The sequence below is a fragment of the Mobiluncus curtisii subsp. curtisii ATCC 35241 genome, assembly GCF_000146285.1.
Lineage (GTDB): Bacteria > Actinomycetota > Actinomycetes > Actinomycetales > Actinomycetaceae > Mobiluncus > Mobiluncus curtisii.
Map to the genome: position 1 here is coordinate 1,183,976 of NZ_GL385912.1, position 435,225 is coordinate 1,619,200.

Below are 435,225 nucleotides of genomic sequence, written 5' to 3' on the forward strand. Positions count from 1 at the left end.
CCCGAAGCGTCTGGAACAGCTGCTGAATGCCGGGTTGCTCGATTGGGTCGGTTTGGACGTAAAGGGTCTGGCACAAAACTATCCACAAGTGGTGGGGCGTCCCCAAGCGCATCGCGCCGGCACAGACGCTTGGCGGGCTTTGGACCTGGTGTTGGCAGCGCATCGCGCGGGAACGCTGTCAGACTATGAGGTACGCATCACCGCCTATCCCGGAACTGATCCGCGCGATACGAATCCCGCAGCCCTCCCCGCCTTAGCCCAGGCTCTGCGCGAGCGCGGGGTGGAATGCCTAGCGGTGCAACAGGCTCGACCAGACGGTACACGCCCAGAATTTCAAGAGCTTTGCGCCCAAAATCATGCTAAATCCTTTGCGGTTGACTTGGCTCGCCAAGCTGAAGAACTCACCGGGATGTTTACACATTTCACTTTTCGCGGAACCGCCGGCTGATCCCACAACCCTCGTCAAACCCCAAGGTACACATGGAAAGACGCGAATTTATGGAATAATGACCGTATGGATGAACTACGCTCCCAGGCTAGTGACCCGTCTACTCCCGGTTTGGATCTACAACAGCTGGCTACCAATGCGGAACTACGCCCTTTAATCGCGAAAAACCCCGCGGCATATACGGGACTGCTCGACTGGCTCGTGAACAAAAAAGAACCCGAAGTCCTCGTCGCCCTGCGTGAGCGACAAGCGGCTTTTGAAGCTGGTCAAATCATGCCCATGCCTTCCCTACCCCTGCCCGAACCGTCTGCGTCACCAAGCCCCCGCGAATCGGCAACCCCCACAGCTCAGGAGACTCCCGAGACAGTCGAACCCACCGCCACTGACACACCGCAACCGACCACCCTGGTGCCTGAGGCAGCCACGGATTCCACCGCCGGGGAAACTCCCGGAAGTCCCCACCGCACTTCAATACTGGGGCAAAACCCCGCAGAAACCACAGTCTTGCCGCCGATAAACGCCCCCATATCCAGCCCGGTAGCGGCTCCCGGTCTGCCTCCGTCTTTCCCCCCCAATGCCGCACCAAGCCAAAACTTGGGAACCGGATACTATGGCGCGATTCCCGCCGCAGCGACACCAACTCAATACCTGGCTCCCGTTAGCGGCAACGCCCCGATGATGGCTCCTGTCCCCGAACCCTATCTGCCAGCGGAAAAGCCAAAATCCAACGCTGTGTTGTGGGTCATTTTCATCATCCTGCTGCTTGCAGTGATAGGGATGGGTATCGCGGTAACCTTGGTGCTGACCGGGGTTATTGGTGATGATTCCCCTCAGACTGACACGAACTCCCCAAGCACCGCCAGTGAAGCTCCCACCGCCACAGAAAAGGCTCCCGCCCCAGCCAACGCCCAAAACATCCAGTCTTTTGTCACCGAAACCGGAGACTCCACCTGCCGGGTAGACGGCGAAGAACTCATCTGCCAGGTGCGCAACCTGGTCAGCACCGCGGCAGGCTGCACGCCAAAACAGGATTCTTTGGTCATCAGCATGAAAGACGGCGACCCAAACGTCACCTGCCAGCCCAATCAGAACTATTCCCCCAGCGGAGACACGATTCTTCACGATACTGCCATGACGTATCAAAATTTCGCCTGTCAATCGAAATATACCGGCACTGAATGCTGGAACAAGATGACCGGCAAAGGCTTTTTCTTTGCCAAGCAGGACTACCATCAGCAAGACGCCCCCGCGCGATAAGCAAACATATTCAGGAGAAACATGCCTAACTGGGAGGAATTCGACACCTGGGAACCGACCCAGGATTACCCTTCTGCGCCCCCGGCACGTTCCTCCTCCCTGGGCGAGCCCCCGAGCCGCCACCTGCCCCCCGCCCTAGGTGCGGCGTCTCGCCCCGAGCGCGATTCAGGATCTAGCCTGGCGGATACCCACGCTGCTAGCTTTTTTGAAGAGTTTTCCGCCGCTGCCGAGGCGGCTGGTGCCGCCAGCGCCAACCAGATACCGCAACTGCCCTACGGCGATAATCCGGGGATTGCTGCCCTGCTGGCCAATGCCCAAAACATGCTGAACGCGGACGGTTCGCAGCACCAAGATCCTCCTTTCACCCCGTCAGCAGCTGCGGATACTCCGGAATTCCACGCCGCGGAAGTCCCCGACGCGATGCGCGCGGATTTCGACACCCCCCTGGCTCCGGGAGAACCCGCCAGCCCCCCTACCCCCACCACCCCACCGGCACGAACCACGAGTCCCACGGGGCGCAAACCCACGCAGCGCCGACCCGAACCGGTCCATTCCGAAGGGTGGAAATCTTTAGTGTCCGGATGGGACGAAATGGGCGGGACCAGCGCTGCCACCGCCTCACCCCGAACCGGTGCTCCGGGGACCGGCGCTCGTCCTCTCTCGAAAACGCACCAGACTTCCCCACGCGCCGCGGCACACCCGGACACTGACTGGGAACGCCTAAAAGCGGTATCCCCGCGCACTCCGCAAAAAACTTTGGGCACCCCACCCTCACGGGCAGATTTATCTGAACCACGCTGGAAGTCCCTCACTGCCCAAACTCCAGAGGGACCCTCCAAGTTACGGTTGCGTCGAGTTGGTACGGGAAGCTCCGAACCGCGTCCGAGCGACGGTATTTCGCCGCTGGTAGTCCTGGCAGGAGGAATCATCCTGTCCCTGGTCAGCGTGGGAATCGGGGTGAGCGCAGGGATGAACCTGGTGCCGCGTCCGACCGTGACCGTCACAGCTACCCCCAGAGACTTCGCCAAACCGAACTCGAACAATCCAGACTCCATCGGAAACGCAGACCCCTCGGAGGACCCCGCTGCCGGGACCGCCGGGGGACTGAGCGGACTGAAAGTCGCCCTTGATCCGGGACACAATGGCGGTAACGCCGCCGCTTGGCAGCAAATCGGGACGAATGTTCCCGACGGACGCGGTGGTCAAAAACCCTGCAACACGACCGGCACTGCTACCGCTGACGGCTACACCGAACACGAGTTCAACTGGAAGATTGCGAACGCCCTAAAGACCAAACTGGAGGCAGCGGGAGCCACCGTGTTCCTGACGCGTGATTCCGATCAGGGCGTGGGTCCGTGCGTGGACGCCCGCGGTCAGTTTGCGCAAAAGGTCGGGGCGGACGTGATGGTGTCTATTCACGCCAACGGAACCACGGACACGGCTCAGCACGGATTCTTCGTGATGATTTCAGAGCCGCCCCTGAATGAGGCTCAAAAACAGCCCGCCTCAGATTTGGCTACCAAACTGGTGAAGTCTCTGCAAGAGGGCGGATTCACGCCCCAGTCCGGCGGGTCTATCAGCAGCGGGATATGGAAACGTTCCGATGTGGCGACATTGAATTTTTCGGAGGTGCCCGCCGCAATGGTGGAGCTTGGAGAGATGCGTAACCCGGCTGATGCTGCCCTGATGAAGTCAGATACCGGTCAGGAACGCTACGCCCAATCCTTGTTCGACGGTTTAAAGGCGTGGGCAGAGGCAGCCCGACCGGCATCGAAACCTGCCCCGGCAGCTTCGGGTACGACAGCGGCGACATCGCCGCAGTCTCCCGCTGCGGGGTCGCCCTCCCCGGCTGCCCCTACTGGCGGACAGTAGCAGCCGGGCGGCAAACCGCACCTCCGTTATGCTTTAATTAACCAGTCTTTGGAATATGAGGGGAAAATGAGCGATAAGAACAAATCTGTGGAACGCAGCGCCGCTAACGTGTGGGCTTTGAAAATTATTGGTGTCCTAGCTGTTTTGGTGCTTTTAGCCATCGCGTTTTTCCTGGGGCGCACCACGGCTCCGGGAGCGAACACCCCCGCAGCCTCCCCCAGCAGCCCGCAAAAAACCACTGCCGGTGGCGCCACTGCTGGTGACGCGCAAAAGGCCGTGGCAGATTTCGTGGCGCAAACGGGCTTGGTCCCCGGTCAAGACTTCGCCTCCTCCGTCACGAACGAGGGCGGGCTAAAAGCCATGAAAATCCTGCGAGACGGGGCGGATGAGCCCGAACGCACCCTCGGGAAGCCCGACGCCCCGGTGACACTGACTGTATTGAGCGATTTTTCCTGCCCGATGTGTACCAGCTGGGGCAACGATACGCTGCCGAAACTGCAAAAATACGTAGATGACGGCACTCTCAAAATCCAGTGGCACAACATGGTCATTTTCGCTGACCAATATCAATCCGATATAGCCGCCAAGGCTTCAATTGCGGCAATGAAACAGGGCAAACTGTGGGATTTCGTGCGGGCAGCCTACCACACCGCGCCAGAGGGAGAGCACCCCACTTATGACGAAAACAAAGTCATCCAAATCGCTCAATCCATCGGCATCACTGACTTGGGCCGGTTCAAGACCGACATGAACTCCCCCGAAGCACAAGCCACCGTTTCCGAGGAAACAGATTCCGGGCATTCGGTAGGTGTCAACGGCACGCCGTTCTTCGTGCTGGGCGATTCCACGATTTCAGGAGCCTATCCGATTGAATACTTTGAGCACTCTATCGAGTACCAAAAGTTCCTGGCTACCAAATAGGACCTGGTCACCAAGCGATTCAGGTTTCAATCTCGCAGCGGGCCGTTAGACCCGCGGGGAAGGACACAAAATGGACTCAGTAACCTTCGCGGTGGCTTATGCCGGAGGGATTCTGACCCTGTTTTCACCCTGTTCTGCCCTGCTGATTCCGTCTTTCTTTTCTTACGCTTTTTCGTCAAAAACCAAGTTGGCGTCTCGCACCGCCGTGTTCTTCCTGGGGCTTATGGCGGGATTACTGCCCACCGGAGCCGCCTTTGGGGCACTCGGGGCGATGTTGAACGCGAAACTGCGCGGTCTGACGGTGTGGGCGGGGCTGGTCATCGTCCTGTTCGGTTTGTGGCAAGCCTTGGCGCTGCCGGTACCGAACTTTGGTCGACTACGCACCCGCTGGCAGGTCTGGAAATGGCAACGCGCCACGCGACGAGCTCAAGTTTCAAGCCCGTCCCCGCGAGAGGGACACGTCCCGGTCGAACGCACCGCACCGGCAGCGATTTTCCTGTTAGGGCTGACTTACGGAGTCGCCGCGACCGGCTGTCAAGCCCCCATCCTGGGCTCCATCCTCGCTTTCAGTGTCAGCGGCGGCTCTCCTGTGACCGGATTCTTTACCATGTTCGCCTTTGGCGTGGGCATGTTTACTCCGGTCGCAGTGCTGTCATTCCTGTGGAACCTGATTCCGAATCAGGTGCTGCGTCCGCGTCCCATCAAAGTTTTGGGGCGAGATTCCACGCTCGGAAACTTGGTTTCCGGACTACTGATTACGCTGTTAGGGCTGGTCATGGCACTGTCGGGTCCCGGCGGTCTGGCGACTTCCCTGCTGTCCGCCAGCGCCCAATCAAATCTAGAGTTTGCGGTGCAACGCACCCTCGCGGGAATTCCCAACTGGCTGTTCTGGCTGCTGGCCGCGCTGCTGGCCGCCTTCGTGACAGTTTATCTGTGGGGAAAGCGCCGCCCCTACCCTTCTGACGACACCGCGGCCGACTCTGCCTCCTGAAGTTTCCCACCCTCACCGGCGCAAACAGGTAGGATTTAGGCGTGAGCAGAGACGAAGTGGAACGCGTCTTCGTAGGACGCCTGGGGGGAACCGCCGTTTTTGATCCCATTGGGGATCCGGTGGGAAAAGTGTATGACGTGGTCGTTTTGCTGCACCGTCGACCGCCCGTCGCTGTAGGTTTAGTGGTGGAAGTCACGCGCGCCCACCGGGTTTTCGTGCCTATCACCCGCGTCACTGCCATCAAATCCGGCGCCGTCATCACGACCGGGCTGGTGAACTTACGTCGTTTCCAGGCTCGCCCACTGGAAACCTGCGCGATTCAAGACGTTTTGGATCGAATCGTGACGTTAAAGGACGGTTCGGGTCAGGCACAGATTCTGGATTTGGCAATAGAACGGCAAAAGGACCGGACTTGGGCAGTAACGGAACTTTACGTGGCGCGGGCGCGCCGGGGGGCTTTCCGCACCCGGCTCGGGGAAACCTTGCATGTCGGAATCGACGAAGTCACTGGTTTATCAGTCGGGGGCGCCGATCAAGCAGCGGATTCCCTGCTGGCCACTTTGGGAGACATGAAACCTGCCGATATGGCTGACGCGCTGCACGATTTGTCTGATTCCCGGATGCTTTCGGTCGCTTCCCAGCTGCCGGATAGCCGCCTGGCTGACATCCTAGAAGAGTTGGAGGAAGACGATCAGGTAAAGATTGTTTCCTCCCTGGAACCGGCGCGAGCCGCCGACGTGTTGGATGTCATGCAGCCCGACGACGCTGCCGACCTGGTGGCAGAACTTCCGCGAGAAGTCGCGGCTAACCTGCTGGAACTGATGGAGCCGGACGAAGCGAAAGACGTGCGGCGTCTGCTGGCTTACGATGAAGAAACAGCTGGCGGTCTGATGACTACCGAGCCGGTGGTACTGGCTCCCGACGACACGGTTGCCACCATGCTGGCGCATGTGCAGCGCCGCGACATACCTCCCGCGCTGGCAGCCATCGCCATGATTGCCCGCCCGCCCCTGGAGACGCCCACCGGCAAATTTATCGGGGTCGTACACCTACAACGAGCCTTGCGGGAACCGCCCCACGTCATGCTGGGAAACATCGTCGACACCGACCTGGAGGCCGTCACCCCGGATCGTTCGGTGGACTACCTGACACGTACTATGGCAACGTACAACCTAACGGCTATCCCGGTCGTGGGACCAGTTTCCGGTTCCCTGCTGGGCGCCGTCTCGGTTGACGACGTTTTGGACCACCTGCTGCCGGATGACTGGCGGTGGGATGACCGCGCCGAAGCGGAAGAAGCCGCCATTGCGGAGGCCGAAGCCGCTGCCGCCAACGATGAGGAAACCGCACAAGACACCGGTGCTGCCTTGGCTTCAGACGATGCGGAAGGCGCCCCCAGTGACGAGGATGACGCCACGGTCACGATTCTCCCGACGAACGCCCTCGTGACGAATCCCGACCGGGCCCCGCAGTCACTGCCAGAAACCGGGAAAAAGGCAGGTAAGGAGGTCAACCCCCATGTCTAAGGGATTGGAGACCCCCACCGACGGACGTCGCGGAGTGTTCGGGTGGCGGCGGCGCTCCCAGATGGGCGCCCAGGATCGTTCGCTATTCACCAGGGTGGCAGAGAGCACTGCCCGGTTCATGGGTACCTCCAAGTTCATCCTGTGGATGACCGTCTTCGTGGGGGTCTGGATTGCCGCGAACCTGGTGTTGACCCGCTCCCTGGGGGATAACCCGTGGGATCCCTATCCGTTTATCCTGTTGAACCTGATGTTTTCCACCCAGGCTTCCTATGCCGCACCGCTCATCATGTTTGCGCAAAACCGGCAGGATGACCGCGACCGCGTTATTGCCGAGCAGGACCGTCAGCAGGCTGCCCGAACCTTGGCTGATACGGAATACCTCACCCGTGAAATTGCTGCCCTGCGTTTGGCAGTATCCGAGCTGGCGACCCGCGATTTTGTGCGTTCCGAAATCCGTGACCTGCTCGATGAGCTGGAACAGCGCACCGCTGATTCCTCCGAAGAACCCGACGACACGTACTCTGACGCGAATCCTGTGCAGCGCTGACGGTTTACCTGCCCTGGGCACACAGTGAGTTTGCGCCCAGTGAAATCCTCTTAGGTAAAATGGTTGGCATGAGTCCAAAGAAATCTGCTTCACACGCCCCGAAAGGCAGTGGCGGGGTACGCCGGCACCGCTTGAAAGGCAAGGGACCGACCCCGAAAGCTGCTAATCGTCCTTATCACCAGGCATACCGTGACCGTCTGGAGGCGGAACGCAAAGCCACGCATACCTCGGGAGTGACCCAGCGGGCTGCTGCAAGAGACAGGTACCGTCCCAACACCGCTGCTGACAGCGAAATCATTTTCGGACGCAACCCGGTCGTCGAAGCCGCTGCCGCCGGGGTGCCGCTGAAACGCTTGTTCGTTTCCGCTTCGCTCATGAAAGATGAGCGCCTGTCCAAAGTGGTGCAGCGCGGGGCTGCTTCGGGAGCAAAGCTGCAAGAATGCTCCCCCGCCGACCTGGACCGTATCACCGCGGGAGGAACCCATCAAGGAATTGCGGCAGAAATCGCCGCTTACAATTACGCCGAGGTCATGGATTTGTGGGACCGCGCGGTGACTCGGGCTAAATCTGAGCCGAATCATCCCCCCCTATTGATTGTGCTAGACCAGGTCACTGACCCACACAACCTGGGAGCGACGCTGCGTTCCGCGGCGGCTTTTGGAGCTGACGGGGTCATTATTGGCGAGCACCGGTCAGCTTCGGTCACCGCTGCCGTGTGGAAAGTTTCCGCGGGGGCGGCGGCGATTGTGCCCGTCGCTAAAGCGCGAAACCTGACTCATGCCTTGCAGCAGCTGCAGGCGGAGGGGGCTTTCGCTATCGGTTTGGACGGCGGGGGGGACGTGGATTTGCCCGACTTGAAGCTGGCGGATCAGCCCCTGGTGGTCGTGACCGGCTCGGAAGGCAAAGGGATTTCCCGGCTGGTGCGCGAGACCTGCGACCAGATTGTGTCCATCCCCATTGATAAACGCATGGAGTCGCTAAACGCCGCTGTCGCTACCGGCATCGCCCTGTACCAAATCGCCGCCCTGCGGGGTTAGACGAGCTGAGGCTGCCGCGAAATTGGGTATGCCGTGCACGAATGACCGTTTTCATCGCGCCTTAAGCTTGCTGCACGCCACTAAAATCGCTACAACCTGCGGTTTTAGACCTCGCGCGTCGCGCCAATCCCATAATTTGTCTTGAAATCGGTCATTCGTGCATGCGCCACGACTACTGCACCAAACAGCGCCGAACCAGTAGACTTAGCTCATGAAGATTTTTGATTCCGCCACGCATGAAGTTCGCGACTTTGTACCGGTCACACCGGGGAAAGTGGGGCTCTATCTGTGCGGACCAACTGTGCAAGGGGCTCCTCACCTGGGACATTTGCGCGCCGCGCTGAACTTCGACGTGCTGGTGCGGTGGTTGCGCCGGCGGGGATACGCGGTAACTTACGTGCGTAACGTCACGGACATTGACGACAAGATTTTGGCTAAATCAGCCGCTGCCGGCGTGCCGTGGTGGGAGCTGGCGGCACATTTCGAGCGGGAATTCGACTTTGCGTACCGGGCTTTGAACACCGTGCCCCCGACCGTGACCCCGCACGCTACCGGGCATATTCCCCAACAGATTGCGCTGATTGAGCGCTTACTTGAGCGGGGTCACGCCTACAGCGACACGAACGGCAACGTGTACTTCTCGGTCACGTCCCTGCCGGACTACGGCGCGCTGACGAACCAGCCGGTTAGCGAACTCGCTTCTACCGAGGACGAGTCCCAAATCGACACCGCCACCGAGACGGGCAAGCGCGACCCGCGTGACTTTGCCCTGTGGAAAGCCGCAAAAGACGACGAACCCAGCGACGCGACTTGGGATGCGCCCTGGGGACGCGGGCGTCCCGGCTGGCACCTGGAGTGCTCAGCCATGAGCCAGGCCTATCTGGGCGACACGTTCGACATTCACGGCGGCGGGCTGGACCTGCGCTTTCCCCATCATGAAAACGAGATGGCACAGTCGCACGGCGCGGGCTGGGGATTTGCCCGCTACTGGATGCACAACGCCTGGCTGACGCTTAAGGGCGAAAAAATGTCGAAGTCTGTCGGCAACGTAGTCGGGGTACGCCGCCTGCTGGAGGATTGGGATCCGGCAGTGGTGCGGATGTCCGTGGTCACCACGCACTATCGGACGAATCTGGAATACTCCGAGGATTCCTTGAAGCAGGCGGCTTTGTTGTGGGACAAATTCACCAGTTTTCTCCTGCAAGTTCCTCGGTCCGTCCCGGCGGAGACGGCGGCTCCAGAGGTTCGCAATGTCTATGGCGACGTCAATCCAGACCTCGCCCGGCAACGCGAACTCGCTGCGGTCGAGTTACCTGATGACTTTGTGGCAGCTCTGGACGATGACCTGAATGTTCCCGGCGCTCTGCCCGCGCTGCACCGCACATTAAAAACCGGTAAAGCGGCTTTGAACAGCGGAGACACGACAGGCGCTCAGCAGGAAGCCCTGCAATTGCGCGCCATGTTAGACGTGTTCGGTCTGGATCCACACGACCCGGCTTGGGTCGCGTCTGTATCCGCGGCCGAGACTCCTGGCACTGCGCCCAACCCCACAGAGACCCCAAACGACAGCCTAACAGCGCTGGTCACCGCCCTTTTGCAGCAGCGTGGTGAGGCGAAAGCGCAGCGAGATTGGGGTCGTGCCGACGCGATTCGTGACCTGTTGCAAACCCACGTCGCCCCGGTGGTGGACACCCCTGCCGGCGTCCAGTGCGGTTCGGTCACGTTCAGCTAGTCTCGTGAAGCAGGTCAGACTGTGAAAACACACGATTTTACCGCGGGAATCAAGGCGGGACTTCCCATCGGGCTGGGCTATTTCGCAGTGTCCATCGCCATTGGTATTTATTGGGCACAGGGTCACTTGCCGCCACTCTCTTCGGCTATTTTTTCCCTCACTAATGTGTCCTCTACCGGTCAGTTTGCGGGCATATCTATCATTGCTGCCCACGGCGGTCTGGTGGAGCTAGCTATAACCACATTATTGGTGAATTTACGCTACCTGTTGATGAGCACCTCCCTGTCTCAACGCCTGACCAGCACCAACCCGCATCCAGTCGGGACCTGCAAGCGGATGTTGCTGGGGCTCGGCGTCACCGACGAGATTTATGCCATTAACATTGGTCGCGCCCATGTCGGTTTCGCTCATTATGCGGGTTCGATGATTCTGCCCTTTTTAGGCTGGGTCGGGGGTACTCTGGTCGGAGCGTTTGCCGGTACGGGGCTGCCTAAATCGGTCGAAAACGCGGCGGGGATTCTGCTCTATGCCATGTTTATCGCGATTGTCATCCCCCCGTTTAAACAGTCCTCGCGGGTAAAAATCGTGACCGCAATCGCAGCAGGGACTTCAATCACACTCACTTTTGCCCCCCTCGCGTCCCAGCTGTCCTTGGGCTGGCGCATCATTATCGCTACCTTGGTGGCAGCGGGACTAGGGGCCACGTTCTTTCCGCCCCAGGAGTCGGCAGCGAACCGGGATCATTCCGACAGCACAACCGGGAAAGCAGGGGAATCATGAGCTACATACCCGCGGCTATCCTGGTGACCGCGCTGGTCACCTATGCTTTGCGCACTCTGCCGCTGCTGGTGTTGCGCCGAGACATCAAGTCCCCCTGGGTGAATTCTTTCCTGTATTACGTGCCGTGGGCAGTATTGGCAGCCATGATTATTCCCGCTGCTTTCCTGTCCACCGGTTCCTTGATTTCCGCAGTGTTGGGCATTGGGGTGGCACTGGTGCTGTCCTGGCGAGGACAGTCGCTGTTTGTTGTGGCTGTCGCGGCGGCGGTCACGGTGTGGGTGTGTGAGGTCGCACCAGGATTCCTGTCCGCGCTTTCGTGAATTCGCTAATGCCCCGCCACGCCAGAAACCAGGACCAAATGCCCTGTTACAGGCAAACCGCTGTGGAAGAATGAAACTATGACATACAAACTTGTGTTGCTCCGCCACGGCGAGAGCGAATGGAATGCAAAAAACCTGTTTACCGGGTGGGTTGACGTGCCTTTGAGTGAAAAGGGGCGCGCCGAAGCTACCCACGGCGGTGAGCTGCTTAAGAAGGAAGGCATCCTGCCTGACGTCTTACACACTTCCCTGCTGCGCCGCGCGATTATGACCGCTAACTTGGCATTGGACGCGTGCAACCGGCACTGGATTCCGGTGCACCGCTCGTGGAGATTGAACGAACGGCACTACGGTGCCCTGCAGGGCTTGAACAAGAAAGCTATCCGCGATGAATACGGCGAGGATTTGTTCATGCAGTGGCGCCGTTCCTATGACGTGCCGCCGCCCCAGATTGAACTCGGTTCCGAGTTTAGCCAGGACGCCGATCCACGTTACGCCGGCGAGCCGATTCCGCGGGCGGAATGTCTCAAGGACGTGCTGGAACGTGCTCTGCCCTACTGGAAGGATGCAGTCATCCCAGACCTTAAGACCGGCAAGACCGTCATGGTGGCAGCCCACGGCAACTCGCTGCGCGCCATTGTGAAGCACTTGGATTCCATCAGCGATGATGAGATTTCGGGTCTGAACATTCCCACCGGGATTCCGCTGTACTACGAGCTGGGCGAAGACTTTAAGCCTGTCTCGCACGGTCGCTACCTGGATCCGGATGCAGCCGCCAATGCGATTAAAGCAGTGGCGAATCAGGGCAAATAGTCCCTCAAACAACTGTTTGGGGCGCTTCGGTCTGCCGAGGCGCCCCATTTTTGTGGCTCGTGGGTGGTTTGCGGAGCGGGCTGGAGGTTCCGCGGTCCCATTCACCCGGTCAGCGTGTGACGCAGAAGGTCGGTGGGTCAGGCTAGTGGGAGACGTCGCTCACCGGTCGGTCTGGAGTTTGCTCGGATCCGCCTGCGGGGCCGCGCAAACCCGGAAACATACCGGGAGTGTCGCCACTTTTCCGCGAGTTTCCCGGCGTGTCGCGGATTCTAGAATTCGGTACCCCGCGACGGTTCTGCCAGAATCCCACGACGCGACACTTCATAGACCGGAGGATCCAGCAGTTCCGCCTCAGTTCCGTGCAAAGCCGCCAAATCCGCAGCTTGTGAAGCCACCACCCGACGCGCCGCCCGGACTGCTTTTCGTTTCACCGGAGCGTTTGTTAGGTCAATGCCTTGTTTCTTTTTACGCCCGGACTTCTTTTTTCTCTTCGGTTCAATCATTGTTACCTCGGTAAATTATCGTGCATTGGCGGGCTTTTTTCGCACCATTGCGCCAAAAGAGGACACACTTTTAATTGCTCTTTACCACAAAATTGTGATAAGATAAGTATATCCACCTCAAAAACGGGAGATTTTCAATATGACATTTAAGGTTGGAGAAACCGTCGTTTATCCCCATCATGGGGCTGCCACGATCGAAGAGATCATAACCCGAGTTATTGGAGGTGTGGAACGCGAATATCTCAAGCTCCGTGTAGCCCAAGGCGACCTCACCATCCAGATTCCATCCGAAAACGTCGAGATGGTTGGCGTCCGCGACGTCGTTGACGAAGCCGGACTGGAACACGTCTTTGAGGTGCTGCGCGCCAAAAAGACCGACGAGCCGTCCAACTGGTCGCGTCGCTACAAAGCCAACGTGGAAAAAATCGCTACCGGCGACGTGGTAAAAGTTGCCGAAGTCGTGCGTGACCTGTCCCGCAGGGACTCGAACCGTGGACTATCCGCCGGTGAAAAGCGGATGTTGACCAAGGCACGTCAGATTCTGGTTTCCGAACTGGCATTGGCTGAAAAGACCAATGAAGAGGACGCTTCGCTGCGTCTGGACGAAGTCTTGGCTTCCTAAAACACCATAACTTTTACAAATAATAGTTGGAGGAAAACCTCCAACTATTATTTTTTGTCCGCTGCGCCCGTTTGTAGGCTGTGCCTACCCTACTCGGTCGGTTGGTAAAGTCCGCGCACGCGGGTCGTATTTTGCACGAAAACAATACCGTTTCCGGGCTGGCGCAAATCCAAAGTCTCGTAAATCGTATCCACAATCTGCGGGGTATTCGCCTGGTCAGCCAAAATCATCACCAACTCTTTTTCCGGTTCGATACCCATCCCAAACAGGGTAGCGGTTTCGTGAACCCCGGAACCGCGCGCATTAATAATCGTCCCACCGTGCGAGCCAGCCTGCACCGCCGCGTCGATAACCTCTTCGGCGTGGCCTTTTTCCACAATGGTCAATATCGCCTGAATCATGAGTTTTCCTTCTTTCCGTGGCTGGTATCATCCAGTTGATGCCCTGCCGCGAGGGCAGCAGCGCGGGGGGTGGAGTTTGCACAAGTGGTGGGGGACGCGAGAGCGTCGTCGTCCTCAGTCGGGGCGGGGCTCGCCCACGGGTCTTTGGCACGCAAGTTCGTCCGGCGCCGGGCACGAGCCTGGAACACGACACCGAGCAGCTGAATCACAATCGGAGGCATCAACGCGACCATAGTGATGAGCCCCAGACCATCCTCCACCACATCCGCTGTGGGCGTGCCGGCAGCTGCACCCTGCGCAAAAGCCAACACAAACGTGGTCAACATCGGTCCGGGCGCCACCCCGCCACCGTCAAAAGCCAGCCCGCCGAACAGTTCTGAAGACACAAACGTCAGCCCGACCGCCACCAGGTATCCCGGCAGCAGCAGGTGCCACAGCTCTAAACTGGGCACTACCAGGCGCAACGTAGACAGCAGTACTGCCAAGCCTACACCTAGTGCCATCGCTGCCATCACCGCAGAGGCACGCACCGAACCCGAAGTGACCTCCTGGACCTGCTCCGTCAGGACGTGCACTGCCGGTTCTGCCAACACCGCCAGGAAACCCAGCGCGAAAGCAATGGTCAGCAGTAACGGCGCGCTGCCGTGAAGTGCCAAGCTCACCCCGATAGTGCGCCCCACATCCATGAAACCACCATTGGCGCCGGTCAGGAAGAAAGTCAGCCCCAAAAACGCCATGACGATACCCGCAATGACGCTTCGACGCACGGACTTGTGCAGTTTGAAAACCGTGACGTTTCCAATCAAAAACAGCGCCAAAAGCGGAGCGAGAGCGAGACTGACACTGCGGGCTTCCATCGGGAAATGCCGCACCAGCGGTTCAAATAAATGGGTAGTGTCAGGGGTCAGGGTCGGTCCAGTGCTCGGCAGAGTGCCCAAGTGCAGCAAGATAGACGTGATTTGCAGCGCCAGAATCGCCCCTACACAAGCAATCGCCACCAGCCCGAAAGCGTCCGATTCGCTACGCGCCGAGTCACGTTTCAGGGACGCCACCCCGGTCGCGAAAGCCAACACGACCGGCACCGTGAGCGGTCCGGTAGTGGCACCGGAGGCGTCGAAAGCAATCGCCAGATATTGCATCGGAGCTACCAACGCCAGCAACGCCACCAGCGCATAAGACCCCAGCAGCACCCAGCGCAGTTTCCAGCCTCGCAGAATCCGCACCATGCCCAGACACAGCAATACTGCCAGCCCAGCTGAAACCACCACAATCAGCAGGATGGAGGACACGACTCCGCTGGTCAGCGTGTTGACCTGCGCCGCATAGATGAGAATATCCGGCTCTGCCATGGTCAACAGGAAACCCAGCACAAACGTGACGGTCATGACCACCGTCACCCGTCCGGACTTCACCACGGTAGAGGACATAATCCGTCCAATAGGGGCGATACCAACCTCGACCCCCAGCAAAAACAGCGACAGTCCGACGATAACCGCGACGGCACCCAATCCGAAACGTGGCAGCAGCACGCCCGGCAAGGGAACTACTGTGAGATGCATCAGCACCACAACACCGGCAATGGGCAGGACCGATTTGGTCGTTTCCCAGAGCTTTGCGGTTAAGGTATTCATCTATGCTCCCTGGTACAGCCCGCTGACGGCAACCACATTTTGGGTGAAAAGGATACCGTGGTTCGGTTTTTCCAAATCGAGACGCTGGTCGATGGCTTCCTCTATCTGAGGGGCAGTCTGGGCAGGGGCGAGCATAAATACAATGTCTTTTTCCGGTTCGATTTCCATGCCCAGCACCAGTTCGGTTTGGGCTACTCCCGAGCCGCGTCCGGCGATGATAGTACCTCCGCGAGAGCCGGCACTTTGCGCCGCCTCAACTACGTCTTCCGCCCGACCGTGCTCCACGATTGTGGTGATGAGTTGCCACTGTGTAGGTTCCGTGGCGTGATCTGCGGGGGGTTCGGGCCAACGTTCGATGGCGGACGTTCCCGCGATACCCTCCATTTCAACCGCAAAAGCGATACCCCGGTTGGGTTTCTCGAAATGGAAACGTTTTGCCAGGGCGCCCATCGCGGTTTTGGCAGTAGCGGTGTCCGCTCCCATGATGAGGACTTCTTTGCGGGAATCCACCACGCCGATAGCGTTGAGCCACTTATTTTTGATGGTGCCCCGTCCCAGCATCACCGTCGCGCCACGAATCCCGTGTTTTTTCGCCTCAGCAATAACTTTGGAGGCCATCTGGTCATTGACCACCACGTACAGTAACACGGCGTCTTTGTGCCAGTCTTTCTCAAGCATGGGAAACCTTCCTTGTCTTAGAAGAATATATTAGTCCGAGAATTTGAATGGTAATCAGCGGCGTCATGGCTACCGTGGCAATCACTCCCAGTCCGTCCACCACCACATTTGCCCCCGGCGTCCCCGCTGCCGCCCCCTGGGCAAAAGCTAGGACGAAAGTGGCAGTCATCGGACCGGACGCCACCCCGCCAGAATCAAAAGCGATACCGGTAAACAGCGACGGGGCGTAACGCATCATCACGATTGCCACGGCATATCCCGGCAACAGGATGTGCCACAGCTCCAGTGTGGGCACCAGGACCCGCGCAGTAGACAGCACGACCGCCACGCCCACCCCTAGTGCCAGCGAGAACATCACCGCTTTGCGGCGCACCGCCCCTGCCGTAACATCCTCTACCTGATCCATCAGCACATAAACTGCCGGCTCCGCCAGAATCGTCACTATCCCCAGCAGGAATGCCACTGCCAGCAGCAGGGCGGGAGGCTGGTTAGCTGCCAACGTTTCGCCAATGGTACGCCCCACGTCCATGAAGCCCGCGTTGACCCCGGTCAAGAAAACCACCAATCCGGCATAGGAAAACACGAGGCCCCAGATGATACGGCGCAGTTTCGCCACGTTCAAGGGGAAAAACTTTGCCACAGCACCCACCACGAATGCGGTCAGAATCGGAGCCAGTCCGAGCGCCACATCGCGAACCTGACGCGGAGCTTCTTGTGCCAACGCCGCAAGGGGACTGAGATCCAACACTTCCGGGGCAGGAATGTCACGAGGAATCTGACCCAGTTGAAATATGACCGCAGTGACCAACACTGCCAAAATTGCCCCCGCGGAAGCAATCCCCACCAGCCCAAACGCATCGGCTTCTCCGCTGCGGGAATCCTTTTTCATCGCGGAGACGCCTGCCGCCATCGCCAAGATGAACGGCACAGTCAATGCCCCGGTAGTGGCGCCGGAAGCATCGAAAGAAATTGCGAGGTACTCAGTGGGGGCAAAAAATCCCAGGACCGCCACCAAAATGTAGGCACCCAGGAGGATAAATTTCAAGGGAACGGAACGGATGATGCGGACCATTCCGATGGTCAGGAGCACCGCTATCCCCAAGCTCACCACCAGCACCAAAAAGAGCTTGCCCAGCATTCCGCCGGTAATCAGCTCCACTTGACCGCCATATATGTGCAGGTCAGGCTCAGCAACTGAAACAAACAGACCCAGCACAAAAGTCGCTGCTATCACGACTGCGAGCTTGCCGGATCGAGCGATAGCGTGACCCAGCAGCTGCCCGATGGGGGTCAGACCAATATCCACTCCCAGCAGGAATATCGCCAGCCCCACGATTATGGCTAACGTGCCCAAGGCGAAACGTGCCGGCAGTGAGCCTTCCAAGGGAACCAGCGTGAGTGCCAAAATCACGACAATGCCCACAATCGGTGTCACAGAGAACAGCGTCTCTTTTAACTTTCGCAGCGGGGCAGAAAAATCAGCAAGCAACTTGGCTCCTCCATAGGGGCGGTTTTATGCCAGCCTATCAAGTTATTCCGCCAAAAAGTATCGCTCCGGCAGCGCGAGGTCTGGCGGCGCTCGGGGGGATGCCTCCGCCACCGCCCTCGCGTAAAACCGGCTTGTATTGCACGAATGACCGATTTCACGCCGATAAGTGCGGGCTCCACGCAACTAGAATTGCTATAACCTGCAGGTTTAGAAAACCGGGACTCAATGATGGTCCAAATTCTGGGTTGAAATCGGTCGTTAGTGCAACTATTCCGAAAAACCACAGAAGTTTTCACACCTAAACATGGCAGAAAATCCGGAGCATAGACACCGATTTCGGGCAACATAATCTGGGGATACTCGCTGGGTTGTGAATATAAGGTGGGATTCGGGCAGTAGCTGCCATTATTGGCAGCTACTGCCCTATTTCCACTCTTAATCCACGAGCACCCCGAAATCCACCAACGAACAGCCCTTAAATTTCTCAAAAACCGAGGATAAAGCCTATTTACGCGGCTCGGAGTGCCTGATATGGCACAGCGCAGAGAATTAATCGAACGCCAAAACTAGGGGAAAATTTTGGGGGTAAATTGGCATGGTGAGACTTTTTGTGGTGCTGACAGCGGCGGGGTCGGGCACTCGACTCGGCTGCGGCATGCCCAAAGCACTGGTTCCGGTAGCGGGTCGCCCGCTGCTGGAATGGGCTTTAAAAGGTCTGCCCAGCTGTGATTTTGTGGTTGTCAACGCCCCGTCGGCACAGCTCGACCGTTTTCAATCGGTGGTTTCCGGTTTCGACTTCCCCACTTTGGTCATCCCCGGCGGTTCTTCACGACAAGGTTCCGTCGCAGCAGCCCTGCGCGCACTGATAAATGCGGTGGGCCCAGCACGAGACGATGACCTGGTCCTGGTTCACGACGCAGCCCGCCCTTTCACACCCTCCACCGTGTTTGACCGCGTGGTGGCAGCTTTGCGAGACGGCCACCGAGCCGTGGTTCCTGCCCTGGCAGTCACCGACACAATCAAGGTCGTAGCTCCGCGGACCCGTCCCGACGAGCCTGTCGAGATCGTCACTACCACCCCAAACCGCGCGACTTTGCGCGCAGTCCAAACACCCCAGGGCTTTTACCTGCATGAGTTGGCTGCGCTACACGAGCGGTTTGCCGAGCGGGCGATTGCGGAGTCCACCGCGTTTTCCGACGATGCGGCGCTGTATGAAGCCGCGAATCAACCTGTCGTGACCGTAGTTGGCGATTACGCCGCCTACAAAATCACCACCCCCGCCGATTTGACCCTCGCCGAATTCCAGCACTCCCCGCACCGCTGACGTCCCCACTCCTAAGCAACGAACACCCTGGATAACACGAGAAACTTAACCAATCCCGGAGATAAAACCGGTAGGTTAACAGTAAAGTCGGCAAAGGGGAAAGACATGCCAAAACCAGGCGGACCCAACCAAAAACCAACTTGGTGTATGGGGGCGCGATGGCAGCGCGAAGCGCACGAGCCATCGCGGGCCGGGCGCGAAGGCGTCAAAAAACGGTCCGGGGGACCGTTTTAGTCGAAGCTCTTTGAAAGGGAAAACAATGGTAAAAGAAGGCGGATTCGTCCAAAAGTTAACTTGGTGTATGTGGGACGCCGGCGGCGCCTCCGTTAACGCGGTCGCGACCACTTTCGTGTTCACGGTGTACCTGACCGGGGCCGCTTTTGGCAACCAAACCGCCTCTTCACAGGCTGTCTCAACCGGCATGACCATCGCGGGGATTATCGTGGCGTTGACCGCCCCTATCACCGGGCAGCGCGCGGATCGGCGCGGCAAAGGAACATTCTGGCTGGGAGTGTTTTCGGCAATCATCATCGTTTGCTTGGCAGCGATGTTCTTTGTAGCTCCGCACCCGAACTTTCTGTGGCTGGGTGTGGGCCTGCTGGCGCTGATGACCATGTTCTTCGAGTTCGCCACCGTGAACTATTACGCCATGCTGACCCGGATTTCCAACGCCGACAACATCGGAAAAATCAGCGGCATCGGCTGGGCGAGCGGGTATTTCGGCGGGATCGTCCTGTTGATGTTCCTGAATTTCGGGTTTATCTCGGAAAATAACTTCACCGGCTTGGATACCTCGAACGGCATGGGGGTGCGGGTCGCGATGCTGGTAGCCGCCGCATGGTCGCTGATTTTCTTTGTGCCGGTGCTGTTCACCGTGCGCGGGCGAGTCGTACCGGGTAGCGAAAACCTGCCTCACGAGTCCATTTTCACCTCCTACAAAAAGCTGTTCCAAACTATCGCCTGGTTGTTTCGCAACGCCCCGAACGTGCTGTACTTCCTGATTGCCTCCGCGATTTTCCGCGATGGACTGTCCGGCGTCTTTACCTTCGGCGGCATCATCGCCGCGGTGACCTTCGGTTTCTCTGCGGGGGAAGTCATTATTTTCGCAGTCGTCGCCAACGTCGCGGCGGGTATCGCCACGACGTTGATGGGTTTCTTTGACGACAAAATCGGTCCCAAGAAAGTCATGATTTTCTCCCTCATCATGCTGGTAGCCTGCTGTTTGGGGGTTTTCGCCCTGCACGCCCAAGGCAAAATCATCATGTGGACGATTGGGCTGTTCATGACGTTGTGGGTTGGTCCGGCGCAGTCCGCGTCGCGTTCTTTCTTGGCGCGACGCATTCCCGAGGGTCACGAGGGCGAGGTGTTTGGGCTCTACCAGATGACGGGGCGTTCGGTGACGTGGCTGGCTCCCCTAATGTTTACCCTGTTCATCAGCTTGGGTCAGCAGTTTACCCCGTTTATCCCGCCCGCTTTGCTGTCCGTGACTACGGGTCCGGGCGGTCCGATGATGGCGATTCATGCGCAGGCTCAGTACTGGGGCATCCTCGGGATTGGGCTGGTGCTGCTGCTGGGGTTGTTGATGTTGCTGCCGGTGCGTGAGGACCACACCGTCCTCAAGCGGGCGCCTCAAGAAGCGCCGGAGGTTTCCGTTCCTGCTGCGGTTTCGGGCGACTCCACAAGTCTGGAGGGGGACGTTTCCGTGACGGTTTCGCCCTCCGGATTCGGTCAGCCGGTGGAACTCCCGGTGGAAACTCCCCCACCCAGCACGCCAGACCCCACACAAACCCCCGGAGGTGCCCAATGAAACGCCGACTTATCTCCCTAGTTGCCGCGGTCGGTCTGGTGGCGTTGAGCTTGACTGGTTGTGCCTCAGATCAAAGCAAAGTGGACGCGATACCGGCGCCCGGTTCTCCTGGCATCGGCGCGACGGCTGCCATTTTCGCTGACCTGAAACTGGCGGGGCACTCGCTCACACCGTTTAACGAGGACGAATCCACCCAGTTGCGTCAACAGGTCGACCTGGCGGGGGACCTGGTGCGCGAACTGAAAAATCCCAACAGACTGAAGTTTGCGCCCGCTGGTTCCGGCTGCCAAGCCATGATGCGCAATTCTTTCAATCTTCCGATGCTGCACTGGTCCTCTCTGGCGGCCCCAGCGTCTGACGGGCAGGCGGCAGCTCAAGTATTCCTGGCGCCCTCCGAGCAGGACGTGCAGTCGATGATTGATGACCTCAACACCATGGTCAGGGACTGCGAAGAAGTGACCGTGAGCGCCCCGACCGGCACTGTAAAGATGACTATAAAAGCGAACGACCCTGCCGTGTCTTGCCCCGCCGGATACCGCCAAACCGTGACAAGTAACCAGGTAAGCCAGACTTTGGACGTGTGCTACGTCCCGCAGGGTAACGCGGTTTTGGCACTGTCCCTGGTGGATTCCACGGACACCGCTCCGGATATAGCGCAGGATTTCCAGGATTTCTCGTCGCGTTTCTATGCGCGGCTCGCCCCGCTGTACACCGAGTAGAGTCCCCCGCCCCTGCACGAGTTCCGCTGCCCCCACCTTTTGCACGCTACCCGGTCCCCTGCGTGCCATATCTGTGGCGTTGCCTCCTGAGCCGTTTCAGTCGGTCAGCGGGCATTCCGCCGAGGAATATACTGGCAATATGTCGTCAGTTCGCAAATCTAAGGCTCCTGGTCCTCGCCAGCCTGACAGTATCCTGGCTTCTCCCGATCCTGCCATGATTGATGCCGCCCGCACCGAGCCGGGCGGCATTCCCATTCCGGTTGAGGATTTGCCCTTGACTGCGCTGCGTCCTGCCGCCCAAGCGGCTTTCACCGGCTACACCAGTCACGACCCGGAATACCGCCGCATCAAGTTTGCCCTGTTCGTAGCGGGTTTCGTGACGTTCGCGCAGATTTATGAGGTGCAGGTGCTGCTGCCGGACATCTCGAAGTTTTTCTCGATTTCCCCGGTCACAGCGTCGCTGGCGCTGTCGTTGACGACCTTGGCGCTGGCAATTTCGATGTTCTTTATCGGACCGTCCTCGGAGCGTTTGGGGCGCCGCCCGATTATTTTGATTTCCCTGTTCGTGGCTTCCCTCCTGGGTATCGTCTTGGGGTTTACCCCGAACTGGGGGTTGCTGATGGTGGGGCGTTTTGTGCAAGGCATGGCTTTGGCAGGTTTGCCCGCGGTGGCGACGGCTTACCTGGCTGAGGAAATCTGTCCGGCTGAGCTGCCCAAGGCAGCCGGTTCTTACGTGGCGGGAACCGCGATTGGTGGCATGTTGGGCAGGATTCTCTCCGGGTTTTTGTCTCACCTGGTGGGGTGGGATATGACCATCACTGTCCTGGGGTGCATCGGCGTGGTCGGCACGCTGCTGGTGTGGCTACTTTTGCCTCAGCAGGAGGGTTTCTCTAAAGCTGAGCCGGGGTTGAAAGCCCTGCTGCAACACACTAAGGATGTCTTGACCGAACCTGGTTTGGTGCTGCTGTTCGTCGTCGCCGGCACCGCCCTGGGCGCTTATCAAAGCATCCTCAACATGATGCCTTACCGTTTGACCGGCGCGCCTTACTTCCTGGCGACCTGGATTGTTTCCCTGATTTTCCTGGTCAATCTGTTTGGTTCGGTCGCGGCTTCTACGGCAGGTAGCCTGGCTTCGCGTTTCGGCAGGCGGGCAGTAGTTCCGCTCGCCGGCATCATCTATCTGGTGGGGATTTTGATGATGTTAGCCAGACCGTTGTGGGCGATTTTTGCGGGTCTGGTGGTGTTTACCATTGGATTCTTTGGGGTTCATTCCGTCGCGACCGGCTGGGTCACGGCTCGGGCAGTGTCCGGGGTCGGAGCCACCGGTCAGGCTTCGTCAGCCTACTCGATTGTGTACTATGCCGGTGGCTCGATTTTCGGCACGTTGGCAGGTTTTGGCTGGACTGCCTTGGGTTGGTCGGGAGTGGTGGCAATTTCTGGATCACTGGCAGTGGTGGTCATCGTCTTGGCGTTGATTCTGCGCCACATCAAACCGCTGTCCGCTTCTGGTTACTGAGCCGAGTTCCGCATTACCGCAGCGTTTCTGGGGTTTCTCACCATAAAGCTACACGTGGATGTGCCCAATAAAATGCAGCATCTGGTGTGCAGCGGTGTCTTTCAAGGTGTAGCGCATCAAGCGCCCGTCGCGATCGGCGCTAACCCAACCTTCGTCACGCAAGACCCGCAGCGCTTGTGAGGCTGCCGTCTGGGTAATCCCCGCCGCGTTAGCTAAATCCTGGACGCAAGAACCGGGATAAATATGCATATAGGACAGCAGTTTCAGCCGGGTTAGGTCGGCGAGCAATTCGAAGCGAGGCGCCCAGGTGTTCGCAATCTCATCGATGTCTACCGGCTGCATGGGGGAGTGCGCCGGTCGACCATGGCGGGTCTGGTTTTCGTCGTGAGTTTCCTCGGATGCATGAGGTTTTCCGCTTTCGTGGGGCGGCAGCTCCGTCTCCGTCGCGCACCGGCATCCCGCACCAATTCCGTGAGGATGCGCCAAGATTTCACGCAGGGCACGTATCTCGGCGGCGGGCAGCTTGCTCATGACTGTTTCCTTCCTTGCATCTCTCCAATTGTGACATTATCCATCTGATTTTGGCGCGTTATCTCTGGATTTCCTTGCTACCGAGAGAATTGCCGCAATACTGACCGCATGGTAATATCTTTGCGAACTGACATATGTCTATGTGGACATTATTAACCCTGCATGAAAGCAATACGTTACACACAAGGAGCAGCTATGTCTCACCCCTGCCACCCTGGCAAATTCAACTTAAAGACCCTTGCTGTCAGCGGCGCTGCCGTGGCGCTAGCTTTGAGCCTCAGCGCTTGTCAAGGAGGTACCTCCCCGAAAGGCTCCGCTGGCGCCGGCAAATCCGCAGCCGCCGATGAAATCACCCTGGCGGACGCTTTTGAACTGGGAGGATACAACCCCACCAACGGCTATGCCGAACTCGGTGTCTCCCCCATGTATGAAGGTCTGCTGGGGCTGGAAAGCAAAGACCCGCATAAACTACCGGAGCTGCGTCCAGTCCTGGCGACTGCGATGCCGACCTCTAACGCAGATAAAACCGAGTGGACCGTGGAAGTCCGCGACGGAGTGAAATTCTCGGACGGCAGCGATTTTGATGCGCAAGACGTGGTGGCTAATTACAAAGAAGTGATGAATCCCGACACGGCTTCGGAAATCGGAGCCTCTTACGAGATGGTGGACCAAATTAACGCAGACGGAAACAAGGTCACTTTCAAGCTCAAGTACCCCTACCCTGATTTTCCCTCTCGACTGCTGCTAGGACTGGCACCTGGTGAATACATGAAAGGTGGATTGGCGAGTGAATCTCCCCTAAACACCAAACCCGTAGGAACCGGACCATATGTCCTGAAAACACTCGACAGCCAGAAAGCCGTGTGGGTAGCCAACCCCAATTATTGGGGCAAGGCACCGCAGGTTAAGCAGCTGACCACTGTTTATGTTCCCGACGATGCCGCTCGCGTGGCACGGATTCGCACCAAGGAATTCGACGGTTCGATTATTCCTCCCGCTTTGGCAAACAGCCTGAAAAACCTCCCCGGTTACCAGGTGGTACGTGCGGATTCCGCTGACTGGCGCGGAATTAGTTTCCCCGGCAGCAACGCATTTTGCGCCGACCTACAGGCCCGGATTGCCATGAATGAAGCCGTGAACCGCCAGGAAATCATCAAAAAAGTACTGTTTGGGGCGGGTAAACCGGCTTCCACCCCGGTTTCTGCAGTTTACGAGGCTTACGACCCAGGAGCACAGTTTAAGTTCGACTTGGAAGGCGCCAAGAAGCGTCTGGACGCTGCCGGCTGGAAACCCGGCGCGGACGGGATTCGCGAAAAAGACGGTCAGCGTGCGGCTTTCACCCTGGCTTACAGCTCCAATGACACCGTGCGCCGTGACCTATCGGTGGCTTTCGCAGCCGCCATGAAGCCACTGGGCGTAGACGTGAAACTGGAAGGAACGACTTGGGATGCGCTGGATGGACGCCTGGACAAAGTCGGTATCTTGCTGGGTGGCGGCGACAAGCCGTACTCCATCGACACTCAGGTGTACTCGATTCTGCACACCCGCGAAGCAAATACCTCGCAGTACGATAACCCCGGCAACTACGGCTCGCCGGAAATGGATAAAATCCTGGAACAGGCACGCAAATCCGGGGATGAATCCGAACGCGTGAAGCTCTACCAGCAAGCCCAAAAGCAGTATTTGGAAGCCCCGAACCACGTGTTCCTGGCATTCTTGCAGCACACCTATGTCACCCGTGATGCCGGTTGGAAGACCGGGAATCTGACGGTAGAGCCACACTCTCACGGCGTGAATTGGGGTCCGTGGTGGAACCTGGGGCAATGGGAGAAGTAAGCACCGGAATAACTCTGCGCCTGGCGCGTCGCCACGAGCGACGCCGCCAGGTGTGGATTTTGGTACGCAACCGCCTGTTGGCGTTGCCGGTGCTGCTGGTGGCGATTTCAGTAGGTGTTTTCCTGCTCGCCGCCGTATCGCCCTTGAACCCGCTGGTGGCGTACTTGGGTGACCGCTATCAGTTCCTCAGCGCCACCCAACGGGAATCCATCGCGAAGGCGCTTAATTTGGATCAATCCTGGCACGGAGCCTGGTTGGCTTGGGCTAGTGATCTGATTCATGGCAATTTGGGTTTTTCCCGCACCTATAATCAACCCGTCGTGCAAGTCTTGGCAGAACGCTGCGAAGCCACCCTGGTGCTATCGGGGGTGGGTCTGGTCCTGGCTTTCGTGCTGAGTATCGTCTTGGGGATACTCGGGCTGCGGTGGAACTGGCTGGGACGCGTATTCCAAGCTCTCATGCTGTTTATCCAAGCCATCCCCCCCTTTGTGTTGGCTTTGGGGGCAGTGTTATTCCTGGCTTTAGGAACCGGATGGTTCCCCGCCGGGGGGCGCACGGGTCCAGATGCCACCTCATCCTGGGAGTTGTCGTATCTAATCTTGCCTGCCAGCGTGTTGGCGTTAACCCAAATGCCGTGGATGCTGTTGACCTTGTGGGAACGTGCCCAAGAGAATCTCCATTCCGACTGGTGGAAAGCCGGGATTCAACGCGGAATTCCGCAAAGCACCTTAATCCGCCGTTCGGTCCTGCCGCTGTCCCTGGCTCCCACCATCACCATGGTGGGGATGCGCCTGCCGGAACTGATTGTCGGAGCAGTGCTGGTCGAGGAAGTCTTTTCTTGGGGTGGACTGGCGGCAGCGCTGGTAGCTTCCGCTAAAGGACTGGATTTACCGCTGCTAACTTTTCTGACTTTGGCATCGGCAGCACTGGTAATTATCGGCAATCTGGTCGCTGATGTTTTGTATCTCTATTTCGATCCACGGGTGCGCTATGAATCTTAAGTTGACCTTCCCCGTTTCACTGCGACGCGCGTTTAGCCCCAGCCGTCTGTCTTTCTGCGCCTTGGTGTTGATGCTGCTCTATGCGGCAATCTTGCCGTTTTTTGCCGGCACGGATTTGCACGAGGCGGATTTGTCACAAGCACGGTTGGCGCCCAGTGCCGCACATTGGTTTGGCACTGACTTGGCAGGGCATGATTTGTTGGTGCGCGTGGCTTTGGGGCTGCGGGTCAGCATTTTCGTGGCAGCAGTCTGTGCTGTAGTCTCCACGGTCATTGGGGTACTGATTGGTGCCGTGGCAGCGTCCTGGGGCGGAAAAGTCGACTCGTTGCTGATGCGCTTTACCGACACGATTAATGCACTGCCCCAGCTGCTGCTGGGCATTGCGATTGTAGCGTTTTACCCCGGTTCTCTCGTAGCTATTATCGCTTCGATTGCCCTGGTGCATTGGTCGCCGGTTGCGCGTATTGTGCGTTCCATTGCCCTCTCCACACGTGAATTGGAGTATGTCGAAGCTGCTTATCTGGCAGGCGCGAGCCACTGGCAGGTGGCGCGTAAACACCTGCTGCCTTCGGTGTTCGGTCAGATGAAAGTTAGTGTCGTACTGCTGTTCCCCCACGCGATTTGGCACGAGTCTACCCTGTCTTTCCTGGGTCTGGGGATTTCTCCCGACCAGCCTTCGCTGGGAACCCTGCTAGAGGTGGCGCGCACGGAAATCCTGATTGGCTGCTGGTGGGAACTGGTGTTTCCAGCAGGTGCATTAGTACTGTTGACCCTGCTCATTTTCGGGTGGGCTTCGGGTTTGGGCAAGGCTTCGCGCGGTGCAGCCGGAGAAACAGATTCCGCAGAGTCCGACACTTTGGTAGGGGATTTGAGTGTTCCTGCCAGCGACGTTCCCCCGTGTGTGCATGAGGCTCCAGCCGGGGAACCAGACGAAAATACCGCCCCACCCGCCTTGGAATTTCAGGATTTGAGCGTTACGGTTCCGCGTTCTGGCTGGATTTCTGACCAGCGTCAGAAGTCCCTAACCGGCAGCACCGCCGCAAAGTCAGCATCGACAGCCAATTCCCCCACGGAACGCGACCTGGTTTTGGAAGACCACGTAAACCTGCAGGTTAAACCCGGCGAACTGCATGTACTGCTGGGACAATCCGGGGCAGGGAAATCGATTCTGGCAAAAACTGCCACCGGAATGCTGCCCGGAAAGATGCAGGTCAGCGGGCAAGTCAGCGTTGGCGGGAGAAAACTTTATGGCAAAAACCGTCCCTGGCGGACGATTCGGGGGCATCTCATCGCGGTGGCGTCTCAATCCAGCGCCACAGCTTTCGCGCCGAACCGTACCGTTGGCGACCAGCTGGAAGAATCCGTCAAGCTACTCAGGCGCCGGGACCGGGCGGAATTGCTTTCCGTGGCGACCCCCGAGCCCGCGACTGTAACGGATTTGTGCGAAATGACGGGATTTCCTACGGATTCCCTGGCGGCTTATCCGCACGAGTTGTCCGGCGGCATGTTGACCCGTGCTAACTTGGCTCTGGCTTTGGCAGGGAACCCCGCAGTGTTGATTGCGGATGAGGTCACCGCAGGATTGGACGAAACTCGGCGCGACCAGATTTGGCAGCTGTTGCGAAAGTTAGCAGACCGGGGTCTGGCAGTGTTGTCCATCACCCACGATTTGGCGTTGTTGCTGGATTTGCCCCTGGCAGATCAGGTGACAGTGCTGGGTCACGGTCAGGTGTTGGAGCAAGGCACCGCAACGCAGGTGCTCGATACGCCGCGACATCCTTACACGCGGGAGCTACTAGCGGCTTTGCCGCGCAACATGGCACGAAACAGGACCGATACATCCGCGCCGCACCCCGCTTCTGGCCACGAGAACCAACCTCGACCGGCATCCGAAGTGACCCACGAAACCGTGTTGGAGGTACGCGACCTGACCGTCGGATACCATGGCGTTCCGGTGGTCACAGCCTTTAACCTGAGCCTGCACCGCGGCGAAACCGTGGGATGGTTCGGAGACTCGGGTTGCGGCAAAACCACTACCGCCAGGGCAATTGCCGGGCGCCTCACTCCTCTGACAGGTCGAATTCGCTGGTGCGACTCCGGGGAAACGACCACTCCACAGGGCAAAAGCCCCGCCCCTAAACAGCACCCACACGCGGCGGTACAACCTGGAGTGGCGATGCTGTTCCAGTCACCTCGACGCTCCGTGAATCCGCGGTGGACGCTGGGGCAAATCATCGAGGAACCGTTAGTTTACGCGGATGTGCCGCCAGACGTGCGCCGCAAACAAGCCGCGGAAATCTGCGATGAACTGGGGATTCCCTCTGAGTTCAGGCGGCGCTTCCCGGCGGAAGTTTCAGAGGGTCAACTGCAGCGCGTTGCCTTGGCCAGATGTCTATTGACCAATCCCACGGTGCTGATTTGTGACGAGGCCACTGCCATGCTGGACACTTTCAGTACCGCCAGCCTGGTGCGGGCGATTCAGCGACGCTCGGCACGGGGACTTGCGGTTATCGCCATCAGCCACGACCGGGAACTGCTGGATTACTGGGCTGATTACAGCCTGGAACTGGGCTAATCCGCAACCTGCGACGAGATAATTTACCGGGTTTACCCCCGCCCCGGTAGCGGAACAAACTCAGTCAATTCCAGGTGTCCCGCACCGCCCTGCCAGTTCACCCCGTCCGCCTATAGGATAGAGGCATGGAACAGAAACTGAGCGTGGGCGATGCGGCCCCTGACTTTACGATCGAAACCACCGAAGGTGCCTTCCACCTGGTCGAGGCTCTCCAGTCTGCAAAAGCCGGGGTGGTGGTGTACTTTTACCCCCGTGCGATGACGCCGGGCTGCACCACGGAGGCTTGTGACTTTCGCGATTCCCTGAACTCCCTGAAATCCGCGGGATACACGGTCATCGGCATCAGCCCGGATGAAATCCCCGCCCTGGAAAAGTTCCGTGACAAACAGACCCTGAACTTTGCCTTGGGCTCCGACCCGGAGCATAAAGTCCTATCGGACTATGGTGTGTGGCAGGTGAAACCCCTGACGAAAAAACTCGGAGTGGTGCGTTCGACCTTTGTGGTCAGCCCGGACGGCACGTTAGCCTCCGCGAAATATAACGTGCGCGCCACCGGGCACGTCGCCCGCCTGCGCAAAGAACTCGGGTTGGACTGACTCGCCGTCCCGCGGCTTGACCGCGGGGTTCCCGCCGGCTTCACCACCACGCTTGGCGCGGGGGTTCCCTGCAGGGCGGTTCCACCAACGGGACGAACCCGGCAGGCTTTCGCCTACTTTTTCGCGGTTTTGGCAGTAGTTTTCTTGGCGGTTTTCTTTGCTGTAGTCTTGCGAGCCGGCGCTTTGCGTTTCTTAGTTGGTCCCTTGGCGCGTTTAATCGCCAAGAGTTCAAACGCCGCGCTTTCGGTCAACGTCGCGGGGTCGGTGCCGCGCGGCACGGTGGCATTCGTGGTTCCATCCGTCACATAAGGTCCGTAGCGACCATTCTTAAGGGTGACTTTCTGACCCGTTTCGGGGTCCTCACCAAACTCCATCATCACGGTTTGTGACGTCGCCGCCCGTCCGCGAGTTTTCGGAGCCGCCAGCAACGCCAACGCTTGCTCGGTCGTCAGCGTGAACAGCTGTTCCTCGCTTTCCAACGAGCGCGTGTCGGTGCCGCGTTTGATGTAAGGACCATACCGCCCGTTCGACGCCACGATGTCCACGCCTTCGCTGTCCTGCCCGACCGTGCGCGGCAAGCTCAACAGTTGCAGGGCATCTTCCAGCGTAAGCGTATCCAGGGACTGTGTTTTCAAAAGGGAGGAAGTCCGGTTTTTGGTTTTCTTTTTCGCAGTCTTCTTGGGCTTAGTTTCACCATCGGTTTCAGCTTGTGGTTCGGGCTGCAGCTCTTCCACATAAGGTCCGAACCTGCCGTTCTTGGCGACAATTTCCAACCCAGTTTCGGGGTGTACCCCCAACACTCGATCACCCTGGGCGCCTTTTTCCAACAGTTCCTTAGCGACCTGCAGGGTCAGCTCATCGGGAGCCACCGTGTCGGGAACCGAAGCGCGTTCCTCACCACGCTGCAGGTAAGGTCCGTAACGCCCCACGCGCAGGGCAATACCTTCACCCAGCTCCACCGTGTTCAGGGCGGCGGCGTCAATGTCTCCCAGTTCTGCCACCGCGCGCTGCAACCCTAATCCTTGCAGGTCGGAGCCTTTACCTCGCCCATACCAAAAATTCTTCAACCACTGGGTGCGGTCGGCTTTCCCAGCCGCGATTTTATCCAAATCGGCTTCCATATCGGCAGTGAAGTCGTAATCAATCAGTCCGGGCAGGTTTTCTTCCAGCAGTTTCACCACGGAAAACGCCAGCCACGACGGCACTAAGGCTTGCCCGCGTCGATACACATACTGTCGGTCCACAATGGTAGAAATCGTGGAGGCATAGGTCGAGGGTCGCCCTATCTCACGTTCTTCCATCGCTTTGACCAGCGAGGCATCCGTGTAGCGGGCAGGCGGGGTCGTGAAATGCTGGCGGTCCTCGCCAGAGTCCAAGTGATCGAGTTGCAGCCGATCCGCGGCTTGCATCCGCGGCAACCGTGCCTCCCCGGTCTTGCCCCCGCCGGGAGTCGCCGCCGGTTCATCACCCTCATCCCGACCTTCTTCGTAAGCGGAGAGGAAACCAGGATTTTCAATCACTGTTCCCGAGGCTCCGAACTCGGCACGCACCGAGCCGTCCGCAGGGACCGCCGCGATTTTTACTGACACCGTGGTACCGGTGGCGTCGTTCATCTGGCAAGCCAGGGTACGCCGGAAGATGAGGTTGTACAGTTTCCACTCGCGCGGGTCGAGTTTACCTTCCAAGCTGGAGGGCAATTGGAACTTTTCTCCGGCGGGACGGATAGCTTCGTGAGCCTCCTGTGCTCCCTTCGTTTTCGTTTCGTAGACGCGGGGTTTATCCGGGACCGCATCATTGCCGAAACGGCTCACCGCCAGGGACCGCGCGGCGGAAATGGCCTGTTCAGACAGGTTTACCGAGTCGGTACGCATATAGGTGATATACCCGTTTTCATACAGGGACTGCGCCACACGCATAGTATCGCGCGAGTTCAAGCGGAGCTTCCGGGAGGCTTCCTGTTGCAGGGAGGACGTGGTGAAGGGCGCGGGGGGACGACGGCGGTAGGGCTTGGAGTCGATGTCATCGACCGACCAGGTTGCGCTCTCACTGAGTGCATCAGCCAACGATTGCGCTGCCGTACCGTCCAAGGCAAACACCCCGGACTTTTGCGCCGCGGACTTGAGCTCTCCGTGCTCATCAAAGTCCTTGCCGGTGGCGATGCGTTTGCCATCCACCTCACGCAGGGTAGCGGAAAACTCGGTGCCGCCCGCCGCGGGGGTCAGCCACGCCACTAAATCCCAGTATTCAGCGGACTTAAACTGCATCCTGTCGCGTTCCCGGTCGACAATCATGCGAGTCGCCACCGACTGCACCCGTCCTGCCGACAAGCCGGTGCGAATCTTGCGCCACAAGAGGGGAGAAACTTCATAGCCAACCAAGCGGTCCAGGATGCGGCGAGTTTCTTGGGCGTTCACCAGGTCGGTGTCCAGCTCGCGGGGGTTGTCGAGGGCGCGGTTGATAGCGTCTTTGGTAATCTCGTGAAACACCATGCGTTTCACGGGGACTTTCGGTTTGAGCACCTCCAGCAGGTGCCAGGCAATAGCCTCCCCTTCGCGGTCCTCATCAGTGGCGAGCAGGAGTTCGTCGGCATCTTTCAGCCGGGCTTTTAACTCGCTGACTTTCTTTTTCTTATCCCCGTCAATCACATAGTACGGCTCAAAGTCGTGATCCAAGTCAACCGCAAATTTCGCGTAGCCAGTCTTTTTCAACGTGGCGGGAAGGTCCGAGGGTTGCGCGAGGTCGCGAATGTGACCCACCGATGCCTCGACGTCAAAGTCTTCGCCGAGGAACTTCCCAATGGTCCGGGCTTTCGCCGGAGACTCGACAATCACGAGTTTTTGGTTTGCTTCAGCCACTAAGTCTTACTCCTTTTAAATGCGCAAAAAATGAGTTTTCTCTCTGAAACATACCTCGAATTCCCCGATTCCGTAAAATTCAAGGATTTCCTGCCGACTTCGTCACCATCTAATTTGTTAGGACTAAGCTCTCGAATTGCCTGTGATTTATCTCACAGTAAAAACACTCCTGTCAGGTTCATCCGATTTGCATGGTCCCTACTGGCAACGAAAATCAACGGTAAACGCCGCACCCGGCAGCAAACCCCCGCCACGCCCTTTTGCCGACACCGCCTAAAATATGTCAAGATATTGATTTTTCATTTATGACTTATTGGCTGCCGATACGATTAAAGGGGGCAGGTGTGCCCAAATCACCAGTTTCCATTTCTGTGTAAGGGGCCTGGAGTGTTGCCATTTGTGAGGGGAGGGACTGAGTGATGCGCCGTGCGTTAGACACTAAACTAACGCCACTTCTGGCGTTCATCTCGATAGTCTGCATCCTCGTAGCGTGCCTGCTAGAGGCACCTACGCTCCCGAACAGCGAGAGATTGGGCGCCGCAAAAGCTCCCGGTCATGTCCACTCCGCCGAACTGCACCAGCCAGCCCCACCGGATGACAACTTTATTGACACGACTTCAAAATCCGAAGTTCGCCGTGCTTACCTGGCACATTACGAAAAAAACATGATTCGTCCCGCCATGAGTGTCGGGGTGGACTTGGAAAACTGTAATCCCGGTCAAGCCGTCACGGACGGGATTCGCCCGGTCCTGGATGCGTGGAATTTCATGCGCGGGCTCAACGGTCTAAATGCGGTGGCGCTGGACACCTCCGGGGCGATTGCCCCCTACACTCAAGCCGCGGCCATGGTTAGTGCCCGCAACGGCAAACTGTCCCACTACCCGGCGGTTGAGGGATTCGCTTGTGCCACCGAAGATGCGGTGCGGGGTGCCCGGCACTCCAACCTCGCTCAATCTATCTCGCAAACCTCCGCGGAGACAGCCCTGTGGTACTACATGGATTATTCCAATCAATCCAACCCCATCAATGACCAGCTGGGACACCGTCTGTTTATGATGGACCCGCAATTGTCCCTGACTTCCATCGGCGCCACCGCGGGCTATACCGCCATCTCGGTGCGGACCGGCGAACCATATCCAGGACTGCCCGCCGAAGCCATGCACAATCCCCAAGCACCCACTCCGGAATGGATGAGCTGGCCCTCGGCAGGATTTTTCCCCAAACAACTGTTGACCTCAGTCGGGGAAACCAACTCCGGAATGGACGTGGAACGTTGGAGCTTCTCGGTGCTAAACGCAGACCTTTCCACTGCCAAAGCTACCATTATCGACCCTAACGGAAACCCGATACCTCTAACCACCATTCACCCTGCTGAACGAGGGGTAACGTACTCGCCCCGCGCAATCGCAGACTATTCCACCCTGCTGATGAAGTTCCCCACCATCGAGAAAAAGCCGGTAGGTCAGGAAAACCTGGTGTACAAGGTGAAGATTGAGGGAGTTAAGAACGCCCCGCGGAGCACTTACGAGTACCAAGTAGCGCTGTTCGATCCGTTGACCCCTCTGGAAAAGACTCCTCCCCATCTGCAGCTAATGGAACAGCCTCTCACCGGTGTGGGGTACAAACTGGTCAACCCCATCAGTATGCAAGTCTCCGCTTGGCCGGTGCCGAAATATCAGTGGCAGGAACGGGATCATGGCGGAGTCTGGACAGACATTCCCGGAGCTAACCAGGAAACCTTCACTCCTGATGGCATCTGGTCCTGGGAGCGATCCAAGAACACCGAGTACCGTCTGGTTGCGATTTCTTCAGAAGGGACCGCTACTTCTGAACCGGTACGGGTGGCGGTCCAGGGGTTAAAGAACATGCCTTCGAGTGCAAAAGTCCCGGTGGGGTCGCGTGTCTCTTTCGAAGCGTCGCCGATTATGGATCCCGATGGCTCCCTGTTCGACACGACCTATGAGTGGCAGGTGAAACGCGCCGGAATCTGGCAGCGGATTTTCGACGACGGGCATTTTGAGAACACCACCACGAATCGACTGTCCATCAGCCGGGTCACACTGGCAGACCAAGGTCTGCAATTCCGTCTGGTGGTCCGGTCCAAGATTTTCAAACTATCCGGCTATGACGTGGTAGTTTCCTGGTCAGACGGCAACGCCAAGCTGACGGTCTACTAAGCTCACGTCTGCGCTGTGCCCGGTCCGAGGTTTAGGCTTTCTGACAAACTATTGGCATACAAAGGCGGGCAGCCACCGAATGGTGACTGCCCGCCAAAATATTAATGGGTCAGTGCCTTTGCGCACTAACTACTTGGCAGCGTGCAGGCGCTCACGCAAGGCTTCCAGCTCAGCCTTTAGCTGCGCCGGGAGCTTGTCGCCGAACTTCGCAAAGTAAGCCTCGGTATCCTTGGTTTCCTCCAACAGAGCCTCAGGGTCAATTGCGAACAACTTGTCCCAGGTGGCGCGATCCAGGTCAATCCCCTCGGTGTTGAAGTCCTCGAACTTCGGGTACTTGCCGGTCGGACCGTCAATGGCGTCGACCTGACCGGACACGCGCTTGACAATCCAGTCCAGGACGCGGGAATTATCACCATATCCGGGCCACAGGAAGTTGCCGTCCTCGTCCTTGCGGAACCAGTTGACCTGGTAGACGCGCGGGAACTTGTCGCCCAGCTTCTCTTGCATCTCCAGCCAGTGACCCCAGTAGTCGGCCATGTTGTAACCGCAGAACGGCAGCATCGCAAAGGGGTCGTGACGCAAGGAACCAGCCTTGACGTCGGTGGCAGCGGCAGTGACCTCAGAGGACACATTGGAACCGATGAACACGCCGTGAGCCGGGGTGTACTGTTCAGCAACCAGCGGGATGTTGGTGGCGCGGCGACCGCCAAAGAGCACCGCGTCAATCGGCACGCCTTCGGGAGCTTCCCAGTCGGGGCAGATAATCGGGCACTGCTTGGCTGGGGCGGTGAAACGGCTGTTCGGGTGAGCAGCCTTTTCGCCGGAGGCCGGAGTCCAATCCTGGCCCTTCCAGTCAATCAGGTGTTCCGGAGCCTCGGTGTCGCAACCTTCCCACCACACGTCACCGTCATCGGTCAGAGCCACGTTGGTAAAGATAGTGTTTTCTTTCATGGCTTCCATCGCCATCGGGTTGGTCTTGTGGGAGGTTCCCGGAGCCACACCAAAGAAGCCCGCCTCGGGGTTGATGGCACGCAGGGTACCGTCGGGACCGGGACGCATCCAGGCGATGTCGTCGCCGATAGTCTCGACCTTGTAGCCCTTGATGGTGGGCTGCAACATGGCGAGGTTCGTCTTGCCACAAGCCGACGGGAACGCTGCCGTCACGTGGTAACGATTGCCAGTCTTTTCGTCCGTCAGGCGCAAAATCAGCATGTGCTCTGCCATCCAGCCGTCGCGACGCGCCATAGTGGAGGCGATACGCAGCGCGAAGCACTTCTTGCCCAGCAGAGCGTTCCCGCCGTAACCCGAGCCGTAGGACCAAATCTCGTTGGTTTCGGGGAAGTGCGTGATGTACTTCGTTTCGTTGCACGGCCAGTTCGTGTCCTTCTGACCCGGTTCGAGTGGGGCGCCCACCGAGTGAACTGCCGGAACCCACGGCTTGCCCGAGTTAATCAAGTCCATCGCCTTAGCACCCATGCGCGTCATGATGCGCATGTTCAACACCACGTAGGCAGAGTCGGTCAGTTCGATGCCCAGCTGGGAAATCGGACCGCCCAACGGACCCATCGAGAACGGCACCACGTACATGGTGCGTCCTTTCATCGTGCCCTGGAACACGCCGTTTTCCCCAATCAGGGTTTCCTTCATTTCCTTGGGGTCAGCCCAGTGGTTCGTAGGACCAGCGTCTTCTTCCTTTTCGCAGCAGATGAAGGTGCGGGATTCCACACGCGCCACGTCGGAGGGCAACGAACGCGCCAAGAACGAGTTCGGGCGCTTCTCCGGGTTCAAACGGGTAAAGATTCCGGCATCAACCAGCAGTTGCGAGAGACGATCCCATTCCTCTTGGGAACCATCACAGAACTCAATAGATTCCGGAGTAGTCATTGCCGCAACCTTAACAACCCAATCAACTACCTCTTCAGGAGCATTTGCGGGAGCAGCAGCGCGGACATCGGATTCAGTAACAGCCATAAAGGGCCTCCTCCATAGAATGTTTCTCTTACACGCTAATTATCGCGCATTTTCGAACATTGTGCAGGGAGTTAAGTCCCACTCCGAGGTGAATTTGTGCAACTTTTTCGCGGTCAAAAGGTCAGTGCGACCGTTCCTCCGGATGGCACGGGTTACCGGTGGTGAACCACCGGTCCGACAGTACCGTACGGAAGAACCTCCCACCCGCGCTTTTGCGCAGGCAAGACCCTAACAAAAACCGTAACGGTGTCAGACGAGGCTGTGTCGCACGATAGCGTCTTCACGAGACGCGCCCGTCCCGATGACGGAGATGCGGCAGCCGACCTTTTCCTCCAGGTAAGTGACGTAATCTTGCGCCGCCTGAGGAAGTTTCCGGAAGTCGGTGATGCCACTAATGTCCTCGCCTTTCCAGCCAGGGACTTCTTCGTAAATGGGGCGAGAAGCGGCGAAATCAACTGAATAATCAGGCATCTGGTCGGTGCGTCCACGCGGCGTTTCGTAGCCCACGCAGACCGGAATGGTTTCAAACTCCGACAAAATGTCCAATTTCGTCATCACCAGGTCGGTCAGACCGTTGACCCGCACGGCGTATCGCGCCACTACGGCGTCAAACCAGCCGGTCCGGCGCGGACGTCCCGTAGTCGCTCCGTATTCACCGCCGAGTTTCCGCAGTGTTTCACCAGTATCGTCGGTCAGCTCCGTCGGGAAAGGTCCCTCCCCCACGCGAGTCGTGTAGGCTTTCATGACTCCGACCACGCGGTCGATACGGGTCGGTCCGATGCCGGTCCCGGTGCAGGCGCCACCCGCGGTGCAGTTCGACGAGGTAACGTAAGGATAGGTGCCGTGGTCGATGTCCAGCATGGTCGCCTGACCGCCCTCAAACAGCACCACCCGATTTTCGTCCAGCGCGTTATTCAGCACCAGGGAAGTATTTGCCACCATCGGGCGCAGCCGCTCCGAGTAGGACAGCAGTTCCTGGGTAACTTCAACGGGGTCAATCGGTTCGGCATGGGACCAGCCCTGGGAGAGACTCTTCACAAGGTCGGACATGACGGTGACTTTTTCGCCCAAGATTTCGGGGTCAAACAGGTCTTGGACTTGAATCCCGATCCGGTACATTTTTTCAGCATAGGTCGGACCAATTCCGCGACCGGTAGTACCGATTTTGCGAGTGCCCCGGAACTTTTCCGAAGAATGGTCTATGGCGATGGCGAAAGGCGTAATCACATGGGCACGGCTAGAGATGAGCAACCGGTCACAGGGGACACCCCGCTTCTCTAAGTCATCGATTTCCTGGAACAAAACTTTCGGGTCGATGACGGTGCCGTTGCCGATAACCGGGGTCACCCGCGGAGACAGAATGCCGGTGGGCAGCAGGTGTAGCGCAAACTTTTCCCCATTAACCACCACAGTGTGACCAGCATTGTTGCCGCCGTTGTATTTGACCGAAAAGTCCACGTCTTTGGCCAGCTGATCAGTTGCTTTTCCTTTACCTTCGTCGCCCCACTGGGCTCCCAGAACTACTATCGCAGGCATTGTTCTTTCGTCGTCCTTTGAAAATCGGAATCGCGCCATACGCGCAGGCTCAGTCTAGCAAAATCATCGGAACTTTTATCCCCTCCGGCTCTGACCAGGGAGAATGACCGGGCGCTCAAGGACGAGAAGACGCCTCCAGCTCAGCCCATTCCGAGGGAGTCAACCGAAATACGCCCTTTTCCTCCGCCAAACGCTTGGAAGCGAGCGCGGCAGCGATGGCTGAGCGCATCAGCAATGATTGTGCCTCCGGAGGAAACGGGAGATTTTGCGGGTTTTCGTCATCACGCACGGGTATCAAACTAGCATTCAGTGGCAAAATGCTGCGGTATCAACACCCGAAACCGCCAAAAATCAACAGGAATTGTCACCTTCGAGCGTGCTCAAATCCGCGTCACACAATAGCGTGGCGCTCGGGGACAGACTTGGGGGCGCAGTGGCTTAGTAATCGAGCAGACTGGTGACCAAATCCGCGATGGCGCTGCGTTCCGAACGCATCAGGGTGGTGTGCGCGAACAGGGACGAACCTTTCAAATCTTCGATAACTGCCGCGATACCGTCATAGCGTCCTACCCGCAGATTATCGCGCTGTGAAACATCATGAGTCAGCACAATTTTAGCGTTCTGACCCATCCGCGAGAGCACAGTCAGCAACACGTTACGTTCCAGCGACTGCGCTTCGTCCACAATCACGAATGCATCATGCAAGGAACGACCGCGAATGTGGGTCAGCGGCAGCACTTCCAACAGCCCCCGCGCCACCACTTCGTCAACAACCTCGGGAGCCACAATCGAAGACAGGGTGTCGAACACGGCTTGTGCCCACGGATCCATCTTTTCCTCGCCACTACCGGGCAAGAACCCCAAGCTCTGACCCCCGACCGCGTAAATTGGGCGAAATACGATAATCTTGCGGTGCTCGTGACGCTCCACCACCGCATCCAGCCCCGCCGCTAAAGCCAGCGCTGACTTGCCGGTTCCCGCCCGTCCCCCCAGGGACACAATGCCGATATCGGGGTTAACCAGGTGATCCATTGCGATACGTTGCTCCGCAGAGCGGCCCTTCACGCCAAACAGTTCCCGATCCGTGCGCACCAGGTGTACCTGGTAGTCATTCCAGATGGTTGCCAAGGCAGAACCGCGCGGGGAACTCAAAATAATTCCGGTATGGATGGGCTGTTCCTCCAGCGTGAGGATTTCAGATTCGGCGACTTCGACACTGCTATCGGGTTCGCACCCCAGGCACTCCGAATCGTTGCTGGCGGCGAGGTCGTCAGCTTCGTCCCCTGGTTCGTCAGTCAACACAATCGTGTCGAATTCCACCGCGCCGTCTTGATACAGCCGCGACATGTCCTGTTCGCTCATCTCGCCACGAACGACCCCGCGATAGGTGTCTGCCCGCGACAGCGAGTTACGGTACACATCCGTGTCCAACCCGAGAGAAGACGCTTTCACCCGCATTGGCAGGTCTTTGGACACGACCGTCACATCCGCCCCAGCTTTTGCCAGGTTGGCGGCGACTGCCAAAATCTTCGTGTCATTGTCGCCCAAGCGCATCCCGGAGGGGAGCACCGAGTCATCGAGAGAGTTCAGCTCGACCCGCACGGTCCCCCCTTGTGAACCGACCGGAATCGACCGATCCAGCCGACCGTTCGCAATCCGCAAATCGTCCAGCAAGTGCAGCGCTTTGCGGGCAAAATATCCCAGCTCCGGATCGTGACGCTTTTTCTCTAACTCGGTGATGACCACCACCGGCAGCACCACCTGATGTTCAGCAAACTTGAGCAGCGCCTTTGGATCGGACAACAACACGGACGTATCAAGCACATAGGTGCGCGCGGGGGTAGCCATATCTCGACTTTATCAATAGCACGCGGTTCTCGTGTGCAAAAGCAACGTATTTCCGCACTTCCTCCTGTGCAGTTGGTCGGACGGGAGGTAGCGCGACTCACTTACCCAAGCGACGTTCCCGATTTCCGTAGTCGCGCAGGGCACGCAGGAAGTCGACCTTGCGGAAGCTCGGCCAGTACGTTTCACAGAAATAAAACTCTGAATTCGCGCTTTGCCACAGCAAAAATCCGCTGAGTCGCTGCTCTCCCGAAGTACGAATCACCAGGTCAGGATCGGGTTGCCCCTTGGTGTACAGGTGTGCCTCGATATCCTCCAGTCGGAGTTGGTCCGTTACCTCCGCCAAGGTTTCGCCTTTCTGTGCGGCTTCGGTGAGGTATTCCCGCACGGCATTCACGATTTCCTGGCGTCCCCCATAGGCAACGGCGATATTGACCACCAGTGCCTGTTCTGGTCCGGTGCCGTCAGCCGCGCGCAAGATATCCGCCAGGTCGGAATCCAACAGAGACGTGTCGCCCAGAACCCGCAAATGGTATCGACCCGAGGCTTGCAGACCTTGCACGGTCCGACCGATAACATCTTGCAAGGGCTGCAGCTCCGCGGCTTTCCGCCCCAGGTTGTCTATCGAAAGCATCCACAAGGTGACGACTTTCACGGGCCATTCCTCGCACCACTGCAACACTTCGGTAATTTTCAAAGCCCCGCGCTGGTGTCCGCGGGTCGTCGGAGCGCCTTCCGCTTTCGCCCAGCGCCGGTTTCCGTCCAGGATAATGCCGATATGCTGCGGCACCCCTGCCGGGTCAATCTCATGAGTCAAACGTCTGGCGTAAATCTGGTAAAGGATTCCGGGCTTTGACTTTTTTACGGAGCTGCTCACATAATCAGTTTAAAACATAAAACACTTAACTTGCCCGTCCTGGAGCGCCGCGGATGGGGTGAGGTGTGCGGGGGGGATTGTTATGGGTAAAAAATCTGGAAGGACGCTAATGCCGCGTCTGGTTAATCCTCGCACCGGACGGCCCTACACTTTTCAACGCTGGGACTGGAAAGCGATGCGCCGCAAACCAGCTATGCGCGGCTGGATTCACACTGTCGCCACCCCGCTGTCCATGACGGCTTCTATCGTGTTGCTGGTTTTGGCGCCGTTATCTCTAAAGTTCGCCTGCGTCGTCTATATGCTAGCTTCCTTGGTGCTGTTCTCGATGAGCGCGGTGTACCACATGGGTTCGTGGCCCAAAACGGTGGACGCGATTTTGCGCCGCTTCGATCACGCCAACATTTTCCTGTTGATTGCCGGCACCTACACACCTATCTCGTTCGGTCTGCTGGCAGGACACGACAGAGTCATTTTGCTGTCAGTAGTGTGGGTAGGGGCGATTTTGGGGATTACCACCTCCCTGATTTGGCCTCACGCCCCGCGCTGGGTGACCACGATTCTTTACGTTGTTTTGGGCTGGGTCGCGTTGATGTATTTCCCCGAGCTCTATGCGGCTTCTCTGCCGGCGTTTTGGCTGTTGGTGGCAGGAGGTTTGGCGTACACCGTCGGAGCAGTGATTTACGCTACCAAGCTGCCGAACCCCAGTCCCAATATTTTCGGTTTTCACGAGTTTTTCCACGCCTGGACAGTCGCGGCTTGGGCGTGCCACTGCGTCGCGGCGTATTTCGCGATACTCGGTTAGGGTTTCACAAGGTCGGTGGTTCGGGTTTCCTCACAGCAGCGGACTTTTGCCGGGTTGATTCGTTTTTTCTAGCGTTTTACTTGGTTTTATTATCTGGTAGAGTGATGAGCGCTTGCGTTGCGGCTGATTTCTAAACTAGCTTGCTTTCTTGCCTGACGCAGGCGCTAATCTTTTAATCTTTCAAGGAGACGATTATGGCTGAAGAAGCGAAGAAAAACTGGATGACCCAGGCGTCTTTTGACCGTCTACAAGCGGAACTCGACGAACGCACGGGTCCGATTCGCTCTGAAATCACCAAGAAAATTGACGCGGCCCGCCGCGAAGGTGACCTGAAAGAAAACGGTGGCTATCACGCGGCTCGTGACGAACAATCTCAAAACGAAACCCGCATCCTGGAGCTGCAGGAAATCTTGAAATACGCCGAGGTAGGCGAAGCCGCCACGGACGGCACCATCGGACCGGGTAGCGTGGTAGAGGCAAAAGTCGGACCGAAAAAGATGACTTTCCTGCTGGGGTCACGCGATGCCGCCAAGGGAATGGACATTCAAGTGTTTTCCCCCGACGCCCCCCTCGGGGTGGCGTTGGCTGGTCATCGGACCGGCGACACCGTGGAATACGTGGCGCCGACAGGCAAGAAAATCAAGGTTGAGGTGCTGGACACGCATCCCTATCAGGGCTGAGATTTTCCTTTCTTTTCCGCGCGTTTGGTGCCAGAAACCGCCCAGGATTTAGACCAGGTGGCAAGTTTGGCGTCAAGTGGCGCGGTGAGACGCGCCATCACCCACGCCAGACCCACCGTCGCCGCGAAGCACGCCAGGGCGTAAACGTAGGGGGCGGCATCAGCCATGCCGAGTTCCTGCAGCGTCAGCATCGGCAAACGCTGCAGCACGTAAACCCAGAACAGGTGTTTACCAAACCAGTACAGCACCGGGTTGCCCAGGTGTACGTACAGTGTGAGTTGTACGATTATCAGGCAGAACAGCATAGCTTCAAGCTCAAACACCAGGAAGCTCACGTGGTCGAGCTTAACGGCGAGGACAAAGAGCGCCGCCGTGATGAGTAGCGCAGAGACGTAACCCCAGGTGCAGCGGTAGACACGCTCGAAGTGCTCGCGGGCCAGGCAGTAACACATGCCCAACAGGTAACAGCACAACGTGTTGTAGGTGTAGGTGGCGCTGCCTTTGAAGTGCCACATGAAAAGCGTGAAGCCCCCCACCAGTACACAGTTCAGCAGGAAAGCCCGCCACGGACGGTTTCGGAAAATGCTAAACGCCAGCCAAGTCAGGGCATAGAGCACCAGAATCGCAAAGATGTACCAGCTGGAAGAACCGATGGACTTCCAGCCAAGGAACGCCCAGGCGGTCTGTGCCGGGGTGAAGGGGCGGGACAGCGACAGGTTCATGATGATGAACAAGACCTGGGCAACGGCGAAGTTCACCCAAGTCACCGCTACGCGCTTCAGCGGCATGGTGTGGACATAGCCGGGTTTGTGCGCCAGTGAATGCGCCACTCCGAAACCGGAATAGAACAGGAACAGCGCTACCATCAGCTGACCGAGTCCGGTCGCGACGTGGTGCATCACCCCGTCCCACGCCGGGTTATAGGGCATGTAGGAACGGATGTGAGCATAGAACACAATCAGGATAAAGACACCGTTAATGCGGGTGGTGTGATCGTGGTCCAGGTATCCCTCGAAATTGTCAGCGCGCCGATGCAGCCTGGCGCCCCACAGCACCAGAACGATAATGAAGAGCAGAAACAGGTTCATTGTGCTTGACGTTCGGCGAGTCGCGCTGTGGCAGAGTCGAGGATAGCCTGGCAGCGCGAGGCTAGCGCTTCTCCGCGATCCCACAATTTCAGGGTGTCTTCCAAGGGCGCTTCGGCGTTTTCCAGGACCTGCACGGTTTCGATGAGTTCGGCGCGCGCCGCCTCATAGCTCATCTCCGTGACATCCTCGTTTCCTGATACTCCCGTTCCCGCTTCATCAGCTGGGTTTGCGGTTTGTTGAGGATTACTTTCGCTCATGATTCTTTACCTTTCATCTCTGTGCGGATTGGTGCCAAAAACCGTGGCGACCAAGGAGCCACGCGCCAACACCGCCTCCAGGAGGTCACCCTTCTGAACTGCACCAGCATCGGTCACGACGGTTTGATCGGGTTTACGCAACACGGCATAGCCGCGTTCCAAAGTGGCTTGAGGCGAGATGGCTCGCAGGGTGGCGCGAGCCGCTGCCAAGTCACGTGCCTGATTAGCCAGGACCGCCGCCACTCGCGACCGCAGCATTTCCACGCCATGATTGATATCGCGGCGTCTTTCGTCCAACGCTGCCTGCGGATTTTGCATGACCGGTCGGGAGCGAATCGCGTCAAGTTCGCGTAACCCCAGCTCAATACGGCTGGAAATGAGTGCCGTCATCCGGGTGCGCGCACCGGTCAACCCCTCAATTTCAGCAGCCAAATCCGGGACAATCCGCTTTCCCGCATCGGTGGGGGTAGAAGCGCGGAAGTCAGCTACAAAATCCAGCAGCGGGGTGTCTTCCTCATGTCCCACTGCGGAAACAATGGGGGTACGCGCGGCGTACGCCGCGCGTACCACGCGCTCGTCAGAGAATCCCAGCAGGTCCTCCAGCGCCCCGCCCCCGCGCGTCACGACAATTACGTCAACCTCGGCAAGGGCATCAAGCTCCGCGATAGCCGCGCTGACTTCCGCTGCGCAGCGTTCCCCCTGCACCGCAACCTCGCGAATCTCGAACTGTACCAGAGGCCAGCGTCGCGTCGCGTTTTCAATCACATCTGCCTGTGCCCGCGCTGCATGACCGCAGATAAGCCCTACCCGTCGCGGGAGGAACGGCAGGGACTGCTTGTGTTCCCGCGCAAAAATTCCCTCCGCAGCAAGCTTTTGTTTCAGCTGTTCCAGCTGTTCCAGGAAACCACCCAAACCCGCCGGGTGAATCTCGGACGCCATCAGGGACAGCGACCCGGTCTTGAGGTAAAAATCGGGCTTGACCCGCATGACCACGCGCGCCCCCGCACTCAACGCCGCTCCGGCGGCAGCCACCACCCCGCCAAATGCCTTGACCGGCATAGACATATCGGCTTCCAGATCCTTTACCACGAAAAAGGACATGCGGTTACCGGGGCGCTGGTTGTATTCGATGATTTGCGCTTCTATCCAGGTCGGATCGACCCGGTTAACGTAATTTCGCATGTTTTCGCTCAGACGACTGAGTGGCCAGGGGTTTTCCCGGGTCGTCTCGCGCGCCAGTCGCGCCGGTTCTGGTTTTGTCACTTCCATGACTCCATCATGGCACAGACCCCGGAGATGAAAATTTCCAAGTTTTGCCCTGGCACGCAAACCGCTAAACTCAAGGCAGCTGCGCACCCACCCGAAACGGTTCGTCACCCGAGACGCCGCGAGGGGCAGCTGGTGCGCCACGGAGAAACCCTCCCGAGGACCCTAGTGCGAAAGTGAAGACAGATGGGGAAAGTTTTGCTGGCGTCGCCACGCGGCTACTGCGCCGGGGTCGATCGCGCCGTTACGGCGGTGCAACGCGCCCTGGAAGTTTATGGTCAACCCATCTACGTGCGCAAAGAAATCGTGCACAATAAATTTGTGGTGCGCACCCTAGCGGCTGCCGGCGCGATTTTTGTTAATGAATTATCTGAGGTTCCCTCCGGTTCGCGAGTAGTATTTTCCGCGCACGGCGTTGCTCCGAGCGTCTACGCCGAAGCTGAACAGCGCGGTCTGGAAGTTATCGATGCCACCTGTCCACTGGTCTCGAAGGTGCATCGAGAGGCGCGACGTTATGCCAACGAAGGCTACGACATTATTTTGATTGGTCACACCGGTCATGAGGAAGTGGAAGGAACCTCGGGAGTAGCCCCCGAGAAGATTCACGTGATTGACACTGATTGGATTGATACCTCGGAGTCTGCCACAACGGGCACAGAATCCGCAGACGCCACCGGCACACCCCCTGCGGATCCCCTGGCAGGTCTCAGCACCGACCCAGATGCCAAGCTAATCTGGCTGTCCCAAACGACTTTGTCGGTAGATCAGACGGCTGCCACCGTAGCGCGTCTCCAGCGGCGATTTCCCGGTTTAATTAGCCCGCCGTCTGACGATATTTGCTTTGCCACCCAGAACCGACAGGGCGCAGTTAAGGCTATGGCGCAACAATGTGAAGTTGTCATAGTTGTCGGTTCGTCGAATTCTTCCAACTCGGTGCGACTGCGGGAAGTCGCCGTCCAGGCCGGAGCCGGAGCGGCATACCGGATTGAAGGCGTCCACGAGCTGAACCCCGACTGGTTTACCGGAGCTAGCACCATCGGGGTGACTTCGGGAGCTTCGGTACCGGAAGTCCTGGTGACCGAGGTGTTGGAATGGCTGGCGCAACATGGTTTCGATGAGGTGCAGATGGTGCAAACTACGCAGGAAACAACCTCGTTTGCCTTACCGAAGCCCCTGCGCAAGCAAAGCTAGGCGGGCACTGGCGGTGCCAGCATACCCGCGAGGTCTGGCGGCGTTCGGGGATGTCTCCGCCACCACCCTCGCGTAAAACCGGCTTGTATTGCACGAATGACCGATTTCACTTTGCACAATGCCGTCTCTACGCAACTCGAATCGCTATAACCTGCAGGTTTAGAAAACCGGGACTCAATGATGGTCTAGATTCCGGGTTGAAATCGGTCGTTAGTGCAACTATTCCGAAAAACGACAGAAGTTTTCACACCTAAACATGGCAGAAAATCCGGAGCATAGACACCGGATTTCAAGCTCGAGAATCAGAGACTACTCGCTGGGTGGTGAATATAAGGTGGGATTTGGGCAGTAGCTGCCATTATTGGCAGCTACAGCCCTATTTCCACTCTTAATCCACGCACGCCCTGAGACCTAGCGGATTTCACGTCCGAACAGCGCTGAAATCTGGTTATACACACAGGAATTCGAGCGAGCTGTGAGCGGAGTGTACCCCTGCGGGACGTGATAGTGTCCGCGGGAAGTTAGGCGGGCGGGGCGGAGGGCGTTGGGGGCGACTCAGCGAGAGGCTGGGGGGTGAGCGTTTTGCGACAATAGTCGCGCAAAACGCGAGGGGGTACTCCCCCTTCCGCCTCTCGCGAGCGCCCCCCGAGCGACCACCCCGCAGATGTGAGCCGAGACAGGCGAGCGGGACGCAAGGAAACGCCCCCGAGCGAACGCCCCACAGAACGAAAACACGCAATAAAACCTATTTAAGTGCCAAATATGGCACACCGAGCCAAATTAATAGGATTAACGCCCGGGTTTAACCGGTTTAGGACCGGTCGGAAAACCCACTAAGATTGAAGCATGGCTTTAACTATCGGTATCGCGGGACTCCCCAATGTCGGCAAATCCACTATTTTTAATGCCCTCACCAGGGCGAACGTCCTAGCAGCGAATTACCCGTTCGCCACTATTGATCCCAACGTCGGGGTGGTGCCGCTCCCCGACCCACGGTTGCAAGTCCTGTCTGACATGTTCCAGTCGGAAAAAATTGTGCCTGCCACCGTGTCTTTCGTGGACATCGCCGGTATCGTCAAGGGCGCTTCTCAGGGTGAAGGCTTGGGTAACAAGTTCCTGGCGAACATCCGCGAAGCAGACGCGATTTGCCAGGTCACTCGCGCTTTTACCGATCCTGACGTGGTTCACGTGGAGGGAAAAATTGACCCCGCCTCCGACATTGAAACCATTTCTACCGAGCTAATTCTGGCCGACTTGCAGACTCTCGAGAACACGATTCCTCGCCTGCGCAAAGAAGTCAGCGGCAAAAAAACCCCGAAAGAAGTGCTGGCGGAGGCGGAAAAATGTGAGGAATACCTCAACGCCGGCACGGTTCTCTCCAAGGAAATCGCAGTGGGAAACCTGGACCGAGATATCGTCAAGACTTTCCAACTGATGACCTCGAAGCCTTTCATTTACGTATTCAACATGGACGCAGCCGGTCTGGCAGACAAAGCAAAACAGGCGGAACTCGCTGCCCTGGTCGCTCCTGCCGAAGCCATTTTACTCGACGGCGCCTTCGAAGCGGAACTGGTAGAACTCGATGCCGAGGACGCTCAAGAGATGCTGGCAGACGCCGGGATTAAGGAATCCGGTCTGGACAAATTGGCGCGCGTTGGCTTTAACACGCTGGGGCTGCAAACGTTCCTGACCGCTGGAGAAAAAGAATCCCGCGCTTGGACCATTCATCAGGGCGACACCGCCCCGCAGGCTGCCGGCGTGATTCACACCGACTTTGAACGTGGCTTCATCAAGGCTGATGTCATTTCATACGACGAGTTGGTGGAAATCGGCGACATTCATAAGGCTCGCGAATTGGGCAAAGTCCGCCAGGAGGGCAAGGAATACGTGATGCAAGACGGCGACGTGGTCGAGTTCAAGTTCAACGTCTAACCGCGGCGCGAGCTTAGCACTCTCGAGCCTAGTCCCCGCTAGCTTAATCCTCGATAACGATGGCGTGGGCAGTCTCCCGGTCAATGCGACCGAAGTTATAGAACGCGGCACAGGCTCCTTCGGGGGAAACCATGCAGGTCCCGATGGGTTTTTCCGGCGAGCAGGCAGTGCCGAATACTTTGCATTCCCACGGTTTAATCCGTCCGGTCAACACGGAACCGCATTCACAAGCCGGCGGATCGGGAATCCGCTTGCCGGGAACATCAAATAACCGCTCGGCGTCCCAGGCGGCAAATTCCTCAGAAATCCCCATACCGGAATACGGCATCCACCCCAAGCCACGCCACTCGAACGTGTCGCGGGTCGCAAACACGCGATTCAGCAATCGCAATGCCGCGGGATTACCACCATCACGCACGACCCGGGAATACTGGTTTTCTACTCGAGCCTCGCCGCGCGCTATTGCCCCACTCGTGTACTGGTCGATGAGCATCGCCACGGCCTGCAATATATCCAGCGGCTCGAAACCGGTCACGACCACGGGTTTGTTGAATTCCTCGGGCAGGAATTTGAATGCGTCGGCTCCCACTACGGTACCGACGTGACCCGGTCCGATAAACCCGTCTATCCGCGTCTCATCGGCGCCCACAATGGCACGCAGGGGTGGCTCGATTTTGACGTGGTTAGAAAACACCGAAAAGTTCCGCACCTGCTGTTTCTGTGCTGCCACCAGGGTCACAGCGGTGGAAGGCGCGGTAGTTTCAAACCCGATAGCAAAGAAAACGACCTGTTTATCCGGGTTTTCTTTGGCAATCTTGAGGGAATCCAACGGGGAATACACGAACCGCACATCGCAACCGCGAGCGCGCGCCTGCAACAGCGACTCTTGTGAACCCGGAACCCGCATCATGTCCCCAAAAGTAGTCAAAATCACGTCCGGCTGATTCGCCAGCCACAGCGCATCATCCACCCGCCCCATCGGAATAACGCACACCGGGCAGCCAGGACCGTGAATAAACTGAACGTTCTCCGGCAGCAAATGCTCCAAACCGTGCCGGTAAATCGTGTGGGTGTGACCTCCGCAAATCTCCATAAACGCCAGTGGTCGTTCAAAATGGGCGGCCTCGGCATTGATGCGCTGCACCAGTTTCCGGGCAAACTCGGGGTCGCGAAATTCGTCAACGTACTTCATTTCGTGATTGCTCTTTCCTAGACAGATTCCTCGACAAACTTCCGCGCTAACGCCAGAAGGGTGCCCTAATCCGCTGAAGTGGTCTTAAACTGTTCCAGTTCGCTCTCGAACTGACCGAGTTTCTTAATTTGATCCAGGGTGGTGGCAGCTTCCGCAGCATCAATCTTGGACATGGCGAAACCAACATGCACCAGCACCCAATCGCCAATCTTGACGTCCTCATCCATCAGCAAATCTGTGGAAATCATTCGTTCCACCCCAGACAGGGACACTTTCGCCCGTCCGCTTTCTGCCTCGTCAAAAGCCACAATCTCGGCAGGCACTCCCAAACACATCGGCTGCTCCCTTCCCCTCTACCTTTCCAGGTTACTTACATTGTCCCACTCCGTCCAAAAGATGAAAAATACGTGTCGTTTGTGCAATTATCAATGTGTGGATCCAAAGAACCGCCTAAACACAGATGAAGTACAAGTGAACTCAAATATCGCGCGGGTACGCCGCCGCGGCATGAGACTAAAAGACGACTATGTGACGCTTTCCCACGGGGCAGGAGGTAAGGCGTCAGCCGCCCTGGTCGAACAGGTTTTCGTTTCTGGTTACGGCAACGAGGTGCTCGACGAAATGACCGATGCGGGGGTGCTTCCCTTGACGGAGCTGCTCGCAGGTCTGACCGGAGAGGACACCAGCTCGGTGGGCGGCAAACTCGCGATGTCCACCGATTCCTATGTGGTCAATCCGCTGGTTTTTCCCGGTGGCTCTATCGGCGAGCTGGCAGTGAATGGGACGGTCAATGACCTGGCGGTCAGCGGGGCTATCCCGAAAGTCATCAGCGCTGGTTTCATCCTGGAAGAAGGTCTGCCTATCGCGGATTTGCGCCGCGAAGTCCAAGCTATGCACGACGCAGCCGAGGCGGCAGGAGTGCAGATTATCACCGGTGACACCAAGGTCGTCCCGAAAGGCAGCGGTGACAAGCTGTTCATCAACACTGCCGGTGTCGGTATCGTGCCTGCGGGTCGGGAACTGGGTGCCAGCAAGGTGCAGCGCGGGGATCGCGTCATTGTGTCCGGCGCGATTGCTGACCACGGCATGTCGGTCATGATGGCGCGGGGTGACCTGGCAATTCAAGCCCCTATTGAATCTGACACTAGGGCGGTCAATCACCTGGTCGAAGCCCTGATTGAGGCGGTCCCGGAGACTCGCTGGATGCGTGACGCGACTCGCGGTGGCTTGGGAACGGTGTTGAATGAGCTGGCGATGGCAACCGGCTGGGGCATCGCCGTTGAGGACGAGGTCGTGCCGGTGCACGAGATGACCCGCGGCGCTTGCGACATGTTGGGGATTGACCCGATTTATGTCGCTAACGAGGGCATGTTTGTAGCGGTGGTTCCGGCTGACCAGGTGGATACAGCTGTGGCAGCGCTGCGGAAACTGCCCGGTGGTGGGGAAGCAGCAAATATCGGTCGGGTCGTGTCTAAACCGGAGTCTTCAGTGGTGATGGTGACTGCGTTCTCCGGCACCCGCATGATTGACATGTTGGTCGGCGACCCGCTGCCACGTATCTGTTGAGTAAAAACCCCGCGTAAATCCCCAAATATTCACCCAGAGTGTATTTATAGAGTGGAAATAGGGCAGTAGCTGCCATTATTGGCAGCTACTGCCCTATTTCCACCTTATATTCCACACACGCCCAACAGCAGCGGAGAAATTAGGGCATCCTCAGCACGCTCCGAGCACTGCTGCCCACACTTGTCCCAGGCTCAAGCCCCCATCGTTGGGCGGCACGTTCTGGTGGGTCAGCACCCGGTATCCGCCCTCTTCCAAGAAACTCACAAAGTGCCTGGTGAACATCCGGTTGAGGGCAACCCCGCCGGTCAACCCCACGGTTTTGGTGTCTGCCTGTTCCGCGACTTGGCAGACCTGTTCTCCCAGCAGCTGCGCCAAACCCACATGGAACGCCCAAGCACGCTCGCCGACGGGTCGGTCAACCTCGCCCAATTTCTCCACAAGCTCCTGATAGCTGCCGACCTGTGGCAGACTTGCCTCCGGGTGGGCGTTTGCCCAGCTGGTAGCCACGTGTTCCAGTTCCATCGCGGCCTGGGCCTCATAGGTCACCTCGGTGCGAATCCCTAAAATCGCCGCGGCCGCATCAAACAGCCGTCCGCAACTGGTGGTCGCACTCACCCCAAAACCGCTAGCCAGCTGGCTTTTCACCAGTTCCAGTTCGGTCGATTTGCCTGGCTGCGACCCGATTTCAGCGCTGATTTTCTCTGTAATCCAGTCCATGCCCCAATCGTGGGCAATCCCCAATGCGACCCGCCAGGGATAGCGCACCGCGCGGTCGCCACCGACCAGGCTGAAAGTCGGCACGTGCGCACTGCGCTGCCACTGTGCTCCGCGAATATCCAAGACTTCCCCGCCCCAAATAGTGCCGTCTGTCCCGTAGCCGGTACCGTCCACCGACACCACCACTGCCGGATCGAGACAGGAATGCTCTGCCAGCAAGGAATAGGCGTGGGCGACGTGGTGCTGCACCTGTGTCAGTTCGATGTCATGAGAGGCAGCAAAACGTTCCGCCCAGCTGACCGTGGAATAGTTTGGGTGCAGGTCACACACGACTTTTTCGGGGCGTTGCCGCTGGAAGTTCAGCAGTTGCGTCACTGCCCGGTCAAATGCTTCCTGACTGGCGAGCGTGCCCATATCCCCGATATGCCCCGAAATATGCGCCCAGCTCCCGTGTGCCAGGCAGAACGTGTTTTTCAGTTCTCCACCCACTGCCAAAATCGGCACGGTGGCTGGCTGCGGCAGCGCGACCGGCAGTGGCGCGTATCCCCGAGAACGCCGTGAAGGAATGGTGACCTGTGCGTTTGCCAGGAATACGGAGTCCTCCATGGGCAGGTGAATGTCGCGGTCATGGAACACAAACGCATCGACAATTCCCGCCAGCCGCTCGGCAGCGTCCTGGTTCGTGAAGCACAAGGGTTCACCTGCCAGGTTTCCCGAAGTCGCCACCAGCGCCATCTGGGCGCATTCCCCGCTCAACAACTCCAGGTGCAGTGGCGCGTAAGGCAGCAAAATTCCCACGTCCCCCAGACCGGGAGCGATCGCGGGAGCCAGGTCATATTCCTGCCCGAAAGGGGCAATCACAATGGGTCGGGCGGCAGTCTGCAACGTCCGCAGCTGGTCTGCGTCAAGTCGCGCCAGCCGGGCGGCGGTCGCAGCATCCGCCACCATGACGGCAAACGGCTTATCCCCCCGATCTTTGCGTTTCCGCAGCCGCGCGACCGCGGCTTCATTGCGGGCGTCACACATGAGGTGGAAACCGCCGATGCCCTTCACTGCCAGGATTTGTCCGGCTCGTAACCGCCGCCGGGCTTCGTCCAGAGCCGCAGCAATCAACGGTCGGCGGTCCCCTTCTGGGGGCCACAAGTCCGGCGCGTCTGCCGGGCTGACCCACAGCACTGGTCCGCAGTCGTAGCAGCTGACGGGCTGGGCATGATAGCGCCGGTTGGTCGGATTGGTATATTCCTGGTGGCAAGCGGGACACATCGGAAACTTCACCATGGTGGTGGTGTCCCGGTCATAAGGGAGGTCCACCATGATGGTGGCTCGTGGTCCACAGTTCGTGCAGGTGGTGAAGGGGTAGCGGTAGCGTCGGTTCGTCGGGTCTGCCATCTCGGCTTGACAATCGGGACAGGTGGCAGTGTCTGGGGGAATCAGAGTGCGGGCGCCGGGGCGACGGCGGGAAGGCACAATGCGAAACTCAGTTTCACCCTTCTGTTCGGGCAGGTCTGTGGACGAGCTGTGCAGCACACTAGCCAGCGGAGGCAGGGTCGCCAGCATGGTTTCCATGAAGCCGTCCACCGCCTCACGCGCGCCTTGGGCTTCGATAAACACTGACTCGTCGTCGTTTCCGACAAAACCGGTGATGGGGTACTGGGCAGCCACTTTGGCAACGTGCGGACGGAAACCGACTCCCTGCACCACCCCCCGCAGTTCGTAAGCTCGGCGCATTTCTAACCTCCTGGCCACCATGTCACGCATTTCTAAGCCTAGTAGCTCTGACGCCCCGCGGCAGAAAACGGTAGGGTGGAATGCGCCGCGAGGAACCCATACTTAGTGATTAACGAGGAGACACGATGCACGAAGTCGCCCTGTCCCAACAGCTGGCTCGGGTGGTAGCGCGCGGGGCGGCGGGACGCGAAGTACTGTCTGTCCAGGTAGAGGTCGGGCATCTGCGTCAGGTCGTGCCCGAAGCGCTGCGTTTTGCCTGGAGTGCGGTCCGGAAAAATACCCTCCAAGGTCCCGCCGAACTGCACATCACCGAGATTCCAGCAGTCATCGTTTGTCAGGAGTGCCACGCACAGACACAGCTGGGAGAGTATCTGGATTTCCGTTGCGGGCAGTGTTCTTCACGCGAGGTCGAGACAATCAGTGGAGAAGAGTTTAGAGTGGTATCGATAGATGTCACGCCAGAGAGGAATCATTAGCATGGGACGTTTTCATCGCCACGACGACGGCACAGTACACGAGCATGACCACGGGGATCACTCCCACCATCACGACCACGGCGACTACGTGGCAGATCCGGAAGTCATCGGGGATCACTCGGGATACGAGACCGAACGCGAACGCATCGAGATTCTGGAAGATATCTATGCGGAAAATGACCACTTAGCCCAGCACAATCGGGAATCCTTCGCCGCGCACGGGGTGAAGGTCGTGAATCTCATGAGTTCACCAGGGTCGGGCAAAACGACTTTGCTGGAGCGTACTTTGGCGCAGCTGCAGGGCAAACTGCGGGTCGGGATTATTGAAGGCGATATTGAGACCCCGTTGGATGCTGAGCGCTTAGGTGGCTACGGTGCCCAAATTTCCCTGTTGAATACCGGTCATGGTTTCGGTGGGGAATGCCACCTGGATGCCCCGATGGTGCATCATGCCCTGGACGACTTGGATCTCAGCCAGCTGGATCTGGTCATCATCGAAAACGTAGGCAACTTGGTGTGCCCAGCTGAATTTGATGTCGGCGAAACTGCCAAGGCTATGCTGTTCTCGATTACCGAGGGCGAGGACAAACCGTTGAAGTACCCGGTCATGTTCCGTTCGGTGAAAATCGTGGTGGTGAACAAGATGGATTTGGCTCCCTACCTGAACTTTGACATGGACAAGTTCCGTGGCTACCTGGAACAGGTCAATCCGGGTGTGCAAGTCGTCGAACTCTCTGCCCAAACCGGCGATGGCGTCGAGGCTTGGATTGACTGGCTGAAAGAACTTTGAATAAGTCATCTGAGCTTTGCGAAAAGGCATGGCACTTTTTGCCCGGTTTTTAGGCTCAACTGCGAAAACCCGGTAGAATGAGAGTATGGACGTTGTTGTCCAATTCGATACTACTGGGGGGCGCATATGACTTATGAGATTAAACCTTGGCGAGCGGGGACACTCGCAGAGAACCTTGCCAGTGCTGGCGTGAGCCGACGTGACTTCGTCAAGTTCTGTGCCGGTTTGGCAGCTATCTTTGCAGTAGGGACTCCCGAGCTGGCTCATGCCTCTGCAGCGCGGACTGCCGGTGAAGAACTGGCTGACAAGCTGGGAGCCATCACGAAGCCTAATGTGGTCTGGCTCCAGCTGCAGGAATGTACCGGATGCATGGAATCTACGCTCCGCTCCGGTGGTACCACGGTGGAAGAAGTCGTCCTGAATCTGCTGTCCGTCAACTACAACGAACTGGTAATGGCAGCCTCCGGGGAAGCCGCTGAAAAAGCCTTGGATGACACGAACGCCAAGGAACACATCCTGGTCGTCAACGGCTCTATTCCGCTCAAGGACGGTGGTATCTATTGCACCATCGGCGGTAAGACCACCGAACAGATACTGCGGGAATCCGCAGAGAACGCCACCATGATTCTGGCAGTCGGAGCTTGCGCGGTCTTTGGCTCAGTGCAGGCTGCCAAGCCTAATCCCACCGGTGCGGTTGGGGTGGATGAAATCATCAAGGACAAACCGGTCATCAACGTGTCCGGCTGTCCTCCGATTGGCGAGGTCATCACGGCATCCTTGGCGTACATCTTGACCCACGGTAAAGCTCCCGAACTCGACTCCGAGGGTCGTCCTCTCTTTGCCTACGGTCAGCGCATCCATGACTCGTGCCCGCGCCGCCCGCACTTTGACGCCGGTCAATACGTGCGCAGCTTCGACGATGCCGGAGCCCGCGAAGGCTGGTGTCTCTACGATGTGGGCTGTAAGGGACCTTCTACCTTTAGCCCCTGCCCCATTTTCCAGTGGAACCTCAAGGCAGGTTGGCCTATCGGCGCCGGTCACCCCTGTATCGGCTGTACGGAACGGGATTTCTTTGACCGTTTCACGCCTTTCTACGAGAAACTTCCTCAGGTTCCTGGTTTCGGAATCGAGATCACTGCCGAAAAGGTTGGTCTGGGTCTGACCGGTCTCGTCGCTGCCGGAGTGGCTGCTCACGCTGGCGTGACCGCCGCTCGTGCTGCCGCTGACCGCAAGGCCACCCGAAACTCTCCCATGGCAGCTTTTGGTGACACTGCTGCGGAACCCACCGACGCAGCGCCGACCGAGGAAACTACCGAACAGAACAGCGAGGATAAGTAATGGCAGAGAAAGTTGTTATTGACCCGTTCACACGTATCGAGGGTCACCTGCGCATCGAGATGGAAACCGAAGGGAAGCAGATTAAGAAAGCCTGGAGCGTCAGCACACAGTTCCGCGGCATCGAAACCATCGTCCAAAATCGTGATCCTCGTGATGTGTGGGCATTCGTCCAGCGGATTTGCGGGGTGTGCACCTCGGTACACGCCATTGCTTCGATTTCTGCGGTAGAGGATGCGATTGGCTCCAACCCACCGGAAAATGCGCGGTTGATTCGCTCCTTGGTCCTCGGTTCCCAAGAAATCCAAGATCACGTGATTCACTTTTATCACCTGCACGCTCTGGACTTTGTCAACGTGGTGAACGCCGCCAAAGCGGACCCTCAAAAGACTCTGGAGTTCGCCCATTCCATCGGGTCGAAGTGGCGCGGCAACAACCTGAAGCGTTTCACGGAAGTTCGAGACACGGTTAAACAGATTCTCGAGTCTGGTCAGTTGTCGATTTTCACCGGTGGTTACTGGGATCACCCGGACTACCGGCTGCCTCCCGAAGCCGATCTAATGTGCGTGGCGCACTACTTGGACGCTTTGGAGTTCCAGCGTTCCATGATTCGGATTTGCACGGTGTTTGGTGGCAAGAACCCCCACCCGAACTTCCTGGTCGGCGGCATGGCTTGTTCTATCGACCCGAACTCGTCAGAGTCCATCAACCAGGTACAGATGGATCAAATCAAGACCTGGATTGACGAAATCATCGAGTTTGTCAATGACTGCTACTATCCCGATGTTTTGGCAATAGCCGGGGTCTACAAAGATTACTTCGATATTGGCGCGACCCACCCGAACTACCTGGCGGTAGGTTTGGCAGGGTCTATTTTCTCCGGCGATCCCAACAAGTCCCGCATTTCCTCTGCACACACGGCAATTAAGCCGGGGGTCATTCTGGGCGGAGATATAACCAAGGTTCATCCTTTCGACCCGCACAAGATTGAGGAGTACATCAGCTCCGCCTGGTACGAGTATTCGGTCGGGGACGATAAACCCCTGACCCCGGACAAGGGTGAAACCACCGTCAAGTACACCGGACCCCAACCGCCTTTTGAATGGCTGGGCGACAACGATAAGTACACCTGGTCGAAAGCGCCCCGCTATGACGGCAAACCGATGCAGGTCGGTCCGATAGCGCGGATGATATTGGCGTATGCGCAGGGCTACGAGCCGGTCAAACAGATACTTGACCAGGCTATGGCAACATTGGGGATCACTCCGGCACAGCTCAACTCCACGATGGGGCGGACTTTTGCCCGCGCCGCCGAGGCTACTGTTTCTGCCCAGCTAATGTTGGATGACTACAACCAGCTGGTCGACAACATCAAAGGCGGTCAGATTGACGTCTTTGATGCTAGCAAGTGGGAACCGTCCAGTTGGCCGGCAGAATGCCAAGGTTACGGATTCGTCGAGGTTTCCCGCGGTAACTTGTCCCACTGGGTCTCCATTAAGAACAGCAAGGTCGAGCGGTACCAGGCGGTCGTACCGACCACGTGGCTGGCCGGGGGACGTGACGCCAACGGCGTGACTGGTCCTTATGAAGAATCCTTAATGGGTACCGGCACTCACCCGCTGTTGAATCCGAAAGAGCCGCTGGAACCGATGCGCACCATTCACTCCTACGATCCGTGCATGTCCTGCGGGGTTCACATCCTCGATCCAGACGGTAATCTGGTTGGCGAGGCGATGACCTCATGAAAACCAAAAAAACTCCCTCCCCGGACAACAACCCTAAAGACGGCGCGACCTCCGAAAAGACCTCGAAAAATCCGGCTACCGCCACAGCTGCGTCGGAAAACCATCTCGAGTTCTTTGCTGAGGGTGCTCACCGGAAGGACGGTATCGAGGTCGGTGGCGGTTTCAGCTGTTCTGACCTGTCGATGCGTCGCCTCTTGGCAATGGCTGCGGTGTCCCCTGAGGGCAGCACCGACCCGGTAGATGTCGCTCTCAAGGAATCTCTGCGCTATCGTTTCCGCCACGGCGCGCCGAACGTCGATATTCCTGAAAAGGATTTCGACCCCCCGCGTGATCGCCGCTATTCCCTGGCGCGTATCTCTGACATGAAACGTACCAAGACGGGCGAATCCAAACAGACCGTGATTGTGCGCGGAGATTTGGAATCCGTCATGAACGTAGCACAGCCCAAACGCGCCCAGCGCACCCTGTTGCGCAAGAACGCCCAGATGGCAGGCTCGCGGGGCTACCGCTGCTTGGGGGTCGCCACCGCTACGGTGGATGAAAACGGTGAGCTAACTCCATTCCAGATGGAAGGTTTCGTCAATGTCCGCCCGGTTGGCACCGGTTTGCAGGATGGTGACCTGACCCCCACCACGGAAGACTGGGTGCGTTTGAGTGTTTGGTCTGCGAGCCTGCGTTTCCTGCACTGGCTGAACGTACTGCTGATTGTGCTGCTGTCCATCACCGGTTACTACATCATGGATCCGTTCTTTGGCGACACGTTCTTCCGTGGCGTCGAAATCGGCTACCTGATGGGGATTATGCGGTTCATTCACTTCACCGCGGCTTTCACCTGGATGGCGATAGGCGCAGTTCGCGTCTTTATTGCTTTCGTGTCCAAGGATCGCTACCTGCGCTGGGAAACATTCTGGCCGTTAAAGAAAAAGCAAGACTGGAAACACTTGTACGAAACTTTGGGGTTCTACCTGTTCCTGCGCAAAGAAGGTCCGTTGTACGTGGCACACAACCCGCTGCAGCAGCTGACCTACACGTCAATTTATGTGCTGGGGGCGTTCCAGATGGTGATTGGTCTGGCGCTTTACGCCCTGCCGCACCGCAATGAGAACCTGTTCTGGCAATTAATGGCTCTCCCGAATGACTGGTTTGGCATTCCGCAAATGCGGTTGATTCACGCCGCCATTATGTTCATATTCTGGGCGTTCGTGATTGCGCATATCTATCTGGCTTTCCGGGCAGACTCCCTGGAGCGTCACGGCGGTATCTCTGCCATGATTTCTGGTGGCGTGTGGCTGCGTCGCACCTCCAAGCCGGTTGATGCCCCCGAGCTTTAGAAAGGTTTTGATGGCTCACGATGCGAACCCTGCCGGGAGGACGGCAGCGGATGCTCTTTCCGCTGGGGTCTTTGATTCACCGGACGTCCCCGACAGGCTCAATGGACAGGTCCCGCTGCCGGATGTTTCTGCCGTAGACGCTACCTGCTGGGCAGGGGCGCGTTTCACAGTCCTGGCGGTGGGTAATCCAATCATGGGTGACGACGGTATCGGGCTGCAGATTTTAGCTGGCTTGCAGCAGCTCGTGCCGAGCCGTCCCGCTTGGCAGGCTGCGCAAAAGGGCGGTGAGTTGGCTTTGCTGGAGGGTGGCACTGGTGGCATGGAGCTGGTGCCGGTGGTGCAGGAATCTGAGCACCTGTTGATTCTGGATTCGGTGACTTCGGGCAACGGACGCACTCCCGGTCAAGCCCTGCACCTGAGTGGGGATCACGTCCCGCGCCTACTTTCCATGAAAATATCGCCTCACCAGGTCGGTTTGCTCGATATTTTGACTTCGGCTCGCTTGACCGGCAAGGAACCTCGTGTCCTCGAAGTTGTCGGGGTGGTCGCCGAAAACGTGAACTTGCACCTGGGTCTGACCCCGAGTGCTCAGAGTGGCATTCCCCGCGCGGTTGAACTCGCGGCGGAAGTCCTCGATTCCTGGCTCAGTTGAAATCCCGGCGCTGACTACGCGCACTAAGATTCCGCAGCGCTACTCGTGTCCTCGGACGCGGTGTCCCACTGCACCCAGGCAATTTTGAACTCCCGCCCGTGCGTCAGGTTCCCGGTGGGCATCCCGCATTCCGGGCAGGTGAGGGCAAAGAACTCATCAATGGGGACATCCCGCGCGCACCGCGGACAGTACACGCTGGCGGGAATCATAGTGACTTCCAGTTCGGCTTGGGCACAGATGCTGTCCTGTCGGGCGATAGACCAGGAACCATAGAGAGCCTCTGGAATTGCCTCCGACATGGTGCCCACATCGAGCGCAACTTTTTCAACTCGAGTAACCTGGGAATCAGCCTGTGCAGCCGCCTTTTCGACCGCTGCCACCACCGAAGTTAACAGCCCAAGTTCATGCATGAACCAATTGTCTCAGGAGAATCATGAAAATCAATCTTGATGAAATCATCGACCCGATGGAGGGACGCATCGTCGTCACTCACGATTCTTCCGGGCATCCCCACGCCCGTTTTGACCTGCAGGGCTTGCCCCGAGTGGACGGCATGTTGGTGGGCAAAACCGCGCTCGAAGCCTTGAAAATGACCGAGCATCTGTGCGGGATTTGCCCGGTAGCGCATCACTTGGCAGGAACCAGGGCGCTGGATGCGTTGAGCGGTCTGCCCCCACTTACGCCTGCCGCGCAGCTCACCCGTCGGCTGCTGCATTACGGTTCTATCGTCGAAGCCCACTCGCTGCGGTTCTTAATGCAGGACCGTGACGCCGGGGTGGCACTGAAACGGATTTCAAAAAAGATGCTGGTCGCAGCGGGCTCGCCAGGTCATTTTCCGGCGACGGCAGTACCCGGCGGGGTCAGCGAGTGGCCCGCTACCCCAACCTTGTGCGACCTCTCGGCAGACCTCGCCACCGCACAGGACGCTGCCGCAGCCCTGTGCGATGCGGCTTTAGCGTCATCCCCCGAAGCGGCTGGAGCCGGCGACTTTACCGGAGCGGACGTGGCGCTCATTGATGACAACGGCGCCCCCGACGTGTTCGGCACCAGGGTCAGGGTCGCAAGGAACACCAGCGCAGTGGACGAGTTCGAGTTTTCCCAGTGGAATGACCGGATTACGGAGGAAATCCCCGGTTCGCCCGCCCCGCGGCCGTACTTGCGCGTTGAGGGTCCCGAGAACGGGCGCTACCGGGTCGGTCCGGTCGCCCAGCTCTCCGTCGGGACTTTATCCACCCCGCGGGCGGCGACGGCACAAGCGCGGTGGCTGGCTGGCGGTCGGGGGGCTGCCGGGGCGCGTGCCATCATCACTTTGCATGTTTTGGAACGAACCGAAGCCCTGACCCAGCAGCTGACTCAGCTCGTGGAGGGGGCTGACCGTGGCGAACTCGTGGATCCCGCAACCGTGCGGTTCACTGCCGGCAGTGGGACCGGGCTGGTGGACGGACCGCGGGGCATCCTTGCTCACACCTATGCCCTCGGGGCTGACGGGACAATCGCGCAGGCACGCATCCTCACTCCCACTGCCCAAAACGAACCTTGGCTGGCACAACTGCTGACCCAGGCTAGTGCCCTCGACCAGGCACAACAGGCTGACGCTTGGGAACAATCCATTCGTGAAGCGGACCCCTGCCTGCCCATCAGTTCCGCGCCTGCCGGTCAGATGGGACTGAAAGTCGAAAACGTCTAAAATGGGACTGGGGAGTGTCGCGGCGAGAGAATCTCGTCTCATGATTTCCCCCGTGGAAAGGATGCCGTCATGTGCGTAGGAGTGCCCTGCAAGATTTTGTCGATTGCCCCCGGTGTCATGCCGATGGGACGTATCGATGTGGCTGGTCACGTGCAAGACGCCTGCATGGCGTACGTTCCCGAAGCGCAGGTGGGCGATTATGTCTTGATTCAAAATGGATTCGCGATGAACCTGTTGACGCCCGAGGAAGCTCAGGATTCCCTGGACACGTGGCGGGAACTGGGTATGATTTCCTAGCGTTCGCCCTGCGGAGGGCGCCGGGTGCGGGCTGAAGCAGGTTCGAGGATTTCCACACCGTCGCGTGAAAAGGACCTTTTTCTAAAGTTAGGCGCACCTGTGTAAAATAAATGCTAGGTTTTATCCCCCTAAAGTAAGGATTCATAATGGCATGTTTTCTGGTCCCCACCGCTGAAGCTGTAGTGGTGACGGCAGTAAAGAAGCACCTCGCCCACAAAGCACAAACTGGTGAAGCCTCGGAGAAGTCCGCACGCACCCTGGTCTTGGTTCGGAAACTGAACTGGCTGACCAACCTGCTGTGGGGCGGGGCTGTTCTGTTGATGTTTGAACACTTTTGGCATGGCGAAGTCGTGCCGTATTTCCCGTTCCTGACGGCAGCTGCCGACCCTGCTGACGCGCAGCAAATGCTTCTGGAAATGGGCACCGTCGGAGTCGGTATGGCAGTGCTGGTGACATTGGTTTGGGCAGTCGGGCTCGCGGTCATTCGCGCTACCGAACGTCGCTCTGTCACCGATACTAACCCGAAAGCGTAAGGAGCCCGACATGACCCTATTGATTACACTTTTTGCCGCCATTGTCTCGACCGCCTGGTGGTATTCTCACGCTCCGCAATCTAAGATGCGGGTGGACCTGCTGTGCTGGATGTACTGGGGTGCTTCCCTAATGTGGATTGTGGATTTGATTGCTGAATACATCGAAGAGGGCGTTGCGGTATTCAATCCCGAACCTTTGGATATGCTCAATGACACCTACCTGGGCCTGTTCGTGGTGGCTCTGGGGGGCATGATTTGGGCAGTTTACCTGATTGTGAAGGATCCGCGCGGCGTGCGTCCGCCGCTGGATGCCCCGCTTACCACCGCTCCGGAAACCCCCGCGGAAGTCGCGGACTCAGTTTCTGTCGGCTAGGATTCGGTAGCGAAACTTTCCATAAATTCGACAGTCTCCCCGGTCAAACGTTTGACCGGGGAGAATTTTTGTCACCAGGGCGGAGCTGCCCGTTGCAACGGACGTGGCGTGGCTCTGCCCGCGCTGTTCCTGTTAGCTTTCGATGACTTTGTCGGCGTCGCCGCCCACGGCGACCTGAATCTTGCGCGGCTTGTTTTCTTCGGCGACCGGAATGGTCACGGTCAGGACTCCGCCTTCGTAGTTGGCAGCAATCCGATCGAGTGCCAAGCCGTATCCCAGGGTCAGCTGGCGCGCGAAGGTCCCGGCGGGACGTTCGCGGTTCAGCCAGTGCAGGTCCTCACCTTCGGTGGGTTTGCGCTGGGCAGAGATGGTCAAGGTGCGATCCTCGACGTCGATGTCAATAGTCGCGGGGTCTACGCCGGGCAGGTCCACGCAGGCGACGAATTTGTCGCCCTGACGGTAGAGATCCAGGGGCATCGCCGGGGTTGCCGGGGAGTGCAGTGCCGTGTTGAACATGCGGTCGATTTCAGTGAATGGGTCTCGATAAGTAGCCATGATTTGTATCCTCCAGATAGTTTTTCCAGTTGTGTCTTTTTCCAGTTTTCGGCTGTGGTCCCGGCTTTCCCGGTTCCATTCAGTACAACCACCAGATTAGCACTCTTATTCCCAGAGTGCTAGTTAAACTTGATACACATGGACTCAACTTTGTTTTTTTAGACACGTATTCCCTGATGAAAGACATAATTATGCTGCGGAAAAATCTGTCGAGAATGCCGTGTAATGTTAAAATCGGTAGTCGTGGATGAAATCAACCAGCCGGCGAACCTCGTCGGGGTCAGAATCGGGATCCAGTCTGCCGGCGACATTAAAGACATGGGCGGGCGCACTCAATCCAGATTCCAGCACCTGACGCGCAGCTGCTTGGGCGTCTGAGCCACCGAGCAGGATGAGGTCCGGGTCGAGGTTCCCCTGCAAGACCATCCCCGGCACAATTTGTGCTGCTTCTGCCAGGGTTAATTCATCACCCACGCCCAGCACATTTACGTAAGGGGAAATCGAAGACAGCAAATGTTCAGCGCCCAGGCTGCAGGAAATCCGGATGATGCCCTCGTCGAACTCGTTATATATTTCGCGCGCATAGGACTCCGCTAGGCACGCATATTCTCCCTCAGTCAACGTCCGCACCCATGGATCGACCATCTGAATGACTTCCGCGCCGCCCCGCACTTGTGCCATCAAAAAATGACGCACCAGACTCGAACACCAGCTCATCAGCCGTTCCCAGTTCCGGGGCTGCGACTGCATAAAGATGCGGGTCTGGAGGTTTTGCGGGACGCTGACGGAGCCTTCCACCAGCAGCGAGGACAGCACGAAAGGCGCTCCCGCGATGGCGATGAGGACTTTTTCGGGTGCTAGCTCACTGCGCTGCGCTCGGCTGAGCGTCTCGACTCGTGACCAATCTGGCTTAGGCAGAGTCATGATTCGATCCACATCCGCGGTGGAACGCAGTGGTCGCATGGGTTCACCGTGGGGGTCGATTTTGCGCACCAGGTCGTAACCCACCAACCTCAGGGGAAACAGCACGTCAGAGTTACACAGGGCGGCATCCACACCGAATTGCCGCACCGGATCTAGCGCGGTTTTCACCCCGACTTCTGGACGCAGACAATAGTCCATCTGTTCGCGGACGCTCAAATCCTGCCAATTATCAGGGTGTTGCAGCACGGACTGACCCAGGAACCAGACCGGGGTGGAATCGGGGCGCTTGCCCCGGTATGCCTGACGGATTGGGGAGTCTGTTCGTGTAGCCGGATGTGGCGATGTGTCTGTCGTGTTCACAAGGTGTTCCTGGTCACTTTCCACGGTCTTTCCCTCTCCTTTTGATTAAGTTTATAGCTTGCCACGCAAATTTCCACGCTGCTGATTCAGAATTGTTAGCCCCAAATACCGCCGCTACTGGCGAGGGCTATCCACGCAGCTAAAAACCATTAGCGGGAGCCTCATCGGAGGTTCCCGCTAATGGTTCTACAGGAGAGAGTCAGTCTCTCGTTTTATGCAGTTATGTTCAGCTGATTATTCCTGGTCAAGTTTGCGACTCCGCAGACTGAAACAAGCACCCATTCCCAACAGCAAGGCTGCTATAGCGAGGCTGAAGGGTACCGAGTTCACGCCCGTGTGAGCCAAGGCACTGGGCATCTTTGGCTGATAGGGAGCAGCCGGAACCAAGGATGGAGTCGCGGTCACTCCGGCTACCGGGGGCTGCGGAGCTTGCTTGCCACCGTTGGCGTTCGGGGCAGGCTGCGCATGTTCCTGGACTCCTGCCACCGGAGGCAGCTCCGGGCTGGGAGTGGTGCCACCGGGCGTCGTCCCACCTGGGGTGGTTCCGCCAGGGGTACCACCAGGCGTTTTCCCGCCGGGCGTGTTCCCTCCGGGAGTATTTCCGCCACCGTTATCACCCTTGGTGATGTTGACTTTACCGGTGCTGGGCTCGGAGGTCTTAGTTTTCTCCGGGTTCTGCGGGTCAGGATAGGTCACGGATACCTTGATTTCGCCGGTCTTTGGCTGGGTCGGGGTTCCCGAGATAACGCAAGCCGTGCCATCCTGGTTCAGCTTGATGGTCAAACCGGCGGCTAGCCCCTCGGCGTGGCACTCCAGTTTGGTGATTTTTCCGGAGTTATCAACCGGGATTTCCACCGGCGTAACCGGTTTGCCGGTTTCTCCGTTCACGTCCGGGACAGTACCGACGGTTGGAGCCACGGGGCAGCCATTGGCGTCAACCTTAGCGCCGTCGGGGGTGCCGGGGCAGTGGTCCTCACCCGCTCCGGGATGATTCGGGTCTTGCGGATCAGGCACACCGTCGCCGTCAGAATCTTTACCTTTGATGGTGACATTACCGGTCGTATCAATCTTTCCAGCCGAATTGTTTTCATCCTGCGGAGTGTAGTTGACGGTCACGGTGTAGGTGGTGTCAGCCGGGACCTTCACGGTCGGGGTGCCCGAAATCACGCATCCATGCTTCGCTTCGTCATAGGCAATGCTCAAGCCCGCCGGCAAATCCTTGGATTCACAAGTAATCTTGGCTTTGCCGGGGTTGGCGACTGGCACCACTGCCGAGGTGATGGGGTCGCCTACCGTGCCGTTGATGTTCGGGGTCGGACCGACGGTCGGGGCTACAGAGCAGCCATTGGCATCAATCTGAGCGCCCTCCGGGGTGCCGGGGCAGTGGTCCTCACCCGCACCGGGATGATTCGGGTCTTGCGGATCAGGCACACCGTCGCCGTCACCATCTGGTTTATCAGTAATAGCTACGCTACCGTGGCTGGTGGCAGTGCCACCCTGGTAGGTCACTTCAACCTTCAGACCGTCTTGGTTCAGAGCTTTGTCGAGAGTGGTGGCAGTGCTTACCGTGCAGGTCCCGTTTTCCCACTTGGCGGTCAAGCCCAGGGGCAAATCCGCCGAGGTGCAATTCGTCACGATGTGGTCGGGGTCAATGATGACGATTTGTGCCGGATTGATGGGCTTGCCCACAGTGCCGCGCACAGTGAAGTCACTAACCGTAGGAATCGCACATCCGTCTGCGGTCACCTTACCCTGGTAATCCTTTGGGGTATTCGAGCACTTGTCTTTGCTATCCGGCACGCCATCGCCGTCCCCATCACCATCGGTAGCGATGAAGTTCGCGGTGGTGTTCGCACTGGTTCCGTCGCTGTAGGTGACGATGACCGGCACTCCAATTGTGCCTTCCTCAGTGGGAGTGAAAGTGATGGCACCGTTCTCGGCAGCAGCGCCCTTCTCAGGTACAAAGCTCGTCGCGGAACCCTTGCGGTCCTTGCCTAGCCCGTTGTACGGCAGATGTTCCACCTCAGATGTGGTCGCGTCATCAAAAGTGGGGGGCTCGGACGTTGCTTTCTGTCCGACCTTAGCCTCGGTGTCACGGTAGTTCGGCTTGTAGCGCTGCGTCAAAGTGCAGCCGTCCTGGTCTACCGTAGTCCCGTCCGGGGTTTTCTCACATTTGTCTTTATCATCGGGCACACCGTCACCGTCAGCGTCCCTTGTCTCGGGAACCGCCGTGAATGCATCCATTGCCAGTGGGGTTTCGATACGAGTTCCATCAGCGGCAAAAGCGTAAAGCTTCGCAGTATAGGTGGTCTTACGCTCCAAGTTGGCGGGAACTGTCAAAGGACAGGATTTCAAATCACCCATAGCGTTGGGACGCTGCTTCTCGCAACTACCACCGGGTACGACCTCGCCCTCCGCGCTCCACTCGATTTGGTACGTCGTGGAGTTGTTCCATGCCTTCGGCAACCCGGTGGTGGTTGTACCGGCGGTGTCTCCACGCTTAGCCAAGTTATCTGTAGTGTTGTAGGGGTTTACGTCAAAATCTACGTATTCGGGGTAAAGCGCGAAATTTACATGATTGAGATAATTCACCATGTTAGTTACTGGCCAACCCGCGGTGGTCAAAGAACCTATATAACCTTTGAAGGCGTTGTTATAGAAAGGGCTAGTTTGGGCAATGCCCGGATGGTTTTCTATAGAGATAAACATCCAATCGTCATTAATGTGCTTGGAATTCGCGTTTCCCTTGAGCCACGAGCCTGTTTTCGCATCAGCCGCGAGAGTGCCGCATAATTTCTTGTCAACAAGACCGCATTTTTCCTCATCTGCAACATGGCTACCCCAAGTTCCCTTGAATTGCAGGGCATACTCACCATTCGCATCCGTTTTCGTGGTTACGGTTTCTGCAATCCAGTTATCCACGCCTTCTTTGGCAATCTGATCTTTAATCCACGCCTGCATTGAGGCTTCATCTTTTGGCGTCCAGATAGCGATGCCACCCGCCCGAGGGGTCTTACCGGCAATCGTTTTGTACCCAGTCATGATGCGCCGGATAGCGGAGTCCTTCAGATAGGAGCCAGTCACTGTTACGCCTGCAACAGGTTTGTCCTTATTGGAGTCGAAATTAGTTACGGTTCCCCAGTTCAGACCGCCAGGCAACTCAAAAAGGTTCCAGTACACACGTCCTGCAACAAAGCCAGCATTCTGTTTCGGACCATTGTCACTAGCTTCGGAAAGATGCATCAGAGTGGCATCCACCTTTTCCGAGTATGCGAAACGTAATCCCGTCACTCGATTGGAACCAATCAGGTTGGCTGCACCGCCCGCAGTGTCCATGACAATACCTTTTGGCCCTACTTGAGAATGGTTCCAGGACCACAAAAGTTGATACTTGCTAGTGTCAGGATTGACCGTCCAGACCCGCCATTTCTCACCTTCGGGCAAGTTTGGGTCGGCATCAAATTTGGCCACCTCACCGTTGTCTTTCACAAACTGCTTCATTGCAATCGCGAAAGAACCGTCAGCCCTTGAGGTTGTCGTATAAATCGGGGAGGTGGAGCCATCCTTTTCGGTCCACTGCGCATAAACACGAACACCAGACAAGGGAACGCCGTAGCCTTTTTCAGAATTAGGAGCCTGCCAGAGATCTCCACCCTGCTGTTGGAACACAGAACCCGAAATTGAATGGTGAGCGTTAACCGAGGTCGTGGTCTCAATCGCCCCTGCAATCGCTGGACCAGTGGCAAATGCGCCGGCAGTGCCGGCAACCAGCGTCGAGAAAACCAAAGAAGCTGCCCCGACGTAGGCGAGCGCGGCTTTCGTCAAATCTGTCTTACGCACGTTTTCTTGCCTTCCTACAGAAACATGAGCTCGGAACCTTTATTCCTGTCCCAATAATATCCCAGCTTTTGCCCAGAAAAAAGACAGGATTTAATAAGGTTTACCTTATCTACCATTTCCCCATGTAGACACAGTTTTAACCCGTGCTACTATAGCTATAGTTGTACTTACAAACCTGTAAGCAAGCTGATAATTTTCCCACTTTCCTGAAATTAGCATGAGAGTTTCCCAGCCCTTCCCGCCACTACGTGAAGTGAAGGGTCTGACCCGTGATTTGCCGAGGGCAAAACAACGGGGCCTCCTTGCGGAAGCCCCCGTTGAATGCAAAATCCTCACTCCAGAGGTTCGCTTTGCATCTGGGATTTCAATAAACTTTGGTGCCACAACTGCCGCAGAATTGCCCGTCTACCAGCGCATTACAGGCGGGACAATTTGTCGGGTGCGCGCCCTGAGCTGGTGCCCCGCCCATCTGGGCACCCATGCCCTGCTGGGGAACTGCCCCCATCGAGGGCTGCTGCATTGGCATCGCACCTGGCATACCGTACTGCATCCCCGGCTGCGCCATACCCTGCTGGGGCATACCCATACCCCCGACCATCATGCCGCCCGCCATAGGAGCCATACCCGGCTGACACATTATGCCCAGCTGGTCCATCGGAGCCCCCATGCCACCAGCACCGACGCGGAGCTGGGCGAGGGCCTGAATAGTCTGTTGAGCTTCCTGCAACTTTTGCATATCGTTACCCGCCCCAAAGAACGAGCCGCGCAACCGCACTTCGGGCCAGAACCGGTTGGTGGTGCCCACCACCATGGTGATGTCCGTCACTTCGGAAGGCATTCCCGCATCGTTGATTTGATTGCCGACGGAACGGAAGTACTGGACCATTCCCGAACCGTTTACGAACATATTGGCTGATTGAGAGTTCAGTTCGCCGCCCATCGTCCCCATCATTCCCATGCCGTTGCGGTGTGAACCATGGGAATCACAATCGTACTGATCGGGGATACCGTCGCCGTCCTCATCGTCCGCGATGGAATCGTAATGAATTTCCGCATAGAAATTACCCAGTTCGTTAAAGGCAAATACTTGGGCGTTGCCCTGCTTGTAGTCGCGCCCAATCTTAAACCGGAACCAGCCGTGGGTGTCGTCAAGTTCCAGGCAACACCCGGTCCCAAACAAGCGAGTGACTTGGAACTGGGCGGCACGTTCTTTGTTTGCTTCGCGCAACGCCAGGTGTTCGTTCACGTCCGCGACGGTGCGTTGCTTCCACCCCGAGGACAGGTCAGACAATTTCTTCTTGCAATCCCCGCACAGGAAGCCGTCCTGCAGCTTTTGTTTGGTGAGCATTCCGGCCTTTTGAAAACACAGCGCGCACTGTTTCGCATCAAATAAACCCATGATTTCCTCCTTGGTATTGACTCCAACTGCGGGATTTTCCACACCTATACTTACAGCGCCGCCACCCAAAACGAACACCCAAATGGGTGAAAGCCCGGACGCACCACCCTTTTGACCGCTCACGCCTTCCTGAGAAATGCCCGTTCGACACGAAACCAGCTGGGTTTTCACCCTTTTGGGTGTTAAATCGTCTAGGTTTTTAGTGAAAGCTGGAGACTGCCAGCCGGGTGGTCCCGCACAGGCGACCCGAGTGGTCTTTGGCACACACTGAAATGAGGAGGAAACATGGGCTTGATTCAGGCGGCAGCCGGCGCTATCGGCGGGACTTTGGCGGATCAGTGGCTGGATGCCATCGCCGCACAAGACATGGGGGAAGGTATCGTCTTTACCAAGGGTGCCCAGATGCGCCAGGGCGGGCGCGGATCAAACAAGCGAGGTTCGCAGGACATCATTTCTGACGGTTCTAAGCTGCTGGTTTATGACCGTCAAGCCTTGCTGATCACGGATTCGGGCAAGATTGTGGACTTTTCCACCGAACCGGGCGCGTACACGTTTAATTCCGGTTCGGCGCCGTCGCTGTTTTCCGGGAGCTTTGGTGACGCGCTGAAAGAGACTTGGAATCGTTTCAAGTTCGGTGGCACTCCTTCCGGGGCACAACAGGCGTTTTACGTCAATTTGCAAGAGATTAAAGGTATTAAGTTCGGCACTCCTAACGCGGTGCAGTACTTTGACAATTTCTATAACGCCGAGCTGTTCCTGCGCGCGCACGGCACCTATTCCATTCGCATCGTCGACCCGCTGAAGTTTTATGCCGAGGCGATTCCGCGTGATGCCACGCACGTGCATATTGATGAGATTAAGGAACAGTACCAAAACGAGTTCCTGGAGGCGTTGCAGGTTTCCATCAACCAGATGAGCGTAGACGGAATCCGCATTTCCCAGGTCACCTCCAAGATGAGCGAGCTGTCGAAGTATATGCGCGACGCTTTGGATGCCGAGTGGCTGCAGCAGCGCGGTATCGAGGTTCAGGCCGTTGGTATTGCTTCGATTTCTTACGATGAACAGTCGCGCCAGATGATTGATATGCGCAACCAGGGCGCGATGCTCCAAGATCCCACGATTCGCGAGGGATTTGTGCAAGGCTCCGTGGCGCGCGGTATCGAGAACGCCGGGTCGAATCCGGCGGGCGCGGGTATGGCGATGATGGGCGTCGGCATGGGAATGCAGGCAGGCGGCGGTTTCATGGGGGCGGCTGCGGCTTCGAACCAGGCACAGATGCAGCAGCAGCAAGCAGCGCAGCAGGCTCAGCAGACCGGGGCGCAGCAGGTCGGTGCGGCGGGTGGCGCCGGGGCGGCTGGCGCGGCGTGGGTTTGCGATTGCGGGGCGCAAAACACCGGCAATTTCTGTTCTAACTGCGGTAAACCCCGGCAGACGGCTCCGGCTGGAGGCGCCGGAGGCTTTTGCTCGAATTGCGGGGCAAAACTCCCCGACCCGAAACCAAAGTTTTGTGCAAATTGCGGAAACGCATTGAGCTGACGGCAGTTGCCGTTAGCTCAAAAGAGCGTTTCCGTAACAGTGTGAGACCGGCAAAAAAGCAATGTCCAGTGGACATTGCGCCGGTCGAACTCCAAACAGAAAGACGCATTGAGCTGACGGCAGTTGCCGTTAGCTCAAAAGAGCGTTTCCGTAACAGTGTGAGACCGGCATAAAAGCAATGTCCAGTGGACATTGCGCCGGTCGAACACCAAACAGAAAGACGCATTGAGCCGCCTACTGCCGTCAGCCCAAATGAGCGTTTCCGTAACAGCGTGAGACCGGCAAGCGGAACCCTACCGGGCTTGTGCCCCTCCGCCCTTGTGCCAGCGCAACAGACCCTCCGCACCAGCCTCCACAACCGCTAAAGTGCGATAAAACCCGTCCTGATCCCCATACCAGGGGTCGGGCACGTCCGCGTGACCTCCGGAAGAATACTGGTCGGAATACCCTGGCGAAGATTGCAGATAATCGTTGATGGAGCCGAAAGGCACGGTACCGTCGAACTCCCTCCACAGGTGCAGTTTGTCGGCGCTGACCCCAGCGGAGGCCATCATGCGCTGGAGGATGCGGGCGTGACCTGTGGTCATTGCCAGCACAAGGTCGGCACTGCGTAGTTCCGCGGTGGTGGCGCGGTGGGCAAAGTGGCTGGTGGGCAGGGTATAGCCGGCTTCGCGGAGGACTTTTGCGGCGCGCCGATCCAGACCGTGACCGTGTTCTTCGTCCGAGGTTCCTGCCGAAGATACGCGCAGGTCAACCCCTTCTCTGGCGGCGGTTTCGCGCAGGATGATTTCAGCCATCGGGGAGCGGCAGATGTTGCCGGTACAAACAACGAGGATATTCACGTGTCGATTGTATCGAAAGCCGCAAACGGGTCGATTGGGTGGCGATTAGTCTGAATTTATGGGCGATTCATGGACAATTTGTGAGCTATTCTGCCGGATGTGCGATGCTTGCCAGCAGAGTGCAGTTCCGGGCGAGTCTCATGGTCCGGCGCACGAATTATTTAGCCCGGTCACAATTTCTGATATTTCGGTTCATCTGTATAATTGAGGGGTTGCAAAACGCACGGGGTGTGGCGCAGCTTGGTAGCGTGCTTCGTTCGGGACGAAGAGGCCGCGGGTTCAAATCCCGCCACCCCGACTCCGGTCAAGGTAAGCACCTTGACCGGTTTTGTTTTGCCCGCGAAGCGGGCTAGTTGCGTGGCACAGCCGCGTCGCAAGCTTGCTTGCGTAAGCGAGCTGGACCGCGCAACGTAGCCGCAGACGCAGTCCGCGGCAAAACAAAACCGGAAGGTATTTGCCGCTTCGGCTAAGGGGCATGCAATCGCGCAGCGATTGCGAATACCCCGACTGTTTGTTTTCGCAGGTGGTAGCCTGTTTGATTTTGTGTTACATGGTTGTGTTTCGTTTTTCGCGTACCCCGTGCGTACCCCCGTTTACTGCGCTGATGCTGGTGACAGGGCTGGGGCTGGTGGTGTTTTGGATGACTTTGTTGAGTGTGGCTAGGGAGGTTTGGTCGGCTTTGGTTCCTAGCCAGTGGGTGTAGCGTGATGTGGTGGTGAGGTCGGCATGTCCGGCCCAGGCTCTGACGGTGGCGAGGTCTATTCCAGCGGCTAGCCAGATACATATGGCGGCGTGTCTGCGGTCGTGGATGGTGCGACCTTGGGCGGTGTTATACCAGTCGAGGGAGTCAACGAATGGGATTAGTGGGGTTCGTCGCGGTCGTAAACCGGTCACTACCCGCCCATCGCCTACTCCTGATACTCGCCCGGACTTGGTTCAACGCCGGTTCAGCTCCAACGCGCCGAACCGGCTGCGGGTTACGGACATCACCTATGTGCCTACCTTGTCCGGGTTCGTCTATACGGTCTTTGTGACTGATGTTTATAGCAGGAAAATCGTGGGTTGGGCTACCAGGTCGACCATGCAAACCGAGGAACTTCCGCTAGAAGCCCTTGAGCAAGCAATCATGAACGCTAAAGGTTCCGCTGGTCTTGTTCACCATTCCAATCATGGCTCGCAATACACGAGCATTAAATACAGTGAGAAACTCGCTGATTACGGAATCAAGTCTTCTACCGGAACCGTGGGCGATAGTTATGATAACGCCCTGGCCGAGACAGTCAACGGCTTGTACAAGACCGAACTTATCTATTCCCAGACCTGTCGCTCATGCACCGAGGTCGAGTTCGCCACCATGAACTGGGTCCACTGGTGGAACAATACCCGACTCCATGAATCCCTCGGCTACACCACCCCCGAGGAACTCATCACAAACTATAATCAACACCGGACCAGAGAACTGACCCCCGTATAAGAAACGGAACAAAACCCAGTACACTTCTATCGCCCAGACACTCCAACGTGGCACCAGGCGAGCAATCATGACCGAGACCCCCGACCCAAAAGGGCAAACCAAGAAAAAGGACACCTACTAGATAATGACGAGGCAATCTTTACCCGCCTGACCTATATCGGGCTCGCCCACCTGGGACTGACCCGCAGGCAAATCGACCTGACCATATTCGGTGAACTATTGGATCTGGTGGATTGTTGGCGTATCGAAACCGGCAGAGCCGTACCGAAACGCATCTGGTTTATCGACGATATTATTCCTGCTGGGGTTTAGCGGGATAAGTGTTTCGTGAGGTAACAGGCGAATAGCTGAGGATGGGTGGCGTGCCACTGGTGCCCTGCCGGTAGTTGCGCGCTCCGCGCTTGTAGATAAAGCTAGTAGCCAGGTTCTTAGCGAACGTGCTAGCGAAAACCTATGCCTAGGTTCGCCGCTGTTTATGGGCTAGTAAATCCGCTAATAGGCAAGCTCTTTGAGGCTAGCTAGTTCCTTAGCTATTCCCTTTCTCCGACCTATGTGTCGGCTAGATTACCCGGATACTACTTGACAAAATAGGGGGCACCCACGTTACTCTATTATTAGGCGAGGCTTACCTAATTAATTATTTAGAAGGGGTATATCGCATGAAGACACGCGACTTTATCAACATTGGCGTTTTCACTGCAATTTATTTTGTGCTAGTTTTCGGCACCGGAATGCTAGGCATTATTAATCCAGCAATGATGTTTGTGGGCTATGCCTTAGGGCTTATCGCTAACGGCGCCGTAGTCATGCTATTTAAGTCGCGGGTGCCAAAGATTGGGGCCCTGGCACTAATGGGACTACTAGTCGGGATTTTAATGGCAATTACCGGGCACCCCTGGGTTACTGCCCTACTTACACCCTTGCTGGGACTAGCCGCAGATTTTCTCTTCGCTAAAAAATCAGCGGTTTTTCGGGTTCTAGGATACGCCGTCATGTCCGTGTGGTACGTGGTGCCCTGGTTCCCCGTATTTATTGATGCTCAGGGCTATTACAACTATATTGCCGACTCTATGGGAACCGCCTACGCAGATTCATTACGCTGGTTCTTATCGCCATGGATGATTGTGGCATGGGGGGCGGGAGTTTTCGTTCTCGGGCTCATCGGTGGAGTCTTTGGAAATTCTCTAATGGCTCGGCACTTCCGTAAAGCTGGCATCGCAAAGTAATGACTTTTCAATGCCAAACCAGCGACCTCGGATCAGCAGCAAGCTATCGCCAGGATCAAGTCACCAGCGCTGAAATTTTAGCAGCCAACCAGCGCCACTCCCGACCAGATCCGCGCACCGTTTTACTGGTTATATTTGTATTAAATGCTCTGGTAATGTCTCGGTTACCCATAGCGATAACTTTCTTGGTGGCAGGCATTGCACTTTTGGCTTTACTATCGACGCGCTGCTATTCATGGGTGCTAGGTTTCCTTGCCGTGGAAGGAACTTGGATTGCTTGTATCTATTTTTTCCCAAAAATCTGGCCAAATGCCTTCACCGCATTTTTAATGGTTTTAGGCTACTGGATGATAAAGCTCTGCACTGTTGGCGGTCTGGCAGGTTACGCGATTAAAGCTATCGTCCCCGGAGAACTCGTAGCCGGTCTTCGCAGCTTACGCATACCGGTAGCTATAACCGTTCCCCTGGTAGTGCTATTACGATTCATACCGACAGTATTCCGAGAATACCGTGCAGTAAGAGAAGCAATGTCCCTGCGGGGATTACAAATGGGATGGCGCGCCCTCTTCCATCCCCTCCATTTTCTAGAAATGGTTTTAGTTCCCTTACTGGCATCCTGCGCGCGAACCGCTGATGAAATGACCGCCGCCGGAATGGTGCGCGGTTTAGGATCCACTATTTGCCCAAGCACTTTGAAACAGCTCCGATTCAACCGACTAGACGCCCTCTGGATACTGACGCTAATCGCCCTGATTGCTCTCATCCCCTACTCAGACCATCTAGCTATACTCTCTGGCGGATTCAAATGAGCACCTTAATCGACAATGTCTCCTTCGATTACCAGTTCAACCCGGACGAAGAAACCTCATCAGCTCACGTTAGCGCAGTCAACGATATCAACCTCGATTTCCCTACAGGATCCTGTACTCTAATCACCGGTCCTTCCGGAGCAGGCAAGTCGACCCTCTTAAAACTTCTGAACGGTTTAATACCTGAACTTTATAAGGGTAATCTCAGCGGACACACTACCCTTGCCGGTCTCGATACCGTGCAAACAGATATCCAAGAATTAGGGCGTACCGCCGGGACAGTTTTTCAAAATCCCCGCTCCCAATTTTTTACGGCAAATGTACTAGAAGAGTTAGCATTCGCGAGCGAAAATGCCGGAGATACCCCCCAAACAACCGCTAACCGGATTGCGGAAGCTGTAAACACCTGGGGCATTCAGCGACTGCTAGGCAAAGAGTTACGTAAGCTCTCCGGAGGTGAATTACAGCTGGTTGCTTGCGCGGCAGCAGTAGCCGGACCACAGCAAATCCTGCTTTTAGACGAGCCCACCTCTAACCTTTCCCCGGAAGCAATCTCCGCATTCAGCAAAGTCTTACAAAGATTAAAAAGCGCGGGCTGGACCCTGGTAGTAGCAGAACACCGCGTTTACCCTCTAAAAGGTCTCGCAGATCAAGTCGCGATCATGGGTAAAGGACGAATCCAGCATTTGTATACCGCGGACGAGTTTTTTAGTTTGTCTTCTAAACAGCGTAAAGAGTTAGGGCTGCGCACCCTGGAAAAACCGGAAATGTGCGTTAACACCCCTCCTGATCAACAGGCAGACGGTATCACCGCAAAAAATTTAAGGTTCAGTTACGGCAAACATCGCGTCCTCAATATTCCTTCCCTATATTTACCGAAGGGAAAAGTAGTTGCGCTAGTCGGCCCGAACGGAGCGGGCAAAACTACTCTCGCACGCACCCTCATCGGGCTAGCTCACCCGGAAGGAGGCAGCGTTATTAGTTTTAGCGGCAAATCCTGCCGGGCGGCAGACAGACAAAAACGCAGCGTGCTAGTAATGCAAGATGTAAACCGGCAACTATTTGCCGAAACAGTAGCGGCAGAGGTCGTACTAGGAAATGACAATCTTAGTAGAGAGCAGGTGCAGACGCTTCTAGGCGATCTGGGATTGCAAGGATTATCTGAACGGCACCCAATGACTCTTTCCGGGGGACAAAAACAACGTCTCGTGATTGCCAATGCCCTGGCGAGCCAGGCAGAGCTTTACGTATTCGATGAACCCACCTCAGGGGTTGACTACCAGCACCTACTATCGATTAGTTCCCAGATTCGCTCACTAGCCGCAAAGGACAAAGCAATCCTGATCATCAGTCACGACTTGGAGTTCATCAATGAAGTTGCCGATTACCAACTATTGCTTCAGCCTCTCGATAGCGAAATAAACATGCAACTTACCGCGCCCGACCAAGAGAAACATTAAAAGAGGAAGCCAAGTGAGTGATCACCAAGTTAGCGAACCAAGAAAAGATACAGCGACAAATATCAAGCTGACCAGCAAACAAGGCAAAGCCGCATTACGAGAACTTTTAGCTCCCGTCCAATTAGCGCTACGAGTTGGTCAAGTAATGGCGGTTATCTCCGCTATTTTGCGAGTTTTTCCGTTCGTTGCTTTAGTGGGGATTGGCAACGAACTCCTAACTTCATTAGGTAATGGCGCATCGCCCAACCAAAGCGTCATCATGTTTTGGGTACAGGTGTTAATCGGAACATTTTGTGGAGGTCTATTCGCTTATTTTGTGGGCTTGCTGGTTACCCATATTGCAGATAATCGCCTATCGGCAAGTATTCAGCAAAAAATTATTCATTTTCTGGGGCAAGCTCCTTTAACTTGGTTTAGCGATAACACTTCCGGGCACGTGCGTAAAGTACTGCAAGACGATGTAAAGAATCTACATATGCTAGTAGCACACCGCCCCGTAGATTCGCTGATTGCCACCCTAATGCCCATATTTTGCGCGGGCTATACCTTCACTATTGATTTAAGGCTCGGAGTTTTAGTAATTGTTACGGTGCCGATTTACATTATTGCCTACGCGGTGATGATGCGGGGAATGAGCGATAAGTCCTTAGAACTTGATGCCAAACTTGATCAGGTTTCCTCCGCAATGGTGGAGTTCGTAAAAGGCATCCAGGTGGTTAAGACTTTTGGAATCACCGGAAAAGCACACCGCAAATATGCCCACAGCGCCAATGAAGCCTGTGACTATATGGAGGAATGGAATCGGCCAATGGTGCACGCGGCTTCCCTGACCGCTGCCCTCACCTCTACCCCATTGATAGTTCTCTTATTTGGGATTGTCGGCCCCTGCTTCGTCTCCAAGCATTGGGTTAGTCCGGTAGAAGTAGTTGCCGGTTGTTTAATTGCCATCGCGCTACCCTCCTCAATTAACCTGGTAACCCAGCTTGCTTGGAATTATCAGTTAGCCGGTGCCGCAGCCAAAAGGATTCTTGATCTTCGTAGGGTACAGCCCCTCTCCTGCCCGGATCGGTCACTGCATTTACCCCAAGACGCAAGCATCGAATTTAAAAACGTATCGCTCAGCTATGGCCATACCCTAGCTTTGGATAATATCTCCTTACGTTGCGCGCCCGGAACAGTAACCGCCCTCATGGGACCATCAGGGGCCGGAAAAACTACCTTGGCCAAATTGGCCGCTCGCTTCCTGGATCCCGATACGGGCACAGTACTAATCGGTGGTGTCAACCTTAAAGACCTGAGCAGAACTGACCTCTACCGTCACCTTGGGTTCGTCCTGCAAGATGCGCAGCTCTTGCGGGCTTCCATTCGCGACAATATTTCTATCGGGCGACACGATGCCGATGAAACCGAGATTATTAACGCTGCTCGCCAGGCACAGATTCATGACGAAATCATGGCACTACCTAAAGGATATGACACCGTCGTCGGGGAAGATCTGAAGCTATCGGGAGGGCAAGCTCAGCGGATTGCCATCGCCAGAACCTTACTATTGGATGCGCCGATACTCATATTGGATGAAGCAGCAGCCATGGTAGATCCGGAATGTGAAGCACAAATCCAAAAAGCTATTAACCATCTAATGGCCGGACGTACTGTTCTGGTTATTGACCACCGTCCCGATTCAGTCAAGAATGTCAATCAAATCGTCCTCCTTAATCAAGGAGAGCTGGTGGCCTGCGGTAATCACCAGAAGCTACAAAATATACAACTCTACCGTCGCCTGTGGTCGGCATCCAATGTTGAGCTTACGGAAGGAGGACGAAACTGAAATGGATAATTCAACGGGAGCTATCGACATAATTCGAACAAATTTCCGCCTCAGCGCCAACTCTCAAAATCACAGCAGGAGTATCAGCTGGGCAGCTCGGATCATCAGCGGCATTGCGCAGGGGGTAGGCTTACTTGCGCTGATTCAGCTCGCAAATACCTGGGCTAGCAGACAGGAAGAAACCGCCAATAACGCTAACCCCTGGATCTTAACCCTGCTCGTCACGGCGATTATCGGAGCGATTAGTATCTACATACGAGATAGATTCTCCTACGAAGGCGCTTTTTCGGTGATGCGCTCTGTCCATCGCCGCGTCGGGGATCAGCTGGCAAAACTGCCCCTGGGATGGTTCTCCACCGACACTACCGGACGTTTGTCCCGTCTAGGGGCAGCTACTGTCAATGAGCTCGGAAACCTGAGTGCCCATTTGCTCACGGAACTATCCGCCGCCACCGTCACTTTGCTGACGCTGCTTGCTGGTTTGCTCTGGTGGTACCCCATCCTGGGCTCAATTTTTGCGTTATGCCTAATCTGTTACCTGATCCTGATGTGGGCATTAACCTACCTAGACAGTGCCGCCAACGCCTACGCGGCCCCGGCGGCTACTGAACTAGCTGATCGAATCGTAGAATTTTCTACCTGCCAAGCCATGCTCCGTGCATGTGACCAGACAATTTACCCCCAAATGGCCACGGCTTTAGCAGAAAATCGCCGCAGATGCACTCGCCGACTGTGGGTAGAATGCATCGGGAATTTCCTCGGCGGCATTGCCTCGCAAACAATTTGCGTGATAATGATTATTTCCAGTGTTCATCTTGCTTTTACTGGAAGCCTTGCTCCCCTGGCAGTGGTGGCAGTTATTGGGATAAGCCTGGAAATCACTCATTACCTTTCCACGATTTCTGATTGTCGAACAGGACTACTGGCGGTTGGCCCGACAATGGCGACTATCAACGAAGTATTGGATGCGCGCCCTCTGCCCGAGCCGGAAACTTCGCTACCTCAACCCCTACCCCACCAAGTTGAGCTTCAAGAGGTTGATTTTTCTTACGGGAACGATAAACAGGTGCTCAACAAAGTCAGCTTCACCGTCGCTCCCCACACTATGACCGCGCTTGTTGGCCCTTCGGGCGCCGGTAAAACCACTATTGCCCGCTTGATTTGTCGTTTTTGGGACGTACAGTCGGGTGCGGTACTCGTTGGAAATCGCGATGTTCGAGAATTAACTACTGAAGATTTAATGAGTCAGATTTCAATGGTTTTCCAAGATGTCTATCTTTTCGATGACACTTTGGAAGCCAATATCCGTATCGGTAACTCCAATGCGAGCAAAGAGGCTCTACTAAATGCGGCAGAACTAGCAGGTGTCAACGATATTGTCAGCCGACTTCCCGATGGTTGGAATACAAACGTAGGTGAAGGTGGCTGCGCATTATCAGGAGGGGAACGCCAACGGGTTTCGATTGCTCGCGCTATTTTAAAAAATGCTCCGATTGTGCTCTTCGATGAAGCTACCAGCGCTTTGGATGCCGAGAACGAAGCAAACCTGCTGCGCTCTTTCGAAGTATTACGCCGCCAATCCACCATGTTGGTAATCGCGCATAAACTCCACACGATTACTCAAGCTGACCAGATTGTGGTTCTAGACAATCAGGGACAAGTGGCTCAGATCGGTACCCACAATGAACTTGTAAGCTGCCAGGGGATTTACCGAGAATTTTGGGATGAGCGTCAAGCGGCCTCTGGATGGCAAATAGCTGCTGAGTAGTACGGAATCAGTTGGATTAAACACGAACCTTAAAACTTAAAGACGTAGTGGCTGGAGTATATTCACTAGAATTTACCAACGATATTATTCCTGCTGGGGTTTAGTACTATTTCTGCTGGAGTTTAGCGGGATAAGTGTTTCGTGAGGTAACAGGCGAATAGCTGAGGATGGGTAGCGTGCCGCTGGTGGTCTGTGAAGCGTACTGAATTTTGTTCCGCTTCTTATACGGGGGTCAGTTCTCTGACCCGGTGTTGATTTATAGTTTGTGATTAGTTCCTCGGGGGTGGAATAGTTCAGGGATTCGTGAAGGTGGGTATTGTTCCACCAGTGAACCCAGTTCATGGTGGCGAACTCGACCTCGGACAGGGTTTCCCAGGTTTGCGAATAGATAAGTTCGGTCTTATATAAACCATTTACGGTCTCTGCCAGGGCGTTATCGTAGGAGTCTCCCACGGTTGCGGTAGAAGGTTTTATACCGTAATCAGTTAGTTTGTCGTTATAGGCAATGGAGGTGTACTGGCTACCGTGATCGCAATGATGCACCAGGCCTGCAAGATTGTCTCTTGCTAGGGCTGTTGCCTGCTCGAGTGCTTGCAGGGACAGTACCTCGGTTTTCATTGATGACCGGGTAGCCCAGCCCACAATCTTGCGTGAATACACATCGGTTACGAACGCTGTATAAACAAAACCAGAAAGAGCACGAACGTAGGTAATATCTGCTACCCACAACCTGTTAGGTCTATCTGCTCTACACTGGCGATTAACTAGATTAGGGCGTGCATCAGGGACCTTAGAAGGACGGGTAGTAACTGGTCTACGCCCCCTACGCGCCCCGCAAATCCCGACCAGACGCATCAATCTGCCAGTCTGTTCCCGCCCGATATCCCATCCAGTCCGGCGCATAGCACGCCAGATTTTACGAATCCCGTAAACACGGTAATTCTGGTCGAAAATCTTTACGATTTCCTCGATTAACAAGGCATCTCTCAATTGCCTAGCACACACTTTTCGGGTCTTTGCCGCCCGGTAACCACGTGGCGTGATAAAGCCCCCAACCGTGTGTTCTCTCATAACCCGGCAAATACGCTCGACCGAGAAACAATCACGATACTGGTCAATAAACGCAATCATTTCATCCCGGGATGGTCGAGCTCTTTGGCGAAAAAAGCCGATGCGAGCTTCAAAATCTCGTTCGTACGTTTAAGCTCCGCGTTTTCCCTACGCAACCGCCTTATCTCGGCAGACTCCTCCCGACTAACCCCCGGGTCTTTCTCCCCGGTCTATCTCGGCTTGAACAACCCAGCGACGCAATGATTCACGACTCACACCAAGCTTTAACCCGATATCACTAATAACCGCCCATCTCGAAACCCCAGAACCGTCTCGAAGCCAGTCAAACACCAACCCAACAGCACAATCCCTAAACTCCCGCGAATACTTCCAAGGCATGAAACAACCCTCACAAAAAACAAAAAACCTAGGAACAAAACCCAGGACGCTTCAAACCTTTTTGCCACCAAGCTGTGTTGAACGTGTAGACACGGTTAATATCTCGTACTTATATGCAGGTATCTTAGCGTTACCCCAGCAAGGCGAGGGGGACGATGGCAATGCCGTCGGGGCGGCGGAATGCGAACTGTCCGGTGGTGATTACGATGCGCTCGACCAGACGTTTTCCGAGTTGTTTACCCAGCCAGTGCAGGTGCTTCAGGTCGTTTTCACTCACGGTGGTGGCTAGTTTGACCTCGAATGCAATGACTTTCCCATCGTAGCGCTCCAAAATCAGGTCGATTTCGTGTTCCCCAGCGCGGGTGCGCAAGTGGTAGCACTTGGCTTCAACGGCTTGTCCGGCCGCACGCACAGTTAAAGTAGCCAGTGCCTCAAAGAGCTGCCCGAAGGTCTCCATACTGCCGGGTTTGCCGCTGAGCAGTGTTTCGGGTGTGGTTCCCGTCAGAGCAGCGGCGATACCGGGGTCGAACAATTGATGCTTGGGACTGAAGGTGAGTCGTTTCAGAGACGTGCCAGTTGGTGCCCAACCAGGTACCGGATCGAGAATCCACAGTTGGGTCAACAGCTCGCGAATATTCTGGGTGGTGCTTTTCGCGGGTTTATCGGGCTCTCCGGGACTGCTGGCATCCAAAATGGCAGAGTAGCTGGCGGTGGTTGAGGACGCAGCTGCGTAGGCACTCATCCAGGCTCTAAGACTTTGGGGTTTACGCATCAACACGCCTTGTTCAGGGATATCGTGGTCGATAATGCGCTGAATATAGCCATCTATCAAAATCCGTCGGGCGCGTGGGGAGGCGCGGAAAATCTGGGGCATCCCGGTCTCACAGATAGCCTTGGCATAATCCGGGAGTCCAAAATTGGTTTCCCCAGATATTTCCGCGTCACCTGAGAACAAGCGGCTAATGGACACGCTGGGGCTGGTGCTGGGACGCTCGGCCAGGCTCAAGGGGCGCAGTCGCAGCGAAGCGATACGTCCCGCTCCGCTATGTGTGTCCACCCCGGAAACGGGCGTGGCGCTGCCGGTTAGCAGGAACCTGTTGGGTGTCTGTTGATCCACGAGGCGGCGTACCGCGTCCCACACGGGTGGGTATTTCTGCCATTCATCTATGCAGGTTGTTGCGTATTTAGTGAGCTGGTTTACGGTATCGGCGGCGATGAGTTGTCCCATCTCGGGACTATCCAAGGCCAGTACATGCTCCACCCACCGCTGTGCGGTTTCGGTTTTCCCTACGCCCTTGGCGCCGTCAATCGCAATCGCGGGCAGCTGCGTGAATAATTCCCGTAGTTCTTCGTCTAAATACCGGGGTATATAGTCTTCGGGAGCGCCAGGAATTTTCGTGAGCATATCGACATTTTATCAGTCTATCGGTCGTTTTGCCGAGGACTTATCGGTCGTTTTGCCGAGGACTTATCGGTCGTTTTGCCGAGGACTTATCGGTCGTTTTGCCGAGGACTTATCGGTCGTTTTGCCGAGCTGCCACCAAGTTCTTCGCCAAGATCGCGCTCCTGTTTTATTGCCGTAACGGCCTAAATCGTTGGTTTGCGTGAGAGAATAGACCTGATATCGAAGGTTTCCTTGTCGGCGTAGTTGAGGCACCTTTGCGTACAATCCAAGTAGAAGGCCCACGTTCATGAATCGTAAATTTGTCGCAGCATTATCCTGTCTGGCTTTAGCAGGTACGGGTGTGGGGATAGCGCAAGCCGCCCCGAAGACGGATAGTATCGGCGGTATTGACCGTTACGATACGGCGGTACAGATAGCGGCTCGTACTTTCACGGGTCACCAGGACACGGTTTATATCGCCCGTGGCGATTTGCCTGTAGATGCCCTGGTGGCGGGTCAGCTTACCGATGGTCCGGTCTTGTTGTCCCCTCTCGGTCAGGTAAACCCCCGCACCCTTCAAGCCCTGCAGGGGTATTCCCCTAAAGAAATCATTTTCCTGGGCAAAGCCTTCCCCGCTTCTACTATCAACACTTATAAGACTTCCGGCGCCCAGGCGTGGGTTATGGGTGGGAAAGACCGTCAGGAAACTTCGGCTTTGATAGCCGGACGTGCTTTCAATGGTAAGTCGTTGTATCACTTGTATGTGGCTGCCCCTGATGGGATAGACGCGGTAGCTTCCGGCGCTTTGACTGACGCACCTATCGTCTTGGCTTACCCTGACGGGCGCGTTCCTAGCGTGGCAGGGCTTCCCGCCGACATGGCACGGGTTTGTATCGGTGCAGCCTGTAACTATGTGTCTGCTAAGGAACGTGTGCAGGGTAAAGACCGTTTCGAGACGGCTGAACTGTTAGCGAAGCGGGCTTTCCCTAACGGTTTCACAAGGGCGTATGTGGGGCGTTCGGATAACTTTATTGACGCCGTGGTCGGCGGTACTTTGACTGATGCCCCGATTCTTTTAGTACACCCCTCTGGGCAGGGTAATGACCGTATCAACGCTTTGAACCTCGCCCACGTGACTTTCCTAGGCGGACCCGGAGCCTTACCCGATAACGTCCTTACCTTAAAACCACAACCCAAACCTACTAGCGGTCTCGGCTTACCTTGGGCAGGCAAAATCAACCCGCTCTTCGCAGGTACTGGAGCATTCGGACCGTTTGTGTTTTCTGAGTATGTTGAGGCTTATTCCTGGACACAAATCGCTGGTTTATACGGCTGGTCTGCTAACTTATCAGCAGAGGACGCAGTCGCTAAGTTACAGACCCAGGGTATTGTGGCGTCCCGTAGCGTTACTAATGAGAATTGGACGGTACAATCAGTAATCTTCGATAAGAACTGGCGGTTTACGCCTGATAAACTTTATTCTAAAGGTTACTGTAATGGTAAAGAAGTCTTTTCGAAAGGTCCGACTGATGTAGTTACTTGTCCGGACGGTTCAAAGTCAACGCTTTATCCTTATGGGAATATTTGGAAGCCTACTCAGGCTGAGTTAGAGAAAGCGCGTCACGATTATAATACTATTTTCCGTCCGATTGCTGAGAAAGCGGCTGAGAATAGGACAGAGGAACTGTTTGCTAAAGAGAATCCAGGTGTAGATTTTAATTCTAAGACACCTTCTGGTCTCGAAGAAGGTAAGTTACGTATGCGTCGTTGGTTGAACAATCTTACCCCTAAAGATTGGGATTCTCTTCCTGGGGAAACAAGGGAAGAGATGCGTAGGCGTATTCATGCAAAGGGAGGCCCCTCCTTTAATCTGGCAATGACTAATATGAGATTATCAGATTTGTCAGATGCTGACGCAGCTACACAATTTGGGATTAAGTTAGCAGAAATGTGGCATGGTTCCAGCGGGCATTGGAGGACTATAGTTGCTGAAATGAAGTATGGCGGCGGTGTTACCGTTGCATTGCAAGACTTTGACGCGGTGTTCCCTGAAAGAGGTTTAGATAATCTTACTCCTGATGAGGGTATCTATGGTATTTCTGCGAGTCAATCAGGATTTAAACCTTTATCTGAGTGGTCTAATTGATAAGTTAGTGTATTTGTTTTGATACTATCCGTGTTGCTGTTTACTACTAAAATTTCATACCGCATTACTCCCCTATCTCCCTATTCGGGTTGATAGGGGAGTTTTATTTGCTTTTTTACTTGTTTGTCCATCACGGTCAAACGAGTAAGGAGATAACTATGAGTTATTTGAGAAGTGCAGCGTCCGTTGCACTAGGTTTCTAGTATAAAACGCACATCATCTGCAAGGGTTTTACCTTCCCACTGTTTAATCCCACCGAAACCTGGATGAAGCGGATGTCCCTTTTTACTGAGAAACGCTTGTACATTCTGATTAGTAATTGTCTCATGCAGCCATTTCTTTACGAAGGGCAGAACGTCTTTCTTCCAAGGGAATCTGCTGCTTGGACAACCCCACATAAGATGCACTGTATGTGATTCTTTAACAATAAGTTTTATTACCTCCCGCGTAACCCAGTAGGAGTCTTGAATTTCCTTTTTCCCAGCCTCATCACTCCATGTTGGAAGTTTTTTGCTGCTTGTTTTACTTTTTTCGCTCTGCCCAATCAGCGGAATCAAGTTAATGATTGTCATCTGACAATAATTACCAATTTTAAAGTCGTCGTAATTCAAAATCCTTTCGGTAGTAGGGTCTCCGCCCTCTGTCCTGGGCGCGAAATTGGCCGCAGTGGATGGGTTCATCCCAATAAAGACCAAATTTTCGTTCCTCGCAGGCGTCGCAGAGCTGACGGGTGTTCGCAAGAACCACCGTTGACCTTCATCCTCAGGATGTTGAGGAAATACCGAGTCACCCCTTAGCCAAGCTTCCTTAAATTCCTCAACCGTACGAGAATCACATTTCTGAACCATGCATAAATTCTACATAAAAGCAGGATTATTTTGGCGATTCCTCGACATATTCCGACCTCTCAGACCAACTCCCAACCCTGCAGTTTTCACCTGGCTACAACCCCTGAGCGAGACGACGTGTTCTTCCAGGCAGTAAACCCCTTCAGAAAGCAACCGCTAGCGAGCCCGACGCTTTCGCCAATGTCCGCTAACTGTCACCCCGTCATTGCGCACATATGCGTTAACCCAAACATCGCCAGAACTGCCTGACACCCCGCTTGCTATTCCGTCACTAGAAACAGACAAGCTACCTGTAGCGCTCGGCTGTCCCGGAAATACCCCACTTGTGGCAATCTGCGATGACCAGTTTTTCCCCTCTTGCGTAGTGGCTTTCCCAAGAGTGAAAGATCGTTTTCCACCAATCCACGATTTCGCGCCTAGCTGCCTGAGCTTATCGACCATACCTTTCACATTGGAACCGGAAACAATATCTCGATGAGCCCGCAGAGAATCCGACAAAGCATCCGGCAACGACTCCACTACCCTTCTGACCTCAACAATAACTCGATCAGGATTCAAGCCAGCAGTTCTCGCGAAACGCTCCCATCTGTAAGGCGAAACATCCTCAAAACGGTTAGCGCGACCTATCGGCATCGCCAGCCTGACTGTATCTAACGGGCGAAAGTCGAGATTACCTATATAGGGAATATAGGAGGTGACATCATATGCGGGGGCAAGTTCAACCCTGCCATCTGGATATTCGAGGAGGGAAAAATTTTTTCCATGCGCATCAGGAGCCACTATAGCCACGTTAAAAGCCAACTGGCGCACAAATTCGAGTGCCTGATCCTCACCCGCTACGGCTTTGATGAGTTTCGCTGATGTTGTGGCATCGGGTCCTTTTTCTTGCGAATACTTGTAGGCAGGATCTATCCGTAATACTTGGCATAAATCTTCTTGGTGTATCCTCCTGATGCCAGTCTCTGTGTTTTCACGGTCAAAACGTTCGATTACGCTGACGCGTACACCGCCTACAGTTTCGATAGTCTCTTTCGCCGCCCTGATACCGATGCGGTTCATGGTATCCAAGCAGATAGTTTCGTTGATGTCAGAATCCGGGAAACTGTTTCTGATTTCAGGCTTGAGGATATGACTGGAAGGGAATCTTCCGAAGGGCAGGGCCCATTTACCGTCTGGCAAGCGGTGAAGGGCGGTTTTCTTTTGTGCGCCAGCCAGCGAGAATTTGCCGGGAGTGTCCAGTTTTTTGCCGCTGCGAACAGCCCAGAACCCCACCCGATGGGCTACGGCTTCCATCAGCGCTTTGAGGTCTTGTTCATCTAGCGGTACGGCCTTGCCGTCCAGGTTCGGACTTTTCCCTTCCGGCAGGAGCTGTATCGCGCCGGGGAGGTCTTGTCCTACCGCCCCCAGCAGCGATAGCGGGTCTCGAGGGTTTACGCCGTAGTCTCGCCCCCATTCCTGACGGGTGTGTTCGTTTTCTGGAAGTAGTCCCTTTAGGTAAGGCAGAGCGTTTACATTTGTGTTGTCTTTCGCGATTCCCAAGGATACTGGTTGCCCGTCCCAATCGGGATCGTATTCAAATTTGGCTTGGTTTTTGTCGCGGTAGAATCTGCCAATTTTTTTCCCGTTAAGGTAGGCGTCTAGCGTGTGGTACGTGGTGCTCATTTGGGATTTCCTTCAAGGATAGTGGGCAGCGGTACCCCTACGGCTTGCGCGGCTTTCAGAGCTGTGTCCAGTCGCACGTTGGGGTTGCCGGCTTCGAGTCTCTTGATAGCCATGCGGGATACCCCGGCTTTTTCGGCAAGGTTTTCTTGGGTGTAGTCGAATATAACGCGGCGCATTCGGATGAGCTGGCCGAATTTTTCTGGCGTGTCTACAGGCGTCTCAACAATCTCCATATCCATATCTGAATGATACATTCACGATACATTTTTGTGAAGAGTTTTGTGCCGCGTCAGGATTACACCACCCACCGGTTCATGTTTTCACATGTTCACGAGGTCTTGTTTGGGGTAGATGATGGCTTTTTCGATAAATTCTGGGGTGGTGTGAATCATGTCCCAGAAGTCTTGGATGAGCGGGGTGCGCGGGTTTGCTTGCGGGCTGCTGAAACTCAGGCAAGAACCGCAGCTTACACGGGAGGACCCGCACCCCACCTTCTGAACCCACGAAAAAATATATAAAGGAAATCAATACCAATGTTGTGTAAATCCTTGATTTTACGCGGTTCTATCTGACGAACGCCTCGTAAAAGATATAAAGACCTATAAAGAAACGGCAGACCGTGAGACGCGGCAAAATCCTTCTCAGCCTCCGGCGGGGTTGAACCCGCCGTTGCTGGTGGAACGCGAGCAAGTCTTGACGGATTTCGAGCCAGGCTTGTTCAAGAGGGTGGATATTCCGTAACGTTTGAGTGGGTGACATGGTAGAAAAACCAGGAACAGTTCTGAATACCTGTTGCCTGAAGTACTCCCCGGAAAACTGGCTCCACACGGCTTTATTGAACTAAAGCGAGTGTTTGCTTCCTAGGCAGCGACCAGCTCGACGATGTATGCCACTGGGGGGCAAAACACGCGCCAGGGGGTGAATGGCGAGGTCCCCAGACCGGGGCTGACGCATACACTCATACTCGCCCGGTCCAATTCCCCAATGTTGCACTCGTGTCCAGGACGCGCTTCGGCTTGCCACTTGAACAGACCAGAGGCGAAATGAGGATCCAAATCACAGTTTGTCACCAGGGCATGACCGCCCGGCAGACAGACCTGCCCCCCGTGCGTATGTCCACAAAAGACCAGGTCAGTGCCGTCCGAAAGGAACCTATTGAGCACGCGCGCATAAGGGGCGTGGGACAGTCCCAGGCGAAGGCTGCGACCGGTCGCGCGTAAGTATTCATTGGAAAAGCCGACCCGCCCGGCACTTGTGACCTCCCCACCGCTTGTGACCTCGGCTCGACCCAATTCACCAGCGCTCACCCCGCCCTGGTGCGGTCCGTCACCGCTGGTGACCTCACCACTCACGACCTCGCCGTCTTGACCGCTCCGACCTGCGCCGCCGCTCGAACCTAGTGAACTCGAACCGTCGCCGTCAAAACCCACATAACGATCCCGATGCCCATGCGGATCGTTAACTCCGCTGAGTTCCAGGCGCACCCCGCGCACGTCCAGACTGCCATTCGCATTGTTGAGGTTCAGCCAACCGGATTCCGCCAATAACCGAGTCAGGTGATTGCCCTGACCGGGCTGACCAATCCGCTTGATGACGGCAGGACCCGCCCCGGAGGACTCACTGGTGCTCCACAAGTATTTCAAGGGATTGCCCACGCGGCTGGCAAAGAAATCATGATCACCAAACACGTAAGCACCCGGCACTCCCGAGTCGATGAAGGGTTGCAGCGCCGGGGTGACCAAATGTGCATCCCCGTAACTCGATGACAGCATATCTCCGGTCAAAACAACCAGGTCAAAGTCTGTTCCCGCGCGTTTCGCCAGTACGCGTAACCAGCCGACTAAATCCTCGCGACCGCGATAAAAATGCGTATCCGACAGGTGCAACACCCGCAAGCCCGGAAACTCAGGCGTCCCCGCCACCCCGAAACGCGGCACTGGCGCATCCGTCCCCGGCGCGGCAATGGACCGCAACGCCCTTCCGGGCACGGGAACCGTCAAATGGCGCAGCTGGTAAGCGCGGGAGGCACGCGCGGCACTCCACGCCACTGCTCCTGCCGTCACCGCACCGACTTTCAGTGCAGTCCAGGCGCGTGTCCACGAGGAGGGATTCATCGGGTCTACCTTTACTTTCCTGCCGCGTTGGGGTTGGCTGTTTACTGTGCCGGGGCCGCAGGCTGGGCTGGTGCGGGGGGCTGTGCCGGAGCTGGCGGCTGTGCGGGAGCGGGAGGCGCCGGATTGTTAGCTCCCGGATTAGCGCCGGGGTTTGCCCCACCCTCACCGGAAGCCATCCCCGGACTGCCAGCACCGTTGTGAGACGCCCCCGGATTGGCAGAATTCCCCGGTGTGGGTGACGGACTTTCCCCGGTCTTAGACCTGTAGCCTCCGCCCACAAACACGCCGGTAGAGCCCAGATTCACATTCGGTAGGGGCTGGACCGGGACCCCGTCCAAAGCGGCGGTCATAAATGTCCCCCAGGTCGGGGCAGCAATCGAGGAACCATAGAGGGAACCGTAGTAGCGTCCCCCGATAGTTTGATGTCCCACCGGGATATTCGCGTTGGCGTGCCCGACCCACACCGCGGCCGCCAGTTGGGGAACGAAGCCCACGAACCAGGTGTTTTCGTTGTGGTCGGTGGTGCCGGTCTTGCCCGCGGCCGGTCGGGGAATAGCAGCGGATCGCCCGCCCGCGTGCAGGACTCCCTCTAAGGTCACAGCCACTTTGTCGGCTACGTCGGGGGTCAGCACTTGGTGACAGTTTGCGTCGGGTACCTCGTAAGATTTCCCGGAGGAATCCGTGACGGAAGTAATGCCGATGGGGTTGCAGTAGACTCCGTGGGCGGCAAAGGTTGCGTAGGCGTCTGCCATCTGCAGCGGTGTGGCGGAACCGGCACCGATAACGAAAGAGGGGTTTGGCTTGAAGGGCGAACCATCAGGTTCATTCACCCCCATCTTGGCGGCAGTTTTCGCGATGTCGCACAAGTCCAGTTTGGTCGCCATATTCGCGAACACGCCGTTGATGGAGTTGGCGGTGCCGTTAGCCACTGTCATGGCACCTTTCTTGGCGCCGCCGGTTTCGGAAAAGTTCCAGGTGTTGGCCAGTTCCGGGGCGCAGGAAATCTTCCAGTCTTTGGCGGGAATGCTGTAGCGTCCCCCGGCTTGGTCATAACCGCCGTACCCGTCGATATACCACTGGGTCAGGGTAAATACCTTGAATGTAGATCCGGTCATGAAGCCGGCGGAACCGCCGTGAGCGTAGTCGGCGTTATAGGAGTTTTCGGTCACCGCATTGTTGCCGGGGTCGACACCGTAGTTGGTGTTTTGGACCATGGCCTTGATTTTGCCGGTGCCCGGTTCCACGCTGGACAGAGCAATCTTTACGTCAGAAGGGTCACCCACCGGGATGCGTCCGGTAATTGTGTTGTAGGCGTCATCTTGAGTTTTCGGGTCAAGGGTGGTTTTGATGTTGAGTCCGCCGCGCAGCAGCAACCGTTGGCGTTCCGCATAGGTAGCGCCGAATTCGGGGGAGGAGAGGATTTCGCCAACCACCCAGGAACAGAAGTACGAGGCGTTGCCTGCCAGTCCGCACCCCTGTTGCTGGTTGGATATGTTCAATAGTTCCGCGACTGGGATGGATTTGGCTTTTTGGGCTTGTTTCGAGGTGATGTATCCGTCCCGCACCATCGCGTCCAGCACCATGGCCTGACGTTTGGTGGCGGATTCAGGGTGAGCGACCGGGTCGTGTCCGTTGGGGGACTGAGGAATTCCTGCCAGCAGGGCGGCTTCGGCAAGGCTGAGGTCTTTGGCGGGTTTAGAGAAGTAGTGTTGCGCGGCTGCTTCTACTCCGTACACCGAGGGTCCGAACTGGGCGATGTTCAGGTATCCTTCCAGGATTTCAGACTTGGTCATTTTTTGTTCCAGGCTCATTGCCAGTTTGGCTTCGCGGGCTTTGCGTTCCAGGGTGGCTTCGCTGGCGGCTTCAATCATGTCCGGGTCTCCCGCCACGCGTCCCTGTTCGATGAGCAGGTTTTTCACGTATTGCTGGGTGAGGGTCGACGCGCCTTGCAAGTCATTGCCTGCCAGGTTGGACAGGATAGCCCGGCTCATGCCTTCGATGTCGACGCCTTGATGTTCCAAGAAGCGCCGATCCTCGATGGCGATAACCCCTTGTTGCAGAGTTTTCGCGACTTCTGTCAGGGGGACCACTATCCGGTTTTCCGCGTAAAACTCAGCGATGGGGCTGCCGTCGGCTGCGGTGATGATGGATTTCATCGAGGGCTGGGAAGTAGTGAAATCAGCGGGTAGGTCGTCGAAGGTTTCGGCTCCCTTGGCGCTGACGATGGCAGCGGCACCGACCACGGGCAGAGCCAAGCCGGCAGTGAATACGCCCGCGACCGCGCTTGCCGCCACGAACGCGACCAAAAGGGCGAGGACTCGCGACTTACGGGTCTTGGGCAGTGCGGAAGTTGAACTTGCGGCGTCATTTTTCCCCATGGGTTAATCCTAAAGGTCGGGCGTGATTCTTTCTAAATTAAACCCGGCGATACCACCGAAAACCTTTCCTCTGGCGGTCCGGTGCCGTGACATTTCGTAAGCCCGATATGCAAATGGAAAAAATCAGTATGCCGCGCGTAAATCTTTCTCGATTTAATTATAAAATCCCGCCCTTGAAATTCCTTTGACCGGCAGCTAAGGTGTTAAGGGCAAGCTGGCTTTCGAGAAAGAAAGATTCATCATGTCAGTCAATGGAGACCAAACTTGGGCAGCGGAAGCGCTTTGCGCAGACTGCCCGCCGGATCAACTTTTTGTCCAAGGTGCAGCGCAACGCGAAGTCCGTTCTATGTGTTACGGATGCCCTGTCCGCATTGAATGTCTGGCAGATGCGCTGGATTCCCGCGCATCTTTCGGAGTTTGGGGCGGTTTGACCGAGCGGGAGCGTCGTGCCATGCTGCGTCGTTATCCCGAAGTGCGCTCCTGGGAGACTTGGCTGCGCGAAGCCGACGACGAACTGGCGGCGGAGCTGCGCACGAAGCACGCCCCGCACGTGTTGGCTCATGTGCGTGCGTCTCGCCGCGAAGTCGCGCTCTCTAAGTAGCGTCCATTAGGGATTATTCACAAGGGCGGGTTACCGGTGTGGGCTCAACTCGCTCACGTTTAGGTGGGTTTTATGACAAAGTGGGAATACTTGACGGCACCGGTGATGGTGCATAACACAAAAGCGATTTTGGATCAGTTTGGCGCGGACGGCTGGGAACTGGTGACAATAGTGCCCGGGCCGAGTGGCGGAGATTCCCTGGTCGCTTACTTCAAACGACCTTTGGCTTAGCGTTTGACGGTTTCGGGCGCGCCCTTAGGGCGGTTTATGACGCCCGATACCGCAACCTTTCCTGATTCACGATGATAATTGACCGGCGCTTTTGAATAATCCAGCCGCGGGCAATGAAATCTGCCAGCACCTTGTTAGCAGTCTCCCGGCTGGCTCCTGCCATCTGACCTAACTCCAGTTGGGACAGTCCATGTGGCAGCCGTACCCCGGTGGTGGGAAGACCGGACTCTCGTGGGTTTTCACCATTTAATCCCGCGACTGCCGATGGGCTTTGTCCTGACATTTGGTCGCTCGCGGCACTCTCTCCGGTCAACTGGGACTGACTGGTAGTCTCTGCCTCTAGCGGTTGACCGAATCTTTCCATTAGTTCCAGCAGTGCTGCCGCGATACGTCCCGGCACGTCGACATCCCGCAGCGCCATAGTGCGTTGATAGAGCAGCTCCGTTTGCCGATTCAAGGCTCGCAGCACCTCGAGGTGCAGCGCCTGGTGTTTCTCCAGGTAATCCCGTGCATCCGTGACTAAAACCCAGTCCAGACGTACCGGTTCCAGGGTGGTGGCGCTAGAAAACCACATCCGGGCGGGGGTTTGCCCGGAGCTACGATGGGTACTGTCCAGACCCTCTGTTCCCGATTTTTCGGGGTGTTGGGCGACCGTGGAAGTTCGTTGACCGGGGTGGGATACCCCCTGTCCACCCCCCGCCGAGAGGTCGGTTAGGGCGTTAAGACCGATGGTATCCGTCGGCCCCAGCACTTCCAGGAGGTGATCGCGCCCCATCGAAGTGGAGCGGGTGAGCTTAACTTTTCCCGTATGCAAGTGAAAAATTCGGTCTTGCAGGGTGTCCTCAGCAGCTAGGCGAAACCGCGCCTCTAAATCGGTCTGGTGTACCTTGGCACCCATTCCCGCCAGCACTTCTGCCCAGATTACGCCCAGGCTTGCCAAATCGCTGTTTCTCACCACCGCGGACGTTCCCTCATCTAAACCTTTGGTTACTGCTGGAAACTATGCATTTTCGGCACGTGCCAAGGCTTTGTCAGCGATTTGGTCCACCCTACCTTTGCGGCGTGCGGTATGTCCCACCACGCCGATCATAATCAGCAGGATGCCGATAATCAGGAATTGTCCCGAGGCCCCGGCAGATTCGATGAGGTAACTCAGCACCTTCAGCGCCATCAGCGGGCTGTCCTGCAGTCCGTGCAGAGTGGAGCCAATCGCGTTTTTCATCACTCCGGGAACCACTACGAAAGCGCCCCCCAGCACCGTGAGCACAATTCCGGATACAAACATCCCCAGCGAGGACAATCGCACCACACTGCCGACAAAAATGACCGCTGCCAAACCCAAAATCAGGAAGATGAGTCCCTCTAAAGAGTATTTGCCTGTCTCCCATGCAGAATGGTTGGAGCCGTAAAGCAACCCCCCGGCGTGGCGTAAAAATGCCCACGCCAAAGGAACGCCAATGATGCTGATCACCAGGGACCAGGCATGTGCCCCAGCTCGGCTCAACTTCGCCGGCTTGATAGAGGCGCCTGCCAATATGGTGGACTCGTTGAGTTTTTTGTCTTCATTACCCAAAAGTTCCGGTTGACGCGGTTGCCATTTCGGGTCAGATTCCGCGGTCGTCATAGCGTCAGCAGCAGCCGCGTTCGTCAGGGGGGTTGGATTGGGTTCTGTTCCCAAGAGAGACTTCCGTCGCACTACCGTGGTTTCCACGTCATCGGCGGAGGGCACAGGGGTGGCAGCCTTGTCATTAGCGTCAACCACGTCAGCACCAGAATCAGTGGCATTTGCAATGGTTTCTTCGTTGAGGAAAGAGGACCAGGCTTGCGTCGAGGTGTCACTGACCGGATCGGGTTCCGGCTCCGGCTCCGGCACAGGTGCAGAAGCGAGCGCAGAGGTGTCGCTATTCGCTACTGAAGTCTGCGAGACAACCGCAGTTTCCTCACTATCAGGACTAATGGTGGTTGACTGATCCTGGGGCTGTTTGGGTGAGTCCGCCTCGGTGTCTACGGTTTCCGGGGTGGATTCTGTCTGCGCACCGGCAGCGGCATTAGCATCGGTATCGGAGTCTCCACCGGATTGCGCAAAAGCCTGCGCCCACACTTCGGCAGCATCAACTTCTCCGTCCAACGGCTTTGCGGCGTCCTGAGACGCATCACGCAGGTAGTCGGGCAGTTCTGCCGGCTGATTTTCTTCGGTCACGGGAGTCTCCCTTCGTCAGTCACCTCGGAACTCACGTTAGCGCACGAGAGTGACCAAGCTCACTAGGCGCGCGGAGAAAAACCGAAGACCGTAACGAAAACCCGTGCTCACCCCTGGTGAACACCCGAGAAAGACCGACTACGCACCAGCCTCAAGATCTGCCTTTTGATCACGCACACCCGATTGACGGCACCACCACAACGTTAAAGCACAGGCAATCAGTACAAAGCCGAAAGTCATCAGCGGTCCGCCCGAGACATGCATGGACGCCGTGAGGTAATCAGAAAGCATCCTGACCAGGCGTTCCGCCCATCCGGAAGTTGACGCTTCACCGAAAGCCAGAATCGCTCCAGGGATGACGCCGCAGGTCACCCCGGCAAACATCAAACCCGCAGCGGAACGAGAGCCGGAATAAACCGCTATGAACAGCAACAGGATACCCAGAATCGGCAGTCCGTAAGTCGCGACCGCCGGCAGCTTGGACAGGTGACCGCTCGCTCCGGTAATTACTGCCAACCGGTCGTGTAGCGGAATCAACGACAACATGCCCGCGACCGTGCAGACAACCGAAACCACAATCGCCCGCAAGTGATACTTCAGGCGTGAAGGCGGGGCGATAGGAGTACCTGGCTCCCGGTCATTGGTTTCGCCGAGCTGGTGCTCCAGCAAAGCGAAGTCCCGCCCCTCCAGATAGGCAATCTGGGCTGCCAAAGACGCCCCGACCATGACTATTGCCATAGTGGGGAACAATCCAGACGCCGTCAAGGTCGAGACTCCGTCCAAGAAATCCCACCACAGCGAATACTGCGAAGCTCCCGTCAAAGTGTCGTTATGAGAAGCCACCAAGCCCCGAATCGGGCTAGCCAAGACCGTCAGCAGCACGGGCCAGAGCGCAGAAATCGCCCAGGATAACGACGAGTAATATCCCGTGATTACGCCGGTTATGGAGAGCAGCGCGGTTCCCGCCAGGATTTCAAAAATTCCCAAGAAGATGGCGACCGCGCCTGCGCCATAACTGGCATCCATCACGGTTTTCGTACCCCAAATCAGGAAAATCATCGCGAGGGGTGCCACCAACAGACCGGTAAGAATTCCGATGAGATTGGCGCGCAGGGTGCTGGGCGGAGGATTGGGTACCCCGGTTTTCGCTAGGGTACGAGACTGATCGCGCAGGTGTGACAAACGTTTCCAAGTGCCGGGTCGCTTGGCAGGGGGCTCTGTCGGAGCCGGTTCGGGATTCAAACTCTCAGGAGCCTCAACTTGTTCGAATTCGTTTTGAGCGGCAGCGGCGGCGAGCTCAGTCCTCCAAGCGGCGGTTTCTGTCTCGTCAATTTCTTCGTCCGGCGCGACAGGCGGGGCGCCAGCGCCAATCGGGGTAGACGGAACGGGCTGGGGCTGACCGGAACGAGCCGGTTGAGGTGTCGGGACAGCGGGCACAACAGGAGCAGCGGGTGCAGTAGGCACGGCAGGTGCAGCTGGCGTAGCAGGAGCAGCAGGGGCGGTCATAGCCGGAGGAATAGTCGCTGCCGGAGGGACGGGGACGGCAGGAGCAGCAGGAACGGTCGGTGCCATCGGTGCCATCGGCGCACGAGGGACAGTCGGGATACCCCTGTTTGCCGCCGGAAAAGGTTGATTAGGAACGTTTTGTGCCGGGTTGGGGACGGGCTGCCCTTGCGGAGAGACCAATCCGCGTCTCACCGCGGAACGAGACGGCAGCACCCGAGGATGAACGGTCTGGGGACCGGGGCGCCAGGCAGGAACGGGAGGATTGCCGGATATTTGACCAGGTTGCATGGGATTAACCGGGACCTGCGGGCGGGCAGGAGGAAAGAACGGCTGCTCCTGGCGGCGCTGCTGCGGACCGCCTCCCTGCGGAGGAACCGGATTCCGAGGAGGCTGCGGAAGGTTATCTGACACCGAGCCATTGTATAACGCGGGGGCTACGCTATACTAAACTTCCCCAAAAATGAGTCAAGTTTTACAGGTTTTCCCAGGTAGTGCCACGCTTTCCACAGTTTTCCACAGGGTGGGGATTTTGGGGTTTTCCACAGGTAAAAATTTTTCCGCTTTTTCTCTGCCAGCCGGCAGCGAAAACTTGGGGGCATGGTCAATACCTTCAAGACGGTGACGCTGCTGTGCGAACCGCACGAGAAAGCCTGGCGGGAGCAGCTCGAAATGCTCGCCACGCTCGCGGCTGCGGATTTGCGGGTCATGGCGCCGCGAGACTGGTCCGGAACGTGCGCCGGTCCGGTCTTTTGCTCTGCCCAAGCCGCCGCCGCCTTTCCGGGACGATTGGCGACGGGAACCTACCTGGTACGTCTGCAGGGAGAGACTAACGGCAGGGCGGAAATGGGACCGGCGCTGGTTTTGCCAGCTGATGAACGTGAAGTGTTGGGTCTCATGCTCCCACAGTCTGGCAGTGCTTTCACCGTCATGGTTCGCGGTTTGGTGCCGGGAGTACAGACGACGGTCATCGCCGGATTGCTCGCACATGCCCTCGCGGTAGTGGCACAGACCGAACCGAGAGACGAACGCCCTGGTGAACCCCGGCGCGACTGCGAACGTTCCCGAAACAGAGGACGCGAAGCCAGATTTGCAGGTGACCGCGACGGAACTAGCGGCAGCGGGGGGCTTAGTGCGTTACCTCCGGTTTGTTGGGTGGACTGCAGTGGCTCCTATCTGCCCTTGGACGCGTGGGTCGCGCCAGTCAGCGGGGCTGATTTGGATTGGCAGGCTTGGCAGACGACCGGGCAAATTCCGGGTTTTCGTGCCGCGGCGGGACTGCCCATATGGGAGAACGTGGCGTTGCTGGGCAGTTCGGGGTCCATAGTCCGTCCCCAGACTGTTGCCGGCGTACTGCGCGACTTGGCAGGGATTTTCCCGTGCCTGGTGCTGGATTTGGGTTCCGGAGCGGGGGTACCTGCGCTATCTGAGACAGGAACTTCGCGAGGAACCACACAGGCGGATGCCGTCGTGTGGGTCGCCGATTATTCCCGCGCGGCGCTGCTGGCGTGGGAAACGCTGTCCCCGGAGTTTCCTTGTCCCGCTCACCTCATCGTAGTTCCCGGCGGAGGCTTGCCCCCGCGTCAGGCCCGCCGGGCGCTGCGCGGAATTCATCCGGAAATCGATGTTTCGGACTGGTCCTATTCGGCGCGGATTTGGGACAGTTTCGGCTGTGAAGGGCTCACTGCCCCGCTGCCCCGAAAAGTGACGCACTGCACGGAAACTCTCGCGGCAAGTCTGCTGCATTTGGAACTGAGGACACGACGATGAACATTGGGGAAATGCGACGCCTGGTCGCGACCGGTTTAGATCCGGCGCAAGCAATTTTACAGACGGCTCCCGCTGCCACCACCACCGGAGAGTTGGCACAGGGCGCCCGCGGGCTGCGTCAATCTTTAGAGGGGGTCGACGAGCCGCTCGGTTCCCTGCTGACCCGACCCAGAGTCACGGATTTGCTGGTCAACAGCCCTGAAGAAGCTTGGATAGATGCCGGAGCGGGTTTGGAAAAAGTGCCGGATTTTTCCATGGGGTCAGCCGTGGCGCTGCGCCGGGCAGCGGTGCGGATGGCTGCCGCGGCCGGGCAACGGCTCGACGACGCGACCCCGATTGTCGATGCGACCTTGCCTTCGGGAGTGCGTCTGCACGCCGTTTTGCCGCCACTGTCAGGGGATTCGGCAGTGATTTCGTTGCGGGTGCCCAGTCCGGTGGCGCTACCTTTAGAGACGGTGGTGGCATCTGGCATGGTTTCGTCATGGCTGGCTAAGGTGCTGCGCCGATTGGTGCAGGTGCGGGCGTCGGGATTAATTACCGGGGCTACCGGTACAGGGAAAACGACTTTGCTGGCGTGTTTGTTGGGGTTGGCAGCCCCGGATGAACGCCTCATTTGTATCGAGGAGGTTTCGGAGCTGCGCCCCGCGCATCCCCACGTGGTTCATTTGCAGGCACGGGGGGCTAACGTGCAGGGAGCGGGGGGAGTGTCTCTGTCCGATTTGGTAAAGGCTGCGATGCGGATGCGCCCGGATCGTTTGATTTTGGGTGAGGCTAGGGGTGCCGAAGTCCGGGAAATGCTCTCGGCGTTGAATACGGGTCATCGCGGCGGTTGGGCGACGGTTCACGCCAATTCGGCACTGGAGGTGCCGGCACGTTTGGAGGCTCTGGGGGCTTTAGCGGGCATGAACCGTGAGGCTTTGTGTGCCCAATCCCTGCCGGCTTTCGATGTCATTGTGCATCTGCGCCGGTTTCGTAATCAGGACGGTCGGGTGCGTCGCGCGGTGGTGCAGTTGGCACGGTTAGTCCGTGGTGCTGATGGGGCTTTGGCAGCAAAAGCGGTGTTGGATTTCGATCCCCAGACTGGGGCGGTACAACGGTTAGAGGGCTGGCGGGATTTTGCTGTCCAGTTTGAATTGCCCGAGCCGCCGCGAGACTCAACATCGACCGTTTCCGCTGCGGTAGGTTCCCCCGCCACCGTAACTGACACTCCCAGCCGCAGCACCGCCCTTGTGACCCCGAAACTGGGACATGCGGGCCCTGGGTCGCGTTCCGACTCGGAATTGTTGCATTCCTGCCCGGAACTGGCGGAAACCAGCCGAGTTGCCACCCTCACACCGCCACCAAAATGGCAAGTTCCCCAGTTGGAATGGAACCCCGTGGGGGAACGTAATCAGGTGCCGTCCGGGTCCGTCAACGTTTTGGCAGACATTCAGGGGGTGGGCTGATGGATTCGACACAGCTGGTCACCGTGGTGGTAGCGGTGGTGTTGCTCGCGGGGGCGGGACTGTTAGCGGGGATGGGGTCACGCAGCGGGCGTGAATCACAACCGCGCGACCTATCCTCTCGCGTCGAGGCAGGGGGTGTTCGCAGCGCGAAAAGTATGGAGAGAGTGCCACTTTGGCGTGCGGTGTTTTCCCGGCGGAGCAGGCGCCCGGCACCGCGGGGGCTGAGGGATTTAGACGTGGGGCTGTTGTGTGCGGAAATTGCTACTCGTTTGGAGGCGGGTGCCAGCATTGCAAACGCCTGGGACACCACCTTGCATCGTCTGGATGCACGTCTGGATTACGCGGCAATACAAGCATTTGTGGCTCATCCGCGGCCGGGACTGTGGGAACGGTTCAATCACTGGCGGGCGGGGCGAACGACGGAAACAAACCCGCTGGCGCGGGTACGTCATCCCGAAGCCGCCGCGCAAGCCTTGCGGGGTATGTTGATTGCCACCCAGGTAGCGACCCAGGTTGGAGCCCCCTTGGCAGAGATTTTGAACCGGGTTGCGGACGGGATTGCCGCCACGCTAGAGACCGCCGCGAAACGTCACACCGCCCAGGTCGGCCCTAAAGCTACCGCGCGCCTGCTGGGAGTGCTGCCTTTGGCGGCGCTGGGGATGGCGCAGTTTATCGGGGTGGATGTCATTGATATGGCTTTTCGAGGCGGTATTAATACCTGGGTTTTCGTCATTGGTTTGGGTCTGATGGTGGCAGGAAACCTGTGGTCCGCAGCGATGATTCGCCAGGCTACCGGCAGCTCCGTGACGGGTCTTGATCCGACTTTGGCGATGGACATTATTGCGGCCTGTCAGCAAAACGGAGTGTCTTTGACGTCCACTCTGGAAGCTGTGTCAGCGGCGAGTGAGGAGGCGGATTTGGCAGTGGTGGCGCGGATGCTGCTGTTGGGGGCGGATTGGGACGAGGCGTGGGCACAAGCGGATACCAAGTGGGTTGACTTAGCCAGCGTGTTGCAGCCGGCGTGGGAGGAGGGCGCCTCTCCGGTGCCGCTGCTGGTGCGCGGGGCTTCGCGGACTCGAACCGCGGAGATTCACCGGGCTGTCGACGCGGCGGAACGTTTAGGAGTGCGGCTGATGATTCCCCTGGGGGTGTGTTTGTTGCCGGCGTTTTTTGCACTGGGGATTGTGCCGGTGGTGGTGTCCACGATTGAGGACCTCATTTCATGAGGGAAATACAGACTTCCCTTTGTCAATGCACAAGGGGGGCGCCAGTTCGTCACCGTGACGGCTGGCGGTCACGCGGAAAGTCCGCGAGACAAATTGCAAAAAGGAGAAAGAAAATGAACAAGGTAAGCGCATTGCAAACGAAGGCACTGTCTTTTTGGGCTCGTCTGAAGGGCGAGGAGGACGGCATGGCAACCGCGGAATATGCCATCGGTACCCTGGCGGCGGCAGCTTTCGCGGGATTGTTGTTGATGATTATGAAAGGCGGCGAGTTGAAAGGCGCGCTGCAGTCCATCATCGAAGCGGCTTTGCAGGTCTGAACATGTCGATGGGTGTGGGGAAAGGTTGGCGTCAGCAGCTCAGCCGGCGCTTGGTGCGTCGCTGGCTGGCTCGGGGGCGGCGTCTCAGTTCGGAACACGGGATGGTTACGACCGAGCTGGCGTTAACCTTTCCCGCAGTCATCATGATTGTGGTGGCTTTGGCGTTGACCGGGGCAGCCGGTATGGCGGGAGTCCAGGTCAACGCTGCCGCACGAGCGGCTTGCCGGTCGGTGGCGATTGGGGAGGACAGCGCGGCAGCAGTGGCAGCCGGTAATCGGTTGCTGGGGGGTGCCGGGGGCGCTGCGGGTGCGGTGAGCGTCAGTACCACTGGCAAGGACGTGCAGTGTAGCGCCACCAAGAAGATGCCCGCGATGCTCGGATCGCTCGGTATGAGCGCCAAAGCGCAGGCGGTGATTCCTCGTGAAGATTCGTGGTGAAACAACCCGTCAGGGATCCTTCCGGGAGGGGCTGCGTGAGGAGCGCGGCTCCGGAACCGTGATGGCCTTAGGGTTGATTCTGCTGGGGCTGGCTTTGACCTTGGGTTTAGCCCAGGTAGGGGTGGCAGCGGTGGGTTCGACCGCCGCTCACCAGGCTAGCGATTTGGCTGCCATTGCCGGGGCTACCGCGGTGTTGACCGGTGGGGACGGTTGTGTGACCGCCGGGGAATACGCTACCAAGAACGGCTCTCACCTGGAGTCTTGTTCGGTTTCCGGGTGGATGGTGACCGTTCGGGTGGCGAAGCCGTTGGAAATCGGGCTGGTGCCGGAGGCGCAGTCGACGTCCCGAGCCGGACCGGAATTCCTGGGCTAGGCGGTTGGGCGCGCGGTCCTGGCAGTGACTGCACTCCTGGCAAGGTCAACGATACTCGCGGGACTTGCAGATTACCGGTTCTACCTGACATGTAAAAAGGCGTGATTCTGGAGGCTCCAGAAGTACTCGCCAGGCGCGCGCTCAGCTCAGGCTTTGCCGGACCCGAGCGGCGGTGCCGTGCGCCCAGCGGGTCGTGACCACCACCGCGATGACGGCCACTGTCGCGCCCAGGAAGATGGTGATGTACCAAGCCGGGTGGGCAGCCTCGTGAATGGGCAGACCGCGCGCCACTCCCAGGTTCATGAACGCGCCGAAACCCGCGATGCCTAAGGACATGCCGATTTGGCGGGCAGTGGACGTGGTAGCAGAAGCGACCCCGGCCTGGCGTTCCGGCATGGCTGCCAGTACTCGGTTCGTCACCGGCATGTTGGTAAATGCCAATACCACCCCAGCCAGAGTTGTCGCCACGAACAGCAACGCGACCGGACCGGTGCTGTTCAAGGGCAGCAGGCAGACGCCCAACAGCAGGGTGCCGATACCGGCTACCAGGAACGCGGCACGGTAGTGGCCCGTGGCAACGATACGTCCTGCCGTCACGGCAGCGATTGTGTTGGCAAGCGCTAGGGGCAGCATCATCAGCCCGGCGTGCATCGGGGTGAAACCCAGGTCTAGCTGCAGGTAGAAGGCAAACACGAACATGAAACCGCCGTGGGTAATAAAGACGAACTCCATGACGGCCAGGGACCCGACGAAAGGAACGGAACGGAAATAACGAAAATCTAGCATCGGCCAGGGTGTGTGAGTCTCTCGCCACACAAAGCCGAGGGAGGCTGCCAGGAATATCCCTGCCAGAATCCACTCGCGGAGACCAAAAATGCCTTCTCCGAAGCTGATGATGTCATAGGTCAGGGCACCCATGAGGATGGCGGTCAAAATTTGACCGGGAATGTCCAGGCGGCGCCCGGTTTCATCACGGGATTCGGGGACTTCGCGGATGATGCCCGCCAGGGTCAATGCCAGCAGTGGGAGCGGCGCCCAAAACACGGCGCGCCAATCGACCCAGGTCACCAACGCTCCAGCCAGCACCGGTCCGGCAGCTAAACCGACTCCGAGCAGGGCATTCCAAAACCCGATGGCTTTCGCGCGTTCCACCGGGTCGCGAAACACCTCGTTGATGACCGCGAGGCTGATAACCGGCAGCATACAGGCTCCCAGCCCTTGCAAGCCGCGACCGACTATCAACACCAGCGGCATCCACGCTACGGCAGCCAACACGGTACCGACCGTGAAAGTCGCCATGCCCACAATCATGGTGCGGCGGCGTCCGAAACGGTCACCCAAAGCTCCGGTCACCATCAGCATGGCTGCCAAAGCGAGGGCATAAATGTTCAACGACCACTGCAGTTCCCCGGTGCTGGCGTGCAAATCTGCTCGAATCGCCGGTAGAGTCACGTTCATTGCGTTTAGATACAGCTGGGTACACACGACGGTCATAGAACACACCAACAGCACTCGTTGGCGCTGCGCCGGCGTCAAAGCGTCAGCATCATCCTCAGAAGCCACTTTTACCGTCCCTTCGCTGGCCTCCCCTAGTCTAGCGTCTCTACGCCCGGCACGAATTTGCCCGAAGGGTTGCGAGTCACCCGGTTCGCGTCACCGTGAACCATACCGACTAAGCGGTATAGTCACAGGTGGACGCGGTTTAGGCGCAGGGAGTTCAGCACCACCAGCACCGAGCTGGATGCCATGAAAGCCCCCGCCAGCCCCGGATTTAACATCCCCGCTGCCGCTAGGGGTATCGCCACAATGTTGTACCCAAAAGCCCAGGCGAGGTTCTGTTTGATGTTTCGCAGGGTAGCTCGAGACACGTTGATGGCCTGGGTTATTGCCTCCAGACTGGGGTTCACCAGGGTGATGTCCGCGGCACCAATAGCCGCATCGGTGCCGGTGGCCAGGGCAATCCCCAGGTCGGCGGCGGCTAGGGCGGCGGCATCATTGACACCGTCCCCGACCATCGCCACGATTTTGCCAGCGTCCTGCAACTCCCGAATTGTGGCAACCTTGCCTTCCGGGCTGACCCCTGCCACGACTGTTTCGATTCCAGCCTGGTTGGCAGCCCGGTGTGCCGGCTCGGGCTGATCCCCTGTCAGCAGGACGGTTTCGATACCGGCAGCTTTCAGGCTGGCAACCGTGTGGGCAGCTTCGGGTTTGACCGGGTCACTGAACGTAAACACGGCGAGAGCTCGCGCCTGCAGCAAGTCTCCCGCTACGGCGGCGACATTGTTTTCACTGCCCCGACCTGGTTTGTCTGCAGTTCCCGCACTGTCCAGCAGACTGGCTCCGTACCCAACCTTTTCGACCTGTGCAATCAAGGTTTCAGCCGGGACATCCGCGGTGAGGGTCACGGTAGCGATTTCTAAGGGCAGGTTCACAACAGCCGAAACTCCGTCCAGTTTGTTGAGACGCTTTTCCACTCGCGCCACGCAAGACGCGCAGGTCATTCCCATGACTTTCAAGGTCATTTCCGTGCTGGCTCGCTCCGCCGTCAGCTGCCCGTTACCGGCCGGCTCACCTGGCAACACCGGACAGGCGTCCCCGGAACCTTGTGAAGACCAGCCCGCACCCGTAGCCAACACCGCCACGGTTCGACCTTGTGACTGGGCTGCTCCAATCGCCGCAGCCAGGTCGGGGGGAAGGTCCGCGCCCATCGCCGTGAGCCACTCCGGTTTCCCAATCGCATAGGCCACGCCGTTTACGAAACCTCCGGCGCCGCGTCCGATGAACGTGGCGAATCCGGTTAAGGCAGCGGGTCCGCTCCCGCAGTCCCTCGCTTTTGCCGCTGCGACTAGGGCTTTCCCGATTGGGTGGGGAGATCCTGTCTCTAGTGCAACCGCCAATGCGAGAGCCTGAGTGTTCCCCAGCGACGCCATCCCCACGGTCCTCGGAGCGGACACCGTCACGTCCTCCAGGCGCATTTCCCCGGTGGTCAGGGTGCCGGTTTTGTCCATGACCAGGGTGTTGATGCGCCGGGTTTCCTCCAGAATCTGGGGACCTTTCAGCAGGATACCCGCGCGAGACGCCCGGGTGGACCCGACCAACAAAGCCATCGGGGTCGCCAACCCCAACGCGCACGGACAGGCGATGACCAGTACTGATACCCCGGCGGTGAAAGCGGCAGGGAACGGGTGTCCGCGTCCCAGCCATAGCGCGAAAGTCAGGACAGCCAGGGCAATCACCACCGGGACGAACACTGTCGACACTCGGTCCGCTAGGCGAGAAACCGGGGATTTCTCAGCTTGAGCGCGGGTTACCAGCCGGGTGATTTGCGCCAGTTTCGTTTCCGCACCGACCTTGGTGGCCTCAACAACCAGCAGGCCTTGGACGTTGATGGTGGCGCCGGTCACACTATCGCCCACGGATTTTTCCACCGGGATGGGCTCGCCGGTCAGCATGGATTCGTCAACGGTGGAATGTCCTTCGAACACGATGCCGTCGGTGGCGATTTTTTCCCCGGCCGGTACCAAAAAGTAATCCCCCGGCTGGAGCGCGGCGACGTCGATGGTTTCAGTTTCCCACGGGGTTGCCGGGTCACGAGGGTCGCCGGGACGGGTGACGCGCACGGCCTGTTTTGCCCCCAGGGACAGCAAAGCGCGCAGCGCAGAGGTCGCCGAGGACTTCGCCCGAGCCTCCAAATACCGTCCGGTCAGCAAAAATACGGTAATCATCACGGCGGTTTCAAAAAAGATTTCGCCCCCGGAGCCTGTTTCGTGCGCTGCCGCGAGCGGGTTCAGGCTCATGTTCATGGTCATACCGATACGGCCGGCGGGAGTAAGAATCAGCGCCCCCCAGGAGTACAGCGTTGCCACGCTCACCCCCAACGCGACCAGGGTGTCCATCGTGGTGGACCCCCCTCGTGCCGCTCGCAGAGCCCCCCGGTGAAACGGCGCGGCGGACCAGCCCACTACCGGCAGACTGCACACCCCCACGACCCACTGCCACGCCGGGAACTGCAGGACTTCCAGCATGGAAATCGCCATCACCGGTAGACAAAAAATCAGCGCCACTACCAGGCGACGTCCCAGGTCTTGCCGGCGCAGCCCGGCCGGGTCCAGCGCTGAATCCACCGCCGGGTCCGCGGAGGGACTAGCTGTCGTTTCGTTGTGTGTCATCAAATCACCGGGCCGACCTCGCACCGTCCTCACACCACCACTTGAGACAGCCGAAGGAACAAAAGCTAGCGGTTGATGGACACGACGCGGTAGTTGCCGGCGTCCTGCACGGTTTCGGTGAGGACCTGGTCGGAGGGCAGGCTTTCGCCGGTGACGGTAGCGACCCCGCGGCCCTCGTCACGCACCACCTCGACGCGTTCCACGCCCGCTAGGTCGCTGAGGTCGGCGGTGATGTGTTTGACGCACATGTCACAAGTCAGTCCGTCGAGGTTCATGGTGAGGGTTGCCATTGGGGGTTCCTTTCGTTGCTGTGTCGCGAGATTAGCCACTCGTAGGGTCACTGTCTATTCCAACCACCGGTTGCGCCGGATTATTCCCACCCGGCACGTGACCGGAATCGGTCCGGTGTAGCGTGGCGAACCGGTCTATTTGAGATAGTCGACCAGTTCGGCAGCCAAGCCGGTGTAGGTTGCGGGAGTCAGCGCCTGCAAACGTGCGGTTTGTTCCGGGGGAAGTCCCAAACCGGAAATAAACTCGCGCATCCGAGCCCCGTCAACCTTGTGCCCGCGGGTCAGCTCTTTCAAGCGCTCGTAAGGGTTATCCATACCGGGAATCCCGGCAATCCCAGCCACGCGCATAGTCTGTTGGACTGCCTCGCCCAGTACTTCCCAGTTGTCATCCAAATCGGCTGCCATCACGGCGGCATCAACCTTTAGCCCCGCCAGTCCGCGTCGCAGATTATCGATTGCCAGCAGGGAGTGACCAAACGCGGTGCCGATATTGCGCTGGGTGGTGGAATCGGTGAGGTCGCGCTGCATCCGGGTGGTGACCAGGGTCTGTTCCAGTACCTCGAACAGGCCGGAGGAAATCTCGAGATTCGCTTCGGCGTTTTCGAACCGAATCGGGTTGATTTTATGCGGCATGGTTGAGGATCCGGTCGAACCTTGCGCTGCCAAATCTTGGGCAAAATACCGCAGGGAAATATAGGTCCAAATGTCGGTAGCGAGGTTGTGGGCGATGCGGTTAAAGTGCGTGACCGTCGCGTAAAGCTCCGCTTGATAGTCGTGGGACTCAATCTGGGTAGTCAACGGGTTCCAGGTCAGACCCAGACGATCCTCGACAAAACCGCGGGACAGCGCCGACCAATCCGCTCCGGGTACCGCCACCGTGTGCGCCGCAAAATCGCCGGTCGCGCCGTTGATTTTGCCCAAGTATTCCTGGGCTTCGACGCGTTTCAGCTGGCGATTCATACGCCAGGCAAACACGGCAAGTTCATGTCCCAAGGTGGTGGGGGTGGCGGGCTGCCCGTGGGTGTGGGCGAGCATCGGCACCTGGGCGTTTTCCTGGGCAAGGTCGGTGATTTGGGTTTGCAGGGCACGGGCAGCGGGCAGCCACACCCGTCCCACCCCCTGCTTTAGCAAAATCGCGTAGGTCAAATTGTTGATGTCCTCAGAAGTGCAGAATATGTGCACCATTTCTTTGAGCTTCGGCAGTGCCTGACCTTCCGCACCTCCCAACACCTCCGGGGCCGCTTCAAGGGCGGACTTCAAAAGGTATTCCACAGCTTTCACGTCATGCTTGGTTTTTGCTTCGGTTTCGCTCAGCGTAGCGATTTCATCCGCCCCGAAAGTCCCCACCAGACCCCGCAGATAGGATTTTTCTGCCGCGCTCAACACCGGCGCACCGTCCAGTACTTCCTGGTCCGTGAGCCAAATGAGCCACTCAATCTCTACGAACAGGCGTGCCCGGTTCACCGCCGCTTCAGAAAACCAGTCCACCAGCGGAGCCACGACCCCGCGGTATCTTCCATCCAGTGAACCGAGGGCAATCGCCGGGCTCAGCGCCCCCAAATCAACGTGTGCGGTAGGAAATTCAGTAACCATTTTTCTGCTTTCAATAGTTGTGAGAGGGGGTTGGCGGTTAGGTTCAAGCCTGCGGCGGTTCGGCAGCAGCCGCTGCCTTCGCTGCCGCCGGAATTGCGTCCAAAATCTGGTTCATGGCGGCATCGTCACCGAAGTGGGCTGCGGACACGAACCAGGCTTCGAACACGGAGGGCGGCAACATGACGCCTTGCCGGTGAAACTCCCAGAACATCGGGGCGAATCGCCAGGTTTCCTGGGCTTTCGCGCCGGCATAATCGGTGACGGGAGTTTCGGAAAAGAACACGGAGAACAGCGACCCAGCACGCCCAATGAAGTGAGACACGCCCTCCCGGTTCAACGCCGCGTCCAGGGCGCCCGCAATCGTGTCTGCCACGGCATCGACCTTGCCATACACGTTATTGTCGGCACCTCGTAAAGTGGCCAACCCGGCCGCGCAAGACAGCGGGTTGCCGCTCAGGGTTCCGGCCTGATAGACCGGACCGAGGGGCGCGAGCTGATTCATCAGTTCAGCCCGACCCCCAAGAGCTGCCAAGGGCATTCCTCCCCCAATGACCTTGCCGAAAGTCAGCAAATCCGGGGTCCAAAACTCACCGAAGGTCACGCCCTTATTTTGAGCAGCAACCCCCACGGGGAATAACCCCGCCGGTCCGGACGTGGTACCTACCGGACTTTCCAGATATTCCCGCCCGGTGGACAGTCCCCACCAGCCCGACGGCGACACCCTAAACCCGGTCAACACCTCGTCTTGAATCATCAATGCCCCGTGCTCGCGGCACAACCGGGAAATTTCAGGCAGGAATCCGGCTCGCGGTGCCACAACACCCATATTCGCGGCAGCACCTTCCACAATGACGGCAGCGATTTCGGAACCGCGCTGCGCAAACGCTTCTTGCACAGCTTTCACATTGTTGTAGGGCAACACCAAGGTCAGGGCAGAAATTCCTGCCGGCACGCCCGCGGAAGCAGGCAAGCCGCCGGTGGCGACTCCGGAACCGGCTTCGCTGAGCAGACAGTCAGAGTGTCCGTGATAGTTACCGGCGAACTTGATAATCAAATCCCGCCCGGTCACCCCGCGCGCCAAGCGGATAGCCGTCATGGTCGCCTCGGTCCCGGTCGAAACAAACCGGACCTTTTCTGCCAGCGGCACCCGTTTCCGGATAGCCTCTGCCAACAGGGTCTCCGACTCGGTGGGCGCCCCGAAACTGAGACCTGCCTCCGCCGCGGTCCGGACTGCGTCTACCACCCGTTCATCGGCGTGACCCAGCAGCATCGGACCCCACGAACAAATCAAATCAACAAACTCGTGACCTTCCGCATCCCACACGCGCGGACCCTTCGCGCGAGCCACGAAAGACGGCACCCCCCCGACCGAACCGTAAGCGCGCACGGGGGAATCAACCCCTCCGGGGATGACGGCTTGCGCCGCCGCAAACAAATCAGCATTCGTTGTCATTTCGCCCTCCTTTGGGTGATGAAAGGACCTTGTCACAAGTTCTTTCGAGTTACGTGTTCAGTTCACTAACCGTGGCGGGGGCTCGGGTTACGCCAAGCCTTGCGCCGCTTCAATCGCATAGTAAGTCAACACAATGTCCGCTCCGGCGCGAACGATTGAAGTCAAGGACTCGTCGATGACGCGAGAACGGTCAATCCAACCGTTAGCGGCCGCAGCTTCAATCATCGCGTATTCACCGGACACCTGGTAAGCAGCCACCGGCACCGGTGCCGCCGCAGCGACATCAGACAGCACGTCCAGGTAAAACGAGGCTGGCTTGACCATTACCATGTCGGCGCCTTCCTCAATGTCCAGCAGGGTTTCCCGCATTCCTTCGCGACGGTTGGCAGGGTCTTGCTGATAGGTGCGCCGGTCGCCTTTCAGGGCGCAACCGACCGCGTCCCGGAACGGTCCGAACAGGCCGGACGCATATTTGGCAGAGTAAGCCATAATCGCCACGTCACTGTACCCGGCTTGATCCAGAGCAGCACGAATCGCTGCAACCTGACCGTCCATCATGCCACTGGGTCCGACCGCGGCCGCTCCCGCCCGCGCTTGTGACACCGCCGTGGCGGCATAACAAGACACTGCCCAATCGTTGTCTACCGCGCCATCGGGTCGGAGTGGTCCGCAGTGTCCATGCGAGGTTGTCTCATCCAGACAGGTGTCCGCCATGACCACCAACTGATCCCCGACCTCTGCGGCGAGCGCAGCGATGCCCCGGTTTTGAATCCCGTCGGGGTCCCAAGCTGCCGAACCGATTTCGTCCTTGTCAGCGTCGGTGGGGACTCCGAACACAATCATGCCCCCGATGCCGGCATCCGCCGCTTCCCGACCCAGTTTCGCCAAAGATTCCGGCGTGTGCTGGTATTGACCAGGCATGGAAGGAATCTCTACCGGTTCAGTAATCCCGTCGCGCACAAAGACGGGCAATATCAGCTGTTCGGGGCTCCAGCGGGTTTCCGTCACCAGACGGCGCATCGCCACGGAGGTACGCAACCGGCGGGGACGCACGAAAGGGGTCAGACCGTGGGGCAGTTTCCGCGCGGGCACGACCTTTTCGTTCGCCCCGGCTTTCGTTTCAGCTTCACCAGTACCGGTGTGCCGTCCTCCGGTCGCGCTCGGAGTGGTCGGTCCTACGCCCAAGTTTGCGGCGTGCGGTAATCCTGTCATAGTTATCCCCTAATCTTGTGCGGCTTTCTTTTCTTGCTCTCTAACGGCGTCCTCATAAGCCCGAACGACCCCTTCGGTGTTCGTGGTTTCGCAGACTTCGGCGGCGGACCAGCCCAGTTCCCGCAGTACGGTTGCCGAAGATTTCCCAAAAGCGATGGGCTCGGGCCATTGTTTCACGCCGGCTTTCGTCAGCAGTTGGTGGGCAGCGTGCGCCACCGAACCGGCAGTAATCAGCACGTAGGTGTGCGCCCCCGGAGCCAAGGCGGTCTCCCATTCCAGTGGCAGATCGGGCAGGCACACGGATTCATAGAGTCGCAGTTTTTCTACGTTATATCCCTTGCGGTTCAGTCCTTGCCCCAAGGTCGGTGCCGCGCCGACCGCGCCGGGCAGCAGCACTGTTCCGGTTCCTGCCGGGAACACTTCGACCAAGGACTCGGCGCACGCCGGATCCGGTCCCACCAGGTCAACGTGACCGTCGAACTGGCGGATGGCTTCGGCAGTGGCACTACCTACGGCAGCAACCTGCACTTGGGCAAACAAATCTTCCAGGTCGTAGTGAGCGTCCAGGAATGTCGCCGTCGCCACGCTGGAGAGCACGACCCAGTCATATTCCCCGCTCTGCAGCCGTTGCATCGGATCAAACCAGTCCTCGCTGGGGGTGGGCACTTTCTCAGTTACAGGCGCACACACGACCGGCAGTCCGGCCTGTTCCAATCCCGTTGCCAACACGTCACCAGGGACTCTGGGCACCAACAGTTTAGGTTTCATCAAATGCTATTCTCCCCACAATTCCTTTTCATTGCATATCGTCTGATTTGCGTCTGTCTGAGTTGACGCGGATTTGGCGGCTTTGAGGTCTGCGATTGTTGCGGCTCCGGCCTCCAAGAGTTCTCCCGCCAAATCTACCCCGAGCTGCTCGGCAGCAGCCAGGGCAAAATCACGCTGCGCGGCTTCGGCTCCCAGCAACACGGTGGTTTCCCCATTGACTTCCAGAACTTCGCCCTGATTTCCGATGACTCGGGCAGTCAGTTCCAGGCGTCCCGAAGGTGCCTCGGTATGTTTGTCCCAAGTCACGACGCCTCGTACGCCCAAGGGTGCGGCGCAGCCCGCTTCGAGGTAGCGCAGCAGGGCGCGTTCCGCGCTGACTTCTAACCGGGTGGGTTCGTCATCCACAAACTTGAGGATTTGGGCGAAGTTTCGCCCCTCATCACTGTCCAACAGCTCGGAACGGGTTTCCAGGGCTAAGGCACCCTGTCCGCCGGCAGGAATCACCGTACCTTCCAGGGAATCCGTAATTGCGTCATCCATTCCCAAGCGACGCAGCCCGGCTCGCGCCAGCACCACCCCGTCCAGGTCTTCGGCAGCTTTCCCCGACGGCAGACCAGCCTGTTCAGCTACGGCAGCCAAACCTTTCACCCGCCCGACCCGCGTGGGGACGTTGCCGCGAATGTCTACCAATTCAATATCTGGACGTGCCACCGCAATCTGGCGAGCTCGGCGAGGCGAGCCGGTACCCAGACGCGAACCGGCGGGCAAATCTGCCAAGCTGAGACTGTCCCGCGCCACCAGCACGTCTCCCGGATCTTCACGAGTCGGGGTGGCAGCCACCACCAGACCGTCTACCGGCACGGTGGGCAGGTCTTTCAGAGAGTGGACCACCAGGTCGCAGTGACCCTCCAGCAGTGCCACCCGCAGGGCTGCGGCGAACACGCCAACGCCACCCAGGCTGGCTAGTGAAGCCCGATTGATGTCGCCCTCCGTGGTAAACGTCTGTACCTGAACGTGTAACCCGCGCTGCTCCAAGTCGGAGGCGACGGCGCGGGTTTGGGTCAAAGCCAGGGCGGAGGCACGGGTGCCAATCACGAGCGGACGCTCAGTGCTGCCAATCGTTTGCATAGGTTCTAGCTTAGGACAAAGCAGGGTTAAGTTGTAACCGAAGAGACAAACGAACCTCCCACTTTTCTAGCATTAAGGCTAGAATTTCTTGATGCCGATGCTGACTATCAAAAATCCCCAAGTGTATGAAAACGTTCGCGAGCTCGCGAATCGTTAAGGCATAACCATGACCGCCGTGGTCGCCCGCGGCTCGGGTTCCCACGCCAAGCTAAACTTCGGGGACTGTTTTTCCTACGCCGCCTCCCGCGCCCTGAATGAACCGCTGCTGTTCAAGGGCACAAACTTCAGCGCTACCGACATCATCGCGGCGTGAGCATCCGGCGACCGTCCGCCCCGCCCTCGTGACCCGTCCTATTGAAACTTCAATCCGCGAGCGACCACGGCGGTAATCCCGGTTCCAGCAAACAGCGCGCCTTCCAGATCCAAGCCCTCTACGCGTTCGGCGGCAGCGGCAATCTGGTTGAGCACCGCGCGTTCCTCGACGGTAGGGTGAGCCATAGCGTCGCCCCAAAAGATGCGGCGCGAATCCAGGACCTGATCCATGGTCAGTTCCACCCCCAGCATCCGCGACGCGTCTGCCAAAGCCCGCTCCACCGTAATCTGGTAGACAAAACCGTCCGGGTCGCCCTCCCGACCGTAGGAAATCCGCAGGATATGCGTGTGGGGAGCAGCTCCTGCCATCGTCTCGGGCCATTTCGCTGAATAGTTTGTAATGGCTTTGGCCTGCAGGACGTTCGGGTCTTCATCAGGTCCGCAGGGCGGGGGACCGACCAACATGCCTGACCCGCGCGGCGGATTGTCCAGCTGGGGCGCATTGACCGCCAGGGTCACATTCATCACGTGAGTGCCTTTATGCAGCTGAAATCCGGTGGTCAAATCGCCGATTTCTTCCAAAGCCGCCGCGTCAAACCGTACGGTGGCGTCCCGGTGTTCACGTTCGGCGTGATACTTCAGACGCAGCATCGATGCCGCCGCCGAGTTCAGCACTTTCAACGCGCTGTTGCCCGGCAGCGCCACCACGATTCGATCGGTCGCCAAACCGAAAGCGTTACCGATTTCTTCCGGGGGACCGCCCTGGAACTTGGTGTTGGAAATCGTGTGTTTGCACCACACGACCCAACGCGGGTTGTCCGCGCCGATACCGGTTTCAACGTGCATGACGCGCACGTGGTTATCGATGCGTCCCCCCGCCGCGATAATGCGTTTCACCAGCTCATCCACCAGTCTAAACATGCCGCCCGCGGGCATCATCACCACTACCGAGTTCGGTTTGCGGGTGGCAGCCACCGCCTTGGTCAACGACCCGGTGCGCGCCAGGGCGGCACGCAATCCCGGTGCCACTCGGTCGGGATCTAATCCGTAGGGGTGTGTGGAGTGAATGCCTCCCGCGAATGGGGTCACGAACGCATCCAGCACGTCTTTGCCCAGCCGGGCTTCGACCATTTCTCCAAAACTTTTCGCGTCTGCGCCGACTTCTGCGGGCAGCGTCAAATCCTGTCGAGCGCGTTCCAGGGCCTGTGGTCCGGCGATGTGAGTCAGCCCCTCCACGAACACCGGGTCGTCAAGGTCGGCGGGAATGCCCAGCGTTCCAAAGGGAATCCGCACGGCATCATTGCGACCGTGATCCCATACCCAGGAGTCGCTGTGGGGGGCGACCGGGTGCAAGCCCAGTTCCTGACACAGCTCCGTGACTTCGGGGGTGCGGGTAGCGTAGGACTCGGCTCCGATGTCCACGGTGGCTCCCCCAAAGACTCCCGAGCAGACCAGACCGCCGGGGCGCCCGCGTTCCTCCAAGATGAGGGGCCGCAGCCCGCGTTTTGTCGCCGCGTATCCAGCAGCCAGCGCGCCGAGCCCGCCGCCGAGGATAATCATGTCGAAGCCTTCGTCAGTCATGGTGTTTTCCCTTCAAAAGCGTTATCTGGTGGGTTTGTTGGGAGTCTTTCAGTTTTCGGTCGAGGACGTTGCGGTAGGTCGCCACGTGTGAATCCGCGCAGTCAGTTCGGTCAGCACCCCAGGGTCAGTCTCGGGTCGCACCCCGTGTCCCAGGTTGAAAATGTGGGCAGGGGCAGCGAGTCCGGTCTGGAGGACTTTTTCGGCTTCGCGCCAGATTTGCTCCATGTGGTCAGTTGGTTTCGCGTCAGTTGGGGTGGAGTCTGTTTGTGCCGGCTGCTCCGCAGTGACCAGCAGGTCTGGGTCGAGGTTACCCTGCAGGACTTTTCCGGGCAGCCGCCGCGCGGCGGCGTCCAAGCCCAGGTCGGAGCCGATGGAAACGACCTCTGCGATTTCGCCCATTGCCTCGATGAGGTGGGCAGTGCCGACCCCAAAATGAATGTGGGTGGCTCCCGGCGCGCCTTGGAAAGCGAGTGACGAGTAGGGCAGCGCGAATTGGCGGTACTCTGATGCGGTCAGGGACCCCGCCCAGGAATCAAACAGTTGCACCGCTTCGGCACCACCGTTGATTTGGGCTTTCATGAACTGACCGGACAATTTGGCACACCAGGTCGCCAGTTTGTTCCAGGCGGCGGGTTCAGCTTCGACAAAAGCTCGGGTTTCCAGGCATTCTCTGCGTCGCGGACCGCCGGCTTCCAACAGGTATGACGCCAGGGTAAACGGCGCTCCAGCAAATCCCAACAGGACTTTTTCATAAGGCAGTTCCCGGCGGACGTGAGCGGCGGCTTGCTCGATTACCGACCAGTCCGTGACTTCCAGCTCGGTCAATTTTTCTACCTCGGCAACACTGGTCAGAGGCTGCCTCAATACCGGTCCGCGGTCGGGCACAATGTTAATGTCCGCGCCTGCCAGATACAGTGGCACCACGATATCGGAAAAGAACACGGCGGCATCAACGTGGTGGCGGCGCACTGGCTGGAGGGTAATCTCGGCAGCAATCTCCGGGATGGTGCAGCTTTCGAGCATGGTTTTGCCCTCGCGCAGGGCACGGTATTCCGGCAGGGATCGTCCGGCTTGGCGCATGAACCACACCGGGGTGGTCAGCGGTCTGATTCCGTTCAACGCGGCGCGAATGTTCGAACCAGAAAATAGCGGGTCAAGGCCCAGAGAAGATGCAGCCAAAATCCAATCCTAACTTAGGATGCCCTTAGTAACTGTTTTGCGGGGTTAATTCTATTTAAGGTATAAAAAGGTTGATGCCTTTTCAACTCTACACCGTCAATCACCTGACCCACAGTCTGTCTGAAGTGGCTCAGGCGGCGGCTCAAGCTGCAGAAAAGGAATCCGAATGGCTCGACACTCCAGGAGTGCATTCCCTAGTCCTGGTCTCGACCTGTAATCGCGTGGAAATTTATACTTCTGCCGATCCGGAAGTGCGTTTAGTCCCTGCCTCGGAACTGCCCTCCCAGACGCAACCGTTGCAAGTTCCGTCCCATAACCAGACACATGACGGTTCTCTCGCGTGGAATTTTATTGAAGGTCGAGCGGTTGCTGAACATCTGTATCGGGTTGCCGCGGGGTTGGACTCCATGGTGGTAGGAGAAGCCGAAGTCGCCGGTCAGGTGCGTCGTAGCTTTACGCGTGCTCAAGACTTGGGGGAAGTTCACGGGTTGATGGTGCGCATGTTTGAGGGGGCGCTCTCTACCGCGCGAAAGGTCGCCAGCAAGACAGAACTGACCGGGCTGGGGCGCTCGGTTGTTTCCGTGGGTCTGGATGTGGCAGAGGCGAGCGGTCGGCTCCCCAACTGGCGACAGGCACGAGTCTTACTGGTCGGCACCGGCGCTTATGCCGGGAGTACGGTCGCTCAGCTACGCGCCCGCGGAGTGCGCGACATCGCTAACATTTCAACTTCGGACCGGGTCATTGCCTTTGCCAAGAATCACGGCACCCGCGTGGTTCCGGCTGCTGATTTGGTACCGGCATTACAGCAGGCAGATTTGGTCGTGACTGCTCGCGGGATTGGTGCCCCCGTGTTGCGTCGTGAACAGGTCCGCGACAGCTTGGTTGCCCCAGACAGCACCTTAACCATTCTTGACCTGGCATTGCATCGCGACGTGGAAGAAAGCGTGCGGGACCTACCAGGTGTCATGTTGTGGAATTTGGAAGATATTCGCCACCGGGTTCCGGCTTTGGCAGTGTCCCAAGTGCGACGAGCGCATGAAATTATTGAAGAAGGTTTGAGCGAGTACGACGCGGCAGTGGCGGCACGTCACATGGATCCGGCTATTGTGCAGCTGCGCGCGATTTTCGAGCAGGCTGCTGCCGCCGAGATAGATCGACTTCCCGCTGGTGACATGATTTCTCGCGAAGCTGCCGAAGCGGCGATTCACCACGTCATTGCGAAACTGGCGCATACGCCTACCGTTTCTGCCCACATGGCTGCCGAAGCGGGCTTGGGAGCCGAGTGGGTGGGTGCCTTAGCTACCGTGTGGGGACTGACACCCGCGGTGCTTGAAGCTGCCCTGAATGCCGAAGTTAGGTAAATCGCATGAGTAATCTGGCGCCTTATGATGCGTTGCTCTTGGTCAGCTATGGAGGTCCGAACGGTCCCGAGGACGTTTTGCCGTTCTTACGCAATGCCACCGGTGGGGCAGGAATTCCAGATTCTCGCCTGGAACAGGTCGGTGGTCACTACCGTCTGTTTGGTGGCGTATCTCCCATTAACGCCCGCAATGCAGCACTGCTGTCCAGCCTGCATCAGCGCCTTGGTGATGAACTCATTTACGCGATAGGTAACCGCAACTGGCACCCGTATTTCAGCGAAAGTCTCATTGACTTGGTTGACCGTGGGGCGCGCCGAATTCTGACTTTATTTACCACCGCTTACACCTGCTATTCAGGATGCCGTCAATATCGGGAAAACCTGGCTCAGGCTCTCGCCGACCTGCGTACTGCCCGCCCCGAGATTGCCGACCAAGTCACCCTTGACCGGGTACGCCCTTTTGCAAACACCCCCGGATTCATCAGCGCTAACGCCCGTGCTATCGCCGCAGCGGCTCGCGACTTAAACCTTAATCCGGCTTCTACACAATCCCCTGAAACACCATCAGAGCCGGTTCACTTGGTTTACGTAACACATTCGATTCCACTCGACATGGCACGACATTCCGGACCCTGTCACGGCGCCCACGGCGCGACCGTTGATTCTTCGACCACCCAGAAACCCGCGTTGTTCGACGACCGTCTTGACACTCCCGTCAGCCGACCCAGCGTCCCCATGCGCCAGCGCCAGACAGAATTTTCCCCCGCAGCCCTCAATGCTTTGCCCGCGGTAACCCGTGAGCAGGACGCCCTCGGGCAGGGCTGGACCTACCTGGCGCAACACCTCGCGGTAGCGCAAGCCGTGCACCGGCACCTGTCCGCACAAGGGCTGGACCTGCCGTGGTCGCTGGCGTTTTGTTCCCGTTCCGGATCCCCGCACCAGGCTTGGTTGGAACCCGATATTAATGACCACCTGCGTGATTTGGCAGCCTCCGGAGTGCGTCGCGTCATCGTCGCGCCTTTCGGTTTCATCTCAGATCACATGGAAGTAGTATTTGACCTTGACACCGAAGCTGCGGCGACCGCCCAGGAACTTGGTCTGGAATATCGTCGGGCAGCCACCGCCGATTCTGACCCAGAGTTCCTCGATGAACTGGCTAACCTGGTTTATGAACGGGCAGCTTTTGCCCGCGGTGAACACCCGTCACAATCCGTGGAACCCGATACCTACCCGCCGCTGGCAGAAACTTGCGGACCAAATTGTTGTCAATATCCGCGCTCTGCCCGCCCTTATCTTCATCACCCCAATCACTAAACCACTAGCAAAGGAGACATTATGGGACATCCCGAGTCTGTTCAAACTGCTCCGGAAATCACCGGCGACCCCCGCGACTACGCGGTAGATTATCGCGAAGTCAATGCCAGAGATAACTATTCTCTGCACATGGTGTTCCGTCGGACCCGACCCCTGCCGACCGACCCGCAGCGCCTCGAACGCATTATCCGCCGTTTGGAAGAAGCCGTGCAGGGCGTCGTGGTGCGCGGCTGGTATGACGTGTCCGGATTCCGTCCGGACGCCGACCTGATGATTTGGGCGCTCGCCGATAACGCGGAAGCTCTCCAAGATGCCTTCCGCAAAGTTGGAGCCATCGGAACCTGCCACGGCAGACCCGCCCTGTTTGAGCCGGTATGGTCGGCGATGAGTCGCCACGTGCCCGCTGAGTTCAATGAATCGCACCTGCCGGCTTGTTGGGGTGGCTTTGCCCCGCGCAAGTACGCTACGGTTTACCCCTTCGTCCGCTCTTGGGACTGGTACTACCTGCCCAAAGCACGCCGCAATGCCATCCTCAAGGAACACGGTATGAACGGTCGCGACTACAACGATGTGGCAGTCTCGACCCTGGCGGCTTTCGCTTTGGGAGATTGGGAATGGACCATCACCTTGGAGGCTGACCGCCTGGATCGCGTCATGGGCGTGCTGCGTCAGCAGCGCGAGGTGGAAGCCCGCCTGTTCGTGCGTGTCGATACCCCGTTCTTTACCGGGGTGCGCGTCGAGCCTCGCGAGTGGGTGGATTTGCAGCCCAAGCGTGACGACGCGGGCAGCCAGGGTCACCAGCCCGAAGAAACGTCCTGCGGCTGCGGACACAATTAACCCGCACCTTTTAATCACCTTTCGTCGAACCCCTGCGGGCTTGTCTCAAAAGTCCGCAGGGGTTTCGTTTCGGTTCAAGTAACGTTACGCCGGTTTAAAGCGCGGTGTAACTCGCGCTCCTCGGGCAGCTTGGCAGACAGCAAGGCGTGGAATTCCGGTCCGTGATTGGCGTGAAAATAATGCGTGAATTCGTGAGCTACCACATAGTCGAGGTATTTCGGGTCTTTCGCGCTGAGTTCCAAATTAAACGTCAAGGCTCGCGTGTGTGGATTGCACGATCCCCAGCGAGACTTCATCCGCCGAATTCGCACCTCACCGGGGGCAATATCAAAAGCTGCCGACCATTTTGCCAAGAGTGGGGCGAGACGCATCTCCAAGGAAGACTTGCGCAATTTGTCCACGGCGCGCTGTCGTTTTTCCAAGGGGGCTCCCACCGGCAGGCGCAGCACAATCGCCCCGTCTCGGACTTCCGCTACCGCACAAGCGCGGGGGTGGGGGTCCTCCACGACCTTGAGGGGGACGTCTTGACCCCACCAGGCGACAGTTTCACCATCAACCAGCTGTGGTTGTGCTGCTTGCCGTCGTGTAAATCTCTGTTGCTGCCAGGAAATCCAAGCGGCCTGTTCGTCTACAAATTCCCGTGCCATTGCCAGCGACGCCCGCCAGGGAATCGAAAGGTGAAACTCGCCGTGCGCATCAATACGCAGTCGCAGGTTGCGCACATTTTTGCGGGTAAAGTACACCGGGATGCCGTCAACTCGATACACGCCCTCCGCGCGGACTCGGCGGGATACCCTCTTGCTTCCGGACTGAACAGACATCGCCTTATGCTACCTGACCAGCTCACATTCTGGGTTTAAATCGCTACGAAAATGTCTCCGCGCCCGCTACCCTCGAGAATGTCGCGACCGGTCAGACAGCCCCGCCGCACCTACCCTTGTGCAAACTAAAAATGGGTATCGGTGCCAGGCTGTACCTGACACCGAAACCCAGGGAGATGAATAGGGGATTTTCCTCAAAGAATCAGTATTGACCGAAGTTCTGTACCGTGTACACCCACTGGCGACCGGTAGCCGTGCCGATGCCGGTGCGGTTGAAACGCCGATCCATCAAGTTACGGTAGTGACCGGGGGATGCCACCCAAGCCTTCGTAGAGCCTGCCGCGTAAGCAGCCGGGTCAACATTGTAGTATCCGACCATGTTCTCGCCAGCGAACTTCCACCCTGCCGGGAACAGGTCCGCGTACTTCAAAGCGCCGTTAGAGTGAACAAACACATCCGTGCGGGCGACTTGCTGTGCCCAGGCACGAGCCGCATCATCCATCACCGGGTCACGAGTCAGGGACGGGATACCCGCACCGTTGCGCGTCGCGTTGATGGCGTTGAACACGGCATTTTCACGAGCCTGGTCAGCCGGGGAAGGCTGCATCGAGTACTTGGTGTAGACCTGAGATACCCCAGCAACCGGAGCGGCATCTACTTTCTGAGCCTGTGCCGGCTGAGCGTAACCGGCTGCCACATTCATGACGTTATCCGATACCGCGCTGCCATCACCGATAGCGGTTACGGTCGGGTTACCGAAAGCAGTCACCAGGTCACGAGTGTTGTCCTGGGCGTTACCGGGAACCAAAAGCACCGGTCCATCGCTCAGCGAGCCTGAAATCAGCGGGTAGACCAAATCCGAGCCAGAAGCCAAGTAGATGTGGCTAGCGTTAGAGAACACCGTGCGGTTGATAGCCTGAGCGGTCAGATAACGATTCTCTCCGGCGATACGGCTGGTCGCCGCTCCGCCAGCCACCTGGCTGAGACGTGAGCTGGGAACCACGCCTTCACCGCCCAAAGCTACGACCTGGGAGGCGCCCAGAGCCTTCACTGTCTCGGCGGCGGTGGCAATGTCGCCCGCATTACCGCTGACGGTAACAATCGGACCGTCACGCAGCACGCCTGCCACTGCGGCATCCGGGGAACCCTGACCGTTAGACCCCATTGCGTCAGCAACGTAAACCTTGGCACTGCCACCGGGATGACCGTACTTGGCAATCGTGGCCGCGGTAGCCACGCGGTTCGGTCCAGCCAGACGGGTCACGTCGGCGACCCCGGTGTAGGTGCTGAGCTGACCAGCTACATCGGCGCTAATCGCACCCTCGCCACCAAGAACCACAATCTTGGAGGGGTGCAAACGCTTAATTTCGTTAAAGACATCGACCGGGACATTACCTGCAGAGGGAACCAGCAAGATTGGACCGTTGGGCAGCACCGAAGCCGCCAACGCATCAACCGGATTATCATTGCGAGCTACATAAACTTCCGAAGCTCCGCCAGGGAATGCGGTCCGTGAAATTGCGATCGCGGTCGCGGTAGGACCACCGCCACCAACACGATTCGGTTTCGCAGGGGCAGGTGCGCCAGGAGCCAAAGGTTCCGCTACCGAGGAATCTTTCGCATCCGCGCTTGTGGTCTGTTGAGGCTGACCCAAGACGGGGGAGCGATTCAGATCCGGGCTGCCAACCAGCATAGCTACGGCGACCATAGCGACTAGCGCAGTGCCACCGACCAGGAAACGTCCAAAGCGCACGCGCCCATGTACCATCGGTCGCATTGCCGCGCTGACTTCGGAGCTTTCGTCCGTCTTTACATCCATGTTAGGGGTCTTCGGTTTCATAATCCTTATTCACCTGTCCCAGCTTGTTTTTGGTATCTGTCAGACACCATTTCTTACTCTCAATATTAGCGTTTTATCCCCTCGAAACGAAGGACGTTTCCCCTGAATATCAATGAGAAATGCCTGAATATCGCCAATTTGTTTCCTGTGGGACTTACTTTCGAAACCAGTTAACCTGCAATTCTTCCCCGATTTAATTTCGCGTCATCTCAAAACGTTGCGAATCCGCGAATACGATTTTGTGATTAAGATTCATGTCATTGTTACGACATTTCAGGAAATAATCACCTTGTGAATAGTGCGCGTTCAGGAAATCATCCGCCATTTGGGCATATACCGAATCCCGGTTGTGCGCCTCGGGAATGTTAAACAAGCTGCCCCGGTTGCCCCATACCGTGACATGGTTCGCCGCGCCTGGATTCAGTCCCGCCTCCAGCTTCGGCACCAAGTCGTTACTGTTCTCAAACGAAATCATATGGATATTTTCGGGCACCCGGTTCATTGCTCCCGCCACCGGTGATCCGGCGGTTATCACCGAACGCACGTTATAGTGGCTGGTAAATGACGGATCCGCCGCCAGGTTCGCCGCCACAATTCCCGCTTGGGAGTGCCCCACCAATTCCACCGGGGTCGTGGCGTCCACCTTCATGCTTTCCAGCGCTGCCTGCACCGCTCGCGCTGGACCGGTCTTCATTCCCGCCACCGCTTCCGTATTTGTCAACATGTCCTGGGGCATCCCCGACCCCGCATCCCAACTCTCGGTACCCCGCAGAATGACCCGCACTCCCTTCTGACCGGCGGCATTGCGCCATCGCTGAATCTCGAACGCCCCGCTGTCACCGTAGGGGTCAATAGTATTGGAATAACGGAACACGTCGCCCGGATTTTTGGGGAATGTTCGGGTCGCCCCCGCTCGACTCCCGTCGATGGTCCACCCCAGCCCCGCGCCTCCGCCCTGTTTACGTGGGTTGTATGCTTGAGTCGCCAATAGTTTGCGTTCCAGGCGTTGCGCCCGGTTTACTCCGATGAGCTTGCCCGTTGGGGTTTTGGCAAAGTTTGCCCTTCGAGTGTCCCGAGTCTCCTGTTGACTGGCGGCGAACTTGGCGTAGGCTCTCTGGTCATATGCGCGCAGCCACAGTGCGGGCAGCTGTTTCCCGAAAGGCACAGTTTTTCGTGGAACGACGCCGGTTTTTTCCAAGATGCCCCGGTAGGTAAAGAACTGTAAAGGTCCAAAAAGCACCATCCCTGCCACGGTGAGGGGATCGTCCCACCCGGAGGCATGAATCAGGTCTGGCGGAGTGACTTTATCAAACCAGCCGTCAAAAGCGGCGTTCAGTTCCGCAGAATCCTCAAAGCCGGGAGTGTGCAAGATGGCGGTGCTCCCGTTACCGCTGACCATCAGAGAGTTCGTCGCCCCGTATCGTTGGGCACCGAGCTTCGCCTGCATCCACGAGAGGAACACCGCTGCCAGCTCAGTATCGCTCATTTGCCCCGTGTGATACACGTGACCGTCCACCGTGAAACTGGCAGGGAAGTATTCCCGCAACGCTAACTGGTGCGCGACCAGGCGCATCGTAATCGTTTCAAAATCAAAGGATGCAAATAGATTCCTGAGGTCGTCTTCGGTCAGTTTATACACTCCCAGGACCCGTTCAAGCTGCTGGCGCAGCGACTCGATTTGCTGACTCACCGCCACGGTGCCACAGCGAGCCTGACACGCCACTGCTGCCGCGTTTTCAAAACGAACCCACGCTGACTCCAGAGCTGCCAGCTGGGAACTGTACAGGGCGACGCCTTCCGGGGTCTCGCACAGTCTGACCAACCGGGCATGAACCGTGTAATAGTGGTGTGCCAGGCGGGACTGTTCAACGGAGATGCAGTGCGTCAACGCGTCCAGGACTTGCGCGCTATGCTGCAGGCTCGCCCTCAGTTGTTCCATCTGGTCCGTGTCTACGCACAAGCCGGGTCCGCCACCTACCAAAAAATCTTGCGGATGACCCACCACCGGACTGCGGTCGTCCCCAATAGAAACATCGTCGAGCCAGCTCACAGCAGTGCCTCCAAACTCGCTTTGGCGTCCTCTAGCTCATTGATGTAGTCACCCAAAATTTCTAGGTCCCGCAGCCGCTCTCGCCACCTCTCGTTATAGACCTGTGCCGCCACCCCCAGCCACGTGCGGTTTTCTGCCTTACAAAAATGGGCTACCGCCTGGGCGTGTTGCCGGCTGAACAGTCCCCAGTAACACATCTGCGCCATCATCTTCCCCCTTTGCGCACCGTCGCCAGTGAGGCTCCGGCACCACCAACCTAACCGGAGGACATCCGCCACCACACTTGTGACCGTGTTAAAAGTGGATAACCGCTTCCCGCCACACTTGTGGAAAACTCCTCACACCCGGACTTTTGCGTGGAAAAGCGCCTAAAAACTCGCCGGCTCGGTCAAGTTTTTGGAAAACCTTGACCGAGCCGGAATCCGTAAACCGGGTTCAGATATTTTCGGGAACCATCGAAATCGCCCCGCACGGGCATTCTTCGGAGCAGATGCCACAGCCCTTGCAGTAGTCGTACTTGAACACGTACTGAGTGGGTCGAATCTTGGTGATAGCGTTATCCGGGCACACCCCAAAACAGTTGTCACATCCGAAACAGTTACCGCAGCTCATGCAGCGGCGCGCCTCAAAAACGGCGGATTCTTCGTCTAAACCCTGCACGACCTCGTCAAAAGTCGAGGCGCGACGCGGACCTTCAATCTTGTCGCGAACCTGGCGGGGAGCGTCCGCATAGTACCAGGTGTTCATACGTTTGATGGCGGCGTCAGGAGCTTTGTCCCGCGCCTGATATTCCTCGCCATGTAGGTAGGCGTCAATGCAGCGAGCAGCCTTTTTACCGTGACCGATCGCGATGGTGACGGTGCGATTGGAGGGCACCATATCGCCCCCGGCAAACACGCCTTTCATCCCCGTCATCATGCGGGAATCGACCTTTACCACGCCCTTTTCAACCTCGATGCCGGGAGCTTTCTCGACGATACCCAAATCAGTTTCCTGACCCAGCGCCATAATGACTGAATCGGCGCCCAGCTCCTCATACTCGCCGGTGCCGACCGGGAAGCCTTCCTCGTTCAACACCATTTTTTCAATCTTGATAGCCCCGCCGTCCACGTGCTTAATCGTGGAGAGCCACTTCATCATGACGCCTTCTTCCTCAGCCTCCATGATTTCCGAATCATGGGCAGGTGCGCGGTCGCGAGTCCGGCGATACACGATAATCGCCTCTTCGGCGCCCAAGCGTTTCGCGGTCCGGGCTGCGTCCACCGCCGTGTTCCCGCCACCATAAATGACGACGCGGCGTCCCAGCATCGGTTTCTCGTCGGTTTCCATATCTGCCAACATATCCACCGCGTCCATCACTTTTGCGGAATCCCCGGCGGGAATGTCAGCGTGACGGCCCATCTGGGCACCAATAGCCAGGAACACGGCATCGAAATCACCCGCGACTTCAGCCACGTTCTCTACCTTTGAGTTGAACTCAAAAGTGACCCCCATGTCGGCGATACGCTTCACTTCCTGATCGAGGATGCCACGTGGCAGCCGGTAGGAAGGAATCCCAAACCGCATCATGCCCCCTGCCATCGGACCGGCGTCCCGCACCGTGACGGTGTGACCCATCCGGCGCAGATGGTAGGCAGCCGACAACCCGGAGGGACCCGCTCCCACCACCAGCACTTTCTTGCCACTTTCGGGAGCGAGCAGACCGACCGTCCACCCTTCCAGCAGGGCTTTGTCCCCTACGAAGCGTTCAATCGCGTTGATACCCACCGCTTCGTCCACCATGCCGCGGTTACAGGCAGTCTGACAAGGGTGGTAGCACACGCGTCCCATCACCGCCGGCAACGGGTTGTCAGCCATCATCTGTTCCCAGGCCTGACGATACCTGCCTTCTTCGGCATAAAACAGCCACTGTTGGCAGTTTTCCCCTGCCGGACAAGCCTTGTTGCACGGCGGTAGGTTACTCACATAGACGGGTCGCTCGGTGCGCCACGAACCGGTCTCGTTCTCAAGGGAAGAACCGACCTCGAGGGTAATCGCAAAAGGAATAGTTTCCTCTTTCTTCAGTTCAAGTTTGGCTGGTGTCATTTTCGTTTCCTCTAACTTTTTCAATAGCTTCCGGGCGCCCGTTAGTCGGTTTCGGGTTCGTTGCTGACGTCCATTACCTGCCGCCCGGGCAGTGCCGCAGCAAAACGTCCCGCCGGGTCATCGGGAGCACTCAAGATACGTTCCCGCACGTCCTCGTCCAGTGAATCCATCTCAATCAAGCCGTAACGTTTAATGTTTCGGTCGGCAATGGCTTGAATCCGCGCCAACACTTCGCGCGAATCCGGACCTTTGAAGACGTGAGCGAAACGACGCTGCGACTTCAAGTAAGCCTCGACCGGGGCAGGGCGACGAATCTTGGTGACGGAAGTAATCTCTCCGTTCTCCGCTTCATACACGGGGAACAGCCCGGTCTGAATCGCCAAACGAGCCAAAGTGACCGTCAAGTTTGAGTTTGAACCCCACCCCAGCGGACAGGGCACCAAAACATGCAGGTAGCGCGCTCCGCGGTAAGTCATCGCCTTTTGCACCTTGTATTCCAAGTCACGCAAATCCGCTACGGTCGCGGTGGCGACGTAAGGAATCTCGTGTGCCATCGCAATCCGCGGCATGTCTTTACCCTGGGTAAACACGTTGCCGGGATGTTCGCCGACCGGCTGAGTCGTCGCGGTGCGTGCCGCCGCCGGGGTTGCCCCGGAACGCTGCACCCCGGTGTTCATATAGGCTTCGTTGTCGTAACAGATAAACAGGACGTCGTCGTTACGTTCAAACATGCCGGATAGGCACGCCATCCCAATATCGACGGTGCCACCGTCTCCGCCTTGAGCGACCACACGAATGTCGTCTTTGCCCATAGCTTTCAAACCCGCGGCCGCTCCGGCTGCCACCGCAGCGGCGTTACCAAACAGGGAGTGCATCCAGGGAATCGTCCACGCGGTTTCCGGGTACGGGGTCGAAAACACTTCCAAGCAGCCGGTCGCGTTGATTGCCACCATTTTGCCTTTGGCGGCAGTCGTAGCGGTATCAATCGCGTAGCGAGCTCCCAACGCTTCACCACAGCCCTGACAGGCGCGGTGTCCGGAAGTCAAGGAGTTTTTCCGGTTTGGGTCGGATTGCAGGGAACGCCACTGCAGGTCTGCCAACCGGTTACCGACCGCGAAGGAGCCGACTTGATAGAACTTGACCTGTTCGCGGGCCGGAATTTCGGTCTGTGCAGATTGCGTGATTTCAGTCATTTTCTTCTCCTCTGTTCGGCTTATTCGGCCTGGTCGGGCACTACCGGGACGGCGTCTTGCTTGATGGACGGGGAAGCCACGCGCGGGTTGCCGACCTTGTCCGCCTTGGGTTTCGGACCGGCTTCGGCAATTTTTGCGTTGGCGCGCAGCACCCGTTCGCGTTGCAGGTTGGTGGCAAAAGCGCCGGAGCGCCGGGTAGCGGCTTCTCGCTCCAGTTCTCCTTGCACCAGTTCCATGTCCAAGTCCATGAAGGTCAGAGGCTCGATGGTGTCTGCCACGGCCTGATCCAGCATGGCGTGCAGGGAATTCTTGGTGATGTTGCGCCCACCCAACCCAGCAATAACTTCGTAGCAGGTGAAAGGCAGTCCGCGCATCGCCGCGCGCAGCTCGGAAGAAACAATCCCGCCAATCCCCAGCTGGAAGGCTTTTTCGAGACACACCACGCGCTTCGCGCTTTGCAACACCTCACGGATGGCCGCGAAGGGGAAGGGCCGGAAGGACACGAGAGACATAATGCCAATCTTTTCGCCATTCTCGCGCCGCTGATCGACCACGTCCTTGAGCGTGCCGACCACGGAGCCCAGCGCCACAATGATGGTTTCGGCGTCCTCGCAACGGTAGGTGTGCAGCAAACCGCCGGAATCTCGCCCAAAAATACTCTTAAACTCAGACTGTACCTGCGGAATGAGGTCCAAGGCCTGCAGCATCTTGTGGTGGGCGATATAGCGCACTTCGGTGAAGGCTTCGGGACCGACCATTGCCCCGATAGAGAGCGGATCGTCCGGGTCCAGTACTTGACGGGGTTCATAAGGGGGCAGGAACTGTTTGACCTGTTCCGGTTCGGGCAGGTCGACCTGTTCGACCGCGTGGGTGAGGATAAACCCGTCCATGCACACCATCACCGGTACGCTGAGTTCCTCCGCGATGCGAAACGCTTGCACGTGCAGGTCCGCGGCCTCTTGGTTGTTTTCAGCAAACAGTTGCAGCCATCCGGAATCACGCTGGCTCATCGAGTCGCTGTGGTCATTCCAGATATTGATAGGCGCACCGATGGCTCGGTTCGCCACGGTCATTACGATGGGAAAGCCCAGACCGGCAGCGTTATACACGGCCTCGACCATATAGAGCAGACCTTGTGAAGCGGTAGCGGTATAGGAACGTGCCCCCACGGCTGAAGAGCCGATACAGGCACTCATGGCAGCAAACTCGCTCTCGACGTTGACGTATTCACAATGTTCGAGTTGACCGGACTTCACCAGGGCGGACAGGGCTTCGACGATGTGGGTTTGGGGACTGATGGGGTAGGCAGCGACCACGTTGGGCTGGCAAGCCGCGACGGCTCGAGCAATCGCCTGGGAGCCTTCGATTTGTTTCAGCATTTCTTCTTCTTCCTTTTAGTGCCGAGTCCGGGGCGCGCCACACTGTCCCGGTGCCGCGGGGGCATTTCAGACCATGTTTGCTTTTACATATTCATAAGCGGTCGCGGCGGCTTCTACGTTGGAGTCACCGACTTTGCCTTTAAACTTGCCACGAATGGCGTCCTCGACCGATTCCAGTTTGATGATCCCGGTCAGCGCTGCCAGTCCGCCCAGCAAAACTGCGTTCGGCAGGGGACGTCCCAGCTTTTCCAGGGCGATTTCAGAGGCGGGCATGGACATAAAATGACCCTGCGGCAGCCTGGTCTCGAGCTCTGACACCCCCAGTTCGGCAGCGGTCTTTTGGGAATTTACCAGCGCGTATCCGTTATCTTTCAGTCCCGAAAACGGATCCATAATTGCCAGCAAGGTCGGGTCTTGTACGATGACAATGTCCGGATCCAAGATAGGTTCCCGAGAGTGAATTGCCTTATCTTCAATCCGGCAATAGCTCACGACGGGAGCGCCGGTCCGTTCCGACCCGAAAGACGGGAAGGCTTGGGCGTGGTGGCCGTCAGCAAAAGCCGCGTAAGCCATTAAATCGGAAGCGGTAACCACACCCTGACCACCGCGACCGTGTACTCGAATCTCAACCATGTTTCGAGCCTATGTTTCCCACCCGGTTTTGTCCTCTATCGCGGATAAAACCGGGGTTTTGCAATGAACAGTCCCCGTAAAAAATTGGGCTTGGGCAGTCTTTAAAAGCAGCATAGACTTGCAAAAAACGTGCCCGCGCTACGATTTCCCCTTTAGGTTGAGCGTAAATGAGCTAAACTTGTGGCACGCACGAGCCAATGGGGGCAACGATGACACAGCAAGAAGACACTCGTATTCGCGTCGGGGTGGTCGGATTCGGTAACTATGGCAAAGCGGCTGCCAAAGCCGTGGGCAAGTGTCGCGATATGGAACTGGTGGCGATTTTTTCCAAACGCGACCCGCAAAAGCTGCAAAACTCTTACGCCAAGGTTTACCCCACTGATACGGTGGCACAGTTCGCCGACCGTATCGACGTGGTCATTATTTGTGACACCTTGGCGACCAAGCTGCAGGAAGAAACCCCCCAGCTCGCCCAATACTTCCACACTGTTGACGCCCACCCCTTGCGCGGCAATCCACCCTCGGCCGCGGAAGTCGACGCGAAACGTCAGCTGCGCATGGAGGAACTGGAGAACATGGCGAAAGATATCGCTGCACGCCAGGCAGCTCTTGATGCCGCCGCCGGCGTGGAGCAAACTGCCGTTCCGGAAGCAACTTCACAGGCAACGGCAGATGGGAATGTGGCTCCCGGCGGAGAGGGTGCGGAAGACCTCGATGAAGGCATTCATGAAGTCTCCGGTATGATGCTGCCCGCATTTATCAAAGAGCCGGTTTTTCAGCCAGTTTACAAAGCATTCCCCGATTACTTCGCGGCGGTAGACCAAGCGGGACAATCCACCAAACACGTGTCTTTGTGCGCCGTCGGTTGGGAGCCGGGTCTGATGTCGATGTTCCGGGTTATCTCTGACTCGCTGTTCCCCAAGACGAAAACTTACACATTTTGGGGGCGCGGGATTTCGATGCAGTGGTCCAATGCGATTCGCGCTTTTGACGGCGTGTTAGACGCGGTGGCTTACCAGGTACCCAAAGAGGAACCCCTTACCGCAGTGCTCAACGGGGAACCCATCTATGATGATTCTCGCAAAGCCCTGCACTACATGGAGTGCTACGTGGTGGCTGACCCAGCCTATGACAAAGAGCAGCTGCGTGAGGAAATCATGGAAATGCCGGGCTGGTTTGCCGACTACGACACCCAGGTTACCTTCCTGAGCCGCGACGAAATGCGCGAGTTTCATTCCAGACTCATCCATGCCGGACTGATTTTGTCGCGCGCCTCGACCTCCCAGGGCGTTAACGAACAGATTAAGTTGGAAATCGACATGGACGATAATCCCGAGTTCACCGCCTACGTCATGGTGGCAGCGGCTCGGGCGGCTTACCGGGCCGGGCAAGCTGGCTGGTCAGGGGCACACACCATGATGGAAATTCCTCCCATCTGGATGCATCCTGACTCGCCAGAAAAGCTTCGTTTCCAGATTTCCGAGTCGTAGCCTAATCTGGGGGCTTCTCTGAGCTCTCCGGTCAGCTAAACTGCCTTTGTGACGGATTTTGCGCAGCGGCTGCTGGGTCGACCGGCCCTGACCGGTCGGGTCGTCGGCTTGGATATGGCTCGCGGCCTGGCCATTTTGGGGATGTTTACCGCACATATGTGGGTTTCAGTGCAAGGTCCCGTCTCTGGCGTGATGGCCTTGTCTCACGGACGTTCCGCCCCGCTGTTTGCGCTGCTCGCAGGGGTTTCGATGGGTATCATGCAGCAGCGTCTGTCACGCCGTTTTGCCGGTTCCCCCGCGTTATCGAGACGCTTTTACGGTGAAAAAATCCTGGTGCGCGCTGCTTTCTTAATCCTTCTCGCTACCCTGCTGAGCCTCATCAACACCCGTATCCTGCTGATTCTCGATAACTACGGGGTGTGGATGGTTTGCGCACTGTTCTGGGCAGGTCTGTCCATTCCCATGCAGCTGGGAGTTATCGGTTTGTTGCTGGTCGTAGGCATCCCGTTGTGGCACTACCTGAACCTGCTGTTTTTACCGTCCGAAATTGGCGTGGTCCTGGGACTCAATGATTATCAGATGCCCACGTTCCTCATCTACGTCCTCACCGGGTTGATTCTGTGGCGTTTGGGTTGGGCGGGGGTGACCCTCCGGGCGCGTCGACTGCAGAAGTACGGTGCGGTCATCGGGTTGGGAACTGCTGGCGTAATTTTCGGGGTCGGCACCGCTGTTGATTCGCTGCGTTTGGGGCGGTTTTCGGGGGTACTTTTCGGGAACGACACCCTGTCTATCGCCAATCCCACTCCGGCACAGTTGTGGTATCAAACCCTGATCTATATCGCGCCACATACGGATTCGGTAGCGGAAACCGTGGCAAACACGGCTTGGTGCGTGGGGCTGACTTCCCTGTTGCTGCTGGCAGGACCCACTTTCAACGGATTCTTTTCCCCGTTGGCGGCGTTGGGTTCGATGGCGCTGACCATTTATACCCTCCACATTATCTGGCACGCCGTCACGTTTCACCTGTTTGGCTATGCCGGGCTCATCCCCTCCCTCATCATCATGATTGTGGTTTTCCTGCTGGTCGCGAGCCTGTGGCGGTTACGGTTTGGCAAGGGTCCCCTGGAAGCCTTCCTGGCGCGCTTGAGCGATCCTCCTCACCGCGCGGATAGCGCCGCGGGAAAACCCACCAAAAACGATTAAAAACGTGTCGGTCGGCAGGAAACCCACCGACCGAACACGTTTGCGTTTAGAAACCGTTTACGGCAACACCAGACCAAAGATGGGGATAGCCAGGGCAAATACCGTGATGGTAATCAGCACCAAGCCCACCAGAGCGATGATGAAACCGCCCTTGATCATGTCGGTAATCTTGAGATACCCAGAACCGTAAGCAATAGCGTTTGGCGGGGTCGCTACGGGGAGCATGAACGCACAGGTCGCAGCCAGAGCTGCCGGGATTGTCAGAATCATGACGTTAGGACCTTGCAAGCCGATACCCATGGCGACGCCACCGATAATCGGCAGGAAGGCAGCAGCGGTGGCAGTGTTGGAAGTCAACTCGGTCAGCGCCAGCACCAGGGCAGCGACAGCCAGCACAATCAGCACGATTGGGGCTCCTGCCAGTCCCTTCACCTGTTCGCCAATGTAGTAAGACAGACCGGTGTGCTCAAACTGCTTGGACAGCGACAGACCGCCACCGAACAACAGCAGGATGTCCCACGGAATTGTCTTGGCTTCGTTCCAGGTCACCAGACGTTCCCCGTTGGGCTTACCGGGGATGATGAACAGCAACACCGCCACGCTCATCGCCACGATAGCGTCAAGCTTCTTGGGACCTTCAATGCCGGTAGCCTTCAAAATCAGCGGCACGAAAATCCAGCAGAACACTGCCAGGATGAACAGCAACATAACCAGCAATTCGCCGCCACGCAGTTTCCCGAGCTTGGCGTATTCTTCGTTAATCAGTTCCTTACCGCCGGGGATTTCATCAACTTCCGGCTTGAACATGACGAAAGTCAAAATCCACCAGGCGAACAGCGTAAAGACAATGACCATCGGCAGCCCCATCAGGAACCACTTGCCGAAGTTAATGTCGTAGTGCAGGGTATCGCTCATGTACGCCTTCAAAAGGGTGTTCGGGGGGGTCCCGATGGGGGTCGCCAACGAGCCGATAGAGGCGGAGTAGGCGATAGCCAGCATCAAACCGACAGCAAAGTTGGAACGCTTGATACCTTTCTTTTCCGCCATGGCCGAAGCCACATCGTCGCCTTCGTTCAACAGACCGGACATCACACCACCGTGGATAGCGCCACCGTAGGCGGCTTCCACATCCAGTCCTTTGCTGGCGGCGGAGTTCTTGTCTCGAGCTGATTCAAACAGCTGCACTACAGACAGACCGATGGGTAGCATCATCACAGCGGTAGCGGTGTTGGACACCCACATCGAAATAAAGCCGGTAGCAATCATGAAGCCCAGCACCAGACGGCGTGGCTTCACCCCGACGACGCGGACGATACCCAGAGCCACGCGCCGGTCAAAGTGCCAGCGCTGCATGGCAATAGCCAGGATGAACCCGCCCATGAACAGGTAAATCGTGTCTGAAGCGTAGGATCCGGCAGTGCCGGCGTAGTCGTTGACTTCCAGCAGGGGGAATAACACCAGCGGAACCATTGCTGTCGCAGCCAGCGAGATAGCTTCGGTCATCCACCAGATAGCCATCATGACCGAAATCCCAGCGACCAGGTACACTGCACCGACATTCATTTCTTCTTCTTTGATAACGTCAGCGCCGACAGACTTGGTAATGACGTCTACCGCGTCACGCGGAATCAAAAAATAAACGATGGCACCCAGAATGATGCCACCGAAGAGCCCGATAATACGAACTTTTGAGATTTTCTTTTCGCCTTCGGATTGCTCCACATCGTGTCTATCAACCGGAAGGACTTCCTTTACACTCATACTTTTGCGTGCCTTTCGTGATTAATCAGCTCAGCTTTGAGCTGACTTGGCACATTGTATATGACAATTTGCGAAGCAAATCTCAAACCGGTAACCATTATCGGGATTTTTTTGGTAAACGTCCAGGTTATTCCCGTGTCAGTATGTGAGATTAGCTTTTTTCGCACCTTGATAGTTCACCAGTCCGGGGCACGGGTCGGTCTGTGTCCGCGGTTTTCCAGGGGTGTGGATAACCTGTGGATAAAATCTCGGACGTCGAGGGAATTTTCACCTTTGGTCTGCTTGCCAAAGCCGTCGCAAGTGTGCTAAAGGGACCCGCTGCAAGCATAAATACCCAGTTCAACGGCATTTTGTCCACTTAAACCTTATTTACGTAGTGAAAGGTTTTAACTCCGCAGCGCTGCCATCCTTAATTCACAGCGACTGTGGATAACCTGTGAGTTTCTAAACCGCGACATCTCACCTAACTTTGCCAGACAAGCCGCGGTAACCGCACCCTTCCAAAACCAATTCACCCTCTTACCCACGGCTTATCCACAGCTTTATGCCGGGTTATCCACTTATTTTCCACCAAAACGGTTTGCTTAGTGAACACCGAAAGCGTAGGTTTGAGACCTGATGTTTATTCTTTTCACCCCTTTTCGTCAGAGGTGAAGTGTCGGCGAAAGGAGGACCTGTGGAAGACACCGACGCACCTCCGCTTGACCGGATTCCCCCACATAACATCCTGGCAGAACAATGTGTACTCGGTGCCATGATTTTGTCCAAGAACGCTATTGCCGACACTTATAAGCTGCTGCTGCCCAGCGATTTCTACGACTCGCGTCACGAGATTATCTTTAACACCATCCTGGACCTCTACGCTGCGGGAGCGGCATCCGATCCGGTGACGGTTCCTGCTGAACTGGAGAAACGCGGACAGCTCTCTCGCATCGGCGGTTTAGATTACATTCATACCGTCGTCCACTCGGTGCCCACCGCCGCTAACGCTGCCTACTATGCCCAGATTGTGCGCGACCAGGCGACGTTACGCGGTCTGGTCGAAGCGGGCACCCGCATCACCCAACTCGGCTACGCCATAGACACCACGGATGCGGATGAACTCATCAATACGGCTCACGCTGAGCTGGACCGTGTCAGCGAAAAGCGCACTTCTGAGGACTATCGGCTGCTATCCGAACTGCTGACGCCGGTCTTGGACGAAATCCAGCAAACCGATGATGACCCGCACACCGTGCACACGGGGTTTCTCGATTTTGACCGGGTGACGAACGGTCTGCACGCCGGTCAGTTGGTCATTGTGGCAGCTCGTCCGGCAATGGGTAAATCAACTTTCGCGCTCGATATTTTGCGTCACGTGACTCTCAGAGAGAAGCGTACCGCGGCGATTTTTTCACTGGAGATGTCCGCCGCGGACATCATTAAGAGGATGCTTTCCGCGGAAGCCAGCGTGCCACTGTCTCTGTTGTTTGCGGGAATGCCCAATGACGGTCAACAGAACCAAGCTAACTGGGACAATATCGCATCGGCATATAACCGGATGAAGTCCGCGCCTTTCTTTATTGATGATTCCCCGAACCTGACCATGCCCGATATTCGTGCCAAATGCCGGCGTTTAAAGCATTCCCACGATTTGTCACTCATCGTCGTGGACTACATCCAGTTGATGAGTTCACACAAGCGTATAGAGTCGCGTCAACAGGAAGTTTCAGAGATTTCGCGATCCTTGAAGCTGTTGGCAAAAGAGCTGGAGGTGCCGGTCATTGGAGTCGCTCAGTTGAACCGTGGACCGGAGTCTCGTACGGATAAGAAACCGATGATGAGCGACCTGCGAGAATCGGGATCTTTGGAGCAAGACGCCGACATGGTGTTGCTGTTGCATCGCCCTGAGTATTACAACACCGATGACCGACCTGGTGAAGCTGACCTCAATATCGCCAAGCACCGTAATGGTCGCACCGAAGTAATTAACCTGCAGTTCCAGGGCAAGTTTTCGCGTTTTGTTTCGGGGATTCGTGCCAATCAAGAAGAACCCCCGCCTCCGGACTATTAAAAAGCCCGGTGCCGGAAACCTGTGGGTTTCCGGCACCGTTTTGTTTAGGCTCTACTTCTCAGCCCGCACCGTGACCTCGAGCGGTGAGGTAAGTTCTTCGAACAGACGCACTGTCAGCTGGTAAGTACCGACCGACTTAATGGGCTGCTCGATGACAATCTTGCGTTTGTCGATTTCCGCGCCCTTTTGCTCTTTCACTGCCGCCGCAATCTGAGCGGTGGTGATAGCCCCAAACAGACGCCCATTCGCACCAGCCTTGGCGTCAATCAACACCGGATCTCCCTCAGCAAGTTTGGCTTGCACTGCCTGCGCGACTTCCATCGAAGCAATCTGCTTCTTTGCCAAGGCGGCCTTCATCCGGTCGATTTCCACCTGGGATCCCTTGGTCCAGGGCATCGCCAAACGACGAGGCAGCAGGTAGTTGCGTGCGTAACCGGGACGTACCTCAACCACGTCACCAGCGTTACCGAGCTTGGCGACTTCGTGTGTCAAAACAACTTTCGTATTCTGAGTCATGGCTAACTTCCTCCCTCAAAATCAGCGGCCGGAACCGGAGTAGGGCAGCAATGCCATCTCGCGGGCGTTCTTAACCGCTTTCGCAATCTGACGCTGTTCCTGCACGGACACACCAGTGACGCGACGGGCGCGAATCTTGCCGCGGTCCGAAATGAACTTGCGCAGCAAAGCGGTGTCTTTGTAATCAATGTTGCCAACCTTTTGAGCCTTTAGCGGGTTGGTCTTTTTCTTAATGGGTTTGGTGTTATTGCGCATCTGCTTACCCATATTGATCTCCTTTTATATTGTGTTGAAAAACTTATCTATGCTGTGTCGGAATGCCGGGTTGAATACCCTAGCACGGCAGACCGGTTTAGAACGGCGGATTCTCGCCAAAGCTGGAATCGGCGGGAGCACCATATCCAGGCGCGGGCGAACTCCAGGCATCCCCATCGGATCCTCCAGCGGGAGCTCCGTAAGTGGGCTGCGGACCAACTCCGCCAGGAGCGCTGTTGTAGCCGCCGCCGTTCGGGTTGGCACCAAACCCACCCTCACCGCGCTGAGTCCGGTTTACCGAAGCGGTAGCAAAACGCAAGGACGGACCAATCTCGTCAACCGTCAGCTCCACTGAGGTGCGACGAGAGCCGTCTTGGGCTTCCCAAGAGCGCTGCTGCAAACGACCCTGCGCAATGACGCGCGACCCCTTGTGCAGGGATTCCGCGACATTTTCAGCCAGTTCCCGCCAAGCGGTACAGCGCAAGAACAGAGCTTCGCCGTCTTTCCAGCTGTTGGAGGCGCGGTCAAATGAACGCGGAGTTGACGCAATCGTAAACGAAGCCAGCGCCGTGCCAGATTGACCCCAGCGAAGTTCCGGGTCAGCCGTTAAGTTGCCTATTACCGTGATAATCGTGTCGCCTGCCATTGTTTCTCCTTAGTTACAATCAATCCGGGGCGTGGTGCCAAAATCCGCTCTCTGTGTACCGCCGTTTCCGGCTCTACTCAACATATCAGGGACCCTGGAGACCAAAATTCGCCTCCGTTTGAGTGGAAAAATTAGGCATCCTTGCGCATCAGTTTGGTGCGCAGAATCGACTCGTTTAGACCCAGCTGACGGTCCAATTCCTTGGCGATTTCCGGGGTGGTTTCCATATCGACAACCACGTAAATCCCGTCCGTCTTTTTCAAAATGGGGTAGGCGAGCTTGCGCTTGCCCCACACATCAAGTTTCTCAACTTTGCCCCCCAGGTCTTTTACCTGACCAAACAGGGCACTCATCGAGGGTTCGACAGTGCGTTCATCGACCTCGGGGTCGATAATCACCATCATTTCATATTTCCGCATGTAACTCTCCTTTGGTCTTAACGGCCCCGGTCTCTCCGGAGCAGGAGTCGCCGCCTTGGCGCGGCGCCAAAACAGCCTTACGATTCTAACGTTTTCCGCTCACTTTAGCCAATTCACAGGTCTGTAAGGCGATAGCTCGGGACCTTGCCACCAATGGAATCGAGAAACATGTCACCACACGCCACTCTGCCAGGAGCGTCCACGACCGCAGACCGGCTCCACCTCGCTTGTGAATCGGTCACCAGTTAGGCAGCGGGACCGCCCGACTCGGTCGCGCCGCCTTCCCCACCCGGTGCGGGATTAGGAGGAGCCGGCGAATTACCGGGGTTAGGAACATACCCGGAAGTGCCGGGAATGGTGGGACTGGGCTCCGCTCCACCCGAACCATTCCCGCCACCAGCAGGTCTATTGCCCGACTCGTTGGGGGACAGATTTCCCGGATTGCGCGGCTGCGCCGGAGCTGGCGGCAGAGACGGGTTTGGTGGTAAAGAGCCGACAGGACCGGGGTTTGTTGCAGTTTCGCTCTCCGTAGGTCTGGGTTCCTCCGAACGGGTCACTTCCACTTTCTTCAGTTTCTGAGCTTTCTCAAACTGCTCGACTTCCAGACCTTTCACGGCCCCAGACATGTAGTGTTTCCACAGCCACGCCGGCCAGGTGGAACCGGTAACTTCTCGAATACCGCCAAACGGAGTAATGGATTGTTCTTCCCCGTTAGGTCCGGACTGGTACATTCCGACAATCGTCACCGCCTGGGGGATGAATCCGGCAAAAACTGCGGATTTGTTATCGGTAGACGAACCGGTCTTACCGGCAGAAGGCCTGCCGATTTGGGCTTTCGCCGCGGTGCCTCCCGCCTGGAAAGGACCCGTCAGGGCTTGGGTGGCAGTCAGGGCGATGTTGCGATCGATAACCTGGTCCGCCGAGAAAGACGGCATATAGACAATGTCTCCGGAAGTGTCCGTAACCTGGCGAATCATGTGGACTGTCTGGCGCTTACCCTGGTTGGCGATAGTTCCGTACGCTTCGGCAATATTTGCCGCCGTGGGTGAGGCAGACCCCAGCACGTTCGTCAAGGAATTATCCAAACCCGGAGTATTTTCGGGATAGCCCAAACGAATCGCGACTTCCTTGGTCAAGGACGGTCCAACTTTCGCGTTCAAAGCGACATAAGCCGTGTTGATAGATTTCGCGGTGGCTTGCGCCAGGGTGACAGTTCCATAAGAGGCTCCGCCGAAGTTCCTGATAGGCACCCCTTGAATGGTCTGCGGGGAGTTTCCGGGATAGGTGTCATTCAGGGACCCACCCTGTTCCAAAGCCGCAATCATGCCGAAGGGCTTAAACGTAGACCCGGCTTGGAAATGTTCCTGGGTGACGGCGTTAATTTGGACTTTCAGATAGTCCTTTCCGGGATATTCCGCGATAATCTCCCCGGTACTCGGATCGGTAGAAATCATCGCGACATGCAGGTTATCCGAATGACCCGACGGCAGCTGCGCCACCGTTTGCTCCATCAATTTGACCTTATCTTTGTCCAAGCTGGTGACGACTTTCAGACCCATCGTGTCGATTTGTTCCTCGGTCAAACCTGCCAGATCTTTCAGCTCTTGACGTGCTTGGAACATGAAATAGCCGCTCAGTCCCCCAAAGTCCTGCACACTCGGGGTAGGTGGAATCGTGGTCGGGAACTGTGCTGCTGCCTGCTGTTCAGGGGTGATATACCCGTCGGCAGCCATATTCTTAATGACCCGTTTCCACCGTTTTTGTGCCAGCTCGGGACTGACTGCCGGATCGTAGGCGGACGGCGCAGGGATGATTCCGGACAGCAGCGCTGCCTCCGAGTAATCAATGTCCTTGGCGTCCTTGCCGAAATAAGCCTTCGCAGCAGCCTGAATCCCGTAGGAGCCGCGACCGAAATAAATCGTGTTCAGGTAGTTGCCCAGGATTTCGTCTTTTTCTTGCTGGCGGTTGATTTTCAACGCCATAATGGCTTCTCTGGCTTTCGCCCAGTACCGTTGCACCACGTTTCCCTGGTTCGTGTTTTCCGCCATGTAGTAGCGTTCCACGTACTGTTGACTCAACGTGGAGGCACCCTGTGTTGCCCCACCGCGGGCGTTATTGAGGAAAGCCCGCGCGATACCCCGCAAATCGACCCCGGAGTTCGTCCAAAAGGTTCGGTCCTCTGAAGCCACGACGGCGTTGCCGATTTGTTTGGGCAGGTCTTTCGCGTCGATGATTTCCCGGTTTACCTCAGCAAACTTGCCGATTTCGGTGGCTCCATCGGAATAGTACACGGAGGTGACTTGGGCGCGGGCAAACTCGGCAGGTTTGGGCACTTCGGTAGTGGCGTAGACAATCAGGAAGGTTGCCAAGGCTCCCACCAGCATCAGGATAAAGAGGAACAGCAGAGTCAGAAAAAAGTTGCGTACATAGTGGTGTTTGCGCCGTATGGGTCGCACCTGTCGCACCATTTGCCCAGTTACTGTGCGTGGTCGTGCTGCCTTTGCCATATTCCCTGTCCTCGCCACAGTTTTCCCGGCTCACCTCTGGCGGTAAAGCGGTGTTACTGCGCTTTGTCCTGCTCTTTCGTACCATTGTGCCATTTTTCCCACCAGTCACGCAGAACCGCAGTGGCATTTTCCGGTCCCACCGGACCGTGTTCCATCCGGTATGCCAGCATGAATTTATAGGCTTTCCCGACTTCAGGACCCGCGGGAATCCCCAGGATTTCCATGATTTCATCCCCGTTGAGTTCGGGGCGTACCGCGTCCAATTCTTCCTGAGCTTTCAGCTCCTTAATCCGGGCTTCGAGGTCATCATAGGCAGCGGCTAACCGTTGGGCTTTTTTCACGTTGCGAGTCGTGCAGTCGGCACGAGTCAGGCGGTGCAGGCGTTCCAACAATGGACCGGCATCGGTGACGTAGCGGCGCACGGCGGAATCGGTCCACACCTGTTCCCCATAGCCGTGGAACCGCTGATGCAACGCGACCAAGCGGGACACATCACGAATCGTCGCCTTGTCATATTTCAAGGCTTTCAGGCGAGCGCGGGTAATCCGCGCCCCAACCACGTCATGCTGGTGGAATGTCACGACCCCCCCGGCCTCGAAACGTCGGGTCGCGGGCTTGCCAATATCGTGCAAAATCGCCGCCAGGCGCAGCACCAAGTCCGGGGCGGGCACGGGTCCGTCCGGTCCGGTCTCCTGCGCGATAGCCTGGTCAAGCACGGTCAAGGAGTGCTCCCACACGTCCTTGTGACGTTTGTGTTCGTCTTGCATATCGAGCAAATCCATCAGCTCGGGCAGGACTTGTTCCGCCAGGCGGGTGTACACCATCAGTTCCAGCCCCCGGCGAGGCGCTGGGGCGGTCATTAGGCGGGACAGTTCAGCCTGGACCCGTTCGGGGGAAACAATAGTCAGCCGCTCGCGCATAGTTTCCATCGCCTGCATCGTTTCGTAATCCACGTCAAACTCGAGTTGGGCAGCAAACCGGGCGGCGCGCATTATTCTCAGGGGGTCATCCGAGAATGACTCTTCCGGGTCGATAGGGGTGCGCAAAATCCCTGCTGCCAAATCGTTGAGCCCCCCGGTGGGGTCCACCAGTTCCAGGGTGGGCAGGCGTAGCGCGATGGAATTAACCGTGAAATCACGGCGAAACAGGTCCCCCTCCAGGGTGTCACCGAACTTGACGGTGGGTTTGCGGGAATCCCGCTGGTAGTCGTCGCTGCGATAGGTCGTGATTTCAAAGACGTCATCGCCTTTGCGGGCTCCCAAAGTGCCGTAGTTGCGTCCTACGTCCCATACTGCGTCCGCCCAAGAACGCAGCACCGCTTCGGTTTCGTCGGGACGCGCCGAGGTGGTCAGGTCTAAGTCATGCGGGGTGATTCCCAGCAGGGCGTCACGTACCGGTCCTCCGACCAGCGCAATCTCATAGCCCGCGGCGGCGAACGCCTCTCCGAGAGGCACCACTTTCGCTTTCAACGCCTGACGCACCGCGTCCTGCCGGCTTGCTGTCGTGCCGGACTGTTTCCCTGCCGCGGTCGTTTCCGGGGCAGTCGGATTCGGGGGTGCGCTGTTCGCGGTGGTCTGAGTCATGACCCTCCTCTCGGGTACGTTCCTTTCCAACTAACCGCTCATTACCGGGACTTTTCACCGTATTTTCAACCGGTTAGAAAAACCTCTGCACTATTTTATATAAAATCGTCGTATGTCAGCCGCATCGGAATTGCCGCAGCCCGTCCCCGCGGGCTTTTACCGGTCCCGTTCGGGGCGGCTGCTGCCGATTGTGGAAGAGGTCAGTGCGGGGGGACTGGCTGTGAAACGTGTCGAGGGAAAGGTGTGCGCCGCATTGATTTTGCGTCAAGGTCGCGCCGGTCGTCTGGAGTGGCTGCTGCCCAAGGGGCATGTGGAACCGGAAGAGACGATTCCTCAGGCCGCAGCTCGTGAGGTTGCGGAAGAGACAGGTATCGAGTGTCGCCCGGTGCGTTACCTTTCCTCGATGGATTATTGGTTTTCCGGTACTGACCGTCGGGTGCACAAGGTCGTTCACCATTTTTTGCTGGAGGCTACCGGTGGTCAGATAACGGCGGAACGCGATCCTGACCGCGAGGCTTGCAGCGCCCAATGGGTGCCGTTATCCCTCCTGGACAAACGCTTGGCATTCCCTGCCGAACGTCGCATCGGTGCGTTGGCTCGAAAAATGTTGGGGGTGCGCAGTTGAAGACGCGCCGCTCAATTCCGTTCATTTCCCGCGTCCTTATCGGATTAGCGGCGTTATCTTGCGTGTCGTTAGCTGGAGGTACCCCCCACCCCGCGCAAGCTCAAACCGAAAAACCGTCCCCCACCCCTTCTGCCAGCCCCTGTGCGTCCGCCACCAACTCACACTCCGCCAGCGCCTTTTGCGGACCAGGTTTTAACCGTCAGGGCGTTCGTCTGGAGATTACCGCGATGACTCCCATCGTGACGCCAGAGACTACCGAATTGACCGTCAGTGCCCTGTTGGAAGTCAATTCGAATTATCACCAGGCTGCACAGGGGACACTGCATCTAAACGTTTCCACCCAAACCCCCCTTACCCGTGAGGAGCTGAACCAGTGGATGGATGTCCAGGGCAATGACGCGCGTTTGCAGCGAAAAGTCCAAACAGTTGCGACCCTGCCTATCGATCACCTTACCGCGGGTAAACCTCAGCCGGTGACACTGCATGTACCCGTGACTGACCTGCCCCTGGGGCGTTCGGACCAGTGGGGACCCAGACCCTTGAGTCTGACTTTTGTCCCGGATGCGGCTGCGACGGAGAAAGTCCCGTCCAGTACCGATTTGGCATCTTTCAGCGCCCAGGACCGCGCGTTTTTATTGTGGGATTCCGGCGCCGCGTTTGAGCCCAGTGAACTGTTGACTTTTGTGCCGCTCACCACCACGCACGCTGATGTTGTGGCGGCGGACCGCGAGCTACCAAACCTCGGCAGTCGCCCGAACCAGCGGCTCATGGAAGTGTGCGCGCTGGCAAATGCCACCCCACTGACCCCCGTATTCGACCCCTTTTTGATTGCCACGGAGCTGAACGGGGTGGACGAGACCTCCCGTCTGCTGAATTTGAGCAAACCTAGCCCGTCTCCCAGTACCGAGCCGCGTCCCGCTGTGACACCTTTGCGTGACCTGGTCGCCGCCGGTAACTGCGGCCAGCAGCCGCCTGCCTATCTGCCTCCGGGGGATTTCGGGGCGGCAAACACCAGCTGGTTGGCGCCGGCTGCGCAGGATTTGTTGCGCACCACCGCGGTTGAATTGGGTACCAAAGTCACCCAAAGAATCCCGGAATATCAAGGGAATCTGTTGTTGTGGCCGGATTTTTCGGTGCGCTACTCGCCGTCCGGAGATGTCGCCCAAGAAGTCTCGACCTGGGGGAATCACCCGCTGCTGCTCTCCCCCGACTCGGGTTTTAAGGAGTTGGGGAAGTCTCCCGCTTATGACACGGATAGCCGCCAGCGTATTGAGTTTTCAGCACCCGGAAACACCACTTCGGCTGCAGGGTGGACTTTGGACGGGGATTTGTCCCGCCTGTTGAACGGTCAGCCGGCATTTGATGCCAGTCAGACTCCCGCGGATTATCGGCTTTCTGCCGTGGGGGCGCGGCAGTGGGCGCTCGCGTCCACGGCGGTGCTGACCCGGCAGCGTCCTTTTGCCCCCCGCGTCTTCGCGGCGGGTGCCGACCGGGATTACAGTGCCACACCGACGCAAAAGGCCGTGATGCAGGGTCTCGGTCAAGCTCGCTGGTTGAGTTTCCCCGCCTGGAACACGGTCCTGCCCCCCGTGAGTGAAGCCGCGGGGACGCAGACCCGAACGGTCACGGTACCGGCTCCCACACCGGCTGGACAGACAGATTCTAGCTCCTTTTCTACCGGCTCGAAAGCTGCTATTCCAGGAGGAAAACCATTGACGTGGTTCACCAACCCGACATTTGCGGCAGCGGATAATCTTCGAGTGGGTACTGCCCTGAGCGCTGCCATGTCTGAACCGGCACGATTTAACACCATGTTTTCGGCTCTCCAAATCTCCAGCGCCTGTGCCACCTGTACCGCCAGCATCCCGGATGGCACCATTTGGGCAGGAAAATCGGCAGCTCGCCAACAAACCCCCTCACCCCACTCGTCCCAGACCGAGGAACTGGCGCCCAACACTATTGACCCCGACATTTCCGCGGCAATTATTGATTTGATTAATTCGCAACCGGCCTCGGTCATCAATCTCATTGATAAGAGCGCCCAGCTGCCGATCTCTGTCTCTAATGGTTGGGACCAAGCCGTGAGTGTGCGTCTGAAATTGACCCCTTCGGATACCCGTTTGCAATTCAATCCGGTGGAGACTCTCACCATAGCGCCTCACTCCATCGGTCAGTTCCGCATCCCGGTGAAAGCAGTCGGTTCGGGAGATGTGCAAGTCACCGTGCAACTGACCAACCCGGCAGGGCAGAGCATCGGCGCGGCGGAAACTATCCAGGTGCGAGTCCGGGCGGAATGGGAATCCACCGGAACCTACATCGTGGCTGGTTTACTGGCTGTCGTGTTGGTTTTCGGGATAGTTCGGCGTATCGTGAAAGGCCCCAAGAACCGTACCCCAAAACGGGAGACTAAACGTGAGTGAACACCCGATGAATGCGCCCGCTCCGGACTCCAACCCGAACCCGCCCGATTCCCCGCAACTACGTAAAGTAGCTGACGGGGTAGCAAACACGAAAACCGGTAAATCCAGCGTCATCATGGCAGCCGGCACCCTGGTATCCCGCGTGCTGGGCTTTGTGCGCCAATGGCTGCTGGTCGTAGCTATTGGCGGGTTCGGTATCGCCGATGCCTTTAACACCGCCAATATCTTGCCTAACACGCTGTATAACCTGCTGGCGGGCGGAATTTTGAATGCGATTCTGGTGCCCACCATCGTGCGCGCGCTGGCAAACAACAACGGTAAAGAAGGGGTTGACCGGGTAAACGCCCTGCTCACACTCGCTTCTATCGCCTTGTTGGGTCTGACGGTACTGTCAGTGGCGCTCGCGTGGCCCCTGGTGATGCTGTTTGCGGGGGGAATGCAGCCGAAATTGTTTGACCTGACCGTCATCTTTGCGCTGTGGTGTCTGCCCCAAATCTTCTTTTACGGCACGTATGCTCTGCTGGGACAAGTGTTGAACTCGCTGTCCAGCTTCGGTCCCTACATGTGGTCTCCGGTGGTGAATAACCTGGTGGGGATTGCCGGACTGGGGATGTTCATCAACTTTTACGGCACCGCCCCCAGCCACGACTTTGATGTGTCGAAGTGGGATGCGCCCCGGATTGCCCTTTTGGCAGGTTCCATGACGTTGGGGATTGCACTGCAAGCGATAATTCTGGTGTTTCCCCTGATGCATCTCGGGTTCCGGCTCCGCGCCAATTTTCACTGGCGGGGTTTAGGTTTCCGCCATACCGGTCGAGTCGCCGCCTGGGCTTTCGCGGGTCTGGTGGTTAATACGTTCATGAACCTGATTGTGGCGCGTATCGCTTCGGCAGCCAATGGTGCCGGACAGCTGGACGGGCAGTTCTATCCCGGTTTCGCTATCTACCAATACGCCAATACGCTGTATATGCTGCCCCAATCTCTGGTCACAATTTCCGTGACTACCGCGGTCTTTACCTCTATGGCACTGCACGCGACCCGGAACGACATCCCCGCTCTGGCTGGGGACTACCTACACGCCGCCCGATTGTCCAGTCTGTTCAACTTCCTTTTGGCAGGCATGTTGATTGTGGGAGCGCTGCCACTGGCTAATGTCACCGCCACCGCGCTGCCACCCCAGCAAGCTCAGGCTTTAGCAGCCATCCTCATCATCTTGAGCTTGGGGATTCCGGGGCAAGTCATTTTTTCAACCACCTCACGCGCCCTGTATTCTCTGGAGGACACGCGGACCCAATTTTTCCTGATGCTGCCTTTCCCCCTCCTGACTGCCCTCCTCGGTTTATTTTCGTACTTTCTGCTCAGCCCCTCTTTCTGGGTACCCGTGACGGCGGCGGCCGAACCGTTATCGTTGACCACGTCGGCACTCCTGGGTTTGGTGTTGTTGCATCGTAAAGGTTTCGCAAAAGCTGTGTTTGCCCAAGTTCTCGGTCACTATCTGCGTTTATTCGTGGCGGTGGTCGTGGCAGGAATTCCAGCGTGGATAGTGTTGACTTTCGTCATTCCATCTCCCGGAGCGGACTGGACTTACGGTGCCACTTTCATCTCCGGGGCATGGCGTTGCCTGGTTGTGGCGCTGGTCATGGTTCCCCTCTACATCGGGGCACTGTGGGCATTTCGGGTACGTGAAGTGCGCGGACTTGTCACCAAGCTGCACCGCTAACGCAGAGAACTTCGCTATATTTTGTCGCGGTTTTCCTTGACGGGCTAAAATACATAAATCAGCTGGATTTTGAGAAAAAAGGGGGCGGCGTGGATCACACCAAGTCAAACGGCACACCGGTGTTCCGTTCTGTTTCCACCGGCGTTCCTCCTGAACCCACTCCACTGTTTAACGATTCGTCAGAACCGGCGGAATCCACCGAAAACGTCATTGACGTCCCTGACGAAGATACCTTGACCGGTGAGGATGTTATCGACGAAGTGTCGGGACGTTCCTGGAATGCCGAGCGCAAGCGTCTGCGTAATGAATGGGTCAGCTGGAAAGCCGAAACCACCGAGGTATTGAACACCAGCCTCAGCGATGCACGCCAAGCTGCCACTGATTACACGCCAAAACATGAGGAAGTTCCCGCTGCCGAGTCAGCGTTGACATTAAAGATTACGGTGCTGGGTGTGGTGGTAGTCGCGGTTTTAGCACTGTTTGCCTGGTTCTGGCCCCATCCTTCGTCGGTGCGTGCCGATCATTCCTTAGATTTGACCCCCGTACCGGATTTGCAGGTGCTTCCAGAAGCCGAACCGACCCCGTTGCCCATCACCAGTGTGACTTCCATTTCGGGTCTACCCGATGGCTATGACCATCCCGAACTGGCTGGTATGGCAGCCGATGGGAAGCCAGAGACTTCATGGCGCACTGCAGCGTTACGCTCCGCCATGCTGGTCGGGGGACGCGGTTATGGGCTGGTGATTAATCTGGGAGATTCCCCGGTTCAGGTTAAAAAGGTCGTGGTGAGTTCTGCCTCTACGGGAGGAACTCTGGAGCTACGCCAGGGCAACGCCGACAATTTCCGCCAGGCTACCGTATTGGGTTCGCAGCCCCTGTCCTCTACCGTTACCTATCATCTGGCGCGACCCGTGGAGACGAACAGCCTGGTTTTGTGGTGTACCGAGATGCCCACCTCTGCCGGGGGAGAGTACCGGTTGAATATCTCCGAGATTCAGGTGATTGGCTAGATTTCGACTCCAGCTTTCCCCAAGTCAGCGGGTTTTCAGCGCGACTTCCCACTGGTTTTCAGTGAATCAGGAACCATCGCTAAGGATTCACAGCTACAATAAAATGTATACGATTATTTTTTACCCTAGGGAGTCTTTTTGTACGACGTCATTATTATCGGTTCGGGTCCGGCAGGTTACACTGCCGGGATTTACGCAGGACGTTCAGCTTTGAAAACACTGCTGGTGGCAGGGTCCATGAATATCGGCGGGATGCTGATGAACACGACTTTGGTGGAAAATTACCCCGGCTTTAAAGACGGGATTCAAGGTCCCGACCTAATGCAGGAAATGCTGGACCAAACCGAGCGCTTCGGGGTAGAGATTATATATGAAGATGCTCAAAAGCTAGATTTGCGCGGCGACATTAAGACAGTCGTCACCGATGAGGGTACTTACCAGGGTCGTACAGTCATCATCGCGACTGGTTCGGGTTACCGCACTTTGGATGTTCCCGGAGAGGAAGAGCATGCTGGTCACGGGGTGTCTTACTGTGCTACCTGTGACGGGTTCTTCTTCCGCGATCAACCCATCATGGTCGTGGGCGGTGGCGACTCCGCGATGGAAGAGGCAGTGTTCCTGACTCACTACGGTTCCTCAGTCACGGTGGTACACCGTCGTGATGAGCTGCGGGCCAGCGCGGCTATGCAAGCTAAGGCATTTAAAGAAGAAAAGATTTCCTTCGAGTTCGACACGGTAGTTGAGTCCATCAACGGGACGGACAAGGTCGAATCAGTCACCCTGAAAAATGCGAAAACTGGGGACACCAAGACCGTGCCGGTCGGAGGTATCTTCATTGCCGCTGGTCACTTGCCCCGCACCGAATTGGTACGTGACCAGTTAGAGTTGGATGCATTAGGCAACATTTGGGTGGATTCTCCTTCCACGCGCACCTCCATGCCGGGTGTGTTTGCTGCCGGCGATGTCACGGACGGGATTTACCGGCAAGCAGTGACCTCCGCAGCTTCTGGCTGTCGTGCTGCTATTGATGCGGATCGCTATATTAAGGACCACGATGCTCAGGTTAATTGAGCCAGTCGAGTCACACATTTTTGGCCTGTGGTAACTGCAGGTTCGATAGATTTCACCCAAGAGAAAGGTAAGTATTATGTCCGCAGCTATTGAAGTAACTGAAAGTAATTTCGCTGCCGAGGTGCTGGAATCCGACGTTCCGGTGCTGGTGGACTTCTGGGCGGTTTGGTGCGGTCCCTGCCGTCAGATGGCACCGATTGTGGATCAAATCGCTGCTGACTTCGGCGATCGTCTGAAAGTCGCCAAGTGCGACGTGGATAAGAATCCCTCCCTCCAGGCTCAGTATGGGGTTTCTGCCATTCCCACCTTTAATATTTTCAAGGGTGGCAAGGTCGTCCACCAGATTATCGGGGGTCGCCCTCGTTCTCAGTTCAAAGAGGAAATCGAAGCTGCCCTGGCCTGAGGTTCTTTGAGACACTCCGTTCATCGACCCTGTGGTTCCGCTTTTGCGTAACGTATAGCACGATTTTCTCCGTGTTTACGTTAGCACCCTTAGAATGGAAGAGCAGACTTTACTCCGCGGTCCTTCGCTGGGGTTTCCGGCTTTACTCCTTTCTCCCGGATTCAGCGGGGGACCGCTTTTGCGTCTCAGCTTTTTTGCTCCGAAATTTTGGCAGACTTTCGTGCCAGCGTAAACTTGCAGATATCTCACTCTAAGGAACGTTTATGACTTCAGCTTCTGCATTAAACCCAATTGATTGGTCATCTCAATTCTCGACCCGTGCCAACAACTTACAAATCAGCCAGACACGAGCTTTGTTTGCCGTGGCGTCTCGTCCCGAGGTCGTTTCTTTAGCTGGCGGGATGCCTAACTTGAAAGACCTACCTCTGCAACAGATTGCCCGTTCTTTCCAGCAACTGTTTGCTCAGGATGGCGCCACCGCTATGCAGTACGGTGGCGGTCAGGGCTTGGAGACGCTGCGTGAACAAATCACCGACATCATGAGCTTGGAGGGTATTCATGCCTCCGCCGCTAACGTCACCATTACCGCCGGGTCTCAGCATGCCTTAGATCTGGTTACGCAACTTTTTGTGAATCCTGGCGACCCTATTTTGGTTGAAGCGCCCTCCTATGTCGGAGCGCTTTCGGTGTTCCATTCCTATCAATGCGACGTTCATCATGTCCTCATGGATCAGGAGGGTCTGATTCCTGAGGCTCTGGACGAAGCTGCCACAGAGTTGGAGCGAGCCGGTCGCCCTGCCAAATTCCTCTATACAGTGCCCAACTTTCACAACCCTGGAGGCATGACCCTCAGCGAAAAGCGCCGTCCGCAAATTGTCGAGATTTGCCAACGTCACCACCTGTTGATTTTGGAAGATAACCCGTACGGTCTGCTGGGCTTTGACGGGCACCTTTACCCCGCGATGCAGCCCTTGAATCCCGATGGCGTTATCTATCTGGGTTCTTTCTCCAAGATGTTCGCTCCAGGTTTCCGTATTGGCTGGGCGCTGGCTCCAGACCAGATTACGCAAAAACTGGTCGTTGCCAATGAAACGGCTATCCTGACCCCCTCTATGGCAGCCGAAATGTCTATCTCTAAATACCTTCAAGATTTCGACTGGTACGGTCAAGTAGACAAATTCCGTGTCATGTATCGTGGTCGGGCTCGCGCCACCCTGGAAGCCCTTAAGAAATACCTCCCGGATTGCACCTGGACACACCCGGTTGGCGGCTTCTATACCTGGGTTCATTTCCCTGCCGGTATCAACACAAACGCTATGCTGACCCGCGCCGTGCAAAACTTGGTCGCTTATGTCTCTGGCACGGCATTTTATGCCGACGGGCGTGGCTCTGATTACCTGCGCATTGCTTACTGCTATCCCCCCGAGGAACAGATACGCGAAGGTATCCGTCGCTTGGCGCTCACTGTGGAACAGGAGAAAGCCCTGCTGGCTAATGGTGAAGTAGCCCACGGTGATACTGCCGCCAAATCCGCCTAGGTACACCTGAAGTCTCTGCCTCGGAAGTCAGAAATCTCCGGTTTGTTTTCCTATAAAAGGTCGAGTACGTTCGTTACCCGATTTTTCCCAGAACCGCTTATCCCCTACGCAGGGACTCGGGGTGAGCCTCGCAATCTACAGCAACAATGTTTCACGTGAAACAATTGAGTGCTAACTCTACTAACCCTTCCCAGCCAGGATATTCAGAGTTCTAGCCGCGTGCAATAATTTTGGCAATGCGCGCTAAATCATCGCTGTCGGCAAACTCTATAGTCACTTTACCTTTTGTCTTGCCCACCTGTAGGTTAACGCGCGTCTGCAGGGCATCTTCGAGCTGAGATTTCATCTCCATCATGTCGGGACTGAGCGGTGTAACCTGCCGTTTCTTCGGCTGAGCGGTCGGAGAATCGGTATTGTCACCTACCGCAACGATTTCCTCGGTAGCTCTTACCGATAAACCTTCTGCCACAATCCTCTGGGCCAATTGAGTCATCGCTTCAGGATCGTCTAAAGCCAACAGCGCACGAGCGTGACCGGCAGATAAAACTCCCGCGGCAACCTGGACCTGTACTGCGGCGGGTAGCTTTAGCAAACGTAAGGTATTGGCAATCTGAGGACGGGAACGCGAGAGACGCTTCGCCAGGGTTTCTTGGGTAACGCCGAGTTCCTCAATCATCTGTTGATAGGCTGCTGCTTCTTCCAACGGGTTGAGGTTAACGCGCTGTATGTTTTCCAACAGAGCGTTCACGCCCATTTCATCATCCGCAGTGTCACGAATGATAGCCGGAATCGTTGAGAGACCCGCGAGCTTTGCTGCCCGCAAACGCCGCTCCCCCATAACCAGCTCATAGAGAGGTTTCGGACCTGACTCGATTTGTCGCACGGTGACCGGCTGCAAGATGCCCACAGAGCGTATCGAGTTTGCCAGTTCTGCTAATGCGTCTTCATCAAAAATTTCACGTGGTTGCGACCGGTTAGCAGTAATGGAAGTAACAGGTAATTCTTGCACCGTCATACCAGGCACGGGCACCAGGTTAGGTTCCGTCGAATCCGCTGTCTTTGCAGTCTTGCGCTGCATCGCATCGGGACTCAACAAATCGTGAACCTTGTCGTTCCCTTTAGTCGGGTTAGTGCCTGGTTTGGGAGGTACCAAGACATCTACCCCGCGTGGCTCAACTGGTGCGCTCGGAATCAAAGCACCCAGACCACTACCTAAAGCCCGTTTTTTAGCCATGTATCAATTTTCCTTCGTTGCTAATTTCCCTAAAAGTTCTAAGGCTGCCATCTGATAAGCCAGCGAACCGGCAGAGTTCTTTTCGTAAGTTATAACTGTCTGTCCCCAAGATGGAGCCTCTGAAATCGCGACCTGGCGCGGGATATTTGTGGACAGAGTCTGTTCAGGATAGTGCGAGCGCACATCTGATTCCACCTGAGCTGCCAAATTAGTCCGCTTATCAAACATGGTAATCAGAAATGCCAGCACTTCAAGCTTCGGGTTTAGAGCATCTCGAATCTTATCTACCGTGTCAGTCAGCAGAGAAATCCCCTCCAAGGCGTAGTACTCAGCCTGGACCGGAATCACGACCCAGCGCGCGGCACAAAATGCGTTCACGGTCAACAGCCCTAGCGAAGGGGGACAATCAATAAGAATCAAACACCCTGACTTACCCTCTAAAAATGAATCTATAGCCTCATGCAAATAGAAACTGCGATCAGCCTGATCGGCGAGTTCCATCTCTACCCCTGCCAAATCTACGGTGGCAGGAACTACGAGCAAGCTTTCCTCTTGCGGGCAAGGCTGTGCAACTTCGGCAAGTGTAGATTCTCCGGTGTACACATCGTAGAGAGAGGGAGTGCCCACATGGTGATCTATGCCGAGCGCGGTAGAAGCGTTACCTTGTGGGTCAGTATCAATGACAAGCACCTCCACACCACGCTTAGCTAAACTCATAGCCATGTTAACCAGGGTTGTCGTCTTGCCAACACCGCCCTTTTGATTTGCCATGGCAACAATGTGGTTATGGCGCAGCGGGGGAGTTTCCTCAGAGGCGATAGTCTGGCGCAACTCTAGCGACTTGCGCAGTTCACGAGCAATAGGGGTTTCATTCTCGGAAGTGGGCACCCGGGGGCGCAGGGTCCGGTGAATGGAATCAGGACGCTCTATGTGATGGGGGACTACGACCTTGGGTCGTTCGTTTTCTGCCACCATTAACTCCCTTCTTTTCTTCCAGTTTACTTCATGGGGGATGGTGAAAAAATTCTAGTTTCTGAATTCTTTATCCACATCTTATCCACAGGATTTTCCGCTTGGTTGCGCCGGTTGACAATTCTTTTCACAGGCAAATCACTCCACCAGAATGCCTTTCGAAACGCGAAAGCAATATGTCAAGCACGCCAAATGTGAGACCTAATGACTGAGAGTTGTATCCGAACCTCGTTGGGAAACGTAGGGCAAAATGTTTCACGTGAAACATTTACCTATTTCTTCATCAACCGCACCACCCTGGTTGGTTCCCTGGTCAAAGGTGTGGAGATCGTGAATACCTCAGGAAGGGAAACCTTTTGTTTGACGAATACATAGTTTCCTTTGGCTTTGGCAATTTCCGATTCGACTGAGGCACCTTTCAGGAATAACAGGGTACCCTGCTTTTTCACCAGAGGAGCGGTCCACCCCAGCAAAGTCGAAAGATTACCCACCGCTCGTGCGGTCAGGTAGGAAAAGGTCTGTTTGCCGCGAATGTCTTCGGCTCGAGCGTTACGAATCCGCACATTGTCTAAGCCCAGTTCCTCTATACAAAACTGCAACCACTCGCAACGACGTGCCATCGACTCAATCAGCGTCAGGCTCAAGTCGGGTCTGCCAATAGCCAAGACCAAACCGGGCAACCCCGCTCCTGAACCGACATCAGCAACCTGAACTCCCTCGGGAAGTAACTGACTAAGCACCCAGCAGTTTAAGATATGGCGACTCCAGATGCGTCCCGCTTCTCGCGGTCCCAGCAACCCCTGTTCCAGACCCTCGTGTGCGAGTAGGTCTGCGTAGTAACGCATTTGACCGGCACTGGTATCGAACACGTCGGCAAGACCATCAGGTTCGGGTTCAACCTGTACCTCTCCCAACGTGTCCTCCGCCGGGGTATCCTGCACTGAATCTGTCATGGAATATCTCTCGAACGACCTAAATCGTTAGGCTTCTTCGGAGGTTTCTGCGGTGGCATTATCCGCTTCATCAACAGCTGAGTCTGTCAGGTCAGCAGCCGTACCAGCGGGAGATTCCGCGGCGGAGTCAAAGTCGTCTTGGTCTTCGTCCTCGAAATCCTCGTCGTCACCTTCATCGAGAGAAATGACGACGTAACGATGAGGCGCCACACCTTCGGATTCAGAATACAATCCCATCTGGGCAGCCTTATCGTGGCACACTTTGCGTTCAAAAGGATTCATGGGATCGAGTTGTACCGGCTCGCCGGTTTCCTGCACCTGCGCGCCCAAACGTTCCACTAGCTCCTGCAGTTCAAGACGTCGATTAGTGCGGTAGCCCGCAATATCAAGCATCAATCGGGACCGTTCCCCGGTTTGAGACTGTACTGCCAGGCGCGTCAACTCCTGCAAAGCCTCCAGAACTTCACCATGCCGACCAATCAACCTCTTGAGACGTCGATCCGGTTCTTCATCTCCGGTCACAATCTCGACCAGAGCGCGCCCGTTCTCGACATCAATCTCAATGTCGCCGTCCAGGTCAACGATGTCCAGCAGTTCCTCTAAATAATCTGCTGCCAAGTCACCTTCATTTTCCAGGCGCTCCATTTTGGAGCCACGATTGGCAACGACTTCGGTGCCTTCTTCGATTATGTCCAACTCATCCATTGTTTCACTCATGTTTTTGCTCCCTCGTTTCCCAGGCAACTCACTGCGTCGCATTGCCTGAAAATTTCGTCTCTATCGGTTCCCTTGCTTCTTTTTTGATTTCTTTTGTTTAGCTTTGCGTTCTGCTGCGCGCCTTTCAGCTTGTTTAGTGGCACGTTGGCTGGCGGTCAAACCATCCTTACCCACTTCATCCGGATCAGGCTCCATATCAGCGCGTTCCTCAGCTTTGTCCTTATCAAACTGAGCGCGGTATTCCTCCCAGCCCTTTTGACCGGGCTGCATCCGTTGCTGTTTGCCCCCTTTACCCTGGGCATCCACGGAACCGAAATTAATTTCATCTAATCCCAGCTCCATCCGGCGTTTCTCGAGCTTCCGGATATGCGCCAACCGGGCTTCACGCATAGCGACCTGAACACCCTTTTGATTCAACCCCGCCTCATTAAGCTCAATCTGTTCCAACTGAGCAGAGAGTTGTTTCTCTTGGTCAGCACGGTATTTCTCAAACTTCTGTTCATGCGCATCAGCACGCCACCGCGCGGCAGCGGAACCGCGAGTGGGGTATGCCCGAATCATGAAGTACTGTTGCACCAAACTCCACGTATTAGAAGTCGCCCAGTAAATGAGCAGCCCGACCTGCACGACCGGACCGGTGAACAGATACACCAGGGGCATGAAATACATCATGGACTTCGTGGATTTCACCATCGGGTTATCCGAGTTCAGCTGTTCGTCACTCATGTTCTTCATGGAGAGGAACGCGGTCTGAACGAACATAGTGATAACCAGAAAAGCCACCATAATGCCAATGACAATCTTGGTCTGCAAGGTGGAAGTGGGACCGAACATAGTCTGACCCAAAGATTCACCAAAGAACGTGGAATCCCACAGGGCTTTGGCTTGCTGTTGACCCATTCCGCCGATGGAAACATGCTCGGGCATAGTCCCGTGCGCGACCGCCGACATGTAGTAAAGCAAACGATACAGAGCGAGAAGTACCGGCATCTGAACCAATAGGGGCAGGCACGAGGCGGACATGGAAGCGCCGTACTTCTTTTGCACGGCTTTCATTTCTTCCTGTTGGCGCATCATGGTCTGCTGATCACGTTTGCCCTTATATTTCTTGGTAATGGCAGTCAATTCGGGCTGCGCCAAGCTCATAGCCCGAGACGCTTTAATCTGTTTGATAAACAGTGGCACGATAATCAGGCGCACCACGATAGTCATCCCGACAATCGCCAACACCCAGCCAATTCCAGCGCCGGACTCTACACCGAGGAGGGTAATCATCTCGTGAACCCCACGCAGAACCCAACCCACCACCCACATAAAGGGGTACAAAATCTGATCGTAGAGGGACAGCTTGGCTTCCCCAGCAGCCGAAACCAGGCTCAGCAACATGACACCGTTCTTTCTTTCGTTTCCAAAGTTTCCCCACTCGCCTCTGCGGTCCACAGTGCGTTTTGACCAGGGGAAAGACCATAAGTTTGGGAGCTAACGCTGCCGGGGGCGGTCCACGGATTGGTCCAGGAACCTTTCACGGGAGGATAATCTACGCCACCATCAGAGTAGGGGTTGCACCGCAGCAACCGCCACAGAGTGAGCGCCGAGCCTTTCCAAAATCCGTGTACCTGCAAAGCTAAGTCAGCGTAATGGGAACAGCTGGGGTAATACTTACACACCGGTCCAAATGCTTTTGACAAGGTGTGCTGATAGATGTGAATAAACAAGCGCGACACAGTTGCCGGCAGGTTCCAGACCCACCGCCATAATGCCTTGCCCGCTAACACCGTATCTATCCTAACTTTCACCAGCCGTAATCTGAGACAAATCTGGCTAGCAGGACCGGGATGGACTTACAAAATCCCGATCACCGTGTTGTTTGTGCGCCATCTTTCGCAACAATATCTGAATTTGGTTTTCCAGCTGTGGATAATCTACTTCGGCAATGCCAGCTTTGGCATAAAACACATTTAAAGAACCTGCTGGAAACTCTGTGATACGGTCGCGCACCAAGTGACGCAACCGACGTTTAACGAGGTTGCGTCCTGTGGCGTGTTTCACAAACCGCTTGGCTACGACAAAACCGATTCGTGCCGGCTCACTCCCGTTACCGAGATATTGGTGAAACACCATGTTATGACAGTGAGCGTGACGACCCTCACGCATTGCCTGACGAAAGTCCTGGGCGCGGGTCAGCCGGTTTGCCTTAGCAAGCATCAGCTTGGGGACTAGACCGCCAGACGCTTGCGACCACGACGACGCCGAGCGCTGATAACCGCCCGACCACCACGAGTGGCCATACGATTACGGAAGCCGTGCTTGTGAGCGCGGCGACGATTATGGGGCTGATAAGTCCGCTTAGTCACTTTTTTCTCCTGAAAAATAATCCCGGGAAATCCCGAGCCGCAGTTAAGTCATAAGACGAAGCCCCAATTTAGCCCAATTATCAGCATCCTTGCAAATTAGCGAAAAAGTCGGAGTCATAGAATTTCCTGGAAAATAATTGGAAAACTCTAATGAAATTGCACCTCATCCCAGAGTTACACGGTTGTAACTTTGTCCACAGGTTGTGGAAAACTTTGTGGATTTCACTAAAGAGTGGCAAGATTTACTCAGTTTTATCTGCATAGACACAACAGCCAAGGAGAGTACTGACCGTGGACAATGCTGCCTGGGAAAGCGCGGCCAAAGCTGACCTTGGACCTACCGATTTTTGGGCGAAAGCGCTTGAAAATCTCAGTGTTTCAGGAAAAATCGGCAACTTCGACCTGGCGCTCATCCGCCAATCCAAAGGTTTGGGGGAATCCGGGGACGCAGCTGTTTTGGCAGTATCCAGCAATGACGTCAAGACCATGATTGAGTCGAAGTACTCCGACCTGTTTAAGACCACGTTCAGCGAAGTGTTGCACCGTCCCATCAACAACTTGATTGTGACCGTAGACGAAAACCTGGGCAATATGGCGCCCACACCCCAAACTTTTGAACCCGTAGCACCTCAACCAGCCCCACCTATCGCCCCCACCACCCCCGTCTGGGAGCCGGAACATCAACAGACCCTGCACATTGACTCGAACACGGGACTGAACCCGACCTACACTTTTGACTCTTTCGTCATCGGTTCTTCAAACTCATTTACCGCTGCCGCAGCAGAATCTGTGGTGGCGTCTCCTGCCAAAGCCTACAATCCACTGTTTATTTATGGTGGTCCAGGACTGGGCAAAACCCACCTGCTGCACGCCATCGGCAACTATGCCCTGGAGCTGTACCCCGACTCGAAGGTCAAATACATTTCTTCTGAGGAATTCACCAACGAGTTCATCAACGCCATCGCCTCACAGACTTTCGCTGAATTCCAGGCGCGGTACCGCGAAGTCGACTTCCTACTCATCGACGATATTCAGTTCTTGGCAGGCAAAGAACAAACCTTAGAGGAGTTCTTCCACACCTTTAACACGCTGCACACCGCACAAAAACAGGTCGTTATCACCTCTGACGTGGCTCCCAAAGAGCTGAAGGGGTTTGAAGAGCGAGTTCGTTCGCGCCTGGAATGGGGTCTGATGGCAGACATTCAACCCCCCAGCCTAGAGACGCGAATTGCGATTCTGCGCCGAAAAGCCCAGGCCGGAAACATGCAAATGCCCGATGATGTGGCGGAATTCATTGCCTCAAACGTTGATTCCGACATTCGCGCTTTGGAAGGCGCATTGATTCGGGTCACGGCATATTGGTCACTGAACCACGTACCCGCCACCATTGAAACTGCGAAACTGGCAATTCGCGATTTGATGACCGGCAAGGGCGCCAAAGAAATCACTCCTGAAATGATTATTGATTGCACTGCCCAATACTTTTCGTTGACTTCCGAAGACTTGCTCTCCGCGAACCGATCCCGTACCGTGGTGGGACCGCGCCAAATCGCCATGTATCTGTGCCGTGAACTGACCGACTTATCATTGCCTCAAGTCGGAGCTGCTTTCGGAGGTCGCGATCATACGACAGTCATGCACGCCAATAAAAAGGTCGCGGCATCCATGAAGGAAGACACCCAAACTTTCAAATCCGTTTCCGATATTTCCGACGCGGTGCGCCGCGCCACCCGCGAATCCTAGTTCCGCTGCCTTTCCAACAGTTTTTCCATCTCTTTTTCTTTCTGCGTCTGCCTCTATTGTTCTGTTCACAAGGTCGGTGCAGACAGTATTTCCCAGGTCACGAGGTGCTTGGGGGAGGTTGCGGTGTACCGATTTGGGGGTCGCGGGATTCCTGTCGTGTTTAATGCCACTTTCACTAAACAAAACGCCGGAAACCGTGAGGGGAGCGGGGGGAGGAACCCGTACGACGCTGGGGAGGGGGCCCTATCGCGGCGAGAACGTAGCGGAGACGCGATGGGGGAGGGTGCTCCCTCGATGTCGCTAGGGTCCTCCCCCGCGACCCCGAACGGAACCGCGCAAAACTCCACTTGAGAACCCAAACTCGCGTATGTGGACAAAGCTGGGGATGAAGCCGGGTTTTTTCGGGAATTTGTTGTGGATGAAAATGTGGAAAGGATTTAATTCACAAGTCGGCTGCGTTTTCCCGAAAGTTATCAACTGAACTACAGATTTGTGATTCCGAACTGCCACCTATCAAACTCGGGTTATACACAGAATTCACACTGGTAATGAAGGTAATTATTTTTTAAAAAATTTTGGCATTTTTCTTCCATCATCAAAGGCGCGGCGCTGCTGTGTATCCCAGTGTCTCTCCACTGCCGAAACAGCAAACTACGGGAGTACTCAAGTATGCGGTTTTGGGTTAGAGTTTGTATAACAACATTTCGCATTTGGGGAGGAATTTCATGGAACTCGTGTTGAGACGCGACACTTTGGCAGAAGCTGTGGCATGGAGTTCCCGGTCTATTTCACCACGTCCGGCAGTGGCAGTGCTTTCCGGTGTACGCATCGAAGCGGGAGAGGACGGAGTGGAGTTTTCCTCCTATGATTATGAGGTTTCGTCTCGTGTGACGGTCGCAGCTGAAGAAGTCACAGAGCCGGGGGTGGCAGTGGTAGATGGCAAGCTACTCAGCGAAACGGCACGAGCCTTGCCGTCTCGCGCTGACCTGGTGAAGTTTGCTACGGAAGATAACTACCTGCACATCACTTGTGGTTCTTTCAAACAAAAGCTCATCATGATGCATTCTGAGGAATACCCGCCGTTGCCGCAAATGCCGGAAAGTGCAGGGAAAGTCGATGCGGCAGCTTTTGCTCATTCAATTTCACAAGTCGCGGTGGCGGCTTCTCGTGATGAAACGTTGCCGCTGCTGACGGGGATTTCTCTGGAGGTTCGCCCGGACAAACTGTATCTTTTGGCAACTGACCGCTACCGGATGGCGTTGAAAGAGATGCCGTGGGCTGGTGTTCAGGGCGGGGATCAAGACCTGGTGGTGAAAGCCAAAAATTTGAGCGATGCAGCAAAGAACATTGCTACCGCCGGCGATGTCGAAGTCGCGGTGGGTTCTGCCAATAATCCCGCTTCCCTGATTGGTTTGGCAGCCAACGGACGGGTATTTACTTCCCAAATTAACGACGGAAACTATCCTGACGTGCGGCGTCTGTTCCCCGAACCGATTAATGTCACGGCGGTAGTAAAGGTCGATCAGTTTATTGAAACTGCCAAACGGGTGGCGATTGTCTCCTCTAATCTCTCTAATCAACAGATTTCTTTGCGTTTCACCTCCGGACAGTTGGAGTTCCTGGCGGGTAATGGCGCGGAAAACAGTGCGACTGACACGATTCCAGCGCTGTTGAACGGTCCGGACATCTCGGTATCTTTTAACTCACGGATGCTCCTGGAGGGACTGGGTGCTATCGACGAACCGTATGCGCGTCTGTCTTTCAAAGATGAGGCGAAACCAGTGGTCATCACGGGTCAAAAGGAAGAAACTGGTGAGGATAATCTGACTTTCCGCTACCTGATTATGCCTATCCGCACCAGCATTTAGAGTTTTATTCACAAGGGGTAGGTCACGAGAACTTTCAGGGGGGCGCGTGTTTGTTTCCGACCTGGCTCTGGACTGGTTTCGTTCCTACCGTCAGGTGATTTTGCATTTTCCGGCGGGAACAAACGTGTTTGTCGGAGCCAACGGGCAAGGCAAAACGAACCTGCTGGAGGCGCTAAACTACCTGGCGGTGTTGGCTTCGCACCGGATTGGTACGGATGCGGGTCTGATTTTTCGCGAAATTGGGGACACGGTCCGGTCGCCGGCAACCTTACGCGCGGGAGTAATTCGGGCGCGGGTTCATCCTGGTACAGATTTGACCGATCCGGATGCTAGCGGGGAACTGTTAGAGATTGAACTGTTGGCGGGCAGGGCTAATCGCGCCATGATTAATCGGCATAATGTGCGCCCGCGCTCTTTGCTGGGTCACCTGTCTACCGTGCTGTTTGCCCCTGAAGATTTGCAGTTGGTGCAAGGCGACCCGGCTACTCGCCGCACTTTTTTGGACCGTATCGCTATCCAGTTACGTCCGACCCTGGTTGGGGCGTTGGGTGAATACACAAAAATCGCGCGTCAACGTGGAGCTTACCTGAAAGACGTGGCGAAACGGCGTGCTCCGATAGATGAAATTCAGCTCTCTATCTGGGATGATGCCTTGGTCCCGGCAGCGGTAGAAGTCATGCGTGAAAGGGCGCGGGTAATCGACCAGTTGGCGCAGTTTTTACCCTCGGTGTATGCCCGAATTGCCGGGCACCCCGCCCCGGTGGGATTGACCTATGCGGATAGTGTCACGAAAACTTTGGAACTGTCCGCGGATGAGCAGCGCGAAATGTATGCAAACCCGGAGTTGCTGTCATCTGTGTTTCGCCAGGCTCTCGCGCAACGTCACGCGGATGAGGCCCGGCGCGGAGTTAATTTGGTCGGTCCCCACCGTGACGAGTTGGAGCTGCATTTAAATGGTTTACCGGTTAAGGGGTTTGCCTCCCACGGTGAGTCTTGGTCTTATGCTTTGAGCCTGCGTTTGGCAGAATTTTCCCTGTTGCGCGAAAACTTTGCGGACACCCCGGTGTTGCTGTTGGATGATGTATTTGCGGAGCTCGATGAACAGCGCCGTGCCGCCCTGCTGTGGGCTATTGACCAGGCTGACCAGGTGTTTATTACTTCTGCGACCGGAACTGAAATTCCTGAAGCGCTACACGCCGCGTTCTACCGCGTCACTTTGGACCCAGAAACCCGTGAAAGCAGCGTGGAGACTCTCGGTCAGGGAGCAGCACCGGATTTTTTGCAATAATGACTGGGCGGTTGTCGTCAGCGGGAGAGGGGGTCCATCTTGGCTAAAGGTATCGACTATTCTGGTCTGTATCCAACCATGCATTCCCCGCTGCCGCGTCGTGCGGTGAAACGTTACCGCGAGCTCATGTTCAGCTTGGGCTTTTACCCCCTCACTGGGAAGGTACGCGGATTTTCCACCGCTGAACACGCGGACAATTTGAGCGAACGGGAATGGTTGGATCGCGAAATCGCGAAACAGTATTACGCTGACCTGGCGAAAAGCCTTGGTTCGACTCCGGAGAGGATTGAGCAGTTAGCGACTCCGGGGCCGGCTACCGCCAATTTCACGGACGGGTCGCGTCCCTCCCGAAACGATCCACAGCGGGCGGGATTCCTGCTGGGGCATTTGGCGCAGCGTTTAGGGTGGGAGACTCCGCTGGAAATCGCCGATGTGAAAAAACATTGGGATGAATATGTCGGTGCCCAGGTCGCTGCCCATTCCACGGTAGAGAGCTTCGAAAAGGGCAAGCTCATCGTCCGGACGGATTCGACCGCTTGGGCTACTCAGCTGAAATTCTTACTGCCCGAGCTGCTCAAACAACTCACCAAGCGGCTGGGAGCGGGAGTGGTGCAGCAAATCATTATCCGCGGCCCTCAGGTGCCGTCTTGGAATCACGGCCCCCGCAGCGTTCCGGGGCGCGGACCGCGCGACACCTACGGCTAGAACCTTGGCATCGACCTTATGCCAAACTTTATCGACGGCTACACGCCACAGATAACCCTCACCTGCTTTGCCATGATTTTCACATTAAGCCTGTGAAATCCGTCTTTACGTGTCTCTAAAGGGCAATAGTCAAAAAATTCGATAGGATTATGGTGGCGAAAAAGCCGAAAAAAGGAGACACAAACGTGAGCGATTTTGAAAAGCCCGAAGAGCACTACGACGCTTCTGACATTAGGGTCCTCGAAGGCCTGGAAGCAGTGCGAGTCCGACCCGGTATGTACATCGGATCCACCGGAGAACGGGGCTTACACCACTTGGTTTATGAGGTGGTAGACAACTCGGTCGATGAATCTTTGGCGGGGTACTGTGACCATATTGAGGTGACTTTACAAGCCGACGGCGGGGTGCGGGTGGCAGATAACGGCCGCGGTATTCCGGTGGCGGAACACCCCAGTGAACACCGACCGACCGTGGAAGTCGTCATGACTATTCTGCACGCGGGCGGCAAGTTCGGTGGCTCCTCCTACGCGGTGTCCGGCGGCTTGCACGGGGTCGGTATTTCGGTGGTAAACGCCCTGTCCACCAAGATTTTGACCACCGTGAAACGAGACGGTTACGAGTGGCATATCGAGTTCGGCAATGGGGGCAAAGTCATCCAGCCGCTCCGCCGGGGCGAACCCACCGAGGAAACCGGTACTGTCCAGGTGTTTTATCCGGACCCCGAGATTTTTGAAACTGTTGAGTTCGACTATGAAACCCTGCGGACCCGTTTCCAACAGATGGCTTTCCTGAACAAGGGATTGCGTATCACCCTCACCGATGAGCGCCCCAATGTGACAGCGGAAGGTGATTTTGTGACCGGGGACCAAGACGGAGACGCGGATTCTCCCAAGGTCGGACGTCGCTCGGTGTCTTACTGTTACGAAAACGGTCTGCACGATTACGTGCATTTCATCAACGACACCAAGAAATCCGAGGTCGTCCACGAAGAAATCATCGACTTCGAGGCTAGCTTGGAGGATGTTGAAAACGCCATGGCGCTGGAAATCGCCCTGCAGTGGACCAGCGCCTACTCAGAGTCTATCTATACTTACGCCAACACCATCAACACGACCGAGGGAGGCACCCACGAGGAAGGGTTCCGGGCTGCCTTGACTTCGTTGATGAACAAGGTTGGACGGGAAAAAGGCTTCATTAAGGACAAAGACGAAAACCTGTCCGGTGACGATTGCCGCGAAGGCTTGACGGCAGTGATTTCCGTGAAAATCCGCAATCCTCAGTTCGAGGGTCAGACGAAAACGAAACTGGGCAACACCGAGGCTCGCACTTTCGTGCAACAGACCGTGTATTCCCAGCTGGGGGACTGGTTTGATGCCCATCCGGCGGAATGCAAAGCGATTATTGCCAAAGCCCAATCTGCCCAGCAAGCGCGTAACGCGGCTCGAAAAGCACGGGATGCGACTCGGCGCAAGACCGCTCTGGATTCCTTCTCAATGCCTGGCAAGCTGCGGGATTGTTCCAGCCGAGACGCCTCTAATTGTGAAATTTTCCTGGTCGAGGGTGACTCCGCAGGCGGTTCGGCAGTGGCGGGGCGCGACCCGGCGCACCAGGCTATCCTGCCGTTGCGCGGCAAAATCCTCAACGTGGAAAAAGCCCGCCTGGACCGGGCTTTGGACAATAAAGAAATCCAGTCTCTGATCACCGCTTTCGGCACCGGGATTGGTGAAGATTTCGATTTGTCGAAACTGCGCTACTACAAGATTGTGCTGATGGCAGACGCGGACGTGGACGGGCAGCACATCACCACCCTGCTGCTGACCCTGCTGTTCCGCTATATGCGTCCACTCATCGAAAACGGTCACGTGTTCCTGGCAACCCCGCCGCTTTACCGCCTGAAGTGGTCCAACAAACCTCACCAGTTCGTCTATTCCGACAAGGAAAAAGACAAGATGGTCAGCTTGGGTCTGGATTCTGGGGCGCGAATGCCCAAGGAAGGCGGGATTCAACGCTACAAAGGTTTGGGCGAGATGAGCGCCCAGGAACTGTGGGAGACCACGATGGATCCCAGTGCGCGACTGCTGAAACAGGTCACGATGGATGAGGCTGCCTCCGCAGACGAAGTGTTTTCGCTGCTCATGGGCGAGGACGTGAGTTCGCGGCGCGCCTTTATCCAACGTAACGCCCAAGACGTGCGCTTCTTGGATATCTAAGCGAACACTACACAAGCCCCGGTGAGACTCTCACCAAGCTATTGAAAGACAAGGGAAATGGCTGATAACCAAGACAACAATGATTCCGAAGTGGAAGAAATCATTCATTCCGATGCCCCCGTGATTACTGAGGCGGAATCCACCCGCGTCATGCAGGTGGATTTGGAAAAAGAAATGAAAAAGTCCTACATGGACTACGCCATGAGCGTGATTGTGGGTCGCGCTCTGCCCGATGTCCGTGACGGGCTGAAACCGGTACACCGCCGCGTTATCTATACCATGTATGACGGTGGCTACCGTCCGAACGGCGGATATTCCAAGTGTATGCGCGTGGTGGGCGACGTTTTGGGTCACTTTCATCCCCACGGGGATTCTTCGGTCTATGATGCACTAGCCCGGTTGGTGCAGCCTTGGTCGATGCGTTACCCCTTGGTGGCTGGTCAGGGCAACTTTGGTTCCCCCGGTAACCTCGGACCAGCGGCGCCTCGGTACACGGAATGCAAGATGGCTACCCTCGCCATGGAAATGGTGCGTGACATCGACGAGGACACCGTCGATTTCATGGATAACTATGACGGGCGCTCCCAAGAGCCGACCGTGCTGCCCAGCCGAATCCCGAACTTGCTGATTAACGGCTCCGAGGGTATCGCGGTGGGCATGGCGACCCGGATTCCGCCCCATAACCTGCGGGAAGTTGCTGACGCGGCACAATGGTATCTGCAAAACCCAGAGGCTACGCGTGAAGAACTGCTCGCAGCTTGCCTGCAGCGCATTAAAGGTCCGGATTTCCCCACCGGCGCTACGATTTTGGGTCGGCGCGGGATTGAGGAAACTTACCGCACCGGTCGTGGTTCTATCACCCAACGCGCGGTGGTCAACGTGGAGGAACTCAATGGGCGCACCTGCCTGGTGGCGACCGAACTGCCCTACCAGGTTAACCCCGATAACCTGCAGGTTAAGATTGCGCAGCTGGTCAAAGATGGTCAGCTGCAAGGGATTGCAGATATCCGTGACGAAACGTCGGATCGCGCCGGAACCCGGATTGTGGTGGTGCTGAAACGCGACGCGGTGCCGAAAGTCGTACTGAATAACCTGTACAAACGCACCCAGTTGCAAGATTCCTTCCCTGCCAACATGTTGGCGCTGGTCGACGGGGTGCCCCGGACCCTCTCTATTGACGGATTTATCCACTATTGGATTGCCCACCAGGTCGATGTCATCAAACGCCGCACCGCTTTCCGGTTGGCGAAAGCCCAGGAACGGTTGCATATTTTGCAGGGCTACCTGGCGGCCTTGGATGCGCTAGATGAGGTTATCGCGTTGATTCGTCGTTCTCCGACCGCAGAAGATGCCAGGGTCGGGTTGATGGATTTCCTGAAGGTTGACGAGGTTCAGGCTGACGCGATTTTGGCTTTGCAGCTGCGCCGTTTGGCAGCTTTGGAACGCCAAAAGATTTTGGACGAACATGCCGAATTGGAAGCGAAAGTCGCTGACTTTAAAGACATTTTGGCTCGCCCCGAACGCCAGCGGAGCATCGTGTCCGAGGAACTTGGCGAAATTACCGACAAGTGGGGCGACGAACGCAAGACCACCATCGTGCCTTTTGATGGGGAAATGTCGATGGAGGATTTGATTCCCGAAGAAGACGTGGTGGTCACCATTACTCGCGGTGGTTACGCGAAACGCACGCGGGTCGACGCCTACCGTTCCCAGCATCGTGGCGGCAAAGGCATTAAAGGTGCGTCGCTGCGCGAGGAGGATCAGGTCGAGCACTTCTTTACCACGTCGTCGCATGACTGGCTGCTGTTCTTTACGAATTTCGGGCGAGTGTATCGCGCGAAAGCGTATGAGATTCCCGAGGGAGGACGTGACTCGAAAGGTCAGCATGTGGCGAACCTGCTGGCTTTCCAGCCCGACGAGCGTATCGCCCAAGTCCTGCAGGTTTCCTCGTTTGCAGACAAGGATTACCTGGTGTTGGCGACCCGTCTGGGCTTCGTGAAAAAGACCCGGTTGACCGACTATGACACGAACCGAACGGGTGGATTGATTGCTATCAAACTGCGCGAGGACAGTGCCGGAGAGGCGGATCAGCTGGTTTCGGCGTGCTTGGCAGACGCGACCGATGACTTGATTTTGGTGTCTCGCCACGGTCAATCCTTGCGGTTTAATGCTTGTGATGAGCAGCTGCGCCCGATGGGTCGGGCGACTTCCGGCGTGACGGGGATGCGGTTCCGGGCTGATGACGAACTGTTGACCATGGATGTGGTGCGCCCCGAAGCGGATCTGTTTGTGGTGACTGAGGGCGGATACGCGAAACGCACGGCACTGTCTGAATACCGGGTGCAGGGCCGCGGTGGTCTGGGGATTAAGGTCGCGAACCTGGTGGAGGCTCGTGGCGACCTGGTCGGCGCACTGGTCACTGAGGAAGACTCAGAAGTCCTGGTCATCATGGCAGGGGGCAAAATCGTGCGTTCTCGTGTTGATGAAGTCAGCCGGACCGGACGCAACACGCAGGGCGTGATTTTCTCTCGCGCTGATGAGGGCGACAAGGTCATTGCTATCACCCTCAACGTGGATAATGACCCGCAGCTGGAGGATTAAACGGCAGGATTTCGGAGACTTTGTGCGATATATTGCAAAAGTCCTCGAAAGCGCCACCGGGAAATCGAGCAGCATGAATTGAGCCACCGGTGGCTAGGCTTTAAAATCGAGGAAACATCTGAAGGGATGGAATATGCGGATAAATGGAACACCTGACGGGAATAATCCCGCCCCCAATCCCGATGCGCCCGAGGACGGCGAGGATCCCAGCGTATCCTGGGCGAGGTTGGGTCATGCCGACCCGTATTCAGGTGCTCTGCAAGCCAGGGATAACTCGGTGAAAAAGCCGGTTCCCCCGCCTCCGATGGAACCCAGCCCCGTTGCGGATGCACGCCCGGTGGCAGCGCCACCCGTGGCTGAGGTTCAACCCGATATGGTTCCGCCGGAACCGCCCGCCCCGGCTGCGCCCGCTCCTGTCAATACCTATGCTGACGAACGAGCGGCAGCCAAGGCTGCCAAGAAAGCCGAGCGGGAAGCGGCGCGGGAGGCGCGGCGCTTGGAGGCAGCAAAGCGAATGCGGGAACGTGAAGAAGCTGCCGATTTGCCTGATGTGCGTCGCGTCAAGCTCATTTTGTCCAGGGTCAATCCGCTCTCGGCTATGAAAATTGGATTCCTGGTGGCGGTAGCGATGTCCATAGTCATGCTGGTTGCGGCTATCGTGCTGTGGTTGGTGTTGGATATGCTGCACGTGTTTTCCTCCATGCAAGGGTTCTTGCAGGCGCTGTCCGCTACAGCGTTGGTTAACCTGGTTGACGCATTGACCTTTAGTCGGACGATTGCTCTGGTCGCGATTTTTGGCGTGTTGCAGATTATCATTTTGACTGTGCTGAGCTGGCTGGCAGCCGTGATTTACAACCTGATTGCCCGCATGGTGGGCGGATTGCACGTGGTCATGACGGACGATTGAGCCCTATCCACATGCCGGCAACCGATGAAATAACTACGAAAATCTAGTGAGAGAACCTGATGGCAGAAACGAATAATACCGCGCAAACCGATGACCGTACTGATGACCTGGCAGATCGTGACATTACCCTGACTTTTGTCATTCCGTGCTACAACTCCGAAGATTACATGGATGCCTGCATTTCCTCCATGATTGGGGCAGGCGAGGACACCGAAATCATCATCGTCGATGATGGCTCCAAGGATCACACCGGGGCGAAAGCTGACAAGTGGGCGCAAGCTATGCCCGATAAAGTTCGGGTCATTCACCAGGAGAACGCCGGTCACGGCGGTGCGGTGATGGCAGGTCTGCAGGCTGCTCGGGGTCACTATTTTAAGGTGGTTGACTCCGACGACTGGTTGGATCGGGTGGGGTTAAACCTGCTGATGTCCAAGCTTCGTGCGTTTCTAGCACACAAAGAACGGGTTGACCTGGTTGTCTGTAATTACGTTTACGAGCACGTGTTGACAGGTTCGCGTAAAGTCATCCGCTATAACCGCGCCCTGCCGCTAAACCGGATAATTACCTGGAATCAGGTCGGAAACTTCGGGGTGGGACAAAACATCCTGATGCACTCCACGGTCTATCGCACCCAGGTGTTGCGCGAATCCGGCATGGTGATGCCCAAGCACACGTTCTATGTAGACAACATTTTTGTCTACGTTCCCCTCCCTTATGTAAAGAAACTCTACTATTTACCGGTTGACCTGTATCACTACTTTATCGGTCGCGATGACCAATCCGTGAACGAGACGGTCATGCTGGGTCGTCTCGATCAACAGATGCGCGTGACCAAGGCGCTGGTTGATGCCTACACCCTGCCCGATGACGTTCCCAACCCGCGCTTGGCAAAGTACATGGAAGGTTTCTTGGCATTGATTATCACGGCTTCATCGGCATTTTCGCTGCTGCGCGGCGATAATGAAGCGATGCGGATGCGCGAAGATATGTGGAAACACATCTATGCTAAGAGCCCGCGTATGGCACGTAACTTAAAGCGCCACCCGTTAGTTCGGGGTTCCAGCGTGAACAAAGCACCGCTGAAATGGGCTGCGGTTAAAACCTACCGTCTGGCGCAGCACCTCTACCGGTTTAACTAACTTTGAGGCATGTCTGGCGTGCTGTGCTCGTCAGGAGTATTTGCTGACTCAGAACCCTGGTTTAGATGCATCCCGGAGACAATCGGGATGCCGGCGGTATGCTCCAAGATGATAGGCTGATGGGCTTTCAAGTGCGTCAGCCCGATGATGCCGGCAATAGCCACCAGTCCGCAGATGATAATCCCCAGGGTTACTTCACCGGTGAAGTTCTTGCCTTCTCCCAGCACCGCGATACCGAAACAGACCGCCACGATGGGAGAGGTAATTGTCATCGACGCGACGACCAGTTCGGCCTGACCGGTGGCGTAGCCCTGCTGCACCATCCACCCGGCAGTCATGGAGCCGATGACCAAAACGAACAGGACTGCCCAAAACATCGGGTTATCTATCCAGTTATGCTGGCGCACAAAAATGATGAGGGTGCGCACCAGGGACGCTTCTAGACCATAAAACATAGCCCCACCGCTGCCCCAAAAAAACGAGCGCCACACGCGCGGTCCTTTTGCGCCCAACGTCCCGAAAGTACCTGCCAGAATGTAAATCGTGATGGCACCAATAAAGACCTTTATGGTGGTCAAAGGCTGATCCGGCGCGGAATAGTAAGACACCAGGAAAGTAAACATCCCGGTCGCCAGCACAGTCATCGCTACTAAAACACCCTCACGTTTGCGGATGCGTTGGCGAGTGACTCGCGCCTGCAAAATCATGGACCACGGAAAAGCCAACAGCCCCACGGGCTGCACCACCGTGACGGGAGCAAAGAACAGCGCCGTAATCTGACACCCCAGAGACACTCCCATCAGGGCTAATCCTTGCCACCAGCGCCGGTTTTTCAGGCTCGAGATGAGCTGGGCAGATTTCAGGCGACGCCGACTCTGGTTGTGTTTGACTTCACGGCGAATGGCGCTGTTTTGATAGCGGGCAGCCAGGGCGAAACAGAACGACCCAATCACCTGCAGGGTGATGGCGAGGGGGAGGTTATGTTCCAAAGCTGTCCTCTCGATAGAGGCTGACCTGCTGGTGCAGGTTAGCCGGGGTCGGGGTGCGCATATTTCGCCAGGTTCCCGAGCTGGTTGGCTGGTGCCGTTACCGGTGGCTCGAGTTTGCCTGAGTTAATGGTAACGAAATATCTGAATTTTCACCGGTTAAAGCAACACCTTCCCGGTTACTCGTCCTGCCCTGGTACAAAGGAAATAGTGGGGCGTTCCCCGCGCAAATGCGGCAATACCACCGCTTCGGCACGCGACAGGGCAGACCCAATAGCCATGTGCATATCTAGGTATTTGTAGGTGCCCAAACGTCCACCGAACAGCACGTTTGGTTCGGCAGCTGCCAGTTCGCGGTACTTCAACAGGCGGTGGCGGTCGGTTTCCTTATTGATGGGGTAGTAGGGTTCGTCGCCACGCTGAGCAAAGCGGGAATATTCCCGGGCGATGACGGTTTGGTCCGTGGGGTAGCGGGCGGCACGTTCGGGGTGGAAGTGGCGGAATTCGTGAATGCGCGTGTAGGGCACAGCGGGGTCGCCATAATTCATCACCGGGCAGCCCTGGAAGTCCCCGGTCGGTTTCACTTCCAGTTCCAGGTCAATGGTCCGCCATCCCAGCTCGCCCTCGCTATAGGCAAAGTATTCGTCAATTGGTCCGGTGTAAACGACGGGAATGCGTCCCACGGTAGCGGATTTTGCCCAGGGGTTTTCGGGGCGTTCGTCGAAAAAGTCCACGTCCAGGTGAACCGTGATGTTTTCGTGGGTTGCCATGTTCGTCAGCCAGGCAGCGTAGCCGTCAACCGGTAAACCCTCGTAAGTGTCGTTGAAATAACGGTTGTCGTAGTTGTAGCGAACGGGCAGGCGGGAGACTATCGAGGCGGGCAGCTCGGTCGGGTCGGTCTGCCATTGTTTCGCGGTATACCCCTCGAAAAAGGCTTCGAATAGGGGCTTTCCGACCAGGGAGATGCCTTTGGTGCGGAAGTTTTCATTGGCGTCCTCGCCTTGGATTTCTTGGGCTTGCTGGGCGATGAGTTCGCGCGCCTGGTCGGGGGTGTAGGCGGCATGGAAGAATTGGTTGATGGTGCCGAGGTTCACCGGCATGGGGAAAACCTCGCCATGGACCGTCGTGTAAACCTTGTGGATATAAGGTGTGAACTTGGTAAAGCGGTTGACGTAGTCCCACACGCGCTGGTTGGAAGTGTGGAACAGGTGAGCGCCGTACTTGTGAACTTCGATGCCGGTCTGGGGCTCGGGCTCGGACCAGGCATTGCCACCCAAGTGTGCCCGTCGGTCAATCATGACAACCTTATATCCAGCTTCTGCGGCTTCGCGGGCGATGGTGAGACCAAATAAACCGGTACCAACCACCAACAGGTCCGGCGTTTCAGGGGTTTTTGTCATGCCTTGAATCTATCAAAAAACCCCCGCAGCCTGGAACCCCTGCGTTGTGTCGTCGACGTAGCTCATCATGAGATGCCGAAGCGTCCTGGGTTTTGTTCCTAGGTTTTTTGTGAGGGTTGTTTCATGCCTTGGAAGTATTCGCGGGAGTTTAGGGATTGTGCTGTTGGGTTGGTGTTTGACTGGCTTCGAGACGATTCTGGGGTTTCGAGATGGGCGGTTATCAGCGATATCGGACTGAAACTCGGTGTCAGCCGGGAATCACTGCGCCGCTGGGCTGTTCAAGCCGAGATAGACCAGGGAGAAAGACCCGGGGGTTAGTCGGGAGGAGTCTGCCGAGATAAGGCGGTTGCGTAAAGAAAACGCGGAGCTTAAACGTACTAACGAGAGTTTGAAGCTCGCATCGGCTTTTTTCGCCAAAGAACTCGACCACCCCGGGATGAAATGATTGCGTTTATTGACCAGTATCGTGATTGTTTCTCGGTCGAGCGTATTTGCCGGGTTATGAGAGAACACACGGTTGGGGGCTTTATCACTTCGCGTGGTTACCGGGCGGCAAAGACCCGAAAAGTGAGCGCTAGGCAATTGAGAGATGCCTTGTTAATCGAGGAAATCGTGAAGATTTTCGACCAGAATTACCGTGTTTACGGGATTCGTAAAATGTGGCACGCTATGCGCCGGACTGGATGGGATATCGGGCGGGAACAGACTGGCAGATTGATGCGCCTGGCCGAGATTCATGGGGCACACCAAGGCCGTAAACCGGTGACTACCCGGTCTTCACCCCGCCCGGATACACGCCCGGATTTGGTTAACCGCGATTTCACTGCAGATAGACCAAACCGGCTGTGGGTCGCGGATATTACTTATGTCAGAACTTTGTCGGGTTTCGTGTACACAGCTTTTGTTACAGACGTGTATTCACGCAAGATTGTGGGCTGGGCTAGGTCAACTATGCCCCTGAGGCGTTGCCGTTAGAGGTCTTAGAACAGGCGATAGGATGCGCTAAAGACAATCTGGCAGGACTAATCCATCACGCTGACCATGGTTCTCAATACGTAAGCATTAAATACAGTCAACGACTAACAGATGCAGGGATTAGATCATCGATCGGAACTATTGGGGATTCTTACGATAACGCGCTAGCCGAGACCGTCAACGGGCTATACAAAACCGAGTTGATTTACTCCCAGACCTGGCGCTCATGCACCGAAGTCGAATGGGCGACCCTGAACTGGGTGTACTGGTGGAATCACCAGCGTCTCCACGAATCGCTAGATTATTCCACTCCCGAGGAAGTGATAACCCAATATAATCAAACCCATGCTAAACAACTAGCACCCGTATAAGAAACGGAACAAAACCCAGGACGCTTCAGAATCCCATTTCCACTGGAATGGTGACTTGCTCGCCGATGGCCAGATTATCGACACCGTGACTCCTAGGCACGCCAACATGAAAGTCAACAGCAAACTCACTAAAGCCGAGCCGGTGTGGAATCCCTCGATGGGCAAGTCTTGGCGAGTCTTGTGGTGGTACTCCACTAAACGCGTTAAAAGAGACGCTATCACTCTGGAGGCGCAGCGCCGCCGCGCCCTAGACGCGATAGACGGGGTGAAACCCGCGCGTAAACCCCGGTTCATCAAAACCACCCGCAGTGGCTGTAGTTTCGATTCTAAGGCTTTTGAGCGCGCCCAGCGGCTAGAAGGCTTGAAAGGCTATGTCACTAACCTCCCCGCCACGCTCATGCCCGCTGGTGAAGTCATCGCCTCCTATCACGATGTGGCATGTAGAGCAATCCTTGACGCATATCCAAAACCGATTTACGTGCCCGCCCGATATTCCACCGGCAACGCGACGCTATCGACGCGCATCTGACTGTGGTCATGGCCGCCCTAGCTGTTTCCCGGTATTTGCACCAAAAGACCGGAATCACAGCGAAAAAATACGTCCGAATCCTACGACCTATCCAGGAGTAAACCATCCTCTACCAAGGCCACGAAATCCAATCCAGCGACTCCATCACCCCACAAGCCCAAAAAATCCTAGACAAGCTGGGCCACTAAAGTTACATGATTCAGGTCCAGAGGCTCAAATCGACGCTGTCAGAAGATGCAGCCGAGCAAGCTCTGAATCCCTACTTTAGCTTGATAACAAGGGAAAACAGGCATATTTTCTCAGTCTCCACAGCCCTCACCTTTGTATTAATACCAGCAATCCCGTAACTACGCATAGGCAATATAGCACAGTCCGCCCTTTGTGGCGGGCTGTTTTTGTTGGTATTGCAACTGCCATTGACAATAGAGCTATCCCATATTTATCCCATACCTGGGAGGAAGAAATGTCGCTAAGACGGCGTAGCCGTTAGAAAATGGCTATGGCTGGCCGGTTTAGGCGAAGCACCCGCGAACCCGGCTGGCGCCTCATGAAACCGCCTGTTGTAACCGATGCCGTAAAGCTATACACTTGGTGAATAGTTGCGGCTAGTCACTGAGTGTATAGGAGGCGTGGTGGAAACGAAATACGGTTTGTTGGGACTGTTGACGCGCGAGCCGAACTACGGCTATGAACTGAAAAAACTATACGACCACTATTTTGCTGGCGATAAGCCAATCCTGGCGGGACAGGTGTATTCCACCTTGGCGCGTTTGGCGCGGGATGCCAAGGTGATGGAAGTCGCCGACAGCGGAGCCCCAGCCGGACCCGCACGCACCCGCTATGCCGTCACTGCGGGTGGCGAAAAAGAACTGGTGGAATGGTTGCGCACGCCGCTGATTCCTTCCCCCACCCTACAATCCGAGTTGTATCTCAAGACGGTGCTGGCCCTGTTAATCAATGGGGATGCGGCTCTGTATCTGAAAGCCCAGCGCCAAGCCCATCAGCAGCGGATGCGCGAGCTTACGGCTCGTAAACAGCATGCCAGTCTGGCCGAGAAACTCCTGTTAGACCAGGCGATTTTTCACATTGACGCGGATTTGCGTTGGATTTCCTTGACGACCTCGCGTCTGGATGCGCTAAAGGAGCAACTGTGAACCCGCCGACAACCCCGATACTTTGCGCCCGTGAGCTAAAGAAAACCTACGGGCTTACCCCGGCACTGCGTGGCGTGTCCCTGGACGTAACGCGCGGTGAAATCTTGGCAATTATGGGGCCTTCGGGCTCCGGCAAGTCCACCTTGTTACACGCCTTGGCGGGAATCGAACTGCCAGATTCGGGCTCGGTGTCCTACAATGACCGTGAGCTCACCAGCTTGAGCGATGCGCAGCGCACGGTGTTGCGCCGCACGGATTTCGGTTTCGTATTCCAGTTTTCCCAACTGGTTCCCGAGCTGACAGCGGTGGATAACATCGCAGTGCCACTGCTTTTGAACGGGGTCGCGAAGAAAACCGCGTATGCCCAGGCTCACGAATGGTTGGCGACTGTAGGCCTGGAAGATCACGCGGATTCACTTCCCGGCGAGCTTTCAGGCGGGCAAGCCCAGCGAATCGCTATCGCCCGCGCCTTGGCACCGCGCCCCGCAGTGCTGTTCGCCGATGAACCCACCGGATCCTTGGATTCCCTGAATTCTGAGACGGTGATGACCTTGCTGGTGGATTTGGTGCGCGTGCGGGGGTTGACAGTGGTACTGGTGACTCATGAACCTACCGTTGCAGCCTATGCCGACCGTGAAATAATCGTGCGTGACGGCTTGGTGGAGGTATAGCCATGTACCTCGCCTGGATGCTCACTTGCCGTTCGTTGCGTCAGTCCAAGAGTCGCTTGGCTTTGGTCAGTGCGGCAGTGGGATTTTGTATGTGCCTGATACTGGTGTTCGCCGCGTTTTGGGGTGCTTTTGGCTCCACGACTGCAACGCGTTGGCAGGGAGCAATCGACAACGCGGACAAATCCCAAGCGACTAATGATGCCAAAGCTGGTGCCACAGATGCAGTGTTGATTAGCCTGGTTGACAACCCCTTCTTCGTTGTGGACGGTAAACAAATCCACGCGGCCTATGTGGACACTTCAGCAACCCAGCACGCGCCCGATTTGTTCGGGGTAAAGTGGCCTCAACCGGGGGAATACCTGATGTCGCTGGGCGTGCAAAGCCTGGTGGCCACGCACCCGGAAGCGGCGATTACCACCCGCTTCGGGCACGTCAACAAAGGATTGCTACCGTATCAGTTGACCAGTGGCCCGGATGACTTGCTGGTGTTTATCGGCAAGAATCTCGCTGGGGATAAAACCGCCGTGCACGTGGCAGACTTTGACACCCCGCAGCCGCCGGCCGGAAACAGCGCAGTGAACCAGGCCGTCTTGTCGATTGGCCTGGTGGTATTGCTGTTCCCGGTTTTGCTGCTGATTGCAATTTCTGCCGCCCTGGGCAGCGTCCAGCGGGAACAGCGCTATGCGGCTTTGCGCCTGGTGGGTGCTACGCGCCACCAGATTCTCCAGATTCTTGTGGCCGAAGCCCTGTTGGGGGCGGTACTGGGCTTTCTGCTTGGCTTGGGCGTGTTTAGCGCAATCCGGCCGTGGCTGGGAGCTGTTTCGCTGGCTGGCAGGCGCCTGTGGCTGTCTGACTTGACGGTCGCGCCTTGGCAGTGTGCGCTGGTTTTTGTGGCGACTATCATCATCACGGTTCTGGCTACTTCGCAGGGGATGCGCGGGGTAGTCGCCACGCCCCTGGGGGTGGTGCGCCACCAGCGTGTAACCAGAAAAATCGTGACCCGAAAAACCGGTGTGGTGCGCATCCTGGTGATGGCGGTGGCTATCGGCCTGGCTATCTATCTGGTGGTCAGCGTGAAACCGAACCGGGGGACACGCCTTGACGCCTATTGGCTGCTGGCTGATGTGGTTTTAATGATGATTGCTCTGATTTTGGTAAGTCCGCTGGTAATCCAGCTGTTGGCTTGGGTGGTTGCAAAACATTGCCGGCGGGCGCCGGAACTGATTAGTACGCGCTATGTGGCAGCCCATTCCCGCCAGATTTCACGTTCGGTTTCCGGCGTGATTCTGGCCTTGTTCGCGGGCACGTTCTTCCTGACCGCCACCTCCCAAACCGGAAAGGTCTTGGATGCCATCGCTCACGAACACACCCCGCTGAAACAAGGCGCGGTAGCCATATCCGAGATTCCAGACCAATCCGCAGCCGTCCACCTGGCCGCGCAACTGCAAGCCCAATCCTACGTGGCTCAAGCCCAAGCCGTGCCTTTCGTAGGGGGAACCTGGAGTCTGGTGCCGTGTACGACTGCGAGCGCCTACGTTGCTACGCCTTGCAAATCCGGGTTACTGGGCGTCAACTTATGGGCACGTGCCGGCGAGGCCTCTCGGCTCATCCCCGCGAAAAACCGCGCGGATTTTGACACGTTGGTGAAACGCTACTACGTGCCCGAAACCAGGCATGATGCCTACACTGTGCTGGTCAGCCTACGCGACTCACGTGCCCTGGAACGCCTGCGTACCCTACTGGCCACCACGGACTTTATGCCGGAATTCTCCATGCCACTCATGAACGTGGCGACAGAAGTGAACGTCACCACGGACGTGGGGCTCATCAGTCTTATGACAACACTGGTGTGGATCGGCATGGGGCTGACGCTGCTGATTGCGGTGATTTCGATGCTGGTTTCCACCTATGCGGGACTGCTGGAGCGGCATCGCTCCCTGTTGACACTGCGGCTTTGCGGGATGAAAGTAAGCCAACTAGCCCGCATGATGCTGGTGGAGGCCATCGCGCCGCTGGGAGCAATCGCGCTGCTTTCTGCCAGTCTGGGTTTCGGCCTGGGATGGATGATGATGCACATCTTTTCGGTCAGGCTCGAAGCGAGCTTCACTCCCGCTATTTTCCTGGCGCTGTTGGTGGCGCTGATTCTGGCTGGTTTGGCCATGCTCCTGTTGGTGCCAGCCCTGCGTCGCAGCAGCGAACCGGTCAACAATCGCAGTGAATAGAACTTGAATAGAACAAAAGAAGGTGTTTTGATGAAGGGCAGACGCAAAAAGATGACCGCAGTGTTCGCGGTGGTTGTGATTGCCATTTTTGCCTGGGTGGTCGCTACGCCAGCGGGGCGGGGCGTAATCCGGGTCTGGATATACCCCAAACCGACAACCGTGGGGATTGACGGTACGCCTTATACCGGGAAAGGCTATGTTGTTATCGACGAGGCCTCGCAGCAGCGAATCGCGGCGGCCGGGGAAAACACTGAAATCACGCCGGCCAGCCTGGCAAAGCTGTTTGTGGCGGAATATGCCCTGGCTGTCGCCGACCCGAACGATGAAGTGTCCGTCAGCCGCGAAGCCCTGACGAAAGCGAAACCGGGATCCTCGCTCGCCGGGATTGTTCCCGGAACCTACCGGCTACAAGATCTGCTAGCTGCGATGTTGGTACCTTCCGGCAATGACGCGGCTTATGCCGTGGCGGAGTTTTGCGGCGGGAAAACGCATCCGGGAACCGCCGGGACAGACCAGCGGATTGACCTGTTTATGACTGATTTGGCTGAATACCTGAAAAAACAGGGCTGGTCGCATACCCGGATTAATGACCCCAGTGGCTATGACCCCAGGGCGGTGAGTACGCCAAGTGAGATCGCGGCAGTAAGCGAAAAACTCCTTTCACGCCAGTGGATTCGCGACATCGTCAAGTCGCAGCGCTATGCAATCGCCCCGCTATCAGGCCAGCACCTCATGATGGTGAACACCAACCAAATGCTCAACCCGGAAAGCATCTATTACATCCCGGAAGTCGCCGGCCTCAAAACCGGGTCTTTGGGGAAAATCCACAATCTTGCCATCCTGTATGCCAAGAGTGGCCACGATTACCTGATTGTCAGCCTGGGATCCACCAGCAAGGCCAGCCGCTATGACGATCTGAACAATTTGATTAGCAAAATCGGCCAGTAACTCTGTCCTTCATTCGGATCCATGGTTTGCTGGCAGAAATGAGTGAAAAAACTGTGTTTTGCGAGGAATTTTCCGCGCAAACCCAAAGAATCTGGCGTTTCCCGCCACGGTGCCGACACCGGAGTCAGGCTGAAATCTGAAAAGTGTCGGTATTGCCAGGTTTGAAATCCTGAAAAGTGTAAAATAATGCCGTATTGAAATCTTGAAAAGTGTTAGGTGGGTGGTGTGTGTGCTGGTCAGGCGGGTTTTAGCGGCTTTTCATGAGTGGCTAGCGGATGATGGCGGCAAAGCCCTGCTGGTGACTGGTTCCCGTCAGGTGGGAAAGTCTTTCCTGATAAACACCTTTGCGCGGGATAATTTCTCGCGAGTGGTGGCTTTTGACCTGCTGGAACAGCCCGATGCGCGAGATTCTTTCAACCAAGCCACTAATGCCGCAGACTTAATGTTGCGTGTCTCGCTGGCTAGTGATGTGGAACTGGTGCCGGGGCAGACAGTGGTGATTTTTGATGAAGTCCAGGAATGTCCCGCTGTGGTCAGTTTTATTAAATTCCTGGTGCAAAAATATGACTATCGCTTTATTCTTTCCGGGTCGCTGTTGGGGACACGTTTGCGCGCTATTCCCTCTTTGCCTATTGGTTATGTGACAGAGCTTAAGATGTATCCCCTGGATTTTCAGGAGTTCTGCCAGGCGTGCGGTGTGTCCGCTGAATTCTTTGATGTTTTGCAACAGTGTCTGGATGACTTGCGCCCGGTTCAGGATTTTATCTACGACCGCTTCATTGATTTGTGGCATCGTTATCTGCTGGTGGGGGGAATGCCCGACGCGGTGGCGCATTTTGTGGAAACTGGGGACATGGATGTGGTGCGCCGGATTCAAGGAAATATTCGCCAACTTTACGCCCAGGACATTGTGAAATATGCGCCTGATGAGCTGCGCCTAATCCTGGCCGATATTTTCCAGTTGATTCCCGCCCAGTTGAGCCGGCAAAACCGTCGATTCCAAATCAGTGACTTGCGGGATGTGAAGCGCTTTACCCAGGTTGACCAGCATTTTCTGTGGTTGGAAGCAGCGGGGGTGGCTTTGCCGACCTACAATGTTTCCGCCCCGATTTTCCCACTGCTGGCGGGGGTGAAACGCAACCTGTTTAAACTGTATAGCTCTGATGTGGGACTGTTGAACTCTGCGTTCCCGAAAACCATGCTGTCTGGCATTCTTCAACCGAACACGGCGATTAATCTGGGTGGAATTTACGAAAACGCGGTGGCTCAGGAGCTGCACAGCAAGGGCTATGCGTTGCGCTACTTCAGTTCCAAGAAAATCGGGGAACTCGATTTTCTGCTAGAGGATGCCTCCGGTCAGATTACCGCCTTGGAAGTGAAATCCGGGGTCTCGTATCGGACTCATGCCGCCTTGGACAAGGCGCTGGCGGAACCGAAGTATACGATTGACCGCGCTTTTGTCTTGGCGGAAACCGGCCGGGGGGCGCGCCCAAACATAGAAACCCAAGGCCAGGTGACCTATCTGCCGATATTCTTCGCGGCGCTACTGGGTTCATGAGGTGCCAGCCGGAGTGTGTCCTTCCTTTCTGGAAGTTTTTCTTTACACCCACAGCCCTAAAGGAAGTCGCACTCCCAAATTGAACACAGGGTCTATCAAATGAAAGTAAAATTTTTCCCCAAGACTCTCATCATGGACACATAAGCACCTTATTGAGAAACCTTGATAACGAGATAGGTCCCTGACCTGCTGCGGCGCGCGGGCGTAGCCCGCACATCGACGCAGTTGCAGCGTGAAGGCGTTAAGAAACGGCCACGATTGGCCGTTTTAGCCGTAACTCCCTTGAATAGCGAGGTCGCTGTAGCAAAGCCCTTATATGTCCATCGAGGTAAACACGGACACATTTAGCGGTTTTCCCCAGTCTACAAACTCCCAAAAAACGCCCTGACCTGCGCAAACCGAAAACTTACCAGTCGAAAAGTGTCCGCCATTGACACGAAACGCCCGGAATCCCGGCAAGCACCTCATGAACCCCGGCGATTTCTCGCTGACCCCAGCGAGGGTACCTGGCAGAAGTGAGCGAAAAAACTGCGTTATGCGGGGATTTTTCCTCGTAAACCCAAAATATTCACCGTTTTCTGCCAGGGTGTCTGCTGTGGTGTCGGCCACGGTGTCGGACTCTGCGCCGACCGCATATCTCGTGACGGACTCGGAGGTGTGTGGCAAACTGTAACACATGATGGTACCTCATGAAACGAAGCAAGAAACCACTCACCCCGTCCTCCACACCTCGATAACCGGACCGTGGCCGGAACCGCACGAAGTAATCTATTTCGCGATGGGCTGCTTCTGGGGCGTGGAGCGGATTTTTTGGTCCCAGCCGGGGGTAATCAACACGGCTGTGGGCTACATGGCGGGACAGCAGCCCACGCCCAGTTACGAGGAAGTCTGCACCGGGATCACCGGGCATGCGGAAACCGTGCGGGTCGTATTCGACCCCACCGCGACCACCGCCGGGGAACTGTTGAAAGTGTTTTGGGAAAATCACGACCCGACCCAGGGTGACCGGCAGGGTAACGACCGGGGCAGTCAGTACCGTTCGCTGGTTATCTGTACCACGCCGGAACAGCGTGAACTGGCTGAAGTGTCGCGACGCAATTTCGGGGCGACCTTGGCCGGCGCGGGGCGCGGGGCGATTACCACCGAGATCCTGGATGCCGATGCGGTCGGGCAGTTCTGGCTGGCCGAGGACTACCACCAGGCGTACCTGTTCCACCACCCGCACGGATATTGCAACCATGGTTTCAAGGGATTCGTCTGCGAGGTGCCGGTGCGGTTGTAGTTGTTGGTGCGTGGAGCATCGGTCGGTATGGTTGGTTTCATGAGGTGCCAGTCGGAGTGTGGGATTGTCCGCGAGTTGTAGACCAGTTCAAGAACTTTTAGATGATTTTCTACACGTTTTCGAGTTTTTGCTAGCTAATCTTTTTGCGTAGCCGAGCTCCTCTGCTGGTATTGGTCACATTCAGTTTGTATCTATCACCTGAGTTGCACAAGTTTAGTGACCCAGTTTGTTTAGGATTTTCTGGGTTTGGGGGTTGATCTTGGATTGGGCTGTGATTTGTTGGCCTCCGGGCAGGCTTATGGTGACTTCACGTAAAGGCCGTAGCATCCGGACGAGTTTTTTGGTTGTTACCCCGGTTTTTTGATACAGATAGCGGGATATTGGTGACGTATCCTTTCAGCCCTTGGATTCGAGCTAAATCCCTGCTACCTGCTGATGTAAAACCGGAGGTTCCTGGGTGGTTTATTGCGTCTTTGTGTATCGATAACGTATCATGAAGATATGAAGTCGGTTATTACTCGAGTGGTTGCTAGTGATACGGCAAAATTCGCGCAGCTAGTAAGATTTCACCGTCAGGCTTTCGGGTTAACCCAGCAGCGGTTGGCGGATATGGCGGGGGTGACTCGTCCAGCTATCACGCGGCTAGAATCCGGGGCGCCCTCGGTGCGTTTAGATACAGCTTTGAAAGTACTTGATGCGCTCGGGGTGGAAGACCTTACCTATTACACGAGCGAGGATGCGGATAGCGATGCTTAGAAAACTAGACGCATACCTGTTTGGGCATAGGGTGGGCAGGTTTAAATCTCATGCCGACCGCACTATAGCGTTCACCTACGATGAATCCTGGGATGGGCAGGATATTTCCCTGGGTTTGCCTCGTCAACACCCGGAATATGACGCTAGGCCATTTCTGGAAGGCTTGCTTCCTGAGAACAATATGACCAGGGCTGTCTGGGAGAGGGAATATCGTATCCCCGGTGGGAATGTTCTCGGAATGCTGGCGGTTATGGGTAAAGACGCGCCTGGGGCTATCCAGTTCACACCTCCAGGCCGTCCGCTTGCACAGAATCTGCCTGACCGGGCTGTGCCACTATCCGGGCGCCAACTAGAAGATTTAATGCGCAATGTGTCATGCGAGGAGGGTGTGTGGGGTGCCTCAGCGGGACAGGATGAGGATGCCCCCGGTAAGTTTTCTCTTGCCGGTCAGCAGCGCAAGACCGCGTTGTATCGTGCTCCTGATGGGCGGTGGTGTCTGCCGCAGGGGTGTTTTCCTTCCACGCATATTATTAAACCTCAGATTTCCAGTGATTTTGCCTATTCTGATGTGAATGAGGCGGTGTGTCTGTCGGCGATGCGTAGGCTTGGTGTCAAGGCTAGCGTGGAGACGATTGAGATGGTGGGTGGGGTGCGGGCTAGTGTTATCGAACGCTACGACCGTGCGGTTACTTCTGATGGTGGGGTAGAACGGTTTCACCAGGAGGATTTTTGCCAGATTCTGCGCTGTATGCCCGCATATAAATATGAGCAAAATGGGGGGCCAACTGCTGTTGCTATTGCCCGGACCATACGTAAATATGCGAGTGTGCAAGACATGTTGGAGTTTGTAAAACAGCTGGCTTTCAACATTGCGGTGGCGGGCACTGATGCTCATGGTAAAAACTTTTCGATGCTCGAAACTGTAAAGGGGTGTTCGCTTGCTCCCGCTTATGATGTGGCCTCGTACCTGTACAAGGTTGACCCCGAGAGGAGCGAGCGTTTGTCCTCGTCGATGCAGATAGGCGGAGAATATCGTTTCGTGGCTATCCGGGAGCCACAGTGGGTGGATTTCGCGTCTGACGCCGGGCTGGATGCGGATACAGTGTTAGGGATTGTGTCGTATGTAGATCAGAATGCAGCGGATGCGGTTTCTGAGGCTCTAAAGGAATTCGGACAGTTCGCGGCGGGGACACCGGTAGCCGATTTGGCGAGCCGAGTTACCGCGTTTCGCGTGAGTCGCGCGACAGCGAGGCAAAAACCCTTTCGCGCCCAAAATTAAGCGGGCACTCACGCTGTCCAGTGTTAACATCGACGCGCCCACTCCAGCTACCCGGCGGCTCGTAATTTCGGGTCGCGGCGCAGGTAATCCCGGGTTTCTCGCGCAATCAGCCCGGAGGCCAGTACCAGCCCAATCAGGTTCGGGATTGCCATCAGGGCATTGGAAATGTCGGCCAAAACCCAGGCGACTTCGATGGAAGAAATGCATCCCACGAACAACACCACTGCGAACACAATTCGATAGACCGCCACGGCTTTCAGCCCGGCCAGGCGTTCGATGCACCGCTCGCCGTAATACGCCCAGCCCAGCACGGTGGAAAACGCGAAAAATACCAGGGAAATCGCGACTTGAAGTGTCCCGGGTTTTGTTCCTAGGTTTTTTTGAGAGGATTGTTTTATGCCTAGGAAGTATTCGCGGGAGTTTAGGGATTGTGCTGTTGGGTTGGTGTTTGACTGGCTTCGGGATGATTCTGGTTCGAGAGCGGCGATTATTAGTGATACCGGGTTAAAGCTTGGTGTGAGTCGTGAATCATTGCGTCGCTGGGTTGTTCAAGCCGAGATAGACCGGGGAGAAAGACCCGGGGGTTAGTCGGGAGGAGTCTGCCGAGATACGACGTCTGCGTAAAGAAAACGCAGAACTCAGACGTACGAACGAGATTCTGAAACTGGCATCAGCTTTTTTCGCCCTAACAGATGCAGGGATTAGATCATCGATCGGAACTATTGGGGATTCTTACGATAACGCGCTAGCCGAGACCGTCAACGGGCTATACAAAACCGAGTTGATTTACTCCCAGACCTGGCGCTCATGCACCGAAGTCGAATGGGCGACCCTGAACTGGGTGTACTGGTGGAATCACCAGCGTCTCCACGAATCGCTAGATTATTCCACTCCCGAGGAAGTGATAACCCAATATAATCAAACCCATGCTAAACAACTAGCACCCACATAAGAAGCGGAACAAAACCCAGGACGCTTCAGTTACGACAGCTCACTGAGTGGATTACAACGATCAATGCACAAACAAATGCTACGACGAAGCATATACCGCTAAACATTGTCAGCCCCGGAACCCATAATGCTACACCACTAAGCAACGCCACGATCATCACCAGCGAAGTAGCCCGTGAGCTTCCTCGGAACATCCATGAACCAGACCCACGATCGGATCCACCATTGCGCGAGCCGTCAAATGACGAAATTTCCTCTTCCATAATCCACCTCTTCCTCACCGAATGCCCAAGTCATCCGTTGGTGTCAGCAACGATTTTTCGCCGCTATTCTCAGTGAATCACACGCGCAACCGTCGGCGCTATCGTCAGGTGTCGGTATTTTTATACCGACACCTGACGATACCCAGCATCACTTCGCTCCACTAGAATGCAGGCAAAACTCGATTTTTAGGCGGAAGGACTGGGTATCATGAAAATTGCTGCGTGCTTTTTACCCCATCACTAACATGCACAAGAACGTAACCAGAATGAAACGACATCAACTCAAAAGCCTTCTCCGCTGGGTTTTCCCTATTTTTAAACCCCACCCAGCTATTTTGACAGCGATTTTCACCTTTACGGCAGCGTTCTCATTTATGACCGAAACCATCATGGGGACATTTTCTGACCGTGTCATGGAACCAAGTTCTCCAATTATCCTGCTTGTGTTGATGGTATCACTCGCCCTGTGCGGGATTTTTCCACCGTACTTCGAGTCACTTTTCATTCTTCTGTCTTGTATTTATTTCGGTCTATTCGGGTCACTGACAACACCCACCCTCGGCATATACGTGCTGGTCGGGGTGTGGTTGGTGCGGTCTTGGATAATACCGGGGCTACTGCTGCTCCTCGCGACCGAAGTGAGTCTAATCGCGGTTTCTCCATACCCGAGCCTCCAGGTCATCGGAGCAATATTCGGCTCCGGCGTGACCATAGCCTTAGGGCTCGCTATCCGCTACTTGCGACTAAAAACCGCTAAAGCCAACACGCTAGCAGAGCACAACCGCAAGCAAGCCGAGCAAGCACGCCTAGAGGCAGAGCAGGCAAGGCGGGAAGCACGTCAGGCCAGTAGTCTGATACGTAAACAGTTGGCGGTTCAGCTGCACGACACGATAGCCAAAGACCTCGCCCATATTGCGATTAAGGCACAGGAACTCAGCCAGCAAGCCGCCCCCACCCCAGATGAACTCACGGCACTGGCGAACCAGGCTATCGCCACCTCGAAACGTATCAAACCCACTATTCTGCAACTCGACACCGAATCCGGGAGAACCAACATCACCGAAACCGTATCCCTAGTAACCAAAATGCTCTCCACCAGGAACATCACCCTACAAAACGACGTGAGTGAAAACCTCGATGAGCAAACCACCCGCCAGCAAGCCCTCCTGACCTGCCTAGTCATCCGCGAGGCCGCCACGAATATCCTGAAATACGCCCCCACCGACACCACCGCCAGCCTAGAAGTAGCCCGAGAACCAGACGGAGCCATCACCATCACCACCAGCAACCCCATCAGCGACACCCCCGCCAACACTGGAATCACCGGAGGCTTCGGTCTAGCCAACCTCGAACACCAAATCACTCTGCACGGAGGCGAATTAGAATACAGTCGTAATGCTACCCGCTGGATACTCTGGGCGCTCATCCCCACCGATGGAAGGACACAAACATAATGAGCGAGGGCATCCGCGTACTCATAGCCGACGATGACCTGGTCATCCAAGAAAGCTTCGCTAGGCTACTTGATGGCGAGGACGGTATCGAGGTCGTTGCTACTGCCCCCAACGGCGCCGAAGCCCTGACCAAGATGACCCGGGGTATCGACGTGGCGCTCATAGACGTGGACATGCCCATCTTAGACGGAATCGAAACAGCAAAACTAATTCGCAAAAACTACCCCCAAACCACCATCATCATGCTCACCGCGTTCGAACACGAAGACGCCCTCGCCCAATCCCTCGCGGTTGGTGTCCAAGGATTCCTCACCAAAAACACCACCCCAGCTGAGGTGGCTGTATATATCAAAAAGGCACTATCCGGACAGGCCGTCTATGACTCGCGACCCACGGATATCCTCACCCAGTCTTACACCGAGAAATCACTGACCCAAGCCCAATATCAAGACTTCATCGACGCGGTGGACACCCTACCTGGACGCTTCAAATCGGTATTCGCCCAGTTACTCGACGCCAAAACCAACAAGGAAATCGCCAAGGAGCTCTATATGTCTCCCGCCACTGTCCGTTCCTATGTTTCCGAAATACTTGCCCACACTGGATGCAAAAGCCGGGGGCAACTGGCCATTATCGCGGCGCGCGCCGGCATCAACACCACAACTCCATGAGACACCAGCAGTATGGGGGTTAAAGGACAAATGGGGGTGCGGACGGATTGTTGGAGAGTGTTTTATGAATGTTTCGTATTCTCGGGAGCAGCGTCGTGAGGCGTTGAAGGTGTATAGGCGTACGGGGTCGGTGACTAAAACGATTTTGTTGCTGGGTTATCCTGGGCGTTGGACGTTGCATAAATGGATTCGGGAGGCGGGAAAGCCGGTTTCTAAGCCTAAGCGGGCTCAAAGACTTACTCATTATCCTTTTAAGACAAAGCTTAGCGCGGTTGAGATGTTTAGCAAGGGTGCGCGTCCTGGGCAAATCGCTTCGCAGCTGGGTTTGCGTAGCCCGATGAGTGTATACAGTTGGGTGGAGCGATACCGGCAGGAAGGAGAGTGGGGATTAATGAGTAGAAAGGAACGAGGGTAAGCAGCTAAGTTACCTACCGTTAAGTCACTAGAGGCGTCTTTGCCTGATGATCCGCAAGAGTTGAAACGCTTAGCAGCCAAGCTAATCGTGGAAAAGGCGGTGATGGATCAGGAACTGGAGTTAATAAAAAAAGACGTCAGCGTCCTGCCCGGAGCTTTGACGAATCGTCACAAAGCGCAGGTAGTGGACGCTCTTAGAGGTACATATCCGTTGGGAATGCTCCTTGATGTTGTGGGGTTGTCGTCCTCAAGTTTTTACTACCAGCTTCACGCAATGGCTCGCCGGGATAAGTATTGTCAGTTACGTAAAGATATTGCCGCTATTTCTGCTGAGTCTTTCTACACCTATGGGTATCGTCGTAACTGGTGTGTATTGCGTGCTCGTGGAATACGAGTCAGCGAGAAAGTGGTGCGCAAGATTATTAGCGAAGATAAAATCCTTGTGCGTTATCCGTGTCGGAAACGGCGTTACTCTAGCTATAACGGTGAGATAGCGCCTGCTCCTGAAAATCTTGTAAAGCGTAACTTTCACGCCAATGCCCCTGGCAAGCTATGGCTTACAGATATAACCGAGTTCATCACGGCGGAATCGAAACTGTATCTTTCAGCTATTATCGACTGTTTTGACGGCAAGATAGTCGGGTGGGCTACCGGGCGCCATCCCAGTAATGAGATAGTAATGACTTCAATGAACATGGCTCTTGAAGAACCCATTAGCGATAATTTGTTGATAATTCACTCTGATCGCGGATCACACTACCGGGGCGGAGATTTCGCAGCGTTTTTACGATGCCACCACATCACCCAGTCAATGTCTAAAAAGGATGCTCACCCGATAATGCTGCATGTGAAGGCCTCTTCGGGCGAATGAAAAACGAAATGTATTACGGATACAAATGGACAAGTGCCAACGAGCTTGAAACAGCCATTACACGCTACATTCACTTCTACAACAACCACCGCATCAAACTCACCCTCGGCGGAATAACCATAAAACAATACAGAAACCACTACCAGCCGGTAGTCTAAAACTGTCCAAAAAACAATCCGCACCCCCATTGTCCTTTACCCCAACCTTTTAGCGTCAGCGAGACCTTTTAGTGCCTCAGGCCAAGTGTGCGCCCGACCGCTAGGAATAGCGTTAAGTGCGCCGCGTTAGCGGTTCCTGTATAGGCAAGCAAGTGAGTGAGCGGAATCTAGAAACTTGCACTGGCAAGCGAATACCCCGCGCCCAGTAGTATAAAAATAGGACGCTCACTTTGTATCGAAATGAGCGTCCTAATGGTGGAGCTAGGGGGACTCGAACCCCCGACCCTCTGCTTGCAAAGCAGATGCGCTACCAGCTGCGCTATAGCCCCGTTTTGTATGAAAAAACCCCGAAATTTCGGGGCTGGTGGGCCTAGCTGGGCTCGAACCAGCGACCTCAGTCTTATCAGGACTGCGCTCTAACCAACTGAGCTATAGGCCCTTTGGGCACCAAAAGATACTACCTGAACCGGTTATCGTGCGCAAATTCGCGGGGTCACGAGTGTGGCAAGTATCCACTGGCGTGAGCAACGGCGTCATTGAAAGGACTCTCTATGGCGGGGTTTGCTTTGCGGGTCATCAGTTTGCAAGCTCCCAACTTGGTTACAGACGAGCCGACAGCGCCAAAATGCCGTTTAAACCGGTGAAATGCCCTTTAACCCTGAAATACAAAAGCGCAGTAAAAGAATAGACCCACCGCATTGCGGCGGGTCAAGAGGCTTTCGCGTACCGTGTTAGTCGGCGCTGACCTCAACCAGAACCTGTTCGTAGCTACCGTAAGAAATCTCTACGGGCTGCACTTGCGTACTTCCGTTCAGGTTGGCTTCTCGGTCGGCAGCCTGCGCAGGCAACAGGGTGCTCAAAGCCACCAGCATGGCGAGCGCTACCGCGGTCATCACGCCTTTCTTTTGCATCTGCATGGTTCCTCCCAGTTTTTTTAGTTCACGGGTTCTCATCACGGAAAATTCCAGCGCCTACCCGCGCTACACTGATAACTATACCTCATCTTCAGGAAATCACAAGTTCTTTTTATAAATTCTTTCACCAAGTATTTTCGCGGGTTTTCGGAGTTCTGGTTCATATCTCGCGTCTTGTGCGATTTCTAATCTAAAACTGTAACGGTCTGAGACTGAAGAAACCCTGGAAATGTCAGCTTGCGTTTCGCGTACTGCTAGGGCAGGCATTATGTGTGCGACTGCGCAGGTGTTTTGACCAGGGATTAACCACGCGTCGGTAGTTTGACGCGGTATAGAGGGCAAAAGGGTGGGGATCGGCACTCGCTCCCAGGTTCAGGTGCCCTTTTTAAGGTTTCTTTCAGGTTTGCGAAAATTACTGGGCAGATTTGCAGAAAACCGCTGTTTTTACCGTTTATTTGCCGTTTTTCTACCTGCGCTCGAGGTGACAAACTCAGCTTGACATTCTTAAAAGGGGCTGAAAACTGTCATCAATTTTCGCGAAATTTGCGCTATTAAGCTGAGTTTTCCTAAAGCAAAACGGGGGTTTACCGAACGGCTTTGGAGCAATAGTGAGATTGTCAGCACAATCCTGGAAGTACTCTTGGAGATAGCTGGGAAAGCTGGTACTCTTAATTACTGTATATAAGCAGGTGTAGTGTCCCCAAAAGGGCTCAGACCGAAAAATGGCTAATTATATGGAGGTATTTAGCATGAGTGCTATAGCCAAGGACCCGCGGCAAAACCAGCCGGGAAAGCCCACCTTAGTGAGCTTTAAGCAAAAAGGTAAAAAGGGTCGGAACTGGACCGCGGGGGTGATAGCTTCTGCTATTGCCGTGGCGTGGGCAGTCGGCGGTTTGGTCATGCCCTCCCTGGCGGCGACACCGACCGCCCAGGCTTCGGTAAAGCCCACGGTGAACGTTTCGCCCGATGCCAACTTTAATATGGGCACGAACGGTAACGTACGCTACCGGTTGGCATATACCGGACAGCTCTTTTCGACCAAAGACCCGCAGGAAGCGGCGGCGCATTATGGTGATACCGCCCAGGTCGGGGATTTCACAGCTCACTACCTGCCTAAAGAATGTATTACGAAAGCCAATCGCTTTGATACTATGGGCGATATGAAGGGCACCCCACGGTGGGATGGTTACGATGCTTTGGAACAGGTAGCTCCTGACCGTGGCAAAATTGCTCAGAAGCCACTAGGTCAGAACGCCCCGATGGGTTTTGGCGCGTGGGTTATCTTCCCCGGAAGCTCCTCCGCCACGTTGCCGTTTAACCCTTCCGGTTCTGCCAGTCGCGCGGCTACCTCCGACCGTTCCGCTGCTGAGCCTGAGGAAGACGACGCAGATACGCTCACCTTGAGCTTAGAGCCTATCGAAGGCGAAGCTGCGGAAACGGGTGCGACTCAGGCACGTATCTTTGGTAAGACTGCAGACCCTGCCGGGGACTCGGGTACCTCCACCGAGCCCAGCGGTGCTGGCAACGCTCCGCAGCTGCCTGCCAACCCGGAGGAACCCTCCTCAGCTCCGGAACTGTCTCCCGAATCTCCTGCCCCGGCAGCTGTGGGCGAGGATCGCGCGGCGAACCCCACCCCCACCAGGACGATTTTGTCTGGCGCGGTCCCATTTGGCTACAAGTTTGAGCCGACGATGAAAGAAATCAAGCTCAAGTTTGATCCCAGCGTCGATAAAGACACCGCCATTGCCAACTTCAACAAGCAGGTTGATGAAGCCCAAGCTGATGTGATGAATCAGCTGGAACAGTTTATGAATGGTAAGCCTTTCGATGCTCGCACCAAGAAAGCTATGGTAGATAACCTCAATCTGCAGTTTGATAACCTGCGTAAACAAGGGTTGGCATGGTTTGAGGAACAGTACAGCAAGCATCCCAGTGCCTCTAAGTTCCCCGGTATTAAAGCTTGTGAAGATAACGGACCTATCGTTCCCGTAGGTTCATTTATCTTGGTTAAGAACTGGACTGCCGCCACAAAAGGTGAACCCAATGTCTGGCAATGGGCGCGGAAGCATCGGAATGAAGGTCAGGCATATCATGCTGCGATCGATTTCCTGGCTTTGTACCCCAGTGACACCAAGAATTCTTTTAAGGTAGATGGACAGGCAAGCTTCTGTGTGGAGCCTTTCTATGGTTACCAAATTGGCAACCACAAGGTTTACACTGACCCATCTAAGTCCACGATTTACTGGGCGAAAGATAACCCGGAAAAGGCAGAAACCGTTAAGGCCCTGGCGTGGCATTACGCCAAGTACAATAGGGGCGCGAACTGGGGTCATTATCAAAACGCCATCTGGATGGTGATTTTCGGCATTACCGATAATGGGCGTGCTTGGAACCTTGACCAGATGTCATGGGGCGATACGGGAGTCACCGATGTGAAAGACCTCATCCAGCAAGCCCTCACTGCATACCAGCATCGCCAGGATGGAAACGTAGTTAAGGCTCTGGAAACTATGCACCTCGATCAGGTGTCTCTGCAGCCGGCAAATGATGGTAGCTCGCTGTTGACTGTCCAGTTGAACGATTACAATCCGAACTCGACCGAAGGTCGGATAATTGGTGACCAGGTGTACCTCACGGTGCAGGGTGCTACCTATGCTGATGGTAAGCCCATCCCCAATAATCGGATTAGCTTGCGGGAAGCATTAAACGGTGTAACCCTAAAGATTGCTAACCAAAACGCGTTTAAGATTTCCTTCGCGGGTTCGGTTAAGAACGTTGAGGATCCTTACTTTATTGATAATCCAAATGGACCTACGCAAGCTCAGGTCGTGGTGTTAAGGAAGGATCTCGACCTGTCCGGTTCGCTGGAAGTGAAGTGGACCTACATTCCGCAGCCGAAGCCTGCCATTTCCACCACCGCAAAGGTGAACGGAGCCGAGTCCGTGCCCGGTGGCGCGGAAACAGCGACGTTCTCTCGTGCTGACGAAGTCATCACCCTGACCGATGATGTGAAGTATGAAAACATTCCTGCTGACACGGGTATGAATCGTAAATACCTGATTGGTAGCCTCACGAAGGTCAGCGAGGGAATCGCTAAAAAGGTGCTCACCCAGGTTGCTGATGCCGACATTAGCGATCAGGGCACTGTGACCGGGCTGTTCCCCTATGAGGTGAAAGCCTCCGAGGTTAAGAAGGGCGATAGGTTCTATTATGAGGAAACCCTCGTCACTTCTGACCCGAAGTATGCCGGTGGTGAAACCGTTTTCACAAAGGGTTACGGTAAGCTCAACGTCATCGCCAAGCACACCGGCGAAAATGCTGATCAGACCGTGCTCATTGCAAAGAACAAAGCCGAACTGACCCTGTCTAAGGAAGCAATAGGTGCAGCTGATAAGGCTGATGGCAACGTGACTTTCCGCGTCAGCTGTGACGACGGTACTGCCGCGACACTCTACGCTCCGGCTCGGGGTGGTGTGGCTAACACAAGCCCCGCTTGGGCAGGATACCAAGCCAGCTCGATTGAAGTGACCCCCGGCGCTATCTGCACCGTGGAGGAAACCTACTCTCCGGCTCCGGTCGATTTGGCAACTGCCCCGCGCTGGGTTGGCGGCAATGCTGAGATGGTAGGTAGCCCTGTGCCGGTCAACCTGAACGGCAAGACTATTGGCTCGAAAGCCAAGTTTAAGATGGGCGACGCTGGTAACATCAACCTGGCGGTGACTAACACCTATCGGGAACCCACCGGTGGCTTTAAAGTTTTTAAGTATGTCAACAGTGATGGCAAGTTCGACGCCTACGCTGCAGCGAACGCTAACGGTGGCAAGTTCTACTTCAATTACCGGTGTGACCAAGGAATTGCTGGAAGTTTCGCGCTTCCCGAGGATCCTTCAACTGACGCGGATGGCAATCCGTGGAGCTACGAAGTAAAGGACTTGCCGATTGGTGCCCGATGCAAAGTGACCGAAATGAAGCCGAATGCTCCCAGCGGCTATGACGTCACGATTTTGAGTTCGGTCGGTGGTAAGCCCGTCCAGTCCAACACGGTGGCGCTCCGTCCGATTAGTAGCGATAGCACCAACCAGGTGTCGTTCATGAACCAGTACCTGCCCGCTGATGCATCCTTCAGCCTGCGCAAGATTGCCAGGTTTACCGATGGCAAGCTCATCAACGATAACTTTGCACTGCATTACTCATGCTCGGATAGGTCTGGCAAGACAGTGTCCGGTGACGTGACGGTGGCTGGTAACGGAGAAGCGGTCTCGGTAAAGGGTGTTAAAGCCGGTATGACCTGTACCATCACCGAGCCGCGGAAACCCGCTATCGAAAAAGCCAATTTCAAGGATTTGTCTTTTGACCTGAGCGGTACGCAATACAATGTCAGCAACTCTGAACGCCTGGAATTTGATGTTCCGCGCAACCCGAACGCCGTCGTGCTGGTGACAGCTACGAACCTTTACGAACAGAAGGCTGGTTCGTTCACGTTGCAAAAGACAGTTAAGGCGGACGAGTCGAACCCGCTCAAGGGTACGGCGTTCACCTTCCGCATCAGCTGCGGTGAGGAAGATCCGTTTATCGTCAACCTGAAGGCAGGTCAGACCTGGACCTCGAAGTCCTACCCGGTCGGCACCGAATGCTTGATTCACGAGGACGACCCGTCCACCCCGGCGGCTACGAGCACGGTTTCCTACCGAGGCGCCATGTCTATGGGTGCGACTGACGCTGTGCTGACCATTAAGGAAGGCAGCGAGCCGGCAGTAAAGGTTGTGGCCACCAACACGGTGACGGTCAACTACGGCAAGTTCTCTGTTACCAAGAATGTTGACGGCGACGCCAAGGCTGAACCCGCCACCTTCGCTTTTGATTACAAGTGTAACGATGATGCTAAGACTAACGGCACCCTGAACGTGAAGGCTGGTCAAACCAAGACCGTTGACAACATCTTGGTCGGCACCACCTGCTACATCAAAGAAAAGCCGGTACAGATTGACGGCGTGACCGTTACCCCCTCCTGGGTGACGAATCTGCTCAACGGCACCGGGGTGTACGCAAGCTACAAGCAGTTCACTATCCCGCAGCCCCAGAATGGCAAGGAGCAGGTGCTGCAGCTGGAAGCCAAGAACACCTTGGAATACGACAAGGCGAGCTTCACCATTAAAAAGGTCATCCAGGGCGGAGCAGTCTTTACCCCTGATGCCACCTTTAAGTTCACCTACAGCTGTAAAGCCCCGAACGGAAAGGTCTACACTCAGGCGACTCCGTTTGGCTCTCAAGCTAAGGCTAAGTTCATTGAAGTAGCCGCCGGTCAAGAATCAGCAGCTATCGTGGTGCCCCAGGGCTCCAAGTGTTCTGTGTCAGAGCCTCAGGCGCAACTGTACGTCACCAACCAAAAGCTGGTGAACAACCCGAACGCGAACCCGTTGAAGTACGTGTCCACTTCGTTCGTTCCGGAAGGCAAGGGTCTGACTTCAGGTGAACAAACCGTGACTGACAGCCAGACTTTCCAGTTTGCTGCCACCAACGTCTACACCGAAAAGATGACCGGCTTTAAGTTCTACAAGGCTGCCATCACGGGTAACAACGCTGGCAACCACACCGAACAGTTCTACTTCAACTACTCCTGCCAGACTCCGGCAGGAGAGGTTAAGAACGGTGTTGGATACGACCTGAGCGCCGGTGGCGACCCGGTCACCGTCGAGAACCTGCCCGTAGGCACCAAGTGTGTCGTGTGGGAGAAGCCTGCGGTTGCACAGGCTAACGAAAAGGTCACGACCAAGTGGACCGTGGGCACTGCTGAGCCGGTGGAAGGCAAGGACGTAAAGCCTTTCGACCACAATGCCCGTACCCAGGCCAACGGTGTTGCGTTCACTGTAGATCAGGAAAACCAAGCGCTGATGGTCGGTGCCACAAATGACTTCACGGTGCCCGACACCAAGCTGGTGGTCAGCAAGACCATCGTGGCTGGAGAAAACACCACCGTAGGCAATAAGGCGGTCAAGCTCTCGGCTACCTGTAAGTACCCGACTGATAACGCCGACCACGTAATCATGGACGGCAAGACCTTTAAGAACGGCGACCGTGCCGAGTTCACCACTGATGTGAACGGTGTGAAGATTCCAGTCGGAGCGACCTGTACCATCTCGGAATCTGAACCCAGTGCAAAGGTGGCTGGACACCTCTGGACTGTGCAGATGAAGGAAGGCAAGAACGTTCTTTCCGACAAGGCGACCGCTACGGTCACTTTGAATACCGAAAAGGGCCGGACCGTCGAGGTAGTCAACACTTACAAGCGCGAGCTGGGCAAGTTTAAGATTATTAAGTCGGTTACTGCCGCCAAGAACATCACAGTGAAGGAGTCTTACGACTTCACCTACACCTGTGCCGATCCGAAGGATGCCACCCAAAATGTAACCGGAAAGGTGACCGGAGTCACCGATAAGGGCTACAAGTTCGCAGAGAACATCCCTGTCGGTTACAAGTGCCACATCACCGAGGATCAGGCCGGTGCAAAGACTGAGGAAGGCTCGACCCTGTCGGCCACCCTGTCGGATAACGATTTCGTAGTCGAAAAGGACAAGGTTGTTCAGGTCAAGGTAGATAACGTCTACTCTGACGCAAATGGCAAGTTCAGGGTCAAGAAGGTGATTGCTAAGGATTCCACCGCGACGATTGTTGACGGCAAGTACAACTTTGAGTACTGGTGTGTGACCCCGGACGGATCCAAGATTGGTACCCAGGATGTTCCTAACAAGTTCAATATCGCGGCTGACGAGACCTGGACGTCCGGCAACCTACCCACCGGTTCTAAGTGCTACATTCGCGAGGTGACCCCGAGCGGTACCACCGCCGGCGTGTCTGCCGAAGTGTCCTGGTCGTTGGATGAATCTACGACTATTAAGGGCGTAGAGTCGACTCCTTACACTGCTGTCGGCGCTGAAGGTAACTTTGTGTTCGGTGCCGAAGGTACTACCGGTGGCAAGTTCACTATCGGCAAGGACGGTACTACTACCAGCCTGAACGCTACGAACAAGCTGATACCCAAGGAAGTCAAGCTGAGGCTGCAAAAGATTGCGGAAGCCACCTCGGCACACGGCAGGACCGACTACTCGCAGGCTAACTTCGAGAATATGAAGCAGTACGGCGAGTACTACCGTTACATGAACCGCGACTACGTGAATATGCACGTCACCTGCAAGAATGGTGCAAAGACCGTCGTTGATAAGACTGTCCAGGTGAATGTAAACGGCGATGCCCTCGACTTTGGCATGGTGCCTTACAACTCGAAGTGTACGGTCGCTGAGCTTGACGACGAGAGCTTTAACGACTGGAATGCTATGCAGTACGGTGGCTGGCGCCATAAGGCTGTGATTACGGCTACTGATGCCAATGGCAAGGCTCTGGCGAGCGAGGTTAACTACGCCTTTGACATGATGTCTTCCGATGGGGAACAGGCTGCCATCACGTTCGACATAACTTCCGAGGCTGATGTCTCCGTGTTGATGCGTAACCGCTGGGATTGCTTCGCCAGCATCGAATCTGTCCTGGACGCACCTGAGCACGAAGCAGTAGCCGACGGCAAGCGTGTTCTGAAGGACGGCATTAAGGTGATTAATGTCGACTCCGAAACCGGTCGGATTAAACTGACCGATACCGTGACTCTGAAGAACGTCACAGCTAACCGGACCTATACCGTCGTGGAACGCCTGTACTCCACCAGCAAGGCAGGGGACCGGAACCGCTTTGATCAGGGTTACCTCTCCTGGGAGAGCGAAAATGGCGAAACTTGGGATTACTATGCTGAGGAAGTAACTGTACCCGGAGGTGCGAGTGACTTCACCACGGATATTTCCTTCACCATTCCGGTTGAATTACTGAAGAAGCATCCCGAAGGGATTGCTGCCGGCATCATGGTATTCAACGGCGGTAACCCGATGAACCAGAACCAGGCATGTAAACGTTGCTTGGCGTACGGTTCCGAGCTGAAGCTGCCCGCAGGGCAATCCATTGTTCCGCAGTGGGCACCGACGATGAGCACAGTTGCCTACGACCGGACCACCGACTCACGAGTCTTGTCTACGAACGAAAAGGAAGTTCCGACACAGAAACTGACTGATAATCTCACCTACACTAAGGTTCCTGCAGGGGATTACTACCTGTACGGCCGCTTGGTGCAGACGGATGATACCAGTAAGTCTGTAGTGGACAATGCCAAGAAGATTACCGTTCCCGCGGGACAGAATTTCTTTGGCAAGAATCGTGTCGACAACGAGTTCAACCTGCAGACTTTCCAGCTGACTCCCGGTGCCGAATATGTGATGTTCGAATACATGCTGCCGGCTAATGTCGATGTGAACAGTCTCGCGGGCAAGACTCCGGCTGAGTTACAGGATATGTCTAAGGCAGCAAACCTGCCCTTCCACGCGGATGTAAAGGACATCTGCCAGAAGCTGTACACGCCGAAGTTAAAGACCAACGCGACAATCGACAAGCCCGTGACACCAGCGGCGACCGGTACCGTGAAGGTCAAGGATAAGGTCGACTACTTCAACCTCGTGGCAGGAAAGCAGTACACCTTGACCGGTACCTTGCATGTCAAGGCTGCTGATGGAACCGACGCTGGTGTGCTCAACGATCCAGGTGCGACCAAGACCGAAACCTTCACTGTTCCCGGTAAAGCCGGCACCTTGGTAAGTGGCAGCCACACGTTGACCTTCACCGTCAAGGCAGCCTCCCTAAAGACCCAAACAGTTGTGGCCTTTGAGGAAGTCAAGGATCGCGGAGTTGTCGTCGCGACCCACGCCGAGATTACCGATGAGGATCAGACGGTTTACAACCCGTCCATCGGCACGACTGCGAGCGTTAAGGACGGTGTCTCCGATGCTGCCAATACGCGCGCCGCGACTGTGGACATGACGAAGGCGGAGCTGGTAAAGGATTCCAAGACCAAGAAGGAACTCTCCGGCGTTGTAGTGACCGATAAGGTTGCCTACAACTCCATCGCTCCGGGCGAGTACGTCATGTACGGTCAGCTCATGACGGTTGGTGCCGATGGCAAGCTGCTTTCGCAGACCCCAGTGCAGACCGCGTTCCAGACGTTGAGTATCGCCAAGGGTGCATCTGCCAGTGGCACGATGGAACTCACCTTCCCCGGTGTGAAGGTCGTGAGTGGCGAGTCTTATGTAGTGTTCGAGAAACTCTACAAGGTCTCTGACTTCGATCAGACAGCAGGGAAGCCGAGCAACCCCAAGGCTACGGTGGCTGAGCACGCCGATCCGAAGGATAGCGCGCAGACCGTTTACGTCCCCGGCGTCACCACTGACGCCAAGGACGGCGATGGCGACAAGTACGTCGACCCAACCCAACCCATCAAGATTGTTGATACCGTCACCGGTTCCGGCTTGATTCCGGGCAAGGAATACACCATCGACGGCGAGTTGATGATGGCTGGTCAGAATGGCGAGCCGGTACACACCGGTGTGTTCAACAATGGCGGAGACGTCAAGGTTGTTGCCGACGCGAACGGTAAGTTCCAGAAGGACCTCACCTTTGAGATGAGCGTGGAAAAGGCCAAGGAACTCGGTCTGTGGGTTGACGAAAACGGTCAGCCTACCCCGACCGGTAAGGACCTGGTGGTCTTTGAAAACCTGAAGCAGGGCGGCAAGCCCGTGGCTATTCACCACGACATCACCGATGAGGCGCAGACAGTTCACTCCGGCTCAATGGGTACTTCCGCGAAGGACTCTGACGGGAACCAGACCATGATTCCTGGTCAAGAGAATGCGGTCATCACCGATACCGTGAAGTTCGCCGGTAAGTTCGAGCCGAAGCACAACTACACCCTGGTTGGCGAGCTGCACTACGTCACCACCAACCCGGACGGCTCCAAGACCGACGCCGGTAAGGTGCCGGGTGTAACCGTGCAGCCGGTACAGGTGACCTCTGACGCGAAGGGCGTCATTGGCAAGCAGACCATGAAGTTCACGGTTGCTGCTGAGAGCATCGTCGAGGGCAAGGACCTGGTGGTCTTTGAAACCCTGCACGATGGCACCGCCACCGGCAAGGTCGTGGTCAAACACGCTAACCCGAACGATCCGGCGCAGACCATCAATGTGGTAAAGAACTCCATTTCCACCACCGCTTATGACGGCGGTAAAGACGGTAAGGGCGCTGATTCGAAGGATAAGAACCTCGACAATTCGCATGCCAAGGTTGTGATTTACGACTTGGTCGATTACGAAGGTCTGCAGGTAGGCAAGGAATACACCGTAACCGGTGCCCTGCACTATCAGGCTGACGCCACGCTGGCGGATGGCACTCAGGTTCACACCGGGGATCCGATTGACGCTAAGTACGTCACGGTTACGCCCGCGAAGTTCACTGCCAAGACTCCGTCCTCAAAGGATCAGGGCGCAGTAAAGGCAATCGTGAAGTTCGAGGTGGATAAGGCAGCTTTGGCTACCGCTCCGGTGGTTGTGTTCGAAGACCTCCAAGATGGCACGGTAACCGTTGCTACCCACCATGAGATCAACGATGACTCGCAGGTCGTTTACAACCCGTCTCTCGACACTGTGGCGACCGTGAACGGTGGCAAGCTGGTTCAACTCAAGAAGGCCCAAAAGGCCGTTACGGTTGACGACGAGGTGACGATTACGAACGCCGCTCCGGGCACCTACACGCTGAAAGGCGCACTGATGTCCGCTGACGGTAAGACCGTCATCTCCACCAGCGAAGTCAAGAACGTCAAAGTCACGAAGGGCGAAGCTACTGTCCAAAAGGTGACCTTCCAGGTTCCGGCTAACCAGGTGAAGGCGGGCGCGAAGTTCGTCGTCTTTGAGGAACTGGTCGACGCCAAAGGCGTGGTGGTTGCAGACCACAAGGATTTGGCTTCTGAAGCGCAGACGGTGCGTGTTGGATCTCTGGAGACTACCGCTACCGATAAGGCAGACGGCGATCATGTCGCGGATAACACCAAGACAGTCACCATTGTTGACAAGGTTGACTACTCTGGTTTGAATCTCGACGCAAAGTACGCCGACGGTACCCCCCAGGCCTACCTGCTCTCCGGGCAGCTGATGGATAAGCAAACCAAGCAGGCCGTGCCGGGGCTGGCTCCGGTCGAACGGGTCATTGGTCCGGCAGGCTCGGTCTACCGTGCTGAAGGTCAGCCCGACCGCCCCGTCGAGAAGGTTATTACCTCCGGTACTGGCTATGAACTGCTCGAGTTCGAGGTTCCGGCTAACTTGATTCTGGGCAAACCGGTCGTGGTCTTTGAGACTGTCTACCAAGAAGGCAAGGAATACCTGATTCACCACGACATCAACGATGACTCGCAGACTGTCTGGTCTCCGAAGCTTGCCACCAAGGCTAGCGTCGAGAATGAACGCGGTCTGGTGATTGCCGACGCCAAGTCGACGGTCAAGGACACCGTGACCTTCACCGGTATGAAGGTTGGGGAAACCTACGTGGTCGCGGGTGAACTGTGGAACAAGACTCAAAACAAGTCGACCGGTATCAAGGTAACCTCTAAGCCGTTCAAGGCTGACAAGGCTAGCTGGACCGCGACAGACTTCATGACCTTCGAGGTTCCGGCTGGTACTGTGGCTGAGAATGACGAGCTGGTCGTGTTTGAGACTCTGTACCGCGGTGACAAGGTAACCAATAACCCGGCGTCTACTCACAAAGACCCGAATGACCTGGCACAGACGGTTGGTTCTGGCGTGAAGCCCGCCATTAAGACGGTGCTGAGCACGGACGGTAACCGTGTGGCTGGTGCGGATGTCCCGACCATCCCGGTCGACACGACCCAGCTGCTTGATACGGTCAGCTACGTTGGTTTGACTCCGGGTGTCAAGTACACCTTGAACGCGACGCTGATGGAAATCGGTCTGGACGGTAAGGTCAGCGATACCGGTATCACCGGCACCGCCACCTTCACCCCGACTGCGGCCAACGGCACGCAAAAGGTCGGTTACAACTCGTTCGACAAGGGCATCTTGAAGCCTGGATACAAGTACGTGGCTTACGAGACCCTGATTCGCAACGATAAGCCGAACGAACCTCCGTTGAAGCACGAGGATCCGAAAGACTCCGACCAGACGGTAAAAACCGACTATCATCCGAGTGTGGTGACCGACCTGACTCAGGACGGCTCCCAAGTCATCGCGACCGATGCGGCTCTGGATCTGCAGGATAAGGTGCAGATGAAGGGTCTCGTCAAGGGTGAGAAGTACGTGCTGGTTTCCCGCCTGGTGTACAACGCGGGACAGCCTAACGAAACGGTCGTAACTGACGGACTGGAAAAGTTCACCGCTGACAACGTGAACATGACCAAGGTCATCAAGTTCAACGTGACGACCGATCAGTTGAAGGCTCCGATGGCAGCCGCTAAGGCTGCAGGCAGCGAGCTGAAGCTGGTAGCTTACGAATACCTGACACGAGCCTCCCTTGTGACCGGTGATGATGCCACCATCAAGGCTAACGTTGCCAACATCACGTGGGATACTAAGCACGCAGACCCGAATGATGGTCGTCAGACCGTAACGGTCGTGGACGTGCCTCGGATTGGCACCAAGCTGCAATACGCTCAAGGTCAGAAGGTCGTTTGGGAAGGCGATAACGTCAAGCTGACGGACTTCGTTGAGTACTACAACCTGCTGCCTGCGACCGAGTACACTCTCAACGGTAAGCTCATGGGTATTGCTGCCGACGGTAAGGTCAGCGACACCGGAGTGGTGGGAACTGCTAAGTTCACCACGCCGAAGGCTGCCAATGGTGCTACCCGCGTGAGCGGAACTATTGCGGACAAGACTGCTGCGAAGGTCGAGTTCACCGTACCGTTGAGCGTCCTGAAGGCTAACGACAAGTTGGTTGCATACGAAGCGTTGCTGCTGAAGGGTCAGCCCGTGGCGGAACACGAAGATCCGAACGATGAAAACCAGACTGTAAAGGTCAAGCATCCTGGCGTGGGTACCCTTGCCAGTGTTGACGGCAGTACAAACCTGACGGTTTGGAAGGGCGTCAACAATGAAGGCAAGAAGGCTCCCGAGACCTACACGGTTCACGACGTAATCCGCATGGTGAACGTCGAGGAAGGCAAGACCTACGCTCTGGGCGGTCAAGTCTACAGCCAGATTGCTTACAGTAACGGTGATGAGACTGCCCTGGCTACGAACGCAAAGACCGTAAAGGTCACTGCGGATATGGCTAAGCCGGCGACTGACGCGGAAGAGGCTCAGTACGGTGCGGATGTCTTGGTTTACGAGACCAGCATGGACATCCCGGTCAAGGCTGCAGACATTAAGACGCATGGCGACAAGCTGGTCGTATTCGAGCAGCTGTGGGCGGAAGGCACGTACGAGAGCGCTGACGGCGGCAAGGTGACCCCGAAGGGTAACCACAAGCCGGTGGCTTCGCACAACGAGATTACTGCCGATTCCCAGTCCATCACCGTGGACATTCCCGAGTTCGGGTCCTTGACCCTGACCAAGGCTGTTACGGGTTGGGATGAGAACACCGCGAATGTCGAACGCACCAAGGCGACCTACCTGTTCACTGTCAAGTGTGCCCAAAAGGGTTCGGTTGACTCGATTACCCTGCACGAAGGTGAATCGCGCACCATCGACGGTATCCCCGTTGGTGACAAGTGCACCATCACCGAGGATGTCCAACATGCTGAGCTGCAAGCCGGCTTGAAGGACACCGTGAAGTTCACCGAGACCAACGGCGTCACCGTGGAATCTGTCAAGAACGGCGAGGGTACCGTGATAGTAGGTGGCACCTCTAACGGTACCGACCGCGTGCCGAACGTGACTGTGGTGGCGGACAACAAGTTCACCAACGAAGTCACCATCGGCACCATCACCACCGGTCAATTCGGCAAGAAGTCCAGCAACGGCGGTAAGATTACCGACCTGGTGAAGTACCAGAACCTGCAGGCCGGCAAGTACCTGTTGCACACCTACTTTGTTGAATACGACAGGGCGGGTCAGGCTCACAAGATTGACTACGTCCCCTCTGAGGTACGCGAGGTCACTGTTGAGGGTGGCTACGTACCGGGTGGTCACAGTGGTACTTGGAGCGTCGATATGACGGTTCCGACCGAGCTGACGCAGGCACACAAGACGGTTGTCGTCTGGGAAGACCTGTACAAGCTGCCGCAGAATGTGGACACCTTCACCACGGAGCTGTCTAAGCTGCCGACCGGTCGGACTGGTGCGGGCTTGATTGCCTCCCACCATGAGGACAATCTCGGTGCGGGCGCAGGTACGCAGTGGCTCGAGGTATCCACTTACTTCGGTGGATTCCAGGTCACCAAGGTGGTCAAACCGACTCCAGATTTGCCTGCGGACGTGATCAGTAAGATTCCGGCAACTTGGAACTTTACTTACGTGGCTAAACTGCCTGATGGCAAGAAGGCAAAGGAAGGCACCGCCCTGGAGGGTAACTTTAACCTGACGGTGGACCCGAAGGATCCGAGTAAGGCGGTCAGCCAGAAGTTCGACGGCTTCCCGATGGGCACGGAGATAACCATTACGGAAACCGACGCCAAGGCGCAGATTCCGACCCAAGCCAAGTTGAAGGTTTCGTGGAAGTCTGAAGGCTGGACTGATGCTGCTGAAGGTCCCACCAAGACCTTCACCATTACCCCGGCTGCCACCTTGAGTGTCACCGCTCTCAACGAGTTCAGCTTGGTCAAGCCGACCTTGGCTACCGTGGCTCGCACCGCGGACGATGGCAAGATGCTCAAGCCGAGTGAGGATACGGCTGTGGTCGATACCGTCACCTACACCAACCTGGTGCAAGGTCGCGATTACTGGCTCAAGACCGAACTGGTCTACGTCGACGGCACGCCTGACCCGAACGACAACAAACCGGTGCTGGGTGCTGACGGCAACCCGCTGGTGAAGTGGACAAAGGTCACCGCAGAAGGCGATAACAGCGAGTGGATCGTTGACAAGGACAACCCGATGGTGGTTCCCGCCAACGCTAACCCGGATGCTGACGTGGTATTCTTTGAATCCCTCTATGAGATGACGAAGGATGGCGGACAGCCCAAGGTTGAGGACAAGCCGATTGTGGAACACCGCGACAACGCTGATCCGAAACAGATCATCACGCGTCGTCCGGCTCTGTCTCTTCAGACCACGGCGGAGCTCTCCGGGGTCAAGTCAATCACCGCTGGTGAAGGTGCGACCGTGAACGATAAGGTGACCTACAGTGGCTTGAAGGCTGGTGCTGAATACACTTTGGTCGGTACCTTGGTCAAGAAGTCCGATGGCTCCATCGTTGGTTCGCCGGTGACCGCGGCTGGCTTGAAGGCTGAGGCTGACGGCTCCGGCAGCTGGAAGATGTCGATTCCGCTGACCGCGAAGGATACGGCAGGTTTGACCGATGGTGAGAAACTGGTGGTCTTTGAAAAGGCTTACGCTGGTAAGCTGCCTGAGGCTGGTACGGCTCCGGCTGGCACCTACACCCCGATTCTGGCTCACGAAGACCTTCAGGATGCTTCGCAGACCGTGAACGTGGTGAAGCCGACGACTCCGCCGCCGCCGTACACGCCTCCGGTCGAGTCTAAGACCACGACTCCTCCGCCTCCTCCGGTGAAGTCTGAGACGACGAAACCGCCGTCGACTCCGTCGAGTACTCCTCCGGATACTCCGCCAAGCATCCCGGTGGCTCCGGCTACCACCGTGCCGCCGATGCATCCGAAGGTACCGCCGACATTGGCTCGGACCGGTGCGCAGGCAGCAATCTTTGGTGGCTTGTCCATCCTGATGATTGCCGCGGGTGCAGGGCTTGGGTTGCTGGCAGCACGGCGCAAGCGCGAGTCTGAAGCGAAGTAGGCGACATAAGCCCTAGGCTGTAATACTGAAACGGCGAGGTCTCACGACCTCGCCGTTTCAGCTTGGGTGCGGCTTGAATCAGCGCTATACCTGCTGGAGTTGTAGATAAAGGGTGGAAATAGCGCCGTAGCTGCCAATAATGGCAGCTACGGCGCTATTTCCACCGTATAAATTGGTTTCCGGGGGATTATTTTAAGAAACTGTAGATAGCCTCGTAGTTGAAGTGGTAAAAAGTCCAGTTGCTTGCTACCAGCACCACAAAAACTCCGCCATAAACCGCGAAGTCACGTAACCGTGTGCGCGTGCTGGTGACTCGGCGCAGGATGGGTGTGGGAGCGGCAGCGGGAGTATCCGACCCGTCTGGTACCTCGGCATCTGAGTGATTCGATACCTCGGTAGCATCGGTGTTTTCAGGCTCATTTGCCGTACCTGGCGTATCTGGAGCGTGGAGAGCATCTGAGGTGTCCGAGACACCGGAATCAGGACGTTTCGAAAACTCTGGCGCATTGGCAATAAAACCGTAGACATCCCCGCCCTCGACCGGAATCGTTACATAGGTCGCGTGACGCAGTACCCAGCCCGTGTAGGCTCCCAGCACCAGACCCACCAGTAAACCCCCTAGATGCGCCACCCACGCCACGTTAGGAACCAAGAAACCGATGACAAAGTTAAGCCCGATTAAAGTCCCCATTTCCGTCCAAGGCAGGCGTAGCACCTTTTGAATGGCCAGGACCATACCAAAGAAGCCAAACACCGCCCCAGATGCGCCCACCGTCGGGGTAATCCAGGCGTGGGGGTCGATAAATACAGTCAAGCACTGTGCCATGAGCGCCCCGAAGGCACTGATAGCAAAGGCAAGCGCCAGTTTCATGTGACCTATCACGGGCTCTAGTGCCCTACCGACTACCAGCAAAGCCCAGGTGTTAAACGCCAGGTGGAATGGAGTGGGTACGGAGTGCAGGAACGCAGCGGTGATGAATCGCCACGGTTCAAACAAACCCAGGAGTGGCATAAACGCGAAATGCTGGATGACTCCGGGTATAAACAGTTCGGCGACCCAGACGATGATTAAGGCAATACAAAGCCCCCAAGTCACGTAGGGCTTAGGGGCTCTTGCGGTGTGTTTCATGACTTAACAGTACCTGTAAAACCACCGACGGGTGAGGGACTGAGAGGCTTTACTCCGTAATGTCGATGGACTCAATCATGATGTCGTCCACGGGACGATCCGCGCGATCCGTTTGGGTGGCGGCAATCTGATCCACGACTGCACGAGACGCATCATCCAGGACGCGACCAAAAATCGTGTGCTTGCCGTTCAGCCAAGTGGTCGGCGCGACCGTAATGAAGAATTGGGAACCGTTGGTGCCCTGACCGCCGCGGGTGCCGGCGTTCGCCATCGCCAACAGGTAAGGTTCGGTGAAGCCCAAAGCCGGGTCGATTTCGTCGTCAAAAACGTAGCCGGGACCGCCGGTGCCGGTGCCGATGGGATCTCCGCCCTGAATCATGAAACCAGAGATGACCCGGTGAAACACTGTGCCGTTATAAAGCGGCTCAGTGGAAGTTTCCCCGGTAATCGGGTGGGTCCATTGACGCGCACCGGTAGCCAGGTCGGTGAAGTTCTTAACCGTGACCGGTGCGGATTCGGGATAAAGTTCCAGGCTGATATCGCCTGCAGAAGTGTGAATCGTTGCTTGCATGGTTCCATCTTTTCATGCGTACGGCGCGCGCGCAAAGCAATTTGAGGCAAACCTGGCACTATCAGTGCCACCACAAACTGAGGTGAACCGGAAAAAGAACCGGCTTATTTCCTGCAAAAATTCAAAATAAGGGGCAAAATAGAACCAACCGTGTCCATTCGGCTCGGTGTGAGTGAAAGAAGGATCCAATGCTGGATAACTTGTCGAAATGCATCGATATGGAATGCATGAAGCGAGCCGGGGGAGACATGGCACTGAATGCTGCTGAGGTTGCTGGCAAGGCTCGTGGAGCCGTCGGGGACTTCGGTACTAAGGTGAAGACGGACCTCCTGCCGCGAGCGCAAGCCGTAAACGAGGCAGTGTCGAGGGCGGTTGCCGGCGACGGCACTATTGCCGAAAAAGTTTCCAAAGCGAGTGAAGGAGTTAAGTCAGCTATGAACCCTAAAAAGAAGTGCCCGATTCGTCATCCCTGGTTGGCGACCATTCTGTTGACCGGAGCCGCCGCGGTGGTCGGGTTTATTTTGTACAGTCGCACCCGTCCGGTCGAGGACCCTTGGGCGGAGGAATCCTGGGAAGACATTGACGATGACGACCTGGTGGTCGTTACCGATAAGTAAAACCTTGGTTTTTGAAAACCGGTCGGGGAAACACCCGACCGGTTAATTTTTGTCTCACTTCCACCACATCAGCATGATGAAACCGACCATAATCACGCCGAATCCCACCGCGATGTTCCAGTTGCCCAGTCCTAACAGGTTGATCCCCGCGGTTTGCGCCAGGATGTAGTGCAGCACAATCCATAGCAGACCCAGACCCATGATAATCATGGCAGTTGGGGCGTACCATCGGGGGGAGCGTTTCATATCCTCAGTCCACGAGGGACGCAACTCGCTGTCAGACTTAACCACTTTCGAGGCGCGCTTGCGCTTTTTGGATTCGGGCACAACAACTCCTTGTGACAAAAGAATGCTTAACAGGTTAATGATAACTGTAAGCTAAATCCTTTGGAAATTGGTAAAATTTTGAAGTTAGTTTAACCGCGTGTCAAGGGGGTTGGAATGAGTGAACAGCGTCCCGTACCACAGCAGTTCCCGTCGCGCCGGCAGCGTCGCGCGCAGCAGGAATCGCCGGTCGCACCCCGGTCGACCCCTGCGGCATCGCGGCAGTCTCGGGGGACGCAGCCAAAACCGCCACAAGGTCCCGTAGCGTCGACCCCTGTGCCAGGTCCTTGGGCAGCGCAGCCCCCGGTGGCGTCCCCGTCTGTGGTACCGCCCCAGGTTGTTTCACAAGTGCCCACAAGTGGGGTTTCACCTGTTGGTAGCCAATCTCACGCCGAGACTTCCGGGACGGCTCGTCCCGCATCGTCTCACCCCACTCGTCCGGTACCTCCCGGTGCAGCGGGGCACACTGCCATGAATCCACCGGTTCCCGGTATGGCAAAGCCCGCGGTGCCTGGTGCGGTGAACCTGCCCGTTTCTGGGGCGACAACCCCAGCGGTTGCTGGTGGGGCAACCCCCCCGTCTCTTGCTTCAGCCCCTTCCCGACCTCCTGCTGGTCCGACACGACCGGCGACGTCCTCACTCACCCCTGGTGAGCCCCCGGCACAGCCCCTAACTTCCCCGCAGCTTCTGACTCGCCCTTCTGAAAGACCGACCGCCCCGATTGAGGACGAGACGATACCCCCGGCAAAACGCCGGCGCACCCCCGTATCGGTCCTGGTCATGAGCGGGATTGGGCAAACCATGCTGACGGTGGGCGTGGTCCTGGGGCTGTTCGTCGTGTGGCAACTGTATGTAACGACTTGGCAGGTGCAAGGTGCGACCGCGGTGGCGGTGGAATCTTTCCAAAACTCTACCGCTCACGATGCCACCGCCACGACAGAAGAACAGCGCACCGACCCGCCCCCTGACGTAACCATGCCGGCAGTGGGTCAGACTTTTGCTACCCTGCACGTGCCCCGCTGGGACTCGATGGTCATCCCCATCATGCAAGGCACGAACGAAGCGGTGTTGGATACGGGCTATGCCGGGCATTACACCGAAACGCAAGGTCCGGGTGAGCTAGGTAACTTCGCTCTGGCTGCCCACCGGCGCTCGTATGGTAATTCATTCCGTCGTGTCCACGAGCTGCAGACGGGCGACCCGCTGGTGGTCGAGACTTCCCAAGCCTGGCTGGTTTATCAGGTCACGTCAACTGAGATAGTCCTGCCGTCTCAGGGAGATGTGATTTACCCTGTACCGCATAAATCGAAAGAAACCGTCCCTCATGAACGGCTCATGACCCTGACCACCTGCCACCCGGAATACGGCAATACGCAGCGGTTCATCGTGTATTCCAAGTTTTCCTACTGGGTACCACGCACGCAAGGGCGACCATTAGCCCTCAAAGGTTTGGATGCCATGAAACAGGCAGGTCAGGGCGTTGCCCCGGAGGGTTCACAAGATGGGACTGAGGCTCCGGCGAGCGACCCGAACGCGATTGCCCCATCCGGTGATGCCAGCTCCGCGCCCGGTGCTGGCTTGGTCGGGTAGTACAGAGAGGAAACCAGGATGTACAAATGGTTGTTTGCCGTGATGCCCGGTCCGAAGTGGCTGCGCTGTATCGAGATGGCGATTCTGCTGCTGGCAGTGGTGGCAGCGTTGTTCCAGTGGGGATTCCCCTGGGCAGTCGAGACTTTTAACCTGAACCCAAACACCGTGAACTAGCGTCGTAGTCCCGGTGCGTAAACCATGACAACTTGTGAGGGAAGGAAACAGAAATGACTGACAAGACAATTTTGGTGGCAGGTGGAGCCGGATACATCGGCACGCACACGCTGATTTGCCTCTATGAGGCGGGATACCGCGCCGTCTGTGTAGACAATCTGTATAACTCCAGCGCGGAAGCTATGACGCGCGTCTCGGAAATCGTGGGCGAGACCATCCCGTTCTATCAGCAAGACGTGCGTGACCTTGACGCTCTACAGCGGGTTTTTGAGGTTCACCAGATTGACGCTGTGATTAATTTTGCGGGGCTTAAGGCCGTGGGGGAATCGGTAGCCAAGCCGGTGGAATACTACGACAATAACCTCAACGCGACCCTCTCTCTGGTGCGCGCCATGCGGGACCACGACTGTCACCTGATGATTTTTTCCTCCTCCGCAACTGTGTACGGAGCCGACGGGGTGTCCCCACTGAAAGAAACCATGCCGACCGGCACTGCCACCAACCCTTACGGCTGGTCCAAGCTGATGAACGAAATCATACTGCGCGACGTGTGTTCCGCCGACCCCGAGTTTTCTGCCGTGCTGCTGCGCTACTTTAACCCCATTGGGGCACATCCCTCCGGGCGGATTGGCGAGGATCCCAAAGGCATACCGAACAATGTCATGCCCTATATCACCCAGGTCGCTGTCGGTAAGCTCGAAAAACTGCACGTGTTCGGTGACGACTACAACACTCCGGACGGAACCGGGGTGCGCGACTACATTCACGTCATGGACCTGGGTCGCGGGCATGTGGCTGCCATCGATTACGGGCTGAAACATCGGGGGGCGAAAGCGATTAATCTGGGGACTTCCCAGGGTTATTCTGTGTTGGAATTGCTGCACGCGATGGAGCGAGCCTGCGGTAAACGAATCCCTTACGTTATTGACGGACGCCGCCCGGGAGACATTGACACGGTTTACGCCGACGCGAGTTTGGCGCGGGAACTGCTGGGCTGGGAAGCCCGCTTGAGCCTGGACGACATGTGCCGGGATTCGTGGAACTGGCAGTCACAAAATCCGAACGGTTATGCCGGTTGAGTCCGGAGTTGACGATAAACGTCTGCTGGAATCGAAGTCAGCGCCCTGCGCCCCGTGCAAAAGGCTTACTATAGCTCGTAAATCTGGGGTGTAGTTACAGACTTTGCGCCCGCTTGTGGTTTAGACTTGAAATTTAGAGAATCCCGAGGATAAACCGGGGAATCGTGAGCGGCTGATGAGGAGCGAACCATGACTGTGGCGGGCGAAAACCCCTTGGGCAGGTCTAACGGTGAGGACGGCACGACAGTCTTTACCATCGGACCGACCTGGCGGGCGGTGGGCTTTGAAATGACCACTGAACAGCGAGCCGATGAAATTCTGGCTCAGGCGGCTGACCAGTGCACCCCGGTAGCCGGAGATATGGAAAACGGGACTTTCCAGTACGCAGACCGTTCTGGAGCGGTTGCCGTCTTTGACGTGGTTGCGGAAAAAATCGCGGACATTCACCAGGATTTCAATGCTAGCGGCGCGGTTGACGCACGATGGGTCGAGATGGCAGACCGTTTCGCGTTAGTTGACATAGTTGACGCACAAGACGGGGTGGAGCGTTCCGTGGGCAAGGCTTGCGTGGCGATGCGAGACGGGTTGGGGCATGAGCCCGGACGCGCCGGAGCTGGCAAACTGGGGATTTCCGCCCTGGCACAGCGAGTCGAACTGTATGAAAATGTGGCAAGTTACGCGGCTAGCCAGACCGCAAAAATTTTCGGCGCGGCTTTGGACGGTCCACAACGAGCCCCGGAGGATACCCTGCCGACCTTTATCTCGACGGGAGCGGTGTCTGTCCTCCAACAGCAGGGTGCGCACGCTGGAGCGGTACTGTCGGGAAAAATTACTGCCGCCGAGATGCACTCCAACACGCTGACGGGACAAAATTTCTGGGTTTTGGAAGTTACCACAGGTTTCCCCGTGAGCGTGTGCGTGGCGGAAAGTGACATTCCCGGACGTCCTCGCCCCGGAATGATTGTGGCAGGAGAATTCCTAATTCTGGCTGCGGGCAAGTAGAATAGTTTCGTTCCCCGCGTGACGACATAGTCTGAACCTCCCCAGGGTCGGAAGACAGCAAGGATAAGGGCTCCCTGTCGGGTGCGCGGGGAACTTTTAATTCCGGAGGAACTCAAAATTTTTCACCACCGGGGCTCGGGTAGAGTAGAGACATGATGACTGCCCTGTACCGCCGCTACCGTCCCGACACTTTTGAAGACGTAATCGGTCAAGAACACGTAACTAAGGCGCTCCAGGCAGCTTTAGCGAATGGGCGGGTCAACCATGCTTACCTGTTCTCCGGACCGCGGGGCTGCGGCAAAACGACCAGCGCCCGGATTTTAGCCCGCTGTTTAAACTGTGCCCAGGGACCGACCGCTACCCCGTGCGGGACTTGCGATTCCTGTCGGGATTTGGCGACGGGCGGGTCGGGTTCCCTCGATGTCATCGAGATTGACGCCGCTTCACACGGCGGGGTGGATGACACGCGGGAACTGCGTGATCGGGCGGCTTATGCCCCGGCGCGTGACCGGTTTAAGATTTTCATCATTGATGAGGCACACAATGTGTCCAAGGAAGGCTTCAACGCTCTGTTAAAGCTGGTAGAGGAGCCGCCGGATCACATTAAATTCATTTTTGCCACCACGAATCCCGAAAAAGTCATTTCCACAATCCGGTCTCGCACCCATCACTATCCATTCCGGCTGGTTGCTCCGGAGGTATTGCGGGACTATATGGCGGGTTTGTGCCGTTCCGAGGGGGTCACTGCCGAGGACGGGGTGTTGGGGCTGGTGGTGCGAGCCGGCGGCGGATCCGTACGCGATTCTTTGTCCATCCTAGATCAGCTCATTGCTGGGGAGGCGGAACCGAAGCTGCACTATGACCGGGCGGTGTCCCTGCTGGGCTACACCGATTCCGGGCTGTTGGGTGGAATGGTGGACGCTTTGGTGTCCGGTTCCGGGGCTGATGCCTACACAGTAGTAGACCGAATGATTCAGACTGGGCACGAACCCAGGCGTTTCGTGGAGGACCTGCTGCAATATCTGCGCGACCTGGTGGTTATGAAGTTGGCTGGGGCGGGTGCCGGGGCAGTGTTGGGGGATTTGCCCGAGTCCGAGCTAGCGGCGATGCGTCCCCAAGTTGCGGCGCTTACCCCTCGCACTCTGACGCGCTGCGCCGAACTCGTGGATAACGGGCTTACTGAGATGGTGGGGGCTGCTTCTCCGCGTCTAGCTTTGGAACTGTTGGTGGCAAAACTGCTGTTGGCGACCTCAGATGACGCAGCGTCTACCGCTGCCGAGGGTGCGACATCGACCGTGAGGGTGGCAGCGAAGGCTACCGAGTCGGGCGCTCGGGACAGCGAGCCGGTTCTTCCTCCGGCGGCGCCCATGTACGCTCAGACCCCCCCACAGGGGGCTCCCACCAGTGCCGTTGCGGGCTCGGCTGGTCCTGTCGCACGTCCAGACCGTTCTGCACCTCCAGACCGTTCTGTGCCCCAACCAGCGCCAGTTTCTACAACACAGCGCGAGGCGGGACCGGTTTCGCAAGCCGCGCAAACTAAGGCACCCCGTGAGGAAAAGTGGGAGTTTAAGCCGACCCCGTGGGACATTCCCGGTGAAAACTCGAATCGGACGGAAAGCCTAACCTCGAGCGTTCAGTCGGTCCAAAAGTCTGTCCCGCGTGATACCCAGACGGAGCCGCCCACCCCGGCTTCTGCCCCCGCAGGGGTCCCTGCCGCCCCTGCCCAGACTTCTGCACCTGTTCATGTCGCTGCCTCTGCCCAGAGTGAGCGACCTGCCCAGCCCGGCACAGGCAGAGACGGAGACTATGAAAAAATCCGTTCCAACTGGGGCAAAATCATGGCTCGTTTGAAACAAAATCACGCCGCGACCGGGAACCTGTTGGAAACTCACGGTCAGTTGCAGGGAATGCGCGGGTCGACAGTAGAAATCGCTTTCCCGAACCCTGGATTGGTACGGGCGTTTGGGGAACGCCACACTTCTGCCCTGGCTGCGGTCATTCAGGGATTTACTGGACTTCATGTAGAAGTGCGCGGTGTAGTGGCCGGTTTCGGGGCGCCCGCTGCTGCGCCGATAGCTCCATCAGAGTCGCATGCAGCCCCACCGGAACATTCTGCCCCACCAGAGGATTTTTCCCTGCCACCTGATCCGGCAGATTTTGAGCCAGAAATGTCGCCGGACTGGCACGAACCTCCTGCCCAGCCGCAGTCTCGACCTGCCGAACCCACGACTGCGCCCACAGCTCCACCGGAACCGCTCGCTTCTGCCGTGCTCGATGAGCCGGCTCCTGCTGCGCCTGAAACTCCTGCCCCGGTTCTGTCAGAACCGCCTGCCCCGGTTGTTCCCTCAGAGGAACCCACAGAACCCACACCTGTAACTGCGCCGTCCGCCCCGGACTCACGCGAATCTAGTGAACCGCGTCAACAGGATGACCCGCAGGATTCCAAGGAAATGAAACCAGGTATCCAGACTGCCCAAGCCATGCTGGGCGGTACCATCATCAATCCGAAGCTGGTGCCGGGTTCCTCGTCTGCAAAGGCAGGCTGGTAATGAACCAAATTTTCACAGAGGCTCTGCAAGATCTCATTGATGCGTTGGGGAAAATGCCGGGTGTGGGACCAAAATCTGCCCAACGCATCGCATTTTGGGTCCTCAGTGCCGATGAAGCCGACATCAAGAGACTGACCGAGGCGCTGACCAGCGTTAAGGAAAAGGTTCACTTTTGCGAGGTTTGCGGCAATATCACCGAACATCCGGTATGCGCGATTTGCCAGGATTCACGCCGGGATCAGTCCCTCATCTGCGTGGTCGAACAAGCCACTGACATTGTTTCCTTGGAGCGCACCCGGATGTATCGCGGTCTGTATCACGTCCTGGGCGGTGCCCTGGATCCCATCAATGGGATTGGACCTGATCAACTGCGAATCGCCGGGTTGATGACACGTCTGCAGGACTCTGCCATTAAGGAAGTCATCATCGCCACTGACCCCAATACGGAAGGCGAAGCGACCGCGGCTTACTTGGCACGAATGCTCGCTACCATCGGAATCCCCGCTTCGCGCCTGGCTTCTGGGTTACCGGTGGGTGGCGACCTGGAATATGCCGACGAAGTAACGCTGGGACGCGCCCTGGAAGGTCGACGCCGTTTGTAAAGTGCCCAGCGCATCCCGAACTGTTGGCGAAACTTCTTTGCCGGATTGATTTCCCAAACCACGTGTGGGCAGGACTCCGAATTATGGCTGGTCAGCAATTTCACCAGTTTCAAGCAAATCGCTATAATCTAACAGTTAGCAGTAAAGGTGCCGCGGCCCTCAACTGCCGCGCGTCGGCTTAAGAGAGGTGTTCATGGCCCTGGTTGTGCAGAAGTACGGTGGCTCCTCCGTATCGGATGCGGAGGCCATGCGGCGCGTTGCCAAGCGTATTGTTGCCACCAAACGGGCAGGTCACAAGGTTGTGGTAGTAGTTTCCGCAATGGGAGACACGACCGATGACCTGCTGGATTTGGCTGCATCCATCACTGATAAAGCTCCCCAGCGGGAGATGGATATGCTGCTGTCCGCCGGAGAACGAATTTCCATGTCTCTCTTAGCGATGGCGGTGAATGAACTCGGTGAAACTGCTATCTCCTACACAGGTCAGCAAGCCGGCGTGCAAACCGACAATCACTATGGCAAGGCTCATATCGTCTCGATGGTGCCGGAACGGGTAGCTCGCTCTATTCAAGATGGCTACATTGCGATTGTGGCAGGTTTCCAAGGCGTAAACGAACGTAAAGACGTGACCACTCTGGGTCGTGGCGGTTCAGACACGACAGCAGTGGCGTTAGCCGCGTCCCTTCATGCTGACGTGTGTGAAATCTATACCGATGTGGATGGTATGTTCACGGCGGATCCGCGTCTCGTCCCCAAGGCGAAGCAAATTGCAGCAACGACTTTTGAAGAAACCCTGGAAATGGCTGCCCACGGCGCTAAAATCCTGCATCTTCGGGCTGTTGAATTTGCGCGACGTTATCACGTGCCTCTCCATGTGCGTTCGTCCTTTTCGGACAAATCAGGCACCTGGATCTCCGATGGACCGGCTCATCCCGAGCTAAAAGGCTTGGTGCCTGACAGTGCTTTGACATTTGATCCAGAAGCCCAGCTCATGAAGGAGACCCCAGTGGAAGAACCGCTCATTTCCGGCCTCGCTCACGATCGCAGCGAGGATAAGATCACTTTGGTGGGAGTGCCCGACGAACCGGGTCGAGCCGCTCACATCTTTGAGATTATTGCGCAAGCTGGCGCCAACATCGACATGATTGTGCAAAACGTGTCGACGGTGCAGCCAGGCGCTACTGACTTAACAATCACACTGCCCCATGCCGATGCTGCGGACACAGTAAAGGCGTTAGAGGGCGCTAAAGAGGAAGGAGGTTTCTTAAAGGTCGTCCACACCGGCAACGTGGGAAAGTTGTCGCTCGTGGGCGCCGGAATGCGAACCAATCCGGGTGTTTCTGCAAAACTTTTTGGAACTCTTTCCAAAGCGGGAATCAACATTGACATGATTTCCACTTCGGAAATCCGCTTGAGCGTCTTGGTTAGTGAAGACCAGCTGGACGAAGCCGTGCGCGCGGTTCACACTGCGTTCGGTCTGGATGCGGAACAAGTTGAGGCCGTAGTCTATGGAGGTACGGGACGATGAGTAAGAATGATCTTTGTGTATCCGTAGTCGGTGCGACCGGTCAGGTCGGTCGGGTCATGCGGACCTTGCTCAGTGAGCGGAAGTTTCCTGCCACCCGTTTCCGTTTCTTTTCCTCAGCCCGTTCGGCAGGTACCGTGGTTGACTTCCAAGGACAGCGGGTAGTGGTGGAGGACACCGCGACTGCGGATTTCTCCGGGGTGGACCTCGCTATCTTTAGCGCTGGTGCCGCTGCTTCGCGAGAATTCGCCCCGAAATTTGTACAGGCTGGAGCTGTCGTGGTTGACAATTCTAGCGCCTGGCGCAAAGACCTAGAATGCCCCCTAGTCGTCAGTGAGGTCAATCCTCAAGACTTGAAAAATCGCCCGAAAGGTATCATCGCTAACCCGAACTGCACCACGATGGCAGCTATGCCTCCGCTGAAGGTGCTACACGACATAGCAGGGTTAACCCGGTTGACAATTTCTAGCTATCAGGCAGTGTCGGGATCGGGGCTGAAGGGTGTACGTGAACTGGAACACATGGTCGAAGCCGTGGGGGATGTTTCCAACCTGGATAAACTCGTCCTCAACGGCAGGGCGATAGACTGGCCTACTCCAGAAACCTACGTGGCTCCCATCGGATTCAACGTGGTGCCTATGGCTGGCAAGTACGCTGATGACGGTAGTCTCGAGACCGATGAGGAGCAAAAGCTGCGCAACGAGTCGCGCCGTATCCTGGGGATACCGGACCTGCGTGTCTCGGGCACCTGCGTGCGTGTCCCCGTCTTGACCTCCCATACCCTCACCATCCATGCCGAATTCGCCCAGCCGATTACGGTTGCACAGGCTAAGCAGGCTTTAGACGGCGCTCCCGGAGTAATGCTGCAAGATGTGCCGACCCCGCTGGACGCGGCTGGTATCGACCCGTCGCTGGTCGGTCGCATCCGTCAAGATCAGGCGGTGCCTGATAATCGCGGTCTAATCATGGTGGTTTGTGGAGATAACCTTCGCAAGGGCGCCGCTCTCAATGCGGTGCAGCTGGCGGAACTGGTCGCTGCCGACCTCTAAACAACCTAATTTACTTGGTTTAATCGGCCTGGAGCCATCCCTCTCTGTGTTAGACTCGTTGCGGAAAGGAGCACTGACTCATGGCAGTAAATATTGTCACTCAGGAAAACATGGCTCAGGCTATGAGTGAGAATGACATTGTGGTGCTCGAATTCTGGGCTCCGTGGTGCAGTCCGTGTCGCCTTTTTACCCCAGTTTTTGAACAGGCTTCTCTGCGTAACCAAGACGTTTACTTCGGTACCGTCAACACTGAGGAACAAAAACCGCTGGTTAGCGCAGCGGGTATTGTTTCCATCCCGACCCTGATGATTTTCCGTCAGTCTATTCTGGTGTTTCGGGAGGCTGGTCTGCTCCAAGGCACTCAGTTGGATGAACTGCTTCACCAAGTCCGGAATCTGGATATGGCGCAGGTAGCAGCTGGTCAAGGAGCCGCGCAATAACCTCGGTTTCGCACTCCGCACTTTTCCCCATATTGGCGCGGGGCAGCGCAGACTTATTTACACAGCGCTAAATCGTGCCAGAAATCTCCGTAAGGGCTTACTTATCCCACTGTGAAGGGACGTATTTGCCTTTTCCGAAGCGTGCCGCCATATCGCTGCCAACCACGATACCGTCGCCCGCGGAGGTGTTCCAGCACACCACCCGGTTACCGGTCTTGCTAGCTTGACAGGCAAAAGTGCCGTTGGTCACAGACTCATTGGCGCTTAAAGTCCCCTCCGTAGCGGTATCTATAGGCTCGATACACGAAAACTCGTGTCCACGACTGTGAGAGGCGTAAAGCACATCGCTGTATCCCGTATTCGGAGCTTGCGTCGAACAGTAGTAAGGGTCTGTAGAGTTGGCGAAACACTGCACTTGCGACCTGCCAAAAATACAGCGAACATTGCCGTCAGCAGTGGTGAAACTGTTGAGTTTCTTGGCATTAGCTGGGGCAGCCAGCGGATTGGTGGGAGTGGGCGAAGGTGTGGGTGAGGCGCTAGCACTGGCGTGGGCGCTGTCATCTGGCACCACCCGTCGGATCGTTTCGCCAGGCTTGGCGCCGGGGACTTCAATAGTCTTGGTCGGACCGGTGTACCCTTCCGGCAAGCCGTTCTGTGTCAACTCTTGGGGAGTGGCAGTCACGCTAGGAGTGGGCTCAGCCGCTTGCGCACTACTCATCGAAACGGGCTTGTGAGCATTGTTGGTTAACCCCCAGACCACCAGCACGATGACAACCAGCCAGATTAATAATCCGAGGATCATAAATAGCCAAAAATGGTTGAACCGACCGCTGGTAGTTTTATCAGAGCTCGAGAGCCGATTACAGAGTTTTGTGGTTGTGGAATACTTCGCAGCCGCGGGAGATGACAAATCCGGGACAAAGTTCGCTGCGACAGCCTGGTTCGCCTGATTAACCCGGTTCATGGCAGCCATTTCTGCTGCTGCCGCGGCGGCTGCAGACGATTCATCTCGATGTAACTCTAGTTCACCTGGAGAAAGCTCAGGCTCTTCAGAAGAGGGGAAATCTGGGGTTTGGAATGGTTGCGGTTCCTCAGAAAGTGGCAGTGCGGCAGGCTGAGAATCCGGAGTGTCGGGCGAGACTGATGATTCTGATACCTCTGCAATTGAGGAAATACACGCTGTCGCGTAGTTTTCCAGTTCACCTCGTTGCTCAAGCTCAGCACGTTTCGCTAAAGCATCATCGACTTGCGTATCCTGCAGTTCTGCTAGCCAATCCAACAGGTCGGGATAGGTCGAGGGATTCAAAGCTAGCAAGGGGCATAACTCGGGAGATTCTTGGGCGATAGTCTGCAAGCGAGCGAGCGGAGTATCGGGGTTGATAGCTTCGAGTTGTTCCTGAGTTAAATCTTCCATGGGCACCGATTCTGACTTCGAAAACGCAAATTACCTCACATCATATCTATACGCATAGCATTTTCCAAGGTAACGTTAAGGTTTGTCCATGCAAACTGTGTAATTGCTGTACATGAGATTGACAAACTGCGTGAAAGCTACATTAATCTACTGGGATGCGACGCCATGCGGTGCACAATTACAACGAGGATTACGTATATATATGCAGTATTCATCATCCCGCGGAATAATTCATAGACCGTCGGTTCCGACTGTTTCAGACCGTACCAATCTGGGGACCTGCTGACGCGATGAGAGAGGATGAGACTGGCACTACGCCACGATTTCGAGTCTCTAATATCCCTCCCCGCACTTCCGGGTTAGACTAGGGGCAGTTCGTTTTGGCGCGAGAGGTGAGTGATGGTGGGTAATACGCAAAGACCCGTTCCGTGGCAGGGACCTACTCCCAACCAGGCACGTCCCCATCCTCAGAATCCTCCCGCGAGACAAATCGACAACAAAGCTCGTCGCCGCTGGACCATCGCGATTATTGTGGCAGGCGTCATTTTGGTGGCGCTTGTCATCGGTTTGGTCATGATGTGGATGATGGGAGGTGGTTCCCAAGGTGCACGTTCGGCTTGCACGAAGGCGAGTCAAGATTTAACTAAACAGTACACTTCGCTGCAACAGGTAGTGTCCGATGCGGAAAACACCTTGGCTACGGTAGACTCCACTCAGGTCAAAGACCCCAAGATGCTCGACGACATGCAGGCGAAAGTTCAACAGGCCAGTAAAGAAATCAAGCCTCTGAAATGCTCCGGCAAGGACGTCGCCAAAAAAACCTCCACCATGATGGCTCAGACTGACGCGTTGAAAAAGCTGCAAACTGAGCTGGAGGCGGTGCTGCGCAAAGTTCAGGGAACGGAGAATCTCAGTAGCCTGAAAGTGGCGCAAAAAGCCTTGGAAGATAAGATTGCCCAGGCAGAAAAGCTGGCGCAGACCGCTGCGGATCTAGGAGCCAATACCGAGCCCAGAGCGTCCCTGGCAGCACAAATTGAGGACGCGAAACGCCTTTTGGACCAGGTTAACTCCCTGTCCACCGTGCCCGATGACAAAGTCAATAGTCTCAACGAATCAATGCGGGCCTCTGCGGATCGGCTGGATGAGGACATCACCGCGGTCACGAAAGCTATAGATGACAAACGCTTGGAACAGGCGCAGAAAGAATCCGAAGAACAAATGCTCCTTCAACAGCAGCAGATGGAGCAGGAACGGCGCGCCCAGCAAAGCAGTGCGACCTGCGAGGTTGGACAGACGACCGTTGATGCCGACGGAAACAAATTCTTGTGCCGCAACGTCTTGGACCCCACTACCGGAAGAGGTCAAGCCACCTGGGTCTTAGAACCCACGGAACAACCGCAGCCCGGCAACTAAGACCGGAAACCTCCGGTCAGCGCAATTCATTACGTGGCGGGTGTTTCCGGAGCTCGGGAAGGCTCTGCCGGGGCGCTGGGCGTATCAGTCGGAGTTTCGGGCTTGGGCGTGGGTTCCTTCGGAGCAATCGCCACCACCGCGGTCATGGACGTATCCAACCCGACCAACTGACCGGCCTTGTCCAAAGACAATACGGTACCCGGCTCAACTGTAGAATCTTCCTTTTCGGCAATCGTCAAACGCACCCGGTTCGCGTTCGCAAACTTTTGCAGGGCATCCTTGGTGCTCCCCACGAGGTCTTGGGGAATCCGGAAGTTGCCGGAGGCCACTTCCAGGTCAACCGAGTCACCTTGCTTAACCGCTTCGCCCTCGGCAGGGTTGGATTTAATGACTTTGTCTTTGTCTACCGTGCCGGAATCAACGGTCGTAATGTTGCCGATCTCCAAGCCTTCGGCCTCCAAAGCCTTCCGCGCCTGTTCCTGAGTCAGCCCTGCTAGAGAGGGCACACTGGCATCACCAGGACCGGTAGACAGCGAGACAAACACCTTGGAACCTTTGGCAACTTTCGTCCCTACTGCCGGATCGGATTTAACAAAAATACCTTCGGGAATGTCCTCGGAACTGACCCCGCGCCCCAACCGGAACACCAGTCCTGCATCGGTAATGGCCGCAGAGGCTTCTTCCTGATTCATGCCGTCCAACGAGGGAATCTCAACCATTTCGTCGTTGGGCTTGTCTTGGTTGAAAACCAGCCAATATCCGAGACCTAGAGCTGCCAAAATCGCCAGCAGCACGATGACAATAATCAGTGCTTTCTTGCGGGACTTAGCACGTTTATCCTGGGTCGGGTCGGTGGCGTCCAAAGTTTGGGTGGGCTGGTTTTGTCCCGCAGGAGCCATGGCGCTGGTCCGAGGGGCTCCATAACCCGCATAGCCCTGATTTACGGGCGGCAAGACAGTGGTAGCGCCGGTGGCATCACCTGCCAACGGAGCCGTCCAAGTTGCGGTAGCGGGAGCCGCCACATTTCCGCCGTGCAGAGAAGCCTGCAGGTCAGCACGCATATGAGCCGCGTCGGGATAGCGATCTTCACGATTTTTTGCCAACGCTTTCATCACCACGCGGTCCAGAGACTCTGGAATGTCCGGGGCAATCGAGGAGGGCAGCGGCGGCAGCTGGGAAACATGCTGGAACGCAACCGCCACAGCCGAATCACCTTTAAACGGGGGCTGACCAGTCAGCAGCTCAAACAGCAAACACCCCGCGGAATAAAGGTCGGAACGGGCATCAACCTGCTCGCCACGAGCCTGTTCGGGAGAAAGATATTGAGCGGTTCCCACCACCGCATCGGTTTGCGTCATGGTGGCTTGGGAGTCGGACAAGGCACGAGCAATCCCAAAGTCCATCACCTTAATCTTTCCGGTCGTGGTAATCATCACGTTGCCGGGCTTAATATCGCGGTGCACCAGGTTTTGATGGTGAGCATATTCCAGCGCGTCCAAGACCCCGGACACGATTTCGACCGCTTCTTCCAGCGGAACCGGATTCCCGTCCGTCAACAGCTCTCGCACCGTGTGACCTTCCACGTACTCCATGACGATGTAAGGCACTTTAATCTCTACGCCATCCGAAGCGGTGATAGTTTCTTCACCCGTGTCATAGACAGCCACGATAGAAGGATGGTTCAGGTTCGCCGCCGACTGGGCTTCGCGACGGAAACGTGCCTGAAAGACGGGGTCGCGCGCCAAATCTTGACGCAAAATCTTAATCGCTACAATCCGGTTCAGGCGCGTGTCATTGCCGATATGGACCTCTGCCATACCGCCGCGTCCGATGAGCTGGTTAATTACGTAGCGCCCGCCGATAATCCGGTCAGACTGACTCAAGGTTTTCCTCCTCCACTGGCGAGCTGGCTGGGGCTCCGACCGCAGTCACGGTCAAACCCGATTCAAGGTTACCGGTTGAGGCCCCGGTACGCAGGGTAGTTGCCAGCCCAAAAATCAACGCTATCAACACCACCGCGGTGATGACTAATGCAACAATAAGTTTTTGTTTCGATCCCGTCTGCGGTTGGGGCAGTGGTTTGGCTTCCAGGTAACGCATCATTTCCTCGTGACGTTCGGGAGGAATCACCTGAGAACCCACCGGAATGGCTGCCGGTTGTCCCGGTTTTACGCGATGAAAAGCGGGTCGCAAGGGCGGTGCGGACATCTCCGGGGCAGGCGAGTCGGATGGAGCCTGGCGCGAGGCTGCCGCGGGGGTCGCATGGGGTTTATTTGGGACCGCACGAGGGGACTGCGGTGCCTGGTCTGTTAGCTTCGGATCGACCGGTGCCACAGTTGATTTTGCGGGCGTTACCGGGGCAGGGGACGCCACCGGTTTACGCGCGGAGACTGACGCCACAGATTCCGCGGGGTGGACCGATTCGACGGGTCTGTCCGTGGACTGAGAGTCTGACGAGGTATCTTCCGGGGTGCTGTCGATCTGCGTCACGGGCATCTGGGCGGTCGGGGGAGCATCTGCCAGGCTGCGTGAAAAACTCATGCGCGGGGTAAACGACAGCGGCACCGTGCCGTGCCACAGCGCCTGAATCGACTCAGCCAGCTGTTTCGCCGATTGGGGGCGTAGCCGCGGGTCTTTCTCTAACATCTGGTAAATCAACGCTGCTACTTGGGAGTTTACAGAATCCGGAAGGGGAGGAACCGGGTCTTTCACGTGTGACATCGCGATGTCGACCTGAGTGGGACCAGTGAACGGGCGTTTTCCAGCCAAGGCTTCGTAGGCAATGACCCCCAGTGCATAAATATCACCCAAGGCAGTCGCGGTTTCCCCCATCGCCTGTTCGGGAGGCAGATACTGCGCGGTACCCATCACCATTCCTGCCGCGGTCAGGGCCTCAGCACGCGGTGCCAACGAAATTCCGAAGTCTGTCAGTTTCGCCACGCCCTTATCAGAAACCAAGATATTTGAAGGCTTCACATCGCGGTGTATGACGTGTCCCTCGTGAGAAGCCTCTAGACCGTGAGCAATTTGGATGAGGATGGGGGCGAGCTGTTCCCAAGATAGAATTTGACCGCCTGCCAAAATATCTGACAGGGGACGACCCTCCACCAGCTCCATCACAATCCAGCCCTGACCGTCAGTTTCCCCCCAATCAAAAACGGCGGCAAGGTTGGGGTGATGCAGCCGGGCAGCGTTGGTGGCTTCGGCGCGTAAACGTGCCAGGAAGGTCTCCTGTCCGATGAGTTCCTCCTTTAACACCTTGACCGCAACGACGTTTTGGCTGCGCTTGTCCCAACCGCGCCAAATCACCCCCATTCCGCCGGTTGCCAGGACGGACACCAGGCGATAACGGTCGTTGAGCACGGTATTTGCCCCAATCATTGGCTCACTCCTGCCTGCAAAATGCTGCGCGCCAGCGGTGCCGCTACCGTTCCGCCGGTACCGCGCACGCCCTGCGGGTCCTCCACCACAACCGCTACGGCAATACGCGGGTCTTGTGCGGGGGCAAACCCCACAAACCAATGATCCAGACCACGCCCTACTCCCGTTTCGGCGGTTCCGGTCTTACCCGCCACGTCAAGTCCGGGAATGCTGGCAGCTTTGCCGGTTCCAGATTGCACCACGTCAACCATCATCTGGCGGATGCTAGCGGCAATTTCCGGTGACATTGCCCGACTGAATTCCTGTGGAGTGTACTGCTTGAGAACCTGGAAATCGGAGGACATTTCCTGATTAATCAGGTAGGGCGTCATGATTTTTCCGTCATTGGCGACCGCGCTCGCCACCATTGCCATCTGTAGGGGAGTCACCCGCACGGACTGCTGACCAATCGCAGCGTTCGCCAGGAAAGACGGCGCGTCCGGGGGTGGAAATTGGGAAGCTACCCCGGTCAGAGGCACGTTCGGGACGGTGCCGAAACCAAAGGCTTTGGCTTGTGCCTGCAGGGGCTGTCCGCCCAACTGCATTCCCAATGCCGCAAACGGGGTGTTACAGGACATCGCAAAGGCTTTTCGGAAGGGTACTTTCCCATTTCCGCAAGACTCACCGGCATAGTTGGTGAGCTTGACATTGGTACCCGGTAAATCCAGCGTATCGGGGGCATCCACCACCGTGTCCGCATCTACTGCGCCATGAGACATCAGAGCAGCAGCAGTCACAATCTTGAATGTCGAACCCGGGGGATAAAGTTCACTAATCGCGCGATTTAACAGGGGTTTTTGAGGGTCGGCGAGCAGGGCGTTATACGTATTTTGCAGCGCGGTGCCGTCAGTACCGCTCAAAGCATTGGGATCAAAAGCGGGGGAGGATGCCATTCCCAGGATTTCTCCCGTTCTCGGGTTCAACGCCACCGCGGCACCGGTCTTTCCGGATAGCGCTGCTACCATCGCGTCCTGGACCGCGGGTTTGAGGGTTAGGGAGACATTTCCAGCCTGTGGCTGAGCACCGGTAAACAGGTCTTGTAAGCGTTGCATCCATTGGGAATCCGCTTTGCCTGACAAAACCGGTTCAGTGACCTTTTCCAAATCCGTCATTTGACCGCGAATTGCTGCTGGGAAATATCCGGTAATGTGGGCATATTTTGCACCCTGAGGATAATTTCGGGTGTAGGTCACGTCCGGCGGAGAACCGACGGGCAGCGACTGAGCCAGGACCAGGGCACCGTCGCCGGTCACGATTTTGCCCCGCTCCTGGTTCCAGTAGGCGTCGGTAACCCGACGGTTCAGGGGGTCTGCGTTCAAGGTCGGAGCGAAGATGAACTGTTGATACGTTAACGCCCCCATCAAAGCCACAATCATGACAATCAGGGCAACCGCTAAACGGCGAATTTGTGCGTTCATTGGGGCATCACCACCCTTTCGGTGGCGGCGTAATCAAGGGGTTCCCCGGCATCACCGGCTGATCCCCCGGACGTCAACCTAAAACCATTAGCTCCATTGGAATGAACTGGTCGACGTGCCGAATCAGAAATGCGCAGCAGCAGAGCCACCGCTAACCAGTTGGCGACACAAGAAACGCCTCCTGCAGCGAGGAACGGGGCGGTCAGACCGGTGGAGGGAATCAGTCGGGTCACGCCTCCTGCCACGATAAACAGCTGTGCTCCAATGCCGAAAGCTAGAGCGGTGGCCAGCAGTTTCCCAAAACCGTCACGTACCCCCATTGCAGCGCGCAATCCGCGCAGCACCAGGATCAGGTACAGCAACATCACTGCCAACATGCCGGTCAGTCCGATTTCTTCAGCGATAGAGGACACAATGAAATCCGAATTCGCCAAGGGAGTTTGACCAGGTCTACCCAAACCCCAACCGGTCCCGGTCAAACCTCCGTAAGCCATGCCGAACAGGGCGTTGACCAGCTGCCACGAACCGCCAATCCGGTCCGGGCTGGCGACATTCGGGTCCAGGGCGTGTAGCCAGTTTGTCACCCGTTCTTGCACGTGAGTAAAGGACAGGTAAGCCATGACTGCCATCGGTATCATCAACACGACACCAAAAATGATCCAGGAGGGTCTATCCGTAGCGACATAAAGTACGGCGACAAAGATGGCGAACAGCAGCAGCGCGACCCCCAGGTCCTTTTGCAGCACCAAGAGACCCATTACCGCTGCCCACACCACCAGAATCGGCAAGAGGTCACGCCATCGAGGCAGTTGCAGGAACCCGACCTTTTTTCCGGCAATAGCCAGGGAATCCCGACGATATTCCAGATAGCCGGCAAAGAAAATTGCCAGCAAAATCTTGGCAAATTCGTTGGGTTGAAGCGTGAGTCCCAAAATTCGTAGGGAAATATCGGCACCGTTGACGGTTTGACCCAGTCCCGGAATCTTGGTGGAAAGCATCAGTAAAACAGCGACAATCAACGCCGGCCAGGCGAATTTTCGCAGGCTGCGATGATCCCTGAAAGCCAGCAGGGTCAGAATGACCACCACGAGGGAACCAATCATGAAAACGACCTGGCGTTCATTGTTGACCTGGGTCAGCATGGCGTTGCGGATCGCGTTGGAACCGGTGGTGTCAGCGCGGTGCTGATAGTACAGGTCCAGGCGGGAAATCATTGCCAGACCAATTCCGTTTATGGCTAAAGCTACCGGCATGATGACCGGGTCAGCGTAGGGCGCCAAAAATCGTATCGCCACGTGCGCTACGATTCCTCCCCCAGCGATAGCGGCGCAATACCAGTACCACACCTGGGGAGCTTCCGGGTGGGAGACCATGATTGAGAGGTAGCCTCCGACTCCAATCGCGATTGCCAGGATGAGCAACACCAGCTCAGAGCGACGTCCGGATCTGGCAGGATACTGCACAATGGTAGCCATTACTGGTTACCTCCAGCAGTATTTCCGTCATCATCCGTTGACGTGGTTGCCTCTGTTGGTGGTGTTGTCGGGTTCGGGTTCACAAGTTTCCGTGTGGGCTTTTTCGCTCCCTTAATCATGCCGGTGTCTCGCCAAGACGCGATTAGCGCACGGGCTTCCTCACGACTACGCAGGGAAATGCTCTTTTCCAGGCGCTGCTGGATGACCGGTGCCAAATCGGAATTGCGTACTCCCAGACCTTCGACAGGGTGATACAAATCCCACGTGCCGATGGACTGATTAATCCCCCTAAACAGGGTAACTTCGCCGTGATTCACACCGAGAAAGTATTGTGTTTGAGTCCAGCCATAGGAAAACCAAGCACCGAACCCCAAACCTGCCAGAATCACCAGCGTCAAAAATATGCCGATGAACCAGCCCCGCCGGGTCATCTTGCGGGGATCTTTCGGGGTGCGAGTGGCAAATTCGTCCTGCTCCAAAGGCTTCCCCCGGCGTAGCATCGCGGCTTTCTCAGCGGGAGTGGCTTCACTGATACTGGCTCCGGCAGGGCGAATTGAGGCTGCTCCGACGATTTGCGGAGCGGTGGCAGTCAGTTCCTCATCAGAATCCACCACGTCGGCAATCACGCAGGTCACATTGTCAGGAGCGCCACTTTTGAGTGCCAAACCGACCAGTTCTTCGCAGCAGCTTTCAGGCGTTTCTCCTTCCGCGAGAACGGTAGAGATAGTTTCTGCGGAAACGACCCCGCTCAGCCCGTCTGAACACAGCAACCAGCGATCCCCCACCACTGCTGCACGCACGGACTCGTCCAGAGTCACGTCACCTTCTGAATCCCCCAAAACTCGCAACAAAACGGAACGTTTCGGGTGGTGTGCCGCCTCCTCCGGCGTCAGCTCGCCCGATTCCACCAGGTACTGTACAAAAGAATGATCTTTCGTCACCTGGGTCAACTCGCCATCCCGCAACAGATAGGCTCGAGAGTCACCCACGTGAACCATTGCCATCTTGTTGCCCGAACGTAAAATCGCCACACAAGTGGTGCCCAGTCCCTGTAACTCCTCGTGACTGCCAGACAGTTCCACCAAATCTCGGTGAGCTTCTCCAATGGCATCACGCAGCAAATTCAACAAGTCATCAGCAGCGTGGGAATCCGCATCCAGCGGTGCCAAATGCGCCACTGCCACCGAGGAAGCAATGTCACCCCCAGCGGGACCACCCATTCCGTCAGCCAGCACCAACAGATGCGGTCCGGCATAACCGGAATCCTGATTGTTTTTCCGAACCAAACCGACGTGTGAACGAGCCGCATACCGCAATTGGATTGACATCAGCGCAGCTCCACTATGGTTTGTCCGAAGCGAACCGGAGTGTGTGCGCTGAGCGGGGTGGGAGAAGTAATCCGTACTCCTCCCACGACAGTTCCGTTGGTGGAGCCCAAATCCTCTACAAACCACTGACCGTCTTGCGGATAAATCCGGGCGTGTTGAGCCGAAGCGTAGTCATCATCCAGCACCAAAGTCGAAGTGGGGGCGCGTCCCACGATGACCGGTCTATCGGTGAGCTGCAAGGAAGACCCGGTCAGAGGACCTTCGGTGACCAAAAGCGTCGAGACAGCGGCATCACGTTTCCTTGGTTTACGACCTTTTGCAGGCTTCGAGGATTTGGCTTGGTCGCGGCGCGTGACCACCGTACCGTAGATGTCACGACTCAAAACCAGGATAGAACCGCCCACCAAGAGCCACAGTAAAGCCAAGTATCCCAGGCGCAGTAAAGAAAAACTCAGTTCATTCAACGGCTCGCCCCTAGTCTCACGATTCTCGCGGTGAGGCGGCTTGTCGCCAGAAAATCATTTTGACCCGACCTGCCGTCACTACGTTGCGATCCAAGAGAGTTGCCTCGTTGACGCGGTTGCCCTCTACAAAAGTTCCATTCGTGGAGCCCAAATCGCGTAGCACGTAGTTAGTGCCGACCTGGACGATTTCAAAATGTTGATGGGACACTCCAGAATCGTTCAATGTGATGTCCACATTGTGTCCCCGTCCCACCACAGTACGTTCTCCCACCAGCAGGTAGGTTTGTCCCCCTACTACTTCCAACAACGGCTTTTGCTCATGCCTCGCCAAAAGTTCGGATTCCGCAGGATTGGTTGTGTCACTGAGGTGTGCTGGGGCAGCAGGAGCAGCGGATTCCAGTGGTTTCCACGCCAAGTCCTCTCTGGCGGGCGCTTGCGTTGGTGCGGGGCGCGGCTCGAGATTGGCAGAGGAGGGTGGTACTGCTGACTGAGCTGGCGTTCCTGGTTCCATGCTGGAGACTGGACGTGCCCCGGAGACGGAACGAGCCCTGACTTCCAAGCGACGCTGTTCCGGATTCAGCGGGGTAAATTCGACATACACCGAACCGGTCAAAGAGTAATTCTGCTCAGTGGCGTAAGCGTTGGCGTCGCGCACAAATTCTTGCAACAAGGCTTCTTTACCCCACTGTTCAAAGGCGGCATCAGTTTCTGGGGTGAGGGAAATCTCAAAATAATTAGGTGCCACTGTGCGTTCGCGAGACATCGGGGTAGCGCCTCGATCCATGGCTTGGCGGATGGCCTGAGTCACGTCTATAGGTTTGTCCGTACCGGAACGTTGCAGTTTGGATTTCACGCGGTCAAAGAACTCCAAAACCCCCTCCTTCCTCAGGGACGCCAACAGTTAAGACAGTCTGGGGCAATTCTAATGGCAGAACCAGTGTAATTCGTTATTGAACCATCGGACCAGGAATTTTTAGCGGTGATCCACGACCCTGGTAAAGAAGTCTCCAATGGCCTGCAAAACAATGACGATAACGCCGATAACGATGAGCGAAACCAGCAGAGTATCGGCTTGGTAACGCGAGTAGCCATAATTAATTGCCAGAGAGCCCAAGCCTCCCCCACCAAAAGCCCCGGTAATCGCGGAATAGCCGATGATGGTGATGACCAGCACGGTCGTGGATTGAATCAAGGCGGGAAGTGCTTCGCGGACCTGTACGCCCCACATGATTTGGCGGCGGCTGGCACCCATCATTTGGGCGGCTTCAATCTTGCCGGCATCCACACCCATGATGTTGGATTCAACCAGACGAGCAAAGAAAGGCGTGGCGCCGACAATTAGCGGGACACAGGCAGGTTGCCAGCCGATTGTGGTTCCTACCACCAGGCGCGTAAACGGGAGAATGAACACTGCCAAAATTAAGAACGGGAGGGAGCGTCCCAGGTTCACGATGAATCCCAAAATCCGATTCACTGTGGCATTGGGGGTCAAACCGGTTTTCGCTGTGGAAACCAGAAACAGCCCCACTGGCAGACCAAATAGCACTGTAAACAGAGACGATACGACGGTCATTGCCAGGGTCTCCAGGGTGGCAGGAAGCATCTCTCGCGTGATTGCGGGGTTGTCAAACCAAGTTGGATCTCCAGGTCCAGCGGGAACAATAGATTGTGCTGATGCCGCGACAAAGTTCACCTGGTTTACTAAATCAGCGTTGTAGGGCAGCAGGGTGGGCAGGAGTTCCAGCATTTTAGATTTCCTCCTCCGAGTTCAAAGCATCTCCCGGTCTGACGTTCGCATACACACCCTTGGCTCGCATCGCTGCAATCAGACCATTCATGTTTTCCGCCGAAACCGCTAAAGCTAGCCGTCCGACCTGGGTATTTCCTACAGTTTCAAACGTTCCGGCGGCAATATCCGCCCCTGCAGCAGCAACCATAGACATCACTGCAGACCCGGTAGGCTTGCCCGGATTGGAGTTGAAGGCAATGTCCACCAGCGTCGCCGGTTTACCGTTCAGCACCGGCTTGCTCTTAACTTGCGGTCGGGGAACCAAGTCAAGCGCTAAACGGCTTTCTGGCTCGGTCAAGATGTCCTCAACTGTGCCGGTTTGGATAATCTTGCCATGTTCCAGCAGAGTGACGGAATCACAAATTTCGCGCACCACCGCCATCTCGTGCGTAATAATCACCACGGTGACCCCCAAACTTTCGGAAAGGTCACGAATCAGATGCAGGACCTGACTGGTGGTTTCTTGATCTAGCGCCGAAGTTGGTTCATCACATAACAGAACCTGAGGACTGGTGGCCAGACCACGAGCAATGCCGACCCGTTGCTTTTGACCTCCGGAAAGCTGGGAGGGATAGGACGAGGCGCGTTCCTCCAGACCTACCAAGCGCAGTAGCTCCATGACTTTTTCCTTGCGCTTGCCGTGGGGTACACCAGACAGATAGAGAGGATAGGCGACATTTCCCGCTGCCGTGCGTGAATCCAGCAGGTTCGCAGCCTGGAACACCATCCCAATCTTGCGTCGTGCTTGACGCAATTCCGCCTCGCTCAAGGCGGTCATTTCTTGACCTTCAAGAGTGATGGAACCTGTGGTGGGTTTCTCCAACGCAGTCAAGCAACGAATTAAGGTGGATTTGCCGGCACCGGATTGTCCGACGATGCCGTGAATGGAACCTTTGCCTATGGTCAAGTCAATGTTGTCCAGGGCATGAACGGTTCCGTCCGCAGCGGACTTCACATTATAAATTTTACTAACCCCGCTCAGGGTAATCATCGGCTCGCTTGTTTTCATCGCCTTATACCTTATCGGATTTTGTGGTAGTCCCCGCAATAGCGTCCGTCTAGGGCTGATGGATGGCAAGTGAGCCTGTCAGCCCGAGGTCTCCGGCACTAATCGAGGGCGTTAAATGAGTCTTCCCCGGTCCGCTGGATCGCAGCGGATTCCGGGGAACAGCGCGCCCGAAGGGACTCGAACCCCCAACCTTCTGATCCGTAGTCAGATGCTCTATCCATTGAGCTACGAGCGCTTCGGTCATTAAGTTTAGCCCCAACCTACGCGATTCCCCAAATCGGCATTCTCCGGGCAAAAAATGTAGAGAAATCTGGCTTTATTCAAAGCGATTCCAAGAAGTCAGTTTGTCGGCATCGGTGATTTCCCGCAATACTCGGCAGGGGTTACCGAGGGCTACGCAGTTATCGAGGATATCTTTAACGACGATACTGCCCGAACCGATGACCACGTTGCTGCCAATGCTCACCCCTGGCAGAACCTGTACAGCGGCTCCAATCCACACGTTGTCACCCACGGTAATGCTGTGGCCGTACTCCAAACCTTGGTTACGCCTCTCGTAGTCAATCGGGTGACCAGCTGTGTGAAACCCGCAGTTCGGAGCAATGAAAACATTGTCGCCGAAGGTAATTCGGGCACAATCCAACATCACCGTGTTGTGGTTGGCGTAAAAGTTTTCCCCGATTTCTATGTTGTAGCCGTAGTCACACCAAAACGGGGCGGTTATGGTGAAATGTTGCCCGGTTTTGCCCAAGAGTTCCCGCATCAGCAGGTGTTGGGCGTCGTGGCCAGAAGGTCGAATTTGGTTGTATTCCAGGCACAAGTCTTTGGCATAATCCCTTTCACGGCAAAGGGTGGGGTCTCGGTCTGCTTTGTAGAGCATCTGATTCAGCATTTTTTCTTTTTCAGTTAAATTCACCAGAACTCCTTTGTGCTGGGCGGATAGATTGACAGGCTGTCGTGGTGAACGATTCTGTGCCTACAGTGTAGAGCACCCGCAGAACCGAGAACGAGACCACACCGGTCTTGTGACATTAGGGCAGACCGGGAAAGCACACGCTGATGATGACCCGCAGAGCCCCAAATGTTGCCAGCGCCAATGCTAAGTTACGAGCCCACTGGGGTTTGACGAATTTTTTCAGCCACCGCGCAACGACGGTGCCGACCAGGATAGCCCCCAAGATAGCGGCAATCGTGGGTGCGGGCAGGGAAGTGAGCACGGCGTTTTGCCCACCAAACCAGACTTTGCTGGTGACCACAATGACGTTGAAACACAGGAACAGTGGCTGCAAAGTAGCCGCAAATTCTCGCTGTGTCCACCGGGTAGTTTGCGAGTAAGCAGCCATAACCGGTCCAGATTGAGCTACCAGGGCACTCATCATGCCCCCCAGAAAACCAAAAATCAGAGACCCCGAAAATACCGGTATTGCCCGAAAACGAGGCGCAAAAATGGAAAAGAACACCATGGCCAGCATGATGATTCCCACAAAAATTGAGAAAGTCCGATCCGGTACGAACCGCAGTGTGACGACGGTAGCGAACAGCGCCGGCAGAGCGCTGAACATCAACAGGCGAAAACGATACCAGTTAATATCCCGAAAACCGGTCACGAACAGCAGCAACGTAACTAAGCCACCGCAAATATTTCCCCACAAGATTCCATAGTGAGCACCCGCTGCCACCACCAAAACCGGGACGGCAATCATGCCAAAACCCATCCCAGCCAAGCCTTGTACGCAGGTACCCAGTAAAACTACCGCAGTCAGGAGGACCAATTCCATTACTTCACTATATCCCCTGTCACCGGACCTCCATCAGGGCCCTTGATTACAGCTGTGGGAATCCGAGTGGACGGGTACACGATACGATACAAGGTCGGGAACATATCAAAAGTTAGAAATCTGTGCGAACCAGCTGGAGGCGTTACCGATTGGCGTTATCGCGGTAAGCCTCCAGATAGCGTTGATATTTCTGATCCATGATTTCCGCATATTCTTCCTGTGGGACGATTTCCTCACCCACCGGAGGCTCGTAATCCTCCAAAGAGAGGGTGTTATCCAGCAGGTACGCCCCCCATAAGGCGGCTCCCATCATGGAGTTTTGTTTCACTAGGCAGGGAGTCAGGGTGTGTCCAAACACGTTAGCTGCCAACTGGGACCAGATGTTGGTGTGGAGGATTCCCCCCGAGATGAGGATGCGCTCAGGTTCTCCGTTCAGTTTGGTTATGGCGTCGTAACACTGTTTAAGGTTAAACAACACCCCTTCCAACACGGCTTGGTAAGTCTGCTTGAAATCGTGTTTCGAGGTCATACCCACGAAACCGCCCTTGCGTTTATCTCCCCAGCCGGGATTACGTTCTCCAAAAATGAAGGGGAGAAAGATTGGTGTATCGGCAGCGTAATCCATTCCCGCTTCGAGTTCATCGTAAGTGGTAGGGCGCAGCGATAAACCTTTAAACCAATCCACCGTGTTGCAGGCACCCGCTGTTGCGGCCCCGGAAATCCAACTCTTGGGTCCGATGTAGCACCAGGTAGACATATCCGGGTGGAATTGTGGTTGCGGAGACGTGACTCGCAAAGCTCCGGACGTCCCCACTGACAGCGTCATTTGCCCTTCACGCAAGGCGCCCGAACCAAGCTGATTTAGAGACCCATCGGACATGGCGGGAACCACAGGAATTCCTGCCGGCAAACCCAAACTGGCGGCAGCTTGGGCAGAAAGTGGCGCGTGATAGTCGTTATCGACAATTTCCGGAAGCTGCGAAGGCTCGAGATTAATCACCGCTAACAGCTTCGGATCATATTCTCCCGTGGTGATATTAACCAGTCCGGAACCGGACGCCATACAGCGAGACACTTTGATGTTCCCGGTCAAGCGGTAGAAGTTATAGGTGGCTTGACCCATGGTGATGTAGGTAGAAATGTTGTATCCCTCTTCCTTAAGGAAAGCAAGCTTAAAGAAGGGATAGATGGCGTTGGGATAGCCCCCGGTGAGATTATAATAATCCCTGGTCAGCTGGGGTTTGCGGCGGAAAGCCTCAGCCTGATCAGAAGCCTTGGTGTTTGACCACTGCATGATGGGGGTCACCGGATCCAAATTGGAGTTGAACAATCCTACGGAATGCCATACCCCAGAAAGCACGATGATGTCGATGTCGGTCCTCCCGCGCAAGAGTTTTTTGGCTACCGCTAGGCTCGCTTCGTAAACCACCATGGGATCATGCTGGGTCAAATCGTTACCCATGGGCGGATAGAAAGAATTTTCGACAGTGAAATCTTTCTTTTCCGTGTCATAAATCATCGCTTTGGCTGAACTGGTCGATGATTCAATCACTAAAACATTCATCGCGCACTCCTAAAGGTCACGGCTGATTTCAGTATATCGGCAGTCGTTAGCGCGGTGTTCAGATTCAGGAAACCGCCTCAGCAGCCAGATTAGTTACCGATTCTCCTGCTAAAGCCCGCAAGAGATTGTCTACTGCGCCCCTCGCCATGCGGATTCGACTTTGCACCGTTTGCGCGCCACTGTGCGGAGTCGCGATGACATTCGAAAAGCGGAATAGCTCATGTTCAGGTGAGGGCGGTTCCTGCTCGTAGGCGTCCAAAGCAAGACCGGCGAGCTGACCGGCTTCCAGGGCCACGACGGCGGCGGACTCATCGATAATCCCCCCTCGTGAAGTATTAATCAAAAATGTGCCGGGAGACATGAGACGAAACATCGAGTCATCAAATAAATGCTCGGTCGCAGGCGTGAGAGGCAGGTGCAGCGAAATGAAATTGCTCTCACGCACCAGTTCAGCCAGCTCCACGCCTTGCACCGTCGGGTCGGTGTCAGGGTCGAAAAACGGGTCATAAACCAGCACTTTCATTTCCAGACCCGTGACCAGACGGCGCAGAGCCCGCCCGATGGAGCCGTATCCCACGATTCCCAAAGTAGCTTGAGATAACTCTGTGCCTACCACCCGCAACCATTGTCCCCGCCGTGTTGTTTCGTTCAACTGGGAGACGTGGCGTGCCAGGGTAAACATGCTGGACAACGCCATCTCGGCGACCGCGGTGGAATTGGCGCCTGGAGTGTTGGTTACGATGACTCCGTTGTCGCCCGCAGTGCGCAAATCGACCCGATCAACCCCCACGCCATACCGAGAAATCACTCGCAAGTCAGGGAGCTGATTTAAGACCGGCGTTGAAAAATCGTCCAAACCTGCCAAAACTCCCACGCAATCTCGCGCGGCTTTGACCAGCTGATCCGCGTCAAGTGGCTTGCCTGACTGGTTATAGGTGACTTCGTAGCCACTTTCTTCCAAGAGTTTGCGGGCAAACTTCAGTTCGGCAGAGGCAAAAGAGGTGGGGGTTACTAATAATTTTTGCAGGTTGTTCTTCATGGTGTTCTCCGTGTCGAGTCAGTAGCCCCAGTCCGTCGGGCATCTTAAAACATCCTAGTTCCATATTGTTTATTGCGGGTCTGTCCGCAGGATCTCTGTGAGTGCACACTGGAAAGTCGCATTATCTGCACCTGGGCAGTTATTCCGACCCAAAGCATCACGCTTTACAGTAGACTTTTGGTACATATCCGCTGCTAGTCACTACCAACAGAGCCTTTCGTGAGGATTATGGGGTGGCCGGCGGTCAATAACAAGTGAGAGTTTGCTCTATGTTCAAAGGAGAGTTTAGATGCAACCATTTGAGATAGAAGGTTGGACCCAAACCATGGGGACATTACCGTTGCTCGGCATAGCGGTAGCTGCAATAGCCCTGATTTTGGTCCTGGTCATTGTATTCAGGCTTCATGCTTTTCTGACCTTGGTATTGGTCAGTTTCCTCACGGCTATCGCTACCGGTCTGCCCCTGGATTCAGTCGTGGGGGCGATGAAAGATGGCTTTGGAGGCACTCTTGCCTCAGTTGCGTTGCTGGTTGGCTTAGGTGCCATGCTCGGCAAGATGGTTGAGCAATCCGGAGGCGCAAAGGTACTGGCAGATGCCATGATAAATATCTTTGGTGAGAAACGTGCCCCTCTAGCTTTGGGCGTGGCGTCCCTGATTCTGGGCTTTCCTATCTTCTTTGATGCGGGCTTGATTGTGATGCTGCCGATTGTGTTCGCAGTTGCGAAACGCCTGAAGGGTTCGATTATTCTCTACGCGATTCCTACGGCTGCCGCTTTCTCAGTGATGCACGTATTCCTGCCGCCGCACCCCGGTCCTGTTGCCGCAGCCGAGTATTTCCATGCCAACATGGGTTTGGTGATGCTGCAAGGTTTCATCATCGTTATTCCGACTTTTATTCTCTCTGGTTATCTGTGGGCTAAATTCATCGCTCCGCGAGTCCAGGTTGAGGCTTCGCATGTGTTCGGGAACGTCTCGGATGATGAGCTTCCCGATAATCCCCCTTCGGTGGGCACAATCATCGCGTTGCTGCTGCTCCCGGTGCTGTTGATTTTCATGAACACCGGGTTCTCGACCCTGACTAAAGTGGGGATTGTCAGCGGTGACGCTGACTGGGTGAAGTTCCTCATCACTCTGGGCGATACCCCCATTGCGTTGCTGATTTCGACTCTGGTTTCGATTGCGGTGCTCGGTGGCAAAATCACTAAAGACAAAACCGTCCTCGAAAAGGTGGTTGATTCCGCGCTGGGACCGATTTGTTCGGTGGTGCTCATTACCGGCGCTGGTGGCATGTTCGGCGGGGTTCTGCGGGCTTCGGGAATCGGCGACGCACTGGCTAAATCTATGGATGATTTGGGTATTCCGCTCTTGCTGGCTGCGTACCTAATTGCGGTGGCTCTGCGTCTGGCACAAGGGTCTGCCACGGTAGCGCTGGTGACGGCGGCTTCACTGTTGGCGCCGGCGGTTGAACAGGCAGTATCCGCTGGTCAGCTTTCGCCGTGGGGTGTGGTCTGTATCACTATGGCTGCCTCCGCTGGTTCGGTGTTTGCTTCACACGTCAACGATTCTGGTTTCTGGCTGGTTGGTCGATTAACGGGCATGGATGTAAAGACCACTCTGAAGGTGTGGACCGTGCAACAGCTTCTCGAATCAGTTATCGGTTTCGCTATCGCGGCGTTGCTCTTCATATTTGCCTAGAAAGCGGAGTCAGGAAAATCATGTGTAATTGGTTCGATATTTCTGGTCGAGCCGCCCTGGTCACCGGGTCCAACCGGGGACTAGGGCTGGCTCTGGCCACTGGATTAGCAAAAGCTGGGGCGCGGGTCACTTTGCAGGGTCGGGATGCCACGAAAGTTTCCCAAGCAGCCCAGCAGTTATCTGAGTCACTGGGAGTTCCGGTCGGGCACCTGGTTTTTGATGTCACTGATGCCCAGGAGGCCGAGCAGGTCCTCAATGACTTTATGGACAGTGAGGGCACACCAGACATTCTGGTCAACAACGCTGGCATCCAGCGTCGTCACCCCATCACCGAGTTCCCTACTGAAGAATGGGACGCGGTCATCAGCACGAACCTTTCTTCTGTGTTTTATGTGACCAAACCCGTAGCGCAACGCATGGTGGAGCGAGGTAGTGGCAAGGTCATCATGGTCGGTTCCGTGCAGTCACGGCTGGCGCGACAGACCATTGCCCCATACTGCGCCTCTAAAGGCGGTGTCGCGATGTTTGCCCAAGGGCTTGCTGCGGATTTATCGCGCTACAACATTCAAGTCAATACGCTCTCTCCCGGATACTTCGCTACCGAGATGAACACGGACTTGTGGCAAGACCCGCAGTTCGATGCTTGGCTGAAAGCCCGTACTCCAGCTGGGCGTTGGGGAAAGTTCGACGAGCTAATGGGGACGCTCATATATCTGTCCTCGGAGGCGTCGAATTTTGTTACCGGACAAAATATTTTAGTCGATGGAGGAATGACCAGCGTGGTCTAGACCGGTCGAATGTCACAGGGAGGTAATCGGATGACTGAAATGAAACAAGTGCGTATCAACGCCAAGGAAGAAATGGAATCTTGTGGCGCACCTCGCCCGAAACCCGGTGAGGGTCAGGTCCTCGTGAGGGTAGCATGGGCGGGTATCTGTGGCTCGGATTTGCACTACTTTTTCGATGGACAAGTCGGCGCCTTTAAACTGCGTGAACCGTTGGTGCCGGGTCATGAAATTGTAGGCATCGTCGCCGAAGATCCGTCTGGGACCTATGCGCCAGGAACGCCGGTTACCCCTCATCCGGCCACCTTTGGTCAGCCCCAAGCTGCCTACAGTGATTCACCGCATCTGTGGCCTGGGGGAGCCTATCTCGGTTCGGCATCCACTTGGCCACACACCCAGGGAGGTATGAGCGAGTACATCTTGTTACGGCTGGACCAAATCCATGCTTTGCCGCCGAATTTGCCGCTCAAGCGCGGGGTGCTTACCGAGCCTTTGTGTGTCGGTTTACATGCCCTGCACCGGCTCCAGGCAGCTACCGGTTGGCAGGATTTGAAGGGTCGAAACGTGGCAGTGATTGGAGCGGGTCCGATTGGGCTGCTGGCTGCTGGTGCGGCAAAGAGCCTCGGGGCGACAGTTAGCTGTATTGACGTGCAGGACGCACCTTTGCGGCGAGCTCAAGCTCTGGGAGTTGACCAGGTATATAACTCGACTGTGACTGAACCCGAGGCGGGAGCTTTCGACGCGGTTCTGGAATGCGCGGGCGCGTTCCCTGCCATTTCCCAAGCCTTCCAGATTTGCCGTCCTCGTGGCACGGTGGTGCAGGTGGGAATGGTTCCCGCGATAGATGGACCGGTGAATTTGGCACCGTTGACCTCCAAAGAAATCACATACTTGGGGACTTTCCGTTTCCTGGACGAAATCGATCAGGCTTTAGAAATCCTGGCTAATTCTCCGCAATTGGAATCCGTCATTACGCACGAGTTCAACGCCGACGAAGCTGAACGGGCATTCCACACTGCCAAAGACAGTGCTGCGTCCGGCAAGGTGATCGTCAACTTGTGGTTCGAGGAGTGAACACGAATGACAGGGAAGGCAGATGTGGCAGTAATCGGAACCGGTGTGATGGGTCGTTCTCTGGCGCGTAACTTCGCGCGTCACGGACACACCGTCGCCCTGTTTGACGTTGCTCCCGGACGGGCTGCTCAGGTAGCGCAAGAGCACAGTGCGGAAGGAAACTTTATCCCCGCCCAAGACCCGGCGGAGTTGGCCCAGTCGATGTCAACCCCACGGGTAGCAATTTTGCTGGTGCCAGCGGGAGAACCAACTGACCAGGCTATCGACATGCTCTGCGAAGTTTTTTCCGCTGGAGACATCATCGTGGACATGGGCAACTCTTTCTATGTTGACACCGAACGTCGGGAAAAGTTGGTTACGCAGCGAGACTTGCATTTTGTCGGCTGCGGAATTTCCGGTGGGGAATCCGGGGCTCTCAACGGGCCTGCCATCATGCCTGGTGGTGCCCAAAAGGCTTACGAGAGGCTCGGACCCCTGTTGGAATCTATTTCGGCTCAGTATCAGGGCGAGCCCTGCTGCACCTGGGTAGGTCCCGGCGGGGCGGGACACTATGTGAAAATGGTCCATAACGGGATTGAATATGCCGATATGGAGCTGCTCAGTGAGGCTTACCAGCTGTTGCGCTACCGAAACGGAATGAGCCCCAAGGAAATCAGCGAGGTGTTTTCTCGATGGAATGAGGGACCGCTGCATTCCTATCTGTTGGAAATATCTGCCGATATTTTGCAGCATACTGATGCAAAAACTCACCAGCCTTGCATCGACATTATTTGTGATGAGGCAGGTCAAAAGGGAACTGGCTCGTGGACAGTGCAAAACGCGTTGACGCTTGGGGCTGGCTCGACCATTATTGCGGCAGCTACTTTTGCTCGGGCAGTATCCTCGCAAAGGGTTCATCGTGACTTGGCGCGTGGGGTCTTAGGGGAGTGGGTTCCTGACACGGCACCTGGTGGGTCAGACTTACTGGATAATCTGGAAAAAGCCGTCTATGGAGCGAAAATCGTGGCGTACTCCCAAGGGCTATCTCAAATCAGGACCGCCTGTAAGGAATACGGTTGGACGGTCGACCTGGCTAAATTGGCGAGTATTTGGCGCGCCGGCTGCATTATCCAGGCGCAGCTCCTGCAAGACATTATGGAAACGTATCAGGATGGTGATTTTGACACCCCGCTGTTGCTGAAGCCAGCCATCAGCGCCGTGATTAAGGATGCTCTGCCTGCGTGGCGCGCTGTAGTCAGCGACTCCATCAAGGCAGGGATAGCCTTGCCTGCTCTCAGCGCTGGCTTGGCATACTTAGATTCCTTGCGTTGCCCATCTCTGCCGACGGCTCTGGTACAGGCTCAAAGGGACTTTTTCGGGGCCCATACCTATCGTCGGCGAGATTGCGAGGGAAGTTTCCATACCAGATGGGAGAACCCGCAACGTCCGGAGATAGCGCTTTCCTAATAGTAACGAGAAGTTAACGTGGTTCACCTATTTGGGGAATGTAATATGCAGTTCGGGGTGGTTTTCAGCGAGTTGCCGCAATCTCTAGGGTCGCAGCAGCCCGAGCGGTAATCTCGCTGAAATCACCCTGAGCAATGAGCTGTCTAGTGGCAATCCAAGAACCTCCGCAGGCTGCCACCTGTGGGTGAGCCAGATACCGTGCCAGATTTTCTATTGAGATACCACCGGTCGGGACAAACTGCATCTGCGGGAATGGGCCTGAAAGGGCAGAAATTACCGGCAGTCCACCGGAGGCTTCTGCGGGAAAAAACTTAACGTATCGCAAACCTGAGTTGAGGGCTTTCATCAGCCAAGAAGCATCGGTAGCGCCCGGCAAAACAGGCACTTTGTTAGCCTGGCAGTAATCCACAATGTCCTGATCGTAACCAGGCATGACCAAGTATTTGGCACCGGAGTCTACGGCAGTTCGAGCTTGATCCAGATTTGTGACGGTGCCCGCACCCACCAAAATATCGCTGTGCTGGGACATTTGCGCGATAGCTGAAGCTGCTGCAGTGGTACGGAAAGTTACTTCAGCTGTGGTGATACCTCCTGCCAGCAAAGCATCCGCTAAGGCGCCAGCGTCTTTTGCGTCATCCAGGACAACCACCGGAATGACCGGATTTCTCTTGATAACCGCATCTATATCCATCGTGATTCCTCCTGAGTCTTTTGAGCAGTTGCCAGCTGATTAATTGTTCTGACGAACGTAAATGTCAATAAGTGTTGGAACACTGCCCGCGTAAAAACCATCACTACGCATTTTAAGATTTTATGACCTGAAAAATGACCCTAATCATGCCAGAATACACAGGGCGAGGGTGTTGTTTTGTGGTGTTTCGCCTGAAACGACCAAGTGTGGTCGGTTCTTAACGGCTTCACTGTTTGTCGCGGCGACTCATGCAAGCGTTGCTTGCTGCCGCCCGCGCCGGTGAACCGGGGGTTCGAATCACTCGCGGAGGGCGAGGGATTCGAACCCCCGGTGAGTTTCCCCACAACGGTTTTCAAGACCGTCACATTCGGCCGCTCTGTCAGCCCTCCATGTGCGTTAAACGTGGTATTGATTCTATCAGGTGTGAGCTAAAGCGCCGACTTTTGGAAAATTCGATGAAATTTCGCTAGAGTTAAAACCCTTGGAGACGTGGCTGAGCGGCCGAAAGCGGCACCCTGCTAAGGTGTTAGGGGCTTTGCCCCTCGCAGGTTCAAATCCTGTCGTCTCCGCCAATCCCGCGTCACCTGGGGTGACGCGGGTCTTTTCATACTACTTGACGGTCTCAGTTCTTTTTCTTGGGGCGTCTGCCTCCTCAGTTCAATTGCAGATCGATAATTCCTTTCAGTTTTGCCGGAGATTCGAGATAGTCTTGGACTATGCGTCGTACCAAAATAGTCTGCACCCTCGGTCCAGCCACCAATTCGGAGGATCAGATTCGTTCCTTGATGCGAGCCGGAATGAATGTGGTGCGTATCAATCGTTCCCACGGCACTCAAGCTGAGGCGGCTGCGCAAATTAACTTAGTGCGCCGAGTTGAGAAAGAATTTGAATATCCTGTGGCTGTCCTGGTTGACTTACAGGGACCCAAAATTCGCCTGGGAACGTTCGTGAATGGTGTAGAAAATCTCCTTCCGGGTCAGGATTTCACCATTACCACCCGTGACGTCCCAGGGAATGCCAACATCGTCTCCACGACTTTCCAGGGGCTACCCGGTGACTGCCATCCCGGTGACGTGCTCTTGATTGACGACGGTAACGTGCAAGTTAGGGTCACTCGCGTTGAAGGCGAGGACGTAGTGACAAAAGTTGAGGTACCGGGAAAAGTATCGGACCATAAAGGGTTGAACCTGCCAGGTGTGGCCGTCTCCGTACCGGCTCTTTCCGAAAAAGACGAAGACGACTTACGCTGGGCGCTGACCCAGGACGTTGACTATATTGCTTTGTCATTTGTGCGTAGGGCAGATGACCTGGATGACGTACACCGAATTATGGATGAAGTCGGGCAGCGTATTCCGGTTATCGCCAAAATTGAAAAACCCCAGGCTGTAGATAATCTACCGGGGATTATTCATGCCTTTGATGCCATTATGGTGGCTCGTGGCGACCTCGGGGTGGAAATGCCACTGGAGGAACTTCCCACCGTTCAAAAGAGAGCGATTGAATTGTGCCGTGCGGAGGCTAAACCGGTAATAGTGGCGACTCAAGTGCTGGAATCTATGATTCATAATGCCCGTCCCACCAGGGCAGAAGCCTCAGACTGTGCCAATGCGGTGTGGGATGGGGCTAGCGCGGTCATGCTCTCAGGCGAGACAGCGGTGGGCTGCCATCCCATTCAATCCGTGGAAACGATGGCAAAAATTATCGAATCCGCCGAAGAGCTAGGTATGCGCCACTTCGCGAAACTTAAGGACGGCGACCTCGATTGGGAATCCATCATCGCGCGACATTCAGTATTGATTGCGAAGTCAACAAATTCTAAGTTCGTGGCGGCTTTCACAAATTCCGGAGCTACAGCTCACCGGCTAGCTCGGTTACGCTCCACGATACCTTTGTACGTGTTCTGCTACCACGAACGAGTCCGTCGTCGCTTAGCACTGGAATGGGGAATTCAAACCTATCCAATTAAGATGGCGCAGCGACTCTATCCGATGATTCATGATGCAGAAGATATTTTGCTCGAACGCGGTATAGCCGAACGAGATCAGGTTGCCGTGTTTGTCGGAGGTCTCCCCCCGGGGCAAGAAGGGAATACCAATTCTATCCGCTTGCACCGGGTCGGTTCCTACAAAGATGTTTGATTCCATTAATTGACGTGGTTGATGTAACTAACCTGCCGAAACGCAGCGAGATGCACAGCTTTTGCTGACCGGAACTGGTTAAAGCAACCGTGTGGCAGCTGGGGCGTAACGCTTACAATGGCTATTCCCACAGAGCCTTGTGGTGTTCGGCGCTAAGCGGATGATCTAAATTACCTTGGGCAATGGCGGCAGCCGCGGAAGGGGCATTCGGCAAACGCGGGGTCAACAGCACACTCACTGAATGATAGATATCGGGGGCTCCGGGCCATACGGTGTCATCTGGGAGGTTATTGGCATTGAGCTCCCCGACCCAGTAGCCGTCAGCATGAATGACGTATCCCTCCAAATAGTCCCACCAACGGTAGTAAAGCTCAAAGTAAGGCTCCAGTTCTTCCGCAGTGGCGCCCTGTTCACGTAACGCAAAAGCTAGGGATACTACAGCCTGGAGAGCTTCCGTAAGTACCCAAGTAAAGCGTTGACGCATCAAAGGTTTACCGTGATAGTCCACGGTAAAGGAAATTCCACTGTGGCCGTCCTTGCACCATGAATCGGCAGCTGTCCGGTCAAAAATCTCTCGTGCTACTTGCAAATAATCTTGCGGTGGTTCGAGACCGTTCTTTTGTAAAGCGGCAGCTACCTGGACAATTCTTCGTGACCAGCCAAAATTGTGCCCGACATTGATTCCATAGGGTCGGCGCGGGTCGGCAGGGGTGCCGACATTGTAGTTTCGATCCAGATTCCAATCTCCATCGAAGTGCTCTGGAACGCGCCAATTATTGTTTCGCGCTTGCTCCATGGCAAAAGAAACAATCCGTGCAGCTCGTTCAATCCACTTTTTGTCTTGGGTGGCATCGGCTACGGAGAGGAATGCTGACACGGCGTGCAAGTTTGAGCTCATGCCGTGATAGTTCTCCATCTCAGAAAAGTCCCGCTTAAAGGTTTCGTTTACGCGACCGTTTTCTTCGTTCCAAAAGTACTTCTCTTCGACTGTGATAGCTTGCTTCAACAGCTCTTTAGCACTGCTGACATGGGTTAACGAGGCGGCAGCGGCAGCTTCTAAAAGGTAGGACATAGCTCGCGCGCTTTTCCGATTCCCTTCTGTACCCGCAGGAATACCGGGCGCATTTGTTAACTTTTGGTGTTCTTGAATCGGTTCAATCAACGAAAACCAGCCGTCATAATCAGGGTCTTTGAATGCGTTGCTGATGGATTGAATTCCGTGTTCGCATCTACGCAGAGAACCGGGGATTCCCAATAGCGACGCGATGGCGTAAATGTAGGTGGATCGAGCTGTTAAATCCAGCTCCACAGGTTTCGTATCATCCACGCTGCCGTCACTACGAATGTACCCAAAACCGCCGTGAATGTAAGCATGTTGACCGTATTCCAGCACTGTTTGCATGTGATTTCCAAGCCAACGAACATGTTCCGTGGAATCGAATCTTGGCATTGCTAACCCTCCTCACGAGCCTTAGATACAAAATTTTACCCGTTGCTTTGCAAGTTTTTCGGATTTTGGTTGAATCTGCAACAGTTTCAATGAAGTGTGAGGCGATAGCTCATCCCCGGCTCGAGCGACTCACAATCAATGCGTGTTTGATGGGTTACCGGAGGGACAGTAAGGGTTTTATAGTCCCATTACTTGCGCGAGAGCTTCCAGAACTGCGCCCGCACCTTCTTTAGTGTCCGGCAGGGTAGTGGCGGCAGCGGCGGATTTCACTTCGGATCGGGCATTTCCCATGGCTACTCCGTAACCAGCAGTCTGCAGCAGGGGAATGTCGTTACCTCCGTCTCCGATGGCAATAGTGTGACCCAAGTCAACCCCTAAATTCTCGCATACAGTGGTAAGGCCACGACCTTTTGAGGTTCCCGGAGGATTGATGTCCAGCCAGGAACGCCACCCAATCGCGTGTTCCACCCCGGTAAAATCAATTCGCTTCATGGTCTGATGAAATTCCTCGTTGTGTAACCGGGGCTCACGAATCACCACTCGGGAGACTGGAGTCGCCAAAAGTGTATCGAGGTCTTGCACTTCCAGGGTTTCGCGCAGTTCTCCGGGCGGGAAACGCTTGGATACGCGAAAACCGAGAGGACTATCTTCCACGCCAATGCAGGCGTCGGGAAGAATCTGCAGCACCCGAGATACGATTGACCGAGGGTCGAAAGTGTATTGGTTGGTCAGAGTGTAACCGTCAGTTCGCGTATAGTGACCGACCAAGGAGCCATTAGCGCTGGCAATCCAAGCGCTTTCCAGTTCCAGCTCCTCCACCACTGGCAGGGTAGCGGGAACGGAACGTCCCGTGGTGATGCAGATATGAACTCCACCAAGTCGGAGCCGATCGGCGTATTCCTTCACTTTTGGATAGATTTGCTGTTCAGGGGTGACAATTGTGCCGTCAATATCCAGAGAGACTAACACCTCGCGGGGGTTATCGGGCAAGCCCATCAACCCCATCGCGATGGCGTGACGTGTAACCTGCTCGGCATACTCGCCCAAAAAAACCTCCGAAATTGGGTTAATTCCTGATAAAAAGCTAAATCACCTATTTACCTGGTTTACTGATAGGCTCCAATACTTCCAATCCACCGAGGTAGGGGCGCAATCCAGCCGGAACCCGCACGGAACCATCGGCTTGTTGATGGTTTTCTAAGATAGCCACAATCCAGCGTGTGGTTCCTAACGTCCCGTTCAAAGTGGCGCAGACCTGCGGTTTGCCTTCCGTGTCACGGTAACGAATCTGGAGGCGGCGAGCTTGGAAAGTCGTGCAGTTAGAGGTGGAAGTAACTTCCATAAATCGATTCTGGGTGGGCAGCCAAGCTTCGCAGTCAAACTTTTGCGCCGCACTGGAACCGAGATCCCCAGCCGCGGTATTGATAATCCGATAGGGCAGCTCCACCTTAGCGAGCATTTCGCGCTCCATGTTGAGCAGCTTTTGATGTTCCTCAACAGCGTCCTCCGGTTTGCAATACGAGAACATCTCGACCTTGTGGAACTGGTGGACGCGAATAATCCCGCGAGTATCTTTACCGTAGGAACCAGCCTCGCGCCTGAAACAAGCTGACCAGCCGGTGTAGCGTTTGGGACCGGCAGAAAGGTCGATAATCTCATTGGTGTGATAACCCGCTAGGGCGACCTCAGAAGTGCCGGTCAAATAAAGGTTATCGGCGGGAAGATAGTAAATTTCGTCCGAGTGTTCGCCCAGGAACCCCGTCCCACTCATCGTTTCTGGGGACACCATGCACGGTGTAATCATCGGGGTGAACCCGTGTGCAATCGCAGTGTCCAAGGCGGCGTTGAGAATAGCCAGCTCCAGGCGGGCACCCACGCCTTTCAAGTAATAAAAACGTGCTCCCGAGACTTTTGCCCCCCGGTCAGTGTCGATGGCATCCAAGCCGATGCCCAAATCCAAGTGATCTTGTGGAGTGAAACCCTCCGCGGTGAAATCGCGAATGGGTGCGCCTTCTTGGCTCAGCACTTCATAATCGTCTTCGCCGCCGGAAGGCACCCCGTCCAAAATCAGGTTTTCCAATACCATCGCGGCTTTCTTGGCTTCTTCTGCGGCTTGATTAGAGGCTTCTTCCAGAGCTTTGACGTTTTCGCTCAGCTTTTTTGCTTGTTCCAGCAGAGCGGGGCGTTCCTCTTTCGAAGCACTGCCAATCTGCTTGGAGAAAGCTTTTTGCTCGGCGCGCGCGGTTTCAAAAGCGGTTAGCGCCGCCCGACGTCGTTCATCAGCGGCTAGGGCCTGGTCTACAGTCGCGGGGTCGTTGCCTCGAGCTAACTGAGAGGCTCGCATCGGTTCCGGATTGTCTTTCATGGCACGCAAATCAATCATGTTTAAAGCATAACCGTTTTGCGCCGCATCTTTAGGTAACATCGCTTCTCTGGTGAACTCACACAGCGTGACGGGAGATAACCTCTTTCATTTGGGCTGCCGTAGCGAAATCCAGAATTCACCTTAGCGGCGAAGATTTAAAGAGACTTCGTGAGGAAAGATTTCTGGGTTGCTTGCGCGCTGAATGCCCCGAACTGTCTTCGGTCGTGACTCGTAAAGGACGTCGCGCTTTTGTCCTGGGTAGTGATGTTTCGGGAAAAATTAGGGAAATTGAGTTGATAGATGTGGTGCTGACGGGCTGTTGTCTGCAAATAATCATCGTGAAACAGGGCAATTTCGACAAAAATCGGTATGATTTTAACCATGCAGACAAAAGCCAAGCCCCCTAGTGCGCCTTCGCTCCCGATGCCGGGTCGTACAGGTAACGGTGCGCGTAAACCGATTAAGCGTTCGTATAAACCGCTTCCCACTACGCGTTACCTAGTCGCTGGCTTGACCGCGATTATTGTCAGCATGGGCTTGATTGCCGGGGCGATGAGCTCGACCAACACTTTTGACACCAGACCTTGGGATCCATCTCAAGAAATGCACTGGGATCCGTTCGAGCATCACATGATTGCTGGTTTGGATGTGGGCTCGCTCAGTGAGGCGGGGCGTCGTACTTCGGAGGCGATTAAACCAAAGAAGGGCGCAACTCCTACAGAAACAAAGACACAGACGGAGCCGGAGAAAACTCCTGAGGCGGGTGCGTCAGAGTCGCCGGCGCAACCAGAGAATCCTTCTTCCACTGTGGTACAGACTTTTGCGGTTCCGGGAGCACCTCAGGAACCGACCGCGTCTGAAGCCCCTGCAGGACCCCCGCCACCCGTGGCAATGGGTCCCACTTCTAAGGACTCTCCAGTTGACCGGGTTCACGAGGTTGCGGTCCCAAAAGCATAACTACCGGTGCGTCTTCATCTGTCCCCAGTCTGGGGGGTGGCTTCGGTCCGGTTGGCATGGCTCCCCAAGTGAGTCGCGCACCTCTGTTAGTGTTGTTGGGCGCACAATGGCGATGGGATGACAATTCCCTGGCAGACTCCGAGTTACGTCAGCTCCTGGAAAGCTCTACGCGTGCGAATTCAGTGGTGCGTACCAAAGCAAATACCACTAATCCGACTGCCGGATTTCGTGCTTTGGCTACGGGAAACCGCATGGGTACGAGTGCAGACGGATGGAGCTTGGGCGAGGCAGTGCTAGACTCCGGCGCGAACTTGCGTCTATTTGGCGACGGAGCTGCGGCTGGAATGGGGTTTATTCATCCCGGTTCGTCCGGAACTAAGCTTCCCGATTCTCTGATATTTTCGCCTGCCGCAAGTTATCGCGGTGCAAGCCCGGAAGTATTTGCTGATTTACTCAGTCAGGTCATGTCTCCCAGCACGGTAGTTGTGGTCGACATGAGGGTGTTTCCCCGTCATCTCCAGGCTCAAGTACTCCGTGCCGCCTGGCAGCGCGGTGACGATTTGGGCTGGAACACTATCATCGCCTCAATAGCAGATGATAAACCGGCAACAAATAAAGAATCTGATGTTTACCTAATTGACAATTCTGCGCCCCAAAAAACTATTGTCCCGCGAGGAAATCCCAGACTGCAGGTGTTCGCGGCTCGCGGTCCGCAGTTCGGGGACGGGGGTGCGATTTCTGCTTCTACCCACCGATCGGGATGGGTGCAAACTGCTGACTTAACTGCCACTATCTTGGATTATGTTGGTGCCGAAAAACCCATGTGGGTGCAAGGCTCCACTATCAGTACTGGGAATGCGGTCACCGTGAAGTTTCTCGCATCAGCAGCGCGACGAGCCGCAATGATTCGCAGCATCCAGATTTGGTTCCTTCCAAGTTTGGGAGTGGCAGTGGCGTTGCTGCTTATCGCCGCGGTTTGGACGTTGAATCGTCGCACGCATCCCCGGCTGGGCGAGAATTGGGCACAGCCCCGGATGTTACTGGGATTTTGGCGAATGACTGCAACCTTTGCCGCGCTTATCCCGGCAATGGCGTATTTGATGAATTTGGTGCCGTGGTGGGAACTCGGACCGGATGACACAGACGTAGCTGCCACCAGCTACCTGTGGCTAGGATGTCTGCTCCCGGTATTCCTGAGTGCCTTAGTAGTAATCGTCTGGAGTGCGCTGGGCTTAAATTCACTCCTCGGACCTCTCTTTATAATAAGCGTATCATCGCTGATAGTAGGGATACTTGACCCCTTAATTGGTTCCCCTATGGTGCTGGATTCTATTATGGGGCTGCAATCGACGGTCGGGGGGCGCTTCTTTGGCATTGATAATGTCATGTTCGCGGTCCTCGCCACCGGTGCGCTCACCTTGACTACGGTCGTCTACGGGCTGGGAGAGGAACGCAAACAAACTAATATCTCGCAAAAGTCCTTAATAGTAGTGTTGTCGCTCATGGCGAGTGCAATTGTTTTCTTAGATGCAGCACCGGGTTTAGGGGCAGATTTTGGGGGCACGCTGGCTCTGATTCCCGGTTTTGCCATCCTGTTCTTAAAATTCGACCGGAAACCTATCACAGTCCTGTCATCTGCGCTGATAGCCTTATCAACAATTGGTGTGGCAGCTATATTTGCTTATTTCGATTGGTTGCGTCCCGTTGCGGAACGGACCCATTTAGGTAACTTTATTGATACGCTCACTCAAGGTCGAGTGTTGCCGGTACTCCTCAACAAATCCACCATGGTGTGGAATGCAGGCTGGCCGGTATGGCTTATTATCTGCGTCATCCTGGCTATTTTGCTGGCTATGGGGATTATTCTGGCTCCGCTGTTCGCCAATATGCGCAATCCTTACCGCCGTGATTATGGCTGGTTATGGGGAAGTGTCGGTGCTAAACTCCACCCCGAAGGAATCACTTGGAATCACGCCGAAAGAGCCTTATTTATCGCATGGCTTACCACTATGGTGGTGGGAATGCTGCTTAATGATTCCGGAATTCTGCTGGGGCTGGCGGGAGCCGCCGTCATGTTCCCGGCGATTTTGGCTCAGGGATGTCACAAGTTTCTGATTGACCAACCTCAGCAATAACCGCTCAGTCCGGAGCTTATTTCAGGCAGTAAACCTCACCCGGCTGCTGTTTATTCGCTGCGGACAGACGGAGCCGTAAGGGAGCTCGAACGTGGCGCACGAAGCGTGCCGCGGAGGCGAGAAACACGTCGCGGAATTGACTTAAACGGTGACGGTATCCTGCCATATCGTTGCCGGTTGCGCGATGTGTTAGGTCGCAGGGAACTTCTTGCACCGAGTAGCCCTTAACCAAAAGGTCGATGGTCATGCCGGTTTCCACACCCCACTTATGGGCTAAGGGTAGGCAATCGAAAAAGGCTTCTGCGTTTAGGCAACGTTGTCCGGACAGTGGTTGGAGTGGCTCCCATCCCGTCGCCCAGCGAATAGCTCGACGCGATAAACCAGTCACAAAACCGTGACCGCCGGCACCGGCTTGGCGGGGCAGGGCAGCTATGGCGCAATCCGTACGCCCCTGCATCACGGCCTCGACCAGAGGAAAAGTCTGGGCGGCAGAATCTCCCAAGTCCGCGTCCAGGAACAGAATGAGTCGTCTCGGTCCATCCTCAGGGTCACGCATAGCCACGACCTTTGCGCCGGTTTCCATAGCGCTAGCCTTACCGCGGTTGACAGAATGGCGTACCACGACAGCACCGGCGCTGCGAGCAGCTTCACCCGTGTTGTCGGTAGACCCGTCATCAATTACGACAAATAAATCCGCTCGTGGTAGTGCCTTGGAGGCGCGAATTGTAGCGCCAATCGAATCGCCTTCGTCCTTGGCGGGGATAACCACCGCGACTTTCTGGTCCGGATGGGGAACGGCTGCGGCGGAGTTCTCGCTGTTTTCCATGTCAGTTTCAGGCACGTGTGCAATTTTAAGTCCTAATTTAGCCAAATGCGAGCTTTTAACACCCGAAGTTTATGGATTTTGCCAGCTAAATTCCCCTCTCAGTACGAAAATAATGAAACAATAAGGCTATGCATGCACGAGCTGGAAAACTTGCCAAACCGGAAGATCTCATCAATGTTGATGAAGTTATTGGTGCTTACTATGACCTGGAACCCGATGTAAACGAGCCTGCGCAGGCGGTCTCATTCGGAACTTCGGGTCATCGTGGATCATCTCTGGACCGCGCTTTTAACGAGGCTCATATCGTCGCTACCACGGCTGCGATTGTTGAATACCGTCAATCGCAAGGTTATGACGGTCCTCTGTTTATCGGTCGCGATACGCACGCACTGTCCGAGCCAGCATGGCGTACCGCTCTGGAAGTGCTCGCGGGTATGGAAGTGCGCACGCTCACGGATGCGCGCGATTCATTTACTCCTACGCCCTCCGTGTCTCACGCTATTCTCAAGGCTAATGGGGCGGGTACTCCGGGAGGAGTGCGGCTTACGGGTGCTGGTTTGGCTGACGGCATCGTCGTTACCCCCTCGCACAATCCACCTCGTGATGGTGGCTTTAAATACAATCCGCCCAGCGGGGGACCTGCCGATTCAGCCGCGACTTCCTGGATTGCTAATCGTGCCAACGAGATTTTGCGCCAAGGGTGGCGTTCCGTACCGAGGAACCCGCATCCTGAACAATCGGATTTCATCGGGAAAACAGATTTTCTGCCGTCGTACGTTGACTCATTAATTGACGTGGTTGACGTGGAGGCAATTCGGTCCGCCGGAATTCGTATCGGGGCTGACCCCCTGGGTGGCGCTTCGGTAGACTACTGGGCTGCCATTGCTGAACGCTACGGATTGAACCTGACGGTAGTGAACGAAAAGGTCGATCCGCGCTGGTCATTCATGACTTTGGACTGGGACGGCAAGATTCGGATGGATTGTTCTTCGCCTTATGCGATGGCTTCACTGCGTCGGGTGATGGAGGGCGGCTCGGCTCCTTACGATATTGCGACTGGAAATGACGCCGATTCTGACCGTCATGGCATCGTCACTGCCGACGGTCTGATGAATCCGAATCACTATTTAGCGGTGGCAATTGAGTATCTGTTTACGCACCGTCCCCACTGGGCGCAAGGCTGTGCCGTGGGTAAAACTCTGGTGTCCTCGGCATTAATCGACCGAGTAGTTGCCGATATGGGACGCAAACTTGTCGAGGTTCCCGTCGGTTTCAAGCATTTTGTGCCGGGATTGTTGAATGGAACCATTGGTTTCGGCGGTGAAGAGTCTGCTGGCGCATCTTTCCTACGCAAAGACGGTACGGTGTGGACCACGGATAAGGACGGCCTGATTGCCGCTCTGTTGGCATCCGAAATTCTTGCAGTCACCGGTAAGACTCCTAGCGTTCTGCACCAAGAACAGGTTGCTCGGTTTGGTGCCTCTGCCTATGAGCGGGTTGACGCTCCCGCCACCAAGGCGGAAAAAGCTAAACTCGCGGCGTTGGCGCCGGAAGACGTTGCGGCTTCGACCTTGGGCGGGGAACCGATTGTAGACCGTTTGGTAAAAGCTCCGGGCAACCACGCACCTATCGGCGGGCTGAAAGTCACCACCGAGAACGCCTGGTTTGCCGCGCGACCCTCCGGCACCGAAGATATTTATAAGATTTATGCCGAATCCTTTAAGGGTCCCGAGCATCTGCAGACTATTCAGGAAGAAGCAAAACAGGTAGTCGCCCAAGCTCTGGCGAAGTAAGCCGTATTTCGGTGCGATTACCTAACATTTCGCGAGGGCAGAGAGTAGCGCGGCTTTTTCCGGGGCGGTAACCGTCAGGTTCCATCGGTACTTGATGTCGATTTGCTGGCGGGCATAGGCGCAACGAAAGTTACGGTTTGATGGCATCCAGGCATCAGCCGAGGCGTCGGATTTCTGTTGGTTCGCCGGTCCGTCTGCAGCTAGAAGTACGCTCGGATCGTTCGCGTAAGCCTCCCGCTGTGCTTTCGTCCAAGCCCAAGCCCCGGACTTCCACGCATTGCCCAACGCTACCACGTGGTCAATCTGAACTTTACGTCCCGGTGGCGTCTCAAATTGCATAGTTTTGCCGGTGTAGGGATCGTGGAAGGTTCCTCCGGTGAGTCGGCAAGGCTTGGCGCTATCGTCAAAACGCGGGGATTGAAAATCTCGAGCCAAAATGTCCGCTCTGGTATCACAACCGTTGCCGTCGGGATCCATCCATCCAGCTCCGAACAAATCTCGCTGATACCCATCGGGGCCTGCGTCTTTACGAACCTTCAGGGCACACAGTTCATGCAGAGAACCGCCGATAGTAGTGCCGTTGGTGGAACTGGAGGGGCAGCGTAACCCGGGGGTGGGAAAATTTGCCAGATTCGGACCTGCTCCAGGCCAGAGTGCCCACCAAACCAGTGCCGCGCAGCCAATCAAGACAAAGTCGCCTACACTAGCTCGGCGTATCGGCTTTGATGACTCGAAATTAGAGAAAGCGCTCACTTCTCAAGTGTGGTGCCGGAGTCACCGTTATCGCTATCCTTTTCGGTTTCACCTGTGGAAAACTTGTTTTTCCACAACTTCTTTGTCTTAGCATCTGGATATTCCCCACGGGCAAGTTGGCGGGCTCGTTGCGCTGCTTTCCACTGCTGGTGCGTCATGGAAATCGTCCACTCGTGAGTTTCAGGAAGCACCCAGCGCCGCCAGGAAGCCAAAACCGTGAGGATGGAACCAACCAAAATCGCTGCCACCAAGCCGGTCATGGGGTAGCCAAGTTTATAGAAAGCGGCATCTGCGCTCGCAGCGAGGATTGCCGGAATGGCATAAAGGCTGCTCCCTCCAAAAACCATCGGCACATTGCCTGCGGCGATGTCACGTATCATCCCTCCGCCGATGGCGGTGATGACGCCCATCAGGATGGATGGAATCACATCGAATCCCAAGCTCAGTGCTTTTTGAGTGCCGGTGCCAGCCCAAATCCCCAGCACCAAGCCATCAAACAAAAGGAGGGTCCGACGTGACCACTTGCCATCAAATTTCCACAACCCTGCCACTAACGCTCCAGCCAAAGCCATAGTCAGATAAAATTTGTCGGTCAGGGCGACCGGAGGGGCATTATTCAGCATGAGGTCGCGGACGATGCCACCACCCAGCGCGGAAACAACCGCCAATACTCCGAATCCAACCAGGTCAAAATGCTTTTGACGAGCTAGTCTGCCTCCGAGGATGCCATTGAGTAAAACGCCGGTAATGTCTAGAGCTCGAAACATGTCGGGCAAGAGACTGCTGAAGGAAATTTGCGCTAATACAGTATTAGTCATGGGAAACAGAACAACGCTGCAGGGAAATACGGCACTTAGCATCCCAGCATTTTACCCGAGACGCGACGAAAGTTTTTCTAATAACCGCCAACATTACGAATCTAGGCTGCTGAGTTACGAAAAACGTGTTTCTTAATCTGATATCGGTTCGATAAACCGGGAGTCGACCGAACTTACAAAGACAATGCGCCGCCCGCGGCGAGACCTAAGAGATAAGTGACGACGGCGGCGCCTATACCGATAGCAGCTTGTCGCAAGGCTCGCAAAAACGGCGGTTTGCCGGACAGAATACCGATGGTCCCGCCAATCATCAACAGAATGAGTCCAACCAGGATGACCGCGGCGCAAATGGCGGGAATTCCGCCGAATCCCAGGAGAAAAGGAATCAAGGGTACGAACGCCCCGAGAGTGAATGCCAGGAAAGAGGACACGGCTGCCTGAGAACCGGAGCCAATGGCTTCCAGCTCGCTAGTGGGAGCATTATCAAAGGCTAATGCGAAAGCATTGTCAGCTATCTCTGTGGGGCTATCGGTTGACGTTTTTGACGCACAAGGGGTGGTCGTGTCGTTTCCTGCCGAAGTTTTTTGGTCCGGGGATTCGTCTCCTTGACCAAGGTCCTCTGGGTGGTCGGGAGAAACTGCTTTAGCTTGCGTGCGTGACTGCAGCTGTGCGTCAATGGTTTCCAACGCTAAAACCGCGTGTATGGCAGCGTCTTCGGGATTTTCACCACGAGCCATGAACAGAAGTTTTAGCTCATTAGCAGCACGATCCAACATGGGCAGACGTTGTTTCACATCTGGGTTGGGTAGTGAAGATTCCAATAACTCGCGTTGAGATGTGATGGAAATGAATTCACCCGCACCCATTGACAGAGCTCCTGCCACCAATCCCGTCAGTCCCGTGACCAAGACTATTGATACCGGTACGCCCGTACCCGCAATACCCGCCACGAGAGCGAGATTGGAAACTAACCCATCGTTGATTCCGAAAACCATAGCGCGAGCTCGCCCGGAAAAACGGGCTCGGGAGCGGGCTGCTAAAGCGCGCACCACCTCGGAATGTAGATGCTCGTCCGCTGCCATTTGCGGGGTGGCGTCCGCATCGACATCGTAAGTGCCACGTTCTTCGGAACGCTGCATCATCGCCAAGACGAAAATCGATCCGATTTTGATTGCCAGCTCTTGCAACAGCCTAATGTACCAAGGACTGTGTGGGGCAGGCTCAGCGTAGGGACCGAGATGTGCCAGCCAGTAATTCTCATGACGCTTTTCGGCATCTGCCAGCTCTAACAGAATCTCGCGATTCATACCGTAGCGTTTTTTAGCGATGGCACGGTAGATTTTAGCTTCGTCACGTTCCTCGGCGAGATAGCGCCGCCAGCGCTTAATTTGTTCCGGCGTGGGGTCGGGGAGGCTGTGTGCGTTCATGTACTGTGTTAGTCTCTCCACCGGCTCGGGCTAGGCGACAATCTTTCCATCAATAATGACATGCCCGTCTTTATCTCGGGTAACACCGTCTCTATCAGTTGATGTAGTTGACGAGTGAGGAGAGCGACTCGCGGTTCCCTCAGCATTGGCAAACCCTGCCCAAGAGGCGTTTCCTCCCGCATTTAGCTGGCTTTTAAGGTTTTCTGCCAACTTGTCGACGAGTTTAGCTCCCTGCGTGCGCAAGATGTCGTTTAATTTTTCTGCGGCTATCTTGCGGGCGTCCGTGACACTTTCGGAATTAGCAATTTTGGCTGCAAAGCCTTTCACGTTGCTGAATTGCTTTTCATTCATCCGCAATGCCAGTGCGGCTCCAGCCCCCAAACCAGCCAGAAACAGCCACTTGCCTTCAGACATTGCACACACCTCCGAAAAACTTCGCGCAACAATTCTACTGTTTGCCAACCCTTCGCGCCAAAGCTAGATTGGAAGGGAAGTGGCTTTTCCGGCACGAGACAGTACATCAGCTACGAAAGCAGAAGCCACTGTGGTCTTGCCCTGGGTCAGAGCGCTAGCCAAATCAAGAGCTTCCAAAATCTTAGCCTGAGCTCCTGCCAAGCGAGTTTTGGCGACAAAATCTAAGTCCTCGCGCAGTGGCAGCGTGAGGGATTCCAAACCGAAATCCCCTGCGATTCCCACGACAACTTCTGATTGGCTGGGTAATTTAGCCCGCATCAACACCAGGGTTTCCAGGGCGGCTTCCAAATTGGTTCGCTCGCTGCTTTTGGCGTCAATAATTTTGCCGACTACGCGCTGACATGCCAGATATTTCAGCTGTTCACGACGTGGCTGGGTGCCGTTGAGAAGGTCTAGCGAGACGGTTTCGAATGCGCTGATAATCCCATGATTCTGGGAATGCAGGGTTCCGGGCAAAACACTTAATCCTGGATGCAGACCAGCGTCAGCGGCGTGTTGGGCAACCTGGATTAGTTGCGGATTCAGGTTTTCCCCCCGCACCTCGATTTCGATGCCGTACCAGCCGTTATCCGCCAAGCGTGACAGCAGTGTGGCACAAGTTTGGGGATTCTCCAGAACTTCCGGGGCGCTCACTTCGGCTCGCAAAGCCCTGCTCAGCTGGAGAGAAGCATCGTCCAAACAAAAAAACTCAGACCATGAATCTGGGTCAGTAACGGGAATTCTCACTCCGATTTCGCCGCGTTGAGCAGGCACTCCGAGCTGCAGTTCCAAGCGTAGGGCAGTGGCAAAAGCGGAGCTAACATACACGGTGTCGCCCAAGGTTTGACTCAAAAGTTTGGCATTTTGCCACGGCAGAATAGGCACCTGAACCGGGAGGAATTGGGAAAAATCCGAGGCGGGAACGAGTGGTGCGCGCAAGCTGGCGGCATCGGATGGTTCCGGGGGGTGGTTCGGCGTCGAGTTACTCACGCCTCTATTCTCTCGCATTCAAGGGCTGTTGCGGAGTAACCCGGAAAGGTTGCCCGCTGTTAGGTGAAGTTTGCGTCGTCCTTGCCTAAAATGAGTGAGTTATGTCCCTAGAGTTGTCCTATCCTTCCGATTTGCCCCTTAGCGAGGCTCGACCGCGGATTCTGGCTGCACTGCGCCAGCACCAAGTCGTCGTTATCAGCGGGGCCACCGGGAGCGGTAAGACCACACAATTGCCGAAAATGTGCCTGGAGGTCGGCAGGGGCACGCGGGGCATGATTGGGCACACTCAGCCTCGCCGTCTGGCAGCCCGGACTGTAGCTTCGCGAATTGCCTCTGAATTGGGTCAATCACTAGGCTCCACGGTCGGCTACCAGGTGCGGTTTCGCCAAACCTTGGGTCCCGAGACGCAAATTAAACTGATGACTGACGGGATTTTACTGGCAGAAATCAGCCACGATCCGCTGCTGAAACAATACGACGCACTGATTATTGACGAAGCTCACGAAAGGTCTTTGAACATTGACTTTATCCTGGGCTATTTGCAGCGCCTAGTAGTGAAACGCCCTGATCTGTTGGTGATTATTACTTCTGCCACCATTGATTCCGAACGCTTCGCCACGGCTTTTGGTCCGGATACCCCCATTATTGAAGTTGCGGGTCGAACGTATCCGGTAGAAGTCAGGTACCGTCCATTGGTTGACATAGATGACGGTGAATCGGGTGCGGGTGACGACTCTGAAGAGACTTCCGTGATAACGGAACCCGGGGAGATTGACCAAGTTACCGGCATCTTGCGCGCCGTGGATGAACTTTGCCGGGAAGGTCCGGGCGATATTTTGGTGTTTTTAGCGGGAGAGCGTGATATTCGCGACACTGCCCAAGCCCTGCAGGGACATTTGGGGCGCCGTTACGTGGCTCCCGGTCAACGGACCTCAGTTCCGGGAGCGGTAGAAGTATTACCGCTCTATTCTCGGCTCAGCGAGACGGGGCAAAAGCGCGTTTTTGCCCCGCATCCATATCGGCGGGTCGTTCTCGCCACGAATGTGGCTGAAACCTCTTTAACCGTTCCGGGCATAATTTACGTGGTTGACCCTGGTGTGGCGCGAATTTCTCGATATTCAAACAAGACTCGCGTGCAGCGTCTGCCTATTGAACCCATTTCGCAAGCCTCTGCCAATCAACGGAAAGGGCGCTGCGGGCGAGTGGCTCCGGGGGTGTGCATACGCCTGTATTCCGAGGCGGATTTCTTGTCTCGTCCCGCTTACACCGAGCCTGAAATTCAGCGAACTTCCCTGTCCTCAGTGATTCTGCAGATGGCAGCCCTAGGATTGGGTGAAGTTGCGGATTTTCCTTTCCTGGATCCGCCCTCGCCCCGCTCCATTACGGATGGGGTGACGGAACTCAGCCAGCTGGGAGCGTTGGATACCCGCCAGAAGCCCGCTCGACTCACCCGTCTGGGGCGTAAACTTTCCCGATTCCCACTCGACCCGCGCTTGGCTCGCATCCTTGTCGAAGCGGATCATCTCGGAGTCATCGACCTCGCGGTCGTGGTTGTGGCGGCGTTGGCGATGCAAGACGTGCGGGAGCGACCCACAGAGCGCAAAACTGAGGCTGACCTCGCTCACGCTCGTTTTGAAGACGAGCGTTCGGATTTCTTAGGTTATCTGAAACTCTGGAGTTACCTGCAAGACCGCATCGAGATGCTGTCTGCCAGCGCATTCCGCCGGTTGTGCAGCCGGGAGTTCTTTCATTTTCTCCGGGTACGCGAGTGGATTGACCTGGTGGCGGAACTTCGTGGAATGTGCCGTGAAGTTGGGATAAAAACTCAAGAAATCACAGAAATAAACCTTGACCAGGTTGACGTTGAGAGACTCCATCAAGCCATTTTGAGTGGAATGCTCACCCAAATTGGATTCTGGTCAGAGACGAAACGGGAATATCGTGGGGCACACGGAACCCGATTCGTGGTCTGGCCGGGTTCGGGGTTGAGTCGTAAGCACTACGACTGGGTTATGGCTGCTGAGTTGGTGGAAACATCGCGACTGTTTGCCCGGACAGTGGCAAAAGTTGAACCCGAGTGGATTGAACGGGCGGGACGCTACCTGTTGACACGGACATATTTTGATTCGTACTGGTCCACACGTTTTGGATGCGCCATGATTCACGAGCGCGTCAGCCTGTTTGGGATGGTTCTCAGTGCGGATCGTTCCCTCCCGTTAGCGTCTTTGCGCGATACTGTGGTGGAAGGGACGCCGGCCCGGGCTCTGGCGCGGGAATTGTTTATTCGTCATGGAATTGTGCGCGGGGAATGGCGTTCTGTCTATCCATTTAGACAGGAAAATCAACGCCGATTAGAGATGGCTGCCGAAGCGCGACGGCGACGCCAAATTCCTGGCGAAGTCGATCCTTATTCCTTGGAAAAATGGCTGGAGACGCGCATTGACCCCGCCGTTACCTCCGGAGCTACTTTCGAGGCGTGGTGGAAAGATCAGCGCCTTAAGCATCCCGATTGGTTGGAATACCCTTGGGATTTATTGGTCCCAGATAACGGCGAAAATGCCGAACAATTCCCCGATTTTTGGCAAGCCGGTGAGCACCTGTTGCCACTGGCATACACGTTTTCGGGCAAACGCGGACCGACCCCAGAAGTGGCTAATCGCCGCAACGCGTCCGGTTCAAAAGGGAAAAAATCACCGAAAACTACTGAACGCGAGATTGACACGGTTGACCTTCCAGAGGGAGTCACCATCATCATTGACGAGGCAATCTTAGAGTCTGTAAATTCCCAAGGCTTCGATTGGCCGATTCCCGGAGCCCTGCGAGATTACCTTTTGGCCTGCGTCAAAGCCCTGCCTAAAGCTGTGCGGAAGTACGTGGTGCCCGCGGCAAACTTTGTGGATGAAATCTTGCCCCGCTTTGAGCAGTTTGTAAACGAGCCACTTCAGGAACGACCCATCTTTGACGAAATCTTTGCCCAGGGCGTAACCGCGTTCCGCCACGTCGATCTAACCGAAACGGACTTGGTCGCCATGCATGCAGCTATGGAAGAAAGCCAGCGAAACCATTTCGCGATTGTGGGTCGCGGTGGAAAAGTTCTGGCATTGGGGGATGATTTTCAAGCTCTCCGTGACCGTTTAATTGTGAAAACCACGCAAGAACAAGGCAAAGTCTGGGCGCAACAGGAAGCCGAAAAAGCCAAAGTTGAGCGACCCAGAGATTTTGCCCAGCAGCTCAGTCAAACGCTGTGCCTCACGGAGACGCGAGTGTCGACTCGGTGGCGAGGGGCAGAAGCGGCGGCGCTAGCAGCGTCTCCCTACCCCTCCACTTCTGCCTTGATTGCTGCGGCGCAAAGCGCGGCGGGTCGAGCTCTGGTGGAAGAATACCTGGCGGAAGGGCATCCTCTCACCGACGATACCGACCTAGCCAAGCTGCGAGAATGGGCTATTGACCGCTACGAGGACCAGGTTTATCGAATTCTGCAAGCAGTTGCGTCCGCGATGCAAGCGCAAGGTGAACTTGAACAGCAGTTAAGAAATGCTACGGGTCCCTCTCTAACTGCCACAAAAGCAGATATTGTAAACCATGTAAACCAATTGGTTGGCGGTGACTTCCTGGCGAGGACCTCTGCCAAATGGTTGCCTCAGCTGGCGCGTTATCTGCGCGCGGATACTTTGCGACTGGACAAAGCTCGACGTAACTCCGCAGGTGATACCCAGTTAGCGGCGCGTTTTGCAGAAGTCACCACGGCCTTTGACGCGGCGGCGACGGCAGTGAAGGCGCGACCCTTTAACGCTGATACACATCGCCGTTTACAGGAACTGCGTTGGCTGCTGGAGGAGTACCGGGTCCAGACTTTTGCGCAGCAACTGGGCACCATTGAAAAAGTCTCTGCCAAACGTATAAATAAGCAAATCTCGGCTCTTAAATAAGCAAATCATCCCACCCTGCCCCAGATTAAAAAGAGTGCATCATTAATTCTATAAATGCTTACTACCTGCACCAAGAGGCTTATCTAACGACGTGAATCCCCGAACCATCCTTTGAATAGGCTGTAAAAATTAGCGTTTCCGTAACTGGAACATTCCCCAGGGTTTCCGCTCAGCAAATCAGCATCTGGCTGATACGGCGTGTAGTTGTACAACGCCGCAGTAGCCTGATTAGCCAAAACCACCGGAGCTGAGCCGCAGCTCGCTTGCGGGGAGTAAGGAATATCATTGGTTATCCCGGCGTGGAAAGGAAATTGCGCGGGGTTTTGCCGATACCGCTGAAACTGCGCCGCAGCGTAATAAACCTGAGTCCCGAAACCGAAATATTGCGGGTCGCAATCCGCGCCATCGGGGCAAGCAAATCCTGTTGCTACCTCGTAGCTGCGCGGGGACAATCTTTCGTCAGACGCGGTCAGCAGCCCTTGTTCCTTTTGTAACAAGACCAGCAGTACTTGGGGATTGATTTTGCATGATTGGGCGGTTTTATAAATGATTGCTCCCGCTGATTCCCCAGGTGCTCCTTGATAGCCTTCGCAGCGTGGGGAAGCGGGAATGTCCATAGTGTCCTCGGTGTAGTCCGCTAGGCAGGGAGCGGAAAGACTCACACACCCGGCGTTCTGGTTGCGGATAAAGTTCTCTATGTCCGCTTGGGTCATGGATTGATAATCATAGAAAACGGTGTCGGAGATGATGTTTCCAGGGTCAAAGCCAGACAGATTCAGCGCAGGAGCTACCGGTCCAGTCGCCGTTGGGGTAGTCGGTTGCGCCGTATTGGCAAAGAAATGAATTCCCGCTGCCGTCAGGGCACCGCCCAAACCGAGCGCAATCAGGGCTATTCCCAAGATTGCTAACAGAGCGCGAAAGGCTCCACCTTTGCGTGGTTTTACCGGTACATAAGTGCTTGTGGGCGGGTAACTCCTCAGGGAGTGACGCGAGGGCATTCTTGCGGACACCTCATCATCGTAACCTACCTGCCGGGATGGAGCGCGGGGAGGGGCTGTTAGACTGAGAGTTAGCGAATTCATTTCGATTGAAGCGAACCGAGGATACACATGGTCCAGACTTTCTCCGGCACCCTAGATGAATTGCTCAGCGATTTGGCTACGGAACTAAAAGATTTGTCTGATAACGGACGTGTCTTGCGGATGGTGGGCTTCACCGGCGCTCCTGGAGTCGGAAAGTCTGAAGCCGTTACCAGATTGACGCAGCTGCTGAACGGATACGTCAGGGGTACGCAACCCCTGCTAGCAGGCATTATTCCGATGGATGGATTCCACAAGTCAAACGAAGTCTTGCAAGCAGAGGGTCTCAGTGAATATAAGGGGCGTCCGGATACCTTTGATGTGGTGGGCTACCTGATGGCTTTGGATCGGGCTCACGATGCCAAAACGGTCGTGTACGCGCCCGGATATGACCGTCAACTAGGTCAGGCTGTCGCGGCGCGTTACAAAGTAGAGCGAGAAGGTGTGGTGCTTACGGAAGGTAACTACTTGGCGCTGCAAGACGGAGCATGGTCCTTGGTCCGGGAGGCAATTGACCTGCTGATTTATTTGGATGTGCCGCCGGAAGTGACACAGACCCGCTTGGTTGCTCGGCATACGCAGCACGGCAGAACACCGGAACAGGCGCTCGCGTGGGTACGGCGAGTTGACGAACCAAACCGGCTGTTGGTTCAGAGCTCGAAAGCGCGAGCAGACCGCGTCTGGAACCTGTCCGAATGAGTGAACCAGGTTAACTAATTACAGCATGATTGGTTAGTGTAAACCTGACTTAGTAGCAGCTACCACAGCGTCAACCGTATCGGGGTGCACCGCTCCCAAACCGCCCAGAGCGATAATCGTGTTGGGATGCAAGCTGCCCAGATAGTTCGCTACCGGAGCGGGAGCTTGGTTGGTGCGGGAGGGCACCAGCAAAACTGGACCATCTCGCAAAGCCCCAGCCACCAAAGCATCGGCGAAATTATCGCCGCGAGCAATGTAAGCCACGTAATTACTCGAAATTGGTGAACCTCCCTTGTCCTGCCGTGCTATCGCGGGATAAGCGTAAGCCGCTATAGTCGCAGCGGTGCCGTAGCGATCCGCCCCTGCCAGGCGAGAGACGCTAGCTCCCGATTCTGCTGCGATGGTAGTCAAAGCTTCCTGCGGGAGTGCGCCGGGTCCACCCAAGCCAACCACTTCGGAAATATGCAGGTCAGATACTTCAGAAGCGACGTACTTCCACGTTTCGGGGTCGCGCGGGTTGACCATCAACACCGGTCCATCGCTCAGAGTACCCCCCACGACTGCATCGGGAGAACCGGTACCGTCGCTGCCCACACCATCGGCAATATAAATCCGTTTCGCACCTTGTGGGAATGCTTGGTGAGAGATTGCGATAGCCGTGGCGTAGCGATCTGGACCGTAAATCCGCGAAGTCTCACGTCCCTGTGCCGCAGCAGCCAGCACTTCGTCAGGAATCGCTCCAGGACCGCCTAAAGCCACTACCGTTTTAGCTTGCAGCCGGTTGATTTCTGAGGTGAGGGCAGCCGGGAGCGGACGGTCAACCGGAACCAGCAATACTGGTCCGTCAGTCAAAATACCGCCTGCTAGAGCATCAATAGGCTTATCGGAACGAGCCAGATAAACCCGATCAGAACCACCGGCAAAAGCCCGCGCAGAGATTCCCACGGCGGTCTCCGTGCGGTCAGCTCCCGAAATCCGCAGCGACGGAACCGCGCTGGCAGAACCAGTGGAACCGAACCAAGAGGTAAAGAAGCGGTAGAAATTGCGGTTTCCGTAGCTGGAACACTTGTCTCCCAGACCACCCCCAGCCGCTAGAGCCGCTGCATTCGGCGTGTACGGAGTGTAGTTGTACAGTCCTGCCGTTGCCTGGTTTTCAATGAAAACTGGGGTAGTTCCGCACTTGTAAGAGCCATCTGAGTTCCGCGATGGGTGATACAGCAGATTATTGACTCGCCCGGCGCGATGACGGAACTTTTCCGGGTGATGCTGGTAGTAGTGAAAACGGTGCGCCGCTCGATAAAGCTGGTTAAAGAACCCGTAGTACTGGGTGTTGCACGGAGCAGTGTCCGGACAACCGTACCCCATGGCCTTCTGGTAGTTCGACAGTTTCAAAGACTTTCCGGAACGAGTCAACAAGCCCTGTTCTTTTTGCAAGGTGACGAGAAGAACTTGCGGATTGACTTGGCAAGCCTGGGAAACTTTCCAGATAATCTGGGCGGCGCTTTCCCCTACGGCTCCTTGATAAGCTGCCGGGCAATAGGCGTCTGCGGGACGGTCCGGGGTGCTTTCCACATAGTCTTTCAAACAAACAACGGTGACAGGTTGAGGTTCACCATTAGGACCGGGAACGGTATCAACACCTGGCACGCAGGCGCGTCCTTGTGTGTTCAAGAACTGCTGAATCGCGTTGGGGTCCATAGTGTTGGGGTTGTAAAAAACTTCATCGGAAATAATCATTCCGGGGTTAAACCCTACGACCGCGGAGGTGGGCTCGGATTCCACCGTGGGGGTGGTGTCCGAATCCTGTCCGTATGCCGGACTCAAACCGGAACCGGCGAAAACCAGACCTGCCAGCGCGGAAACTGCTAAGCAGGTACCACCCAAAAGACGAAACAGGTGTCGTTCGCCGTGAAGTTTTTTCACTTTTGCCTCCCAGTGGAATCGAAAAAACAGACTCGCGACAACTAGGATACCTTTTCGCGCGGAAAACCTCACGAAAAGGTCTTGGATTTGACCATTCGGTCCGCTAGCTCCATGACATGATTCCAGGTGCCACGCAATTGACGCTGCGCCGCGGCGGAAGGCCAGATTCGTCCAGCGCGACGTTCTCGCGCTACCCATTGACAGTAATAAGCCACGGTAGCGCCCTTACCAGTGTCATGGCAGTGTGTTAAAAATTCGGCACCAGCACGCAGGTAAGTCTCATCGGTGAACTTTAGTGAGCCCCGCGAACGACCTCGTTTGGAGGTCATCAGTCCCATGTTGCGCAGTGCCTCGTTCCACGAGCCGCCACACCGCTTGGTGATGGTTTGGCAGGTCGGGGGCCAGCGCACCATGCCCTGCGAAGAATACACCCCCCGGCTGGTGATGTCCTGGGTACGCAGACGTTCATAGACCGCAGCGGGGATGGTGGTTTCCTGGTGATCGCGGGCACGCTTCTTTGCCAGCACGATACGCGGCCAGACCTCGTCAAAAGAGGGAAAAATATAGCTTTCCTTTTCCGCGCCGAGTTCTTTGTCTGTCGCCTGCTGGGTCTTAACGACTTCGCATTCGTCAGCCAACACCTGAGCCAGCTCAGTCTTCATTTGAGAATCAATCTTTAACTTGGCTGCCCAGTATTCAATCATATCGGCTGGGAACCGTTTCAGCTCACGGTCGATTTCGTCCTGATAACGCAGAGAAAGCACATACCACAGACCGGCTTCCACGGCCGCTTGGGACAAGATAATTTGGCGAGACAAGAATTACACCTCAATTGTATTGGAATTAGCCACTGTATTCTAGCAAATTTGAACGCTAGTCACAGAATAACATTCACAAAGTAAATGCACACCACTTCCGCAACGGCACGGGAATGGCTAATTACTAACAAGAATACTCTCAACCGTGATATTTCGTGGAGTTACTGTTAGATTCATTCTCGAAGAAAACTTAGAACTCCCAGTCCTCGTCCTCGGTTTCCTCAGCGGTACCAATCGCGTAGGACGATCCGGAACCGGAGAAGAAGTCGTGGTTTTCGTCGGCCGCGGGCGATAAAGCTGCCAAAATCGCGGGATTGACGTTGACTTGGTCCGCGGTGAACAGGGCTTCGTAACCCAAGTTCATTAAAGCCTTATTGGCGTTGTACTTGAGGAACTTCTTGACGTCCTCCGTCAGACCTAGCGGATCGTAGAGGGTCTCGGTGTACAGTTCTTCGTTGTCATACAGGTCCATCAGCAGGGAGAAGGTGTAGTCCTTCATCTCTTGGCGACGGGACTCGGATGACTCGCGCATCGCGAGCTGATACTTGTAACCGATGTAGTAGCCGTGAACTGCCTCGTCGCGGATGATGAGGCGGATGAGGTCAGCGGTGTTGGTCAGTTTCGCGTGAGCAGACCAGTACATGGGGGCATAAAAACCACTGTAGAACAGGAAAGATTCCAGCATGGTCGAGGCAACTTTGCGTTTTTCCGAATCATTGCCGTGGTAATAATCCAGCACGATATGTGCCTTTTTTTGGAGGTACTCGTTTTCCTCAGACCAACGGAAAGATTCTTTGATTTCCTCGGTGGACAGCAAGGTTGAGAAAACTGAAGAGTAGGACTTGGCGTGCACCGATTCCATGAACGCAATATTGGTGTAAACAGCTTCTTCGTGGGGAGTCCGAGAATCCGGAATTAGCGACACCGCGCCGACCGTGCCTTGGATGGTGTCCAGCAGGGTCAGACCGGTGAACACGCGGTTCGTCATGTTCTTTTCGTCTTCGTTCAAGGTCTTCCATGAGGGAATATCGTTAGATAGCGGAATCTTTTCTGGGAGCCAGAAATTGCCGGTCAGGCGATCCCACACCTCCAAATCTTTATCATCTTCGATGTCATTCCAGTTGATGGCTTGAACGGTTTTGGGAATCCCAATGACCACGAGTTTCTCCTTGAATTAAGTAGTATTTTTAGGTTTGCGCAAAGCGTGAAATATCACGCGAAACTGACTTTCCCAGTCTATCCTGTGGAACCGAGGTTTCAATTTCAGATACAAAAAACCGGGGGAAGACTAGGGTAGAAACAGCAGTAGACTAACTCAACGTTGAGGATGCACAGACAGACTAAAAATGTTTGAAGGCAAGAAATAGTGGAAGACTCAGATTTGATTCGCTTGGCTACTCAGCTGCCGGTGTCGCAGCTGGGAGATCAGTTGCTGCATCTGCAGCCCGGATCCAGGCTGGGTTTATATCTGCTGGAACTTTCTAACCAGTCGATTACCCCCGCGATGGTGGCGACCGCGGAACAAGCGTTAAACCGACCGCTAGCCTGGATTTTGTCCCAGTTGCGGAAAAGTTGCGCGGGTTTGGATATGCAGGATTTTGTGGAATTGGTGCAGCATCCCGGTCCGGATTTGTTGGACTTTGTGCTGTCCGGAGATGTCTCCCTCCCAGATCATTCCGATGACGCTGATTTGGCAGCAGGTGAGTATATTTCTTCCGCGGTTTCTCCACAATCGCCCCGTCGCGAACAGGATAATCTGGTACAGATTAAAGCCGCCCGACCTCATCCCTCGCTGGATGCGAACCATCTCCCCGATGAATTTGTGGATGCCCTGTCGAGCTCTTTGCAAGCCTATTTCCTCATGGCAGTGAAGTCGAAACTCATCAACTTAGTTGGTTCCCAAGTCATGCTTTCACTGATGGGTATCCGTCAGCTGCGGTCGCCACAGCCTATCTTGCCGATGGTGGCTTTCGCTTTGAGCGACAGTGACGAAGATGAATTTTTCCTTCGTCTCATAATTGGGGCTCTAGCTCAGGCTTTCGCCAGTTGCGACTGGGCAGAGTCGACTGACCCGCGAATGGTGGCAGTCGACCTGTTGCACGAGATGGGACAGGATGCGACTCCGGAGGCGGTGGGTGAAGCCGTGGAGGTATTCAATAATTTCCTGTTTTCAGCAGGCTGTTTGAACTCCCGTGGCGAGGTCGACCTGCGGGCGCACACTCCGATAGTGCTGTTGCAATACCTGGTTTCAGAGGCTCTCCAACCCAAGTAAGATACGCAGATTACCCATTGTTAGAAAGGACTCCCCGGTTGACGCGGTTCACGCCTCAACCGGGGAGTCCCCGTATATAAGCAGTCAGAAAGACTTAGAGCATACAGCTGACGCAGCCCTGCACTTCGGTGCCTTCCAAGGCAGCTTGGCGCAGGCGGATGTAGTACAGCGACTTGATACCTTTGCGCCAGGCGTAAATCTGGGCTTTGTTTACGTCACGAGTTGTAATCGTGTCCGGGAAGAACAGGGTCAAGCTCAGTCCCTGATCCACGTGTTTCGTGGCTTCCGCATAGGTATCAATAATCTTTTCGTACCCGATTTCGTAAGCATCCTGATAGTAGTCAAGGTTGTCGTTGGTCATGTAGGGAGCGGGATAGTACACTCGACCAATCTTGCCTTCTTTGCGAATCTCAATCTTGGACGCGATGGGGTGAATCGATGACGTTGAGTTGTTGATATAAGAAATCGATCCGGTGGGCGGAATCGCCTGCAAATTTTGGTTATACAGACCGTCACGTTTGATGTCTGCGGCTAAAGCCCGCCAATCTTCCGGGGTCGGCAGGTGGATTGAGGACTTCTCGAACAGCTCGCGAACTTTGGCGGTTCTTGGCGTCCAGTCTCCCTGAAGGTACTTTTCAAAGTATTCGCCACTGGCATATTGGGAACGTTCGAAACCTTCAAAAGTGACGCCACGCTCTACTGCCAAGGCATGAGACGCCTTGAGGGCATAGAACGCCGTAGCGTAAAAGTACATGTTTGTGAAGTCCAGACCTTCATCTGAACCATAGAAAATCTGGTTCTTTGCCAGGCAACCGTGCAGGTTCATTGCTCCCAAACCGATTGCGTGTGACATCGAGTTACCGCGCTGAATAGTCGGCACGCATCCCACGTTCGTCAGGTCCGACACCGCGGTCAAAGCGCGAATCGCGACGTTGATAGATTTTGCAAAATCCGGGGATTCCAAGGTCTTGGCGATGTTCATGGAACCCAAGTTGCAGGAAATATCCTTGCCGACCTTTGCGTAAGACAGGTCCTCATTTAGCACGGAAGGCTCGGACACTTGGAGGATCTCGGAGCACAGGTTCGACATGATGATGCGCCCATCAATCGGGTTTGCCCGGTTTACGGTGTCCTCGAACACGATGTAGGGGTAGCCGGACTCGAACTGGATTTCTGCCAGAGTTTGGAAAAACTTGCGGGCGTCAATCTTTTTCTTGCGGATGTTGGGGTTATCAACCATCTCTCGGTACTTTTCCGTGACGGAAATATCGCTGAAAGGCACCCCGTAAACCCGCTCTACATCGTAGGGACTAAACAGGTACATCGGTTCCTTGTTGCGTGCTAGCTCAAAGGTGATGTCGGGAACCATCACGCCCAGGGACAGAGTCTTGATGCGGATTTTTTCGTCCGCATTCTCGCGTTTGGTGTCCAGGAAAGACATGATGTCAGGGTGGAAAGCGCTGATGTAGACCGCTCCGGCGCCTTGACGTGCCCCCAGTTGGTTTGCGTAAGAAAATGAATCTTCCAGCAGCTTCATCACCGGAACCACGCCGGAGGACTGGTTTTGAATCTTTTTGATTGGCGCGCCCGCCTCGCGCAGATTCGTTAGCAGCAAAGCGACGCCACCCCCGCGCTTGGACAGCTGCAGCGCAGAGTTTATTCCCCTAGCGATGGACTCCATATTGTCTTCCAGACGCACCAGGAAACACGAAACCATTTCTCCGCGGGCTTTCTTTCCCGCATTGAGAAAAGTGGGAGTGGCGGGCTGGTAGCGTCCCGCAATGATTTCCTCCATGATGTCTACTGCCAGCTGTTCGTCCCCACGTGCCAGGTACAACGCCACCATACACACGCGATCCTCGAAGCGCTCCAGGTAACGCTTGCCATCGAAAGTCTTTAGCGTGTACGAGGTGTAGTACTTGAACGCCCCCAGGAAAGTCGGGAACCGGAACTTGTGACTGTAGGCCTTTTCATACAGGGACTTGATGAATTCGAAGCTGTATTGTTTGAGGGTGTCTTCCTCGTAGTAGCCCTCCTCAACCAGGTAGTCGAGCTTTTCTCGCAAATCATGGAAGAACACCGTGTTCTTGTTTACGTGTTGCAAGAAGTACTGACGAGCCGCTTCTCGGTCTGAGTCGAACTGGATTTTCCCGTCCTCGCCATAAAGGTTCAGTTTGGCATTTAGCGAGTGGTAATCGTGTTCGGCGTCGAGGAATTCGTCCTCCTGAGTGTCGGTCATGACTCCGGTGACGCCGGGGAGTCCAAATCCGCTTGCTGAGAGTGTAGGTTCGCCCAAAATTCTTCCAATCCTTTTCTGACTGCAGTTACATCTTCCGGGGTTCCCAACAGTTCAAACTTGTACAGGAAGGGAACCTTGAGTTTATTAGAAAGCACTTTGCCGGCGATGCAGTAAGCTTCGCCGAAATTGGTATTTCCGCTGGAAATTACGCCGCGGCACAAGTTGCGGTTGTGTTCAATGTTCAAAAACTTGATGACCTGTTTGGGAACCGCTTTGCTGATGTCTCCTCCGCCATAAGAAGGCACCATGAGCACGTATTCCTCGTCAACCAGTAAAGGTTCAGTTCCGGGGCGTATCGGGATACGCAACGCTGGAACGCCGACACGTTCTACGAATCGTTTGGTGTTTTCAGTTGCAGAGGAAAAATAAACCAATAACCCCACGGTCTTGCCTTACTTCGATGCGTTTCTTTTAGTGGATTCACAAGGTGCGCCGGTCGCGCTGTGGGGGTGGCGGAGTGGCACGTCCCCACTCCACGCTGGGGGAGCGCAACGAGCGAACCGAGATGCCGTGATTAGATAGCAGCGGCGAGGGCGGTAACGGCGAGAGCTTTGATTTTATCGGGACGGAATCCTGACCAAGCATCATCTCCGGCAAAAACAACGGGAGCCTGCTGGAATCCCAAGCTCTTGATGTGATCGAGAGCGTTGACATCCTCGGTCAGGTCTACGGTTTCGTAGTCCAGACCCTGCTTGTCCAAAGCGCGCTTCGTTGCGTTGCACTGAACACAGTTAGGCTTCGTGTAAAGAGTGATACTCATCTTAAGGCTTCCTCCGCATATCTCCCAGTGTGTAATCCTCCCAGCGGTATCTTCGTGGACCGCAAAAGGGAAAACTACAACGTTGTTATTCTATCAGCACCGAAAAGTCCTGTCGAGTTCAAAACACTACACCTTGGGGGCGGGCGTGTCTACTACCACTACATGTAGTGGTAGGTTTTTCTTTAGTGCATCCTGTGGACAAGTCTGATTTCAGCTGTGGACGAGATTGTGTATAGCTGTGTTAGCCCACGTAGTAAGGCTAAGTTACACGGCTGTAGTTATCCACAATCTGTGCAAAAGCGATCTTTTGAAAAATGATAGTCACGGCGTGTCGCCATACTTTCGGGGAAGCTATAGAATTTTGGCTATGGAAATCGAGAAAACCAATGTGGAATCTTTTCAGCTTGATCACACTAAGGTAAAGGCTCCGTTTGTGCGGGTAGCGCACCAGGAGACTTTGCCCGGTGGGGATGAGTTCATCAAGTACGATGTGCGGTTTTGCCAACCCAACGTGGAGCATCTAGACATGCCGGTGGTGCATTCTTTGGAGCACAGCATGGCAGAACATATGCGCGACCATACGGACAAACTGCTGGATTTCTCTCCGATGGGCTGCCAAACAGGCTTTTATGCGATGACCCTAGGTATTCAGCCGGAAGAATTTATGTCGATATTACAGGCAACCCTGGTTGACATAGTTAACATGAATGAGGTTCCGGCAGCAAATGAAGTGCAATGTGGTTGGGGGAAAAGCCACAGCCTGGCAGGAGCACAAGCCGCAGCGCAAAAGATGCTGGACCACAGGGAAGAATGGGGTCGCATCTATTCGCACTAAATTTGAAATTCGGTAACGTCTCAAGAACGATGCGTTACATAACTTCCTCCGGTTCGCGCAGCCCTAACAGGCACAGCGCTACCAGGAAACTTAGGCGGGCGACATCTCCCGCTCGGGAGTAGTTCTCTGCCGCCGCTTCAGGTCCGCACAAATCACTGATGCCACGGATCGCGAGGAAGGGGACCTCAACTCCGTAAGCGACCTGCGCCAGAGCTGCTGACTCCATATCGACTGTAATCGCCTCGGGATAACTTTCTCGCAGCTGTAAAGCAGTCTCGGTGCCCACAAACTGATCGGCAGAAAGAAATTCCCCGCTGCGGGTGCGCGACCCTGCCAGTCGTGTGGGCAGAGCATGAAAACGACCTAACAGGTCTCCATCAGCTAAATAACGTTCGGGCATTCCCGGAATCTGACCCAAGGCGTAACCAAACTCGCGCGCGTCGGCGGTAGAAAACAGACAAGATGAGGCTGCGACTACGTCCCGGACTTGTGAATTCGCATCCAAACCGCCAGCTGAACCGCAGCTAAAAATGTAGCGCGGGGAAACATATGCTAGGGCAGCCGCCAGTGAACTGGCAGCGTTGACCAGACCAATCCCGGTGGTCAACAAGGCAACCGTGGCATCCTCAATCTGGAGCAGTTGCAAGCTACCTTTCGCTCCCAGACGCACCAGATTTCCCCCGCCTTTAGCCAAATCCCACAGTGGAGCTGCTTCGTCCTCCATCGCGGCGGTGATGATAGCCAAAACCGGAATGCGAGCGGGGGGCAGGGGAAGATTTAGGTCGCGGTCGACTGACATATCGAGCCTTTCGTGTGGCTGGTGGAAAAATCAGGAAATTCCAAGAATCCCGAATCAAAATTGTAGAGCATATTTGGGGCACCCTGCAGATTTCGCGTTTCCCCAACCCGCTCCGATGGTTTACCGAGGGTGTTAAGAAGCGGTGAAGAACTTCAAAAAATTGCCGTGTTTGCAACTCTATCGGCAGGTTAAACCTGTCAGTCTGCACGTTGGCAGCGCCCCGGATGAGCGTCCGGGAAACGCGGGAAGATTTCGCCCGCAACTTCATGATAAAATCATGGCTCGTGCTGAAAAGCGCGACTTGGTAGAGTGTCCGAGCGGCCGAAGGTGCAGCACTCGAAATGCTGTGTGGGGCAACCCACCGTGGGTTCAAATCCCACCTCTACCGCCATTTTGCTGGGGTAACATTTCGCGGTGCCCGGTCACAAATTAAGTTTCTGTGGAGACAAAGTTTCGTTCTGGCGTTGCATCCAGGTTTACCTGCGCTCTCCAAAAAACGCTTTCAACAGCGCCTTTATCCGAGGCTCGTCCACTCCGCCTTTAACTTCAACCTGGTGGTTGAGTCGGCTATCGCGCACTACATCGCGGATAGACCCGCAGGCGCCAGCTTTCGGGTCCCAAGCTCCGAAAATAAGCCGTGAGATGCGGGCGTTCACGATGGCTCCGGCACACATCGTGCAAGGCTCCAGCGTCGCGACCAAGGTGCAACCCTTGAGATTCCAACGCTCCAGCCGACCCGCGGCTTCTCGTAAAGCCACAATTTCCGCGTGAGCGCTGGGATCGTACGGTGGATTTTCGCGCTGGTTCAGCCCCAATCCCGCTACTATCCCCTCCGGGGTTAACACCACGGCGCCGACCGGAATGTCCCCAGCCCGACCTGCCTTCTGGGCTAATCTATATGCAGTGTCCAAGGCACGCACCTCTGCGGAGGACAAACCATAAGCCGCGCCCCCGCCTTGTGAATTCACCAAAAAATCATCGGAACGGTTGGGAACAGGGGAAATATTGGAGAAAACCATAAAGTAACTCTAACCGACCCGAGTGAACTTGACGCGAGACGGGGTCCTTTCGCGGTAAGTTAACACCATGCACTTATATGTTGCGGATCATCCGCTGATTAACCATAAATTGACCCTGTTACGCGACAAGAACACCCCGTCGCCGATGTTTCGTCAGCTCGTGGATGAGCTGACGACTTTGCTGGCCTACGAATCAACCCACAATGTTCGGGTGGAAACGATAGATGTAGAAACCCCTCTGACCAAAACGCAAGGTCAGATTTTGGCAGACCCGCGTCCCATCGTGATTCCGATTTTGCGTGCCGGCTTGGGGATGCTGGAAGGCATGACTCGTTTGCTGCCAACTGCGGAAGTCGGATTTTTAGGAATGAAACGCGATGAGGAAACCCTCGCAATTGAAACCTACGCCAACCGGTTGCCCAGTGATTTATCTGGGCGGCAGTGCTTTATCGTCGATCCGATGTTGGCGACGGGCGGAACCTTGGTGGCAGCTATCAACTACGTGTTGGAACGTGGTGCTCGCGATGTCACCTGCACGTGTATCCTTGCTGCTCCCGAGGGAATTAAGGTCGTGACCGACGCGGTGGGGGACCGGGCGGACGTGTCAGTTGTTGTGGCTGGGGTAGATGACCATCTGAACGATGATGCCTATATCGTGCCGGGTCTGGGCGATGCCGGAGATCGTCTCTACGGGCTGGTTTGAACCAAATTTATTAATAAAAAATTGCTGGCGACCAAGGAAATACTTGGTCGCCAGCAATTTTAGCTAGCTATTCTCAGAACGCCGGGATGACCGAGCGATCCTTCCAGGTGTCCTCAATGTACTTTTTCGTCACATCTGAATGCAGCAGCTCGTCAAGCTTCTTAATGTCCTCGAGCTTCTTCTTTTCGTCAGCGCGCCACACTAGGACGTTTACTGCCGGGTTGTCTTTCGGATCCTCCAAGACCAATGCGTCAGCAGGGTTCAAGCCCCCACCTTGCGCGAAGTTGCCGTTGATGACGGCAATATCCACGTCAGGCAGCAGGGACGGTTCAGAAGCACCATCAACTTCGGTGAACTGGAAACCGTGAGGGTTAGCGTCCGGCTTAGCCTTGACATTCACGACCGAGAGGTCCTTGATGCCCTTTAACTGCAGCAGATTGTTGTCCTCTAGCAGTTTGAGCTGACGTGCCTGGTTCGACGGGTCATTGATGATGGCAATCTTGGCGCCATCTTTGAGTTCGTCGAGACTCTTAATCTTGCTGGAAAAAATGCCCATCGGCTCCAAGTGGATGCCCTTGCCGGCAGTGAACTTATAGCCACGAGATGCCGATTGCTCCTCGAGGTAGGGTACCGTCTGGTAGTAGTTGGCATCGATGTCGCCAGATTTCAAAGCCTCGTTGGGCTGGATGTAATCAGAAAATTCCTGAACTTTAATGGTGATTCCAGCCTTCTTCGCAGCGCCGGAGTCCTGCAGATACTGCAGAATTTTAGCGTGCGGAGTGGGAGAAGCGCCTACGGTCAAAACGTTTGCGTCAGAGGTGCCGCCTCCGCCACAAGCAGTTAACGAAATAGCTAGAGCACTCGCGCCTAAAACTGCGACGGCACGAGCCATAAATTTGTTCATGATGTCCCCTTCCTCGAGCTCAAGTTAATAATGAAAGGATAGTAAAGATTTGGGAATTAAGAAAAAGCCCGGCGAAACCAACTGTAAAACCGGATGCTGGGCAAGACCGGGAAACCCCGTAAACGTGCGCGAAAGGGGAGTTGAACCCCTACCCCATCACTGGGACACGGACCTGAACCGTGCGCGTCTACCAATTCCGCCACTCGCGCGTGTGCGGTCGTTTACAAAAACAACGCCATAAAAAGATACCTAAACTATGTCAGTTCGGCAAATTTTAGGATTTATCTGCAGGAGTTGGCGTGATGGAGACTGGTATCGTCTGAAAATTTCTTGAGGGGAAGGTGTTGAAAATCCTCCATGAATCGAGAGTTATCTGGTTAAGTTGAGTTGCTTGGAGGGCAAACTCGACCCTGTAATCTGGCAGTTGATTGAGAAATACGGGGAAAGTTTAATTCTTCTTTACAGAATCATGCGCCCGTATCTGTTTCAACCTTGTACAATGGTTCCTAGTTATTTGTATTTCTAGGAGGATTGCGGGTTTATGACTGGCGTAAACGTGCCCGGCAGCGGTCAGGGAGGCAGACCTGCGCCTAAACCTGCAAATGCCAACCCAAACTTGGTTTCTTTGGGAGACACTCCCTCCGGAGCGGTTCCGCTTGATTCCGTAGCGGTACCCCTGGACTCGCAAGCAATCCCTCCCCAGGGCTACGCCGGCGCTCCCAATAACGGCAATTTAGTTTCCTTAGGTGAAGGAATGGGCGGTGCGGTACCCCTGAATGGTGCCGGCGACTTCTACAGCGATCAGACGGTGCCGCTCAACGGAGAACCTAGCGGTATGGACGGCGTGATGGGAATGCCGCCAGCCACACCGATGGGTATGCCAGCGTACGATCCGAACAGTCAGTCTCTGGATCCGAACGCTTACGCTGGTTATGGTTACGGGAATTCCAACATGGTTCAGCCGCCTTATTCTGGCGGTCAGATGCCCGTCTCTGACGGCTCTGGGTATCCGGATTATTCAGGATACCCAGTACAAAACCCACCGAATGCTCCGGGTCAGTTCGGAGCTTTTCCCATGCAACCAACGGGATACCCCCCGATGGGAGCGCCCGCTCCTCAATATGAACCCGAACCTATGGATCCGCGCTTGGTGGCGCAGCGCGCTGAGGAACAGCATCCTGATTTGCAGGATATTCGTACCCGTGTGCCCTTTAATATGCCGACTTTAGGATCCGACCAATCCGCGGTGGTCGGACGGGCTTCCCGGCGTAAAAAGCGCGATTCCGGTCAAAAGGAAAACAAGTCCGAAGGCGTGCTGGGGAATCTGACTCTGCCTGGCGATCCAAATGCGGGTCTGTCCCTAAAGGAACTGTTGGGTCAACCGGTGTCAAATATGGCGGCGGTGACGATTCTGAGCCCGAAGGAAATCGAAGATTCTGACGGTCTGCAAATGCGAGCCGTAGGTCTGGCCGTGGGTGCGGTACCCGAAGTGGATGCCCGCTATGAGATTCCTTACATCGCGCGTGAACACCCGTCGTATTACACCGGGTATGAAATCAGCTTGATTATGGAGTCTATCCGCGACCCTGAACATGCCCGCCAAGTGCTGGCTCGTATCGTCGCGATTCCGAGATGGATTCGCTGGGTAATTTCCCTGTTTGGTGGCGTCTGCGGGGCGGCCGTATCCGCTTTGAACGCTTTCCTTTCCTTGATTGCCTTTACCGTCTTGATGTCGATTGTGCTGCTTTTCACCTATTCTTTTGCCAGTCGTATCGGTTCCGGACGTTTCTATGATCCGACCGGATACAAGGTGATTTGGCTAGGGTCATTTATGCCTATCGGTTTGCTGTCCGCCATTATCGTGGCGCGCTCGATGGTGGGACAGCCCTGGCTGGCTTTTATTGCCTTTGTTATCACAACGATTTGCGGTATCGTCTGGATGACTTGGATTCAAAGCTTCCAGGTGCGCCGTCTGCTATCCTCTGAAATTCCAGACGAGCCAGCTGACGAGTAATTTAGTCGATTCGTCGACTAGCGACCACCCTGAACCGAGGTTGGGACGCCGCGGTTAATCGAGACTAAAACGGGACCACAGTCACCGTAACTTTAGTGATTACCCAAGCTAGGAACCACACTGTACCCCAGCCTATAGACAGGAAAGACAGACCGAATGCGGCACGCAGCAGTCCGTCTCCAGGTTGGTGCTCCGACGAGAGCGTACGCACTCGCAGCAATCCACCAGCTAGGACCGCCACGATGAGGGCAGCAATTGAAAGAAACACTGGCACCAGGAAACTGATAAGGGAAACGACGAACAATGTAATGACTACACCAGGAATTTTTTGGGCGGAGTCAGTGTAACCAGGTTGGGAAAAAACCTCTCGTGGGTTGACCTTTTCCAGGTCGGGGAAATCCGAAACATAGGCGTCGCTCACCCGTTTAGCCTAGCGCAACAGGCGTTTTTTTGCGCGCCGGGGGGCGTATTAGGATGGGAGGGACAAATTCGGGAGTCTGCAAGGAAGGACGAAACATGTCAGAAACGAAAACCAGTAATTTCAAGTGGAAATTGCATGGGGACGGCAAGCGTATCTCTACCGGTGAGGTAGTTCAGCCCAACGAGCGTCTGACATGGCCACGCACGATAGGTATCGGAGCCCAGCACATTGTCGCAATGTTCGGGGCGACTTTCCTGGTGCCGCTGCTGACCGGTTTCTCTCCCGCAACCACACTGTTCTTTACGGGTTTGGGAACCATCCTGTTTATTCTCATCACGTCCGGACGCTTACCTTCGTATTTGGGTTCGTCCTTTGCATTGATTGCTCCGATTGGTGCGGTGACCGGTTACGTTTCGGGTGGTGGCGCTCCCATTGACTCGGACAAGATGGCTCTGGCTCAAGGTGGAGTGATTTCTGCCGGTGCGCTGCTGCTGCTGGTTGGGGTGCTGGTTCATTTTGCTGGTGCAGCCTGGATTGACCGCATCATGCCACCGATTGTGACCGGGGCAATTGTGTCTTTGATTGGTTTCAACCTGGCACCTTCGGCGTGGAACAACGTCAAGCAGGCTCCCGTGACCGCTACCGTGACCATCTTGTCCGTCCTGTTGATTACCGTGCTGTTCAAGGGCATTATCGGACGTTTGTCGATTCTGATCGGGGTGCTTATCGGCTATGCGACCGCGGTGATTCGCCACGAAGTAAACTTTGAAGCCATCAGCAAAGCTGACTGGGTAGGTTTCCCGTCATTCCACGCCCCGACCTTTAGCCCCGCCCTGCTGGGTTTGTTCCTTCCGGTAGTGTTGGTCCTCATTGCTGAAAACGTGGGGCATGTAAAGTCCGTGTCCGCTATGACTGGTCAGAATCTCGACGATTTGACCGGTCGGGCTTTGATTGCGGACGGTCTGTCCACCATGATTGCCGGTAGCGGTGGCGGTTCTGGTACCACTACCTACGCGGAGAACATTGGGGTTATGGCAGCGACTCGGGTCTATTCCACCGTGGCATATATCGTTGCCGCTATCGGGGCTTTGGCTTTGTCGATGCTGCCCAAGTTTGGTGAAATTATCGCCACCATTCCGCCAGGGGTTCTGGGTGGAGCCGCCACGATTCTGTACGGCATGATTGGGATGCTGGGAGTGCGTATCTGGGTCCAGAATCAGGTAGATTTCGCTGACCCGGTAAATCTGAATACCGCCGCGGTGGCGATGGTGATGGCTATCGCGAACTACACTCTGGTAGTCGGTGACGTGAAGTTCGAAGGTATCGCGATGGGTTCTTTCGGAGCCATCGTCATGTACCACGTCATGCGGGCGATTTCTAACCTGCGTGGCACGAAGCTTGAGCAAGCCTCCCCGGCTTCTGCACCAGCTGGTACAGAACTGCATTCAGAGGCTTATTCTAAGCGCCATGCGGATCAAGAAATCCGGGCTGCCCAAGGAAGAAGCGATGCCCAGGATTGAAGCAAAGGACCTGATAGGTCAGGGTGATTCCAAGGAGATACGCGTCAAGCGGCGGCGCCGCACCCTGGCTCGCCAAACCGTGATTTTTGGCTGGATTGTTCTAGCCATGGCAGCGGTTCTAGTGGTTTCTTTGCCTTTTGCGATGGGTCTGGTTTCTCTGCCTTTTGGTAATTCTTTCGTTTTGTCCGAGGAAGCCAAGGCGAAAGCCCCGCCATGCACCCCGAAAGGAAAGCCGGTTTCACTCAAGGGCGTGACGGTAAACATATTCAACGGATCTTCCCAAAACGGTCTGGCTACGCAAACAGCGCAGCGGCTGAAAGAATTCGGGGTTAAGGTCAACGTAGTTGGTAACTCGCCAGATTCCTATGCTGGGGCGGCTCGGATTAACACCAGCAAGAAAAATATTGCGAAAGCATTCTCTTTGGCGCGGGCTCTGCCAGAAGCTGATGTCAGGATTGATTTGAATCGTGGCGCAGAGATTAACATCCTGCTGGGAGAACAGTTCCAAGGGGCGCTCGCTATGGATAATCTTAGCGACGGCGACTTGGGACCCTATCCGCAAGCACCGAAAAATTGTCAGGAACTTGACTAAAATTCCCGTGGATAACGCAGTACGCCTTGGAGAATCTGGGAAATCCACGCGATAGATAATCAATTAAGATTGGAGTGGCATGTTTTTAGCTATGCTTGAAACTAGATTTATCACCAATCGATACGAAGAATACAGGTAAGACCAGTGAAAGGGGAACGGCGTGGGGTTGTTTTCTAAGAGCAGACCCGATACCAACGGTCCGGTTCGTCCCTATCTTAAAAGTTTTGCTGGCTGGGAAGCGCCCTCGACATTCGCCACCGTTGAGGATTCCCTCGAACTGCAAGACGATTTTGCGGCACTGTTTGCCGAATATAACGTGGACGATATTCACGGCGCGGAGTTTGACGACTGGGCTTATCTGGTGCGAGACAGAAACAACTCCGATGATTACGCGGCGGTTTGTGTGTGGGTGAAAGGTCACTTTGTGGGCTATTTGGATCACGCTACCGCCGGTAAATACGTGGTGGAGCTAAATGGTTTGGACTCCCAGGAACTCAATCTGGTGGTGCCTTGCCACCTGTGGGCGCAGCGCACTAAATCACGGTTAGCAAATCGTGTCACCTTGAGCTTGCCGCCCGTAGGCGGTGTGGGGCCGGTAAATCAGTTCCCGAAAAAAGCCTTCACCATCTTGCCTCCGGGGGAAGAAATTCCTTTGGAAGACTACGATGACCACATCGCTCCGCTGCACCCGTATATTTCCACGGGCAAGACGGTACCCGTAGCTCTGTGGATGCAAGAGGATAAAACCGGTCTGGGAGCCTATCTCGACAAGAAAACATATATCGGGCGAGTTCCAGACCGTGCTGCCGAGCTAATCGCGCCCCTGGTACGGATTGCGGTGGCGCATAAACTTATCCCGATTGCTCGCGGGATGCTGACTGGCTCAAACATTCGTAACGACCTAACTATTGTCACGGGGGATACCCGTACGGTGGGTTCTCACTGGAATCCGACCCATGACGGTGGCAAATAAGCCATGAACATTTCGCAGAGAGTCTAACCCTATATTTTAGAAATACTGGGGTTGACCGGATGCTGTGTTTCTATCTTAAGTACAACCATATTAGACCCGAAACAAACCGGTAATGGAGATACCTTAGAACTATCGGCGGGGATTTGAGCGCAGAGTTGTTCACAAAGTTTGACACTGTGAATTGTGTGTAAAAACGTCGTTAAAAAGGTAATAAGTGTCATGTACAGAAAAGCTGTACAGCAAAACCGTTGACTTGTATATTCGGTACAAGTAACTTATTTTCATCGCAGTTTTTGTAAAGGGGCAAAAATGGTCAACACGTCACCTCCAGTATATGAACAAATTGCTGAGGTCATACGTCGGCAGATTCATGACGGTGATTACCTCGTGGGAGACAAGTTGCCCTCTGAGAATGAACTCTGTGAAATTCATAAAGTGGCACGTGGAACAATCAGAAGAGCGATAAATGGATTAATCGCGGAAGGTTTGCTGGAATCTGAGAAGGGCAAAGGAACATTTGTCACATCGCCCGAAAGTAAAACTTTATTGTGGAATTTTGGTTCACTAACAGACCGCCTCAATGATACTTCCGAGCGTGCCCTAGCTAAAGTTCTGGAGCAGACCGTCGTGATTCGTGGAAATAGGAAAATGTTGAGATTGAAACGCTTGCGCTCTATTGAGACGGAAAATACGGTAATACCAATCAGCCTTGACATTTCGTTTCTTCCCGTAGACCTGCTTCCAGGTATCGAAAAGTACGATTTTGAAGATGAGTCTATCTATCGCATCTTGAGGGAAAAATACAATCGGAATCCGACCCAATCTCTTGTTTCACTAAAAGCCAGGATAGCAGATCAGGGCACAAAGCGGATTTTGAAAGAATTGCCCAGCACTCGCTGTTTATTACATGCTACTGGCGCTACCTACGATAATGTTCATGTTTGCATTGAGGAAAGCGAGATTACCTATTCTTCTCGAGTGCAGGCAGTTATGCACATCGATCATCACAATGGATATACTAAACCACTACAAATGACAAAGGAGTTACATCATGTCCATGAATAAAATGAATAAAATGACAATCTATTTAATACCAGTTGCGATAGCGCTTAATATTGTTGTTTCGCAAATTGTATTTGCGCTGAAGCTTCCCATTTGGTTGGACTCTATCGGGGTCGTTCTTACGGCAGTGATTTGTGGATTCTGGCCTGCCACTATCGTCGGTGTGCTGACCGGAGCAGCCTCCCTGATAACAAACCCCTCCAACATATTTTACATTCCTTTATTTGTCGTCACCGCCGGGGTAGCCGCTTTACTGGCTCGTAAGCACGGATATTCGTCCTTCCTTCGTTCTCTCCTGTCAGGTATTTTAAATGGGCTAGCAACTGGTATTACGGGGTCTCTTATTACGATTATGGTCTATGGTGGTCTCTCTTCAACCGGAACTGGAATCATTGCTGGACTGCTGCGCCAGGTTGGCGCCCCAAACTGGACTGCTGCTATGGCAGCCGGGGTATCGGGTGATATTACCGATAAAGTTTTGACTGCTTTGATTGTGTTCTACATACTGATTGCGCTGCCCCAGCGCACACTTGCCAAATTCCCTCGTGGAGAAGCCTATTTGCTCACCCGCGAGAAAAAACAATCAGATAAAGACTCTGAATAGGTGTTGATATGGCACAGGTTGAGGAGATTTCCAACGATATTAGGCGCTTCGTTTTTCACCCGAGAAAAACCCATCGCTACCAGCACATTAATCCCGTAGTAAGGTTTCTAATACCTCTGGTTCTCATGGCGGGTGTGCTGGCAAGCGGGGACCCCTTAACCTTCTATATCTTCACTGGGTTAAATATCGCCGCTGCAGCAGCTTTGCAAGTGTTGATACTGTTTTGGTCTCGATTCTGGAAGATTGCTCTCACAGTGTCGATATTTACCTTAGGGGTCCGGGCTTTTTTTGAATACGGCGATCACGTCGTATTCAATGTTGGACCCCTAGCTGTTACGCAAGAAGGGTTGGCATCGGCTAATTGGTATGTAGCAATGCTTCTTGCTGTATGCGCTCCCCTGGTACTGCTCACATCGATTCTGTCTTTGCAAGATTTGTCTCATGCCTTGGAGCTACTTGGGGCGCGGCGCCAAGTCTGTTATGTAGTAATCAATTCAGCGAGATTGATTCCTGAGCTTGCCACTCGAGGGAAAGCTGTGCGTGATGCGCAGCGTTCCCGTGGGATACAGGTTGAGGGTAGTCGTCTGGTTAAGCTAAAAGCTGTTCTGCCCACGATTGCCCCCCTGGTCCTCTCCGCGCTGTCAAGTGTGGAAGAACGAGCCGTTGCCATGGAGGTGAGAGGAGCTAGCATCACCGAAATTAAAGGGACCCGTTTGATTCCTCAAGATAAGATTTCCGGATTCGGGTACTTGGGTATTTTCGTTGCAGCTTTACTCTCGGTGTTTATTGGAATAGGAGGACGTCTGCTTTGGTAGTGGCAATAAAAACTACGCAGGTAGCGGTTAAGCATCCCTTAGCGAAAACCTGGGCATTGGAAGATATCAATTTGAATTTGGAGTCTGGAAAAGTTTACGGATTGATGGGGGCTAATGGTTCTGGAAAAACAACATTATGTAACACGCTAAAGGGACTCATTCCAGGTGTCCTTGGCGGCGAAGTAAAAGGTAAAATAGAGATTTTCGGTAAAGACCTGAACGGACTGTCGCAACGAGAGTTGGTTGAAACTATCGCTTTGGTCTTTGAAAATCCATACACCCAGTTGACAGGTACGTGCCAGACGGTTGTCGAAGAGATTGCCTTTGGGCTTGAGAACCTGGGTTGGGAACGCGAGCGCATAATTGAGCAAACCGCACGCGTGATATGCGATATGGATTTGCAAGACCTTGCGTTTAGAGACCCCCTGGAGTTGTCCGGTGGGCAGAGACAAAGAGTCTCTGTTGCCGCGGTGATGGCTATGGATACCCCGGTTATTGTTATTGATGAACCCACTTCTCAGTTGGATCCTGCAACCACAGAAATGATTTTCGCTGCTATTACGAAAATGAAGGACGCCGGAAAAACCGTGCTTCTCTGTGAAAATAAAATTGACCAATTGGTAGAAATTGCGGACGAAATAATCATTTTAGATAACGGAAGGGTTTACACTGCAGGGCAACCCGGTGAAGTACTATCACGAGCCAAATCCGATGGGCTTCACTGCGGTTTCCCGGAACTATTTACGTTATCTTCGGGTTTAAATGTCTCACCTAGATGGATTACATTCGCGCAGGCTAAAGCATCTGTCAATACGTATGTTGAGGAATGGCAATGATTAATTGTGACCACGTTGAATACTGTTATCCGGGTGGGACTCGGGCTCTCACAAGCGTATCCCTCAAAATAGAATGCGGAGAGTGCGTTGCACTCATAGGGCAAAACGGAGCTGGTAAAAGCACCCTGTCGAAGCTACTGAACGGACTAATCCGACCTACCTCCGGAACTATTTACTTAGAAGGGCAAGATACCTCAAATTATCGAACCGATGAAATAGCACAGCGCGTAGGATACGTGTTTCAGAATCCCGATGATCAAATTTTTTCTAAAACAGTACACGAAGAATGTGAGTATGCGCTCAAGCGTCTAGGTGTAGAACAAACTGAAAGGGAAGAGAGAATCACCCAGGCTCTGAGCGTATGTAACTTACTGGAAGAAGCAGAGACTAATCCACTAGATTTGCCCCTTGCGCAGCGTAAGTTTGTCGCAATAGCTGCGGTGCTTGCTATGGACCCTAATTATGTGATTCTGGATGAGCCAACCGCCGGACTGGATGAGTTAGGTCGACGGGATTTAGTCGCCATTATGCAATGGGCCAGTAATGCTGGTAAGTCCGTAATCGCAGTTTCGCACGACATGCGCTTCGTTATTGAAAATTTTCCGAGGGTTGTGGTGATGAGCCAGGGTGGCATAATCAGTGATAATTCTGTAGCAGATGCGTTCTCCAATGATCAAGTCTTGGCAGAGGCGAAGTTAACCGTCCCCCCTGCGGTCCAAATATCTCGGCACGCCGGCGCGCCTAAAGAGTTATTACAAATGGATCAAATTTTCAATTGGTGCAAAGACTTCTTATATCGAAAATCATAAATTTATCCATTTAGAAAGGCATTAACAACATGATGCAAACTAAACAGAATCTACTCGGTAACTGGCCCGGAAACGGTGAAAAACTCTTGCTAGGGATGATTCATTTAAAAGGTAATGAAATAGACGATATCTATTCCCGTGCCGTACGCGAGTGCGACATATATGCTCGTGGCGGATTTGATGGCGTAATAGTTGAGAATTATTTTGGCACTATAGACGACGTTCGCTATTGTCTGCCGCGGCTACAAGACAAGTTCCCTCAGCTTTATGTCGGTGTTGATGTGATTTGGGATAACGATAAGAGCTTCGATTTAGCTGTCGAGCACCAGTTGCCCTTTATCGAGCTTGATTCTCTGGCAGGACAACTCCCTCCTCAAGAGGAGCCGCAATTTGAGGAACGTATCCGTTGGTGTCAGGAAAACTCACCTGCCGTAATTCTTGGAGGAGTCAGACTTAAGAATCAACCCGTTCTCAGTGGAAATCCGCTCGAGGTAGATTTAATGCTTGCCAAAAAACGTGGCGATGGAGTCATTGTTACGGGAGTGGATACGGGAGTTGAAACCGAGCTTTCCAAGATAATTCAATTTCGAGAAATCATAGGTGACTTTCCACTGTTGGTCGGCGCTGGCGTAAATGAGAAAAATTGCACGGAGCAGTTGACAATCGCCGATGGTGCCATCATCGGGTCCTCACTCAAACAAGGAGGAAACGCTAAAGGTGATTTGGAAATGGATAGAGTCGAACGATTAGTTACGGCAGTTAGAGCATTGCGGGGAAAGGTAAAGTAACATGAGCAAGCGGTTAGTAGTCGGAAAAGATGACGTGTCGAAATGGGGGATAGCACTACTTTTTTCACCAGGAAGCGATTCTGTCGTGGTCACTAACGGTGATGGATGGCATGACTTTAAGAGCGCTGCGAAGATTTCAGACGGTGCAGTCAATCTTGCTATGACGCAAGTTAGTGTCCTGCCGAAACGGATTGAAAGAATGGAGAGACATGACCATACAAAGGAAACTCTTTGTCCTACCAATCATTCGATAGTGCTAGGGGTATGCGCGAAAGAATTTGATGTCCCCGAGACTGACCAATGTGTGTTGTTGGAAATTCCCTGTGGAACTGCCCTTGTTATGGATAAAGGAACCTGGCATTCGCCATGCTTCGGGGTTAGCGAGCCAACCCAGTACTACTGGATTGCTACCTCGGACCCTCGTTTTCCGTCAGAGTGGATACCGTTAGCAGGCGGTAGCTTGGAGACATACATGGAGACGGAAAGTGATTCTGATGTCCTCTGACGAGCTAGGAGATTCACTTGAAACACAGTTCGAGAACGGGGGTGCTATCTGTTTCATCGGTGAACCCGTTCTTGACATATATATAAATCTTGACCATTGGCCGAAGCTGGGGGATAAGGCATGTCTGCTGAGTCAAGAGACCTTGCCTGGAGGAACAGTAGCTAATATGGCAGTCAATGCCTCTTGGTTAGGGCTAAAGACCCGCATGATCGGCTGTCTAAAATCCGGAGAAATCAGCGACCAGCTGATAAAAGACTTAAATGAGCATGGGGTTAACACCGACTTCATTTCCTTGACTACCGACGCGCCTGACCCTGTCTGTTACGTCTTTTTAACTGAAGGAAGTAATGTGGCAGCGTACCCGGATCGTTCAAGGGAAAAGCTGTTTTTAGATCAGGAGAGCCTAGAAACGATTTCAAAATCAAGAGTGGTGTGCTCGACACCTGAAAAACTGAGAAGAATATGTAATCATGATGATTTTCTGCAATCGATTCGTAAGGTGAAGCGTTCAGGGGGGCATCTGGTGCTTGATATAGATACCGGCGCAGAATTCGATGCTAAACACCCTCTAGAAACAGAGGCTTCCATAGTAATTATGAATGAGTTTGGGGCTGAGCGTCTATTTGGCATGAACTGGGAACAGCTATCTTCACGACTACCAGACCAATCTCCCGACATTAAATCCGTATTTACATGCCCGGATATTACTCTGTTCGTAACCGGGTCAGAAAAGGGCGTGTGGACTTACAGAGATGGATGGCGCCTGTGGGAGGTAACTCCCGCTCCGGTAGTAGATCCGACCGGGGCAGGAGATGCTTTCGTTGCCGGAATCGTTACTGGTATAGCACAAGGTTATTCCTTTGAACGTTGCGTTTTGCAGGCGTTAGACTGTGGTAAGCAGGCGGTGGGAATAAAGGGTGCCCGATTACGCTGATTAGCTGGACTATTCGCAAATAAACTGATTATGCAGCGGTTATCCTAAGTTGCATAATGGTGGTCTCTGCCACCAACCCTTGTTACGGGCTTTTGACCTGTAACCCGAGCAACGAAAATATATTTTGGTAACTCCCTGTCAGAGCCTTAACCTAGTGTTCCGACAGGGAGATTGTTTCGATTGAAATGAAGGAGTGAAAAATCCGTGGACAGCGTGGAAGCAACGGGACGCAACGAGAAGTCATCTGAGAACCAGGGGAATAACTATCTCAGCGGTTACCTAGCAGCCTGGTTTAAAATCATCGCAACCGGCATGATTACCCTGGTTGCTTTTGAAGCTATTGCGGTCAACACGGCCATGCCCTTCATTGTGGACCGCTTGGACGGCAAAAACCTGTTTGCTCTGGCTGCCGGGATTTCCATGTCCACGCAGTTAATTACTACCGCCCTCGCCGGGACTTGGGTCGATACCAGGGGTCCAAAACCGGTAATTTACGTGGGTATTGCTGCTTTCACTGGTGGATTGCTGGTGGCGAGTTTCGCCCCGAACATTTGGTTCGTCGTGGTGGGGCGCGCGGTTCAGGGCTTGGGTGGCGGTTTGCTCATTGTGCCTCTCTATGTGATGGTCGGTTCCTACGTCTTACCGCACAAGCAGCCAGCTTTTTTTGCGGTTTTTGCTATTGCCTGGGTGGTCCCTTCCCTGGTCGGACCGCTGGTGGCGGGGTTCCTGGTGGACTATGTGCATTGGCGTTTTGTTTTCGGGATTTGCCCCATCCTGTTCCTGGTGTTTTTCCCGTTGCTGTGGCCAAAATTCCGCCAATTTCCCCAGCTACACGACCCGGTTCCGTTTCGCCCCTCGCCTCGACTGCTGTGGGGTTCTATCTTTAGCGGCATTCTGATTGGTACTCTGCAGGTCATTTCCGGGGTGGAACGAGAGACTGTCTCCCCGATATTCATTGTTGCGGCTTTAACCTTGACCTTGGCGCTGTTCTTTGCGGCTCGTCCCATCCTTCCTTCCGGGACTTTCCGAGCAGTTCGCGGAGTTCCCGCCACGGTGGCGATGCGGGGACTATTGAACGGTACTTTCGTCACTGTAGATCTCTACCTGCCCTTGCTGCTGAAAGAAATTCACGGTTGGGGTCCCACCATGGCTGGTCTGTCGATGACAGTTTCATCTATTACTTGGGCATTTAGTTCGTGGATTCAAGGGCGGATTGTGGATCCGGCGCATCGTCGCTGGCTGATTTTCATCGGTCCGATTATCGAAATTTTTGGCACGTTGGTGGTGCTCCTGGCGGTTGTGCCAGGTTTCAGTCCCTGGTTTGTGTTGGTGGGTTGGGCCATAGCTGGTTCGGGGCAAGGTTTGATTTTCCCGCTGGCCACGGTTCATGCCCTCTCTCTGACTCCGGCTCAACGTCACGGTGAGGTTTCCGCAGCCTTGAACGTAGCCGACACGCTGGCGGCTGCCGCGCTGGTGGCGTACGGCGGAATCACCTACGCTACGACTCTCTTTTTAGGACCTTGGGCGTTCGCTGCCACGATTGGTTTGATGGTGGTGATGATGTTCGTCCAATTCTGGGTCGGTACCAGGATTTTTGAGTCTTCTTCGCACAAGTGAGGTGCTATAGTTTGTTGTGAGGCTAGGTTTTTGTTGATTGGAAGGATTGGAAGATGGGTGCTTTCCTCGCTTTGTTCGAAAATGTGCTGACTTTGGCGGTTATTGTTGTCATCGTCCTGGCGTTGCTCATCATAGGTGGAATGTTCTTTGTGGTGAAGCAACAGACTAACTATGTGATTGAACGTTTCGGTAAATATCACAAGGTTGCACTGCCCGGTCTGCGGATGAAGATTCCGTTCGTGGATCGGATTGCGAAAAAGGTTCCGCTGCGTATCATGCAGCTGGATTCCGTGGTGGAAACTAAAACGAAAGACAACGTGTTTGTCACGATTCCGGTTTCGGTGCAGTATCAAGTACAAAACGTGGTTGATTCATTTTATCGTTTAGCCAATCCGGAACGTCAGATTCAGTCTTACGTCTACGACCGGGTGCGTACCTCCCTGGCGAAACTAGACCTGGATGAGGCGTTTTCTTCGAAAGATCAAATCGCCCAAGATGTCGAAACGACTTTGGCTGCTGCCATGAACGCTTATGGTTTCGCCATCATCAATACCCTGGTGACAGACATCAATCCGGATCCGACGGTGCGCGCGTCCATGAACTCGATTAATGCTGCTCAGCGGGAGCGCGAGGCAGCGGTTTCCCTGGCGGAAGCCGAGAAAATTAAGACTGTGAAACAGGCTGAAGCCGATGCAGAATACAAGCGCTTGCAAGGTGAAGGTATCGCGGCTCAGCGTAAAGCTATCGTCGATGGCTTGGTCAGCCAGTATGAAGCGTTGCGCGACGCCGGAATTGGAGCCGAAGCGCAAGAAATGCTGCTGTTGACCCAGTATTTCGATACATTGCAGGAAGTCGCGAAAGCCTCTAATACTCAGACGCTGATGCTGCCGTCCAACCCTGGTGGGGTCAGTAACGCGATGGAGGAACTGCGCAACTCGCTGTTCGCCGCCACTCGTGCCGCGGATCAAAAGCCGAAGACCGCGGTACCGCCGCGTTCGCGTACCGTACCCACAACCTCAGCGCAACAGTAACACTGTAATTCCGTGATTTCGTGTCTAGTTAGTGTCGTTGGGAACCTAAAGGGTGCTATTTACCCTGCTCGCTAAGCATATAGAGAACCATTTTTGCGGGAGTCAAGGCTTTAACAGCGTGTGGTAAGCGGGTAGAAAAATGCACCATTCCGCCGGGAAGCAGTTTCACAGTTTTGCCGTCGGCGGTGATTTCAATTTCCCCTTCCAGGGTTTGCACGATCACCGGCATAGCAGCGGTGTGCTCTGATAGTTCTTCGCCGCTGTCGAAGGAAAATAGCACAACATTGACCCCTTCTGCACGCATCAGGGTTTTAGAAACGGTAGAGTTCGGGGAGTACTCAATTTGTTCCGCAAGATTATCTATATACCCTAGACCAGTAGTAACTGATTCTTCTTTTGAATCCATGTTGAATCTCCTCTGACATTTATCTCTATTTACTGGGTTTACGCGCTGTTATAGCTATTCCGGTCAGATTCTTACGGTAGTGCTTAAACGTGGCGCGCATTTCTAAAATCCTCGCCCGTAACTCTCGATCGCGTAGAACATTACCGAGTATCCGCAACACTCCCTTGAGACCTTCATCAGCTAGGTTACGCCGTGGTGACAGCGAAGCCATGGGTTCAAAACCGACCCATTCAATAATAAAACCAGCATTTTCCAGTACCTTGCGCCATTCATTTTCGGTGAGGGGACGAGCGTTCGCGCGAATAACTTGGGCGAGACGCTTGCGCAACTCATCAGCTAGCTGCATGTCTATATCGTTAGGAGTTAACCCGAGTTCGTGAATCGCGTAGCATCCACCTGGTTCTAGTATCCGGTATGCTTCTGAAACAATTTTTTCTTTGTTTTTCTCGCTTTGCATGGTGAGCATCGCCTCACCCACCACTACCTGAGCTGATTGTGACTCTAAACCGGTGTCCTGGGCGTCTGCTTGCACCACTCTGCCGCCGCTGTCCGCAACGATGTTCTGCACCCGCTGGGCTGCGTCCGGGTCTTTATCTACCCCTGTATAGGACTCGACGGGCGCGTCAATAATAATTTTGGCAGTTTTGCCTAATCCGGGTGCAAACTCTACAACTCTCTTTCCTGGTATATCAGCTGCTTGGAGCATCCGGTTGGTAAGTTTGAGTCCTCCGGGACGCAGCACCCGTTTTCCAGCACGCGCTAGTACCCAATATCCGGGTGCGACTTTAGTTGCGCGGGTACTTTGCGGAAGATTACAGTCATCATTCATGTTCCCAGTCTATCAGAATAGGCTTAGGCAAGCCTTACCTATTCTAAGTAGTTTGGGTGCTTGGACGCACAAGCGGTGTGTTTAGAGCCATCCGAGTTCACGGGCTTTTCGGGCTGCGCCTGCCGAGGTGTCCGCGTGGGTTTTGCTGATCGCACTAGAGAGGTAGTTGCGTACCGTGCCGGGTGAGAGATACACCTGGGTTGCGATTTCTTGGACTTTCAAGCCTTTTTCGGCGATTTTCAGGACTTCAATCTCGCGTTCTGTCAGCGGGTTATCGCCCTCGAAAAGGGATTCGGTGGCCAATTTTTGGTCCACAGCGGTACCGCCGGCGGCGATAGTTCGTACCGCGGCGGCGAGTTCTTCGGCAGGAGTTTCCTTGACCATAAAGCCTTTGGCGCCGGCGTTCAAGGCGCGTTTCAAGTAGCCGGGACGCCCAAAAGTCGTCAAAATCAGCGTTTTAGTGTCGGCAGCAGTCTCGGTGATGGCTTGGGTGGCAGCGATTCCGTCAAGGTCGGGCATTTCGATGTCCACCACAGCAACCTGGGGGTGGTGGGTTTGGACGGCATCGAGGAGCTCGCGACCATTGCTGGCCTGGGCGACTACCTCAATGTCGCCTTCGAGTTCCAGCAGTGCCGCAATTGCTCCGCGCACCAGCGCTTGATCATCAGCCAATACCACGCTAATCACAACTTTACCTCCACTACGGTGCCGGTCTCCGGGATGTTTTGCCGCTCGCTCTCGGCACTTGCGGCACTCGTGACCTCACGTTTCCCAACTATACTGAGAGTCCCGCCGACCTGTTCCACACGAGCCTTGAGCCCCTCCAGACCATGTCCGGTAGCATCGGGGGAGATGCCCACCCCATTATCGGTGATAGTCAGACTGCTCCGGTTCATCTCGATAGTGACTTGACGAGCCGCCGCGTGACGAATGATATTAGTAGTCGCCTCCCTAATCACCCAGGCAAAAATCGCTTGGTTCACAGCGGGGATGGAATCGAGATTTGACCAGGCGGTGCCCTCCCGCTGCAAGTCAATACCGGCACTCTCCAATGCCTGAGACGCGGCGGCGATTTCTTCGAACAAACTCTGTACTTTGAGCCCCGCCACAGTCTGCCTAACCTCTTCGATTGATTCCCGCGCCAGGTTTGTAATCTCGTGCAGTTCCGCCTGGGCACGCCCGGAATCACGTTCCAGCAGTTTTCCGGCCAGTTCCGACTTGAGAGCAATGACCGTAAGGGTGTGACCCAGGACATCGTGTACATCCCTGGCAACGCGTTCGCGTTCTTCCAAAATCGCTTGTGTTCTGGCTTGGCGCTGGCTCTCGATACCGGAACCGATAAAGAAAGCTATTCCCGCCACGAACATAAACACCGCTGAGGTGGAGATGGAGAGACCAAAATATTCTTGACCATTCGGTACAAAACGGGGGATGAGGAAGGAGGCTAAAACCGTCAAGGCTCCGGCAATGTAGCCAGCCGCCTGGGGCAGGGTGAAAGGTGCGGCAGCAGCGATAAACGGCAGGAAAGTTAAGGATTTCAGCGGTCCTAACACTGCCACCTGTAGCAATGTAATCAGCACAAGTACCACAAAGACTATGGCGTCGCTCTTGCGTAGGCGGTGCCGACCGTCGAAGTAGCGGAAGTTACGCTCTCCCATGATTGGTTTGCGCCACGAGAGTGAAAAAGCAGCCACGTAAGCCAGCGCGAATATGGCGGTTAATACCAGGGAAATTATCTTCGGTCCCAGGGGTAAGGTCAGGGCTCGACTAATCGGAAAGTACAGGAACCCCAGCCATACGAGACTCATGAAGGTGCTCGTGAAAATGTAGGAGTTCGAAGGCGAACTGGTGAGACTGCGATCTTCTGTGGCGAGGGCAGGGGAAGATTCCGGGTTCATGCGTGCCTCCGTGAACGTTGATAGCCCCACAGTGCCAGAAGAGCAAAAATCAAGATCCACACTACAAAGTTCACGATGCCAATTCCTAGGTTTTCGGTGTACGGCTTTCCGTCCATAGTAATCTGATTTCCGTTAGTGCCGGCATATCTGGCGAGAATTCCGTAACCGTAGCCCGGCATGAATTTCGCGAAATCCAGCAGCCATCCGCCCAGGGGCATGAAAAAATTCGCTATGAAAGCAAACAGGGTGGTCAGTCCCGAGGCGATAGAGACGGCTGTATCGGAATGCAGCAACAGTCCGAAAGCCAGACCGTAGAGGGTGAAAGTGAGTGATCCGCCCAGAATCACCAAGACAGAGATAATCCAGGCAGAGGGCTCCGCTTTGGCTTGAGTCAGACCACCCAGCAGGAAGATGACCGCCACGGGCAAAGCCGCCAGCAGCGCTCCCAGGGCGATTTTGGTACCCAGGTACCTCCCGTTACTCAGGGGAGTCAGTGCGATTTGGCGTCCCCAACCTTGAATCTTTTCCACGGAGGTGCCAGCGGCAAAGCTGGCGGTGGAGAGAATGGCTCCGTAGGCGGCGATATTGACCATAATGACCCAGGCCCAATTGACAGTCGTGTCGGCGACCATTTCCTTGGCGTAGGTCGCGGCAACCCCAAAAATCAGGTAAATCACCACCGGAAGGCCAATGACAAACATGGGTACTTCGGGTGAGCGCAGAATTCGCTTTAAATCCAGAGCAAATATTTTCGTGTTCATGATGAGATTTCCTTAGTTGCTGGTCAGGGTAAAGAAAGTGTCCTCCATGGAGGGAGGTACGATTTCCAAATGGCTCACGCCTGGTTGAGAGAGGATGAAACGCGCGAAATCATCCGATTTCTGTACCGAGAGGTACATTCTGTGGTCTTTGATTTCGACAGATTCTTGGGGCCAATGTTGCTGTATCTGAGCGGTGAGCGCGTCGAGGTGCGAGGAATCAACCTGGAAGGACACGTTGCGCGTTCGCTGGGCAGTAATTTCTGCCGGGCTGGCATCCGCAATAATTTTTCCGTGATTCATCACCACGATGCGATCAGCATAATCCGCGGCCTCCTGCAGGTAGTGGGTGGCAAAGATGATGGTCTTGCCGTTTTGTGCCTGACCGTGCATCACTTCCCAAAAGTCGTGGCGCGCGTTGGCGTCCATCCCCGCAGTCGGTTCGTCGAGTATCAATAAATCCGGGTTTGGCAACAGAGCTAGCGCGAATTTAATCCGCTGCTGTTCCCCGCCGGAGCATTTCCCAATCTTACGTTTGCGGATTGGTTCCAGGTTTGCCGCGCTTATCACTCGCTCCCGATTTTCCGGGGTGTCAACATCGTGACCGTAAGCTGCGGCAATCCAGCGGACGACTTCGGAGACATACATGTCTTTGAGCAGGCCCCCCGTTTGCAGGACGGAGGCAATTTGACCGCGGGAAATCGCAGTTTTTGGGCTTTCGCCCAGAACCTGCACTTCCCCGGAGGTCGGTGCACTGAGCCCCAGAACCATATCCAGAGTGGTGGTTTTTCCCGCCCCGTTCGGTCCCAGCAGAGCCATAACTGTACCAGTCGGTACATTAAGTTCGATGCCGTCCACCGCGTGGACTTTCCCGAAGTGCTTATGCAGATGAGTGAGCTGCAGGGCAGCTGTAGTAGTTGTGTTCATGTATTTAAGTCTCGCGCCCCAGCGTTTGAGCCGGTAGTGTGCGCAATCACAAAAATTAGATGACATCTGTCATGTTTTCCGGGCTTTGTGGGAGCCAGATTAGAATGACTCCATGACCAAGATGTGCGAGTATCTGGACGATTCGGCAAAAAATGGCGCTGTGTCGGTTGGTTCACGCTGCCTGGTGGTGGTCGGAGGGGTGCAAGGTCTGCGTGCGCTGTGCGCTGATAGCTGGGATTTTTCGACCTATGAGCTGGTAATTTGTGGCGATTCGGGTCAGGATGTGGCGCGAACTTTGGGGATTAATCCCGACGTCTATATCGGCGACTTCGATTCTTCGCCGCGTCCGGCAGGTCAGACTGAGTTCGCGGACGGACGCACCCGCTCTCCCGAAACCTTGGCGGCAGTGCCCGTCATCACCCCTAGTGATGCGGTTCCCGGCGATGGCGTGGAAGTGATAGTACTCCCCGTAGCCAAAGAAGTTACAGATTCTGAAGCGGCAGTCGATTTGGCGTATTCTCGAGGTTACCGGCACATTGATGTCATTGGCGGCTTGGGGGGGCGCTTGGATCATACTTTGGGGAACCTTGGTATCTTGGCGAAATACGCTCACACTTCCGCCCGACTACGCTGGATAGATGGCTACAACATGGTGTCCTTGGTGGGTCCGGGAACCCATACGGTACCCCGCAACGACTACCGCTATTTCGGTTTAATTCCTTTCGACGGTGATGTGCAGGGGCTCACCCTGGCGGGGACACGCTACCTGGTCGAGGACTTTACCCTGGTTCGCGGCTCAACACGCGGGGTTTCCAACGAAATCACCGCACAGTGCGCCACCGTTTCTTTCACCAGCGGCAGACTGCTGATGGTCTCGTCACGAGACTTGCAGATTTCGGGTCAATAGTCCGTCCGGGTGGCTCTTCATGACAAGCGCGGTAGGGCAGGTTTCAGGTTTTCGCGAGCTATTCGAGATTTTGCAACGCAATGTGAGAGATGCGGGAAAGTGGTGGCCGGCAGAAACGAAGTTTGAGATCCTGGTGGGTAGTGTGCTGACCCAAAACACGACCTGGACCAGCGTGGAAAAGTCCCTAGAGAACCTGCGGAAGCAGGGACTGCTTAACCCGATGCGGCTGGTGGGAGCGAAATCGAGCGAACTGGAGACACTCATTCGACCCAGCGGATTCATGCGCGCGAAAGCACAATACCTGAAAAACTTGACCGAATGGTACATAAAAACTGATGCCCGGGCTGGTGAGATTGACACCCCAACGCTGCGCAACTCCCTTTTGCGAGTTCCGGGAGTGGGTGAGGAAACTGCCGACGACATCCTGCTTTATGCCTATGACCGCCCGGTTTTTATTTTCGATACCTATGCGCGCCGGTTGCTAGCGGCAGCTGGTTTGGGCGAGTTTCGGACCTATCGTCAAGCGAAGCAGGTCTGTGATGCGGCATGGCGAGTGGAGGGATTTACGGTGGCGGAACTGGCGATATTCCACGGTTTAGTGGTACAGGCCGGAAAGGACGCGCGCCGGGAGGGAAGTTGGGAAGGTATCCTGAGGACATGATTAAAGGCGCGATTTTCGATTGTGACGGGACGCTGCTCGACACGATGCCGCTGTGGCGAGAGGCAGCCGGAAAATACTTGATGACCTTGGGGATAGAGGTCGAAAAAGGTTTGGGGGCGCAATTTTTCGAGATGACTTTGCCCGAGTCGGCTCGCCTGGTGCGCCAACGCTTCGGTTTGGACTTAACGGTCAACGAAGTCGTGAATGGTATCAAAGATGCGGTCTATACCGGCTATCTCGAGGACGTGCAGCTCAAGCCCGGTGCCAGAGGTTTCTTGGAGGTGCTGTCCGAAGCGGGGGTGCCGATGACGGTGGTCAGTTCCGGTTCTGAGGGTCTGATTCGCCCGGCTTTTCGGCGTCTGGGGATTGAGGAGATGTTTGCCCAGTATTTTGCCTCCTCGGAGACTGGGATGCATAAGCGCGAGCCGACTATGTTTTTGCAGGCGGCGGAGGCGATGGGCAGCGTGCCGGAGGATGCTTGGGTGTTTGAAGATGCGGTTTATGCGGTCCGGGTGGCGAATGCGGCTGGGTTTCACACGGTGGGAATTGCTGACGATGCCAGCCTGGGCGAGTCGGATGTTCTGGCGCGCGAGGCGGAGGCGTACTGGGAGGAATATCCAGGGGAGATTCCCGATTTTATGCGTTCCTAGGATGGTGTCAGATATTGGAACGATTGTTACAATTGCCGGGGAATTTCCGGTAACGTTCCGGTGGGCTGATTTGTGATGTTACCCTTCCTCTGGCGGCGTTTGGCGAGGAATTTTCGGGTCCGATGGGTGATAAATATGAGTCCGATGGCGATGATTATCAAGAAAAAGATCACCAGGATGGGGATGAAGATAGCCGTCAGGGACATTGCCAGGGAAAATCCTTCTTCCGCGCCAGAAGCTACGGGGGCGGCAAGACCGCCGGTAGCGGTGTTCAGAACGGGACGGCTGATTGTTTTGCCACCGTGAACTGTCAGTGCTACGACCACTCCCAGGACTATGCCTATCCAGGGATTATGCGCCATCAGGGAGGAGTGTTCTTCAAAGTTCTTAGCGGCAGTTGCGGCGGTGAATATCAATCCGCCGGTGGCGGGGCGAATCACGGTGCTAATAGCATCATTGATGCTGTCCAGTGCGGGTACTTTGTCGATGAAAAAATCCGCGAAGCACAGGATGGCTGCGATGGCGATAGCCCAAGGGGAGGCAATCCACGCGAGTTCGGCGGGTAGGGTGACGAAGCCGGTGAAACGCGCGACTAGGGCAACGATGAGGAAAGGGATGTAGGCGTTAAATCCTGCGGCAGCTGAGAGTCCCAGCCCTGTGAGCGTAGCAAGCATAAGTAGACTTTAGCGTTATTCCTTGTGAGATGCTGATTTTTGTCTCTCTGGAATAACGGGAAAACAGAGCATCTGGCTGTTGGTGCTAGAATGTGGCATACTGTTGTAGTTTGAACTGCGGGCGTAGTTCATCGGTAGAACGACAGCTTCCCAAGCTGTAAAGGCGGGTTCGATTCCCGTCGCCCGCTCTGTTGAAGATGCCGAGCTTTTGCTCGGCATCTTCAACATTTAGCGGACTGCGACGGGAATCGAACAAGTTCGCTCAGCGGCATCGAGCGTAGCGAGAATGAGCCGCTGAGTAAAACGGTGGAGGCGTTAAAAAACGGCACCGATGTGCCGTTTTAGCCGGAACGCCTTAACAATCCTCTGTTGCCTGCTCCATTTCCACGTTCAATTTGATACAAAGAATGAGCGTGGATTTTTGCTTCTAGGGCAAGCATTTTGGCTTGATAACAAGGGATTGTGGCGTTTGAGAACTCCTCCAGCGCGAGCTTGAATACCCTTTTCATGCACCACAGTTCCTCTCTTGGTGGCGATATGCTCGCTACTCAATGGCAGGCGCGAAAAAGTATAGGCTCGCGCGAAAAGGTTAAGCACTGCGACTGACATAGTTTGCGTAAGCAACATTCAACGAAAACCGGCAATATGAGCGACCATCAATTAGAGCTCTAAGTCAACAAGTGACATCTCTTGATCGCCCAGATAACACTCGTAGAATCGCTCCGCTGGAACAAGTCTAACGGCAATCGGAGATAGACCGAGCCTAGACAACATTCCAAACGTGACATACCCATCAGCCTGAACGAAATCTCCGTCTGAGGGCATAAGAAAACTATTGACAACCCTGAACGGTTCCTTCTGATTCCTAAGCAGTTCTCGATATGCGAGCTCATATAGGTACTGCTTCGTCACATCAGCAACACCTGGCTGCCCTGATATCGATTCCTTGGTAACGGTCGGAACAAAGTACTTAGCATCCAAGACATAAAAAACTATGCCCTCATCATCGTGTTCGACACGAAGAATATCGGGTTCAAGCGTACCTGGTGCAGCAATAGAGAACTCACCGTCTTTGCCCACCGAGTGCCACTCAGGACGCTCGATAACTGTAAGCAAGGTCGGATTACTCGGCGCGTGAACGATCCCCTCTGCCAAGAGACCGAGTTGGTGTAAGGGTGTTTTCATCTGGTTGCCGAGAACTTGAGAACAAACTTCCTGCCAGACCAGGTTGAACGATGAGGTGCCGAAAAGATTAAGAGTGCCGTCACTGAAGGAGTCGGTCCGACCAGAGACAAATGCATAGATTGCTTTGAGAACCAGTTGCTTTCTCGTGTTAAACTCGTTGCTTAATTCACGTTGGAGGCGATACTGTACATACTCCAAATCACCCATGTCTGACAAAGACTCGTCCGAAATTCGGGCAGGTGTTAGTTCGAAAATCTGGAGAAGTCCCGCCGCTTCAAGCTGTTCGGTAACCGCAGTCACGACGCAAGCATGAAGTCTCCTAAAAAAGTCTGTTGTATCTTCAACGCTCTTAGCAGTTTGCAACTCGAAGTATATGGGTTGATCTTCTACAAGTAACGCATATGATCCCGCAATAGTTTTATCCCACAGAATCTGCCCGTGACCATTAATCTCCACAACGTCGGAGCGAGTGGCATAGAGACCAAACTCGAAGTAGTCCCTAAGGATAAACAACATGACGGGTACAAGATTGAGTGACCATGTTTGAGAGTCTGGATCAAATATGCGAAGTGGTTGACCATCTGATCCATATTTTTCGATTACTCGCATCACTTGGTGCATTTTTACATGGCTGTATCCAGTCTTAAGGAAGTACTTCGGGTATACAATCACAACCCATTCTGAAATGGAAACGAGCCCGACATACTTGAATAAGTAATAGAATCCACTATCTGCATTGGTGATCTCAGCAATGACTACATCATCCTCGTTTAGCACCGATAGGTCACGCTGGAAGCTCGATTGCCGAACCACTTTAATTACGTCAACTTCACGCAAGCGTCTGATCAAGGTTGCGGTCGAGGGCTCGTCAGATTGAAAGATGACCTGCAAATCTGTGAAAGTGTATCGGACCTGTTCCTGAACCAGTATGGACTTCATTAGAGGCTACTGTGCTAGTTCTGTAGGTGTTTCACCATCGTCTTCAAGATTCACGAGTGGTTCTGCTGCTACTCTCGCAGAAACGGCTGACACGATCTGCGGATTAAAGATCTCGATTCCGACTTCGTTAAATTCTCTGACTAGGTCGGAGTACCTTAAGCCAGCAGACCGAGAGCCACTGAAAACAGACTTCCTGATTTGCTTGGCCGCATCCTCATATAGGTACATGAGGACTTTGTGAGAGAAGACGCCAATAAATCGGCTACTTTCTATTTCATCCCCATTTTCAGGCACAACAATGTCTCGTGCCAAGAAATATGGGCCCAGGTGCTTGTCCTCATTGATTCCCTTTTCCGCAAGGAAATCGTTGATCGACTTCCTTAACGAATTCCACTCAATGTGGCGTACGGAGTCGCCTGTCCCGAGCTCAACCCACTTATTGCGAAGATCCTGATCATTGTCGTTAATTCCCACGTAATCGAACGTCCAGCGTCTCTTGAATGCTGTGTCGACGGGATAAACGCCTTGGTCGGCGCTATTCATCGAGGCCCAAATAAACATGTTGTCCGGAATTCTTATTTCCTGAAGACTTGATGCTGTCGCATCTAACTCACGAACAAGGTAGGCGAGCATATCCTCAGATGGAGAGATCGAATACTGGCTAGCGTTTTCGATGTTTCGATCTAGAAGTTGAAAAATGTCTCCGAACACAGCGGCAGTGTTCGCTCGATTGATCTCTTCAATAAGTAACAAGCAAGGACAGGGAGTTCCTTCTTTGATACTCTTTAGAGCCTTGACAAGTACACGCATGAACGGCCCTGGAACGTAGCGGTAGCTGATTCTTTCAAGCCCATTATCGTCCGTAACTGGAACAGGCTTGTAGGTCCCCACAAAATGAGCGTACGAATAGTCCGGGTAAAAAGTTACTCGCTCAAATTCTCCGCCATTTGCGAGAAGAATACGCGCATCGTTCTCCAAACTAAAGCTCTTACCAGTGCCAGGAGCACCAAATACGATTCTGTTGCGAGGCAGATCAACATCAGCTACTAATCCGCTAATCTCCGAGATGCTGCTGGATCGATTCAGGTCATCCTCCAGATGTAAAAGACTCGGCAGGGGATCCATGGTGCCAGAGTATTCGGTTGGCATGACTGTTGTTAGCTCTCTCATTAGAACTTGAACGGATTCAGCACATTCAGAGATGACAAACTGGCGGTCTCCTCGATAAATTTCCGCGAACTTATCAACTTCTGATTGCAGAATAATGGGCAGTTGCTGACGTTCAGACAGGGCGAGGATATCGCTGAACCTCTTGTCTACATCAAGTTGAAAATCACGCTGAGAAATATTCGGCCGATCTGACTTATCCTTTCCTCCACTGAAAACAACAGACTTGACAATTAGCGCAACCTTGCTCGTCCCGAGCGCTCCCTGGTCAACTTCCAAATCCATCGTCTGGAGCCAGAAATTTCCCTGCGCAAGTACAGATGTGCTGAGGTTGTCAGGATTACGAATCGCACACGCGGATGGAAGCATCAGGAAAGCCGAGATAACTTGACCCGGATTATCTTTCGTGTTCACGCTGAGCTTCATGTTGCTATTCCCAGCACCGCGGGATTTTATTTCATATGAACCATCTGGGTCATCAAGGTAAACCTGAGACAAAGTGTCATGATTCTTGATATCGAACCTGAAAACACCGAGCCTTCCATCCAACATGGATGGCGACTGTAGGTTGCCAGACTCATCGAGAAACTTCCCAGATAAAAAGGCTTGTCCGCCCCCAGAATTATTGTTGTAGTTCAGACGAAAATCAGGAGCTCCCTGGGGGTAGACCAGACCCCCTTCAAGTTCATTAAAGTAAGACATGCCCTAGCCCCTCAACTCTCTCTATCGATAATCTTTGATATACATTCTGCTACGTATTTCGCAAGAGCAGGAGGTACGGCATTACCAATAGCCAGTTCCACACCAGTCTTCGGTCCGACAAAGTTGAAGCTGTCTGGAAAAGTCTGTAGATAGCCACGTTCTCTGGTGGTCAGCGCTCGGACGCCATTCTCAATCAGCGCGGCATCCCCATGGTGTGGCTTGTAGTTCGCCGGGATTGGCCTATTGATCCCTCTGACGGTCGCAGCTGGTTCGTCGACACTAAAGACTCCTCGGCGCGCATAGCTACGGGGATGCATATAGTAATAACCCGTGCCAAGCCGGTCACCTAAATAGTCGCGGACAGTCATTTGCTGCTTGGCCAAGCCAGATTCTAGATATTTATCCAAGAATCCATCGGGCGCTCCGAGTCTACCGACAAGAAAAAATCGCCGGCGCTTTTGCGGAACCCCACACAGACTTGCATCAAGCACTTTCGAGCTCAAACCGTATCCAGCGTCTGAGAGCATCGCTTTCATAACCGGCAAAGTGCTGAAACGCTCGATGTTGTAGACATTCTCGAAGACTACCCACTTTGGCTTCACACGAACAACAATCTCAGCAAATCGAATTGTCAAGTTTGCTCGTTGACCTAGTTTCCGCTTACCAGCAATCGAGTAGTCTTGGCACGGCGGACCTCCGATAATCACATCCGGCTTCGCCTGCTCGATTATCTCTAGAGCTTCATCAGTAGCTAGGTCAATATTATGAATCGGATGTTGGAAATTCTCCTTGTAGATGTCAACCGCGGGTTGCCAATTATCAAATGCAGCGACAACCTGATATCCACCCTGTTCAAACCCAAGTGACATTCCTCCGCAACCGGAGAATAGATCAATCACTCTCATTCGCCACCCCTCTTGCGATATGCCTTTGCAACGCATCGGCGACATACTTCGCAAGGTTGACTGGGACTGCATTTCCAATCATCGAATTCTGGTCTGACTTACCTCCGAGAAACTCAAATTCTTCAGGAAAAGTCTGGATAAGGCTCCGCTCTTTCGGGGTAAGTCCACGCACTTCACTGACCGGAGCTGAGTCATTTGGGTGGCCTTTGTACCCACTTGGGATCGGTCGATCAACAGCTCGAATCGTCATTGACGGTTCGTAGATGCTAAATACCCCACGTCGGTTGTAGTTCGTTGGAACCCTGAAGTAGTTTTCAATCCCTAGCGAATCACCTAGATAATTGAAAATGCTCATTGGTTCTGGCGAAAGGGCTCTTTCTAATTCAGCGTCAAGGAATCCATCATCTTCCTTTTGCCCGCCTACAACAAACATTCGCTTGCGACTCTGCGGAACTCCACAATACGCTGCGTCCAGAATCGTTTGGGTTAAACCAAATCCCGCCTTCTTGAAGTTTGCCAGCGCTGCTCGGAACGACTCAGTGTTGCGGATTGTCGCGACGTTCTCCATCACGAAATAGGACGGTCTAATGTCGGCGATAATTTCAGAGAACTTGACCGATAGAATTGCTCTGCCTCTGGTTTCATCTTGGTGTCCAGCTGTCGAGAAGTCTTGGCATGGTGGTCCACCGATAACCAAGTCTGGCTCGAACTGGGTGATACTTTCTACCGATTCAGCGACATTCGACAAGTCTTGTTCAACAGCTGGATGATCAAAATTGGCGCGATAAACTCGTAGGGCAGGCGCCCAGTTTTCATAGGCAGCAACTACGTCAAAACCTGCCATCTCAAAGCCAAGAGACATACCTCCACAACCCGAGAATAAGTCCACACAACGCAACTTTGCCAACTTGCCCAAAACCTTCCGCTTGCAACCTAGGTATGAAGCGTACTGGGTTTTGTTCCGCTTCTTATACGGGGGTCAATTCGTTGACCCGTGTTTGATTATAGCTGGTGATTATCTCGCTGGGGGGGTTCTGTAGCCGAGTGCCTCGTGTAGGCGCTCGTGATTCCACCAGTGGACCCAGTTCAACGTGGCGAACTCTACCTAGGTCAAAGAAGCCCATGATTGTGAATAGATGAGCTCGGTCTTATATAGGCCGTTGACCGCTTCGGCTAGCGCGTTATCGTAGCTACCTCCCACACTGCCGGTGGAGGGTTTGATTCCCCAGTGAGCGTGTTTCTCGTTATAGGTAATACTCGTGTACTGAAATCCGTGATCCGAGTGGTGGACCAAGCCAGACAGGTGCTCTCTAGCGTTCATGATTGCCTGCTCCAGCGCTTCCAGCGGCAATGCCTCTGTTTTCAGTCCATCTGGTTGCCCAACCCACAATCTTCCTGGAGAACACGTCAGTGACGAATGCTGTATAAACAAATCCTGAAATAGTACGCACATAAGTGATATCAGCGACCCATAATTCATTGGGTTTGCCAGCATTGAAACTACGCTTAACCAGACCCTGGCGCAAATCCACAGCCTGTGATTGCCTGGTCGTGACCGGTGTGCGACCCCGGCGGGCACCGGCAATCCCAGCGATTCTCATAATCCTGGCAACCTGGTCACGACCAACCTTCCAACCGGAGCGTCTAGCGTGCCCCATCTTGCGTATCCCGTAAACCCCGAAATTATGGGCGCGAATAGTTGCCAACTCCCTAGCAAGTATCTGATCACGCACACTTCTAGCACTTGCCGGCCTGCTCTTCGCCGCACGATAACCATGAGGAGTAATAAACCCTCCTTCCAAGCTAGCCCCCAGTGTCCGGCAAATCGGCGCGACCCCGAAACGATCCTTATATGCGTCAATATAGGCGATCATCATCGGGCCGGTCGGTCGAGCTCCGCTGCGAAAAAACCGAGGCAGTTTTCAAAATCTCATTCGCTCTACGCAGCTCGGCAACCTCACGCTTAAGCCGTTTGACTTCCTCGTGTTCTTCACGGGTCATCCCCTGCCGCTCACCCGTGTTCACAAGATGCCGCTCATACCAACGGCGCAATGACTCATTCGCAACCCCCAGCTTCGCAGCGATCTCATTAACCGCCCTCCACTGCGAACACGAACGATCAGCAGCCAACGGATCAGAAAGCAACCGCACCGCACAATCCTTAAATCCTGGGAATACCTCTTAGGCATATCCCTAATCCTCTCAAAAACAGATAAGAACAAAACCCAGTACGCTTCAGTATTTCATGCTTGAGGGCATGAGTAGACTTAAATGCCCGTTTTGTGGTGGAGCGTTGAAGCGTAATGGTTGGACTAGTTCTGGGCGGCAGCGTTGTACTTTCCACGTGTACAACCAGGTAAAACGTTACACGACAATGAATCCTAGGCTCTTGGCGGGTAGGAAACTGTTGCGTGCGGGAACAGATTTGTTGCATGTAGAGGATGTGGATGCGTCACTATCCTGGCTGACAGAATTCAATGACTGGTGTGTTAAATGGCAAGACTTCCTAGACGAGCAAACCATTGATGAACACGGAAACATTACGTTCACCCACGAAAAACTCATAAATGCGAGGAATTGCCTAATCCGGCTAATCAAGTCAGGAAACCTGTTCATCTACCTTGATCCCGGCCTTGTTGAATCATCCGATGGAGCGAGAAAAAGTAGCTAATGGTCGCAGGGGAGATTCTTGGTGAGATAAACAGGCAGTATGTTTCCTTGCCTGCATTATTCTTTACCGTGCCCAGGTGCCGCGCAACAGGCTCCCGTCTGTAGTTCAGAGTCGGAGCTTGCGGATACGGCGTGTGTATTCCTTGATAATGCGGTGGAACTCGGCATTTTTCTGCTTGAATTCTGGGTTGTCCCCTCGGCTCGGCTCCGTGCGCCAGCCTGCAATGTGTGCCGGGTAGCGCAGCTGTCCTTTGACGTTGGCTACGGACTTGAGCTCGTAGTTTGGATCCACTTTCGACAGTTCCCGGTCAAGTTCATCGATGATGCTTATCCAGTTCGGCGGAAGATTCGAATGTGTTCGACGCGCCGTCCCGCGCTCCAAAGCGGCAGCTACACCCAGGGGAAAGCCATAGGCGTCGCACTCGACACCATCAATGGTCTGATGGTCTTCGAGGTTCAAGGGATTTTCCTTCAGCCGTTCTTTCAATGGTTTTGCTGAATGTGGTTCGGAAAGAAATCCGTAGCGGTCAACCCAGTCAATCAGTCGGTCACCGGGCCTTTCCCAAAGTCGCATACGAATCTCGATAAGTGAGCGCATTCGGTAAACGAAGTGACGTGGGCACAGGCAGGTTCTTGAAACATGCGTCGCTTCGTCGATATCGTCGGCAAAATAATCAGTCGTGGTCACGTCATAGAACATGGTAGCTTCCTCGGTGCAAGGCTTAACCAAGTTCCATTCACACCGCCTGGAGCCACCCTTGCGCTCCATTTTTTCAATGGGCGGAAAATAGACGTCATCATCATGGATCTTATCTTCAACGAAGATAAGATCCATCTCTTCTTCAATCATTTTCGGTTTCAACGTAGCCGTTGTCATTGTTCTCTCCTTACCTGTAGCAGCCCATTATTCGAAATCCACAATATGCATACCGAGACTTGACTGGTTGTCCCGCATGTAATCCAGAAGGTCGATGGTGTTTCGGGCCTCAGTCTCGGCGATGTCATCGGAAATATCTATGTCCGGCATTCGCCATTCGCCCCAGCGCATATCGAAAGCACGCTGTAATCGCGCTTCACCTTGGAAGTAACGTATGTCTTCTACGATGATTTCCGCTTCATTGATGTCAAGATTGTTTTCAATCTTCAGTACGGCTTTTTTGGAGGGGATAAGCATCCCTGTTTGCGTTTCTTTGGGCTTTACAAGGTAAAACACGCCAGCTGAATCCGAATTTGCGGAACCGAAGTAATGCTTGAGTTCCGGATAATTTAGACCGATTCGGGAATAAATCCTCGCCAGGCTGCCATCTTCTAACCGCATTGCCAGGAATGTGCGGAACGGCATCGTGGGCTCAATTCCTTGAATCCCGTTTCCCTCGTAGCCTGCCATCCGCATCCGGACACGCTTAAAGTGATTCAGACGCATTGGTTCGACATCAAGGTGTTCGCATACGCGGGTATAGAAGTAGGGCCTTGCTATAGAATGCGCCACATCGCCTTCAGCGGGGGCATTGAGCAAGGGGTAAACCTCGAATTCCACTTGAGAGTCCGGAATGTCATTCAGAAAAGCAGCAATTTCCTGCGCGTTATGAAAATCCTCCACATTTGATTTGAACGTCCAGCTATCATCGATACCGTTTTCCGTCCGTTCGCATTGCTGCATGGGAAACGGCAGGTTCGCCCATGGTGCGGCCTTATAGTCTTCCTCCCAAACCTCCTCGCGACGCTCATGCGCATCCGCTTCAACCAGATTTATCCAAATCATTTCAAGTGGGCCAATGTATTGATCCTCGCCATCAGGGTTGTGTGCCAGACTGTCCGGATTCCAATACTCTACGGCTTCGCCGTCCTGCCGAACCTTGGCCAAAATGCATCCCGCTTTGAGCGCAACAATGGAAACTGTTATGTGCCCATCAACATACGGGTCAACCCTCATGGTGGCAACAAACTCGGCGAACGCATCAGGTTCCGAATGTGGAGTTTGTGCCACAAAGTCGGATGCCTTCAGTTTTCCGTGCGACTGCGTCAGGTTAGGGTCACCGCCACAGAACTCTATGAGTTCGGCAAAACTCTTTCCTGCGCACATGGCGTCGTAATCCGCCTGGCTGGCGGCGGTAGTCAGGTCAGCCAAGGAAACCGTGTCCTGCTGTGAATCCAAATCAAAGGGCGGGGCCACCTCCGGCTTGTTGTCCAGATTGACCTTGCCTGCCTTTGATTTACAGGTTTTTCGTTGTCCTGTCTTATTCTTGTCTTCATCGCTCATGATTGCTTACCTCCATATTCCTGTGCATAATCGCGTCGATTTGCTCTTCATCTAAGCGACCTAGCTGCGCCCGTATTGATGCCCAAATGAACGGAAATCACACCGTCGTAGTCTTCCCCTTTCGCTTGTGCCGTTCTTTAGTCAGCAAATGTCCCCACTGCAGTGCTGAATTCTTTGGCTCGAACCACTACCTCGTGGGTTTCCTCTCAGTAGGAGTTTTCACGCAGGGCAAGTGCCAGGATTTTGCCGCGCCGACGCCACTCCGGGGTCAAAGCCGACATGTCATCATCGATGAACAATGCCAGGCGTTCAAAACCCCCAGCCGTCAGGGGGCGTCCTCGAAACGGCTTTATCCCCCGACGCAAACGTTGACGCTCCACATCATCCACCACCCAAGAGCGCCCGACCTTTTGTGCCAGCAAGGTTCCTACCTCAGCCCGCAGGCGTACCGCTCGCGGGCTTATCCCCGCTAGAGACGCATACTCAGCAACAGACATCATGTTATAATCCTTCCGATTCCGGTATAGTAATACCACGAACGCGCTTCTCTATCCCCAATCTTCCGGGACCTTTGCGTCATCTGGCTCATCAACTATGTCGATGATTTCGATGTTGTCTGCGGGGTCTTTGGCTCCGTCGCAATCCAGGCCAAGCAGGGTTGGTTCATCGGGGACTTCGGGCATTTGGTAGTAATACTTATGGTAGTGGCCGTGGATGACCAGACGCGGGTGGGTGGCCGTCATGATGCGACCGAGCTTTTGGCGGTTCGCGGCCAGGGAACGCATGACCTCGAAGCTGGTCCATTCGGGTTTCCCCAGAGTGGCGAATGGATTGTGCTTGAGGGCAGGGCAATCGTGCGCAACCAGCACATTGATGCCCTTCCACGCGCTGGCGCGTTCCACGTCCGTGTCCGTCAACGCCTCATCGAGCCACCAGTCCAGACCCGGGGTACGCATATCTCGGTCTATTGAAGCCGCACCACCGACCATCAACCAACGCCGCCAATCCCGGCTTGCTTCTGGGAACTCCAGCAGCGAGCCGCGAGGCATGTAGGTTATGCGGTTCCAGGAGGGCAAAGGGCTGTCGAGTTTTTCATAGTCTTGGCTTTGTTTTTTGAGTACGGAGTGGTCATCATGGTTGCCGTCAATGAAAACCATCTGCAGCCCGTTTTCGGCCAGAAGATCATTCATGGGGGTGAGGAAACCATCCGGAACATTGTCCCAGTTCGGGAAAAATCCCAGGTCGCCCACGTGCACCACCAGTTCGATGTTTTGGGTGGCGATGTGGTTCAGGGCGAACTCCATCCAGCCCACGTTGGCGTGCCAGTCCCCGCACACGGCCAGGCGTTTCACCCCGGTCGCGACCACGCGCCGGTCCCCAGGGTATTCCAGTATTGCGTTCGTTGCCTTGCTCACGGCTCAGCCCTCCTTACCGTAGTCATAGATGCTGCCGGTCTTGAAAGTCGGTAGGGTATGCCCCGACCAGACACCAGGATGTAGCACGCCAGAGCATTGGTCAGGACGCATTCCCGCCATCTCTGCCGCTTCCTCCAAGTGCTGACCAGCAAGCTCGACCATTTCCTCGACGATTTTCTGGGCCTCATCGCTGTCGAGACCATACGACTCGGCGCATCCAATGAGTATGTCAAGGTTGGATGCGCGTTCCCCGTTGGGCCCGTATTGGATTCTTCCTTCCGATTTTGCGAACACAAACTCTATGTCGCCAACCTGGACGGTTTCTCTGTCCCAGCCCTGCCGCGTAACTATGATTCTTTCCATCACTACCCCCTCCTTTTGCTTTTCAAGTGCTTTGTAATCAATTCCAGTTGCTTGTTATCCGCCCCGATCTCAAGGCGTGCCGCATCAAAAGCCGCGCCTATTGTGTCGTTGACTTTTTCGACCCCCTGCTTGACCATGCTCCAGTCCGCGTCGGTCACCTCGGATACAGCTCTCCAGTCAGACATCTCTACCTCCTGAAAGTCCGATTGTCCACCCACCGACATGGAAAGGTTCGGCCCGTATTCCGGGTAGGCAGCCATGGAAATCAGATCGTAGGCCGGTGCCAAGTGATGTCCGTCCTTGTCAATCAAAAAGCCCCAATTTTTGGCGTGCGCATCCGTGTTACCTATCGCCGCAAAGAACGCCAGCCGCAGCCACGCCTCGACCTCACTCCCCGGGTCCAGGCGACGAATCGTCTGCATCAGCTCAGGGATGGCGATGTCGTACTTCAAGAAGCGGGCCTTCCCCAGGGCTTGTAGCAAATCCTCTTGATGCAGACGTGCGACCGTTCCGTCCGCGCCACGCACCCGGTCGTAGCGTTTCGCAACAAACGTGCGGGTGCCACCAAATTGTTCCAGGGACGTTTCGACAGCATCCAGGCCGACACGGCGTGCCGTCAGCGAGACAACATGTTCAACATAATCCAGGTTACGGGTCCGCTTGATGGGGGGCTTGAAGATGTGCGTGCTGGGCACATTCCACGCCGGAATATACCATCGCCCGTTGGCCCCCAAGGAGTAGGTTGTCTTCGGGAAGCTTCCCGACAGGCAGGCCGAGAAATAATCTGGACCACAAATCTTGTCACGAATTCTGCGCAGATGCTCACCAATGTTAGCCTTCGTGGCTATGCGTGGCTTCTGCCCCAGTTCCGGGTGGGTCTGCTTTCGGAAGAAAGAAAACGCCCCCGCAGTATCCTTACCGATTACCTCTAAGGCCCTATCAGCATAAAAGGTGGCATGAAACGCTAAGGCCAAAACCTTGTATTCGATGTTTTCCGGGGTAAGCCCCATGAACCAATTCATGGACCTACCCTGAATGTCCTTAATCTTGCCGTTACGCAAGGGAATCGAGGCAGACACAGGGAAAGCACCCTCCCAGTCCAACCATTCCTGCTTATACCGGAACTGGCCGCTCAGCCAGCCGACCTGACAGTCGCCAAAATACACGTTAGTCATGGTCCGTTCCTTTTCCTTTTAGGCATCCTCACGGTTGAATACCAACTCCAAGTATTCCTTTTCCCACGGAACAGGGGTATACCCCCACTCGTCGTAGTAGGCATCGTCACCTTTGAATGCGTAATCGAAGTACTCTTGCAAGTCAGCAAATTCCAATGCTTCAGGGCAAAATTTGAGAAGCTCTTCGCGGTAGTCGCTCAAAGGGTAAACATCGATTTCTTCTGTTTCACTCATTTCAGATTCCTTTCTGTGAGCTTTGAGTCGGGATCGTCCCGTCTCTGAACAACATCGTGTGGGGATTTTCTGATGGTTTTTTTGGTCAATCATTTTCCCCACACCTATATACGTGTGGGGGAGCATCCTTTTTCTCCGTTGATTTTTAAGTTTTCCCCGCGATTTCAAGGATTTGATGCCAAAAGTTTGTCCTGACATTTTTATACACCTTTCGCATTCCGTTTCATCTTTTTACGACTTCAAGGAGGCAATCGCCTCCTATTTTCTTTTGCGATTGCTATACTTTCCGTCGCTGGAACCACTATGACACCACCCCCAGGGGCGAAATTTTGAAAGTTTTATAGAGCTGCTCGAGAGTCATGCAGGTTTTCGGGCTAAAGGCCATTTGAAGTGTAATGGTTGGACTAGTTCTGGGCGGTAGCGCTGGCGTTGCGGGGGTTGCGGGAGGTCTGATACTAGGCGTATTGATAACTCGGCTAAAGAGTTGCAGGTTACTTGAACAGGTGAATTACTATCGTTTTTCGGGATACTGGTAACCATGGCGCAAACTACTTGAAACGGGAGAACGCACCGATAGTTTCATTACTGGATGCGAATCGTCGAGCCTTGCCAATGGTCGATGAGCCAGCGGTCGTGACTGGCGATAATCAAGGTTCCTTTCCAGCTGCTCAGCGCATCTTCCAAGGCCTGCATACTGTCGAGGTCGAGGAAATTGGTCGGCTCGTCGATGATGAGGATGGTAGGGGTTGAGGCTAGGGCTAGGGCGATTTGTGAGCGGCGCTGGTTGCCCGCAGACAGTTCGGGGATTGGGGTTGTCCACATTGCGGGGTGCAGGATTCCTTTCCCGGCTTCGCCGATTCCCCCTCTCCAGACTTCGGTGGTGAATCCAAAATCACGGACTTTCGGTAAATGTTGGGGCACCAGGCTAATCGCTTTGTCGCGCGTGATGGTTCCGCTTGCCGAGGCGTCAGCAGGGGGTTGTCCAGAGCATATCCAGTTCAAGAGCGTGGATTTCCCCGACCCGTTAGCGCCGGTGACCAGCAGGTGTTCGCCATAAACGACATCGAAACTGATTGGCGCGAGGCGCTGTTCCACGCTTGCCTGCCTTGCAGATACCGCCACCCCGGTACGCTCGGCAGGCTGGGCAAACGCGAAGGACAATTCATAGTTACGGGGTTTGCGTACTTCTCGCGCCGCTAAGGTGTCTAAGCGCTGGTCGTCGTTTCGTATCCGACGTGTGGCGGTCGCGGCGGCACGGTCGGCAAAATACTTCTTTGCTTTGCCTTCAGCGCTGGCAAGACGCACACCTCCGCGAGAGATTTTTCCTGCCGCCTGCCGATGCCTCCGCACTTTACGCGTTTCGGCTTGCTGGGCAGCGTGCAGTTCCACATACTTGGTGCGGGCACGGGCTTTTTCAGCCAGATAGTCGGAGTAACCCCCAGTGCAACGGTAAAGACCTGCGGTTTCGCCCACCCCTTCGGCCTTCGCCAAGGCATTGAACACCTCCACGTCCATATCGTAAATCACCGTGGCGGTGTCCTCTATGAAGGCCCGATCGTGGCTGGCCATCAGGACCGGACCGCCCCAGCTATTGACCGTTTGTGTCAGAAAACTGAGTGCCTGAGCGTCGAGATGGTTGGTAGGTTCGTCCAAAATCAATACTGCCGGTTTCAAGATGAGGGTCGCCGCTAATTGCAGGCGGCCGCGTTGACCGGGAGACAACCGGGACAGCTCCCGGTTCCGCCCCGACCTTGTGAAAGATATCAAACTGAGCCCGGCCAGCACTTCGGCTACCCGAGCATCGAGCGACCAAATATCAAAACTCGTCATCTGGGCCAGCAGCTGGTCATACTCTCGCTCCCACTCGCCAAGCGCGGCGCCCTCGCCGATTCGCACAGTTACCTCTGCGAACTGGCCAGCTATGGTCCGCAGTGGACACAGCGCGGCGTCGAGGTAGTCGCCGACGCTACCATCAAACTGTTCGATGCTGGGAACCCGGAAGCTCTCCGATTCGGTTCCCTCGACTTTGCCCTGCTGTGCCGACAGGTCGCCCGAAGCGATACGCAGCAGTGTAGTTTTGCCACACCCGTTGGGTCCGACCAGGCAGGCGCGTTCACCGTCGCTGACGTGCAAAGTGACATCATTGAGCACCGGGACGGTCGCATAGGAAAAAGAAATATTAACGAGGTTGATGGCAGGCATAGTAATCTCCAGGACGCAAGAATTAACGGGAAGCGTCTCAGCCAGGCTGAGTAGAGATTACCTGGTCATCGGAAGATATCTCCTCGATAGAAGGGGTGGGCGAAGGACCAGCTCCAATTTTAGCTCATTGCTTTCGTGCCAGCTACTGTTTTTTAGGTGCCGGCGTCCCTGTCACAAGGGCGGTTTTGTCGCGTTTTAAGTTGCGGGCGCGGTGGTGATGGGCGGTTGTTGGCTGGACGTGCTCGAGGTGTTTTTGCGTTGAGATATGGGCGGTGGTAGTCCCGAAATCGCCTGTGTGGATGCATAGAATGTTTTGTGGTGGCTGTGTGGTTCTATGGGAAACGCACAACTCGGCGGCTTTTTAGGCTCTCGATACCTCGTGAGGGTGAATCGTTAAAGACGCGAAAAGATAGAAATAGGAAAGACACGGCAATGACTTCTGAGCAATACCCCGGTTTCCCTCCCGATGGTGCCCCCAACGGCGTTCCGCCGCAGACACCCAACGGAGTCCCGCCGCAGGCTTCTGGGCCGGCGCCCTCCACTTTCTCAAACCAGCCGGCGGCACTCCAGAATCAACCGACAGCGCCAAATGAGCCGGTCTATCAGGCGCCTTCGGGATACGTGGTTGCGAATGGGCAGTTGGCGGCTGCCCCGGCGACTAAGTCGCGCCGAGGGCTGGTAATTGGTATTTTGGCTGTCTCGCTGGTTCTGGTGTTGGCGGTGGTGCTTTTTATCCTGTTGTTTACTGGGGTTCTTTCCTTGCCCGGTGGCTCTAAGGCAGCGGGTGGGTCTGCGAGTGCGTCTCCAGACGATGTTATCTCCGGGCTGACCCAGTCCGAGAAAGAACCGGAACTCATAGACATGGGCAATGATCTCGGCAAGTTTTACGCCTTTATTGGGGACACACTGCTGGCTACGGACGGAGATGAGGTCTGGGCGTTTAGTCTCAAGTCGCAGAAAGAGGTCTGGCGCAGTGATGACGCTATCAAGGCGCTGAACTGTGACTCAGAGTATGATGCTTTGTTTGCCTATCAGGCTGAATCGAACTCTAACTTGGCACTGATGAGCTGCTCTTCCGATACAACAACCCACTATGCCGTGATTTCTGCCAAGGACGGCAAAGTTGTTACCAAGAAAGAACTGAATCTCGATGAAGTCAGTTCTTTCATGGAGATACTAAAGGATGGTGGCCTCGTGACCTGCGAGAACAGCGAGCTTACCCGCTACGAAGGCGTGGCCAGTGCCAAAGAGAAACTATGGAGCCAGCCGGTGGAGGACTGTGGGTACGGTGTTCGGGAATATGATTCCGGGTGGCTCAGGATGACATGGGAGGGTGAAGACTGGGGTCAGCTGTTTAACTTGCGGGATGGCTCGCAACCTGCAGGGGCACAGACTTTCATCGATTCGATTGAGAATCTGGAGGAAGATTCCTATTCGTTCACACCGTTAGCAAAAGGCAACTTTGCCGTTGAGTACTACACAGAAACAGGCGGGGACACCTCTGTGGAACATGCGGTTATAGTGGACGCACAAGGCACGCCGCTTTCCCAGACTTATGACAACGCATTTTTCTCGATTACAGACGATGAACGGGTGGTATTGGCGATTTCCTACGAGTTTACAGACGACTACAAATTGAAGAAGTCCACGCGTCTGGATCCTGCGAACGGTCAGGAACTGTGGACCAATGAGGATGCCGCAATCGGCTGTGCCTTAGGAGCGGATAAACAGTTCATTTGGGGGTGGAACTTCCTCTGCGGCGGTGGCGGAGCCCCGGAGGGTAACAAGGGGCTGTTGCTTGATACCAATACCGGCAAATCCGTGCCGATGGGGGATCTTAGAAATGTCCAAGATGTCCACCGTACCGATAATGGTTTCATTCTCGAGACTTGCAATTACGAAAATGCGGAAATAAAGCTCACATCCTTTGCCTGGAAGGATGGAGAATTTGTGAGACTGTGGAGCCAGGAATACAAAAATATTCCTTATTTCACCGAATATCAGCATCGGCTTTATGCCACTTCTCCGGGGGATGGCAACGGAATCGGGGGCTACCTCGGATACAAATAGGAACACTAAGCGCGAGTCAGTCGGTGCTCCCTACTAGCTAGCCCCCTGGGGGCGCTAGTGTTCGCTAGGTGTCTCGGGGTCAGGGGATGCCACGGCATCTTTTGGGGTTTTCGGGTGGCGTTTATCGAGGTAGTGCGCGGCGCAGGAAGCGATGACGAGCAGGCTGAAAAGATTCCATGCAAACGCGGCAAAGCCGGAAAGCGGCTCGTTTTCCTGAGATGTCAAAAATGCGATTCCGAGAAGCACAGCCAGCAACACGTCAACTACGTAAACCCATGATTGGTTTACATTCACGGTTTGTTTCCCTGCCAGAACGCTTGCCATTATCAGTATCACGAAAGAAAAGACTGCCCACCACCGAGGGATGACCGGCTCTCCCAAAACCTTAAACAGAACAGCCGACGTGGCAATACCGAGAACGACAATGATTGCGAGCGTGGCGAACCGCGACACTTTGCTACGCTGATTAGCTAGTTCCTTCATAGGTGGCATTTTCTCACTTCGATTTCTATCAATCAAGAGGGTATGGTCCGGGAGTCTGTGGGGGCTGCCGCAGCAGGGTGGGGCGGGACGTTTAAGGTGCAGTGCCACTGGCGGTGCCGTCAAACCAGATTATGATGGTTTTGAAGGGCAAATTCTTTAACATTAATATCGCATTTCTACTGTTCAAAGCAATTTAGGGAGCGATTTTAGGTCAATCTGACCTTATTTGTTAAGTCAAAGTGATTTTTTTTATATGCCATGGTATTGACGTGTGTGTATCGCTAGCAATACTATGGCACGAAAAAAAGAATCACGGATTATGACCACGAGCGTTCAGGGAAGGATTGCAATGGCTTCTATGCGAACAAAGCGTCTGGCAAGTTTTGTGCTGGCACCGTGCATAGTGCTAACTGCCTTGGCTTTTACCTTGCCTGCACTGACGGTTGCCGAGAACGCGGCGGCGGCGACTGGGCAATCCGCGAAGCCTAACACCGGACCGATTGGGACAGACAACGATCCCTGGCCACAGTCCTTTCCCCGGGACACGGACATGAGCCAAGTGTCAAAAATGAAGCAGGGACGTATCGCGCTGGTTTTTGATTTTGATCCGCGCTACACCTGGGAGACCATGGGCGGAAACCGGATACCTCAGGGCAGGAATCAAAAAACCACGCGTAACTTCGACCAGTCCGAACAGATTAAAAAATATCTGAAAAACTTGGAGGGCGCCCCGGTACAGGTGGGGATATACACTTTTGACCGTTTTGACCGTACTGACAGGTACCAAAACGTAGCCTGGGCAAACACCCCGGATTTGCCCGCGACATCACTGGAAAACAAAGATGGCTTCGACAAAGTGATGGCGAAACTGGACTCCTTGGATGCCACCGACGGTACGGGAAGGCGTAAAGGGGATGGCACCGCTGCTGACGACGTGTCCAACCAGGAGCAGGGATTGCAAAAGGTACTGAACGATATGGATAAGTACCACTACACGGACGTGTTCCTCTTTACCGTGGGTATGCCAAACAAATGTGGGGTACACGATGGGGGATGTCCGGACGTCATAAAAAACCTCACCGAGGATCAAAAGAAATTCCTAAAGAAATCTGGTGCGCTTAAGGATGATGGCACCTCAGCTATCACCGAGCCGCATCGGTGGACGTACAAGAGCGACCCTGCAATTGCAGCCGCGGTGAAAGCCTACGAAATTCAGAAAAAAGGTGCCAAGCTGCGCCTCATGCATATGTACGTCAACTGGGGAATCAACGACCGCGCTTTTCAGTATGCGGGGTACATGCTGGGTGAAAAATCGAAGGCACCATTGTCCCCGGTCCGCTGGGAGCCGAAGACCATGTTAAGTTGAATATCCCTGAGAGCATCAAAGACCAGTGGGTGACCATTCGTCACGCCGGGAATTTGGGGCTATACCACAGCGATAGAAGCATGATAGATGGGAGATATGACGGTAAAAAGATTGTGGAGGCGTGTAACAATTGGCACGGCTTGGGGACGCTTGACCTTCCCAAAAGAGATGGCTTTGCCCAAGATATTAAGCTCGGTGGAAACAATGGAAACCAATATTGTAACCACGTGCGTGATGGTAAGTTCGGTAAAACTGTGGTGGACTGGTTACAGAAGGCTCAAGGTCTAGCGGTAATTAATGACCAGGTTGACCAAGATTTACGCTTTATCAAGCCCAACGCGAATCGACAATTTAGCATCAAAGTTGCGGGCGGCAACGATACCTCCGTGAAAACCGCCGCGGACGGCTTCTTTGATCATGATGGTGCGGATGGTCAGGTCACAGAAGTTAAGTTTACCCAACCCTCGCCCCGCGAGCAGATTACGCCTTTCAAAGGCACGGATCATAAACTGCATAATGCCCGCTGCCATGGGTGGAACGCGGGGAAAAAACCGGAGACGTTCTATCCTGAAGACATTAATGACCCAAATGGTATCCCTATTGGTTTTAAATTCACGGATGAACAGCTAAATGTGAGCCGCGCCGGATATCAGCTAGCTAAGTGTGCGGTGTATTCCCGTCCTTTCCAGGAAGTAGAGATTGTCAAGCGTGCCATCACTGCTAAAGACGACCCGATAAATACTGTGCTGGGTCCGGGGAAAGTAAAAGAAAACAATCAAGTGGTGACTAAGCCGGGAGCGAAATACGAATTCGCGTGGAAATGCGTTGATCCCCTGAACCATGATGTCAACAAAGTGATTTCTTCCAGTGAGGGAATTCCCGCAGGTAAACGTACTCTGGAGATAAAAGGAAAGGTCAACAACCTCTACGAATGGGAACCCCTGGGAATCGGCAAAACTATAACTGAGAACAATCAGCCAAAGTCGATGCTGCCTGTAGGAGCCAAGTGTGAGGTTACAGAAAAGATTAAACTGCCCGCAGGCTATTACGCAGACGAGCGAGAAAACGCGGCAAAGGCTAACCAACTCTATACCTCAGAAAATCGTGTGGAGGGACGTAACTATCAGATAGAGATCCCCGCTAACGCCTCGGACCAGGAAAAGCAACACCCCGGGAGCGTAGGTCAGGCGCAAAACAAGGATAAACAAGCAACCGGGGGTCACACTTTTGGTGCCACTATCCGTTATGAACAAGGCAGTATTACCGCTTCTGGGGTTTCTCCGATTTCCCAACTGGTTTCCACGACTACTTACCGTTCCCGCAAGGCAGGAATTCATTTCACCCTGAAATTAGATAATCCCGAGAACGATCCTGCCTACGACACGGTTTTGGCTAAAGAAAAAGCTAAAACCGCACGTAATGGCGTAACTCTGGTGCCGGTTTACTACAACTGCCGGTTTATGCCCGACCCGAAGAAACCCTTGGAATTACCGGAAACTAATCAGGGCTACATTCCTACCCCGGTGCAAAGTGGGTGGATGTATGTTCCCGTCAAGCAAGGGGAAGCCACCGGCGAAGCCTACATCGGTTACCAAGGAGTTAACGAGCGAGGTGAACTGCCGAAACAGGGCGGTCAGGAAGTCAAGGTTCCGACCTGGCCGGTAGGAACACACTGCCTGTTTTCTACGGTGGCGCCTCCGGAGGCTGAACAGCAAAGCACGGGACGTCCGCTCGATTTGCCCGGTTTCACCAGTACTGAGAAATACTCCTCTACCGTATGCGCGGGTCATGACTATCAACCCGGTGACGGAGAAATTGAGTGCGGTAAAAACTATTTCTGGGTCGGCAGTGATAGAGAGCACACCATCAAATTAACCCAAGAATTTTATCGTCAACATGGACAATTGGAAGTTTCCAAAGTTTTGAAAGGCTCGGCGATTAGCCAGGGTCTCGCCACGCCTTACGAAATGAAGTTAGGTTGCCAGCAGGAACGGGTGAAATTACCTGTAAATGATAACGGTCTCACCCGTGGCAATGATGGTTCCTACACCTTCACCGTGAAGCCCGGAGAGCCACGAACGATACAGGGAGTACCCGCAGCGGCTAACTGTCAGCTGAGCGAGACTAATTCCAATAAAACCAAGATACGTAATGTTACAGTCACGATTCCTCGGACTCAGGAAATAGCTCCGCTGAAAGATTTGTCGAAGCCCCATCAGGTTGAGGTGGAAAACACCCTGGAGTACACGCCGGGAAGCCTGAAAATTACCCACAAAGGCACATATGACAATAACCTGACCTCCGCGATGCAAGAACAAATTCAGAACCAAAATCGCAATATAGAGCTTCGTTGTACTGATTTGGATGGCAAAGTTACTACCCAGTCCGTGCAGTTGCATCCGGGAGACACATCTGTGATACCGAACCTATCCGCGGGTTCCAAATGTGTTGTCAGCGCCGATACCAGTGGATTTAGTGTGCAAACCCAGGATGACCCGAATGCGGGACCATCGGAGCATTACATACAGGTGGCATCAAAACCGGTGGAAGTCACGATTAACCCAGGCAGTAATGAGAGCACCGTCGAATCTTCGTTTTCGCATCTCACTGCCGGGGAACTCACTATATTTTCGCGAGTAAAGCAGTGGCCGGCTTACGGTGCGGTAAGAGGGAAACTGCCACGGAATGTTTCTGCGGAGATAACCTGTGGAAGTCAAAGTTATTGGACTAAAACGTTAGATTTGGACATGACGGTACCGTCTACCATTAGTGGTACGAATTTGCCGGAAAACACTGCATGTAAGCTGCACGTAAAGGTGTTCAATACTTGGCCCACCGAGATTGAGGGCACGACCGAGTTCAAAGCTGGTGCCGGAAACAAGCTGACGGCAGCCAATTCACCCGCTGAAGAGTTCGATTTCACAACCCCGCGTTCCAATCAGACGGGTACTTCTCTGGTGCTGGCTCATAGCTTCCGCGAGGCTCAATCCACGGCGAAATTCCGCCTCGATACACCCCAGATGTGGACCAGCGCAGACGAAAATGCCAATACCGGAGTGAAGGTGCCTGATTCCTGGAAAGCGGCCCTTTTGAAAGGCATGAGCGCAGTGCCTAATGAAGTAACCTGCAAACTGGGCAACGATACTGTTTCTCGACCCGTAAATCTCGACCCCCAGGGCAACTTCGCACAGACTCAGGTGCCTCGTGGCTGGAAGTGTCAAGCGGCAGTCAGCCCAAGACTTCTAAAAATTGCGGGTACCGACCTCAAAGAGTCGAAATGGAGCCCGAGCGGTCCTGCCGGCGCAACTGCGAAAAATTTTGATGCGAAAGTGGCAGGCGCTGACCCGCAGGCTCCCGTGACATTGGACTGGACCGCAGGTGATGAATTTTCGGCAACGCTGAGTAATACATACCGTGTCCAATTGGCATCCTTTAATGTTAAAAAGAAAGTCGGTGGCGAGGGCGTCGGCGCGATTCCAGCGGAATACCAGTTTAAGATTCATTATTCGTGCACATTGAATGGTGAAACTATAGATCTTCCCGCGCCGGCTAACATTAACGATAAAACAGCTGAAGCCTACGAAGTGGTCAATGGCAACAACAGTGCCTGGGACGCAGCCGCACACCTCAAGAAAGACCTCGAAAAGCGTTTCAGCGGTACTTTGCAGACCGAAAAAACCGGTGACATCGTGCGGTTCCAGCAGGGTGAATGGCATCCTATCGACGCCCTACTAGCCGGTGCGGTCTGCACAGTTTACGAGGACGCCGCCGCTAAAGTCGATTCTTCGCGTCTGGATAATTATTGGGAGCTTGCCGCTGGCTATCGCGGTCGTGAACCCGCTGCCAAGTGCGAGGCTGATTCGAAAAAGTGTACTCCGACCTCGGAAACTAATAATGACGGTTTGGGCGGGGCAAAGGTATTTTTGCCTACAGACACATCGTCTCAGGCTAATAGTTTCTATAAAGATAAACAGAATGCTACAAACGACCACGGAATTCCTTTGAATCCCCAGGTTCCACAAAAATTCCCGGAAAACTTCGCCGGTACGGTAGTGGCGTGGAACAACTACACCTTTGATAAGGCGAAGAAACTGCGTTTGACAATGAAGCTGGAGGGAAACGGTAAAGAATTGCTCGCCGGACAAACTCTGCACACGCGGTTGTATTGTCAACCTCCTGCTATGCGTGACCAAAACAAGAGACTGGTAGCTTCCCAGTCCACGAAGGGTCGCAACGTGATTAACGCAGATCTGGAATTCAAGGTGACTCCGGACGCACTGAGGTTGGGTCGCATAGATGCCACCAGTGATGTCAAATTACCGGTGAATTATAAGTGCGTTATCGCGCAAAAGATGTTCTCTTTGGGTGATGGTCTGGCTACCATCCGACTCAGTGCAGACAGCGGTCCGGACAGTATCCAGCCACAATCCAGCGCCCCAGCAGATTTAGGCACGGGAACAACAGGCAGCACGCCAGTAAAAAGTAATTCTGCCACCACAGAGCAACTCCAGGAATTCTTTACTTCCCGCGACGATCCCGACGCTACTGGAAAGAAAATCGAGTTTAAGGAATATACGGCAGACGATAGGAATCTGTTCCAAGGGGCAGATGAAAACTATATTGCGGCTTTCCAGATGCCCGCAAAACTCCAGGAAGGTGCCACTGTCGGTTTCACTTTGACAAATCTGTTGTCCCGACCGGGTGTGGACTTTACGGTAGCGCACCAGCTCATCGACAATGTCAGCGGTTACTACAACTTGGGCGGGAAGCTAAACGATGCTCACGCGCTTAGCTATAAACTCGCATATGAATGCCAGGATCAGTACCTGAAGGAAAAATACCAGGACGGCGGAACAGAGAAAACTCGCCCGCTTACCTATCAGGGAGAAGTTGCGCTGGGCGTGAACCGAGAGGTTCAGCTTTTCGCAGCCGCAGACCCGAATGCCGCCAGTAGTGGCACAGCGGGCTCCGGGCAGCCTAAATTTATTCCTGCCAGCTCGAGTTGCGCATTTTGGTTAAACAATGCGGGGAACGATCCAATAGCCGGATATCCGGCAGTGCAGCTGTTGACCAGCAGCATGGTGCAGGGCGATGCCAAGTTGGCAGGTCGTTTCCGTAACCAACGTAAGTCTGCCGAGCGCGATCCCGGTCAGCTCAAAGCCAAACCGATAGTTTTTGAAAAAGATCCTAGTGCGACAGCTAACTCGGGAAATTCTGGTGCCACCGCGCCGAACGGCGTCGCTTCGGGGAATAGCAGTCAGCCGGCAAACCCTGCTAAAGCGGGAGAAAAAGCCACACCGTTGAAAGCGAAACTCACCTTTGATACTTGGTACTTTACAGAACGCCAGGAGCTGAGCCTGAGCACCTATACTTACGGGGCAAAAGCCGATGAGGCAATCGCGCCGGGCACTAAGTTTACCTACGAATACACCTGCAATTATCCCCAACTTCCGGGAATGACTTTCGATGGGGCAACGCGCAAGCTCGAAGGCATAAGTCTGGGTGACCGGGTCAGTCTGGGGCAGGATACCAGTGAGCCCTGCGATAGAGCTCCGTCCGGCGGGGGGACAGCTGTGTCTAGCCAGCCAGGAGGACCTGCCCCCGCTCCCAAACAGTGTGTTAAACGAGTAGTACCCGCGGAACCTCATGCACCGTCACCGGACACCAACCGAGTCGCCCGGCAGCACAGAACTATCTGAATGTGGTGACTAACCAGGTAACCAACCAACCGGACTTGTGGAATATAGATAAAAACGGTCAACCCAAGGGTAAACCTAGAATTACCAGCAAGACTGTAGAAAAAATTGTTAAACAAACCGGTGCCGATGGCAGCTTTACCGTCCAATTAGGTGGTCAGACCAACGGTAAAGACAATCCGTTAGACGTGATTATTGGTCATATTGTCTATATGCACGGGGCAGAAATTTATGTGCGCCGAGTTGACGACCAACACCATCCGGTAAAGGACGCGAAGTTTGACTTGTACACACAGCCAGTCAGCGCAGTCACCGCTGGCACAAGTCCCGCCGCGAAGTCTCAGGTTTCGTTTACGCCGGATTTGGACTCATCTGGACAGGCTTCGGGCTGGTACCGTGCCATCCTCGCTCCCGGAACGTATTGGGTCGGTACCACTAACACCGGGGCTAACGGAGCTGAACTGCTGTGGCAGCGCTATCAATTCGATGTCAGTATCGCCGATAAGAAAAACGGTAAAAATCTGAATCCCGAATTCGACACCGTGGTGACTCTGTCTGAAAAGAGCCAGCATAGCGGCTTGGTGACATTGAGCAAACGAGAACTGACGACGACCCCAGGCAGCACCGCCGGTAGTACGCCCAGTTCATCAAGTAACCCCACCCCGTCCAGCTCACCCAATGCCACGGAGCCATACACTTCCAGCCAAGACCTCAATTCGCTGAATGCAACAGACTTCGTGAAATGGGATTTAGAGATTGGTGACATTCGATTTGGGACCCTGCCGCTCACCGGAGGCAAGCTGCCGTGGATGCTGGGTAGCGCCGGAATGCTGATGGGGGCGGCAGTGATACTGATGTGGCGGTTACCCAGACGCGAGGACTTTACTTCAGGAAAGGAAGCCTAGGGAACCGGCATGAGGATTCAACGTAGCAAAACCGAGACAAACATAACAACATATGGATATACGGGAGGGATTGACATGCGAAACGCAAAAGAAGGTGTTTCACGAATAATGGGTCTGGGGATAGCCCTGGTGTTGGCAGCCGTGTTTTCAATGCTCATATGGGTGCCGCAGGGACACGCAGACGGCACCACGGTAGATATGAACAAAACGGGGTCTATCACGGTGCACTCAGTGGAGGGTGATACCGGTGTCCCCGCTACTGGCGCGGAAGTCAACAATCTTACTAACCAAATAATTAATGGTTCGGAATTCAAGCTGACCAAGGACTCTACAGACGTCAGCACCTTAGCTGGTATGCAGGCAGCCGCTGGGGTGACAACTAAGAATTTCACCGCTGACACCCACTTTAGAGCGAAAAACTGCACCACCCAGACCAACGGCTCATGCAAATTTGAACCTTTGACCCCCGGTGTGTACAAGTTGGAACAGATCAAGGCGCCGACAGGTAAACAGACTGCCGCTCCGGCTATCGTAGTGCTACCACTGACCAACCCCACAGGCACTGGCTTCATGTATGACATTCACGTCTATCCAAAGAACGCCACCATCGGCAGCATCAAAAAAGTAAACGCCACGCCCGCCGACACCCTGCTGAAAGAGGGCGCGGAAATGACCTTTAAGATTACCGTCCCGATTCCCAAACATAACGCCGATACAAAGAAATTCACTGCATTTACCGTTACGGATGAACCCGATTCCGGTTTGACGGTAGCGGAAAGCGGCATTACGTCCGTAGTCCTGGGGACTGAAACCCTGACTTTAGGCACTCACTACACGGTATCGAAAACGAATAAGAATGTTAAGGTAACGTTTGTTGGTGACGGGTTGACTAAGCTCAGTGGGAGCACGGAAAGTGAGCTGATTGTAAATGTGAAAGGCACAGTCACTAACATAGCCAATGATAAGGTCGTTAAAAACAAGGCTGCCTACGCTTACAAACTCGCAGACGGCACGAATAACACTGGTGGGAAAGACCCCAACGGCAACGATCCCGGTTCAGAGGGTGTGGAAACTAAGGACGATGATTCCTCCCAGACCACCTTTGGATATGTACAGATTAAGAACACCGACGGAACCACCAACGCACTGACGGGTGGCAAGTTTAAGGTTGGCAAGTGTGCTGCGGATGGTAAGTCCGTGGTAGCCGGTCAGGAAGTTGCTACGGATGCCACCACAGCTGCTCAGGTTGGTCCGATTGGCCCGCTAGCTAAACTGTGCGTCGAGCAAACCACGGCACCTACTGGCTATGCCTTGAACCCCGAAGCCACTGCCATCGAATTCACCGCTGAGAAAATCAAGAGCGCTAACAATAAACCGCTGGAAGCCCTGGTTAAAAACACCAGTAATAACGACTTCCTTAGCAAGCTCCCTCTGACAGGTGGTCCGGGCGTAATTGCTCTGCTGAGCGCAGGAGCAGTGTTGATGTTGGTTGCCGTAGCGCTGATGTCGCGTAAACGTCACCAGGATTAAGGCACATTTAGTCAGGAGAACGTGATGAAACTGATGGGACGGTGGCTCGCAGCTTTGGCGCTATGCCTGGTGGTTACCATAGTGAACCCCGCGGGAGCGTTAGGGGTCACGCGTGCCACCGCCCCAATTCACCCCTTCACAGGGGATGGCGACCCTGCCAGTTTATTTAACGCGCACGTTGCCGCCCCCACAGGTACCGGCACCCTGACACTCGTCCGAGAGGCAGGTAACCCCTATAACGATGAGACACCGCCCAGCGTGCAAGGAGTGGCATTCAAGGTCGCGAAAGTCACAGGCGTTACTTTGGCTACGGCTCAATCCTGGCAAGACATTAAGAGTCTCACCCCAGAAAAAGTCGCCGATAAATTAGACTCGCCGGTCACGCAGTCAACTGACTCTAACGGCAGGGCGGTCTTTGACCACCTCAGCGTGGGACTGTACTTGATTAGCCAAGAACAGGAACATGCTTCTGGAAAAATCGCGCCTTTCCTAATCACCGTGCCGGTAGCGGATAAAACCCGACACTCGTGGAACTATCGACTGGTGATTAACCCGAAACCGCAACCTCGTACCCCAACCGGTTCGACATCCGGTTCGGGAACCGGTCCATACGTTTCGGGAGAAGTCTCAAAAGATACAACGCCGACCCCCACCCCTAGTGAATCTAAATCCCCGACTCCGACAGCGAATCCAAATCCTGGTGGCGGAAATAAAACCTATTCCGCAAATAAAGACCATAACAAACAGGAACCGCCGGTAAAATCCGTGTGGTTGCGTGCCCCGAATGGTGACCTGATTTTAGTTGCGCCCGATGGGACGATAATGGCGAGACTGCCCGCAACCGGGGTGATTGTCGCACAGGTTGGCGGAATGGCCCTGTTTCTCATAGGTGTCGGGATGTGGATTTTGCTGCGGACGAAACGCCGCCAAGAGAGCCAGGATGCTGCCAGTGCCGAGGCATTACACAAGTAAAAAATCGAATCGTCAGATTTCCCGCCTGGTGCCGCTATTGTTTGCCCTGGCGGGAATCGCCTTGTTTATGTACCCCGTAGTGGCAACACAGTGGAACAACTACCGGCAAAACCAGATTACGACTTATTATGCCCGGCAAGTCCAGGAACCACAGCGTTTGGAAGCTCTGGAGGCATCCGTGGCGGCAGCTCGGCGCTACAACGAGGAAACCCCCGGCGCGCCGATTCTGGATCCCTGGCTTTCCCGCGTGTCACAAACCAATAATCCCTACCAGGAGTATTTGGAACAACTGAACGTGATGGAACAAATGGGGCAGCTAATTATTCCGAAAATTCGTGTGAATTTGCCGATTTATCACGGCACCGAACCAAAAACTCTGGAACGGGGGATTGGACATCTTTACGGCTCATCACTGCCGGTAGGAGGGGCGGGGACGCACGCCGTGTTGACCGGACACACCGGTCTGACCAACGCCACTTTGCTCGATCACCTGGAACAAATGCGAGTCGGAGACGCTTTTTATCTGAATGTGGCAGGGCTGCACATGAAATATCGTGTGGTATCCGTAGTCGTGGTGGAGCCAACCGAGATAGGAACCCTGAAAAGGCAAGACGGACGGGACTTGGTGACACTGATTACCTGTACTCCTTATGGGATTAATTCCCACCGTCTGTTGGTGACAGGGGAACGCACCGCGCTGGACAAAAATGAAGAGAATGCTTTTAACAGCGGCTTTATGCTGACCTGGTCGTGGTGGATGGTGGCTGCCTTAGTTGCATCGACGCTGATGGCATTGCTGACCCTGTGGTGGTGGCGGCGCGGCAAAGGGCGACGCCGCAAAGAAAAACACCCGCGAAAGCAGGGAATAAAGCACGCGAAAGCACGGTAATGCGATGCTCCATTCAATCGATGCGACTATTTCCCGATTGAGAATTCACCGTGGCCAGGGCAGATTGACACCGCGGGCACTAATCAGCGAGTCTGTAATCGGTGAGTGTGAGCCGGGGCGTCACTCGTGGGGTAACCACGCACGGTGTGGTTTACCTGGGGTGAAAATGATTTTCCGCTAGGGTGTAACCATGACTGTGAAAATTGTTCCTAAACTGTTTCTGCTCACTGGCGCGGCGGCGTTGACCCTGAGCTTGAGCGCGTGCTCCACCCAGGCCAAAGAACAGGCCGCTAGCCAAAGCCCGACCGCGTCCAACTCTGCCACCCCCACTCCCGAAGAACCCAAGTCCACCCCGGCTGCTGTCGTCGAGGGCGACCGTCCCCAGGTGGTCGGTTCCGGAGCTGACACCGCGGTAGGATTCCCCAAGGATATGCCCGCCCCGGAACAGAACACCGCGTGGGTCGTCCAGGAGGGGACAGGCGCGGTGGTCAGTGAGACTGATACCGTCACCGCTAACTATGTGGGACAAGTGTGGGGCCAGGGTAATATCTTCGATTCTTCCTTTGCCCGCGGAAAAGCCACATCGTTTAGCTTGCAGCAGGTGATTCCTGGTTGGACCAAGGGTTTGGCAGGGCAAAAGGTCGGGGCAAAAGTTATCCTCGGGATTCCTTCTGAAATGGCTTACGGTCAACAGGGGAACCCGCCCGTCATTCCGCCAAACTCGCCTTTGGCTTTTTACGTGGAAATCGTTGATTCTAAGCCTGCTTCCTAGAGACGATAGCTCAGTGCCATGTTGATTTCTGACCGTGATATACGAGCCCTAGTAGCTCAAGGCAAAGTCGTGCTGGATCCCTGGGACCCGGACGCGGTGCAGCCCGCCTCCGTGGACATTCGCCTAGATCGGTACTTTCGCCTGTTCGATAACCACAAATACGGCTTGATTGATCCCTCAAAGGAGCAAGCTGAGCTGACTCGCCTGGTGGATTCTGGCGACAAACCGCTCATCTTACATCCCGGCGAATTCGTGTTGGGTTCTACTTTTGAACACGTGACCCTGCCCGATGACATCGCGGCGCGTCTGGAAGGGAAATCCTCGCTGGGGCGGCTGGGGCTGCTGACCCACTCGACTGCGGGATTCATCGATCCGGGCTTTACCGGGCATATCACCCTGGAGCTGTCCAACACAGCGACCATGCCGATTGCGCTGTACCCAGGCATGAAAATCGGTCAGCTGTGCTTCTTCCAAATGTCCTCTCCCGCCGAGGCCCCCTATGGCTCAGGGGCGAAAGGCTCCCGCTACCAGGGGCAGCGCGGTCCGACTGCCTCGCGTTCTTACCTGAACTTCACGCAGGTAGAGGTCCCGGAAGGACGCGGGATTGTAGCTGAAGCTCATTGCGACCCAGAACTGTGAACTGCTTTTCCTCGGTCACCAGGGACGGCGCGGAAACGCTGCCAGATGCCACGACACGTCGTCGAGCCTACCCCCGCGACTGAATAACGTCCCTGCAGCGTCACCTCGGTAACGGTCGGGCAGATTTAGGAAGGAAAAAATCATGTTGTCACCTGCCAATCGCCACGATTCTTTGGATTTGTCAGCTGCGCAGCCGTTTCACTTGCTCGCGGTTGCCGATGACGTGCAGCCTGAAGAAATCGACATTCTGGCAGGGCAAATTTGGACCGAGTGTTCCCGCTTGGGACCGGGACTTTTAGAGCTCAAAAAAGAGGCATATCTGACCGGTCCTTGGGATTTGACGCCGGAAGCGATTGTGGGGTTGGGGCTGCCCAGCCGCCTGAAGTTCGCGTATTTGGCAGGCGTTCCTGCCCTGCGCGGGAAACCCGTGCCGCAGTGGTTGCAGGGGCGGGACCCCTTGTGGGACGCGTTTCGAGAAGGCGGTCCGGAAGGGCTGGAACTCGAAGTTTTACAGGGGCTGCGGCGCATGGCACGGCGGTTGGCTGGCGCCTTGCGGTTCTCGACCGGTCCGATTATCGTCCCGGATCCAGACTCCGCGGTGAGCTTGCGTGTACTGTCCGAAATTTGGTTGGAACCAGCGGCCTGTCTCCAGGTGGTGCAGCGAGCCTTGCCTATCGCCGCCCTGCTGATGGGAAACGAAACTGAACAGACCCAGCGCCGCTCGGGACCTAAACCCCCTCGCCTGACCACCCCCGAGGAACGCGCCAACTATGACCCCGACGGCTTGCGCTCGCGCATTCAAGCCGGGGTCAGCCCGGACGAGCGGGCGTGGCTACATGCGGAAGCAGAAGCCTATGACGAAGCTGCCATGTCTATGCCCCTGATGGTTGACGCCTACGCGATTGCCGCTGACGTAACCCAAAAATCGTCCGTTCACGTGGTGGTGCAGGGAGAAACTGCTATCCCCCCGGCCTTGGGACATGCTGAAGACGGCTGCGTGAGCTACGCCATTTCTTGGATAGCCCCAGAAATCACCATCACGGAGGAAAGCAGGCTGAAACGGGCGATGCGTCTGGATCGGCTGACCGTAATTGACACCATCGAAGCTGTCGCCAGACAACTGGCAGAAGCAACCAATGGGGTCATTATTGACGAGGACGATTTCGTCGTTACTCTCTAAGTCCGGAACCAGATGGAACGCGCCCTTGCCTAGGCGCTTTCGATGCCGATGCCGGCTTCGCTGTGCTTGTTTACCCACCACTGACTAGCGGTACGCACGGTGAAACGCTTGATAATGGCGAGCAATACCCCGGACAGGACCGCGAAAACGATGGCTTGTGCCAACCCGACTTCCACGTCATCGTCCTGCGGAGGATTAGCTCCGGTGGCCATCCTCCATCCCAATTTGACGATGTTGTCGCTGACCAGGCCCGCCAGGCCCACAGCCGCTACATTTACAACTTTTTCTCCGATGTCCACGTTTTCTCCTTAAATCCTTGTCAGGTTTACACCAAACAACAGCGTCCCCTCCATGTTATCGGGTCAAGACTCGGTTCGGTCGAGAGTACCGTCGCGGGTTTTGTCGGTGTAGTCGCGCGTGCGGGACGGGCTATTCTCCCAAGGAATCTTTCGGCAAACGGTATTCGTTGCCCAGCCGCAGCGAGGGTGCTATCAGACCTTGTTCGCGCTTTTTCTCCAATAGCGTCACCATTTCGTCGCGCAGCGTCCACGGGTCGACCGAGTTGAGGTAAATCCGGGTGGAGCCTTCGAAACCTGCCAGGGTCGAAGTGCGCTGTTTTAGCAGGATACGGAACCGCAGTGGGACATCGAGGTCAACAGGTCGGTGGTACCATTCCTCGTTGGTGGGGACGGCGGGTCCTACCGCACAGTGCAGTGCGTGTAACACGTCAGAAATCCCGTCGACCTGTTCCCGAGTGTATTCCCACGGCAACAGTGCCGGTCCCAGGGGCCAGACTGCGATGGTTTGGTAGCGGTGTCCAAAGTCAGCGAACCCTACTGCGTAGTCGTTACCCAGAATCATCATTTGTCGGTGCGTCACATAATGCAGGATTCGGCGGTAAATCGCTGGGTCTGCCGCCACACGCGCAGCTTCAGCTTCAATCTGGACCCCGTATTCATCCACGGCTACCAGCTGTTTATGCAGGTGGTCAAAGGATGCTCCGGCTGGTCGCAACCAATTTTGGAAAGCGGTGACGTATTTCACGGCAGGATTCAATTTGTACAGGTCTTGCAGGGTGGCGATGGTGTAGCCGATGTAGGCGCGGTGTTCAGCCACGCTCAAAGTCCCTGCCGAAGCGTTTTGATCCGCCCTGGTCGCTCCGTCCACGTAGTGACGCCGTGCCACGATTACGTCGTGTCCTCCGGCGAACAGACCGGTGGCGTACTGCAGCAAAGCGTCATCGGGGATAGTTTCCAGGTGGTCCTCACCGGACGCCTCCAGGCGCATTTTCACTACGTGCAAGACGTGATCATATCCCGCTGCGGAGGCCAGGTAATCTGCCATGCGCCGGTTTTGGGCCTCAGTGGGGTAGTGGTTGTGGTTTTCGTGCCAATAATCATAGGAAACAATCTCAAAAAGGTTGGGAATACGCCGAAACTCCGCGACCATGTCTTGCATGGAGGCGGCGGGCAGGCCCTCGATTTTGTGGAACTTTGCGTCCAAACCTTTGACCAGCCGGGATTTTTCCGGCGGGGTGTCAAAGTAGCGGTCCGTGCAAAAGGCGCAGGTGTTGGTGAAGTCGGAGGGCTGCAGCAGCGGTGCCGGTTCCGTGACTGCTTCGCGATGGAAGTGGGGGCGATTCCCGCGACTTGTTACTGTCCATACTTGGGTTCCGGTCAGGGGATTGCGCTGTTTGATGGTGCCGTCTGCCATTCGGTCCATCGGGTCGGGGGTCAGCTGGAGAGGGTTCTTATCCTTCATGATGAACAGTAATCCTTTGGGGTTGGACCTCGGCTCACATATCGAGCCAGGCTTTCGCTTGGCCGGACACATCTTCGAGTACGGCTTTGGCATCATTCGCCAGTTTGGAAGGCACAAAAATATGGGTGTGATAGATTCCGGAAAAAATGTTTGCCGGGATGGAGCGGGAGGACAGCACTTGGGCAATCCCAGAATTTAATCCGACCACGTCCAGGGATCCGGGCGCTGACAAGGTGATAATCGTGTAGGGGTCGGCAGTGCTCAGACCGGCACGAGCAGCTTCTTCCAAAGTCACCCCGATGGTAATGCCTTCCGGTTCACGGATTAACGCCACCGGTTCCACGTCTGGAGGTAGCTGGGTAACACTGGCAAACACGTACTCCACCCCGATGCGGGGGTTAATCTGAGCCAGCATTTGTTCGTATGTGGCGTTCTCGCTCATAAAATCCTATTCAATCGTTTCTCGGGGTCTTTCCCGGTGACGTAACCTTTTCATTCTAACCGTCCTGGGGCACTATTGTCCGGAGCCTCGGGAACAGTATGTCAGTTAGTGAAAAGGAAGTCGTGTGTCCCCTGGAGAATTGGTGCGAAACAGACTAATAGTTATTAAAATATTTAACTAATTTCTGAGGGTGGCAAGTCACTATGGAGAGCCTCCGGAGGGGCGCATACTATCAGTCGTGTCACGTCCAATTTAAGCCCGGCTGAGTCGCTGGTTTTGCCGGGCGCAAGCGTTGCTAAATCCCCCTCGCGAGTCAACGACCAGTGTTGACCGCGGCGCTGGAACGCCCCGGTGTCACATCCCTAGCCTCAGCCACCAGCGATTCCGCTGGTGAAGCGTACTCCATGCCAATCAAAGTGGCATTATCGAAATAAAACGAGGTCACGGAGGCCAGGGCGCACTCGCGTTTCCGCGGATCGTGAACCAAAGATTTGCCCTCCACAAAACGTCGCAGCGTCCAAATCGGCAGCTGGTGAGAAACCACCAAAGATTCCCTACCGGGGGGAGTCAAGGCCCTCGCGTGAGCCACCGCGCGAAACATCCGCTGAACGATGTCCCGGTAATGCTCCCCCCAAGACGGCAACCAAGGTGCCACGTACAGCGGCCAGTATTGCGGGTGCGCCAAAGTCAGCGAGGAACGGTGAATCTTTTGACCGCGCAATTTATTGCCCGCTTCGGTCAGACGCGAATCGAGGTGAACAGGCAGCTGGAAAATTTCGGCCGCGGGCGCGGCGCTTTCCTGGGCGCGCTGCAGAGGAGAGGACATAATCATGGCAATATCGCGGTTTTCCGCTGCCAGCCAGCGAGCTGTTAGCGTCGTCATTTCCCGCCCGCGCTCGGTCAGCCCAAAGCCGTCGAGCCGCTCGTAGAGCACCCCTTCCGGATTATCAACTTCGCCGTGTCGCATCAGGTGGACGGTGGTCAGAGCCATGGTTCCTCTCTTCAGGGTTGATGGTCAGTGGTGGTGATGGGTGTGGGACAGTTATCGGCGACGGGGAAACCGGGAACGCCAAATCCGTCCGGGGACGTGTAGAATCCGGCGAATCACGTATCTCCAGAGGACTCGCAGCGTCCACAGGAAACCTATCGTGATGGCGGGCAGGTAGCGACTGCGCACCTTAATGGCAATATCCAGACGGCGGTGCGCGAAATCATAAATCGGCCAGTGGCGACGTTTGGCAATCCGGCGCAACTTTGGTTCGGGATTGACCACACAAGGGTGTCCGACCAGGTTAAAAAGCTTTTCATCAGACATGGAATCGGAATAGGCATAGCACTGTTTCAGGTCGTAGTCGTGTTCCCAAGACAGTTCCAGCACCGCTTTGGCTTTCATGGTGCCGTGCATCAGAGACTGCGGCATCTTTCCGGTGTAGCGTCCCCGCTCATCGACTTCCACCACCGTGCCCAGAGCCCCGGTCAACCCCAAACGATGCGCCATAGATTGCGCAATTTCCCTTGGGGTAGCGGAAACCAGCCAGACATCGTGCCCAGCATCGAGGTGTTTTTGGATGATCTTTAATGCTCCTGGAAACAAGCGTTCCTGCAGGAAACGGTCATAGAGTTCCTCTCCGACCAGCACCAAATCCGATTCCAGTTTGCCTTCGATAATCTGCAGGGACCGTTTTTTTACCTGCTCCACGCGATGGATGCTTTCTCCGAAAATGACGTAAAGCAGGGCTTGGCGAGCCGCAAAAACAAAGAAATCCAGCCCAAAGTAGCCGCGGGAATACAAATCCCGTGCCAGATACCAGGTCGAGGCACCACGGATTAAGGTGCCGTCGACATCAAAGAAAGCTGCGATTTTCGCCACGTATTAATCTTACTGAAGTGTTTTTTGAGACGCTCAAAAACGTGCGCGGGCTCGGAAAAATCCGAGCCCGCCGACGTCTACTTCTTATTACGACGCTGATGACGCGTCTTCCGAAGCAACTTGCGATGCTTCTTTTTCGCCATCCGCTTGCGACGCTTCTTAATGACGGAACCCACGCCGACCTCCTAAAATAACTGCTGCCACCGAACACGCGGCAAATAACCACACAAGTTTACCTTTTTCAGACACCCTAGCCAAAATGAGAGAACCTGCGCGCGCGCGACGACACCCCAAACTATTGCGCGACGGCTTCGTCATCGTTGCCAATCATCCAGTTGTCTAGGTTTGACGCAGAGAGCTCCTCGACAGCTTTCAACGGTACTCGAAACGAACGCTTGACACGAACAGCGGGAAGATCGCCAGCATGAACCATACGATAAACGGTCATCTTCGAGACCCTCAACAAGTCCGCAACTTCCGCTACGGTGAGGAACCGTGGTGCCTGGCTCTGAGTCATTCCCGTCATCCTAAATTTGCCTAGACGCGCGACCGGAGCCACTTTAGTCTCACACTCAACACGCGCTACATACAAAAATATATCGGTAATTTACCTAAAAGTGTTAGTTCTTCACCCCCGATTTTCTCTAAACCTCCGATTTTTGCCGAAATTCCTCCCTTTTGACGGACGGGTATTCCAGTTTTGGTCTGGCAAAGGGTAACGTTGTAACCGAGTTTTCCGCACGGGGGCTTCTCAGGGCTCCGTTGGGACAGCGAAAGCTTACCCGAAAAATCAACCGGAAAATCCCTGTCAGGAAAAGGAACGGGCGAACTTGAAGTTTTTTGCGAACCTGCGCGAAAAAAGCGGGAAGTGGTTTGATGAACTGGCCCGTCGAGCCCCCGCTCGCCTGACGCTCGCGGTGTTCCTCTCTATCATTGTCGTCCAAACTGTTCTCCTGTCCCTGCCGATTGCTACTCGCGATCCAGGTCATGCTCGCTTTATTGATGCGCTGTTTACCAGTACTTCCGCAGTGTGTGTGACCGGTTTGACGGTGGTGCCTACCGATACCTACTGGTCGCCGTTTGGGCTAGTAGTCATCATGCTCGGCGTGGAAATCGGGGGACTTGGTGTCATGACCCTGGCATCGATGCTGTCCTTGGCAGTATCGCGCCATATCGGTCTGACTGCTCGCATCTTGGCTGCCGGGGAAAAGAAATCTTCCCTCGGGGAAGTCGGCTCGCTGGGGAAAATGGCGCTGCTGGTGTCAGTTTCGGTCGAATCAGTCATTGCCCTGATGCTTTTCCCGGAGTTTATCCGGCAAGATTACGGCATCGGCTTGTCAGCTTGGTATGCCTTGTTCATGGCGGTCAGCGTGTTTAACAATGCTGGTTTCGTCATCGTGCCGGGCGGGGTGGAACAGTTCGTGGCTGATTTCGGCATTATTGGTCCCATGTGCCTGGGAGTTTTCATCGGCGCTATCGGTTTCCCGGTTTCCCTCGATTTGGCACGCAATTGGCGGCGGCCTAAACACTTGAGTTTGCACTCGAAACTGACCATCACGACCTACCTAGCGCTGTCGGTAGTGGGCGGCGGAATCAACGGGATTATCGAGTGGGATAATCCGCGAACTTTGGGGGCTTTGGATTTGCCGGGGAAGCTCCTGGCAGCTTTATTGGGGGCGTTTAACGCCAGGTCACTGGGGGTTTCCACGATTGATGTGGGTTCTATGCACGAGGCGTCTTGGTTCGTTTCTTCCATCATGATGTTTATCGGGGGTGGTTCGGCGTCCACCGCCGGGGGTATCAAGGTCACGACTTTCGCGGTGATGGTCCTGGCAATCGTGGCAGAAGTGCGTGGTAATCGTGACATTGAAGCGTTCGGGAGGCGTATTGGTCCGTCAACGGTGCGCCTAGCGGTGGCGGTTGTCGCGATGAGCGCCCTGGTCATAGGGTTGTCTACCGCCACGTTGCTGCTGTTGACGAATTTGCCGTTGTCAGAAGCTCTTTTTGAGGTCAATAGTGCGTTCGGGACTGTCGGTCTGTCTACCGGCGTCACCGGTTCCCTCCCGGATTCAGGAAAAATTTTGCTGTCCCTGCTGATGTTTACCGGTCGGGTGGGAACCATGACCTTCGGGGCTGCCCTCGCCATGCGGAACCGCCGTCGGGTGATACGATTTCCTGAAGAAGCCCCCAGTATCGGATAGGCATGCAGCGGGAGTAAAAAACAATGGCGATGACGAATTGGGCGTTCCCCAGTCTGGAGACGAAGCCGGGGGCGTGGCGTCGCTACTGGGTGGTGCTGGTGGCTTTCCCGGACCTGTTTCGGGAAGTTTTTGCAGATTCGACCCTGGAGGCCTTTTGCCTGGGAATGGTAGATGACCCTTTGAGTCGGAAGTTGTTTGTCTCGTATATGCGCTCCCATGCCCGCAAGGAACGTCATGCTCTCAAGGCTTTGCAAAACGGCACTGATGTGCGTGATATTCCTGGTGCCACCCCGGTAATTCAGCAGTTTAAAACTCGCTTTGAGGAGCTTCGCCGCGAGAACGTTCAGGGGGTTCCAGAACAGAAACTGCCCCTGCTGGTGGAGCGGCTATCTACGGCTGCGTGTGATTACACGTTTTGTGAAAATCTGCAACCGCGAATTGCGGATCGGGTCATCGGTCCGAGTGGTCGAAAAATCGCGGACGCCTTAGCGCAGCAATGGCTGGATTATCCCCAATTAAAGTACCTCAACCAGCGTTTTCACCCGCGGGCGCAACACCTGAGGTTTGATTCTCTGGATGCCGTGACTTTCCGTCAGTCCTCCGTCCCCAGCGCTGTGCAGCGGACTGCTGGGCAGTTGCCGCGTTATGTGGAAGCTCATGGGGGGACGAATCCGCAAACTTTCCCTTATATATCGAGTTTCATTGGTCCGGTGCCGCCCATCCCCGATCCAACTTCCGGTTTGCGCTTCCCGCAAGCGCCGTTGCGGCAGTTTGCCTGTACACGCGACCTGTTTGATCCGACGTGGGCTGGCAGTCCGGAACAAGCGCGGGAGCTGCCTTTCCGTTTTGAGGAGATTCCTCCGCTCAGCTTTGACCGGGTCTATCAAGTGAATACCCTGCAAGACTGGCGTGAACTGGTTAGGCGCTATCCGCTAGAGTTTACCAACCCGGATGTGCGGCAAGAATTCCAACGCTTGAGCGGTAAAGACGCACTCTTTCTGGGGGTTGATTGGGACCGAGTCCGTCGCGACTATGACGTGGTGTTTTTCGGTTTCAGAGCAGTTTTGGATGGCGCCGATGTGGGTGTGGACCTCGAAGCGAGTGAATTGGGTGAAGTGGCGCAATCCTGCACTGGAACCCGTCTCACTGCGCTTATGTATCGAGTGGTGCCGGGCTCGACTTATTGGTTGAATCTCTAAGCTTTCACTCAGGGGCGATTAGCAAAATCTTCGAGCAGCTTTCCGTCTCCCGACACGATAATCAGGTCATTAGCTGCCACCACGGTGTCAGGTCCGGCGTATTCAAAGTGCTGTCCGGGTGAGATAACACCTAGGATGTTAACCCCGTAGCGACGGCGCACATCGGATTCCAACAGGGTGAATCCTTGAATTTCTGCCGGGGGGCGCATCTTTACGATCGAGAAGCCTTCGCGGTCCATCTCTACGTAGTCCAGCATTCTGCCGTCAACCAGGTGCGCGGTGCGCCTTCCGGCATCAAATTCTGGGTAAATGACGTGGTGGGCACCAATACGACGCAGGATTTTGCCCTGTTCTCGACTGATGGCTTTGGCCCAAATCTGTTCCATCCCCAAGTCGACCAAGTTAGCGGTAATCAGCACCGACGCTTCCAGAGCGCCCACACCCACCACGGTGGATGAAAAATCTTTGGCACCCAACTGTTCCATCGCGTCCAGCCGGGTTGCGTCGGCTTCTACCACGGGAAAGAGCGGGGAAAAACGCTCGACTTGTGCCGGGTCATTTTCAACAGCCAGAATTTCGCGGTCCAAAGAATTCAGCGTCATCGCGACCGCGGATCCGAAACGACCCAAGCCGATTACCAATGTTCCCGAGGACTTTTCCTTTTCAGCCACCCTCAAAGTTTACCTGTTTCATGCCTTGCGGTTGGCTTTCTGGCGGGATTGTGGCGGTTTTCGAGGGATTTTTGACATCGCGCGGCTGCGGCGGGGAATCACCCCAAAACAATCTTTTGTCCTGACAAATACCCCTTTTGAACACTAAATGCCAGCTCAAACCCAACTCTGGACGAAAAAATCTGGAAAGAACCTAATGAAGTCGAAAACCAACCGATAGTTACGGTTGTCGCCAAGGTAACCGGCAACGGTGTCTTGGGGTCAGAGATTATGGCAATCCAAGGATGGGATGAAAATGAGTGAGCAACTCGGTGGCACAGATAAGCTGCAGACGCCTCAGATGTTTGCAGTGGCGGTGGCTTCCACGGCTGGTCGCAGTGCCTACGATAATGTTCCCGCTTTTCCCAAGATTGTCGCCCCCAGCAATGTGAATCGGGCAGACGCCAATGCGCGGGCGTTTAACTCCGGAACGTTGGCTGACGCGGTAAACAGGCTGGTAGGGTTCCCTCCCTTTAATGTTCCCGCTTCGGGTATTGTGGGGATTCTTAGTTCTCGCACGGTGGCTAACCAGGGTTTCGTCGCCTAGCGAGGCGGGGTTGGGTCAGATTCTTTTTTCTTCATGATGTTCTCCTTTCGGGGCAAGGCGTCCGGGTTACTTTCCGGGCGCTTTGCCCTTTCTGGGTTTGATTTCACGAGTCCGCTGCGCCAGTTTTCGTTTTGGTTTTCTTTTTCGGGAATAAATCCGCACCTAGATAAGTTGAGTTAGATAGACTCAAGTTTTACAGCCTCGGGTAGACAAGGAAAATTGGCTGAGATAAACTTGAGTCGTTAGAACTCAAGATTGCTGTTCTTGGGTTTGAAATTTAAAGAATACGAACACACAAAGAAAAAGGGGAGAAACACAATGGCAAAAGCAGTAGGCATCGACTTGGGAACCACAAACTCGGCTCTGGCAGTTTTGGAAGGTGGTGAACCTACGATTATCGCTAACGCGGAGGGAATGCGTACCACACCTTCCGTGGTGGCGTTCTCAAAGACAGGCGAAGTCTTGGTAGGTGAAGTTGCCAAGCGCCAGGCGGTCACGAACGTGGACCGCACCATTTCATCGGTAAAGCGCCACATGGGCACCGACTGGAAGATTGACATCGACGACAAGCAATACACTCCGCAGGAAATCTCGGCTCGCATCCTGGGCAAACTCAAGCAGGACGCCGAAGCCTACCTGGGTGAAAGCGTGGAATCTGCCGTCATTACAGTTCCGGCATATTTCAACGATTCGCAGCGTACCGCGACTCAGGAAGCGGGCAAGATTGCGGGTTTGAAGGTACTGCGTATCATCAACGAGCCGACCGCTGCGGCGCTGGCTTACGGGCTGGAAAAAGGTAAAGAGGACGAGCTGATTCTGGTCTTTGACCTGGGCGGCGGTACGTTCGACGTGTCCCTGCTGGAAGTTGGTAAGGACGACGACGGATTTTCCACCATTCAGGTGCGCGCCACCAATGGCGACAACAAACTGGGCGGTGACGACTGGGATCAGCGCATCGTTGATTGGTTGGTTGACCAGGTAAAGACGAAGGACGGCGTGGATTTGTCCAAGGACAAAATCGCACTGCAGCGTCTGCGCGATGCTGCTGAGCAGGCCAAGAAGGAACTGTCCAGCGCAATGAGCACGAACATTAACCTGCAGTACCTGTCCATGAGCGAAAATGGACCGATTCACCTGGACGAGAAGCTCACGCGCGCAAAGTTTGAAGAAATGACCGCAGACCTGCTCAACCGCTGCAAGACTCCGTTCAACGCGGTTATCAAGGACGCCGGCATTAAACTCAGCGAAATTGACCACGTGGTGTTGGTCGGTGGTTCCACCCGGATGCCTGCCGTAACCGAGCTGGTCAAGGAGCTGACTGGCGGTCGCGAGCCGAATAAGGGCGTGAATCCCGATGAGGTCGTGGCAGTGGGGGCAGCTCTCCAGGCGGGCGTCATTGAAGGCGACCGCAAGGACGTTCTGCTCATTGACGTGACCCCTTTGAGCTTGGGTATTGAAACCAAGGGTGGCATTATGACCCCGCTGATTGAGCGCAACACGGCTATCCCGACGAAGCACTCCGAGGTCTTTTCGACCGCCGAGGACAATCAGCCTTCCGTGCTGATTCAGGTCTACCAAGGGGAACGTCAGTTCGCTCGCGACAACAAGCCGCTGGGCACTTTCGAACTGACCGGAATCGCTCCTGCGCCACGCGGACTGCCGCAAATCGAAGTCACTTTTGACATCGACGCTAACGGTATCGTGCACGTTTCGGCAAAGGACCGCGGCACTGGTCAGGAGCAGTCCATGACCATCACCGGCGGATCTTCCCTTCCGAAGGACGAAATTGACCGCATGATTAAGGAAGCCGAGGCGCACTCTGCGGAAGACAAGCAGCGTCGTGACGAAGCTGAGGTGCGTAATGGTGCTGAACAGGCCGTTTACCGTATCGAGAAACTGCTGAAGGACAACGCTGAAAAGCTGCCTGAGGACGTGGTGGCTCCGGTGAAGGAATCTTTGGAACACCTTAAGAAGGCTAACGAAGGTGAAGACATCGAAGCTATCAAGACTGCGATGAGCGAACTGGAGGAAAAGGCCCAAGCCATTGGACAGGCTCTGTACGCCCACGCGCAGGAAAACGAGTCGGCGCCGGCGGACGGTGCTGCTGCGGAACCTAACACCGCCTCCACCGATGATGACGACGTTATCGACGCCGAAGTCATTGATGAAGACGATGAGGGTGATAACAAGTGAGCGAGGACAAACTTAGTCAAGAGGCCCGCAAGGCGTACGCCGAAGCTCAGAAAGAATTCGATGAAGCCGCTGCCCATGAAGCCGAAAAGGCCAGCGCGACACAGAATTCCGCAGAGACTGAGGTCAAAGCCAAGTCTGGCTCCAAGAACGGCAAAAATGCCGACTCCGCGGCGGAGCATTCCTCACACAGCCATGTTTCCCCCGGTGACTCTGCTGGTCACGAAAACGGGGGCGCGGCTCAGGCGGGTGGACAGCCCGCCGCGGATGAAGCGGATGAGCTGACCGGCGAGTTGGCTCATGCCCAAGAGGACCGTATCGCGACGCTAAACCAAGACCTCGATCGCGCCAAGGATGACTTGGCGCGGGCGCGGGCGGATTTGTATAACCTCCAACAGGAGTACAGCAACTACGCCAAACGCACCAAGGCGGAAATCCCCCAGCAGCAAGAAGCGGGGGTCGCCTCGGTGGTTGATGCCCTGATGGGAGTGTTGGACGACATTGATTTGGCTCGTCAGCACGGAGACTTGGAGGGTCCGTTTGGCGCGGTGGCTACCAAATTGGAGTCCACTTTGCAGACGCGGTTTAAAGTCAAGCGTTACGGAAAGGTCGGCGACACCTTCGATCCGAATCTGCACCAGGCCATTCAAATGGCTCCGGGTGCAGATGACGGTGGCGAACATATCATCGACGCGGTGGCGCAGCCGGGCTACCTGATGGGAGAACGGGTTCTGCGCGCTGCCATGGTGGTGGTGGGAGTTGAGAAAAGTCCCTCTGCCGACCAAACTTCAGAGGCATGAATCGTGAATCAAGAAATGGAAAGGGGGTAAGCGATGGGCACCAATGATTGGATTGATAAGGATTATTACGCCGTCCTGGGAGTCTCAAAGGACGTGACGGATAAAGACCTGAAAAAGGCCTATCGCAAGTTAGCGCGTCAGTATCACCCGGACCAGAATCCCGGCGATAAAGCGGCTGAGGAAAAGTTTAAAGAGATTGGCGAGGCTTACTCGGTTCTCTCCGATTCCGAACAGCGTCAGAAGTACGATGCCTTGCGAGCGATGGTCTCTGGCGGTCCTCGGTTTCAGGCTGGGGGGTCCCGCCACGGTTCTGCCTCCGATTTTGAGGACGTGTTTTCGGCAATGTTCTCTGGCGGTTACGGCGCTGGTGGTAGCACTTACGGTGGTGCCGGTCCGGATTTGAGCGACATCCTCAACACTTTTACCCGCTATGCGGATAGTGCGGATGGAGCTGGTCCGGGTGCATCTTACGCCGGATTTGGACCAGGCTTTTCGGGTCGTTTTCCGGGAGGAGCCCGACCCACGGCTGACCCAGGTTACGGTGCCGGAGCATCCACCGCGGGGGCGCGCAAGTTCGCGTTCCGTGCCCAAGACGGTGCTGACCTCACGGCTTCCACGAAACTGACCTTTAAACAGGCGTATAACGGCGCCACCATTCGGCTCAAGCTGCACGGTGAAGTCATTAGCGTGCGGATTCCTCCGGGGGTTCGGGACGGGCAAAAGATTCGCCTGAAGGGTAAGGGTAAGCCAGGCATAAACGGTGGCGAACCGGGCAACCTGGTGGTGACCTGCAGTGTTTCTCCGCACCCCTTCCTGCAGTTGGATGGGAAGGATTTGCTGTTCACTCTGCCCATTACTTTTGCGGAAGCCGTCAACGGGGCACTTATTGAAGTACCGCTGCCGGATGGTTCGACCGTGAAAGTTAATGTACCGAGCGGTACACAATCTGGTGAGGAGATTCGGATTCCCGGATACGGCTTGCACACCAAGAAAGGACGCGGGAACTTGCGCTTAACCGTGCAGGTAGCCGTCCCGCAGAAGCTCTCGCGGGCTGCCAAGAAAGCCGTTGATGATTTCGCGGCGGCAACCAGCAGCGCTAATCCGCGCGCCGAGTTAGATCGGAAGGTTGCGCTTTAGGAGATGTCATGAGCCTAATCGATGAGATGAATGCGGCCCTGGCGCTGTTGTGTTCCAACAATCGGCGGCTGGTGGAGACCATTCTGACCAAAGAATTCGGAGGGGCTCACGGCACTGCCGGGCTCAGCGAGGTCGAAGCCCAACAGGTGTGGGTGAAGCCCCGGTTTCGGGTATCTCAGGCCGCCGAAATGATGAGCATCCACCCCCAGACCCTGCGTCAATATGATCGGCTGGGTCTGGTGGTGCCGCGACGCACCGGTGGGGGTGGACGGCGCTATTCGCTGCGGGATTTGGCGCGACTACACCAGGTTCAGAGTTTGTCCCAGGGAGAGGGCGTGAACTTAGAGGGCATTCGGCGCATCATGGATTTGCAGCGCCGCGTGGATGAACTCGAAGCAGAAAACGCGGCGCTCTCCCTGGCGGCAAACCGGCAAAATCGGGTCTTTGCCGCCTCCTCCAGCGGTGAAGTTACGAAACTTAATCGCGGGCAGCGACCCGAAAAGACACAATCAATAGGCTTCCCCCTTGGGGCATCTTCTCAGTCGAGCGCCCTGGTGGTGTGGGGTCAAGAAATCCCGTGAGCACTCTAAATCACAGCAACTGAAACCGGGTAGTTCTGTTTCCCAGGAATTACTGTCTGGTGCTGAATTGTTTCCAAATTACGCAAAGGGTGAAAATCGGTTTTTACCCTTGTGTCGCGGAATACGCCGCCCGCAAATACTGTTTATCTAAGTGCCGAAAAGGCGAAGGGAATGATATCTATGGATCAAAAATTTACGACTAAGTCTCAGGAGGCTCTGGCAACGGCACTGCGTACCGCGGGGGCGGCTGGCAATGCCATGCTTGAACCGATACACCTGCTTTCTGCGCTACTGGAAGACCGTGAAGGAATTGCCTTCGAAGTGCTCAGCAGTGTGGCTGATGCTGACGCTATTGGTCGGGAGGTACGCCGTGAACTGGCGTCTTTACCGGGGGCGACCGGTGAATCTGTGGCGGAACCGCAGCCTTCCCAAGCTATGCTAAACGTCATTAGTGCAGCTGGTGCGAAAGCGCAAGAGCGGGGGGATGATTATGTCTCTACCGAACACTTACTGTTGGGGTTGGCTGAAAATGAGGGCAGAGTCGGCAAGATTCTGCGCGATGCGGGAGCTAACGACAAAAAACTGCGCCAAGCTATTAAAAAGATTCGCGGAGACGCCAAAGTGACCTCCCCGAACCCCGAAGCTACGTTTAAAGCCCTGGAAAAATACGGCGATGACCTGACCCAGCGGGCTATGGATGGCAAACTTGACCCGGTAATTGGGCGCGACAGCGAAATCCGGCGGGTCATTCAGGTGCTGAGTCGCCGCACCAAGAATAACCCGGTGTTGATTGGGGAGCCCGGCGTGGGCAAGACCGCCGTGGTAGAAGGTCTAGCCCAACGTATCGTAGCGGGAGACGTGCCCGATTCCCTCAAGCACAAGCATCTCATTGCTCTTGATTTGGCAGCGATGGTAGCGGGGGCGCAATATCGCGGTCAGTTCGAGGAACGGCTGAAGGCAGTGCTGGAAGAAATCAAGAACGCTGAAGGTGAAGTGGTGACCTTCATTGACGAGCTTCACACCGTGGTCGGGGCGGGAGCCAGTGGCGGGTCGATGGACGCCTCAAACATGCTGAAGCCCATGCTGGCGCGCGGAGAGCTGCGTCTAGTGGGGGCGACGACTTTGGACGAGTACCGCGAGCACATTGAAAAGGATCCGGCTTTGGAACGGAGGTTCCAAACTGTATTCGTGGGGGAGCCCAGCGTGGAGGACACCGTCGCCATCTTGCGTGGCATAGCTCCGAAATATGAGGCTCATCACAAGGTGACTATTGCGGACGGGGCTTTAGTGGCTGCCGCACAGCTTTCTAACCGTTATATTTCCGGTCGTCAGCTGCCAGATAAGGCTATCGATTTGATTGACGAAGCGGCGTCTAGGCTGCGGATGGAGCTGGATTCCTCGCCGGAGGAGATTGACTCTCTGCGCCGAGAAGTGGAGCGGGTCAATATGGAGTTGTCCTATTTGAACGCCTCCGACCCGAACCGGGAGGATCCGGCGACCGAGGGGCGCGTGGCGCAACTGCAAGCCAGTTTGGATGAAAAGCAGGCGCAGCTAGATCGGCTAAACCTGCGGTGGGAAGCCGAAAAGGCGGGTCATAACCGAGTCGGCGAACTGCGCGTAAAGCTGGACGAACTGAATACGGCTCTGGAGCAAGCCATGCGCGAGGGGCGTTGGGAAGACGCAGGACGTCTGCAAAATGGCGAAATTCCAGCGATTCAAGCCCAGATTACGGCAGCGGAAGGCGAGTCCTCGAACCAGTCGAGTGCGGCGGGGCACGCTCCCACCGATTCCGCCATTTCTGGAACAAACAGTACAAAACCTGGTCATCCGGATGCTGGCGACTCGCAAGACGGTCCCATGATTGCTGAGAAAGTCGATGCTGCCGAGATTGCGGAAGTAGTCGCCTCTTGGACTGGAATCCCGGTGGGCAAGCTGCTCCGGGGCGAATCTGAAAAGCTGCTGCACATGGAGGAATACCTGGGGCAACGCTTGATTGGGCAAAAGGATGCCGTGCGCGCGGTGTCGAATGCGGTGCGTCGGGCGCGTGCAGGAGTCTCCGACCCGAATCGTCCGACAGGCTCTTTCCTGTTCCTGGGACCGACTGGGGTAGGCAAGACCGAGCTGGCGAAGGCTCTGGCTGATTTCCTGTTTGATGATGAAAAGGCTTTGACCCGTATTGATATGAGTGAATATGGTGAGAAGCACTCGGTCGCGCGCCTGATTGGTGCCCCTCCGGGTTATGTCGGATACGAAGAAGGCGGTCAGCTGACCGAAGCGGTGCGGCGGCGCCCTTATGGGGTGGTGTTGCTCGATGAGGTCGAAAAGGCGCATCCGGATGTTTACGACATTTTGCTGCAGGTGCTTGATGACGGTCGATTGACTGACGGTCAAGGGCGTACGGTTGATTTCCGCAACGTCATTCTGGTGCTGACCTCGAACCTGGGGTCTCAGTTCCTGATTGATCGTGAGGCTGATCCGGCAGAGGCGCATCGCCAAGTTTTGGATTTAGTGCGTGCCGCATTCAAACCGGAGTTCTTAAACCGTTTGGACGAAACCATCATGTTTGAGGCTCTGTCTACCGAGGATTTGGAACAGATTGTCGACATCCAGATTCACCAGTTGACCACGCGCTTGGCGGAATCTCAGTTGACCCTCGAAGTCACCGAGTCGGCGCGATCTTGGCTGGCGGTCACGGGCTACGATCCGACTTACGGAGCGCGCCCGCTACGTCGCTTGATTCAACGCGAGATTGGCGACCAGCTGGCAGAAAAGCTGCTGGCGGGGGACATTACGCCCGGTTCGACCGTGGTCGTGGACATGCCCAATTTCAGTCCCACAGATTTAATAAAATCTGGAGACTTGAGTGAATTGACAGGACCAATGTCAGACCAATATCGACTGGAGCTAAGGGTAAAAAACGCCCAATAATCCAGTAAATTGCCTGTTCAAGGCGGCGCGGAGACAATTCCGTGCCGCCTTGAGTGGTTTTATGTTCCTGAGAACGCTTCTCAAAACGTGGAAGTTTACCGAGTGGTAAGTTATGATTAGGTGTGAGTTTCCTGGCTTTTTGCTGGGAATAGGTTTTTAGGTGTTGGTCTACCAGCGAGAGAGGTCACAGTGGCGCAAAAGCGGGAGCGTGGTCCCTATCAATCGGGGTTAGCGAGGCGGGAAGCAATTCTGGACGCAGCTGTCGATTTACTCGCTGAAGTCGGCTATCACGGTATGTCTTTGCGCGACGTAGCTCGTCATGTGGGAATTTCGCATCCGGGGGTTATCTATCACTTTCCCTCCAAAGAGGTGCTCCTAATGAGCGTCGTGCAGCGCTACGAAAAACAGCTCGGTTTTGACCTGGATAACCTCGAGAAGCTAGATGCGTTGCCGGTATTAGATACCCTGTTAGAGGTCACTTCTCGGCTGAATGAAAATCCCATGATTATCGAAGTGGAATGCATGATGATGGTTGAAGCCTGCTCGGAAATCCATCCTGCGCACGATCATTACATGCGCCGTTCCGCGCGTTTGCTCAGCATTTTAAGGCGGGCTTGGTCCCGCCTGCAGCAGGATGGAAAAGTTAGCGCCACGGAAGATCCGCTGCGTTTGGCAGAGATTCAGGCTGCAGTCTTTAACGGCATCTTGATTCATTGGCTTTATGACCGCGATTTTGATGCTTCTGAGGAACTGGCACGTTATTTCATCTCGGTGTTCTTGCCACAGCACCAAGAGGGGCTGTTACTGCACTACCGGGAGTCCGGCTGGATTCATTAAACTGTACCGATTGGTAAAGACCTATGAGTGTCGCATTCGGTTCCCTCACTCTGGCGCACCTGCCGGCGCGCCAGGGCTTTGACTTTCCCTATGCTTTAGCGGTCTTATCGCGTCAGGCTAACGGGGATGTATATGTTTGGACCACTGGATCCACGCCCGCCGCGGTGGAGCGGTCATTTCCCTGGATGTCAGTCACCAAATTCTTGGTGGCGTTGGCATTTTGGCGGCAATCTCAGCGCGCCCCCGTGTTGTCTCTAAACACCCCGGTCGGCTCCCCTGTAGCGCCGGGGGTGAATCTGGTGGACTTACTTTCGCACTGTTCAGGACTGCCTTTTGACGCTCCAGAAACTGCTCCAGACCGACCTCGTCTGGGGGTGCAGCTCGGGATTTCTCGTCCCGATGCGCGCGCAATCGCGCCGTTTACTAAGCGAATCTACTCGAACTACAACTTCGAGCTGGCTGGGGCGATAGCGGAAAAGGTCGTGGGGAAATCGTGGACGGACTGGGTGCGGGAAGCAGTTTTAGAGCCTCTTGGAATGAGCGGTACAATTTTGTCGCATTCTCCGGCGTGGGGTGCGGTCGGTCCTGTGACTGACTTGGCTCGTCTGGCAGGGGAGCTGCTTTGCCCCGAAGCGGGAGTGCTGGGATTTACCGAGCAGGACCTCGATAGATTTTGCGCACCGCAGCATCCGGGATTGCGCGGATTGCTTCCGGGCTATGGGCCGCAAAAGGACAATCTCTGGGCGATGGGCGTGGAACTGCACGGCGTGAAGTCGCCCCACTATCTGCCGGCGTCATTTCCTCCGGAGGTCGTCGGGCACTTTGGTCAGTCGGGGTCGTTTATCTGGGTGGACCGCGCTGCCGGCGTGGCGGGGGCATTCTTGGGAGCACAAAAATTTGGTCCGGTGCATCGGGCACTGTGGTCCGACCTTAACGCTCAGATTCGTGAACTTGCTCTCTTGGCGCAACATTGAAACTCGACGGTACGGACATTTGGTTCTGACTTCTCTGGTTAAGAGTTTGTGGGGCGTGGCGGATAAGCTCGCCGCCACGCCCAGATACTGATGGCGGCAGCGTGCCCCACGTTCAGCGACCGTGTCGAACCGTACTGTGTAATCTGTACTAATCGTTCCAATGCGTTCTGCATAGCGGGGGTCAGACCCTGCGATTCTTCGCCGAAAACCATTAGGGTGCGCGAGGGCAGTGTCACGGTTTCCAACGGTTCCGCACCGGGAAAATTATCCATTCCCACTATCGTGAGTTCCTGTTGGGCAGCATACGACACCAGGTCCTGTACCTCCGGGTGGTGGTGCAGGTGCAGATAACGGTCGGTGACCATGGCGCCGCGGCGGTTAAAGCGCCGCCTGCCCACGATGTGTACGTGACGCACACCCAGACCGTTCGCGGTACGGATGATGGAGCCGGTATTGAAATCGTGTCCCACATTTTCAATTGCGACTTCCAACGTAGGCTCCCCCGGTCCAGATTGTAATAATCGGTCCAGTTCGTCGCGGATGGCTTCTTGCCGCCAATAGCGGTAGCGGTCAGGTACATTGCGAGTATCACCGTCCCGCAACAATTCCGGGTCATAGTGGGGGTCGGTTGGCATGGGCTGATTCGCCGGCCAAGGTCCCACCCCTACCGCTCCCGCTGCATAATCTGCCAGTGCTGGAGGAGCATCTACCGGTTTATTGTTCTCTTCCACGCTTTACACTTTATGCTTAAAGCGTGAAAAAGAATGATCCACAGCTGATGAAACTCGCTGAACTTGTGAAAACCCTCTCCGTTGTCCACGGGAAAGTCACTCTCGCATCGGGGAAAGAATCCGACTTTTATGTCGATATGCGTCGCGCCACCCTGCATCACGAGGCTGCCCCGTTGATTGGTCATGTCATGCTGGATTTACTGGAAGAAAATGGGTTCCCAGTCTCGGAAATCGACGCCGTCGGCGGGCTGACAATGGGGGCTGACCCGGTCGCGACGGCGATGCTGCACGCGGCGGCGGCCCGAGGCTTAAGCTTAGATGCTTTCGTGGTACGTAAGGAAGCAAAAGACCACGGCATGAAACGCCAGATTGAAGGCCCGGACGTGGCGGGCAAGCGGGTAGTCGTCCTGGAAGATACCTCGACTACCGGTGGCTCCCCCCTCCAAGCTGCGCAAGCGCTGAAAGCTGCGGGAGCCGAAATCCTCGCAGTCGCCGTGGTGGTCGACCGTGCCACCGGGGCGAAAGAAAAGATTGAAGCCGCTGGCTACCCCTATTTTGCGGCGCTGGGTTTATCTGACCTGGGGCTGTCCTGACAATTTAGAGTCAACTCCACAGACGGCGTTACCGACACCCCTTGTGCCGGGCTCGCAGCGACAGCACGGTATCGCCCTTTGGTTAGGTCAGACTGGGAAATCCGCAATAGACGCGAAAAATGTGTGCAAAAGTGCAAGAATAGAACACGTCAACATGACAATTCGATGCTACATAAAAGGAGATAATCGTGGCCATTGCAACCCCCGAAGTTTATAAGGAAATGCTGAAGCGCGCCAAGGAAAACAAGTTTGCCTACCCGGCAATCAACGTGACTTCCTCGCAGACTGTGACTGCTGCCCTGCGTGGTTTTGCTGAAGCCGAATCTGACGGCATCATTCAGGTGTCCGTGGGCGGTGCGGAATACTGGTCTGGCTCGACGATTAAGGATCGCGTGGCAGGTTCGCTGGCAATGGCCGCTTACATCCGTGAAGTTGCTCAGAATTACCCGGTCAACGTGGCTATCCACACCGACCACTGCACTGAAGACAAGCTCTCGTCTTGGACTGAGGCCCTCATCGACTTGGAAATTGAGGAAGTTAAAGCTGGTCGTCTACCGTTCTATCAGTCCCACATGTTTGATGGGTCTTCCATTCCTCTGGAAAAGAACCTCGAAGTGGCAAAGCGTCTGCTGCCGAAGGCTGCCGCAGCCAAGACCATCCTGGAGGTAGAAATCGGCGTCGTTGGTGGCGAAGAAGATGGCGTTGTTGGGGAAATCAACGAAAAGCTCTACACCACCACCGAGGATGGCATTAAGACTGTTGAGGCGCTGGGCTTGGGTGAAAATGGTCAATACCTGACCGCTTTGACCTTCGGCAACGTCCACGGCGTGTACAAGCCGGGTCACGTCAAGCTGCGTCCTGAACTCTTGGGCACCATTCAGGAAGAAGTCGGCGCTCACTTTAACGCCGGAAACCGTCCGTTCGACTTGGTGATGCACGGTGGCTCCGGCTCCACGGCTGAAGAAATCGCCACCGCGGTAGCCAACGGCGTCATTAAGATGAACGTTGACACCGATACCCAGTACGCCTTCACCCGTCCGGTCGCGGATTTCATGCTGAAGAACTACGAGGGTGTGCTGAAGGTAGACGGTGAAGTCGGCATTAAGAAGCAGTACGACCCGCGTTCTTGGGGCAAGGCTGCAGAAGCCGGAATGGCGGCGCGCGTCGTCGAGGCTTGCGAACGTCTGGGGTCTGTCGGCACCAAGATGAAGTAAATTCACTTCTGTTTCCGGAGGGGAGCCTGTCCAGGTTCCCCTCCGTTTTTATCCAGATGATAATTAGTGACAAAGATATTTATACAATCAATTTTGAGGTAACTTTTCCTCAGTCGATGAAAGTTGTCGGTGTTTCATCAACCGGGAAATAAGACAGGGCAATATCAGTAGGACGTTGCCACGATTCTGGGGCACTGAGGAAGCGCAACAAAGAATTCCAAGCAGCACCCTGCAAAGAAGAACCTTCTTTAACAATTGATTCTTGTAAGTCGATTTCCATCCAGTTAGAGCACAGCGCGCGACGGGTAAGTTCATCGCGAAGTGCGTCTTCGTAATAGGGAAGTAATTTTTTCAGTACTCCGCCCAAGACTATGGTGGTGACATCAACCAGGTTTATGTAGGTGGACAGAGCTCGTCCCAGATATCTCCCACAAAGCCTTACTGTTTCGGTCACTTGGGCGTTGCCCTTGTGTAAGCTCGCAAATAGTTGTTCCCACGGAGCATTTGCGGGTAAGCCTGCTCGTTCCAGAAGGTTCGCTTTATCAATATACGCGTCCAAACATCCCACTGCTCCACAATCGCAGGGCTTATCTTCATCGCTGACTGCGATGTGTGCAATTTCACCAGCCCATCCATGCAAGCCGGAGGAAACTTTTCCATCTAGTACTAGAGCAGAACCGATTGCGCTATTTTGTGAAATGAAAATAAAGTCGCTGAGCTCATGACCGGTTTTTTGTCGGGCGATACTTTCTGCTAACGCAGAAAGATTCGCTGTGTTCTGGTAATCAACCGGTACTTCGATATGGAGCTTCGAGCGGAAGTGTTTCTCCAAATCAATGTTTCTCCATCCCAAATGAGGTGACATGTGCAAGTTACTGGTTGAGGACGAAATAATTCCCGAAAATCCACAAGTAATCCCGCACAGAGACAAACCCGAGTGTTGTATTTGGGAAGTTAACTCGTTCACCATGGTTGCAAGTTTCCCAAGGGTACTTTGAGGCGAGTAGGCGGGTACGTCAACTTGGTCAAATTGTTCGGCAATGATGTTTCCGCGCAAATCCATCACGCAGGCGCTGATGTAATCTCGACCGACTTCGGCACCTATGCCCCCGTGAGTACGTCTGGCTGGAGTCAACATGATGGAAGGTCTGCCGGAAGGTCCGACACGGGTAGAGCCTTCCCTAATGATGCCGAAGTCCAGTAGATGTTCTATGAGCCTGGTTACTGTTGAGCGGTTTAGTCCTGTTTCGTGTGCCAGGTCGGCTCTTGACATGACTTCAGATCCGGTAATGATTCGGTAGGTCAGCAGTTGCAGATTGTGATTACGTAAGGACTCTGCTCGCATGCCGGGGACTTCGTGATCCGCGGACTGCAAGGATGTGTTTTTTGATTTGGCTGTTCGACTCAAGTTGACTCCCTCGTCATCTGGAACAATCATAACCCAAATTAGTCTTTCGTTAGCCTGTTTTGAAAGTATTAGTTGCCAGAAGCAACTTAACGCTCTTGATGGATAGAGAATTTTTGCAGTATCCATGAACGAAACAAACCCTTTCCCGGGTAGTTGCCCATGAATCAGAGGAAAGTTGAATGAATGCCTCGCATAGAAAAATGTTAAAAAAATGCTTGACAGGATTTATTCGATGGTGCTAATGTGCATAGTGCAACAAAGGTGACTCTAAACGGAGAGGTTCAGAGTCTAGTGACACGATGAGGTGGAACGTGAGTAACCGGTTGGTAGCAGGGATAGATTCCTCGACACAGTCATGCAAAATCATGATTCGTGATGCCGACACGGGTGCGCTGGTGCGTTCTGGAATGGCATTTCATCGTACAGGAACCACAGTTAATCCTGCGGTTTGGGTGCGAGCCTTCGACGAAGCGGCACAGCAAGCAGGAGGCTTGGAAGACATCTGCGCTATTTCTGTAGCGGGTCAGCAGCACGGGCTGGTTACTTTGGACGAGGACGGGGAAGTCGTTCGTGATGCCGTGCTCTGGAACGATACCAGCGCGGGAGCTGATGCCAAGGACTTAATTACAGAGCTAGGGCAGGGAGACGCTATTGCAGGACGGAAAGCCTGGGTAGCAAAGACGGGTTCGGTACCGGTTTCGTCACTCACCGTCAGTAAGTTGCGTCATCTCGCGGTGAACGAACCCGAGAATCTCTCCCGAACCCGTGCAATCGCCCTTCCGCATGACTACCTGACCTGGAAAATCACCAAGAGGAACAAAATCACGGATTTAGTGACAGATAGGTCAGATGCATCTGGCACCGGTTATTTTGATCCCGTGGAAAACGTCTACCTACCAGACATTTTGGAGTTAGCCGCAGGCAAAACGGGCACGGACCTGATTCTTCCGAAAGTTCTCGGTCCCCATACTCCTGTAGGCGAATTTAGCGTGCAGGGTAAAGAAATGCTTGTAGGTCCCGGAGCTGGGGACAACGCCGGAGCTGCCCTGGGTCTTGACCAGAAACCTGGTCATGTCATTATTTCTCTGGGGACCTCAGGTGTCGTCTCCCTAGTTTCGAAAAAACCCACCTGTGATGAAAACGGTGAAGTTACTGGTTTCGCAGATGCGACCGGAAATTACCTCCCGTTAGTGTGCACGCTCAACGCGTCTCGAGTGCTTGATACTACGGCGGCAGCCTTAGGTGTCAATTATGAGAGATTTTCCGAATTTGCACTGAGTGCGCCTCCAGGGTCTGAAGGTTTGGTGATGGTTCCTTATCTCACCGGCGAACGCACTCCGAATGCGCCGTTAGCTACCGGCTCTCTCTTGGGCATTCGAGGGGATAACTTGACCGCGTCGAATATAGCTCGAGCTGCAGTTGAAGGGATGCTGTGTCTAGTGGGATACGGTCTCGAAATCTTCAAGAGATTAGGCGTGGAAGTCAACGCAGTTTCCCTCATTGGAGGCGGGGCAAAGTCCGAGGCAGTGAGACGTATTGCTCCGTCTGTCTTAGGGGTGAAGGTGACTATACCGGAGATTGGAGAATATGTGGCCGATGGCGCCGCGCGCCAGGCTGCATGGGTTCTAAACGGAGGAACTCGTCCGCCTGTCTGGTCACCCCGGCTGACCTCCTCATACACCGCGCAATCGCAACCTTTTATTATGGAACGCTATCAAGAAGTTAATGGCCTTTTTGCCGATACGACACAGTTAGAATTGGAGTAAGCGAGATGAAAGATTTTCGTCTACCGCAAGAGCTGGGAGTTGCCGGAGTGGTCCTGGCTGTAGGTATCATCATGGGTGTTATCTCCCCAGCTTTTCGCACCTTAGATAACCTTGAAGTACTATTTCTCAATGGCTCTGTGGTGTTGTTTTTGGCCTTGGGTCAGACTTTTGTACTGCTAACAGGTGGTATCGACCTATCTGTGGGGTCCAACATCGCTTTGACCGGAGTGATTGCTGCATTAACGATGCAATCCGGTGTTCCTTGGTGGGCAGCAGCCCTCATCGCCTTACTTGTGGGTGTTGTCGTGGGACTGTTCAACGGGGCAATGGTGTATTGGGGCAAGATGCCGCCTTTTATCGTCACTTTCGCGACTTTTGGCATTTCGGCATCGATTCCAAAGATTCTCACGGATGCGAAATCTGTTACTGTTTCGGATCCCATGTTTGCGATTTTCGGTCGCGGGAGTCTATTCGGAATCCCGATACCTGTAGTTATGGTCTTAATTGCAGCTGTCCTTTGTGCATTATTCCTTCGACACAGCGCCACTGGGGTACACATCTATGCAGTTGGCGGTAATCCGGCAACATCTCGATTGGCTGGTATCAACGTTGCCAAGATTACAGTCCTGGTTTACGTAATTTCCGGTGTGACCGCAGCCTGTGGTGGCATTATCACCGCTTCGCGGCTGATGGTGGGATATCCCACAGCAGGTTCTGGAACTGAACAGTTCTATTCAATCGCATCAGCTGTGGTTGGCGGGGTTTCACTATTTGGTGGGATTGGCTCAATTCCTGGCGCTTTTCTGGGGGCGCTGCTCATTGCCGAAGTCTCAAACGGTATGAATGTCATTGGCGTATCTTCCTATTGGCAACCTCTGGTCATTGGCGTAATTATCTTGATTGGTGTGCTCATTGATACAAATCGCAAGGGCTTTTCGATGCGCCGTTTGCTTCAGCATTTTACGAAAACTACTGACTCTGCAATTGATTCAGATTCTCCTACGCAAGGAGACGAAACGCTTGGACACTCAACGAGTGTAAAAGATGATCAAAAAATACAACCCTCACTGAAAGAAGGATAGAAATGAAAAAAATTCTTGCAACCATAGGCGCGGGTGCGCTTGCTGCCTTCGCCCTATCCGCCTGCGGCAATGCGCTGGATACCGGGACTTCCGGAAGTCCTGGAAAGGATAATGGAGCAGCATCCATTCCGGAAGCCTGTAAGGGAGACAATCCCTATTTGGCTGTACTATTGCCCAACCAGACGAATCCCTACTATGTAGCCATGAAGGAAGGCTTTGAAGACGAAGGCTCCAAGAATGGATTCAAAGTCGAAGTTCAAATTGCTAATGATGACGATGCCAATCAGCTGGCTCAAGCCCAGGCTATGCTGGGTAAGAATCCCTGTGCCTTGGCGTTGAACCCGGTTAAATCTGAACCTGCAGCTGCTATTGTCAAGGCCGCAAACGACAAGGGTGTCCCGGTGTTTACCGTCAATATCTCGGCTGATCCCGATGCTTTGAAAGCACAAGGTGCATCGGTAGTTCAATACCTAGGAGCTGATAACGCGGCTGGTGGGGCTCAGATGGCTGAGCAGATTATGAAAGACCTGGGTGCTGACACTGCAATGGAAATTGGTTTTGTCACCGAACCTGATGAGGTTGTAGTGGTAGAACGTGACGAAGGTTTCAAGAAGGCTATTGCAAAGAATCCCAATGCCAAGGTGGTAGCTGAAGTCGATGGCAATGTTAAGCTCACAGACGCGTTAAATGTGACTTCTGAGATGTTGCAGGGGCACCCTGGAATCAGCGTAATCTTTGCATCTACTGGTCCCGCTGCACAAGGTGCCGTGGAGGCGGTTAAAGCCTCGGGGAAGGATATTAAGGTTTACGGTTTTTGCGCCTCGGAAATGCAGACAAACGACGCCTATCCCGCCTGTGTAGCACAGGAACCAGAAGACTATGGTCGTCGTACCGTACAGCAGATTAAGACTTATATAGGTGGAGATAAGGTGGAAGATAACATTCTTCGACCCCTGAAACTGTTCACTAAGGGTCAAACACCCGCTCCCGGGGAAGTCGGCTAATTAATAACCAATCAGTAAACCTTCATCGAGAAGGAAGGAGACGCCTGCGATGATGGAAGTATTTGAAGCAAGAAATATTGCGAAATATTATTCTTCGGTGCCTGCTCTCGCAGGCGTCTCTATCAAAATTCACCCCGGTGAAATTGTCGGCTTAGTGGGTCACAATGGCGCCGGCAAATCTACCCTGTTGAAAGTCCTTTCGGGGGCTCACGGTGCAGATGGCGGGGAAGTGCTGATTGACGGTACAGAAGTTAACTTTGCTTCACCAGCAGATGCCCTAGCTAAGGGCGTGGGAACCGTCTACCAAGAGCTGTCACTGTTGCCGAATCTGACGGTTGCGCAAAATGTGTTTTTGGGAAGAGAAAAGTCTGATTGGAAAGGACTAAAAAAGGAGGAAATGCGCAACCAGGCAAAAGAGCTGGTAAAGAGTTTCGGCATCGACGTAAACGTTGATGCGCCCCTGGGGCATTATGCTGTGGCAACTCGCCAGCTTTTGGAGATTGCTGTTGCTACGTCTAAAAATATCAAATACTTACTTTTAGACGAGCCAACGACCTCTCTGGAAGGCGAACAGGTTGATTCGCTTTTGAAATACATTAAAAACCTGGCAGAAACGTCCAATATCGGTGTACTAATCGTCGACCATAAGCTTGATGAGTTATATCGGATTTGTGACAGAATTGTTGCTTTAGTTGACGGAAAAGTTCGCATTGATGGTAATGTAAATGAAGTTTCTCATGAAGACGTGGTGGTGGCTATTGCCGGGGAAGACGTATCGAGTCTTCTTGATTCAGAGCCAAAGAGAGATGCTGTATCTGTGCCCACTTCAGAAACGTCGAAAGTACAGGGGCGCGGTGAGCCGTTAGTACAGGTGAGGAATCTTCGTTCTGCAGCATTAAAAGGCGTTAATCTTGATATCTATCCTGGAGAAGTGCTTGGTATTTATGGTCTAATTGGTTCGGGGAGAACAGAATTCCTCCGCGCGCTGGGCACATTGCATCCAATCGAAAGCGGAAGTATTTCTGTTCAAGGTAAATCTTTTAAAGGATATAAACCTGTTGACTCATTAAAAGCAGGTTTGGTCTATGTTACTGAAGAAAGAAAAATGGACGGTATAGTTCCGCAACTATCACCAATAGTAAATACCTCATTACCTGTTACGAAAAAATTTAGCAAACTTACTTGGTTAAGTTTGAAAAAAATGGATTCTACGATGCAGAAGATACTCGCTAGGCTCCAAATTCGAGGTAATCTTCAGGGGCCTGTGGTCAGCCTCTCGGGCGGAAACCAACAGAAAGTTTTGTTGGGACGAGCTATTGCGTTAAATCCGAAGCTACTGATGCTTGATGAGCCCACTAAAGGTGTAGACATTGGCGCCAAAGGAGAGATCCACCGCATATTTAAGGATATGGCGCATCAAGAGCAGGTAGCCGTGGTTGTAGTTTCTTCGGAAGAAGAAGAAATCCTTGAAGTCTCTGACCGCGTATGTGTCTTTGCGCAAGGACGCAATATCTGTGAACCAGAGGACGTCGCGAATTTCAGCGTACAAAGGTTGCGTAAGCTGGCTTGGTCAAAAGACTAAACACTCTAAAATTGCGGCACTCAGAGTGCCCGGGAGAACAGGCGGGAGTTGAACAGGGTACGTATCAGCCAGCGGGGAGCTAGGCGTGCGCCTGCCATCGCAATTTTGTACCGAACGGTCGGGGTGACCAGGACGCGGCGACGGCGGGCTGCTTCGATGGCAGCGGTGATGACCGCTTCGGGACTGATGAATCCGTATTCAGGCCAGACTGAGGCGTTCATCTGGGCTGATTGGTGAAACTCAGTTTTCATTAGACCAGGTGCCAGGGCGGTAACGGATACGCCGGTGCCGCGCAGTTCAGTGGAAACTGACTCGCTAAAGAAACGCACCCACGTCTTTATCGCCGCGTAGGTGCCCATAGCGGTGTATGCCGTGGCGGACGAGACGTTGATAATTGCTCCGCCTCCAGAGACTTTTCCAATCGCGGGTCGCCCGATTAGCATTTGTAACAGACGTTCCACTTTTCCAGGTTTGTGGCGATGAGTTCGCAACCTCATTGCTCGGGCGCCCTCAAACGTCAGTCGACACAATGCCCGCACCATTACCTCTAGAGCATTGTCCTCGCGTTCCCACTGACCGCCCACAAAGTTTTGTCCCAGGCCAAAACCCGCGTTGTTGACCAGCACCGCAATCGGGCGGGAATCATCACGGAGACGACGAATGACCGCGTCCTGACCGGTCTTGGTGGACAAATCTTGAGCCAAGACCTCCGTTTCAACGCCCAAAGTGGCGTGAATCCGCTGCGCCAAAGCCTGCAAACGTTCTTGACGTCTGGCGACCAGCACGACGTTGAGCGGTTCGGCAGCCAACTGCCAAGCAAACTCTTCGCCTAAACCGCTGGAAGCTCCCGTAATCAGCGCCCATTTCACCACAAAAAATCACCCAATCATTGCAATAAATTCATCTATTGCATAACCTTATTAGTGAACGTTTGAGTTGCCAAAGCCGGTGCGTCCGGTAGTCTTTGCCGGTGTTGCGGCGTTTGGATTCTGTCGTCACCCCAGATTCTGGGGACCGAAGGAATATGAGGGAAACACATTGAAAAGCCACACAGCTGACAAACTTGAAGCGATGATGGACGCGACTTTCGGCACGAAAGAGGAACGGGAAAAGGAAATCACTCCAGTTATGAAACCTATCAAGTACTGGCTCACCGACATGGACGGCGTATTGGTACACGAAACTAAAGCGATTCCGGGGGCAGCGGAGTTCCTGCAAGCCCTGCGGGACAAGGGTAGGGAATACCTGGTGTTGACCAATAACTCCGTCTTTACCCCTCGTGACCTCTCCGCGCGCTTAGAGGCCTCCGGGCTGGAGGTTCCCGAAGAACGTATCTGGACTTCCGCGTTGGCGACCGCCTCTTTCCTGAAAACCCAGTCCCCGAAATCTAGCGCCTATGTGGTGGGCGAAGCCGGTTTAACCACCGCCCTGTACCAGGCTGGCTATGTCATGACCTCCACAAATCCGGAATATGTGGTGTTGGGTGAGACGCGTTCCTACTCTTTTGATCAGATTGCAACCGCGGTGCAGCTCATCAGCAAGGGCGCCAAGTTTATCGCCACAAATCCTGACAAGACCGGTCCCACCAAGGACGGTCCCATTCCTGCCACCGGCGCAGTTGCCGCCATGATTACGGCTGCCACCGGCAAGAATCCGTACTTCATTGGCAAACCCAACCCGGTTATGTTCCGCACCGGCTTAAACAAGATTGGCGCGCACTCCGAAGAAACCGCCATGATTGGTGATCGGATGGAGACGGATATGCTGGCAGGGGTAGAGTCTGGCTTGCATACGTTCCTGGTGCTGACCGGCTCCACGCATCGTGAACACATCACTGATTTTTCATATCGACCTAACGAAGTCGTGGACTCGATTGCTGACATCATCGCGCGAGTGTAGCCTCACGGGGCGAGTCGTCCACGATTGATAGTTGGCGCGCGTTTAAGCTCTCGCAAAGGCTGCCCGAATTCAGTTATCCTTGCCCAGGAAAAACGGGAATTCGATAGACTGGGAAACGCTGATTTGTAGGGAGGTTACGGTGCGTATTGCGACTTGGAACGTGAATTCGATTCGCACTCGAGTGAATCGAGTGACGGCGTTCCTGGAACGTGAAAACATTGACGTTCTGGCGATGCAAGAAATCAAGTGCCGTAACGATCAGTTCCCCACCCTGGCTTTTGAAACTGCTGGCTACCAGGTGTTTGTCAACGGTCTGAATCAGTGGAACGGGGTAGCAGTGGCGGCACGCCAAGGGATTAGCGCCCACCTGCTGGGCACTGAGTTTTACGGCGCTATCGACCAACCGTACTTTTCCGTCCCGCCCAAACCGCCCCAGCTGGAACCACGAGTGTTGGGGGTACGTGTGGCCGGGGTGGAGTGCTGGTCCCTCTATGTCCCCAATGGCCGCGAAGTCGGTCATCTTCACTACCAATACAAGCTGAAATGGCTCGATTCTCTGCGTTCCCACGTGATTCGTACTCTGGATACAGATCCGGAAAGTTTGGGTCTATACCTGGGAGACTTCAACGTGGCTCCCCGTGACGAGGACGTGTGGGACATGGCGGACTTTGCCGGGGCGACCCATGTTTCCGAACCGGAACGGCAAGTGTTCGCCAAGCTCCTAGACCCCGACACGGTCGCCGATGCGGTCACCCTCCACGATGACCTTATCGAGGGTCTACCGGGAAACTTGACTGAAATCACGCGGAAATTTGCCCCCGGTTGGACCTATTGGGATTACCAACGCGCCCGTTGGCGGCGTAACCAGGGCATGAAAATCGACTTTGCCCTGGCTACCCCCCGTCTGGTTTCTCGAGTGACGGGCGCATATATTGACACAGCCGAACGTGATGGGGAACAACCCTCCGACCATGCTCCGGTAATAGTCGATTTTGAATAGATTCCGTCAGCCTCCTGATGTTCGGGTTTTCCCTCAGAAATTGCTCCACCCTGCCGATATTAATCGGATAGTGTGGATACTGCATCGTTAATTAAGTTAAGAGGGAGCAAGAGATTTGGGTATTCTACGTCGTATGACCGTGGCGGGGACAGCGCTGGCTTTGACCCTGATGGGACTGGCTTTGCCTACCACGGCTATAGCGGAGGACCGTGCCGCTTATCCCGGTGCTATTGACCTACCAGCTTGGATTACCGACGGAAAACGTGAACCGATTAAATCCGATGCCTCCCCTCAAGATAACTGGGTGGTGACCGGGAAAGTCGTCACCTATCGCTCCGGGGAGCGCGCCGGTGCGAATGATGACCCGGGTGAGAAACTCGTTGCCGGAATCAATGTGTATGCTCGCTACCAGGCTAATAACGGAGCTTGGTCACCTGTTTTTAAAGCCACTACCAAAGATGCCTCCACAGATTCCAAGACTGGCAGACCCTCGAACTACGCCATCAAAATGCGCGACTTTGTTGATTACAACGGAGAATTGGGGCAATTCCGTCCCGGTGAGGGCAAAGCTCAGCGCCTACAGGTGTGGATTAACCCCGAACAGGTTCCAGGGTATCGACTGACTTTCTCGGAGCGTACCGGCGGGGTCGTACAAGGCTACTCCACTCCCAAAGATTTCAACTACCAGTTCAACCAAATGATGCAGTGGGGATATACTCCATTCGGTAAGTCCACCCAAGTGTCCCAGATGAATATCGGTCTCATTAGAGTCGCAAACTCTGCGGATGAGCTGGACCTTGGTAACGGGGTAAATATTGAGCCTTCTTTGCCTAGCGCTTCCGCGAAAAAAACTTTGAAAGGTTACGTGCGCTGGGAGAACCAAACCCTGAACCGGGGAGGTGGCAACGCCTATGTCGGGCGTCCCAACATCGAGGATTATCCGGTTAATACTCCAGTCGTAGATTACGTAGTGGTCGCAGCCGTAAAAGATAAAAACGGTGCTGTTGAAGCCCGCTGCACCACCACTACGGAGGTGCCAAACGACGATGGGAAATCCCCCAACTGGCAAATTAATTTTCGCCAAGACGTCGATGTTAAGAACATGAAGTTCCAGGTATTCAAAGGGGACTGTCGGCCGGGAAACGTCAGACTCGAAAGATTGCCGATGCGCATGGGTTATTGGAGCCCGTTCCCCACCACGGTAGATAGCTGGGGAACCCCGTTGGAGTCCACCCTCGGCAGTGCAAATCGTGGTTGGACCGGACTGCCGGGGACGTGGGCAAATAACGTCCGGGTATTGTTGCGTCCCCTGCAAATGGAGTTGACCCCCCACGGCACCAATTCGGGTCCGGATGCGGGCACTCAATCTTTCTATGGGGATACAGTCACAGTGGATTACAGCCGGTTGCCGCTGAACACGCCACTGGTGGCGCGTCTGTACACCGGAAAGTTGAACGATGACGGATCGGGACGTCCTATCGATTCCATAAATTTTAAAGCAACAGGTGAAAAAGGCACCGGGTCGCTGACTTTTAACACGCCACTGAAGGGCGACACATTTCAGGAATACTGGGTCGACGTGGTTCCCCAGAAGATTGATAAAAATCCGGAACTGCAGGTGTTGGCATCCCAAAGTTTCCTGTATAAGCCTATTCGGCTGGGAATTAATAGCGGAAAGGTGAACGAAACTGGAGCTTACACGATTTATCAGAAAGCTCCGGATGCCACTTCCAGCGGAGTCAAGCTCACTGAGTGTCAGGTGATTTCAAAGGAACCTATCGATGCCACCACGCGGCAAGATTCCCTGCCTTCCAACTTAAAACGGGACACTTCCGCAGGCAGTAACGGATGTACGTTACAAGGCGTACCGGAGAAATCTGGGACTTACTCGCTGTGGGTCAGGTTCAACTTTACCGACGGCTCCGGCAAGAATCATACCATCGTGCAATATCTTCCTTGGAAAGTCGCTCCACGTCTAAAGCCGCAGATAGAATCGGGAACTCCGGATTCGGAAATGAATAAATTCTCTCCGCTGGAAAAATTCCCTGCCATTGGAGTGCCATATTCCGGTTTGGTTTCTCCCTATGCGGATTGGCAAGGTCGGCACTTCACCTATCAGGTATTTGATTCTGAACCGGGTGCCAGCAGTGTCGCTCTGGAGCCTGCAGCGGATGGAATGGTTAGTCTGCGGGATGGAAGTGTTGATAGTGGGTTAAGGTTTGACCCGGCTACCGGTCAAGTCACCGGCACGACTCAAGCGGGCAAATCCGCCGTTTTTTGGGTGAAAGCTACCGACGAGGATGGTGGAGTCACCCCTGCTGAAAAGTTTGAGATTCACCCCGGCTCGCCCTTGATTTTGCAGCGCGCCCAGTTGCCCACCGGCTCTAGTGGTAGCGAGTACCAGAACGCGAACGGAACCCCGATTGTGATTTGGGTTTCCGGTGGGCAGCCCACGACCGATAAATTGACGGTCAGTGGTGGTCCTGAGCTGTCCCGCAATACCTACTCTAATGTTGAAATTCTGGGGATCTATGATGGTGAGAATCACAAGGTAAACACCACCGATATTGGCGGAATAAACTGTTCTACCCAAACTTCGGGCAACGGTAAATATATTCTCTGTTCGGGCCAGCCCAAGGTGTCTCAAGTCACCACCTATTACCTGCAGGTGAAATACACAGATAGTGCTGGTCGTACCCTCGACGGATCCAAATACAACCTGCCCCAGATCAAAGGCCTGTCGACCCTGTCCGGGGCAGAGGGCTGGCTAAAGATGACGCTGCTGCCAAAAATCACAGTTGATACTAGCTCTGACCCCAACGTAACCAGTATGGAACTGCCCGATGGTACGAAAGGATTGAGTTACGGACCGCAGGACGTTAAGAAATATCTGTCGGGCGGTACCGGGAACTTCGCGAATTATACTTTCAGCGCAGCCGGTTTACCGGCTGGTTTAACCATGGACGCCAATGGTGTAATCACTGGTAAGCCTGTGGAAACTACCACGCTAAACGGGGCGGCGGTTACGGTTTACCTGCGGGGCAAGGACGGCACCGCGGCGGAACGCTCCTCGACGTCCGTCAACTTCACGCTGCGAATCAAGACTGATTTCAAGGCGGTAAAGGATGTTCTGTCCGCGACAGCACGGGGAGGAAATACCTACACTTCCAGAGAGCCGCTGCTTGACATGAGTTCTGCCGGAATTACTGGTGGGGTATCTCCCTACAGTTACAAACTGCAATACAAGTACAGCGAAAACGATGATTGGCAGAATGCCGCCCTTTCCGGGGGGCGCTACCAGGTTCCCAATGCGGATGGTAACCCTTCCGGTCTGTTGCTGGATAGCAACGGCAAACTGGTGGGGGCAACTATGGGCAAAGACTCTTTCCCTCAGCTGCGGGTGGTGGTGACCGATGCTGATACAGTTTCTTGCCAACAGGGATGTCCGGTAAACGTCGGCTTAAACCTGAAACGAGTCGATGACCGACGCCCCAGCGTGGTCGAGGGGGCTTCTCTCACCGTAAACGTAGGGGAAACTGCTACGGGGGCTTTACCGGTAAATGATCCCTCAGGCACGCCCCAAAAATATACAGTCACAGACGCGGTACTGCCGAGGGGAGTCGCTCTCACAGTTGATGAAGACACTGGAGCCTACACCTTAACTGCAACCCATGAGACGAAAGCAGACAATAGCGGTTCCGTCACCCTGTCTGTCACTGGCGCTAACGGCGCGAAAGCTGAGGTAATTTTGCGGGTTCACGTGATGGACCAACGCATCCCGCAGACAAATAATAACGTCGCGATCAGTCTGGAACAGGGCATTCCAGTTCCTGCTACAGCGAAGGTGTCCGGGGCGGTTGACGCGGCGCATTCTCCCGAAATCAAGTGCTTTGTGCCCGCAAACTACGCCTCTGGTGATTGCCCCACTACGGCACAAAAACTGCCCGGACTGGTTGGGGTCACCCTGAAACCGAACGGGACGCTCACCGGCACCCCGGTTAAGGGCGATGTTGGGGAACACCAGGTTCCATTGAAAGCGTTGGGGGTGAATGGCAAATGGTCGGCTGAGTTTAGCACGACAATGACCGTCTCGCCCTCCACCCTGGTATTCGAGCCAGGATTGGCGCCGGGTGGTACCACCGGACAGCCTTATGAGTGGACCTTTAGTCCCGCCACCGGCGCCGAGGGTCTCACCAAGCAATACCTAGTTCTAGATCCGAACGGTCATCCTGTTGACGGTTGTACCGTGAACAACCACGGGAGCAAACCGAAACTCCAGTGTGATGCGAACGCGCTACAGAACAAGGTAACTTACACTTTGCGAGTGAGTGCTGGAACTGGCGACGTTGCAGTCAACATTGACCGGGCATTTACCCCAGCGATTTATCCACCGCTGAAATTTGGAAGCTACACCTTGCCCAGTGCCGCCGTTAAAGCGGTATATCGCCGGAATGACGGCAGTACATTCAGTTTCACCGCTGCGGGGGGTAGTGGCAGCTACGGATTTAGTTTCCAAGCTGGCTCTAAACACCGGAAAGCTACACCTCCGTCCAGCTGTACCGGATGGGCCTTGTATACCACAAACGATGAGTACTCGGGGCTGTGTCTGGAATCTGACGGGCGTATCACCGGAACCCCAACTGTGGCTGGAGTTATTGATTTCTCCAAACTGGAGGTCCTTGATAGCGCGCAGCATCGCGCCGGACTGCCCACAGATGTAGAGAAAATGCTGGTTATAAACCCGCCACTAGAATTCACTACGCCGTGTGTAAAGCCGACGTCCGGCACCGATTACCCGTGCCAGGGCGAAAGGAATCAACCGGTCGCAGCGAACGGAAAACTTAAGATTGCCACCGTGTCCGGCGGTGCTACGCCTTACCGCAATCTGCGGGTGGAAGGTCTGGAGACCTATAACGCCGGAGCCGCTAGCTCAACCCCGAAGTTACGTGCTGAATGGTGTGATGGCAACCAGACATCCAACACCGTCGGAGACATCTGTTTGACTGGGACGTGGTCCAAGACGATGTCGCCCGGATCCTCCCTGAACATTTCCGTGACCGGGGCGGCAGGACGGACCGTCACGGTGGAAGTATTTATCCCGGTATCCACCGACCTGAAATTCACCGATAAGCCGTCCGGTGCTTTGCCCAGGGGAGTGACCCTGGAACAAGCCACCAATGGTGGTAAACCTGGCAATATCAGCGATACCGCCTGGGACAGTGTGAAAGATAACGTTAAATCGGGTCTGCCCACTGTGGGTATTAGCTTGGACAAGGACGCCGTAAAGGACGGTAATAGTGGAGGCGTTCCAGCTTTGGTTAAGGGTGGGGTCGGTCCTTACACTTATCTGACCGTGCCCTGCGACAACACCGATGCATCCGGTAACTGTGCCCTAGGGGACACGGGTTTGTTCTTGGACAAGTCCACGGGTCAGCTCGTGGGCACTCCGAAACCCGGTACCAGCGCTGCTGTAGTGGTGAGCGTTACCGATTCGGATTCCCCGGCGCAAACCAAGAAATCCAACCTGGTGTTTTCTATCGCGGATACCCGAAAGCCAGTGGTGCGCGCGACCAAGATAAACGCCGAGGTTGACACCGCTGTGCACCAGGTCATACCGGTTAATGACGGCTCCGGGCAATACCGGAGCATCTCAGATTCGGGCAAACCTAGGTGGATGAGTCTCACGCTGACCAATAATGTACTGACCGTTACAGGAACGCCCGAGTCAGGCGACGTCACAAGGGCAGATGGCACGTTTAGTGTGCAGGTGACGGATGCGAACGGTAATGTCAGCGAGTCGGCCACCATTACTTACACCGTTGAGGATAACCGTGTCCCGGACTTGAGCAGTCTGACGAACGGCTCCAGCAGGGACTTGACTGGAACGGAAGGTCAAGGTATCCAAGGTTGGACACCCCTGCCTAAAGATGCAGCCGGTTACGGTCCAAAGATTACAAAATGGAAGGTTGAGGGGCTGCCTCAGGGGGTAACCTTCAACCCCGCCACCGGCACGCTTTCGCCCAATAAGATTGCTTCTGGTGAATCGGGGACCTACCCCATCACCATTACTGCCACGACCGAAAACGGTAAGACCGCCACCATTGTGAAGACACTGGAAGTACGGGCTTCTGACCTGACAGTCACGGAAAGTAAAGTCCAGAATCTGACCGGGGGACAACTGACCAGCCCCGTCACGGTAGCGACCGTGAGTGGCGGAGCTGGCAACTACGGCTTAGACGTGCAGGGGTTGCCGAATGGCGTTACCGCGGAACTTGATAACAGTGGCAACATTGTACTGAAAGGTACAATACCTGCGGGGAATAACGACTTCCCCGTGACGTTTACTGTAAGGGATGCGGACGGGGTGGAGCGGACTCTCACCCGCACCTTGCACATCGGCGCGGGATTGTCTGTCGCCAAGACCACCATGCCCACTGCCACCATTGGTAAGGCATATGAGCAGCGCTGCTTGGGAGTTTCTGGGGGAACCGAGCCTTATGGAATTAGTGGAACTCTGAACGGCTTGCCCGAGGGTATGGCACTGGCGGCAAATGCTGGCGGCAAGGACATTTGCTTGACAGGCACGCCCTCCGGCAACGCAGGAGCGTTTACGGTTACTTTCACCTTGCAAGATTCTGCCACCAATCCGCCAGCAACCAAAGAGGTGACACTTACCATTCCGGTGAACGACGAGTTCACCGCAAACAGACCAACACCGCCTATGGGCAACTTGTATGTGGGCAGTAAAACTACTGACTTTACTCCCACGGAGGGTAAGGGTGACACCTGTTATGGACTGGACGCGTCTGGAGCGTGCCAGAAAGCCAAGTTTACCTATTCGGCGTCTGGCTTGCCCGCGGGGCTGTCCATTAATCCTCAGACTGGGGTGATTTCCGGTACGCCGACGGAGCCGGTAAAGAACCGGGAGATTAGCGTGACGGTAGCTTCCAACGCGCCTGGTGGCGATGCGGTAACCCAAACATTCATGATTACGGTGGCTTCGGCATTTTCCAACCCGGAAAATCAGTTCCACATGCCATCTGCAGCCAGCTCAACTAGTCTGGACGGAAACGGCACGGTTAAGAACGACAGCAACCAGGTACTGTCCGCTCCGGAGATTAAGAAAAACGGACAAGTTATTGCGACAGGAAAGTACTCCATCCATGGCGGTACCCCTGACTCGCAGGGGAACTATCCACTGGGCGATACCGGTCTGGCTTTGACTCCGGACGGGAAACTTGTCGGCACTCTCAAACCCGGACAGCCCCTGGCAGCTGGCAACGACGGCACTTTTGGCCTTGGGTCATACGCTGTGGTTCTTCAGGATGACGCTGGCGGTGACCAGATTGGTCCTCAGACGATTGCATTTACCGTGACCGATACGCGCAAGCCTGCTATTACGGTAACCAGCGCCACTGTTGAGGTCGGGCAAGCAGCCGATATCAGCATTGGGGTGACCGGTGGATCTGGAAAGATTGACACGGTCGAACTAATGAGTTGTAACCCAGGCAACAACAACGTGAGAGTGGATGGAGCCACAATCAAGGTGTTGGCAGCTGCTTTTACCAAAGGTGGAACTACGGCCTGCCAGGTTAAAATCACGGACCACAACGGTCTAGCCAAGACTGAACCGTTCACTATTAAGGTCAACGATAGCCGTCTGCCGAAGTTTAACGCGAGCAATCGGGAACGCTACGCTTGGCAAGGTCTGGATTTCGCCAAAGTCACTTTGGGGAGTAATACTAAACCGGGCATTCCGGTGATGACGTGGCTGGTCGACCCTGCCACCGACGCTTCGGCAGCGCCGCTAAAGACAGTAACAATTGCTGGCTTGCCCGAAAATTTCAAAGTTACCTCCCAAAATGGAACAGTTACTGAGAACTCCGGAGCTTACACGTGCAGCAACCCAGCAGATTGCACCATTGTGGGTTATGCTGCCAAAAATGTCATCGGGATACCGTTCTTTACCCTCACGATTACGGCAAACACCCAGAACTCGGAGCGGCAACCGACCAACCTCACCGCCAGAAAGTCGATACCGCTGCGCGTGTTTGCCTCCCCACTCCAGCTAAACACCAAAACTCCTGTCGGTATGATTCGCGGCGCAGCCAACTATAACTCCCCGATCGGCACAGTCGACTATCTGGGCGGAACCATTACTCCGACTACATCGGCGGGACAGGCTTTTCTCAACAGCCCTAGCGCCTGGGACGGCACTTACGCCTTAGACAACGCCAACTACGATATTGTGAAGGTCACGGCGTACAACCGCAACGGAACAAGTTCAGAAGTGTCGGGACACGGTCTGACCATAACCGCCGCAAACTCTGTTGCTGCAGCGATGCCAACGGGAAGCCAGAAGGCGCAAACCTTGACGCTAAGCTCCGCAGGCACTGATGCTATCCCGCGGGGAACCACGTCCCTGGCGGTCGAACTGAAAGTCACAGATGGACACGGAATTGTGCGTAGCGCCACCGTGAACATTCCGGTGGTGCAAAAGCTGGAATGGGCTGGTCCGCCGTTTAATCGTGCCGACTCCACGGTGAAACTGGATACCATCGGGGTGCAAGGCGCACCCTATCCGGCGTATTACGCCCAAGCCAAGGGTGGGGACGGCAGCTTCAGTACCTCTCTCGCTGAGGAAACTGTTGCCATTCGGACTGCTGTGGATGCTGACGCGAAAGCCAAGTTCAATGGCGGAACCAGCTATACCGGGTACAAGGGTATTACCCCGGTGTATTGCAAAGCGCAGGGCAAGATTCAATCTGATACTCGCCCGAAGTGCTTCCCCATTCCCGGCTTGGGCGGGACTATTCCTGCAGATAATGCCTGGAACAATCCGCTGACGGCTGACCATCAGGGTCTGTTTATGCTCTCTAACGGGAAACTCTCCGGGTCTATCCCCGTAGATGCCGCCACCGGCGTCCATACCGCTCAGGTCTTGGTCATTGACGGCTCCGACCAGCTGATCAAAAAGACTTTCTCTATTAAGGTTGAAAAGAAACTGACCCTGACCATAGATAATAATAATGAGTTGCCAAAAGGTAAGAAGGGTGTCTGTTACGGCTCCACCACGGTGAAACCTGATGGCGACGGAAAATGCCCCACCACGGGAGACGGTTCCGGGGTTCAGGTTGGCACCTATGGCGGTACCAATGGTATTACCGCGAAGTGTGAACTTATCCCGCAGGTAGCCGGACTTAAGGTCACCTGTACCGGAGGCAAAGTCACGATTTCTGGTGCCCCGACCCAAACTTATGACGGCAACGCCACTGTCAAAGTCGCCTTGACCGGTGGCGCGGGTCAGAGTGTGGAAAAGACTGTGCCGTTGTTGATTGAAACTGACATGATTTTCAAAGACCACTCCGCCATTGGCGCCGACGTCAAAGTGGAAACCCAACTGGATGGCACGCAAAAAATCGAGGTCAACACCACTGCTGACGGAAACAAATTCCCCAAGGTGAAGCTGGACATTGAGGGAGGGGTGCCACCATACACCTACCACGTAGAAAACAGTGATGGTTCAGCGGTTTCACCCGTACCTTGCCCCGCAGGTGTAACAAGCACGACTAGCAAGCCGATAATGTGCTACCCCATCGGCACCACCGGTCTGGTTCTAGACTCAGAGGGTAACGTCCACGGCACTCCCATTCCTGGTGGCAATGCGGACGGAAAGCTCGTCGTCGCGGACTCCGACACAACCTCGCGCACTAAGAAAGCCGCTATCACGGTGAATATTGCCGACCAGCGTCCTCCACAGGTCTACGACCTCACTATTAACACGACTGTAGGTGCAACCTCCTTGAGTGGTTCTACCCAACTGGTAGCAGAGGATCCGCAAAACCCGACGGTTGACCCCAGCAGCTCGAATTGGACCCCCGAACAAGTCAGAGCTGCGAGTCAAAAAGGCTTCCACGCCAAAGAACCGGTCAATACGCTGGGAACGGTAAAAGGTTGCTCGGCGAGTTCTCTGCCGAACTGGTTGACGCTCGGATCTAACGGGGCGATTTCCCTGGTCAATGGCGAGCAAGTTCCGATTGCGGCGGCGGGGCAAACGCTGCGGTTCTGTGTGTGGTACGTAGGTCCCAACGGAGTCAACGCTCCGAAACCCGCTGTGGTTAGCGTGAACGTCACCGACCAACGCCGCGTAACTATCGACAGTGGAAACGGTGGCACCAAGGAGGTCAAGATTGGTAAGCCGGTGAACCCGGACCCAACTACGCTGGTGGAGGCTAAAATCCCAGCTGACATGGTAGGTAACACCAGTAAACCTATCACGGTTAAGAAACTCAACCCCAACGGAACCGCTTGTGCCGGCAACGATTGCAAGTTCACCTCTGACAGTGCCGGCTTTACCGACAAGAGTATCGATGGTCTCACCGTCACCGGATTGAACTGCACAGGGAGCGCCGATCCGCGCAGCTGCTCGGTTACCGTCACAGGCACCCCGACCCCTCAGGCAGCCGGGAATCATCAGCTGTCCTACCAGGTCATCCTGCCTAACGGGCAGACCCAGATTATTTCCCACACAATTTACATCCCGCCCTACGACCTGGCGTTGAGTGTGGAACCGATGAGCCCGGCGGTCGGGGGACTGGAATATCTCCAAACGTCCAAGCCCGTTCTGGCTGTGGGAGGTTCAGGCAAATACTGGTTCCAGCTCTGGGATCCGAATTACCCGGTAGCTGACGCTTCTGACCCGAGCAATAAAGCGAAGGTTGGGAACATGGACTTGGTGACTACTGACAACCAGGTGAAACTGAAGTGGATTCCCACTACGGTCGACCTTGCACAAGCGCAACAGGGTAACGTTCCGGTCACCATCACCGTGTGGGATAAGGATGCCTGTCACATGCGACCAGCAGACCTGGTTGAGAACAAACCGGGACCGGCTAGTTGCCCCTACCAGGTCACCAAGACGGTTAAAATCCCCGTACATGCTGCCCCTGAAACTGCGGAAATTAACGTCCCGGATGTCACGGAAGGCACCCGCACCCCCGCCCCGTCGGTTTACACCGGCAGCGGCAGACCGGAACTGACACTGCTTAACACTGTGCCGACTGGCAACGAGGACTTATTTGAGTTCGACGCGAACTCGGGTGTCGTCACCTTGAAAGCGAGCGCGCGTCCCGGCACTTATACCGCTGTGATTCGTCTTACTTTGCCGGGTGTTGCCATCCCGTTTTACCGTAACGTGACCTTTACGGTAAAAGAGAAAACCGTCACCGGTCCCACCCCCACCCCAAACCCACAACCCGGCTACGGCTCGAGCGCTGCAGGTAATTCTGGTGCGGTCTATGACGATTTAGTGTTACGTCATGGGGGACGTGACCGGATTGGTACGTCTCTGGAAGTGCTGGATTACTTTAGCGAGAGATTCGCTACGCCCAGCTTATCGAAACAGAACGCTGTGCCGGCTTACAGCGAGTATGCTGGCAAGGTGAATCGTCCGTGGTCAGATACGGCGGTTTTGGTGCGCGACGATGACTATCCTGACGCTTTGGTCGCGGGTCCCTTGGCGGCTAACTACAACGCGCCAATTCTGATGACCCCGTCTAAACGGGTCCCGCAGCGAGTTGTGGAGACTTTGCGCAGACACGGATTTACGAAAGTTATCCTGGTGGGCAATTCCAGTGCTATCAGTGCCGGGGCGGTATCCCAATTGCAAAATGCTGGCTTCCAGGTGCAGCGCCTGGGCGGTCAGGACCGTTACCGAACCGCGGGAGTCGTCGCTGATCACCTGTTGGCGTCACGCGGTCGGGATAAATCCGACGTGTACCTGGCGACCGGTGTCGACTTCCCGGATGCTTTGAGCGCATCCTCTGCCGCTATCAAGAATGCCGGTGTGGTGCTGCTGACTCCTCGCCGGACTGTGGATGGAACCAGTCAAGGGTGGATGAACTCAGCCAAGACTGCGAAGGTAGTCGCAGTAGGTGGACCGGCGGTAACAGCCGCCGAACGGTCGGTGCATCTCGATGAGAAGCAGGTGGGTGCCGACAGGTACGAAACTGCGCAAAAGGTCGCTTCGGCTTACTTCCCGCCGAATCCGGGACGCATCGCTGTCGCTACCGGCAAGGACTTCCCCGACGCGACCCTGGCAGCGTCTCTGACTGCCCGTACCGGCGCGCCTTTGGTGTTGACCAGGGTGAACACCTTAACTAAACCTACTACCCAATTCCTTACCCGGAATCGCGCCAGTGTCCGCAAGGTTGACCTGGTCGGGGGGACCAGAGCGGTTTCTGAGAAAGTGCGTGGTGAAATCTATCACGCCCTGCGTTAATTTCCTGGATGTAGCGTGAAATAGCAAAGAGCAGGTTTTGTACTGTTTAGTACAAAACCTGCTCTTTGTGTCCGGGAAGCGTGCTGGATTCGTTTGGTTTCTGAGACGGGGTCAGTTTTTTGACCCGGTGTTGAATATAGCTAGCGATGATTTTCTCGGGGCGCATCAGGTTTCGCCGCGGTCAGTGGGGTAAGCGTTGGCGGTAAAAAACTGGGCGATTCTGGCATCCAGAATCGCCCAGTTTCAACCGGCGGGTGGTTGGGTTTTGGTGGTGTTGATTACCTGCCGGTTGAGGGGGTTTATTCAAATAGCTTTCACAGTTGGGATGGAGCGGCATTGCGAACTGCCAACGCCATCGGAACCGTTTTCAAATTTACCCGTTTCACTCATAAACAGCAACTAAACTCGTCCGACCTGGCTGTTGCGTAAATGACTGAAAGCTCTCGAATTGAGCGGGGTCTTCCACGAAAAATGCGTGTCAAAATTACATGGGTGGTTCCCGCCTATGCGACGGGAACCACCCAGATTAGTTTGCGTAATTCGCCGAAATGCGACCCGACCTCGTGCACTGACCGGCGCGCATCCGGGGCGTGATTTAGTCGGGCAGGCGCTTGCCGGTGGCGGCGCTAAATACATGCTGATGACCGGGGGTAATCCGCACATTCATGACGCTGCCAGGCTTCGGAGCGGTACGTGGAGGTACCCGCACGACCAGGTGATCTTCTGTGACCGAACCCGAAGTCCCCTGTTCTGCACCGTCGAGGTGACCGTAGACGTAGCCGTCCGAACCGAGTTCCTCGATGATGTCCACCACGATGGGCATCACGCCATCGCCGGTGTCGGTGGTGATTTCCAAGTCCTCGGGACGGAACCCAATCGTGACCTCGCCACCGTCAGCGTCGGTTAGGGCGCTGCGCTGCGCGGCGGAAATCGGCAGGGAGGCGCCGTAGAGAACCGCTTCTTCGCCTTCCACCTTGAACTTGCGCAGGTTCATGGAGGGAGATCCGATGAAACCTGCCACAAAGTCGTTTTCGGGGTGCTGGTAAAGCTCATCCGGGGACCCGACCTGTTGCAAAATGCCGTCCTTAAGCACGGCAATCCGGTCGCCCATGGTCAAGGCTTCGGTTTGATCGTGGGTCACGTACAGAGTGGTCACTCCCAGTTTGCGTTGCAAGGACGCAATCTGGGTACGGGTCTGCACGCGCAGTTTTGCGTCCAAGTTCGACAGTGGTTCGTCCATCAGGAACACTTGGGGCTTACGCACGATGGCACGACCCATGGCCACGCGCTGACGCTGACCACCGGACAGGGCTTTCGGCTTGCGATCCAGGTATTCGGTCAAGTCCAAGACCTTGGCGGCTTCCTCGACGCGCTTAGTAATTTCGTCTTTCGGAGTGCCCGCAATCTTCAGCGCAAAGCCCATATTGTCTCGCACTGTCATATGCGGGTACAGGGCGTAGTTTTGGAATACCATCGCAATATCGCGATCTTTGGGCTGCACATCGGTAACGTCCTTGTCGCCAATCAGAATGCGTCCAGAGTTGACTTCTTCCAAACCTGCCAGCATTCGCAGCGAAGTAGATTTACCGCAGCCGGAGGGACCGACCAAGACCAGGAATTCGCCGTCTGCAATTTCCAAATTAAGCTCATCCACCGAAGGGGTGGTGTTGCCCGGATAGATACGTGTTGCTTTGTCGAAAGTAACAGTTGCCATAATAATTTAATCCCTTCACCGGCGGGTACGCGCCGGACGATCCGTTGTAAAGGCTGGATATGAAAATTTGTCGGCAACGGCGCCGACTTGACCATTATTCCAGATTCGCGCGTTCTTTTTCAGGTTTTTATGCAAAAGATTTTTGGGGGTGGGTTGACGGGCACAGGTTCGTTCCGATTAGTGGTGTAGGGAAGCTGAGGCGGGGGTTGGTTATACTCGATTACATGAGCGCAAACGCCGAGTTATTGGGTGCCGAGATAGGCGGGTATGTCTTGGAGCGCCGGCTCGGGACAGGTGCCTCCGCCACGGTCTATCTGGCCCGTGACGGTGCCGGTAATCCGGTGGCGTTTAAACTGTTGGCTCCCGACGCTGATTTGGGGCAGCGTGATGGCGATGCCCGGGAGCGGCTTCGTTCCGAGGCGTTAAGCTTGAAACGGGTCAAAGTTCCTGGGGTAGCTGCTGTGATGGACCTGGAAGTCGACGGGATAGATGCTTTTATTGTTACGGAATACGTCCCCGGTCCGACCCTGGCGGAGGATGTGCGGGTTGCCGGCGCTTGGCAGCGCGAGGACGCTTTGGAACTGGGGAACCTGCTGGCTGACACTCTGCGCGCAGTGCATGAATCCGGGATTTGCCATCGTGACATCAAACCTGCCAACGTGATTCTTGGACCGAACGGTCCAGTGCTCATTGACTTTGGGATTTCTTCCGTTCTGGAAAATACCAGCGGGCTGACACGAACCGGTTTGGTGGTAGGAACTCCCGGATTTATATCACCGGAGATTATCGAGGGACAAAAGGCGGGTTTTGCTGATGACTGGTGGGCGTTAGCGGCATTGCTGCTGTTTACTCTGACTGGGCGACCTCCCTTTGGAACCGGCTCGCCGACGGTGATTATCTCGCGGGTGCTGGCTGGGAACCCCGACGTGGAAGGGTTGGAAGTGCCCGTGGCGGAGGGTTTTCGCCGTGCTTTTGCTCCCCAGGCTCGGCGTAGCGTGGATTTCGCTGAGCTGCTCCGAGTCGTCGAGTTTGGCGCGAACAGTGCGGAAACCGCTACGACCGCGCTTTTGACCCCGGCGGTTCCGAGCGAACCGGGATACACGGTGGTGATACCCCAAGAATTGAATGGTCGGTACAATCTTGCGGGGGTGGAGAGTCTCTCTGCCGGGATGGAATCCGCTCCGGAATGGTCTGTGGATGAAACTGGCGAAGTGGCTGTCACCTGGGGGAATGTGGATTTGCCAAATCCCTCGACGAGCGTAGATTCCGAGTCTTTCGCCAGTGTTGCTACGGGTGAACCCGGCGTCAAGCAAACCCCCGGTATGCTGCCTTTCCTGGGACTGGTTGGCGCGCTCGCTTGGACCGTGTGGGTTCCGTGGCAACCGGCAGTGTCCGGAATTATCGCGGTGCTCGGCTTTTGGGTGGCGGCAGTGGCGGGCTGGCATTGGCGTTCGACCCGGAAAATTCTTTCGTTGCCCGGAGCTTGTATCAAAGGCTTGGTTAGCACCATACCCGCTGCTGTTATTTTGGCGGTGGCGCTGCTTACAGTGGAGGAAATCCTTTACGGTCATAGAATCATGCTGCCCTCCGCGCTGCCCGACACCGTCACACTTTTTAGAACAAGCGTTCCAAAAAGTGTTTATGTCGCACAGGGTCTGTCCGGGGTGGCGCTGCTGACGGCGTGGTGGATTCCGCTCAGCGTCCCGCTGCGGATTGGTGCCAGGCGAGTGCTGCGGGCAGTTTTACCCACTCCGATGCGGCGTCTCATCTTGGGGTTGGCACTAGCGGGATTGGTCGCCGTTGTTTTCGTTCTGGCTTGAGATGGAGACGGAAGGGCGTACGGAAAGTATTGCCAGGGGATACCCCACAGAGTGGAGCCACTTAACAGACTCGAACTGTTGACCGTCCGCTTACAAGGCGGGTGCTCTACCAACTGAGCTAAAGTGGCGATGTTCTGATTTTCCCATAAATTTCCCCGCGCGACAAAGCCAGTATTTTTGGTGCCCACGTTCCGGGGGAAAAGCCGTTGATAAAGGGTTCTATAATCGAAGCAATGTCAAAACGAAAGTGACTCGAATCTTCGCGAGCTGTGTCAGGCGCGCTGTCCGGGAAACTTGAGGAAGGAAAGCCACCATCATGACTCGCAGCGCCACGGAAACTCAAGCCCTTCAAAAACGTATCCGCCAGCTGGCTCAGGAAAAAGACGCCGTTATCCTGGCACATAATTATCAATCCAGTGAAGTTCAAGATGTGGCGGATTTCACGGGAGATTCCTTGGCGCTGTCCCGTTTGGCTGCCGATGCTCCGCAGCATACCATCGTGTTTGCTGGCGTTCACTTTATGGCGGAGACTGCCAAAATTCTTTCCCCGCAAAAGCGCGTTTTGATTCCCGACGCCACCGCGGGTTGTTCACTGGCGGATTGTATTACTGCCGAACAGCTGCGAGATTGGAAAGCCGCACACCCCGGCGCGATAGTGGTCAGTTATGTCAACACCACTGCCGCGGTGAAAGCAGAAACCGATATTTGCTGCACTTCTGCCAACGCTATTGACGTGGTGAAATCCATCCCGACGCAAACTGAGATTTTGTTCTGCCCTGACCGTAATCTGGGGGCGCATGTGCGGCGCGTCACCGGGCGGAAGAACCTGGTGACCTGGGATGGTGCCTGCCATGTACACGCCGCGATGACTCCCGACATTTTGCTGCAAGGAATCCTCGCCGCCGGGGACGCAGACGTCTACATTCACCCCGAATGCGGGGGTACGCAGGCAGCTGTGGATCTCATCGGGGCGGGTAAGCTCAGTGAGGAACGCGTGAAAGTGCTTTCGACCGGCGGAATGCTCTCGGAAGCGAAAAAAGCTCCGAAAGGTTCGCGAGTGTTGGTCGCCACCGAGGTGGGGATGCTGCATCCCCTGCGCAAAGCCAATCCGGAAGTCACTTTTGAGCCGCTCATGCCCCAGGCGGCTTGCCCGTATATGAACCAAACCACTTTGGAAAACTTGGTCAGTTGCTTGGAAAACGGTCGCGACGAAGTTTTTGTGGACGAAGACATTGCGGTGCGTGCCCGAGCCAGTGTGCAGCGCATGATTGCCATCGGTCACACGGCCTCGCCCCAGCAGCACTAGGTGTGGGGATGCACTCTCATGGATGTTAATTGGACAATGACGACCCCGGTCCTGGTGGTTGGTTCTGGGGCGGCGGGTTTGAGCGCCGTAATCAACCTGGTTTTTGCCGGGGTCGATTGCGTACTGGTGACGAAAAGTGACCTCACCGCCAGTTCTACCGACTGGGCACAAGGGGGGTTGGCTGCGGTTTGGGACCAGCGAGACACTCCTGCAGCCCACTATGAAGACACCATTGTGGCGGGGGCGGGCTTGTGCAGCCAGACGGCAGTGCGCACCTTGGTCCAGGAAGCCCCGCGCGCCCTGCAATGGATGATGCGGATTGGAGCGCGTTTTGACCGTAACGCAGCCGGGGAAATCGACCTCCACCTGGAAGGAGGGCATTCCGCGCGGCGTATCCTGCACTCCAATGGGGATGCTTCGGGTCATGAAATCGAGATTACGCTGGCGAAAAATGTTGCCGCTATGGACGGTGCGACCTGGGACACCGGCGGACAAGGTGAACTGAAAGTCCTGGAAGACTGCGAGTTGTGTGATGTCCTGGTCGATGAGAAGGGTCGAGCCTGCGGCGCTACAGTGCGGGATTCTCGGCGCGGATTCGGGGTAGTTTCAGCTTTTGCGGTGATTCTCGCTACCGGCGGAATCGGTCAGTTGTGGAATGCGACGACGAACCCCGAAGTCGTTAACGGGGCGGGTTTAGCAGCGGCGTTGCGTGCCGGAGCGATTGGACGCGACCTTGAATTCATGCAGTTCCATCCCACCATTTTTGTACCGCCCGTTAAAGTTAAGGGCGACCGAGGGGTACTTGTGTCCGAAGCAGTACGCGGGGAAGGTGCTGTTCTGGTGGACGGGCAGGGAAATCGGATTATGCGCGGGGTTCACCCACAAGAGGACCTAGCGCCGCGGGACATAGTCTCGGCAGCAGAACAGGAATATATGGTGGCTCACGGCTTGGATCACCTGTACCTGGATGCCACCAGTTTCGGGACTCAGAAATGGAAAGAAATGTTCCCCACCATCTATGAGCTGGTTTCCAGTCGCGGGGTGGACCCCATTACTGAGCCTATCCCGGTTCGCCCCGGAGCTCACTACTATTGCGGCGGAATCGCGGCCACCATGAGCGGTCAAACGAACGTGGCAGGACTCTATGCCATTGGGGAAGTGGCGTGTACCGGAGTGCAGGGTGCGAACCGCTTGGCGTCGAACTCCCTGACAGAGGCCCTGGTGATGGGCAGTTTAGTCGCCCAGCAGCTGGCGGAAGTGGACTTGCCGCAGCTGCGTCGGTGCCCGGTGGCGAAACCGGCAGCGATTCCTCAGCCGGTAGAAATTGCGCCCCCGATACTGGAACAGATCCAGGAAATCATGAGTCGCGACGTCTATGTGCTGCGCGACCGCGCTGGTTTGCAGCGGGCGCAGCATGAGCTGGAGAAACTGTCTCCCCATGCTACGCTGGTAGCCCGTGCCCTGGTAGCATCGGCCTGGGCACGAGAAGAATCCCGCGGTACCCATCGGCGGACGGATTTCCCGCACCGTCGCGAGGAATGGCGCCGACACCTGGATGTGCAGCTGGGTCCGGACGGAACTTCCCTGGAAGTCAGTGTGACTCCAGTTTGAGCCCCAGGCGTGAGCCAGACATAGAAGGAAAGAGGGAACGATGTTACCGCCAGAAATCGCCAGCGCTTTAGCGGCAGCGAAGTTGGATTCGCGCCAGGTCGCAGACTTTATCGAGGCAACTCTAGATGAAGATTTGGCGTATGGACCGGACGTCACCACGGATGCCATTTTTGATGACACACTCACCCTCCAAGCTCGGATGGTGGCTCGTGCGTCGGGGTGCCTGGCTGGGGTTCCGGTTGCTGCCGCGGTACCTTTCGTGTTGGCGCAAAAGACCGGTGCCTCGACTCCGCAGGTCGCGATGCGCCGTCAGGACGGGGAACGGGTCGAGCCAGGCGATGTCATTTTAGAGATAACTGCTGGTGCCAGGACTATGCTGACCGCCGAAAGAACCCTGTTGAACCTAGCCAGTCAGCTCAGCGGTGTGGCGACCGCGGTGGCAGCTTATGTCGATGCGATTGCTGCTGCCTCCGACGAGAGTGGAACGACAGGTACAAAAGCGCGGGTGCGTGATACCCGAAAGACGATTCCTGGAATGCGCGTGCTGCAAAAGTACGCGGTGCGCTGTGGTGGCGGAGAAAATCATCGGATGGGGCTGGGGGATGCGGCACTCATCAAAGACAACCACATTGCCGCAGCCGGTTCGCTGACGGCGGCAGTGCGGGCAGTACGGGCATATGCTCCCCAGATACCTTTGGAAGTCGAATGTGACACTTTGGAACAGGTTCGGGAGGCGACGAATCTGGGGGTAGGGCTGATTCTGCTGGATAATATGAACCCGGAAACCATGACTAAAGCGGTGGCGATTGCCGCCCCGCACGGAGTGAAAACCGAGGCTAGCGGGGGCTTGACACTGCGTGATGCGGCAGCGACGGTCGCCAGCGGAGTGGACTTTATCTCCGTGGGAGCCCTCACGCATAGTGCCCCCATTCTCGATTTAGCCTTGGATATGTAGGGAGCAGGCGATGCAAACAGGAGAGGAACGGAGTGGATTGGAGCGGATTATGTCCCCGGACTGGGCGCAAGTTATGGCTCCTGTGGAGGGGCAGATTCACGCCATGGGAGATTTCCTACGCGCTGAGCTGGCGGCGGGGCGGGGGTACTTTCCGGCTGGAGAAAATGTATTTCATGCCTTTCAGTACCCCTTGGAGCGGGTAAAAGTCCTGATTGTGGGGCAAGATCCCTATCCCACCCCCGGTCATGCCATGGGACTGTCGTTTTCTGTAATGCCCGGTACAGAAATTCCCCGTTCACTGGTAAATATTTTTAAAGAACTGCACCAAGATTTAGGTTTGCCCTTACCGACTTCGGGAGACTTGCGACCTTGGGCTGAACAGGGAGTAATGCTGCTAAACCGGGCTTTGACCGTACAGCCGGGGAAACCTGCCTCTCACCGGGGTCGGGGCTGGGAAGCCATTACTGAGTTCGCCATCCGGGAACTTGCTAACCATCACGCCGCGCAAGGGCTGCCACTGGTCGCGATTCTGTGGGGTGCCGATGCACGTAGGACCAAAGAGTTCATGCCCCATGTGCCCTGTCTGGAATCTGTCCACCCCTCCCCGCTCTCAGCGTCACGAGGGTTCTTTGGTTCCCGTCCCTTTTCTCGAGCCAACGAACTGCTGGTGGCGCAGAGTGGTCAGCCGGTGGATTGGCGCCTGCCCTGAGTCCGCCGGTCTGGAATCCATTTTTCGTTACTTTCCGTAGGGTTAACGGCGTGGGAACAGCCTGAAAACTACGGTAATCCATAAGCTAGACACGTGGACGAAGCACGATACCCCGAGGATGAATTCGACCGTATTGGCAAAAACTTACCCCAGGGCGCTCACCGGCCTGGTCAGCCCTGGTGGCACGGTTTCTTGCCTTTTGTCATCGTGATTATTGCTGCGCCCTTGCTGGCTTGGGCCATGCTGCTCCTAATTGGGTCGCATCCCTCAACTGCTAATGATGCGGCGGGTAAGCCGCCAACGAGTCAAACCCCAAACGCTGTGGCGACGCCAAGCCCTTCTGAAACCGAGAAACCTAGCAAAAAGCCCGCGGAAAGTGCCGCACCCAGCGAGGAGCCGACTCAAACCACCCCGCCCACCGCCGAAACAAAGACCGAGCCTCGTGCGGCTGATAAAACTATCACCGTGAGCGTCTTGAACGCTTCGGGAATCAACGGTCTGGCAGCAAAAGTTAAAGACAAAGTAGCCGCGGATGGCTTCACAAAAGTATCCGCAGAGAACTTCCAAGGCACTAAGCCCTCGGCAAACACCATCTATTACCCCGCTGACCACGAAGCGGAAGCACGCGAGATGCAACGGATTTTGAATATCGACATGATTGTGCCTAAAGACGGTGCGCAGACGGTGCAAATCGTGCTGGTGAGTAGGCTCAAAGGGTAGCCTGACGGAGCATTTTGCGCAGCCTCACGGTGTGAACTCAGAAATTTAAAACTTGCACTCTCGGTGTGAGAGTGCCAAGATTGAGTTAGCACTCTCAATGTTAGAGTGACAAGTTGGTGAATGAGGCTGCAGGTCGCGCGGAGACGTGAACCGCCACAACCCCAGCCGTCCGTCGCGGGCATTCGCCGCACATGAACCTTATAAAAGCGGAGGTTGTAATAAATGGCAAAGATGATTGCCTTTGCAGAAGAAGCCCGTCGCGGCATGGAACGCGGCTTGGACCTGTTGGCCGACACCGTCAAGGTGACCTTGGGACCCAAGGGTCGCAACGTGGTGTTGGAAAAGAAGTGGGGCGCCCCGACCATTACTAACGACGGCGTGTCTATCGCTAAGGAAATTGACCTGGCTGACCCCTACGAAAAGATTGGCGCCGAATTGGTTAAGGAAGTCGCCAAGAAGACTGACGACGTGGCTGGAGACGGTACCACTACGGCGACCGTTTTGGCACAGGCTATCGTCAAGGAAGGTCTGCGCAACGTGGCTGCGGGCGCGAACCCGATTGCACTACGTCACGGTATCGAAAAGGCTGTAGACGCGGTAGTGTCTCGGTTGCTCGCCGACGCAGTGGAAGTTAAGACCAAGGAACAGATTGCCGCTACCGCTTCGATTTCGGCTGCTGATGAAACCATCGGTGGAATGATCGCTGAAGCCATGGAAAAGGTGGGTCAAGAGGGCGTCATCACCGTGGAAGAATCCAACACTTTCGGCTTGAGCCTCGAAGTCACCGAAGGTATGCGTTTCAGCCGCGGCTACATTTCTCCCTACTTCGTGACCGACGCGGATCGTCAGGAAGCCGCTTTGGAGGACACCTACGTCCTGTTGGTGGACACCAAGATTTCCTCTATCAAGGACTTGGTGCCGCTGTTGGAAAAGGTCATGCAGGCTGGTAAGCCGATTGCTATCGTGGCAGAAGACATCGAAGGCGAAGCTCTGGCGACCCTGGTGCTCAACCGCATTCGTGGCGCACTGAAGGTCGTCGCAGTGAAGGCTCCCGGTTTCGGCGATCGCCGCAAGGCTATGCTTCAGGACATGGCTATCCTGACCGGCGCCCAGGTCGTCAGCGAGGATCTCGGTCTGAAGCTGGAGAACGTGGGTCTGGAAGTGCTGGGCACTGCCCGCAAGGTCGTTGTCACCAAGGATGACACCACCATCGTGGACGGCGCTGGCGACAAGGATGCTCTGGAAGCTCGTATTCGTCAGATTCGTCAGGAAATCGAAAAGAGCGATTCCGACTACGACCGTGAGAAGCTCCAGGAGCGCTTGGCGAAGCTGGCTGGCGGCGTAGCAGTCATCAAGTCCGGTGCCGCTACCGAGGTAGAGCTGAAGGAACGCAAGCACCGCATCGAGGATGCTGTGCGCAACGCGAAGGCTGCCAAGGAAGAAGGCTTGGTTCCTGGCGGTGGCGTGGCTCTGATTCAGGCTGCCGCGGAGGCTTTCAAGGATTTGCAGCTGAAAGGCGACGAAGCGACCGGTGCCGCCATCGTGCAGGTAGCGGTGGAATCCCCGCTGAAGCAGATTGCGGACAACGCTGGTCTGGAAGGCGGGGTCGTGGCTGAGAAGGTCCGCCACCTGCCCAAGGGCGAGGGTCTGAATGCTGCTACCGGCGAGTACGAGAATCTGTTGGAAGCCAAGGTGGCTGACCCGGTGAAGGTGACTCGTTCCGCTCTGCAGAACGCTGCCTCTATCGCAGGTCTGTTCCTGACCACCGAAGCCGTGGTGGCTGACAAGCCTGAGCCTCCGGCTCCGGCAGCAGCTCCGGCTGGCGACGACAACATGGGTGGTATGTACTAAGCCAGTAGGCAACTGCTCGAGTTTTCATAACTTTCATCGGGGCGATTCCTGCTTTTGCGGGAGTCGCCCCGATGGATTTTATGAGTCCGTCATCCGTAAAACCACGGCGGTGGGGGGACAGCTTCGGGTTGCTACCGAGAAAATATAGGTGAGTATGTCATTACAAAGATTTGAACAATACCCGGAAAAAACCTTGAAATATACGCAAAAACTCCGAAAAAAGTCCTAATGAAAACTGAGGGGTTCCCGATAAATCAATTAGAGGTTACAATGTTAAGTAACAGCCGCAAGGATTTCTCGGTTTGGAACCTGGGAAAATCGTGTGGTGAGGGGCTGGGAAAACCCTGGAAATAGGAATTCGAAACTGAGGCAGGACGCGATGAAAAAGTTTTTGGTTACAGCAACGGCGCTGATGCTGGGATTGGCTTTTGCCCCGGCTGCATACGCTGAGAATTTGTCTACCCCGAGCGCATCCGGAGACTCCGCTGGCACGGTTATGCAGCACGTGAATCTGGATTCAATGCCCTCTGGTGCTTCCAATGTAGTGGTCAATCCCTCATCCCCCGCACCCACCGCTCCCTCCACTGCCGAACTGAACACAGGCGGCAGTGATGTAGATGTCCCGGCTGGACCTGAGGTCATGTACCCACAGGCTCCTGCCTCCGTTGCTAACGCGGAACCTCAGATTCACGCTAATGTGGCTCCCCAGGCTCCTGCCAATGCCAACGGACAAGCCAAGACCTCCATCTCGGCAATCAACGCGAATGCGCCACAAGCCTTTGTGTCCTCCCCGATTAAATCGGTTCCTGGTGTGGTTTCTTTCGTCTTTATCATGCTGCTGTGTGTGGGAGCTGGAGTGGCGGCTGCGGTCGTAATCTCGTTTGTCACCGGCAAGAAAATCAACTTGGGTCTGAACCGCTAAACACAAACAGCGTCCGACCTTACGAACTTCATAAAATGTTGAGAACTGAGAGACTTTGCGAGTCTCTCAGTTCTCAGTTTTGGGTATTTTGGTTTGTTCCAAAGATTTTTAGGCTCCGGCAAACAGCGCGGTAGCATTCGATTCCGCTTCAGCATAGTTCGCGGAGGCAGTATCTAGCTGTATACCAATCTGGCGAAGGTTATCCTCCACGGTAGCTTGGGTGGCGCGCCATTGAGCTGCTAGTGCCGCAAAAGCGCCGGACGCGGCACCGGTCCACGACTCTTGCAGAGTAGTCAGATTTGCCATCATCGCAGAAACCTGGGCGCTAACTTCCTCAGCGCAGGCACGGGTTTGGGCGCCGGCGGCAGCTACAGCATCGCTATCGACTTGAAATTGCATGGTGATTCCTTTCGTTTGAAACACTTAAAGCGCGGGAAAACCAAACTTTGGTTTTCGCACTCTCAAACTAAGGCAAGAGAAGTCAGCAGCCCAGATACAAAAAAATTACCTGTGGAAAACTCCGAAATCGTACTCCCTGTGGAAAACCCTATTCCTCCACGTCAGAAAGGGGTTTCAGACCGACTTCAGCGGGTTTAAGTGCTTTCATGACCATCGTGTCCATAGCTTCAGCGACGTTTTCGAGGGTCGATCCCAAATCTGCTTCGTCCGGAGGTGCATAAGGATTGACTTCGTCCGGTTCATCCGTATCTTCCGAATCCTGGTCCCGCGGAGCTGCTTCGGGCAACTCTCCGGTTTCGGGTTTGGTGGCAGTTTTCACCGGAGTGCCCTCCCTTGGGGTAGGCAGCATATCCGAAGTAGGTGCTGTTTCAGGAATCGCGCCGGTTTGAATAGCTGGCTCAGCCCCAGTACCAGCAATGTCCAATCCAGTAGTGCCGGTCTTTTCCAGACGTTCCAATTCTGCTCTCAGATTTTCGCGAGCCTGTTCTTCCCAACCCGCAGCGCCGTGAGTCCAAAAAAGTTGTGGGCGGCTCAGCAGGTTGCCGATGATTGTGGATCTGGCAGAAATAAAGCGAGCTTCATCGTAGGCAGCGTACTCACGGCGAATGTCCCGCAGGTATTCCAGATACTCTTGAGGATCCGCTGCTAAAACGCATAAATCCGCGTCTGAGAGCACTTGGGCATCAATGTCTTCAACTGCTTGATGGCGATATAAACCTCGGATGAGGTCCGTAATTTTTTCAATCCGGGCTTCACCAACGCCCAACTCAGCCAAAGAATCGGCAGCATAATCAGCTGAACCCAGCACATCCAGTCCCGCTTCACCGCGCTCTACTGCTGCTTCGGAAACATCAAAAATCGCACCGTGATACCACACTGCCAAACGGATAGCTTCCACGTCACGAGCCTGTTCGCTGAGAATATCGACGTTTTCCAGTGTGGTTTTGAGATATTCAAGATTATGAAAATGGCGCTCCGGAGCCATCCACCGCTGCGCCAACTCAGTGCCTACGGATTCGGCTACATCTCGTGGCGCCGTACCGCCTTCTGCGGCAACAGAACGGGCAAAACCCGTCAATAACCAAGCCGGTATTTTCTCGGCCATACACATCATCCTCTGTCCGCTTGGGGAAACCCAAAGCAACCTACAAAGTATATCTGTTTCTTTCGGTACTAACGACTTTCCTTAAAAAACCAAAGCTCCAGACAATAACTCCCGCGCTCTCAATGGCATCGGCGGGGAAAAACCCTCACTTAAGCGGAGCGCGGCGGGGGCGGGGGTGGGGGTGCAACTGTTGGTTTGGGAACGGGCTTAGCCACAGGTCGCGAGGGCGGTGCCACGGGGGGAGTTGGTGGCACAACGGGACTCGGCACGGTGGGTCGAGCCACTGGGGGAGTCGGTCTTGCGGCAGGAACAGCCTTCGTGTTTACTCCGGGCACACCCCGCGATCGGGATGCACTAGCGGTAGATTGCGCCGCGGAGAGCTGACGGGAGTTTTCCTTGGAGCTGGAGACCTTATTGATTGCGGCAGCAGCGGCAGCGAATTTCGCGGCTGGGGTATTCTTGTTTTCTCCTTCAGCATCCACGTGTGAGGCTTGGCAGGGCAGCTTAATCCTCACCGTGGCACCACCGCCGGGAGTCTGGAGCATCGCCACCGTACCGTTATGAGCCGAAACGATACCGGAAACGATAGCCAAACCCAGACCGGTTCCGCCGGTGGTCCGCACTCGTGACGTGTCAGAACGATAGAAACGTTCAAAGACCTTTTTGGCGTCTTCTGGGGCCACGCCCGGACCGTGGTCACGAATCTCTAAGACGGCGCATCGTTGGAAAGCTGGAATCTTTGAAGCCACGGCATTCTTAATAGGAGCTCCCGTTTCGTCGGGCCACATGTGGTATCCCACCACCACCTCGACGGGAGTGTTTGCCGGAGTATGCTGGCGCACGTTAGTTAACAAATTGGTGATGACCTGGGAAATCTTTTCCGCATCCACGGTTGCGTAGACACTGTAAACTTCCTCCAGCGTCTCATCTTCCATGTTCAGCAGCTGCAAATCGCGTTCCGGATCCAGCACCGCCATATCCGACAGAGAGTTCCGCGCCAAAGCTGTAATATCGGTGCGCTCGAACGTCATCGGACGATGTTCATCCAACCTCGCCAAAGTCAGCAAGTCTTGCACCATGTTGCCCATGCGGGTGGCCTCAGACTCGATGCGTGCCATGACTTCTGCCTGACGCTCCGGACCCACACCGCCCATCCGCGACAGCTCCGCGTAACCGCGAATTGCAGCGGTGGGGGTACGCAACTCGTGGGATGCATCAGAGACAAAACGCCGCATCTTACGTTCGGACAATTCCACGGCAGAGAACGCTTGTTCCAGGTTGGAAAGCATCACGTTCAAAGAATTCGCCAGGGATCCCACTTCGGTGGTGTTGGGAGCTTTCTTAACACGTTGCGTCAAATCTCCAGCCGCAATCTTGTTCGCAACTCCTTCAATCTCATGCAGAGGTCGGAAAGCTCTTCCTACCAGGTAGTTTGTCATCAAAGTGCCGACAATGGCGATGATCAATGTCGAGATTGTGATGGTAAACATAATGGCTTGCAGCATATTACTCTGCGGAGTCATAGACAGACCAACAGTCGCGGCTCCCGCGACCTTCCCCTGTGAAGTCAGCAAAATCGACAACACCCGCCACTTTTGACCGGATTTGGTCGACGGAACCGTCGTTCCGGGCATGACCAGGGAAGATGAGTTACTTATTGTGGGAATATCAGCTTTTTTCGGCAAGTATTGACGCTGTGGAATGCCCGACTTACTCTTCGTAGACGGGGTGATAAATTCACGATCCGGACGGTGCATCGAGCCCACAAACTGCACGTATATGTAGTAATCGCTGGGCATATTGTTGGAAAACACCGTAGTGTCCGAAAGGTTCGCGGCGTTGGGACCCATCACTCTAGCTGCCGCGGAAAGCTGGGCGTCCTGCTGGCTGGTCAGATACGACGAAAGTGACAGCACCGTTACGGTGCCAGCTAAGGACAGCGCCGCGACCAAGGCGACTGCAAAAATTATGGTCAGTCGCGTGGCCAAGGCCAGGGAGATCCACAGTTTCCCTATTCCACGCACTTGCCACTCCTCATCTGACTTGGGTGCCTCCTTGAAAACCCGACTCATTCCACCAGACGGCAGAGAAATGATTTACCCCGCCTCGTATTCTCATATCGCAACGGCGGCAGTAAACCGCTGATAATTACTCGTTGGGATCGCGTAACAGGTAACCGACACCACGACGGGTTTGGATGAGCGAAGGCGGAATACTGCCAGTCTCGTCAGGGGCATCAAGTTTGCGTCGCAGGTAGGAAATGTAAGATTCAACGATGGCAGCGTCACCCTCCCAATCGTATTCCCACACGTGATCGAGGATTTGGGTCTTTGAAACCACACGACCTTCGTTCACCATTAGGTAACGCAACAGTTTGAACTCGGTGGGGGAGAGGTCGATGAGACGCCCGCCCCGATGCACCTCGTAGAGGTTGTCATCCAGCTCCAGGTCAGCCACGCGCAGCAGGGGTTGTTCCACCGCGGACCGCTTCGTGCGACGCAAGATAGCGTTGATACGCGCCACGACTTCCTCTAGACCGAAAGGCTTGGTGACGTAGTCGTCTCCGCCAGCCTGCAGACCTTCGACCTTATCGCGCATGTCATCCTTGGCGGTCAGGAACAAAATTGGCATATCAATTCCGGAAGCACGCAGCTTTCGAGTCACGGTAAAGCCGTCCATATCGGGCAACATGACATCCAAAATGACCAAATCGGGTTTCTCCGTTGTGGCCAGGCGCAAAGCCTCGGTGCCATCCCCGGCGCTTAAGACATCGTATCCCGCAAAACGCAGGGAGGATGCCAAAAGATCGCGAATATTAGGTTCGTCATCCACGACCAAAAGTCGTGCTTCGCTCACTGCAGGTTCCATAACCATCCTCGTTAAACAAAACGTTCAATATGTCGTGCGAGTTAGGAGGCACAACACTCCTCACATACATCTTAACTGCAAAAAATAGTGCTTGGGTACAGCTTGACGGGGGATTTTGCGTTGAGAAATCCCGAGATTCCCTTATGGTGAGCAATTTTCAGTGGTTGATGGGTTCACAAGGGTAGAGCCTGGCGCTCCTCGAAAGTGCTGAGTTTTCGTGTGGCTGGCGTAGTTTACGATAGTGACATGTCTGAAATTGGTGGGAATCCCAGTCCGTCGCTGCGGGTCGGAGTCATCGGTATGGGGGCGGTCGGTCCTATCTTGGCTGCTGCGTTTAGGCAGGCAGGTCATACGTTAGCGGGAGTTTCGGCGCGCTCGGAGACTTCCCGAGAAAGAGTGGATGCCATCCTCCCCGGTGTTGCGGTGGTGCCGCCGGCACAGCTGGTGCCTGATTGCGACCTGGTGGTGTTGAGCGTGCGAGATCAAGAAATTGCCCCCCTCGTTGCTGAATTAGCGCAGACTCAGGCGTTTCAACCGGGTCAGCTGGTGGCTCACGTTTCCGGGGCTCACGGATTGGATGTTTTACAGCCTGCCGTCTGCACAGGAGCCATTCCCCTGGCTTTGCATCCGGCACAGACTTTTTCCGGCACTTCCTTGGATTTGCAAGGTTTACCAGGAACTCATTGGGCGGTTAATGCTCCGCAATCCCTGTTGGCAGTGGCGCAAGCTCTGGTTTTGGACTTGGGCGGGGTGCCTCACGTACTTCCGGATTCGGCGCGTCCCCTATACCACGCGGCTTTGGCGCATGGGGCAAATCACCTGGTAATCGTGCTGACCCAGGCAATCCGGGCGTTGCAGATGGCAGGGCTGGACGACCCGGCTGTTTTTGCTGAGCCTCTGTTTAAAGCGGCTTTTGACCGGGCTTTGCGCGAAGGAGAAACCGGGCTGTCTGGACCGGTAGCACGTGCTGATTTTCCAACCGTGGCGATGCACCTAGAGGCGCTGCGGAGCGGACCCGTGCTGCATAAAGATGATTTGGATCCCGCACTACCTTTTGATGATTTGGCTGACGTGCCCGATTCCTATCGGGCATTGGCGCGAGCTGCGACCCAGCGGTTGTGGCAACGTGGAGGTTTAAGCTCTCACCAGCGCGAGCAGCTTCGTAAAATTTTAGGCTGAATGCACATTCCGCCATGATTAATTTCGTGGCGCTTAGGTAGGATGTCACCATGACCGATGAATTATTTAACCCTGCAGGCGTGACGTTTAAACCGATTTCCATGAAACTCATCACGGTGCGGATTCTGGGACTGTTGGCGGGGATTGCGGTGTTCGCGCTGGCTCTTGGGGGATTCGCAGGGGCAATGATGTGCACACAAGGTATTCCGTGGTTTTGGTTCCTAGAGATTGTACCGATTGGTCTGTTGGTGTGGCAGTTGTGGTTAATTCCACGCCAGGTCAAGGCATGGGGTTACGCTGAGTCCGAGCGGGATTTGTTTTTACGTCGGGGCATCATGTTTAAGAAAATGTGGGCGATTCCCTACGGGCGGATGCAGTTTGTGGATGTGCAGCAAGGACCTATCGACAGGATTTTCGGCATTGCCCAGGTCAGCATGAAGACCGCTTCGACGGAATCGGCGGCGAGCATCCCCGGATTGGACCATGCCGAGGCAGATCGCTTACGTCAGATCCTCACCGCGCGCGGTGAATCTTTGAGAGCAGGATTGTGAACACGGCGAGGAAAGACAGATGACACAACCAATTGACCCGGGCTGGGAACCCTCGGAAGGAACCCCCAAAGAGTCTTCGGCGCCTATGCCCTCGCAGGGCTCGTCGGAGGGGATTCCAGCCAGTTCTGACCTCTCCAGCGTTACTGCGCAACCTCCGGTTTGGCGCAAAGTACACCCCTTGACGCCACTGACCCAGATGTGGGGGGTTCTGGTGGCGCTGGTGGCAATCATTTATTCGCAGCTCGACTTGATACGTGACATTTCTAAGGCGATGGCTGCGATACGGTCGACAGGAAAGGTCTTGCCGGTGCTGCTTTTTTCCCTGCTGGGAATCGTGGTGCTTCTGCTGTTGCTGGTTCTTTTTGCCTATCTGAGCTGGAGGTTTACCGCTTACGCGCTGACTGATGAAGCGGTTTTGTTTCGTCACGGCATCATTTTTAAAAAAGAACGTCACATGCGGTTGAACCGAATTCAAGCGGTAGACGTTATCGCCCCGTTGGTGCCGCGTCTGCTCGGTTTAGCAAAGCTGCATGTGGATTCTGCAGGAGCCAGCGGTTCCCAGATTGACATTATGTATCTGAAGGCTTCTCAGGCGCAGGAGCTACGGGCTGAAGTTTTAACCAAAGCATCAGGTCAAAAAACTGTTGCCAACCGTGCTGTAGATACCACTAATTCTTTAACGAATAGTACAAAAATCATCGGGATAGGCGAAGCTGGATTAGTGGGAGACCTGCCCGCCGCCAGCGGGGAAGCGCCGGAGACAAAACTATACGAAATCCCCACCGAGATGCTGGTGGGATCAATCTTGCGTTCAGTTTCTACCTGGTTCGCGGTGCTGCTGATTCCGCTGCTGTTGGTGCTGGGGCTGATTCCCGCGATAGCCATCTTCATGAGCGGTGATGCGGACAGTTTCTGGGCAGCGCTGTTAGTGGCACCCCAAGCCCTGCTCGGTGTGCTTGCCGGTATTTTTGCTACTATCACGGCGATAGGTCAAAAAGTCAACGAAGGGTGGAACTTTACCGCGGCGGCTTCTGCCGATGGAATCCGTCTGCGCCACGGATTGACGACCCATGATTCCCAGACCATTCCTCCGGGGCGAGTCCACGCTGTAGTTTTAAAGCAGCCCTTCCTGTGGCGGAGTAAGGACTGGTGGCGGGTCGAGTTAACTATGGCTGGCTACCAGGGAACCTCTGAAGGAAACGGCGGTAATAAGAGCAAGACCAGCTCTCACGTGATGCTGCCGGTAGGAACCCGCGCTCAGGCATTGCAAGCATTGTGGATGATGGAACACGACCTCGGTGCGGTCACCGACCTCAACGGCGCCGAAATTGGAACAGCCGGTACAAATCTCTTGAAAGTCATGATGTACGGATCCGGTCCGGCACCGGGAATCTTTACGGCTTCACCGAAAGCTCGCTGGTTTGATTGGATTACTTGGAATCGCAAAGCTGCGGTGCTGACCACGACGATGGTGATGATTCGCGACGGCAGGATTACCCGGCGCGTGTCTTTTGTACCGCATTGCCGGATGCAATCCGTGGCCCTGCGGCAAGGACCGGCGCAACGGGCTTTAGGGATGGCAAATGTCAAACTGCACTTGGTGCCGGGCGTGGTGCCAACCACGGTGTACCATCTGCCTACCAGCTCTGCGCAAAGTCTGTGGGAACTGCAAGTTTCGCATGCTGATATGGCGCGGGACAAAGAACCCCCCGCGGCTTGGCTGGAACGCGTCATCTCGAACACGCAGCCTTGTGCCGACTCTAACGAGGAACAGACAGATATTTTCAGAGAGGAATAAGACCATGGAATTACTGAAAACCCGAGAAGAATTGGCGATCTGGCGCAAAGGTATTCAGGGCAAACTTGGTCTGGTCATGACGATGGGAGCCCTGCACGAAGGGCATTTGGATTTAGTACGTGCCGCGAAAGCCCAGGCAGATACCGTGCTGGTGACGGTGTTCGTCAACCCCACGCAGTTCGCGCCCGGTGAGGACTACGACACTTACCCTCGTGACCTGGCAGGGGACGCCGCCAAGCTTCAAGAAGTCGGGGCAGACGCCCTGTTTGCGCCTACCCCTGAGGTCATGTATCCATCCGGTGAGGCACTGGTCCGCTTTGATCCCGGACACGCCGCCACAATCCTAGAAGGCAAGACTCGCCCTACCCATTTTGCTGGAGTGCTGCTGGTGGTGGGCAAGATGTTCCACCTGACTCGTCCCGATGTGGCGGCTTTTGGTAAGAAAGACGCCCAACAACTCGCCATTATCTCGCAGATGGTTACCGACCTGGACTTCCCTTTGACTATCTTGCCGGTGGAAATCCGCCGGGAACCCGACGGTCTGGCCTTGAGCTCGCGCAACCGCTACTTGTCCCCGCAGGAACGCGACACTGCTCTAAACCTTTCCCAGGCTCTGCAGTGGGGGAGAGAAAACGCCTCTCGTCTTGGTGCGAGCGATTTGGCAGCTAAGGTGCGGGAACGTCTCACAGCGGTGCCCGGCATAGACGTGGATTATGTCGCCTTGGTGAACCCGACAGGGTTCGTGCCGATTACCGGCGAATTTCACGGTGCGGCAATCTTGGCACTGGCGGCGAAGGTTGGTTCTACTCGGCTGATTGACAACATGGACGTGCAACTTTAGAGGCCACAAGGGTCCTGCCGCGCCTTTCTGGGGAAGTAAACGTCTATGGTGGTTGCGGGAGAAATCGCTCGAAGCGGACTCCTCGCGGGGTGCACGTGGACAGGGAACTCATCCTGTTTGATTAATTCCGGGTGCGCCTGCGTTTTCCAGTCGCACCCGCTTACTCAATGTGCAAGAACAGCTGTTCCAGGTGTTTGATATTTTCTACTCGCTCCGGTTCACTGGCCTCGGCGGTACCCTGCAAACTGGAAACCATCAGGGCGAAAGAAGCCCTGTCTAAGCGGCGTGAGGACTCGTTCAGCTTGGAAATCAATACGCTCGCGTCTGCATCAGTGTCGAGGAGGCTGATAACCTCATCTAAGGACTGTTTAGCTTCGTTCAGCCGGGTGGAAACAGTCATTTTGTCAGCGGCGGAAAGTTGCATCGCATCCCCTAAACATCTTGATTGACTTCTTGGGGCAATTTTACCCGGCGCAAACCCGCCGAGGAACCGGTTGAAAAGGGTAAAAACCCTTACTGAACAACGCGACCGGGGAATGGTCTAGACTAGAACGGTGGCTGAAAAAGAAAACAAAACTGAGAATGTAAACCCAGCGCCTGTGGCGAGCGACGAGGAAACGTATGCTGCCGAGGCTCCTGAACAGATCCGAATCCGCGCGGAGAAACGCGCCAAGATGCTGGCAGAAGGCAAAAATCCCTATCCGGTTCACGTGGATATAACCACCACCATTTCTGAAGTTCGTGAAAAATACTCGGATTTGCAGGCAGGGGAAGAAACCGCAGAATTTGTCGGCTTGGCAGGGCGGGTTCGTCTGATGCGCTCCAGTGGCAAGTTAGCTTTCGCCACCCTGCAAGAGGGCAATGGTTCCACCATTCAAATCATGATTAGCGAACGGGAAGTCGGTCCGGAATCAATGTCCGCTTACAAAGCGGAGGTTGATTTGGGCGACCACCTGTTTGTCCACGGTCGGGTCATCAGCTCCAAACGTGGAGAGCTGTCCATTTTTGTGGATTCTTGGCAGCTGACCTGTAAAGCCTTGCGCCCCCTGCCGAAATCGTACATAAACGAGGCTGGTGAAGAAGTTTCCCTGAGTGAGGATATGCGGGTTCGCCGGCGTGACCTGGATATGATTATGCGTCCCGCTGCCCGCGACATGGTACGTAACCGGTCTCGCGTGGTACAGACACTGCGTCGCTACCTGGATGAACACGACTACATCGAAGTCGAAACCCCGATGCTGCAAACCCTGCACGGCGGGGCTGCCGCCCGTCCTTTTGTGACCCATATGAACGCCTACGATACGGAGCTCTATCTGCGTATCGCCCCGGAACTGTTCCTCAAGCGTTGCCTGATTGGCGGAATAGACAAGGTCTTTGAAATCAACCGGAACTTCCGCAACGAAGGTGCGGATTCTTCGCACTCTCCTGAATTTACGATGCTGGAAGTGTATTGCGCTTACGGAGACTACCACCAGATTGCTCGCCTGACTCAGGAAATGATTCAGCGCTGCGCACGGGACGTGTTCGGCACCGAAGTCGTAACTTTGAGCGATGGAACCGAATTCGATTTATCCGGGGAATGGAAGTGGATTGACCTCTATGGTTCCCTGTCTGAAGCGCTGGGGCAGGAAGTCACGGTGCGGACTCCGAAAGATGCCTTGGTCGCTTTGGCGGAACGGCTCGGCATTGAGCTGGAACCCTACTATCTCTCCGGGAAAATCGTCGAAGTTCTGTGGGAAGAACTGGTTGGCGATAAATTGTGGGAACCGACTTTTGTGTGCGATTTCCCCGAAGACACTTCGCCCTTGGTAAAGACACACCCCGATAAGCCCGGTCAGGTACAAAAGTGGGATTTGATTATACGTGGCTTTGAAGTTGCCACTGGATATTCCGAGTTGAATGACCCGGTGGTACAGCGAGCGCGCTTTGAACAGCAGGCTTTGGATGCTGCCAATGGAGATCCGGAGGCCATGGAAGTGGATGAAGACTTCCTCATCTCTATGGAACAGGGGATGCCTCCCGCAGGTGGTATGGGAATGGGTCTCGATCGTCTGCTGATGACCTTGACCGGGTCGGGAATCCGCGAAACTATTACATTCCCGCTGGTTAAGCGGGTTTAATGTGAGTCGCGGTGGCTTCGGTCGGTTTGCTCCTAGCCCTTCAGGAGTCATGCATTTCGGGAATCTGCGCACCGCGGTAGCAGCGTATCTGTTCGCTAAATCCAGTGGGCGCGAATTCCTGGTGCGAATAGAGGACATTGACACCGGACGCTCCCGTCCCAGTTTTGCTGCACAATCCTTGGCAGATTTGGCGGCATTGGGCATAGTGAGCGACAGGAGGGTTGTCTACCAATCACAGCGCCACCAGTTGTACCAAGCCGCCTTGGAACAACTGGTACAAAAAGGTCTGGTTTATGAATGCTACTGTTCGCGGGCAGACATCGCGGCAGCTGCCAGTGCGCCGCACGGGAAACCAGGAATTTATCCGGGAATCTGCCGGGACCTGAGTGATTCTGAGCGGGAGGCTAAACGGACCGCACTGGCAGCGCAAGGTCGCCAACCGGCATTGCGTTTGCGGGCGCCACAAGGAGTGGAATATACGGTAAAAGATTCTCTGTTGGGGCCACTGACTGGTCTGCTTCACGATTTCGTATTGCGACGCACCGATGGGGATTGGGCTTATCAGCTGGTCGTGGTGGTGGACGACATCAATCAGGGTGTGGATCAAATCGTGCGAGGGGCTGACTTGGCCTCCAGCGCTCCGGTGCAGGCCTGGCTGACCGAAATTTTGGGTGGCTATACTGCCGCCTATGCTCATGTGCCACTGGTCATGAATGCGCAAGGGCAGCGTTTGGCAAAGCGAGATAAATCCGTGACCCGCCCGGAACTGAACGCGCTGGGGTGGTCTGATCAAAAGATTCTCTTGAAGGTTTTAGAAACATTGGGCTGGTCGGCAGCGAAAACTGACGCAACCGCACTGCTGACCCTTCCTACAGAGGAAATCCTGAACCACGCTCTCACGAATTGGAGACCGGAAAATCTACCCGCGGAACCGGTCATTTTTCACCCCTAAGCGGCGGCAGCAACAGCGCTCGATTCGGGACTGGGTCAGCGCTCAAGAGGGCGAGGGGAGTAAACCAGGAGATTAGATAAAAATAATCTGTGCGTCTTCCGATTTCTTAATAAAATCAGGGGCGGTGATAATCCCAGAAACCCCCTTGAACATCATGTTCTGGCGCAGCTCCATGAGATCAACGGTCATTTTGCATCCCCACAGATGACCGCCCATTTCGACAATCTGTTCTAACAAGTCGCGCACGGGAGGGATACCGTTCTTTTCAAGCATTTTGTTCATGTACCAGGTGGCGAGATGCGTGGCACCCGGCAGATTTCCAAAGCTCGGGGGCAGGTAGCGTTTCCCCCAACCGGGACGAAATTTTTCCAAAAGGGGAAGGTGCAGAGCTGTATTTCCTTGCATAGTGAATTTTAGGGAGTCCATGGTGCGTTTCGTGATAATGTCCAAACCCCAGAAAGTAAAGAAAATATTGACGTCCACTTTTTCGGTAAGCGCTGCGATGGACATAATTAGCGCCGGGTAAGCCATGTCGAGGTTTCCTTTGGAACAGATAAATGCCATCTTGCGTTTTTCCATGTGCAACAATGGCTCAGATACGCGCCAGAAATCCTGGTCAAAAAAATCAGGTGCAGATTTTTCCATAGATCAATATCCTTCCGGTACTTAGATACAGCCTAGGGGCTTCGGAATACCAGCTACGTAGCAGATGAGTTTATTTGGCTTGGATGGGAACAGCTCGAACAGTTCTGCAATTGGGAAGTGTCCCGTCATTTCCATACGCTGCAGAGAGGGACTGACGTGGTATTTGACAAAACTCTGTCGGGCAAATTCGATGACTTCCCAATGTCGGGGGGTCATTTCCAAGTTAATCGCTCGCGCCAAATCAGTCCCGACCGCGCGGGTCCATTGACATGGATTCGTCATAAAGCCCTCCGCGTCCACGTCAATACTTCTCCCTCCGGCTTCGTGGAGGACGGGTATTTTCAGAACTTTTGTGGAAAATGCCGCGGCAAGACAGGCGTTAGGGCGACGTTTCCAGGTGGGGGCGATTAAACTGTCGGCGTCTGGGGTCGTGTCTGGAGCAGACAGCGGAGTAGTGCCGTCGGGGCGTAAGCCCCAGCGCCTAAATTCCTTACCAAAAAGCTGTATATGAGAGAATCTGTCAAAAACACGCAGACCTGCCATGAACGCGCTATAGAACACGAACAGGAGCCGTTTTGCGAGGTGGTTTCTCCGTGTCTGTTTCAGCAACGACAGGGGGCCCAGGCGAGGAAAAAACCAGTTTCCAGTTACTGCCGGTACGGTGTAGGAACGATCAATTACGGTAGCCTGATTGTAACCGGTGTCGATAATGCACATCGCGTGACCATCGTAACGGCGCATCATTGACCTACCAGCCATGTAGTCAAGTAAATTAGAAACTAATACCCTAGATTGATATACGCACGCAGATCCAGATTTGGAAGTTGGCAAATCGGCAGTGTCACCAATGACAAAAATATCGGGGTATTCACGATGCTGCAGGGTTTCCAAATCTGGATGCACAAATCCCATTTCATCGCCCAGCTCGGAATCCACGATGAATTGCTGACCTCGCATGGGAGGAACGGTCACCAGCATGTCGTAATCAATAGCCTTGCCGTCGTAGGCATACATCCGTTTTTCCGTTGCATCAATGTGGCGGACTACGAAGTCAGGCTGCACCTCGATGTCGCGCAGGCGCAACAGGTTAGAAAGATTCCGAGCAGCGATAGATTGCTCGAAAACCTGGGATTGCGGGGTAACTATCGTAATTTCGATGTCATCTCGGACCCGGTGGGTAAAGAAATAGTGATCGGCTTTCAGGGCGAACTCAATTGGGGCGACCGGGCAACGGATGGGGAATTCGGAGATATGCACGACGAGGTGACCGTGGGTAAAGGTCTGCAGCGCCCGGCGTAAGCGTCGCGCCCAAGCCAGGGTATAGAAAGAATAGATCCCTGTGTTCAGGAGGGTTCCCTTCGCCATTCCCTCGACCAACTCAGGACGACACTCGCATCCTGTTGCCAAGACCAGGTAATCATAGGAAATTTGTTTGGCCTGGGTGATGACCATTTTTGCGACCGGATCCACCGCGGTTACTTTATCCTGCAGGAAACGGATTCCAGGATGGAGGGTCTGCCGGCGCCGCCGCCACAGCAGAGGATTCGGAATTTTCCCAAAAGGTAATGCGACAAAACCCGGTTGATAATAATGCCGAGTGGAATAGTCGATGACGGTGATTTGGAACTCTTTACAATCTAACCGGCGCGCCAGCGAATTTGCGGTGACGGTGCCACTGGTACCTCCACCAATAATCACCACGTTTTTCATTCCAAGCCTCATTGCTTCGTGATTTCGCCATCGAATCCGTTCAGAATTCTAACGAAAATAATAGCGTGGCGGGAACTGTTGAGAGACCGACCCCTCGGTTTAATTTATTTTTTGAACCGTCTGACCAGCTTCTTCAGTCTCCACGAGAGACCAGATGCAGCGGGAGACCAATCCGAGTTCCACTTACCTTGCTGCGAGGCAGCAAAATTATCCGCGGGATAGGCGGGCAGGGCTGCCGAAACCAGAGTCTTGCGAATATCCACTTCTCCGCTAATGGCTTCGTCCACGGCGCGCAGCAGAGGCAGTTCGTCCAAAAGCTGCGGGCAGCGCTGCTCGATGAGTGTCATTGCCAAGGGGGTGGAGTGTACCCCCTCGACCGTGTGCCCTGCCGCTTTCATTTCGGTTTCGGCTTCGTCCGGGTGCTCACCGCGCCCGAGACGCATCCCGAAAAACTTATTGCGGCCCGAAATACCGGTAACTTCCAGGTCGCCTACTCCCGCCAGACCAATGGCAGATTCCGGGCGACCGCCCAAAGCTTCGCAAACCAGAGACATCTCGCGAATTGCCTGGGCAAACACGGCGGCGCGCAAGTTAGATTGTGGAGATCCGGTTGATTCCTGAATGCCCTCGGTCACTCCCAGGGCGATGGCGTAGCTGTTTTTCAAAGGAGCCAAGACCTCCACCCCGGTAGTATCTTCAGCTGGAAAAGCGCGGTAATAATCAGTGCGTACTGTCCGGGCATAGTGAATTGCAGCTCCGAAATCCTGGCAGGCGTACACCGTCGCGGTGGGTTCACTCAACGCGCATTGGCGGGCGATGACGGGACCTCCGATGGACACCAGAGTCGGTAGTTCGGCGCCATTTGCCACCGCAATCTGTTCCATTGCTTCTGCCAGCAAATGAACTTGACCCGCTTCATCCTTGACAAAGCCCTTCGTCAGTACCCAGACTGCCCGCACACGGTCGAAGTATGGCGCCAGACGTCTGGTGATATCGGGTAGACCTACTGCGGCAACACATATCGCCAGCACTTCCGCGCCTCTCACTGCCGCATCAAGGTGTTTGGCGCGGTAGGTCTTAACCTGGGGTGCCAAGGGCACGTGAATCGCGGGGTGGGGTTGACCCTGAGCATAGGCATCCAAAACGACATCGTCGTATTCGGTTCCCCACATGGCTACGTCCCAACCCGTGTCAACAAGTGGTCGGCAGAGCGCCGTACCCATCGCTGACGCTCCGATTACACATATCTTTGGCATTGCCCACCTCTCAAAACAAACGGCACCAAGCCACTTTACCGCACTGGTGACGGGGCGACCTACCCGGAAAACTTAGATGAAGATAATCTGTGCTCCCTCGGACATCTCGATGAAAGTATCAGCATCGACAATTCCTCGGACGCATTTGTGTAGATGACGCGGTGTCAGCTTCATCATGTCTGCCGAAAGTTTACATGCCCACAGGTTCGCCCCCAGTTGCGCAATCTGTTCAAGCATGTCGCGTACGGGCGGAATTTCCATCCTTTGCAGCTCATTTTTCATGTACCAGGTAGAAAGTTTCGTCATTCCCGGCAGGACGCCTAACGATGGAGAAAAATGCATATCCCCTAATCCGGGATAATACTTTTCCAGTGTGGGAAAGTGCATGGCAGCGTTGCCTTGCATGGTGAACTTGAGTCGGTCCATCGTACGTTTATTGATTATGTCCAAGCCCCAGAAAGTAAAGAATATGTCCACGTGAACCCCCGCGTTGAGTGCGGAGTGAGCCATGATCAAGGCAGGGTATGCCATGTCGAGGTTGCCTTTGGAACAGATAAACGCCATCTTGCGGTCTACGTAGGTAATCTCGTCAGCTTCTCTTATTGAGTCAGCATTTGCGGGTGCGTTTGGTGGTGGAGTCATAATCCTGATCTTTGATGGTATGTTTTGTCTCTCGGAAGGTTCTGGAATCTGGTCAGTTAAGCTTGCCATTTTCACACGCATCCCACAGGTTTCGGGGCCCCCGCGAGGAAGGCTAACTTTTTCGCTGGCTTGGTTCCAAACATTTCAAAAACGGTTTTGACCTTGAATCCCCCTACCTTGGCAATCCGTCCCAAGGTTGGAGAGACGCCGTATTCTTCAAATTCGCGGCGGACAAAACGCACCACTTCCCAAGCAGCATCATCTAGCTCTATGTGCAAAGCCGCCGCTAAACCCTTGGCGACTTCGTCATTCCACTGTTCCGGATGAATCATGAAACCCTCATCGGTTACGTCAATAGGTATGCCGTTGACTTGGTGCAATACTGGAATTTGGTTACTAGCGGCAGGGGTTGGCGGTTCACAGCTGGGGGTGGGATACGGAGCCACCTGAGGAGTCGGAGGAGTCACCTTGACCACGGGAACCCGAACTTGTGGAGAGGGAGATACTGCTTGACGTGGCTTCGGAGGAAGCGCTGTGACTCCATCATCACGCAGACCCCACCGAGCAAAGTCCTTGCCAAATCTAGGCATGTTACGAGGTAGCAGCAGCGGAAGACCGCGCACCAAGAGACCCCAATATGCGAAATAGAACCCTATTTTAGCCAAGTGGTTGAAATGAGTTTCTTTCAGCAGGCTTAGCGGTCCCACCAGGGGGAGGGGAAACTTGCCCGTGACTGGCTGTACGTCATAGTTAAAGTCGAGCAACAGCGCCTTGTGAAATCCCGACTCAATAAAGCAAGTGACGTGTCCATCAAAAGATTCCGTCAAGGGTTTGCCGCGTAAGTAATTGAGGAAATTCGGCACGAAAGTCTTGGCTTGGAAATGAGTCACTGCGCCGGCCTTGGAAGTGGGAAAATCTCCCGCGTCGCCCAGCACGAAAATATCCGGGTAGGCGGTGGATTGCAAAGTGTGCTTATTCACGGAAACATAGTTGGAGTCATTTCCCAAGCCAGAATCAGCGATGTATTGCTGACCCATGGTCGGAGGGGTTGTCACCAGTAAATCAAAGGGGATTTCCCGCCCGTCGTAGCCAATCAGAACTTTGCGTTTCGGGTCGAGGTATTCAACGTTAAAGTCGGTTTCCAATTCGATGTCACGATGACGCAACAACTCTCCGAGCTGTGCTTTGGCTACGGGTCTAGTAAAAGCCCCGTCCAGCGGGGTGACGAAAGTGATATCTATGTCTAAACGGCGTCTGCGCATGAAAAAGAACCAATCCGCCAAGAGCGCGAATTCCAGCGGGGCTACGGGGCACTTGATGGGCATTTCGGAGATGTGCACGACTAGATGCCCGCGCTTGAATTGCTGCATCGCCCGGTGCAGACGGACTGCGCCACCCAAGCTGTAAAAGTCATAGACGGATTTGCGCCACACCCTGGGGTCGCTCATTCCCGGCACTTGGTCGGGGCGGATGGTGCATCCCGTGGCAATTATGAGGTAATGGTAAGGGATAATCTGACTTCCAAGTTCTATGGTTTTAGCCACCGGATCCACTCGTTTGATGGTATCCATGAGGAAACGCACTCCCCTAGGCAAGAAATGCGAACGAGGTTTCACGACGCGGCGGGGTTTATACAGACCGAAAGGTATAAAGAGGTATCCCGGCTGGTAGTGATGGTTATTGTCGCGGTCCACTACCGTGATGCGGTATTCATGGGCAGGAAGTTTTCTGTACAGGCGATTAGCTACGGTTGACCCGGCAGTGCCGCCGCCGAGGATGACGATTTCCTGCATGGTATTCTCCTTTGACTTCTTCGCCCAAAGCGTTTTGTAATAAATCGTTAGCTGTCGCAGAATTCGCTGTTATATCAATAGACTTGCATGTTACTGTTAGGTAGTATGCAGGGCTGTATGAGATTGTTTTTGATATTGCCCTTAGAATTGTTACGTGAGTTCATCCGTTTCTTCCTCAGACCTAAACAGTCTATCGGTCCTGCCTTGGAAAGGTCGACTGAATTTTCGTGATCGCCTCGCATTAGCGGCGGGCAGAGGTGCGGCGTGGCTGTCCCGAGTCACCCGGCGAGGCAGCGGTGGCATGATTGGCGGTCGGGTAGCGTTGCGGCTGCAGCCTAAGATTCTGGAGCATTTGGCGGCAGATCGGCTTGTTGCTTTGGTCACGGGTACTAATGGGAAAACAACAACTACGCGAATGCTCAGCGAAGCAGTCCGGGCGGGAGGCGTAGCTGTAGCTTCAAACCGTGGCGGAGATAACATGACTCCCGGAGTTGTCGCGGCTTTGATGTCGAATCCGCGCGCTGGCGTGGCGATTCTGGAAATTGATGAAATGCACCTGGAGCTGATTGCGAAAGCAACTCGCCCGCGGGTTATCGTGTTGTTGAACCTCTCACGTGATCAGCTGGATCGAGTGGGGGAAATCGCAGTTATTGAAAAACGCATCCGTCGCGCTGTCGATGAAAATCCACAAGCCTACGTGGTCGCCAATGTGGATGATCCTCTGATGACCTCGGCAGCTTGGGATAGCGCGCATCCCGTCTGGGTCGCGGCAGGCAAAGGCTGGAATGGAGACTCCTTGACAGCGCCTCGAACCGGCGGAGCTATTATTTATTCTCCGGATGAATCGGACGCGACCACTGGAAAACCACCTGAACTCGCTTCCGGTCTCGACCGGGATGTGTCGTGGCGCTCGATTCCAGTCGAGGAACTGCTGGCTCATGAGGTGCCTTGGGACAAGCCCCCGACCCAGTCTGAGTTTGCTCGGCCTCACCCGAAGTGGATTTGGAAAGCCGAGAGCTACCAGCCCGGTGTTCCTGTGCAGCTAATCGATACCGGCAGTGGGCAGGAAACAACCGCGACGATACAGCTCCCCGGTCGAGCAAATCGTGGCAATGCCCTGCAGGCTTTCGTGGCAGCGAGATTACTGGGCGTGGAGGTCTCCGCTGCTGCTACCGGTATCGCTCAAGTGAAAGATGTGGCAGGGCGTTACGCTAGTTTCAGCGTGGATGGGCGCCATGTGCGGATGCTGTTAGCAAAGAATCCGGCAGGATGGATGGAATCTCTGACGATGCTGAACCCGCAGGCTGAAATCATCGTGGGAGTCAACGGTCAAATTCCCGATGGAACCGATTTGAGCTGGCTGTGGGATGTGAATTTTGAATCTTTAAGCGGAAAAACCGTGGTCGCTACCGGCGAACGTGGCGCTGATTTACAGGTGCGTTTGAACTACGCCGACATTGAGACACGTTGGGCATCGACAGTTTTGGATGCTATCGAGATGGTTGCGCCCGGTGAAGTTGATTTATTGTTGAACTACACAAGTTTCCGTGATGCACGGGCTGAATTTGTAGCACGAGGGTGGTTGCAGTGAACGAATCGACGTTGCGTATCGGGATCTTAATGCCCGAAGTATTGGGTACTTACGGAGACGGCGGTAACGCGGTGGTGCTGGCGCATCGAGCCAAATTGTTGGGCTATCAATCTGAGATTGTTCACGTGAGCTGCACTGAGGCAATCCCGGAGAGCCTGGATATCTACACTTTGGGCGGTGGGGAAGACGTTGCGCAAACCATTGCCTCTCGCCGCCTCTTAACCGACCGCGGATTGGAACGAGCGGTACAAAAACAAAAACCCGTTCTCGCGATATGTGCAGCATTCCAGGTTCTAGGAACTTGGTACACGGACGCGGAAGGCAGACGCACCGAAGGGGCAGGATTGCTGGACGTGGTGACTCTGCCGCAAGGAGCGCGAGCTATCGGAGAATTAATCAATTCCCCGAGCGGTTTACCGTTGGAACGAGAACTGAGTGAACCCCTGACTGGTTTTGAGAATCACGGGGGCGCAACCCTCTTGGGTCGGGACGCATCCCCATTGGGATTCGTGACCTCTGGCATCGGTAACGGTCAGCCGGGGGTAGCTCCGGGACTGGCAGACGGTGCTAGTGCAGCAGCCGGTGTACAGCAGGGGCGTGAAGTCAGCCGGGAGATTCCGGAGGGCTATCGTGTCGCAGAGGACGGAAAACCAATGGAAGGTTGCGTGCAGGGTTCTATCATTGCGACCTATCTGCACGGTCCGTGTTTGGCTCGAAATCCGCAGCTGGCTGACTTGCTGTTAGCCCGCGCCTTGGGAATTCCCCTGCCCCTGGCGGTACCGGAAATTCCTGGATTGCAACGTTTGCGTCAGGAACGTTTAGCCGCGATTAAATAAAATCTTCCGGGACAAATTCGCTCAGCTGGATAGCTCCGATACGGGGCAGTGGTGCATTGAAAGCGTGAATCTCCCGTTCTAAATCCACGATTTTTAGACCGCTTTCCTCGAGAGTGCGCAACTCGCCGGAGAGGAATTCTTCAAACCCGACCACCGTAACGTCGTGGTCGTTGCGCAGCAGACTGCGCAATTGAGGTTCAAAATCACCATCGTGAGAAACTAATACCACATTTCCGTATTCTTGTTTGTCGATAGCTTCTAAAGTGCGCTGAATCCCCACGTCAACAACCTTTTCATCCCTTTCAGAAGCAAGCGGAATCGGTTGGTAATTCATCGCCAGTAGGGCTTGGACAAACGTCATGGGCATGTGCGCGGACGCATTTAGAAAGAACAGCCCTTTGGTTTGACCCGGAAAGGTTTCCGAGACATAGTCGCGGACACGATCCCAGCGGGGGCGTTCGTCAGGGTCGGGACGACGTCCCAAGACGCTCAGCCCTAAGGTTGCGTCGATGTTTTCTCCATCGACTAAAAGGTAAGTCGTTTCTTCTTCAGGAATTTGCAGCTTCATTGAGTTTTTCTTTACTTACAGTATTTATCTTTAAATTTTCAAAATTTGAATAGCCGGGACTTCCAAAAGGTATCCCGATATTTTCAGACTTCTCAGCATCCTATAACTTTTTTAACTATGTCGTTGGGCGGATAACTGCCCTAAAAAACAGTTTTGACCCGGAAACCGGGTCAAAACAATTATCAGAGGACTATTTAGCCGGCGTGGGGAAAGCCTCCGGTATCCCACTGCCCAACTGAATCAACATCTCCGCGCTTGTAGAAAGCATCGTCATCCCGATGAGCGGTCCTTGTGGGAGCTTCTCTCGCGCCTGGGCGATAAGTTGCTCGCAGCGAGCCAATTCCAGTTCAATCTGCGGGTCAATGCTATTGCGACGCAGCATTATATCTGTGCGCAGCAGCTCCAGATGCTGCTGCTCCCACTCTAAACGCAGCGGGAATTGTCCTTGTAACTGAGCCAAATCTTGCGCCAAAACCGAAGTGCCATAGATATTGAACAGGTTGGCTTGCAGACCACAGAGCTTGCTCAAAGCCTCGATGGGATCCCCTTCCCCGACCAGAGCCTTCTGGGCTTTTTCCATAGTTCGCAACGTAATGGCGATTTCCTGACCACTTGCTTCGGGATCATAGGTCCGGACGGTTTGCACATTCGCGTTCAATGTTTCCAACATGTTGGAGAGGTGCTCTTTGGTTTCAGATAGAAATGCACCGAGCTTGGTGATGTGTTCGAGGGCGAATTCGGTCTGAGTGATTGCTCGCTCAGAACCGCGCGCATAACGAATTGCAGTTTTGGCGTCCCCTTCTTGCAAACACTTTTGCCCGGAAAAAATTCCTTTGTAGGCAGCTTTTAGTAGCCGTTTCGATTGACTTAGATTGGCGCTGGCATGACCCAGATTCGCCTGGGGATAGTCGGCTTCTAGCTGTTTTTCCACGATTTCAACCTGTGCCAAAGATTTCCGAGCTCGGTTCCAGGCAGCTGCCAACCGGTTGAGGGAAACCTCGACCTGGTCAGGATTGTAGCGACGCTTCGTGAATTCGAGTACCTCAGCGGACAGAGTCTGTTTAACCTGTTGAGCCGAATCCTCAACTTGCCCGGCCTCCTCGGAGCTGACTAAATCTGCTCCTGCAAGCCAGTTCATCAGGGCATTGGCTTGCTCTCGAGAGAAATCCAAGGTGGCGGCGAAGTTAGTGGTTTCCGCCGGTCCAAAGGCTTCCACGGAAGCGTGCAAGTCCTCTGCCGCCGCAAAAATCGCCTTGTTCAAATCGTGTACAGCGTTGAGACCCCGTTCGTAGCTGACCTCGCTTTCAGCGGCTGCTGCTTCATCGAAGAGCATCTCTGGCTCTGGATAGGTCGGGGCTTCCGGCTGAATCTGTTCCGGTGGTGCGGCTGTCGGCGCAGCTGCAACGTAGGTATCTGTCGGCGTTGTCTCGGGGGTATCTCCAACCGCAGCAGGGGTGTCAAAAGTTGTGACGGGCTGAGTAGCGTTTTCCGGAGGCACTGTATCTGTGGCAGTTGCGGGGGTAAATGTCGCGTTGCCTTCAACCGAGCTGTCTTGATTGACTTTCTCAACCCCGTCAAACTTCGCGCTGTCCTGAGTTTTCGCTGCTGTACTGTAGGAATTCCGCCGATAAATCGCGATAGCCAAAGCCACTGCCACCAACATTGCCAAAATCAGCATGAGGATGAACCAGTTGTTGGTGGAACTTCCTGAAACGTCGGCGTTATCCGCGGGAGCTGCCGGACCAGATTTCGCCGACATGGCGAGATCCATCAACTGTTGGACGAAAGAACTCACTCCTGACGCGTAATCGCCGTTACTCAACTGATAAGGCAAAACCTGCATAGCCCGGTCGCCAGCTTGGGCACTATTGATAGCTGAACCAGCGGTAGAAGAAGCCGCAATCTCTCCGGCACCGTCGGCATTGGGATTATAGGCAATGGAGAGGAGATAAGAATTAGCTTGTAAATGCGAAAGTTGCATCGTTTTTTCGTTCCATTCGCGGGGAGAGAGCTCACCGAAATCAGGGACGATAGCGATATAGACCGACATGTTAAAATTCTTGGCGGCTTCAAGAGAACTCTTCACCTGGTAGATACCATCGTCGCCCAGCTTGTTATCGGGGTCGTAAATCTGACTGCTCGAAACATCCAGGGGATCAGCGGCGGGTTGGACAGCAGGAGAAGCCTGCGCGAAGTCCGCCGGAACGAACCCCGCCATCACTAAAATAAAACTCACCGCGATGAAACGAATTCTTGAGAACACAGTAACTTTGCTACTTTCTTCCAAACAGAACAAACGTCACCTACAACTTTATCTCAGCTGTGGCTTACAGTTAGACTGGTTGGGTTGAGAACTTTGCCGAAATCGTTAGATTTACGCGGTAAGTGAACCAAGATTTACAGAGGAGGACAAGTGCCGAGCGGGAAAGTGAAATGGTACGACGCTGTCAAAGGCTTTGGTTTTGTAGCTGGAGCCGACGGTGAAGAGGTATTTCTCCATGCCTCGGCTCTGCCTGAGAACGTGGTGGACCTGCACCCCGGTACCAAGGTTGAATACTCGGTAGTTGACGGCAAACGTGGTCGTCAAGCCATGAACGTAACCGTAGTTGAAAAACTTCCCTCCGTAGCGAAAGCACAACGTAAAAAAGCTGCTGATATGGTGCCTATTGTGGAGGATCTCATCCGGATTCTCGACGATGCCTCCGGAAATCTGCGACGGGGGAAATATCCCGAGAACGGGAAACAAATTGCCAAGATGCTGAAAATCGTGGCGCAGTCTTTCGAAGCATGAGCACCTCCAGAATGAATGAACTAAACCAAGAAGTGACACGAAGGAACTTTTGATGGCTCAAAAACAAACCCAGGCTACCAAGCCTGCGGAGACTTTGGAGCTTGACTCCGTACTAGCAAAACAGTCTGACCTGGCTCGTAACGCCCTAAAATCCATCACGAAAGACACCGAAGTGGGGGAGCACCTGCGGGTGGAAGCCACTGGTCAACGGTTGGTGACGCATTTTTTCCAGTGTCTGAAACCGGGATATAAGGGTTGGGTCTGGGCTGTCAGCCTGACCCGAGTTCCACACGGACGGATTGGGACAGTGTGCGAAACGGACCTGTTGCCGGCTGAAGGTGCCTTGCTGGCACCCCCGTGGATACCCTGGTCAGAGCGGTTGGAGCCCGGTGACTTGGGGCGAAAAGACCGCACTCCCTACAATCCCGACGATCCGAACCTTGACCAAGGATACGAAGCCACCGGGCAAGACGCTGACCAGCTGGCTCTGTGGGAATTGGGACTGGGACGCAAGCGGGTCCTGAACCGTGAGGGGCGCAATGCGGCGGTAAAACGCTGGCTGCGTGATGTACATTCGCGTACCGAGCTGGATCGTCACGGTAACCCGCCGGAAGACCCGTGCTCTACCTGCGGTTACCTTTGGAAAATCAGCGGTTCGCTCCGGCTGGAATTTGGTTTGTGCACCAATGCGTGGAGCCCTGACGACGGACATGTAGTGGCGATGGACCACACTTGTGGGGCACACTCCGAAACTGATGCGGATTTGACCCCCAGTACGTTACCGGTAGGACGGACCTTCCTGGATGACAAATCTTTGCAGGAACTCGATCCGGATGAGATTACCCTTTCGGGACAAACCGCGGATGCCTAAGCCTGTGACGTTGCGTTTTGGTTTATCCTCATGGAAACAGCTAGCGTTAAGCGGTGAGCAACAATACAATAAAAACTGCAAACAAATCCGCAAAGAAAACCGCTAAGAGTTCCGCCCGCACCAGCGGCGGAATCGCAGGTTTTTTTGAACTCTCCGAGCGTAAATCTTCCGTAAGGCAAGAAATCCGCGGCGGTCTGGTGACCTTCTTTGCGATGGCTTACATCCTGGTCGTCAACCCCTCCATCCTGATTGCCGCAGCTGGCGCAGGTGGAGCTGAAAATGTCACCCCTGCCTCTATCGCGGCTGGAACTGCCCTGGTCGGTGGCTTGATGACCATTCTGATGGGGTTGGTAGCAAACTTCCCCCTGGCTTTGGCGGCTGGCATGGGACTGAATGCGATGGTGTCATTTACCCTGGTGCTTGGTCCTTTCGGGCTGTCCTTTGGCGAAGCGATGGGGCTTATCTTTTGGGAGGGCGTTGTCATCACGCTGCTGGTGGTCACCGGTTTCCGTGAAGCTGTCTTTAATGCCGTTCCCAGCCAGCTGAAAGTCGCCATCTCGGTCGGTATTGGTCTGTTTATCGCGCTGGTTGGTCTCATCAACGCGGGAGTCGTGCGTCCCGGCGGGACTCCGGTTCAGCTTGGCATCGGGGGATCCTTTGCCGGTTGGCCGATGGTGGTATTCCTAGTCGGTTTCGTGGTGATTTTGGTCCTCTACATTCGCAAGGTTCAGGCTGCCATCCTCATTGGGATTGTGGTGTCCTCCGTTTTGGCGGTCATTCTCCAAGCAATTTTGAAAATCCCGCTGATGACTGACCAGACCGGCAAGGTCGTCAACGAAACTGGCTGGACCAAGAACGTCCCTGCTTTGCAGGGCTCGCCCGTGCAGCTTCCTGATTTTGCCACTTTCGGTCAGATTGACTTTTTCGGGGCGTTCACGAAGCTTCCGGTTATCTCAGTGCTACTGCTGATTTTCTCCCTGATGCTGGCAGACTTCTTTGACACGATGGGCACTATGGTCGGTGTCGGCGCAGCCGGCGGTTTGCTTGATGAGAAAGGCAACCCGCCGCGTACCTTCCAAATCCTGCTGATTGATTCTCTGGCGGCTATGGCTGGCGGTTTGGGCGGTGTGTCTTCGAACACGTCCTATGTGGAGTCAACCTCCGGCGTCGGTGCTGGAGCCCGTACCGGTTTGTCCTCCGTCGTAGTGGGGCTGTGTTTCTTGCTGTCCATGTTCTTTGCCCCGCTGGTAGAGCTGGTGCCGGCAGAAGCCTCGTCGACCGCCTTGGTCTTTGTGGGATTCTTAATGATGACTCAGGTGGCAGACATTGATTGGAAGAATGCTGAAAATGCAATTCCGGCATTCTTGACTATTGCCATGATGCCTTTCTCATACTCGATTACTGCCGGTATCGGGTTTGGCTGCGTCGCTTTCATCATCATGAAGTTGGCGCGCGGTAAGTTGAAAGAGATTCACCCCTTGATGTGGGTCGTGGGTCTCTTGTTCGTTGTCTACTTTGCCCTGGGACCCATTCAGGCGTTGATTTCCTAACGAAGTTTCCCAGCAAAAGACCCGGTCAAGACATTGACCGGGTCTTTTGAGATTTCGGATTGTTTAGAGGCGCTCGATGACGTAGTCGAGACAAGCTAGCAGTGCTGCCGTGTCGGCAGGGTCAGTAGAGGGGAAAGTACCGATGCGAAGTTGGTTGCGTCCCACGGCACGGTAGGGGCTGAGGTCAACAATACCGTTGGCGCGCAAAACCTGGAGCAGGACTGCGGTATCCACAGAAGCATCGAATTCGATGGTGGAAACAACCGGGGAGCGTTTTACCGGGTCGGCAACGAAGGGAGCGGCGAAAGGCTTCGCTTGCGCCCAGGCATAAATCGCTTCTGAGCTGGCGCAAACCCGCTGGTGTGCGTCCCGGAGCCCGCCGAGACTAGCTAACCATTGCAGTTGAGAATGTAGCAGCTCTAAAGTGGCAATGGCGGGCGTATTCAAAGTCTGATTCTTGACAGAATTTGCCACCGCAGTTTTCAAATTCAAAATCGCGGGAATCCAGCGGTCCGCAGACGGCGCGTCGGCGATTTCACTGGCGCGTTCTACCGCTTGTGGTGAAAGGAAAGCGAACCACAGCCCGCCATCTGACCCCAGAGCCTTTTGCAGAGAAAAGTAGTAGGCGTCAGTCTGAGTTAAATCGACGGGCACAGCGCCGGAAATGGAAGTCGCGTCAATCAACACCAACTGATCCGCGTGACCCACGCGTTTCACGGGAGCTATCGCCCCGGTTGAGGTTTCTTGCTGCGGCCAGGCGTAAACGTCTGCCTGTTCGGAAAGCTGCGGGAGGGTGGAGTCCCCTAACTCGGCTTTGGTGATTAGTGATTCCTGCAAGAAAGGTGCGCCAGAAGTCTCTTTGGCGAACTTTTCCCCAAAAGAACCAAAGACGGCATGAGAGGCGCGGTGTCTCACTAAAGATGCGGTGGCAACGGCCCAGAAAGTGGTGGCTCCGCCATTGCCGAGGGCTACCGTGTAATCGGTGGGAACCTCAAAAAGTTCACGCATCCGCGAGATACAGTCGGCTACCAGATTCTTTACCGGGGGCTGCCGATGAGAAGTTCCCATGAGAGTCGAACGCCCCAAGCAATCTAACTGCTCACGACGAATCAGGGTGGGACCACAGCCAAAACGACCGTCCTTAGGTAAAAGTTCGGTAGGAATCTTTAGGTTCGCATATTCACTCACATTTCGATTATGCCATCACCCCCAACTGGTCGAACAATCTGCATCAGCCCGCCCCAGGACCCTTGTGCAGAAAATATGTGGAAACCCGGAAACTGACTGAGAAAGGAACCCGACTGGAGAGATGCCCGAAAGTTGAGATTTTTGATAAGTTAGAGAGTGTTCTCGGCGGTGTAGAACCTGACTGTTGCTGAGAAGTCACGATGCAGAAAGAATCACGCGAATGAGCGAAATGGTCGATACCACGGAAATGTATCTGAAAGTCATCTACGAGATGATGGAAGACGGAGTGGCTCCGCTGCGAGCGCGAATCGTGGAGAGATTAGGGCATTCCGGACCGACGGTCAGCCAGACCATCTCCCGTATGGAGCGCGATGAGCTGTTGAGTCTGGAAGACGACCGAAAAATTTCGTTGACTGAACAGGGGATGCGTGCAGCCACTGAGGTCATTCGCAAACATCGGCTAGCGGAACGTCTCTTGACTGACATTATCGGTTTGCCTTGGTATGAGGTTCACGATGAAGCCTGCCGGTGGGAACACGTCATGAGTGAAAAGGTCGAGTCTCTACTGTTGACACTGCTGAAAATGCCGGAATGCGATCCCTACGGTAATCCGATACCCCGCCGAGTGAAGAACTACAAGATCTTTGACCCTACTGTTGAAGGATCTACTCTGGATTCTTTCTGGCGTCGCCACCCTGACGGAGGAACGGTACAGATTGGGAGAATCGGAGAGCCGGTCCAGGCTTGCGAGGGCGTTCTTAAGAAATTAAGTGAAGCCAAATTGTTACCTGGTTCTAAGGCTACACTCAGGTTTGATGACAACGCTGAAGTTGCCGCGCTTTTCCCTGAAAATGCAGGCAAAAGTGGAGAAAAAGACGTGCCGGTCGTGGCGATTCCGCGTGACCTCTTCAAGCATTTTTTCATAAAGCTATAGGCAAAAAGTGCCCAATTCTTGTCAAAAGAGCCGGGAATTGTTATCCAAATGTGACATTTGAATTTCTTTGGTGTAGTGTTAGGAACACGTTCTGGGGACGGGTTGTGCCGTTCGGAATCTGAACTTGAAATCAGGCCTTCAAGGAAAGGGACAAGGTTGGCTAACACCACTTCTCGGGCTCGGCATCGTGCTGCCACTAAGCCCGTTACACCTTTGGATTCTCTGAAAACCATTGACGCAAAGAAGGGCTTCGTAGCCGCAGCCTCCGCCGGTTTGGCGTTGGGCACCGTTTGGGCAGGTTCAGCTATCGCTGCTCCCGAGGGCACAGATGCCCCTTCACAGGCTAAAGTACCGGTCTCTGCCCAGGTCGGCGACGCCGTTGCGCAGGCACACCTCGCGGTTGCTGCCAACCCGGTAGTCACCGCCCCGGAGAACGTGGCGTGGACCGAGGGTCAAGTTGAGGTGCCGGCGCAGCAGCAACAGGAGCAAGCGCAGAGCACTAACAATCAGGGGACCGCTGCTCGCAGCACCCACCGCGCCGCAGTTTCTGCCGCTCCGATTTCCATTCCCGCTAATATTGCCGGCGGTTCTATCGCGGACATTGCCCTGCGTTACCAGGGCGTGCCCTACGTTTATGGCGGAACTACTCCTAACGGCTTTGATTGCTCCGGTTTCGTTGGTTACGTATACAACCAAGCAGGGATTGCCCTGCCGCGTACTTCGTGGGCACAAGGTGCTTCCGGCAAGCATGTTTCCGCCGGGGAAGCCCAAGCAGGCGATATCGTTTACTACGGCGGTCACGTTGGTGTCTACCTCGGTGAAGGCAAGATGGTGCACTCCCCACGACCTGGTGAGTCCGTGAGGGTTCAACAGGTTTACGGCAACCCTGAATACGTGCGCATCGGACAGTAACTTTCAGACTTGGGCGAGTGGAGTCGGGAATTCGGCTCCACTCGCTTTTTATTGCTGCCAGTCTGCTGTGGAGAGAGTTTTAAAAACGCACTGAAAAAACAGTAGACTTGATGACGTTGCCCTCGTAGCTCAGTGGATAGAGCAACCGCCTCCTAAGCGGTAGGTCGGCCGTTCGAATCGGCTCGGGGGCACTTCGTTTAATCTTGGTCGGGCAGAGTCGGCATTCCCAGCAGCAATGGCTGGTTTGGGTTAGAACAACAGCTAGTGGGGGAGTCGGCCACCGAGATTTCGGGTAGATCCGCGCCTAGCTTACTAAAGTCCAAATCACGCCCAGCGTTGATTTTTGCAGTCGAAATCATGAGTTTAATCCGATTCAGCTGGTTCACTGCCGAAGCTCCAGGGTCGTAATCAATTCCGACGATATTTGCCTGGGGATAACGGTTGCGCAACGGTCGAAACATGCCCTTGCCGACGATGTGGTTAGGCAGGCAGGCGAAGGGCTGCACACAAATGATATTCGGGCAGCCACTTTCAATCATGTCCACCATCTCAGAAACTAAATACCAACCTTCTCCTGCCTGGTTGCCCATGGACGCGATGTCTTGGGAACGCTCATACATATCCATAATGTTGTGGGAAGGCAGGAATTTGCCGTTGGTGGCTGACATCGCCTTGTTCACCGTTGCGGTGTATCGGCGCAAAAGCCACAGTGCCAGTGGTTTCGTGAACCGGGCGAGGGGGTTTATCCCCAGGTGCTCCCAGTCCCATTTACCGTCTGCAAGCGTGTATTCAAAGAATTGCAGCAGACCGGGCAAGACCGCTTCGCAGCCTTCGTCTTCGATGGTTTGTACCGCATGGTTATTGGCGTAGGGATGGAATTTGACCAGTATTTCTCCGACGATTCCGACCCGCGGCTTGCGGGCAATGTTCAGCAGGGGAAGGGCATCAAATTCACTTACGCATATCTTCGTGAGCTTGGCATAGCTGACATGCCCGAAACCGTCGACTCGTTTTCCGCTCGAGGCAAACCAGTCGCGCCACAACGCGTTCCAGCGCTCATAAAGAGCCAGCGCCGAGCCTGGATCCGCCTCGTAGGGTCGGACTCGCAGCAGCATCTTTTGAATAGCGTCGCCGATGACCAAGGCTTGAATAATTCGATGATAAATCGGAATCGTGAACTTAAATCCGGGGTTTTCTTCCAGTCCTTGCAGGGACATGGCAATGACCGGGACCTGCGGGTATCCGGCATCTCGCAATCCCTTACGCAGCAGCGAAGCGTAGTTTGTCGCCCGACACATCCCGCCGGTCTGGCTCATGGCTACGGCAGTTTGATCCGGGTTGGCTCGTCCGGAAACAAATTCGTCGATGAGCTGCCCCAGCACCACCAGTGAGGGGTAGCAGGCATCGTTATTGATGTACTTGAGCCCAGTTTCCATGGTTTGCGCGTCGACAGTCTCCAGCAGCCGAATGTTGTACCCTTTGCGTTTCAGGATCGGCTCTGCCAAACGAAATTGGATGGTCGCCATCTGCGGCACCAGAATGGTATAGCCGGCATCTCGCATCTCTTTCGTGAACGGGGGTGCCTCGTAGACATGACCCGCAGGATTCTTGCCGGCACTATGGAGTACAGATAGGGGACTGGGCACCCCCTCCGGGCGGGTAGAGCTGGCAGGGAAGGTAGCCACGGTCGCTGAGGTGAGAGCTTCACCAGCGACCTGATGATGGTTCTCAGCAGTCTCGGGGGAGGGGTTGGGTAGAAAACTCACGTTGACACTGCCGGTACTGTCTACGTTCGCGCTGCCGGTCAGACCGGCGACACTGATGTTGCCGTCCGGGCGTTTAGAGCGTCCTGTGCGCTCGATAGCGGCCGCGGCCAGGGAACGTAGACGAATGGTTGCTGCTCCTAGGTTTGAGACCTCGTCAATCTTGAGTTGGGTATAGATGTCGTTTTGGCCTTCCAGAATTTCTTGGACCTGTTCTGCGGTGACGGCATCGAGACCACAACCAAACGAGGTCAGCTGCACCAGCTCTAAATCTGGTTCCGAGGCAACTCGGGCGGCAGCCTCGTACAAGCGAGAGTGATAAGTCCACTGGTCGCGCACCCGCAGCGGGCGTTCCAGACGTCCGTCAGCGATAGAGTCCTCCGTCAGCACCGCCATGCCCAAGCTGACAATTGCCTCGGGAATTCCGTGATTGATTTCCGGATCCAAGTGGTAGGGATGACCCGCTAGGACCACACCGCGTTTGCCATGCGCGCGCATCCATTCCAGGGCCAGACGACCCTGCTGACGAATCTCGTCTTTGACTCTCGCGCCCTCGGCGTAGCCGGCGTGAACCGCGGCGGTGACCTCCTCAATAGTGGCATTCCAGTCAGCAAATACTTCAGTCAGACGTTTTGCCACGAATTCTGGATTCGCCAGGTTTAAGAACGGTGAGATGAAACGAACTCCGGGGGCATCAAGACCTTCCACGTTGTGACGTAGCGCTTCGGGATAGGTGGCGACGACCGGACAATTGAAATGATTGTCTGCCTGGAAATTACGGGGTATGTTGTAGCTCACGCAGGGGTAGAAAATTGTTTGTATCCCTTTTTCTAGTAGCTGCTCAATATGCCCGTGGGCCAGTTTTGCCGGATAGCAGGTATTTTCCGAGGGAATTGATTCCATTCCCTGTTCAAACAGATCGTGGGAGGACCGTCCCGAAATCATGACGCGAAAACCCAGCTGGCTCAAAATTGTGAACCATAGCGGATAATCCTCATACATTCCCAAAACGCGAGGAATGCCGATATCCCCGCGAGTGGCTTTGTCTTCGGTCAGCCGGCGATAGGCGAACAGCCGGCGATATTTCCAGTCATAGAGGTTTGGAACCTCGGACTTTTGAGGTCGTTTTTCCAAGCTAGCGCCGCGTTCGCAACGGTTGCCGGTGACATGGCGGGATCCGTTAGCGAAGGTAGAAATCGTCACCTGGCAGTGGTTTTGGCAAAAGTTGCAGGTTTTATGGGTGGTTTCAACATCGAAGGCATCCAAATCCGCCAAGCTTGCCAGAGTGGATTGTGCGGTGGGGTCATCGTGCATTTTGGCGCTCAAGGCCGCCCCGTAGGCTCCCATCAGACCGGCGATATTGGGTCTAATCACCTCACGTTTCGTCAGTAACTCGAACGCCCGCAATACGGCATCGTTCAGGAAAGTACCTCCCTGCACCACGACCTTGTCACCCAAATCTGAAGGGTCTTTTAGCTTGATGACTTTATACAGAGCGTTACGTACTACCGAATACGACAGCCCCGCGGCGATAGCCCCGGTATCGGCGCCTTCTTTTTGGGCTTGTTTGACCGAAGAATTCATAAACACGGTACACCGGGTCCCTAAATCTATCGGATTGGGGCTCTGCACCGCGGCGGCAGCAAACTCCTGTACCGTGGTACTCATTGTGGCGGCAAACGTTTGCAAGAACGAACCGCAGCCGGAAGAACACGCTTCGTTGACTGAAATCGAGTCGACACTGCCGTCCTTAATCTTGATGAATTTCATGTCCTGGCCGCCGATGTCCACCACCGAAGTTACCCCCGGAGCGATACGGTTTGCCGCCCGATAGTGAGCCATAGTTTCCACGACTCCTTCGTCCAGACTCAGCCCGGTCTTTATCAGGCCTTCACCGTAACCGGTAGCGCAAGCGCGTCCGATAGTGGTGTCTGCTGGAAGTTCCTGGTGAATTTGGCGGATAATCTCGATGGCCGCTCGGAGGGGATTCCCTTCATTTGAGGCGTAATGAGAGAAAACTATGCGGTCTGTCTCGTCGATAACTACCGCTTTGATGGTGGTGGAACCGGCGTCAATCCCCAGCCAACAACGACCTTGCGCTTCATTCGGGTCTAGGGACTGGATGCAATCGCGCCGGTGGCGCTGACGAAACTCCGCCAGCTCGGCATCGTTTTTGAATAGGGGGCGCATCCGGGTCGATTCATGGATGACTTTAGCCTGCTTCAGGCAGTCAATCAGGACTTTCAGGCTTTCCGGGGTGGCAGCTGGACCACCCGCGCCTCCTCCGTCTGCCAACAAAGCACTGCCTAAGGCTACAAAGAGTTGCGCGTCGGGGGGCGTGTAAAAGTTTTCGACTTTTGGTAGCAGCTTTTGGTAAGCCTGGCGCAGCTCCGGCAGGAAATGGAGCGGTCCGCCGAGGAACATGACCTGACCACGAAGAGGGCGACCGTTAGCGAGACCCGCAATGGTTTGCGTGGCTACCGCTATGAACACAGAGGCCGCAATGTCTGCGTGGGCGGCGCCCTGGTTCAACAACGGTTGAATGTCGGATTTTGCAAAAACGCCGCAGCGTGAAGCGATGGGGTAAATGGTCTGGGATTGTGCCGCAAGTCTGTTCATTCCCTCGGCATCGGTGTCCAGCAGGGTCGCCATTTGGTCGATGAATGCCCCGGTTCCTCCCGCACAAGACCCGTTCATTCGCTGTTCGGGAGTCGGATGCAGATAGGTCAGTTTCGCGTCTTCCCCGCCCAGTTCGATGATGACGTCAGTTTGCGGGCTGTGTTGACGCACAGCTTCGGTTTCTGCAATGACTTCCTGGACAAAGGGAACCCGCATAGAGTTCGCGATTTGCAGACCGCCCGAGCCGGTGACTGCGGTTTGGACGGTAACGTCACCCAAATCGATGAGGACATCTTCCAAAAGCTGGGTTAGCTCACGGCGAACATCTGCTTTGTGTCGGCGGTAGTCGGCAAAGACTTTTTGTCCTTGAGCGTTGAGGGCTACCGCCTTTACCGTGGTGGAACCCACATCGACTCCGAGGCGGATGATGTTCGCGGCACTAACACTCATACGATGGGCCTCAATTCATTTCCTTGCCGTGCTTGGTAGGAACCTATCGAGACAACCGAGAAATTTTAACGTGTTGAAATTAGAATAATATAAAATGCGAAATCCTTGAGTTCACCTCGAAAACAGGTGGAGAGTTGGCGGAATCGTTATTGAAACTTGAACAAATAATTAAGTAACGTGAGGTTTGTTAAATTGGTCAAGAGTGTGAATTTAGTCCGGAGAGGTCCTTCGGGACCGCGAGGAGAAACGCGAGAAAGAATCCTGACAGCAGCCCATGCGGCATTTACCGAACTGGACTATAAACACGCTACCTACCGCGAAATTGCTCGTCGTGCCGGAGTGGATCCGGCGCTCATCGCGTATTACTTTCGTTCCAAGGCTCATCTGTTGCGAGAATCGCTGGCTTTGCCGGGAGATCCCAAGCAATTGATGACAGCGGCGTTGGTGGAGGGTCCTCCAGAAGAAACCGGACACCGTTTGGCTGCCACCATTTTGAATACTTGGGAACAAGCCGCTACGGCGGGAACTCTGGAGACGTTGTTTAACCTGCTGCTGCAAGATTCGGCAACCCAGCAGACCTTTGCGAACTATGTGGAAAATCAAATTATGGCCAGCATTAAGGAACAAGTCGGGACAGATTTGGATTTGGCCATAGAGCTGATGTTGAGTGCAATTCTGGGGGTTTTGCTATCTCGCTATGTGGTAAAGCTGGAGCCTCTCGCCTCTATGAGTCGTGAAGACCTGATTGCAGTGCTGGGAACGGTGATTCAGCGCCTGCTGGGGCAGCTGGAAACTGTGGGGTAATCCGGGTTGTGAGTTCCCATTTCCTCCGCTAGATTCACCCACTTTTGGCGCGCCATCGCTGAATTGTGCCATATTTCACCTATCGTGGATATGTGGAAGAAGATTTGGAACAGCCGGTACAAAACCCCGGAGAAAGTGCGGCAAATTCCGAGCCCGCTTCCTCTGCGCGCGATGATGCTGCCACCGAAGTCCTACAGTCTGTAGCAGTCGATTCGGTTCAGGAGCGTCTGACGCGGTGGGCTGAAGAAGCCTCGGCTTCGCCGGGAGCTCAGGGGCTACGTGACCTCGATACTCTGCAGAACCTTCTTGATTTGACGGGGGCGCATCCGGCGGGAATAGCTCAGTTGTATGGTGGTCGACTGACAAAATTATCTTCATTACTGCGTGACAACGCTGTCTTGGGAGCCGCTCGGGCAGTGATGAGGAAACTAGACGCCGAAAAGAAATCCTCAGTAGCGCGCAGCGGGCTGTACCCCACCAATCTGGTGATTGGGGTAGCTAATTGGACACAATTGCCCCCTTTTAAAGAATCTGAACGAGGCACTCGCCCCGAACTCAGTCATTTCAAACTGGAAAAATTTAATCTGCCGGTTCTGATGCGTCCGCTGGAGCTGGAGGCGATTGACGGAGACTACACCTTAAAAATGGGCGGGTCCGTCGTGATAAATCCGGTTCTGGTGAAAGCATTTCGTGACCGTCATATCGATTGCAATCCCGAAGCCATAATCGCCGCGAGCTTAGAAGACGGTCGCCTGAACGTGACCCCAGCTCTGGAAGCGATTCGCCGAGCGGGACAAGACTTTATACCAGGATTTGATCTCAAAGAAAATTTGCTGGTTGCCAATCTGGGAGTCTCCAGTGCGGTACTCAGCTCAGATTGGGATGCTATCCTCCCGATGGCTGGCAAGAATCCACTGGTCAGAGCCTTCGCCGGAGATAAATCGGCAGCTGCTGAGCTCTTGGAACCATTGCCGGAGACCAGCCCGGCAGACCGGGATCCGGATTTGGAACGCGGCATCGGAGACTTGGACGTGAGCCAAGCCCGAGTTGTGGAATTGATTGCCAGCGGACGTTCTATTTTCGTCGATGTTCCTCCGGGAGCGCCCGGTGCCTCTACCGTACAAGCAATCCTGGCAGATTGCGGGGCCAGCGGGAAACACGTTTGCTACGTACCGGGAGGGCGCCGAATTGGTAGAGTCACAGTGGACGGTATGCAAAAGACCGGATTGGGCAGTTTCGTATTGGACCTAACCGGGGCTAGTGAGTGGCTCAGCGGGCTCCGCGACCAACTGTTGAACGAAGACACCGCTTATCCACAGCCGCCAGTACCGGTGACCGAATTGGGTGACGCTCACGAAAGGCTGCGGCAAACCCGAGACAAACTGAGCGCTTACACCCAGCGTTTACATGTGGTACGTGAACCGTGGGGAGTTTCCGCCTATGCGGCGTTGCAAGCCCTTGCGGATTTAACCAGTGCGCAGCCGGGGCCGCGCACGAAAGTGAAACTGGAACTTGCCGATGACGAGCATTCCAGCAAAGAGGGACGCGAACGGGCTCGGGAGCTGCTGACCCGAGCTCAGGATGCCGGTCTCCTTGAGCTGGAATTGCAGGAATCCCCCTGGAAAGGCGTGGTTCTTTCGACCGAATCAGATGCCCAGGATGCCATCGAAAAGATTCATGCGCTGGCAGACGGTCGTCTGGAAACTCTGCATCAGGAACTGGAACGAGTCAGTGAAGAAACTGGATTGGTTCTCCCCTCAACCCTGAACGCCTGGAAAGAACAACTGGGAATGCTGGAGGGAGTGGCGCGCTCCTTAGATATTTTCCAACCCGAGATATTTGCGCATTCAGCAGCGGATATGGTCATCGCTACTGCCAGCCGCAAATGGCGGCAAGAGCGCTCCTTACCGATGAAAGGCAAGGACAAGCGAACCCTGATAAAGCAAGCTAAAGATGCGTTGCGTCCGGGGGTTGCACCTCAAGATTTGCACGCTGAACTGGTACGAGTCCAAAGTTTTCGTGACCTGTGGCGTCGTCACGCGCTGCCGGGCGCTTGGCCACGAATTCCACAAGAATTTGAGGCGGTACGGGAACTGTCGGCGCAGGTGTTCGCCGAAGTCGCGGCGCTAGCCCCCATTCTCAGCCAAGTCACCTCCCCCGAAGGGACGAAACCTGAGGAGGTGCCGCTGTCCGACCTTTTGAATTTAGTAAAATCCTTGGACAAAACGACTGACCAGGCATTGCGACTGCCCCGGCAAGTGCAGCTGCTAAAGGAACTGAAAGAGTCCGGTTTGGGACCGCTTCTCGATGATTTACGTGCGCGGCGAGTTCCTGCTGATTTAGCTTTAGCAGAACTTGATTTGGCATGGTGGTCAGCCATCTTGCTAAAGATTCTGCAGAGCGATTCGGTCCTGGCAGGTATCGATGGGGCAGCTATGCACGAATTGGCAGATACCCTGCGTTCCTTGGATTTGGCGCAAATTGAATCGCTACCGTACCCCGTGTCCCGAGCCATGCACGAACTTGCCAATCAAGCACGTCAAGCCCAGGCTTCGACCGCTGAGGTCTTGCAATCCGTGCTCGAATGCGGGGATACGGCGGCGCTGTCTGATTTTCAAAGTTTTGCTCCCCTAATTCGCCAACTGCGTCCCGTCTGGGCACTTTCGCCGTACCTGCTGGCTCAGATTTATGGAAGTTCCACAATCGAAGTTTTAGTGTTGGATCATCTGGATTTTATGAGCTTATCTCAGGTGATTCCGCTCATCGCGCGGGCAAAGCAGCTGGTAGTGCTCGGCGATTCACGGCGTGGCTGGACTGGATTCACTCAGCTTGCCGCAAAAGTCCTGCCGGTAGTTTCGCTGCGCTGCGATTTGGGCGAGCTTTCTGAGCAGGTTGCCTTGTTCCTGGCGAGTCACGGTTACGGTGCGGCCGTGGCGCCCGTACCGTCTCCGCGTCCGGCTTCGCTGGTGAAACTTCACGTGATAAGCGATTCAGAATCTCATCTGGCGCGGGATGGCTCACCGGTAATTTCACGAGGCGAAATTTCACGCGTGGTGGAGTTGATTTTGGATCATGCTCTGAACCGTGCCTCGCAATCCCTGGCGGTAGTCTGTTTGAACCCCAGGGGAGTGACGCGAATTCGTTCTGCCTTGAACGATGCTTTGGTAAAAGTACCGCAGGCGCAGGATTTTTTTCACAAGGGGAGTGGACGGGAGCCTTTCGTCATCGTCGATTCCGCAGCGGCGACCGGGCTGCGCCGAGACGTAGTGATTATGAGTTTGGGTATGTCCAAGACTCCGCACGGGCGCGTGCAGTTGAATTTTGGTCCAGTTTCTGGTCCTTCCGGAGTTGCCCACGTGGTCGGTTGCCTGGAAGTGGTGCGTCAACGACTCGAAATCGTCAGTGCGTTTAGAGCCAATGAGGTTGACGTGTCCAAGATTAGTGAGCCGGGGGCTCGGATGCTGGTGGATTTGTTGGATTCCGCCGATAACCCAGAAGGCATGGAACGGGCTCTCACGACCCCGGAATCTTTTGAATCCGAACCGGACCGCCTGCTGGTGGATTTAGCGGAGCGTCTGTGGCGGGCAGGTCTGACAGTAGTGCCTCGCTTCGGATTCAAAGACGGAATTCAGATTCCCCTGGCGATTGGTTCTGCTGAACTGCCCAGTGAGCTGCTGGTAGCAGTTTTGACCGACGACGACACTTACGTGAGAGAACCTTCCTTGCGCAGACGGGAGAGGCTCTGGCCCGCCCGATTAGAAGCGGCTGGTTGGAAAGTCATCACCTGTTACACCATGGAAGTTTTTGCGAACCCTGCCGCGCAGGCGGCAAAGGTCCGACACGCGGTGGAAACGGCTTTGACTAGCCGAAAAGATGCGCTTTCGGTTCCCCTCATCGCGGCTCCGCAAATCGAAGTTCCTGAAGAATCAAGTCGTCCTAAAACTGTACTGAATAGTACAGAATCGCCCGCAGCGGAATCTGTTGCGCCCCGAAACTCCGAGGAGACCCCTGCTGAGGATAACGCCAACACTAACCCCGAGGACCGGGAGTCAGAAGAAAAAAATCCCGCTGCCCCGAATTTGCGCGTGGTTGGAGCTGCCCGTGGTCCGCGACCTCCGGTCGCAAAAGGACTGCCTTTGGCGGCTTATGGGGATGACCAGCTAGATGAACTGTTGGAATGGATTCAATCCGACGGGGTGGAACGTAGCGAGGATCAGCAGGTGAACGAATTGCGGGAAACCTTAGAACTTTCGCGTCGCGGCGCTCAAGTCGACGCCGTGCTACGTCATGTAGTCCGTAGGCGTAACGCGGCCTTGTGAGGAAAATGATGGAACAGAACAAACCTACGCCACGAGACATTTTTGCTGTCCAAAAGGTCGAGCCTGAACCGAAAAAGGAACGTCAGCGGATTCGCCGTCACCGTCGTGCCACCTATATCTCCCGGCAAGACGAAGGCAAGGACAACCCCTTTGCGATTCCTGGCGGTGGAAGTGTGGAGATGCCCCCGGAAACGCCGGACGAAATCGACGAATCCAACGACAAGCGACTGCAAAATGACATTCCCCCGCATTTTGGAAAGTTGTAGCCGCGGAATTCGCTACCTGCGCACTACGAAGCTAAGGTCATGGTCGGTCTTGGCAGCGATGACTCGACGGGCTTCGTCCTCTGGTGCTGCCAAGTAAGCGATAGAGGCAGAGTTTCCGGTCCCCAAAAAATTCTCCGAGACAGCCTTTACGCCGACCACTCTGGCGTTGGAAGCTAACAGTTGCCCATCCACGTTTCCCCCGGAACACCAAATTTCTACCGACTGCCCGGTCTTGGAAAATCCTGCCACCGCGGGATCGCTAACTTCGATAGCGAAGGCAACTTCTCCGGTTCGCAGATCCTCCACCGCGTTTTCTACCAGCAATGCTGGTTGCAGTACCGTTCCCGAAGTCAGACTCACCGCAGCAGTCTTCCCGATGACACGGTCAGCTTTTTGAAAGTGATCCTGGGGAACAGCGGAGGGGGCGAGGGCGGAAAGCCTCACGTCCTGGGCAGTGATTTCGCAGCCTGCACACACTTCGTGTTTGACTACCACCACGGTGGCGGCTGCTTTTTCAGGTAAAAAGAGCGTCACCGCAACGAACACTGCCAAGATAGCCAGTCCTGCGGCGAGGGGATAACGCCAATTCCAAAAACGATTTATGGTCATGAGCCCACGCTAGGAAGAACGCAGACATTACGCCACTACCGTGGCTACCTACCTGTGGAAAACCCAATCTTCACCACCCTTGTGGAAAACTCTCAGAATTTCAGTAAAAGAGCAGTTCAAGGGAGTAATATGGGGGAATTAAGCGGGCAAAATTCCGGACTTTTGAAACTCAGAATCTTTCAATTTGAAACAGCAGGAGGGCGTTAACACGCCGGTTACCGGAATGTCGTATTGGTCCGTGGGGAGGATTAGTTCCCGCTGCAATTCATGGGTGTAGCACATCGCGTAGATAGGGGTTTGTTTCTTAACATAAGGTAGAGCTCGGTCATACCAGCCACCGCCTTGACCCAAGCGATTTCCTTGTCTATCTACTGCCAGAGCAGGGGTGATGACCAAATCCACTGCGGCTAGGGCGGAGGAGTCTAAAGCGTCCCCGCTAGGTTCCATCGGTCGGTTTGGCGATCGGTTGGCTAAATCGTCGCGACCGGCATAAAAAGCCCAGTCACGGTTTAGCTTGGAACCAAGCTTTGGCACCAACAGCCGCTTTCCTTGTTGATAAAGCGCCTCAATCAAATCCAAGGTGGGAGGCTCTTTCTTAACTGAGACGTAGCAGGCGATGGTGTGAAAATCGGCGGCGAACTCCAGCACTCGATCCCTTATATCCTGACCAGCTTTTGAAACCTGGCTGTCACTGAGTCGGTCTCTGGCTCCGCGAATGAGTTGCCTTAACTGTTGCTTAGCGTCTTCGGGTTCCTGCCCACGCAAATCAGGTAGGTTTAGCTCCATCTCATGCACCTTAACATTGTGCCTTATTTACGTTGATTTATCTTGTTATTGCACCAAGATAGATTAGGCTTGATTTATGAGTTTAGAAGTTAGGTGCTCCGTCATCCCTGCTGCCGGGAAGGGAACCCGGATGTATCCTCTGACCAAATCGGTCCCCAAAGAGCTGTTTCCCCTAGTGGATCGACCGGTAATTATGACCGTGATTGATGAGGCTCTCCAGTGTGGGATTGAGCAGTTTCACGTGGTGACCAGTCCACGAAAGGCAACTCTGGGAGATTTTTTTACCGATACCGGCGACGAGTCTGATTCGCAGGATTTGCCCTTGCCCCAGGTTGATTTGGTGATGCAGGAACAGGCTAAGGGGCTTGGTCATGCCGTTCTGCAGGCTCGTGATTCTGTCGGGGAACAGCCTTTTGTGGTGCAGCTTCCGGATGATTTGTACCACCCGGAAGATCCCTTGCTGCAAACGATGCTGGATGTGCACGCGATAACCGGAGGGTGTGTGGTAGCCCTGATGAAGGTTAGTGTGGCGGAAGCGAAACTTTACAGCTCCGCACGGGTCGAGTCGGTTGACTTGGGAGCGGCAGCAGCGGGACACGAAGTGTTCAAATTGGCTGACATTATTGAGAAACCGGATGCGAATCAGGTTCGTTCGCCTTACGCCTTGATGGGACGTTACGTGTTGAGTCCTGGCATTTTTGAAATTTTGGAACGTACTGCTCCGGGGCGCAATAACGAGATTCAGCTTACTGATGCGCTCGCGACTTTTGCTGAAATTCCTGCTCATGAGGGAGGCGGAGTGTGGGGAGTTGTCTCCCAGGGACGCCACTTCGACACCGGCAATTTGACGGGATACTTGCAGGCGCAAATGGAGCTTTCCCTGGAGAACCCCGATTTCGGTGCTGAGCTTCGGAAATTTATGCGGGGCTTAGTTGGCACTGATGAATCAACAGTGGTCAAAACTCCTCCGGGAAAATGTCGCGAATCAGGTCAGAAAGGCAGGCGCTGACTGATGCGTTCTGTGGGAGAACATCTGAATCTGTGCCTGCTGGCAGCTGAGCCGTTGCCGGAACTGGCGGTACCCCTGGAAGATGCTGTGGGTTGTGTGTTAGCGGCGGACATTATTGCCGATTCCAGCCTGCCTGCAACTGACTTGGCTGGGGGGGACGGCTACGCGGTCCGTGCTCAGGATGTGGTCCACAGTCCCGCAATCTTGCCTGTTACCGCGGATATTCAAGCGGGAGATACCGTGTGGACCCGATTGGTGCCAGGCAGCGCAATTCGGATTGCTTCGGGGGCTCCGCTGCCCCCTGGAGCTGATGCGGTTGTCCCGGTGGAATCAACAGACATGGGGATTTCCCAGGTGACAGTCAACCAGCCGGCGTCCCCAGGGTCCGATGCAATGGTTATTCCCAGCGGTATTGATGTCCCTAGCGGTGCGACGGTACTGCGTGCCGGTCAGCGTTTAGACGCGCAAAAAATCGCTTTATTAGCGGCTTTGGGCAAGGGGCGAGTGCGGGTGCATCCGCGAGTTCGCGTCGTGATTTTGAGTATTGGTGATGAACTTGTTGAGCCGGGAGCCCATCGTGAACCGGGTCAGGTTAATGACGCGAATGGTCATAGCTTGGCGGCGGCTGCCGAGGAAGTTGACGCGAAAACTTTTCGGGTGATGGTCACCGATGAGCGGGCGCGATTGCGCGAAACTATTGAAGACCAACTGGTGCGTGCTGACGTGATTGTCACTACCGGAGGTCTGTCCTATGGTCCGGCAGATACTGTGAAGGACGTACTCACTCCTTTAGGCGCCGTGCGCTTTGACAATGTGGCGATTGCACCGGGGCGTCAGTTGGGTGTCGGCAAGCTGGGGGAGGTTCCGATTTATTGCTTGCCAGGTAATCCGGTGGCTGCCCAAGTTGCCTTTGAAACTTTTGTGCGTCCAGCGTTACGAAAGATGGCAGGTTGGTCGAACTTGTACCGTACTTCGGTGTCGGCAAAAATGTCACGAGGTTGGGTTTCTCCCGCAGAACGCCGCGAGTTCGTCCCGGTGATTCTGACCGGAAAGCCGGGAGAATATCGCGGGGAAGTGTTGGGTTCGCATCCGCAGGCTCGCCTCGCAGCTTTGGCTTTAGCCAATGCATTTGCGGTGGTGCCGGAGGATGTTACTGAGGTCAAACCGCAGCAAACTTTACACTGCATGGTTTTGGAATGAGCGTTACAAAATGCGTAATTTGCGAGGTGAAACGGTTTACCCCGGCTCGTTTCGGCGAGTCATCATCCGGGAGGAAGACCTGAAACAACGGGGTCTACAGACAGATTTCGATTGGCTGGAAGTACGCCAGTTGAAAGGGCGAGATTTCTTAGCCATCGAAAAGCTGCGAATGGCGGACCGGTCTTGGTTGGCACCCTGGGAAGCTGGAGCGCCACCAGGGCTGGGACATCCGGTCAGCATCGACGAATTCGTGAAAGATGCCGCGCGCACCGCACGTCTGGGACAGGGATTGTATTTCGGTATCGTTGCAGAAGGGCGTCTGGCTGGTCAGATTTCGCTTAGTTCCGTACATCGGGGGGCAGAGATGAGCGCTGCCCTGGGCTATTGGATTAATTCCCGCTTTGCCGGTCGGGGGCTGACTCCACTGGCTCTAGCTATGGTCATCGATTGGGGTTTTGCGTCCTACGGTCTGCACCGGTTAGAAGTGAACATTCGACCGGAAAACCGTCCTTCGCTGCGTGTTGTGGAAAAACTCGGGCTGCGCTATGAGGGATTGCGCCAGCGTTTTCTCTACATTGATGGGGCGTGGCGAGATCATAGTTCCTTCGCGATTACCACGGAAGAATGGCGTCCTGGTGACATGGTGGCGAGGCTGGAGACGACGCTCGAGACAACGCGTCAGCACGATAATTCGCCGTCAAAATAATTAGCGAGGTACTGTTAAAACAGTTATTGGTGTGACAACTGTTAACTGCTGAGAATTCTGCTGTTGGTCAAAATGTCCCATTCCGAGAGGCATCCGGAGTGGCGCAACCCTTTTGTACCAGCCGGTCGTTATTTTGGTTTTGTGGGTATCTCTGCATGGATTCTGTTAGGTCTGACATTGGTGGTCACCGTGGTACTTTTACCGCAGGTGGCAAAATCGCGACGGCTGATGGGACAAGCCCGAAACGATGATCGTTTTTCGGATGGAGTGCGGCTCTTGGACCTGGACCAACAGGCGCAGCGACCGCATTCTGTAGAGGTTGCGCTGCATAAAAACCAAGGTAAGCTCGGACTCGCAGCGACCCGTCCCATTAAAATGGCTCAGGATTTGAGAACCTACACAGAGATAAAAGCCAACCGCGCAGCGGCAGCTTCCAATCGGGTTACTTCTGCTCGTCGTCGTGCCGGACTGCTGGGAGCTATGGTGCTTGCCTTGATTATAGTTGGTGCGTTTGCAGCCACCGGTTTCCTCGCTTGGTGGGTGATGGTAGCTCCTGTGATGGGTATAGGGGCAACCATTTCGTGGGGAGTTATTGCGGCGAAGCGCGGTCGCGAACAAGATCGTCAATTCCAGCAGTCCATTCGGGCTTTGGAAAAGCGTTTGGCGCAAAGCCCTGCGGGAAGAGCTGCATTGCAGTCCGTCGGAATGCGCGGAGCTAAGCAGTGGGCTAAAGTTGCGGCGACTTCGCTAGCGGGAGGAAAACAAATGCCTGGCACTCTGGCGCAAGCCGTGCGGATAGCTAATGAAGCAGCGCCTACCGCGGCAGTGAGCATAACTGCGGAAACAGACCGGCCGGCAGATATGAAACGTTCGGTACAGAAATCTGCTGACGTCGAAGTGCCGGAAAAGGTAGCAAAGGTAAACTCCCGCGGCGACAAACAGATTACCTCTGAGAAAGCTCCAAACTCTGAACTCGTAGAAAAACCCACTAAAACCGCGTCTGAACCCGCTGTGAAAAAGTGGAATCCTGCAGACTTGCCGACTCCGTCTTACACGCTTAAGACCGGAGCGATACGCCAGGTGGTTGTGGAACAAGACTTCCGAGCTGATTGGCAATATGCACCAGTACCGATGCGTCCGCAAACTGCTCAGATTCTGCCCGCCGGTGAGGCTCTGAGCGCTGAAGATATTAGCGTTGCACCGGTGGATTTGGAAAGCATTCTCGAGCGACGCCGCGCCAGTGGAGATTGAGGCGAATTCCCGGTTTAGTTCCCGGCATTCCGACACGACGTCGTCAGGGCAACGAGGAAAATTGGAAGTTAGCTACTTCAACCGCTACAATCTATACGAACCGGGGCATTGGCGCAGTTGGTAGCGCGCAACGTTCGCAATGTTGAGGTCAGGGGTTCGAATCCCCTATGCTCCACCGGAAAAGTATAACCGCAGGTTCCAGAGATTTTAGGGCTGAGAAATAGACTAAAAACCACCCATTTTGCGGTTTGGTGACCTGCGAAAGCCGTACTATCCGTGGATATATCTGAAAGGACTCGACACCCCTAGTTTTACGACTGGAAGTTCAGAATTGAGCGAAGCCGGTTCCGATTCTAGTGTCGTAGACAATAGTCGAATGTATGGAAATGACCCCGTCACCCCAATCGCATTGTCTTCGGAAGAAACTCTGGCATCTGTGCAGACAAATCATCGGTTTCGGAATTGTGGGATTGCTGGCATTTTTTATCGACTACGCGCTTTTTGCCTTGCTGTATAAAATAGTCGGGATTCATTACCTCATTGCGGCAGTGATTTCTTTTTGTGTTTCCCTAGCCTTTAACTATGCGGCATCTATGCGCTATGTGTTTCGGCACAAGAGTGACATGACGCGCCGACGTGAGGTGGTACTGTTCTTCGTGGGTGCTGTCATTGGATTGGGCATCAACGAAATCATGCTCTACGTCGGCGACGTCGTGTTCTGTATTGAGCCGCTCATCACAAAAATCCTTGCCACCGTGGTGGTGGCAGCGTGGAACTTTGTGACGCGGAAAATCTTTTTGGACTCTCGTGAATCAGAAAGTTGACGTGTCGATCACGTAGCGATAGCGCACCTTGGAATTCACCACGTTATTCCAGGCTTCGTTAATTTTATTGCCACTGATGATTTCAATCTGGGGTGCAATGTCATGTTCTGCGCAGAAATTCAGGACTTCTTGAGTCTTGGCGATGCCTCCGATACTGGAACCAGCGATAATCTTTTGATCGTTGACGACACTGCGCATCAAGAATTGTTGCCTGTGCTCGGGCAGCCCGACTACAGCCACGACGCCTTCAGGCTTCACGCAACCAACTAGGTCATCAAGTTCTACCCCATCGCTCAGTGTGGAGACGACCAGGTCGAATTGTCCAGCCATAGACTCCCAAGTGCCATCTTCACTGGTGGGGTGTAACTGTACTGCCCCGAAACGCATGGCGTCAGCCTCTTTGGCGCGAGTACGTGAAATGACGTGTGTCTCGGCTCCTAGAGCGGCAGAAATTTGGACCCCCATGTGCCCCAGACCGCCCATTCCCACAATGGCGACTTTCTTGCCGGGACCGGCGCCCCAGCGTGTTAAGGGTGAGTACAAGGTGATCCCTGCGCACAAAATTGGTGCTGCCTTGTCCAACGGAATGGAATCCGGAATGTGGCAAATGTAGTCTTGTTCAACAGTGATTCCCTGTGAGTAGCCCCCGGCGGTAGGCAGTCCATCACGTCCCACACAGTTGTAAGTCCAGATAGTGCCTCCGTCGCTGCGGCAGAACTGTTCGCTGCCTGCTCGGCAAGTCTCACAATGCCCGCAGGAATCGACGAAGCAGCCCACTCCCACGCGGTCCCCGACCTTAAATTTTGTAACGTCTGTTCCAACCTTTGTCACAATCCCTGCAATTTCATGACCGGGTGTCAGCGGGTAGGTGACGGAACCCCATTCGCCACGACCGGTGTGAATGTCAGAGTGACAGACTCCGGCATATTTCACTTCAAAATAAACCTCGGTGGGGCCGGGCTCCCGGCGTTCCAAGACTGTGGGGTGAAAAGGCTGATCGGGTCCATCCATTGCGTAGGCTTTTACTTGTGTCATTATGCTCCTCCTCAAATTCGGGCAAAGCCGCGAGAGTAGGGGACGCGCAGCCTTACCCAGATGTGTCGCTGCTTTCAGCTTAATCCAATTTCATTTTGCTGGGAAGGGGGCAGCTGAAACCAGGAAAAATTGTGAGAAAGAATATATACAAGACCTAGGTATAAATTGCTTGGATAACGCCTTAGAGAGTCTTGGCGACATCTTGGACCACCGAGATTACACCGCTAATCATCAGCTCCACCGCGATGGCTGCGAGCAGCATTCCAGCTAGTCGGGTCATTACCGCGACGCCCGAATTCCCCAAGAAATGAATAATCGGAGTTGCAAAATGCATAGCCAGCCAGGAGGCGAACATGACTGCGAAAGCTCCACTTGCCACCGCTATTACAGACAGAGGATGATGACCCGCATTTCCCATCGCAACCATCAGCGCCACTATCGACCCCGGTCCTGCTAACAGGGGAGTGCCCAGTGGGACAGCTGCAATGTTTAGGGAGCCTCCTTCTTCGCCGACAGTTCCTTCCGCTCCGGTCAGAAGCTGAAGAGCCACAATCAACAGCAGCAACCCGCCGGAAATCTGTAGAGCTGCGGGACTGATTCCCAACAGCCCGAACAGCTGAAAGCCAAAGAACCCGAATACGAACAGAATGACGATCGCCAACAAGTTAGCCTGCAAAGCCACAGTTTGACGCTGCTTCTTAGGGAGGTCTTTTGTCAGAGACATGAATACGGGGAGGTTCCCAAAAGGGTCGATGATTACAAACAAGGTCGTGAAAGTGGAGATAAACAACCCAAGTTCTGCGTTTAGCGATTCCACGGTACCTGCTTTCAATTCGCTGGAATAACGCCAGCAATCAGCAGCACCGCAATTAGCCCGCCGATGCACAGACGATAGATGATGAAAGAATTAAAGCTATGTTTCGAGACAAACTTCAACAGCCAAGCAATAGAAACATAGCCGATTACAAATGACATGACCAGCCCTAAAAGGGTGGGTGCCCAGCCTACGGTTTCCCCGATAGTGTCGAAATTGCTGATGCCCTCGAGAGTCCCCGCGGCGACCAAAGCCGGAATTCCCAGGAAAAAGGACAACCGGGTCGCTAGCACCCGGTCAAAGCCGAGGAACAGCCCTGCAGAAATTGTCGCCCCGGATCTCGAAACCCCAGGAATCAGCGATACACACTGCATTAAACCAATGAGTAACGCCTGAATTATGGTGGTTTGATTATCAGAATTGGTGTTTTGCCAGCTATGAGCGGGCTTACTCGCCATTCGGCGAGCTGCATACTGGTCGGCAGCGAACAGTACTGCTGACCAGACTACCAATCCTGCCGCTACGAACCACATGGAGCGCAAGCCTGTCTCTATAAAATCTTTAAACAGCAAGCCCACCACAGCAATCGGCACCGACCCAATGATGATGGCCCAGCCGAAACGGTAATCGGGATGGCGGCGGGCGGACTTGTGAAATACCCCCGTCACCCAAGCCTTAATGATGCGCCAAATATCGCTCCAAAAATAAAGTACTGCCGCCGCGATGGCGCCGATTTGAATGACCGCTGTGAAAGCGACCATCCCTACGTCATCGATTTGTTTACCCATCAGGTATTCAGCGATTGTGAGGTGTCCCGTTGAAGAGACCGGTAAGTATTCTGTAATGCCCTCGACGATACCGAGGATTAGCGCTTCCCACCATGACATGGGTTTTATCCTATACGCCACACCGGGAGACCTTGGCAAACGGAACCGGATGCGTGGGGGCGGGTTCTTTCGACAGGGCAGCAGAAAATTTAACGGAATTGGATGCGAGGGAGTGAGAGAATGTGTATTCTGACAATAACGTAACAAAAATTGAGGGGGAAACTCTTGGTGCAAAACAGTAAGACTCTGTGTATTGAGGGCTTGCACAAATCTTTTGGAACGCGTGAAGTTTTACGAGGGGTTTCTATGAATGTGCAGCCTGGTCAGATTTTGGGTTTTGTGGGAGCCAACGGAGCCGGGAAAACCACAACCATGCGTATCGTGATGGGCATTACTAATCCGAATCAAGGACGGGTGACTTTCGGGGGCGAACCTATAGATGCCACGGTGCGGGCCTCAATCGGCTATATGCCGGAGGAACGCGGTCTGTATCCAAAGATGAAAGTTGGCGAGCAGCTGGAATATTTTGCCAGATTGCACGGTCAGAATCGAAGCATTGCACGCGAATCAACCCAGCGCTGGGTACAGCGTTTAGGAGTGTCCGAGCGGCTGAAAGATAATGTGGAAAAACTTTCCCTCGGCAACCAACAGCGCGTGCAGCTAGCGGCGGCGTTGGTTCACAATCCGGTGCTGCTGATTCTCGACGAACCGTTTTCGGGCTTGGATCCGCTGGCAGTAGATGTCATGAGTGGAGTTTTGCAGGAGTATGCGGCACAAGGGGTGCCGGTCATTTTCTCGTCTCATCAGCTGTCCCTGGTGGAGTCGCTGTGTACGCACGTGTCGATTCTTTCAGGCGGCTCCATAGTTGCCTCGGGGGAGGTTGAAAAGTTGCGGAGAGAAGTGGGGACTCCGATGGTTCGGTTGTGCGGCGATGCAGCTGCCGTTGCGGCAGGGGCGGATGCTGCCCGAAAATTAAATCAATCGGTACAGTTTATTTCCGGCGGTTTGCTGGTGCCGGTTCTCTCAGACAGCCCTACGGCTCACGCCATACTGCAGGCCGCCGTTGAGACGGGGAGTGTCACCGAATTTGTCCCGGTAATCCCCTCTCTGGCGGAAATCTTCCGCAGCGCCGTGGAAGAAAGCGAACCAAAATCCGGGGTAACCGAGACGGTCAGCACCGAGATTGAGGATGTGAAAGGTGGTCAGCAATGAAACAAATCATGATTATTGCCGGGCGCGAGTTCTCGGTGCGAATGAAATCCAAATCCACCATTATCTCTACCATTGTGGTGGTGCTGGTGGTGTTAATAGCAGGGGGATTGGCAAATTTCTTTCACCTCTCCGAAGCGGACACCGAGAAAATCGGCGTAACCACCCAAACCCAAAGTTACGCACCGGCCTTTGAACCCGAGGCGAATCCCTTTCTGAATACAGCTTCCCCGATGGGACCAGCGTATGAGGTAAAGGGATACGCCGACGACCAGGAATTGGAACAGGCGGTACAAAACAAGGAGATTAGCCTGGGGATTGGCGGTACTGCGGATAAGCCAGTGGTGTTTAGCGATGGACCGGCTTCTCCTACGGCGATGTTGATGATTAATGTCACCGCGCAAAGCGTCATGTTGAGCTCGTATATTGGGAATCTGGGTGGAAGTTTCCAGGAAATCGCTCAGAAAATGCAACAGGTGCAGGTCGAGGTGAAAGACGTCTCAGAGTCCGAGGCTAGCGGGGATGACTTTAACTTCGCGGCTTACCTGGTGGTAATGGTGCTCATTACTCTGCTATTTGGCCTCGTCATGGCGTCGGGACAACTGGTGGCTAACGGTGTCGTGGAAGAAAAATCCTCACGAATAGTGGAAATTCTGGTTTCGACAGTGACGCCTATGCAGCTCCTCATCGGCAAGATTCTGGGCATCACACTATTAGGAGCCCTGCAAATCGTAATCATGGGCTCAGCTGGACTGGTGGCCTTGTTAATTTCCGGCCTGGCCAGCGGAATCCGGATTGACCTGGCCAGTTTCTCTGGCTGGTACATAGTGTGGTTTATCTTGGGCTTAGCGACCTATATGGTGCTATTCGCCGGGGCGGGGGCACTGGCATCGCGTCAAGAAGATGTTGGCCAGTCCACCCTTCCGCTCATTTTGCTGCAGATGGGCGGGTTCTACGCCGCCATTTTCTCGCTCCTTACGCCCGGAAGCGTCTTCATCAAAGTGGTCTCGTTAATCCCGTTCCTCAACTGCTACGCGATGCCGGCACGTCAGCTTGCCTCCTCCACCGTGGAGTGGTGGGAGCCTTGGCTTTCTGTGCTGATAAACCTGGCGATTCTCCCCTTCTTGCTATGGCTGGGGGCGCGACTGTATCGAGGAGGAATCCTGGCTACAGGCGCACGAATGAAACTGACGGATGCTTTGCGCCAAAAAGCCGCTTTGTAAAACCGTTGGAAACACAGGGAAAATAGCGCATGTGCAACTTCGATTTGACACTGTGTAGAAAACCTACTAAGTTATATATCCGTTGCGCTTGAGACTGATAAAGTCGAAAGGGCAGCAACTCGGGTCTGATGGCAAAGTTACGGAATGAACCGCGAGAGGATTTCTGTGCTCTAAAATCGGGTTCCCCGGTGCGAGGGTGACTTCGCGC

353 protein-coding genes, 12 tRNA genes, 1 other RNA gene and 6 pseudogenes (1 of these 372 running past the window's edge) are annotated in these 435,225 nt (G+C 55.2%); 201 read left to right on the forward strand and 171 right to left on the reverse strand.

Going from position 1 to position 435,225, the window contains the following annotated elements:
* The 12 genes from HMPREF0574_RS05215 to HMPREF0574_RS05270 all read left to right on the forward strand — a co-directional run.
* On the forward strand, positions 1 to 448 hold the 3' portion of the coding sequence (locus tag HMPREF0574_RS05215) for an anaerobic ribonucleoside-triphosphate reductase activating protein (RefSeq protein WP_004007663.1). It extends 353 nt beyond the left edge of the window; the window shows 448 of its 801 coding nt (coding positions 354–801); its start codon lies off the left edge, out of view; it ends in the stop codon at positions 446 to 448.
* A 66-nt stretch (positions 449 to 514) separates the two neighbouring features.
* Entirely contained in the window at positions 515 to 1,705 is a 1,191-nt protein-coding gene (locus HMPREF0574_RS05220; RefSeq protein WP_004007664.1) for a variant leucine-rich repeat-containing protein, read from the forward strand.
* Positions 1,706 to 1,726: 21 nt separating this feature from the next.
* On the forward strand, positions 1,727 to 3,577 hold the full coding sequence (locus HMPREF0574_RS05225) for an N-acetylmuramoyl-L-alanine amidase (RefSeq protein WP_004007665.1): 1,851 nt from the start codon (positions 1,727 to 1,729) through the stop codon (positions 3,575 to 3,577).
* Between the two features lie 66 nt (positions 3,578 to 3,643).
* A complete protein-coding gene (locus HMPREF0574_RS05230) occupies positions 3,644 to 4,498 on the forward strand; it encodes a DsbA family protein (RefSeq protein ID WP_004007666.1) in 855 nt (284 codons plus the stop codon).
* Between the two features lie 70 nt (positions 4,499 to 4,568).
* A complete protein-coding gene (locus HMPREF0574_RS05235) occupies positions 4,569 to 5,489 on the forward strand; it encodes a cytochrome c biogenesis CcdA family protein (protein WP_004007667.1) in 921 nt (306 codons plus the stop codon).
* 41 nt (positions 5,490 to 5,530) lie between these two features.
* Positions 5,531 to 7,015 (forward strand): magnesium transporter MgtE N-terminal domain-containing protein, encoded by a 1,485-nt coding sequence (locus HMPREF0574_RS05240; RefSeq protein ID WP_004007668.1) that lies wholly within the window; start codon positions 5,531 to 5,533, stop codon positions 7,013 to 7,015.
* Entirely contained in the window at positions 7,008 to 7,562 is a 555-nt protein-coding gene (locus tag HMPREF0574_RS05245) for a DUF1003 domain-containing protein (RefSeq protein ID WP_004007669.1), read from the forward strand. Before HMPREF0574_RS05240 ends, HMPREF0574_RS05245 begins: the two co-directional genes overlap by 8 nt.
* Before the next feature lie 59 nt (positions 7,563 to 7,621).
* Positions 7,622 to 8,599, forward strand: a complete 978-nt coding sequence (gene rlmB / locus HMPREF0574_RS05250) for a 23S rRNA (guanosine(2251)-2'-O)-methyltransferase RlmB (protein ID WP_004007670.1) — start codon at positions 7,622 to 7,624, stop codon at positions 8,597 to 8,599.
* Positions 8,600 to 8,810: 211 nt separating this feature from the next.
* A complete protein-coding gene (cysS, locus tag HMPREF0574_RS05255) occupies positions 8,811 to 10,331 on the forward strand; it encodes a cysteine--tRNA ligase (RefSeq protein WP_004007671.1) in 1,521 nt (506 codons plus the stop codon).
* Between the two features lie 21 nt (positions 10,332 to 10,352).
* A complete protein-coding gene (locus HMPREF0574_RS05260; protein WP_004007672.1) occupies positions 10,353 to 11,111 on the forward strand; it encodes an AzlC family ABC transporter permease in 759 nt (252 codons plus the stop codon).
* Positions 11,108 to 11,431, forward strand: coding sequence for an AzlD domain-containing protein (locus tag HMPREF0574_RS05265; RefSeq protein ID WP_004007673.1), 324 nt, complete (start codon positions 11,108 to 11,110; stop codon positions 11,429 to 11,431). The genes HMPREF0574_RS05260 and HMPREF0574_RS05265 overlap by 4 nt, the downstream gene beginning before the upstream one ends.
* Before the next feature lie 78 nt (positions 11,432 to 11,509).
* Positions 11,510 to 12,244, forward strand: a complete 735-nt coding sequence (locus HMPREF0574_RS05270) for a phosphoglyceromutase (protein ID WP_004007674.1) — start codon at positions 11,510 to 11,512, stop codon at positions 12,242 to 12,244.
* Positions 12,245 to 12,513: 269 nt separating this feature from the next.
* Here the strand turns inward: HMPREF0574_RS05270 and HMPREF0574_RS05275 are convergent, their stop codons facing one another.
* A complete protein-coding gene (locus HMPREF0574_RS05275) occupies positions 12,514 to 12,747 on the reverse strand; it encodes a hypothetical protein (protein WP_004007675.1) in 234 nt (77 codons plus the stop codon).
* 139 nt (positions 12,748 to 12,886) lie between these two features.
* On the opposite strand from HMPREF0574_RS05275, the gene HMPREF0574_RS05280 reads away from it, so the two are divergent.
* Positions 12,887 to 13,369 carry a CarD family transcriptional regulator gene (locus HMPREF0574_RS05280; protein WP_004007676.1) on the forward strand — a complete coding sequence of 161 codons (483 nt, stop codon included), beginning with the start codon at positions 12,887 to 12,889 and terminating at the stop codon, positions 13,367 to 13,369.
* Positions 13,370 to 13,458: 89 nt separating this feature from the next.
* Here HMPREF0574_RS05280 and HMPREF0574_RS05285 read toward each other — a convergent pair whose 3' ends face one another.
* The 4 genes from HMPREF0574_RS05285 to HMPREF0574_RS05300 are packed head-to-tail and all read right to left on the reverse strand — an operon-like array spanning position 13,459 to position 17,568.
* Positions 13,459 to 13,770 (reverse strand): P-II family nitrogen regulator, encoded by a 312-nt coding sequence (locus HMPREF0574_RS05285; protein WP_004007677.1) that lies wholly within the window; start codon positions 13,768 to 13,770, stop codon positions 13,459 to 13,461.
* Positions 13,767 to 15,401 (reverse strand): DUF1538 domain-containing protein, encoded by a 1,635-nt coding sequence (locus tag HMPREF0574_RS05290; protein ID WP_004007678.1) that lies wholly within the window; start codon positions 15,399 to 15,401, stop codon positions 13,767 to 13,769. Before HMPREF0574_RS05290 ends, HMPREF0574_RS05285 begins: the two co-directional genes overlap by 4 nt.
* Positions 15,402 to 16,079 carry a P-II family nitrogen regulator gene (locus HMPREF0574_RS05295; protein WP_004007679.1) on the reverse strand — a complete coding sequence of 226 codons (678 nt, stop codon included), beginning with the start codon at positions 16,077 to 16,079 and terminating at the stop codon, positions 15,402 to 15,404.
* The gene (locus HMPREF0574_RS05300) at positions 16,072 to 17,568 is read right to left on the reverse strand and encodes a DUF1538 domain-containing protein (RefSeq protein WP_004007680.1); all 1,497 of its coding nucleotides are present in this window, start codon (positions 17,566 to 17,568) and stop codon (positions 16,072 to 16,074) included. Before HMPREF0574_RS05300 ends, HMPREF0574_RS05295 begins: the two co-directional genes overlap by 8 nt.
* A gap of 595 nt (positions 17,569 to 18,163) precedes the next feature.
* Here HMPREF0574_RS05300 and HMPREF0574_RS05305 point away from each other — a divergent pair.
* From HMPREF0574_RS05305 to HMPREF0574_RS05320, 4 genes are all read left to right on the forward strand, one after another.
* A complete protein-coding gene (locus HMPREF0574_RS05305) occupies positions 18,164 to 18,892 on the forward strand; it encodes an IspD/TarI family cytidylyltransferase (protein ID WP_004007681.1) in 729 nt (242 codons plus the stop codon).
* Between the two features lie 259 nt (positions 18,893 to 19,151).
* Positions 19,152 to 20,699 (forward strand): MFS transporter, encoded by a 1,548-nt coding sequence (locus tag HMPREF0574_RS05310; RefSeq protein ID WP_004007682.1) that lies wholly within the window; start codon positions 19,152 to 19,154, stop codon positions 20,697 to 20,699.
* The gene (locus tag HMPREF0574_RS05315; protein ID WP_004007683.1) at positions 20,696 to 21,418 is read left to right on the forward strand and encodes a hypothetical protein; all 723 of its coding nucleotides are present in this window, start codon (positions 20,696 to 20,698) and stop codon (positions 21,416 to 21,418) included. The genes HMPREF0574_RS05310 and HMPREF0574_RS05315 overlap by 4 nt, the downstream gene beginning before the upstream one ends.
* 139 nt (positions 21,419 to 21,557) lie before the next feature.
* Positions 21,558 to 22,934 carry an MFS transporter gene (locus HMPREF0574_RS05320; protein WP_004007684.1) on the forward strand — a complete coding sequence of 459 codons (1,377 nt, stop codon included), beginning with the start codon at positions 21,558 to 21,560 and terminating at the stop codon, positions 22,932 to 22,934.
* A gap of 48 nt (positions 22,935 to 22,982) precedes the next feature.
* Here HMPREF0574_RS05320 and HMPREF0574_RS05325 read toward each other — a convergent pair whose 3' ends face one another.
* The gene (locus tag HMPREF0574_RS05325) at positions 22,983 to 23,465 is read right to left on the reverse strand and encodes an ArsR/SmtB family transcription factor (RefSeq protein ID WP_004007685.1); all 483 of its coding nucleotides are present in this window, start codon (positions 23,463 to 23,465) and stop codon (positions 22,983 to 22,985) included.
* 195 nt (positions 23,466 to 23,660) lie between these two features.
* On the opposite strand from HMPREF0574_RS05325, the gene HMPREF0574_RS05330 reads away from it, so the two are divergent.
* From HMPREF0574_RS05330 to HMPREF0574_RS05345, 4 genes are all read left to right on the forward strand, one after another.
* On the forward strand, positions 23,661 to 25,301 hold the full coding sequence (locus HMPREF0574_RS05330) for an ABC transporter substrate-binding protein (RefSeq protein ID WP_004007686.1): 1,641 nt from the start codon (positions 23,661 to 23,663) through the stop codon (positions 25,299 to 25,301).
* A complete protein-coding gene (locus HMPREF0574_RS05335) occupies positions 25,289 to 26,302 on the forward strand; it encodes an ABC transporter permease (protein ID WP_004007687.1) in 1,014 nt (337 codons plus the stop codon). Before HMPREF0574_RS05330 ends, HMPREF0574_RS05335 begins: the two co-directional genes overlap by 13 nt.
* The gene (locus HMPREF0574_RS05340; RefSeq protein WP_004007688.1) at positions 26,292 to 28,877 is read left to right on the forward strand and encodes an ABC transporter ATP-binding protein/permease; all 2,586 of its coding nucleotides are present in this window, start codon (positions 26,292 to 26,294) and stop codon (positions 28,875 to 28,877) included. The genes HMPREF0574_RS05335 and HMPREF0574_RS05340 overlap by 11 nt, the downstream gene beginning before the upstream one ends.
* Before the next feature lie 125 nt (positions 28,878 to 29,002).
* The gene (locus HMPREF0574_RS05345) at positions 29,003 to 29,473 is read left to right on the forward strand and encodes a peroxiredoxin (protein ID WP_004007689.1); all 471 of its coding nucleotides are present in this window, start codon (positions 29,003 to 29,005) and stop codon (positions 29,471 to 29,473) included.
* 113 nt (positions 29,474 to 29,586) lie between these two features.
* Here HMPREF0574_RS05345 and topA read toward each other — a convergent pair whose 3' ends face one another.
* A complete protein-coding gene (topA, locus tag HMPREF0574_RS05350) occupies positions 29,587 to 32,328 on the reverse strand; it encodes a type I DNA topoisomerase (RefSeq protein ID WP_004007690.1) in 2,742 nt (913 codons plus the stop codon).
* A gap of 419 nt (positions 32,329 to 32,747) precedes the next feature.
* Here topA and HMPREF0574_RS05355 point away from each other — a divergent pair, with 419 nt between their 5' ends.
* Positions 32,748 to 34,505 (forward strand): CAP domain-containing protein, encoded by a 1,758-nt coding sequence (locus tag HMPREF0574_RS05355; protein ID WP_004007692.1) that lies wholly within the window; start codon positions 32,748 to 32,750, stop codon positions 34,503 to 34,505.
* Between the two features lie 129 nt (positions 34,506 to 34,634).
* Here HMPREF0574_RS05355 and HMPREF0574_RS05360 read toward each other — a convergent pair whose 3' ends face one another.
* From HMPREF0574_RS05360 to uppS, 5 genes are all read right to left on the reverse strand, one after another.
* Positions 34,635 to 36,476, reverse strand: coding sequence for a phosphoenolpyruvate carboxykinase (GTP) (locus HMPREF0574_RS05360; RefSeq protein WP_004007693.1), 1,842 nt, complete (start codon positions 36,474 to 36,476; stop codon positions 34,635 to 34,637).
* Between the two features lie 249 nt (positions 36,477 to 36,725).
* Positions 36,726 to 38,012, reverse strand: a complete 1,287-nt coding sequence (locus HMPREF0574_RS05365) for an adenylosuccinate synthase (protein ID WP_036324921.1) — start codon at positions 38,010 to 38,012, stop codon at positions 36,726 to 36,728.
* A 115-nt stretch (positions 38,013 to 38,127) separates the two neighbouring features.
* Positions 38,128 to 38,301, reverse strand: a complete 174-nt coding sequence (locus tag HMPREF0574_RS05370; protein WP_004007695.1) for a hypothetical protein — start codon at positions 38,299 to 38,301, stop codon at positions 38,128 to 38,130.
* Between the two features lie 149 nt (positions 38,302 to 38,450).
* Positions 38,451 to 39,860: an RNA 5'-3' helicase PhoH2 gene (gene phoH2 / locus HMPREF0574_RS05375; RefSeq protein ID WP_004007696.1), complete on the reverse strand. Its 1,410-nt coding sequence runs from the start codon at positions 39,858 to 39,860 to the stop codon at positions 38,451 to 38,453.
* Positions 39,861 to 39,957: 97 nt separating this feature from the next.
* Positions 39,958 to 40,734: a polyprenyl diphosphate synthase gene (uppS, locus tag HMPREF0574_RS05380; protein ID WP_004007697.1), complete on the reverse strand. Its 777-nt coding sequence runs from the start codon at positions 40,732 to 40,734 to the stop codon at positions 39,958 to 39,960.
* 109 nt (positions 40,735 to 40,843) lie between these two features.
* Here uppS and trhA point away from each other — a divergent pair, with 109 nt between their 5' ends.
* On the forward strand, positions 40,844 to 41,536 hold the full coding sequence (trhA, locus tag HMPREF0574_RS05385; RefSeq protein WP_004007698.1) for a PAQR family membrane homeostasis protein TrhA: 693 nt from the start codon (positions 40,844 to 40,846) through the stop codon (positions 41,534 to 41,536).
* A gap of 194 nt (positions 41,537 to 41,730) precedes the next feature.
* Positions 41,731 to 42,216, forward strand: coding sequence for a transcription elongation factor GreA (greA, locus tag HMPREF0574_RS05390; protein WP_004007699.1), 486 nt, complete (start codon positions 41,731 to 41,733; stop codon positions 42,214 to 42,216).
* On the opposite strand, the gene HMPREF0574_RS05395 is transcribed toward greA, so the two are convergent.
* Genes HMPREF0574_RS05395 through xseA form a run of 3 tightly spaced genes read right to left on the reverse strand, consistent with a single transcriptional unit; the run spans position 42,207 to position 44,830 of the window.
* The gene (locus HMPREF0574_RS05395) at positions 42,207 to 43,304 is read right to left on the reverse strand and encodes an acyltransferase family protein (RefSeq protein WP_004007700.1); all 1,098 of its coding nucleotides are present in this window, start codon (positions 43,302 to 43,304) and stop codon (positions 42,207 to 42,209) included. The two genes, greA and HMPREF0574_RS05395, sit on opposite strands and share 10 nt — an antisense overlap.
* The gene (locus HMPREF0574_RS05400) at positions 43,301 to 43,561 is read right to left on the reverse strand and encodes an exodeoxyribonuclease VII small subunit (protein WP_004007701.1); all 261 of its coding nucleotides are present in this window, start codon (positions 43,559 to 43,561) and stop codon (positions 43,301 to 43,303) included. The genes HMPREF0574_RS05395 and HMPREF0574_RS05400 overlap by 4 nt, the downstream gene beginning before the upstream one ends.
* A gap of 6 nt (positions 43,562 to 43,567) precedes the next feature.
* Positions 43,568 to 44,830, reverse strand: a complete 1,263-nt coding sequence (gene xseA, locus HMPREF0574_RS05405; RefSeq protein WP_004007702.1) for an exodeoxyribonuclease VII large subunit — start codon at positions 44,828 to 44,830, stop codon at positions 43,568 to 43,570.
* 183 nt (positions 44,831 to 45,013) lie between these two features.
* Between xseA and HMPREF0574_RS05410 the strand changes: the two genes are divergently transcribed.
* Together HMPREF0574_RS05410 and ychF are read left to right on the forward strand one after the other, a co-directional pair.
* Complete coding sequence (locus tag HMPREF0574_RS05410; protein ID WP_004007703.1) at positions 45,014 to 46,018, forward strand: 4-hydroxy-3-methylbut-2-enyl diphosphate reductase; 1,005 nt, start codon at positions 45,014 to 45,016, stop codon at positions 46,016 to 46,018.
* 846 nt (positions 46,019 to 46,864) lie between these two features.
* Positions 46,865 to 47,950 (forward strand): redox-regulated ATPase YchF, encoded by a 1,086-nt coding sequence (ychF, locus tag HMPREF0574_RS05415; protein WP_004007704.1) that lies wholly within the window; start codon positions 46,865 to 46,867, stop codon positions 47,948 to 47,950.
* Positions 47,951 to 47,993: 43 nt separating this feature from the next.
* Here the strand turns inward: ychF and hypD are convergent, their stop codons facing one another.
* The gene (hypD, locus tag HMPREF0574_RS05420; protein ID WP_004007705.1) at positions 47,994 to 49,142 is read right to left on the reverse strand and encodes a hydrogenase formation protein HypD; all 1,149 of its coding nucleotides are present in this window, start codon (positions 49,140 to 49,142) and stop codon (positions 47,994 to 47,996) included.
* A gap of 65 nt (positions 49,143 to 49,207) precedes the next feature.
* Positions 49,208 to 49,477 (reverse strand): HypC/HybG/HupF family hydrogenase formation chaperone, encoded by a 270-nt coding sequence (locus HMPREF0574_RS05425; RefSeq protein ID WP_004007706.1) that lies wholly within the window; start codon positions 49,475 to 49,477, stop codon positions 49,208 to 49,210.
* Positions 49,478 to 49,649: 172 nt separating this feature from the next.
* Here HMPREF0574_RS05425 and hypE point away from each other — a divergent pair, with 172 nt between their 5' ends.
* The gene (gene hypE, locus HMPREF0574_RS05430) at positions 49,650 to 50,708 is read left to right on the forward strand and encodes a hydrogenase expression/formation protein HypE (RefSeq protein WP_328840528.1); all 1,059 of its coding nucleotides are present in this window, start codon (positions 49,650 to 49,652) and stop codon (positions 50,706 to 50,708) included.
* 150 nt (positions 50,709 to 50,858) lie between these two features.
* Here the strand turns inward: hypE and hypF are convergent, their stop codons facing one another.
* Positions 50,859 to 53,183, reverse strand: a complete 2,325-nt coding sequence (gene hypF, locus HMPREF0574_RS05435; protein WP_004007708.1) for a carbamoyltransferase HypF — start codon at positions 53,181 to 53,183, stop codon at positions 50,859 to 50,861.
* Between the two features lie 95 nt (positions 53,184 to 53,278).
* Here hypF and HMPREF0574_RS05440 point away from each other — a divergent pair, with 95 nt between their 5' ends.
* From HMPREF0574_RS05440 to HMPREF0574_RS05465, 6 genes are all read left to right on the forward strand, one after another.
* Positions 53,279 to 53,629, forward strand: a complete 351-nt coding sequence (locus HMPREF0574_RS05440; protein ID WP_004007709.1) for a hydrogenase maturation nickel metallochaperone HypA — start codon at positions 53,279 to 53,281, stop codon at positions 53,627 to 53,629.
* 1 nt (position 53,630) lies between these two features.
* Positions 53,631 to 54,419: a hydrogenase nickel incorporation protein HypB gene (gene hypB, locus HMPREF0574_RS05445; protein WP_013188956.1), complete on the forward strand. Its 789-nt coding sequence runs from the start codon at positions 53,631 to 53,633 to the stop codon at positions 54,417 to 54,419.
* Positions 54,420 to 54,545: 126 nt separating this feature from the next.
* Positions 54,546 to 55,757 (forward strand): hydrogenase small subunit, encoded by a 1,212-nt coding sequence (locus HMPREF0574_RS05450; protein WP_004007711.1) that lies wholly within the window; start codon positions 54,546 to 54,548, stop codon positions 55,755 to 55,757.
* Positions 55,757 to 57,499, forward strand: coding sequence for a nickel-dependent hydrogenase large subunit (locus HMPREF0574_RS05455; RefSeq protein ID WP_004007712.1), 1,743 nt, complete (start codon positions 55,757 to 55,759; stop codon positions 57,497 to 57,499). Before HMPREF0574_RS05450 ends, HMPREF0574_RS05455 begins: the two co-directional genes overlap by 1 nt.
* Positions 57,496 to 58,830: a Ni/Fe-hydrogenase, b-type cytochrome subunit gene (gene cybH, locus HMPREF0574_RS05460; protein WP_004007713.1), complete on the forward strand. Its 1,335-nt coding sequence runs from the start codon at positions 57,496 to 57,498 to the stop codon at positions 58,828 to 58,830. The genes HMPREF0574_RS05455 and cybH overlap by 4 nt, the downstream gene beginning before the upstream one ends.
* Positions 58,831 to 58,840: 10 nt before the next feature.
* Positions 58,841 to 59,482: a hydrogenase maturation protease gene (locus HMPREF0574_RS05465; RefSeq protein ID WP_236585801.1), complete on the forward strand. Its 642-nt coding sequence runs from the start codon at positions 58,841 to 58,843 to the stop codon at positions 59,480 to 59,482.
* A gap of 23 nt (positions 59,483 to 59,505) precedes the next feature.
* Here HMPREF0574_RS05465 and HMPREF0574_RS05470 read toward each other — a convergent pair whose 3' ends face one another.
* Positions 59,506 to 59,892, reverse strand: a complete 387-nt coding sequence (locus HMPREF0574_RS05470; RefSeq protein WP_004007715.1) for a hydrogenase maturation nickel metallochaperone HypA/HybF — start codon at positions 59,890 to 59,892, stop codon at positions 59,506 to 59,508.
* A 23-nt stretch (positions 59,893 to 59,915) separates the two neighbouring features.
* On the opposite strand from HMPREF0574_RS05470, the gene HMPREF0574_RS05475 reads away from it, so the two are divergent.
* The 4 genes from HMPREF0574_RS05475 to HMPREF0574_RS05490 all read left to right on the forward strand — a co-directional run bounded on the left by HMPREF0574_RS05475 (position 59,916) and on the right by HMPREF0574_RS05490 (position 62,372).
* Complete coding sequence (locus tag HMPREF0574_RS05475) at positions 59,916 to 61,169, forward strand: nickel-dependent hydrogenase large subunit (protein ID WP_004007716.1); 1,254 nt, start codon at positions 59,916 to 59,918, stop codon at positions 61,167 to 61,169.
* 69 nt (positions 61,170 to 61,238) lie between these two features.
* Positions 61,239 to 61,466, forward strand: coding sequence for a HypC/HybG/HupF family hydrogenase formation chaperone (locus tag HMPREF0574_RS05480; RefSeq protein WP_004007717.1), 228 nt, complete (start codon positions 61,239 to 61,241; stop codon positions 61,464 to 61,466).
* 146 nt (positions 61,467 to 61,612) lie between these two features.
* Complete coding sequence (locus tag HMPREF0574_RS05485; protein ID WP_004007718.1) at positions 61,613 to 61,999, forward strand: hypothetical protein; 387 nt, start codon at positions 61,613 to 61,615, stop codon at positions 61,997 to 61,999.
* Between the two features lie 10 nt (positions 62,000 to 62,009).
* Positions 62,010 to 62,372, forward strand: a complete 363-nt coding sequence (locus tag HMPREF0574_RS05490) for a hypothetical protein (RefSeq protein ID WP_004007719.1) — start codon at positions 62,010 to 62,012, stop codon at positions 62,370 to 62,372.
* 132 nt (positions 62,373 to 62,504) lie between these two features.
* Here HMPREF0574_RS05490 and HMPREF0574_RS05495 read toward each other — a convergent pair whose 3' ends face one another.
* The 4 genes from HMPREF0574_RS05495 to HMPREF0574_RS05510 all read right to left on the reverse strand — a co-directional run bounded on the left by HMPREF0574_RS05495 (position 62,505) and on the right by HMPREF0574_RS05510 (position 69,450).
* Positions 62,505 to 62,927, reverse strand: coding sequence for an Hsp20/alpha crystallin family protein (locus HMPREF0574_RS05495; protein WP_004007720.1), 423 nt, complete (start codon positions 62,925 to 62,927; stop codon positions 62,505 to 62,507).
* 228 nt (positions 62,928 to 63,155) lie between these two features.
* Positions 63,156 to 64,235 (reverse strand): uroporphyrinogen decarboxylase family protein, encoded by a 1,080-nt coding sequence (locus HMPREF0574_RS05500; protein ID WP_004007721.1) that lies wholly within the window; start codon positions 64,233 to 64,235, stop codon positions 63,156 to 63,158.
* 210 nt (positions 64,236 to 64,445) lie between these two features.
* Positions 64,446 to 68,051 carry a Rib/alpha-like domain-containing protein gene (locus tag HMPREF0574_RS05505; protein ID WP_004007722.1) on the reverse strand — a complete coding sequence of 1,202 codons (3,606 nt, stop codon included), beginning with the start codon at positions 68,049 to 68,051 and terminating at the stop codon, positions 64,446 to 64,448.
* 364 nt (positions 68,052 to 68,415) lie between these two features.
* The gene (locus HMPREF0574_RS05510; RefSeq protein ID WP_236585800.1) at positions 68,416 to 69,450 is read right to left on the reverse strand and encodes a DUF4428 domain-containing protein; all 1,035 of its coding nucleotides are present in this window, start codon (positions 69,448 to 69,450) and stop codon (positions 68,416 to 68,418) included.
* 285 nt (positions 69,451 to 69,735) lie between these two features.
* Between HMPREF0574_RS05510 and HMPREF0574_RS05515 the strand changes: the two genes are divergently transcribed.
* On the forward strand, positions 69,736 to 70,986 hold the full coding sequence (locus HMPREF0574_RS05515; protein ID WP_004007724.1) for an SPFH domain-containing protein: 1,251 nt from the start codon (positions 69,736 to 69,738) through the stop codon (positions 70,984 to 70,986).
* Between the two features lie 293 nt (positions 70,987 to 71,279).
* Here HMPREF0574_RS05515 and HMPREF0574_RS05520 read toward each other — a convergent pair whose 3' ends face one another.
* Positions 71,280 to 71,828 (reverse strand): low molecular weight protein-tyrosine-phosphatase, encoded by a 549-nt coding sequence (locus HMPREF0574_RS05520; RefSeq protein WP_004007725.1) that lies wholly within the window; start codon positions 71,826 to 71,828, stop codon positions 71,280 to 71,282.
* A gap of 224 nt (positions 71,829 to 72,052) precedes the next feature.
* On the opposite strand from HMPREF0574_RS05520, the gene HMPREF0574_RS05525 reads away from it, so the two are divergent.
* From HMPREF0574_RS05525 to HMPREF0574_RS05560, 8 genes are all read left to right on the forward strand, one after another.
* Positions 72,053 to 72,126, forward strand: a tRNA-Pro gene (locus HMPREF0574_RS05525).
* Positions 72,127 to 72,378: 252 nt separating this feature from the next.
* Positions 72,379 to 72,531 carry a cytochrome BD ubiquinol oxidase gene (locus HMPREF0574_RS09660; protein WP_236585799.1) on the forward strand — a complete coding sequence of 51 codons (153 nt, stop codon included), beginning with the start codon at positions 72,379 to 72,381 and terminating at the stop codon, positions 72,529 to 72,531.
* A gap of 45 nt (positions 72,532 to 72,576) precedes the next feature.
* Positions 72,577 to 73,302, forward strand: coding sequence for an IS3 family transposase (locus HMPREF0574_RS09470; protein WP_169303843.1), 726 nt, complete (start codon positions 72,577 to 72,579; stop codon positions 73,300 to 73,302).
* Positions 73,303 to 73,961: 659 nt separating this feature from the next.
* Positions 73,962 to 74,528, forward strand: a complete 567-nt coding sequence (locus tag HMPREF0574_RS05540; RefSeq protein ID WP_004007728.1) for an MptD family putative ECF transporter S component — start codon at positions 73,962 to 73,964, stop codon at positions 74,526 to 74,528.
* Positions 74,528 to 75,337 (forward strand): energy-coupling factor transporter transmembrane component T, encoded by an 810-nt coding sequence (locus HMPREF0574_RS05545; protein WP_004007729.1) that lies wholly within the window; start codon positions 74,528 to 74,530, stop codon positions 75,335 to 75,337. The genes HMPREF0574_RS05540 and HMPREF0574_RS05545 overlap by 1 nt, the downstream gene beginning before the upstream one ends.
* Positions 75,334 to 76,797 carry an ABC transporter ATP-binding protein gene (locus tag HMPREF0574_RS05550; RefSeq protein WP_036324928.1) on the forward strand — a complete coding sequence of 488 codons (1,464 nt, stop codon included), beginning with the start codon at positions 75,334 to 75,336 and terminating at the stop codon, positions 76,795 to 76,797. Before HMPREF0574_RS05545 ends, HMPREF0574_RS05550 begins: the two co-directional genes overlap by 4 nt.
* Before the next feature lie 13 nt (positions 76,798 to 76,810).
* Positions 76,811 to 78,625, forward strand: coding sequence for an ABC transporter ATP-binding protein (locus HMPREF0574_RS05555; protein ID WP_004007731.1), 1,815 nt, complete (start codon positions 76,811 to 76,813; stop codon positions 78,623 to 78,625).
* A gap of 1 nt (position 78,626) precedes the next feature.
* Positions 78,627 to 80,393 carry an ABC transporter ATP-binding protein gene (locus tag HMPREF0574_RS05560; protein ID WP_236585798.1) on the forward strand — a complete coding sequence of 589 codons (1,767 nt, stop codon included), beginning with the start codon at positions 78,627 to 78,629 and terminating at the stop codon, positions 80,391 to 80,393.
* A gap of 228 nt (positions 80,394 to 80,621) precedes the next feature.
* Here the strand turns inward: HMPREF0574_RS05560 and HMPREF0574_RS05565 are convergent.
* A pseudogene (locus tag HMPREF0574_RS05565) lies at positions 80,622 to 81,842 on the reverse strand (IS3 family transposase); the annotation flags it as partial.
* 130 nt (positions 81,843 to 81,972) lie between these two features.
* Positions 81,973 to 83,247 carry an ATP-binding protein gene (locus HMPREF0574_RS05575; protein ID WP_004007734.1) on the reverse strand — a complete coding sequence of 425 codons (1,275 nt, stop codon included), beginning with the start codon at positions 83,245 to 83,247 and terminating at the stop codon, positions 81,973 to 81,975.
* A 286-nt stretch (positions 83,248 to 83,533) separates the two neighbouring features.
* Here HMPREF0574_RS05575 and HMPREF0574_RS05580 point away from each other — a divergent pair, with 286 nt between their 5' ends.
* Positions 83,534 to 85,372 carry a cell wall-binding repeat-containing protein gene (locus tag HMPREF0574_RS05580; RefSeq protein ID WP_004007735.1) on the forward strand — a complete coding sequence of 613 codons (1,839 nt, stop codon included), beginning with the start codon at positions 83,534 to 83,536 and terminating at the stop codon, positions 85,370 to 85,372.
* 191 nt (positions 85,373 to 85,563) lie between these two features.
* Here the strand turns inward: HMPREF0574_RS05580 and HMPREF0574_RS05585 are convergent, their stop codons facing one another.
* From HMPREF0574_RS05585 to HMPREF0574_RS05605, 5 genes are all read right to left on the reverse strand, one after another.
* Positions 85,564 to 86,220, reverse strand: a complete 657-nt coding sequence (locus tag HMPREF0574_RS05585) for a DUF1643 domain-containing protein (protein ID WP_004007736.1) — start codon at positions 86,218 to 86,220, stop codon at positions 85,564 to 85,566.
* Positions 86,221 to 86,376: 156 nt separating this feature from the next.
* On the reverse strand, positions 86,377 to 87,882 hold the full coding sequence (locus HMPREF0574_RS05590; protein ID WP_004007737.1) for a HipA domain-containing protein: 1,506 nt from the start codon (positions 87,880 to 87,882) through the stop codon (positions 86,377 to 86,379).
* The gene (locus HMPREF0574_RS05595; RefSeq protein WP_004007738.1) at positions 87,879 to 88,121 is read right to left on the reverse strand and encodes a helix-turn-helix transcriptional regulator; all 243 of its coding nucleotides are present in this window, start codon (positions 88,119 to 88,121) and stop codon (positions 87,879 to 87,881) included. Before HMPREF0574_RS05595 ends, HMPREF0574_RS05590 begins: the two co-directional genes overlap by 4 nt.
* A 621-nt stretch (positions 88,122 to 88,742) precedes the next feature.
* Positions 88,743 to 89,996: a metallophosphoesterase gene (locus tag HMPREF0574_RS05600; RefSeq protein ID WP_004007740.1), complete on the reverse strand. Its 1,254-nt coding sequence runs from the start codon at positions 89,994 to 89,996 to the stop codon at positions 88,743 to 88,745.
* Positions 89,997 to 90,037: 41 nt separating this feature from the next.
* Complete coding sequence (locus tag HMPREF0574_RS05605; RefSeq protein ID WP_004007741.1) at positions 90,038 to 92,374, reverse strand: transglycosylase domain-containing protein; 2,337 nt, start codon at positions 92,372 to 92,374, stop codon at positions 90,038 to 90,040.
* 241 nt (positions 92,375 to 92,615) lie between these two features.
* On the opposite strand from HMPREF0574_RS05605, the gene HMPREF0574_RS05610 reads away from it, so the two are divergent.
* Positions 92,616 to 92,975 (forward strand): WhiB family transcriptional regulator, encoded by a 360-nt coding sequence (locus HMPREF0574_RS05610; RefSeq protein ID WP_036324376.1) that lies wholly within the window; start codon positions 92,616 to 92,618, stop codon positions 92,973 to 92,975.
* A gap of 72 nt (positions 92,976 to 93,047) precedes the next feature.
* Complete coding sequence (gene sp36, locus HMPREF0574_RS09610) at positions 93,048 to 93,206, forward strand: Sp36 family protein (protein ID WP_004007743.1); 159 nt, start codon at positions 93,048 to 93,050, stop codon at positions 93,204 to 93,206.
* Positions 93,207 to 93,240: 34 nt separating this feature from the next.
* On the opposite strand, the gene HMPREF0574_RS05615 is transcribed toward sp36, so the two are convergent.
* The 3 genes from HMPREF0574_RS05615 to HMPREF0574_RS05625 form a co-directional block, all read right to left on the reverse strand.
* Positions 93,241 to 94,164: a Crp/Fnr family transcriptional regulator gene (locus HMPREF0574_RS05615; RefSeq protein ID WP_004007744.1), complete on the reverse strand. Its 924-nt coding sequence runs from the start codon at positions 94,162 to 94,164 to the stop codon at positions 93,241 to 93,243.
* A 42-nt stretch (positions 94,165 to 94,206) separates the two neighbouring features.
* Positions 94,207 to 95,406, reverse strand: a complete 1,200-nt coding sequence (locus HMPREF0574_RS05620) for a hypothetical protein (RefSeq protein ID WP_004007745.1) — start codon at positions 95,404 to 95,406, stop codon at positions 94,207 to 94,209.
* Positions 95,407 to 95,544: 138 nt separating this feature from the next.
* On the reverse strand, positions 95,545 to 97,323 hold the full coding sequence (locus HMPREF0574_RS05625) for a hypothetical protein (protein ID WP_004007746.1): 1,779 nt from the start codon (positions 97,321 to 97,323) through the stop codon (positions 95,545 to 95,547).
* A gap of 186 nt (positions 97,324 to 97,509) precedes the next feature.
* Here HMPREF0574_RS05625 and HMPREF0574_RS05630 point away from each other — a divergent pair, with 186 nt between their 5' ends.
* The 6 genes from HMPREF0574_RS05630 (at position 97,510) to HMPREF0574_RS05655 (ending at position 102,477) form a co-directional block, all read left to right on the forward strand.
* A complete protein-coding gene (locus tag HMPREF0574_RS05630) occupies positions 97,510 to 98,679 on the forward strand; it encodes a hypothetical protein (RefSeq protein WP_004007748.1) in 1,170 nt (389 codons plus the stop codon).
* Positions 98,676 to 100,124, forward strand: a complete 1,449-nt coding sequence (locus tag HMPREF0574_RS05635) for a TadA family conjugal transfer-associated ATPase (protein WP_004007749.1) — start codon at positions 98,676 to 98,678, stop codon at positions 100,122 to 100,124. Before HMPREF0574_RS05630 ends, HMPREF0574_RS05635 begins: the two co-directional genes overlap by 4 nt.
* Positions 100,124 to 101,350: a type II secretion system F family protein gene (locus HMPREF0574_RS05640; protein WP_004007750.1), complete on the forward strand. Its 1,227-nt coding sequence runs from the start codon at positions 100,124 to 100,126 to the stop codon at positions 101,348 to 101,350. Before HMPREF0574_RS05635 ends, HMPREF0574_RS05640 begins: the two co-directional genes overlap by 1 nt.
* Positions 101,351 to 101,463: 113 nt before the next feature.
* Positions 101,464 to 101,667: a DUF4244 domain-containing protein gene (locus HMPREF0574_RS05645; RefSeq protein ID WP_004007751.1), complete on the forward strand. Its 204-nt coding sequence runs from the start codon at positions 101,464 to 101,466 to the stop codon at positions 101,665 to 101,667.
* Between the two features lie 2 nt (positions 101,668 to 101,669).
* The gene (locus HMPREF0574_RS05650) at positions 101,670 to 102,104 is read left to right on the forward strand and encodes a TadE family protein (RefSeq protein ID WP_004007752.1); all 435 of its coding nucleotides are present in this window, start codon (positions 101,670 to 101,672) and stop codon (positions 102,102 to 102,104) included.
* A complete protein-coding gene (locus HMPREF0574_RS05655) occupies positions 102,088 to 102,477 on the forward strand; it encodes an Rv3654c family TadE-like protein (protein WP_004007753.1) in 390 nt (129 codons plus the stop codon). Before HMPREF0574_RS05650 ends, HMPREF0574_RS05655 begins: the two co-directional genes overlap by 17 nt.
* A gap of 141 nt (positions 102,478 to 102,618) precedes the next feature.
* On the opposite strand, the gene HMPREF0574_RS05660 is transcribed toward HMPREF0574_RS05655, so the two are convergent.
* The 8 genes from HMPREF0574_RS05660 to hemC all read right to left on the reverse strand — a co-directional run bounded on the left by HMPREF0574_RS05660 (position 102,619) and on the right by hemC (position 113,090).
* Positions 102,619 to 104,040 (reverse strand): MFS transporter, encoded by a 1,422-nt coding sequence (locus HMPREF0574_RS05660; RefSeq protein WP_004007754.1) that lies wholly within the window; start codon positions 104,038 to 104,040, stop codon positions 102,619 to 102,621.
* Between the two features lie 122 nt (positions 104,041 to 104,162).
* Entirely contained in the window at positions 104,163 to 106,646 is a 2,484-nt protein-coding gene (locus HMPREF0574_RS05665; RefSeq protein ID WP_036324931.1) for a heavy metal translocating P-type ATPase, read from the reverse strand.
* A 65-nt stretch (positions 106,647 to 106,711) separates the two neighbouring features.
* Entirely contained in the window at positions 106,712 to 106,987 is a 276-nt protein-coding gene (locus HMPREF0574_RS05670) for a heavy-metal-associated domain-containing protein (RefSeq protein ID WP_236585797.1), read from the reverse strand.
* Between the two features lie 84 nt (positions 106,988 to 107,071).
* Positions 107,072 to 108,529, reverse strand: coding sequence for an adenylosuccinate lyase (gene purB, locus HMPREF0574_RS05675; protein ID WP_004007757.1), 1,458 nt, complete (start codon positions 108,527 to 108,529; stop codon positions 107,072 to 107,074).
* Positions 108,530 to 108,572: 43 nt separating this feature from the next.
* Entirely contained in the window at positions 108,573 to 109,982 is a 1,410-nt protein-coding gene (gene hemL, locus HMPREF0574_RS05680; RefSeq protein WP_004007758.1) for a glutamate-1-semialdehyde 2,1-aminomutase, read from the reverse strand.
* Positions 109,983 to 110,069: 87 nt separating this feature from the next.
* Positions 110,070 to 111,194, reverse strand: coding sequence for a porphobilinogen synthase (gene hemB / locus HMPREF0574_RS05685; RefSeq protein ID WP_004007759.1), 1,125 nt, complete (start codon positions 111,192 to 111,194; stop codon positions 110,070 to 110,072).
* 9 nt (positions 111,195 to 111,203) lie between these two features.
* Positions 111,204 to 111,962 carry a uroporphyrinogen-III synthase gene (locus HMPREF0574_RS05690; protein ID WP_004007760.1) on the reverse strand — a complete coding sequence of 253 codons (759 nt, stop codon included), beginning with the start codon at positions 111,960 to 111,962 and terminating at the stop codon, positions 111,204 to 111,206.
* Between the two features lie 6 nt (positions 111,963 to 111,968).
* Positions 111,969 to 113,090 (reverse strand): hydroxymethylbilane synthase, encoded by a 1,122-nt coding sequence (hemC, locus tag HMPREF0574_RS05695; protein WP_004007761.1) that lies wholly within the window; start codon positions 113,088 to 113,090, stop codon positions 111,969 to 111,971.
* Between the two features lie 166 nt (positions 113,091 to 113,256).
* Here hemC and HMPREF0574_RS09490 point away from each other — a divergent pair, with 166 nt between their 5' ends.
* The gene (locus tag HMPREF0574_RS09490; RefSeq protein WP_004007762.1) at positions 113,257 to 113,403 is read left to right on the forward strand and encodes a type II toxin-antitoxin system VapC family toxin; all 147 of its coding nucleotides are present in this window, start codon (positions 113,257 to 113,259) and stop codon (positions 113,401 to 113,403) included.
* 38 nt (positions 113,404 to 113,441) lie between these two features.
* Here the strand turns inward: HMPREF0574_RS09490 and HMPREF0574_RS05700 are convergent, their stop codons facing one another.
* On the reverse strand, positions 113,442 to 114,983 hold the full coding sequence (locus tag HMPREF0574_RS05700; protein WP_004007763.1) for a protoporphyrinogen/coproporphyrinogen oxidase: 1,542 nt from the start codon (positions 114,981 to 114,983) through the stop codon (positions 113,442 to 113,444).
* A gap of 48 nt (positions 114,984 to 115,031) precedes the next feature.
* Positions 115,032 to 116,162, reverse strand: a complete 1,131-nt coding sequence (locus tag HMPREF0574_RS05705) for a uroporphyrinogen decarboxylase family protein (RefSeq protein ID WP_004007764.1) — start codon at positions 116,160 to 116,162, stop codon at positions 115,032 to 115,034.
* A 74-nt stretch (positions 116,163 to 116,236) separates the two neighbouring features.
* On the opposite strand from HMPREF0574_RS05705, the gene HMPREF0574_RS05710 reads away from it, so the two are divergent.
* From HMPREF0574_RS05710 to hemQ, 3 genes are read left to right on the forward strand one after another with little or no spacing between them, the layout of a single operon-like run.
* The gene (locus HMPREF0574_RS05710; protein ID WP_004007765.1) at positions 116,237 to 117,523 is read left to right on the forward strand and encodes a glutamyl-tRNA reductase; all 1,287 of its coding nucleotides are present in this window, start codon (positions 116,237 to 116,239) and stop codon (positions 117,521 to 117,523) included.
* Between the two features lie 5 nt (positions 117,524 to 117,528).
* The gene (locus tag HMPREF0574_RS05715) at positions 117,529 to 118,836 is read left to right on the forward strand and encodes a ferrochelatase (protein ID WP_004007766.1); all 1,308 of its coding nucleotides are present in this window, start codon (positions 117,529 to 117,531) and stop codon (positions 118,834 to 118,836) included.
* A gap of 21 nt (positions 118,837 to 118,857) precedes the next feature.
* The gene (gene hemQ, locus HMPREF0574_RS05720; RefSeq protein ID WP_004007767.1) at positions 118,858 to 119,673 is read left to right on the forward strand and encodes a hydrogen peroxide-dependent heme synthase; all 816 of its coding nucleotides are present in this window, start codon (positions 118,858 to 118,860) and stop codon (positions 119,671 to 119,673) included.
* Positions 119,674 to 119,747: 74 nt separating this feature from the next.
* Here hemQ and HMPREF0574_RS05725 read toward each other — a convergent pair whose 3' ends face one another.
* The 8 genes from HMPREF0574_RS05725 to HMPREF0574_RS05760 form a co-directional block, all read right to left on the reverse strand.
* On the reverse strand, positions 119,748 to 120,494 hold the full coding sequence (locus HMPREF0574_RS05725; RefSeq protein WP_004007768.1) for a M48 family metallopeptidase: 747 nt from the start codon (positions 120,492 to 120,494) through the stop codon (positions 119,748 to 119,750).
* A 202-nt stretch (positions 120,495 to 120,696) separates the two neighbouring features.
* On the reverse strand, positions 120,697 to 122,334 hold the full coding sequence (locus HMPREF0574_RS05730; RefSeq protein WP_004007769.1) for a cell wall-binding repeat-containing protein: 1,638 nt from the start codon (positions 122,332 to 122,334) through the stop codon (positions 120,697 to 120,699).
* A gap of 193 nt (positions 122,335 to 122,527) precedes the next feature.
* Complete coding sequence (locus tag HMPREF0574_RS05735) at positions 122,528 to 124,384, reverse strand: hypothetical protein (RefSeq protein WP_004007770.1); 1,857 nt, start codon at positions 124,382 to 124,384, stop codon at positions 122,528 to 122,530.
* Positions 124,381 to 124,590 (reverse strand): hypothetical protein, encoded by a 210-nt coding sequence (locus tag HMPREF0574_RS05740; RefSeq protein ID WP_248612668.1) that lies wholly within the window; start codon positions 124,588 to 124,590, stop codon positions 124,381 to 124,383. The genes HMPREF0574_RS05735 and HMPREF0574_RS05740 overlap by 4 nt, the downstream gene beginning before the upstream one ends.
* A gap of 229 nt (positions 124,591 to 124,819) precedes the next feature.
* Positions 124,820 to 126,469 carry an NAD(P)-binding protein gene (locus tag HMPREF0574_RS05745; protein ID WP_036324933.1) on the reverse strand — a complete coding sequence of 550 codons (1,650 nt, stop codon included), beginning with the start codon at positions 126,467 to 126,469 and terminating at the stop codon, positions 124,820 to 124,822.
* Between the two features lie 41 nt (positions 126,470 to 126,510).
* Positions 126,511 to 127,662 (reverse strand): thiamine pyrophosphate-dependent enzyme, encoded by a 1,152-nt coding sequence (locus HMPREF0574_RS05750; RefSeq protein WP_004007773.1) that lies wholly within the window; start codon positions 127,660 to 127,662, stop codon positions 126,511 to 126,513.
* Positions 127,663 to 127,682: 20 nt separating this feature from the next.
* Positions 127,683 to 129,041, reverse strand: coding sequence for a transketolase C-terminal domain-containing protein (locus HMPREF0574_RS05755; protein ID WP_004007774.1), 1,359 nt, complete (start codon positions 129,039 to 129,041; stop codon positions 127,683 to 127,685).
* Between the two features lie 66 nt (positions 129,042 to 129,107).
* The gene (locus tag HMPREF0574_RS05760; RefSeq protein WP_004007775.1) at positions 129,108 to 129,674 is read right to left on the reverse strand and encodes a 2-oxoacid:acceptor oxidoreductase family protein; all 567 of its coding nucleotides are present in this window, start codon (positions 129,672 to 129,674) and stop codon (positions 129,108 to 129,110) included.
* A 209-nt stretch (positions 129,675 to 129,883) separates the two neighbouring features.
* On the opposite strand from HMPREF0574_RS05760, the gene HMPREF0574_RS05765 reads away from it, so the two are divergent.
* Positions 129,884 to 131,164 carry a diaminopimelate dehydrogenase gene (locus tag HMPREF0574_RS05765; RefSeq protein ID WP_236585971.1) on the forward strand — a complete coding sequence of 427 codons (1,281 nt, stop codon included), beginning with the start codon at positions 129,884 to 129,886 and terminating at the stop codon, positions 131,162 to 131,164.
* 48 nt (positions 131,165 to 131,212) lie between these two features.
* Positions 131,213 to 132,367: a DUF418 domain-containing protein gene (locus HMPREF0574_RS05770; protein WP_004007777.1), complete on the forward strand. Its 1,155-nt coding sequence runs from the start codon at positions 131,213 to 131,215 to the stop codon at positions 132,365 to 132,367.
* A gap of 57 nt (positions 132,368 to 132,424) precedes the next feature.
* Here HMPREF0574_RS05770 and HMPREF0574_RS05775 read toward each other — a convergent pair whose 3' ends face one another.
* Positions 132,425 to 134,128, reverse strand: a complete 1,704-nt coding sequence (locus HMPREF0574_RS05775) for an SLC13 family permease (protein ID WP_004007778.1) — start codon at positions 134,126 to 134,128, stop codon at positions 132,425 to 132,427.
* Between the two features lie 676 nt (positions 134,129 to 134,804).
* On the opposite strand from HMPREF0574_RS05775, the gene dnaB reads away from it, so the two are divergent.
* A complete protein-coding gene (dnaB, locus tag HMPREF0574_RS05780) occupies positions 134,805 to 136,181 on the forward strand; it encodes a replicative DNA helicase (RefSeq protein ID WP_004007781.1) in 1,377 nt (458 codons plus the stop codon).
* A 51-nt stretch (positions 136,182 to 136,232) separates the two neighbouring features.
* On the opposite strand, the gene rplI is transcribed toward dnaB, so the two are convergent.
* From rplI to HMPREF0574_RS05810, 6 genes are all read right to left on the reverse strand, one after another.
* Complete coding sequence (gene rplI / locus HMPREF0574_RS05785) at positions 136,233 to 136,697, reverse strand: 50S ribosomal protein L9 (RefSeq protein WP_004007782.1); 465 nt, start codon at positions 136,695 to 136,697, stop codon at positions 136,233 to 136,235.
* 21 nt (positions 136,698 to 136,718) lie between these two features.
* On the reverse strand, positions 136,719 to 136,964 hold the full coding sequence (gene rpsR, locus HMPREF0574_RS05790; protein WP_004007783.1) for a 30S ribosomal protein S18: 246 nt from the start codon (positions 136,962 to 136,964) through the stop codon (positions 136,719 to 136,721).
* An 85-nt stretch (positions 136,965 to 137,049) separates the two neighbouring features.
* Positions 137,050 to 137,598: a single-stranded DNA-binding protein gene (locus HMPREF0574_RS05795; RefSeq protein ID WP_004007784.1), complete on the reverse strand. Its 549-nt coding sequence runs from the start codon at positions 137,596 to 137,598 to the stop codon at positions 137,050 to 137,052.
* Between the two features lie 131 nt (positions 137,599 to 137,729).
* A complete protein-coding gene (gene rpsF / locus HMPREF0574_RS05800; protein ID WP_004007785.1) occupies positions 137,730 to 138,017 on the reverse strand; it encodes a 30S ribosomal protein S6 in 288 nt (95 codons plus the stop codon).
* Positions 138,018 to 138,262: 245 nt separating this feature from the next.
* Entirely contained in the window at positions 138,263 to 140,524 is a 2,262-nt protein-coding gene (locus tag HMPREF0574_RS05805) for a transglycosylase domain-containing protein (RefSeq protein WP_248612669.1), read from the reverse strand.
* A 53-nt stretch (positions 140,525 to 140,577) separates the two neighbouring features.
* Entirely contained in the window at positions 140,578 to 142,107 is a 1,530-nt protein-coding gene (locus HMPREF0574_RS05810; protein ID WP_004007787.1) for a CCA tRNA nucleotidyltransferase, read from the reverse strand.
* Positions 142,108 to 142,219: 112 nt separating this feature from the next.
* Between HMPREF0574_RS05810 and HMPREF0574_RS05815 the strand changes: the two genes are divergently transcribed.
* The 7 genes from HMPREF0574_RS05815 (at position 142,220) to HMPREF0574_RS05845 (ending at position 150,894) form a co-directional block, all read left to right on the forward strand.
* Positions 142,220 to 142,732, forward strand: coding sequence for an NUDIX hydrolase (locus HMPREF0574_RS05815; protein WP_004007788.1), 513 nt, complete (start codon positions 142,220 to 142,222; stop codon positions 142,730 to 142,732).
* A complete protein-coding gene (locus tag HMPREF0574_RS05820) occupies positions 142,636 to 145,152 on the forward strand; it encodes a DUF6049 family protein (protein WP_236585969.1) in 2,517 nt (838 codons plus the stop codon). Before HMPREF0574_RS05815 ends, HMPREF0574_RS05820 begins: the two co-directional genes overlap by 97 nt.
* The gene (gene murJ, locus HMPREF0574_RS05825; RefSeq protein WP_236585968.1) at positions 145,145 to 146,872 is read left to right on the forward strand and encodes a murein biosynthesis integral membrane protein MurJ; all 1,728 of its coding nucleotides are present in this window, start codon (positions 145,145 to 145,147) and stop codon (positions 146,870 to 146,872) included. The genes HMPREF0574_RS05820 and murJ overlap by 8 nt, the downstream gene beginning before the upstream one ends.
* 89 nt (positions 146,873 to 146,961) lie before the next feature.
* Positions 146,962 to 147,882 carry a hypothetical protein gene (locus tag HMPREF0574_RS05830; protein WP_004007791.1) on the forward strand — a complete coding sequence of 307 codons (921 nt, stop codon included), beginning with the start codon at positions 146,962 to 146,964 and terminating at the stop codon, positions 147,880 to 147,882.
* A 138-nt stretch (positions 147,883 to 148,020) separates the two neighbouring features.
* A complete protein-coding gene (gene trxB / locus HMPREF0574_RS05835; RefSeq protein WP_004007792.1) occupies positions 148,021 to 148,953 on the forward strand; it encodes a thioredoxin-disulfide reductase in 933 nt (310 codons plus the stop codon).
* A 76-nt stretch (positions 148,954 to 149,029) separates the two neighbouring features.
* Positions 149,030 to 149,356 (forward strand): thioredoxin, encoded by a 327-nt coding sequence (gene trxA, locus HMPREF0574_RS05840; protein WP_004007793.1) that lies wholly within the window; start codon positions 149,030 to 149,032, stop codon positions 149,354 to 149,356.
* A gap of 263 nt (positions 149,357 to 149,619) precedes the next feature.
* A complete protein-coding gene (locus HMPREF0574_RS05845; RefSeq protein ID WP_004007794.1) occupies positions 149,620 to 150,894 on the forward strand; it encodes an aminotransferase-like domain-containing protein in 1,275 nt (424 codons plus the stop codon).
* A 211-nt stretch (positions 150,895 to 151,105) separates the two neighbouring features.
* On the opposite strand, the gene HMPREF0574_RS05850 is transcribed toward HMPREF0574_RS05845, so the two are convergent.
* The 8 genes from HMPREF0574_RS05850 to rpmH form a co-directional block, all read right to left on the reverse strand.
* Entirely contained in the window at positions 151,106 to 152,128 is a 1,023-nt protein-coding gene (locus HMPREF0574_RS05850) for a ParB/RepB/Spo0J family partition protein (RefSeq protein WP_004007795.1), read from the reverse strand.
* Between the two features lie 3 nt (positions 152,129 to 152,131).
* The gene (locus HMPREF0574_RS05855; protein WP_004007796.1) at positions 152,132 to 153,103 is read right to left on the reverse strand and encodes a ParA family protein; all 972 of its coding nucleotides are present in this window, start codon (positions 153,101 to 153,103) and stop codon (positions 152,132 to 152,134) included.
* A 269-nt stretch (positions 153,104 to 153,372) separates the two neighbouring features.
* On the reverse strand, positions 153,373 to 154,053 hold the full coding sequence (gene rsmG / locus HMPREF0574_RS05860) for a 16S rRNA (guanine(527)-N(7))-methyltransferase RsmG (protein ID WP_004007797.1): 681 nt from the start codon (positions 154,051 to 154,053) through the stop codon (positions 153,373 to 153,375).
* 27 nt (positions 154,054 to 154,080) lie between these two features.
* Positions 154,081 to 154,770: a Jag family protein gene (locus HMPREF0574_RS05865; protein WP_004007798.1), complete on the reverse strand. Its 690-nt coding sequence runs from the start codon at positions 154,768 to 154,770 to the stop codon at positions 154,081 to 154,083.
* Positions 154,771 to 154,830: 60 nt separating this feature from the next.
* The gene (gene yidC, locus HMPREF0574_RS05870; RefSeq protein ID WP_004007799.1) at positions 154,831 to 156,156 is read right to left on the reverse strand and encodes a membrane protein insertase YidC; all 1,326 of its coding nucleotides are present in this window, start codon (positions 156,154 to 156,156) and stop codon (positions 154,831 to 154,833) included.
* Positions 156,147 to 156,566, reverse strand: coding sequence for a membrane protein insertion efficiency factor YidD (yidD, locus tag HMPREF0574_RS09285; protein WP_236585967.1), 420 nt, complete (start codon positions 156,564 to 156,566; stop codon positions 156,147 to 156,149). The genes yidC and yidD overlap by 10 nt, the downstream gene beginning before the upstream one ends.
* Positions 156,567 to 156,591: 25 nt before the next feature.
* Positions 156,592 to 156,975, reverse strand: a complete 384-nt coding sequence (rnpA, locus tag HMPREF0574_RS05880) for a ribonuclease P protein component (RefSeq protein ID WP_004007801.1) — start codon at positions 156,973 to 156,975, stop codon at positions 156,592 to 156,594.
* A gap of 11 nt (positions 156,976 to 156,986) precedes the next feature.
* Positions 156,987 to 157,124 (reverse strand): 50S ribosomal protein L34, encoded by a 138-nt coding sequence (gene rpmH / locus HMPREF0574_RS09495; RefSeq protein WP_004007802.1) that lies wholly within the window; start codon positions 157,122 to 157,124, stop codon positions 156,987 to 156,989.
* 291 nt (positions 157,125 to 157,415) lie between these two features.
* Here rpmH and dnaA point away from each other — a divergent pair, with 291 nt between their 5' ends.
* From dnaA to HMPREF0574_RS05920, 8 genes are all read left to right on the forward strand, one after another.
* The gene (gene dnaA, locus HMPREF0574_RS05885; RefSeq protein ID WP_004007803.1) at positions 157,416 to 158,867 is read left to right on the forward strand and encodes a chromosomal replication initiator protein DnaA; all 1,452 of its coding nucleotides are present in this window, start codon (positions 157,416 to 157,418) and stop codon (positions 158,865 to 158,867) included.
* A 725-nt stretch (positions 158,868 to 159,592) separates the two neighbouring features.
* Entirely contained in the window at positions 159,593 to 160,735 is a 1,143-nt protein-coding gene (gene dnaN / locus HMPREF0574_RS05890) for a DNA polymerase III subunit beta (protein WP_004007805.1), read from the forward strand.
* Positions 160,736 to 160,781: 46 nt separating this feature from the next.
* Positions 160,782 to 162,023, forward strand: a complete 1,242-nt coding sequence (gene recF / locus HMPREF0574_RS05895) for a DNA replication/repair protein RecF (protein WP_004007806.1) — start codon at positions 160,782 to 160,784, stop codon at positions 162,021 to 162,023.
* 39 nt (positions 162,024 to 162,062) lie between these two features.
* On the forward strand, positions 162,063 to 162,728 hold the full coding sequence (locus HMPREF0574_RS05900) for a DciA family protein (protein ID WP_236585966.1): 666 nt from the start codon (positions 162,063 to 162,065) through the stop codon (positions 162,726 to 162,728).
* Positions 162,729 to 162,877: 149 nt separating this feature from the next.
* Positions 162,878 to 164,938, forward strand: a complete 2,061-nt coding sequence (gene gyrB, locus HMPREF0574_RS05905; protein WP_004007808.1) for a DNA topoisomerase (ATP-hydrolyzing) subunit B — start codon at positions 162,878 to 162,880, stop codon at positions 164,936 to 164,938.
* A gap of 57 nt (positions 164,939 to 164,995) precedes the next feature.
* On the forward strand, positions 164,996 to 167,539 hold the full coding sequence (gene gyrA, locus HMPREF0574_RS05910; protein ID WP_004007809.1) for a DNA gyrase subunit A: 2,544 nt from the start codon (positions 164,996 to 164,998) through the stop codon (positions 167,537 to 167,539).
* A gap of 133 nt (positions 167,540 to 167,672) precedes the next feature.
* A complete protein-coding gene (locus HMPREF0574_RS05915) occupies positions 167,673 to 168,446 on the forward strand; it encodes a DUF3566 domain-containing protein (RefSeq protein WP_004007810.1) in 774 nt (257 codons plus the stop codon).
* Between the two features lie 59 nt (positions 168,447 to 168,505).
* Positions 168,506 to 169,585, forward strand: coding sequence for a glycosyltransferase family 2 protein (locus HMPREF0574_RS05920; RefSeq protein ID WP_004007811.1), 1,080 nt, complete (start codon positions 168,506 to 168,508; stop codon positions 169,583 to 169,585).
* Here the strand turns inward: HMPREF0574_RS05920 and HMPREF0574_RS05925 are convergent.
* Both HMPREF0574_RS05925 and glf read right to left on the reverse strand, forming a co-directional pair.
* A complete protein-coding gene (locus tag HMPREF0574_RS05925; protein ID WP_004007812.1) occupies positions 169,582 to 170,574 on the reverse strand; it encodes a DMT family transporter in 993 nt (330 codons plus the stop codon). The genes HMPREF0574_RS05920 and HMPREF0574_RS05925 overlap by 4 nt on opposite strands.
* Positions 170,575 to 170,750: 176 nt before the next feature.
* Positions 170,751 to 171,971, reverse strand: a complete 1,221-nt coding sequence (glf, locus tag HMPREF0574_RS05930; protein ID WP_004007813.1) for a UDP-galactopyranose mutase — start codon at positions 171,969 to 171,971, stop codon at positions 170,751 to 170,753.
* 123 nt (positions 171,972 to 172,094) lie between these two features.
* Between glf and HMPREF0574_RS09615 the strand changes: the two are divergent.
* From HMPREF0574_RS09615 to msrA, 8 genes and pseudogenes are all read left to right on the forward strand, one after another.
* Positions 172,095 to 173,317, forward strand: a pseudogene (locus HMPREF0574_RS09615) (IS3 family transposase).
* A 28-nt stretch (positions 173,318 to 173,345) separates the two neighbouring features.
* A pseudogene (locus HMPREF0574_RS05945) lies at positions 173,346 to 174,034 on the forward strand (IS1634 family transposase); the annotation flags it as partial.
* 441 nt (positions 174,035 to 174,475) lie between these two features.
* Positions 174,476 to 175,000 (forward strand): PadR family transcriptional regulator, encoded by a 525-nt coding sequence (locus HMPREF0574_RS05950; protein WP_004007817.1) that lies wholly within the window; start codon positions 174,476 to 174,478, stop codon positions 174,998 to 175,000.
* Positions 174,997 to 175,671 carry an ABC transporter ATP-binding protein gene (locus HMPREF0574_RS05955; protein ID WP_004007818.1) on the forward strand — a complete coding sequence of 225 codons (675 nt, stop codon included), beginning with the start codon at positions 174,997 to 174,999 and terminating at the stop codon, positions 175,669 to 175,671. The genes HMPREF0574_RS05950 and HMPREF0574_RS05955 overlap by 4 nt, the downstream gene beginning before the upstream one ends.
* A gap of 2 nt (positions 175,672 to 175,673) precedes the next feature.
* Entirely contained in the window at positions 175,674 to 177,893 is a 2,220-nt protein-coding gene (locus HMPREF0574_RS05960; RefSeq protein ID WP_004007819.1) for an FtsX-like permease family protein, read from the forward strand.
* A 30-nt stretch (positions 177,894 to 177,923) separates the two neighbouring features.
* Positions 177,924 to 178,841 carry a D-alanyl-D-alanine carboxypeptidase family protein gene (locus HMPREF0574_RS05965; RefSeq protein WP_004007820.1) on the forward strand — a complete coding sequence of 306 codons (918 nt, stop codon included), beginning with the start codon at positions 177,924 to 177,926 and terminating at the stop codon, positions 178,839 to 178,841.
* Between the two features lie 202 nt (positions 178,842 to 179,043).
* Positions 179,044 to 180,399: an ATP-binding protein gene (locus tag HMPREF0574_RS05970; protein ID WP_248612670.1), complete on the forward strand. Its 1,356-nt coding sequence runs from the start codon at positions 179,044 to 179,046 to the stop codon at positions 180,397 to 180,399.
* A gap of 676 nt (positions 180,400 to 181,075) precedes the next feature.
* Positions 181,076 to 181,681, forward strand: coding sequence for a peptide-methionine (S)-S-oxide reductase MsrA (gene msrA, locus HMPREF0574_RS05980; protein WP_004007823.1), 606 nt, complete (start codon positions 181,076 to 181,078; stop codon positions 181,679 to 181,681).
* 213 nt (positions 181,682 to 181,894) lie between these two features.
* Here the strand turns inward: msrA and HMPREF0574_RS09915 are convergent.
* Positions 181,895 to 182,062: pseudogene (locus HMPREF0574_RS09915) on the reverse strand (IS1634 family transposase); the annotation flags it as partial.
* 120 nt (positions 182,063 to 182,182) lie between these two features.
* Here HMPREF0574_RS09915 and HMPREF0574_RS05985 point away from each other — a divergent pair.
* Entirely contained in the window at positions 182,183 to 182,437 is a 255-nt protein-coding gene (locus HMPREF0574_RS05985) for a helix-turn-helix domain-containing protein (protein WP_004007824.1), read from the forward strand.
* The gene (locus HMPREF0574_RS05990) at positions 182,430 to 183,716 is read left to right on the forward strand and encodes a type II toxin-antitoxin system HipA family toxin (RefSeq protein ID WP_081439167.1); all 1,287 of its coding nucleotides are present in this window, start codon (positions 182,430 to 182,432) and stop codon (positions 183,714 to 183,716) included. Before HMPREF0574_RS05985 ends, HMPREF0574_RS05990 begins: the two co-directional genes overlap by 8 nt.
* Positions 183,717 to 183,763: 47 nt before the next feature.
* Here HMPREF0574_RS05990 and HMPREF0574_RS05995 read toward each other — a convergent pair whose 3' ends face one another.
* Positions 183,764 to 184,207 carry an alanine:cation symporter family protein gene (locus HMPREF0574_RS05995; protein ID WP_345908452.1) on the reverse strand — a complete coding sequence of 148 codons (444 nt, stop codon included), beginning with the start codon at positions 184,205 to 184,207 and terminating at the stop codon, positions 183,764 to 183,766.
* Positions 184,208 to 184,401: 194 nt separating this feature from the next.
* Here HMPREF0574_RS05995 and HMPREF0574_RS09525 point away from each other — a divergent pair.
* Positions 184,402 to 184,668 (forward strand): annotated as a pseudogene (locus tag HMPREF0574_RS09525) (integrase core domain-containing protein); the annotation flags it as partial.
* A gap of 539 nt (positions 184,669 to 185,207) precedes the next feature.
* On the opposite strand, the gene HMPREF0574_RS09835 reads toward HMPREF0574_RS09525, so the two are convergent.
* Positions 185,208 to 185,435 carry a hypothetical protein gene (locus tag HMPREF0574_RS09835; RefSeq protein WP_236585965.1) on the reverse strand — a complete coding sequence of 76 codons (228 nt, stop codon included), beginning with the start codon at positions 185,433 to 185,435 and terminating at the stop codon, positions 185,208 to 185,210.
* Positions 185,436 to 185,520: 85 nt separating this feature from the next.
* On the opposite strand from HMPREF0574_RS09835, the gene HMPREF0574_RS06000 reads away from it, so the two are divergent.
* The 5 genes from HMPREF0574_RS06000 to HMPREF0574_RS09925 all read left to right on the forward strand — a co-directional run bounded on the left by HMPREF0574_RS06000 (position 185,521) and on the right by HMPREF0574_RS09925 (position 188,498).
* Positions 185,521 to 186,384, forward strand: coding sequence for a sensor histidine kinase (locus HMPREF0574_RS06000; RefSeq protein WP_236585964.1), 864 nt, complete (start codon positions 185,521 to 185,523; stop codon positions 186,382 to 186,384).
* Entirely contained in the window at positions 186,384 to 187,055 is a 672-nt protein-coding gene (locus HMPREF0574_RS06005; RefSeq protein ID WP_004007828.1) for a response regulator transcription factor, read from the forward strand. The genes HMPREF0574_RS06000 and HMPREF0574_RS06005 overlap by 1 nt, the downstream gene beginning before the upstream one ends.
* Before the next feature lie 64 nt (positions 187,056 to 187,119).
* Entirely contained in the window at positions 187,120 to 187,470 is a 351-nt protein-coding gene (locus tag HMPREF0574_RS09920; protein ID WP_004007829.1) for a terminase gpP N-terminus-related DNA-binding protein, read from the forward strand.
* Between the two features lie 39 nt (positions 187,471 to 187,509).
* Entirely contained in the window at positions 187,510 to 188,340 is an 831-nt protein-coding gene (locus HMPREF0574_RS09735; RefSeq protein ID WP_004007830.1) for an IS3 family transposase, read from the forward strand.
* Positions 188,341 to 188,348: 8 nt separating this feature from the next.
* Positions 188,349 to 188,498, forward strand: coding sequence for an IS3 family transposase (locus tag HMPREF0574_RS09925; RefSeq protein ID WP_370446368.1), 150 nt, complete (start codon positions 188,349 to 188,351; stop codon positions 188,496 to 188,498).
* A gap of 253 nt (positions 188,499 to 188,751) precedes the next feature.
* Here HMPREF0574_RS09925 and HMPREF0574_RS06025 read toward each other — a convergent pair.
* From HMPREF0574_RS06025 to HMPREF0574_RS06035, 3 genes are all read right to left on the reverse strand, one after another.
* A tRNA-Ala gene (locus tag HMPREF0574_RS06025) sits at positions 188,752 to 188,827 on the reverse strand.
* 33 nt (positions 188,828 to 188,860) lie between these two features.
* Positions 188,861 to 188,937 (reverse strand) — tRNA-Ile (locus HMPREF0574_RS06030).
* A gap of 292 nt (positions 188,938 to 189,229) precedes the next feature.
* Complete coding sequence (locus HMPREF0574_RS06035) at positions 189,230 to 189,415, reverse strand: hypothetical protein (RefSeq protein WP_013188883.1); 186 nt, start codon at positions 189,413 to 189,415, stop codon at positions 189,230 to 189,232.
* 719 nt (positions 189,416 to 190,134) lie between these two features.
* Here HMPREF0574_RS06035 and HMPREF0574_RS06040 point away from each other — a divergent pair.
* Positions 190,135 to 205,251: a VaFE repeat-containing surface-anchored protein gene (locus HMPREF0574_RS06040; RefSeq protein WP_004007833.1), complete on the forward strand. Its 15,117-nt coding sequence runs from the start codon at positions 190,135 to 190,137 to the stop codon at positions 205,249 to 205,251.
* A gap of 187 nt (positions 205,252 to 205,438) precedes the next feature.
* Here HMPREF0574_RS06040 and HMPREF0574_RS06045 read toward each other — a convergent pair whose 3' ends face one another.
* Both HMPREF0574_RS06045 and HMPREF0574_RS06050 read right to left on the reverse strand, forming a co-directional pair.
* Positions 205,439 to 206,380, reverse strand: coding sequence for a rhomboid family intramembrane serine protease (locus HMPREF0574_RS06045; protein WP_004007834.1), 942 nt, complete (start codon positions 206,378 to 206,380; stop codon positions 205,439 to 205,441).
* Between the two features lie 49 nt (positions 206,381 to 206,429).
* The gene (locus HMPREF0574_RS06050) at positions 206,430 to 206,951 is read right to left on the reverse strand and encodes a peptidylprolyl isomerase (RefSeq protein WP_004007835.1); all 522 of its coding nucleotides are present in this window, start codon (positions 206,949 to 206,951) and stop codon (positions 206,430 to 206,432) included.
* A 188-nt stretch (positions 206,952 to 207,139) separates the two neighbouring features.
* Here HMPREF0574_RS06050 and HMPREF0574_RS06055 point away from each other — a divergent pair, with 188 nt between their 5' ends.
* On the forward strand, positions 207,140 to 207,568 hold the full coding sequence (locus HMPREF0574_RS06055; RefSeq protein WP_004007837.1) for a hypothetical protein: 429 nt from the start codon (positions 207,140 to 207,142) through the stop codon (positions 207,566 to 207,568).
* Between the two features lie 54 nt (positions 207,569 to 207,622).
* Here the strand turns inward: HMPREF0574_RS06055 and HMPREF0574_RS06060 are convergent, their stop codons facing one another.
* On the reverse strand, positions 207,623 to 207,895 hold the full coding sequence (locus tag HMPREF0574_RS06060) for a cell division protein CrgA (protein ID WP_004007838.1): 273 nt from the start codon (positions 207,893 to 207,895) through the stop codon (positions 207,623 to 207,625).
* 114 nt (positions 207,896 to 208,009) lie between these two features.
* Between HMPREF0574_RS06060 and HMPREF0574_RS06065 the strand changes: the two genes are divergently transcribed.
* From HMPREF0574_RS06065 to HMPREF0574_RS06105, 10 genes are all read left to right on the forward strand, one after another.
* Positions 208,010 to 209,482: a class E sortase gene (locus HMPREF0574_RS06065; protein WP_236585962.1), complete on the forward strand. Its 1,473-nt coding sequence runs from the start codon at positions 208,010 to 208,012 to the stop codon at positions 209,480 to 209,482.
* 18 nt (positions 209,483 to 209,500) lie between these two features.
* Complete coding sequence (locus HMPREF0574_RS09665; RefSeq protein WP_004007840.1) at positions 209,501 to 209,656, forward strand: hypothetical protein; 156 nt, start codon at positions 209,501 to 209,503, stop codon at positions 209,654 to 209,656.
* A 53-nt stretch (positions 209,657 to 209,709) separates the two neighbouring features.
* On the forward strand, positions 209,710 to 210,735 hold the full coding sequence (gene galE / locus HMPREF0574_RS06075; protein WP_004007841.1) for a UDP-glucose 4-epimerase GalE: 1,026 nt from the start codon (positions 209,710 to 209,712) through the stop codon (positions 210,733 to 210,735).
* Positions 210,736 to 210,924: 189 nt separating this feature from the next.
* On the forward strand, positions 210,925 to 211,737 hold the full coding sequence (locus tag HMPREF0574_RS06080) for a hypothetical protein (protein ID WP_004007843.1): 813 nt from the start codon (positions 210,925 to 210,927) through the stop codon (positions 211,735 to 211,737).
* Between the two features lie 6 nt (positions 211,738 to 211,743).
* Positions 211,744 to 211,837, forward strand: an RNA gene (gene ffs / locus HMPREF0574_RS09295) — signal recognition particle sRNA small type.
* Between the two features lie 52 nt (positions 211,838 to 211,889).
* On the forward strand, positions 211,890 to 214,286 hold the full coding sequence (locus HMPREF0574_RS06085) for a DNA polymerase III subunit gamma and tau (RefSeq protein ID WP_004007844.1): 2,397 nt from the start codon (positions 211,890 to 211,892) through the stop codon (positions 214,284 to 214,286).
* Positions 214,286 to 214,888 (forward strand): recombination mediator RecR, encoded by a 603-nt coding sequence (gene recR, locus HMPREF0574_RS06090; RefSeq protein WP_004007845.1) that lies wholly within the window; start codon positions 214,286 to 214,288, stop codon positions 214,886 to 214,888. Before HMPREF0574_RS06085 ends, recR begins: the two co-directional genes overlap by 1 nt.
* A gap of 193 nt (positions 214,889 to 215,081) precedes the next feature.
* Positions 215,082 to 216,416 (forward strand): aspartate kinase, encoded by a 1,335-nt coding sequence (locus HMPREF0574_RS06095; RefSeq protein ID WP_004007846.1) that lies wholly within the window; start codon positions 215,082 to 215,084, stop codon positions 216,414 to 216,416.
* The gene (locus tag HMPREF0574_RS06100; RefSeq protein WP_004007847.1) at positions 216,413 to 217,462 is read left to right on the forward strand and encodes an aspartate-semialdehyde dehydrogenase; all 1,050 of its coding nucleotides are present in this window, start codon (positions 216,413 to 216,415) and stop codon (positions 217,460 to 217,462) included. Before HMPREF0574_RS06095 ends, HMPREF0574_RS06100 begins: the two co-directional genes overlap by 4 nt.
* A gap of 80 nt (positions 217,463 to 217,542) precedes the next feature.
* On the forward strand, positions 217,543 to 217,902 hold the full coding sequence (locus tag HMPREF0574_RS06105) for a thioredoxin domain-containing protein (protein ID WP_004007848.1): 360 nt from the start codon (positions 217,543 to 217,545) through the stop codon (positions 217,900 to 217,902).
* Between the two features lie 97 nt (positions 217,903 to 217,999).
* On the opposite strand, the gene HMPREF0574_RS06110 is transcribed toward HMPREF0574_RS06105, so the two are convergent.
* Positions 218,000 to 219,316, reverse strand: a complete 1,317-nt coding sequence (locus HMPREF0574_RS06110) for a variant leucine-rich repeat-containing protein (RefSeq protein ID WP_004007849.1) — start codon at positions 219,314 to 219,316, stop codon at positions 218,000 to 218,002.
* Positions 219,317 to 219,715: 399 nt separating this feature from the next.
* On the opposite strand from HMPREF0574_RS06110, the gene HMPREF0574_RS06115 reads away from it, so the two are divergent.
* Positions 219,716 to 220,729: a hypothetical protein gene (locus HMPREF0574_RS06115; RefSeq protein WP_004007850.1), complete on the forward strand. Its 1,014-nt coding sequence runs from the start codon at positions 219,716 to 219,718 to the stop codon at positions 220,727 to 220,729.
* 29 nt (positions 220,730 to 220,758) lie between these two features.
* Here HMPREF0574_RS06115 and pknB read toward each other — a convergent pair whose 3' ends face one another.
* The 14 genes from pknB to HMPREF0574_RS06185 all read right to left on the reverse strand — a co-directional run bounded on the left by pknB (position 220,759) and on the right by HMPREF0574_RS06185 (position 236,013).
* The gene (pknB, locus tag HMPREF0574_RS06120; protein ID WP_004007851.1) at positions 220,759 to 222,612 is read right to left on the reverse strand and encodes a Stk1 family PASTA domain-containing Ser/Thr kinase; all 1,854 of its coding nucleotides are present in this window, start codon (positions 222,610 to 222,612) and stop codon (positions 220,759 to 220,761) included.
* Positions 222,599 to 224,110, reverse strand: coding sequence for a serine/threonine-protein kinase (locus HMPREF0574_RS06125; protein WP_004007852.1), 1,512 nt, complete (start codon positions 224,108 to 224,110; stop codon positions 222,599 to 222,601). Before HMPREF0574_RS06125 ends, pknB begins: the two co-directional genes overlap by 14 nt.
* Positions 224,107 to 225,567, reverse strand: coding sequence for a peptidoglycan D,D-transpeptidase FtsI family protein (locus tag HMPREF0574_RS06130; protein WP_004007853.1), 1,461 nt, complete (start codon positions 225,565 to 225,567; stop codon positions 224,107 to 224,109). Before HMPREF0574_RS06130 ends, HMPREF0574_RS06125 begins: the two co-directional genes overlap by 4 nt.
* Positions 225,564 to 227,042, reverse strand: a complete 1,479-nt coding sequence (locus tag HMPREF0574_RS06135; protein WP_004007854.1) for an FtsW/RodA/SpoVE family cell cycle protein — start codon at positions 227,040 to 227,042, stop codon at positions 225,564 to 225,566. The genes HMPREF0574_RS06130 and HMPREF0574_RS06135 overlap by 4 nt, the downstream gene beginning before the upstream one ends.
* On the reverse strand, positions 227,042 to 228,370 hold the full coding sequence (locus HMPREF0574_RS06140) for a PP2C family protein-serine/threonine phosphatase (RefSeq protein ID WP_004007855.1): 1,329 nt from the start codon (positions 228,368 to 228,370) through the stop codon (positions 227,042 to 227,044). Before HMPREF0574_RS06140 ends, HMPREF0574_RS06135 begins: the two co-directional genes overlap by 1 nt.
* Positions 228,370 to 228,834 carry an FHA domain-containing protein FhaB/FipA gene (locus HMPREF0574_RS06145; RefSeq protein ID WP_004007856.1) on the reverse strand — a complete coding sequence of 155 codons (465 nt, stop codon included), beginning with the start codon at positions 228,832 to 228,834 and terminating at the stop codon, positions 228,370 to 228,372. The genes HMPREF0574_RS06140 and HMPREF0574_RS06145 overlap by 1 nt, the downstream gene beginning before the upstream one ends.
* Before the next feature lie 16 nt (positions 228,835 to 228,850).
* A complete protein-coding gene (locus HMPREF0574_RS06150) occupies positions 228,851 to 229,705 on the reverse strand; it encodes an FhaA domain-containing protein (RefSeq protein ID WP_004007857.1) in 855 nt (284 codons plus the stop codon).
* A 102-nt stretch (positions 229,706 to 229,807) separates the two neighbouring features.
* Positions 229,808 to 230,581: a methionine ABC transporter permease gene (locus HMPREF0574_RS06155; RefSeq protein ID WP_004007858.1), complete on the reverse strand. Its 774-nt coding sequence runs from the start codon at positions 230,579 to 230,581 to the stop codon at positions 229,808 to 229,810.
* Between the two features lies 1 nt (position 230,582).
* On the reverse strand, positions 230,583 to 231,632 hold the full coding sequence (locus HMPREF0574_RS06160) for a methionine ABC transporter ATP-binding protein (RefSeq protein WP_004007859.1): 1,050 nt from the start codon (positions 231,630 to 231,632) through the stop codon (positions 230,583 to 230,585).
* Between the two features lie 162 nt (positions 231,633 to 231,794).
* Positions 231,795 to 231,867 (reverse strand) — tRNA-Arg (locus tag HMPREF0574_RS06165).
* Between the two features lie 81 nt (positions 231,868 to 231,948).
* Positions 231,949 to 232,548, reverse strand: a complete 600-nt coding sequence (locus tag HMPREF0574_RS06170; RefSeq protein WP_004007860.1) for a sugar O-acetyltransferase — start codon at positions 232,546 to 232,548, stop codon at positions 231,949 to 231,951.
* Between the two features lie 115 nt (positions 232,549 to 232,663).
* Entirely contained in the window at positions 232,664 to 233,410 is a 747-nt protein-coding gene (locus HMPREF0574_RS06175) for a sulfite exporter TauE/SafE family protein (RefSeq protein ID WP_004007861.1), read from the reverse strand.
* A 142-nt stretch (positions 233,411 to 233,552) separates the two neighbouring features.
* Positions 233,553 to 234,974, reverse strand: a complete 1,422-nt coding sequence (locus tag HMPREF0574_RS06180; RefSeq protein ID WP_004007862.1) for a gluconokinase — start codon at positions 234,972 to 234,974, stop codon at positions 233,553 to 233,555.
* Between the two features lie 64 nt (positions 234,975 to 235,038).
* A complete protein-coding gene (locus HMPREF0574_RS06185; RefSeq protein ID WP_004007863.1) occupies positions 235,039 to 236,013 on the reverse strand; it encodes a phosphoglycerate dehydrogenase in 975 nt (324 codons plus the stop codon).
* Positions 236,014 to 236,302: 289 nt separating this feature from the next.
* On the opposite strand from HMPREF0574_RS06185, the gene HMPREF0574_RS06190 reads away from it, so the two are divergent.
* Genes HMPREF0574_RS06190 through gndA form a run of 4 tightly spaced genes read left to right on the forward strand, consistent with a single transcriptional unit; the run spans position 236,303 to position 241,014 of the window.
* Positions 236,303 to 237,709, forward strand: a complete 1,407-nt coding sequence (locus tag HMPREF0574_RS06190) for a GntP family permease (protein WP_004007864.1) — start codon at positions 236,303 to 236,305, stop codon at positions 237,707 to 237,709.
* A 20-nt stretch (positions 237,710 to 237,729) separates the two neighbouring features.
* Positions 237,730 to 238,497 carry an SDR family oxidoreductase gene (locus tag HMPREF0574_RS06195; protein WP_004007865.1) on the forward strand — a complete coding sequence of 256 codons (768 nt, stop codon included), beginning with the start codon at positions 237,730 to 237,732 and terminating at the stop codon, positions 238,495 to 238,497.
* Positions 238,498 to 238,527: 30 nt separating this feature from the next.
* The gene (locus tag HMPREF0574_RS06200) at positions 238,528 to 239,568 is read left to right on the forward strand and encodes a zinc-binding dehydrogenase (RefSeq protein ID WP_004007866.1); all 1,041 of its coding nucleotides are present in this window, start codon (positions 238,528 to 238,530) and stop codon (positions 239,566 to 239,568) included.
* 6 nt (positions 239,569 to 239,574) lie between these two features.
* Complete coding sequence (gene gndA, locus HMPREF0574_RS06205) at positions 239,575 to 241,014, forward strand: NADP-dependent phosphogluconate dehydrogenase (RefSeq protein ID WP_004007867.1); 1,440 nt, start codon at positions 239,575 to 239,577, stop codon at positions 241,012 to 241,014.
* Positions 241,015 to 241,078: 64 nt separating this feature from the next.
* Here the strand turns inward: gndA and HMPREF0574_RS06210 are convergent, their stop codons facing one another.
* A complete protein-coding gene (locus HMPREF0574_RS06210) occupies positions 241,079 to 241,705 on the reverse strand; it encodes a bifunctional 4-hydroxy-2-oxoglutarate aldolase/2-dehydro-3-deoxy-phosphogluconate aldolase (protein WP_004007868.1) in 627 nt (208 codons plus the stop codon).
* Between the two features lie 304 nt (positions 241,706 to 242,009).
* Positions 242,010 to 242,094, reverse strand: a tRNA-Ser gene (locus tag HMPREF0574_RS06215).
* Positions 242,095 to 242,188: 94 nt separating this feature from the next.
* On the opposite strand from HMPREF0574_RS06215, the gene HMPREF0574_RS06220 reads away from it, so the two are divergent.
* Together HMPREF0574_RS06220 and pyk are read left to right on the forward strand one after the other, a co-directional pair.
* Positions 242,189 to 242,277 (forward strand) — tRNA-Ser (locus HMPREF0574_RS06220).
* A gap of 144 nt (positions 242,278 to 242,421) precedes the next feature.
* Complete coding sequence (pyk, locus tag HMPREF0574_RS06225; RefSeq protein ID WP_004007869.1) at positions 242,422 to 243,843, forward strand: pyruvate kinase; 1,422 nt, start codon at positions 242,422 to 242,424, stop codon at positions 243,841 to 243,843.
* 121 nt (positions 243,844 to 243,964) lie between these two features.
* Here the strand turns inward: pyk and HMPREF0574_RS06230 are convergent, their stop codons facing one another.
* From HMPREF0574_RS06230 to serS, 3 genes are all read right to left on the reverse strand, one after another.
* Positions 243,965 to 245,293: an AGE family epimerase/isomerase gene (locus HMPREF0574_RS06230; RefSeq protein ID WP_036324939.1), complete on the reverse strand. Its 1,329-nt coding sequence runs from the start codon at positions 245,291 to 245,293 to the stop codon at positions 243,965 to 243,967.
* A 177-nt stretch (positions 245,294 to 245,470) separates the two neighbouring features.
* Positions 245,471 to 246,340: an HAD hydrolase family protein gene (locus HMPREF0574_RS06235; RefSeq protein ID WP_004007871.1), complete on the reverse strand. Its 870-nt coding sequence runs from the start codon at positions 246,338 to 246,340 to the stop codon at positions 245,471 to 245,473.
* A gap of 46 nt (positions 246,341 to 246,386) precedes the next feature.
* The gene (serS, locus tag HMPREF0574_RS06240; RefSeq protein WP_036325075.1) at positions 246,387 to 247,676 is read right to left on the reverse strand and encodes a serine--tRNA ligase; all 1,290 of its coding nucleotides are present in this window, start codon (positions 247,674 to 247,676) and stop codon (positions 246,387 to 246,389) included.
* A 363-nt stretch (positions 247,677 to 248,039) separates the two neighbouring features.
* On the opposite strand from serS, the gene HMPREF0574_RS06250 reads away from it, so the two are divergent.
* Together HMPREF0574_RS06250 and HMPREF0574_RS06255 are read left to right on the forward strand one after the other, a co-directional pair.
* Positions 248,040 to 248,615, forward strand: a complete 576-nt coding sequence (locus HMPREF0574_RS06250) for a hypothetical protein (RefSeq protein ID WP_004007874.1) — start codon at positions 248,040 to 248,042, stop codon at positions 248,613 to 248,615.
* A gap of 68 nt (positions 248,616 to 248,683) precedes the next feature.
* A complete protein-coding gene (locus tag HMPREF0574_RS06255; protein ID WP_236585961.1) occupies positions 248,684 to 250,750 on the forward strand; it encodes a hypothetical protein in 2,067 nt (688 codons plus the stop codon).
* A gap of 16 nt (positions 250,751 to 250,766) precedes the next feature.
* Here HMPREF0574_RS06255 and HMPREF0574_RS06260 read toward each other — a convergent pair whose 3' ends face one another.
* Entirely contained in the window at positions 250,767 to 251,576 is an 810-nt protein-coding gene (locus tag HMPREF0574_RS06260) for a glycosyltransferase family 2 protein (RefSeq protein WP_004007876.1), read from the reverse strand.
* 128 nt (positions 251,577 to 251,704) lie between these two features.
* Between HMPREF0574_RS06260 and pgm the strand changes: the two genes are divergently transcribed.
* Positions 251,705 to 253,369 carry a phosphoglucomutase (alpha-D-glucose-1,6-bisphosphate-dependent) gene (gene pgm / locus HMPREF0574_RS06265; protein WP_004007877.1) on the forward strand — a complete coding sequence of 555 codons (1,665 nt, stop codon included), beginning with the start codon at positions 251,705 to 251,707 and terminating at the stop codon, positions 253,367 to 253,369.
* A 21-nt stretch (positions 253,370 to 253,390) separates the two neighbouring features.
* On the opposite strand, the gene HMPREF0574_RS06270 is transcribed toward pgm, so the two are convergent.
* The 5 genes from HMPREF0574_RS06270 to HMPREF0574_RS06290 form a co-directional block, all read right to left on the reverse strand.
* The gene (locus HMPREF0574_RS06270) at positions 253,391 to 254,122 is read right to left on the reverse strand and encodes an HNH endonuclease family protein (protein WP_236585960.1); all 732 of its coding nucleotides are present in this window, start codon (positions 254,120 to 254,122) and stop codon (positions 253,391 to 253,393) included.
* A complete protein-coding gene (locus tag HMPREF0574_RS06275) occupies positions 254,119 to 254,940 on the reverse strand; it encodes a trimeric intracellular cation channel family protein (RefSeq protein ID WP_004007879.1) in 822 nt (273 codons plus the stop codon). The genes HMPREF0574_RS06270 and HMPREF0574_RS06275 overlap by 4 nt, the downstream gene beginning before the upstream one ends.
* A gap of 173 nt (positions 254,941 to 255,113) precedes the next feature.
* Positions 255,114 to 256,367, reverse strand: coding sequence for a VIT1/CCC1 transporter family protein (locus tag HMPREF0574_RS06280; RefSeq protein ID WP_004007880.1), 1,254 nt, complete (start codon positions 256,365 to 256,367; stop codon positions 255,114 to 255,116).
* A 30-nt stretch (positions 256,368 to 256,397) separates the two neighbouring features.
* Positions 256,398 to 256,781 (reverse strand): hypothetical protein, encoded by a 384-nt coding sequence (locus HMPREF0574_RS06285; protein ID WP_004007881.1) that lies wholly within the window; start codon positions 256,779 to 256,781, stop codon positions 256,398 to 256,400.
* 63 nt (positions 256,782 to 256,844) lie between these two features.
* A complete protein-coding gene (locus HMPREF0574_RS06290) occupies positions 256,845 to 257,810 on the reverse strand; it encodes a hypothetical protein (RefSeq protein ID WP_236585959.1) in 966 nt (321 codons plus the stop codon).
* A 101-nt stretch (positions 257,811 to 257,911) separates the two neighbouring features.
* Between HMPREF0574_RS06290 and hrpA the strand changes: the two genes are divergently transcribed.
* Positions 257,912 to 261,739 carry an ATP-dependent RNA helicase HrpA gene (gene hrpA, locus HMPREF0574_RS06295; protein WP_004007883.1) on the forward strand — a complete coding sequence of 1,276 codons (3,828 nt, stop codon included), beginning with the start codon at positions 257,912 to 257,914 and terminating at the stop codon, positions 261,737 to 261,739.
* Between the two features lie 83 nt (positions 261,740 to 261,822).
* Here the strand turns inward: hrpA and HMPREF0574_RS06300 are convergent, their stop codons facing one another.
* Positions 261,823 to 262,749, reverse strand: coding sequence for a hemagglutinin (locus HMPREF0574_RS06300; protein ID WP_236585958.1), 927 nt, complete (start codon positions 262,747 to 262,749; stop codon positions 261,823 to 261,825).
* Between the two features lie 99 nt (positions 262,750 to 262,848).
* Between HMPREF0574_RS06300 and HMPREF0574_RS06305 the strand changes: the two genes are divergently transcribed.
* Positions 262,849 to 263,517, forward strand: a complete 669-nt coding sequence (locus HMPREF0574_RS06305) for a nucleoside/nucleotide kinase family protein (RefSeq protein ID WP_004007885.1) — start codon at positions 262,849 to 262,851, stop codon at positions 263,515 to 263,517.
* Positions 263,518 to 263,550: 33 nt separating this feature from the next.
* Here HMPREF0574_RS06305 and HMPREF0574_RS06310 read toward each other — a convergent pair whose 3' ends face one another.
* The 3 genes from HMPREF0574_RS06310 to nrdF all read right to left on the reverse strand — a co-directional run bounded on the left by HMPREF0574_RS06310 (position 263,551) and on the right by nrdF (position 267,417).
* Complete coding sequence (locus HMPREF0574_RS06310) at positions 263,551 to 265,512, reverse strand: cell wall-binding repeat-containing protein (RefSeq protein ID WP_004007886.1); 1,962 nt, start codon at positions 265,510 to 265,512, stop codon at positions 263,551 to 263,553.
* Positions 265,509 to 266,258 (reverse strand): hypothetical protein, encoded by a 750-nt coding sequence (locus tag HMPREF0574_RS06315; RefSeq protein ID WP_004007887.1) that lies wholly within the window; start codon positions 266,256 to 266,258, stop codon positions 265,509 to 265,511. Before HMPREF0574_RS06315 ends, HMPREF0574_RS06310 begins: the two co-directional genes overlap by 4 nt.
* Before the next feature lie 190 nt (positions 266,259 to 266,448).
* The gene (gene nrdF, locus HMPREF0574_RS06320; protein WP_004007888.1) at positions 266,449 to 267,417 is read right to left on the reverse strand and encodes a class 1b ribonucleoside-diphosphate reductase subunit beta; all 969 of its coding nucleotides are present in this window, start codon (positions 267,415 to 267,417) and stop codon (positions 266,449 to 266,451) included.
* Between the two features lie 207 nt (positions 267,418 to 267,624).
* Here nrdF and HMPREF0574_RS06325 point away from each other — a divergent pair, with 207 nt between their 5' ends.
* Positions 267,625 to 268,530: a hypothetical protein gene (locus HMPREF0574_RS06325; RefSeq protein ID WP_004007889.1), complete on the forward strand. Its 906-nt coding sequence runs from the start codon at positions 267,625 to 267,627 to the stop codon at positions 268,528 to 268,530.
* Positions 268,531 to 268,624: 94 nt separating this feature from the next.
* On the opposite strand, the gene nrdE is transcribed toward HMPREF0574_RS06325, so the two are convergent.
* From nrdE to nrdH, 3 genes are all read right to left on the reverse strand, one after another.
* Positions 268,625 to 270,769, reverse strand: a complete 2,145-nt coding sequence (nrdE, locus tag HMPREF0574_RS06330) for a class 1b ribonucleoside-diphosphate reductase subunit alpha (protein WP_036324942.1) — start codon at positions 270,767 to 270,769, stop codon at positions 268,625 to 268,627.
* Complete coding sequence (gene nrdI, locus HMPREF0574_RS06335; RefSeq protein WP_004007891.1) at positions 270,766 to 271,212, reverse strand: class Ib ribonucleoside-diphosphate reductase assembly flavoprotein NrdI; 447 nt, start codon at positions 271,210 to 271,212, stop codon at positions 270,766 to 270,768. The genes nrdE and nrdI overlap by 4 nt, the downstream gene beginning before the upstream one ends.
* Before the next feature lie 131 nt (positions 271,213 to 271,343).
* Positions 271,344 to 271,589 (reverse strand): glutaredoxin-like protein NrdH, encoded by a 246-nt coding sequence (gene nrdH, locus HMPREF0574_RS06340; protein ID WP_004007892.1) that lies wholly within the window; start codon positions 271,587 to 271,589, stop codon positions 271,344 to 271,346.
* Positions 271,590 to 271,956: 367 nt separating this feature from the next.
* Between nrdH and HMPREF0574_RS06345 the strand changes: the two genes are divergently transcribed.
* Entirely contained in the window at positions 271,957 to 272,424 is a 468-nt protein-coding gene (locus tag HMPREF0574_RS06345) for an S-ribosylhomocysteine lyase (RefSeq protein WP_004007893.1), read from the forward strand.
* 34 nt (positions 272,425 to 272,458) lie between these two features.
* Here the strand turns inward: HMPREF0574_RS06345 and mtnN are convergent, their stop codons facing one another.
* On the reverse strand, positions 272,459 to 273,223 hold the full coding sequence (mtnN, locus tag HMPREF0574_RS06350) for a 5'-methylthioadenosine/S-adenosylhomocysteine nucleosidase (protein ID WP_004007894.1): 765 nt from the start codon (positions 273,221 to 273,223) through the stop codon (positions 272,459 to 272,461).
* A gap of 303 nt (positions 273,224 to 273,526) precedes the next feature.
* Between mtnN and HMPREF0574_RS06355 the strand changes: the two genes are divergently transcribed.
* Positions 273,527 to 273,614: transfer RNA gene (locus HMPREF0574_RS06355), tRNA-Ser, on the forward strand.
* A gap of 85 nt (positions 273,615 to 273,699) precedes the next feature.
* On the opposite strand, the gene HMPREF0574_RS06360 is transcribed toward HMPREF0574_RS06355, so the two are convergent.
* On the reverse strand, positions 273,700 to 274,242 hold the full coding sequence (locus tag HMPREF0574_RS06360) for a nucleoside deaminase (protein WP_004007895.1): 543 nt from the start codon (positions 274,240 to 274,242) through the stop codon (positions 273,700 to 273,702).
* Positions 274,243 to 274,309: 67 nt separating this feature from the next.
* On the opposite strand from HMPREF0574_RS06360, the gene upp reads away from it, so the two are divergent.
* Positions 274,310 to 274,945: a uracil phosphoribosyltransferase gene (upp, locus tag HMPREF0574_RS06365; protein WP_004007896.1), complete on the forward strand. Its 636-nt coding sequence runs from the start codon at positions 274,310 to 274,312 to the stop codon at positions 274,943 to 274,945.
* A gap of 73 nt (positions 274,946 to 275,018) precedes the next feature.
* Here upp and HMPREF0574_RS06370 read toward each other — a convergent pair whose 3' ends face one another.
* Positions 275,019 to 275,849 carry a MetQ/NlpA family ABC transporter substrate-binding protein gene (locus HMPREF0574_RS06370; RefSeq protein WP_004007897.1) on the reverse strand — a complete coding sequence of 277 codons (831 nt, stop codon included), beginning with the start codon at positions 275,847 to 275,849 and terminating at the stop codon, positions 275,019 to 275,021.
* Positions 275,850 to 275,974: 125 nt separating this feature from the next.
* A tRNA-Leu gene (locus HMPREF0574_RS06375) sits at positions 275,975 to 276,058 on the reverse strand.
* Positions 276,059 to 276,390: 332 nt separating this feature from the next.
* Between HMPREF0574_RS06375 and HMPREF0574_RS06380 the strand changes: the two genes are divergently transcribed.
* The gene (locus HMPREF0574_RS06380; protein ID WP_236585956.1) at positions 276,391 to 277,863 is read left to right on the forward strand and encodes a hypothetical protein; all 1,473 of its coding nucleotides are present in this window, start codon (positions 276,391 to 276,393) and stop codon (positions 277,861 to 277,863) included.
* A gap of 64 nt (positions 277,864 to 277,927) precedes the next feature.
* Here the strand turns inward: HMPREF0574_RS06380 and HMPREF0574_RS06385 are convergent, their stop codons facing one another.
* Positions 277,928 to 278,284: a hypothetical protein gene (locus tag HMPREF0574_RS06385; RefSeq protein ID WP_004007899.1), complete on the reverse strand. Its 357-nt coding sequence runs from the start codon at positions 278,282 to 278,284 to the stop codon at positions 277,928 to 277,930.
* Between the two features lie 95 nt (positions 278,285 to 278,379).
* Here HMPREF0574_RS06385 and HMPREF0574_RS06390 point away from each other — a divergent pair, with 95 nt between their 5' ends.
* From HMPREF0574_RS06390 to HMPREF0574_RS06450, 13 genes are all read left to right on the forward strand, one after another.
* Positions 278,380 to 279,804 (forward strand): uracil-xanthine permease family protein, encoded by a 1,425-nt coding sequence (locus HMPREF0574_RS06390; protein ID WP_004007900.1) that lies wholly within the window; start codon positions 278,380 to 278,382, stop codon positions 279,802 to 279,804.
* Positions 279,752 to 280,396 carry a LytR C-terminal domain-containing protein gene (locus HMPREF0574_RS06395; RefSeq protein WP_236585955.1) on the forward strand — a complete coding sequence of 215 codons (645 nt, stop codon included), beginning with the start codon at positions 279,752 to 279,754 and terminating at the stop codon, positions 280,394 to 280,396. Before HMPREF0574_RS06390 ends, HMPREF0574_RS06395 begins: the two co-directional genes overlap by 53 nt.
* A 160-nt stretch (positions 280,397 to 280,556) precedes the next feature.
* The gene (locus tag HMPREF0574_RS06400) at positions 280,557 to 281,369 is read left to right on the forward strand and encodes a hypothetical protein (protein WP_004007902.1); all 813 of its coding nucleotides are present in this window, start codon (positions 280,557 to 280,559) and stop codon (positions 281,367 to 281,369) included.
* 309 nt (positions 281,370 to 281,678) lie between these two features.
* Positions 281,679 to 282,434: a GntR family transcriptional regulator gene (locus HMPREF0574_RS06405; protein WP_004007903.1), complete on the forward strand. Its 756-nt coding sequence runs from the start codon at positions 281,679 to 281,681 to the stop codon at positions 282,432 to 282,434.
* Entirely contained in the window at positions 282,421 to 283,035 is a 615-nt protein-coding gene (locus HMPREF0574_RS06410; protein ID WP_004007904.1) for a hypothetical protein, read from the forward strand. Before HMPREF0574_RS06405 ends, HMPREF0574_RS06410 begins: the two co-directional genes overlap by 14 nt.
* 8 nt (positions 283,036 to 283,043) lie before the next feature.
* Positions 283,044 to 283,850: an energy-coupling factor transporter transmembrane component T family protein gene (locus HMPREF0574_RS06415; protein ID WP_004007905.1), complete on the forward strand. Its 807-nt coding sequence runs from the start codon at positions 283,044 to 283,046 to the stop codon at positions 283,848 to 283,850.
* Positions 283,850 to 284,686, forward strand: a complete 837-nt coding sequence (locus tag HMPREF0574_RS06420; protein ID WP_013188845.1) for an energy-coupling factor ABC transporter ATP-binding protein — start codon at positions 283,850 to 283,852, stop codon at positions 284,684 to 284,686. The genes HMPREF0574_RS06415 and HMPREF0574_RS06420 overlap by 1 nt, the downstream gene beginning before the upstream one ends.
* Positions 284,683 to 285,495 (forward strand): energy-coupling factor ABC transporter ATP-binding protein, encoded by an 813-nt coding sequence (locus HMPREF0574_RS06425; RefSeq protein ID WP_236585954.1) that lies wholly within the window; start codon positions 284,683 to 284,685, stop codon positions 285,493 to 285,495. The genes HMPREF0574_RS06420 and HMPREF0574_RS06425 overlap by 4 nt, the downstream gene beginning before the upstream one ends.
* 29 nt (positions 285,496 to 285,524) lie before the next feature.
* A complete protein-coding gene (locus HMPREF0574_RS06430; protein WP_004007908.1) occupies positions 285,525 to 286,283 on the forward strand; it encodes a BtpA/SgcQ family protein in 759 nt (252 codons plus the stop codon).
* A 1-nt stretch (position 286,284) separates the two neighbouring features.
* A complete protein-coding gene (locus tag HMPREF0574_RS09880; RefSeq protein WP_004007909.1) occupies positions 286,285 to 286,788 on the forward strand; it encodes an ureidoglycolate lyase in 504 nt (167 codons plus the stop codon).
* Positions 286,778 to 287,722, forward strand: a complete 945-nt coding sequence (locus HMPREF0574_RS06440) for a carbohydrate kinase family protein (RefSeq protein ID WP_004007910.1) — start codon at positions 286,778 to 286,780, stop codon at positions 287,720 to 287,722. The genes HMPREF0574_RS09880 and HMPREF0574_RS06440 overlap by 11 nt, the downstream gene beginning before the upstream one ends.
* A 204-nt stretch (positions 287,723 to 287,926) precedes the next feature.
* Positions 287,927 to 289,339 (forward strand): MFS transporter, encoded by a 1,413-nt coding sequence (locus HMPREF0574_RS06445; protein WP_004007911.1) that lies wholly within the window; start codon positions 287,927 to 287,929, stop codon positions 289,337 to 289,339.
* 53 nt (positions 289,340 to 289,392) lie between these two features.
* Positions 289,393 to 290,370, forward strand: coding sequence for an SPFH domain-containing protein (locus HMPREF0574_RS06450; protein WP_004007912.1), 978 nt, complete (start codon positions 289,393 to 289,395; stop codon positions 290,368 to 290,370).
* Between the two features lie 55 nt (positions 290,371 to 290,425).
* Here HMPREF0574_RS06450 and HMPREF0574_RS06455 read toward each other — a convergent pair whose 3' ends face one another.
* The 6 genes from HMPREF0574_RS06455 to HMPREF0574_RS06480 form a co-directional block, all read right to left on the reverse strand.
* Complete coding sequence (locus tag HMPREF0574_RS06455; protein ID WP_004007913.1) at positions 290,426 to 290,776, reverse strand: cupin domain-containing protein; 351 nt, start codon at positions 290,774 to 290,776, stop codon at positions 290,426 to 290,428.
* A gap of 25 nt (positions 290,777 to 290,801) precedes the next feature.
* Positions 290,802 to 291,605, reverse strand: a complete 804-nt coding sequence (locus HMPREF0574_RS06460; protein WP_036324424.1) for a class I SAM-dependent methyltransferase — start codon at positions 291,603 to 291,605, stop codon at positions 290,802 to 290,804.
* An 81-nt stretch (positions 291,606 to 291,686) separates the two neighbouring features.
* Entirely contained in the window at positions 291,687 to 292,292 is a 606-nt protein-coding gene (locus HMPREF0574_RS06465; RefSeq protein WP_004007915.1) for a response regulator transcription factor, read from the reverse strand.
* The gene (locus HMPREF0574_RS06470; RefSeq protein WP_004007916.1) at positions 292,289 to 293,503 is read right to left on the reverse strand and encodes a sensor histidine kinase; all 1,215 of its coding nucleotides are present in this window, start codon (positions 293,501 to 293,503) and stop codon (positions 292,289 to 292,291) included. The genes HMPREF0574_RS06465 and HMPREF0574_RS06470 overlap by 4 nt, the downstream gene beginning before the upstream one ends.
* The gene (locus tag HMPREF0574_RS06475) at positions 293,500 to 294,264 is read right to left on the reverse strand and encodes an ABC transporter permease (RefSeq protein WP_004007917.1); all 765 of its coding nucleotides are present in this window, start codon (positions 294,262 to 294,264) and stop codon (positions 293,500 to 293,502) included. Before HMPREF0574_RS06475 ends, HMPREF0574_RS06470 begins: the two co-directional genes overlap by 4 nt.
* A 12-nt stretch (positions 294,265 to 294,276) precedes the next feature.
* The gene (locus tag HMPREF0574_RS06480; protein ID WP_004007918.1) at positions 294,277 to 295,188 is read right to left on the reverse strand and encodes an ABC transporter ATP-binding protein; all 912 of its coding nucleotides are present in this window, start codon (positions 295,186 to 295,188) and stop codon (positions 294,277 to 294,279) included.
* A 112-nt stretch (positions 295,189 to 295,300) separates the two neighbouring features.
* Between HMPREF0574_RS06480 and HMPREF0574_RS06485 the strand changes: the two genes are divergently transcribed.
* The 3 genes from HMPREF0574_RS06485 to HMPREF0574_RS06495 are packed head-to-tail and all read left to right on the forward strand — an operon-like array spanning position 295,301 to position 297,406.
* Positions 295,301 to 296,095: a thiamine diphosphokinase gene (locus HMPREF0574_RS06485; RefSeq protein WP_004007919.1), complete on the forward strand. Its 795-nt coding sequence runs from the start codon at positions 295,301 to 295,303 to the stop codon at positions 296,093 to 296,095.
* A 19-nt stretch (positions 296,096 to 296,114) separates the two neighbouring features.
* A complete protein-coding gene (locus HMPREF0574_RS06490) occupies positions 296,115 to 296,756 on the forward strand; it encodes an endonuclease III domain-containing protein (protein ID WP_004007920.1) in 642 nt (213 codons plus the stop codon).
* Positions 296,753 to 297,406, forward strand: coding sequence for an HAD family hydrolase (locus HMPREF0574_RS06495; protein ID WP_036324944.1), 654 nt, complete (start codon positions 296,753 to 296,755; stop codon positions 297,404 to 297,406). The genes HMPREF0574_RS06490 and HMPREF0574_RS06495 overlap by 4 nt, the downstream gene beginning before the upstream one ends.
* A gap of 26 nt (positions 297,407 to 297,432) precedes the next feature.
* Here HMPREF0574_RS06495 and HMPREF0574_RS06500 read toward each other — a convergent pair whose 3' ends face one another.
* On the reverse strand, positions 297,433 to 298,080 hold the full coding sequence (locus HMPREF0574_RS06500; RefSeq protein WP_004007922.1) for a DUF4126 domain-containing protein: 648 nt from the start codon (positions 298,078 to 298,080) through the stop codon (positions 297,433 to 297,435).
* Between the two features lie 117 nt (positions 298,081 to 298,197).
* Here HMPREF0574_RS06500 and HMPREF0574_RS06505 point away from each other — a divergent pair.
* Positions 298,198 to 298,268: transfer RNA gene (locus tag HMPREF0574_RS06505), tRNA-Gly, on the forward strand.
* A gap of 472 nt (positions 298,269 to 298,740) precedes the next feature.
* Here the strand turns inward: HMPREF0574_RS06505 and HMPREF0574_RS06510 are convergent.
* The 13 genes and pseudogenes from HMPREF0574_RS06510 to HMPREF0574_RS06580 form a co-directional block, all read right to left on the reverse strand.
* Positions 298,741 to 300,204, reverse strand: coding sequence for an LlaJI family restriction endonuclease (locus HMPREF0574_RS06510; RefSeq protein ID WP_004007923.1), 1,464 nt, complete (start codon positions 300,202 to 300,204; stop codon positions 298,741 to 298,743).
* A 6-nt stretch (positions 300,205 to 300,210) separates the two neighbouring features.
* The gene (locus HMPREF0574_RS09290; RefSeq protein WP_004007924.1) at positions 300,211 to 302,073 is read right to left on the reverse strand and encodes an AAA family ATPase; all 1,863 of its coding nucleotides are present in this window, start codon (positions 302,071 to 302,073) and stop codon (positions 300,211 to 300,213) included.
* A gap of 11 nt (positions 302,074 to 302,084) precedes the next feature.
* Positions 302,085 to 302,978 carry a DNA cytosine methyltransferase gene (locus HMPREF0574_RS06520; protein ID WP_036324946.1) on the reverse strand — a complete coding sequence of 298 codons (894 nt, stop codon included), beginning with the start codon at positions 302,976 to 302,978 and terminating at the stop codon, positions 302,085 to 302,087.
* Positions 302,965 to 303,885 (reverse strand): DNA cytosine methyltransferase, encoded by a 921-nt coding sequence (locus tag HMPREF0574_RS06525; protein WP_201625887.1) that lies wholly within the window; start codon positions 303,883 to 303,885, stop codon positions 302,965 to 302,967. Before HMPREF0574_RS06525 ends, HMPREF0574_RS06520 begins: the two co-directional genes overlap by 14 nt.
* A 108-nt stretch (positions 303,886 to 303,993) precedes the next feature.
* A pseudogene (locus tag HMPREF0574_RS09625) lies at positions 303,994 to 305,167 on the reverse strand (IS3 family transposase).
* A 587-nt stretch (positions 305,168 to 305,754) separates the two neighbouring features.
* Entirely contained in the window at positions 305,755 to 306,525 is a 771-nt protein-coding gene (locus HMPREF0574_RS06545) for a hypothetical protein (protein ID WP_004007931.1), read from the reverse strand.
* A 27-nt stretch (positions 306,526 to 306,552) separates the two neighbouring features.
* Complete coding sequence (locus tag HMPREF0574_RS06550) at positions 306,553 to 307,908, reverse strand: hypothetical protein (RefSeq protein WP_004007932.1); 1,356 nt, start codon at positions 307,906 to 307,908, stop codon at positions 306,553 to 306,555.
* A gap of 206 nt (positions 307,909 to 308,114) precedes the next feature.
* The gene (locus HMPREF0574_RS06555; RefSeq protein WP_004007933.1) at positions 308,115 to 308,408 is read right to left on the reverse strand and encodes a hypothetical protein; all 294 of its coding nucleotides are present in this window, start codon (positions 308,406 to 308,408) and stop codon (positions 308,115 to 308,117) included.
* A 48-nt stretch (positions 308,409 to 308,456) separates the two neighbouring features.
* Entirely contained in the window at positions 308,457 to 309,323 is an 867-nt protein-coding gene (locus HMPREF0574_RS06560) for a metallophosphoesterase family protein (protein WP_004007934.1), read from the reverse strand.
* Positions 309,324 to 309,326: 3 nt separating this feature from the next.
* Positions 309,327 to 309,686, reverse strand: coding sequence for a hypothetical protein (locus tag HMPREF0574_RS06565; protein ID WP_004007935.1), 360 nt, complete (start codon positions 309,684 to 309,686; stop codon positions 309,327 to 309,329).
* Positions 309,687 to 309,688: 2 nt separating this feature from the next.
* Entirely contained in the window at positions 309,689 to 310,861 is a 1,173-nt protein-coding gene (locus HMPREF0574_RS06570) for a HipA domain-containing protein (RefSeq protein WP_004007936.1), read from the reverse strand.
* An 18-nt stretch (positions 310,862 to 310,879) separates the two neighbouring features.
* A complete protein-coding gene (locus HMPREF0574_RS06575) occupies positions 310,880 to 311,095 on the reverse strand; it encodes a hypothetical protein (RefSeq protein WP_004007937.1) in 216 nt (71 codons plus the stop codon).
* Positions 311,096 to 311,677: 582 nt separating this feature from the next.
* On the reverse strand, positions 311,678 to 313,297 hold the full coding sequence (locus tag HMPREF0574_RS06580) for an ABC-F family ATP-binding cassette domain-containing protein (RefSeq protein ID WP_004007939.1): 1,620 nt from the start codon (positions 313,295 to 313,297) through the stop codon (positions 311,678 to 311,680).
* Between the two features lie 432 nt (positions 313,298 to 313,729).
* Here HMPREF0574_RS06580 and HMPREF0574_RS06585 point away from each other — a divergent pair, with 432 nt between their 5' ends.
* Positions 313,730 to 315,367 (forward strand): hypothetical protein, encoded by a 1,638-nt coding sequence (locus HMPREF0574_RS06585; protein ID WP_004007940.1) that lies wholly within the window; start codon positions 313,730 to 313,732, stop codon positions 315,365 to 315,367.
* A 54-nt stretch (positions 315,368 to 315,421) separates the two neighbouring features.
* On the opposite strand, the gene HMPREF0574_RS06590 is transcribed toward HMPREF0574_RS06585, so the two are convergent.
* Positions 315,422 to 315,859 (reverse strand): hypothetical protein, encoded by a 438-nt coding sequence (locus HMPREF0574_RS06590; protein ID WP_236585953.1) that lies wholly within the window; start codon positions 315,857 to 315,859, stop codon positions 315,422 to 315,424.
* 340 nt (positions 315,860 to 316,199) lie between these two features.
* Here HMPREF0574_RS06590 and HMPREF0574_RS09840 point away from each other — a divergent pair, with 340 nt between their 5' ends.
* On the forward strand, positions 316,200 to 317,216 hold the full coding sequence (locus HMPREF0574_RS09840) for a hypothetical protein (protein WP_236585952.1): 1,017 nt from the start codon (positions 316,200 to 316,202) through the stop codon (positions 317,214 to 317,216).
* 59 nt (positions 317,217 to 317,275) lie between these two features.
* Here the strand turns inward: HMPREF0574_RS09840 and HMPREF0574_RS09845 are convergent, their stop codons facing one another.
* Positions 317,276 to 317,443 carry a hypothetical protein gene (locus tag HMPREF0574_RS09845; RefSeq protein WP_236585951.1) on the reverse strand — a complete coding sequence of 56 codons (168 nt, stop codon included), beginning with the start codon at positions 317,441 to 317,443 and terminating at the stop codon, positions 317,276 to 317,278.
* Here HMPREF0574_RS09845 and HMPREF0574_RS06595 point away from each other — a divergent pair, their 5' ends adjacent.
* From HMPREF0574_RS06595 to dcd, 7 genes are all read left to right on the forward strand, one after another.
* On the forward strand, positions 317,444 to 322,915 hold the full coding sequence (locus HMPREF0574_RS06595) for a DUF5979 domain-containing protein (RefSeq protein ID WP_236585950.1): 5,472 nt from the start codon (positions 317,444 to 317,446) through the stop codon (positions 322,913 to 322,915).
* Between the two features lie 2 nt (positions 322,916 to 322,917).
* The gene (locus HMPREF0574_RS09850) at positions 322,918 to 323,817 is read left to right on the forward strand and encodes a hypothetical protein (RefSeq protein ID WP_004007944.1); all 900 of its coding nucleotides are present in this window, start codon (positions 322,918 to 322,920) and stop codon (positions 323,815 to 323,817) included.
* Positions 323,818 to 323,892: 75 nt separating this feature from the next.
* Positions 323,893 to 325,347 carry a SpaH/EbpB family LPXTG-anchored major pilin gene (locus tag HMPREF0574_RS06600; RefSeq protein ID WP_036324948.1) on the forward strand — a complete coding sequence of 485 codons (1,455 nt, stop codon included), beginning with the start codon at positions 323,893 to 323,895 and terminating at the stop codon, positions 325,345 to 325,347.
* A 24-nt stretch (positions 325,348 to 325,371) separates the two neighbouring features.
* Complete coding sequence (locus HMPREF0574_RS06605) at positions 325,372 to 326,319, forward strand: pilin N-terminal domain-containing protein (protein WP_004007946.1); 948 nt, start codon at positions 325,372 to 325,374, stop codon at positions 326,317 to 326,319.
* Positions 326,288 to 327,208, forward strand: coding sequence for a class C sortase (locus tag HMPREF0574_RS06610; protein WP_050748352.1), 921 nt, complete (start codon positions 326,288 to 326,290; stop codon positions 327,206 to 327,208). Before HMPREF0574_RS06605 ends, HMPREF0574_RS06610 begins: the two co-directional genes overlap by 32 nt.
* 190 nt (positions 327,209 to 327,398) lie before the next feature.
* Entirely contained in the window at positions 327,399 to 327,980 is a 582-nt protein-coding gene (locus HMPREF0574_RS06615) for an FKBP-type peptidyl-prolyl cis-trans isomerase (RefSeq protein WP_004007948.1), read from the forward strand.
* 18 nt (positions 327,981 to 327,998) lie between these two features.
* A complete protein-coding gene (gene dcd / locus HMPREF0574_RS06620) occupies positions 327,999 to 328,619 on the forward strand; it encodes a dCTP deaminase (protein ID WP_004007949.1) in 621 nt (206 codons plus the stop codon).
* Positions 328,620 to 328,634: 15 nt separating this feature from the next.
* On the opposite strand, the gene HMPREF0574_RS09870 is transcribed toward dcd, so the two are convergent.
* On the reverse strand, positions 328,635 to 328,763 hold the full coding sequence (locus tag HMPREF0574_RS09870) for a hypothetical protein (RefSeq protein ID WP_004007950.1): 129 nt from the start codon (positions 328,761 to 328,763) through the stop codon (positions 328,635 to 328,637).
* On the opposite strand from HMPREF0574_RS09870, the gene HMPREF0574_RS06625 reads away from it, so the two are divergent.
* Positions 328,762 to 329,799: a hypothetical protein gene (locus HMPREF0574_RS06625; protein ID WP_004007951.1), complete on the forward strand. Its 1,038-nt coding sequence runs from the start codon at positions 328,762 to 328,764 to the stop codon at positions 329,797 to 329,799. The genes HMPREF0574_RS09870 and HMPREF0574_RS06625 overlap by 2 nt on opposite strands.
* A gap of 29 nt (positions 329,800 to 329,828) precedes the next feature.
* On the opposite strand, the gene HMPREF0574_RS06630 is transcribed toward HMPREF0574_RS06625, so the two are convergent.
* From HMPREF0574_RS06630 to HMPREF0574_RS06655, 7 genes are all read right to left on the reverse strand, one after another.
* The gene (locus tag HMPREF0574_RS06630) at positions 329,829 to 330,098 is read right to left on the reverse strand and encodes a DUF4235 domain-containing protein (RefSeq protein WP_004007952.1); all 270 of its coding nucleotides are present in this window, start codon (positions 330,096 to 330,098) and stop codon (positions 329,829 to 329,831) included.
* Positions 330,099 to 330,228: 130 nt separating this feature from the next.
* A complete protein-coding gene (locus tag HMPREF0574_RS06635) occupies positions 330,229 to 331,560 on the reverse strand; it encodes a DUF4921 family protein (protein WP_004007953.1) in 1,332 nt (443 codons plus the stop codon).
* Positions 331,561 to 331,594: 34 nt separating this feature from the next.
* Positions 331,595 to 332,002 (reverse strand): ACT domain-containing protein, encoded by a 408-nt coding sequence (locus tag HMPREF0574_RS06640; protein WP_004007954.1) that lies wholly within the window; start codon positions 332,000 to 332,002, stop codon positions 331,595 to 331,597.
* A gap of 313 nt (positions 332,003 to 332,315) precedes the next feature.
* The gene (locus tag HMPREF0574_RS06645) at positions 332,316 to 332,993 is read right to left on the reverse strand and encodes a histidine phosphatase family protein (protein ID WP_004007955.1); all 678 of its coding nucleotides are present in this window, start codon (positions 332,991 to 332,993) and stop codon (positions 332,316 to 332,318) included.
* Positions 332,994 to 333,044: 51 nt separating this feature from the next.
* On the reverse strand, positions 333,045 to 333,872 hold the full coding sequence (locus HMPREF0574_RS06650) for an HAD family hydrolase (RefSeq protein ID WP_004007956.1): 828 nt from the start codon (positions 333,870 to 333,872) through the stop codon (positions 333,045 to 333,047).
* A 77-nt stretch (positions 333,873 to 333,949) separates the two neighbouring features.
* On the reverse strand, positions 333,950 to 334,048 hold the full coding sequence (locus tag HMPREF0574_RS09535) for a 30S ribosomal protein bS22 (RefSeq protein ID WP_003792170.1): 99 nt from the start codon (positions 334,046 to 334,048) through the stop codon (positions 333,950 to 333,952).
* A 119-nt stretch (positions 334,049 to 334,167) separates the two neighbouring features.
* Positions 334,168 to 334,398 carry a helix-turn-helix domain-containing protein gene (locus tag HMPREF0574_RS06655; RefSeq protein ID WP_004007957.1) on the reverse strand — a complete coding sequence of 77 codons (231 nt, stop codon included), beginning with the start codon at positions 334,396 to 334,398 and terminating at the stop codon, positions 334,168 to 334,170.
* A 304-nt stretch (positions 334,399 to 334,702) separates the two neighbouring features.
* Here HMPREF0574_RS06655 and HMPREF0574_RS06660 point away from each other — a divergent pair, with 304 nt between their 5' ends.
* A complete protein-coding gene (locus HMPREF0574_RS06660) occupies positions 334,703 to 336,073 on the forward strand; it encodes a TrkH family potassium uptake protein (RefSeq protein ID WP_004007958.1) in 1,371 nt (456 codons plus the stop codon).
* A gap of 23 nt (positions 336,074 to 336,096) precedes the next feature.
* Positions 336,097 to 337,272 (forward strand): hypothetical protein, encoded by a 1,176-nt coding sequence (locus tag HMPREF0574_RS06665; RefSeq protein WP_004007959.1) that lies wholly within the window; start codon positions 336,097 to 336,099, stop codon positions 337,270 to 337,272.
* Between the two features lie 8 nt (positions 337,273 to 337,280).
* On the opposite strand, the gene HMPREF0574_RS06670 is transcribed toward HMPREF0574_RS06665, so the two are convergent.
* A complete protein-coding gene (locus tag HMPREF0574_RS06670; protein WP_004007960.1) occupies positions 337,281 to 337,943 on the reverse strand; it encodes a potassium channel family protein in 663 nt (220 codons plus the stop codon).
* Between the two features lie 295 nt (positions 337,944 to 338,238).
* On the opposite strand from HMPREF0574_RS06670, the gene HMPREF0574_RS06675 reads away from it, so the two are divergent.
* The 8 genes from HMPREF0574_RS06675 (at position 338,239) to HMPREF0574_RS06710 (ending at position 347,976) form a co-directional block, all read left to right on the forward strand.
* A complete protein-coding gene (locus tag HMPREF0574_RS06675) occupies positions 338,239 to 338,529 on the forward strand; it encodes a hypothetical protein (RefSeq protein WP_236585949.1) in 291 nt (96 codons plus the stop codon).
* Positions 338,530 to 338,847: 318 nt separating this feature from the next.
* A complete protein-coding gene (gene dnaK / locus HMPREF0574_RS06680; RefSeq protein ID WP_013188820.1) occupies positions 338,848 to 340,722 on the forward strand; it encodes a molecular chaperone DnaK in 1,875 nt (624 codons plus the stop codon).
* Positions 340,719 to 341,519, forward strand: a complete 801-nt coding sequence (locus HMPREF0574_RS06685) for a nucleotide exchange factor GrpE (protein WP_004007965.1) — start codon at positions 340,719 to 340,721, stop codon at positions 341,517 to 341,519. Before dnaK ends, HMPREF0574_RS06685 begins: the two co-directional genes overlap by 4 nt.
* Before the next feature lie 33 nt (positions 341,520 to 341,552).
* The gene (locus HMPREF0574_RS06690) at positions 341,553 to 342,656 is read left to right on the forward strand and encodes a DnaJ C-terminal domain-containing protein (RefSeq protein ID WP_004007966.1); all 1,104 of its coding nucleotides are present in this window, start codon (positions 341,553 to 341,555) and stop codon (positions 342,654 to 342,656) included.
* 8 nt (positions 342,657 to 342,664) lie between these two features.
* The gene (locus tag HMPREF0574_RS06695) at positions 342,665 to 343,237 is read left to right on the forward strand and encodes a heat shock protein transcriptional repressor HspR (protein WP_004007967.1); all 573 of its coding nucleotides are present in this window, start codon (positions 342,665 to 342,667) and stop codon (positions 343,235 to 343,237) included.
* 180 nt (positions 343,238 to 343,417) lie between these two features.
* Positions 343,418 to 346,165, forward strand: coding sequence for an ATP-dependent Clp protease ATP-binding subunit (locus HMPREF0574_RS06700; RefSeq protein WP_036324950.1), 2,748 nt, complete (start codon positions 343,418 to 343,420; stop codon positions 346,163 to 346,165).
* Between the two features lie 189 nt (positions 346,166 to 346,354).
* Positions 346,355 to 347,002 carry a TetR/AcrR family transcriptional regulator gene (locus tag HMPREF0574_RS06705; RefSeq protein WP_004007970.1) on the forward strand — a complete coding sequence of 216 codons (648 nt, stop codon included), beginning with the start codon at positions 346,355 to 346,357 and terminating at the stop codon, positions 347,000 to 347,002.
* 23 nt (positions 347,003 to 347,025) lie between these two features.
* Positions 347,026 to 347,976: a serine hydrolase domain-containing protein gene (locus HMPREF0574_RS06710; RefSeq protein WP_004007971.1), complete on the forward strand. Its 951-nt coding sequence runs from the start codon at positions 347,026 to 347,028 to the stop codon at positions 347,974 to 347,976.
* Positions 347,977 to 348,014: 38 nt separating this feature from the next.
* Here HMPREF0574_RS06710 and HMPREF0574_RS06715 read toward each other — a convergent pair whose 3' ends face one another.
* The gene (locus HMPREF0574_RS06715; RefSeq protein WP_004007972.1) at positions 348,015 to 348,707 is read right to left on the reverse strand and encodes a TrmH family RNA methyltransferase; all 693 of its coding nucleotides are present in this window, start codon (positions 348,705 to 348,707) and stop codon (positions 348,015 to 348,017) included.
* A 47-nt stretch (positions 348,708 to 348,754) separates the two neighbouring features.
* Between HMPREF0574_RS06715 and pyrE the strand changes: the two genes are divergently transcribed.
* Positions 348,755 to 349,300, forward strand: a complete 546-nt coding sequence (gene pyrE / locus HMPREF0574_RS06720) for an orotate phosphoribosyltransferase (protein ID WP_049776691.1) — start codon at positions 348,755 to 348,757, stop codon at positions 349,298 to 349,300.
* Between the two features lie 188 nt (positions 349,301 to 349,488).
* Positions 349,489 to 350,514: a class II fructose-bisphosphate aldolase gene (gene fbaA / locus HMPREF0574_RS06725; protein WP_004007974.1), complete on the forward strand. Its 1,026-nt coding sequence runs from the start codon at positions 349,489 to 349,491 to the stop codon at positions 350,512 to 350,514.
* A 109-nt stretch (positions 350,515 to 350,623) separates the two neighbouring features.
* Here the strand turns inward: fbaA and HMPREF0574_RS06730 are convergent, their stop codons facing one another.
* Positions 350,624 to 352,048 carry an ROK family protein gene (locus tag HMPREF0574_RS06730; RefSeq protein ID WP_236585948.1) on the reverse strand — a complete coding sequence of 475 codons (1,425 nt, stop codon included), beginning with the start codon at positions 352,046 to 352,048 and terminating at the stop codon, positions 350,624 to 350,626.
* Positions 352,049 to 352,233: 185 nt separating this feature from the next.
* Here HMPREF0574_RS06730 and HMPREF0574_RS06735 point away from each other — a divergent pair, with 185 nt between their 5' ends.
* The 4 genes from HMPREF0574_RS06735 to HMPREF0574_RS06750 are packed head-to-tail and all read left to right on the forward strand — an operon-like array spanning position 352,234 to position 357,356.
* Complete coding sequence (locus HMPREF0574_RS06735; protein ID WP_004007976.1) at positions 352,234 to 353,688, forward strand: xylulokinase; 1,455 nt, start codon at positions 352,234 to 352,236, stop codon at positions 353,686 to 353,688.
* A gap of 5 nt (positions 353,689 to 353,693) precedes the next feature.
* Positions 353,694 to 354,770 (forward strand): ABC transporter permease, encoded by a 1,077-nt coding sequence (locus tag HMPREF0574_RS06740; protein WP_004007977.1) that lies wholly within the window; start codon positions 353,694 to 353,696, stop codon positions 354,768 to 354,770.
* Positions 354,771 to 354,772: 2 nt separating this feature from the next.
* Entirely contained in the window at positions 354,773 to 355,774 is a 1,002-nt protein-coding gene (locus HMPREF0574_RS06745; RefSeq protein WP_004007978.1) for a substrate-binding domain-containing protein, read from the forward strand.
* Positions 355,775 to 355,823: 49 nt separating this feature from the next.
* Complete coding sequence (locus HMPREF0574_RS06750) at positions 355,824 to 357,356, forward strand: sugar ABC transporter ATP-binding protein (protein WP_004007979.1); 1,533 nt, start codon at positions 355,824 to 355,826, stop codon at positions 357,354 to 357,356.
* A 20-nt stretch (positions 357,357 to 357,376) separates the two neighbouring features.
* Here the strand turns inward: HMPREF0574_RS06750 and HMPREF0574_RS06755 are convergent, their stop codons facing one another.
* The gene (locus HMPREF0574_RS06755; RefSeq protein ID WP_004007980.1) at positions 357,377 to 358,228 is read right to left on the reverse strand and encodes an SDR family NAD(P)-dependent oxidoreductase; all 852 of its coding nucleotides are present in this window, start codon (positions 358,226 to 358,228) and stop codon (positions 357,377 to 357,379) included.
* Between the two features lie 199 nt (positions 358,229 to 358,427).
* On the opposite strand from HMPREF0574_RS06755, the gene HMPREF0574_RS06760 reads away from it, so the two are divergent.
* The 3 genes from HMPREF0574_RS06760 to HMPREF0574_RS06770 all read left to right on the forward strand — a co-directional run bounded on the left by HMPREF0574_RS06760 (position 358,428) and on the right by HMPREF0574_RS06770 (position 372,535).
* A complete protein-coding gene (locus HMPREF0574_RS06760) occupies positions 358,428 to 359,255 on the forward strand; it encodes an HAD-IIA family hydrolase (RefSeq protein ID WP_013188812.1) in 828 nt (275 codons plus the stop codon).
* Between the two features lie 139 nt (positions 359,256 to 359,394).
* Entirely contained in the window at positions 359,395 to 360,255 is an 861-nt protein-coding gene (locus HMPREF0574_RS06765) for an exodeoxyribonuclease III (RefSeq protein WP_004007982.1), read from the forward strand.
* A 115-nt stretch (positions 360,256 to 360,370) separates the two neighbouring features.
* Entirely contained in the window at positions 360,371 to 372,535 is a 12,165-nt protein-coding gene (locus HMPREF0574_RS06770) for a cell wall-binding repeat-containing protein (protein ID WP_236585947.1), read from the forward strand.
* A 595-nt stretch (positions 372,536 to 373,130) separates the two neighbouring features.
* Here the strand turns inward: HMPREF0574_RS06770 and HMPREF0574_RS06775 are convergent.
* Positions 373,131 to 374,249: an ABC transporter ATP-binding protein gene (locus HMPREF0574_RS06775; protein WP_004007985.1), complete on the reverse strand. Its 1,119-nt coding sequence runs from the start codon at positions 374,247 to 374,249 to the stop codon at positions 373,131 to 373,133.
* Between the two features lie 224 nt (positions 374,250 to 374,473).
* Here HMPREF0574_RS06775 and HMPREF0574_RS06780 point away from each other — a divergent pair, with 224 nt between their 5' ends.
* On the forward strand, positions 374,474 to 376,069 hold the full coding sequence (locus HMPREF0574_RS06780) for a serine/threonine-protein kinase (RefSeq protein WP_036324953.1): 1,596 nt from the start codon (positions 374,474 to 374,476) through the stop codon (positions 376,067 to 376,069).
* Positions 376,070 to 376,121: 52 nt separating this feature from the next.
* Here HMPREF0574_RS06780 and HMPREF0574_RS06785 read toward each other — a convergent pair.
* Positions 376,122 to 376,197 (reverse strand) — tRNA-Thr (locus HMPREF0574_RS06785).
* 188 nt (positions 376,198 to 376,385) lie between these two features.
* On the opposite strand from HMPREF0574_RS06785, the gene nadA reads away from it, so the two are divergent.
* The 7 genes from nadA to HMPREF0574_RS06820 all read left to right on the forward strand — a co-directional run bounded on the left by nadA (position 376,386) and on the right by HMPREF0574_RS06820 (position 384,143).
* Positions 376,386 to 377,375 carry a quinolinate synthase NadA gene (gene nadA / locus HMPREF0574_RS06790; protein ID WP_004007987.1) on the forward strand — a complete coding sequence of 330 codons (990 nt, stop codon included), beginning with the start codon at positions 376,386 to 376,388 and terminating at the stop codon, positions 377,373 to 377,375.
* Positions 377,376 to 377,393: 18 nt separating this feature from the next.
* The gene (gene nadB, locus HMPREF0574_RS06795; protein ID WP_004007988.1) at positions 377,394 to 378,986 is read left to right on the forward strand and encodes an L-aspartate oxidase; all 1,593 of its coding nucleotides are present in this window, start codon (positions 377,394 to 377,396) and stop codon (positions 378,984 to 378,986) included.
* A gap of 40 nt (positions 378,987 to 379,026) precedes the next feature.
* Positions 379,027 to 379,941 (forward strand): carboxylating nicotinate-nucleotide diphosphorylase, encoded by a 915-nt coding sequence (gene nadC / locus HMPREF0574_RS06800; protein ID WP_004007989.1) that lies wholly within the window; start codon positions 379,027 to 379,029, stop codon positions 379,939 to 379,941.
* Positions 379,942 to 379,951: 10 nt separating this feature from the next.
* Positions 379,952 to 380,650, forward strand: a complete 699-nt coding sequence (locus tag HMPREF0574_RS06805) for a uracil-DNA glycosylase (protein ID WP_004007990.1) — start codon at positions 379,952 to 379,954, stop codon at positions 380,648 to 380,650.
* A gap of 93 nt (positions 380,651 to 380,743) precedes the next feature.
* Positions 380,744 to 381,370: a LytR C-terminal domain-containing protein gene (locus HMPREF0574_RS06810; RefSeq protein ID WP_004007991.1), complete on the forward strand. Its 627-nt coding sequence runs from the start codon at positions 380,744 to 380,746 to the stop codon at positions 381,368 to 381,370.
* A gap of 222 nt (positions 381,371 to 381,592) precedes the next feature.
* Positions 381,593 to 383,221, forward strand: coding sequence for a chaperonin GroEL (gene groL, locus HMPREF0574_RS06815; RefSeq protein WP_004007992.1), 1,629 nt, complete (start codon positions 381,593 to 381,595; stop codon positions 383,219 to 383,221).
* Between the two features lie 379 nt (positions 383,222 to 383,600).
* Positions 383,601 to 384,143 (forward strand): hypothetical protein, encoded by a 543-nt coding sequence (locus HMPREF0574_RS06820; RefSeq protein WP_004007993.1) that lies wholly within the window; start codon positions 383,601 to 383,603, stop codon positions 384,141 to 384,143.
* A gap of 108 nt (positions 384,144 to 384,251) precedes the next feature.
* Here the strand turns inward: HMPREF0574_RS06820 and HMPREF0574_RS06825 are convergent, their stop codons facing one another.
* From HMPREF0574_RS06825 to HMPREF0574_RS06840, 4 genes are all read right to left on the reverse strand, one after another.
* Positions 384,252 to 384,542: a WXG100 family type VII secretion target gene (locus tag HMPREF0574_RS06825; protein WP_004007994.1), complete on the reverse strand. Its 291-nt coding sequence runs from the start codon at positions 384,540 to 384,542 to the stop codon at positions 384,252 to 384,254.
* A gap of 148 nt (positions 384,543 to 384,690) precedes the next feature.
* Positions 384,691 to 385,707: an HD domain-containing protein gene (locus HMPREF0574_RS06830; protein ID WP_236585946.1), complete on the reverse strand. Its 1,017-nt coding sequence runs from the start codon at positions 385,705 to 385,707 to the stop codon at positions 384,691 to 384,693.
* A gap of 149 nt (positions 385,708 to 385,856) precedes the next feature.
* Complete coding sequence (locus HMPREF0574_RS06835) at positions 385,857 to 387,779, reverse strand: sensor histidine kinase (protein WP_004007996.1); 1,923 nt, start codon at positions 387,777 to 387,779, stop codon at positions 385,857 to 385,859.
* Between the two features lie 76 nt (positions 387,780 to 387,855).
* Positions 387,856 to 388,581, reverse strand: a complete 726-nt coding sequence (locus HMPREF0574_RS06840) for a response regulator transcription factor (RefSeq protein ID WP_004007997.1) — start codon at positions 388,579 to 388,581, stop codon at positions 387,856 to 387,858.
* A gap of 240 nt (positions 388,582 to 388,821) precedes the next feature.
* Between HMPREF0574_RS06840 and HMPREF0574_RS06845 the strand changes: the two genes are divergently transcribed.
* The 4 genes from HMPREF0574_RS06845 to panC are packed head-to-tail and all read left to right on the forward strand — an operon-like array spanning position 388,822 to position 392,944.
* The gene (locus tag HMPREF0574_RS06845) at positions 388,822 to 389,754 is read left to right on the forward strand and encodes a Rossmann-like and DUF2520 domain-containing protein (RefSeq protein WP_004007998.1); all 933 of its coding nucleotides are present in this window, start codon (positions 388,822 to 388,824) and stop codon (positions 389,752 to 389,754) included.
* A gap of 50 nt (positions 389,755 to 389,804) precedes the next feature.
* On the forward strand, positions 389,805 to 390,305 hold the full coding sequence (locus HMPREF0574_RS06850; protein WP_004007999.1) for a PH domain-containing protein: 501 nt from the start codon (positions 389,805 to 389,807) through the stop codon (positions 390,303 to 390,305).
* 19 nt (positions 390,306 to 390,324) lie between these two features.
* The gene (locus HMPREF0574_RS06855; RefSeq protein WP_236585944.1) at positions 390,325 to 392,103 is read left to right on the forward strand and encodes a PH domain-containing protein; all 1,779 of its coding nucleotides are present in this window, start codon (positions 390,325 to 390,327) and stop codon (positions 392,101 to 392,103) included.
* A 4-nt stretch (positions 392,104 to 392,107) separates the two neighbouring features.
* Positions 392,108 to 392,944: a pantoate--beta-alanine ligase gene (gene panC / locus HMPREF0574_RS06860; protein WP_004008001.1), complete on the forward strand. Its 837-nt coding sequence runs from the start codon at positions 392,108 to 392,110 to the stop codon at positions 392,942 to 392,944.
* Positions 392,945 to 393,104: 160 nt separating this feature from the next.
* Here the strand turns inward: panC and HMPREF0574_RS06865 are convergent, their stop codons facing one another.
* Positions 393,105 to 393,368, reverse strand: coding sequence for a hypothetical protein (locus tag HMPREF0574_RS06865; protein WP_004008002.1), 264 nt, complete (start codon positions 393,366 to 393,368; stop codon positions 393,105 to 393,107).
* A gap of 130 nt (positions 393,369 to 393,498) precedes the next feature.
* On the opposite strand from HMPREF0574_RS06865, the gene lysS reads away from it, so the two are divergent.
* Together lysS and gluQRS are read left to right on the forward strand one after the other, a co-directional pair.
* Positions 393,499 to 395,064: a lysine--tRNA ligase gene (gene lysS / locus HMPREF0574_RS06870; RefSeq protein WP_004008003.1), complete on the forward strand. Its 1,566-nt coding sequence runs from the start codon at positions 393,499 to 393,501 to the stop codon at positions 395,062 to 395,064.
* Position 395,065: 1 nt separating this feature from the next.
* The gene (gluQRS, locus tag HMPREF0574_RS06875; RefSeq protein WP_081439159.1) at positions 395,066 to 396,016 is read left to right on the forward strand and encodes a tRNA glutamyl-Q(34) synthetase GluQRS; all 951 of its coding nucleotides are present in this window, start codon (positions 395,066 to 395,068) and stop codon (positions 396,014 to 396,016) included.
* Positions 396,017 to 396,088: 72 nt separating this feature from the next.
* Here gluQRS and HMPREF0574_RS06880 read toward each other — a convergent pair whose 3' ends face one another.
* The 5 genes from HMPREF0574_RS06880 to sqr all read right to left on the reverse strand — a co-directional run bounded on the left by HMPREF0574_RS06880 (position 396,089) and on the right by sqr (position 402,062).
* A complete protein-coding gene (locus tag HMPREF0574_RS06880) occupies positions 396,089 to 396,661 on the reverse strand; it encodes a DsrE/DsrF/DrsH-like family protein (protein WP_004008005.1) in 573 nt (190 codons plus the stop codon).
* Positions 396,662 to 396,682: 21 nt separating this feature from the next.
* On the reverse strand, positions 396,683 to 398,371 hold the full coding sequence (locus tag HMPREF0574_RS06885) for a TusE/DsrC/DsvC family sulfur relay protein (RefSeq protein ID WP_036324955.1): 1,689 nt from the start codon (positions 398,369 to 398,371) through the stop codon (positions 396,683 to 396,685).
* 104 nt (positions 398,372 to 398,475) lie between these two features.
* On the reverse strand, positions 398,476 to 399,627 hold the full coding sequence (locus tag HMPREF0574_RS06890; protein ID WP_081439160.1) for an NAD(P)H-dependent glycerol-3-phosphate dehydrogenase: 1,152 nt from the start codon (positions 399,625 to 399,627) through the stop codon (positions 398,476 to 398,478).
* A gap of 72 nt (positions 399,628 to 399,699) precedes the next feature.
* Positions 399,700 to 400,269, reverse strand: a complete 570-nt coding sequence (locus HMPREF0574_RS06895; protein ID WP_036325089.1) for a DsrE/DsrF/DrsH-like family protein — start codon at positions 400,267 to 400,269, stop codon at positions 399,700 to 399,702.
* Between the two features lie 71 nt (positions 400,270 to 400,340).
* Positions 400,341 to 402,062: a type III sulfide quinone reductase, selenoprotein subtype gene (gene sqr / locus HMPREF0574_RS06900; RefSeq protein WP_004008009.1), complete on the reverse strand. Its 1,722-nt coding sequence runs from the start codon at positions 402,060 to 402,062 to the stop codon at positions 400,341 to 400,343.
* Between the two features lie 199 nt (positions 402,063 to 402,261).
* Here sqr and HMPREF0574_RS06905 point away from each other — a divergent pair, with 199 nt between their 5' ends.
* Together HMPREF0574_RS06905 and HMPREF0574_RS06910 are read left to right on the forward strand one after the other, a co-directional pair.
* Positions 402,262 to 403,653 (forward strand): MurT ligase domain-containing protein, encoded by a 1,392-nt coding sequence (locus HMPREF0574_RS06905; RefSeq protein ID WP_236585978.1) that lies wholly within the window; start codon positions 402,262 to 402,264, stop codon positions 403,651 to 403,653.
* Positions 403,650 to 404,489, forward strand: a complete 840-nt coding sequence (locus tag HMPREF0574_RS06910; protein WP_004008011.1) for a type 1 glutamine amidotransferase — start codon at positions 403,650 to 403,652, stop codon at positions 404,487 to 404,489. The genes HMPREF0574_RS06905 and HMPREF0574_RS06910 overlap by 4 nt, the downstream gene beginning before the upstream one ends.
* On the opposite strand, the gene HMPREF0574_RS06915 is transcribed toward HMPREF0574_RS06910, so the two are convergent.
* Both HMPREF0574_RS06915 and HMPREF0574_RS06920 read right to left on the reverse strand, forming a co-directional pair.
* Positions 404,482 to 405,057, reverse strand: a complete 576-nt coding sequence (locus tag HMPREF0574_RS06915) for an NYN domain-containing protein (RefSeq protein WP_004008012.1) — start codon at positions 405,055 to 405,057, stop codon at positions 404,482 to 404,484. The two genes, HMPREF0574_RS06910 and HMPREF0574_RS06915, sit on opposite strands and share 8 nt — an antisense overlap.
* A gap of 190 nt (positions 405,058 to 405,247) precedes the next feature.
* Positions 405,248 to 407,293, reverse strand: coding sequence for a TPM domain-containing protein (locus HMPREF0574_RS06920; RefSeq protein ID WP_236585943.1), 2,046 nt, complete (start codon positions 407,291 to 407,293; stop codon positions 405,248 to 405,250).
* A 177-nt stretch (positions 407,294 to 407,470) separates the two neighbouring features.
* On the opposite strand from HMPREF0574_RS06920, the gene HMPREF0574_RS06925 reads away from it, so the two are divergent.
* From HMPREF0574_RS06925 to HMPREF0574_RS06935, 3 genes are read left to right on the forward strand one after another with little or no spacing between them, the layout of a single operon-like run.
* The gene (locus tag HMPREF0574_RS06925) at positions 407,471 to 407,848 is read left to right on the forward strand and encodes a cold-shock protein (RefSeq protein ID WP_004008014.1); all 378 of its coding nucleotides are present in this window, start codon (positions 407,471 to 407,473) and stop codon (positions 407,846 to 407,848) included.
* A 52-nt stretch (positions 407,849 to 407,900) separates the two neighbouring features.
* Positions 407,901 to 408,719: a DUF3027 domain-containing protein gene (locus HMPREF0574_RS06930; RefSeq protein ID WP_004008015.1), complete on the forward strand. Its 819-nt coding sequence runs from the start codon at positions 407,901 to 407,903 to the stop codon at positions 408,717 to 408,719.
* Between the two features lie 53 nt (positions 408,720 to 408,772).
* Positions 408,773 to 410,269, forward strand: a complete 1,497-nt coding sequence (locus HMPREF0574_RS06935; RefSeq protein ID WP_004008016.1) for an NCS2 family permease — start codon at positions 408,773 to 408,775, stop codon at positions 410,267 to 410,269.
* 63 nt (positions 410,270 to 410,332) lie between these two features.
* On the opposite strand, the gene serC is transcribed toward HMPREF0574_RS06935, so the two are convergent.
* Positions 410,333 to 411,457, reverse strand: a complete 1,125-nt coding sequence (gene serC, locus HMPREF0574_RS06940; RefSeq protein ID WP_004008017.1) for a phosphoserine transaminase — start codon at positions 411,455 to 411,457, stop codon at positions 410,333 to 410,335.
* A gap of 220 nt (positions 411,458 to 411,677) precedes the next feature.
* Here serC and HMPREF0574_RS06945 point away from each other — a divergent pair, with 220 nt between their 5' ends.
* From HMPREF0574_RS06945 to HMPREF0574_RS06955, 3 genes are all read left to right on the forward strand, one after another.
* On the forward strand, positions 411,678 to 412,391 hold the full coding sequence (locus HMPREF0574_RS06945; protein WP_004008018.1) for a metal-dependent transcriptional regulator: 714 nt from the start codon (positions 411,678 to 411,680) through the stop codon (positions 412,389 to 412,391).
* A 156-nt stretch (positions 412,392 to 412,547) separates the two neighbouring features.
* Complete coding sequence (locus tag HMPREF0574_RS06950) at positions 412,548 to 413,303, forward strand: C40 family peptidase (protein ID WP_236585942.1); 756 nt, start codon at positions 412,548 to 412,550, stop codon at positions 413,301 to 413,303.
* Positions 413,304 to 413,421: 118 nt separating this feature from the next.
* Positions 413,422 to 413,494 (forward strand) — tRNA-Arg (locus tag HMPREF0574_RS06955).
* Positions 413,495 to 413,500: 6 nt separating this feature from the next.
* Here the strand turns inward: HMPREF0574_RS06955 and HMPREF0574_RS06960 are convergent.
* Positions 413,501 to 418,135: an acyl-CoA dehydratase activase-related protein gene (locus HMPREF0574_RS06960; protein WP_004008020.1), complete on the reverse strand. Its 4,635-nt coding sequence runs from the start codon at positions 418,133 to 418,135 to the stop codon at positions 413,501 to 413,503.
* A 204-nt stretch (positions 418,136 to 418,339) separates the two neighbouring features.
* On the opposite strand from HMPREF0574_RS06960, the gene HMPREF0574_RS06965 reads away from it, so the two are divergent.
* From HMPREF0574_RS06965 to HMPREF0574_RS06975, 3 genes are all read left to right on the forward strand, one after another.
* Complete coding sequence (locus HMPREF0574_RS06965; protein ID WP_236585941.1) at positions 418,340 to 418,939, forward strand: TetR/AcrR family transcriptional regulator; 600 nt, start codon at positions 418,340 to 418,342, stop codon at positions 418,937 to 418,939.
* A gap of 92 nt (positions 418,940 to 419,031) precedes the next feature.
* Positions 419,032 to 423,258: a hypothetical protein gene (locus tag HMPREF0574_RS06970; RefSeq protein ID WP_004008022.1), complete on the forward strand. Its 4,227-nt coding sequence runs from the start codon at positions 419,032 to 419,034 to the stop codon at positions 423,256 to 423,258.
* An 8-nt stretch (positions 423,259 to 423,266) separates the two neighbouring features.
* On the forward strand, positions 423,267 to 423,524 hold the full coding sequence (locus HMPREF0574_RS06975) for a hypothetical protein (protein WP_248612671.1): 258 nt from the start codon (positions 423,267 to 423,269) through the stop codon (positions 423,522 to 423,524).
* A gap of 12 nt (positions 423,525 to 423,536) precedes the next feature.
* On the opposite strand, the gene HMPREF0574_RS06980 is transcribed toward HMPREF0574_RS06975, so the two are convergent.
* Both HMPREF0574_RS06980 and HMPREF0574_RS06985 read right to left on the reverse strand, forming a co-directional pair.
* A complete protein-coding gene (locus HMPREF0574_RS06980; RefSeq protein ID WP_004008024.1) occupies positions 423,537 to 424,133 on the reverse strand; it encodes an SAF domain-containing protein in 597 nt (198 codons plus the stop codon).
* A 138-nt stretch (positions 424,134 to 424,271) separates the two neighbouring features.
* On the reverse strand, positions 424,272 to 424,919 hold the full coding sequence (locus HMPREF0574_RS06985) for a 5-formyltetrahydrofolate cyclo-ligase (RefSeq protein ID WP_004008025.1): 648 nt from the start codon (positions 424,917 to 424,919) through the stop codon (positions 424,272 to 424,274).
* A gap of 76 nt (positions 424,920 to 424,995) precedes the next feature.
* On the opposite strand from HMPREF0574_RS06985, the gene HMPREF0574_RS06990 reads away from it, so the two are divergent.
* The 6 genes from HMPREF0574_RS06990 to HMPREF0574_RS07015 all read left to right on the forward strand — a co-directional run bounded on the left by HMPREF0574_RS06990 (position 424,996) and on the right by HMPREF0574_RS07015 (position 429,909).
* Positions 424,996 to 425,928 (forward strand): UTP--glucose-1-phosphate uridylyltransferase, encoded by a 933-nt coding sequence (locus tag HMPREF0574_RS06990; RefSeq protein WP_004008026.1) that lies wholly within the window; start codon positions 424,996 to 424,998, stop codon positions 425,926 to 425,928.
* 3 nt (positions 425,929 to 425,931) lie between these two features.
* Positions 425,932 to 427,128, forward strand: coding sequence for a molybdopterin molybdotransferase MoeA (locus tag HMPREF0574_RS06995; RefSeq protein WP_004008027.1), 1,197 nt, complete (start codon positions 425,932 to 425,934; stop codon positions 427,126 to 427,128).
* A gap of 10 nt (positions 427,129 to 427,138) precedes the next feature.
* Positions 427,139 to 427,834: a GNAT family N-acetyltransferase gene (locus tag HMPREF0574_RS07000; protein WP_004008028.1), complete on the forward strand. Its 696-nt coding sequence runs from the start codon at positions 427,139 to 427,141 to the stop codon at positions 427,832 to 427,834.
* A gap of 141 nt (positions 427,835 to 427,975) precedes the next feature.
* The gene (locus tag HMPREF0574_RS07005) at positions 427,976 to 429,085 is read left to right on the forward strand and encodes a hypothetical protein (protein WP_248612672.1); all 1,110 of its coding nucleotides are present in this window, start codon (positions 427,976 to 427,978) and stop codon (positions 429,083 to 429,085) included.
* Between the two features lie 102 nt (positions 429,086 to 429,187).
* Positions 429,188 to 429,260, forward strand: a tRNA-Ala gene (locus tag HMPREF0574_RS07010).
* A gap of 205 nt (positions 429,261 to 429,465) precedes the next feature.
* The gene (locus tag HMPREF0574_RS07015) at positions 429,466 to 429,909 is read left to right on the forward strand and encodes a GtrA family protein (RefSeq protein ID WP_004008030.1); all 444 of its coding nucleotides are present in this window, start codon (positions 429,466 to 429,468) and stop codon (positions 429,907 to 429,909) included.
* On the opposite strand, the gene HMPREF0574_RS07020 is transcribed toward HMPREF0574_RS07015, so the two are convergent.
* The 3 genes from HMPREF0574_RS07020 to HMPREF0574_RS07030 form a co-directional block, all read right to left on the reverse strand.
* Complete coding sequence (locus tag HMPREF0574_RS07020) at positions 429,898 to 430,944, reverse strand: NAD(P)-dependent alcohol dehydrogenase (RefSeq protein WP_004008031.1); 1,047 nt, start codon at positions 430,942 to 430,944, stop codon at positions 429,898 to 429,900. The genes HMPREF0574_RS07015 and HMPREF0574_RS07020 overlap by 12 nt on opposite strands.
* 181 nt (positions 430,945 to 431,125) lie before the next feature.
* Positions 431,126 to 431,776, reverse strand: a complete 651-nt coding sequence (locus HMPREF0574_RS07025) for a MarC family protein (RefSeq protein ID WP_004008032.1) — start codon at positions 431,774 to 431,776, stop codon at positions 431,126 to 431,128.
* A complete protein-coding gene (locus HMPREF0574_RS07030) occupies positions 431,773 to 432,645 on the reverse strand; it encodes an undecaprenyl-diphosphate phosphatase (protein WP_004008033.1) in 873 nt (290 codons plus the stop codon). Before HMPREF0574_RS07030 ends, HMPREF0574_RS07025 begins: the two co-directional genes overlap by 4 nt.
* Positions 432,646 to 432,813: 168 nt before the next feature.
* On the opposite strand from HMPREF0574_RS07030, the gene HMPREF0574_RS07035 reads away from it, so the two are divergent.
* Both HMPREF0574_RS07035 and HMPREF0574_RS07040 read left to right on the forward strand, forming a co-directional pair.
* Positions 432,814 to 433,797, forward strand: coding sequence for an ABC transporter ATP-binding protein (locus HMPREF0574_RS07035; RefSeq protein ID WP_004008034.1), 984 nt, complete (start codon positions 432,814 to 432,816; stop codon positions 433,795 to 433,797).
* Complete coding sequence (locus HMPREF0574_RS07040; protein ID WP_004008035.1) at positions 433,794 to 435,017, forward strand: ABC transporter permease; 1,224 nt, start codon at positions 433,794 to 433,796, stop codon at positions 435,015 to 435,017. The genes HMPREF0574_RS07035 and HMPREF0574_RS07040 overlap by 4 nt, the downstream gene beginning before the upstream one ends.
* Positions 435,018 to 435,225 lie beyond the last annotated feature (208 nt).

Bases quoted from the DNA above. Each gene is read 5' to 3' on its own strand.
- HMPREF0574_RS07030 (WP_004008033.1), bottom strand. From the start codon at position 432,645: ATGTCATGGTGGGAAGCGCTAATCCTCGGTATCGTCGAGGGCATTACA.
- HMPREF0574_RS05600 (WP_004007740.1), bottom strand. From the start codon at position 89,996: ATGAATCCCTCCTCGTGGACACGCGCCTGGACTGCACTGAAAGTCGGT.
- HMPREF0574_RS06985 (WP_004008025.1), bottom strand. From the start codon at position 424,919: ATGGAGCTAAACCTACCTGATTTGCGTGGGCAGGAACCCGAAGACGCT.
- rnpA (WP_004007801.1), bottom strand. From the start codon at position 156,975: ATGCTTGCTAAGGCAAACCGGCTGACCCGCGCCCAGGACTTTCGTCAG.
- HMPREF0574_RS05360 (WP_004007693.1), bottom strand. From the start codon at position 36,476: ATGGCTGTTACTGAATCCGATGTCCGCGCTGCTGCTCCCGCAAATGCT.
- HMPREF0574_RS05805 (WP_248612669.1), bottom strand. From the start codon at position 140,524: ATGGCAAAGGCAGCACGACCACGCACAGTAACTGGGCAAATGGTGCGA.
- HMPREF0574_RS06580 (WP_004007939.1), bottom strand. From the start codon at position 313,297: ATGCCTGCCATCAACCTCGTTAATATTTCTTTTTCCTATGCGACCGTC.
- rpsF (WP_004007785.1), bottom strand. From the start codon at position 138,017: ATGCGGAAATATGAAATGATGGTGATTATCGACCCCGAGGTCGATGAA.
- HMPREF0574_RS05285 (WP_004007677.1), bottom strand. From the start codon at position 13,770: ATGATTCAGGCGATATTGACCATTGTGGAAAAAGGCCACGCCGAAGAG.
- HMPREF0574_RS05345 (WP_004007689.1), top strand. From the start codon at position 29,003: ATGGAACAGAAACTGAGCGTGGGCGATGCGGCCCCTGACTTTACGATC.
- HMPREF0574_RS05740 (WP_248612668.1), bottom strand. From the start codon at position 124,590: ATGGCGCAGATGTGTTACTGGGGACTGTTCAGCCGGCAACACGCCCAG.
- HMPREF0574_RS05475 (WP_004007716.1), top strand. From the start codon at position 59,916: ATGAAAATCAATCTTGATGAAATCATCGACCCGATGGAGGGACGCATC.
- HMPREF0574_RS05985 (WP_004007824.1), top strand. From the start codon at position 182,183: ATGAAGTCGGTTATTACTCGAGTGGTTGCTAGTGATACGGCAAAATTC.
- HMPREF0574_RS06995 (WP_004008027.1), top strand. From the start codon at position 425,932: ATGCGTTCTGTGGGAGAACATCTGAATCTGTGCCTGCTGGCAGCTGAG.
- HMPREF0574_RS06190 (WP_004007864.1), top strand. From the start codon at position 236,303: ATGCAACCATTTGAGATAGAAGGTTGGACCCAAACCATGGGGACATTA.
- HMPREF0574_RS05745 (WP_036324933.1), bottom strand. From the start codon at position 126,469: ATGACACCAGCCAAACTTGAACTGAAGAAAGAGGAAACTATTCCTTTT.
- HMPREF0574_RS06510 (WP_004007923.1), bottom strand. From the start codon at position 300,204: ATGAAGTCCATACTGGTTCAGGAACAGGTCCGATACACTTTCACAGAT.
- HMPREF0574_RS05650 (WP_004007752.1), top strand. From the start codon at position 101,670: ATGTCGATGGGTGTGGGGAAAGGTTGGCGTCAGCAGCTCAGCCGGCGC.
- HMPREF0574_RS05335 (WP_004007687.1), top strand. From the start codon at position 25,289: ATGGGAGAAGTAAGCACCGGAATAACTCTGCGCCTGGCGCGTCGCCAC.
- HMPREF0574_RS05545 (WP_004007729.1), top strand. From the start codon at position 74,528: ATGACTTTTCAATGCCAAACCAGCGACCTCGGATCAGCAGCAAGCTAT.
- HMPREF0574_RS06590 (WP_236585953.1), bottom strand. From the start codon at position 315,859: ATGCCACCTATGAAGGAACTAGCTAATCAGCGTAGCAAAGTGTCGCGG.
- HMPREF0574_RS06005 (WP_004007828.1), top strand. From the start codon at position 186,384: ATGAGCGAGGGCATCCGCGTACTCATAGCCGACGATGACCTGGTCATC.
- HMPREF0574_RS06945 (WP_004008018.1), top strand. From the start codon at position 411,678: ATGAGCGAAATGGTCGATACCACGGAAATGTATCTGAAAGTCATCTAC.
- HMPREF0574_RS05235 (WP_004007667.1), top strand. From the start codon at position 4,569: ATGGACTCAGTAACCTTCGCGGTGGCTTATGCCGGAGGGATTCTGACC.
- HMPREF0574_RS05450 (WP_004007711.1), top strand. From the start codon at position 54,546: ATGACTTATGAGATTAAACCTTGGCGAGCGGGGACACTCGCAGAGAAC.
- HMPREF0574_RS06865 (WP_004008002.1), bottom strand. From the start codon at position 393,368: ATGCAACTTTCCGCCGCTGACAAAATGACTGTTTCCACCCGGCTGAAC.
- HMPREF0574_RS05245 (WP_004007669.1), top strand. From the start codon at position 7,008: ATGTCTAAGGGATTGGAGACCCCCACCGACGGACGTCGCGGAGTGTTC.
- nadB (WP_004007988.1), top strand. From the start codon at position 377,394: ATGGATGTTAATTGGACAATGACGACCCCGGTCCTGGTGGTTGGTTCT.
- rlmB (WP_004007670.1), top strand. From the start codon at position 7,622: ATGGTTGGCATGAGTCCAAAGAAATCTGCTTCACACGCCCCGAAAGGC.
- HMPREF0574_RS09870 (WP_004007950.1), bottom strand. From the start codon at position 328,763: ATGATTTTTTCCTTCCTAAATCTGCCCGACCGTTACCGAGGTGACGCT.
- HMPREF0574_RS06490 (WP_004007920.1), top strand. From the start codon at position 296,115: ATGACAAGCGCGGTAGGGCAGGTTTCAGGTTTTCGCGAGCTATTCGAG.
- HMPREF0574_RS05960 (WP_004007819.1), top strand. From the start codon at position 175,674: ATGTACCTCGCCTGGATGCTCACTTGCCGTTCGTTGCGTCAGTCCAAG.
- pyk (WP_004007869.1), top strand. From the start codon at position 242,422: ATGCGTCGTACCAAAATAGTCTGCACCCTCGGTCCAGCCACCAATTCG.
- galE (WP_004007841.1), top strand. From the start codon at position 209,710: ATGACTGACAAGACAATTTTGGTGGCAGGTGGAGCCGGATACATCGGC.
- HMPREF0574_RS06805 (WP_004007990.1), top strand. From the start codon at position 379,952: ATGCAAACAGGAGAGGAACGGAGTGGATTGGAGCGGATTATGTCCCCG.
- rplI (WP_004007782.1), bottom strand. From the start codon at position 136,697: ATGACTCAGAATACGAAAGTTGTTTTGACACACGAAGTCGCCAAGCTC.
- HMPREF0574_RS05590 (WP_004007737.1), bottom strand. From the start codon at position 87,882: ATGAGCACCACGTACCACACGCTAGACGCCTACCTTAACGGGAAAAAA.
- HMPREF0574_RS07020 (WP_004008031.1), bottom strand. From the start codon at position 430,944: ATGACACAAGTAAAAGCCTACGCAATGGATGGACCCGATCAGCCTTTT.
- HMPREF0574_RS06210 (WP_004007868.1), bottom strand. From the start codon at position 241,705: ATGGATATAGATGCGGTTATCAAGAGAAATCCGGTCATTCCGGTGGTT.
- hrpA (WP_004007883.1), top strand. From the start codon at position 257,912: ATGTCCCTAGAGTTGTCCTATCCTTCCGATTTGCCCCTTAGCGAGGCT.
- HMPREF0574_RS05640 (WP_004007750.1), top strand. From the start codon at position 100,124: ATGGATTCGACACAGCTGGTCACCGTGGTGGTAGCGGTGGTGTTGCTC.
- HMPREF0574_RS06175 (WP_004007861.1), bottom strand. From the start codon at position 233,410: ATGGAATTGGTCCTCCTGACTGCGGTAGTTTTACTGGGTACCTGCGTA.
- HMPREF0574_RS06960 (WP_004008020.1), bottom strand. From the start codon at position 418,135: ATGAGTGTTAGTGCCGCGAACATCATCCGCCTCGGAGTCGATGTGGGT.
- HMPREF0574_RS06570 (WP_004007936.1), bottom strand. From the start codon at position 310,861: ATGACTAACGTGTATTTTGGCGACTGTCAGGTCGGCTGGCTGAGCGGC.
- HMPREF0574_RS09290 (WP_004007924.1), bottom strand. From the start codon at position 302,073: ATGTCTTACTTTAATGAACTTGAAGGGGGTCTGGTCTACCCCCAGGGA.
- HMPREF0574_RS05645 (WP_004007751.1), top strand. From the start codon at position 101,464: ATGAACAAGGTAAGCGCATTGCAAACGAAGGCACTGTCTTTTTGGGCT.
- HMPREF0574_RS06500 (WP_004007922.1), bottom strand. From the start codon at position 298,080: ATGCTTGCTACGCTCACAGGGCTGGGACTCTCAGCTGCCGCAGGATTT.
- HMPREF0574_RS05395 (WP_004007700.1), bottom strand. From the start codon at position 43,304: ATGAACCTGTTTCTGCTCTTCATTATCGTTCTGGTGCTGTGGGGCGCC.
- HMPREF0574_RS05470 (WP_004007715.1), bottom strand. From the start codon at position 59,892: ATGCATGAACTTGGGCTGTTAACTTCGGTGGTGGCAGCGGTCGAAAAG.
- HMPREF0574_RS06700 (WP_036324950.1), top strand. From the start codon at position 343,418: ATGGATCAAAAATTTACGACTAAGTCTCAGGAGGCTCTGGCAACGGCA.
- HMPREF0574_RS09665 (WP_004007840.1), top strand. From the start codon at position 209,501: ATGTACAAATGGTTGTTTGCCGTGATGCCCGGTCCGAAGTGGCTGCGC.
- yidC (WP_004007799.1), bottom strand. From the start codon at position 156,156: ATGTTGCTGAGCCTGGTTTCGGCTGCTGGGGAAGCCAAGCTGTCCCTC.
- HMPREF0574_RS06450 (WP_004007912.1), top strand. From the start codon at position 289,393: ATGGGTGCTTTCCTCGCTTTGTTCGAAAATGTGCTGACTTTGGCGGTT.
- HMPREF0574_RS09660 (WP_236585799.1), top strand. From the start codon at position 72,379: ATGGTTGTGTTTCGTTTTTCGCGTACCCCGTGCGTACCCCCGTTTACT.
- HMPREF0574_RS06250 (WP_004007874.1), top strand. From the start codon at position 248,040: ATGCAGACAAAAGCCAAGCCCCCTAGTGCGCCTTCGCTCCCGATGCCG.
- HMPREF0574_RS05325 (WP_004007685.1), bottom strand. From the start codon at position 23,465: ATGAGCAAGCTGCCCGCCGCCGAGATACGTGCCCTGCGTGAAATCTTG.
- HMPREF0574_RS06345 (WP_004007893.1), top strand. From the start codon at position 271,957: ATGGAAATCGAGAAAACCAATGTGGAATCTTTTCAGCTTGATCACACT.
- HMPREF0574_RS06775 (WP_004007985.1), bottom strand. From the start codon at position 374,249: ATGGCAACTGTTACTTTCGACAAAGCAACACGTATCTATCCGGGCAAC.
- HMPREF0574_RS05495 (WP_004007720.1), bottom strand. From the start codon at position 62,927: ATGGCTACTTATCGAGACCCATTCACTGAAATCGACCGCATGTTCAAC.
- HMPREF0574_RS06130 (WP_004007853.1), bottom strand. From the start codon at position 225,567: ATGAACGCACAAATTCGCCGTTTAGCGGTTGCCCTGATTGTCATGATT.
- gndA (WP_004007867.1), top strand. From the start codon at position 239,575: ATGACAGGGAAGGCAGATGTGGCAGTAATCGGAACCGGTGTGATGGGT.
- HMPREF0574_RS05515 (WP_004007724.1), top strand. From the start codon at position 69,736: ATGGGCTTGATTCAGGCGGCAGCCGGCGCTATCGGCGGGACTTTGGCG.
- HMPREF0574_RS06305 (WP_004007885.1), top strand. From the start codon at position 262,849: ATGGTCCAGACTTTCTCCGGCACCCTAGATGAATTGCTCAGCGATTTG.
- HMPREF0574_RS06605 (WP_004007946.1), top strand. From the start codon at position 325,372: ATGAAACTGATGGGACGGTGGCTCGCAGCTTTGGCGCTATGCCTGGTG.
- HMPREF0574_RS06745 (WP_004007978.1), top strand. From the start codon at position 354,773: ATGAAAAAAATTCTTGCAACCATAGGCGCGGGTGCGCTTGCTGCCTTC.
- hemB (WP_004007759.1), bottom strand. From the start codon at position 111,194: ATGACAGGATTACCGCACGCCGCAAACTTGGGCGTAGGACCGACCACT.
- HMPREF0574_RS06645 (WP_004007955.1), bottom strand. From the start codon at position 332,993: ATGGCTCTGACCACCGTCCACCTGATGCGACACGGCGAAGTTGATAAT.
- HMPREF0574_RS06520 (WP_036324946.1), bottom strand. From the start codon at position 302,978: ATGAGAGTGATTGATCTATTCTCCGGTTGCGGAGGAATGTCACTTGGG.
- HMPREF0574_RS06410 (WP_004007904.1), top strand. From the start codon at position 282,421: ATGTCCATGAATAAAATGAATAAAATGACAATCTATTTAATACCAGTT.
- HMPREF0574_RS06600 (WP_036324948.1), top strand. From the start codon at position 323,893: ATGCGAAACGCAAAAGAAGGTGTTTCACGAATAATGGGTCTGGGGATA.
- HMPREF0574_RS05585 (WP_004007736.1), bottom strand. From the start codon at position 86,220: ATGGTTCAGAAATGTGATTCTCGTACGGTTGAGGAATTTAAGGAAGCT.
- HMPREF0574_RS06185 (WP_004007863.1), bottom strand. From the start codon at position 236,013: ATGAAGAACAACCTGCAAAAATTATTAGTAACCCCCACCTCTTTTGCC.
- HMPREF0574_RS06850 (WP_004007999.1), top strand. From the start codon at position 389,805: ATGACCGATGAATTATTTAACCCTGCAGGCGTGACGTTTAAACCGATT.
- HMPREF0574_RS05635 (WP_004007749.1), top strand. From the start codon at position 98,676: ATGAACATTGGGGAAATGCGACGCCTGGTCGCGACCGGTTTAGATCCG.
- hemQ (WP_004007767.1), top strand. From the start codon at position 118,858: ATGGGACATCCCGAGTCTGTTCAAACTGCTCCGGAAATCACCGGCGAC.
- HMPREF0574_RS06675 (WP_236585949.1), top strand. From the start codon at position 338,239: ATGAGTGAGCAACTCGGTGGCACAGATAAGCTGCAGACGCCTCAGATG.
- HMPREF0574_RS06550 (WP_004007932.1), bottom strand. From the start codon at position 307,908: ATGAGCGATGAAGACAAGAATAAGACAGGACAACGAAAAACCTGTAAA.
- HMPREF0574_RS06585 (WP_004007940.1), top strand. From the start codon at position 313,730: ATGACTTCTGAGCAATACCCCGGTTTCCCTCCCGATGGTGCCCCCAAC.
- HMPREF0574_RS06395 (WP_236585955.1), top strand. From the start codon at position 279,752: ATGCGGATCAAGAAATCCGGGCTGCCCAAGGAAGAAGCGATGCCCAGG.
- HMPREF0574_RS07015 (WP_004008030.1), top strand. From the start codon at position 429,466: ATGGAAATGACCCCGTCACCCCAATCGCATTGTCTTCGGAAGAAACTC.
- HMPREF0574_RS06640 (WP_004007954.1), bottom strand. From the start codon at position 332,002: ATGAGCGAGAACGCCACATACGAACAAATGCTGGCTCAGATTAACCCC.
- HMPREF0574_RS06975 (WP_248612671.1), top strand. From the start codon at position 423,267: ATGGAACAGAACAAACCTACGCCACGAGACATTTTTGCTGTCCAAAAG.
- upp (WP_004007896.1), top strand. From the start codon at position 274,310: ATGCACTTATATGTTGCGGATCATCCGCTGATTAACCATAAATTGACC.
- HMPREF0574_RS05920 (WP_004007811.1), top strand. From the start codon at position 168,506: ATGGCAGAAACGAATAATACCGCGCAAACCGATGACCGTACTGATGAC.
- HMPREF0574_RS06915 (WP_004008012.1), bottom strand. From the start codon at position 405,057: ATGAAGCTGCAAATTCCTGAAGAAGAAACGACTTACCTTTTAGTCGAT.
- HMPREF0574_RS05990 (WP_081439167.1), top strand. From the start codon at position 182,430: ATGCTTAGAAAACTAGACGCATACCTGTTTGGGCATAGGGTGGGCAGG.
- HMPREF0574_RS06710 (WP_004007971.1), top strand. From the start codon at position 347,026: ATGAGTGTCGCATTCGGTTCCCTCACTCTGGCGCACCTGCCGGCGCGC.
- HMPREF0574_RS06615 (WP_004007948.1), top strand. From the start codon at position 327,399: ATGACTGTGAAAATTGTTCCTAAACTGTTTCTGCTCACTGGCGCGGCG.
- HMPREF0574_RS09880 (WP_004007909.1), top strand. From the start codon at position 286,285: ATGAGCAAGCGGTTAGTAGTCGGAAAAGATGACGTGTCGAAATGGGGG.
- hypD (WP_004007705.1), bottom strand. From the start codon at position 49,142: ATGAAGTACGTTGACGAATTTCGCGACCCCGAGTTTGCCCGGAAACTG.
- HMPREF0574_RS09490 (WP_004007762.1), top strand. From the start codon at position 113,257: ATGACCGCCGTGGTCGCCCGCGGCTCGGGTTCCCACGCCAAGCTAAAC.
- HMPREF0574_RS06555 (WP_004007933.1), bottom strand. From the start codon at position 308,408: ATGATGTCTGTTGCTGAGTATGCGTCTCTAGCGGGGATAAGCCCGCGA.
- HMPREF0574_RS05730 (WP_004007769.1), bottom strand. From the start codon at position 122,334: ATGAAACCGAAGACCCCTAACATGGATGTAAAGACGGACGAAAGCTCC.
- glf (WP_004007813.1), bottom strand. From the start codon at position 171,971: ATGACAAAAACCCCTGAAACGCCGGACCTGTTGGTGGTTGGTACCGGT.
- HMPREF0574_RS05560 (WP_236585798.1), top strand. From the start codon at position 78,627: ATGGATAATTCAACGGGAGCTATCGACATAATTCGAACAAATTTCCGC.
- HMPREF0574_RS05540 (WP_004007728.1), top strand. From the start codon at position 73,962: ATGAAGACACGCGACTTTATCAACATTGGCGTTTTCACTGCAATTTAT.
- HMPREF0574_RS06360 (WP_004007895.1), bottom strand. From the start codon at position 274,242: ATGGTTTTCTCCAATATTTCCCCTGTTCCCAACCGTTCCGATGATTTT.
- HMPREF0574_RS05820 (WP_236585969.1), top strand. From the start codon at position 142,636: ATGGGTGCCGTTATCCCTCCTGGACAAACGCTTGGCATTCCCTGCCGA.
- HMPREF0574_RS06930 (WP_004008015.1), top strand. From the start codon at position 407,901: ATGGCTCAAAAACAAACCCAGGCTACCAAGCCTGCGGAGACTTTGGAG.
- HMPREF0574_RS09835 (WP_236585965.1), bottom strand. From the start codon at position 185,435: ATGAAAAGTGACTCGAAGTACGGTGGAAAAATCCCGCACAGGGCGAGT.
- HMPREF0574_RS06160 (WP_004007859.1), bottom strand. From the start codon at position 231,632: ATGAAAACAAGCGAGCCGATGATTACCCTGAGCGGGGTTAGTAAAATT.
- HMPREF0574_RS06695 (WP_004007967.1), top strand. From the start codon at position 342,665: ATGAGCCTAATCGATGAGATGAATGCGGCCCTGGCGCTGTTGTGTTCC.
- HMPREF0574_RS05225 (WP_004007665.1), top strand. From the start codon at position 1,727: ATGCCTAACTGGGAGGAATTCGACACCTGGGAACCGACCCAGGATTAC.
- HMPREF0574_RS06855 (WP_236585944.1), top strand. From the start codon at position 390,325: ATGACACAACCAATTGACCCGGGCTGGGAACCCTCGGAAGGAACCCCC.
- hemC (WP_004007761.1), bottom strand. From the start codon at position 113,090: ATGCAAACGATTGGCAGCACTGAGCGTCCGCTCGTGATTGGCACCCGT.
- nadC (WP_004007989.1), top strand. From the start codon at position 379,027: ATGTTACCGCCAGAAATCGCCAGCGCTTTAGCGGCAGCGAAGTTGGAT.
- gyrA (WP_004007809.1), top strand. From the start codon at position 164,996: ATGGCTGATAACCAAGACAACAATGATTCCGAAGTGGAAGAAATCATT.
- sqr (WP_004008009.1), bottom strand. From the start codon at position 402,062: ATGCAGGAAATCGTCATCCTCGGCGGCGGCACTGCCGGGTCAACCGTA.
- HMPREF0574_RS06430 (WP_004007908.1), top strand. From the start codon at position 285,525: ATGATGCAAACTAAACAGAATCTACTCGGTAACTGGCCCGGAAACGGT.
- HMPREF0574_RS06890 (WP_081439160.1), bottom strand. From the start codon at position 399,627: ATGCCAAAGATATGTGTAATCGGAGCGTCAGCGATGGGTACGGCGCTC.
- HMPREF0574_RS07040 (WP_004008035.1), top strand. From the start codon at position 433,794: ATGAAACAAATCATGATTATTGCCGGGCGCGAGTTCTCGGTGCGAATG.
- HMPREF0574_RS06155 (WP_004007858.1), bottom strand. From the start codon at position 230,581: ATGCTGGAACTCCTGCCCACCCTGCTGCCCTACAACGCTGATTTAGTA.
- HMPREF0574_RS06845 (WP_004007998.1), top strand. From the start codon at position 388,822: ATGTCTGAAATTGGTGGGAATCCCAGTCCGTCGCTGCGGGTCGGAGTC.
- HMPREF0574_RS06485 (WP_004007919.1), top strand. From the start codon at position 295,301: ATGACCAAGATGTGCGAGTATCTGGACGATTCGGCAAAAAATGGCGCT.
- HMPREF0574_RS06635 (WP_004007953.1), bottom strand. From the start codon at position 331,560: ATGAAGGATAAGAACCCTCTCCAGCTGACCCCCGACCCGATGGACCGA.
- HMPREF0574_RS06275 (WP_004007879.1), bottom strand. From the start codon at position 254,940: ATGACTAATACTGTATTAGCGCAAATTTCCTTCAGCAGTCTCTTGCCC.
- HMPREF0574_RS06370 (WP_004007897.1), bottom strand. From the start codon at position 275,849: ATGAACAAATTTATGGCTCGTGCCGTCGCAGTTTTAGGCGCGAGTGCT.
- HMPREF0574_RS06260 (WP_004007876.1), bottom strand. From the start codon at position 251,576: ATGGAAAACAGCGAGAACTCCGCCGCAGCCGTTCCCCATCCGGACCAG.
- HMPREF0574_RS06565 (WP_004007935.1), bottom strand. From the start codon at position 309,686: ATGGAAAGAATCATAGTTACGCGGCAGGGCTGGGACAGAGAAACCGTC.
- dcd (WP_004007949.1), top strand. From the start codon at position 327,999: ATGTTGATTTCTGACCGTGATATACGAGCCCTAGTAGCTCAAGGCAAA.
- HMPREF0574_RS06230 (WP_036324939.1), bottom strand. From the start codon at position 245,293: ATGCCAAGATTCGATTCCACGGAACATGTTCGTTGGCTTGGAAATCAC.
- HMPREF0574_RS05795 (WP_004007784.1), bottom strand. From the start codon at position 137,598: ATGGCAGGCGACACGATTATCACGGTAATAGGCAACTTAACGGCTGAC.
- HMPREF0574_RS05315 (WP_004007683.1), top strand. From the start codon at position 20,696: ATGAAACGCCGACTTATCTCCCTAGTTGCCGCGGTCGGTCTGGTGGCG.
- HMPREF0574_RS06195 (WP_004007865.1), top strand. From the start codon at position 237,730: ATGTGTAATTGGTTCGATATTTCTGGTCGAGCCGCCCTGGTCACCGGG.
- HMPREF0574_RS06110 (WP_004007849.1), bottom strand. From the start codon at position 219,316: ATGGAAGATTTAACTCAGGAACAACTCGAAGCTATCAACCCCGATACT.
- HMPREF0574_RS05595 (WP_004007738.1), bottom strand. From the start codon at position 88,121: ATGGATATGGAGATTGTTGAGACGCCTGTAGACACGCCAGAAAAATTC.
- greA (WP_004007699.1), top strand. From the start codon at position 41,731: ATGGCTGAAGAAGCGAAGAAAAACTGGATGACCCAGGCGTCTTTTGAC.
- HMPREF0574_RS05865 (WP_004007798.1), bottom strand. From the start codon at position 154,770: ATGAGTGAAACAATGGATGAGTTGGACATAATCGAAGAAGGCACCGAA.
- rpsR (WP_004007783.1), bottom strand. From the start codon at position 136,964: ATGGGTAAGCAGATGCGCAATAACACCAAACCCATTAAGAAAAAGACC.
- HMPREF0574_RS06825 (WP_004007994.1), bottom strand. From the start codon at position 384,542: ATGCAATTTCAAGTCGATAGCGATGCTGTAGCTGCCGCCGGCGCCCAA.
- HMPREF0574_RS05850 (WP_004007795.1), bottom strand. From the start codon at position 152,128: ATGGCTAAAAAACGGGCTTTAGGTAGTGGTCTGGGTGCTTTGATTCCG.
- mtnN (WP_004007894.1), bottom strand. From the start codon at position 273,223: ATGTCAGTCGACCGCGACCTAAATCTTCCCCTGCCCCCCGCTCGCATT.
- sp36 (WP_004007743.1), top strand. From the start codon at position 93,048: ATGACAAAGTGGGAATACTTGACGGCACCGGTGATGGTGCATAACACA.
- HMPREF0574_RS06415 (WP_004007905.1), top strand. From the start codon at position 283,044: ATGGCACAGGTTGAGGAGATTTCCAACGATATTAGGCGCTTCGTTTTT.
- HMPREF0574_RS05220 (WP_004007664.1), top strand. From the start codon at position 515: ATGGATGAACTACGCTCCCAGGCTAGTGACCCGTCTACTCCCGGTTTG.
- HMPREF0574_RS05365 (WP_036324921.1), bottom strand. From the start codon at position 38,012: ATGCCTGCGATAGTAGTTCTGGGAGCCCAGTGGGGCGACGAAGGTAAA.
- HMPREF0574_RS06080 (WP_004007843.1), top strand. From the start codon at position 210,925: ATGACTGTGGCGGGCGAAAACCCCTTGGGCAGGTCTAACGGTGAGGAC.
- HMPREF0574_RS06760 (WP_013188812.1), top strand. From the start codon at position 358,428: ATGATGGACGCGACTTTCGGCACGAAAGAGGAACGGGAAAAGGAAATC.
- HMPREF0574_RS06055 (WP_004007837.1), top strand. From the start codon at position 207,140: ATGCTGGATAACTTGTCGAAATGCATCGATATGGAATGCATGAAGCGA.
- HMPREF0574_RS05480 (WP_004007717.1), top strand. From the start codon at position 61,239: ATGTGCGTAGGAGTGCCCTGCAAGATTTTGTCGATTGCCCCCGGTGTC.
- trhA (WP_004007698.1), top strand. From the start codon at position 40,844: ATGCCGCGTCTGGTTAATCCTCGCACCGGACGGCCCTACACTTTTCAA.
- HMPREF0574_RS05230 (WP_004007666.1), top strand. From the start codon at position 3,644: ATGAGCGATAAGAACAAATCTGTGGAACGCAGCGCCGCTAACGTGTGG.
- HMPREF0574_RS05575 (WP_004007734.1), bottom strand. From the start codon at position 83,247: ATGCTCACGAAAATTCCTGGCGCTCCCGAAGACTATATACCCCGGTAT.
- dnaN (WP_004007805.1), top strand. From the start codon at position 159,593: ATGGAACTCGTGTTGAGACGCGACACTTTGGCAGAAGCTGTGGCATGG.
- HMPREF0574_RS05700 (WP_004007763.1), bottom strand. From the start codon at position 114,983: ATGACTGACGAAGGCTTCGACATGATTATCCTCGGCGGCGGGCTCGGC.
- HMPREF0574_RS06750 (WP_004007979.1), top strand. From the start codon at position 355,824: ATGATGGAAGTATTTGAAGCAAGAAATATTGCGAAATATTATTCTTCG.
- hypB (WP_013188956.1), top strand. From the start codon at position 53,631: ATGGGACGTTTTCATCGCCACGACGACGGCACAGTACACGAGCATGAC.
- serS (WP_036325075.1), bottom strand. From the start codon at position 247,676: ATGATTGATTTGCGTGCCATGAAAGACAATCCGGAACCGATGCGAGCC.
- HMPREF0574_RS05765 (WP_236585971.1), top strand. From the start codon at position 129,884: ATGACACAGCAAGAAGACACTCGTATTCGCGTCGGGGTGGTCGGATTC.
- HMPREF0574_RS06115 (WP_004007850.1), top strand. From the start codon at position 219,716: ATGGTGGGTAATACGCAAAGACCCGTTCCGTGGCAGGGACCTACTCCC.
- HMPREF0574_RS06085 (WP_004007844.1), top strand. From the start codon at position 211,890: ATGATGACTGCCCTGTACCGCCGCTACCGTCCCGACACTTTTGAAGAC.
- HMPREF0574_RS06895 (WP_036325089.1), bottom strand. From the start codon at position 400,269: ATGACTCCACCACCAAACGCACCCGCAAATGCTGACTCAATAAGAGAA.
- HMPREF0574_RS05425 (WP_004007706.1), bottom strand. From the start codon at position 49,477: ATGTGTTTGGGAGTGCCTGCCGAGATTGTGGCTTTTGACGAGGCAGAA.
- HMPREF0574_RS06405 (WP_004007903.1), top strand. From the start codon at position 281,679: ATGGTCAACACGTCACCTCCAGTATATGAACAAATTGCTGAGGTCATA.
- HMPREF0574_RS06105 (WP_004007848.1), top strand. From the start codon at position 217,543: ATGGCAGTAAATATTGTCACTCAGGAAAACATGGCTCAGGCTATGAGT.
- HMPREF0574_RS06625 (WP_004007951.1), top strand. From the start codon at position 328,762: ATGTTGTCACCTGCCAATCGCCACGATTCTTTGGATTTGTCAGCTGCG.
- HMPREF0574_RS05580 (WP_004007735.1), top strand. From the start codon at position 83,534: ATGAATCGTAAATTTGTCGCAGCATTATCCTGTCTGGCTTTAGCAGGT.
- rsmG (WP_004007797.1), bottom strand. From the start codon at position 154,053: ATGACAGATTCAGTGCAGGATACCCCGGCGGAGGACACGTTGGGAGAG.
- HMPREF0574_RS05275 (WP_004007675.1), bottom strand. From the start codon at position 12,747: ATGATTGAACCGAAGAGAAAAAAGAAGTCCGGGCGTAAAAAGAAACAA.
- hypF (WP_004007708.1), bottom strand. From the start codon at position 53,183: ATGCGTGACATGGTGGCCAGGAGGTTAGAAATGCGCCGAGCTTACGAA.
- HMPREF0574_RS05320 (WP_004007684.1), top strand. From the start codon at position 21,558: ATGTCGTCAGTTCGCAAATCTAAGGCTCCTGGTCCTCGCCAGCCTGAC.
- HMPREF0574_RS06135 (WP_004007854.1), bottom strand. From the start codon at position 227,042: ATGGCTACCATTGTGCAGTATCCTGCCAGATCCGGACGTCGCTCTGAG.
- HMPREF0574_RS05295 (WP_004007679.1), bottom strand. From the start codon at position 16,079: ATGCTTGAGAAAGACTGGCACAAAGACGCCGTGTTACTGTACGTGGTG.
- HMPREF0574_RS06665 (WP_004007959.1), top strand. From the start codon at position 336,097: ATGGCGATGACGAATTGGGCGTTCCCCAGTCTGGAGACGAAGCCGGGG.
- HMPREF0574_RS06180 (WP_004007862.1), bottom strand. From the start codon at position 234,974: ATGAATGTTTTAGTGATTGAATCATCGACCAGTTCAGCCAAAGCGATG.
- HMPREF0574_RS05465 (WP_236585801.1), top strand. From the start codon at position 58,841: ATGGCTCACGATGCGAACCCTGCCGGGAGGACGGCAGCGGATGCTCTT.
- gyrB (WP_004007808.1), top strand. From the start codon at position 162,878: ATGGTGGCGAAAAAGCCGAAAAAAGGAGACACAAACGTGAGCGATTTT.
- HMPREF0574_RS06065 (WP_236585962.1), top strand. From the start codon at position 208,010: ATGAGTGAACAGCGTCCCGTACCACAGCAGTTCCCGTCGCGCCGGCAG.
- HMPREF0574_RS06820 (WP_004007993.1), top strand. From the start codon at position 383,601: ATGAAAAAGTTTTTGGTTACAGCAACGGCGCTGATGCTGGGATTGGCT.
- dnaK (WP_013188820.1), top strand. From the start codon at position 338,848: ATGGCAAAAGCAGTAGGCATCGACTTGGGAACCACAAACTCGGCTCTG.
- HMPREF0574_RS06200 (WP_004007866.1), top strand. From the start codon at position 238,528: ATGACTGAAATGAAACAAGTGCGTATCAACGCCAAGGAAGAAATGGAA.
- HMPREF0574_RS06740 (WP_004007977.1), top strand. From the start codon at position 353,694: ATGAAAGATTTTCGTCTACCGCAAGAGCTGGGAGTTGCCGGAGTGGTC.
- HMPREF0574_RS06990 (WP_004008026.1), top strand. From the start codon at position 424,996: ATGAGTTTAGAAGTTAGGTGCTCCGTCATCCCTGCTGCCGGGAAGGGA.
- HMPREF0574_RS05630 (WP_004007748.1), top strand. From the start codon at position 97,510: ATGGTCAATACCTTCAAGACGGTGACGCTGCTGTGCGAACCGCACGAG.
- HMPREF0574_RS06690 (WP_004007966.1), top strand. From the start codon at position 341,553: ATGGGCACCAATGATTGGATTGATAAGGATTATTACGCCGTCCTGGGA.
- HMPREF0574_RS05400 (WP_004007701.1), bottom strand. From the start codon at position 43,561: ATGAGCGAAAGTAATCCTCAACAAACCGCAAACCCAGCTGATGAAGCG.
- phoH2 (WP_004007696.1), bottom strand. From the start codon at position 39,860: ATGGCTACCCCCGCGCGCACCTATGTGCTTGATACGTCCGTGTTGTTG.
- HMPREF0574_RS06885 (WP_036324955.1), bottom strand. From the start codon at position 398,371: ATGAAAAACGTGGTGATTATTGGTGGAGGTACCAGTGGCACCGTCACC.
- HMPREF0574_RS05810 (WP_004007787.1), bottom strand. From the start codon at position 142,107: ATGACTCAGACCACCGCGAACAGCGCACCCCCGAATCCGACTGCCCCG.
- HMPREF0574_RS06980 (WP_004008024.1), bottom strand. From the start codon at position 424,133: ATGACCATAAATCGTTTTTGGAATTGGCGTTATCCCCTCGCCGCAGGA.
- xseA (WP_004007702.1), bottom strand. From the start codon at position 44,830: ATGGAAGTGACAAAACCAGAACCGGCGCGACTGGCGCGCGAGACGACC.
- HMPREF0574_RS06140 (WP_004007855.1), bottom strand. From the start codon at position 228,370: ATGTCAATCCAATTGCGGTATGCGGCTCGTTCACACGTCGGTTTGGTT.
- HMPREF0574_RS06575 (WP_004007937.1), bottom strand. From the start codon at position 311,095: ATGAGTGAAACAGAAGAAATCGATGTTTACCCTTTGAGCGACTACCGC.
- pyrE (WP_049776691.1), top strand. From the start codon at position 348,755: ATGAAACTCGCTGAACTTGTGAAAACCCTCTCCGTTGTCCACGGGAAA.
- HMPREF0574_RS06100 (WP_004007847.1), top strand. From the start codon at position 216,413: ATGAGTAAGAATGATCTTTGTGTATCCGTAGTCGGTGCGACCGGTCAG.
- HMPREF0574_RS09920 (WP_004007829.1), top strand. From the start codon at position 187,120: ATGAATGTTTCGTATTCTCGGGAGCAGCGTCGTGAGGCGTTGAAGGTG.
- HMPREF0574_RS06480 (WP_004007918.1), bottom strand. From the start codon at position 295,188: ATGAACACAACTACTACAGCTGCCCTGCAGCTCACTCATCTGCATAAG.
- msrA (WP_004007823.1), top strand. From the start codon at position 181,076: ATGATGGTACCTCATGAAACGAAGCAAGAAACCACTCACCCCGTCCTC.
- HMPREF0574_RS05550 (WP_036324928.1), top strand. From the start codon at position 75,334: ATGAGCACCTTAATCGACAATGTCTCCTTCGATTACCAGTTCAACCCG.
- HMPREF0574_RS05510 (WP_236585800.1), bottom strand. From the start codon at position 69,450: ATGGGTTTATTTGATGCGAAACAGTGCGCGCTGTGTTTTCAAAAGGCC.
- HMPREF0574_RS05665 (WP_036324931.1), bottom strand. From the start codon at position 106,646: ATGACACACAACGAAACGACAGCTAGTCCCTCCGCGGACCCGGCGGTG.
- HMPREF0574_RS06040 (WP_004007833.1), top strand. From the start codon at position 190,135: ATGGCTAATTATATGGAGGTATTTAGCATGAGTGCTATAGCCAAGGAC.
- HMPREF0574_RS06835 (WP_004007996.1), bottom strand. From the start codon at position 387,779: ATGAGTCGGGTTTTCAAGGAGGCACCCAAGTCAGATGAGGAGTGGCAA.
- HMPREF0574_RS06455 (WP_004007913.1), bottom strand. From the start codon at position 290,776: ATGGATTCAAAAGAAGAATCAGTTACTACTGGTCTAGGGTATATAGAT.
- purB (WP_004007757.1), bottom strand. From the start codon at position 108,529: ATGGTTACTGAATTTCCTACCGCACACGTTGATTTGGGGGCGCTGAGC.
- cybH (WP_004007713.1), top strand. From the start codon at position 57,496: ATGAAAACCAAAAAAACTCCCTCCCCGGACAACAACCCTAAAGACGGC.
- HMPREF0574_RS06495 (WP_036324944.1), top strand. From the start codon at position 296,753: ATGATTAAAGGCGCGATTTTCGATTGTGACGGGACGCTGCTCGACACG.
- trxA (WP_004007793.1), top strand. From the start codon at position 149,030: ATGTCCGCAGCTATTGAAGTAACTGAAAGTAATTTCGCTGCCGAGGTG.
- hemL (WP_004007758.1), bottom strand. From the start codon at position 109,982: ATGACAACGAATGCTGATTTGTTTGCGGCGGCGCAAGCCGTCATCCCC.
- HMPREF0574_RS09925 (WP_370446368.1), top strand. From the start codon at position 188,349: ATGTATTACGGATACAAATGGACAAGTGCCAACGAGCTTGAAACAGCC.
- HMPREF0574_RS06655 (WP_004007957.1), bottom strand. From the start codon at position 334,398: ATGACGGGAATGACTCAGAGCCAGGCACCACGGTTCCTCACCGTAGCG.
- HMPREF0574_RS06780 (WP_036324953.1), top strand. From the start codon at position 374,474: ATGAGCGCAAACGCCGAGTTATTGGGTGCCGAGATAGGCGGGTATGTC.
- HMPREF0574_RS07000 (WP_004008028.1), top strand. From the start codon at position 427,139: ATGCGTAATTTGCGAGGTGAAACGGTTTACCCCGGCTCGTTTCGGCGA.
- panC (WP_004008001.1), top strand. From the start codon at position 392,108: ATGGAATTACTGAAAACCCGAGAAGAATTGGCGATCTGGCGCAAAGGT.
- HMPREF0574_RS05610 (WP_036324376.1), top strand. From the start codon at position 92,616: ATGTCAGTCAATGGAGACCAAACTTGGGCAGCGGAAGCGCTTTGCGCA.
- HMPREF0574_RS05755 (WP_004007774.1), bottom strand. From the start codon at position 129,041: ATGCTGAAACAAATCGAAGGCTCCCAGGCGATTGCTCGAGCCGTCGCG.
- HMPREF0574_RS06475 (WP_004007917.1), bottom strand. From the start codon at position 294,264: ATGAACACGAAAATATTTGCTCTGGATTTAAAGCGAATTCTGCGCTCA.
- HMPREF0574_RS05485 (WP_004007718.1), top strand. From the start codon at position 61,613: ATGGCATGTTTTCTGGTCCCCACCGCTGAAGCTGTAGTGGTGACGGCA.
- nrdE (WP_036324942.1), bottom strand. From the start codon at position 270,769: ATGACCGACACTCAGGAGGACGAATTCCTCGACGCCGAACACGATTAC.
- HMPREF0574_RS06470 (WP_004007916.1), bottom strand. From the start codon at position 293,503: ATGAACCCGGAATCTTCCCCTGCCCTCGCCACAGAAGATCGCAGTCTC.
- HMPREF0574_RS06830 (WP_236585946.1), bottom strand. From the start codon at position 385,707: ATGGCCGAGAAAATACCGGCTTGGTTATTGACGGGTTTTGCCCGTTCT.
- HMPREF0574_RS05490 (WP_004007719.1), top strand. From the start codon at position 62,010: ATGACCCTATTGATTACACTTTTTGCCGCCATTGTCTCGACCGCCTGG.
- HMPREF0574_RS06045 (WP_004007834.1), bottom strand. From the start codon at position 206,380: ATGAAACACACCGCAAGAGCCCCTAAGCCCTACGTGACTTGGGGGCTT.
- HMPREF0574_RS05265 (WP_004007673.1), top strand. From the start codon at position 11,108: ATGAGCTACATACCCGCGGCTATCCTGGTGACCGCGCTGGTCACCTAT.
- HMPREF0574_RS05690 (WP_004007760.1), bottom strand. From the start codon at position 111,962: ATGAAACCTAAACTGTTGGTGCCCAGAGTCCCTGGTGACGTGTTGGCA.
- HMPREF0574_RS05355 (WP_004007692.1), top strand. From the start codon at position 32,748: ATGCGCCGTGCGTTAGACACTAAACTAACGCCACTTCTGGCGTTCATC.
- HMPREF0574_RS06380 (WP_236585956.1), top strand. From the start codon at position 276,391: ATGACTGGCGTAAACGTGCCCGGCAGCGGTCAGGGAGGCAGACCTGCG.
- HMPREF0574_RS06390 (WP_004007900.1), top strand. From the start codon at position 278,380: ATGTCAGAAACGAAAACCAGTAATTTCAAGTGGAAATTGCATGGGGAC.
- HMPREF0574_RS06840 (WP_004007997.1), bottom strand. From the start codon at position 388,581: ATGGTTATGGAACCTGCAGTGAGCGAAGCACGACTTTTGGTCGTGGAT.
- hypE (WP_328840528.1), top strand. From the start codon at position 49,650: ATGAGACTAAAAGACGACTATGTGACGCTTTCCCACGGGGCAGGAGGT.
- HMPREF0574_RS06545 (WP_004007931.1), bottom strand. From the start codon at position 306,525: ATGACAACGGCTACGTTGAAACCGAAAATGATTGAAGAAGAGATGGAT.
- HMPREF0574_RS05845 (WP_004007794.1), top strand. From the start codon at position 149,620: ATGACTTCAGCTTCTGCATTAAACCCAATTGATTGGTCATCTCAATTC.
- HMPREF0574_RS06285 (WP_004007881.1), bottom strand. From the start codon at position 256,781: ATGTCTGAAGGCAAGTGGCTGTTTCTGGCTGGTTTGGGGGCTGGAGCC.
- HMPREF0574_RS05280 (WP_004007676.1), top strand. From the start codon at position 12,887: ATGACATTTAAGGTTGGAGAAACCGTCGTTTATCCCCATCATGGGGCT.
- HMPREF0574_RS05290 (WP_004007678.1), bottom strand. From the start codon at position 15,401: ATGAATACCTTAACCGCAAAGCTCTGGGAAACGACCAAATCGGTCCTG.
- HMPREF0574_RS06125 (WP_004007852.1), bottom strand. From the start codon at position 224,110: ATGATTGGGGCAAATACCGTGCTCAACGACCGTTATCGCCTGGTGTCC.
- HMPREF0574_RS05815 (WP_004007788.1), top strand. From the start codon at position 142,220: ATGTCAGCCGCATCGGAATTGCCGCAGCCCGTCCCCGCGGGCTTTTAC.
- HMPREF0574_RS05915 (WP_004007810.1), top strand. From the start codon at position 167,673: ATGCGGATAAATGGAACACCTGACGGGAATAATCCCGCCCCCAATCCC.
- HMPREF0574_RS06425 (WP_236585954.1), top strand. From the start codon at position 284,683: ATGATTAATTGTGACCACGTTGAATACTGTTATCCGGGTGGGACTCGG.
- HMPREF0574_RS05760 (WP_004007775.1), bottom strand. From the start codon at position 129,674: ATGGTTGAGATTCGAGTACACGGTCGCGGTGGTCAGGGTGTGGTTACC.
- HMPREF0574_RS06440 (WP_004007910.1), top strand. From the start codon at position 286,778: ATGTCCTCTGACGAGCTAGGAGATTCACTTGAAACACAGTTCGAGAAC.
- HMPREF0574_RS05305 (WP_004007681.1), top strand. From the start codon at position 18,164: ATGGTGAGACTTTTTGTGGTGCTGACAGCGGCGGGGTCGGGCACTCGA.
- nrdH (WP_004007892.1), bottom strand. From the start codon at position 271,589: ATGAGTATCACTCTTTACACGAAGCCTAACTGTGTTCAGTGCAACGCA.
- HMPREF0574_RS06035 (WP_013188883.1), bottom strand. From the start codon at position 189,415: ATGCAGATGCAAAAGAAAGGCGTGATGACCGCGGTAGCGCTCGCCATG.
- HMPREF0574_RS06610 (WP_050748352.1), top strand. From the start codon at position 326,288: ATGCTGCCAGTGCCGAGGCATTACACAAGTAAAAAATCGAATCGTCAG.
- HMPREF0574_RS05855 (WP_004007796.1), bottom strand. From the start codon at position 153,103: ATGGTGGCAGAAAACGAACGACCCAAGGTCGTAGTCCCCCATCACATA.
- HMPREF0574_RS05310 (WP_004007682.1), top strand. From the start codon at position 19,152: ATGGTAAAAGAAGGCGGATTCGTCCAAAAGTTAACTTGGTGTATGTGG.
- nadA (WP_004007987.1), top strand. From the start codon at position 376,386: ATGACTCGCAGCGCCACGGAAACTCAAGCCCTTCAAAAACGTATCCGC.
- HMPREF0574_RS05605 (WP_004007741.1), bottom strand. From the start codon at position 92,374: ATGGGGAAAAATGACGCCGCAAGTTCAACTTCCGCACTGCCCAAGACC.
- HMPREF0574_RS05270 (WP_004007674.1), top strand. From the start codon at position 11,510: ATGACATACAAACTTGTGTTGCTCCGCCACGGCGAGAGCGAATGGAAT.
- HMPREF0574_RS05715 (WP_004007766.1), top strand. From the start codon at position 117,529: ATGAGTAATCTGGCGCCTTATGATGCGTTGCTCTTGGTCAGCTATGGA.
- HMPREF0574_RS06460 (WP_036324424.1), bottom strand. From the start codon at position 291,605: ATGAATGATGACTGTAATCTTCCGCAAAGTACCCGCGCAACTAAAGTC.
- HMPREF0574_RS09840 (WP_236585952.1), top strand. From the start codon at position 316,200: ATGGCTTCTATGCGAACAAAGCGTCTGGCAAGTTTTGTGCTGGCACCG.
- HMPREF0574_RS05725 (WP_004007768.1), bottom strand. From the start codon at position 120,494: ATGTCTGTTCAGTCCGGAAGCAAGAGGGTATCCCGCCGAGTCCGCGCG.
- HMPREF0574_RS05455 (WP_004007712.1), top strand. From the start codon at position 55,757: ATGGCAGAGAAAGTTGTTATTGACCCGTTCACACGTATCGAGGGTCAC.
- HMPREF0574_RS05965 (WP_004007820.1), top strand. From the start codon at position 177,924: ATGAAGGGCAGACGCAAAAAGATGACCGCAGTGTTCGCGGTGGTTGTG.
- HMPREF0574_RS06730 (WP_236585948.1), bottom strand. From the start codon at position 352,048: ATGGATACTGCAAAAATTCTCTATCCATCAAGAGCGTTAAGTTGCTTC.
- HMPREF0574_RS06880 (WP_004008005.1), bottom strand. From the start codon at position 396,661: ATGGAAAAATCTGCACCTGATTTTTTTGACCAGGATTTCTGGCGCGTA.
- HMPREF0574_RS05340 (WP_004007688.1), top strand. From the start codon at position 26,292: ATGAATCTTAAGTTGACCTTCCCCGTTTCACTGCGACGCGCGTTTAGC.
- cysS (WP_004007671.1), top strand. From the start codon at position 8,811: ATGAAGATTTTTGATTCCGCCACGCATGAAGTTCGCGACTTTGTACCG.
- pgm (WP_004007877.1), top strand. From the start codon at position 251,705: ATGCATGCACGAGCTGGAAAACTTGCCAAACCGGAAGATCTCATCAAT.
- HMPREF0574_RS05750 (WP_004007773.1), bottom strand. From the start codon at position 127,662: ATGACTGAAATCACGCAATCTGCACAGACCGAAATTCCGGCCCGCGAA.
- recR (WP_004007845.1), top strand. From the start codon at position 214,286: ATGAACCAAATTTTCACAGAGGCTCTGCAAGATCTCATTGATGCGTTG.
- groL (WP_004007992.1), top strand. From the start codon at position 381,593: ATGGCAAAGATGATTGCCTTTGCAGAAGAAGCCCGTCGCGGCATGGAA.
- HMPREF0574_RS06095 (WP_004007846.1), top strand. From the start codon at position 215,082: ATGGCCCTGGTTGTGCAGAAGTACGGTGGCTCCTCCGTATCGGATGCG.
- HMPREF0574_RS05330 (WP_004007686.1), top strand. From the start codon at position 23,661: ATGTCTCACCCCTGCCACCCTGGCAAATTCAACTTAAAGACCCTTGCT.
- HMPREF0574_RS06280 (WP_004007880.1), bottom strand. From the start codon at position 256,367: ATGAACGCACACAGCCTCCCCGACCCCACGCCGGAACAAATTAAGCGC.
- HMPREF0574_RS05440 (WP_004007709.1), top strand. From the start codon at position 53,279: ATGCACGAAGTCGCCCTGTCCCAACAGCTGGCTCGGGTGGTAGCGCGC.
- HMPREF0574_RS05410 (WP_004007703.1), top strand. From the start codon at position 45,014: ATGGGGAAAGTTTTGCTGGCGTCGCCACGCGGCTACTGCGCCGGGGTC.
- HMPREF0574_RS06050 (WP_004007835.1), bottom strand. From the start codon at position 206,951: ATGCAAGCAACGATTCACACTTCTGCAGGCGATATCAGCCTGGAACTT.
- HMPREF0574_RS05710 (WP_004007765.1), top strand. From the start codon at position 116,237: ATGCCTTTTCAACTCTACACCGTCAATCACCTGACCCACAGTCTGTCT.
- HMPREF0574_RS05775 (WP_004007778.1), bottom strand. From the start codon at position 134,128: ATGAGTGTAAAGGAAGTCCTTCCGGTTGATAGACACGATGTGGAGCAA.
- ychF (WP_004007704.1), top strand. From the start codon at position 46,865: ATGGCTTTAACTATCGGTATCGCGGGACTCCCCAATGTCGGCAAATCC.